Annotated in this window: 405 protein-coding genes, 1 tRNA gene, 11 pseudogenes and 1 riboswitch; of the genes and pseudogenes, 170 read left to right on the top strand and 247 right to left on the bottom strand. The window is 60.4% G+C overall.

The genetic code is table 11. The features are described 5' to 3' along the window. Nucleotides 1–91 precede the first annotated feature (91 nt). Nucleotides 92–1,202: pseudogene (locus tag JL39_RS03040) on the top strand (tyrosine-type recombinase/integrase). A 26-nt stretch (nucleotides 1,203–1,228) separates the two neighbouring features. Here the strand turns inward: JL39_RS03040 and JL39_RS03035 are convergent. From JL39_RS03035 to JL39_RS32370, 5 genes and pseudogenes are all read right to left on the bottom strand, one after another. Further along, nucleotides 1,229–1,555: a helix-turn-helix transcriptional regulator gene (locus tag JL39_RS03035; RefSeq protein ID WP_037145896.1), complete on the bottom strand. Its 327-nt coding sequence runs from the start codon at nucleotides 1,553–1,555 to the stop codon at nucleotides 1,229–1,231. Then, nucleotides 1,548–1,913, bottom strand: a complete 366-nt coding sequence (locus JL39_RS03030; RefSeq protein ID WP_037145895.1) for a type II toxin-antitoxin system RelE/ParE family toxin — start codon at nucleotides 1,911–1,913, stop codon at nucleotides 1,548–1,550. The genes JL39_RS03035 and JL39_RS03030 overlap by 8 nt, the downstream gene beginning before the upstream one ends. A gap of 1,142 nt (nucleotides 1,914–3,055) precedes the next feature. Next, nucleotides 3,056–4,256: pseudogene (repC, locus tag JL39_RS03025) on the bottom strand (plasmid replication protein RepC). A gap of 155 nt (nucleotides 4,257–4,411) precedes the next feature. Next, complete coding sequence (gene repB, locus JL39_RS03020) at nucleotides 4,412–5,239, bottom strand: plasmid partitioning protein RepB (RefSeq protein WP_244446827.1); 828 nt, start codon at nucleotides 5,237–5,239, stop codon at nucleotides 4,412–4,414. Further along, a complete protein-coding gene (locus tag JL39_RS32370; RefSeq protein WP_244446828.1) occupies nucleotides 5,206–5,505 on the bottom strand; it encodes a hypothetical protein in 300 nt (99 codons plus the stop codon). The genes repB (JL39_RS03020) and JL39_RS32370 overlap by 34 nt, the downstream gene beginning before the upstream one ends. A gap of 210 nt (nucleotides 5,506–5,715) precedes the next feature. Between JL39_RS32370 and JL39_RS03015 the strand changes: the two are divergent. From JL39_RS03015 to JL39_RS03000, 4 genes and pseudogenes are all read left to right on the top strand, one after another. Then, nucleotides 5,716–6,156 (top strand): annotated as a pseudogene (locus JL39_RS03015) (SDR family oxidoreductase); the annotation flags it as partial. A gap of 30 nt (nucleotides 6,157–6,186) precedes the next feature. Next, nucleotides 6,187–7,032: a fumarylacetoacetate hydrolase family protein gene (locus JL39_RS03010; RefSeq protein ID WP_037145890.1), complete on the top strand. Its 846-nt coding sequence runs from the start codon at nucleotides 6,187–6,189 to the stop codon at nucleotides 7,030–7,032. Nucleotides 7,033–7,090: 58 nt separating this feature from the next. Then, nucleotides 7,091–7,603, top strand: a complete 513-nt coding sequence (locus JL39_RS31425; protein WP_152601013.1) for a hypothetical protein — start codon at nucleotides 7,091–7,093, stop codon at nucleotides 7,601–7,603. A 46-nt stretch (nucleotides 7,604–7,649) separates the two neighbouring features. Continuing rightward, nucleotides 7,650–8,951 (top strand): sorbosone dehydrogenase family protein, encoded by a 1,302-nt coding sequence (locus JL39_RS03000; RefSeq protein ID WP_037145886.1) that lies wholly within the window; start codon nucleotides 7,650–7,652, stop codon nucleotides 8,949–8,951. A 234-nt stretch (nucleotides 8,952–9,185) separates the two neighbouring features. Here the strand turns inward: JL39_RS03000 and JL39_RS02990 are convergent, their stop codons facing one another. After that, complete coding sequence (locus JL39_RS02990; RefSeq protein ID WP_037145882.1) at nucleotides 9,186–10,016, bottom strand: helix-turn-helix transcriptional regulator; 831 nt, start codon at nucleotides 10,014–10,016, stop codon at nucleotides 9,186–9,188. 94 nt (nucleotides 10,017–10,110) lie between these two features. On the opposite strand from JL39_RS02990, the gene JL39_RS02985 reads away from it, so the two are divergent. Then, nucleotides 10,111–11,004 (top strand): SDR family oxidoreductase, encoded by an 894-nt coding sequence (locus JL39_RS02985; RefSeq protein ID WP_037145880.1) that lies wholly within the window; start codon nucleotides 10,111–10,113, stop codon nucleotides 11,002–11,004. Between the two features lie 62 nt (nucleotides 11,005–11,066). Here JL39_RS02985 and JL39_RS32365 read toward each other — a convergent pair. The 5 genes and pseudogenes from JL39_RS32365 to JL39_RS02960 all read right to left on the bottom strand — a co-directional run. After that, a pseudogene (locus tag JL39_RS32365) lies at nucleotides 11,067–11,690 on the bottom strand (ISL3 family transposase); the annotation flags it as partial. Between the two features lie 219 nt (nucleotides 11,691–11,909). Then, nucleotides 11,910–13,325 carry a hypothetical protein gene (locus tag JL39_RS02975; protein ID WP_037145878.1) on the bottom strand — a complete coding sequence of 472 codons (1,416 nt, stop codon included), beginning with the start codon at nucleotides 13,323–13,325 and terminating at the stop codon, nucleotides 11,910–11,912. 8 nt (nucleotides 13,326–13,333) lie between these two features. Beyond that, nucleotides 13,334–15,100 carry a hypothetical protein gene (locus tag JL39_RS02970; RefSeq protein ID WP_037145876.1) on the bottom strand — a complete coding sequence of 589 codons (1,767 nt, stop codon included), beginning with the start codon at nucleotides 15,098–15,100 and terminating at the stop codon, nucleotides 13,334–13,336. Nucleotides 15,101–15,324: 224 nt separating this feature from the next. Continuing rightward, the gene (locus tag JL39_RS02965) at nucleotides 15,325–15,774 is read right to left on the bottom strand and encodes a hypothetical protein (protein WP_037145874.1); all 450 of its coding nucleotides are present in this window, start codon (nucleotides 15,772–15,774) and stop codon (nucleotides 15,325–15,327) included. Between the two features lie 75 nt (nucleotides 15,775–15,849). Then, nucleotides 15,850–19,020 carry a hypothetical protein gene (locus tag JL39_RS02960; RefSeq protein WP_152601012.1) on the bottom strand — a complete coding sequence of 1,057 codons (3,171 nt, stop codon included), beginning with the start codon at nucleotides 19,018–19,020 and terminating at the stop codon, nucleotides 15,850–15,852. A 263-nt stretch (nucleotides 19,021–19,283) separates the two neighbouring features. Between JL39_RS02960 and JL39_RS02955 the strand changes: the two are divergent. The 3 genes and pseudogenes from JL39_RS02955 to recX form a co-directional block, all read left to right on the top strand. Beyond that, nucleotides 19,284–19,757, top strand: a pseudogene (locus JL39_RS02955) (IS6 family transposase); the annotation flags it as partial. Nucleotides 19,758–20,011: 254 nt separating this feature from the next. Continuing rightward, a pseudogene (locus JL39_RS02950) lies at nucleotides 20,012–20,742 on the top strand (L,D-transpeptidase). 91 nt (nucleotides 20,743–20,833) lie between these two features. Further along, complete coding sequence (recX, locus tag JL39_RS02945) at nucleotides 20,834–21,388, top strand: recombination regulator RecX (RefSeq protein WP_037146154.1); 555 nt, start codon at nucleotides 20,834–20,836, stop codon at nucleotides 21,386–21,388. A 17-nt stretch (nucleotides 21,389–21,405) separates the two neighbouring features. Here the strand turns inward: recX and JL39_RS02940 are convergent, their stop codons facing one another. The 4 genes from JL39_RS02940 to JL39_RS02925 form a co-directional block, all read right to left on the bottom strand. Further along, a complete protein-coding gene (locus JL39_RS02940) occupies nucleotides 21,406–21,870 on the bottom strand; it encodes a truncated hemoglobin (RefSeq protein WP_037145869.1) in 465 nt (154 codons plus the stop codon). A 283-nt stretch (nucleotides 21,871–22,153) separates the two neighbouring features. Beyond that, nucleotides 22,154–23,359 (bottom strand): 3-oxoadipyl-CoA thiolase, encoded by a 1,206-nt coding sequence (gene pcaF / locus JL39_RS02935; RefSeq protein WP_037145867.1) that lies wholly within the window; start codon nucleotides 23,357–23,359, stop codon nucleotides 22,154–22,156. A gap of 10 nt (nucleotides 23,360–23,369) precedes the next feature. Beyond that, the gene (locus tag JL39_RS02930; RefSeq protein ID WP_037145866.1) at nucleotides 23,370–24,059 is read right to left on the bottom strand and encodes a 3-oxoacid CoA-transferase subunit B; all 690 of its coding nucleotides are present in this window, start codon (nucleotides 24,057–24,059) and stop codon (nucleotides 23,370–23,372) included. Beyond that, a complete protein-coding gene (locus JL39_RS02925) occupies nucleotides 24,056–24,790 on the bottom strand; it encodes a 3-oxoacid CoA-transferase subunit A (RefSeq protein ID WP_037145864.1) in 735 nt (244 codons plus the stop codon). Before JL39_RS02925 ends, JL39_RS02930 begins: the two co-directional genes overlap by 4 nt. 213 nt (nucleotides 24,791–25,003) lie before the next feature. Here JL39_RS02925 and JL39_RS02920 point away from each other — a divergent pair, with 213 nt between their 5' ends. Together JL39_RS02920 and aztD are read left to right on the top strand one after the other, a co-directional pair. Continuing rightward, the gene (locus tag JL39_RS02920) at nucleotides 25,004–25,759 is read left to right on the top strand and encodes an IclR family transcriptional regulator (protein ID WP_037145863.1); all 756 of its coding nucleotides are present in this window, start codon (nucleotides 25,004–25,006) and stop codon (nucleotides 25,757–25,759) included. A gap of 108 nt (nucleotides 25,760–25,867) precedes the next feature. Beyond that, nucleotides 25,868–27,094, top strand: coding sequence for a zinc metallochaperone AztD (aztD, locus tag JL39_RS02915; RefSeq protein WP_037145861.1), 1,227 nt, complete (start codon nucleotides 25,868–25,870; stop codon nucleotides 27,092–27,094). Here aztD and JL39_RS31880 read toward each other — a convergent pair. Next, nucleotides 27,088–27,249, bottom strand: a complete 162-nt coding sequence (locus tag JL39_RS31880) for a hypothetical protein (RefSeq protein WP_161784728.1) — start codon at nucleotides 27,247–27,249, stop codon at nucleotides 27,088–27,090. The two genes, aztD and JL39_RS31880, sit on opposite strands and share 7 nt — an antisense overlap. Here JL39_RS31880 and JL39_RS02910 point away from each other — a divergent pair. Then, nucleotides 27,248–27,496 (top strand): WGR domain-containing protein, encoded by a 249-nt coding sequence (locus JL39_RS02910; protein ID WP_052182625.1) that lies wholly within the window; start codon nucleotides 27,248–27,250, stop codon nucleotides 27,494–27,496. The genes JL39_RS31880 and JL39_RS02910 overlap by 2 nt on opposite strands. An 820-nt stretch (nucleotides 27,497–28,316) precedes the next feature. Then, nucleotides 28,317–29,417, top strand: coding sequence for an RHE_PE00001 family protein (locus JL39_RS02905; RefSeq protein ID WP_037145856.1), 1,101 nt, complete (start codon nucleotides 28,317–28,319; stop codon nucleotides 29,415–29,417). 109 nt (nucleotides 29,418–29,526) lie between these two features. Here JL39_RS02905 and JL39_RS02900 read toward each other — a convergent pair whose 3' ends face one another. From JL39_RS02900 to JL39_RS02865, 8 genes are all read right to left on the bottom strand, one after another. After that, nucleotides 29,527–31,641, bottom strand: a complete 2,115-nt coding sequence (locus tag JL39_RS02900; protein ID WP_037146152.1) for a beta-galactosidase — start codon at nucleotides 31,639–31,641, stop codon at nucleotides 29,527–29,529. Between the two features lie 100 nt (nucleotides 31,642–31,741). Further along, entirely contained in the window at nucleotides 31,742–32,617 is an 876-nt protein-coding gene (locus tag JL39_RS02895; RefSeq protein ID WP_037145854.1) for a 2-hydroxy-3-oxopropionate reductase, read from the bottom strand. A 7-nt stretch (nucleotides 32,618–32,624) separates the two neighbouring features. After that, nucleotides 32,625–33,404, bottom strand: a complete 780-nt coding sequence (otnI, locus tag JL39_RS02890) for a 2-oxo-tetronate isomerase (RefSeq protein WP_037145852.1) — start codon at nucleotides 33,402–33,404, stop codon at nucleotides 32,625–32,627. Between the two features lie 10 nt (nucleotides 33,405–33,414). Continuing rightward, nucleotides 33,415–35,121, bottom strand: a complete 1,707-nt coding sequence (locus tag JL39_RS02885) for an ABC transporter ATP-binding protein (RefSeq protein ID WP_037145848.1) — start codon at nucleotides 35,119–35,121, stop codon at nucleotides 33,415–33,417. Between the two features lie 10 nt (nucleotides 35,122–35,131). Beyond that, complete coding sequence (locus tag JL39_RS02880) at nucleotides 35,132–36,322, bottom strand: ABC transporter permease (protein WP_037145846.1); 1,191 nt, start codon at nucleotides 36,320–36,322, stop codon at nucleotides 35,132–35,134. Nucleotides 36,323–36,332: 10 nt separating this feature from the next. Further along, nucleotides 36,333–37,319 carry an ABC transporter permease gene (locus tag JL39_RS02875; protein ID WP_037145844.1) on the bottom strand — a complete coding sequence of 329 codons (987 nt, stop codon included), beginning with the start codon at nucleotides 37,317–37,319 and terminating at the stop codon, nucleotides 36,333–36,335. A 110-nt stretch (nucleotides 37,320–37,429) separates the two neighbouring features. After that, nucleotides 37,430–39,538, bottom strand: a complete 2,109-nt coding sequence (locus JL39_RS02870; RefSeq protein WP_037146150.1) for an alpha-amylase family protein — start codon at nucleotides 39,536–39,538, stop codon at nucleotides 37,430–37,432. 86 nt (nucleotides 39,539–39,624) lie between these two features. After that, nucleotides 39,625–41,550, bottom strand: coding sequence for an ABC transporter substrate-binding protein (locus JL39_RS02865; RefSeq protein ID WP_037145842.1), 1,926 nt, complete (start codon nucleotides 41,548–41,550; stop codon nucleotides 39,625–39,627). Between the two features lie 170 nt (nucleotides 41,551–41,720). On the opposite strand from JL39_RS02865, the gene JL39_RS02860 reads away from it, so the two are divergent. From JL39_RS02860 to JL39_RS02850, 3 genes are all read left to right on the top strand, one after another. Then, complete coding sequence (locus tag JL39_RS02860) at nucleotides 41,721–42,755, top strand: LacI family DNA-binding transcriptional regulator (RefSeq protein WP_037145840.1); 1,035 nt, start codon at nucleotides 41,721–41,723, stop codon at nucleotides 42,753–42,755. Nucleotides 42,756–43,048: 293 nt separating this feature from the next. Further along, entirely contained in the window at nucleotides 43,049–44,407 is a 1,359-nt protein-coding gene (locus JL39_RS02855; RefSeq protein ID WP_037145838.1) for a nodulation protein NfeD, read from the top strand. 26 nt (nucleotides 44,408–44,433) lie between these two features. Continuing rightward, nucleotides 44,434–45,207, top strand: coding sequence for a slipin family protein (locus tag JL39_RS02850; RefSeq protein WP_037145836.1), 774 nt, complete (start codon nucleotides 44,434–44,436; stop codon nucleotides 45,205–45,207). Between the two features lie 28 nt (nucleotides 45,208–45,235). Here JL39_RS02850 and JL39_RS02845 read toward each other — a convergent pair whose 3' ends face one another. The 4 genes from JL39_RS02845 to JL39_RS02830 all read right to left on the bottom strand — a co-directional run bounded on the left by JL39_RS02845 (nucleotide 45,236) and on the right by JL39_RS02830 (nucleotide 48,130). After that, nucleotides 45,236–46,261, bottom strand: a complete 1,026-nt coding sequence (locus tag JL39_RS02845; RefSeq protein WP_052182605.1) for a LacI family DNA-binding transcriptional regulator — start codon at nucleotides 46,259–46,261, stop codon at nucleotides 45,236–45,238. 80 nt (nucleotides 46,262–46,341) lie between these two features. Then, nucleotides 46,342–46,761, bottom strand: coding sequence for a VOC family protein (locus tag JL39_RS02840; protein ID WP_037145834.1), 420 nt, complete (start codon nucleotides 46,759–46,761; stop codon nucleotides 46,342–46,344). Nucleotides 46,762–46,814: 53 nt separating this feature from the next. Then, nucleotides 46,815–47,279 (bottom strand): VOC family protein, encoded by a 465-nt coding sequence (locus JL39_RS02835; protein ID WP_037145833.1) that lies wholly within the window; start codon nucleotides 47,277–47,279, stop codon nucleotides 46,815–46,817. Nucleotides 47,280–47,326: 47 nt separating this feature from the next. Beyond that, on the bottom strand, nucleotides 47,327–48,130 hold the full coding sequence (locus JL39_RS02830) for an aldo/keto reductase (protein ID WP_037145831.1): 804 nt from the start codon (nucleotides 48,128–48,130) through the stop codon (nucleotides 47,327–47,329). A 161-nt stretch (nucleotides 48,131–48,291) separates the two neighbouring features. Here JL39_RS02830 and JL39_RS02825 point away from each other — a divergent pair, with 161 nt between their 5' ends. From JL39_RS02825 to JL39_RS02810, 4 genes are read left to right on the top strand one after another with little or no spacing between them, the layout of a single operon-like run. Beyond that, on the top strand, nucleotides 48,292–49,185 hold the full coding sequence (locus tag JL39_RS02825; protein WP_037145829.1) for a sugar ABC transporter permease: 894 nt from the start codon (nucleotides 48,292–48,294) through the stop codon (nucleotides 49,183–49,185). Then, entirely contained in the window at nucleotides 49,185–50,099 is a 915-nt protein-coding gene (locus JL39_RS02820) for a carbohydrate ABC transporter permease (protein WP_037145827.1), read from the top strand. Before JL39_RS02825 ends, JL39_RS02820 begins: the two co-directional genes overlap by 1 nt. Before the next feature lie 3 nt (nucleotides 50,100–50,102). Further along, complete coding sequence (locus JL39_RS02815; protein WP_037145825.1) at nucleotides 50,103–51,206, top strand: ABC transporter ATP-binding protein; 1,104 nt, start codon at nucleotides 50,103–50,105, stop codon at nucleotides 51,204–51,206. 32 nt (nucleotides 51,207–51,238) lie between these two features. Beyond that, nucleotides 51,239–52,507, top strand: coding sequence for an ABC transporter substrate-binding protein (locus tag JL39_RS02810; RefSeq protein ID WP_037145823.1), 1,269 nt, complete (start codon nucleotides 51,239–51,241; stop codon nucleotides 52,505–52,507). 161 nt (nucleotides 52,508–52,668) lie between these two features. Here the strand turns inward: JL39_RS02810 and JL39_RS02805 are convergent, their stop codons facing one another. The 6 genes from JL39_RS02805 to JL39_RS02780 form a co-directional block, all read right to left on the bottom strand. Then, complete coding sequence (locus JL39_RS02805; protein WP_037145821.1) at nucleotides 52,669–53,037, bottom strand: cytochrome C oxidase subunit IV family protein; 369 nt, start codon at nucleotides 53,035–53,037, stop codon at nucleotides 52,669–52,671. Between the two features lie 11 nt (nucleotides 53,038–53,048). Continuing rightward, entirely contained in the window at nucleotides 53,049–53,768 is a 720-nt protein-coding gene (locus tag JL39_RS02800) for a heme-copper oxidase subunit III family protein (protein ID WP_037145819.1), read from the bottom strand. Beyond that, entirely contained in the window at nucleotides 53,765–54,487 is a 723-nt protein-coding gene (locus JL39_RS02795; RefSeq protein ID WP_037145817.1) for a cytochrome c oxidase subunit 3, read from the bottom strand. Before JL39_RS02795 ends, JL39_RS02800 begins: the two co-directional genes overlap by 4 nt. Next, on the bottom strand, nucleotides 54,484–56,259 hold the full coding sequence (gene ctaD / locus JL39_RS02790) for a cytochrome c oxidase subunit I (protein WP_037145815.1): 1,776 nt from the start codon (nucleotides 56,257–56,259) through the stop codon (nucleotides 54,484–54,486). The genes JL39_RS02795 and ctaD overlap by 4 nt, the downstream gene beginning before the upstream one ends. A 43-nt stretch (nucleotides 56,260–56,302) precedes the next feature. Next, complete coding sequence (gene coxB, locus JL39_RS02785) at nucleotides 56,303–57,118, bottom strand: cytochrome c oxidase subunit II (protein ID WP_037145813.1); 816 nt, start codon at nucleotides 57,116–57,118, stop codon at nucleotides 56,303–56,305. Nucleotides 57,119–57,210: 92 nt separating this feature from the next. After that, on the bottom strand, nucleotides 57,211–57,414 hold the full coding sequence (locus JL39_RS02780; RefSeq protein WP_037145811.1) for a hypothetical protein: 204 nt from the start codon (nucleotides 57,412–57,414) through the stop codon (nucleotides 57,211–57,213). Nucleotides 57,415–58,095: 681 nt separating this feature from the next. Here JL39_RS02780 and JL39_RS02770 point away from each other — a divergent pair. From JL39_RS02770 to JL39_RS02730, 9 genes are all read left to right on the top strand, one after another. After that, entirely contained in the window at nucleotides 58,096–58,917 is an 822-nt protein-coding gene (locus tag JL39_RS02770) for a hypothetical protein (protein ID WP_037145807.1), read from the top strand. Between the two features lie 217 nt (nucleotides 58,918–59,134). Continuing rightward, nucleotides 59,135–60,694, top strand: coding sequence for a hypothetical protein (locus tag JL39_RS02765; protein ID WP_152601011.1), 1,560 nt, complete (start codon nucleotides 59,135–59,137; stop codon nucleotides 60,692–60,694). A 199-nt stretch (nucleotides 60,695–60,893) separates the two neighbouring features. After that, the gene (locus tag JL39_RS02760) at nucleotides 60,894–61,517 is read left to right on the top strand and encodes a hypothetical protein (protein WP_037145804.1); all 624 of its coding nucleotides are present in this window, start codon (nucleotides 60,894–60,896) and stop codon (nucleotides 61,515–61,517) included. Then, nucleotides 61,489–62,025, top strand: coding sequence for a hypothetical protein (locus JL39_RS02755; protein WP_152601010.1), 537 nt, complete (start codon nucleotides 61,489–61,491; stop codon nucleotides 62,023–62,025). The genes JL39_RS02760 and JL39_RS02755 overlap by 29 nt, the downstream gene beginning before the upstream one ends. A gap of 403 nt (nucleotides 62,026–62,428) precedes the next feature. Further along, on the top strand, nucleotides 62,429–63,562 hold the full coding sequence (locus tag JL39_RS02750; RefSeq protein ID WP_037145800.1) for a hypothetical protein: 1,134 nt from the start codon (nucleotides 62,429–62,431) through the stop codon (nucleotides 63,560–63,562). A gap of 587 nt (nucleotides 63,563–64,149) precedes the next feature. Next, on the top strand, nucleotides 64,150–64,863 hold the full coding sequence (locus JL39_RS02745) for a GntR family transcriptional regulator (RefSeq protein ID WP_037145798.1): 714 nt from the start codon (nucleotides 64,150–64,152) through the stop codon (nucleotides 64,861–64,863). A gap of 37 nt (nucleotides 64,864–64,900) precedes the next feature. After that, nucleotides 64,901–66,151 (top strand): FAD-binding oxidoreductase, encoded by a 1,251-nt coding sequence (locus tag JL39_RS02740; RefSeq protein WP_037145795.1) that lies wholly within the window; start codon nucleotides 64,901–64,903, stop codon nucleotides 66,149–66,151. A gap of 105 nt (nucleotides 66,152–66,256) precedes the next feature. Next, nucleotides 66,257–67,399: a Xaa-Pro peptidase family protein gene (locus JL39_RS02735; RefSeq protein ID WP_037145792.1), complete on the top strand. Its 1,143-nt coding sequence runs from the start codon at nucleotides 66,257–66,259 to the stop codon at nucleotides 67,397–67,399. Nucleotides 67,400–67,456: 57 nt separating this feature from the next. After that, nucleotides 67,457–68,368 (top strand): dihydrodipicolinate synthase family protein, encoded by a 912-nt coding sequence (locus JL39_RS02730; RefSeq protein WP_037145790.1) that lies wholly within the window; start codon nucleotides 67,457–67,459, stop codon nucleotides 68,366–68,368. A 65-nt stretch (nucleotides 68,369–68,433) separates the two neighbouring features. Here the strand turns inward: JL39_RS02730 and JL39_RS02725 are convergent, their stop codons facing one another. Then, nucleotides 68,434–69,777 carry an MFS transporter gene (locus tag JL39_RS02725; RefSeq protein ID WP_037145788.1) on the bottom strand — a complete coding sequence of 448 codons (1,344 nt, stop codon included), beginning with the start codon at nucleotides 69,775–69,777 and terminating at the stop codon, nucleotides 68,434–68,436. Nucleotides 69,778–70,091: 314 nt separating this feature from the next. Between JL39_RS02725 and cyoA the strand changes: the two genes are divergently transcribed. The 5 genes from cyoA (at nucleotide 70,092) to JL39_RS02700 (ending at nucleotide 75,145) form a co-directional block, all read left to right on the top strand. Continuing rightward, on the top strand, nucleotides 70,092–71,315 hold the full coding sequence (cyoA, locus tag JL39_RS02720; RefSeq protein ID WP_037145786.1) for a ubiquinol oxidase subunit II: 1,224 nt from the start codon (nucleotides 70,092–70,094) through the stop codon (nucleotides 71,313–71,315). Between the two features lie 20 nt (nucleotides 71,316–71,335). Next, nucleotides 71,336–73,339: a cytochrome o ubiquinol oxidase subunit I gene (gene cyoB, locus JL39_RS02715; protein WP_037145784.1), complete on the top strand. Its 2,004-nt coding sequence runs from the start codon at nucleotides 71,336–71,338 to the stop codon at nucleotides 73,337–73,339. Between the two features lie 13 nt (nucleotides 73,340–73,352). Further along, nucleotides 73,353–73,964, top strand: coding sequence for a cytochrome o ubiquinol oxidase subunit III (cyoC, locus tag JL39_RS02710; protein WP_037145782.1), 612 nt, complete (start codon nucleotides 73,353–73,355; stop codon nucleotides 73,962–73,964). Next, nucleotides 73,961–74,368 (top strand): cytochrome o ubiquinol oxidase subunit IV, encoded by a 408-nt coding sequence (cyoD, locus tag JL39_RS02705; protein ID WP_037145780.1) that lies wholly within the window; start codon nucleotides 73,961–73,963, stop codon nucleotides 74,366–74,368. The genes cyoC and cyoD overlap by 4 nt, the downstream gene beginning before the upstream one ends. 105 nt (nucleotides 74,369–74,473) lie before the next feature. Beyond that, nucleotides 74,474–75,145 (top strand): SURF1 family protein, encoded by a 672-nt coding sequence (locus JL39_RS02700; protein WP_037146145.1) that lies wholly within the window; start codon nucleotides 74,474–74,476, stop codon nucleotides 75,143–75,145. Nucleotides 75,146–75,659: 514 nt separating this feature from the next. Here JL39_RS02700 and JL39_RS02695 read toward each other — a convergent pair. The 4 genes from JL39_RS02695 to JL39_RS02680 form a co-directional block, all read right to left on the bottom strand. Then, nucleotides 75,660–76,277 (bottom strand): sulfotransferase family 2 domain-containing protein, encoded by a 618-nt coding sequence (locus JL39_RS02695; RefSeq protein ID WP_037145778.1) that lies wholly within the window; start codon nucleotides 76,275–76,277, stop codon nucleotides 75,660–75,662. A gap of 113 nt (nucleotides 76,278–76,390) precedes the next feature. Beyond that, complete coding sequence (gene cysN, locus JL39_RS02690; protein WP_037145776.1) at nucleotides 76,391–78,307, bottom strand: sulfate adenylyltransferase subunit CysN; 1,917 nt, start codon at nucleotides 78,305–78,307, stop codon at nucleotides 76,391–76,393. Next, entirely contained in the window at nucleotides 78,307–79,206 is a 900-nt protein-coding gene (gene cysD / locus JL39_RS02685) for a sulfate adenylyltransferase subunit CysD (protein ID WP_037145774.1), read from the bottom strand. The genes cysN and cysD overlap by 1 nt, the downstream gene beginning before the upstream one ends. A 516-nt stretch (nucleotides 79,207–79,722) precedes the next feature. Further along, a complete protein-coding gene (locus tag JL39_RS02680) occupies nucleotides 79,723–80,736 on the bottom strand; it encodes an AraC family transcriptional regulator (protein ID WP_348270551.1) in 1,014 nt (337 codons plus the stop codon). Here JL39_RS02680 and JL39_RS02675 point away from each other — a divergent pair. After that, on the top strand, nucleotides 80,729–81,589 hold the full coding sequence (locus JL39_RS02675; RefSeq protein ID WP_052182604.1) for an SDR family oxidoreductase: 861 nt from the start codon (nucleotides 80,729–80,731) through the stop codon (nucleotides 81,587–81,589). The genes JL39_RS02680 and JL39_RS02675 overlap by 8 nt on opposite strands. Here JL39_RS02675 and JL39_RS02670 read toward each other — a convergent pair. From JL39_RS02670 to panC, 5 genes are all read right to left on the bottom strand, one after another. Continuing rightward, nucleotides 81,549–82,133 carry a rhodanese-like domain-containing protein gene (locus JL39_RS02670; RefSeq protein WP_037145770.1) on the bottom strand — a complete coding sequence of 195 codons (585 nt, stop codon included), beginning with the start codon at nucleotides 82,131–82,133 and terminating at the stop codon, nucleotides 81,549–81,551. The two genes, JL39_RS02675 and JL39_RS02670, sit on opposite strands and share 41 nt — an antisense overlap. 9 nt (nucleotides 82,134–82,142) lie before the next feature. Then, entirely contained in the window at nucleotides 82,143–82,958 is an 816-nt protein-coding gene (locus JL39_RS02665) for a quinoprotein dehydrogenase-associated SoxYZ-like carrier (protein WP_152601023.1), read from the bottom strand. 30 nt (nucleotides 82,959–82,988) lie between these two features. Then, entirely contained in the window at nucleotides 82,989–83,969 is a 981-nt protein-coding gene (locus tag JL39_RS02660) for a quinoprotein relay system zinc metallohydrolase 2 (RefSeq protein WP_052182603.1), read from the bottom strand. Between the two features lie 92 nt (nucleotides 83,970–84,061). Further along, entirely contained in the window at nucleotides 84,062–84,883 is an 822-nt protein-coding gene (panB, locus tag JL39_RS02655) for a 3-methyl-2-oxobutanoate hydroxymethyltransferase (protein WP_037145763.1), read from the bottom strand. A gap of 13 nt (nucleotides 84,884–84,896) precedes the next feature. Then, nucleotides 84,897–85,754 (bottom strand): pantoate--beta-alanine ligase, encoded by an 858-nt coding sequence (gene panC, locus JL39_RS02650; RefSeq protein ID WP_037145760.1) that lies wholly within the window; start codon nucleotides 85,752–85,754, stop codon nucleotides 84,897–84,899. Between the two features lie 226 nt (nucleotides 85,755–85,980). Between panC and JL39_RS02645 the strand changes: the two genes are divergently transcribed. The 3 genes from JL39_RS02645 (at nucleotide 85,981) to JL39_RS02635 (ending at nucleotide 89,554) form a co-directional block, all read left to right on the top strand. Further along, on the top strand, nucleotides 85,981–86,568 hold the full coding sequence (locus JL39_RS02645) for a cupin domain-containing protein (protein WP_037145759.1): 588 nt from the start codon (nucleotides 85,981–85,983) through the stop codon (nucleotides 86,566–86,568). 74 nt (nucleotides 86,569–86,642) lie between these two features. Next, complete coding sequence (gene gabT, locus JL39_RS02640) at nucleotides 86,643–87,950, top strand: 4-aminobutyrate--2-oxoglutarate transaminase (protein ID WP_037145757.1); 1,308 nt, start codon at nucleotides 86,643–86,645, stop codon at nucleotides 87,948–87,950. A gap of 50 nt (nucleotides 87,951–88,000) precedes the next feature. Next, the gene (locus JL39_RS02635; RefSeq protein ID WP_037145755.1) at nucleotides 88,001–89,554 is read left to right on the top strand and encodes an acetolactate synthase large subunit; all 1,554 of its coding nucleotides are present in this window, start codon (nucleotides 88,001–88,003) and stop codon (nucleotides 89,552–89,554) included. Here JL39_RS02635 and JL39_RS02630 read toward each other — a convergent pair whose 3' ends face one another. The 16 genes from JL39_RS02630 to JL39_RS02555 all read right to left on the bottom strand — a co-directional run bounded on the left by JL39_RS02630 (nucleotide 89,555) and on the right by JL39_RS02555 (nucleotide 106,562). Next, nucleotides 89,555–89,935, bottom strand: a complete 381-nt coding sequence (locus JL39_RS02630) for a RidA family protein (protein ID WP_037145753.1) — start codon at nucleotides 89,933–89,935, stop codon at nucleotides 89,555–89,557. Between the two features lie 8 nt (nucleotides 89,936–89,943). Then, nucleotides 89,944–91,008: an ABC transporter ATP-binding protein gene (locus JL39_RS02625; protein ID WP_037145750.1), complete on the bottom strand. Its 1,065-nt coding sequence runs from the start codon at nucleotides 91,006–91,008 to the stop codon at nucleotides 89,944–89,946. Nucleotides 91,009–91,023: 15 nt separating this feature from the next. Continuing rightward, complete coding sequence (locus tag JL39_RS02620) at nucleotides 91,024–91,827, bottom strand: ABC transporter permease (protein WP_037145748.1); 804 nt, start codon at nucleotides 91,825–91,827, stop codon at nucleotides 91,024–91,026. Nucleotides 91,828–91,833: 6 nt separating this feature from the next. Then, on the bottom strand, nucleotides 91,834–92,682 hold the full coding sequence (locus JL39_RS02615; protein WP_081952664.1) for an ABC transporter permease: 849 nt from the start codon (nucleotides 92,680–92,682) through the stop codon (nucleotides 91,834–91,836). A 95-nt stretch (nucleotides 92,683–92,777) separates the two neighbouring features. Then, nucleotides 92,778–93,818 (bottom strand): ABC transporter substrate-binding protein, encoded by a 1,041-nt coding sequence (locus tag JL39_RS02610; RefSeq protein WP_052182602.1) that lies wholly within the window; start codon nucleotides 93,816–93,818, stop codon nucleotides 92,778–92,780. 17 nt (nucleotides 93,819–93,835) lie between these two features. Beyond that, on the bottom strand, nucleotides 93,836–94,807 hold the full coding sequence (locus JL39_RS02605; RefSeq protein WP_037145747.1) for a membrane dipeptidase: 972 nt from the start codon (nucleotides 94,805–94,807) through the stop codon (nucleotides 93,836–93,838). Beyond that, nucleotides 94,804–95,526 carry a hypothetical protein gene (locus tag JL39_RS02600; RefSeq protein ID WP_037145745.1) on the bottom strand — a complete coding sequence of 241 codons (723 nt, stop codon included), beginning with the start codon at nucleotides 95,524–95,526 and terminating at the stop codon, nucleotides 94,804–94,806. Before JL39_RS02600 ends, JL39_RS02605 begins: the two co-directional genes overlap by 4 nt. Continuing rightward, nucleotides 95,523–97,232 (bottom strand): hypothetical protein, encoded by a 1,710-nt coding sequence (locus tag JL39_RS02595; RefSeq protein ID WP_037145743.1) that lies wholly within the window; start codon nucleotides 97,230–97,232, stop codon nucleotides 95,523–95,525. Before JL39_RS02595 ends, JL39_RS02600 begins: the two co-directional genes overlap by 4 nt. Nucleotides 97,233–97,237: 5 nt before the next feature. Continuing rightward, on the bottom strand, nucleotides 97,238–97,996 hold the full coding sequence (locus JL39_RS02590; protein WP_052182601.1) for an IclR family transcriptional regulator: 759 nt from the start codon (nucleotides 97,994–97,996) through the stop codon (nucleotides 97,238–97,240). A 422-nt stretch (nucleotides 97,997–98,418) separates the two neighbouring features. Beyond that, nucleotides 98,419–100,224 (bottom strand): ABC transporter ATP-binding protein, encoded by a 1,806-nt coding sequence (locus JL39_RS02585; protein WP_037145741.1) that lies wholly within the window; start codon nucleotides 100,222–100,224, stop codon nucleotides 98,419–98,421. 3 nt (nucleotides 100,225–100,227) lie between these two features. Continuing rightward, nucleotides 100,228–101,160 (bottom strand): ABC transporter permease, encoded by a 933-nt coding sequence (locus JL39_RS02580; RefSeq protein ID WP_037145739.1) that lies wholly within the window; start codon nucleotides 101,158–101,160, stop codon nucleotides 100,228–100,230. Next, nucleotides 101,160–102,134, bottom strand: coding sequence for an ABC transporter permease (locus JL39_RS02575; protein WP_037145738.1), 975 nt, complete (start codon nucleotides 102,132–102,134; stop codon nucleotides 101,160–101,162). The genes JL39_RS02580 and JL39_RS02575 overlap by 1 nt, the downstream gene beginning before the upstream one ends. A gap of 4 nt (nucleotides 102,135–102,138) precedes the next feature. Continuing rightward, complete coding sequence (locus JL39_RS02570) at nucleotides 102,139–103,113, bottom strand: nucleoside hydrolase (protein ID WP_037145736.1); 975 nt, start codon at nucleotides 103,111–103,113, stop codon at nucleotides 102,139–102,141. Then, nucleotides 103,110–104,069 carry a nucleoside hydrolase gene (locus JL39_RS02565; protein WP_037145734.1) on the bottom strand — a complete coding sequence of 320 codons (960 nt, stop codon included), beginning with the start codon at nucleotides 104,067–104,069 and terminating at the stop codon, nucleotides 103,110–103,112. The genes JL39_RS02570 and JL39_RS02565 overlap by 4 nt, the downstream gene beginning before the upstream one ends. Nucleotides 104,070–104,108: 39 nt before the next feature. Continuing rightward, nucleotides 104,109–104,990 carry a dihydrodipicolinate synthase family protein gene (locus JL39_RS02560; protein ID WP_037145732.1) on the bottom strand — a complete coding sequence of 294 codons (882 nt, stop codon included), beginning with the start codon at nucleotides 104,988–104,990 and terminating at the stop codon, nucleotides 104,109–104,111. Nucleotides 104,991–105,011: 21 nt separating this feature from the next. Then, nucleotides 105,012–106,562: an ABC transporter substrate-binding protein gene (locus JL39_RS02555; protein WP_037145730.1), complete on the bottom strand. Its 1,551-nt coding sequence runs from the start codon at nucleotides 106,560–106,562 to the stop codon at nucleotides 105,012–105,014. Between the two features lie 136 nt (nucleotides 106,563–106,698). Between JL39_RS02555 and JL39_RS02550 the strand changes: the two genes are divergently transcribed. From JL39_RS02550 to JL39_RS02505, 10 genes are all read left to right on the top strand, one after another. Then, complete coding sequence (locus JL39_RS02550) at nucleotides 106,699–107,622, top strand: LysR substrate-binding domain-containing protein (protein ID WP_052182600.1); 924 nt, start codon at nucleotides 106,699–106,701, stop codon at nucleotides 107,620–107,622. 312 nt (nucleotides 107,623–107,934) lie between these two features. Next, nucleotides 107,935–109,281 carry a sugar ABC transporter substrate-binding protein gene (locus JL39_RS02545; protein WP_052182622.1) on the top strand — a complete coding sequence of 449 codons (1,347 nt, stop codon included), beginning with the start codon at nucleotides 107,935–107,937 and terminating at the stop codon, nucleotides 109,279–109,281. Between the two features lie 183 nt (nucleotides 109,282–109,464). Then, nucleotides 109,465–110,694, top strand: a complete 1,230-nt coding sequence (locus JL39_RS02540) for a mandelate racemase/muconate lactonizing enzyme family protein (protein WP_152601007.1) — start codon at nucleotides 109,465–109,467, stop codon at nucleotides 110,692–110,694. Nucleotides 110,695–110,734: 40 nt separating this feature from the next. Further along, nucleotides 110,735–112,333, top strand: coding sequence for a GMC family oxidoreductase (locus tag JL39_RS02535; RefSeq protein ID WP_037145726.1), 1,599 nt, complete (start codon nucleotides 110,735–110,737; stop codon nucleotides 112,331–112,333). A gap of 7 nt (nucleotides 112,334–112,340) precedes the next feature. Further along, nucleotides 112,341–112,826, top strand: a complete 486-nt coding sequence (locus JL39_RS02530; RefSeq protein WP_037145724.1) for a hypothetical protein — start codon at nucleotides 112,341–112,343, stop codon at nucleotides 112,824–112,826. Beyond that, the gene (locus JL39_RS02525) at nucleotides 112,823–113,752 is read left to right on the top strand and encodes a sugar ABC transporter permease (protein WP_081952663.1); all 930 of its coding nucleotides are present in this window, start codon (nucleotides 112,823–112,825) and stop codon (nucleotides 113,750–113,752) included. The genes JL39_RS02530 and JL39_RS02525 overlap by 4 nt, the downstream gene beginning before the upstream one ends. Then, nucleotides 113,749–114,609: a carbohydrate ABC transporter permease gene (locus tag JL39_RS02520; protein WP_052182599.1), complete on the top strand. Its 861-nt coding sequence runs from the start codon at nucleotides 113,749–113,751 to the stop codon at nucleotides 114,607–114,609. Before JL39_RS02525 ends, JL39_RS02520 begins: the two co-directional genes overlap by 4 nt. Before the next feature lie 39 nt (nucleotides 114,610–114,648). Next, nucleotides 114,649–115,332 (top strand): GntR family transcriptional regulator, encoded by a 684-nt coding sequence (locus JL39_RS02515; RefSeq protein ID WP_037146128.1) that lies wholly within the window; start codon nucleotides 114,649–114,651, stop codon nucleotides 115,330–115,332. Nucleotides 115,333–115,411: 79 nt separating this feature from the next. Further along, nucleotides 115,412–116,482, top strand: coding sequence for a sn-glycerol-3-phosphate ABC transporter ATP-binding protein UgpC (gene ugpC / locus JL39_RS02510; protein WP_037145723.1), 1,071 nt, complete (start codon nucleotides 115,412–115,414; stop codon nucleotides 116,480–116,482). Between the two features lie 19 nt (nucleotides 116,483–116,501). Continuing rightward, nucleotides 116,502–117,938 (top strand): aldehyde dehydrogenase family protein, encoded by a 1,437-nt coding sequence (locus tag JL39_RS02505; protein ID WP_037145721.1) that lies wholly within the window; start codon nucleotides 116,502–116,504, stop codon nucleotides 117,936–117,938. 115 nt (nucleotides 117,939–118,053) lie between these two features. Here the strand turns inward: JL39_RS02505 and JL39_RS31875 are convergent, their stop codons facing one another. From JL39_RS31875 to JL39_RS02490, 3 genes are all read right to left on the bottom strand, one after another. Then, nucleotides 118,054–118,224: a hypothetical protein gene (locus JL39_RS31875; protein WP_161784727.1), complete on the bottom strand. Its 171-nt coding sequence runs from the start codon at nucleotides 118,222–118,224 to the stop codon at nucleotides 118,054–118,056. 146 nt (nucleotides 118,225–118,370) lie between these two features. Continuing rightward, nucleotides 118,371–118,455, bottom strand: a tRNA-Leu gene (locus JL39_RS02495). A 102-nt stretch (nucleotides 118,456–118,557) separates the two neighbouring features. After that, nucleotides 118,558–118,857, bottom strand: a complete 300-nt coding sequence (locus tag JL39_RS02490; RefSeq protein ID WP_037145717.1) for a SelT/SelW/SelH family protein — start codon at nucleotides 118,855–118,857, stop codon at nucleotides 118,558–118,560. A gap of 152 nt (nucleotides 118,858–119,009) precedes the next feature. On the opposite strand from JL39_RS02490, the gene JL39_RS02485 reads away from it, so the two are divergent. Next, the gene (locus JL39_RS02485; RefSeq protein WP_037145715.1) at nucleotides 119,010–119,459 is read left to right on the top strand and encodes a DoxX family protein; all 450 of its coding nucleotides are present in this window, start codon (nucleotides 119,010–119,012) and stop codon (nucleotides 119,457–119,459) included. A gap of 29 nt (nucleotides 119,460–119,488) precedes the next feature. On the opposite strand, the gene JL39_RS02480 is transcribed toward JL39_RS02485, so the two are convergent. Continuing rightward, nucleotides 119,489–120,358, bottom strand: coding sequence for an NAD(P)-dependent oxidoreductase (locus JL39_RS02480; RefSeq protein WP_244446821.1), 870 nt, complete (start codon nucleotides 120,356–120,358; stop codon nucleotides 119,489–119,491). 135 nt (nucleotides 120,359–120,493) lie between these two features. Here JL39_RS02480 and JL39_RS02475 point away from each other — a divergent pair, with 135 nt between their 5' ends. The 3 genes from JL39_RS02475 to JL39_RS02465 all read left to right on the top strand — a co-directional run bounded on the left by JL39_RS02475 (nucleotide 120,494) and on the right by JL39_RS02465 (nucleotide 122,753). After that, nucleotides 120,494–120,979, top strand: a complete 486-nt coding sequence (locus JL39_RS02475; RefSeq protein WP_037145711.1) for a GFA family protein — start codon at nucleotides 120,494–120,496, stop codon at nucleotides 120,977–120,979. Between the two features lie 24 nt (nucleotides 120,980–121,003). After that, nucleotides 121,004–121,561 (top strand): sugar O-acetyltransferase, encoded by a 558-nt coding sequence (locus JL39_RS02470; RefSeq protein WP_037145709.1) that lies wholly within the window; start codon nucleotides 121,004–121,006, stop codon nucleotides 121,559–121,561. A 127-nt stretch (nucleotides 121,562–121,688) separates the two neighbouring features. Beyond that, nucleotides 121,689–122,753, top strand: a complete 1,065-nt coding sequence (locus tag JL39_RS02465) for a GH25 family lysozyme (protein WP_037145707.1) — start codon at nucleotides 121,689–121,691, stop codon at nucleotides 122,751–122,753. 52 nt (nucleotides 122,754–122,805) lie between these two features. Here JL39_RS02465 and JL39_RS02460 read toward each other — a convergent pair whose 3' ends face one another. After that, nucleotides 122,806–123,882, bottom strand: a complete 1,077-nt coding sequence (locus tag JL39_RS02460; protein ID WP_037146126.1) for a class I SAM-dependent methyltransferase — start codon at nucleotides 123,880–123,882, stop codon at nucleotides 122,806–122,808. Nucleotides 123,883–124,030: 148 nt separating this feature from the next. Here JL39_RS02460 and JL39_RS02455 point away from each other — a divergent pair, with 148 nt between their 5' ends. After that, nucleotides 124,031–125,071 (top strand): helix-turn-helix domain-containing protein, encoded by a 1,041-nt coding sequence (locus JL39_RS02455; protein WP_037145705.1) that lies wholly within the window; start codon nucleotides 124,031–124,033, stop codon nucleotides 125,069–125,071. A 158-nt stretch (nucleotides 125,072–125,229) separates the two neighbouring features. Next, the gene (locus JL39_RS30745) at nucleotides 125,230–125,460 is read left to right on the top strand and encodes a hypothetical protein (RefSeq protein WP_227705357.1); all 231 of its coding nucleotides are present in this window, start codon (nucleotides 125,230–125,232) and stop codon (nucleotides 125,458–125,460) included. A gap of 57 nt (nucleotides 125,461–125,517) precedes the next feature. On the opposite strand, the gene JL39_RS02445 is transcribed toward JL39_RS30745, so the two are convergent. From JL39_RS02445 to gcvA, 3 genes are read right to left on the bottom strand one after another with little or no spacing between them, the layout of a single operon-like run. Next, complete coding sequence (locus JL39_RS02445) at nucleotides 125,518–126,210, bottom strand: DUF2161 family putative PD-(D/E)XK-type phosphodiesterase (protein ID WP_037145701.1); 693 nt, start codon at nucleotides 126,208–126,210, stop codon at nucleotides 125,518–125,520. Between the two features lie 51 nt (nucleotides 126,211–126,261). Continuing rightward, entirely contained in the window at nucleotides 126,262–126,633 is a 372-nt protein-coding gene (locus tag JL39_RS02440) for a hypothetical protein (protein ID WP_037145699.1), read from the bottom strand. A gap of 56 nt (nucleotides 126,634–126,689) precedes the next feature. Beyond that, nucleotides 126,690–127,631, bottom strand: a complete 942-nt coding sequence (gene gcvA, locus JL39_RS02435; RefSeq protein WP_081952661.1) for a transcriptional regulator GcvA — start codon at nucleotides 127,629–127,631, stop codon at nucleotides 126,690–126,692. Nucleotides 127,632–127,789: 158 nt separating this feature from the next. Here gcvA and speB point away from each other — a divergent pair, with 158 nt between their 5' ends. From speB to JL39_RS02365, 14 genes are all read left to right on the top strand, one after another. After that, entirely contained in the window at nucleotides 127,790–128,848 is a 1,059-nt protein-coding gene (speB, locus tag JL39_RS02430) for an agmatinase (RefSeq protein WP_037145697.1), read from the top strand. 73 nt (nucleotides 128,849–128,921) lie between these two features. Continuing rightward, nucleotides 128,922–130,010 (top strand): extracellular solute-binding protein, encoded by a 1,089-nt coding sequence (locus tag JL39_RS02425; protein WP_037145695.1) that lies wholly within the window; start codon nucleotides 128,922–128,924, stop codon nucleotides 130,008–130,010. A gap of 187 nt (nucleotides 130,011–130,197) precedes the next feature. Further along, on the top strand, nucleotides 130,198–131,235 hold the full coding sequence (locus JL39_RS02420) for an ABC transporter ATP-binding protein (RefSeq protein ID WP_037145694.1): 1,038 nt from the start codon (nucleotides 130,198–130,200) through the stop codon (nucleotides 131,233–131,235). Further along, nucleotides 131,232–132,086, top strand: a complete 855-nt coding sequence (locus tag JL39_RS02415) for an ABC transporter permease (RefSeq protein ID WP_037145692.1) — start codon at nucleotides 131,232–131,234, stop codon at nucleotides 132,084–132,086. The genes JL39_RS02420 and JL39_RS02415 overlap by 4 nt, the downstream gene beginning before the upstream one ends. Beyond that, a complete protein-coding gene (locus JL39_RS02410) occupies nucleotides 132,083–132,877 on the top strand; it encodes an ABC transporter permease (protein ID WP_037145690.1) in 795 nt (264 codons plus the stop codon). Before JL39_RS02415 ends, JL39_RS02410 begins: the two co-directional genes overlap by 4 nt. A gap of 10 nt (nucleotides 132,878–132,887) precedes the next feature. Next, nucleotides 132,888–133,658, top strand: coding sequence for a carbon-nitrogen hydrolase family protein (locus tag JL39_RS02405; RefSeq protein WP_037145688.1), 771 nt, complete (start codon nucleotides 132,888–132,890; stop codon nucleotides 133,656–133,658). Between the two features lie 110 nt (nucleotides 133,659–133,768). Then, nucleotides 133,769–134,848, top strand: coding sequence for an iron-containing alcohol dehydrogenase (locus JL39_RS02400; protein WP_081952660.1), 1,080 nt, complete (start codon nucleotides 133,769–133,771; stop codon nucleotides 134,846–134,848). 59 nt (nucleotides 134,849–134,907) lie between these two features. Further along, on the top strand, nucleotides 134,908–135,807 hold the full coding sequence (locus tag JL39_RS02395; protein ID WP_037145686.1) for an IclR family transcriptional regulator: 900 nt from the start codon (nucleotides 134,908–134,910) through the stop codon (nucleotides 135,805–135,807). 218 nt (nucleotides 135,808–136,025) lie between these two features. Beyond that, nucleotides 136,026–137,066 carry a gentisate 1,2-dioxygenase gene (gene gtdA, locus JL39_RS02390; RefSeq protein ID WP_037146123.1) on the top strand — a complete coding sequence of 347 codons (1,041 nt, stop codon included), beginning with the start codon at nucleotides 136,026–136,028 and terminating at the stop codon, nucleotides 137,064–137,066. Between the two features lie 33 nt (nucleotides 137,067–137,099). Further along, entirely contained in the window at nucleotides 137,100–137,969 is an 870-nt protein-coding gene (locus JL39_RS02385; protein WP_037145684.1) for a fumarylacetoacetate hydrolase family protein, read from the top strand. Then, nucleotides 137,966–138,472: a MarR family transcriptional regulator gene (locus JL39_RS02380; protein WP_037145682.1), complete on the top strand. Its 507-nt coding sequence runs from the start codon at nucleotides 137,966–137,968 to the stop codon at nucleotides 138,470–138,472. Before JL39_RS02385 ends, JL39_RS02380 begins: the two co-directional genes overlap by 4 nt. A gap of 104 nt (nucleotides 138,473–138,576) precedes the next feature. Continuing rightward, on the top strand, nucleotides 138,577–139,080 hold the full coding sequence (locus tag JL39_RS02375; protein WP_037145680.1) for a hypothetical protein: 504 nt from the start codon (nucleotides 138,577–138,579) through the stop codon (nucleotides 139,078–139,080). A gap of 111 nt (nucleotides 139,081–139,191) precedes the next feature. After that, on the top strand, nucleotides 139,192–140,250 hold the full coding sequence (locus JL39_RS02370) for an alcohol dehydrogenase (RefSeq protein ID WP_037145678.1): 1,059 nt from the start codon (nucleotides 139,192–139,194) through the stop codon (nucleotides 140,248–140,250). Next, nucleotides 140,247–141,185: an acyl-ACP thioesterase gene (locus tag JL39_RS02365; protein WP_052182597.1), complete on the top strand. Its 939-nt coding sequence runs from the start codon at nucleotides 140,247–140,249 to the stop codon at nucleotides 141,183–141,185. The genes JL39_RS02370 and JL39_RS02365 overlap by 4 nt, the downstream gene beginning before the upstream one ends. A 74-nt stretch (nucleotides 141,186–141,259) precedes the next feature. Here the strand turns inward: JL39_RS02365 and JL39_RS02360 are convergent, their stop codons facing one another. The 5 genes from JL39_RS02360 to JL39_RS02340 form a co-directional block, all read right to left on the bottom strand. Then, complete coding sequence (locus JL39_RS02360) at nucleotides 141,260–141,982, bottom strand: enoyl-CoA hydratase/isomerase family protein (RefSeq protein ID WP_037145677.1); 723 nt, start codon at nucleotides 141,980–141,982, stop codon at nucleotides 141,260–141,262. A gap of 11 nt (nucleotides 141,983–141,993) precedes the next feature. Continuing rightward, entirely contained in the window at nucleotides 141,994–144,339 is a 2,346-nt protein-coding gene (locus JL39_RS02355) for a xanthine dehydrogenase family protein molybdopterin-binding subunit (RefSeq protein ID WP_037145675.1), read from the bottom strand. Between the two features lie 329 nt (nucleotides 144,340–144,668). Next, on the bottom strand, nucleotides 144,669–145,448 hold the full coding sequence (locus JL39_RS02350; protein ID WP_037145673.1) for an alpha/beta hydrolase: 780 nt from the start codon (nucleotides 145,446–145,448) through the stop codon (nucleotides 144,669–144,671). Beyond that, the gene (locus tag JL39_RS02345; protein WP_200883903.1) at nucleotides 145,438–146,589 is read right to left on the bottom strand and encodes an LLM class flavin-dependent oxidoreductase; all 1,152 of its coding nucleotides are present in this window, start codon (nucleotides 146,587–146,589) and stop codon (nucleotides 145,438–145,440) included. The genes JL39_RS02350 and JL39_RS02345 overlap by 11 nt, the downstream gene beginning before the upstream one ends. 71 nt (nucleotides 146,590–146,660) lie before the next feature. Next, nucleotides 146,661–147,272, bottom strand: coding sequence for an NAD(P)H-dependent oxidoreductase (locus tag JL39_RS02340; RefSeq protein WP_037146118.1), 612 nt, complete (start codon nucleotides 147,270–147,272; stop codon nucleotides 146,661–146,663). 214 nt (nucleotides 147,273–147,486) lie between these two features. Between JL39_RS02340 and JL39_RS02335 the strand changes: the two genes are divergently transcribed. Next, nucleotides 147,487–148,185 carry a GntR family transcriptional regulator gene (locus JL39_RS02335; RefSeq protein ID WP_244446820.1) on the top strand — a complete coding sequence of 233 codons (699 nt, stop codon included), beginning with the start codon at nucleotides 147,487–147,489 and terminating at the stop codon, nucleotides 148,183–148,185. A gap of 6 nt (nucleotides 148,186–148,191) precedes the next feature. Here the strand turns inward: JL39_RS02335 and JL39_RS02330 are convergent, their stop codons facing one another. Next, complete coding sequence (locus tag JL39_RS02330) at nucleotides 148,192–149,352, bottom strand: LLM class flavin-dependent oxidoreductase (protein ID WP_037145669.1); 1,161 nt, start codon at nucleotides 149,350–149,352, stop codon at nucleotides 148,192–148,194. Further along, a complete protein-coding gene (locus tag JL39_RS02325) occupies nucleotides 149,349–150,131 on the bottom strand; it encodes an alpha/beta hydrolase (protein WP_037145667.1) in 783 nt (260 codons plus the stop codon). The genes JL39_RS02330 and JL39_RS02325 overlap by 4 nt, the downstream gene beginning before the upstream one ends. A gap of 224 nt (nucleotides 150,132–150,355) precedes the next feature. Between JL39_RS02325 and JL39_RS02320 the strand changes: the two genes are divergently transcribed. The 6 genes from JL39_RS02320 to JL39_RS02295 all read left to right on the top strand — a co-directional run bounded on the left by JL39_RS02320 (nucleotide 150,356) and on the right by JL39_RS02295 (nucleotide 158,799). Continuing rightward, nucleotides 150,356–151,147: an SDR family NAD(P)-dependent oxidoreductase gene (locus JL39_RS02320; RefSeq protein WP_037145665.1), complete on the top strand. Its 792-nt coding sequence runs from the start codon at nucleotides 150,356–150,358 to the stop codon at nucleotides 151,145–151,147. Between the two features lie 155 nt (nucleotides 151,148–151,302). Continuing rightward, entirely contained in the window at nucleotides 151,303–152,766 is a 1,464-nt protein-coding gene (locus JL39_RS02315) for an NAD-dependent succinate-semialdehyde dehydrogenase (RefSeq protein ID WP_052182596.1), read from the top strand. 43 nt (nucleotides 152,767–152,809) lie between these two features. Further along, on the top strand, nucleotides 152,810–154,510 hold the full coding sequence (locus JL39_RS02310) for a thiamine pyrophosphate-requiring protein (protein WP_037145663.1): 1,701 nt from the start codon (nucleotides 152,810–152,812) through the stop codon (nucleotides 154,508–154,510). A gap of 13 nt (nucleotides 154,511–154,523) precedes the next feature. Beyond that, the gene (locus JL39_RS02305; protein WP_037145661.1) at nucleotides 154,524–155,747 is read left to right on the top strand and encodes an alpha-hydroxy acid oxidase; all 1,224 of its coding nucleotides are present in this window, start codon (nucleotides 154,524–154,526) and stop codon (nucleotides 155,745–155,747) included. A 23-nt stretch (nucleotides 155,748–155,770) separates the two neighbouring features. Further along, entirely contained in the window at nucleotides 155,771–157,426 is a 1,656-nt protein-coding gene (locus JL39_RS02300; RefSeq protein ID WP_037145659.1) for a thiamine pyrophosphate-requiring protein, read from the top strand. After that, a complete protein-coding gene (locus JL39_RS02295) occupies nucleotides 157,423–158,799 on the top strand; it encodes an FAD-linked oxidase C-terminal domain-containing protein (RefSeq protein ID WP_037145657.1) in 1,377 nt (458 codons plus the stop codon). Before JL39_RS02300 ends, JL39_RS02295 begins: the two co-directional genes overlap by 4 nt. 12 nt (nucleotides 158,800–158,811) lie before the next feature. Here JL39_RS02295 and JL39_RS02290 read toward each other — a convergent pair whose 3' ends face one another. The 3 genes and pseudogenes from JL39_RS02290 to JL39_RS02280 form a co-directional block, all read right to left on the bottom strand. Beyond that, nucleotides 158,812–159,315, bottom strand: coding sequence for a hypothetical protein (locus JL39_RS02290; RefSeq protein ID WP_037145655.1), 504 nt, complete (start codon nucleotides 159,313–159,315; stop codon nucleotides 158,812–158,814). A 139-nt stretch (nucleotides 159,316–159,454) separates the two neighbouring features. Continuing rightward, nucleotides 159,455–159,866, bottom strand: a pseudogene (locus tag JL39_RS02285) (type II toxin-antitoxin system VapC family toxin). Then, nucleotides 159,863–160,111 (bottom strand): type II toxin-antitoxin system VapB family antitoxin, encoded by a 249-nt coding sequence (locus JL39_RS02280; protein WP_037145653.1) that lies wholly within the window; start codon nucleotides 160,109–160,111, stop codon nucleotides 159,863–159,865. The pseudogene JL39_RS02285 and the gene JL39_RS02280 overlap by 4 nt, the downstream one beginning before the upstream one ends. A gap of 172 nt (nucleotides 160,112–160,283) precedes the next feature. Here JL39_RS02280 and JL39_RS02275 point away from each other — a divergent pair, with 172 nt between their 5' ends. The 4 genes from JL39_RS02275 to JL39_RS02260 all read left to right on the top strand — a co-directional run bounded on the left by JL39_RS02275 (nucleotide 160,284) and on the right by JL39_RS02260 (nucleotide 162,652). After that, nucleotides 160,284–160,673, top strand: a complete 390-nt coding sequence (locus JL39_RS02275; RefSeq protein ID WP_037145651.1) for a GFA family protein — start codon at nucleotides 160,284–160,286, stop codon at nucleotides 160,671–160,673. Between the two features lie 48 nt (nucleotides 160,674–160,721). Next, on the top strand, nucleotides 160,722–161,147 hold the full coding sequence (locus JL39_RS02270; RefSeq protein WP_348270550.1) for a metal-dependent phosphohydrolase: 426 nt from the start codon (nucleotides 160,722–160,724) through the stop codon (nucleotides 161,145–161,147). A gap of 73 nt (nucleotides 161,148–161,220) precedes the next feature. Further along, on the top strand, nucleotides 161,221–162,000 hold the full coding sequence (locus JL39_RS02265; protein WP_037145649.1) for an SDR family NAD(P)-dependent oxidoreductase: 780 nt from the start codon (nucleotides 161,221–161,223) through the stop codon (nucleotides 161,998–162,000). A gap of 91 nt (nucleotides 162,001–162,091) precedes the next feature. Then, entirely contained in the window at nucleotides 162,092–162,652 is a 561-nt protein-coding gene (locus JL39_RS02260) for an isochorismatase family protein (protein WP_037145648.1), read from the top strand. Here the strand turns inward: JL39_RS02260 and JL39_RS02255 are convergent. Both JL39_RS02255 and pepT read right to left on the bottom strand, forming a co-directional pair. After that, the gene (locus tag JL39_RS02255) at nucleotides 162,606–164,231 is read right to left on the bottom strand and encodes an ABC-F family ATP-binding cassette domain-containing protein (RefSeq protein WP_052182595.1); all 1,626 of its coding nucleotides are present in this window, start codon (nucleotides 164,229–164,231) and stop codon (nucleotides 162,606–162,608) included. The two genes, JL39_RS02260 and JL39_RS02255, sit on opposite strands and share 47 nt — an antisense overlap. 209 nt (nucleotides 164,232–164,440) lie before the next feature. Then, complete coding sequence (gene pepT / locus JL39_RS02250) at nucleotides 164,441–165,676, bottom strand: peptidase T (RefSeq protein ID WP_037145647.1); 1,236 nt, start codon at nucleotides 165,674–165,676, stop codon at nucleotides 164,441–164,443. A gap of 214 nt (nucleotides 165,677–165,890) precedes the next feature. Between pepT and JL39_RS02245 the strand changes: the two genes are divergently transcribed. From JL39_RS02245 to JL39_RS02220, 6 genes are all read left to right on the top strand, one after another. After that, the gene (locus JL39_RS02245) at nucleotides 165,891–166,901 is read left to right on the top strand and encodes a substrate-binding domain-containing protein (RefSeq protein ID WP_037145645.1); all 1,011 of its coding nucleotides are present in this window, start codon (nucleotides 165,891–165,893) and stop codon (nucleotides 166,899–166,901) included. Between the two features lie 37 nt (nucleotides 166,902–166,938). Continuing rightward, nucleotides 166,939–168,216 (top strand): extracellular solute-binding protein, encoded by a 1,278-nt coding sequence (locus JL39_RS02240; RefSeq protein WP_037145643.1) that lies wholly within the window; start codon nucleotides 166,939–166,941, stop codon nucleotides 168,214–168,216. A gap of 90 nt (nucleotides 168,217–168,306) precedes the next feature. After that, nucleotides 168,307–169,158: a sugar ABC transporter permease gene (locus JL39_RS02235; RefSeq protein WP_037145641.1), complete on the top strand. Its 852-nt coding sequence runs from the start codon at nucleotides 168,307–168,309 to the stop codon at nucleotides 169,156–169,158. After that, a complete protein-coding gene (locus tag JL39_RS02230) occupies nucleotides 169,155–170,000 on the top strand; it encodes a carbohydrate ABC transporter permease (RefSeq protein WP_052182594.1) in 846 nt (281 codons plus the stop codon). Before JL39_RS02235 ends, JL39_RS02230 begins: the two co-directional genes overlap by 4 nt. Nucleotides 170,001–170,012: 12 nt before the next feature. Beyond that, on the top strand, nucleotides 170,013–171,071 hold the full coding sequence (locus JL39_RS02225) for an ABC transporter ATP-binding protein (RefSeq protein ID WP_037145639.1): 1,059 nt from the start codon (nucleotides 170,013–170,015) through the stop codon (nucleotides 171,069–171,071). A gap of 18 nt (nucleotides 171,072–171,089) precedes the next feature. After that, nucleotides 171,090–172,340: a trehalase family glycosidase gene (locus JL39_RS02220; protein WP_037145637.1), complete on the top strand. Its 1,251-nt coding sequence runs from the start codon at nucleotides 171,090–171,092 to the stop codon at nucleotides 172,338–172,340. 173 nt (nucleotides 172,341–172,513) lie between these two features. Here the strand turns inward: JL39_RS02220 and JL39_RS32360 are convergent, their stop codons facing one another. The 6 genes from JL39_RS32360 to JL39_RS02195 all read right to left on the bottom strand — a co-directional run bounded on the left by JL39_RS32360 (nucleotide 172,514) and on the right by JL39_RS02195 (nucleotide 178,377). Next, entirely contained in the window at nucleotides 172,514–172,906 is a 393-nt protein-coding gene (locus tag JL39_RS32360) for a transposase (protein WP_244446819.1), read from the bottom strand. Next, a complete protein-coding gene (locus JL39_RS32355) occupies nucleotides 172,836–173,441 on the bottom strand; it encodes a hypothetical protein (RefSeq protein ID WP_244446818.1) in 606 nt (201 codons plus the stop codon). The genes JL39_RS32360 and JL39_RS32355 overlap by 71 nt, the downstream gene beginning before the upstream one ends. Nucleotides 173,442–173,687: 246 nt before the next feature. Beyond that, complete coding sequence (locus JL39_RS02210; RefSeq protein ID WP_037145635.1) at nucleotides 173,688–174,899, bottom strand: c-type cytochrome; 1,212 nt, start codon at nucleotides 174,897–174,899, stop codon at nucleotides 173,688–173,690. Next, a complete protein-coding gene (locus JL39_RS02205; RefSeq protein ID WP_037145633.1) occupies nucleotides 174,896–176,662 on the bottom strand; it encodes a GMC family oxidoreductase in 1,767 nt (588 codons plus the stop codon). Before JL39_RS02205 ends, JL39_RS02210 begins: the two co-directional genes overlap by 4 nt. Before the next feature lie 13 nt (nucleotides 176,663–176,675). Beyond that, a complete protein-coding gene (locus JL39_RS02200) occupies nucleotides 176,676–177,428 on the bottom strand; it encodes a gluconate 2-dehydrogenase subunit 3 family protein (RefSeq protein WP_037145631.1) in 753 nt (250 codons plus the stop codon). Between the two features lie 133 nt (nucleotides 177,429–177,561). After that, nucleotides 177,562–178,377, bottom strand: a complete 816-nt coding sequence (locus tag JL39_RS02195; RefSeq protein WP_052182620.1) for an IclR family transcriptional regulator — start codon at nucleotides 178,375–178,377, stop codon at nucleotides 177,562–177,564. 216 nt (nucleotides 178,378–178,593) lie between these two features. Here JL39_RS02195 and JL39_RS02190 point away from each other — a divergent pair, with 216 nt between their 5' ends. The 4 genes from JL39_RS02190 (at nucleotide 178,594) to JL39_RS02175 (ending at nucleotide 183,443) form a co-directional block, all read left to right on the top strand. Continuing rightward, nucleotides 178,594–180,009, top strand: coding sequence for a DHA2 family efflux MFS transporter permease subunit (locus JL39_RS02190; protein WP_037145629.1), 1,416 nt, complete (start codon nucleotides 178,594–178,596; stop codon nucleotides 180,007–180,009). A gap of 146 nt (nucleotides 180,010–180,155) precedes the next feature. Beyond that, on the top strand, nucleotides 180,156–180,611 hold the full coding sequence (locus JL39_RS02185; protein ID WP_037145627.1) for a MarR family transcriptional regulator: 456 nt from the start codon (nucleotides 180,156–180,158) through the stop codon (nucleotides 180,609–180,611). After that, complete coding sequence (locus JL39_RS02180; RefSeq protein WP_037145625.1) at nucleotides 180,598–182,337, top strand: MFS transporter; 1,740 nt, start codon at nucleotides 180,598–180,600, stop codon at nucleotides 182,335–182,337. The genes JL39_RS02185 and JL39_RS02180 overlap by 14 nt, the downstream gene beginning before the upstream one ends. A 32-nt stretch (nucleotides 182,338–182,369) precedes the next feature. Then, the gene (locus JL39_RS02175; RefSeq protein ID WP_037145623.1) at nucleotides 182,370–183,443 is read left to right on the top strand and encodes an HlyD family secretion protein; all 1,074 of its coding nucleotides are present in this window, start codon (nucleotides 182,370–182,372) and stop codon (nucleotides 183,441–183,443) included. Between the two features lie 152 nt (nucleotides 183,444–183,595). Here JL39_RS02175 and JL39_RS02170 read toward each other — a convergent pair whose 3' ends face one another. Both JL39_RS02170 and JL39_RS02165 read right to left on the bottom strand, forming a co-directional pair. Next, nucleotides 183,596–184,960: an ATP-binding protein gene (locus JL39_RS02170; RefSeq protein WP_037146107.1), complete on the bottom strand. Its 1,365-nt coding sequence runs from the start codon at nucleotides 184,958–184,960 to the stop codon at nucleotides 183,596–183,598. Next, entirely contained in the window at nucleotides 184,960–185,676 is a 717-nt protein-coding gene (locus JL39_RS02165) for a response regulator transcription factor (RefSeq protein WP_037145621.1), read from the bottom strand. The genes JL39_RS02170 and JL39_RS02165 overlap by 1 nt, the downstream gene beginning before the upstream one ends. 294 nt (nucleotides 185,677–185,970) lie before the next feature. Here JL39_RS02165 and JL39_RS30735 point away from each other — a divergent pair, with 294 nt between their 5' ends. From JL39_RS30735 to JL39_RS02145, 5 genes are all read left to right on the top strand, one after another. After that, entirely contained in the window at nucleotides 185,971–186,186 is a 216-nt protein-coding gene (locus JL39_RS30735) for a hypothetical protein (protein ID WP_227705299.1), read from the top strand. 78 nt (nucleotides 186,187–186,264) lie between these two features. Next, nucleotides 186,265–187,191 carry a sterol desaturase family protein gene (locus tag JL39_RS02160; protein ID WP_037145619.1) on the top strand — a complete coding sequence of 309 codons (927 nt, stop codon included), beginning with the start codon at nucleotides 186,265–186,267 and terminating at the stop codon, nucleotides 187,189–187,191. Further along, nucleotides 187,188–187,451, top strand: a complete 264-nt coding sequence (locus JL39_RS02155; protein ID WP_037145617.1) for a cysteine rich repeat-containing protein — start codon at nucleotides 187,188–187,190, stop codon at nucleotides 187,449–187,451. Before JL39_RS02160 ends, JL39_RS02155 begins: the two co-directional genes overlap by 4 nt. A gap of 24 nt (nucleotides 187,452–187,475) precedes the next feature. Continuing rightward, on the top strand, nucleotides 187,476–188,138 hold the full coding sequence (locus JL39_RS02150; RefSeq protein WP_037145615.1) for an SH3 domain-containing protein: 663 nt from the start codon (nucleotides 187,476–187,478) through the stop codon (nucleotides 188,136–188,138). An 11-nt stretch (nucleotides 188,139–188,149) separates the two neighbouring features. Further along, nucleotides 188,150–188,491: a hypothetical protein gene (locus tag JL39_RS02145; RefSeq protein ID WP_037145613.1), complete on the top strand. Its 342-nt coding sequence runs from the start codon at nucleotides 188,150–188,152 to the stop codon at nucleotides 188,489–188,491. A gap of 70 nt (nucleotides 188,492–188,561) precedes the next feature. Here the strand turns inward: JL39_RS02145 and JL39_RS02140 are convergent, their stop codons facing one another. The 3 genes from JL39_RS02140 to JL39_RS02130 all read right to left on the bottom strand — a co-directional run bounded on the left by JL39_RS02140 (nucleotide 188,562) and on the right by JL39_RS02130 (nucleotide 191,262). After that, the gene (locus JL39_RS02140) at nucleotides 188,562–188,774 is read right to left on the bottom strand and encodes a hypothetical protein (protein ID WP_037145611.1); all 213 of its coding nucleotides are present in this window, start codon (nucleotides 188,772–188,774) and stop codon (nucleotides 188,562–188,564) included. 10 nt (nucleotides 188,775–188,784) lie between these two features. Beyond that, nucleotides 188,785–188,964, bottom strand: a complete 180-nt coding sequence (locus JL39_RS02135) for a hypothetical protein (RefSeq protein ID WP_037145609.1) — start codon at nucleotides 188,962–188,964, stop codon at nucleotides 188,785–188,787. A gap of 72 nt (nucleotides 188,965–189,036) precedes the next feature. Beyond that, entirely contained in the window at nucleotides 189,037–191,262 is a 2,226-nt protein-coding gene (locus JL39_RS02130) for a heavy metal translocating P-type ATPase (protein ID WP_037145607.1), read from the bottom strand. 111 nt (nucleotides 191,263–191,373) lie between these two features. After that, nucleotides 191,374–191,471: riboswitch (TPP riboswitch) on the top strand. 41 nt (nucleotides 191,472–191,512) lie between these two features. Here JL39_RS02130 and thiM point away from each other — a divergent pair. From thiM to thiD, 3 genes are read left to right on the top strand one after another with little or no spacing between them, the layout of a single operon-like run. After that, on the top strand, nucleotides 191,513–192,316 hold the full coding sequence (thiM, locus tag JL39_RS02125; protein WP_037145605.1) for a hydroxyethylthiazole kinase: 804 nt from the start codon (nucleotides 191,513–191,515) through the stop codon (nucleotides 192,314–192,316). Then, nucleotides 192,313–192,948 (top strand): thiamine phosphate synthase, encoded by a 636-nt coding sequence (thiE, locus tag JL39_RS02120; RefSeq protein WP_037145603.1) that lies wholly within the window; start codon nucleotides 192,313–192,315, stop codon nucleotides 192,946–192,948. The genes thiM and thiE overlap by 4 nt, the downstream gene beginning before the upstream one ends. After that, complete coding sequence (gene thiD / locus JL39_RS02115; protein ID WP_037145601.1) at nucleotides 192,945–193,745, top strand: bifunctional hydroxymethylpyrimidine kinase/phosphomethylpyrimidine kinase; 801 nt, start codon at nucleotides 192,945–192,947, stop codon at nucleotides 193,743–193,745. The genes thiE and thiD overlap by 4 nt, the downstream gene beginning before the upstream one ends. 14 nt (nucleotides 193,746–193,759) lie before the next feature. On the opposite strand, the gene JL39_RS02110 is transcribed toward thiD, so the two are convergent. Together JL39_RS02110 and JL39_RS02105 are read right to left on the bottom strand one after the other, a co-directional pair. Then, nucleotides 193,760–195,253 carry an acetyl-CoA hydrolase/transferase family protein gene (locus JL39_RS02110; protein WP_037146105.1) on the bottom strand — a complete coding sequence of 498 codons (1,494 nt, stop codon included), beginning with the start codon at nucleotides 195,251–195,253 and terminating at the stop codon, nucleotides 193,760–193,762. Nucleotides 195,254–195,437: 184 nt separating this feature from the next. Further along, entirely contained in the window at nucleotides 195,438–196,598 is a 1,161-nt protein-coding gene (locus JL39_RS02105) for an iron-containing alcohol dehydrogenase (protein WP_037145599.1), read from the bottom strand. 154 nt (nucleotides 196,599–196,752) lie between these two features. Here JL39_RS02105 and JL39_RS02100 point away from each other — a divergent pair, with 154 nt between their 5' ends. Genes JL39_RS02100 through JL39_RS02090 form a run of 3 tightly spaced genes read left to right on the top strand, consistent with a single transcriptional unit; the run spans nucleotide 196,753 to nucleotide 199,329 of the window. Further along, entirely contained in the window at nucleotides 196,753–197,424 is a 672-nt protein-coding gene (locus JL39_RS02100) for a TetR/AcrR family transcriptional regulator (protein WP_037145597.1), read from the top strand. After that, the gene (locus tag JL39_RS02095; protein ID WP_037145595.1) at nucleotides 197,424–198,284 is read left to right on the top strand and encodes an amidohydrolase family protein; all 861 of its coding nucleotides are present in this window, start codon (nucleotides 197,424–197,426) and stop codon (nucleotides 198,282–198,284) included. Before JL39_RS02100 ends, JL39_RS02095 begins: the two co-directional genes overlap by 1 nt. 25 nt (nucleotides 198,285–198,309) lie before the next feature. Further along, nucleotides 198,310–199,329, top strand: coding sequence for a tripartite tricarboxylate transporter substrate-binding protein (locus JL39_RS02090; RefSeq protein ID WP_081952657.1), 1,020 nt, complete (start codon nucleotides 198,310–198,312; stop codon nucleotides 199,327–199,329). Nucleotides 199,330–199,460: 131 nt separating this feature from the next. Here the strand turns inward: JL39_RS02090 and JL39_RS02085 are convergent, their stop codons facing one another. From JL39_RS02085 to JL39_RS02015, 15 genes are all read right to left on the bottom strand, one after another. Further along, a complete protein-coding gene (locus JL39_RS02085) occupies nucleotides 199,461–200,180 on the bottom strand; it encodes an ABC transporter ATP-binding protein (RefSeq protein ID WP_037145594.1) in 720 nt (239 codons plus the stop codon). Then, a complete protein-coding gene (locus JL39_RS02080) occupies nucleotides 200,177–200,926 on the bottom strand; it encodes an ABC transporter ATP-binding protein (protein ID WP_037145593.1) in 750 nt (249 codons plus the stop codon). The genes JL39_RS02085 and JL39_RS02080 overlap by 4 nt, the downstream gene beginning before the upstream one ends. Continuing rightward, the gene (locus JL39_RS02075) at nucleotides 200,923–201,963 is read right to left on the bottom strand and encodes a branched-chain amino acid ABC transporter permease (RefSeq protein ID WP_052182591.1); all 1,041 of its coding nucleotides are present in this window, start codon (nucleotides 201,961–201,963) and stop codon (nucleotides 200,923–200,925) included. The genes JL39_RS02080 and JL39_RS02075 overlap by 4 nt, the downstream gene beginning before the upstream one ends. Further along, nucleotides 201,960–202,817, bottom strand: coding sequence for a branched-chain amino acid ABC transporter permease (locus JL39_RS02070; RefSeq protein WP_037145592.1), 858 nt, complete (start codon nucleotides 202,815–202,817; stop codon nucleotides 201,960–201,962). The genes JL39_RS02075 and JL39_RS02070 overlap by 4 nt, the downstream gene beginning before the upstream one ends. Before the next feature lie 214 nt (nucleotides 202,818–203,031). Beyond that, nucleotides 203,032–204,210, bottom strand: coding sequence for an ABC transporter substrate-binding protein (locus JL39_RS02065; protein ID WP_037145591.1), 1,179 nt, complete (start codon nucleotides 204,208–204,210; stop codon nucleotides 203,032–203,034). Between the two features lie 286 nt (nucleotides 204,211–204,496). Further along, nucleotides 204,497–205,708, bottom strand: coding sequence for a LysR family transcriptional regulator (locus JL39_RS02060; protein WP_081952656.1), 1,212 nt, complete (start codon nucleotides 205,706–205,708; stop codon nucleotides 204,497–204,499). Between the two features lie 143 nt (nucleotides 205,709–205,851). After that, a complete protein-coding gene (locus JL39_RS02055; protein WP_037145589.1) occupies nucleotides 205,852–207,021 on the bottom strand; it encodes an ABC transporter substrate-binding protein in 1,170 nt (389 codons plus the stop codon). Between the two features lie 511 nt (nucleotides 207,022–207,532). Next, the gene (gene repC, locus JL39_RS02050) at nucleotides 207,533–208,738 is read right to left on the bottom strand and encodes a plasmid replication protein RepC (RefSeq protein ID WP_037145587.1); all 1,206 of its coding nucleotides are present in this window, start codon (nucleotides 208,736–208,738) and stop codon (nucleotides 207,533–207,535) included. Between the two features lie 296 nt (nucleotides 208,739–209,034). Continuing rightward, nucleotides 209,035–210,105: a plasmid partitioning protein RepB gene (repB, locus tag JL39_RS02045; protein ID WP_037145585.1), complete on the bottom strand. Its 1,071-nt coding sequence runs from the start codon at nucleotides 210,103–210,105 to the stop codon at nucleotides 209,035–209,037. Between the two features lie 28 nt (nucleotides 210,106–210,133). Further along, on the bottom strand, nucleotides 210,134–211,399 hold the full coding sequence (gene repA / locus JL39_RS02040) for a plasmid partitioning protein RepA (RefSeq protein WP_037146098.1): 1,266 nt from the start codon (nucleotides 211,397–211,399) through the stop codon (nucleotides 210,134–210,136). 459 nt (nucleotides 211,400–211,858) lie between these two features. Further along, on the bottom strand, nucleotides 211,859–213,868 hold the full coding sequence (locus JL39_RS02035) for an aldo/keto reductase (RefSeq protein ID WP_037145583.1): 2,010 nt from the start codon (nucleotides 213,866–213,868) through the stop codon (nucleotides 211,859–211,861). A gap of 27 nt (nucleotides 213,869–213,895) precedes the next feature. Next, the gene (gene ugpC / locus JL39_RS02030) at nucleotides 213,896–214,978 is read right to left on the bottom strand and encodes a sn-glycerol-3-phosphate ABC transporter ATP-binding protein UgpC (RefSeq protein ID WP_037145582.1); all 1,083 of its coding nucleotides are present in this window, start codon (nucleotides 214,976–214,978) and stop codon (nucleotides 213,896–213,898) included. A gap of 12 nt (nucleotides 214,979–214,990) precedes the next feature. Next, nucleotides 214,991–215,827: a carbohydrate ABC transporter permease gene (locus JL39_RS02025; RefSeq protein WP_037145581.1), complete on the bottom strand. Its 837-nt coding sequence runs from the start codon at nucleotides 215,825–215,827 to the stop codon at nucleotides 214,991–214,993. Next, nucleotides 215,824–216,684 (bottom strand): sugar ABC transporter permease, encoded by an 861-nt coding sequence (locus JL39_RS02020; protein ID WP_037145580.1) that lies wholly within the window; start codon nucleotides 216,682–216,684, stop codon nucleotides 215,824–215,826. The genes JL39_RS02025 and JL39_RS02020 overlap by 4 nt, the downstream gene beginning before the upstream one ends. A gap of 69 nt (nucleotides 216,685–216,753) precedes the next feature. Next, nucleotides 216,754–218,028, bottom strand: a complete 1,275-nt coding sequence (locus JL39_RS02015; RefSeq protein ID WP_037145579.1) for an ABC transporter substrate-binding protein — start codon at nucleotides 218,026–218,028, stop codon at nucleotides 216,754–216,756. Between the two features lie 86 nt (nucleotides 218,029–218,114). Between JL39_RS02015 and JL39_RS02010 the strand changes: the two genes are divergently transcribed. The 4 genes from JL39_RS02010 (at nucleotide 218,115) to JL39_RS01995 (ending at nucleotide 222,958) form a co-directional block, all read left to right on the top strand. Then, entirely contained in the window at nucleotides 218,115–219,026 is a 912-nt protein-coding gene (locus tag JL39_RS02010) for a helix-turn-helix domain-containing protein (protein WP_037145578.1), read from the top strand. 232 nt (nucleotides 219,027–219,258) lie between these two features. After that, nucleotides 219,259–220,515 (top strand): glycosyltransferase family 4 protein, encoded by a 1,257-nt coding sequence (locus tag JL39_RS02005; protein ID WP_037145577.1) that lies wholly within the window; start codon nucleotides 219,259–219,261, stop codon nucleotides 220,513–220,515. Continuing rightward, nucleotides 220,512–221,804, top strand: coding sequence for a glycosyltransferase family 4 protein (locus JL39_RS02000; RefSeq protein ID WP_081952655.1), 1,293 nt, complete (start codon nucleotides 220,512–220,514; stop codon nucleotides 221,802–221,804). The genes JL39_RS02005 and JL39_RS02000 overlap by 4 nt, the downstream gene beginning before the upstream one ends. Next, the gene (locus JL39_RS01995; RefSeq protein ID WP_037145576.1) at nucleotides 221,801–222,958 is read left to right on the top strand and encodes a glycosyltransferase; all 1,158 of its coding nucleotides are present in this window, start codon (nucleotides 221,801–221,803) and stop codon (nucleotides 222,956–222,958) included. Before JL39_RS02000 ends, JL39_RS01995 begins: the two co-directional genes overlap by 4 nt. On the opposite strand, the gene JL39_RS01990 is transcribed toward JL39_RS01995, so the two are convergent. The 6 genes from JL39_RS01990 to JL39_RS01965 all read right to left on the bottom strand — a co-directional run bounded on the left by JL39_RS01990 (nucleotide 222,940) and on the right by JL39_RS01965 (nucleotide 229,549). Then, the gene (locus JL39_RS01990) at nucleotides 222,940–223,548 is read right to left on the bottom strand and encodes a putative colanic acid biosynthesis acetyltransferase (RefSeq protein ID WP_037145575.1); all 609 of its coding nucleotides are present in this window, start codon (nucleotides 223,546–223,548) and stop codon (nucleotides 222,940–222,942) included. The two genes, JL39_RS01995 and JL39_RS01990, sit on opposite strands and share 19 nt — an antisense overlap. A 3-nt stretch (nucleotides 223,549–223,551) precedes the next feature. Next, on the bottom strand, nucleotides 223,552–224,826 hold the full coding sequence (locus tag JL39_RS01985) for a hypothetical protein (RefSeq protein ID WP_037145573.1): 1,275 nt from the start codon (nucleotides 224,824–224,826) through the stop codon (nucleotides 223,552–223,554). After that, nucleotides 224,823–225,422: a YdcF family protein gene (locus JL39_RS01980; RefSeq protein WP_227705871.1), complete on the bottom strand. Its 600-nt coding sequence runs from the start codon at nucleotides 225,420–225,422 to the stop codon at nucleotides 224,823–224,825. Before JL39_RS01980 ends, JL39_RS01985 begins: the two co-directional genes overlap by 4 nt. A 97-nt stretch (nucleotides 225,423–225,519) precedes the next feature. Further along, nucleotides 225,520–226,671 (bottom strand): MraY family glycosyltransferase, encoded by a 1,152-nt coding sequence (locus JL39_RS01975; RefSeq protein ID WP_081952653.1) that lies wholly within the window; start codon nucleotides 226,669–226,671, stop codon nucleotides 225,520–225,522. A 225-nt stretch (nucleotides 226,672–226,896) separates the two neighbouring features. Beyond that, a complete protein-coding gene (locus JL39_RS01970; protein WP_244446817.1) occupies nucleotides 226,897–228,450 on the bottom strand; it encodes a DUF4038 domain-containing protein in 1,554 nt (517 codons plus the stop codon). Next, nucleotides 228,350–229,549, bottom strand: coding sequence for a glycosyltransferase family 4 protein (locus JL39_RS01965; RefSeq protein ID WP_037145571.1), 1,200 nt, complete (start codon nucleotides 229,547–229,549; stop codon nucleotides 228,350–228,352). Before JL39_RS01965 ends, JL39_RS01970 begins: the two co-directional genes overlap by 101 nt. A 283-nt stretch (nucleotides 229,550–229,832) precedes the next feature. On the opposite strand from JL39_RS01965, the gene JL39_RS01960 reads away from it, so the two are divergent. The 3 genes from JL39_RS01960 (at nucleotide 229,833) to JL39_RS01950 (ending at nucleotide 233,661) form a co-directional block, all read left to right on the top strand. After that, on the top strand, nucleotides 229,833–231,044 hold the full coding sequence (locus JL39_RS01960; RefSeq protein WP_037145570.1) for a polysaccharide pyruvyl transferase family protein: 1,212 nt from the start codon (nucleotides 229,833–229,835) through the stop codon (nucleotides 231,042–231,044). 138 nt (nucleotides 231,045–231,182) lie between these two features. Continuing rightward, a complete protein-coding gene (locus tag JL39_RS01955; RefSeq protein ID WP_152601005.1) occupies nucleotides 231,183–232,667 on the top strand; it encodes an oligosaccharide flippase family protein in 1,485 nt (494 codons plus the stop codon). Between the two features lie 4 nt (nucleotides 232,668–232,671). Then, complete coding sequence (locus JL39_RS01950; RefSeq protein ID WP_052182589.1) at nucleotides 232,672–233,661, top strand: glycosyltransferase; 990 nt, start codon at nucleotides 232,672–232,674, stop codon at nucleotides 233,659–233,661. A gap of 16 nt (nucleotides 233,662–233,677) precedes the next feature. On the opposite strand, the gene JL39_RS01945 is transcribed toward JL39_RS01950, so the two are convergent. Beyond that, complete coding sequence (locus tag JL39_RS01945; protein WP_244446816.1) at nucleotides 233,678–237,238, bottom strand: chemotaxis protein CheB; 3,561 nt, start codon at nucleotides 237,236–237,238, stop codon at nucleotides 233,678–233,680. Between the two features lie 615 nt (nucleotides 237,239–237,853). Between JL39_RS01945 and JL39_RS01940 the strand changes: the two genes are divergently transcribed. The 4 genes from JL39_RS01940 (at nucleotide 237,854) to JL39_RS01925 (ending at nucleotide 242,952) form a co-directional block, all read left to right on the top strand. After that, nucleotides 237,854–238,639 (top strand): response regulator transcription factor, encoded by a 786-nt coding sequence (locus JL39_RS01940; RefSeq protein WP_227705864.1) that lies wholly within the window; start codon nucleotides 237,854–237,856, stop codon nucleotides 238,637–238,639. Nucleotides 238,640–239,010: 371 nt separating this feature from the next. Beyond that, nucleotides 239,011–240,417 (top strand): glutamate-1-semialdehyde 2,1-aminomutase, encoded by a 1,407-nt coding sequence (locus JL39_RS01935; protein WP_052182587.1) that lies wholly within the window; start codon nucleotides 239,011–239,013, stop codon nucleotides 240,415–240,417. Between the two features lie 110 nt (nucleotides 240,418–240,527). Next, a complete protein-coding gene (locus JL39_RS01930) occupies nucleotides 240,528–241,601 on the top strand; it encodes an SDR family oxidoreductase (RefSeq protein WP_037145566.1) in 1,074 nt (357 codons plus the stop codon). A gap of 64 nt (nucleotides 241,602–241,665) precedes the next feature. Then, nucleotides 241,666–242,952, top strand: coding sequence for a DUF4910 domain-containing protein (locus JL39_RS01925; RefSeq protein ID WP_227705861.1), 1,287 nt, complete (start codon nucleotides 241,666–241,668; stop codon nucleotides 242,950–242,952). Here JL39_RS01925 and rfbC read toward each other — a convergent pair. Continuing rightward, nucleotides 242,939–243,490, bottom strand: a complete 552-nt coding sequence (rfbC, locus tag JL39_RS01920) for a dTDP-4-dehydrorhamnose 3,5-epimerase (RefSeq protein WP_037146077.1) — start codon at nucleotides 243,488–243,490, stop codon at nucleotides 242,939–242,941. The genes JL39_RS01925 and rfbC overlap by 14 nt on opposite strands. A gap of 322 nt (nucleotides 243,491–243,812) precedes the next feature. Between rfbC and JL39_RS01915 the strand changes: the two genes are divergently transcribed. From JL39_RS01915 to JL39_RS01885, 7 genes are all read left to right on the top strand, one after another. Continuing rightward, on the top strand, nucleotides 243,813–245,075 hold the full coding sequence (locus JL39_RS01915) for a class I SAM-dependent methyltransferase (RefSeq protein WP_244446815.1): 1,263 nt from the start codon (nucleotides 243,813–243,815) through the stop codon (nucleotides 245,073–245,075). Further along, complete coding sequence (locus JL39_RS01910; RefSeq protein WP_037145562.1) at nucleotides 245,072–245,884, top strand: glucose-1-phosphate cytidylyltransferase; 813 nt, start codon at nucleotides 245,072–245,074, stop codon at nucleotides 245,882–245,884. The genes JL39_RS01915 and JL39_RS01910 overlap by 4 nt, the downstream gene beginning before the upstream one ends. Continuing rightward, a complete protein-coding gene (locus JL39_RS01905; RefSeq protein WP_037145561.1) occupies nucleotides 245,881–246,534 on the top strand; it encodes a PIG-L deacetylase family protein in 654 nt (217 codons plus the stop codon). Before JL39_RS01910 ends, JL39_RS01905 begins: the two co-directional genes overlap by 4 nt. A 108-nt stretch (nucleotides 246,535–246,642) precedes the next feature. Continuing rightward, complete coding sequence (locus JL39_RS01900) at nucleotides 246,643–247,413, top strand: response regulator transcription factor (RefSeq protein ID WP_081952650.1); 771 nt, start codon at nucleotides 246,643–246,645, stop codon at nucleotides 247,411–247,413. A 48-nt stretch (nucleotides 247,414–247,461) separates the two neighbouring features. Continuing rightward, nucleotides 247,462–249,618: a polysaccharide biosynthesis tyrosine autokinase gene (locus JL39_RS01895; protein ID WP_037145560.1), complete on the top strand. Its 2,157-nt coding sequence runs from the start codon at nucleotides 247,462–247,464 to the stop codon at nucleotides 249,616–249,618. Between the two features lie 5 nt (nucleotides 249,619–249,623). Beyond that, nucleotides 249,624–250,895, top strand: a complete 1,272-nt coding sequence (locus JL39_RS01890; protein ID WP_244446814.1) for a polysaccharide biosynthesis/export family protein — start codon at nucleotides 249,624–249,626, stop codon at nucleotides 250,893–250,895. Between the two features lie 194 nt (nucleotides 250,896–251,089). Beyond that, complete coding sequence (locus JL39_RS01885) at nucleotides 251,090–251,371, top strand: hypothetical protein (protein WP_037145559.1); 282 nt, start codon at nucleotides 251,090–251,092, stop codon at nucleotides 251,369–251,371. Nucleotides 251,372–252,081: 710 nt separating this feature from the next. Here JL39_RS01885 and JL39_RS01880 read toward each other — a convergent pair. The 4 genes from JL39_RS01880 to JL39_RS01865 all read right to left on the bottom strand — a co-directional run bounded on the left by JL39_RS01880 (nucleotide 252,082) and on the right by JL39_RS01865 (nucleotide 256,160). After that, nucleotides 252,082–253,059 carry an aliphatic sulfonate ABC transporter substrate-binding protein gene (locus JL39_RS01880; protein WP_081952675.1) on the bottom strand — a complete coding sequence of 326 codons (978 nt, stop codon included), beginning with the start codon at nucleotides 253,057–253,059 and terminating at the stop codon, nucleotides 252,082–252,084. Between the two features lie 41 nt (nucleotides 253,060–253,100). Beyond that, on the bottom strand, nucleotides 253,101–253,871 hold the full coding sequence (locus JL39_RS01875; RefSeq protein WP_037145557.1) for an ABC transporter ATP-binding protein: 771 nt from the start codon (nucleotides 253,869–253,871) through the stop codon (nucleotides 253,101–253,103). Then, nucleotides 253,868–254,608 carry an ABC transporter permease gene (locus tag JL39_RS01870; RefSeq protein WP_200883907.1) on the bottom strand — a complete coding sequence of 247 codons (741 nt, stop codon included), beginning with the start codon at nucleotides 254,606–254,608 and terminating at the stop codon, nucleotides 253,868–253,870. Before JL39_RS01870 ends, JL39_RS01875 begins: the two co-directional genes overlap by 4 nt. 115 nt (nucleotides 254,609–254,723) lie before the next feature. Next, the gene (locus JL39_RS01865; protein WP_037145556.1) at nucleotides 254,724–256,160 is read right to left on the bottom strand and encodes a sulfatase-like hydrolase/transferase; all 1,437 of its coding nucleotides are present in this window, start codon (nucleotides 256,158–256,160) and stop codon (nucleotides 254,724–254,726) included. Nucleotides 256,161–256,324: 164 nt separating this feature from the next. On the opposite strand from JL39_RS01865, the gene JL39_RS01860 reads away from it, so the two are divergent. After that, on the top strand, nucleotides 256,325–257,365 hold the full coding sequence (locus JL39_RS01860; protein WP_244446813.1) for a LacI family DNA-binding transcriptional regulator: 1,041 nt from the start codon (nucleotides 256,325–256,327) through the stop codon (nucleotides 257,363–257,365). Between the two features lie 97 nt (nucleotides 257,366–257,462). Here JL39_RS01860 and JL39_RS01855 read toward each other — a convergent pair whose 3' ends face one another. Together JL39_RS01855 and JL39_RS01850 are read right to left on the bottom strand one after the other, a co-directional pair. Next, nucleotides 257,463–258,959 (bottom strand): sulfatase-like hydrolase/transferase, encoded by a 1,497-nt coding sequence (locus tag JL39_RS01855; RefSeq protein ID WP_037145552.1) that lies wholly within the window; start codon nucleotides 258,957–258,959, stop codon nucleotides 257,463–257,465. Between the two features lie 43 nt (nucleotides 258,960–259,002). Beyond that, on the bottom strand, nucleotides 259,003–260,010 hold the full coding sequence (locus tag JL39_RS01850) for a LacI family DNA-binding transcriptional regulator (protein ID WP_244446812.1): 1,008 nt from the start codon (nucleotides 260,008–260,010) through the stop codon (nucleotides 259,003–259,005). Between the two features lie 147 nt (nucleotides 260,011–260,157). On the opposite strand from JL39_RS01850, the gene JL39_RS01845 reads away from it, so the two are divergent. Further along, complete coding sequence (locus JL39_RS01845; protein WP_037145550.1) at nucleotides 260,158–260,829, top strand: SDR family oxidoreductase; 672 nt, start codon at nucleotides 260,158–260,160, stop codon at nucleotides 260,827–260,829. A gap of 21 nt (nucleotides 260,830–260,850) precedes the next feature. Here JL39_RS01845 and JL39_RS01840 read toward each other — a convergent pair whose 3' ends face one another. The 8 genes from JL39_RS01840 to JL39_RS01805 form a co-directional block, all read right to left on the bottom strand. Beyond that, complete coding sequence (locus JL39_RS01840; RefSeq protein ID WP_037145549.1) at nucleotides 260,851–262,284, bottom strand: sulfatase-like hydrolase/transferase; 1,434 nt, start codon at nucleotides 262,282–262,284, stop codon at nucleotides 260,851–260,853. Nucleotides 262,285–262,315: 31 nt separating this feature from the next. Further along, complete coding sequence (locus tag JL39_RS01835) at nucleotides 262,316–263,236, bottom strand: formylglycine-generating enzyme family protein (protein ID WP_244446811.1); 921 nt, start codon at nucleotides 263,234–263,236, stop codon at nucleotides 262,316–262,318. Nucleotides 263,237–263,312: 76 nt separating this feature from the next. Further along, nucleotides 263,313–264,263, bottom strand: a complete 951-nt coding sequence (locus JL39_RS01830; RefSeq protein ID WP_037145545.1) for a DUF4432 family protein — start codon at nucleotides 264,261–264,263, stop codon at nucleotides 263,313–263,315. Nucleotides 264,264–264,294: 31 nt separating this feature from the next. After that, on the bottom strand, nucleotides 264,295–265,404 hold the full coding sequence (gene ugpC / locus JL39_RS01825) for a sn-glycerol-3-phosphate ABC transporter ATP-binding protein UgpC (RefSeq protein WP_037145543.1): 1,110 nt from the start codon (nucleotides 265,402–265,404) through the stop codon (nucleotides 264,295–264,297). Between the two features lie 8 nt (nucleotides 265,405–265,412). Further along, nucleotides 265,413–266,243, bottom strand: a complete 831-nt coding sequence (locus JL39_RS01820) for a carbohydrate ABC transporter permease (protein ID WP_052182586.1) — start codon at nucleotides 266,241–266,243, stop codon at nucleotides 265,413–265,415. Continuing rightward, complete coding sequence (locus tag JL39_RS01815; protein WP_037145541.1) at nucleotides 266,240–267,166, bottom strand: sugar ABC transporter permease; 927 nt, start codon at nucleotides 267,164–267,166, stop codon at nucleotides 266,240–266,242. Before JL39_RS01815 ends, JL39_RS01820 begins: the two co-directional genes overlap by 4 nt. Nucleotides 267,167–267,224: 58 nt before the next feature. After that, on the bottom strand, nucleotides 267,225–268,568 hold the full coding sequence (locus JL39_RS01810) for a sugar ABC transporter substrate-binding protein (protein ID WP_052182585.1): 1,344 nt from the start codon (nucleotides 268,566–268,568) through the stop codon (nucleotides 267,225–267,227). Nucleotides 268,569–268,600: 32 nt separating this feature from the next. Continuing rightward, complete coding sequence (locus JL39_RS01805; RefSeq protein WP_037145540.1) at nucleotides 268,601–270,115, bottom strand: sulfatase; 1,515 nt, start codon at nucleotides 270,113–270,115, stop codon at nucleotides 268,601–268,603. Nucleotides 270,116–270,211: 96 nt separating this feature from the next. Here JL39_RS01805 and JL39_RS30380 point away from each other — a divergent pair, with 96 nt between their 5' ends. Then, on the top strand, nucleotides 270,212–271,162 hold the full coding sequence (locus JL39_RS30380) for a LysR family transcriptional regulator (RefSeq protein WP_052182584.1): 951 nt from the start codon (nucleotides 270,212–270,214) through the stop codon (nucleotides 271,160–271,162). A 3-nt stretch (nucleotides 271,163–271,165) separates the two neighbouring features. Here JL39_RS30380 and JL39_RS01795 read toward each other — a convergent pair whose 3' ends face one another. Then, on the bottom strand, nucleotides 271,166–272,680 hold the full coding sequence (locus JL39_RS01795; protein WP_037145538.1) for a sulfatase: 1,515 nt from the start codon (nucleotides 272,678–272,680) through the stop codon (nucleotides 271,166–271,168). Between the two features lie 350 nt (nucleotides 272,681–273,030). Then, the gene (locus tag JL39_RS01790) at nucleotides 273,031–274,008 is read right to left on the bottom strand and encodes an aldehyde reductase (RefSeq protein WP_037145537.1); all 978 of its coding nucleotides are present in this window, start codon (nucleotides 274,006–274,008) and stop codon (nucleotides 273,031–273,033) included. A gap of 82 nt (nucleotides 274,009–274,090) precedes the next feature. Between JL39_RS01790 and JL39_RS01785 the strand changes: the two genes are divergently transcribed. Beyond that, entirely contained in the window at nucleotides 274,091–274,477 is a 387-nt protein-coding gene (locus JL39_RS01785; RefSeq protein WP_037145535.1) for a helix-turn-helix domain-containing protein, read from the top strand. Nucleotides 274,478–274,523: 46 nt separating this feature from the next. On the opposite strand, the gene JL39_RS01780 is transcribed toward JL39_RS01785, so the two are convergent. The 5 genes from JL39_RS01780 to JL39_RS31420 form a co-directional block, all read right to left on the bottom strand. Beyond that, nucleotides 274,524–275,171 carry a hypothetical protein gene (locus JL39_RS01780; protein WP_037145533.1) on the bottom strand — a complete coding sequence of 216 codons (648 nt, stop codon included), beginning with the start codon at nucleotides 275,169–275,171 and terminating at the stop codon, nucleotides 274,524–274,526. A 60-nt stretch (nucleotides 275,172–275,231) separates the two neighbouring features. Beyond that, nucleotides 275,232–275,651, bottom strand: coding sequence for a cupin domain-containing protein (locus JL39_RS01775; RefSeq protein WP_037145531.1), 420 nt, complete (start codon nucleotides 275,649–275,651; stop codon nucleotides 275,232–275,234). A 26-nt stretch (nucleotides 275,652–275,677) separates the two neighbouring features. Continuing rightward, nucleotides 275,678–276,430: an SDR family oxidoreductase gene (locus JL39_RS01770; protein ID WP_037145530.1), complete on the bottom strand. Its 753-nt coding sequence runs from the start codon at nucleotides 276,428–276,430 to the stop codon at nucleotides 275,678–275,680. 58 nt (nucleotides 276,431–276,488) lie between these two features. Next, nucleotides 276,489–277,325 carry an alpha/beta hydrolase gene (locus JL39_RS01765; RefSeq protein ID WP_037146059.1) on the bottom strand — a complete coding sequence of 279 codons (837 nt, stop codon included), beginning with the start codon at nucleotides 277,323–277,325 and terminating at the stop codon, nucleotides 276,489–276,491. A 695-nt stretch (nucleotides 277,326–278,020) separates the two neighbouring features. Continuing rightward, nucleotides 278,021–278,320, bottom strand: coding sequence for an SDR family NAD(P)-dependent oxidoreductase (locus JL39_RS31420; protein WP_161784726.1), 300 nt, complete (start codon nucleotides 278,318–278,320; stop codon nucleotides 278,021–278,023). 87 nt (nucleotides 278,321–278,407) lie between these two features. Here JL39_RS31420 and JL39_RS01755 point away from each other — a divergent pair, with 87 nt between their 5' ends. The 3 genes from JL39_RS01755 to JL39_RS01750 all read left to right on the top strand — a co-directional run bounded on the left by JL39_RS01755 (nucleotide 278,408) and on the right by JL39_RS01750 (nucleotide 282,052). Continuing rightward, nucleotides 278,408–279,535: an AraC family transcriptional regulator gene (locus JL39_RS01755; RefSeq protein ID WP_244446810.1), complete on the top strand. Its 1,128-nt coding sequence runs from the start codon at nucleotides 278,408–278,410 to the stop codon at nucleotides 279,533–279,535. 90 nt (nucleotides 279,536–279,625) lie between these two features. Next, the gene (locus tag JL39_RS32740) at nucleotides 279,626–279,805 is read left to right on the top strand and encodes a DUF4269 domain-containing protein (RefSeq protein ID WP_081952646.1); all 180 of its coding nucleotides are present in this window, start codon (nucleotides 279,626–279,628) and stop codon (nucleotides 279,803–279,805) included. Nucleotides 279,806–280,093: 288 nt separating this feature from the next. Then, nucleotides 280,094–282,052, top strand: a complete 1,959-nt coding sequence (locus tag JL39_RS01750) for a mechanosensitive ion channel family protein (protein ID WP_037145528.1) — start codon at nucleotides 280,094–280,096, stop codon at nucleotides 282,050–282,052. A 162-nt stretch (nucleotides 282,053–282,214) separates the two neighbouring features. Here JL39_RS01750 and JL39_RS01745 read toward each other — a convergent pair whose 3' ends face one another. From JL39_RS01745 to JL39_RS01675, 15 genes are all read right to left on the bottom strand, one after another. Next, nucleotides 282,215–283,168 carry a transporter gene (locus tag JL39_RS01745; protein WP_037145526.1) on the bottom strand — a complete coding sequence of 318 codons (954 nt, stop codon included), beginning with the start codon at nucleotides 283,166–283,168 and terminating at the stop codon, nucleotides 282,215–282,217. Between the two features lie 352 nt (nucleotides 283,169–283,520). Continuing rightward, entirely contained in the window at nucleotides 283,521–283,901 is a 381-nt protein-coding gene (locus tag JL39_RS01740; RefSeq protein WP_037145524.1) for a DUF1622 domain-containing protein, read from the bottom strand. 54 nt (nucleotides 283,902–283,955) lie between these two features. Beyond that, nucleotides 283,956–285,506, bottom strand: a complete 1,551-nt coding sequence (locus tag JL39_RS01735; RefSeq protein WP_037145522.1) for an arylsulfatase — start codon at nucleotides 285,504–285,506, stop codon at nucleotides 283,956–283,958. 56 nt (nucleotides 285,507–285,562) lie between these two features. Further along, a complete protein-coding gene (locus JL39_RS01730) occupies nucleotides 285,563–287,122 on the bottom strand; it encodes an arylsulfatase (protein WP_037145521.1) in 1,560 nt (519 codons plus the stop codon). Nucleotides 287,123–287,247: 125 nt separating this feature from the next. Further along, nucleotides 287,248–287,895, bottom strand: coding sequence for a DUF202 domain-containing protein (locus JL39_RS32350; protein ID WP_037145520.1), 648 nt, complete (start codon nucleotides 287,893–287,895; stop codon nucleotides 287,248–287,250). Nucleotides 287,896–287,909: 14 nt separating this feature from the next. Further along, nucleotides 287,910–288,413 (bottom strand): hypothetical protein, encoded by a 504-nt coding sequence (locus JL39_RS01720; RefSeq protein WP_037145519.1) that lies wholly within the window; start codon nucleotides 288,411–288,413, stop codon nucleotides 287,910–287,912. A gap of 342 nt (nucleotides 288,414–288,755) precedes the next feature. Next, nucleotides 288,756–290,471: a hypothetical protein gene (locus JL39_RS01715; RefSeq protein ID WP_037145518.1), complete on the bottom strand. Its 1,716-nt coding sequence runs from the start codon at nucleotides 290,469–290,471 to the stop codon at nucleotides 288,756–288,758. Between the two features lie 128 nt (nucleotides 290,472–290,599). Beyond that, nucleotides 290,600–290,902, bottom strand: coding sequence for a hypothetical protein (locus JL39_RS01710; protein WP_037145516.1), 303 nt, complete (start codon nucleotides 290,900–290,902; stop codon nucleotides 290,600–290,602). A 157-nt stretch (nucleotides 290,903–291,059) separates the two neighbouring features. Beyond that, the gene (locus JL39_RS01705; RefSeq protein ID WP_052182582.1) at nucleotides 291,060–292,259 is read right to left on the bottom strand and encodes a hypothetical protein; all 1,200 of its coding nucleotides are present in this window, start codon (nucleotides 292,257–292,259) and stop codon (nucleotides 291,060–291,062) included. 4 nt (nucleotides 292,260–292,263) lie between these two features. After that, the gene (locus tag JL39_RS01700; RefSeq protein ID WP_037146053.1) at nucleotides 292,264–293,202 is read right to left on the bottom strand and encodes a DUF2950 domain-containing protein; all 939 of its coding nucleotides are present in this window, start codon (nucleotides 293,200–293,202) and stop codon (nucleotides 292,264–292,266) included. Nucleotides 293,203–293,224: 22 nt separating this feature from the next. Beyond that, nucleotides 293,225–294,607, bottom strand: coding sequence for a DUF3300 domain-containing protein (locus JL39_RS01695; protein ID WP_052182581.1), 1,383 nt, complete (start codon nucleotides 294,605–294,607; stop codon nucleotides 293,225–293,227). A 36-nt stretch (nucleotides 294,608–294,643) separates the two neighbouring features. Continuing rightward, nucleotides 294,644–294,958 carry a hypothetical protein gene (locus tag JL39_RS01690; protein WP_037145514.1) on the bottom strand — a complete coding sequence of 105 codons (315 nt, stop codon included), beginning with the start codon at nucleotides 294,956–294,958 and terminating at the stop codon, nucleotides 294,644–294,646. Nucleotides 294,959–294,973: 15 nt separating this feature from the next. Continuing rightward, nucleotides 294,974–295,645: a L,D-transpeptidase gene (locus tag JL39_RS01685; RefSeq protein WP_081952645.1), complete on the bottom strand. Its 672-nt coding sequence runs from the start codon at nucleotides 295,643–295,645 to the stop codon at nucleotides 294,974–294,976. Then, nucleotides 295,630–296,637, bottom strand: a complete 1,008-nt coding sequence (locus JL39_RS01680) for a glycine betaine ABC transporter substrate-binding protein (protein WP_052182580.1) — start codon at nucleotides 296,635–296,637, stop codon at nucleotides 295,630–295,632. The genes JL39_RS01685 and JL39_RS01680 overlap by 16 nt, the downstream gene beginning before the upstream one ends. A 59-nt stretch (nucleotides 296,638–296,696) precedes the next feature. Continuing rightward, nucleotides 296,697–297,509, bottom strand: a complete 813-nt coding sequence (locus JL39_RS01675; protein WP_037145512.1) for a hypothetical protein — start codon at nucleotides 297,507–297,509, stop codon at nucleotides 296,697–296,699. 286 nt (nucleotides 297,510–297,795) lie between these two features. Here JL39_RS01675 and JL39_RS01670 point away from each other — a divergent pair, with 286 nt between their 5' ends. The 3 genes from JL39_RS01670 (at nucleotide 297,796) to JL39_RS01655 (ending at nucleotide 302,051) form a co-directional block, all read left to right on the top strand. Beyond that, a complete protein-coding gene (locus tag JL39_RS01670) occupies nucleotides 297,796–298,761 on the top strand; it encodes a formylglycine-generating enzyme family protein (RefSeq protein ID WP_037145510.1) in 966 nt (321 codons plus the stop codon). Nucleotides 298,762–298,770: 9 nt separating this feature from the next. Then, nucleotides 298,771–299,787 (top strand): HAD family hydrolase, encoded by a 1,017-nt coding sequence (locus tag JL39_RS01665; RefSeq protein ID WP_052182579.1) that lies wholly within the window; start codon nucleotides 298,771–298,773, stop codon nucleotides 299,785–299,787. 461 nt (nucleotides 299,788–300,248) lie between these two features. Continuing rightward, nucleotides 300,249–302,051 carry a hypothetical protein gene (locus tag JL39_RS01655; protein ID WP_052182578.1) on the top strand — a complete coding sequence of 601 codons (1,803 nt, stop codon included), beginning with the start codon at nucleotides 300,249–300,251 and terminating at the stop codon, nucleotides 302,049–302,051. A 161-nt stretch (nucleotides 302,052–302,212) separates the two neighbouring features. On the opposite strand, the gene JL39_RS01650 is transcribed toward JL39_RS01655, so the two are convergent. The 8 genes and pseudogenes from JL39_RS01650 to JL39_RS01615 all read right to left on the bottom strand — a co-directional run bounded on the left by JL39_RS01650 (nucleotide 302,213) and on the right by JL39_RS01615 (nucleotide 309,450). Then, nucleotides 302,213–303,361, bottom strand: a complete 1,149-nt coding sequence (locus tag JL39_RS01650) for an alpha/beta hydrolase (RefSeq protein WP_052182577.1) — start codon at nucleotides 303,359–303,361, stop codon at nucleotides 302,213–302,215. Nucleotides 303,362–303,533: 172 nt separating this feature from the next. Further along, nucleotides 303,534–303,737, bottom strand: a pseudogene (locus JL39_RS31415) (transporter); the annotation flags it as partial. A 138-nt stretch (nucleotides 303,738–303,875) separates the two neighbouring features. Then, nucleotides 303,876–304,865: a HupE/UreJ family protein gene (locus JL39_RS01640; protein WP_037145506.1), complete on the bottom strand. Its 990-nt coding sequence runs from the start codon at nucleotides 304,863–304,865 to the stop codon at nucleotides 303,876–303,878. Continuing rightward, nucleotides 304,862–305,716, bottom strand: coding sequence for a peptidylprolyl isomerase (locus JL39_RS01635; RefSeq protein ID WP_037145505.1), 855 nt, complete (start codon nucleotides 305,714–305,716; stop codon nucleotides 304,862–304,864). Before JL39_RS01635 ends, JL39_RS01640 begins: the two co-directional genes overlap by 4 nt. Further along, a complete protein-coding gene (locus JL39_RS01630) occupies nucleotides 305,710–306,021 on the bottom strand; it encodes a hypothetical protein (RefSeq protein ID WP_152601003.1) in 312 nt (103 codons plus the stop codon). The genes JL39_RS01635 and JL39_RS01630 overlap by 7 nt, the downstream gene beginning before the upstream one ends. A 144-nt stretch (nucleotides 306,022–306,165) precedes the next feature. After that, a complete protein-coding gene (locus JL39_RS01625) occupies nucleotides 306,166–308,112 on the bottom strand; it encodes a DUF3604 domain-containing protein (protein ID WP_037145503.1) in 1,947 nt (648 codons plus the stop codon). A 280-nt stretch (nucleotides 308,113–308,392) separates the two neighbouring features. After that, on the bottom strand, nucleotides 308,393–308,719 hold the full coding sequence (locus tag JL39_RS01620; protein WP_037145501.1) for a hypothetical protein: 327 nt from the start codon (nucleotides 308,717–308,719) through the stop codon (nucleotides 308,393–308,395). Beyond that, nucleotides 308,716–309,450 (bottom strand): DUF2092 domain-containing protein, encoded by a 735-nt coding sequence (locus JL39_RS01615; RefSeq protein ID WP_280114079.1) that lies wholly within the window; start codon nucleotides 309,448–309,450, stop codon nucleotides 308,716–308,718. Before JL39_RS01615 ends, JL39_RS01620 begins: the two co-directional genes overlap by 4 nt. Before the next feature lie 393 nt (nucleotides 309,451–309,843). On the opposite strand from JL39_RS01615, the gene JL39_RS01610 reads away from it, so the two are divergent. Beyond that, nucleotides 309,844–310,590, top strand: coding sequence for a hypothetical protein (locus JL39_RS01610; RefSeq protein WP_052182576.1), 747 nt, complete (start codon nucleotides 309,844–309,846; stop codon nucleotides 310,588–310,590). A 322-nt stretch (nucleotides 310,591–310,912) separates the two neighbouring features. On the opposite strand, the gene JL39_RS01605 is transcribed toward JL39_RS01610, so the two are convergent. The 6 genes from JL39_RS01605 to JL39_RS01580 all read right to left on the bottom strand — a co-directional run bounded on the left by JL39_RS01605 (nucleotide 310,913) and on the right by JL39_RS01580 (nucleotide 317,241). After that, nucleotides 310,913–312,511 carry an MFS transporter gene (locus JL39_RS01605; RefSeq protein ID WP_037145495.1) on the bottom strand — a complete coding sequence of 533 codons (1,599 nt, stop codon included), beginning with the start codon at nucleotides 312,509–312,511 and terminating at the stop codon, nucleotides 310,913–310,915. Then, on the bottom strand, nucleotides 312,508–312,951 hold the full coding sequence (locus JL39_RS01600; RefSeq protein WP_037145493.1) for a DoxX family protein: 444 nt from the start codon (nucleotides 312,949–312,951) through the stop codon (nucleotides 312,508–312,510). The genes JL39_RS01605 and JL39_RS01600 overlap by 4 nt, the downstream gene beginning before the upstream one ends. Nucleotides 312,952–313,147: 196 nt before the next feature. Continuing rightward, the gene (locus JL39_RS01595; RefSeq protein ID WP_037145491.1) at nucleotides 313,148–315,130 is read right to left on the bottom strand and encodes an amidohydrolase; all 1,983 of its coding nucleotides are present in this window, start codon (nucleotides 315,128–315,130) and stop codon (nucleotides 313,148–313,150) included. After that, nucleotides 315,130–315,417 carry a XapX domain-containing protein gene (locus JL39_RS01590; protein ID WP_037145489.1) on the bottom strand — a complete coding sequence of 96 codons (288 nt, stop codon included), beginning with the start codon at nucleotides 315,415–315,417 and terminating at the stop codon, nucleotides 315,130–315,132. Before JL39_RS01590 ends, JL39_RS01595 begins: the two co-directional genes overlap by 1 nt. Nucleotides 315,418–315,483: 66 nt before the next feature. After that, nucleotides 315,484–316,173 carry a hydrolase gene (locus JL39_RS01585; RefSeq protein ID WP_037145487.1) on the bottom strand — a complete coding sequence of 230 codons (690 nt, stop codon included), beginning with the start codon at nucleotides 316,171–316,173 and terminating at the stop codon, nucleotides 315,484–315,486. Nucleotides 316,174–316,308: 135 nt separating this feature from the next. After that, on the bottom strand, nucleotides 316,309–317,241 hold the full coding sequence (locus JL39_RS01580; RefSeq protein ID WP_037145485.1) for a VOC family protein: 933 nt from the start codon (nucleotides 317,239–317,241) through the stop codon (nucleotides 316,309–316,311). A 120-nt stretch (nucleotides 317,242–317,361) separates the two neighbouring features. Here JL39_RS01580 and JL39_RS01575 point away from each other — a divergent pair, with 120 nt between their 5' ends. Continuing rightward, on the top strand, nucleotides 317,362–318,261 hold the full coding sequence (locus tag JL39_RS01575) for a LysR family transcriptional regulator (RefSeq protein ID WP_037145483.1): 900 nt from the start codon (nucleotides 317,362–317,364) through the stop codon (nucleotides 318,259–318,261). A gap of 124 nt (nucleotides 318,262–318,385) precedes the next feature. Here JL39_RS01575 and JL39_RS01570 read toward each other — a convergent pair whose 3' ends face one another. Continuing rightward, nucleotides 318,386–319,357: an alpha/beta hydrolase gene (locus tag JL39_RS01570; RefSeq protein WP_037146040.1), complete on the bottom strand. Its 972-nt coding sequence runs from the start codon at nucleotides 319,355–319,357 to the stop codon at nucleotides 318,386–318,388. A 23-nt stretch (nucleotides 319,358–319,380) separates the two neighbouring features. After that, the gene (locus JL39_RS01565) at nucleotides 319,381–319,899 is read right to left on the bottom strand and encodes a DNA starvation/stationary phase protection protein (protein WP_037145481.1); all 519 of its coding nucleotides are present in this window, start codon (nucleotides 319,897–319,899) and stop codon (nucleotides 319,381–319,383) included. 342 nt (nucleotides 319,900–320,241) lie between these two features. Between JL39_RS01565 and JL39_RS01560 the strand changes: the two genes are divergently transcribed. From JL39_RS01560 to JL39_RS01550, 3 genes are all read left to right on the top strand, one after another. Next, entirely contained in the window at nucleotides 320,242–321,852 is a 1,611-nt protein-coding gene (locus tag JL39_RS01560; RefSeq protein WP_227705816.1) for an ATP-binding protein, read from the top strand. Beyond that, the gene (locus JL39_RS01555; protein WP_037145478.1) at nucleotides 321,845–322,486 is read left to right on the top strand and encodes a response regulator transcription factor; all 642 of its coding nucleotides are present in this window, start codon (nucleotides 321,845–321,847) and stop codon (nucleotides 322,484–322,486) included. Before JL39_RS01560 ends, JL39_RS01555 begins: the two co-directional genes overlap by 8 nt. A 91-nt stretch (nucleotides 322,487–322,577) precedes the next feature. Next, nucleotides 322,578–322,949, top strand: coding sequence for a response regulator (locus tag JL39_RS01550; protein WP_037145476.1), 372 nt, complete (start codon nucleotides 322,578–322,580; stop codon nucleotides 322,947–322,949). An 87-nt stretch (nucleotides 322,950–323,036) separates the two neighbouring features. On the opposite strand, the gene JL39_RS01545 is transcribed toward JL39_RS01550, so the two are convergent. From JL39_RS01545 to napE, 5 genes are all read right to left on the bottom strand, one after another. After that, a complete protein-coding gene (locus JL39_RS01545; protein ID WP_037145475.1) occupies nucleotides 323,037–323,741 on the bottom strand; it encodes a NapC/NirT family cytochrome c in 705 nt (234 codons plus the stop codon). A 4-nt stretch (nucleotides 323,742–323,745) separates the two neighbouring features. Further along, nucleotides 323,746–324,159: a nitrate reductase cytochrome c-type subunit gene (locus tag JL39_RS01540; RefSeq protein ID WP_244446826.1), complete on the bottom strand. Its 414-nt coding sequence runs from the start codon at nucleotides 324,157–324,159 to the stop codon at nucleotides 323,746–323,748. 47 nt (nucleotides 324,160–324,206) lie between these two features. Continuing rightward, on the bottom strand, nucleotides 324,207–326,711 hold the full coding sequence (napA, locus tag JL39_RS01535) for a periplasmic nitrate reductase subunit alpha (protein WP_037145470.1): 2,505 nt from the start codon (nucleotides 326,709–326,711) through the stop codon (nucleotides 324,207–324,209). Continuing rightward, nucleotides 326,686–326,973 carry a chaperone NapD gene (locus tag JL39_RS01530; protein ID WP_037145468.1) on the bottom strand — a complete coding sequence of 96 codons (288 nt, stop codon included), beginning with the start codon at nucleotides 326,971–326,973 and terminating at the stop codon, nucleotides 326,686–326,688. Before JL39_RS01530 ends, napA begins: the two co-directional genes overlap by 26 nt. Before the next feature lie 282 nt (nucleotides 326,974–327,255). Then, nucleotides 327,256–327,447, bottom strand: coding sequence for a periplasmic nitrate reductase, NapE protein (gene napE, locus JL39_RS01525; RefSeq protein ID WP_052182575.1), 192 nt, complete (start codon nucleotides 327,445–327,447; stop codon nucleotides 327,256–327,258). 209 nt (nucleotides 327,448–327,656) lie between these two features. Here napE and JL39_RS01520 point away from each other — a divergent pair, with 209 nt between their 5' ends. The 4 genes from JL39_RS01520 (at nucleotide 327,657) to JL39_RS01505 (ending at nucleotide 330,788) form a co-directional block, all read left to right on the top strand. Next, nucleotides 327,657–329,168, top strand: a complete 1,512-nt coding sequence (locus JL39_RS01520; protein ID WP_037146036.1) for a UbiD family decarboxylase — start codon at nucleotides 327,657–327,659, stop codon at nucleotides 329,166–329,168. A gap of 103 nt (nucleotides 329,169–329,271) precedes the next feature. After that, nucleotides 329,272–329,934, top strand: a complete 663-nt coding sequence (gene ric, locus JL39_RS01515; RefSeq protein WP_037145467.1) for an iron-sulfur cluster repair di-iron protein — start codon at nucleotides 329,272–329,274, stop codon at nucleotides 329,932–329,934. Nucleotides 329,935–329,994: 60 nt separating this feature from the next. Beyond that, complete coding sequence (locus JL39_RS32345; protein WP_037145465.1) at nucleotides 329,995–330,270, top strand: DUF6522 family protein; 276 nt, start codon at nucleotides 329,995–329,997, stop codon at nucleotides 330,268–330,270. Nucleotides 330,271–330,314: 44 nt separating this feature from the next. After that, nucleotides 330,315–330,788 (top strand): hemerythrin domain-containing protein, encoded by a 474-nt coding sequence (locus JL39_RS01505; protein WP_037146033.1) that lies wholly within the window; start codon nucleotides 330,315–330,317, stop codon nucleotides 330,786–330,788. Between the two features lie 30 nt (nucleotides 330,789–330,818). Here the strand turns inward: JL39_RS01505 and JL39_RS30375 are convergent, their stop codons facing one another. Continuing rightward, nucleotides 330,819–332,972 (bottom strand): methyl-accepting chemotaxis protein, encoded by a 2,154-nt coding sequence (locus JL39_RS30375; protein ID WP_052182574.1) that lies wholly within the window; start codon nucleotides 332,970–332,972, stop codon nucleotides 330,819–330,821. A 291-nt stretch (nucleotides 332,973–333,263) separates the two neighbouring features. Here JL39_RS30375 and JL39_RS01495 point away from each other — a divergent pair, with 291 nt between their 5' ends. From JL39_RS01495 to JL39_RS01485, 3 genes are read left to right on the top strand one after another with little or no spacing between them, the layout of a single operon-like run. Beyond that, entirely contained in the window at nucleotides 333,264–333,773 is a 510-nt protein-coding gene (locus JL39_RS01495) for an SCP2 sterol-binding domain-containing protein (protein WP_037145462.1), read from the top strand. Continuing rightward, a complete protein-coding gene (locus JL39_RS01490; protein WP_037145461.1) occupies nucleotides 333,764–334,741 on the top strand; it encodes a peptidase U32 family protein in 978 nt (325 codons plus the stop codon). The genes JL39_RS01495 and JL39_RS01490 overlap by 10 nt, the downstream gene beginning before the upstream one ends. A gap of 2 nt (nucleotides 334,742–334,743) precedes the next feature. Next, nucleotides 334,744–335,685 carry a U32 family peptidase gene (locus JL39_RS01485; RefSeq protein WP_037145460.1) on the top strand — a complete coding sequence of 314 codons (942 nt, stop codon included), beginning with the start codon at nucleotides 334,744–334,746 and terminating at the stop codon, nucleotides 335,683–335,685. 58 nt (nucleotides 335,686–335,743) lie between these two features. Here JL39_RS01485 and JL39_RS01480 read toward each other — a convergent pair whose 3' ends face one another. Further along, a complete protein-coding gene (locus JL39_RS01480) occupies nucleotides 335,744–336,427 on the bottom strand; it encodes an NnrU family protein (protein ID WP_037145458.1) in 684 nt (227 codons plus the stop codon). Nucleotides 336,428–336,437: 10 nt separating this feature from the next. After that, entirely contained in the window at nucleotides 336,438–336,593 is a 156-nt protein-coding gene (locus JL39_RS32055) for a hypothetical protein (protein WP_200883902.1), read from the bottom strand. Nucleotides 336,594–336,714: 121 nt separating this feature from the next. Here JL39_RS32055 and JL39_RS01475 point away from each other — a divergent pair, with 121 nt between their 5' ends. The 6 genes from JL39_RS01475 to JL39_RS01450 all read left to right on the top strand — a co-directional run bounded on the left by JL39_RS01475 (nucleotide 336,715) and on the right by JL39_RS01450 (nucleotide 342,406). Continuing rightward, the gene (locus JL39_RS01475) at nucleotides 336,715–337,260 is read left to right on the top strand and encodes a cytochrome c oxidase subunit 3 (protein ID WP_348270549.1); all 546 of its coding nucleotides are present in this window, start codon (nucleotides 336,715–336,717) and stop codon (nucleotides 337,258–337,260) included. 15 nt (nucleotides 337,261–337,275) lie between these two features. Beyond that, nucleotides 337,276–337,548 (top strand): cytochrome C oxidase subunit IV family protein, encoded by a 273-nt coding sequence (locus tag JL39_RS01470; RefSeq protein ID WP_037145456.1) that lies wholly within the window; start codon nucleotides 337,276–337,278, stop codon nucleotides 337,546–337,548. Between the two features lie 255 nt (nucleotides 337,549–337,803). Beyond that, entirely contained in the window at nucleotides 337,804–338,256 is a 453-nt protein-coding gene (locus JL39_RS01465) for a cytochrome c (protein ID WP_037145455.1), read from the top strand. Nucleotides 338,257–338,277: 21 nt separating this feature from the next. Further along, on the top strand, nucleotides 338,278–339,624 hold the full coding sequence (locus JL39_RS01460) for a nitric-oxide reductase large subunit (RefSeq protein ID WP_037145454.1): 1,347 nt from the start codon (nucleotides 338,278–338,280) through the stop codon (nucleotides 339,622–339,624). 60 nt (nucleotides 339,625–339,684) lie between these two features. Continuing rightward, nucleotides 339,685–340,497 (top strand): CbbQ/NirQ/NorQ/GpvN family protein, encoded by an 813-nt coding sequence (locus tag JL39_RS01455; RefSeq protein WP_037145453.1) that lies wholly within the window; start codon nucleotides 339,685–339,687, stop codon nucleotides 340,495–340,497. A gap of 10 nt (nucleotides 340,498–340,507) precedes the next feature. Next, nucleotides 340,508–342,406 carry a VWA domain-containing protein gene (locus JL39_RS01450; protein WP_037145452.1) on the top strand — a complete coding sequence of 633 codons (1,899 nt, stop codon included), beginning with the start codon at nucleotides 340,508–340,510 and terminating at the stop codon, nucleotides 342,404–342,406. A gap of 123 nt (nucleotides 342,407–342,529) precedes the next feature. Here the strand turns inward: JL39_RS01450 and JL39_RS01445 are convergent, their stop codons facing one another. From JL39_RS01445 to JL39_RS01410, 8 genes are read right to left on the bottom strand one after another with little or no spacing between them, the layout of a single operon-like run. Then, on the bottom strand, nucleotides 342,530–343,714 hold the full coding sequence (locus JL39_RS01445) for an alanine racemase (protein ID WP_052182573.1): 1,185 nt from the start codon (nucleotides 343,712–343,714) through the stop codon (nucleotides 342,530–342,532). Nucleotides 343,715–343,724: 10 nt separating this feature from the next. Next, nucleotides 343,725–345,566, bottom strand: a complete 1,842-nt coding sequence (locus JL39_RS01440; protein ID WP_037145451.1) for an adenine deaminase C-terminal domain-containing protein — start codon at nucleotides 345,564–345,566, stop codon at nucleotides 343,725–343,727. After that, nucleotides 345,563–346,201: an XRE family transcriptional regulator gene (locus JL39_RS01435; RefSeq protein ID WP_052182572.1), complete on the bottom strand. Its 639-nt coding sequence runs from the start codon at nucleotides 346,199–346,201 to the stop codon at nucleotides 345,563–345,565. Before JL39_RS01435 ends, JL39_RS01440 begins: the two co-directional genes overlap by 4 nt. A 22-nt stretch (nucleotides 346,202–346,223) precedes the next feature. Beyond that, nucleotides 346,224–347,171 carry an N-carbamoyl-D-amino-acid hydrolase gene (locus tag JL39_RS01430; protein ID WP_037145450.1) on the bottom strand — a complete coding sequence of 316 codons (948 nt, stop codon included), beginning with the start codon at nucleotides 347,169–347,171 and terminating at the stop codon, nucleotides 346,224–346,226. Nucleotides 347,172–347,173: 2 nt separating this feature from the next. Then, the gene (locus JL39_RS01425; protein ID WP_037145449.1) at nucleotides 347,174–348,241 is read right to left on the bottom strand and encodes an ABC transporter ATP-binding protein; all 1,068 of its coding nucleotides are present in this window, start codon (nucleotides 348,239–348,241) and stop codon (nucleotides 347,174–347,176) included. 8 nt (nucleotides 348,242–348,249) lie between these two features. Beyond that, nucleotides 348,250–349,041 carry an ABC transporter permease gene (locus JL39_RS01420; protein WP_037145447.1) on the bottom strand — a complete coding sequence of 264 codons (792 nt, stop codon included), beginning with the start codon at nucleotides 349,039–349,041 and terminating at the stop codon, nucleotides 348,250–348,252. After that, entirely contained in the window at nucleotides 349,038–349,898 is an 861-nt protein-coding gene (locus JL39_RS01415) for an ABC transporter permease (protein WP_152601002.1), read from the bottom strand. Before JL39_RS01415 ends, JL39_RS01420 begins: the two co-directional genes overlap by 4 nt. 1 nt (nucleotide 349,899) lies before the next feature. Continuing rightward, nucleotides 349,900–350,934 carry an ABC transporter substrate-binding protein gene (locus tag JL39_RS01410; protein ID WP_037145445.1) on the bottom strand — a complete coding sequence of 345 codons (1,035 nt, stop codon included), beginning with the start codon at nucleotides 350,932–350,934 and terminating at the stop codon, nucleotides 349,900–349,902. 235 nt (nucleotides 350,935–351,169) lie between these two features. Here JL39_RS01410 and kynA point away from each other — a divergent pair, with 235 nt between their 5' ends. Then, nucleotides 351,170–352,009 (top strand): tryptophan 2,3-dioxygenase, encoded by an 840-nt coding sequence (gene kynA / locus JL39_RS01405; protein ID WP_037145443.1) that lies wholly within the window; start codon nucleotides 351,170–351,172, stop codon nucleotides 352,007–352,009. A gap of 70 nt (nucleotides 352,010–352,079) precedes the next feature. Here kynA and JL39_RS01400 read toward each other — a convergent pair whose 3' ends face one another. From JL39_RS01400 to JL39_RS01370, 7 genes are all read right to left on the bottom strand, one after another. Further along, nucleotides 352,080–352,403: a hypothetical protein gene (locus tag JL39_RS01400; protein WP_037145441.1), complete on the bottom strand. Its 324-nt coding sequence runs from the start codon at nucleotides 352,401–352,403 to the stop codon at nucleotides 352,080–352,082. A 14-nt stretch (nucleotides 352,404–352,417) separates the two neighbouring features. After that, nucleotides 352,418–353,323: a 2-hydroxyacid dehydrogenase gene (locus JL39_RS01395; RefSeq protein ID WP_052182571.1), complete on the bottom strand. Its 906-nt coding sequence runs from the start codon at nucleotides 353,321–353,323 to the stop codon at nucleotides 352,418–352,420. A 62-nt stretch (nucleotides 353,324–353,385) separates the two neighbouring features. Beyond that, nucleotides 353,386–354,165 carry an amino acid ABC transporter ATP-binding protein gene (locus JL39_RS01390; RefSeq protein ID WP_052182570.1) on the bottom strand — a complete coding sequence of 260 codons (780 nt, stop codon included), beginning with the start codon at nucleotides 354,163–354,165 and terminating at the stop codon, nucleotides 353,386–353,388. Nucleotides 354,166–354,193: 28 nt separating this feature from the next. Further along, on the bottom strand, nucleotides 354,194–354,997 hold the full coding sequence (locus JL39_RS01385) for a transporter substrate-binding domain-containing protein (RefSeq protein ID WP_037145437.1): 804 nt from the start codon (nucleotides 354,995–354,997) through the stop codon (nucleotides 354,194–354,196). A 51-nt stretch (nucleotides 354,998–355,048) separates the two neighbouring features. Next, on the bottom strand, nucleotides 355,049–355,705 hold the full coding sequence (locus JL39_RS01380) for an amino acid ABC transporter permease (RefSeq protein ID WP_081952674.1): 657 nt from the start codon (nucleotides 355,703–355,705) through the stop codon (nucleotides 355,049–355,051). A gap of 12 nt (nucleotides 355,706–355,717) precedes the next feature. After that, nucleotides 355,718–356,386 carry an amino acid ABC transporter permease gene (locus JL39_RS01375; protein ID WP_037145436.1) on the bottom strand — a complete coding sequence of 223 codons (669 nt, stop codon included), beginning with the start codon at nucleotides 356,384–356,386 and terminating at the stop codon, nucleotides 355,718–355,720. Nucleotides 356,387–356,497: 111 nt separating this feature from the next. Then, nucleotides 356,498–357,532: a LacI family DNA-binding transcriptional regulator gene (locus JL39_RS01370; RefSeq protein WP_037145434.1), complete on the bottom strand. Its 1,035-nt coding sequence runs from the start codon at nucleotides 357,530–357,532 to the stop codon at nucleotides 356,498–356,500. A 170-nt stretch (nucleotides 357,533–357,702) separates the two neighbouring features. Here JL39_RS01370 and JL39_RS01365 point away from each other — a divergent pair, with 170 nt between their 5' ends. Then, nucleotides 357,703–357,999 carry a DUF2218 domain-containing protein gene (locus JL39_RS01365; RefSeq protein WP_037145432.1) on the top strand — a complete coding sequence of 99 codons (297 nt, stop codon included), beginning with the start codon at nucleotides 357,703–357,705 and terminating at the stop codon, nucleotides 357,997–357,999. On the opposite strand, the gene JL39_RS01360 is transcribed toward JL39_RS01365, so the two are convergent. From JL39_RS01360 to JL39_RS01315, 10 genes and pseudogenes are all read right to left on the bottom strand, one after another. Further along, entirely contained in the window at nucleotides 358,000–358,836 is an 837-nt protein-coding gene (locus JL39_RS01360; protein ID WP_037145430.1) for an inositol monophosphatase family protein, read from the bottom strand. It lies immediately after the preceding gene. Between the two features lie 2 nt (nucleotides 358,837–358,838). Next, nucleotides 358,839–359,852: a LacI family DNA-binding transcriptional regulator gene (locus tag JL39_RS31410; protein ID WP_037146018.1), complete on the bottom strand. Its 1,014-nt coding sequence runs from the start codon at nucleotides 359,850–359,852 to the stop codon at nucleotides 358,839–358,841. Then, nucleotides 359,844–360,581 (bottom strand): annotated as a pseudogene (locus JL39_RS32050) (glycerophosphodiester phosphodiesterase); the annotation flags it as partial. The pseudogene JL39_RS32050 and the gene JL39_RS31410, both read right to left, overlap by 9 nt. Beyond that, on the bottom strand, nucleotides 360,581–361,636 hold the full coding sequence (locus JL39_RS01345) for an ABC transporter ATP-binding protein (RefSeq protein ID WP_037145428.1): 1,056 nt from the start codon (nucleotides 361,634–361,636) through the stop codon (nucleotides 360,581–360,583). The pseudogene JL39_RS32050 and the gene JL39_RS01345, both read right to left, overlap by 1 nt. Further along, nucleotides 361,636–362,460, bottom strand: coding sequence for a carbohydrate ABC transporter permease (locus JL39_RS01340; protein ID WP_037145426.1), 825 nt, complete (start codon nucleotides 362,458–362,460; stop codon nucleotides 361,636–361,638). The genes JL39_RS01345 and JL39_RS01340 overlap by 1 nt, the downstream gene beginning before the upstream one ends. Nucleotides 362,461–362,471: 11 nt before the next feature. Then, the gene (locus JL39_RS01335) at nucleotides 362,472–363,794 is read right to left on the bottom strand and encodes a sugar ABC transporter permease (RefSeq protein WP_037146014.1); all 1,323 of its coding nucleotides are present in this window, start codon (nucleotides 363,792–363,794) and stop codon (nucleotides 362,472–362,474) included. A gap of 60 nt (nucleotides 363,795–363,854) precedes the next feature. Next, nucleotides 363,855–365,210 carry an extracellular solute-binding protein gene (locus JL39_RS01330; RefSeq protein ID WP_037145425.1) on the bottom strand — a complete coding sequence of 452 codons (1,356 nt, stop codon included), beginning with the start codon at nucleotides 365,208–365,210 and terminating at the stop codon, nucleotides 363,855–363,857. 668 nt (nucleotides 365,211–365,878) lie between these two features. After that, the gene (locus tag JL39_RS01325) at nucleotides 365,879–366,982 is read right to left on the bottom strand and encodes an amidohydrolase family protein (protein WP_037145423.1); all 1,104 of its coding nucleotides are present in this window, start codon (nucleotides 366,980–366,982) and stop codon (nucleotides 365,879–365,881) included. Nucleotides 366,983–366,984: 2 nt separating this feature from the next. After that, on the bottom strand, nucleotides 366,985–368,037 hold the full coding sequence (locus tag JL39_RS01320; RefSeq protein WP_037146012.1) for an amidohydrolase family protein: 1,053 nt from the start codon (nucleotides 368,035–368,037) through the stop codon (nucleotides 366,985–366,987). A 2-nt stretch (nucleotides 368,038–368,039) separates the two neighbouring features. Continuing rightward, entirely contained in the window at nucleotides 368,040–369,668 is a 1,629-nt protein-coding gene (locus tag JL39_RS01315; RefSeq protein WP_037145421.1) for a GMC family oxidoreductase N-terminal domain-containing protein, read from the bottom strand. A gap of 264 nt (nucleotides 369,669–369,932) precedes the next feature. Between JL39_RS01315 and JL39_RS01310 the strand changes: the two genes are divergently transcribed. Beyond that, a complete protein-coding gene (locus JL39_RS01310) occupies nucleotides 369,933–371,522 on the top strand; it encodes an ABC transporter substrate-binding protein (RefSeq protein ID WP_052182569.1) in 1,590 nt (529 codons plus the stop codon). An 81-nt stretch (nucleotides 371,523–371,603) separates the two neighbouring features. Here the strand turns inward: JL39_RS01310 and JL39_RS01305 are convergent, their stop codons facing one another. The 10 genes from JL39_RS01305 to JL39_RS01260 form a co-directional block, all read right to left on the bottom strand. Next, nucleotides 371,604–372,515 carry an ABC transporter permease gene (locus tag JL39_RS01305; protein ID WP_037145419.1) on the bottom strand — a complete coding sequence of 304 codons (912 nt, stop codon included), beginning with the start codon at nucleotides 372,513–372,515 and terminating at the stop codon, nucleotides 371,604–371,606. Next, a complete protein-coding gene (locus JL39_RS01300; RefSeq protein WP_037145418.1) occupies nucleotides 372,512–373,471 on the bottom strand; it encodes an ABC transporter permease in 960 nt (319 codons plus the stop codon). Before JL39_RS01300 ends, JL39_RS01305 begins: the two co-directional genes overlap by 4 nt. A 118-nt stretch (nucleotides 373,472–373,589) precedes the next feature. Beyond that, a complete protein-coding gene (locus JL39_RS01295; RefSeq protein ID WP_081952639.1) occupies nucleotides 373,590–375,155 on the bottom strand; it encodes an ABC transporter substrate-binding protein in 1,566 nt (521 codons plus the stop codon). A 56-nt stretch (nucleotides 375,156–375,211) separates the two neighbouring features. Further along, on the bottom strand, nucleotides 375,212–376,252 hold the full coding sequence (locus JL39_RS01290) for an oligopeptide/dipeptide ABC transporter ATP-binding protein (protein ID WP_244446825.1): 1,041 nt from the start codon (nucleotides 376,250–376,252) through the stop codon (nucleotides 375,212–375,214). Between the two features lie 23 nt (nucleotides 376,253–376,275). Continuing rightward, nucleotides 376,276–377,292: an ABC transporter ATP-binding protein gene (locus JL39_RS01285; protein WP_037145412.1), complete on the bottom strand. Its 1,017-nt coding sequence runs from the start codon at nucleotides 377,290–377,292 to the stop codon at nucleotides 376,276–376,278. A gap of 280 nt (nucleotides 377,293–377,572) precedes the next feature. Beyond that, nucleotides 377,573–378,355 carry an ABC transporter permease gene (locus JL39_RS01280; protein WP_037145411.1) on the bottom strand — a complete coding sequence of 261 codons (783 nt, stop codon included), beginning with the start codon at nucleotides 378,353–378,355 and terminating at the stop codon, nucleotides 377,573–377,575. A gap of 4 nt (nucleotides 378,356–378,359) precedes the next feature. Then, a complete protein-coding gene (locus JL39_RS01275) occupies nucleotides 378,360–379,217 on the bottom strand; it encodes an ABC transporter permease (RefSeq protein WP_037145409.1) in 858 nt (285 codons plus the stop codon). Then, nucleotides 379,214–380,269: an ABC transporter ATP-binding protein gene (locus JL39_RS01270; protein WP_037145407.1), complete on the bottom strand. Its 1,056-nt coding sequence runs from the start codon at nucleotides 380,267–380,269 to the stop codon at nucleotides 379,214–379,216. Before JL39_RS01270 ends, JL39_RS01275 begins: the two co-directional genes overlap by 4 nt. 87 nt (nucleotides 380,270–380,356) lie before the next feature. Next, nucleotides 380,357–381,394, bottom strand: a complete 1,038-nt coding sequence (locus tag JL39_RS01265; RefSeq protein WP_037145406.1) for an ABC transporter substrate-binding protein — start codon at nucleotides 381,392–381,394, stop codon at nucleotides 380,357–380,359. 79 nt (nucleotides 381,395–381,473) lie between these two features. Beyond that, entirely contained in the window at nucleotides 381,474–382,448 is a 975-nt protein-coding gene (locus JL39_RS01260) for a 2-oxoglutarate and iron-dependent oxygenase domain-containing protein (RefSeq protein ID WP_052182568.1), read from the bottom strand. A gap of 115 nt (nucleotides 382,449–382,563) precedes the next feature. Here JL39_RS01260 and JL39_RS01255 point away from each other — a divergent pair, with 115 nt between their 5' ends. The 4 genes from JL39_RS01255 to JL39_RS01240 are packed head-to-tail and all read left to right on the top strand — an operon-like array spanning nucleotide 382,564 to nucleotide 387,588. Continuing rightward, nucleotides 382,564–383,673 carry a carbohydrate kinase gene (locus JL39_RS01255; protein WP_037145405.1) on the top strand — a complete coding sequence of 370 codons (1,110 nt, stop codon included), beginning with the start codon at nucleotides 382,564–382,566 and terminating at the stop codon, nucleotides 383,671–383,673. Between the two features lie 37 nt (nucleotides 383,674–383,710). Beyond that, nucleotides 383,711–384,640, top strand: a complete 930-nt coding sequence (locus tag JL39_RS01250) for a pseudouridine-5'-phosphate glycosidase (protein ID WP_037145404.1) — start codon at nucleotides 383,711–383,713, stop codon at nucleotides 384,638–384,640. A 22-nt stretch (nucleotides 384,641–384,662) separates the two neighbouring features. Then, nucleotides 384,663–385,472, top strand: coding sequence for an enoyl-CoA hydratase/isomerase family protein (locus tag JL39_RS01245; RefSeq protein ID WP_037145402.1), 810 nt, complete (start codon nucleotides 384,663–384,665; stop codon nucleotides 385,470–385,472). A gap of 10 nt (nucleotides 385,473–385,482) precedes the next feature. Then, the gene (locus JL39_RS01240; RefSeq protein ID WP_037145400.1) at nucleotides 385,483–387,588 is read left to right on the top strand and encodes an acetate--CoA ligase family protein; all 2,106 of its coding nucleotides are present in this window, start codon (nucleotides 385,483–385,485) and stop codon (nucleotides 387,586–387,588) included. Here the strand turns inward: JL39_RS01240 and JL39_RS01235 are convergent, their stop codons facing one another. Both JL39_RS01235 and JL39_RS01230 read right to left on the bottom strand, forming a co-directional pair. After that, complete coding sequence (locus JL39_RS01235; RefSeq protein WP_037145398.1) at nucleotides 387,589–388,566, bottom strand: nucleoside hydrolase; 978 nt, start codon at nucleotides 388,564–388,566, stop codon at nucleotides 387,589–387,591. It abuts the gene before it with no gap. A 30-nt stretch (nucleotides 388,567–388,596) separates the two neighbouring features. Next, on the bottom strand, nucleotides 388,597–392,076 hold the full coding sequence (locus JL39_RS01230; RefSeq protein ID WP_037145397.1) for an indolepyruvate ferredoxin oxidoreductase family protein: 3,480 nt from the start codon (nucleotides 392,074–392,076) through the stop codon (nucleotides 388,597–388,599). A gap of 327 nt (nucleotides 392,077–392,403) precedes the next feature. On the opposite strand from JL39_RS01230, the gene JL39_RS01225 reads away from it, so the two are divergent. Both JL39_RS01225 and JL39_RS01220 read left to right on the top strand, forming a co-directional pair. After that, on the top strand, nucleotides 392,404–393,159 hold the full coding sequence (locus JL39_RS01225; protein ID WP_037145395.1) for a GntR family transcriptional regulator: 756 nt from the start codon (nucleotides 392,404–392,406) through the stop codon (nucleotides 393,157–393,159). A gap of 29 nt (nucleotides 393,160–393,188) precedes the next feature. Further along, nucleotides 393,189–394,187 carry an MDR family oxidoreductase gene (locus tag JL39_RS01220; RefSeq protein ID WP_037145393.1) on the top strand — a complete coding sequence of 333 codons (999 nt, stop codon included), beginning with the start codon at nucleotides 393,189–393,191 and terminating at the stop codon, nucleotides 394,185–394,187. Between the two features lie 81 nt (nucleotides 394,188–394,268). Here JL39_RS01220 and JL39_RS01215 read toward each other — a convergent pair whose 3' ends face one another. The 5 genes from JL39_RS01215 to JL39_RS01195 are packed head-to-tail and all read right to left on the bottom strand — an operon-like array spanning nucleotide 394,269 to nucleotide 401,141. Beyond that, nucleotides 394,269–395,813 carry a sulfatase gene (locus JL39_RS01215; RefSeq protein WP_037145392.1) on the bottom strand — a complete coding sequence of 515 codons (1,545 nt, stop codon included), beginning with the start codon at nucleotides 395,811–395,813 and terminating at the stop codon, nucleotides 394,269–394,271. 26 nt (nucleotides 395,814–395,839) lie between these two features. Then, the gene (locus tag JL39_RS01210; protein ID WP_037145390.1) at nucleotides 395,840–397,621 is read right to left on the bottom strand and encodes a sulfatase; all 1,782 of its coding nucleotides are present in this window, start codon (nucleotides 397,619–397,621) and stop codon (nucleotides 395,840–395,842) included. Nucleotides 397,622–397,624: 3 nt separating this feature from the next. Next, nucleotides 397,625–398,440: an ATP-binding cassette domain-containing protein gene (locus JL39_RS01205; protein ID WP_037145388.1), complete on the bottom strand. Its 816-nt coding sequence runs from the start codon at nucleotides 398,438–398,440 to the stop codon at nucleotides 397,625–397,627. Further along, entirely contained in the window at nucleotides 398,437–400,203 is a 1,767-nt protein-coding gene (locus JL39_RS01200; protein ID WP_037145386.1) for a dipeptide/oligopeptide/nickel ABC transporter permease/ATP-binding protein, read from the bottom strand. The genes JL39_RS01205 and JL39_RS01200 overlap by 4 nt, the downstream gene beginning before the upstream one ends. After that, nucleotides 400,203–401,141, bottom strand: coding sequence for an ABC transporter permease (locus tag JL39_RS01195; RefSeq protein WP_037146006.1), 939 nt, complete (start codon nucleotides 401,139–401,141; stop codon nucleotides 400,203–400,205). Before JL39_RS01195 ends, JL39_RS01200 begins: the two co-directional genes overlap by 1 nt. A gap of 204 nt (nucleotides 401,142–401,345) precedes the next feature. Between JL39_RS01195 and JL39_RS01190 the strand changes: the two genes are divergently transcribed. Beyond that, complete coding sequence (locus tag JL39_RS01190; protein ID WP_037145384.1) at nucleotides 401,346–402,272, top strand: LysR family transcriptional regulator; 927 nt, start codon at nucleotides 401,346–401,348, stop codon at nucleotides 402,270–402,272. Nucleotides 402,273–402,361: 89 nt separating this feature from the next. Here the strand turns inward: JL39_RS01190 and JL39_RS01185 are convergent, their stop codons facing one another. Further along, nucleotides 402,362–403,933, bottom strand: a complete 1,572-nt coding sequence (locus tag JL39_RS01185) for an ABC transporter substrate-binding protein (protein ID WP_244446808.1) — start codon at nucleotides 403,931–403,933, stop codon at nucleotides 402,362–402,364. Between the two features lie 183 nt (nucleotides 403,934–404,116). Here JL39_RS01185 and JL39_RS01180 point away from each other — a divergent pair, with 183 nt between their 5' ends. Both JL39_RS01180 and JL39_RS01175 read left to right on the top strand, forming a co-directional pair. Next, nucleotides 404,117–405,946, top strand: a complete 1,830-nt coding sequence (locus JL39_RS01180) for a sulfatase-like hydrolase/transferase (RefSeq protein WP_052182567.1) — start codon at nucleotides 404,117–404,119, stop codon at nucleotides 405,944–405,946. 52 nt (nucleotides 405,947–405,998) lie between these two features. Beyond that, nucleotides 405,999–407,660: a glycoside hydrolase family 3 N-terminal domain-containing protein gene (locus tag JL39_RS01175; protein ID WP_037145382.1), complete on the top strand. Its 1,662-nt coding sequence runs from the start codon at nucleotides 405,999–406,001 to the stop codon at nucleotides 407,658–407,660. Nucleotides 407,661–407,694: 34 nt separating this feature from the next. Here the strand turns inward: JL39_RS01175 and JL39_RS01170 are convergent, their stop codons facing one another. Then, nucleotides 407,695–408,648 carry a formylglycine-generating enzyme family protein gene (locus JL39_RS01170; RefSeq protein ID WP_037145381.1) on the bottom strand — a complete coding sequence of 318 codons (954 nt, stop codon included), beginning with the start codon at nucleotides 408,646–408,648 and terminating at the stop codon, nucleotides 407,695–407,697. A gap of 460 nt (nucleotides 408,649–409,108) precedes the next feature. Between JL39_RS01170 and JL39_RS01165 the strand changes: the two genes are divergently transcribed. Next, nucleotides 409,109–410,320 (top strand): anaerobic sulfatase maturase, encoded by a 1,212-nt coding sequence (locus tag JL39_RS01165; RefSeq protein WP_200883901.1) that lies wholly within the window; start codon nucleotides 409,109–409,111, stop codon nucleotides 410,318–410,320. A 45-nt stretch (nucleotides 410,321–410,365) separates the two neighbouring features. Here the strand turns inward: JL39_RS01165 and JL39_RS01160 are convergent, their stop codons facing one another. The 7 genes from JL39_RS01160 to JL39_RS01130 form a co-directional block, all read right to left on the bottom strand. Next, a complete protein-coding gene (locus JL39_RS01160; RefSeq protein WP_037145377.1) occupies nucleotides 410,366–411,691 on the bottom strand; it encodes an FAD-binding oxidoreductase in 1,326 nt (441 codons plus the stop codon). 10 nt (nucleotides 411,692–411,701) lie between these two features. After that, on the bottom strand, nucleotides 411,702–412,586 hold the full coding sequence (locus JL39_RS01155; RefSeq protein WP_037145375.1) for an ABC transporter permease: 885 nt from the start codon (nucleotides 412,584–412,586) through the stop codon (nucleotides 411,702–411,704). A 13-nt stretch (nucleotides 412,587–412,599) separates the two neighbouring features. Beyond that, on the bottom strand, nucleotides 412,600–413,550 hold the full coding sequence (locus JL39_RS01150) for an ABC transporter permease (protein WP_037145373.1): 951 nt from the start codon (nucleotides 413,548–413,550) through the stop codon (nucleotides 412,600–412,602). A 116-nt stretch (nucleotides 413,551–413,666) separates the two neighbouring features. After that, nucleotides 413,667–415,340: a peptide ABC transporter substrate-binding protein gene (locus tag JL39_RS01145; RefSeq protein ID WP_037145371.1), complete on the bottom strand. Its 1,674-nt coding sequence runs from the start codon at nucleotides 415,338–415,340 to the stop codon at nucleotides 413,667–413,669. Nucleotides 415,341–415,478: 138 nt separating this feature from the next. Beyond that, nucleotides 415,479–416,810, bottom strand: coding sequence for an FAD-binding oxidoreductase (locus tag JL39_RS01140; RefSeq protein ID WP_037145369.1), 1,332 nt, complete (start codon nucleotides 416,808–416,810; stop codon nucleotides 415,479–415,481). 1 nt (nucleotide 416,811) lies between these two features. Then, entirely contained in the window at nucleotides 416,812–417,510 is a 699-nt protein-coding gene (locus JL39_RS01135; RefSeq protein ID WP_037145367.1) for an SDR family NAD(P)-dependent oxidoreductase, read from the bottom strand. An 11-nt stretch (nucleotides 417,511–417,521) separates the two neighbouring features. Beyond that, the gene (locus JL39_RS01130) at nucleotides 417,522–417,989 is read right to left on the bottom strand and encodes a MarR family transcriptional regulator (RefSeq protein ID WP_081952673.1); all 468 of its coding nucleotides are present in this window, start codon (nucleotides 417,987–417,989) and stop codon (nucleotides 417,522–417,524) included. A 492-nt stretch (nucleotides 417,990–418,481) separates the two neighbouring features. Between JL39_RS01130 and JL39_RS01125 the strand changes: the two genes are divergently transcribed. The 3 genes from JL39_RS01125 to JL39_RS01115 all read left to right on the top strand — a co-directional run bounded on the left by JL39_RS01125 (nucleotide 418,482) and on the right by JL39_RS01115 (nucleotide 421,577). Next, a complete protein-coding gene (locus JL39_RS01125; RefSeq protein WP_037145365.1) occupies nucleotides 418,482–419,435 on the top strand; it encodes a helix-turn-helix domain-containing protein in 954 nt (317 codons plus the stop codon). 146 nt (nucleotides 419,436–419,581) lie between these two features. Beyond that, nucleotides 419,582–421,090, top strand: a complete 1,509-nt coding sequence (gene adh / locus JL39_RS01120) for an aldehyde dehydrogenase (protein ID WP_037145363.1) — start codon at nucleotides 419,582–419,584, stop codon at nucleotides 421,088–421,090. Nucleotides 421,091–421,355: 265 nt separating this feature from the next. Beyond that, nucleotides 421,356–421,577 (top strand): DUF982 domain-containing protein, encoded by a 222-nt coding sequence (locus tag JL39_RS01115; RefSeq protein WP_037145362.1) that lies wholly within the window; start codon nucleotides 421,356–421,358, stop codon nucleotides 421,575–421,577. A 30-nt stretch (nucleotides 421,578–421,607) separates the two neighbouring features. On the opposite strand, the pseudogene JL39_RS32340 reads toward JL39_RS01115, so the two are convergent. From JL39_RS32340 to JL39_RS01105, 3 genes and pseudogenes are all read right to left on the bottom strand, one after another. Next, nucleotides 421,608–421,718, bottom strand: a pseudogene (locus JL39_RS32340) (3-ketoacyl-ACP reductase); the annotation flags it as partial. A gap of 218 nt (nucleotides 421,719–421,936) precedes the next feature. Next, the gene (locus tag JL39_RS01110) at nucleotides 421,937–422,743 is read right to left on the bottom strand and encodes a DUF2243 domain-containing protein (protein ID WP_081952637.1); all 807 of its coding nucleotides are present in this window, start codon (nucleotides 422,741–422,743) and stop codon (nucleotides 421,937–421,939) included. Then, nucleotides 422,740–423,195, bottom strand: a complete 456-nt coding sequence (locus JL39_RS01105) for a hypothetical protein (protein ID WP_037145359.1) — start codon at nucleotides 423,193–423,195, stop codon at nucleotides 422,740–422,742. The genes JL39_RS01110 and JL39_RS01105 overlap by 4 nt, the downstream gene beginning before the upstream one ends. Nucleotides 423,196–423,312: 117 nt before the next feature. On the opposite strand from JL39_RS01105, the gene blh reads away from it, so the two are divergent. The 4 genes and pseudogenes from blh to JL39_RS01090 all read left to right on the top strand — a co-directional run bounded on the left by blh (nucleotide 423,313) and on the right by JL39_RS01090 (nucleotide 425,913). After that, nucleotides 423,313–424,611: a bifunctional sulfur transferase/dioxygenase Blh gene (gene blh / locus JL39_RS01100; protein ID WP_037145357.1), complete on the top strand. Its 1,299-nt coding sequence runs from the start codon at nucleotides 423,313–423,315 to the stop codon at nucleotides 424,609–424,611. Then, the gene (bigR, locus tag JL39_RS01095) at nucleotides 424,608–424,949 is read left to right on the top strand and encodes a sulfite-sensing transcriptional repressor BigR (protein ID WP_037145355.1); all 342 of its coding nucleotides are present in this window, start codon (nucleotides 424,608–424,610) and stop codon (nucleotides 424,947–424,949) included. Before blh ends, bigR begins: the two co-directional genes overlap by 4 nt. Then, nucleotides 424,946–425,074 (top strand): annotated as a pseudogene (locus JL39_RS32335) (YeeE/YedE family protein); the annotation flags it as partial. The gene bigR and the pseudogene JL39_RS32335, both read left to right, overlap by 4 nt. A 41-nt stretch (nucleotides 425,075–425,115) precedes the next feature. After that, complete coding sequence (locus JL39_RS01090; protein WP_037145353.1) at nucleotides 425,116–425,913, top strand: sulfite exporter TauE/SafE family protein; 798 nt, start codon at nucleotides 425,116–425,118, stop codon at nucleotides 425,911–425,913. A gap of 70 nt (nucleotides 425,914–425,983) precedes the next feature. Here the strand turns inward: JL39_RS01090 and JL39_RS01085 are convergent, their stop codons facing one another. After that, the gene (locus JL39_RS01085) at nucleotides 425,984–426,913 is read right to left on the bottom strand and encodes an AraC family transcriptional regulator (RefSeq protein ID WP_037145351.1); all 930 of its coding nucleotides are present in this window, start codon (nucleotides 426,911–426,913) and stop codon (nucleotides 425,984–425,986) included. Between the two features lie 97 nt (nucleotides 426,914–427,010). On the opposite strand from JL39_RS01085, the gene JL39_RS01080 reads away from it, so the two are divergent. Beyond that, on the top strand, nucleotides 427,011–427,838 hold the full coding sequence (locus tag JL39_RS01080) for an oxidoreductase (protein ID WP_037145996.1): 828 nt from the start codon (nucleotides 427,011–427,013) through the stop codon (nucleotides 427,836–427,838). A gap of 680 nt (nucleotides 427,839–428,518) precedes the next feature. On the opposite strand, the gene JL39_RS01075 is transcribed toward JL39_RS01080, so the two are convergent. From JL39_RS01075 to JL39_RS01065, 3 genes are read right to left on the bottom strand one after another with little or no spacing between them, the layout of a single operon-like run. Beyond that, a complete protein-coding gene (locus tag JL39_RS01075; RefSeq protein ID WP_037145349.1) occupies nucleotides 428,519–429,763 on the bottom strand; it encodes a Zn-dependent hydrolase in 1,245 nt (414 codons plus the stop codon). Between the two features lie 14 nt (nucleotides 429,764–429,777). Further along, complete coding sequence (locus JL39_RS01070) at nucleotides 429,778–430,422, bottom strand: TenA family protein (RefSeq protein ID WP_037145347.1); 645 nt, start codon at nucleotides 430,420–430,422, stop codon at nucleotides 429,778–429,780. Nucleotide 430,423: 1 nt separating this feature from the next. Then, the gene (locus tag JL39_RS01065; protein ID WP_037145993.1) at nucleotides 430,424–431,266 is read right to left on the bottom strand and encodes a BtpA/SgcQ family protein; all 843 of its coding nucleotides are present in this window, start codon (nucleotides 431,264–431,266) and stop codon (nucleotides 430,424–430,426) included. A gap of 49 nt (nucleotides 431,267–431,315) precedes the next feature. Here JL39_RS01065 and JL39_RS01060 point away from each other — a divergent pair, with 49 nt between their 5' ends. Further along, on the top strand, nucleotides 431,316–432,212 hold the full coding sequence (locus JL39_RS01060; RefSeq protein ID WP_200883904.1) for a PfkB family carbohydrate kinase: 897 nt from the start codon (nucleotides 431,316–431,318) through the stop codon (nucleotides 432,210–432,212). A gap of 24 nt (nucleotides 432,213–432,236) precedes the next feature. Here JL39_RS01060 and JL39_RS01055 read toward each other — a convergent pair whose 3' ends face one another. The 13 genes from JL39_RS01055 to JL39_RS00995 all read right to left on the bottom strand — a co-directional run bounded on the left by JL39_RS01055 (nucleotide 432,237) and on the right by JL39_RS00995 (nucleotide 445,384). Then, the gene (locus JL39_RS01055; RefSeq protein ID WP_037145344.1) at nucleotides 432,237–433,007 is read right to left on the bottom strand and encodes a glutamine amidotransferase; all 771 of its coding nucleotides are present in this window, start codon (nucleotides 433,005–433,007) and stop codon (nucleotides 432,237–432,239) included. Nucleotides 433,008–433,023: 16 nt separating this feature from the next. Beyond that, complete coding sequence (locus JL39_RS01050) at nucleotides 433,024–434,103, bottom strand: phosphotriesterase (RefSeq protein WP_037145342.1); 1,080 nt, start codon at nucleotides 434,101–434,103, stop codon at nucleotides 433,024–433,026. A 10-nt stretch (nucleotides 434,104–434,113) separates the two neighbouring features. Beyond that, nucleotides 434,114–435,115 (bottom strand): ABC transporter permease, encoded by a 1,002-nt coding sequence (locus tag JL39_RS01045; protein WP_037145340.1) that lies wholly within the window; start codon nucleotides 435,113–435,115, stop codon nucleotides 434,114–434,116. Next, nucleotides 435,112–435,930 (bottom strand): ATP-binding cassette domain-containing protein, encoded by an 819-nt coding sequence (locus JL39_RS01040; protein WP_037145339.1) that lies wholly within the window; start codon nucleotides 435,928–435,930, stop codon nucleotides 435,112–435,114. The genes JL39_RS01045 and JL39_RS01040 overlap by 4 nt, the downstream gene beginning before the upstream one ends. Continuing rightward, nucleotides 435,927–436,877 (bottom strand): substrate-binding domain-containing protein, encoded by a 951-nt coding sequence (locus tag JL39_RS01035; RefSeq protein ID WP_037145337.1) that lies wholly within the window; start codon nucleotides 436,875–436,877, stop codon nucleotides 435,927–435,929. The genes JL39_RS01040 and JL39_RS01035 overlap by 4 nt, the downstream gene beginning before the upstream one ends. 35 nt (nucleotides 436,878–436,912) lie before the next feature. Then, nucleotides 436,913–437,935: a LacI family DNA-binding transcriptional regulator gene (locus tag JL39_RS01030; protein WP_037145335.1), complete on the bottom strand. Its 1,023-nt coding sequence runs from the start codon at nucleotides 437,933–437,935 to the stop codon at nucleotides 436,913–436,915. A gap of 286 nt (nucleotides 437,936–438,221) precedes the next feature. After that, nucleotides 438,222–439,190, bottom strand: a complete 969-nt coding sequence (locus JL39_RS01025) for an ABC transporter ATP-binding protein (RefSeq protein ID WP_037145333.1) — start codon at nucleotides 439,188–439,190, stop codon at nucleotides 438,222–438,224. A 3-nt stretch (nucleotides 439,191–439,193) separates the two neighbouring features. Then, entirely contained in the window at nucleotides 439,194–440,204 is a 1,011-nt protein-coding gene (locus tag JL39_RS01020; RefSeq protein ID WP_037145331.1) for an ABC transporter ATP-binding protein, read from the bottom strand. A 2-nt stretch (nucleotides 440,205–440,206) separates the two neighbouring features. Then, complete coding sequence (locus JL39_RS01015; RefSeq protein WP_037145329.1) at nucleotides 440,207–441,124, bottom strand: dihydrodipicolinate synthase family protein; 918 nt, start codon at nucleotides 441,122–441,124, stop codon at nucleotides 440,207–440,209. 10 nt (nucleotides 441,125–441,134) lie between these two features. Then, complete coding sequence (locus JL39_RS01010) at nucleotides 441,135–442,046, bottom strand: ABC transporter permease (protein WP_200883900.1); 912 nt, start codon at nucleotides 442,044–442,046, stop codon at nucleotides 441,135–441,137. Beyond that, nucleotides 442,012–442,971 (bottom strand): ABC transporter permease, encoded by a 960-nt coding sequence (locus JL39_RS01005; RefSeq protein ID WP_037145326.1) that lies wholly within the window; start codon nucleotides 442,969–442,971, stop codon nucleotides 442,012–442,014. Before JL39_RS01005 ends, JL39_RS01010 begins: the two co-directional genes overlap by 35 nt. Before the next feature lie 72 nt (nucleotides 442,972–443,043). Then, nucleotides 443,044–444,630, bottom strand: a complete 1,587-nt coding sequence (locus JL39_RS01000; protein WP_037145325.1) for an ABC transporter substrate-binding protein — start codon at nucleotides 444,628–444,630, stop codon at nucleotides 443,044–443,046. Between the two features lie 25 nt (nucleotides 444,631–444,655). Then, nucleotides 444,656–445,384: a FadR/GntR family transcriptional regulator gene (locus tag JL39_RS00995; protein WP_037145323.1), complete on the bottom strand. Its 729-nt coding sequence runs from the start codon at nucleotides 445,382–445,384 to the stop codon at nucleotides 444,656–444,658. Nucleotides 445,385–445,550: 166 nt separating this feature from the next. Between JL39_RS00995 and JL39_RS00990 the strand changes: the two genes are divergently transcribed. After that, entirely contained in the window at nucleotides 445,551–446,504 is a 954-nt protein-coding gene (locus JL39_RS00990; protein ID WP_244446807.1) for a dihydrodipicolinate synthase family protein, read from the top strand. A 16-nt stretch (nucleotides 446,505–446,520) separates the two neighbouring features. Next, nucleotides 446,521–447,711, top strand: a 1,191-nt coding sequence (locus tag JL39_RS00985) for a sulfatase-like hydrolase/transferase (RefSeq protein ID WP_200883899.1), incomplete at its 3' end; no start/stop codon positions are given.

Below are 447,711 nucleotides of genomic sequence, written 5' to 3'. Positions count from 1 at the left end.
TTGCTCTGATCCGAGTAGGCGTGGTTCAAGGGACATACAGCTAAACGATTGATAGGTTTGCATTATCGGTCATATTGTTCATTATAGAGAAATGGCCCAAATCACCGACGAAAACAGTGAGAATCACGCTCAGGAAGCACCTGCGGCGGCGCATAACACGCCGGCCGCCGATGACAATTCCGCGGCCGTCATCGCGGCGCCGGCGCCCCCTCCCCTACCGGCCCACCTGCAGGACCTCACCGAGCGCGCGCGGGGCTACGTCGAGGCGGCCAGCTCCGCCAACACCCGCAAGGCCTACGCAGCCGACTGGAAGCACTTTTCTGCCTGGTGTCGGCGCTCAAACCTGTCTGCCCTCCCCCCGGACCCGCAAGTTGTCGGTCTTTACATCACCGCGTGTGCGTCAGGTACGGCTGAACGCGGCATGAAGCCGAACTCCGTCTCCACCATCGAGCGGCTGTCGGCGATCGGCTGGAACTGTGCGCAGCGCGGCATGCCGCTCGATCGCAAGGATCGCGCCATCGCCACCGTGATGGCCGGCATTCGCAACACCCACGCCGCCCCGCCCCGGCAGAAGGAGGCGATCCTGCCGGAAGACCTGATCGCCATGCTCGAAACGCTCGAGCGAGGCACACTACGGGGCATGCGCGACCGCGCCATGCTCCTGCTGGGCTTTGCCGGTGGCCTCAGGCGGTCGGAAATCACCGGCCTGGATCTCGGGCGCGACCAGACGGAGGACGGTCGCGGCTGGATCGAGATACTCGACAAAGGCTTGGTGGTGACCCTGCGCGGCAAGACCGGCTGGCGTGAAGTGGAGGTCGGCCGCGGCTCGTCCGACGCCACCTGCCCCGTCATCGCCATCGAGACCTGGATCAGGTTCGCCCGGATCACAAAGGGTCCCGTTTTTCGCCGCGTCCGCGGCCAGGGAAAAAACGTCGGGCCGGACCGCTTGAAGGACCAGGAGGTGGCGCGCCTCGTCAAGAAGACGGCGCTGGCGGCGCGGTGTGCGCGGCGATCTTTCGGAAGTCGAACGTGGGCAAAAGTTTGCCGGCCATTCGCTGCGTGCCGGCCTTGCCTCCTCGGCCGAGGTCGATGAGCGCTATGTGCAGAAACAGCTCGGCCACGCCAGCGCCGAAATGACCCGCCGGTATCAGCGCCGGCGCGACCGTTTCAGGGTGAATCTCACTAAAGCGGCCGGGCTCTAAACACCCCTCCCCTACCGGTGGTCCGCTCAGATCTTTGAACCGTGTCGGGAGCGCTCGGCAATGCTGGAAAGATCGACTTTCTTGCCCGCCACATCCGCGACGATCTTCAACGTGCCGCCGAGGGATTCGACATAATCGCGAAGCGTCGACAGCTTCATGTCGGCGCGCTTCTCCAGCCTTGAGACGTTGGTCTGCTTGAAACCGGTCCCGGCAGACACGTCTTCCTGCGTCCGTCCAGCGAGTGCCCGCAGTTCACGCAGATTGTGCGCCGTGACAAGCTCGTCGGCGCGCTTTGCTACGGCACGCTGTTCATCCTCAGGCAGCGTCTGTATCAGCTTATCGAGATCATCCATGTCTCTTCTCCAACTGGCTCAAATGCTCGTCGTACCGTTTATCCGCCAGATCGATCAGCCGTTTATAGAAGAGCTTCTGGCTCACACCGCTCTTCGCACCACCACAGAGGACGACGGCCTTTCGCTCCGGATCGAAGGCAAAGGCGAACCGCCATTGCACCTTCAACACCTTGACGCGCAGCTCTTTCATGTTCGCGTGCTTGGAGCCCTCGAGGGTATCGACCTCAGGTCGTCCCAGTCGAAAGCCTTTTTCGCGCAGCAGCACCAGATGCGCGAGCAATTCGACCCGAACATCGGCTGGAAGGTCTGTGATCTCGCCTTTCAAACGGTCATGAAACACGACCTTCCATTCCGTCATTTCATATCCTGAATGATATAGATACTTTGGGATATATAGTCCATATCCCCCCTCAAGGCAATACTGACCGTTTCCTTCGGAAATGCGGACAAACGATCGTGGAAGACTCCCACCTCGATGGAGATTTAGCCCGGAAGTCATCACACTCTCGGCTTGCCTAGGCTCCTTACCAGTGCTTCCGACTTGCAAATTGGCAGTCCTCACCCCGAAGCATCGGATCGAGTCTGACCAATGCGGCCTTCCACGCCAGATCCGCCAGGCTGCGCAAATAACCGCCAGCCGAGCTGATCTCGCCCGTGGTGCACCGCAAAATGCCTGCCGGTCCGATCGTGGCGCAGAGGCAAGGTACTCAGTGGTCCTGCTCGCAGTTGTCGATTAGTATGAGGACTTTAGCGCGGATATAACGCGCGAGCGGATCATAGTCGCTGCGGTGGCCCTCTTCCTGGAAATCTCCGGCCGGCGGCAGCCTTGCGAAGATTCTTCGCTACATTATGTTCCAGCGGTGCGACGGCCTGAGCCAAGTCCGGTTCGCTCGGCGTATCGCCACTTCCTACGAGCCGGGTCGGCTCGGTCACGCGCGAGGGCATGGTACATCGCTAGTAAGCCGTGCTTGAGCACGACCGGCCTACATGGCGCGTCGGTTCGGACAATCTGTTTCGCGAGCACGAGGCAGAAGAAGCAAAATGTTAAGGGTTGCCTTTCCTTCCAGTACGATGAAGAACTAACGGGCATTCCTCCAACTTGGGCGAAATCGCCAAGGACGGATGATAGAGAGAAGAGCCTCGCCTGTCTGTTGACGAATCCGTCCCAAACGGACGCTTATAAAGTCCGTTATCGAAAAGGTCCCGCGGGACGCATTGCTGAATGTCCTGGAGCGGTTCCTGAAGGATATCCATTCACGCTCCGTGACAAGGCAGAACGTTTCTGCTGTCCCTTCACGACGGTGAACACGACTGGCCCACCTCTCCGCCGCCCGGTCCGCCTCGAGTGACGTTCTTCCAGTCGGCGATTTCGGCCTAAAATGTCCAATTTGGAAGAAACAACTATAACAATGGTTTAGCAGAGTTGTTCGCGACCAACTTTTACGGATTTATCTGAATGGCAAACGTACCCGCGGTTTCCCTCGAGATTGCGCAACCGCCCTACCCCGCTTTCATTTTCGCCACACCACTCGCGTTCAGCAGAGCCATTATCATCGGTCCCAACGAAAACTCGCCGCGCCCAGACCGTCGTGTGAGATCCCGCAAGTAGCCGCCCGGAGAATTGATCATGTTTGCTCGTTCCAAGATCCCGGCAACCGCAACCGCCGCATTTTCCGGCCCCATGATCTCACAGGCCTCCTGGTAGGCCGATGGGCTATTCCAAGCATCGACCCGACGACAACTGCCGCGGCCATCAACTCGCGCCAAGTCCCGATCGCGCCGCCCGCCCCATAGTCGATAATTTGCGGGCAGGGCCGAGTGGAAGTGCCTTCAACGGTTCTCGCTGAACTCCATTTGCTTCGCTCGATTTTGCGCCCTGCTCTTTTCGTGAGCCAGGTTCAAGTTCATTCATGGATTCGGGTTTTGAATTCTGTATGTGGTGCTCGACATGGGCATCATTGGTGCCAGAATTTTTCGCTTTTTCTTGATTTTCCAGCCTGTTGAGTACTTCCTCTTTCAGCATCTGCATTTCTTCAAGGATTGTCCTCACATCCGCGGGCGATGGGGTGCGGGGTAGTCGGGCAATCAGCCCGACATAGATGTCTTCGATCGCTTGCCAATCGCCTTGTGCCCCTTCCTCCATGGCAGCCATGATCAGCTTGCGCACGTCGCGCCGGCAGATCGTCAGATTCTCTTTCATCCTCTTGAAGGCGGTTCGCTGCGCCATGACGTGTTGCGCCAGCATGGCGAACTCTTCGGCGCGAGACAGCAATGGTGAGAGATCGAAGCCGAAGGCGTTCTCGATGTCACACGAGCGGTCTCTGCGAACGTAGCGCTTGCCGTTGGCGCTATCTTTTCGAACGATCAGGCCGACGTCAACAAGAGCCGCAAGATGTCGTCGGAGCGTGGAACCCGCCATGCCATGGGCGCGCAACGACAGCTGCGCGTTCGACGGAAAAACGATGAGCGGCGCGTCCTGGCGCAGATCATTTTCCGGATAGAAGCTCAATAGAGCGTCAAGCACTGCCAAGCTGTTCGATTGAATACCAAGCGGCACCATCGCCGCGGAAACGTCGCGAAAAACTTTCCGCTTCTCTGCCGATTTCCCCGCCTTGATCTGGGCAACAGCTCGCTGTCTCCTGACCAGGGTAAGCGAAATCGACCGCCGCCCGAAGGGCGTCGTCACATTTCCCGTTTGCATCGTCTCTTACCTTTCAGCAGGCAAAAGAAATTTGCTCACCAGATCGGTGCCAAAAACTCTTGACGAGGATTCGAGGAAATGCGATTCTGATCGTGCTAAAGAGACAGAAGGGCTTCCGCGACGGCAACGTTGAGGGGGCTCTTTTCTTTTGCGCGTTACACTTCCTTCTTCTGTTTCTTTTTCGCACGGTGCGCTTCATAAAGCGCCGGCAATTGCTCGAGCACGAAAGCCGCGAAGTCCGGCGTCGCCTTCCGATCGATCATGATTTCCACCTTCGCCTTGCTCTGCTTCACCTGCGCCAGCCGCTCCCCAGCGGCGCTCGCCATGACCTCAGGAAGGCCGCGTTCCAACCGGCGCGGCTTCAGATGTGCAATCAGCGCCTTGAATCGCTCGGCGGACTGAAGTGACTGCAATTCGCTGGAACGCACACGCTCGAGGGCACTGTCGGCCGAGGAAGTCTTTTCGATCAGCTCTGCCAGTTCCTGCCAGCTTCTGAGGCCAATACCGGGGGCAGGGCCGATGGCATCGATCAGGTCTGCAGGAAGCGCCTCGATGATGGAAAGCATCTTAGAGAGATCGCCCTTGTCGACTGACATCGATGAAATGATCACGTCGCGGGTAAAACGTTCCTTCAGACGGGCGGCAAAACGTGCCTTTTCAATGAAAGAAAGATCCTGGCGCTCGTTATTTTCCTGACCTTGGGCGACCACCAGCTGCTCGTCCGTCAGGTCCCGGACGACCGCCTTGACCGCCAGACCGAGTTCCGTCACCGCACGCAAGCGACGATGGCCGAATGCAACTTCATAGCGGCCGGACTTTTGCGGGTGAGGGCGCACGAGGATCGGCACCTGCTGGCCCTGTTCCTTGATAGACGCAAGCAGCCCATCAACGTCGCCCGGCATCCGGTCCTGCATGAACGAAGGGTCAATGACCTTCGGATCGAGATCGATCACGGCCTGGCCTTCTGCAAGACGCCGTTCGATTTCCTCGGCGCGCTCGACGCGCTCGTTCTGCTCCCGGCAAACAGCTTCACCGGGAAGCGCCTTGCCATTTCCTCGGCCATGCGCCGGTGCATCGTCACGATCCGTTCCGTGCCCATGACGAGAAGCGGCGCGATGCTGAACTGGTCGATGGTGCATTCAACCCGGCGCTGACGGCCATATCGCGGCAGAAACCATTCCTCGAAAGCAAGGCTTGCCTCATTGCCAAACCTGATCGAGATGTGGCCGCGATCCAGATATTGATCCATCGTCAGCTCGTTCATCGAGCCTGTGAATCAACGTCGAAGGCTGACTTCTATTATAGACCCCGTAAAGCCTTGATTTACTGCATGAAGTGGAGATCGTGTGGGGTCGCGATCGGCGCCCGACGATGACCTCACTCCTGTAGCTATTTTGCAGGCAAAATCAGGCGCTTATTACATTTTCGTACGGGGTCAGCCTTCAGTGCTGTTTCACACTCCGTCAATTTGAATATCCGTGCCATGTACCGGATGATCAGGTCTTTTCTGCCCGGCATGATCGAACGCGGCGGCGGGTCTATCGTCAACATGGCGTCGGTTGCCTCAACCCTCATCGCCGCTCCGAACCGGTTTATCTACGGAACGACAAAGGCGGCGGTCATCGGCCTGACGAAATCGGTGGCGCTTGACTATGTCGGCAAGGGCATCCGCGCCAACGCAATATGCCCCGGCACGATCGAAAGTCCGTCGTTGCAAGATCGCATGCGTGCGCTTGGCGATTACGATCAGGCACGCGCGGGCTTCGTCGCCCGCCAACCCATGGGACGACTCGGCACGCCCGAAGAAGTCGCTGAACTCGTGGTTTATCTTGCCAGTGATGAATCTGCCTTCATGACCGGCGACGCCATCGTCATCGACGGCGGCTGGGCGAACGCCTGAAGACAATCCCAAGACAAGTGGACAATCGACATGAAGCTTTTGAGATACGGCCAGCGCGGCTCCGAAAAGCCGGGCATCCTCGACAGGAACGGCAAGGCGCGGGATCTGAGCCGTCAAATCGACGACATCGCCGGCAACAACCTGACGGCGGCGGGTCTGGCGAAGATCGCGGCGATCGACGTCGAGAGCCTGCCGCTCGTCGCCGAGCCCGGCCGTCTCGGCCCCTGTGTTTCGCGCACAGGCAAGTTCATCTGCGTCGGCCTGAACTATGCCGACCATGCTGCCGAAACGGGCGCTGCAATCCCTGAAGAGCCGATCCTGTTCATGAAGGCAACCAGTGCCATCACAGGTCCGAATGGCGGTATCATCATTCCGCGAAAGTCGAGGAAGACGGACTGGGAAGTCGAACTCGGCATTGTGATTGGCGACGAAGCCCGCTACGTTTCGGAAGCCAACGCCATGCAACATGTTGCGGGTTATTGTCTGATCAACGATGTGTCGGAGCGCGAATTCCAGGCCGAACGCGGGGGCCAGTGGACCAAGGGCAAATCTGCCGACAGCTTTGGGCCGATCGGACCCTGGATGGTCACGCGCGACGAGATCATCGATCCCCAGAGCCTGAAGATGTGGCTTTCGGTCGATGGCGTGATGCGCCAGAACGGTTCCACCGCAACGATGATCTTCGGCGTCGCCTTTCTCGTCCACTACATCTCGCAATTCATGAGCCTGCAACCGGGCGACATCATCTCCACGGGCACACCTCCCGGCGTCGGCCTCGGAATGAAACCGCCACTGTTCTTAAGTGCCGGCCAGACAATTAGACTCGGCATCGAAGGTCTGGGCGAACAGAAGCAGTTCACCGTTGACGCAGCCTGAAAGCCTGTCGGGCTTCGGCGGCCAGATAGCTAAAAGGTGTCAAGAATTTGAGGCGGGTATGAGCGACGCAATCAACATTTTATATGGGCGGGGGCATCTGCCTCCCGAAAATCATTTGGTAAACCACCATGACTTCGATCGAACGTGCCGCCAACGCTATCGCACCATCCTCATCCGGGAAGGCATCGACTATCTGCAGAGCAAGACGATCATCAAACGCACCCGTGCGCAGGCTGGATTGTTCGCGCCGCCAGAAAAGCGAACCTCGATCGTCAGCCGGTTGATCGAGGAGGAACTGCCCTTCATCGACCATGCCTTCGATGCCGGCGGGACGACGGGCCTGTTGCGGAGTTCATTCGCGCTCTCGGTCCCAGAAAGAAGCTTCATGAACAGCGGACGGAACGCACTGAGGGAACCGGTCCCGGCACACCGAAGACAAAGGTACGACAGACCCCACTCGGGATCGACGACGCGAGGATCGACCATCGGTCGTCCAGATTTGCCCGAACACTTTCCCTCCCTTTTAAAATTTTCGCGCCGCCCTCTAGTGTTGGCCGCGCAAACGCTTTAGCGTCTGGGCCTCTCCTGACTTTTCCTCACTATTTTGGAAGCGACCGATGGCCGATCCTTCTCTCTTCGCCCGCTTTGTGGCCTTTGTCGGCCGAGGCGCTATTGCCATTCGTCATTCGGCGGATGGCCCGAGGCAGCCTGTTTATGGCACGACGCCAGTCATTCCGGTGGCCAAACCGCAGGGTAAGATACCGACGTTGAAGATGCCGACGGCCAAGGGCTGGGAGGGCGAGCACAAACCGACAACGGCCGCCGGGCTTAAGGTCAATGCTTTTGCGCGGGGGCTGGTGCATCCACGCAATGTGCATGTGCTGCCCAACGGCGATGTGCTGGTGGCGGAATCCATGGGCGAACGTGGAAATCCGCGCACTTTGTTCGACCATGCCATGTCAGCCACGATGCGGCGGGCCGGCGCTTCTGGCGACAGTCCCAACCGCGTAACGCTACTGCGCGATACCGACGGCGACGGAGTGGCCGAAGAACGTCACGCCTACATCGAAAATGTGCGGCAGCCTTTCGGCATCGCCCTGGTCGGGGAGACGCTTTTTGTCGGCACCAGCGACGCGCTTTTGGCCTATCCCTATGAGGCAGGCGCGACGAGAATCAGCAAGCCGGCCAAAAAACTGATGGATCTGGTGCCTGGCGGACATTGGACGCGTAATCTGATTGCCAGCAAGGATGGCACCAAGCTTTACGTGGCTGTCGGGTCACTGAGCAATATTGGCGACGCAGGCATGGCCGCGGAAGAAAACCGCGCCTGCATTCACGAATACGACCTGAAATCGGGGCAATCCCGGATTTTTGCCAGTGGCTTGCGCAATCCTGTGGGCATGGCTTGGGAACCCGAGAATGGAATGCTTTGGACGGTTGTCAATGAGCGTGACGGGCTGGGCGATGAGACGCCGCCTGACTATCTGACATCGGTACGCGATGGCGGGTTTTATGGCTGGCCCTATTGCTACTGGAACCGGGTGGTGGATGATCGTGTGCCGCAGGACGACGCCAAGGTGGCCTCTGCGCTGCAGCCGGATTATGCCTTGGGCGGGCACACGGCATCACTCGGCCTTTGCTGGCTGCCCGAAGGGACGCTGCCGGGCTTTCCTGCGGGCATGGCCATCGGTCAGCACGGGTCGTGGAACCGCTCCAAGCTCTCGGGCTATAAGCTGGCGTTCGTCGCTTTCGAGAAAGGCAAACCTGTGGGACTGCCGCGCGAAATTCTCACTGATTTCCTGTCGGCGGACGAGAACTATTCCTATGGCCGACCGGTCGGGGTGGCGCTGGCGGCCGACGGCGCCATATTGATGGCAGACGATGTGGGCGACGTCATCTGGCGTGTCACCGGCGCCTGAAAACGGGGCGCCCCGACATTTCCGTGGAATGGCGGCTGTTGAGCTGGCGGACCGATAAAGCTGCCGGGTGCCACGGATTCTTCGACACCGTCGAATTCCTCTCACGAATTGCTGCTAAGTACACCGCGGCTGTGCATCAGCCGAAAGAGGCGGCTGTTAGCCTCAAGGCCCACCGCATCTCACATTATGAATTCCGCACCTTCTTTTCGTGCGACTAATCCCGTCATCGTAGGCTCAGCGAGCCTTGGCAATCAGCGAGCGAAATTGCTCCATCACCTCTGGGTTTGCCGGACTATAGACCATCATGTTGAGGTCAGACCGGCCTTCGACCGCGAAGGTCGAGAACTCCAGCTCGATCACTCCAAGAACAGGGTGGTGAAGGCGCTTGATGCCTTCGCGCGTGCCTGTGATCTCGTTGTCGGCCCACATCGCCCTGAATTCCGGGCTGCTGGCGGAGAGTTCATCAACCAACTGGCGGATTTCCACCCCGGCGCCGGCGCGCGCGGCATCGGCCCGGAATGCGCCAACGACATAACGGGCAACGTTGCGCCAATCGTCCTGCGCAGCACGCACGCGTTCGTCGGAGAACATCATGCGAAGGATGTTGCGCCGCTCCTTCGGCAGCTTGGCGTAGTCCGTCAGAATTACGGTCGCGGCCTTGTTCCACGCCACCACATCCCATGTCGCCGTCCTGATGATGGCGGGACTGAAGGGCATGGCGTCCAGCACGTGTTGCAGCCGCGGCGTGATGCTTTCTCGTTGGTGGTAACGCGGCTCGGGAGGATGGCCGAAGGCGAGAATATGCAGATGATCGCGCTCGGGCTCGGTCAGCATCAGTCCCTTTGCAATGCGATCGAGCACATGGGCGGACGGTGCCCCGCCCCGCCCCTGCTCCAGCCAAGTATACCAGGTCGGGCTTATATTGGCGCGCTGGGCGACTTCCTCGCGGCGCAGGCCTGGCGTACGCCGGCGTCCGGCGGGGAAGCCGAATGTAGCCGGATCGAGGCGCATGCGCCGGTCGCGCAGGAATATGCCAAGAGCATTTTCGGATGTGTTCTCGCTCATGCGATCCTATTGATTATTATACTAGGATAAAGTCACTACTTTAACAGGACAATTTTTCATGAGATCGCCTGATACGTCAATGCAGGAGATTCCCATGCGTGTTTTTCTAACAGGTGCCACCGGGTTCATAGGATCCCGTATCCTTCGCGAACTCACGGCCTCAGGCCATGAGGTGATCGGCCTCACCCGTTCCGACCTTGGAGCGAAAGAGCTGATGAGTGCCGGCGCATCCGCTTATCTCGGGACATTGGAAGATCCTCCGGCCCTGGCGAAAGGAGCCGAGAATGCCGACGCCGTCATTCATACGGCGTTCGATCATGACTTTACGAATTTCGTGGCCAATTGCGAAAAGGATCGCCGCGTCATTGCCGCGCTCGGGGTCGTCCTGAAGGGATCGGACCGGCCGCTGCTCATCACTTCGGGCGTCGGCATTGGCGACCTGGGCAATGGCGAACCCGCACGCGAGGATGTGTTCGACGCTCATCATGTCAATCCACGCATAGCCTCGGAACTGGCTGGCCAGGAACAGCTCGAAGCCGGCGTCAACCTGGGCGTCGTTCGGCTTCCGCAGGTGCACGACACTGTCAAACAAGGTCTGATCTCGCCCTATATCGAAATGGCGCGCGAGAAGTGCGTCGTCGCCTATGTCGACCATGGCGCTAACCGCTGGGCCGCAGGTCACGTGAGCGATGTGGCAAAGCTTTACGTTCTGGCGCTCCTTCGCGGCGAACCTGGCGCTCGCTACAATGCGGTAGCGGAAGAAGGGGTTGCCGTGCGCGATATCGCCAATGTCGTCGCCACCGGGCTCGGGCTGTCCACTGTCTCGCTTGCGAAAGAAGAGGCGGAAGCCCATTTCGGCTGGTTCGCCATGTTCGCTTCGGCGGACATCACGGCTTCGAGCACACTGACGCGGAAGAAGCTGGGTTGGGCGCCGGAGGGGCCCGGCTTGCTCGATGACCTGAGAGACATGAACTATTCGGCGATGTAGGTCTGAGCCTCACATCTCGCCCTGCAAAAAGGCAGCTCCGCCGGGATGCTATCGGCACCTCGAATGGCATCCTCGATCCATTCTTCGAGTTTCGCCGAAGTTCGGCCATGAAATATTCCGCGAAATCGCATGGAGAAGCTGCGCAAAACAGCAAACGTCTGTGATTCCTTTTTGAGGGCATCTACTTCCGTGCTTGATTGATGGTCAGCGCGCCGCGCGGCTTGATGCAGAGAGTAGTGGCGACAACCGGTGAGATCCAATGACCGGTTTACGGATCACGCACAGGCGCATTGTCATATGTTCTGTCGGCGAGCCCGATCCGAGCCGGCGCCGTATCATCCTTATCCTTAGCTTTTTCCGGCCTCTCGGCGCGGCGCCAGGTTGCCAGGAGGCGTTCAAGATTGGAAAAGCTGCCGGTGTATCCGCGGTGCTTGATGTCATGAAACAGATGCCGCCCACGACGGTTGCCGTCCTTCCAACACTGGGTGAGAAAGGCTTCGAAGTATAGAGGAGATGTCGGCTGTAGCGCACCCCTGCGTCGGTCGGGAGGTTCGAACGCCAACCATTTTGCGATGCTGCGGCGGCCATATCCCGTGCGACGCGCAATTTCCGAGTAGGTCAGGCCTTCTTTGCTCAAGGCGTGTACCATCGAGCACCTCCTTCCGGGACTGTCGATGTGCCCGGCGCCAAGGCGTTTCAGGGGGCTCGCAACCGACGATTCCTGCGATTGTTTGAATGCGAAATGCCGAAGCCGCCTGACTGCCGAAACTCAGCAGCCAGACGGCCGCACGCCCCCCGCCATTCACCGAGGATGTTGTCATTTACAAAACAAATACCGCCGGAAACGATCCCATAGAAGGAAGAGGACGCCGCTGGGAGTCCCGACTGGACGCCTTCCCCCCTTCCTAGCCGGCGGGAGCGACCGCCAGAGCCGGGTCGTCCGCCGGCGGTAACGGCGGCAGCGGGAAACAAAGTTCGCCAATCACCTGCGTACCGATCCCGAGCACGCTCACCTGCTCGACATCGGACGTGCTGACGGCCTCGGTTCGGGGCGCCTGCAACAGAAAAGGTCCTAGGAACGACACCGGATTCTCCATCGTTGCGCGAGCTTCCGCTGTCCATGAACCACTAAACCGAACATTGCGGACCAGAAGCAGGCCCTGCGGCAAGCAGTGCGCATAAGCTTCGTCGGTTGATGGCTTGACCATATCGCCACGTCTCATGCCCGGTACGTACCAGTCGTCTTCCAAAATCAGATCGGAACGCCACCATGGGGTACCGGCTAGACGACGGGTGATGGTGACAAGGCAATATTCGAAATGGACGTGAAGCTCGCTGTCCGATGTCGTCACCTCCGTGACCGCCGGTGTCTGCACCAGATCGTGAAGCTGTACCGCCGAAAGCCTGTCGAGCATCCTCCTGTCGAAGATTCTGACGGGCGCGGCCTCGCCGGTATGACCCTCTACGACGAACGGCGGCTCCTCCATGTTCATCAGGTGCCTACGGTTGAAAACCAGGCTGCGGGTGACCGGCCGCACGGTTGCCGCGCGAAGGTTGGCAGCACCGATCGCCCGCAACGCGACGGGCTCCGGTGCAGATGGCGATGATGATGCCACCCGCATCAACTCGATTGGCTGGGCGGCGAGTTCGTCCGGATTGGGCATCGTGCGCAACCTTCTGACGACTTCGGTGCGCGGCTCGACGGCCAGCTCCGCGGCAAACGCCCTGCGCCTTTCCGCAATCTCTACAGTCGACGGCAGCGTTGACAGGAAATCATCCGTAACCCGACGCATCTTCCACAATTGGGGATTGGCCCTTACAGGAGAAGATGTGGTCGTCGTCGAGCTGCTAGCCGTGATCCTCTGGTCGAAGACATGCCAGGCCGTGCTGTCGGCCTGAGCGAAATCGGTCGGTTCGCAACTGAAAGGCAGAGCGTTGGGATTGTCGCCGAGATCCCGGCGCGCACCGGCGATCAGGGCGGCGAGGCGGGCATAGGCCGGGGAATCCGCGGGCACGCTCGGCTGTGCCCACGGGACCATTGCGAGATAGGTGGACTTCGCCGACACGGCGCCCACTGACGCCGTCGAGATGGACGAGGCGTCGGAGCGTTTCAGCCACAACGGATAGTCGTATTGGTCCTCAAGCCACTCCGACAGCCGCAGGGGATTTGTAACGCCGTTCTGGACGATGTCGTCGGCCAGCGCTTGCCCCGGATGGAGGGCAAGCGCTATCGACGGATCATTGGCCGGGTTATAGGTCGCGATCAGCGCGTCGATGACCTTCTGCCCGAGGATCGCGAGTTGGTCGGAATTGTGGCTCATGGAACACCTCAGTTTTGCGGTGCGGCGTTGGCGTCTTCGGGCACGGCCGGCGATCCGCCGGCATCGGCGGGCGTGTCGTTCGAACCGCCATTGGCCAAGGCAGGATCGTCCTTGCGTGGCGCGGCCGGTTGTATCTGGCCGATCCAGCCGACGATCTGGGAACCGAAGAGTTCGAGCGTCCCGCCGGTCCCACTGCTGGTGAACGAAAAGCCTTGGTAAGCGTCGTGCTGGTTGCTGAACGCGCCGCTGCTTTCCGAACTGGAGTGTTGCACGGAGCCGCCGAGGCCGAACCAGCCCACCTTGCCGCCGTAGCTCGTGGAACTGCTGTCCGTATGGCCGCTGGCGCTGTCGGTGGCGCTCTGGAAGACCGAGCCCATGCTGCCCCAGGAGTCGGCGGTGATCGTGACGTTCCGCACGATCAGGAAGGCTTTCGGAATCATCGGCAGCAGTTTCGGCACGTCGCCGATTTGGCCCTCTATCGTACCGTCGCTGATCGAATTCTTCTTCTGCCCGGCAAGGTACCAGCCGTCCATATGGAAGAGATCGCCCAGCAGCCACGGGCGTTCGATGCTCGCGACGAACCATTCGAAGCTCACGGTGGCGGACGAACTCTGGTCCTGGTGCCAGTTCCAGGACGATTGATCCGTGTTCCATCCGTCGTCGTGGCTAGTCGAACTGTGCGACGCATTGGCCGAAGCGCCAAAGCCGAAGACATGGTAACCTGCGCTGCCCGACGTCGAAGACGATTCATTGGTGTAGAAGCTGTGGCCGAAGCTGTGCTGTCCGCCGCCGCCGCTCGTCTGGTATTGGGTCGACGACGCCTTGACCTTCATGACGCCGAAATCACGATTGGTGTGGTCCCACCATGATACCGGATCGACATACGACCACGGAACCTTGACGGCGATTGCACCCCCAAGACCGATACTGTAGTCGTCGTACATCTTGCGCGCCTTGGCGATCAGGGCTGCGGCGGCGCTGCCGCCGATCGATTGAAGCGTTGCGATCGCGTCCTCGATCTCCTGCCCGCCCATGTCCCTGAAGTCGTTGTAAGCCTGGTCGACGGCGTTCTGGTATCTGGCGCTGGTCACCGGCCAGGCCTGTCCCTGGACCGGATCGGACATTGCTTGGGAATAGGCCAGCGCATACTCGCTGCGGGCGTCGGCCAGGGCTTTCTGATTGCGCCGATAGGCGGTATTGCGCGGCGTATAGCCGGTGAAATTGCCGTCTGCATCCATGAGGTAGAGGGTCTTCTGAGCGTCGGCAATACGCTTCTTGATGTCGGCGGAGGGCTCCGGTATCGGCTCGGCCTGCATGCCCGACAACGCCGTGAAATATTCGATGCTGACCGTCCGCTGCGGCCACGAGACGGCAACCCCCTTGTCGGTGACCATCAGCATGTCGTCGACGCGTCGCGCGGTGTTGAATGCGCTGTTGATCGCCAGTTGCAGCTGCGGATTGGGCTGCGGCATTGCCGTAAGCTGACCTGCAGGCGTTGCCGGCGTCCCCTCCGGGAGCGGTGGTGGCGTAGGCGCCGTAAAGGCGCCTGTATTGGATACGGCACCGTAGGCGCTGCCGCCCGCCGGCGTCCAGGGGTTTGCGTACATTTTCGGATCGATCGGCTGGCCGACCGGAAGATGCATGTAGACGGCCGATCTCGATGGCGAGCCGTCCGGATTGACGAGTTGGGCCGCGACGGCGGTATGGATCTGGTTCAGCGCATCAAGCAGCGCCTGGGTAATACCGCCTGTGATCTGAAGTTCGTTTCCAGGCATTTTTAGGCTCCTTCGGAAAGGGTTGCGTTCATTGCCGGCCAGATCCCCTGGCCGCGCAGCGGGACAAAATCAGGCATGGCCGCCCGCGCTGCACGAATGCCGTATGGGCGGCCTGCAAGGCCGGAGAATTGCTTGCTGCTTGCGCGAATTGCGCAGATCGCCGTGCGCGCCTGTCGCTTTGCATCACAGCATTGCCGCCGCTGGGGCGATCCGGCGCGGTGTCGTCAGGCGTCGACGAGATAGTCGCTATAGCATGAGTAGATGCTGCGGCTGTCGCCGCGGCTTTCCAGGATCAGGTTCCAAAGCGCGACATGGACCTCTCCGGGAGCGCCTTGATGAACAACACCGTTCAGGAAACGGATATGGCGGCGAATGTTGTCGTCAAACGTCAGCGCCGCCTGCTTAAAGTCTTCATCGCTGAAGTCGTCGTCAAAGCTGCTGCCTTCCAGCTCACTACGCACATGCCCCTGGATCATTCCCAGGAATTGGTCGAAGCTGACACCATCGGGAAGTCCCCCGGCGGTCTGCTGGACGTTGTAAAAGTCCCGGCTGATATAAGTGTCTGAATTGCTTTCATCCAGGACATGGTTGAAAATCTGCCATGTCCTGTTTCCCGGGTCGTCACTGCTTCCTTCGAAGAGATACAAGCCCCGATTTGCGCGATCCTTCCACATAGACGTTCCTCCTGGCGTAGATACCAACTACACGCATGAACGCTAGGCGAACCGCCCTTACGGATGGCTTACGGCTCAGCCACCGCTTGGCGAAAGTTTGAATCTTCTGACAATGGCCTGGACCGTCGGGGAAGGATCCAGCTCTCCGGCAGCTTTGCGCAGACGCAAATAACGTTCGTAGTCCTCAACCGCACCGGCCAGATCGCCGCTTCCCAGCCGCGATTCAATCAGCGCTCCATGAAGCCGGTCGGATTCGGGATAGTAGTCGAGCGCTCGTAAATAGATTGCCCTGGCCTGAACGCCGTCGTCCCCCGCCTCACGCAGCTGGCCAAGGCGCATGGCAAGATCGATATAGGTGTCACGAACGCTTTCCGCCGTTGCGACTGCCCAGGCCGGTTCGGCCTGCCGAAAGAAGAGCGGGCCGGGAAAGCTGTAGAACACACGCATTCTCTCTGCGGATATCTGTCCGACTTCACCCAAGACCGCCTTCAGCCGGGACTGCCAATCGTCGAGATCAATCCAGCTTTTGTCCGGCGCGAGCCGCAATATTCCTTCGCGCAGCGTAATCAGATCTGCCTGACCAAGCAGTTTTCGCAGACGGTGTAACGCCTGCTCAAAAGCGGCGTTTGATTGTCCCCCGTCGAGGTCCGGCCAAAGCCAATCCTGCAGCGTTTCGATCGAACAGGCATGATCCTTCGACAGGGCCAGGGTGCGTAGGATGTCGAGCGCGCGCGTCGGCGGCTTGCGACCAAGCTCGATGGTGGCGCCATTGCGCTCGAGTCGGAAACCGCCGAGCACATGTATCTTGAGAGGCCACGGCCAGCTGGCTGGACGGCGAGCCGGCGGCGCAAGACAGCGCTCGCGGATCAGGCTCGAGCAAAACTCGGTCTCGATGTCCCTTTCGATCGCGTCGGCGAGAATATCCGAAAGCAGATCAGGCAGGTTCAGTAGAACAGCGCGCCAATCGGCAACAGTCAGTTCGGTCAAAAGGGTTCGCAAGCGGTCTTCATAGGCCGGGTTGCCCTGCCATTTCGCGCGAAGCGCCTCAGCGGCCATGACGCATAGCCGCGCGCGAAGTAACGATCCGCCTTGCAGTCGTGGCAACAGGTCCACGAGCAGGTCGGCAGCTTCTTGCGATCGGCGATCCGCGAGGAGCACCTGAAACTTGGTGATGTAATGAGGCAGCCGCTCGACGAGCGGTTCATCGCCCTCTTCGATAGCCGCCATGAAGCGTTCACAATCGCGATAAGCCTCGGTGAAGTTCCTCTGCCAGGTATGCAATGCCGCACGGCAATCGGCGACGACGGCAACTTGTGTCGTGTAGCGGCTGTCAGCAATTTCGGCGAGCCGCATTACCAGCCGGCTGAATGCCGAAAAGTCATTGCGTAGTTTCATCTGCAGTTGCAGATGATAAAGCGCTCCGAATTCCACCCCTTTGAGCGCTTCCCGCTCACCGATGGCTATGGCGGCATGCAGGGCTTCCTCTGCTGTCGTGTATGGAAAATCGCGCCTCGAATATCGAAAGTAGCGACCGTTGGCCGCGCCGAAAGCAACTAGCCAGAGGCCAAGGTGCCAGGCAAGCACATCGGGCTTCGCGATATCGCCGCGGACATGATCCACCGCCCGTTCGAAAATGCCGGCCTTGCCCGTCATGACCGCATGTTCGATCAGGGTCTCGCTTGCATGGAGGCGAAGCCCGCTCGGAAAGCTCCGGCTCGCGTCTCCTAGCCGGTCAAGCAGCCGTTCGGCTAGTTCATGCCCAATATCGCCGTCAGTCTCATCCGCGAAGTCGTGAGCGCGCAGCAGTCCGATATGGACCAGCAGGTCCTCTTCATCCGGAAGCTGAGGAACCTCTTGTGCGGCAAGGATGATCGCACGCCTCGTCCATGTCGAAAGACCATGATGAGTGCGCCAACTGTCTGTCTTGACCAGCACGACACGTGCGACCGTCAGGTATTTGCCACGTTCATCACCTTCTTCCTCGAATGTCTGCCAGGCTTGTGTGAACCAGCGTTCGGCCTCTGCATCGTCGGCCAGATGGGCAACGCCGGCCCAATAGAGCAGCCAGCCGGTCAATTCCCCCTGCGGCAGCCTGCCCAGCCATTCGATAAGCGATGCGCGGCGGCCCGTGGCTATCAGCGCATCAGCGCGCTGAAGCAGGAGGTCGCGGGCCGATGACCACGCGGCGGCATCCAACGCGAGCCCGATTGCGTCATCCACTCGCCCGGCCTCGGAAAGAACCAGCGACGCCTTTGCCCGTAACGCGGATTTTTCGGTATCCGAAAGCCTCTCGTCAAAGCGACGGTCCAGGAAATCGCGGAGCAGGTCATGCAGATGGAAGGTTTCCTTCTGGCCTTCGGCCCTCGTGACGAGAAATTGGCGCTCATAGAGTCGGGCAAGCAGCTTTCCCGCCTCGGTCGATCCGGTGATTGCGTTCGCCAAGGTGGCCGTGATTTCCGGCAACAGGTTAAGCGTGAGCAGCATCTCCTGCTCGGACGCCGGAAGCGTGTCAAAGAAATGTCCGCCAAGAGCAGCGAAGACCGACGGCTCAGCTTTGAGAACGTCGTCAACACCGCCTCTATCGGCCAGGAGCACAAGCCCGACGGCCCATCCTCGAGCACTGCTGATATCGATTTGCGCGGCTCGTTGTTTCAACCTGAGTTCGACTAAACTGCGAGCTTCGATATCGGAAAATTCCAACACGGATTGATCGATGATGGTCACCGCGCCGGAGCGCACTAGCCCATCAAGCTCTTCGCCGGGCAGGGTCCGAGAGAGGCACGCGAAACGAAGCCAACTCGGCCGCTCTCCAAGCATAACCGCAAGAACATCCCTGAAGGCAGGGGTGTCGACCGTGTGAAGGTCATCGAATACCAGGACCGTGCCCGCTCTCAGCCGAGCGAAGTAATCACAAAAAAATATGCGGGCGAAATCACGAGGGTTTTCGGCATATTCCACGCCGAAAACTGGCATGCTCAGGCCGGTGGACGATGGCAGGGACTGCGCCAAGTAGTCAAAAAAGCGCGCAATGTCCCGGTCCCCTTCGTCGGCTCGAAACCAGACATGCGACGCCCTGGCGCCCGACAAATAGTCGGCCATCACCGTGGTCTTGCCATATCCGGCTGGTGCGGCGATCCAGCATGCGCCAATGCCAAGCACGCGGTCGATCAATCCGGTGATCCTGGTGCGCCGGACAATTTCTGCGATGTGCGGCGCAGCCAGCTTTGCAATCAAATGGGCACTCAAGTAACCCCCTTCGTAGGCGATGCGGCTTTGAGCCCGACGCCGAGCTCACACGCCGACTAGGCGGCAAGGATATCCTCCCCATGAACACGTCCAAGGCCGCATGCCTGCGAACGGATCATATGTGTCTGAACGCAATTATTTCGAGACGGAAGGGCAGCGTTTTGCGGCGATAATCATGTTTGTCTGCGAGCATGAAGAGGTAGTTGGTCAAACGGCATCGTCAACTTAACGAAAAACTGGAATCCGATGTGCGATGACGGGCGATGACAGACCGTGACCCCCTATATCGCCGCCATCGCTTTCCCGCTGAAATCATTGCTCACGCCGTTTGGCTCTATTTCCGGTTTCCTCTCAGCCTTCGGATGGTTGAGGACTTGCTGGCGGCTCGTGGAATCATTGTCTCCCATCAGACAGTCCGGCTGTGGGCGGAGAAATTTGGGCGAACTTTCGCCAATGAGATCCACCGCCGCTCATCCGGTCGGCTCGGCGACAAATGGCACATCGACGAGGTCGTCGTTTCGATCCGTGGCAAGAAGCATTGGCTGTGGCGCGCTGTGGATCAGGACGGCCTTGTTCTGGAGAATTTGGCGCAAACCCGTCGCAACGCCAAGGCTCAAGTATCTGATGCGCAAATTATTGAGGAGTAAAGGCTGCTCGCCGCGGATGATGATCACCGACAAGCCTCAATCCTATGGCCATAAAAACGGGAGATGATCCCTGGTGTCGAGCATCGCGCCGCCGCGATGGACCTGTTAATGTTGCTCGGGTATGAACCTGCGGAGGCGCAGGCGACCTGCTACTGCCTCGCGACCGTTAAGTTTACGATGCCCGATGATCGGATGCCGCTTTGCAAGGGCAACTGTGGCGCTTCCGTCACTTCCTGATGAATGACGGCGAGGTGACGGCGATGTGATCGGGCCATGCCTTGCCGGTCCGCGCCGGACCTGGCTACTAGCTTTCAAGTTCCGATTTCAGAGAGTTCTTTCGATCCATGTCCAGCGAATATCGGCTATCGCGGCGAGCCTTCGTTTTCGCCTCGGTTTCAATGACCGCGACGCTCGCAGGCTGCGCCGCCACGACCTCATCTGCCCGACGGGCTCCTCTTCCCGAAAAGGTCAGCCGTCCGATCGGTCCTCCGACGGATGCCGAGTTGCAGGTGAGATATGCGGCCCTTGAGGACGGGGTCATCTCATCCCCGCCATTCCCTATCAGAAGATGGATCCGAAATATTTCCGCCAGCGGGTGGCCGATCCGACCGGCGAGACGCCCGGCACCGTCGTCGTCGATACGCCCGGCCGTTTCCTCTATGTGGTCGAGCCCGGAGGGACGGCGATGCGCTATGGCGTCGGCATCGGTCGCGACGGCTTTGCCTGGCAGGGCGAAGGCATCATTCATTGGCGGCAGCACTGGCCGCGCTGGAAGCCGCCGGCCGAGATGATCGCGCGCCAGCCGCATCTCGAAAGATACTCGATCGAGAACGGCGGCATGGAGCCCGGGATCAAGAATCCGCTTGGCGCGCGGGCCCTCTACATCTTCCAGAACGGACAGGATACGCTCTACAGGCTGCACGGCACCCCGGAATGGGATTCGATCGGCAAGGCTACCTCCTCCGGCTGCGTCCGATTGGTCAACCAGGATGTCCTCGATCTCTATACGCGGGTGCCGTACCACGCGCCGATCGTCGTTCACCAGGAGCCCCTGGTGCCGGTTTCCGCCGTTTGATAGGACCGCTGCTGTTTTATCGCAGGCGGGTCATGTAGAGTCCGCTCAAAGGCGCAGAGAGCGAGCGAACGGGCTGGAGGGCACGCTGGAACTGGACGAGGAAACGCCGCAACCCGACACACCGACGCCGCGGATGTTGTCATGGGCCCGCAATTCGACGATCTATCGCCTCGAGCGACGGATGCATACGGAGAAGCAGCTCTTTGCCGCCATATGGCGAAAGGCTCGGCAGAAATTCGAAAACATCAGCGAAGCACAGGCCAGGGCGTTGGCCGACTCCGCCGTGAAGTTTGCCTATGACAACAAGGCGCTGGATGATGCTGCCTATGCCGAGATCAGCACCCGTTCGGGCATGCGCGGCGGCAGGTCCAAACGAGCGATCGCCCAGAAATTGTCACAGAAGGGTGTCGCCCGAAGCACCGTCGCGGCTGCCGTCGCCGAGGCGGACGACTTCCATGCAGCTCTCGTCCTTGCGCACAAACGCGCCTTCGGGCCGTTCCGCAAGGGCGCGCTCGATGAAAAGCGCAAGGCAAAGGAGCTTTCCGCCTTTGCCCGGGCGGGCTTCAGCTTCGATATCGGCAAAAGGGTATTCGAGATGTCGCTGGACGAGGCTCAAGAAGCGCTGGATGTCGGCCGCAGTCTTTAAACGACGGGCATCGGCAATCAGGCACGCCTGAGTGCGGGGTCGTCGAGTGCCGGATTGTAGAAGAGCGAGAGCGTCAGGCTTTTGGCGATGCGCTCCGCCGAGGCCATGAACCAGGCCTTTGCTTCCTCGTTCGGGGCGATGTCGTCAAGCGTCGCGGCAAAGAGCTCCAGCCATTTCGGGAAAAGCTCCGGCGTCAGATTGGCGACGCCGAGATGTGCCTGGACCGGTTTTCCGCCATAAGCGCCCGTGCGCAAGGCGACGGAAGACCAGAAGCTCTTCATTTTCTGCATATGCTCCGGCCAGCGCCCCGAAAGCCTCGCGTCGAAGACAGGTCCCAATTCCGGATGAGCCAGCACCCGGCCATAAAACGTGTCGACCAGATTGCCGATGAAGACCTCATCAATACCGATCGCGTGCATTTCCGCGGCGCGTTCGCGGATCTCTGCGGCATGCGCAGCACGGCCCTGTAGTTCGTTGTTCATGTAAAACCCCGCGGCTCCGACACCATCTACGGCTCACCTGATATAGGATCTGCCGATGCCTGGCCAAAGGCCGAACTCTCGGTTGCGACGATCTGTCAGACAGCGGCAATCGTCCGGCCAGCCATTCATGGAGGCTTTGGTCGTTGATCGCTGCGGCGATTACCGCAGCGAATAGATGAGCTCAAGCGCAATACGATGGCGCTTCTTCATGCTGGATAGTACCACAAAACAGTGGCCCGGCATTGCTGCCGGGCCACCAGGAAATCAGAAGAATGCGATCGGATCAGACCCGTTCGAGCGCGACGGCGATGCCCTGCCCTACCCCGATGCACATGGTGGAGAGCGCATAGCGGCCCTTGCGGAGCGAGAGTTCGAGTGCCGCCGTGCCGGAGATGCGTGCGCCGGACATGCCGAGCGGATGGCCGAGCGCGATCGCGCCGCCGTTCGGGTTTATGTGCTCCGCATCCTCGGCAAGCCCGAGTTCGCGGAGCACGGCGATGCCTTGGGAGGCAAAGGCTTCGTTAAGCTCGATCACATCGAAATCCTTCGGCGTCAGCTTGAGCAGCGCGCAGAGCTTCTGGGTCGCCGGAGCCGGGCCGATGCCCATGACGCGCGGCGGAACGCCGGCGGTGGCGCCGCCCATGACGCGGGCGATCGGCGTGAGCCCGTATTTCTTCGCCGCCGCTTCCGACGCGATGATCAAGGCCGCCGCACCGTCGTTGACGCCCGATGCGTTGCCCGCCGTGACAGTGCCGCCTTCGATCTTGTTGACCGGTTTCAGCTTGCCGAGCGCTTCCAGGCTCGTCGCGCGGGGATGCTCATCCCTGGAAACGACGATCGGATCACCCTTGCGCTGCGGCACGGTGACGGGCGTGATCTCCTTCTCAAGCCGGCCGTTTTCCTGCGCGGCGGCGGCCTTCGCCTGAGAGCGCACGGAGAAGGCGTCCTGGTCCTCGCGGGAGACCTTGTAATCGATCGCCACGTTGTCGCCGGTCTCCGGCATGGAATCGACGCCATACTGCTTCTTCATCAGCGGATTGATGAAACGCCAGCCGATTGTCGTATCATAGATCTCGGCATTGCGTGAAAACGCAGTCTCCGCCTTGGGCATCACGAATGGCGCCCGGCTCATGCTTTCGACGCCGCCGGCGATCATCAGTTCCGCCTCGCCCGCCTTGATGGCGCGCGCGGCGGTGATGACGGCATCCATGCCGGAACCGCACAGCCGGTTCATGGTCGTGCCGGTGATGGAAACCGGCAGGCCGGCAAGCAGCACGGCCATGCGGGCGACATTCCGGTTGTCCTCGCCGGCCTGATTGGCACAGCCGTAGATCACATCGTTGACGGCTTCCCAATCGACCGATGTGTTGCGTTCCATCAGCGCCTTGATCGGGATCGCGGCAAGGTCGTCGGCGCGGACGGAGGAAAGCGAACCGCCGAAACGGCCGATCGGGGTGCGGATATAGTCGCAGATATAGGCTTCGGTCATGGCTGTCTCCTCATAGTACCGGCACGACGAGGTCGGCGACCGGCCCGTCGATGTGAAGTTTCGCCCCCGTCATGGCCTGCAGTTCTTCGATCGTCATGTCGCCGAGCTTTTCGCGCAAAACGAAATGGCCGTCCTTGATATCGATCACCGCATGGCTCGTATAGACACGGGTGATGCAGGCGACGCCGGTCAGCGGAAAGGTGCACTTTTCGACCAGTTTCGGATCGCCGTTCTTGGTGACGTGTTCGGTGATGACGGACACCTGCTTGGCGCCGTGCACGAGGTCCATGGCCCCACCAACGGCAGGCACGCCCTTGGAACCGACGCGCCAATTGGCAAGGTCTCCATTCTGCGCCACTTGCAGTGCACCGAGGATCGCGACGTCCAGATGGCCGCCGCGCACCATGGCGAAGCTGTCTGCATGGTGGAAGAAGGCAGCGCCAGGCTTCAGTGTTACGGCTTTCTTGCCGGCGTTGATGAGGTCCCAGTCCTCCTCACCGGCCGGCGGCGCTTCGCCGAAGTTCAGGATGCCGTTTTCGGTGTGGAAGATTGCTTGCCGGCCCGGCGGCTGGTAGCGGGCGACCATTTCAGGAAAACCGATGCCGAGATTCACATAGGCTCCATCCAGAATGTCCTGGGCGGCGCGCCAGGCGATCTGGGCGTTGGAGAGCTTGATGTCTTCACGGGTGTTGACGGTCATGCTTGGGCTCCCTGGGATTCTGGGGCGGCGTAGGCCACTCCGGCTCGGATGAGCTCTTCTTCCTGGCTCGGGTTCGCGACTTCGACGACGCGGTCGACGAAGATGCCGGGCGTGACCACGTGCTCGGGATCGATCTCTCCGGCCTTCACGATCTTCGAGACCTGCACGATCGTCCTGGCGGCGGCCATGCACATCAGAGGATTGAAGTTGCGGCCGGCCTTGTTGTAGGTCAGATTGCCATAGGTGTCGCCGAGATGCGCCTTGACGATCGCGAAATCTGCCTTCAGCCAGCGTTCCTGCACATAATGCCGGCCGTCGAATTCAGCAATCGCCTTGCCCTCCGCAAGCTCGGTGCCATAGGCCGTCGGGGTGTAGAAGGCCGGAATGCCGGCGCCGCCGGCGCGGATGCGCTCGGCGAGCGTGCCCTGGGGTACGAGTTCGAGCTCGATCTCACCCGCAAGATACTTATCCGTGAACGCCCGCGGATCGGAGGATTTCGGGAACGAGCAGATCATCTTCCTGACCATGCCCGCGTCGATCATCGCTGCAATGCCGATGCGGCCATTACCGGCATTGTTATTGATGACCGTGAGGTTCTTCGAACCCTTGTCGATCAGAGCATGAATAAGCTCGATCGGCGCACCGGAACCGCCGAAACCGCCGATCATGACGGTCGCGCCATCGCCGATTTCGGAGACGGCTTCCGCCAGACTCCCGATTGTCTTGTCCATAGGGGATTTCTCCTTGCCTCGCTTCAGGCCCGGAAAATCGGTCCTCCGCGCCTCCTCGATCAGACATAGATCGCAGCGGGATCAGCAGCAAGGGATTTGTGCGATATTTGACATTTGTTCATATATCGCACAAATTGAACCAGCGCTGTTGAGGCTGACGAGGGGCGGAGGCGGGCGTCGACCTATCAAATGGAGAGGGATCGAGGAATCACGATGCGGGAAACGGATTTTGTCAGCGGTTTTGCGCGGGGACTGAAGGTGATCGAGGCTTTCGGCGAGACGACGCCGAAACTGTCGATCAGCGATGTCGCCAAGGCGACCGGTCTTGACCGGGCCACGGCACGACGCTGCCTGCTTACGCTCGCCGAGCTTGGCTATGCCGATTACGATGGAAAATTCTTCGCGCTGACGCCGAGGATTCTGCGGCTCGGCCATGCCTATCTTTCCGCGACTCCCCTGCCCCATATCGTCCAGCCCTTTCTGGACAAGCTTTCGGAGGAAGTGCAGCAGAGCGCATCGGCGAGCGTGCTGGATGGCACGGAGGTGGTCTATATCGCCCGTGCTTCGCAGAAGCGGGTGATGTCGATCAACCTGATGCCTGGCAGCCGCCTCCCCGCCTATTGCGCCTCCATGGGGCGTGTGCTGCTCGCGGCCCTGCCGGAAGAGGAGGCGCGGGCGCTTCTCAGGCAGACCGCGCTGAAGGCCTTCACTCCGCGCACAAAGACGGACCCAGCCCGGTTGATGGAGGAGCTTGCCCACGTTCGCGCTCAGGGTTTCGCCGTCATCGACCAGGAGCTCGAACTCGGCCTCTGCTCCATCGCCGTGCCGCTGGAAAACGACCGTGGCCGGGTGGTCGCCGCGCTCAACATCGGCGCCCCGGCAGCCAGCGTTCCGGCTGAACAGATGGCCGAGCGTTATCTGGAGCCACTCAAGGCCGTGGCCAGAGCGCTCAAACCCATGCTTCGCTAAGCCCCCTTCCCTTCTCTCGATTTCGCGTCTCCCCGAGTGGACAACTCTCGTTCCTCTCGCTATTAACGTAATGTTATTACATATCATAAGGAGTTTTCGATGAGACGTATGAGAGAGGGATGGAAGAAAAGCGCCTTGGCCTCGGCAGCAGTGTTCTGGCTTGCCGCCTCCCCTGCGGGCGCGGATGACGCAGAACGCGAGGTCTGGCGGCTGTTCATTGCCGATCACACGGCACCGGTTGTCCGTGCCATCGATCTTGAGACCGGCGCCGGGCTCGGGAATTTCGACCTCAAGGGTTTCGCAGCCCTGACCGCAAGTGCATCGGGCCGAACGGTGTTTGCGATTCAAACGGAAGCCGACATGGTGCAGGCGATCAGCACCGGCATTGCAGTTTCCGACCATGGCGAGCACCGGGACGTGGATATCAAAGCGCCGAAAATGCTGACGGTGAGCTTCGAAGGTCGGCGGCCCGTGCATGCGGTGCCCCATGACGACAGGATGATCCTGTTCTTCGATCGCGAGGGACGCGCGGATGTCGTCGATGAGGGTGCTTTGCTGGAGGGAAAGACGGATATCCGCGCCGTCGATGCGACTGCGCCGCATCATGGCGTCGCAGTGACCATGGGCAGGCACACGCTGGTTTCCGTCCCGGATACCAAAGCAGAGGTGAAGCCGGACGAATTGCCTCCGCGGCTGGGCCTGCGCGTTGTCGATGAGGTTGGCAAACAGGTCGGTGATGCTATCCCCTGCACTGCCCTGCATGGCGAGGCTCTATCGGCGAGGCTGGTGGCTTTCGGTTGCGAGGAGGGCGTCCTGTTGGCTCGCCCTGGCGGCAACGCCGGACCGAAGCCTGAGATGCTCCCCTATGGAAGCAGTCTCCCGAAGGGCAAAGTGACGACTCTGCTCGGCGGCAAATCAATGCAGTTCTTTCTGGGGAATTTTGGTGAAGACAAGCTGGTCGTCATCGATCCGGACGCGGAGGAGCCCTATCGGTTGGTCGAGCTGCCGACCCGGCGGGTGGATTTCGCGCTCGACCCTGCCCGCGCAAAGAACGCCTATATCCTGACGGAGGACGGCGATCTGCATCTGCTCAACGTGCTGAATGGTTCGATCGTCAAGACGGTCAGGGTGACCGAACCTTATAGCAAGGATGGTCACTGGCGCGACCCGCGGCCGCGGCTTGCAGTCGCCGGCGACGTAATTGCGATCACCGATCCGCGTCATAGCCTGGTGCGGATCATCGATATCGAAACACTTTCCGAGAGCCGCACCATTCCCGTGGAAGGAATGCCGTTCGCGATCGTCGCCGTGGGCGGATCTGGCCTCGATCACTGAACGGTGGCTTCGCTGAACACTCCAGCGCCGCGCTCCGGGAGCGCGGCGCCTTTCGGTTGTCGGGGGCGATCCATCATCAGGATGAATCGGTCGGGCCGGATCGATTCAATCATCTCGTTGGACGATGGAACCTGGCTTTGCGATTCTGCTGCCATGGATACCGAACCTCTTCTTCTGACCCGCCGCGACCCGGTTCGCAACATGGCTCGCTTCTATGTGCTCACCGTCGAGCCTGATCTGTTCGAAGGCACGGCACTGACCCGCAACTGGGGCCGTATTGGCACCAAGGGCCGGACCTGCATTGAGCTCTTCCGTACCAGACAGGAGGCCGAGCACCGGCTGGCGGCAATCGCGCGCAGCAAGGTGAGGCGAGGGTATAGAGCGACCGAGAAGGCGAGTTGACAGCTGTCAACTCAGCAACCCATGACTTTGATCTGAACGATAGATACCCATCCGGTCGAACCTCTCCTGCCGCATCAGCGAAGGAAGGCGAGGAAGGACGAGTTGACAGCTGTCAACTCGTCCTGGAGACGAAGCCATTGTCGACGCAGGAAAGGCTGCGCTGCTGTAACTTTCCTGCCAGAAGACCAACTCCGCCCTTCCGATCAGTTTCTGTTCCGGCCCATTCCGGCGGCGTACAGCCTGCCGACCATATCCTGCCGCTATCGCAAAGTTGCCGCGATAGGCCATCTGACCAACAGGGGGCCGGAATGAAATGTCACCACCTCGGGAACGCCCCCAAGGCACGCGGACGGAGCAGGAGAGACGCCCACAGGGCTCGGATGCGGCTGCGCCGCCGCCAACGGCAGATCACAAGCTTCTCACGATTGCCTAGCCGCCAAACGCATCATCTCGATCGCTTCGTCATGCTTCGCCCCACGATTTCTAACTCGGGCAAGGGGAGGGGTTCCAGCCACGCCGGACTTCACAGCGCAAACATGTTCCCGCCTTGGCCCGCGAAAAAGGGGCGGGGTCGCGGCGTCGCCATCCGCCATAGATCGGCGTTTGCCTTCGGCAATCAGCGGAGTAGAATCGCAACGGGCAACCTGTTGATCGATTCGGTGTTTCCCTCACCAATCTCAACCCCTGGGCATTGCATCTCCGAGAAACAGGCCTCAGTCCGACATCTCCCGACCGCTAGCGTGAATTATGGTTAACGCAGCGGTAACGAAACCCAACCTCTCTATCGCTTTCGTAACGAAGATCCTCTATAACAACAACAATGCGTTACGAACTTTCGAAATTGCCGCTGCAGACCCTTGTCACGCCCGTAGCGACGGCGACCGCCGCTCTGGTGCGCCTCGACGAGCGTCTTAACCGGTCCGACTTGCGCCAGGGCTGCATCAGCCGCGCCGATTTTGCAGACGCCTGCGCCTCGTTGTGGATCGACGGCGAACTTGTTCACCTCGAGGATCTGGTCCTGCACGACGCCGGCATGGGCATTCGCGCACCCACGCATGAGCTCGCGATTGCGCAGGACGTGCTGCGCACCCGTCGTCGCATTTCCGGCCATCCGGCCGGCTGGGCGCTGAGCCCCGAAGGCCTCAGAAATCTCCGGGGCAGGGGAGGGGGGAACGACGCTGCGACCCTGCCTGCTCCATTGCCGGAAGAGGAGGCACTCAGCGAACCGATCGCCGAGGATGAGGACCCCTTGGCAAGGGAACTGGCGGAGATCGATGCCGTTCTTGCTCGCTCCGAAGCTGTTCTCTCCGGGACCATCCAGCCATCACGATCGTCGCGGCAGGAGCGTGCCCCGCTCGTCTATGAGCCAGGCTGGGATGAGGACGAGCGCCTCGAGGAGTGGCGCGCTATCCTGATCGAAACGGACGGGTTGCCAGCGGCACTGCGAGCCGCGCTGTTGCTCGATGCCTGGAACCAGTTGCAGGTCCTCCAGCACGCGCCCTGGCTCGGCCGGCTGCTGGCAGCCTCCTTGCTCCGCAAGGCTGACATCACCATCGCGCATCTTGTCGCCGTCAATCGGGGCCTTAGAAACGTTTCACGCGAGCGCCGCACCAGTCGCGACCGCAACACGCGACTGCTCGCCATCCTCGATGGGATCGGCATTGCGTCCGAACTAGGCCTGAAGGAGCATGACCGATTGCTGCTTGCAAAACAGCAGATGCAGCGAAAACTCGATGGCCGTCGCAGATCGTCTAAATTGCCGAAGCTGATCGAGCTCGTCCTCTCCCGCCCGATGGTCTCCGCCGGCATGATTGCCGAGGTGCTTGACGTGACCCCCCAGGGGGCACTCAAGATTGCCGGTGAACTGAACTTGCGCGAGCTGACGGGCAGGGGAAGGTTTCGGGCGTGGGGGATAGTCTAGAGTACCCGCGCCTTATACGAGAGTAACGTCGACATTGCGGAGTTCACGCTTCGCAGCCCTTCAAGGCAATCAGCTCCAGGCAATTCGATCGCAAGCCATGGCGCGCGCATCATGCCTCCACAAGCGGCAGGATGACCACATCGCGCGGGGGAACTTCGACCTGGCCGCCGTTATGTTCGTGGCCGATCGGCCAAACGGCCTTGCCGGAGCTGATGCTGCCATGGCGATCCGCCAGCGCCACGTCGGTGGCCTGTATCGTACGGGTCGGATTGACCAGCCATAAAAAGCTGCCTTTCTCGCCTTTGTGAATGCGGGCGAAGAGCGTCTTGTTGGAGAGTATCACATGACGCTCGCGGCCGCTCCATCCCAGGAGCTCGGCGAAGAAGGCCGCATTCGCCTTGCCGTTGCTGCGGTAATAGGCGACGGACGGGTTGGTGCCGATCAGGAGCGTACGCCCCTTGCCGAAATTGTTCTCGACAACGGCAAGGCGGCCGTCGGTGAAGTTGCCCCGGGCCGTACCGCCGTTGAGACGATAGGACTGCAGGAGGCCGCCGCCATCGACGGCAAGCTCGCCGAACTCGAAATGGATGCGATCGCCGATATCGGGCATGAATTCGACGGTTTCCTCCTGCGCGCCGAAGACGGCATCGAGGCCCATGTTCGGCTGCACCTGACCGACATGGCCGCGGTCACCGAAATAACCGGGGCAGGCTTCGGTGATCAACGTGCCGCCATTCTCAACCCAGGTTTTCAGCCGGTCGGCCTGTTCCGCGGTAAACATGATCGGGTAGGGGAAATAGAGAAAGTCGTAGGCACCGATATCGTCGATATGCACCCAATCCGGCTGCACACCATTGTCCAGAAATGCACGATACGCGCCCCACATGGCTTCCGGATAGGGTTTTTCTTTGCGGTCGTAATTGAGCAGATAGTCCCATTCCTGGGTCTCGCGCACGACCAGGATGCCGATTTCGCCGCGCACCGGCTTTGCGTCCCAGAGAACAGCCTGTGCCTGATCGTTCGCCCATTTCGCCATCGCGCTCTGCATGTCGGAACGCGGTGTGCGCGAGCCGTCCATACCGTAGGCGCCGAAGGCGCCGAAGAGCGGCCCATCGAGCAGCGGCCGCCACCGCAGGTTGAGCACACCGCGAGCGCCACCGGCAAGCGAGGTCATGCTCCAGATGCGGATATCCTCCGGTTCCGCCACCCGGCCGTCCTCCTTGTTGCGACCGATCACCTGCGGCTGTAGCCACAGCGGCCCGCCCTGGCGCTCCGCATGCCAGAAGGTTTTTCCGCGGGCAGCGGCACGGTTGATATCGACGCCATACCAGGTCTTCCAGGGCTCGGTGCCCTTGCGGGCTTGAACCCACGTGAAGCCGTAGATCTCCACCTTGGAGGCGGCAAGCCAGTCGTCACAGCCATTCGCCGCCATGTTCGGGATCGCACCCGAAATGCCGTGGGCGGCGATAACATTCTTGCTGTCGACCGCGCGGATCGTATCGATGCGCCACTGCATCTGGTCATAGAAGTTATCGCGCTTGAACTGCAGCCAGTCGATGCATTCCGGATAGGGTGCCATGTGTACCGGAGGCTCAATGTCGTCCCATTCGGCATAGCTGTAGCGGTGCCAGACCTTTGCGAGCGCCTTCAACGAGCCATATTTCTTCTCCAGCCATTTGCGGAAAGTGGCCTTGGCATAGCTGCTGTAATCCACGTCCGCGGAATAATTGCATTCGTTCCAGACGTCGTAGCCGTAGATTGCCGGATGGTCCTTGTATCGGGTGGCGAGTGCCGTCAGGAAATTGCCAGCGGCCTCCTTCACCTCGGGGCAGTTCAGCGTCAGCGCACCGGCCCCCCCGCCATTGTTGGAGAAGCCCCCGGTCGCGGCCGAGACACCCATCCAGGAGCCGAGCTTCGTCCCGTCGGCGTTGACCTGCAGGGCATGAGAGAATTTGCGAACCGCCCAATCTGGCACCGCGTGGATGAGTTCGGCGATCACCGTCTTGATGCCGTTCTTCGCCGCGAGATCGAGCTGCCGATCGTATTCCTCCCAGTCATAGACACCTGGCGCCACCTCGATCGCCCCCCACATGAACCAGTGGCGAAAGATGTTGAGCCCATCCTCGGCGGCGACACGGTAGTCGCGTTCCCAATCCTCCCGCGGCGGATTCGACTTGCGGAAATAGACGGCGCCATAGGGAAATTGAATATCGTTTCTGAGCATTGTCCTGTCCTTCAGTTCGGACACGGCTTCGCTGCCCGGAGAGGATGCTCCGGCTGAAGCAGGCGAAGATATCGTCCGGCAGTCCTAAAAAACGTTGGTCTTAGCGCGGCCCTCCGGCGAGGAGTTCGAGCGTTCGGATGAGGGCGGAATGATCACGGTCGCCATCGCCGTTGGCGATCGCGGCATTCATGAGCTGCTGGGTCGCGGCGGTATTGGGCAGGGCAAGGTCGAGCGACCGGGCGGCATCGACGGCGAGCGTCATGTCCTTGCGGTGCAGACGGATGCGGAAGCCGGGCTCGAAGGTCTCCTTGACCATCCGCTCACCATGCACCTCGAGGATGCGGGAGGCCGCAAAGCCGCCCATCAGTGCGGCGCGGACCCTGGCCGGATCGGCGCCGGCGCGTTTGGCAAAGAGCAGCGCTTCGGAAACCGCCTCGATGGTCAGGCCGACGATGATCTGGTTGGCGACCTTGGCGGTCTGCCCGTCGCCAACGCCTCCGACCAGGGTGATGTTCTTGCCCATCTTCTCGAACAGCGACCGGGCCCGCTCGAAGGCCGCATCCTTGCCGCCGACCATGATGGTCAGCGACGCCGCCTTTGCTCCCACCTCGCCACCGGAAACCGGCGCGTCGAGATAATCGCAGTCGAGCGCTTCAATGCGTCTCGCAAAGCCCTTGGTCGCGACCGGCGAGATCGAGCTCATGTCGATGACGAGTTTGCCTGCGGAGAGGCCCGACGCCACGCCGTTTTCGCCGAAGAGCACCGCCTCGACATCCGGCGTATCGGGCAGCATCAGGATGATGATATCCGAGGCTTGAGCTACGGCCTTTGCACTGGCTGCCGCCTTGCCGCCCTTGGTGATGAGATGCTGGGAAGCTTCCTTCACGCGGCTGAGATGCAGCGTGTGACCCGCGTCGATCAGGTGTTCCGCCATTGGGCGGCCCATGACGCCCAGTCCGATGAATCCGATATTCATGACAACCTCACTTCAGATAGGGCCTCATCCAGCCGAGGCCCTCGCTGGTGCCAGCCTTCGGTTTATATTCGCAGCCGACCCAGCCGTCGTAACCGAGGCGGTCGAGTTCGGAGAGGATGAAGCCGTAGTTGATCTCGCCCGTGCCGGGTTCGTTGCGACCGGGATTGTCGGCAATCTGCACATGGGCGATCTTCTCCTTCAGCCGTGTAAAGGTGGGGATCAGGTCGCCCTGCATGATCTGCATGTGGTAGAAGTCGTATTGGATAAAGAGATTGTCGGAGCCGACCTTATCGAGGATGCGCTCGGCATGCTTCGTCGTCGACAGGAAGAAACCGGGAATGTCGCGCAGGTTGATCGGCTCGATCAAGAGCTTGACGCCGGCATCGGCGCAGCGCGGTACGGCATATTTCAGGTTCTCGACCAGCGTGTTTTCCAGCACGTCGGGGTCGGCATCTTTCGACACCAGACCTGAAATGACGTTAAGCTGCCGGCAACTGAGTGCCTTGGCATAATCGAGCGCCAGCGACACTCCATCGCGAAATTCCTGCACGCGGTCAGGCAGGCAGGCGATGCCGCGTTCGCCGCCGGCCCAATCGCCGGAGGGCACGTTGAAAAGCGCCTGTTCGAGACCGCTTGCCTTCAAGGCATTCGCGACTTTTTCCTTCGGCTCGACATAGGGGCCGAGATATTCGAGCGCTCCGAAACCGTCTTTCGCTGCGGCTGCAAAACGGTCGAGAAAGGGCAGGTCCTGATAGAGGAAGGAGAGATTGGCTGAGAATTTCGGCACTGGAACATCCTTATGAATTGACGGGTGCGACGAAACGCTGCCGGTGCATCATGCGCTTGTCGCGGGGATCGGGGTTAGGAACGGCAGAGATGAGGCTTTTTGTGTAAGCCTCCCGCGGCGCGGTGCAGACCTGCTCGGCCTCGCCAAGCTCGACAATCCTGCCGCGGTGCATGACGGCCACGCGGTCGCAGAAATAGCGCACCACGGAAATGTCGTGCGAGATGAAGATGAAGCTGAGGTTCAGCCGCCTGCGGATATCGAGCAGAAGGTCAAGGATCTGGCTGCGGATGGAGACGTCGAGCGCCGAGGTCGCCTCATCGGCGATGATGATGCGCGGTTCGAGCGCGAGCGCCCGAGCGATGCCGATGCGCTGCCGCTGGCCGCCGGAAAAAGCGTGCGGATAACGCTCCATGCCCATCGGGTCGAGTCCAACGAGGCGCATCAGCTCGGCAACGCGATCCTCCAGTTCCTTGCCCTTGGCAGGGCCGTTGACGATCAGCGGGTCGCCGATCACCTCCTTGACCGTCATGCGCGGATTGAGGGAGGCGAAGGGGTCCTGGAAGACAAGGCGGACCTCGCGATGAAAGTCCCGAAGTCCCTTCTTGCCAAGTCTGGTGACCTCGATTTCGCTGCCGTTCTTGTTGCGGTAGAAAACGGCGCCAGCTGTTGGCTCGACAATGCGCAGGATCAGCCTGCCGAGTGTGGTCTTGCCGGAACCGCTCTCCCCGACGATGCCGAGGGCCTCACCCGGATAGAGGTCGAAATTGGCGTCGTCGACGGCCCTGAGCGTATTGTTGCCCGCAAAGCCAAAAGTCTTGCCGAGATTGCGGACAGACAGAACCGGCAGCGGCGCTTCGGCCGACAGCATCACCGCCGGTTTCCCGACATTCGCCTGGCGAGTGAGCTTGACGGTCGAAGCGAGCAGTTGGCGGGTATAGGGATGGCCGGCCGCATGATAGATCGCATCGACGGTTCCATGTTCGACGATGCGGCCGAAACGCATGACGGCGACTTCATCCGCCACCTCGGCCACCACGCCCATATCGTGAGTGATGAGCAGCATGGCCATGCCGCGCCCGACCTGCAGGCGCTTGATGAGATCGAGAATTTCGGCCTGCGTGGTGACGTCGAGCGCGGTGGTCGGCTCATCGGCAATCAGGATGTCCGGATCGCCGGCAAGCGCCATGGCGATCATCGCGCGCTGGCGCATGCCGCCGGAAAACTCGAACGTATAACGGTCGGCCATCTTGTCCGGATTGGGGATTTCGACCTGGCGCAACAGATCGATCATCCGCTCGCGCGCAGCCTTCTTGCCGAGGTTGGTATGCAGGCGGATCGCTTCGACGATCTGCGAGCCGATCGTGTGGACCGGCGAAAGCGAGCTCATCGGCTCTTGAAAGACAAGGCCGATGCGCCGCCCGCGGATCGCGCGCATGGCGTTGCTGTCGGGAGAAAGCGTGGCAATGTCGGTGATTGCGTCGCCGCTCTTGAGCAGGATACGTCCGCCGACGATCCGGCCAGGACGGTCGATGATCTGCAGCAGCGAACGCGCCGTGACGCTTTTGCCGGAACCGCTTTCTCCGACAAGGCAGAGCGTCTGGCCGCGTTTCAGCTGGAAGCTCACCTTTTCCACCGCATGCAGAATATGGGTGCGCAAGCAGAAATCGACCGAGAGGTCCTCGACGGAAAGCACGACATCGTCAGGAAGAGTATTCATCGCTCCCTCCTCAATTGTCATAGGGATCGGCCGCATCGCGCAGGCCGTCGCCGAAGAAGTTGAAGGAAAGGACGGCCACAATAACCGCGAGCGACGGCCAGATCAGCAGCCAGGGTGCGGTCGCGACCGTACGGATGTTTTGGGCATCCTGCAGCAGCACGCCCCAGCTCACGACCGGCGGCTTCAGCCCGATGCCGAGGAAGGAGAGCGATGTCTCCGCGACGATCATGGTGGGCACGGCGAGCGTCACCACGGCGAGGATATGGCTCGTCAGCGACGGCAGGATATGGCGGAAGATCAGCCGCGCCTCGCTCGATCCGTCGAGCCTCGCGGCAGTGACGAAATCCTCGCTCCTGAGCGCCAGAAACCGTCCGCGCACCTCGCGCGCGAGACTGGTCCATCCGAGCAGCGAGACGATGATGGTGATGACGAAATAGACGCTGACCGGCGACCAGGTAAGCGGGATGGCCGCCGCCAGCCCCAGCCAGAGCGGGATGGTCGGCATGGCGCTGATCACTTCGATGATCCGCTGGATGACCGTATCGACCCAGCCGCCATAGAAACCGGAGATGGAGCCGAAGACCACGCCCAGAACCAGGGACACCGCGACGCCCACGAGGCCGATCGACATGGAGACACGCGTTCCGTAGATCAGTCGCGAGAAGACGTCGCGCCCGAGACGATCCGTACCGAGCAGGTACATGGGATCATTGGGGTTAAGCGGGCCGATCAGATGACGATCCATGGGGATTAGCCCCCATAGTTCATAGGCCGGGCCTTTGACGAAAAACCCGATCGGCACGACCTTGCTGTCATCGACGACGAATGTGCGCCTCAGGGCTACCTTTTCGATTTCGACCTTGTAACCCTTTACATGCGGATTGAACTCCGTACTGCCGTCCGGCCGCGTCACGAAGAGACTGATCCCCTGCGGCGGCGCGTAGGTATATTGCGGCTTCGACGTCGCAGGCAGGGCAGGGGCCAGGAACTCGGCGAACAGGCCGACCAGATAGAGGAAAAGGATGACGGCGCCAGCCGTCATTGCCACTTTCTGGCGGATCAGCTTGCCGGCGATCAGCTTCCAGGGTCCAACTGTGGCTGTCGAGACCGACTTGCCCTGCTTGAGCGGGCTGATCGAAGGCCCATCGACGACCATCAGCGCGGGTTCAACATGTTTCCCGAGAGTATCGTGTACGCCCATGCCGGCCTCCTCAGCTGAACCGGATGCGCGGATCGAGCAGCGCAAGCAGCAGATCCGAAAGCAGCATGCCGACAAGGGTGAGGGCGCTCAAAAGCAGGATGAAACTGCCCGCGAGATACATATCCTGTGAAACCAGCGCGCGGAAAAGAAGCGGCCCGGCCGTTGGAAGATTGAGCACGATCGCCGTGATCGTCACACCGGAAACGAGATGCGGCAGGACCCAGCCGATCGCCGAAACGAAAGGATTGAGCGCGATACGCACCGGATATTTGAGGATGACTTTGTATTCCGGCAACCCTTTGGCGCGGGCGGTGATGACATAGGGCTTGTGCAGCTCGTCAGTCAAGTTGGCGCGCAGGATGCGGATCAGCGCAGCCGTTCCCGAAGCGCCAATGATGATGATCGGAATCCATAGGTGCGCCAGGAAGTCGCCGGCCTTTGCGAAGCTCCAGGGCGCTTCGGCAAATTCTGGGGAGTTGAGGCCGCCGACGCTCTGGCCGAGATATTTATAGGCGACATACATCAGGATCAGCGCCAGGATGAAATTCGGAACCGCAAGGCCGATGAAGCCGAAGAAGGTAAAGATGTGATCGCCAACGGTATGACGCCGCACGGCCGAATAGATGCCGATCGGAAGTGCGACGACCCACACGAAAAGAAGGCTCAGCAGCGAGATCACCAGGGTCGATCCCATGCGAGCCCAGATGAGGTCGGCAACCGGCTGATTCCATTCGAAGGAGCGGCCGAAATCGCCGCGGCTGAGAATGCCCCATATCCATTTCAGATACTGGATATAGAACGGATCATCGAAACCGTAGATTTCCTTCAGCCGTTCGATCTCAGCCGGATCGACCGCCTGGCCGCTGTCACTCATCGTGGCAATCATCGAGGTCAGATAGTCGCCCGGCGGCAACTGGATGATCAGGAACGAAATCAGCGACATGCCGAACAGGGTCGGGATCATGTAGAGCACGCGCTTGAAGATATAGCCAAGCATCGGAATGTTTCTCCTCCCGTTGAGAGCGTCGGACCGGCGCTTCCTCCGGATCTCTACCCCGCTACCGGCCCCTCCAGGCCGGCAGCGCTCTTCCGTTTCAGTCGATCATCTCACGTCCAGGTGAGATGCAGCACCTCCAGCCGCTCGATACCGGGTACTTCCACCTCGGCGCGTCCATTCCGGAGGCTGAAATCTGCGGCGCGGTCGGCGACAACGAGCCAAGCCTTGTCTACCGATTTGCCTTTCGGAATTTCCACGGAAACCGTCTGGCCCGCCAGAGGGTAATTTTCGCGGATCGGTCCCTTCATCATCATTGGATTGGTCAGGTTGAAGAGGCTGAGCGCGATGCCTTCGTCGTTTTCGCGCAGCGCCATGTCGATGACCCCAGGCCCTTCGATCACGACACGCGGCATCTTGCCGAGCGCCCACCGAACGGCGTTCGCGATCAGTCGCGCATGGTCCACGGCAAAGACCTCCCAGAAAATCTCGCCGATATTCCACGGAATATAGACCGCCCGCCCACCTCTGCCGGTTTCGCGGGCGATGACGGCGGCTCCTTCCGGTGCCTTGCGTGGATAGACTTCCTCCATAGGCAGATCCGGGAAATCGGGGATGTAGAGAAAGGGCGTCGCGGTGCTGGTGACCGGCTCGACATGGATGAGCCGCGTGCCGCCCATGATGCGGCTCGCTCCTTCATACCCTTCGCCGATCGGATGGTCTCCCGAAAGCGCCAGATAGGTATTCTTGACAATGCCGCGGGGGCCGGAGACGAATTTGACGCCGAAGACATCCGCAAGGCCGAATTCCGGCCGCATCTTGCCGTTCTCGTCGCGCAGCGAGGTTTCATAGGCGGCGATGATGCTGCCGCCACGCTCCACATAGGCGCGGATCGCCGCGTTCTGCGCGTCCGACAGGCAGGAGGCATTGGCGAGGATGATCACTCTGAAGCGATCGAGGTTGTCCTTAGTCAGAACCTGATCGGAGAGAAGCTCGAAGGGCAGACGGGCCTCTACCAGGGCGTGATAGAAGCCGAGATCGTGTTTTTCGGCACTATGCCGATCCTCCGGTGCCCAATGACGCAGCGTGGTCGAAGGATCGATCACGGCGATTTCGGCCGTAGGCTTCATGCTTTCCAGTACCGGCTCGACCACGGCCTGCAAGTTGAATGAATCGGCGACCGGCTCCACCCAGCGTTTATCCGGCACTACGCCATTGAATTTCGTGAACCAGGCATAAAGGCCGTGAGTCGTGCCGTTGTTGATCCAGAGCTGGATTTCCTCCGGCGAAGTCACGGCATCCTTCCAGCGATATTCCTCCTCGGGACCGATCGAGGTAATGAGCATGACGGGACGGTCGGGAAAGGTCGCCCGGATGCGCTTGCCATTGCGGCCTGCCGACCAGCCGACTTCCAGCCCCTTGCGACCCTGGTGGTCGACGACGAGGAAGGGGCAATGCCTCGTGATGACGGAAAGGTCGAACTCCATCAGCGACGCCCCGCTCATGTTGGGAATGAAGCTCGCATGCGGCCGGATCGCCTTGATCGCGTCATCCCATTGCGCGATCACGCCCGTCAGGACGTGGCGGCGCCATTGCAGCCAGGCCTGCCAGGCCGGATCGTCCGCATCCGCCTTCCGAGGCAGGCCGTAGCCGAACATATCCTTGAAACGACGTGCGCTGTCTTCGCTGTAATCGACGCCATGCCCCTGCCAGCGATTGGCGAAGATCGCGTCGATATCGTATTCGCGAATGATCTCCTTGACCACGTCCGGCATGAACACCGTGTTATAGTCGCCGTAGGCGTTGGTGACCCAGACATCCGGATAGGCCCAGTGTCGGCGGGGCGTGCCGTCGGCATTGACCATGACCCATTCCGGATGGGCTTTGGCGGCATCGTCGTGGATGGCGTGCGGATCGACACGGGCCATCACATGCATGTCGAGCTTGCGTGCCGCATCGACGAGAGCGCCGAAGATATCCTTGTCGCCCAGATATTTGCTGACGTAGTGATAAGGAACCCTGCTTGGGTAGTAGGCGACGTAGCCACCGGCGCCGAGGCAGACGGCATTGGATTTCGTTCGCTTGAAGACATCGATCCAGAAGGCGGGGTCGTATTTTTCCGGATCGTCCTCGACGAAAGTGAGCTGGGTCCAGCGTGTCGCAGTCTTGTACCACTCCGGCGTCCTCAGCGTGTCTATGTTCTGTTTCCTGGCGTCGAGCATCGTCTTCATCCAATCATCGGCAAAGAGGTATCGCGGTGCCGACCGGCACGGCCGGCGCCCGAAACGCGTCATTCCGTCGAAGGCCGTCAGACCTTGTAGAATTGCTCCGGCATAGTGGGAGCGGGCGTCGGCCAACCGAAGGAACTCGGCATGGTCCGGGTAATGTTTTTCATGTTGTTCTTGACGATGCCGTAGCCGTCCGGCGGCTGAGAAATGCCGAAGACGTAGAAGTTGTCCGCAGCACCCTGCAGGATCTGCTTCATGATCGCCTGCTGACCTGCAGGATCGGACGTCGCCTTCAGCTTGTCGTAAAGCTCAAGCTGCCTCTTCGTCTCCGGCGGCGGTTCCTCCGCACTGGCATTGTTGCGGTCGAGATACCAGAGCTGCCAGGCGGGGGCATACATGGCGTTGGAGTCCGTCGGCGCATAATAGCGTGGATCGAGCATGGCCGCGATGCCGCCATTGGCGCCGAACTGATGTGCGGTCGCGTCGAAATCGCGACCCTGACGGACGCGCGTCTCCCAAAGTGAACGATCCATGGTCCGCATCTGCGCATCGATGCCGACCGCCTGGAACATCGGGATCACCAGTTGGAAGAGATCGAGGAAGATCGCGCGCGCCTGGTCAATCTCGAAGATGATCGTCAGGCGCCGGCCTTTCTCGTCGAGGCGGAAGTTCTGGTCGTCACGCTTCGGAATGATCTCGTCCAGCATGGCGTTCGCCTTCTCGACATCATACTCCGTGAACTGCTTGGCAAGCTGTTCACTATACAGCGGGTCGTTCTCCTTGATGGAGGGTTGAGCCGGAGCTCCCTGGCCAACCAGCACGGCGTCGATCAGCGCCTGACGATCGAGAGCCATCGAGAGAGCTGCCCGGAAATTCCTGTTCCGGAAAAGCGTCCGCTTTGTCTCGTCGTTATGATTGAGGTTGAAGATGAAGTTCATGACGTTGGCCTCCGTCGAGGTCAGCGTGCAGAAATCATAATCGCCCTGCTGGCGCGCATCGTAGAGCACCGACTTGTTGTTCGGTGTTGCGATATACTGATCCATGTAGTCAATTTCGCCCTGCATGGCCTTCAGGAGCAGCACCTGCGGATCGGCGACCATCTGGTAGACGATGCGATCCATATAGGGCAGCTGGTTACCCTCGGTATCCACTTTCCAGTAATAGGGATTGCGCTCGGCAACTGCCCTTTCGGTGTTCTCGCCGGGTGCGATCGTGAACATCCAGGCGTTGAGGCACGGCTTCTTCGAGGAATTCAGGAAAAAGGCATTGTCGTTCTGGAACCCGGAAACCGATTGAAAGGCGGCAATCCAGCTTTCGAAGCCGTGCTGTTTGGCAAGTTCGTCGGCCTTCGGATTGTAGTCGATATGGAACTGTTCGAGATAATGCTTGGGGCAGCGTGTCGTGTGATCGTTGTTGGCCCAGGCGACCTGCAGCGGGAACATACCGTTAGGTGCCTCGAAGATCACCTTGAAGGTCTGTTCATCGACCACTTCCAGCTTCGCCGGCTTGCCGGCGGTCTTCCAGTGGCCCTGGCTGGTGACCGCGACCCGCTTGTCGGTGAGCACGGTATCGTACCAGAACTTGACGTCCGCCGTCGTGTAAGGGTGTCCATCGGACCATTTCATGCCCTTGCGCAGCCGGATCGTGTAGACCGTGGCGTCCGCATTTGCCTCGAAGGCTTCCGCGACGTTCAAGGTCACCCCCGACCAGTCGGGTGTATAGCGCAGCAGAGGCTCATAAGCCTGATAGCGGAACAGCATGGAGAGCGAACCGCCTCCCACCAGGGCCATTCTCCAGTCACCGCCATATTTCCCGATGCTTTCGAACGGTTTGACGACAAGGGGGGTCTCAGGAAGCCTATCCGCAACAGACGGCAGGGCGCCGTTTGAAACCTTGTCCTTCAGAATGTCCGCTTCCTTGTAGGTAGCGGCGGCGACCGGCAAAGCCGGCAAAATCAGAGCGGCCGAACTTCCGGCCAGAAACGTACGACGTTTCAGCTTGATCATCGGTATCTCCTCCACAAAATCCTTGCCCCTGTTTTTCCTTCTCCCGGGCTTGGATAACGTGAGGTTTACATTACAATATCGTTAGGTAAAGTGTTATGTTCCGTGTTTGGAAAATTTGTGTTTTACAGCGCAGCCGTGTAGCGAGGCTGCGGCTGCAGAAGGATGCGGGAATGGAAAAGCGCGGACGCGTCACCTTACAGACGATTGCACGGGAAGTCGGCCTGTCGAAATACGCGGTATCGCGATCATTGTCCGGCAAGAGCGGTGTCAGCGATGAGACCCGCGAGCGCATCCGCGAAACGGCGCAGCGGCTGGGATATATCAAGCCGCTGAACAAGGTTGCGGCGAGCGAGGTCGCCATCGTTTTTCATGATCACGATCCCGTCAACAGCGAACTCTACATGCAGATCCAGAACGGGGTTCAATCCGAGGCCCATCGGTTGGGCATGGGTTTGCGAATGCGCTGGACGCACCACGCGAGCCAGCTTGAGGATCTGGCACACACCTGTGCCGGCCTGCTGCTCGTTGGACCGCATGCCCCTGAAGCGATTGCAGCCGCGACGGCGACCGGTATTCCGATCGTCCGTTTCGGCTGGATCGATCCCCTGGAAGACGCCGACCACGTTTCCGGCACCGACCATGAGGCGGGCCAGGCTGTAATGCAATACCTGTTTGGCCTCGGGCACCGATCGATCGCCTATGTCTACGGTACGCCCGGCTATCGCGGTCGCCGCGAGCGTTTCTATGGAGCGCGCGAGATTGCCGAACGTTACCCCGATGTCGCATTGCATGCCATGGAGTTCGACGAGCAAGGCGGCTTTGCCGGCGCCTATCGCGCGCTCAAGGAGAAGGGTATTCAGCCAACGGCGTTCTTCTGCGCCCATGACGGTCTCGCGCTGACTGTCGTGTCCGAACTTTTGGGGCAGGGCTACCGTATTCCCGATGATGTTTCCGTCGTCGGCTTCGGCGATTTTTCGGCTGCAACACAGATATCACCGCAATTGACGACAGTGCGAATGGAAGGCCAGGAATGCGGTGCCGTCGGCCTGAGGCTTCTGGTCGAGCGCATCGAACACCCGCGCCAGCCGGACATGCCCGCACGCCGCGTCAATATCGCATCGAGGATTGTCGAGCGTCGGTCCACCGGCCCGTGCAAGCAATTGACGAAGCATCACGACGACTTTGCGGCGGAGGAACGCGCGTAATTGCACTCGGCTCATCGGCGCGCATGGTCTCTCATATGGCCTTGGCCAGACTTCCGTCTCTGACGAGACGCGCACGCTTCGCTCCGCCCCAAAAGTACGTCGAGTGATCTTTCCAGAAACGGCGTGTTCTAAGGTACGAATTCGCATGATCAGTCATATTCTGACGATACACGCTGCATAGCCGACAGCTGTGATCGAAAGGTCCTTATCTTACCGTTTTGCACTTCCGCCATATATTCCAGATCATGAACATTCGACGGAAGACCATGCGGTGTTTGAGGTTCTGGCGGTTGATGGCCCGAACCATCCTCCTGCTGCTTGCCCTGCCGGTTTTTGGTCTGAGCGCGGCGCCGTCAACGGAACCCGCACATATAGCGATAGTGCTGAAGCTGAACGGCGCCATCGGTCCGGCGACGGCAGACTATGTCAGGCGCGGACTTCAGCGTGCCGATGAAGGTGGAGCGGGTTTGGTCGTCCTGCAGATGGACACGCCCAGCGGTCTTGACGCATCGATGCGCGACATCATTCGTGCGATCCTTGCCTCGCCCGTGCCGGTAGCAGGTTTCGTGGCCCCAAGCGGCGCGCGGGCTGCCAGCGCCGGCACGTATATTCTTTATGCAAGCCACATCGCGGCGATGGCGCCGGGTACCAACCTGGGGGCAGCAACACCGATTTCCCTCGGCGGAGGGTTCGGTCGTGGTCCGGAACCAGGCAACGATCGTCCGGACGACCCCAACGGCAAGCAGCGACAATCCCCGGATAACGCAAGCGAAGCAAAGGCCGTCAATGATGCGGTTGCCTATATTCGCGGTCTTGCGGAACTGCGCGGCCGCAATGCCGATTGGGCAGAACGTGCCGTACGCGAAGCTGCCAGCCTTTCATCGGTCGTCGCCCAGCGCGAACATGTCATCGATTTCACGGCGGCGACCGTGGAGGATCTCCTGGCGCAGGCTCAGGGTCGCGTCGTGCGTGTTGGCCAGACAGATATTCGACTTGAGACCGCAGGCCTCGCCATCCGTGATTTCGAGCCGGATTGGCGAACCAGGCTGCTTTCAGTGATAACCGATCCAAACATTGCACTCATCCTGATGATGGTTGGCATCTATGGTCTTATCTTCGAATTTCTCACTCCAGGAACATTTGTTCCCGGCACGATCGGAGGTATCAGCCTGCTTCTCGGCCTTTATGCGCTTGCATTGCTGCCGGTGAGTTATGCCGGTGTCGCGCTGATTGTCCTTGGTGCCGGGTTGACGGTAGCCGAGGCACATTCGCCATCCTTCGGTGCCCTCGGCATCGGCGGCGCTCTAGCGCTGGTACTGGGCGCGACCATCCTGTTCGATACGGATGTGCCCGGCCTGGAGATTTCCTGGTCGGTGCTGGGGGGCATAGCCATTGCCAGCATCGTCTTCAGCGTTATCGTTGCTCGCCTTGCATTCACCTCGCGCCGGCGTGACGTCGTCACCGGCACGGAGCAGATGGTCGGTATCGCCGGCAAGGTTGATAGCTGGAGTGATACCTCGGGTTATGTGATCGCGCATGGCGAGCGCTGGAAGGCAGTATCCACCGAACCGCTCGTCGCCGGCGATGGCGTCAAGATAACCGGTCGAACCGGGCTGACGCTCGAAGTCACCAGAATTGCGCAGGAACGCTAGGGGCTTCTGTAAAACAGGAGGAAATCATGGGTATGTTTACGGATATCGCCTTCTATCTCGTCATCGTCGTTCTTCTGCTGCTCCTCATCGGTTCCGCGATCAAGATCCTTCGGGAATATCAGCGCGGCGTCGTCTTCACGCTCGGCCGTTTCACCGGCGTCAAGGGACCGGGGTTGATCCTTCTCATTCCCTACGTGCAGCAGATGGTGCGGGTCGACCTGCGTACGCTGGTGCTCGATGTTCCCAGTCAGGACGTCATCTCTCGCGACAACGTTTCCGTCCGGGTCAATGCCGTGATCTATTTCAGGGTCATCGACCCCGAGAAGGCGACCATCCAGGTCGAGGACTTCATGATGGCGACGAGCCAACTGGCCCAGACGACCTTACGCTCGGTGCTTGGCAAGCACGATCTCGATGAAATGCTGGCCGAACGCGACAAGCTCAACAACGACATTCAGGAGATCCTCGACATTCAAACCGATGCCTGGGGCATCAAGGTCGCGAATGTCGAGATCAAACATGTCGACATCAATGAATCCATGATCCGTGCAATCGCCCGCCAGGCGGAAGCCGAACGTGAACGGCGAGCCAAGGTGATCAATGCCGAGGGCGAACAACAGGCCGCGGCGAAGCTGCTTGAAGCGGCCGAAATCCTGGCAAGACAGCCCGAGGCGATGCAACTTCGCTATCTCAACACGTTGAACGTCATTGCAGGCGAACAGAATTCGACGATCGTCTTTCCGTTCCCGATCGATCTCGGCAATCTCCTCCCGCTCAAGACGGGGAAATCGCCGGAATAATTCAAGAATAACGTGACAGCCTCTCCGATCAGGTCGTCGCGCGGACAATCAATTCAGGCTCGATCAACTGAGTTTCCGCGGGAAGCCGCGCCTCCTTGTTTTCCAGACGATGAAGGATGCGTGCAACGCCGATTCGACTGATTTCATCGGCTGCATAGTTCACGGTCGTCAGCGGCAAAACGCTGAATTCGGAGACTTCCGTATTGTCGTATCCGGCGATCGCCATTTGGCCAGGAACCGAAATCCCGTTTTCGCCGCACCAACGCAACGCTCCGGTGGCCAATGCGTCGGTTGAGGCGACAAGCGCAGTGGGCTTGTTGGGATCGGCCATCACGGCAGGCATCATCCGGTAGCCTTGGGTAGCTGAAGTTCCCTTGGCATTGTGAACAATAAGCGTATTGGCCGGAAGGCCGGCCTGACGGATTGCCTGGCGGATACCGCGGCGTTTGTCGTCATTCCCGGACATGAAGCCGCCGTCCAGCATGGCGATCCGGCGGTGACCGAGCCCGAGAAGATGGCAAGCGACCTTGTAGGCACCTGCCATATCGTCGATTGCCACCGTATCGAGGCCCGATCCGCGCAGTTCGGCCAGCAGCAAAACAGGTGTCCCGGCCTCAGCGACGGCGACGATATGATCGAATTTTCGATGATGAGCGGGATATACCAGAATTCCGTCCACCTGATAGGACTGGAAACGCAGGAGCGCCCGTTTCTCACTTTCGACGCTGGTGTCGCTTGCCGCGAACATCATCCCGTAGCCGGCTTTGGTCAGTTCCCGCTCGATCGTGCGGGCAGCCAAGGTCAGCGTAGGGTTCATGATGTCCGTCAATACCAGCCCGATGGTCCGCGTCGCATTGTTGGCCAGCGAGCGGGCGATATGGTTGGGAAAATAGTTGAGTTCCTCCGCCGCCCTAAGAATCAGGTCACGGGTCGACTCCGGCAGGCGGGGACTGCCCCGCAGGGCCAGCGATACCGTATTTTCTGAAAAACCCGTAGCTTTGGCCACATCCTTCAGCTTGGTTTTGGGTTTTGGTTTCACGAGGCCCTTTTCCATGGAAGTGACTTTTCTAGCCTGCCTGTGCCGGCATTCCGTCTTCCAGATGCAACAGACAGATTGCCGAATTCAAGCGCCAATCACCAGTCGGCAACGCGGTCACGGCCGGTAAACTGAGCGCTCTTATCTGTATATTCAAACAGTTCGATCCTTACTCCGTTGGGATCCCTTATCCACGCCTGATAGGTGTCGTCGCACGCGTACTTCTTGTTGGTGATATCGATACCCTTGGATTTGATATGCGCGATTGCCTCGTCGAGATTTTCGACCTCGAGACAGAAATGGGTGATCTGGTTCGTGTCGCTATATGAGGTTCCATCCTTCTGGAAAACCTCGACATGGCTTCTGCCGCCGCAATTGAGATAGAAGCCGAAAATCCTGCCGTCACGCAGGAAGTTGAACTGCGTGTCGAGCCCCAGAACATCCTCGTAGAACGCGCGGGTCTTATCCAGGTCGTGTGCAAAGATGCAGACATGAGCGATCTGTTTTACCTTGATCATGAAAATCCTCCCGGCCGATATTGTCGGCCTCGTTTTGCGGTTTTCGACGGTTGCTAATAGACAGTCAGGACGTGGGGCTCACCGCCGGCGACAAGTGCTCTTTCAGCTTCGTACTGGATGCAGTTCGGCGCCATTTCCTGGATTTCGATGCGATTCCCGTCCGGGTCTTCGATCCACATGCCCCAATTGCCGTCGACACCGCGTGTTTCCTTGCGGGGACGACGAAGCTTGATGCCGGCTTCCGCAAGGTCCCTTTCGGCCTGATCGGCATTGGCGACCGTGAGGCAGAAGTGGTTCAAGCCGGTTTTCTCATTGGCCGGTGCAGGGGTGCCATCTCCTCCAGGGAATAGTTCAAGATAAAGATTGTCGTTGATGCGGTGATAAACGATCCACGGTTTGCCCTCCGCATCGAGCAGGCGGAGCATTTCGGGAAATCCAATCTTGTTGTAGAATGCCACCGACCTATCGAGATCGTTGACCTTGAAGGCAATGTGGCCAAGCGTCGTGAAGATACCCATCTTCTCCTCCAGATATGGCCGGTGTCTTGCCCGGCCTCCTCTTTAAATCAGTCCCACGCCGGACCCCATTCCGGGTTGATGTAACGCCTGCCGCAATCGAGACCTGCGATCGCTTCAAGGTCCTGTGCGTCGAGCTTCACGGATTTGGCAGCGAGGTTCGATTGCTGGCGGGCGCGTGAGCTCGCTTTCGGTATGATGATCGAGCCCCTGTTGAGCAGAAAGGCGAGCGCGACCTGGCTTGCGGCAACGCCATGTTTTTGCGCAACGGCATTCAGAACGGCGTCGTCTGAAACGTTGCCGCCTGCCAACGGCATGTAAGCGGTGACCCGTATGTTCGCCGACATGCAGTGATCTTCCAGAACGCGGTTCTGCAGATAGACGTGCTGTTCGAACTGGTTGGTCGCCAGGCGATTCTCACCTATTTCGGCGATTGCCTCATCGAGATGTCTGCGCGTGAAATTCGAAACGCCAATCAACTTGCACAGACCTTCGTCCTGCGCTCTCGCCAGGTCTCCGATATAAGAGCGCACGCTCACCTCGTCGTAAGGTGCGGGCCAGTGGATGAGCACAAGATCGGCGTGATCAAGCCCCATAAGGGTGAGGCTTTCCCGAATGCTCTGCCGAATGCGTCCGAGGTTCTTGGCGGTGATTTTCGTCGTAATGAAAAATGACCCCCTCGGCAGTTCCGATCCGCGGACAGCCTGTCCGGCATTTTCCTCCGTGCCGTAGGTTTGCGCGGTATCAAGATGCCGGTATCCGAGCAAAATTGCCGATTTCATTGAGGAAAGGCCGTCGTTTCCGGTCAGCCCGTATGTACCAAGCCCCACCGCCGGTATCTGGTCCCCAAGCATCGCCTTCCTCCCCGGCCTCTTTTCCGTGATGGCTTCCCGGCATCAACAAGGCCATTGACGTTTGGCAATGCTTACCTTTATATTAGCGCTAATACAAGATCTGTTTGCGATCATTTGCGAATACCCTTCGCAAGCGACCACGGCGGGTCGGGGAGGAACAGATGGCAATTCGGTGGAGCTGGGCATCGCCCAGGATTGCGCTTATTCCCGCACTGACGACGACCGCCGTTGCGTTTCTCGGCGCGATTCTCTGGACGATCTGGATTTCGTTCACGCGCTCGCGGCGGTTCCCCGAATATACGATCGATCTCAGTTCCTGGAGCAGACAGTATGAACGGCTGTTCAATGACAGTTCCTGGACCACGGCGCTCGGAAATATCCTTGTTCTCGCAATCGGAAATGCGCTGGCAATTCTCTTCGGCTTCATACTTGCCGCGATGATCGAGCGGGAAAAGCGAGGGGAGGGGTTTTTCCGGACGATATTTCTCTATCCGCTGGCGCTTTCTCTCATCGTGACAGGCATTGCCTGGCGATGGATTTTCAATCCGGATCTCGGCGTCCAGAATTTCCTGCGGGGGCTTGGCTGGGAAAGCGCAAATTTCAACTGGCTCGCGGACACGCGGACAGCCATGTACGGAATCATTCTTGCCTCCATCTGGCACGGTCTCGGCTTCTACATGGCACTGATGCTGGCGGGATTGAAATCGATCAATTCCGAGATATGGAGCGCAGCAAGGCTCGATGGCGTGAGTCTCTGGAAATTCTACACAGAGATCATCATTCCCATGATGAAGTTCACCTTTCTGACCTGCGCGATCCTGTTGTCTCTTGGTGTCGTCAAGACTTATGACATCGTCCTTGCGATGACCAATGGCGGGCCCGGCACATCAACCTGGACACCGGCCTATTTCGTGGTCAATTCGTTCGGCGCACGCGGCAATATCGGCTACGCCTCCGCTGCGGCCGTCATCATGCTTCTCATGACGGCGGCACTTTTCCTGCCTCTCATGCTCGTGACAGCCTGGCAGGCCCGCCGGCGGGAGGAGCGTGCATAATGACAGCTACCATCGAAGCCACGGCATTTGCCGCTGACCGGGTCAAGGTCAAACGGCGCCGGAGACGGATCCGGGGATCGAGCATCGCCATCCTCGTCTTCCTGACCATGTGCGCGGCCTTTGTGTCGGTTCCGCTCTATGTCGTGATCATGACCTCGTTCAAGACGATGGACCAGATCGCGCAGGGGCAGATCTTCTCGCTTCCGACGGAATGGACGCTGGAACCCTGGCGTTACGCGTGGTCGCAGACCTGTGCGGGCATGACCTGCAATGGGGTGAGCGCCGGCTTCTGGACGTCGCTCAAGATATTGTTTCCGAGCCTGTTGCTGTCGATCGGCGTTTCGTCGGTGACGGGTTATGCGCTGGCGCTCTGGAAGATCAACTGGGCGGGAACCTTCCTTTTCATTCTGTTCCTCTGCGCCTTCGTCCCCTTTCAGATCATCATGATCCCGCTTGTGGTGCTCGTCTCCTCGCTCGGGATCTTCGGCACGATCTGGGCGGTTGCGGTTGTCCACGCCATCCTGTCGATGCCGTTGCTGACGCTGATTTTCCGGAATTTCTACAAGGACATTCCAGACGAGATCATCAAGGCGGCGATCATGGATTGCGGCTCCTTCTGGAAGATATTCCTGGAAATCATCCTGCCGATGTCGGCAAACATCATGATCGTCGTGCTCATCCTGATGATTACCAGCGTGTGGAACGATTATCTGATCGGCCTCACCTTCGGTGGCGTCGGCACGCAACCGATGACCGTCATCCTCGCCAATACCGTGATCACCTCGTTCGGCGAGGTCCGGTACAACGTGAACATGGCCGCAGCGCTTCTGACGGCCATCCCTCCGCTCGTCGTCTATTTCGGGCTTGGCAAGTTCTTCGTTGAGGGCATCACCGCCGGAGCAATCAAGGGATAGTCCATGCCTGACGTCGAGTTTCGCAATATTGTCAAGCGTTTCGGCGGTCTGACCGTGCTTGAGAACCTGAATCTCAAGATTGCCGATGGCGAGTTTCTGGTGCTTCTCGGACCCTCGGGATGCGGCAAGACCACGCTGTTGAACATGCTCGCCGGCCTGCAGGAAACTTCGGACGGCACGATTGCGATCGGTGACCGGGATGTGACCGATCTCGATCCGAAGGATCGCGGTCTGGCAATGGTGTTCCAGTCCTACGCCCTCTATCCGACCAAGACGGTGAAGGGAAACCTGCTGTTCGGTCTTTCTGCTCAAAAGCTCGACAAGGCCGAAATGCAGCGACGTGTCGAATGGGCGTCAAAGCTTCTGCAGATAGATGCTCTGCTGGACCGCAAGCCGGCGCAGCTCTCCGGGGGGCAGCGCCAACGCGTCGCCATCGGCCGGGCGCTGGTGAAGAATGTCGATGTCTTCCTGTTCGACGAGCCGCTCTCGAACCTCGACGCGAAGCTCAGGACTGAAATGCGTCTCGAGATAAAACGCCTGCACAATGAACTGAAGAAGACGATCGTGTTCGTCACGCATGACCAGATCGAGGCAATGACAATGGCGACGCGGATCGCCGTCATGAATGGCGGTGTCATCCAGCAGATCGGAACGCCCGACGAAATCTATGAACGGCCGAAAAACCTCTTCGTCGCCTCGTTCATAGGTTCACCGGCGATGAACATGGTCCCCGCGACGGTCGTCGCCAATGGAGGCGCGTGTGTTGCCCGGCACGAGCCGTCAGGCGTCCCCCTTCATCTCTCGCGCTATCAATTCGAGCACCAGCCCAAAACGGGGCAGAACGTCATCGCCGGCATGCGGCCGGAGCATTTTTCCGTTGGGGAGATGCCTGAAGAGGCATGTGGCGCATATTTCGAATTGCCCGTCCGCTACACGGAAAAAACCGGAAGCGACGTAACTGCCTTTCTTGAAAGCGGCGGCGGACTGATCGCCGTCCGTTTCGATTCCAAGCATTACCACGTACCGGCAGCGGGCGAACGTCTTCGGGTCAGCTATCCGGCTGACAAGTTCGATCTGTTCGACCCGAAGACGGAAGTGCGAATCTAGGCCGGACGGCCTGATGACAGGGAGGAAATGGCATGAGATCCAAACTCGCAGGCATCGGGCTGGCGCTCGCGCTCGCTATCGCCCCCATCGCCAAGACCAGCGCAGCCGATCTGACGATCTTCCATTCTTGGTCGAATGAAAGCGAGATCAAAGCTCTCAACGTATTCGTCAACGCGCTGAAAGCCAAAGGCAACACCATCAAGGAACTGGCGGTTCCGCATGAGCAGTCGGGAGCAGGGGGGCCGATCGTGAGCCTGGTGATTGCCGGAACGCCACCGAACATCTTTCTGACCGGCAATGCTGACGTCTATCGGGATATTCGTGATCGCGGGCTTGGCCAGACCGTGGGCGAATATTTCGACAAGATCGGCGCAACGCCGAATTTCCCGGCGGCCGTACAGGAAGCGATCAAGGTCGACGGCGAGGTGCGCAAGATCCCGCTTGGAATTCATATCGACGGCATGGTCTACTACAATATGAAAGTCGCGAAGGCTGCGGGCGTCGATCCGACGCAATGGAAGTCGGCGGACGATATGTTTGCCGACATGGATAAGGTGAAGGCGGCCGGCTACAATTTCATCGGCGTCGGCGGCAATACGTTTCAGGCAGGCTACCTGTTCCACGCTCTCATGGCGGCGGTAGCCGGCCCTGAAGTCTACAAGAAGTTCTACAACGTATCTGACGGCGGCAAGCCGGATCCGTCGGTGTTCGAGGAAAAGGGTCTTCGCGACGCGATCGAGATGTTCCGGAAGATCACTGCCCAGGCTGACGAAGGCTGGACGAACCGCCAGTGGAACGAAACCACGAATACGGTGATTTCGGGCAAGACGCTGATGCAGTTCCACGGGGACTGGATGAAGGGGCAGTGGAAAGCCAACAACAAGGTGCTGGGCGAGGATTTCAACTGCATCAACTGGCCGGGCACCAAGGCTGTGGCTGTCACGGTCGACGCCATGGGCATCCTCGGTGGTGCTCCTGTCAGCAAGGATCAACTCGCCGCGGAATTCGACATGGCATCAATTGCCGTCGATCCGGCCAATAATGGACAATTCGCAGCCTATAAAGGATCGACCCCGGTTCGGGTCGATGCGCCGGAGGACAAGCTCGACGCCTGCAACAAGCTGGTTCTGAGCAATCTCGCCAAGGACAATTCCAGCGTGCTCAATCCGTTCTATATTTCGGATTCGGACTGGATCAACTCGATCTGGAACACGATGTTCACCTTTCAGGGGGATCGGAACATGACGACAGACGATGTGATCGCCATGCTGAAAGGCGAATACGAGTCGATTTTCAACTGAAGCCCTCCCAGTGGACTGACTGCAAGCCGGGCGCGCGAATGCGTCCGGCATTTTTGTTCCCCGAGTTGTCCTCACGGGCCGAAGCCGGAGTGATTGCAAACCTCGGGCAAAGATGCGCAGGCGATCGGCGAGCTTGAAAGGAGGCTTCGGCGTCGCGCCCGTCAGGGAGCCGTTCCAAAGAAGGCGAGCCGGGTGAGGATGGTATAGTTTGCCTCCGAGACCATGAGGGCCGTGAAGACCAGCACCAGCGCCGGTGGCAGCAGGATGGCATAGACGAGCGCCAGCCGTTCCCAGGCCATGTGCATGAAGATGGCGACGATCAGTCCCGCCTTGAGCATCATGAACACGAGAATCAGCGACCAGCGCGCGAAGCCCTGGATTCCGAGATAATCGACCATGTAGGAAAAGGCGCTGAGCACGAAGAGCAGGCCCCAGACGAGAAGGTAAAGCCGGATCGGATGTTGCTGCCCGGTATGCGTCTGTGTGCGTGCCTGCGTGTGCGTTTGAGCATGCGCGGTTGTCTCGCTCATGACGATCCTCCTCACCACAGATAGAAAAATGCGAAGATGAACACCCAGACCAGATCGACGAAATGCCAGTAGAGGCCCATGATCTCGACGGCTTCGTAGTGACCTTTCCTGCTGGTGAAGAAGCCGCGCCGCGCCTCGTCGAAATCACCCCGCCAGACCTTGCGGGCGACGATGAAGAGAAAGATGACGCCAATCGTGACGTGAGTGCCGTGAAAGCCGGTGATCATAAAAAAGGATGAGCCGAACTGCGCCGCCCCCCAGGGATTTTCCCAGGGGCGCACCCCTTCCGATATCAGCTTCGTCCATTCGAAGGCCTGCATGCCGACAAAGGTCGCACCGAGAAGCGCCGTCGCCAGCATCAGGGCAGCCGTCCGGCCGCGTTCCCGGCGATAGCCGAAGTTGACAGCCATCGCCATGGTGCCGCTGCTTGAGATCAGCACGAAGGTCATGATCGCGATCAGGATCAGCGGAACATCCTGCCCGCCGATATGGAGCGCGAAGACCTCGCTCGGATTGGGCCAGGCGACGGGCGTCGACATGCGCGCGGTCATATAGGCCAGCAGAAAACATCCGAAGACGAAGGTGTCGCTCAAGAGAAAGATCCACATCATCGCCTTGCCCCATGAGGCGGTTTTGAAGGCGCGCTGATCCGAGGCGAAATCGGAAGCGACGCCGCGCAGTCCGGCGGGGTGGAGATCAGGATTGCTGTGTGTCTGGAGAGACTGTGTCATCCGGGAATCCCCTGGTTCAGCAATTGGCGGCAGAGATCGACAAAGTCGTTTGCCCAGCCGGCAAAGAGCGCAAAGAGCATGAGCCATACGGCGAGCATGAAATGGGAGTAGATAGCGGAAAGATCGACGCTGAGGCGCAGCCTGTCCCGCCGAGCATCTGCCACGAATGATCTGGCGGTCGTTCGGCCGAGCACGGCAAGGCCACCGAGAACGTGCAGGCCGTGCAAGCCCGTCAGCATGTAGAAGAAACTGTTGGCGGGATTGTCGGCAAGCACGTAGCCGGTCGACATCAGTTCGCGCCACGCCTGGATCTGTCCGACGAGAAAGAGGGCAGCGAGAAGGAAAGCGGCGGCAAGCATTGGCTGCAGGGTCTCCATATGGCCAAGCCGCGCTTCTCTTCTTGCCCATTGCAGCACAGCGCTGCTCAGGACAAGCACGGCGGTATTCACCCAGAGCAACCGGGGGACCGGCATTCCTCCCCAGTCCGAGGCCTCCATCCGCATGAAATAGGCGCTGACAGAGAGGCTGAAGAGGGCGCCGACGACGCCGAGGAAGACATAGAGGCCGATTTTTACCGCCACAACAGGCGGCTCTTGCCCGCCTGCCACCGCCTGCACCGGACTTGCTTCAAGCCAGGGCTTCGAGGTCAACCGCTGCCCGGCCAGCCACCAGATAATGATGGCACCGATCGCGGCAAGAAAGACCAGTGCGACGTTCATGCGACGACCTCCCTTGTGACGCCGCTTGCCGGTTCCGTCTGTGGGATGAAATCCTCGGCCGCTCCCGGCACGCTGTAGTCATAGGCCCAGCGGTAAACCACCGGCAGACCCTTGCCCCAATTGCCATGTGCAGGCGGGGTCTGCGGCGTCTGCCATTCGAGCGTCGTCGCCCGCCACGGATTGCCGCCTGCCTCCCGGCCCCTGAAGAGGCTCCAGACCAGATTGAACAGGAAGACGATCTGAGCCGCGCCCACGACGAGCGCCGTGACAGTGATGAAGACATTCAGCGTATGGGCCGAAGGCGGAACAAAGGTTGTCTCTCCAAGCTCGTAGTAACGGCGCGGCACACCGAGCAGGCCGAGATAATGCATGGGAAAGAAGATCGCGTAGGTGCCGAGGAAGGTGATCCAGAAATGGATCTGGCCGAGTGCTTCGTTCAGCATGCGCCCGGTCACCTTCGGATACCAGTGATAGATCGCCCCGAAGATGACAAGGATCGGCGCGACGCCCATGACCATGTGGAAATGCGCGACGACGAACATGGTATCGGACAGCGGGACGTCGACGACGACATTGCCGAGGAAGAGGCCGGTCAGGCCGCCATTGACGAAAGTGACGATGAAAGCCAGCGCGAAAAGCATGGGCAGCGTCAGATGAATGTCGCCGCGCCACAAGGTCAGCACCCAGTTGTAGACCTTGATTGCCGTGGGGATGGCGATGATGAGCGTGGTCGTGGCGAAGAAGAAGCCGAAAGCCGGGTTCATGCCGCTGACATACATATGATGCGCCCAGACGATGAAGCTCAAGCCGCCGATGATGATGATCGCCCATACCATCATGCGGTAGCCGAAGATGTTCTTGCGCGCATGGGTGCTGATCAAGTCCGAGACGATGCCGAAGGCGGGGAGGGCGACGATATAGACCTCAGGATGCCCGAAAAACCAGAACAGGTGCTGGAACAGGATCGGGCTGCCCCCGCCATGCTGCAACTGCTCGCCCATTTCGACGATGGCGGGCATGAAGAAGCTCGTGCCGAGCAGACGGTCGAACAGCATCATGACGCAGGCGACGAAGAGGGCAGGGAAGGCCAGCAGCGCCATCACTGTCGCGGTAAAGATGCCCCAGACGGTCAGGGGCATGCGCATCAGCGTCATGCCGCGCGTGCGTCCCTGCAGCACCGTCACCACATAATTCAGGCCGCCCATGGTAAAGCCGATGATGAAGACGATCAGCGAGGAGAGCATCAGGAGGATGCCCCAGTCCCTGCCGCCGGGCGTGCCGGACAGAACGGCCTGTGGCGGATAGAGGGTCCAGCCGGCCCCCGTTGGCCCGCCCGGTGCAAAAAAGCTCGCGACCAGGATCAATACGGCGAGCAGGTAGATCCAGTAGCTCAGCATGTTCGCATAGGGGAACACCATATCGCGTGCGCCGACCATCAGCGGAATGAGGTAATTGCCGAAACCGCCGAGGAACAGTGCCGTCAGGAGATAGATCACCATGATCATGCCGTGCATGGTGATGAACTGATAATAGCGGTCGGCATCGATGAAGGCGAAATAGCCGGGAAAGGCAAGCTGCAGGCGCATCAGCCAGGAGAGCACGAGCGCCAGAAGACCGATCGAAATGGCCGTGACCGAGTATTGTACGGCAATGATCTTGGCATCCTGGCTGAAGACATATTTCGTCCACCAGCTTTTCGGATGATAGAGTTCAACATCCTCGACTTCGGCGGACGGGACGGTGCCTGCGTCGCCGGATGGAATCTCGACCATGATATCTCCTCCCTTTCCTTCCGATGCTGCCTTCCTGCCCGATTCAATTTGCCGGTTGCGGCTCTCCCAATGCCAGGAGCTGGGTGAACGTCTGTTGCTGCTCCAGCCATGTCTGGTAGTTCGCTTCGTCATCAACGACGACGGTTCCGCGCATCTGCGAGTGGCCGACGCCGCAGAGTTCGGCGCAGAGGATCTCGAAGGTTCCCGTTCGCGTCGGCGTAAGCCAGAAATAGGTCACCATGCCAGGGATCATGTCCATCTTGGCGCGAAATTCCGGCACGTAGAAATCATGAAGGACATCGACGGAGCGCAGCAATACCCGGACCGGCTTACCGACCGGCAAGTGCAACTCTCCACCCTCGATGATCACGTCGTCCAACCCTGCGGAATCGTTCCTGTTGAGACCGAGCGGGTTTTCAGGGGTAACGTCGCGCGTATCCGACCGGCCGAGTTTACCGTCGGCTCCCGGCAGCCGAAAGCTCCACAACCATTGCTGTGCCACGACCTCCACAGGGACGGCTTCGTCCGGCACCGTGACGAACTGGTTCCACCCCACAAGGCCGGGCGCGAGCATGGCTGCGACACCGACCGCCGTTACCAATGCCAGCATCCATTCCAGCTTGCGGTTCTCAGGCTCATAGGCCGCTCGGTTGCCTGGTCTGTGTCGGAAGCGGAAGACGCAATAGGCCATGAAGGATACCACAGCCACGAAGACGATGCCGGTGATCCAGAAGGTAATGACCAGCGTGCTGTCGATATAGGACCAGTTGGACGCGATCGGCGTCCACCACCAGGGGCTCAGCATGTGGAACAACACGGAGCCCACCACCAGCAAAACGAGAACCAGCACGACAGCCATTATCGCCCCTCCCTGAGCCGATCCGACCGTGGATATGAACCGCATTCCGCAAATATTGGCCTTAGTATCTCATAAACAGAAAATGCGTGTAATTACAGAAAATTAGGCATTTTCAACCGATCTGTTCCGCAGTCGGTCAACTTGCAGCGCCCGTTTCGGACAGCTGATTTCTGCTCGTCCTTCAGGTCGCCGAATGCCGTCTTCGCAGCCTTCACATTCAATTTTGGGTTGCGAAGATGGCCACGTAACGCCGTTGCGTCTCCCACGCCGATTAGCAGAAGAAAACGATATTCCATGGCAAACCTCATCCTCCTCAAGGTTGCCCAATCGCTTCAGCATCCACTGCTATCCTTGTGCGGATGAATTTGCGATCTCTAAAAAGTAGTCCTTCGCAGTAGCAAGTCAATCGGTTCCACCATTCGAAGGTCTCAAGCAACATATTTGGCTCCACGGGCAGTCACCTGATTTGAGGTTCGCAAGGCATGAGATCGCATGCTGCTCGATAGAACTCCTCGCTGAGAGCCTCACTGATAACGGAGGGCAGGGGCCTAGATTCTGTGCCATCAAAACGCGGGAACCGTGCCATTCTTACTTTGCAGGAACACGGCACTCTAACTTTGTGGCTACACACAATAATTTCATAATACATATTATGCACGCAAATTCCTTCCACAATTATAGCTGGAAGGGGTTAAAATGTCACTAATGAAAATGATAGACCGCAAGCTAGTTATGCTTGTGGTCGGCCCTATACTGCGAAGAGTAGGGACTGCACTTGCGGCGTACTTGATAGCCAAGGGCGCGCCAGCCGATGTACTTGACCAATTGTTAACCGCAATTGGTGTTGTACTCGGTCTGGCCTTCGACGTTTCGCTTGCCACGATTGACAAGCGGAAGACGGAAAACGCGGGAGCACGGCGTATGCTCGATGCTCTCGGCGTATCGAACGCGGACGATGTGTTTAAAGGTCCGCGCTGATGTGGGGAGAAATTCTCACAGCGGGGGCGAGCATTATCGGCTCGCTCTTCGGGAAAAAATCGCAAAAGACAAAAACGTCAATTGATTTGACGGAATTGGTTAATCAAGCGAACGGCAACGGCTTCAATCCGTTGACCGTGCTTCGAAATGGTGGCGCGGCGGGTTTCACGACGACCACCAGTCCAACGGTGTCGCAGTTGCCGGAAGCCCTCGGTAGTCTCGGGGGCGTTCTCGGCGGTGCGTTGGACAAAAAGCTTGATCCGATACAGGCGAAAAAGCGCGAGCTTGATACCGCCCTTGTCGATTTGCAACTCAGGGACACGAAAGAGGCCCTGAGGCTACCTGCGGGTTTCTATTCGCCTCGGACCTATACGGGGACGAAAGTAAGCCAGCAGCTTGTTCCACGTCTCGGCGCTGCTTCGCATAAGCAGACGGCGAGCGTTCCAGCCGCCTACGTTCCTCAAAATCCCAATCTGAAAGCCGGTGACGATCCGGAAGCGTCTGATGTTGGGATGAATACAGGCCGTTACGGCTGGTTTGATCCCGGCTGGTTGCCGGACGCTGGCGGCGCGATCTCGAACGCCTATGGGGAGCCGGGAGAGTGGATTGGCGGCGCTGCTAAGGGCGTTACGGCGGCCGGGTATTCGCTTTGGCGTAATGCTCGGTCCGCTTGGGAAGATTATAGCGCGGCGTACAAGCGCGAAAAATCCCGCTCTGCAAAGCCTCCGAAGCTCCCGCCGTATCGTCCCGGTGGATGGGTCGGCGGGACGATCAACCGGAGGGCGCGTCAGACGATCCGCCCTCAGGGGGGTGGATGGTGAAACCTCAACCAAAACCCACTGTGAAATGCGCCGCGTGCGCGCGGCGTCGTGAAAACATCAAGCAAGCCGCCATCAAGGTATGGCGCAAGGTGAAGGGCAAGAAGTAATGGCAAGGCAACTTACAGCGAATGAAATTCGCGATATCTCCAGGACGAATACGACGCCTATTCCGATTCCGCGTTCTCTGCGGCAAATCAATCAGGTCGTCGCTACTTCCATGCCTGCTGGCAAGATGGTGCCGATTACGGCGTTTCCGCTGCTGCGCGAAGACACCCTTCGCAATTCCATGCTCCACTGCAAAGTGGACCTGATGGAAACGGCGGAGGTCATCAAGAACGGTATCCAGTGCCGGTTTCAGGCATGGTTCGTTCCGTTCCTCGCGTTCGAACGCTTCGACGGCGGGCGGGATGAATTCGACCGCTCGTATATGAAGCAGGGGAACGCGAACGGCGTTGCCGTTACGCCCTTCTTCAACACGATGGTGGCCGGGGCGGTGGGGTCCATCCCCATCCACAAATATCTCGGCTTCCATGCCGCGCCGACCGACACCATCAACACGGCCTATATCGAGGCCTATAACCTGATTTGGAATTTCCGTGCCCGGAACCGGTCGGAAAGCCTGTATCAGCTGAAAAAGCGCAATACGCTGACGACGACTTCGCTCGCGCCTGCCTTCTGGCAGCATCAGCAGTACAAGTATGTCGTTCCTGATTGGGACGATCTCGCGATGGAAGGCTCCGTTGATTTGACCTTCACGAATGCGAAGGCGGCGGTGACCGGCCTCGGCGTCGTGGGCAATCCTGCTGGTGCGCTGCTCAACACGAACTGGAAGGAAGCGGACGGGACCGCCTACACAGCGGCATCGAATAAGACGGGTACCGTCTCCAACGCCGCGCCGTTCGTGATGCAGTCGGACGCTTCGGGCGTTCCGAAGGTGTTCGCGGACCTCGCAACGGCAGGCGTCAAGATTTCGCTGGCGAATATCGAGCTTGCGAAAAAGACCCGCTGGTATGCGGACCTGAAAGCGCAGTTCGAAGGCCTGCCGGAAAGCTGGATTATTGACCTGCTGATGCAGGGCATGTCTGTGCCTGACAAGATGTGGCAACAGCCCATCAAGATCGCAGACAAGACGGAAGTCTTCGGCATCGAAAAGCGTTGGGCGACGGACGGCGCCAACCTGACGGACGCGGTCGTGAACGGGTCTGCCTTGTGCGACCTCGATATTGTTCTCCCGCGTTGCCCCACGGGCGGCATCGTCATGGTGACGGCGGAAATTCTGCCGGAACAGCTTTTCGAGCGTGCCCGCGATCCGCTGTTGTTTACAACGGATCCGGAAAAGCTGCCGAACGCCATGCGTGACGACCTCGACCCTCAGAAGGTCGAGCGGATGAGCAATGGGGAAATCGACACGTCGCACGCAACTCCGAACGGTCTGTTCGGCTATCGCCCGCTCAATTGGAGCTGGCAGGCGTCGAATACCCGCATTGGCGGGAAGTGGTTCAAGCCGGCACCCGACAACACGTTTAACGAAGAGCGTCAGCACTTCTGGGTTGTCGAGGTCGCCAATCCGTCGCTTGGCCCGGATTTCATGATCGCGGAAACGTTCAATACGTTGCCGTTCGTCGTGACGAACCAAGACGTTGGGGAAGTCGAAATTCAGGGCACTGCGATCATCGAAGGCAACACCGTGTTCGGTGAGCGCCTGCTGGAAAACGATAACGCCTATTCCGAGGTTCTGGCGAAGGTCGAAAAGACCCGCATCACCAAGGGCGTTTGACGGAAATCGGGGTTCCCGGTAAAGGTTGCGTGCAACCTAACCGGGGGTCCCAATGGTCAATTTAGCTAAGAACGTCGCCGCCTTTCTGTTTCTTTTGATGGTCGGGTTGGCAGGACTTTTGTTCATCGTCGGCTTTGTCGGCGGAATAATTAACGGGTAGCGACCGAATGCGTCGCACCCTTCAAAAGGAAAAAGTGCGATGCAGAAAATTGGAATGCTCGACGCGTTTGTGCGTCTTTCTGAAACTGAGGATGCGACATTCTCGCATCCTGCCGGGAATGACGATCAATCCCGGCTGATCAAGATGCGGGTTCTTGCTGAAAATCCCGTCAATCTCTTCCTTGAACGGCTGGACGCTGACCCGGAAACGGGTGAGGTCGGGGAACTGCGGTTTCTGACGCATGTTGAAGCCGGTCTTGATCAGATCGAATTTTACTATCGCGGGGCGTTCGCGCTTCGCGTGAAGGGCGGCACTATCTGGCTTGATACTGCCGACAACACGGCGTTCAACGTCGAAAGCGTCTCTCCGGAGAGCTTCGCTCGTCTGTGGGAACGTGAGGAACGCGATCCGCGTATCCTCGAAATCGAGCGCCAAGCCCGTCACAATCAGATGATTTTGCAGCAGCAAATGGAGGCCGATAGGGCCGAATTTTTCGCCATGATGGAGGCAATGAAGAAGAATGTCACTCCGTCTGCGCCTGCTGCAACTGTCGGAACGCCAAGCGTATCAGGCGATGCTGCAGGGCAGGTGCCTGCCTCGTCACCTTCAGGCGATACGGGAGCGCCTGTCGGAGATGAAAGCGGAACTGGCGGGCAATCCTAAGACCGCCATGGACTACCGCAACGCTGATCCGGCGCAAGCCTTTCCAATGGCAATCGAGGCCATGCGCAATTCCGGCTTCCTCAAGACAGCCAGGTATCAGGAACAGCAGGTGAGGGCCTACACTGTAGGAGCGGACCCCCTCATTTGCGAGTTCGCTGGTAAGGTCGTCCAGTCTGCTGCCAAGCTCGGGATACCTCTGTTCGCACATTGCATTGTGCGAACCTTCGATGAACAGGCCTCCGCGTTCGCGCGGGGCGTCTCGAAGGTCAATCCGGCTGTGCAGCCGTGGCCGCATAAGGCGTGGGCCGTGGACATCGTCCACGGCACCTTGGGGTGGATGGACAAGCCGTCCATTCCCCACGCATGGGAAGTCATCGGCCACCTCGGCTATAACGTCGCGCAATCGATGCAGATTGACGTGACGTGGGGCGGCACCTTCAAGCGCCTGTACGATCCGGCTCATTTTGAGCTTTCGGACTGGCGCAAGAGGGCAGGGGAGGGGGCTTGATGAACCCTATGTTTGCTCAAGCCCTTCCCGCGTTGTGCGGCGGCTTCCTCGGTGCATGGGTCTTCATGACCTTTCTGCATTACTTCGGGAAAGCCTCTGCCAGATCGGGGCGGAAACGGCCGCTCCGGGACCGTGGAGCGAATAGCGAACCAAAGGGGGGCGTAGCGCCGCCCCCCGCACCCTGCGGCGTTTCCTCGCCCTCTGTGGGCGATTAACCGGCGACGGTTCGGCTTCCGAAACGTCAACTCCCGCCTCAAAAGCAAAAGGAACAGCCAATCAGAATAGATTGGCCGCTCCTAAAAGCACGCGCGTACTATACCTCACGTATATGTACGCGCGGGCGTGTGTGTTCTCCCTTGTACAAATGTGCATTTACTGACTGCGATCAAGAAACGAGGCGAATATGTGCGAAAGCCCAAATAAACTGCGCGATGGTAGCTTGGTCGCATGTCGAAAATGCTGGCAATGCAGCCAGAACCGAATTGATAAATGGGTCGGGCGGTGCATTGCCGAAAGTAAGACCAGTGTCGCCACGTCCTTCATAACGCTGACCTATGGTCGCGATGAGGACGGTAACGAGAGCCATGCAAGGGCGGCGATCCTGACTTACTCAGACGTGCAGAAATATTTCAAGCAATTGCGAAATCGCGGCTATCCCTGCCGGTATCTTATGACCGGCGAACATGGTTCTGCGAAGGGTAGGGCGCATTGGCACGGCATAGTGTTCTGGCAAGAACGCGTCCCCACGTCGATGACGGATTACGGCGGCAACTCATGGCACAGGACCCAAAGGGAGGTTCCTGTTGAGGTGCCCATCGTGTGGGATGAGCGATTTAATGAACCCTGTTGGGTCCACGGCTTTAGCCAGTGGTCGGCGGTTAGGCCGCGAAACGAAAAGGGTTCAATCGCGTATGCATGCAAGTACATCAACAAAGATGTTGATGACCCGCATGCTCAATCAAAGCTCGCGATGTCGAAAAGGCCGCCCTTGGGGACGGCATTTTTTGTGAAGCGAGCGCAGAAGTTCGTGGATGAGCGGATTAGTCCTCAGGACCCGTTCTATACCTTTCCGTTTGATGCTGTCCGCCAGGACGGCAAGCCGGTCAACTTCATGTTGTCGGGGAAAGTGTACGAAATCTTCTGCCAAGCCTTCATCGATAAATGGAAAGAGCAGGTAGGCGGGCATTACCCGCATAGCGATTTTCTCGATGAATACGAGGACCGCAAACTCCGGAAGGATAGCGGGGATTATGAATATCTCGGCGCTGGCCGCTATGTGCGCGTGCCATCTGCCGACATCGTTAAACAAGAAGGAGCGAAGCCATGTCGAAGCGTAATTCCAGAAAAATTTCGTCGCATCGAGAGGGGAGGGGGGTCTCCACCTCCAAGATTGACCCCATTGCAGTGGGTCGAAACTCTGTCCGATCGGTGCGTCTTCTGGATGTCAACCTCAGTGACGTTGCTAGGTCGATACAGCCTAGCGAAACAGCAGCCCGCGTCCGGCAGGCGCGTATGGATGCGGTCAATGAAGGTTTGAAAGAAGCGCGGCGCGACAGCATCAGGCGGCTCAATGACGCCCATAGCGCCGCAAGAGAGGCCATCAGTAAAACGCCATCGCGGCCGAATCAGGTCCGCGTCAGCGATTACGGCTCTATGAGCCGGGACAAGGCCAAACAACACGTTAAGGAGCCCGAAAACTTGAGGTCACCAGATAAGGTGCGCGACGGACCAACGTGTAAAGAAAGGCCGAAACACAATCGCGGTAATGGCGGGTCACGGGCGTTTGTCCCGTGGTGTGGCCGTAGGACGTAAGGCCAAAAAAACGGGGTAGACGTTCCATAACCACTTGCAAAACGAAAACAAATCAGAGCATGAATTTGTTGGCGCGTTATTCGAACAATAGGCGGTTTGCCTTAAAACGCTTTGTTGTTGGAATATCGTTCTAAGGAGTTTGCAAAATTCTTGCTTTGTTCCCGCAAGATCGCGTAATACATATTATGGAACCAAAGACCGTACCTAAGGTCCAGAAATCGAGTCTTCTTGGCATATAGGGATTTTCTGTCGACACAATGTGTGCAATTGTCGCCGCAGCATCGCTGACGTTACATAGGACGGTGATTGATAGTGACGAAAGAAACGGCAAAAAACGGTGTTACCCGCGTCCGCGGCTCCGGCACCCAGAGCGTCTATACCGTACTCCGCCGTGAGATTCTCGCCATGACGCTGACGCCGGGCAGCCCGCTTGACGAGGTCCGGCTGTCGGACCGTTTTGGCATGTCGCGCACACCGATCCGTGAGGCGCTGCTGAGACTTTCCGGCGAGGGCCTCGTCACGACGCTGCCCAATCGCAATACGATTGTCGCGCCTATCGATTTCGCGGCGCTACCCACCTATTTCGACGCGCTGACGCTGATGTACCGCGTAACCACTCGCGGCGCAGCATTGCACGCGACATCGGAGGCGATGGGCGATATCCGCAGGCGTCAGGAGGAATTTGCCGCGGCCGTGGTCGCCCGCGATGCCTTCGCGATGATCGAAGCTAACCGCGAATTCCATGTGGCAATCGCCGAACTTGCCGGCAATCCCTATTACACCGCTTTGTTTACGCGGCTTCTCGATGAAGGACGACGCATCCTGAGGCTCTACTACCGCACCTTCGATGACCGCCTACCCCGCCAATATGTCGATGAGCACGAAGAGATGATCGCTGCGATCGAGGCCCGCGATCCAGAGCGTGCCGACCAGCTCGCCATGAGGCATGCCGCCCAGATCGTCAAACAGATCCAGGACTATGTCGCCCGCGATCTCGGCCATCCGATCGATCTCTCGGCCAGCTGACCCATACCTTCCGAATTCGTCACACAGGATAGATACCATGAACAACCCTTCGGTCGATGCCGTCGTGATCGGCTCGGGTATCATTGGCGCGATGGCGGCGCATTACCTGCAGCAGGATGGCCGTTCGGTGATGATGATCGAACGCGGAGAGGTATCGAGAGGCGCAAGCAGCGGCAATGCCGGCATTCTTGCCTTTCCGGAAATCATCCCGATCGCCGCGCCCGGCACGATATGGAAGGCGCCGAAATGGTTGCTCGATCCGCTCGGTCCCCTCAGCCTTCCGCCCTCCTATGCGCTCGCCATGGTGCCGTGGCTGTGGCGCTTCTGGCGCGCCGGCGCTCGCGCTGCTTTCAATCGAACGGTCGAGGTGAACGCGAAAATGATGCCGCTGGCACGCAGTGAGATGCTTCGGGTCATCGGGCGCACCGGCCTCGAGAAGATGGTGAGCCGGACCGGGACACTCGACCTCTACGACAGCGAAGAAAGCCTCTTTGCAGCCTCGACCGATTGGGAGGCGAAACGCAATGCCGGCTTCGAGTTCAACCGGGTGGGCCGCAGCGAAATTGAAACCCTGCAGCCAGGACTGGCGCCGCAGTTCCGGCATGGCATCTTCACCCCGGATGGCCTGCAGGTTTGCGATCCTTACGATTTCACGAAAGCACTTGTCGACCACGCCATCTCTTGCGGCGCCTCGCTCAGGATCGGCGAGGTCACGCGCATCGAACCGACGGCATCGGGTGCCCGCGTAGCGCTTTCGGATGGCGCGGCCTTCGAAGCAAAGACCGTCGTGCTTGCCGGTGGTGCGTGGTCGAAGTCCGTCGCCGCAAGTCTCGGCGATTATGCGCCGCTCGAAACCGAGCGCGGCTACAACACGACATTACCCCCCGGTGCCTTCCCGCTGCAGCGCCAGCTCTATTTCAACGACCACGGGTTCGTGGTGACGCCGCTTTCTTCCGGCATCCGCGTCGGCGGCGCGGTCGAGCTCGGAGGGCTCAATCTGCCGCCCAACTACAAGAGGTCGGAAGCCATGCTGAAGAAAGCGAAAGCTTTCCTGCCCGCATTAAAGACCGAGGGTGGCCGCCAATGGATGGGTTTTCGTCCCTCCATGCCGGACTGCCTGCCTGTCATTAGCCCTTCGAGTGCCACATCAGCGGTCATCTACGCCTTCGGCCACGGGCATCTCGGCCTGACCCAATCGGCAGCAACCGGACGTCTGGTCGCCGATCTTGCCGCTCGCCGCCAGCCCGCCCTTCCCATCGAGCCGTTCCGGATCGGCCGTTTTCGTTAATCCTTAAGAGCATTCGCAGGCGCCGGAAAAATGTGCCTAAATGCCTTGTCGACAAACTAAATACAAACCTGTATAGAACCTTCCAATATTGAAAAGGAACCGGCTATGTCCTGGTCTCATCCCGTCCCGAAGATCACCGATGACGAGCGACGACAGCGCCTTCAGCGGCTGCAGACCACGCTTGCGGAAAAAGGTCTCGAAGGACTGCTGCTTGGTTCGACGGAAAGCCTGCGCTATTTCACAGGCCTCGAATGGCATCCAAGCGAGCGCCTGCTCGGCGCGCTGGTGACGCCGAAAGACGTTTATTACATCGCGCCCGGCTTCGAGCGGAGCCGCGTCGAAACCCTACCCCGGCTTCCGGGCGAAATCGTCACTTGGCAGGAGGATGAGTCGAGCGCGGCGCTGGTTGCCTCGCTGATGCCGGCGGGAGGAAAGCTCGCGCTCGATGATGCCCTGCCGCTCTTCGTCTACCATCAGCTCGCCGCGATCTTCGGCCCTGACCGTCTTGTCGATGGCGGCCGGCTCATCCGCGATTTGAGGCTTCGCAAGTCGAAGGCCGAGATTGCTCTGATCGAACATGCGATGGGCCTGACACTGGAGGTCCACCGCCGCGCACATGCCCTCATCAAGCCGGGCGTCAAGGCTTCCGAAGTTGTTCGCTATATCGACGAGCAGCACCGCGCGCTTGGCGCCGAAGGCGGCTCGTCCTTCTGCATCGTCTCGTTCGGGCTGGCGACCTCGTTGCCGCACGGCGCCGATGGCGACCAAGTCTATGCACCGGGTGATGTCGTGCTGGTCGATACCGGCTGCCGGCTGGACGGCTACCACTCCGACCTCACCCGCACCTATATGCTGGAAGAGCCTACCAAGGAATTCGCGGACGCCTGGGCGGTCGAACGCGAGGCGGAACAGGCCGTATTCGACGCCGCCCGCCTCGGCGCAACCTGCGGCAGCCTCGACGACGCAGCCCGGCGGGTGCTCGCGAGACACGGGCTAGGTCCGGATTATATGCTGCCGGGCCTCCCGCATCGCGCAGGGCACGGATTGGGCCTCGAAATCCACGAGGAACCCTATCTCGTCCGGGGCAATGCAACTGCTCTGGAACCCGGCATGTGCTTCTCGAACGAGCCGATGATCGTTTTCCCCGGCCGGTTCGGCATCCGTCTCGAAGACCATATCCATATGACCGAAACCGGGCCTGAATGGTTCACCCAACCCGCAAAAAGCCCGACGGAGCCGTTCGCGTGACAAGCCCCGACAGGGACACGCGCATGGTACGATCCATCAACCACAGGAGTTCTTCCAATGACCACAGGCTGGACCGGCGTCTTTCCCGCAGTGACGACACAATTCAATGAAGATTTCTCCGTTGACCTCAAGGCTACGCAGGGCGTGCAGGATGCGCTCGTCAATGATGGCGTCAACGGCCTCATCGTCATGGGGACCTGCGGCGAGAACAATTCGCTCGACCCGGAAGAAAAGCGCACGATCCTGAAAGCCGCTGTCGAAGTGGTGAACGGTCGGGTGCCGGTCGTCACCGGCGTTTCCGAGTTCGACACCCGCCGCGCGGTGGCTTATGCGAAAGATGCCGAAAAGCTTGGTGCCGACGGCCTGATGGTGCTTCCGGCGATGGTCTACGTGCCGAAGCCCGAAGAGCTCGTCGCCCATTTCAAGGCGGTTGCCGAAGCGACCTCGCTGCCGATCATGCTCTACAACAATCCGCCGGCCTATCGCGTCAATATCGGCGTCGACGTGCTGCGCCAGCTCGAAGACGTGCCGAACATCAAGGCGGTCAAGGAAAGCGCACCGGATCCGCGCCGCTTCACAGACCTGATCAACGTCTTCGGCGACCGGTTCGATATTTTCGCCGGCCTTGACGACGTGGCGCTCGAAGGGCTGCTGCTCGGTGCCAAGGGCTGGGTCTCCGGCCTCACCAGCGCCTTCCCGCGGGAATCCGTCGCGTTGGTTGCCGCTGCTGAGCGGGGCGACTGGGAAGAGGCCCGTAGCATCTATCGCTGGTTTATGCCGCTTCTGCATCTCGACGCGGAACACGACCTCGTCCAGTCGATCAAGCTCGCCGAGCAGATCATGGGCCGCGGCTCCGAGCGCGTGCGCATGCCACGCATGCCGCTTTCCGGCGCGCGCCGGGCAGAAGTCACCGCCATGGTCGAGAAGGCGGCTGCGACACGTCCGACGTTGAGCAGAAAGGCTGCGTAGGGCAGCCCTCCTTTTCACGGTCAACTTTCAATGCCGGGCCTTGTGTCCGGCATTTTCATGTCAGGTTACCGCTGCCCGCCCGGCTCATTACTCTGGTCCAGCACCCGGCTAAGGCTGAGCGCGATGATCGTGCAGATCGCCCCGGACATCAGATATCCGCCGATGAAGATGATACCGAAACTGCTGGCGAGCCCCAGCGCCACCAATGGCGCGAAGCCTGCGCCGACAAGCCAGGCGAGATCGGATGTCAAAGCAGCGCCGGTATAGCGGTAATATTGCCCGAAACGGGAGGAGACGGCCCCCGAGGCCTGGCCGAACGAGAGGCCCAGAATACCAAAACCGATGATGATGAACGCATCCTGCCCCGTCCCGCCGGCATCCAGCAGGAACGGCGCGGAAAAGCTGAAGATGGCGATGATAACTGCGCCGATCATCAACTGGTTGCGACGGCCGATACGGTCGGCGATGACGCCGGACAATACGATCCCGATAACGCCGACAGCCGCGCCCGCAACCTGCACCCAAAGGAATTCCGCGGCCGACTGCCCGCCTGTGAGCGTTACCCAGCTCAACGGGAAGATCGTTACCAGATGGAACATGGCAAAGCTCGCAAGCGGCGCGAAGGCGCCGAGCACAACGTCATGGGCGTGCTTGCTCAGCATTTCGAAGACTGGCCGGGGCTCCAGTTCACGCGCCTCCATAGCCGCTCCGAACTCCTTGCTGGCGACGATACGCAGGCGGGCGAAGAGCGCCACGACATTGATCGCGAACGCGACGAAGAACGGATAGCGCCAGCCCCAGGAGAGAAAATCCTCTTCGGAAAGATTGGCGACGAAATAGCCGAACAGGATGCTCGCCAGCGCAAAACCGAAAGGCGCACCGAGCTGCGGGATCATCGCATACCAGCCCCGGCGGTTGGGCGGCGCGTTGAGATTGAGCAGCGAAGCCAGCCCGTCCCAGGCTCCGCCGAGCGCAAACCCTTGCCCCAGGCGGAAAAGCGCCAGCAGCGCCACCGACCACAGGCCGATCGTGTCGTAACCTGGCAGGAAAGCGATCGAGGCCGTCGATCCGCCCAGGATAACCAGGGCGACCGTCAATTTGGTGCCACGCCCGTAATTGCGGTCGATCCACATGAAGACGAACGAGCCCACCGGCCTCGCCATGAAGGCGAGCGGGAAGATCGCGAAGGACATGAGGGTGGCCGCCACCGGATTAGGGGCGAACGGGAAGATCAGCTTGGGGAAAACCAGCACGGAGCCGAGGCCGTAGACGAAGAAATCGAAGAACTCGGACATGCGACCGATGATCACACCGATGGCGATGCTGCCGGGCGAAATCGGCTTGTCGTCATGAATGCGGCGAGCATCCCGCTCCATACCTGACGATGTGGGATTGACGACCGTGCTCATAAAGCCTTCCTCCTGGCGATAATCCGCCTCAGCTTTGAAATGTTGATCAAATGCCGGCCGAGTTCAAGGAACCTCTTCAAAAAACGCCGATTGTAGTGGCACGAGACTCTGGCGGGCCAGGGGTTCTGTCCTAGATTTCCGCGAACAGCGATTGGCATATGCTACTCCAACGGCGACAAGCTTTGACCAAAACGATCGACAAAAAATCTTGCTGCACCGCGACAGATTGCTGCACTGCGACGAACGACCTCATTCCAGCAGGGGCATCGCCGCGATTAGTCCACACTAGACAAAACGCAAATTTCGAGCCCGAGATGCCCACTCTGTTGAAGTTCACCGGACGGTTGTTCGCTCTCCTGCCTGCCTTGGCGCTGACCGGATGCAACCTGGTCGTCATGTCTCCATCGGGCGATATCGCCGCGCAGCAAGCGGATCTGATCGTCGTCTCGACGGTGCTGATGCTTCTGATCATCGTGCCCGTCCTCTGCTTGACGCTGTTTTTCGCGTGGCGTTATCGCAGTTCAAACACTGCCGCGAAATACGACCCCGATTGGCATCATTCGACACGGCTGGAGGTCATCATCTGGTCGGCACCGCTTGCCATCATCATCGCACTCGGCGCCGTGACCTGGATCAGCACCCACAAGCTCGATCCCTATCGGCCGCTGGATCGCATCGATGCCGAAAGGGCCATCCCCGCTGAAGTCAGGCCGCTGAGGGTGGAAGTCGTGGCGCTCGACTGGAAGTGGCTGTTCTTCTATCCCGACTACGGCATCGCGACCGTCAACGAGATGGCCGCTCCCGTTGACGTGCCGATCAACTTCAAGATCACCGCATCGTCGGTCATGAACTCCTTCTACGTGCCCGCGCTGGCCGGCATGATCTACGCCATGCCGGGCATGGAGACCAAGCTGCACGCCGTCATCAACAAGGAGGGCGAATATGATGGTCTTTCGGCGAACTATAGCGGCGACGGCTTCTCCCACATGCGCTTCAAGTTCCATGGCCTGCAGCAGGCCGGCTTCGACGCATGGGTCGCGCGGGTGAAGGGCCAGGGCACAGCACTCAATCGCGACACCTATCTGAAGCTTGAAAAGCCGAGCGCAAAAGAGCCGGTCCGTTATTATGCCAGCGTCGAGGACGGACTTTACAACGCCGTACTCAACATGTGCGCCACGCCGGGCAAGATGTGCATGAGCGAGATGATGCATATCGACATGATGGGCGGCGGCGGCGCGGAAAGCCATGAGAACCGCAACCGGCTGGAATACGACAGCCGCCATGCAGGTGAAGCCGCCCACGGCACGCCGGCTCCCGCAGCTACCTTCCCTGCCACCGGCAACCCGGCCCGCAGCCCCGAACCGGCGGAAGGCGTGAACAATCCTCAGCGACCCCAGTCGCACAACGGGTCTCAGGGGCAGCCGATGAACCACGACATGCACAACATGCAGGGCGATACGCCCGGAAGCACCCCCGGAACCTCGCAGGGCAGTGCCGCGCCGGCGCAGATCAACAACGTCGCTCCGGCAAAGCCCTGAAAGAGATCTGGTAGAAACCCATGTTCGGCAACACCACGCTAACGCAATTCCTCTTCGGGCGGCTTACATTGGAAGCCATCCCCTATCACGAACCCATTCTCGTCGTGACCTTCCTCGTCGTCGCGATCGTCGGCATCGCCATCCTGGCGCTGATCACCAGATACAAGCTTTGGGGCTATCTCTGGAAAGAGTGGTTCACCAGCGTAGACCACAAGAAGATCGGCATCATGTACGTGGTGCTGGCGCTGATCATGCTGCTACGCGGCTTCGCCGACGCGATCATGATGCGCCTGCAGCAGGCGATCGCCTTCGGCGGCAATGAAGGCTACCTCAACCCGCACCATTATGACCAGATCTTCACCGCGCATGGCGTGATCATGATCTTCTTCATGGCCATGCCCTTCGTGACGGGGCTCATGAACTTCGTCGTGCCGCTGCAGATCGGCGCGCGCGACGTCTCCTTCCCGTTCCTCAACAACTTCTCGTTCTGGATGACCACGGCCGGCGCGATCATCATCATGATGTCGCTTTTCGTCGGCGAATTTGCCAGAACCGGCTGGCTCGCCTACCCGCCGCTTTCCGGCGCCGACTACAGTCCGGGCGTCGGGGTCGACTATTATATCTGGGGTCTGCAGGTGGCGGGCGTCGGCACGACGCTGTCGGGCATCAACCTGATCGCCACGATCGTCAAGATGCGGGCACCCGGCATGACCTTCATGAAGATGCCCGTCTTCACCTGGACCTCGCTCTGCACCAACGTGCTGATCGTCGCGACCTTCCCGATCCTGACCGCCACCCTCGCCCTTTTGACGCTCGATCGCTATGCGGGTACAAACTTCTTCACCAACGACCTCGGCGGCAATCCGATGATGTATGTGAACCTCATCTGGATCTGGGGCCACCCGGAGGTCTACATCCTCGTGCTGCCGGCCTTCGGCATCTTCTCCGAAGTGGTGGCCACTTTCTGCGGCAAGCGCCTCTTCGGTTATGCTTCGATGGTCTACGCAACCTGCGTGATCATGATCCTCTCCTACATCGTCTGGCTGCACCACTTCTTCACCATGGGTTCGGGCGCGTCTGTGAACGCGTTCTTCGGCATCACCACGATGATCATCTCGATCCCGACCGGTGCGAAGATGTTCAACTGGCTCTTCACCATGTATCGCGGCCGCATCCGCTATGAGGTTCCGATGCTGTGGACGGTCGGCTTCATGGTGACCTTCGTCATCGGCGGCATGACGGGCGTCATGCTTGCCATCCCGCCCGCGGATTTCGTGCTGCACAACTCGCTTTTCCTGATCGCTCACTTCCACAATGTCATCATCGGCGGTGTGGTGTTCGGCGTGCTGGCGGGCGTGACTTACTGGTTCCCCAAGGCCTTCGGGTACAAGCTTGATCCGTTCTGGGGCAGGATGAGCTTCTGGTTCTGGCAGATCGGTTTCTTCTTCGCCTTCATGCCACTCTATGTACTCGGCCTGATGGGCGTCACCCGCCGTGTGTCCCAGTTCGAGGACCCGTCGCTGCAGATCTGGTTCGTCATCGCTGCCTTCGGCGCCTTCCTGATCGCGCTCGGCATCGCATCCTTCCTCATCCAGCTCGTCGTTTCATTTATCAAGCGCGACCAGCTGCGCGATACGACCGGCGATCCCTGGGATGGTCGCACGCTGGAATGGTCGACCTCCTCGCCGCCGCCGGACTACAATTTCGCCTTCACCCCCGTCGTGCACGACCACGACAGCTGGTACGACATGAAGAGCCGCGGCTACGAGCGTCCGCTTGCCGGCTTCAAGCCGATCCATATGCCGAAGAACACCGGCACCGGCGTCATCCTGGCCGCGATCAGCGTCGCACTCGCCTTCGGCATGATCTGGTACATGTGGTGGCTGGCGATCGCGTCTTTCGTCGCCCTGCTCGCCGTCGCGATCGGCCATACCTTCAACTACAACCGGGATTTCTACATCCCGTCGGAAACAGTGGCCGCAACGGAGAACGCGCGCTCGAAACTGCTCGCGGAACGGACCTGACATGCCAAGTCAAATGCAACTTCAAGAAACAGAGAAGCCGGAATTCTACCTGAAGGAAGAGCACCATCCGGAAGGCAGCACCATGCTGGGCTTCTGGCTCTATCTGATGAGCGATTGCCTGATCTTCGCAGTGCTCTTCGCTACCCACGGTGTGCTCGGCCGCTCTTACGCGGCCGGCCCCTCGCCCGCCGATCTCTTTGATCTGCCGATCGTCGCGATCAACACGTCGATGCTGCTCCTCTCATCGATCACATACGGCTTCGCGATGCTGCAGATGGAGCGGAATGCCAGGGCCGAAACGCTCTTCTGGCTTGCTGTGACCGGTGTCTTCGGAGCGATTTTCCTTGCTCTCGAGCTCTACGAGTTCAATCACCTGATCCACGAGGGCGCCGGTCCGACCCGCAGTGCCTTTCTATCCTCCTTCTTCACGCTTGTCGGCACCCACGGCCTGCACGTGACCTTCGGCATCATCTGGCTGATCACGCTGATGGTACAGGTCGCCAAACACGGCCTGACCCCGGAAAACAAGCGCCGGCTGATGTGCCTGTCGATGTTCTGGCACTTCCTCGACGTCGTCTGGATCGGCGTCTTCTCCTTCGTTTACCTGATGGGAGTCCTCGGATGAGCTCGCACCCGCACGCACCCGCCCATGAAGATGCCCACAATGCGCATCACGGGCACAGCAACGGCCACGAGGCTGGTCACGGCACCCTCAGGAGCTACCTTATCGGCTTCTCCCTTTCCGTCATCCTGACGGCCATTCCCTTCTGGCTCGTCATGGGCGGCGTCTTCGACAGCAAGCTGTTCACGGCCTTCCTCGTCATGGGATTTGGCGTCATCCAGATCGTCGTGCACATGATCTACTTCCTGCACATGAACCCACGTTCGGAAGGCGGCTGGACGATGATGGCGTTGATCTTCACCTTGGTGCTGGTCGGCATCACGCTCGCCGGCTCCCTTTGGGTCATGCATCACCTCAACGTCAATATGATGCCGATGTCACCGGAAATGATGAAGAACATGCCCTGACGGGCAAAACCGATGAGCGCGGCCCCGGATCGCCCAAAGATTGGAAACATGACGCCGGACAAACCAGCCCGTTCGGCTCGGCCCCGCCGGTTTTTCGCGGCGGCCATGCTGTTGCTAGCCACAGCTTTCCTCGGGCTCGGCACCTGGCAGGTGCAGCGGCTTTTCTGGAAACTCGATCTGATCGCCCGCGTAGACGCCCGCATTCACGCTGCGCCAGTCGCGGCACCGTCACCATCCGCATGGCCGGGAGTTGATGCTGAAAAGGACGAATACCGGCGTGTGACTGCGTCGGGCACGTTCGATCATGGTAAGGAAACCCTCGTCCAGGCAGTCACCGAACTCGGCGCCGGCTTCTGGGTGATAACGCCGCTCAGGCAGGCGAAGGGAACAACAATCCTGATCAACCGCGGCTTCGTCCCGGCCGACAGACGCGAGCCTGCATCGCGTGCCGAGGACGAGATCGAAGGCTCCGTCAAAATCACCGGCCTTCTCCGAATGACGGAACCCGGCGGCGCCTTCTTGCGGAACAACGACCCGGCAAGCGACCGCTGGTACTCGCGTGACGTCGCAGCGATCGCCGCGGCAAAAGGCCTGACGAACGTTGCACCCTATTTCATCGATGCGGATGCGACACCCAATCCCGGTGGCCTGCCCGTCGGCGGACTGACGGTCGTCAAGTTCCGCAACACCCACCTCGTTTACGCAATCACCTGGTATCTGCTGGCCGCCATGAGCGCCGGCGCGGCTTTCGCGATTTTCCGCAGGCGGATTGCCTAAAACACGCCGCATCCCGCGGATTCGCCCGAGGTGATCTAACTCCCCGGTTTTTCGTCATCCCGAAACCGGTTCCCGCTTTCGGCCGATATGCTCCAAGCTCGTTCTCCGCCCTTCAATCCCAGTATTCAGGGCATTCGAATCACTGCCGCCATCGAGAACAGGAGTGAGGATGACGGAAAGTGCCTGTCAAAGCCGCCACGGCCCTGATTTTGAGAGGTTCTGCCTCGCTTCGGCACGGGATGTGTGGATATTTACAAAATGTTAGCCACGTCTACTAACGGAACTGGAACCATTCAGGGTGGCAAAAGATAGTGCCGTTGCCGCGGGAAAGCCCCCCAAATACCCCTCCCTGCGGCCGGGAAGTCCGGCTCGGATCACATGAGGCGCGTCGGACCTCCTGTCCCATTTCGATTGGTCGTTCGCTGCAGCCGCTGTGAGATTGTGCCCAGGCTCGGTGATCTTCAGCACACTGCCGTATGATACCTGCTCGCGATCAACATCAATCCCAACGAGCCTATTCGAAGCGATAGCCAAATAAGGCAATGTCACGCTGATGCCGCCGCGCAATTATTTCCGCATCTTCGTCAGAATAGGACCATCTGTAGCCGCGCTCGCTCCGTGAGGAATTTATTCGTTGGCCATAGGGTACGGTTATCCGAAGCCCGTACTTTTCCTTAAGTGACCGAAGATCTTCCTCGAGCCTCTCCTGCCTCAATACTTCATGGACAGCAATTTTTCCATTCTCATCAATAATCCAGTCACTCACTTGCCTTCGTGCATAATCGTGAAGCGACCTCGGTTGGTCCATATCTTCAAGCCATTTGATATAACCGGAGAAACTCAGGTCTTTTATCTGCTCATGTTCCAACAGCATGCCGGAATTTCTTCCACCAGCATCCTTCGATACGTAGTTAAACCAGGAAAGGTGCCAATCCCATGGATTTCGGATGACTGTGAATAGGACGTACTTGGTAAGGCTATCACCACGCTTCTCAAAAATGTCCCGGTATTCAAGAAAGGTCTTGTGTCCCTTTGCTTCACTCCATCGTAGCGTAGGGCATTGCTTGAAGCGTTCACCAAACGCGCTGTTCACGAAGCTTCCGCCGCACTTCGGTGTGTGGATGTGAATCATGGAAAGACCTCGATTCGACAGAAGGCTCTCGATGAAATTCCGTGGCACTCTCATAAATTCGGTCCTCTGCCGTTAAATAGAACGCATTCTGCGGCTACTCTGATTCACGATGTTCAGGTCTCATCCAGGTCACGACCTTGACGCTCAAGAAACTCCTCAATCGCGATGGCAAGCTCCTGCGGACTGCTTCCCACCGTCTGCAAGTGCATATCTGGCTTTTCAGGGGCTTCGTAGCTGGAATCTATGCCCGTGAAGTTCAGGAGCATCCCAGCTCTTGCCTTGGCATAAAGACCCTTAGGATCACGCCGAGCACACTCCTCAATCGGTGTGTCGATGAAGACCTCAATGAAATCGTGACTGCCCATTAAGTCGCGCGCCATCTGCCTCTCGGAACGAAACGGGGATATGAACGCTACCAACACGATCAGGCCAGCATCCGCCATAAGTTTCGCGACTTCCGCAACACGCCGAATGTTCTCAACACGATCCTCGTCCGTGAAACCCAGATCACGGCAGAGGCCATGCCTCACATTGTCCCCGTCTAGCAGACATGTGTGCCTGCCCTTGGCATGGAGCAATTTCTCCAGATTATTGGCGATAGTTGATTTGCCTGAGCCTGAAAATCCCGTGAACCAAACGATGGCGGGGCGCTGGCGCAACAAATTCGCGCGGGCTTGCGCGGTAACTTCCAGAGTCTGCCAATGAAGATTATCCGCGCGGCGGAGAGGAAAATTGATCATTCCCGCACCAACAGTTCGGTTGGTCAGACGATCAATCAAAATAAAATTTCCAACAAGACGATTATCGCCGTAACTGTCAAAAACAATCGGCGCCTGCGTTGCGACATTGCAGGTGCCGATCTCATTCATGCGCAAAGTTTTGCTCGCAACATGACCCAAGTCTGCAACATCGATCTGATATCTTAGGCTGGTGATCGTCGCGTCGACGCTGTCTGTTTCTGTTTTCAAGATGTAGCTTCGACCCGGAAACATCGGCTCTTTGTCGAACCAAATTATATTGGCTTGAAACTGATCCGACACATGGGGGCGTCCCTTCGGCGCGACCAGCATGTCTCCTCTGGATAAATCCAGTTCATCTTCGAGAAGCAAAGTAATCGCCTGCCCTTCCACGGCTTGGGGCAGGAAGCCATCGTAAGTGCTGATCTTCATAACTTTTGACATCCGCCCCGACTTGGCAACTACGACTGGGTCACCTACTCCGATACGTCCTGCCGCGACCTGCCCAGAAAATCCTCGGAAATCTGAGTTTGGGCGGGAGACCAATTGGATTGGGAAACGGAATGGTTTGGATGCATCAACCGATGTCGCCGGGACGGTCTCCAGATGCTGAAGTAAAGTCGGGCCCTCGTACCAAGGAGTATTGGTCGACTTTTCGATCACGTTGTCGCCAAAACGGGCCGAAACTGGAATAGGGCAGATTGAGGTAAAGCCAAGGTCCGACGCAAATCGCCTGTATTCAGCGACGATGTCCTCGAATTTTTCTTGATCGAAAGAAACAAGGTCGATCTTATTGACAGCTAAAACGATATGCGGAACCCGCAGAAGTGACGCGATACAGGAATGCCGCCTTGTCTGGGGTAGAATACCCTTGCGGATGTCGACAAGCATGACCGCTAAATCTGCAGTCGAGGCTCCCGTCGCCATATTGCGCGTGTATTCTTCATGACCCGGCGTATCAGCGACGATGAATTTCCGCCTTTCGGTAGCAAAGAAACGATATGCCACATCAATGGTAATGCCCTGCTCCCGTTCGGCTTCCAATCCGTCCAATAGAAGCGCAAAGTCGATGTCATCGCTGGATGTCGTCCCATGTCTGGCAGAGTCGCGTCGCAGCGCTGCCAAGTGATCGTCGAAAATCAGTTTCGTATCGTAAAGCAATCTTCCAATAAGGGTTGACTTTCCATCGTCTACAGAGCCGCAAGTGAGGAAACGCAGCAGCGACTTGTTCTCCTGCTCATGAAGAATTCGGGAGAGGTTCGGTAATTGCTCACTCGGCATATTATCGACCATCAGAAATATCCTTGACGTTTTTTTCGCTCCATGGATCCGGTTTCATCCTTATCAATAAGGCGGCCCTCCCGCTCCGACGTTCGGGTTGTCAACATTTCAAGGATAATTTCCTCCACAGTCGAAGCCTCTGCTTCAATTGCAGCGGTCAGTGGATAGCAACCAAGAGTGCGGAAACGGACCACCCTTTCCTCGATCCGCTCACCAGCCAGTATCGGCATCCTGTCGTCATCGACCATGATCAACGTGCCATCACGATTCACCACTGGCCTTTTTGCAGCGAAGTACAGTGGGACAACTGGAATGCGCTCCTTGAGAATGTACTGCCAAATATCCAGCTCGGTCCAATTCGACAATGGAAAGACCCGGAATGATTCATTCTGGGCAATCCGAGTATTGTAGGTTTTCCACATTTCCGGGCGCTGGTTTTTCGGATCCCAAGCGTGCTGGGAATTACGGACCGAAAAGATCCTTTCCTTGGCGCGAGACTTCTCTTCGTCACGCCGCCCTCCGCCGAAAGCGGCATCGAATCCGTATTTGTCCAACGCCTGCCGCAAAGGAAGAGTTTTCATACTATACGTATAAGCGCTTGATCCATGGGTAAACGGAGTTATGTTTTGCTGCAGCCCCTCCTGACTGGTGTGGATAAGAAGTTCAATCCCGTATTCTCGAGCAACCCGATCACGAAATTCGATCATCGCTCTGAATTTCCACATAGTATCGATGTGCAACAGAGGAAAAGGAGGTCTGGCTGGATGGAATGCCTTCCGCGCAAGGTGAAGCATAACCGAAGAATCCTTGCCGATCGAATACAACATGACCGGCTTGGCGGACGTCGCAACCACCTCCCGCAAGATGTGGATGGCTTCCGCCTCTAGCCTTTGAAGATTGTTAACGATCATCACGTTTTCCTAAACCATACGTCCGTGCTGAAGGCAATTTACCTTTGTCAACAAGTCGGACATTTAATTGTGGCTCCATCCCAGGGAAACCGTTTGCTGTCGTATAGCCGGCTAATCCGCCCGTTAGGCCAGATTGAGGCGTCCGCCCATCTCGTCAACTAAACCACATCGGCTCAATACGATCGAGAGGACGCCGGGAGATGAGTCGAGGATCGGTGCGCTTGCGCGAAACACGGACCTGACTGCTGACCAGCCCTGCAATAAACGGCAGCCGGGCAGCGGCTGTGCTGAAGGCCGGGGGCATCGGCGAACTCGAAATCCCGGTGCCGCGGCTGCGATCGCGAACGCGATATACAACGCTACCGGCGTGAGGGTGCGCGGCTATCCGATCACGCTCGACAAGTATTTGGCAAAAGTGCTCGGCACAGGCTGAGCTTCGCCTCGTGACCCTCCGCAGATGCACTGGATGGCAACGGCGGCTCCAAGCGGCAATGGCTTCGACCCTCTGCCGCGTCGTTAGTGCCCGTTCCCGGCCCGCCGCGAGCGGGCGAACATGCCGGGCGAGCACCCCAGACGCCGACGAAACGCTGTGCTGAACGCGCTGGCGGACTCGTAGCCGATCTCTTCCGCAAGGCGCTCGAGAGGCTTGCCGCCGCGGCTTAGGGCATCCTGAGCCAGCGTCATGCGCCAACGGGAAAGGTATTCCATAGGGGCACAGCCGAGGGTTTCGGAGAAACGGGCCGAGAATGCCGATCGCGACATGCCCGCGAGTTTTGCAAGCTCCGCCACCGTCCATCCGGCGCGCACATTGGTATGCATTGCACGCAGGACCGACGCAAGGGCCGGATCCTGCATCCCCGCCAGCAAGCCGGCAGGCAGTGCTCCCGGAGCGATGCTGGGCCAGCGCAGGCATTCGACCAGCATGACCTCCAGGAGGCGTTGAAGCATCATTTCGCGCCCCGGCCTGTCGTTGGCGCACTCGTCCATAATGAGATCAATGATGCGAGCCAGACGGGAGGTATCTCCGTCTTCCGCCCCTATGTGAATCATACCCGGCAACAGGGCCAGCAGCAGAGGGGCATTGACGGGCTCGAGCTGGAATGAGCCGCCGAGCATCTCGAAGTCCGGCTCTCCCTCCGGATCTCCATGCCGGATGCTGCTGAACGATGGAATGCCCGGCACGCATGCCGCACCCGGCTCGCTGAGAAGCGAAAATGCCGGCGAGGCAGGCAAGAGTACGAAGTCGCCCCGCTCCTGCGGCACCGGGTCTGCGCCTTCGATGGACAGCCAGCATCGCCCCTTGAGGACGATGGCGAACCCCGGCGCCGCATAGGCCGAATAGCTCACGCCCCACTTTCCGCGGCCGGTTATCGGCTTCGAGAACACTGCATGAGGGCGCAGCAAGGCGATGATGTCGCTGAAAGGGTCCATTCTGGACGATCCATAATAAAATAAAGACAGATAATTATAGATCGTCCTAATCAAATGTCTATTCTCCGCTCTGACAGAAGCGGAGAAACCAATGACCAAAACAATCCTCATCACCGGAACATCATCTGGCTACGGCAAAGCCATCGCCGAGCTTTTCCTCGATCGCGGTTGGAACGTCCTCGCGACCATGCGGCGCCCGGATCCGAGCGTCTTTAAGGTGCAGTCGGATCGGCTGAAAGTGCTTCCGCTCGACGTGACCGACCCAGACAGCATCGCCGGTGCAATCGCCGACGGCGTGGCTGCCTTCGGCGGCATCGACGTCTGGGTGAACAACGCCGGGATCGGCTTGGCCTCCGCGGTAGAGGCGACGCCCGAGGCAGCGATCCGAGAGCTGTTCGAGACCAACACGTTCGGCGTGATGGCCTGTTGCCGCGCGATCATTCCGCAGATGCGCAAGCAAGGCCGCGGTATCATCGTCAACGTCACCTCCAGCGTTACCATCGGCGTCATGCCGCTGTCGGCGGTCTATGCCGCCAGCAAATGCGCCATCGAAGGCTTTACCGAGTCGCTCTCCTACGAGTTGAGCCTGTTCGACATCAAGGCCCGGCTCGTCGAGCCCGGCCTGGCGCCGACCACCAGCTTTGGCGCGAATACTGGAACGAGGATGCAAGGGGTGTTTCCTAAGGACTATGAAGGGTTCGTCCAGGCCTTCTTCGAGAAGATGGCGAACTATCCGACACCGTACTGCACCGAGGCTGAAGTCGCGGAGGCCACCTGGTCGGCTGCAACGGAGGAAGGGGAACGCATTCGTTATCCCGCCGGCGCCGATACCAATCTTCTCGCTAAGCTGCGGTGGTCGACCTGCGAAGACCACTACCTTGCGAAGATCAGAGAGCTGTTCATCCCCACGACTATTTTGCCGGCTCCGACTCCCAAGCCCTATCTGGCTTGACTTCAACCGCCTCGTGGGCCTCCTGCCAACTGTTGATGCCGCCTGGGAACCAATGAACGCCGGTATAGCCCTTCATCACCAGCCGCTTGCCGGCGTTCCAGCTCCCCCAGCAGCCGGGAAGGCAAAAGGTGACGATGGGCTTTGAACTGTCGCCTTGAGTCAGTTCTTCCACGCGACGAAAGAAAGTCTCTTCCTGCGCCGCCTCAAAAGATGCTGCTCCAGCGCCCGGAAACCACACCGCGCCCGGGATGGAGCGATGGGTCGGCAGCCAAAGCCGGTCCCGGGGAAAATCCTCCGGCTTCTTTTCGGCGGGGCCGACATCGAGAAGCACCGGGTTCTTCGGCATGAGCGCCTCAAGGCCTGCCAGATCGATGACGACGGCACCTGTAAGCGTCTTTGGTGTCTCCCCTCGCATCGGTCCGGTCCACAAGCCTTCCGGCTCCGGCACTTCGGCCCGGGACAGTTGCGTGCCCGCCGCGGTCATCAACAAAGCAATCGCAAGTGAAGCGGCAACCCTCACCAAGGCTCCAATCAGCTCGGACATGCCCACACCTCAATTCGTGACCGGAGGCACTTTGAAACTCTGCTCCCAGCGCTCTCCTTTGGTGTCGGACGCGACCACCTTCATCGGCTCGTTGCCACCCGGCACGAAACTGAAGCCGATTGCGGGATTTGAGGACAGGGAGATGTCGCCAGATACTTCCAGGACAGTCTGGTCGCCATAGGAGACGGTCACCTTGTCGATGTAACGCGACGGCGTGTAAAGCCGGGTGAGTTGGTTCATCTGCATTCCGGTGAAATTCGGATGGCGGATCATCAGCGTTGCCTCGGCAGGTTGTCCGTCCTGCATGCTCTCCGCGAACTTCATTCTCATTTCACCCATTCCCTTCATCGCTTCCGCGTCACTCGGTCCGGAGGGCGCCGAACAGCCGCCGGAGGCCTTCACGAAGGCGACAGCTGAAAACAGCTTTCCCTCTTTCGTCTCGGCAACGGCGTGAACGTTGGTGTAGGTGTCGACCCGCACACGCAGCTGCAGCGAGCCAGGATCCGCAGCCGGCCCGAAGGTGACGTGAGCGGCAAGCGGCGCAGGATTGTCATCGATCACAAGATAGACCGATTTGATCCTGTCCTTTTCGGGCATCGTCAGAGTGATCGGGACGAGCGCAGCATCCTGCGCACGCTTTGGCGCATCGATCTTGATCAAGGAATCGGTCGGAAGAACTTCCCGATCATCGAAGAGATAGTCGGCAATCAGTTGCCAGCGCTCCTCCCGCTTGGCATCAGCCTGAGAGGAATCTGCGGCGGGAGCCGGCCCGGCGCAGATCGCCGTAATCAAAGCGGCCGCAAAGGCCGGTCGCAATATGTGCATCATATTCTCCTCCCTGCTTCGATCCGAAGCCTACTCCCATTCAAGCTCCTTGTAAGCTTGAATGACGTTGCGACCATTATAGTCGTCGAACAACACCCAGCCTTCGCCCTCTCCCGCAGCCACCGTTCGGCTGGCCTCGTCTATCGCAATGCCCTGCGCTATCGCCTTGCGTGTTTCATCGCGGAGAGCCGTGAGATAGCGCACCTGTTTTGCCACGGCCGGTCCGAAGTCCACCATCGCCGGCCCATGCCCCGGCACTGCGCGGGCAGCACCAACGCCCTTGAGCCGCTCGGCTTCGATCAGCCATCCGGGCAGGCTTCCATCCAGCGAGGGAACGCGATCGACAAAAAGCAGATCCGCGGGAAACAGCGTCCCCGTCGAGGTGTCGAACATCGACAGGTCGCAATCGGTGTGCGCGGTGCCGTGCGCGGTAAACCGGATAATGCGGTCACCGAGATCGACCTCGGCGACATCTTCTATCTCCCGGGTGGGATATACGATGCCGCCTACGTTCTCCGATCCGACGATCTCGACAAGACGCTGGCGATAATAGCTTCCCCGCGCATCGAGCGCGGACCTCAAAGCGTGATGACCGACGAAATCCGGCCGCTCTTCAGCAAAGGCCGCAGCACCAAGGCAATGATCGGGATGGACGTGGGTCATTACGACATGCCGGATCGGTTTGCTGGTCCGGTTCCTGATTTCTGAAAGGAGCCATTGCCCATCTGCCAGACTGCCTCCGGGATCGATCACGAGCACGCTATCGCGTCCGATGATGAAACCTATATTGGCAATGCCTCCGCTATTGGCCCGTGTCGCTTCCTCGTGCGGCGCCTCACGAATGAAGAGGCCGTTCCCGACATCTTTCAGCGAAAGAGACGCGGCCGCAAAGCCACGCATCGGCACGCAGCACAGACAGAGACCCATTGCCAACGCTGCACGCCGCGTGAAGCGGGCGCTAACGGCGGGCTGTCCGGCATCATCGACCCAGTTGAGCCTATCTATCGACATTCCCTAAAATAGCACGTTTCACCTCGACCTGGTAGCCGAAGCAGAGTGTCATCGTGCAATGGGTGTTTGCCATCCCGGACAAAATCCCGAACTCACGATCGGCGCTTGAACGTATGTTCGGGCCCCGGGAACTGGCGTGCGCGAACTTCGCGCGCATAATCCTCGGCTGCCTTGCGAACCCGCTGACCCAGTTCGTCATACCGCTTCACGAAGCGGGGCGTGAAGTCGTTGAAGAGGCCCAGCATGTCATCGGAGACCAGAATCTGCCCATCGCATGCCGAGGATGCGCCGATGCCGATGGTGGGAACCTCGACCTGTGCCGTCAGCTCCCTGGCAAGAGTTTCGACCGTTCCTTCGATGACAACTGCGAATGCCCCGGAGCTGCCGATGGCGCTTGCGTCACGCCGAAGCTTTGCGGACTCCTCATCCGAATGGCCGACCGAACGATAACCACCGGCCGTGTGAACCTGCTGGGGCATCAGGCCGATATGACCGAGCACGGGAACGCCCCGCGTCGTCAGAAAGGCAATCGTCTCAGCCATCTCCTCCCCGCCTTCGAGCTTCACCGCATCGCATCCTGTTTCCTGAAGAAGGCGGACGGCATTCCGGAAAGCGACCTCCCTGGACTCCTGATAGGAGCCGAAAGGCATGTCGACGGCGACGCACGCATTTTTAACGCCCCGCATGACTGCCTGTCCGTGGGCAATCATCATATCGAGCGTCACCGAAACGGTCGTCTCCATGCCGTAGAGGACCATGCCGAGCGAATCCCCGACAAGCAGCAGATCGCAATGCGCATCCAGCAGACGTGCCATCGGTGTCGTATACGCGGCCAGGCAGACGATCGGCTGCCCGCCTTTCATTGAACGGATACGCTTCGGCGTAATGCGCCCTTGTTTTGCCGGGACACTCATCGAAATCTCTCTTTCATTGCACGCCTCGGCGGCCAATGACCCTGTTGTCAAGAAGCCGTGTGGAGCCGATGCGGACGAACAGCGCGACGACGACCAGCTCGTCAATCAATGCGACAGGCTGCAAGGTCGAAGCATCTCTCACTGCAACGACCTCCGCATTTGCCAAGGGTTCCCGGCCGATGAATTCGCGCAGCATTTCCTCAAGCCTGACCGGATCGGTCTGGCCCGACCGCACAAGTCGTTCCGCTTCATCGAGCGTACGCGGCACAATCGCCGCGGCGCGCCGCTCCACCTCCGAAAGATAGACATTGCGCGACGACAGAGCCAGCCCGTCTGTATCCCGTACAGTTGGAACGGCAATGACCCGAACCGGAAGCGCCAGGTCTTCGACCATTCGCTTGATGATGACGACCTGCTGATAGTCCTTTTCGCCGAAATAGGCCGTCTGCGGCTGGACGATATTGAAGAGTTTGCAGACCACCGTGGCGACACCGGCAAAATGACCCGGCCGCACCGCGCCTTCCAGTTCGCGCCCGAGATCAGGCACGTCGACGACGGTGAGCATGGGACGGGGGTACATGTCCTCACCGCCCGGGGCGAACAGGATATCGACACCGGCAGCCTCCAGCATGCTGCTGTCGCGCGGCAGATCGCGTGGATACCGGCTCAGATCCTCATTGGCGCCGAACTGCAATGGATTTACGAAGATCGAGGTTACGACGATGTCGTTTTCCGCGCGGGCTCGCGAGACGAGTTCCATATGGCCGGCGTGCAGATAGCCCATGGTGGGAACAAATCCGACCCGCTTTCCCGGCTTTGCCTGCAGACGCAAACTATCGCGCAGCTCATCGATCGCCTGGATAACCCGCATCATCTCTCCCTCGGTGCGCCAAGCTTGTGGCGATCTGAATAGAGACCGGCCCTGCGGGGAGTCAACGTGCCCCAACCATTAATAACGATTAGATGTTAAGGCCGCTCACGAGGCGGTCCGAAGCCGGACGCGATCTTTTGCGGCGCGTGATCGCTCAAAATATGATCCAGTTGATCCTTCGGGCCATCCTTGGCATAACCGCCGCTATAAAATCTGGATCATGCCGATGGACCAAACATTTGATATCGGGGCGCGGCTCAACGCCATGCGGCTGGCAGCCGGCCTATCCCAGCGTCAGCTCGCAGAGCGAGCCGGTGTGCCTCATGCTCAGATATCGAACGTGGAGACCAACAAGGTCAGCCCCTCTGTTGCGACATTGCGCAAGATCCTGAACGGCCTCGGCGTCGGCATGGGTGATTTTTTCGAACCGGAGCGCAGCCCTCCGAAAGGCCCGTTCTTCTCGGCGCATGAACTCGTTGATCTGACCTCGAAAATCGCCGCCTCGCCGATTTCCGGCAGCGATGACGGAACACTCGTTTTTCGCCAGATCGGCGATGCACGGACACATAACCTCCAGATTCTCCACGAAGTCTATGAACCGAACGCGGATACCGGCGACACGCTGCTGCAGCATGCCTCGTCCGAAGGAGGGTATGTGGTCGAGGGCGAATTGGAGGTCACCGTCGGGGACGACGTGCGCGTGCTCAAGGCTGGCGAGGCCTATCTCTTCGACAGCCGCGTGCCGCATCGCTTCCGGAACCTTTCCGATCGCCGCACGATCGTCATCTCCGCCTGCTCTCCACCTTATCTGTAATTCCTAGGGCTGCCCTATTGCTCAAAATATTGAGCAAAGATATACCTTGATCATCGACATCAGGGGACACTGCGATGACCGTTTCATCAGATCTGCATTCGCGCCAGAAAGCTGCCGTGGCAGGTGGCGTTGGCACCCGCGCCATCTTCGCGGAGAAGGCACTGAACGCCGAACTTTGGGATGTGGACGGCAGGCGCTTCATCGATTTCGCGGCCGGCATCGCCGTCAACAATACGGGTCACCGTCACCCGACCATTATGCGCGCCGTCGCCGAACAGGCCGAACGCTTCACCCATACCTGCTTCCACGTCGCGCCCTATGAAGGTTATGTCCGGCTCGCAGAGCGGCTGAACGCGATCGCGCCGACGGGTGCCGAAAACCGCACCATGCTGGTCACGACCGGCGCCGAAGCGGTGGAGAATGCCGTGAAGGTCGCCCGCGCCTATACCGGCCGTGCCGGCATCATCGCGTTCTCGGGCGCCTTCCATGGCCGCACCATGCTCGGCATGGCGCTGACCGGCAAGGTCATGCCCTACAAGAAGAATTTCGGTCCCTTCCCGGCCGATATCTATCACGCCCCCTTCCCCAACCCCTATCTCGGCTTCTCGACCGAAGATGCGATCGCCGGTCTGGAACGCCTGTTCGCCGCAGACGTCGATCCGGAACGAATCTCGGCGTTCATCGTCGAGCCGGTGCAGGGCGAAGGCGGCTTCAACATCGCGCCGAAGGAATTCCTCATCCGGCTCCGCGAGATCGCCGATAGATACGGGATCGTGCTGATCGCCGACGAGGTGCAGGCGGGAATGGCGCGCACGGGAAAAATGTTCGGCTTCGAGCATGCCGGCGTCAAGCCGGACCTCGTCACCATGGCGAAGGGCTTAGCCGGCGGTTTCCCGCTTTCCGCCGTCACCGGAAAGGCCGAGATCATGAATGCGGCGCATCCCGGCGGTCTTGGCGGCACCTATGCCGGCAATCCGCTGAGCGTCGCAGCCGCCAATGCCGTGCTTGACGTCATCGAGAGCGAGAAACTGTGCGAGCGTGCGGCGGAAGTCGGGCGCAGGATCACGGAGCGGTTGACGTCGATCGCATCGCGCCAGGGCATGGAACGCATCGGCGAAGTCCGCGGACTCGGCGCCATGGTGGCATTCGAACTGGTTGAGGACCGCGAGTCCAAGGCGGCCAGCCCGGCGATCACCAACCGTATTGTTGCGGAAGCGGAAGCCCGCGGCCTCATTCTGCTGTCTTGCGGAACGCGTCTTAACGTGATCCGTTTGCTGCCGCCGCTGACGATCGAATGGGATGTTCTTGAAGAAGGGCTCAACATTCTCGAAGCTTCGATCGAAGCCGCATTTTCGGATGCGACCGCTCCAGTGGCAGCCTGAGCTGCGTCCGTGCGAATGGATGCCGGTATAGACGAAAAAGAGGGAACTGCATGAACGGCGCCGATATGCTTTGTGATGTCCTGCTGGTAAACGGCATCGACGTCTGTTTCGCCAATCCCGGTACATCGGAGATGCATTTCGTCGCGGCGCTCGACCGCAAGCCCGCCATGCGCTGCGTCCTCGGTCTTTCGGAAGGCGTTGTGACGGGAGCTGCCGATGGCTACGCTCGCATGGCGGACAAGCCTGCTGCGACACTCCTGCATCTGGGACCCGGCCTCGCCAACGGTCTTGCCAACCTTCACAACGCTCGTCGCGCACGCACGCCCATTCTCAACGTCGTCGGCGATCATGCATCCTATCACCTGCAATATGATGCACCGCTGACGAGCGACATCGAAAGCCTGGCACGGCCGATGTCCCATTGGGTCGGACGTGCTGGCGGAGCTCACGATATACGCCGTTGCACCGAAGAGGGCTTTGCCGCGTCGATCACCCGCCGCGGCGTCTCGACGATGATCCTGCCGGCCGATGCCGCCTGGGGCGAGGTTTCGCCGGAAACGCTTTCTCCCGTTGCCATCCCCGAGCCTCCGGCAATCGAACCGGAAGCGTTGAAGGCTTCCGTCACGGCGCTTCGCAGCGGCAAACGCGCCGTGATCATCCTCTCCGGCCACGCCCTGCGCGAAAAGCCGGTCGAGACCGCCGGTCGTATTGCGGCGGCAACCGGTGCGGCTCTTTTCTCGACATCGTCGGCCAGAAGCGCACGCGGTGCGGGGCGCGTTTTGGTACAGCCCGTTCCTTACAATATCGAGCTGGCGATCGAGGCGTTGAAGGAATTCGAGGTGGCGATCTGCATCGGCGGGCCTCGCCCCGTTACCTTCTTCGCCTATCCCGGCAAGCCGAGCACGACGTTGCCACCGGACTGCCGGGTGATCCAGCTCGCCGAGCATGAGCACGATCTCGCCGATGCGCTGGAGCAACTGGCGGATGGGCTCGGCATCAGGCCGAATGCGAACTTCGCCCGCAACGCTTTCCGTCAGAACGAGATACGGGTGCCAAACGGTGCTCTAACACCGGATGCCGTCAGCCTGGCGATTGCTCGCTACCTGCCGGAAAATGCCATCGTCATTGACGAGGCACTGACCTCGATCGGCCAGCATACCGCACTCGCGCCCGGCCTTCATCCGCATGACCACCTGCCCATCACCGGCGGTTCGATCGGCATCGGCATCCCGCTTGCGGCAGGTGCTGCGATCGGCGCGCCGGATCGCAAGGTTGTGGCGATGCAGGCCGATGGCAGCGGCATGTACACGGTTCAGGGCCTGTGGACCCAGGCGCGCGAGCAACTCGACATCGTGACGATCGTCTTTGCGAACAACGCCTATCGCATCCTGCAGGGTGAGATGACCAATGTCGGCGTGAATTCCTATGGCGTGAATGCCCGCAAGATGCTCGACCTCGACCAGCCGAAACTCGACTGGTGCTCGCTTGCCAAGGGCCTCGGCGTTGAAGCCGGCCGTGCCACAACTGTCGAGGAATTCGTAAAGCTCTATACCGCCGCGCTCGGCCGTAGAGGACCGTTTCTCATCGAAGCCGCAATCGTCTGATCAGGCCGCGTTCGCTGCGGAAACCATGATCATCTCGACCTTCAGGTCCGGGCTCGCCAATCGCGCTTCGAAACAGGCGCGCGCCGGCGGCGCGATGCCGGAGACCCAATCGTCCCAGACCTCGTTCATGGGGGCATAATCATCCATGTCCGCCAGCATGATCGCGCAGAAGATGAGGCCTTCCTTGGCGCTGCCGATTTCCGCCAGCCGGCCTTCTGCCTTGGCGAGAAGCTGCCGCGTCTGCTCTGCAATGCTCAGCGAACCGTCATAGGGTGCCTGAGGCGTGCAGGCAAAATAACCCGTACCTTGATGGACGACGGCGAGGCTGCCGCGCTGGCCGACGCCGAAACGCCGGATGATCGACGAAAAGTCCGAGTTCATGGGGCTACCTATTTGGTGATGACGAAGACAGCTTCGGGCGTCCAGCTGATGCAGCATTCCTCGCCTTCCTTGATGATCACCACGTCCGCGCCAAGCACACGCACCCGCATGGAGAGTTCTCCTGCCCGGCCGATAACGAGCGCGTTGTCACCGTAGTTGACGATGGTTTCGACCTTCATGCGCACGTTCTTGCGCCCCTCGATCGGATTGCGTGAAAGCTTGATATGCTCCGGCCGGATGAGCAGCGTCACGTTCTGGCCGTCGGAGAGAGCTTCGCTGCCCGCATAATCAAAGGGCCCGAGCGTCGGATTGTCCGCCGTCTTCGTCATCGCATTGGTGATGGTTGCCGGAATGAGGTTGCTCTCGCCGATGAAGGTGGCGACGAATGCGGTGCGCGGGCGATGATAGATATCGAGGGGTGCGGCCGCCTGCTCGATCCGCCCCTTCTCGAAAACCACGATGCGGTCGGACATGGACATGGCTTCCGACTGATCATGAGTGACGAAAATGGTGGTCACGCCCAAGCTGCGTTGGATGCGCTTGATCTCGATCTGCATCTGCTCGCGCAGGTTCTTGTCAAGCGCGCCGAGCGGTTCGTCGAGCAGGAGCAGCGATGGCTCGAAGACCAGCGCGCGGGCAAGCGCTACGCGTTGCTGCTGGCCGCCGGAAAGTTCCTTCGGGTGGCGATGACCGAAACCCTTGAGACCGACAAGCGAGAGCATGTCTTCCGCCCGCTTCAAGCCCTGAGAACGGCCGACACCACGCATCTGAAGGGGAAAATACACGTTCTCAACGGCCGTCTTGTGTGGGAAAAGCGCGTAGTTCTGGAAGACTATGCCGATATTGCGTTGATGCGGCGCGAGTTGCGAGATCGACTGCCCGCCGATCTCGACCGCGCCGCCGCTCGCCTTCTCGAAGCCGGCGATGATCATCAAGGTCGTCGTCTTGCCGGAGCCGCTCGGGCCTAGGAAGGTCACGAATTCTCCCTTGTCGACCGAGAGGCTTACATTGTCGAGCGCCGTGAAATGCCCGTAGCTCTTGGTGATGTTGGAGAGTTGCAGGTAGCTCGTCATGAGAAATCCTTGGGATCAGTGTGCGCCGGCGGATCGGCTCGGCTTGGGCACGCGGCTGCGGAGCGCGCCGACGAAATAGGGAGCGGCGATACCGATCAGCACGACGAAGAAGAGCAACGTCGAGATGACTGCAATCACCGGGTCCGCCTCCTGGCGGATGCTGTCGAACATCTTGCGCGGCAGCGTCTCCGCGTCGCGGCCGGAAATGAAGATCGCCACCACGGTCTCGTCGAACGACTGGATGAAGGCGAAGAGCGAGCTGATGATCAGGCCCGGCCGCAGGATCGGCAGCGTGATGTGGAGAAAGGTTCTTGTGGGGCTTGCGCCCAGGCTCTGGGCCGCCCGCTCCAGATTGCGGTCGAAACCCTTGAGATTGGCGGAGAGCACCAGGAAGGCGATCGGCACAGACAAGCAGGTATGCGCGAGGATGACGCCGAGATGGGTATGGACCAGCTTCAACTGCCCGAAATAGGAATAGTACCCGATCGCCATGACGATATGGGGAACCGCCATCGGCATCAACATCATCAGGTCGGCGAAACCTTTGCCGCGAAAGCGATGACGCACGAGCGCGAAGGTTGCCGGCACGACCAGCGCCATGGTCAGGATCGTCGTCGCGGTAGCGATGAGAATGCTGTTCCAGGTGGGCACGAGCCAATTGGGGTCGGTGAAATAGGCGCGGTAGTAGCCGAGCCAGTAGCCGGGCGGCGGGAACTGCAGCGAACTCGCATTGGATAAGGACATCGGCACCACAATGACCAACGGTGCTGCAATGAAGAGTACGACGATGAAGCCTGCCCAACGCATGAACGTATTCATGACCGATCACCCCCAGAGTTTGTCGAGGCCGAAACGACGGTGATAGATAGTCAGGATGATGAGCGTCACGACGAGCAGCACCATCGCCATGGCGGAACCGAGGCCAAAAGCCAGGAATTCCTCGATCTGATGGCCGATCAGGCCGGCGATCATCTGTTCGCGCGGGCTGCCGAGCAGCACCGGCGTGACGTAGAAGCCGAGGCAGATAACGAAGACCAGCACCGATCCATTGGCAATCCCAGGTGCCGTCAGCGGCAGGTAGACATGCCGGAAGAGCGACCAGCCTTTGGCACCGAGGCTTTCTGCCGAGCGGATCAGCGCCGGATCGATCTTCTTCATGACCGAATAGATGTTCATGATCATGTAGGGTGCCAGGATGTGCACCATGGCGAGCGTCGAGGAAAAACGGGTGAAGAGAAGCTGTGGGGGTTGCTCGATGCCGATTATCTGCAGGAAGGCGATTAGCGGGCCGTTGTTGCCAAGCAGCACCATCCACGAATAGGTGCGCACCAGGAAGCTCGTCCAGAAGCTCATGGTCACAAGAAGCAGGATGAGCATCGCCGTGCGCGGCTTGGATTGCGCCATCAGATAGGCCAACGGATAACCGACCGCAAGGCAGCAAAGCGTCACGAAAGCGGCAGTCGCGAAGGTGTTGACGAAGACGCGCTGATAAAGCGTGCCCGTCAGAACCTTCTGGTAATTGGCGAACGAAACACGCGGTTCGGTAAAGCTCATGATCGCCACGTCGGCGAGCGGCACGACGAAGAAGACGAGCATGTAGATACCGAGCGGTGCAAGCAGCAACCAGGGCCAGATATTCGTCTTTTCCGTCAGTCTTGAAAGGCTCATGCCCATTGCCGTTCCTTCTCATGGCAAGCGGGGTCGATACGGCAGCGCACAGTCATCGTGCGATGCCGCTCAAGCAGGTCAGATTGATCCGGGAGAGCGGATCAGCTCGCAACCCACTCTTCAAAACGTTCGGCGAGTTCTGCCGGGTCGGCACCGAAATTCGCCATATCCTGCTCGAAGATGAGCTTGTAGTTCTCTGGCGAGGTCGGCATACGCTTTGCGTCTTCGGCGCTGACGAACTCGTTGGACGCCGGGTTCAGCGCGCCGTAGTCGGCGGCCTTCGCAAAACCGGCGAGCGGCTTGGCGCTCGTTGCGAATTCCACGAACTTCTTGGCGTTATCGAGGTTTGGCGTATCCTTGGCGACAACCCAATAGGCGCGTTCGATCTCGCCCTGGTTCCACGTCATGGCGACCGGAGCGCCGGCCTTTTCCGCTTCGAAATAACGGCCATGCCAGATGCCGATCATATCGATCTCGCCGTCACGGAGAATCTGAGTCGACTGGGCGCCGGCCGTCCACCAGACGCGGACATGATCCTTGATCTTGTCGAGCGACTTAAAGGCCCGATCGATATCGAGCGGATAAAGATCCTCCACTGCGACACCATCGGCCAGCAGCGCGATCGGAATGACGCGAGCTGCATAGCGTTGCAGCGAACGGCCGCCAGGGAATTTCTCGACATTCCAGAAATCGGCCCAGGTCTTCGGCGCTTCCTTATACTTGTCGGTACGCCAGGCGATGACGGTCGCGAAGGCATGCGAAGCGACGCCGTTTTCGAAGAGACCGCCTTTATAAGGCGCCTCAAGCTCCTCGATAATGCCGGCCTGATTGGCGCGAACGAGTTCGCCGCCACCGAGCGTGGTGACGTCGAATTCATAGGTGCCCGTCTTCACCTGCTGGGCGAGCTTGGCGAAGGAAACCGGAGAAACGGTCTTTACCTGAATACCGGTCTCGGCGGTGAACGGATCGATGAGATTTGCCTTGGCCGCCGCTTCCCAGGGGCCGCCCCAGGTATTCACGTAGAGGATCTTCTCCTGGGCGCGAACGATATAGGGCGCGGCAAGCGAGGCGGCGGCGGCGGCGGCGGCAGTTTTCAGGAAACTGCGACGATCTGGCATGAGAAAAGTCTTCATTCCGGGCATGATCAGTTCTCCTCTTTTTATGGTTTTCTGAAGGTGGCTTCGTAGAGCCGAAGCCAATTCTTGTGAGTGATCTTGGCGACCTCCTCTTCCGAGAAGCCGACGGCACGCAGACCATCCGGGATCACCTTGATGTCCTCGACCTTCTGGAACCATTCCGGCGGCGCAGCCTTGAGCGGCTTGCCCGCCGCGCTGGCGCCATAGTCCTCGCCGCGGGTCCAGCGGCCCTTGCGCATCCAGGCATAATCGGGGGCGGCAAAATTGTGGCTCTTGTCGGTACCGATCGCGACGGAATCGATGCCGGCAATGTCGACCGTGCGGGCCACCATCGTGCACCAGGCCTCGATCGAGGCGCAGTATTCATCCCCGGTGATGTTGCGATAGGCGGCACAGCCGATCACTCCGCCGGTGTCCCTGAGCGCCCTGATGACGTCATCAGATTTGTTGCGCTTGTGAAAGAACAACGACTGCGCATTGGCATGGGTGACGGCGATCGGCTTTTCGGAAACCTTGATCGCATCCAGCGTCGTGCGGTCGCCGACATGGCTGCAGTCGACGAGAATGCCGGCCGCATTCATTTCGCGGATGACCTCCCTGCCGAAGCGGGCGAGGCCGGAATCTTCCACCTCGTAGCAGGAGCCACCGAGCTCGTTCTGGTTGTTGTAGGTGAGCTGAACGACGCGCACGCCGAGTTCTGCAAACATCTCCACGAAACGGATGCGGCCCTGGAAGAGGTTGGCGTTCTGGAAGCCCATGATGATGGCGAGCTTGCCTTCCCCGGAAATCCGGCTGATGTCGTCCGCCGTCAGCGCGATTTCGGCAATATCCGAGTTTTCGCGGACCAGATCGCGCCAGCGGCCGATCGAATCCATGGATTCGATCGCGCCTTCCCAGAAGCCGCAGGTGTTGACGACGCCCCCGACAGTTCCCGCGAGCAGGGTTTCAAAGGCGGCGCGATCGAAATGCCCGCATTGCAAACCGTCGATGATCATGATCCAGCGCCTTCCTTTTCACGTTCGGAGAGTCTGGATGCCAGGAAGCTGACATCCGTTTCGTCGTCATTGTCCTTGCGTCCGATGATCGTCCCGTCCTCATTGATGATCATCGGTCCGGCGTGACGTCGGGAAACGACGCTGTCGGTTGCCAGCGCCTGTTTGGCCAGGTGGTAGATGCGCCACCAGAGATCCGCCTCGACCAGCACCCCATCCTCAAGCAGGGCCCAGAGCAGGGGATCATCCTTCCGGACATCACCGGTGACAGTCGCGGGAGCCGCGTTGAGCACGTTGCCGGAAACGGTGATCGTAAGACCGGTACGCCCCCCGAAACTTGCTGCGGTTGCCAGTTCCTCGGCGTCTGCCACGTTGACAGCCGTCAACTCCGCCGAACCGAAGCGAGCCGTCAACTCGCCGAGAAGGTCGATTGCCGCCGGAAGGACGAACCACGCGTGTTCACCAGCCGCATCGAGCTTGAGGCGATTGCCGTCCTCGGAGGTGATCGAGATGCGGGCAGGATCGGCGGACTTGAAGCTCTCGAAACGTTCTTCAAGCAGTGCGAAGCCACCGAGCCCCAGCTTTTGGGAATACATCGGGAAGTCGCCGACCGTGAGGAAGAAGCCCTTGGGCAGGCTGCTGAGCGAGAATATGCGCTCGGACATCAGCCGCATTTCACGGGGCATCACGCGCATCGAAATATTGGAATGCGAGGAGGTCATAGAACAGGTTCCGCCGGATAATACCAGGTGCCGGTGTAGCCGGAGCGCAGATCGTCGGGAGTGGGCGCCCCGTGATAAAGCACGCCGCGCAGATTGCGACTCAGGAAGTCTCGGGTCTTGTCGATGCCGTGGAAGCCGACATTCATCAGCCGAACGAGATCGATCGGCACGAATTCCTCAGCATTGATGTTTGCATGCGGCGTGTGATAGCCGAGGCCGCTGAGGCTCTGTATGCGGGCAACCATGTGACGGTGTTCAGGATGCTGCATCAGGAAACGGGCGATGCTGAGCTGACCGTCGACCTTGCCGAGATCAGCACAAAGCGACTGGATTTCCCCGCAGACATCGAGGCCGAGATCGAGCGCATCGGGGACTTCCTCGCGTGCCCCGCGACGCGGCTCCTCGGCGGTCTCCGACTTGTACCAGACATATCCGTAGGCTTCCGGACCGGACATATCGATGTCCAGAGCCCACTGATATTCCTTACGGATGAGACCAGCGAGGCTTTCTGCGGTTTCTGCCGGAGAGACATTCAGTTCATCAGGCGCATGGATCGCTTTCAACAGACGATCCGCCTCCTCCGGCACAAGCTCGATCAGCAAGGACAGGAAGGTCTCGTAAGCTTCCGGAACAGACTCGGCTTCAAATTCGCAAGCCAGAATATCGAGCGGAACATCGGCCTTTCGGCCAAGTACCGTACCGCTGCTGCGGAACTCTTCGAGTGCTTCCACCATGTTGTCTAGATCGGCGGCGATCTCGTCGCTCGAGGCGAAGGTCTCGTAGACCATCTGGTCCTGCTTACGGAAGACAATCGCCTGGCCGAGCAGTTCGATGAGCTTCGCCACGCGCGGATCGGGCGGCTCGAGCTTCAGTCCGCGCGCCATGGCGATCGCCTCCTCGCGTGCGCGGATGAAGGCATCGATCAACCGCGGATGCTTGTGCACAAAAAAGATCAATCCCAGCGCCGAGCCATTGCCCACACCGATATAACGGCGGAGCCGCGGATCAAGCAGAACCGCCTTTTCCGATTTCTTCCCCGCCAGATGCTCGACGAGATCGCAGGAGAACTCCCGCATCAGGTAGGCCGTGAGAAGCTGGGCCTCCAGAACGCCCCCGAGCGCATGCCGGGATCCGAGAGAGGGGAAGGAGCGCGTACCGAACGTGCCATTGCCGTCGAGGCCCGTATTGCGCATCAGATAGCAGACCCTGGAAAGGTCGGCGACGGAAGGCTGGCGACCTTCGGCAAGTGCTTCGAGCGTCTGATCGAAGACGCGCATCGAACGGTTCGACCGGCACCAGATCAGGGTTTTCGCGGTGGCGCGGCCAGTATAGAGCTTCGGTATCTCGCGCCGTGCTGTCTCAATTTCTGCTTCGCTGGCCGGCCCTTCGATCAGTGTTCCCATCATGTCCCAGGCCTGGCCGATGATCCGGCCGGTGCGGGCAACGCGGCTCGGCGGACGGGAAAAGCCGATAAAGGAAAATTCCTGGGACGGCGCCTTGATGGAATAGACGACGGTGCCTTCGGCATTGCCGTCGATATCGAAACGGATTTTGGAAATATCCCAGCGTTCGCGGATCATCTTGTTCATGAAGGCCCGCGTACCGCTCAGCCTGCTTGGCTGCATTGCTGCCAGCCGCGAGGTTTTCATCACCTCGTGACTGGCTCTTGGCAGCCGCACTGCCACCTGTCCAGAAGTTACGGTCATCGCCGTCAACGCTCTCCCTGCTGCATTTTCGTGATGGTGCGCGCCGCTTCGAGGAGCGGCTCCCGGAAGGTTTCGAGATCGAAACGGGTTTCGGGCATGACCAGCGAGATGGTCGACGTACACCTGCCCTGGAAATCGAAGATCGGCGCCGCAATCGCCGTCACGCCGCTCTGGGTGTAGCCGCTCGACAGGGCATAACCGTTCTCGCGCGCCTCGCTGAGAATCTCCCCCGATGCAAGCGGCTCGCCGCTTTCGCGCAACCGGCCGAGGGTCGGCTCATCCGCAAAGGCTGTGAGGATGCGCCCGGATGCCGAGCCTTCGAGCGACATCGTGGTGCCGATCTTCTGTTCCGCCCGCAACACACTTTCGGACTCAACGCGCGAGACGATGCAGGGCAGGCCCCGGTCGAGTACCGCCAGCGAGGCGGTTTCCTTCACCCGGTGAACCAGCATCTCCAATACCGGCTGGACACGCGTGCCGAGATTGGCCTGTTCCAGTGCCGAAGCGGCGATCCGGCAGGCGTGCATGGAGAGCCGGTAGCGCATCTCCTGATCCTGTTCGACCCAGCCGGCCTCGATCAGCGTCAGGAGCCGCTGGTAAGCCGTCGGCCGCGACAGTTCCATGGCCGCGGCAACCTCCGGCAGCTTCATTCCTCGCGGGCTTGCGGCAAGCACGTCCAGCACGGCCATCGTCTTGAGAACCGTGGACAGAGGTCTGACGCCGCCCTCTTCCTCTTGTATTCTATTTGAATATACTGTATCCATAACAAATATATTGAACGTCGGATTTGATCGCTGTCAACTGCACCTGACAGCGACGAGGGGGCATTTTGACCTCTCCAGCCCTTAAGCCATTCAAATATCTGGAAAGTTTTTCTTGATTTTCGTCAGCTTCACCCGCAGGCAAACTGTGCTGAGGCGCAACGCGACGCAGTGAACAACCAATAAGAGCATTATGGGCGGGTAAGCATCCCTGGTGATGAAGGCCCGACTCCGTCTTGCCACCCTCGACAACCAGCCTGGCGAGGCTGAGGCAACACGCGAAACCCTGCGCAAAACCCCACCAGCACAGAACGGCCGGTAGAAATTTCCGGGAAAAGGCGGCAAAGGTGAAGCCGCCGCTCCAACCGATGTCGAGGTCGAGATTCCCGCCTGATCTTTCAGGCGCGTCACCGAATGCGCTTCTATTATGCAACCAGGAAGAGATGGCCGTCGCCCGCTTCCAGGTAGCGGCGCTGCGGCGGCACGTAGTCGGCCGCGCGGAACGGGCTCCTGATTTCGTCGTTCGAGATCCGTCGCGTCTGCCGGCGAGCGGGGTCGGCGATCGGTACGGCTGCCATCAGGCGCTTCGTGTAATCGTGCTGCGGATTTTCGAAGACGGCTTGCCGTGGGCCGATTTCGACGATCTCGCCGAGATACATAACCGCGACGCGATGGCTGATCCTTTCCACCACTGCCATGTCGTGGCTGATGAAGAGATAGCCGAGGCCGTATTTCTCCTGCAGGTCGAGCATCAGGTTGATGACCTGCGCCTTGACCGACACATCGAGAGCCGAAACGGATTCGTCGGCGATGATCAACTTCGGTTCGAGGGCGAGTGCGCGGGCGATGCAGACGCGCTGGCGCTGGCCGCCGGAGAACTCATGCGGGAAACGGTCCGCCATCGAGGCTGAAAGCCCGACGCGTTCGAGTAGCTCGCCCACCCGCTCCTTCGCCTCGGTGGCATTGGCAAGCCCATGCGTGACGATCGGCTCTGCAATCGCATCACCAACACGGATACGCGGATTGAGGCTTTCGAATGGATCCTGAAAGATCATCTGTGCCTCCCGGCGGATGTCCGCCAGTTGCGACTTGCCTGCGCCCAGCACGTTCTTGCCGTCGATCTCGATCGTGCCGGACTTTGCATCCGTCAGCCGGATGATCGAACGGCCCGTCGTGGACTTGCCGCAGCCGGACTCACCCACCAGCGACAACGTCTCACCCTGCCGCACTTGCAGGGAAACGCCCTCGACGGCATGAATTCGGCCGACTGTCTTGCGCAGGAAACCCTTCTTGATGTCGAAGCGCGTCACCAGGTTGTCGACCTTCAGGATCGGAGCCGCATCGCGCTTCACCGTATCTGCCGTCGGCTTGACAGGCTGGATCTCGCCGCTCGCCATGTCGACCTGCGGGAAGCGCAGTGGCCGATCGAGACCTGTCATCGAACCAAGCTGCGGCACGGCAGAAAGGAGCGCCCGCGTATAAGGATGCTTGGCGCCCGCAAAAATCTCCCGCGTCGTTCCCGTCTCCACCGCATCGCCGCGATACATGACCACGGTGCGGTCGGAGATTTCCGCAACCACGCCCATGTCGTGGGTGATGAAGAGGACCGACATGCCCTCCTCTTCCTGCAACGTCTTGATGAGCTCGAGAATCTGCGCCTGGATGGTGACGTCGAGCGCCGTCGTCGGCTCGTCGGCGATCAGCAGCTTCGGATCGCAGGCGAGCGCGATCGCGATGACCACGCGCTGCCGCATGCCGCCGGAAAAGTTCATCGGATATTCGTTGAGGCGAGATTTCGCCGATGGAATACGGACCTTCTCGAGAAGCCGAACCGCTTCGGCTTCAGCTTGGCCGCGGGACATGCCGCGATGCTGAACGAGAACCTCGGTGATCTGCTGACCGATCTTCAACACCGGATTGAGGCTCGTCATCGGTTCTTGGAAGATCATGCCGATGCGGTTGCCGCGAATCGACTGCATCTCATCGAGCGGCAGGTCGAGCAAGTTTCTCCCCTCGAAGTCGATCCTGCCGGTCACGCGCGAATTGCCAGGCGGCAGAAGCCGCATGATCGACATGGCCGTGACGCTCTTACCCGAGCCCGACTCGCCGACAACGGCAACGGTCTCCCTCGGACCGATATCGAAGCTGACGTCACGCACGACGTTGCGCCATTCGCCGCCGACGCGGAACGAGGTATTGAGGTTGGAAATCGAAAGTATGGGATTGGACATGGCTCAGCCCTCCCGCCGAGGATTGAGGATGTCGCGCAGGCTGTCGCCGATCAGGTTGATCGCGACGATGAGCAACAGAAGGACGAGGCCGGGAAAGAAGCTGATCCAGTAGTCGCCGGACAGCAGATATTCGAACCCGTTCGAGATCAGAAGGCCGAGAGACGGCTCGGTAACCGGCAGGCCGATGCCGAGGAAGGAAAGCGTAGCCTCGAGCATGATCGCATAGGCGACACGCATGGTCGCAACGACGATCAGCGGCGGCAGGCAGTTCGGCAGGATATGCCGGAAGAGAATGCGCCGGTCGGGAAGCGCCATCGAGCGGGCGGCATCGACATAGGCGCGCTTGCGTTCCACCAGTGCCGAGCCGCGGATCGTGCGGGCATAATAGGCCCACTGGGTGACGATCAGCGCCAGGATGATCTTATCGACGCCCTGTCCCAGGATGGCAAGGAAGATCAGGGCGATCAGGATCGCGGGGAAGCTGAGCTGGATATCGACGACGCGCATCAGGAAGGAATCGAGCCTGCCGCCGGCGTAGGCGCTGACAAGGCCGATCGAGGCGCCAATCACCAGTGCGATCGCTGCGCTGGAGATGCCCACAAGGATACTGGTGCGCAAGCCATAGAGGATGGCGCTCAGGAGGTCACGGCCCTGGTCGTCGGTGCCGATCAGATAGACCATGCCGCTCATGCTCGCAGAGCCCGGCGGCAGCCGGCCGTCGAGAATATCGAGCTGTGACAGATCGTAGGGATTCTGCGGTGCGATTACCGGCGCGAAGACTGCGGCGAGAATGAAGACCAGCACCAGAAGGATGCCGGCGAGCGCCAGCCTGTCGTTCAGAAGGGCGGAAATCGTCTGGCGGAACGGCGACCGCGAGCGGTGCGCCTGACCGCTGCCGACATGTACCGAGCTTGCGGCGTTTGTGTCCTGGCTCATCACGAATTCCCTTCAAGACGAACGCGCGGGTCGACGACCGAATAGAGGATGTCGACGAAAAGGTTGATGACGCTGAACATCACGACCGTGATCATCAGGTAGGCGAGGATGACGGGCCGATCGAGGACGGCGATGGCGTCGATGATCAGCTTGCCCATGCCCGGCCAGGCGAAGATGGTTTCGGTAACGACGGCGAAGGCGATCAGCGAACCGAGTTCCAGGCCGATCACGGTGATCAGCGGAATGAGCGTGTTCTTCAGCACGTGGACGAGAACGATGTGACGTTCCGGCAGGCCCTTGGCGCGGGCGAAACGCACGAAGTCGAGCTGCATCGTCTCCAGCACACCGGCGCGGGTCAGGCGGATGATCAGCGATATCTTGAACAGTGCAAGGTTCAGCGCCGGCAGAAGAAGATGGGACAGGCCATCCAGCGTGAAGAGGCTGATGGGGACGCCGAAAACCGACACCGTATCACCTCGCCCGGATGACGGCAGCCAGCCGAGCTTGACGCTGAACAGCATGACCATCACGAGGCCGATCCAGAAGGTCGGCAGGCTGAAACCGAGGATCGAGAAGGTCATGACCGACCTGGAAACGAGACTTTTTGGCTTCAGGCCGGCATAGACGCCGAGTGGAATGCCGAAAACAAGCCCGATCACCAGAGCGACAAAGGCAAGCTCCAACGTCGCCGGCATACGGTTAAGGATCAGCGTCAGCGCCGGCTGGTTGAAGACGAACGAATTGCCGAGATCGCCGGAGAGCGCGCGGGTCAGGAATAGCCAGTATTGTTCCCAGACCGGCTTGTCGAGGCCGAACGACTGGATGACCTGCAGGCGCTCGGTCGGCGTGGCGGTCGGACTGAGCAGGACGTCGACCGGATTGCCGACGAGATAGAGGCCTACGAAGACCAGGACCGACATCACGAATAGCGTCAGAACCGTTTGGATCGATCGGCTTAAAAGATAACCGCTCATAGATTCAACCTCCCGGTAATTTGGGACCGGGCGCGACACTTCCGTAAAGCGAGATGCGCTCGATCAGCAGATTGATGAACCCGGCCTCGTCGACGTCAGTCACCACGGTGGCGTTCGGGGCATAGCCCATCTTTTGGTTAAAATCGGCATAGGTATAACCCAACGTGAGGCCGGTTACCTGGGTGCCGACGGTAGCCCTGAGGCTCGTGAAAAGTTCAGGCTTGATCAGCCACGCGATCGTCGTCGCGTCATGAATAGGCCCGCCCAAGCGGCCGAAGCGCTCGATATCGCTGCGATCGAAGGCCGAGAAGAGATTGTAGAGCGCGCCGCCCGCGCGGCCGCCCCTGTCTCGAAAGCTCTCGAAATGCTGTGCCGTGAACAGGGCCTGGAAGGTCATGTCGAGCGGCATCACCACGATCGGGACGCCGGAACGATAGACGATTTCGGCCGCGTGGGGATCTGCGTAGATGTTGAATTCGGCCCATGGCGTGCGGTGACCGAGCGCCGTGAATGCGCCTCCCATGGAGACGATCTGGCGGATTCCGCGCGCCACGTCCGGATGCTGGATCAGGGCGAGCGCGATATTCGTCATCGGTCCCATCGCGCAGATTGTGATCGGATCACCGGCCTCCGCCGCTTCGCGTGCCGACCTCGCGATGAACTGCACCGCATGTGCGTCCGAAGGGACGATACTGCTGCGGGCGACGAGTTCATCGCTAAACGCACCGATCCTGGCATATTTGCCGAAGACCTGATCGCGAACCAGCGGACCTGCAGCGCCCGCATAAACCGGCACATCGATGCGTCCCGATACGCCGACAATCTTGCAGGCATTGGTCACCGTATCCTTCAACGGGACGTTTCCGGCAACGATCGACAGGCCGAGCACGTCGATCTCCGGCGATGCCAGTGCCATGAGGATGGCCGCCGCATCGTCAACGCCGGGGTCCGCATCGATGATGATCCGGGTGCGGCTCATGCGACGGCCTTTTCGGCATAACGTGATAGACGCTCCAGGAAGAAGGCGATCACGCCTTCCGCATCGACCCTGGTGACGATGTCCGCATTGGGCTCCTGGCCACTCTTGCCGTACCAGTCGGCAACGGTCTGGCCCATGCACAGCTCGCTTTCGTGCTCGACGAACACACGGGCGCGCTCGGTCTTAAAGAGGTGCGGCGCCAGCAGATAGGCGATCACCAGCGGGTCATGGAGCGGACCGCCGCGCGAGCCGTAACGGCGCACGTCGTTGCGGTCCCAGAACGCCATCAGCTCCGCAAGCGTTTCGGAGATACGGCCGCTGACACTCGAGAACTGCGCGACGTGCTCCGGCTTGAGCATCACCTGATGGGTCGCATCGAGCGCCAGCGCGACGATCGGGATGCCGCTCGAAAAGACGACATGCGCGGCATGCGGATCGGCCAGCACGTTGAATTCCGCCGTCATCGTCCGGTTGCCGGGCTCGCGATAGGCGCCACCCATCATGACGATGCGCTCGATGCCCTCGGCGATCTGCGGGCTCATCCGCAACGCCACCGCGACATTGGTCATCGGTCCGAGGCAACAGATGGTGATGCGCTTCCGCAGGGCTGCTGCGGCAACCAGCGTGTCGATCAGAAAATCGACGGCGGACTTCTTTTCGACCGCCTTCACCGGATCCGGCAGCACCGTATTCCCAAGCCCGGTCTGGCCATGGAACTGGCCGTAGATCGGCTCGCGAAACATGGGGCGGAAACAGCCGGCATAGACCGGGATCTCCGTTCTTCGTCCGAGTTCGCAGACCTGAAGGGCATTCCGCACGGTGCGTTCCAGCGGCTGGTTGCCGCAAACGGGCGTGATGCCCAGGATATCGAGTTCCGGTGAAACGAAAGCGGTCAGGAGCGCGATCGTATCGTCGATCCCCGGATCGCAGTCAACGATGATCGGAATGGGAGTCATTTCGAAATTGCCTTTGAATTGTCAGTCGCATGCCGGCGCTCAGAGCGCGCCGACATCACGCAGAACCGCACCGATCTCGGCACGGGCCGCCTCGCCGAGCGGCATCTGTGGCGCCATCGGCGCGCCAACCGGAAAACCCTGGAGTTCGAGCGCCGTCTTGATGCAGGCGGCGATCGAATATTTCGCGAATAGCTCGTTGACGCGCCAAAGCGGGCGCTGCAGTTCCATGGCTTTGGCCCAGTTTCCCGCCTTCGCAGTTTCATAAAGTGCAATGCTCTGCTGCGGCACGACACAGGCGGGACCGGCCATCCAGCCGACTCCACCGATCATCATCACGCAGGCCGGAATATGTGCGGAGGCGGCAAACACCTCCATCCGGCCGCGGGTCCGCTCGATGATGGAGAGAAGACGCCCCGTATTCGTCGAGGCATCCTTGATATAGCGGATGTTCTCGACATGGCTCAGCCGCTCGATGACCGGTAGGGTTAGGTCCGAGCGCTGGAATTGCGGATTGGTATAGAGCACGACCGGCCGCCCCTTGGCCGCCTTGGCGATCGCCGTAAAATAGGCTTCGACGCCCTCGTCGCTGATCGGGAAATAGGCTTCGAGAATAGCCAGTATGCCGTCAGCGCCCGCCTCGACCATGTATTCCGTCTGCGCGACGGCATCGCTGGTCGACGTAGACGCCACGCCGGCGACGACGGGAACCCGACCGCGATTGGCCGAGATCACCGTGCCGACGACGTGGCGCCGCTGCTCTTGGGAGAGATAGGCAAATTCACCGGTGCTGCCGAGTGGCGTCAGGCCATGGACGCCCTGTCCGATCAGGTGATCCACCAGGTCGGTCAGCACGCCCTCCATGACCGCACCCGACTGGTCGATGGGCGAAACAAGGTAGGGAAAAACGCCGCCGAAAGACATGATGGATCGCCTCTGCCGCGGTCAGTTCTGCTTCACGTAATAAGGAAGCGTGTAGCCATCCGAACGGCCCTCATAGGAAAGGTCCTTATTAACCGCCCACGTATTGGCGAGATAAAAGACCGGGATGACGCCAAGGTCGGTCATGGCGATCTCGGTCGCCTTCTTCAGAAGCTCTTCCCGCTTGGCATCGTCCAGCGTGCCGCGAGCCTCGTTCAGCGCCTTGTCGAACTCAGGATTGGAGTAACGGCCACGATTTCCCTGGCCGGCCTTCTCGCCGTAGGTTTCGAGAATGGGGCCGAGCACGCCGGAGGCTTCGCCGGTTTCGACCGCGGCGCCGCCCATGATGAAGCTGAACTCCAGATTGGAAGCGCGGGTGAAGTAGACGCTGCCCGGCAGCGTCACGACTTCCGTCTTGATGCCGATGCGGCTGAAGAACTGGCCAATCGCTTGCGCGACCTTGGAATCGTTCGGATAGCGGTCGTTGGAGGCGTGGAAGGTCAGCGAAAAGCCGTCCGGATAACCGGCATCGGCCAAAAGCTGCTTGGCCTTGTTTGGGTCGTAGGGGTCGACCTTGATGGCGGGGTCATAGCCGAAATAGCCTTCCGGAACGACCTGACCGGCCGGCACCCCCTGCCCGTCCATGATGCGGTCGACCAGCGCTTCGCGGTTGATCGACAACGAGAGCGCGCGGCGCACTTCCGGCTTCAAAAGCGGGTTCTTACCGTCAGGCCCTTTTGTGAAAGGCGATTCCTCGCGGCCCTGGTCCATGTGCAGGTACATGATCCGGTTGCCGGCGACATTGACGACTTTCAGCTTGTCGGATGCCTGGAGCTTGCGCGTGTCGGCGGTCGGAATGCTTTCGATCATATCGACATCGCCGGAAAGCATGGCGGCAACACGGGCGCTGGCATTCTTGAACACCCGGAACGTCACCTTGTCCCAGGCCGCCTTCTCGCCCCAGTAATCGTCGTTGCGCGCGACGACGATATTGTCGTCCGGCGTCCAGGAGACGAATTTGAACGGGCCGGTGCCGATGACGCCCTTGCCGGAATTCATCTCCTCCGTTGTCGTCTTTTCCATCTCGGCCGGCAGGATGGCGATGCGGCTCAGGTTGTTGAGTAGAAGCGGCGTCGGGCCATCGGTCTTGATGCGGACCGTCAGCGGATCGACGGCGGTGATCTCGGTGATCGCCTTCACATAGGCGGCAAACGAACTCGGGCTGTTCTTGGAAGCCAGAGGGACGCGCTTGATGCTGGCAACGACGTCCTCGGCAGTGAAGTCGCTGCCGTCGTGAAACTTGACGTCCGGGCGCAGCTTGAACTCCCAGGTCGTGTCGTCGATCGTTTTCCATGACGTGGCAAGCGCCGGCTGGATCTGCTGTTTCGCATCCTGATTGACGAGGCCGTCGAAGATATTGCGCGCCATCGCGCTGTTCGGGCCGACGACGTAGAACTGCGGATCCATGGACGTGGTCGATGCTGCCAATCCGACCGTCAGGTCTGCGGCACGGCCTGCAAACGGGACGGCAAAAACAGACGCTGCCAATGCGGCTGCGATCGTAAGGAATTTCATGTTGGAGCTCCTCCGGGTGTTTCCGAAATCCGCACTCTCCCTGCGGATTGGAAACGCAGTTAAAGCGTCCGCAAGCAAAAGAAAAATTGCATTTCGTGTTCAGTTCATGCCCTAATGTTATGGGAAAGGTATGCACATGCGATTGAAACCACGACAGGTCGAAGCTTTCAGGAGCGTAATGATGACCGGCGGCATCACCGTGGCCGCCGACGCCATGAACGTGACGCAGCCTGCCGTCAGCCGCCTCATCCGCGATCTGGAGGAAATCGTCCAGATCACGTTATTCGAACGGGTCGGGGCACGGCTCGTACCAACTGCCGAGGCAACCCAGCTCTTCCGCGAGGTCGAGCGGCTTTATCTCGGCCTAGACCAGATCGCCCAGGCGGCTGACGATATCCGCCGACACAAGAACATCGTGCTCAGGATCGCAAGCGTCACCTCGCTGGTCCGGCCCTACCTGCATCAGGCAATCATCAACGTCGTGGGAAACCGCCTGGACATCCCGCTGGTGATCGATGTCGAGAACAGCCGGCATATTTGGGACATGGTCGACAAGAACCGCTATGATCTCGGCTTCGTCTTCAGCTCCCCTCGCATGGCGGACAAGAATGCGGTCCTGCTGCACGGCTCCTCTGCTGTCGCCGCAATGGCGCCAGACCACCGGCTGGCCTCGCGGAAAATCATCACGCCCGCCGACCTTATGGACGAACGCGTCCTGATCCCGGGCCGCAATTCTCCATTGAGGCTCGCGCTGGACCGCGCGTTTTCCAGGGAAGACCACCAGCCGGCAAGCACGATGGAAACCTCCATGCTGAACTGCTGCCATTTCGCAGCATCCGGAATAGGGATAGGCATCGTCGACCGTACGAGCCTTCACTCCGCGGGGGCCAAAGTCGTCGCCATCCCGTTCGAGCCGAGAATCGACGTCTCCTATTTCGCGATCCGTCCTTCAGGTGGTCAGCGCATTCCCGTGCTGGATGATATAGTGAAACGGGTGCGCGAACTGATGGAGCGGCCCTTCAACAACCCGGTTGACCCTATGTTTAACCCTCCCACATGAAAGTAACTGGGGCCTGAGGCACGGTTATCTGCCTCTCTGGTCGCAGCGATCATGCCACCACCTCATCGGATGCACATCCTCTCCTGCCTACGGGCCGGGCATTGTGTTCGAAACTCCACGCCTCATCGGCCTTCCAACCAGCCCCGCGATCAACAGGACCAACCGATCCAATTCCGCTGAGCCGGAGATCACAGCGCGAGACTGATCGGTATTGTTCATGGCCAAGGCAATCCTCCCACTTGACGATGTCTTTTTCAATATTCTATAGAATATGGAATGCAGAGCACGACAAGGGAGGAAATCGTGGAAGGCATGGAAAAGAAGACAAGCGCGGGGAGGAGATTTGTCCTTAAGGGCGTGGCCGGATCGCTGATCCTGGCGGCTATGCCCCTTGCTGCCGCAAATGCGGAAGGCGGGCTGGGCGCAACAGGTAATCCGGTCGAAGTGAAGATCATGGCCAACGAGGCCTTCGCCAACAGCTGGCAGACGATCCTCGTTCCGGAATTCAACAAGGCGTTTCCGAACGTGAAGGTACGCATCGACGGCGTGCCCTATACCGAGCTGCTGGCCAAGATGATGCTCGACGCCACCAGCCCGCAGCCGGAATACGACATTCTTCTGGCGGATGATCCTTGGGTGCCGCAACTCGCGCAGATCGGGGCGCTGAAAGATCTCAAGAGCGACGAGATCTCGGCCATGACCGACAAGGGCTACGACTGGGACGACTTCAATGCCGCACCGCTGGCGGCCGGCGAGTGGAACGGAAAGCAATATGCAGTGCCGGTCCGTTCCAACATGCTGCTGATGTTCTATAACCGCGCGCTCTACGAAAAGGCCGGCGTGCCGGAACCGACGCCACAGATCACCTGGGACCAGTTCTTCGCCAACGCGCCGAAGCTGGTTCAGGATACCAATGGCGACGGTAAGCCGGACTCCTGGGCGATTGACACCTATTTCGTACGCGAACCGCTGACCCCGACAATCTGGCAGTCGATCCTCAACTCGAACGGCGGCGCGCTGCTGGATGCATCCGGTGCCCCGGCTTTCGCCAACCAGGTTGGATCCAAGTCGCTGGAAATGCACAAGCGCCTGCTGGAGTTCGCACCACCCGGCGCGCTGGGCCACGGCTTCTCGGAGTCACTTCAGGCCTTCCGCCAGGGTATCGTCGCCAACATGATCACCTGGGGTAGCGTCTACAAGGCGACCGCCGTCGACAAGCAGTCGACCACGCTTACGGTGGAGGATGTCGGCGTGCAGGTCCTGCCGGTCGGCAGTACCAGTGCCGGCACGCACCGTGGCATCTGGATCGCCGGCGTCAGCAGCAAGACGGAGAAGCTCGATGCATCCTGGGCCTTCGTCCAGTGGCTGACCTCAAAGCAGGGCGAAAGCATCAATGCCTCGATGGTCGGCTCCTTCCCCGCGCGCAAGTCCACACTGGCGAGCGAGCCGTCCGAGGCGTGGCTGAAGCCGATCTACAAGACCCTCCAGAACGCCTATGACGTCGCCGCCACAGGCAAGATGTGGCGCATCCGCAACCCGAAATCGGATGCGGCGCAGCAGATCCTGGCGGACGAGATCGCCCGCGGCCTTGCCGGACAGGCCTCTCCCGAGGAAGCCTTGAAAACGGCTGCCGGCAAGATTGCCAAGGTCCTCAAATAGGAACCGGGCCCTACCGCATGGGTGCTGCCCCAGCACCCATGCATTCGCCGCCGGTGAAACGCCTGACGGCCGTATTTCCAGGCAGACCGGCCCGCCTTGCGGACCGGACAGCCAATCCTGTGTCGATGCTTCCGGCATCGCCTATCCGGGCGGCACCTGCCGCACCCGAACTGACCGAGGAACATGATGCCAACGAAAGCGATTGTAAGCGAAGTCAGGACCCTGTCCTGCAGCAACTCCTGGCGCAACTACCATTTCCTGAAGATCACGACTGAAGACGGGATCGTCGGCTGGAGCGAATTCGATGAATATTTCGGCTCGCCCGCGGTATCGGCGGTGATCAACGAAATCTCCGGTCGCATGATCGGCAAGAGCGCGATGCATCACGAGCATATCCGCGAGGATCTGCGCAATGTCACTCGGCCGGGTTCCGGCGGCGTAGTCGGTCAGGCGCTCGGTGCGATCGAGAACGCGCTTCTCGATATCAAGGCCAAGGCGCTAGAGGTGCCCTGCCATGTCCTGCTCGGCGGCAAGGTGCGCGACAAGATCCGGGTCTATTGGTCCCATTGCGTATCCTACCGCACCCGCACACAGCATTATTCGCCCGGCATCACGGACATATCCGGCGTGAAGCAGATTGCCCGCGAGGTCGGCGAAAAAGGTTTCACCGCCCTTAAGACCAACATCTTCCATTATGATGCGCGGGATCGCATCGAAGGCTGGTCGCCAGGCTTCGGCCGTCCCTATGAGACGAGCCGCAACGTCGAGCGTAAGACGCTCAAGGATTTGCGTCGGCATCTCGAGGTCATGCGCGCGGAAGCCGGTCCCGACGTCGACATGTTGCTCGACCTCAATTTTAACGCCAAGACCGATGGATACGTGAAGATCCTGCGTGAAATCGCCGATCTCGACCTGTTCTGGGTAGAGATCGACACGCTGGACCCGAAGGCGCTCGCCTATATCCGTTCCCAGAGCCGGCACCCTATCGCTTCCTGCGAGACGTTGATCGGTCTCCAACAGTTCCTGCCGTTCTTCCGCGAAGGCGCAATCGACGTCGCCATCATCGATACCCCGTGGAACGGCGTCTGGCAGTCGATGAAGATCGCGGCCGCGGCGGAAGCCTACGAGACCAATGTTGCTTGCCACAATTTCTATGGCCACCTCTGCACGATGATGAATGCGCATTTCTGCGCGGCAGTACCCAATCTCACGATCATGGAGACCGATATCGACCGCGTCGCCTGGGACCATGAACTCTTCACCCATGTTCCGGAATACAAGGACGGCCATCTCATCCTCCCCGACCGTCCAGGCTGGGGCACGGAGCCCATCGAAGAGATGCTTGCGAAATATCCCCCTATCCCGGCTGCCGGCATGTGGAAGCGTACCGAGCCGTCGAAGCTTTCGATATGATGGTTTAGCGGGCGAGCGGCGGGAGGCGCATGCTTCAATCATGAATGAAACTGTGGATGTCCTCATTATCGGCGCCGGCGCGTCCGGTGCGGCGGTGGCCTGGAGCCTCGCCGAGACGAAGATGCGCATCCTCTGCCTGGAACAGGGGGACTGGCAGAAACCGTCCGGCTATCCAAGCGCCGGACGAGATTGGGAGGCGCGGCTTTCGGAAGATTTCGCGATCAGCCCGAACCGCCGGAGACTTGCCGCGGATTATCCCATCAACGACGATGATTCGCCGATCAAGATCGCCAATTTCAACGGCGTCGGCGGGGGCACCATTCTCTACGCCGGGCATTATCCGCGGCTCCACCCCTCCGATTTCAAGGTTCGCAGCCTCGACGGCATCGCCGAGGACTGGCCGATCGACTATGCCACGCTGGAACCCTTCTATGCCTTGAACGACCGCATGATGGGCATATCCAGCCTTTTGGGCGACCCGGCCTATCCGCCCAAAGAGGCGGTGATGCCGCCGATCCCGATGGGCCGTACTGGCCAGACGCTCGGCAAGGCGATGAACAGACTCGGATGGCACTGGTGGCCGTCCGATGCCGCGATCGTCACACGGGAATACGAGGGACGCGCGCCCTGCATCAATCTCGGCCAATGCGGGTCGGGTTGCGCACAGGGCGCCAAGGGCAGCACCGACGTCACCTATTGGCCGGAGGCGATCCGCGCACGCATCGAACTCAGAAGCCGCTGTCGAGTCAGCCGCATCGAGACAAACGAGGCGGGCATGGCAACCGGCGCGTATTATTTCGATGCGGACGGCAGGGAGATTTTCCAACCGGCCGAGATCGTCATCATGGCCTGCAACGGCATAGGCACGCCGCGCATACTCTTGAACTCGGCATCGGACCGCTTTCCAAACGGTCTCGCCAATTCCAGCGGGCTCGTCGGCAAGAACCTGATGCTGCATCCCTATGCACAGATCCGCGGCCATTTCGACCAGCCGATGGACGGGCATCGCGGTTCGCCGATCTGCACCTGGAGCCACGAATTCTACGAGACCGACCGCTCGCGCGGCTTCGTGCGCGGCTATTGTTACCAGTTCTCGCGCGGCACCGGCCCGGTGCGTGCGGCGATCAACGGCATGGCAGATGGCCTCATTCCCTGGGGCGAGGGCCATCACGCCGCCTTCCGCCGGCTGTTCGGCCACAGCGCCGGCATGGTCTCGGTCTGCGAGGACCTGCCGGAGGAAACGAACCGCGTGACGCTCGATCCGGATCTCAAGGATGCCGATGGCATTCCTGCGCCGAAGATTACCTATCGGCTGAGCGACAACTCGCGAAAGATGCTGGATCATTCGGTCGCCCGCGGCATCGAGATCCTGAAGGCTGCCGGCGCGCATGACATCACTACAAAGGCGCCCCTGCCCTATGCCGGCTGGCACCTGATGGGCACGGCCCGCATGGGCGCGGATCCCGAGCGCTCGGTGGTCAACGAATGGGGCCGCAGCCACGACGTGAAGAACCTTTTCATCGTTGACGGCAGCGTGTTCGTCACCTCTGGCGGCGTCAACCCGACATCGACAATCCAGGCGGTGGCGCTCTACATCGCCGACCAGATCAAGTCCCGTCTCTACGAGCTTTTCGATTGAACCGACCATGACAGCACTCGAAAAAAACCAGCCCGCGGAAGAGCCATTCGAAGATGCAAGGCAAACGCTGCTTGCAATCGTCGGGCATATGATTCCGGCGAGTACGGAATTCGGTCTGCCCGGCGCCGACGATCCGGCGATCTATGCGGACATTCTCCGTTCGGTCGGCCGAGACAAGCCCCTGCTCTCCAAGGCGCTCGATGCTGTCGACGCCTGGGCCGGCGGTCGCCTCGCGACACTGCCGCGCGACCAGCAGGCCGCCCTGCTCGCCGAATTTCGTTCCGCCGAGCCCGAGCTTGCAGGCGTTCTGGAGGCCGTGACGGCGCGCTGCTACTATCGCGACGACCGGGTAATGGCGGCGATCGGCGTAGAGGGGCGTCCGCCCTTTCCGCTCGGCTATGAAGTGGAGGAAGGCGACTGGTCGCTGCTCGATCCTGTACGGGCGCGCGGACCAATCTATCGCGCAGTCGGCGAAGGAGGGCCGCGATCATGATGAAATCCGTACCTCCGGCGAAAACTGACGTCAGTCGATCCCGCTGGCGGGACCAGTTCGGCGACCTGTTCGAACGCTGGTCCTTTCTGATGCCGAGCATCCTGGTGCTGACCGTGATGCTCGCCTATCCGATCTTCTATACGATCGAGATCAGCTTCGCCTCCTTCGACATAGCAACGTTCGGTGCCGGCGAATGGATCGGCTGGGCAAACTACGAGGAGGTGATCGGCGATTACCGCTTCTGGGATTCACTGCAGGTCACGCTGATCTATCTGGTCATCGCATTGCCGCTGCAGGTCACGCTCGGCTTCGGAATCGCCTTCCTTATCAATGCGGAATGGTGGGGCCGCAGTGCGCTGCGCGCCCTGTTCATCATTCCGATGGTCGTGGCGCCGGTGGTTGCCGGTGGCATGTGGCGCATGATCCTTGATCCGCTCTGGGGCATCATGAACTATTGGATGGGACTTGCCGGTATCGGCTCGCTCGATTGGTTCGGCGATCCGAAGCTCGCCATGGCTGCGATCATCATCATCGACACGTGGCGCTGGACCCCGTTCAACGTGCTGATCGCCACTGCCGCCCTGCTGGCACTGCCCAAGGACGTGTTCGAGGCAGCGAAGATCGACGGCGCCAACTGGTGGTCGACATTGTGGTCGGTTGCGGTGCCCCTGCTGGTGCCGATCATCGCGGCGACCTTCGTCATCCGCTGGCTGGGCGCGGTGAAGATGTTCGACATCGTGCTCGCCGCCACCTATGGCGGCCCCGGCAAGGCTACCAACATCATCAATCTCTTCATCTACGAGGAAGCGTTCCGGTCTCTGCGCTTTGCCGAATCCGCCGCCATGGCCGTGATCGTGCTGGTCCTGACCATGGTGCTGACCGGCATCTTCCTGCGCGGCAGCCGCAAATTGGAGGAATTGTTTTGAGCGCCAGGGCCCCGACCGTCTCCTACGATGCCCGCAACACGTTGGGCCACAGGCTCCGCATCCTCGCCGGTATCTTCGTCAGTATCGTCTTCCTGTTTCCGATATACTGGATGGTGCTGACCTCGTTCAAGCAGCAGGTCGACATCTTCACCAATCCGCCGACCTTCTTCTTCGAGCCGACGCTCGCCACTTACATAGAATACATGCGGCGCGCCGACATCGTCAGGCGCATCGTCAACACGATCATCGTCGCCGCCGGCTCGGGCCTGTTGTCCATCGTCGTCGGCACCATGGCCGGCTATGCGCTGGCACGTATCCGGCTCAGGGGCGCCGGGACGATAGGGCTCATCATCCTCCTGTCGCGCGGCGTGCCGCCCATTGCGCTCGCGGTACCGATGTTTCTGGTCGCGCGTAAACTTGGGCTTACCGACAAGCACATCACGTTGATCCTCGCCTACAGCACCTTCCTCATCCCCTATGTCATGTGGCTGATGCGCAGCTTCTTCCTCGCCCTGCCAAAAGAACTCGAGGAATCGGCCATGATCGACGGATGCTCGCGCTATGGCGCCTTCTTCAAGATCATCCTGCCGATCTCGCTGCCAGGCCTCCTGTCGACGCTCATCTTCAGCATGATCCTCGCCTGGGAAGAACTGCTGTTCGCGCTGGTGCTGACCAACCGCTATGCCTCGACCATTCCAGTCGCCATCGCCGGCATCGCGGGCGACACCGTGAACGGCGCGAACTGGGGGGCGCTCACTGCCGTCGGCACGATCACTGTCGTTCCGGTCGTGATCTTTGCGCTGCTTGTTCAGAAATGGCTTATCAAAGGCTTGGCGGATGGCGCGACGAAGGGATAGATCGCGGTAAGCCTGTGCAACCGCAACTGGATGGATTTCATGCAACAACCGAAGACCTTCACCACCAAGACCGAGCTGGCCCGGCAGCATATCCAGTCCATGGTCCTCTCCGGCAAGGTAGGCCCAGGCGACCGCATCACCACGCGCGAAGTCTCCGACGCGCTCGGCATCAGCGAGACCCCCATCCGGGAGGCCATCCGCAGCCTTGCCTCCGAAGGCTGGCTTGCGGTGCAGAATCATATCGGCGCCGTGGTCCAGGGGCTCAAGGTCGAGCAGATCCGCGAGATCAGCGCGCTGCGCGGCCTGGTTTGCGGTCTGGCCGTGGAACTCGGCGCGGCGAGTTTCGACGAGGAACGGTTGCGCAGGATCGATGAGAATCTCGAGGCGTCGGCCGGGGCGCTCGATGCGGACGATTTCGCACTGTTCGCCGAGAAGAACTACGAATTCCACCAATTGCTCTGCGACAACCCGGAATCGCCATGGTGCAAGCGGCTGCTCGAAAACATGCATGGGCTGATGTCGGCCCAGCGCCATGGCATTCCCCCGCAGCCGGCACGCCTGAGGGAAGCACTGAAGGAGCATACGAAAATCCGCGATCACTTGCGCGGCGGCGACTATGCAGCCGCGGCGGCAATGGTCAATCAACACGAGAAGAACACCGGTGACTTCCTGATCCGGATGATCGAGGAAATGCCGAACGGGGGCCGCAGCCGCCAGACCTGACGGGGGCAGGCACCGCCCCTTTGCGGTGAACAAAGCAAACTATGCCCGGGGAAAGGGCAGGAAATGGGAGGAGTTCCGAATGGGTACGGTGCAAATACGCGAGGTCCGCAAGTCCTATGGCGCGGTCCAGGTTCTGCACGGGATCTCGATCGACATCGAGGACGGCGAATTCGTTGCGCTCGTGGGCCCGTCTGGTTGCGGCAAATCTACCCTGCTCCGGATGATCGCCGGTCTCGAAAGCATCAGCGGTGGCGACATCGCTATCGGTAACCGTGTGGTCAACAACGTAGCGCCGAAAGACCGGGATATCGCCATGGTATTCCAGAACTATGCCCTTTATCCGCACAAGAACGTACGGGACAACATGGGCTTCGCTCTACAGCAGCGCCGCGTACCAAAGCCGGAGATCGCAAAGCGCGTCAACGAGGCAGCTCGGATCCTCGGACTCGAGCATCTGCTGGACCGCAAGCCGCGCCAGCTTTCGGGCGGGCAACGCCAGCGCGTCGCCATGGGCCGCGCGATCGTGCGCGATCCCAACGTTTTCCTGTTCGACGAGCCGCTGTCGAACCTGGATGCCAAGCTGCGCGTGCAGATGCGCTCGGAGATCAAGGAACTGCACCAGCGGCTGAAGACGACGACGATCTACGTCACCCACGACCAGATCGAAGCGATGACGCTCGCCGACCGGGTCGTCGTGATGAACGGCGGCGTCGTGGAACAGGAAGGTCCACCGCTCGAACTCTACGACAGGCCGGCGAGCCTGTTCGTTGCTGCCTTCATCGGCTCGCCGCCGATGAATTTCCTGCAAGGCCAGATCATCGAAGGAAACGGATTGCGGCTTGAAGACAACACCGTGCTCGGTCTTCCGGCGGCCGATCCGAAGCAACGCAGGCAGGTCACAATCGGCGTCAGGCCGGAGCATTTCGTCATCGCCGAAACCGGCTGGCCCGCCACGGTTTCCATCGTCGAGCCGACCGGGTCGGAAACTCAGATCACCGCCCGCCTTGCCGGCCAGCTCATTCGCATACTCGTTCGCGGGCGAACGTCGGCCATGCCCGGCGATGAGATCCGTCTCGCCGTGACACCGGGCGACATCCATTTCTTCGACGCTGCTCCGATACCAGAGCTGGCATCGGCCGAAGACGCCTGACGGCCGAAAGGAGAAGGACATGCGGAAATTGCGGGAATTCTACATCGGCGGCCGCTGGGTGCCGGCTCTGTCGAAGGCCGGACATACGCTGATCGACGCCACCACCGAGCAGCCCTTTGACACTGTGGCGCTGGGCGGGCGCAACGACGTTGACGCCGCGGCCATGGCCGCGAAGCTCGCCTTTCCGGCCTGGGCGGCAAGCGAGCCGGGGGAGCGCATGGCGCTGATCCGACGGATCCGGGAGATATATTCGGAGCGCGTCGAGGATATGGCGCGCGCGATTTCGCAGGAGATGGCCGCGCCGATCGAGCTCGCACGCACGCGACAGGCACCGGCTGCACTTCGCCATATGACCAATTTCCTGGCAGTCATGGAGCATTTCGAATTCGTTCGGCAACTCGGACCCCATGCGCCCGACGACCGTATCCTGATGGAACCGATCGGCGTCGTCGGCATGATCACACCCTGGAACTGGCCGATGAGTCAGGTGGCGTTGAAGGTCGTGCCGGCACTGCTCGCCGGTTGCACCATGGTGCTGAAGCCATCGGAACTTGCCCCGCTTTCCTCCGTCCTGCTCGCCGAGATCATTCATGAGGCGGGCGCCCCGGCCGGCGTCTTCAATCTGATCCAGGGTGATGGCCTGACGGCGGGAGCGCGGTTGGTCGAACATCCCGATGTCGCCATGATCAGCTTCACCGGCTCGACGCGTGCCGGTGCCAGCATCATGAAAGGCGCGGCCGACACTTTCAAGCGCGTGGCGCTGGAGCTCGGTGGCAAGGGTGCAAACCTCATTTTCGCCGATGCGGAGGAGGATGCGGTCGAGCGCGGTGTTCGGCAATGCTTCATCAACAGCGGGCAAAACTGTAATGCTCCGACGCGCATGCTGGTCGAGCGTTCGATCTACGACGAAGCCGTGGAAAAAGCCCGAACAGCGGCACAGTCGATCGCGGTCGGACCCTCGTCGGCGGAAGGGACCCATATGGGTCCCGTAATCTCGGAACGCCAGTTCGACCGGGTGCAGTCGCTGATCGAGACCGGCATCCGCGAAGGCGCGCGCCTCGTCGCCGGCGGTGTCGGACGGCCCGCCGGCTTCAATCGGGGCTTCTTTGTACAGCCGACCGTGTTCGCCGACGTTTCCAACGATATGATGATCGCGCGTGAAGAGATTTTCGGCCCGGTGCTCTCGATCCTTCCCTTCTCGGACGAGGAAGAGGCCGTGGCCATCGCCAACGACACGCCCTACGGTCTCACGAATTACGTGCAGAGCAGCGACGGCGCCCGGCGCAACCGGCTGGCGCGGCGCCTCCAATCCGGCATGGTGGAGATGAACGGCCAGCCGCGCGGCGCCGGTTCACCTTTCGGTGGCGTCCGCCACTCGGGCGGCGCGCGCGAAGGCGGCGTCTGGGGGCTCGAGGAATACATGGTCGTCAAATCGGTGTCCGGCTGGGCATCCTGACCGCGTCGGATCGCAAGCTCTTCCGCTCGGATAGAATGGATCAGTGCTGTCAGCGATGGTACCCATGTTCCAGATCACCGCTATTTCGGGAATAGAGATCGACGACCAGCGCGCATCACGCGTTGGTCTGGAAACCGGCCGCCGCAATGACGGCGAAGTGGAAATTCTCCCGGGCCTCGATCATGCGGCCGACATTGTGACGACCGGCGGCGCTCTTTTTCGGAGAAGACGCTTGTCCGGGTAGCGGGAAAAGCACGATGAACTTTTCCGCCTGGTCAATCGGCAACCCGGTTCCCGCCATCCTGCCGACCGTCGGCGGCCGCTCAAAAAATACCAAGAGACGGCTTTGGTCGCCCTTCGACGACCAGACAAAGAAAAAGCCCGGAGATCCTAGCTTTTTGGGCTGCCTATGGACAGCAACATACGGAATCTTGGTGCCCAGAAGAGGACTCGAACCTCCACGCCTCGCGGCACAGGTACCTGAAACCTGCGCGTCTACCAATTCCGCCATCTGGGCGACGGAGAGCCATGTAAGGGGGTGGCACCTGCCTGTCAACTGGCTTTTTGAAGTTTCCATGTCAGCCGTGGAAAAACCTTTGACGGTTGATCGCTGACGGTCTCAAACCTCGCCGCTCTCTTTCGCTGCGCGGTCCACATGGCCGAGATCCCGCTCGGGGTCGATCACATCGCGCACCCGCTGCTTCAATTCCTTCGGTCCAGGAAAACCGCCGTCGCGCTTGCGTTCCCATATGAGTTCACCATTCAGGCGAATCTCGAAATTGCCGCCGGTGCCGGGGATGAGCGCGACTTCGCAAAGCTGGTCGGCAAAGGTCTGCAGAAGTTCCTGGGCCATCCAGCCAGCCCGAAGCAGCCAATTGCACTGCGTACAGTAGAGAATGGTAATGCGCGCTTTTTCCATCGGTTTGCCCTTCCGCCGTTTCAAATCGGCCTCACGATAATGTCACCTTAAATAGTCATGTTTTTGAACGTGCGTACCTCGACAGGGGCAGCTTCCCCGGCAAATTGTGACAGCGACGCATTGTTCCTTCTGCCAACCAGAGAGGTCTTCATATGGCTCTTCAAGCCACCACTCGCTCCCGCCTCATCATTCCGGCACTTGCCCCTATCTATACCTCCGCCCACGAGACCGTCGAGACGATCCTGCGCGTGGTTGCAGGCCTGCTGCTCGTCACGCATGGTTTCGGCAAGATCGCCAATCCCTTCGGTACTATCGGCATGGTCGAAGGCCTGGGCTTCTATCCGGGCATCTTCTGGTCACCGCTGCTGGCAGCCACCGAATTCTTCGGCGGCATTCTCGTCACCATCGGCCTTTTCACCCGTCCTGCATCATTCGCGGCCATGATCGTGCTGCTGGTCACCGTTTATTTCCATGGCATCGTGCAGAATCAGGGTTTGATGGGGGCGGAAAAATCCATTCTCTGGGCGGCCATCTTCCTGTTCTTCGCATTTCGCGGCGGCAACAGCCACTCGGTCGACGCCCGTCTTAGCCGCACATTCTGATCTTTCGGGAAAGCTGGGCAGTCCGCTGCTCAGGTCTTCCCTTCGAGCGCCAGCCGGACGACGGTGCCGAGGTCGGCTTCGCCATGGCCGAGTGCGGCGGCCTCCTTGAAGCTCGCATGCGCGGCCTCGATAGCCGGCGTGGCGACACCGAGCCGGCCCGCGAGCCCAAAGACAACGCCCATGTCCTTGAGGACGCCGGAGACGGGAAAGCCCACATTATCGGTCTCGCCGAGGATGACGGGAAGCCGCGAGCGCATCGCCGGGCTCGCAGCCGGGCTGCCGGAGAGGATTTCGATCATCTTGTCGCGCGAAAGCCCCGCCTTGCCGCCAAGCTGGACAGCTTCCTTCATGATCTGCCAGAGCCCCATCAGCATCATGTTGTTGACGAGCTTCGCCGATGCGCCGTCTCCCAGCTTTCCGACGTGATGGATACGATTTGAGAGAACTCCGGCGACCGGCAGGAAGCGCTGGAAATCCTGCTCGGCACCGCCGACGTAAAAACCGACCGTGCCCGCGAGCAGCATTTCCGGTCCGCCGGAAATCGGCGCATCGAGAAGCGATGCCCCTTTCTCCTTTATCCTGACTTCATGGACGCGCAGCGTCTCGGGACTGACCGTGCTCGTGTCGACGATCAGTTTTCCTGCAAGCTCGATGGCAGCGAGTTCGTCGAGCACGGCATGCACGGCGGGATCGTCGAGCAGGGCAAGAACAATGATGTCGGAAGCAGCCGAGAGCGACGACAGGTCGCTTGCCGCGGCGATCCCGAGTGCCGAGGCCTTTTCCGGCGAAAGACCGCTGCGGGTCCAGCCCGTCACGGAAAAACCCTGCTTTGCAAGGCGTTCCGCCATGGCACCACCCATGCGGCCGAGTCCAACCACGCCGATACGCTCTGTTGTCATATGCACATTCCCACTCTTCCACATCATTTAAGTTAAACAGAACGGGCCGCTCCCGTCTCCCCAATTTTGCATTGCGAAGCGGCGGCTCGACATTTCATGATAGGCTTACCGCACTGCAGGGAGCCAGGAAGCGACATGAGCGAGATATTCGAAGGGGGCTGTTTCTGCGGCAGGATCCGATACCGCATGCACGGGCGTCCGATGTTCATCCATTGCTACCACTGTACGGATTGCCAGCGCCAGACCGGTGGAGCTTTCGCCATGAACGCGCTGATCGAGGCAGAGCACATCGAAATCGTCGATGGCGAGCCTGTGCCGGTCGCCATGAAGACCGACAGCGGCCATCCGCACGACATTTACCGCTGTCCCGATTGCCAGATAGCGCTCTGGAGTGACTATGGCCGGCGCAGGTGGATGCTTTTCATCCGCGTATCGACCCTCGACAGACGGACGGAATTCACACCCGATGTCCATATCTTCACCCGCTCGAAAGTGCCCTGGGTCGGACTACCGGACGATGCCAAGGTCTTCGACGAATATTACAGCACCAGGGCGCTGTGGCCGCCGGAAAGCCTGGCTCGACGCGAGGCGGCCCGGATCAAGGCCGGTGCGGAACGGTGAAGCAAAAAGCGGGGACGGCAAGGTATGGCGAACGAGCGGGAAAAAATGGCGGCGGGAGACTGGTATTCCTGTCTGGATCCGGAACTCGACGCCCTGCGCAACAACGCGCGGATCGCCTGCCACGCCCACAATACAATGCCGCCTGACCAGCGCGGCACGATAGCGCCGGCCCTGCGGGCTCTTTTCGGCGCAGTTCACGAAACCGTCTTTCTGGAAGCGCCGTTCCATTGCGCCTACGGGTTCAATGTCTTTCTCGATAAGGGCGTTTATCTGAATGCTGGTTGTACGATCCTCGATACCGCACCGGTCAGGATCGGCGCTCGCACGATGCTCGGCCCTTCCGTGCAGCTCTATTGTGCTGACCACCATCGTGATCCAACCCTTCGCGCCCAAGGGCTCGAGATCGCCCGTCCAATCACCTTGGGCTCCGATGTGTGGATCGGCGGCGGCGCGATAATCCTCGGTGGCGTGACGATCGGTGATGGCGCCATTGTCGGCGCGGGCGCGGTCGTCACGCGCGACGTTGCGGCTGGCATCACCGTTGCCGGCAATCCGGCTCGCGCCATCAAGCCGCGCGGCTGATTCCCTTTCTGGTGCACATAAAGATTGGATTCAGCATTTCTTGGTAATTTTCCATTAGCAATTCCTCTCAGGGATTATCGACGGCATTGGGGACGCCGTCTTGGTTGTTTTGCGTACGGGTTTCCAAATGCGTCGTCTGTCGGCTGTACCAGTTCTCTTCTTTGCCTGTTTCGCTCTGGCAGGTTGCGCCTCCAATTCCGGTCGGGAGGACATCGTGGCCGGTGTTGCACCAAGGGAAACGACTGGCTCGATCACCCAGCCGGTAGCGCCCGTTCCATCCGTCAGCGTCGGCAAGACTTCGCGGATCAGTGCCCCACAGGTTCAGCACGAGCCGCAGACGGAAACGCTCGCCTGGTCCGGCTCGATGCCGGCGCCGCAGGCCTTCGTGCAGGAGACGACGGTCGGCATGCCTGTCCCTTCCGAAAGGCCGGTCGCCATGCTGGTGCCCGACAGGTCGGTGGTCGAAGCTCCGCTACAGCGGCGCATGCAGATCTATAGCCGTCGCTTTCGCGACGCCAAGCCGATCAATTTTGGCCGCGTCTCGCCCAAGGACTATGCAGTCCACGGCGTCGATGTCTCTCGCTGGCAGGGTGAGATCGACTGGGGAAAACTCAGGACTCAGGGCGCCAACTTCGCCTATATCAAAGCGACCGACGGAGGCGACCATCTCGATCTGATGTTCAAGACCAATTGGCGGCGAGCCAAAGAGGCAGGTCTGAAGCGCGGCGCCTACCACTTCTTCTACTGGTGCCGTACCGCCGGCGAACAGGCTGACTGGTTCATCCGCAACGTCCCTCGGGATCCCGATGCGCTGCCTCCGGTCATCGACGTGGAATGGAACCACGAATCCAGCTGCAGGCAGCGCCTGTCGCCCAAGCGGGTGCTGGAAAAGATGCAGGTCTTCATGGACAAGCTCGAACGGCATTACGGCCAGCGCCCGATCATCTACACCGCGCCGGACTTCTACAAGGACAACCTGAGGGGCGAATTCCTCGATTATCCTTTCTGGCTGCGCGCTGTCGCGCAGCACCCCTCGAAGGTCTATCCGGGCCGCAAATGGCTCTTCTGGCAATATTCCGGCTCCGGCCTGTCGCATGGCGTCGACGGCAAGATCGACCTCAACGTCTTCCACGGCAGCGTGGAACAATGGCACAACTGGATCTCGCCGCGGACGACCCTGGCGCGAAACTAGCCAGGCAAGCGGGACCTGCCGAAACCGGCCCCGCTTGATCCCTCGGGCTATATCAAAGCCGCGCTTCGAGGATGAGGTTGAATGGTGTCGCCATGGCCCGCCGGAAGTGCGTAAAGCCGGCCTTGTAGAATACATCCCTCAGCCGCGCCTCACCGGCCTGCGCGCCCAGCACAATGTGGCCGCCATCCGAGATAGCATGCGCGCAGCAGATCGTCGTCGACGCCGCGTAATACAGGCGGGCGACCGGCGAGATATTGTCCTCCACGCGGTCATTGGCGAAAGGTTCCACCAACATGACGGTACCGCCCGGAGCAAGCGTGCGCGCGGCGTGCTTTGCCGCGGCGAGCGGATCGCCCATGTCGTGCAGGCAATCGAAAAAGCAGATCAGGTCGTACCCCTTGCCGGAATAGTTCTCCGCACGCGCCTTTTCGAATGTGACCCGGTCTGCGACGCCGGCCTCCAAAGCGATCTTTCGGGCCTCGGCGACTGACTCCGGATGCGTATCGAAGCCGTGGAAGTGCGATGCCGGGAAGGCTTCCGCCATCAGCACCGTGGAATGGCCGTAGCCACAGCCTATATCCGCCACCAGGGCCCCGCTCTTCAACTTGTCGATTACACCATCGAGCGACGGCAGCCATTCGGGGACAAGGCTCGCCTTGTAGGCGTTGCGGTAAAATGACGCCACGCCGCAATAGAGACGACCGTCGTGGTCGCCCCAGGGGATGCCCGAGCCTGTGCGGAATGCTTCGAGCGCCTTGTCCTCGTCCGCCCACATCGAGGCCGGCACCGCCCAGGCGCCGGCGATGAAGACCGGGCTCTCGTCGTTTGCGAGCACCAGCGCCTGTTCCGGCGTCAGTTCGAAGCTGTCGCTGATCGCGTGATAGGCAATATAGCCGCCGGCGACCTGGGAATTCAGCCACTCGCGCACGTAACGCTCGGCGCAACCGGTACGGGCCGCCAGTTCGCGCGAATTCAGCGGTCCGGCGCCTGCCATGGCCTTGTAGAGGCCCAGGCGGTGGCCGATGCTGACCATGACGCCGCCATAGCCGGCTGACAGATCGCCGATGGCGCGCGAGACGATCGCGTCCAGCTTGGCCGGATCGACCGAATTGGTTGTAAGATAATCCATGTTGCTATCTCCTGTTCGTTCATCGGTTGTGATGATGATCGGAAGATCGCAGATGAAATCCGTGGTCGGCAGAGCGGGAAAGTCCAAGATCGGGTCGTTTGCGCCACATCGCGGCTCGGTATAGGCAATAAATGTCGGAGGGAGGGGTATGCCGAATGAGGCAGATCGGACACGCTTGAAGCCGCGACATGTAAGCCTCGTGGCCATTCCCGATGCCGTAGTCTCGACACTGAGCGGCGTCTTTGATGTCATGAACGCATTCTCGGTCCTGCCGCCAGGGCTTACAGAAGCACAACCGTTTGAAGTGCAGATCGTCGGGTTGGAAGCGGGCCCATTGATATTGGCAAGTCAGGTGCCGATCACCGTGCAGCGGAGCATCGACGGTCTCGATGCCACCGATATCATCATCGTTCCGTCGATCCTGCTTGGTCCCGATGGTTGGCGGAAAGGTCGATATCCGCAGCTGGTCGAATGGGTTCGCAGAATGCATGACCGCGGCGCTCTTCTCTGTTCGGCCTGTTCCGGCATATTTCTGCTTGCCGAGACCGGGCTCTTCGATGGCGCAGAAGCGACCGTTCATTTCGGTTATGCCAGCGCCTTTTCAGCCGCCTTTCCGCATGTGTCGATCCATCCGGAGCGTGTGCTCGTCGTTTCCGGACGGAGAGAGGAACTGATCAGCTCGGGCGCCTCCATGACCTGGCACGACCTCGTGCTCTACCTCATCAGCCGCCATATGGGAGCTGCGGCAGCGCAGACCATAGCGCGTTTTTTTGCGCTTCAATGGCATCAGGACGGGCTCGCGCCCTACATCGTCTTCGAAGGGCGCAATGACCACGGGGACACCGCAATCCAGGTGGCACAGGATTGGGTCGCGACCCACTTCTCCGTAGCCAATCCGCTCGAAGAGATGACCCGGCGGGCCGGTCTCGCCGAACGCACCTTCAAACGGCGCTTCACCCGCGCCACCGGTGTCAGCCCGATGGCCTATGTGCAGCGCCTCAGGATCGAGGATGCCAAGCGCCGCCTGGAGACCACCGACATATCGGTCGATGAGATAAGCTGGCAAGTCGGCTATGAGGAGCCCGCTTTCTTTCGCCGATTGTTCAAGCGCATCACGGGCCTGGCACCCGGTGTCTATCGCCGTCGATTCCGTATTCCGGACTACGCACGGTCTGCGTCGAAGGACTGATCGTTCACTCGCCGCTCCCGGAAAAGTGAATTTCTTGGAACAAATCCTACTCGTCGGCATTGTCTCCCGCGTAGGAGGAAGCAATCATGACTTTTGATCCTAATGACAGACAGCCCGATTACCGTTCCGAGCCGGCCCGAGGCCGGAGCTCCTCGTGGATGGCTTGGGTCGCCGTGATCGCCGTCATCCTTGTCGGCGCCTTTGTATGGTCCCAGATGGGCGGCTCGCCCACCGATACGCAGACTACGTCTTCGACAACACCGCCGGCAGCAACGGAGCCCTCGCCGGCACCGGCACCTGTTACGCCGGGTGCTCCGCCGGCAGACAATGCAACTCCGGCGACCCCGCCAGCAGGTGGTGGTGCGGGTGGCACCGGCTCTCAGCCGTAAGCCGTTTATGCATCAACCAACGGCCGTCCGCCTCTCACGGCGGGCGGCCTCTTGAGGTCAGACGTTCGGAATAGCGTCATCGGACGTCGTGGGCATGAGGCTTGCCTGGGGCCAGCGCTCCAGAGCCTGTAGGCCGAGTTCGGTCAGCGCATAGACGCCTTTCTCCACCCGTTGGAACCAGCCGTAGTAATTGGCAAGCAGGATCGCACCCGCGTTCGGCGCCGCCACCTTCATGTCCCGGGGACGAAGCGGCCCCTGGACAAGTGCCGCCGCGCAGACGAGCGCCTGCTGGCGATAGGCGGTCATGACCGGTACCTTCGTGCTGCCGCCGATCGCCGGATCACCCCGCCGCCTGCGATGTTCCTTGACGAGACGCGTCCGCCGCTTCGGATTGGTGCGTGGCATGGGTGAGACCGAACTGACGATGACGCTCACCTCGCCTGCATCCGATACGCCGAGCATACCAATGCCGAGGCGGCGGCAGAGATCGCGATACCGCTTGTCGGCCTCGCGACCACGCCCGCTTGCCGAAACCCGCGCAGCAATCCACACCTCATCGGATGTTGCCGCTCGGTCGACCGCCTGAAGAATGAGCTCCAGATTGAAGCTGAGCTTCAGCTCACAAACCACCACGACCGGCGGATCGGTTTCGTTCAAGCCCACCAGATCGCAGCCGCCCACCTCGCCCTTCACTTCGTAGCCGAAGCTTTCCAGAAAGGTTTTGACGGGCGAGTAGAGCGAGGTTTCCATGCTGCGCGGCCAAAGGGAATCAGTCGCAGGAAGCTAGCACGAATGCGCGATCTATTTGACCGGTTCATCATCGATCGTCAGCCTGGCGCTATGGTTGAGCAGAAAAGCGAGATTTTTCGCCGCTTCCGGCGTCATCCCGCCACTCAGCCGGATCGCCGGACCGTTCATCGGGCCTCCGATAAAAGGAGACATCAGCAGCGTTCCGTCGGCACGAATGTGGATCTGCCTACCCACCCTGCTTTCCGTGAAAGCCGCAGCAGCTTCGACGCTTTCATCCGTCAGGAGAACATCGACCGCACCGCCTGGCGGCACATCGTCCCGGCTCACTTCCGCCCTCGCGACCTTGAGTTCGAGCATCTCGGCCGAGGCGGTCGTGTGGCCCATGAGAGAAATTGCAAGGCCGGTCACGAGCTTTGCCAACATGGAACTTCTCCTACACGCTGCGACATCTCGAGGATTTAGGGCAACCGAGGCGAACGTCATCCTCTCCGGCCGCGAAGTAGCGTGCGGGCCGAGGTCTGCGGTTCCGCCAGATGGTCGGCCTCCAGCGACGAGAACATCCACTCGATGAAAACGCGCACGATCGGTGTGGAGCGCATCGCAGGACGGCAGGCGACATAGAAGGAATCGTTTGCCGCCACGCTCAGGTCGAAGGGAACGACAAGCTCTCCCCGCGCGATCAGGTTGCTGGCTGTGATCGTATCCCCGAGTGCAATCCCCTGCCCGTGCAGGGCGGCTTCCGTCGAAAAACGCGCATCGCCCATGTAATATTGCTGACGGCGAGGCAGGTCTACGGCATCCGCTGCCGCCAACCAGGTATTCCATTCCCGTCCGTCCGCGTCGCCATGCAGCAGGATGTGATCCTCCAGGTCACGCATTGAGCGTAGCGGGCGATTGTTCAACAAAGTCGGGCTTGCAACGGGGAAAAGCCGCAGATTGCTCCACAGCCGCGTCCAGACATCAGGCCAGTTGCCATCGCCGTAGAGAATGCAGACGTCGACATCGGGCGAATGCAGTCTGACGGGATCGTTGGATGCGGTGAGCTTCAGCCTGACGCCCGGAAACTGCTCGGTGAAGGAATTGAGGCGCGGCACGATCCAGAAGGAAAGAAGCGCCGGCACGCAGGTGATTGAGAGTTCGCCGGTGGTGGCCGGCCGCTTCATCTGAGCGGTCGCAGCAGCAATCTCACCGAAGGCCTGGGTAACGGCCGGCAGCAGCAGCGCCCCCTCCGAGGTGAGTTTAAGGCGCTTTGCGCCGCGTTCGAAGAGCGGCACATTGAGCGATACCTCCAGCGCCTTGATCTGGTGGCTGACCGCACCATGGGTGACGTTGAGCTCACGCGCGGCAGCCGAAACCGAGCCTCGACGGGCCGTCGCCTCGAAGGCGCGGAGCGGATTGAGGGGCGGCAGGCGGCTCGTCATGCTGAACCTTATTGTTAGTTTTTCTCACATCAACCGCTAGAACAATCTCAATTGCTTTTCCACCCCGTCTCGGCGGATAATGATGAAAACAAGGGCGGCCGCCCAAAAGGAACAAAATTTAGGCTGCGCTCAAACAGTACAGGATAGACGAGGCAATCATGGCATTCGACGGCAAGAAGCTCGAGGAGTTGCGGGCGAAATATCTCGACAGCCAGGGCGGCGAGATATTCGATCCGAAATTTCGCAAGGTGGGCGAAAAGATCTTCAACAAGGCGGGCACCCGCGTAGCCCCCTATGCCGGCATTCCGACCCTTCTTGACGCGCCTTACCTACCCGTTGATGCGGAAAACCCGGATTTCGGCGATCTTCAGGTGGCAATGATCGGCATGCCGATGGACTTGGGCGTTACCAACCGGCCGGGTTCGCGCTTCGGGCCGCGGGCGCTGCGTGCCATCGAGCGCGTCGGCCCCTACAACCACGTCCTGGAATGCGCACCGACCCATGAGCTTCGGGTTGCGGATATCGGCGACGTACCTTTCCGCAGCCGCTATCGGCTGGAGATGAGCCATGACGACATCGAGAAGCGGATCAATCAGATCGTCGATGCCGGACTGCTCCCCCTGTCCGTCGGCGGAGACCATTCGATCACCCATCCGATCCTGAAAGCGGTTGGCAAAAAGGCCCCCGTCGGCCTGATCCATATCGATGCCCATTGCGACACGAGCGGCTTCTTCGACGAGACGAAGTTCCACCATGGCGGCCCGTTCCGCAACGCGGTGCTGGACGGCGTGCTCGACCCGACCCGCACGATCCAGATCGGTATCCGCGGTGCCGCCGAATATCTCTGGGAGTTCTCCTACGAGTCCGGCATGACCGTGATCCATGCCGAGGAAGTGACCAACCTCGGCATTCCGGCGATCATCGAGAAGGCGAGAAAGATCGTCGGCGACGGCCCGACCTATCTCTCTTTCGACATTGACAGCCTCGACCCGAGCTTTGCGCCCGGCACCGGCACGCCGGAGATCGGCGGGCTTACGACCCGTGAAGTGCTGGAACTGATCCGTGGATTGAAGGGCGTTAATATCGTCGGCGGCGACGTGGTCGAGGTGGCGCCGCAATATGACGCGACCAATAACACCGCGCATGCAGGTGCCCAGATGCTATTCGAAATCCTGAGCCTGATGGTCTTCAGCCCTTCCGTGAAGGGCCGGGCTTGACGTAAATTAGATAACAAGAGTGGGAACCCGCCCATGCGGCACCGGACCGGTGGGCACACAAAGGAGAGACATCATGTCTGATATCTTCAATGCCAGGATCGGCCGTCGCACCGTGCTCGGCGCCGGTGTCGCCGGCGCTTCGATGCTTGCCATGCCGGCCGTACTGCGCGCCCAGGACAAGAGCCTGAAGGTCGGCGTCTACGGCGGCTACTTCAAGGATTCATTCGACAAGAATATTTTCCCGGATTTCACAAAGGCGACCGGCATTGCGGTCGAATCGATCGCCGAACCGACAGGTGAGGCGTGGCTCGTACAGCTCGAGCAGGCCGCCAAGGCGGGTGCAGCGCCAGCCGACGTTTCGATGATGTCGCAGGTCGCGATGCTGAAGGGTCAGTCGACGGAACTCTGGGCGCCGCTCGATCTTTCCAAGCTTCCGAACGCTGCAAACCTGATCGAACGCTTCGTCAACAAATATCCGGACGGCCGCGTTGCCGGCATCGGCGCAGTCTCCTGGTACATCACGCTCGTCTCCAACACGGACGTGTTCAAGGACGCACCTACCTCCTGGAGCGCGCTTTGGGAGAAGGACAAGGAAGACAAGCTTGGCCTGCTCGCGCTCGTCTCCAACTCCTTCCTGCTTGAAGTGACGGCGAAAACCTTCATGGGCGGCACGAGCGCGCTCGACACGGACGAAGGCATCATCAAGGCGCTCGAAAAGCTTGCCGAGCTAAAGCCGAACGTCCGGCTGTGGTATCGCGACGAGGCGCAGTTCGAACAGGCGCTGAAATCCGGCGAAATCCCGATGGGCCAGTATTATCACGACGTCACCGGCCTTGCGGTCGCCGACGGTTTCCATGTCCGCTCCACCTTCCCGAAGGAAGGCGGCATCCAGGATAGTGGGTGCTGGGCGCTGTCGCGCGCTTCGCAGAAGACGGAAGAGGCGCATGTCTTCATCGATTACATGTGCCAGCCGGCAATCCAGGCGACGCTTTCCCGCAAAGTCGGCACCTCACCGACTGTCCAGCGCGGCCTCACCGATCTCACCGACCAGGAATTCGCCGCCGTGTCTTCCGATATCGAACCGATCGTCCCGCGCTATGATCTCTACCAGACCAAGTCCGATTTCCTGAACCAGAAGTGGACAGAGATGATTGCGGGGTAAGGCTGTTTGCCCCTCATCCTAACCCTCTTCCCGCTTGCGGGGAGAGGGGACGTGCCTTATCCGACGCCGGAGAGTCCCGAAACGGAGCGGCAAATCCCTCTTCCTCGCAAGCGGGGAGAAGGTGGCGGCAGCCGGATGAGGGGCATAAATAGCCCTGAGTGCGCGCGGTAGAAGCAGCGGAGACCAAATGCCCGGATTGAACCTTCAGCATGTGACGAAGCGGTTCGGCACGTTTACCGCCGTCAGCGACGTCAGCCTCTCCGTGCCGGACGGCACCTTCGTTTGCCTGCTCGGCCCCTCTGGCTGCGGCAAGACCACGCTGATGCGCATGATTGCCGGCCTCGATCTGCCGACCGAAGGCACGATCCAGCTCGGCGGTGCCGATATCACCACCATGCCGACCCACAAGCGCGAACTCGGCATGGTATTTCAGTCGCTGGCGCTTTTTCCGCACCTCACCGTCGGCGAGAACATCGCCTATTCGCTCCGCATCCGCGGCATCGCGAAGGACATGCAAAAGAAGCGGGTCGAGGAACTCCTGGCGATGATCCATCTGCCGGGTTTCGCCGACCGTTCCGTCAACAAGCTCTCCGGCGGCCAACGACAGCGCGTTGCGATCGCACGGGCCTTGGCCATCTCGCCGAAACTTTTCCTTCTCGATGAGCCGCTTTCGGCGCTCGACGCGAAGCTCCGCGAGGCGATGCAGGTGGAGTTGCGCCAGTTGCAGCAGCGGCTCGGCATCACCACCATTGTCGTCACCCATGACCAGCGCGAAGCGATGACCATGGCCGATACGGTCGTGGTGATGAACAAGGGCGAGATTCGCCAGGCCGCCGCTCCCGTCGATATCTACCGCCGTCCGGCCGACAGTTTTGTCGCCGACTTCATCGGCCAGACCAACCTTATCCCCGTCGAGGCCGACAATGCCAGTCGCGCCAGGGTGCTGGGGCAGGCCGTCGAAGGGTTGACGCTACCCGCCGGAACTGCAAAGGGCGTGCTCTCGGTGCGGCCGGAAGACGTGCAGCTCACCGCCCCCGGCAATGGTGCGATTTCCGGCACCGTGACCTTTGTCCGCGATCTCGGCGGCGCCATCGAGACCTTCGTGGAAGCAGGCGGCCAGCAGATCATCGCCGTTTCCTCGCCGCGCAGCCGGCCGGAGGTTTCGGTCGGACAGCAGGTCGGCATCCGGCTCGATCCGACGACCAGCGTGGTGCTTGCGAAATGAGACGCGAACCACCGCAGCGCCCTGCCGATTACGGACCGCTTCTCTTCCCGGCGGGCATGCTGACCGTGTTCTTCGTGGTACCCTTCGCCACGATGATTGCCGTCTCCTTCTTCCAGCGGCAACAGGGCGGCTTTTATACGCCGGCCTTCGTCTTCGACAATTACGCCCGGTTCCTGAGCCTGTTCTTCGGCAAGGTGCTCGGCTTCTCGCTGTTTTTAGCGATCGCAGTGGCGGTTGCCTGCGTGGTGGTCGGCATTCCCTTCACCTATCTCCTTTCCCGCTCCAAGCGGAACGTCCAGATCGTCTGGCTGGTAGTGCTCCTCTCCATCCTGTCGCTCTCGGAAGTGATGATCGGCTTCGCCTGGTCGACACTGTTTTCCCGCACCGCCGGCATCACCAATTTGCTTGTCTGGCTGGGACTGATGGAACAGGCGCAGGCGCTGACGCCAAGCTTTACCGCCGTCATGACCGCCATGGCATACCAGGCCTTTCCCTATACGATCCTTGTGCTTTATCCGGCACTGGTGCGGCTCGACCCGACGCTGACGGAAGCAGCGCGCACGCTCGGCGCCTCGCCCGTCAAGGCATTTTTCACAGTCGTCGTGCCGGCGCTGCGGAATACCATCCTCGCGACGCTGATCATGGTCTTCATCTTCGCGCTCGGCTCCTATCTGCTGCCGCAGCTTCTCGGAAGGCCCCAGCACTGGACACTCTCGGTGCTGATCACCGACCAGGCGATCTACCAGTCGAACATGCCCTTCGCCGCCGCCATGGCCGTATTTCTCGTGCTGGTGTCGCTGGCGCTGGTAGGCCTCGCTTTTTATGCGGGCCGGCAGAAGGAGGCCAAATGACCGCGCTTCGCCGCCTGTTCTTCTTCATCGTCGGCCTGTTCCTCGCCCTGCCGCTGATCGTCGTCGCCGGCGTCTCGGTCAACCAGCGCCAGTCGCTGACCTTTCCGCCGCAGGGCTTTTCGCTCGCCTGGTACGGTCAGATCTTCACCAATCCGGAATGGCGGAACGCGCTGATCGCCTCGCTGACGCTTGCAGCTCTTTCGGCTCTGCTGGCGCTTTTGATCGCGCTGCCGCTCGCCTGGTTCCTGTGGCGGCGCATTGCTCCCTGGGCGAATATTTTCCAGCTTCTCGGCATCGCGCCCTTTACCCTGCCGCCGGTGATCACCGCACTCGGAATGCTCACCTTCTGGGCGACGACCGGCTTCTACGGCCAGCCCTGGACGGCGGTCATCAGCCACGGCATCTTCTTCGTCACCCTGCCGCTGGTGACATTGTCGCTCGGTTTTTCGGCGATCGACCGCTCGCTGGTGGAAGCGGCCGCCACGATGGGTGCCGATGACAAAATGGTGTTCCGCACCGTCGTGCTGCCGCTGATCCTGCCTTATCTCGTCTCGGGTTATGCCTTCGCCTTCGTCCTGTCGCTCAACGAATACATCGTTGCCTACATGACGGTAGGCTTCACGATGGAAACCTTGCCGATCAAGATCTTCAACGCGCTGCGCTACGGCTATACCCCGACCATGGCCTCGGTGACGGTGCTGTTCCTGGTTGTCGCTGCGGTCGTCTTCGGCCTGGTGGCGCGGTTCGGCGACCTGCCGAAGCTGCTTGGCGCGATGTCGGAAGACAAATAGGGGCGGACCGATGAAAATTGCCGGTTATCAGATGCAGCCGGTCGTCGGCGATGTCGACGCCAATCTGGCGAAGATCAGGGCCGCGGCGGAAAGGGCTGCGGCTCAGGGCGCCGCATTGCTGATCGCGCCAGAACTGGCGCTGACCGGTTACGGCGCCGCGGACCGGTTTCCCGATCTCGCCACGCCCGCCCATGGCCTCGTCACGGACCAGCTATCGGAAATCGCTGCAAGGCACCGCATCGCCATCGTTGCCGGCTTTGCCGAAGAGACCCATGAAGCCACCTTCAACAGCGCCTTCTTCACGGACGGCATTGGCCAGACTGCGGTCTACCGCAAGTGCAATCTCTATGGTCCCTATGAGCGGCAATGGTTCGCTCAAGAGGATCGGCGTCAGGTATTCGTCACCCTCGGCGGCGTCAGACTCGGCTTCCTGATCTGCTATGACGTCGAGTTCCCGGAGAATGTCCGCCAGTTGGCAAAGGGCGGGGCCGATCTCGTCGTGGTGCCGACGGCGCTGCCGAAGGGCTGGTCCGGTGATTTCATTGCCAACCACATGATCCCGGTCCGTGCTTTCGAGAACCAGGTTTTTGTCGCCTATATCAACCACTCAGGCTCTGACGAATTGTTCGCCTATGCGGGCCTCTCGCGCATTGTCGCGCCGGACGGCAAGCTGCTGGCCGAAGCACCCGCCGAAGGCGAGGCACTGATCATCGCAAACATCAATCCAGCGGCTTACACCCAGTCAAGGGCGGAAAACACCTACCTCACCGATCTCACTTGATCCTCGACCGATCGGTACAGACACGTCGCAAGTCAATTCGGCCTTCGCCAAACTCCCATTTCTTTGATAATGTTGTATAGCGTTCTACGTGACAGCATTTGGGGGAGTCCATGACACGTATTTTCCGAGCGCCGGCTTTCTACATCCAGGGCCCAGGCAGTCTCGGTTTGCTCGGCGAAAAGGCGGCGACGCTCGGCCGTTCGGTCGTCGCCATCTGCGATGCCGCCGTGTTTCCCCACATTGAAGCCGAGCTCGCCAAGACGCTCACCCGGCAGGATATCGCAACGACGATCATTCTCTTCGATGCGGACGTCACCCATGGAGAGATGGACCGGTTGGCCGAAGAGGTACGCCGCAAGGGCGGCGAAGTGGTGGTCGGCATTGGCGGAGGCCGCACACTCGACGTCTCCAAGGGCGTCGCCCGCCGCACCGGTCTGCCTTTCGTCAGCGTGCCGACGGTCGCCTCCACCGATGCGCCCGCAACGCGCGGCATCGTCATCTATGACGAGAACCATGAGATGATCGCCGTCGAGCAGATGGACGACAATCCGGCTTTCGTGATCGTCGATACGGCAATCATTGCCAAGGCCCCTGCCCGGCTCTTGCGCGGCGGCATCGGCGATGCGCTCACCGCCAAATTCGAGGCGGAAGGCGCCTGGAAGGGGACCGGGCTTTCCAAGCACGGCACAAGACCCCTCAAAACCGGCGTGATGCTCGGCGACCTCTGTTATCGCATGCTGCTCGAACACGGGCCGGGGGCCATGCACGTCGCCGGCACCGGCGAAGTGACGCCGGACCTGGAAGCGGTGATCGAAGCCATCCTCTGGCTGAGTGCCGTCGCCTTCGAGAATACGGGGCTCTCTGTCGCCCATGCGGTCGCGACCGAACTCGGCGCCATCGAGCCGGTGCGCAAGCAGTCGCTGCATGGCGAACATGCGGCCTATGGCACGCTGGTTCAGGCGATCGCCGAGGATCGTTCGGAATGTGAGCTCGAAACGCTGTTTTCCTTCTACGACGAGATCGGCATGCCGCGCAGGGTCGCCGATCTCGGGTTGCCGGCAGTGGATGACGCTGCGATCGAAAGCCTCGCTCTCGCCTGCGCGAAAAGCCCGTTCCTGATCAACCAGGAACATGGACTCGATGCGGATGATCTCGCAGCCGCGTTCCGGGCTGTGGAAAACCACAGTTGAAGCAGGCTCGACCTCATTCGAATATAAGGATAATCATCTGGGAACATGAGGGATTTAGAATGGCATCAGATAAAGGAAAGCCAGCCGAGGAGTGGACCCAGCGCCGCATTCAGTCGATCGAGGTCGGCTTCCAGGTGATCCGCGCCATGGAGGCGGCCAACGGTCCGCTGCCGTTGCGGGACATCGCTGCTGCTGCCGGCATGCCGCCCTCCAAGGCGCATCTCTACCTCGTCAGCTTCGTCAAGGAAGGCGTTGCCTTCCAGGATCCCGTCACCGGCCATTACGGGCTCGGGCGTTTTGCGATCCAGCTCGGTCTGTCGGCCATCCGGCAGCTCGATGTCGTGGAACTCGCCCGCGAAGAACTTGCCACGCTTCAGCGGGCGACCGGCTTTGCGACGTACCTCTCGCTCTGGGGCGATCGCGGCCCGGGCATCGTCTCCAAGGTCGACGGCCAACGGCAGGGGTCGCTCGCCGTGCGTCTTGGCTATGTCCTGCCGCTCCTGACCTCCGCGACCGGCCAGGTCTTCCTCACTTATCTCGATGAGAGCGAGACGGCCGCGGTACGGCAGGACGAGATCGCCGCCGCCAAGCGGGATCATTCCGAAGAGACTGCTTCGCTCGCCCCCCGCATCACGACAGTGAAGGATATCCAGAAGATCGTCGAGACCGTACGCCGCCAAGGCTATGCGATGACGGTCAACAGCATCAATTCGAGTTTCGCCGCGATCGCTGCGCCGGTCTTCGACTATAGCAGCCGCATCGTCGCGACCATGACCGTTCTTGGGTCCGACAAGCAACTCTCCGGCCCTCGGAAAAAGCAGACGCTTGATGCGCTGCTGACGGCAACACACCGGCTTTCCGAACGGCTCGGTGCCTCCAGCCGCGGCGTGAAAGGCAAGGAAAACGAAACGCCGGTGGCGGCGAAGCCGGCAAAGGCGAGGAGCACGGCGGGACGATAGTTCGTTGTCCTAATAGCCATACCCTTGTTTCCGGAACTGCTGAGAGGAAGCCCGCCTTCTGTCATTTTCAGTGACATCTCCCTCAGGGGAGAAACCGCATTGGGTCTGCCGTACCGCTTCTTCCTCCAATCATCGTCATCAATTGACGCCTTCAAAATAATTAGTATACCTTACGATCTATGGCTTGAGGAAACCATAGGGAGGATTCTATGCACGAGATCGATGCAGTCACCGTCGCAAAACGCGAGGAATTCTACGGACGCCTGAAGCCGCACAACATGGCACCGCTCTGGGAAGTGATGAAGGGCATGCTGCCGCCGGAGCCGAAATCCAAGGCTGAGGCGCATCGCTGGCGCTATGATGATATCCGTCCGCTGATCCTGGAATCCGGCAACCTGCTGACGGCGGAAGAGGCTGAACGCCGCGTGCTGATCCTCGAAAACCCCGCCTTCCCCGGCCAGTCGCGCGCCACCTCGACGCTTTATGCCGGCATCCAGATCATCATGCCGGGCGAAGTGGCCCCTGCCCACCGTCACACGCCGTCGGCGCTGCGTTTCATGCTGGAAGGCTCCGGCGCCTATACGTCGGTTGGCGGCGAGCGCACCCGCATGGCCTTCGGCGATTTCGTCATCACGCCCGTCTGGGCCTGGCACGACCACGGCAATGACGGCTCCGACCCGGCCGCCTGGCTGGACGGTCTCGACGTCCCGATGATCGCCTTCTTCGAAGCGGTCTTCCGCGAGGACTACAACGACGCCGAACAGGAGATCCTCCGACCGGAGGGCGACTCGTTCTTCCGTTTCGGTTCCGGCATGCTGCCGATCGGCGGCACGAGCCCCTACGGCCAGACGACACCTATCTTCAACTACCCTTATGAGCGCAGCCGCGAGGCTCTTTACAGGTCTTCGCGCGGCGAGGAGATCGACGCCCATATCGGCACGACGCTGCGCTATGCCAACCCGCTCGACGGCGGCTGGACCATGCCGACCATGTCGGCCTGGCTGAGCCACTTCCCGAAGGGCATGGAGACGGCAAAGATACGCTCCACCGACCATATCGTCATGTGCATCGCCGAAGGCACCGGCTCGATCACGATCGGGGCAAAGACCTTCGATTTCGGCCCGAAGGACGTCATCGTCGTGCCCGGATGGTCGTGGCGCTCGTTCAGGGCGAACGAAGACGTCGTCGTCTTCTGCTTCTCCGATCGCGTCGCGCAGGAGAAGCTCGGCTATTTCCGCGAAGACCGCGCCAAGGTCTGAGCACCGCTTTCTAAAGAACCTGAGGAGAGAAAAATGCGTTTCTGTCGCTTCGACGATAATCGTCTGGGCGTGGTCGTCGGCGATGAGGTGAAGGACGTCACCGCCGTGCTCGACCGCCTGCCGGCCTACCGCTACCCCTTCCCGCATGGCGACCAGTTCATGGCGCATTTCGCCGAGTTGCGTCCCGTCATGGAGGACATGGCGAAGACCGCGCCGTCAAAGAAGCTCGCCGATGTGGCGCTCTTGAGCCCGATTGCCAATCCCGGCAAGATCGTCGGTGCGCCAGTCAACTACCGGCTCCATTTGGACGAGGTGCTGGACAGCGACCAGCTGCATCACGGCATGAAGATCAAGCCGATCGCCGAGGCCGGCGTCTTCCTTAAAGCGGTAAGCTCGCTGATCGGTCCTTCGGAAGGCATCGTCGTCGATTGGAACGACCGCCGCACCGATCACGAGATCGAGCTCGCTGTCATCATCGGCAAGAAGGCCTTTCGCGTGTCGGAGGCGGATGCGCTGGATTACGTCGCCGGCTACGCGATCGGCTACGACATCACCATCCGCGGCCCGGAGGAACGCAGCTACCGGAAGTCGCTCGACACGTTCAGCGTACTCGGCCCCTATGTCGTTACCGCGGACGAAATCCCGAACCCGAACAATCTTGATTTCGAGCTGACGATCGGCGGCGAAACACGCCAGAAGTCCAACACGAAGATGCTGATCTTCAACGTCCAGAAGCTGATCGAATTCACCACCAAGGCCTATACGCTCTATCCCGGCGACATCATCATGACCGGCACCCCGGAAGGCGTTGCACCGATCGCCGCCGGCGATATGCTGCATGGCACTTTCGAGGGCATCGGCACGATGGATGTGAAGGTCTACGACAACTGGGACAGGAAATGAGTTTCGATCCGAAGGCCCCTGACCAGGAGGCCGGCAAAGCTGTCCTGTTGCCCGGTGTCGCCGGCATCCGCATCAGGCGGCTGCAGTCGCTTTTCGGCAGCCATTGGCAGGGCTGGTTCCGCGCTCGCGGGCTTGCCGTCACGCCGGTGCAAGGCGGCGTGCTGCTCTCGATCCGCCGCCATCCCGGCATCAGTCAGATCGCGCTCGCAAGGCGGCTGAGGATCGAGCCGCCGACGCTCATCCAGTCGCTTGGCCCCCTCATCAAACAGAAGCTCGTCGAACGCACCCGTTCGCTGGACGACGGCCGGGTCTACGAACTGCGGCTGACCAGGGCCGGGCTCGAGGCGGCCGCACTGGTGGAAGCTTCGATGCCGGAACACGAGGCGGACCTTTTGCGAAGCCTCTCACCGGAAGAACGCCAGACTTTCCTTTCCTTGCTGGATAAGGCGATTGCCGGAGCGGAGATGGCGTTGGAGGAGCGGGAGAAAGAAGCAGAATGCTGACGAAAGCCAGCATAACAGGTTTTTGGCGGAAAAGCTGAAGCGGTCGCGGAACAAAGCTCAATATTTCGAGGTTCACTAGCATGGGTCAACAAGGCGCTCCCCCGATGCGTGCTCTTTCAGCCATTGCTCTAATCGTTGCCTTATGCCTTTCGTCAGGCGCATTTGCCTCCGAAGAAGACTTCCTGCAGTCGATAGAAGGACAGTGGACGGGCGGCGGAAAGGTTCTTACAAAACTTGGCGGCGGCAAAGTCGATGTCTCATGCAGCATGAAATCGGATGCCGACCGCTCCAGCTTTTCCATGAATGGCACATGCAGTGCCCTTGTCGTCGTCAAACGGACCTTCACCGCGACTGTCAAGGCATCCGGCGCATCCTATTCAGGCAATTACGTCGGTGTCTCAGGCAAACCGTCGAAGCTCAACGGAAGCCGGGAGGGAAACACCCTTAACCTCGACGTAACCTGGGCCAACGAAATCTATGGCGATCGGCAAGCCAGGATGACGATCGAAAAAATCGGAGGCGGCGGACTTCGTATTCGTACACTGGACCAAGATCCGGAATCGGGAGAGACGATCGTCACTACTCAGTTGGATTTACAACGACGTTGAATATCCCAGCGGTGCTGGTATCCCCCAGATTCAATCCTCCTGCCATTTCCCGATTGCTGTATAGCAGGCGACCTGATACTCGTGTGTCACGCATCTGGGAGGAGTTGCATCATGCGGTCATGGAAAGTCTTCGAGGCATCGGAAGTGCTGAAAGAGGTCGAGGAAGCGACGCCCGAACCCACCGGCAGCGAGGTGGTCATCTTGGTATCCCATTGCGGGCTCTGCCATTCCGACCTGACCCTCTGGAAGGGCATCTTTGACATGGGCGACCGCAAGGTGTCGATCGACAGCATCGGGCTTACGCGGCCCCTCACTCTCGGCCATGAGATCCTCGGCACCGTCACCGCCGTGGGATTGGAGGCGACCGGCGTGAAAATCGGCGATCGTCGCCTTGTTTATCCCTGGCTCGGATGCGGCACCTGCGATACCTGCCGTACCGGCCGGGAAAACCTCTGCATGCAGGCCCGCCAGCTCGGCATGAAACGGCCCGGCGGTTTCGGCAGCCATGTGGTCGTGCCGCACAGCCGCTACCTGATCGACACGGACGACCTCGATCCGGCGCTTGCCGCGACCTATGCCTGCTCGGGGCTCACCGCCTATTCCGCCATCCGCAAGGCCATGCCGATGCGTCCCGACGAGGCAGTGGTCGTGGTCGGCGCCGGCGGATTAGGCCTGAGCGGCATCGTCATTCTGAAGGCGCTCGGCCACGAGAACATTGTTGTGGTCGATATGTCGGAAGAAAAGCTGAAGACTGCGCTGGAAGCCGGCGCGCATAAAACGGTGCTTTCGAGCAGTGGCGACGTGACACAGAAGATCGTCGAAACGGTCGGCGGGCCGGTGCGCACCATCATCGATTTCGTCAACAACAGTGAAACGACCGCCTTCTCCTTCCCGGCGCTGGCGCGCGGCGGCCGTATCATCATGGTCGGCATGTATGGCGGCCAGCTTACCGTTCCGACCATGCGCATGGCGCAGGGGGGCTTGAGCCTCATCGGCAGCATCACCGGCACGCTGCAGGAATTGCGTGAGCTGGTGGACCTGGCAAAAAGCGGCAAGCTCGACGCCATTCCCTATGAAGCCGTGCCGAAGTCCGACATCAACGGCGCTATGAACCGCCTTCTCAAAGGCGCCGTCAAGGGTCGCATCGTGCTTCAGGGGGAAACGGCTTGAGCGACGAGATGACCGAAGTATGGCGCGGCAGCGTGCGCCAATGGGAAGTGGACGAGATGGGCCACTGGAACACGCAATACTACGTGGCGCGTGCCAATGAAGGGCTCGCCATGCTCTTCGGGTTCAACGGCCTGCCGGGTCTCTTCTCCCCTTCGTCGCCCACGACGGTCGCCTTCAACGAGCACCATATCCGCTTCCATCGCGAAGCGCATGCCGGCGCGCCGCTGCACATGACCGGCGGTTTCCTGGAGATTGGTGAGACGACAGCTTTCGCCGTGCTCGTGCTTCATCATAGCGAAAGCGGGCAGGTGGCCGCAACCTTCCGGGTGCGGCTCACGCATGTCGATGCGGCGGACGGCACCACTCCGCAGCCCTGGCCGGCGGCTTTCCGGAAAAGGGCCTCGACCTCGCTGGTCGAGACGCCGAAGGAGGCCGCGCCGCGTGGCACGGACGACGAACCGGTGGCGCTGACCGCCTCGCGCGAGCGGGCCTTGGAACTGGGCCTGAAGCGCACGGCAATGAGCCTGATCGAGATGGACGCTTGCGATGCCTTCGGACGGATGGGATCGCAAAAGTTCATCGGCGCGGTTGGCGGCGGCGTAAAACAACTCACCGGACCGATCCGGGCGCTGGTTGCCGAGCACGCGGAGGCACGGCCCGGCAAGATCGGCGGAGCCGTGCTGGAATTCCGCATCATCTACGGTGAGACGCCCCGCCTCGGCAATTGTTTCGAGATCTGGGCGGGACTGCAGAAGACCGACAAGCGCACCATGTCGCTGATCTTCTGGATGGTCGATCCCTTCACCGGCCGAGTATTCGGCTCGATGCAGTCCATCGCCATCGTCTTCGATCTGGATGCACGGGCGATCGTGCAGATTTCGCCAGCAGCGACCGAAGCGTTGACGCCGTTCGTCACACAAGGGCTGGCGCTGTAACTTCAGCTTCCGGCTGCCGCCATCTTCCCCTCCCCGCTCGCCGAGAGAAGGTTAGGATGGGGGCAAATAAGCACTTATCTGAACTTCTCCGCCGTCGCGACGCAGTTGATCAGCGCGGCGAGTTCCTTACGCGAAGCAAACGAGGTTTCCGGACTCATCGAGATGAAGGCCTTGATGCCGCGCACGGTCGGCACCGAATTCTTTTCGAGCTGACCCACCACGCGTGCGACTTCCGCTTCCAGTCCGTCGGCTGGAGCCGTGATGCCGATCAGGCCAAGAACCTTGGCTTCCGCCGCCGGAATGACGTCACGGGTAAAGACCAGGCGGGCAAGCGCTGCGCGCGAGATGCGGTCGGCGAGCGCGTTAAGCACGAGCGTCGGCGCGATGTCGTGGTTCATCTCCGGCACTTGGAAGGTGGCGCCGTCGGCAGCAATTGCCACGTCAGCAAGCGCCGCGATGGCGCAGCCGACGCCGGCAGCCTTCCCTTGAACAGCGGTAATGAAGGGCACGGGAATCTCGCGCAACACTTCATAGAAATCGAGCACCGGGTCGGAGATCGCGTTGCGGAGATCGAGCGCCGTGGCGCGCGTGCCCGGCGCCGGCATGGCCGCACTCCGGCCGATGCAGAAGTCCGGCCCGTTCGCCTTCATCAGCACGACCCGGGTTTCCGGAGACAGCGACTTCAGCGCGGCGGTGATGGCTTCCGCCATCTCCGGCGTCAGCGCATTGCCCTTGTCGGGACGGTCGAGAATGATTTCGAGGACGTTCCCCTTCGTGGAAATCAGGACTTCGGACAATTTTTCCTCCTCTATTGATTGGCTTTGGCCTGCTGGATCGCCTGCCAGATGCGGGATGGCGTCACCGGCATTTCGATATGAGCGACGCCGAGATCGGCGAGTGCATCGGTGATCGCATTGACGACCACGCCCAGCGAGGGGGTCGTACCACCCTCCCCGCCCGGCCGGAAGCCGAGCGGATGGCTCTTCGCCGGCACTTCGCTGATCACCGTATCGAAGCTCGGAAAATCCGAAGCGCGCCCGATCTGATAATCCATGAAGGTGGCGGAAAGGTTCTGGCCGGTTTCGCGATCGTAATGCGACCATTCATACATGGCCTGCCCGGCGCCCTGCACGATACCGCCATGGGTCTGGCCGTCGACGATCATCGGGTTCAGCGCCTTGCCGACATCGTCCACCGTCGAATAGCGCGGAATCTCGTAATAGCCGGTTTCCGGGTCGACCTCCACCTCACAAACGGCCGCGCCATAGGGGTAGGCAAGCCCGTGGGTGGTCTCGTCGGCGATCGCCGCGAGCGAGCCCTTCAGCTCGCCCGGCAGGCCGAGATCCTTTTCGGCGGCTTCCGCCGCTTCGAACAGGCTGACTACGCCGTTGGAACCGCGGGCGCGAAAATGGCCTTCGGCGTAGTCGATCGCGTCCGGCGCGACGTTCAGCATGAAAGCGGCGACCTTCCTGCCGCGCTCGATGATCTCAGCGGTCGCCTTGTGCATGACGATCGAGGAGAAGCGCAGCGAGCGGCCGGAATGCGAGCCGCCGCCGGCCGAGACGAAATCCGTGTCGCTGGCGCGGATCTGCACCACCTCGTGGGAAATGCCGAGGAAGGAGCCGACGAGCTGGGCGAAGGCCGTCTCGTGTCCCTGACCCGTGTTCTGGGTGCCGATCACCACATCGACGATGCCAGATGTCGGGTCGACGGTGATCTCGGCGCGCTCGCGCGGCACGCCGCTGGTGCCCTCGATATAGTTGGAAAGGCCGATGCCGCGATATTTTCCACGCTTTCGCGCTTCCGCCCGGCGCGCCTCGAAACCGTTCCAGTCGGCCATGGCGAGCACCTTGTCCATGCAGCCGATATAGTCGCCGTTGTCGTAGCTCACGCCGAACGGATTGGCATAGGGACATTCCTCTTCCGGGATCATGTTGATGCGGCGCAGTTCGACCCGATCGAAACCGAACTTGCGGGCGGCGAGGTCGATCATCCGCTCTATGATATACATGGCTTCCGGCCGGCCGGCGCTGCGGTAGGGAATGGTCGGCACGGTATTGGTCATCGCCGCGAAGAATTCCACATGCGCGACCGGCACGCGATAAAGGCTGGTCATCAGCTGCAGGCCCTTGTTGAGGGCGGTGTAGGAGACCGTGTGCGCGCCGATATTGCTGACGTTGGTCGAGTGAAAGGCGAGGAACCTGCCGTCCTTGTCCAGCGCCAGCCTGGCCCGAACATGCAGGTCGCGGCCCTGGAAATCCGAAAGGAAAGCCTCGATGCGCTCCGCCTGATGTTTGACCGGCCGGCCAATCAGCTTTGCGGCGTAGGGCAGCAGCACGAATTCCGGATAGGTGGCGTTGCGGGTGCCGAAATTGCCGCCGACATCGCGCGGCGCCACGACCCGCACGAAGGCCATATCGACACCGAGCGAAGCGGCGATCTGCTCGCGCATCATCACGACGCCATGGCCGCCGGAAGCGTGGATGGTGAACTTGCCGGTCTCGGGATCGTATTCGGCGGACGACGAGCGCGGTTCCATATGCACGCCGGTGACGCGCTGCGCCCAGCTTTCGAATTCCAGCACATGCGCGGCTTTGGCGAAGGCGGCATCCGCGCCCGCCTTGTCGCCGACTTCACCATCCATCGCCTTGTTGCCCGGCACGTGGTCCCAGAGCTGCGGTGCGCCCTCCTCGATCGCATCGATGCCGCGCACGACGGAAGGCAACTCCTCCCAGTCGACCACCACGGCTTCCGCCGCATCCTTGGCAAGGTTGGTGGATTCGGCGACGACCATGACAATCGCCTCGCCGACGAAACGGGCCCTGTCGGCCGGCAGCGCCTGATGATGGGTGCGGGCGCGCTCCGAACCGTCACGGTTCCTGATGCGGATGTCGGAGCCGAATTGCGAGCTGCCGATCGCATGGGGAATCGGCTTGATGCCAGCCGCGACGATATCCTCCCCGGTCAGGACGGCCAGAACGCCCGGCATTTCGCAGGCGGCAGAAGTGTCGATGCTTTTGATGATCGCATGGGCATGCGGCGAACGGACGAAGGCGGCATAGGCCGCGTTCTCGTATTTCAAGTCATCGGCATATTGACCCTTGCCGGTGATCAACCGGAGATCTTCCTTGCGCCTGACTTCTTCACCGATCATGCTATTCCTCCCTTGCACACCGTGCCACGTATTCGGGACGATGGCGGTCTGCCCGTGGCTTTGGGCCATCCTGATGCAAAACGCAACTTAATTCATAATAGACATACTCAATCCGTCAATGTTGAAACTGCGGGATCGACTGGAATTGACCATCGCGACTCGCTTTTGAGCGATTGTGATCGTGACCTCCCGGCTGCGTCATTGTACTTGTCACAGGGATGACGGAGGAGAAGTTGCCGCCATCCGTTCCCCCAAAAGAAAAAAGGCCCCGACCGAAGTCCGGGCCAAGCTTCCCTGGGAGGGGGGAATTTAAATCCCAGGGATATCTCTCAAGCCGCTTCCGGCCCCTGATTCAGCACATAACCCGGGCCGCGCTTCAGGAATGCGGTCCAGAGGCGGAGCGTCCGTTCCGGCTGGTCGACCTCGATCGAATGAGCCGCATCGAAGATGAAAGCGCGCTGCGAGGTCGGGATCATGCGTTTCAGGTGCGCGCCTGCCTCTGCCGGCACAACCTTGTCTTCCGTGCCAAGCAGGATCAGCGTCACCGCCTCGATCGAAGGCAGGCGCGCGCTGAGCGCTTCATCAACCTGAACATTGTTGGCGAGGCGCTCGTAGGTATTGCCGTTATTCGTCATGACTTCCGGCGACTTCGGTGCAGACGTGATCTTCTGCGGATGAGCATAGAGCGCCTTGAAGCGCGCTTCGGGATCGGCCGGAAGGCCGCCCTTGCCGCCGAAGCGGAAACCGGCCGGCACCTGCAGGATCAGGTGATCGACTATCTTCGGGTTATTGGCGGCGAGCCACAGCGCCGTCCAGCTTCCGAAAGAGGAGCCGATCACGTCGAAACGCGGTCCGATAACCTTCTCGGCGAATTCGGCGACCATAGCCGCCCAGTCCTGCACGGTTTTCAGGCGCTCGTTGCCCTCGGAGCCATCGAAGCCGGGGCAGATTGGCGCGTAGACCATGTGGCTCTTCGTCAGCGCCTTCAGCGGTTCGGTCAGCATGACGCCGCCGGCAGCGTGCAGATAAAGGACCGGCGTGCCCGAGCCGCCGACATGATAATTGAGCTTGCCGCAGGAAAGCTCGATCGCCTTGATTTCAAAAGTCATGGATCAAACCTCCTCTCAAAGACCAGCAACGTGCGGCGCGACGCGATCGCGGAACAGTTCCATGCCACGGCGGACGACGCTGCCCGGCATGTTGCCGACCTTGATGGTCAGGTTGAGCAGACCGGAGCCCAGTTCCTGATTGAGGCGGGGGGTTTGCTTGACGAACCGATTCCGGGCTGCCGCAGATGATCGAGCCGGCCTCGATCTGCTCGTCGACGGTGCGGTTGCGTAGCGTCGCAAGCCGCTTCTGGAAATTCTCGCCGACATCGGTGCCGGTATAGTAGCGGCTCTGCTGCAACACGAGTTGCTGGGCGGAGCGCTGCGGGCGCATCAGCGTCTGGTGGAAATAGGTCTGGGCGGAGGCCATGTGCTCCTTGGCCTCCTCATCTGTATCGGCGATGCAGATCTGCTGGCCGACGAGGATATCGTCCGGCGTCGGTTCCCAGCCATAGCCGCGTGAGACATTCCTGAAGTGCTCGATCGCCTTCCTGGCTGCCCCCAGATCCTGGATGAGGGTAATGCCCATGATCGCCCGCGTCTTGGCGACAAATTCCGCCGATTCCTCATTGCTCGCCGACATCAGGATGCGCGGATAGGGCTTCTGGATCGGTTTCGGCCAGATGGAGACGGCCGGGAACTGATAGTGCTCGCCCTCCCAGCCGAAGGGTTCGTCCTCGGTCCAGCACTTGATGATGAGTTCGGTCGCTTCGCGGAGCCGGCTGCGGGATTCGCTCGGCGGGATGTTGTAGGCGATATATTCATGCGGGATGCCGCGCAGGAAGCCGGCGATCAGGCGGCCACCGGACATGACGTCGATCATAGCATATTCTTCCGCAACGCGGATTGGATTGAGCAGCGGCAGCAGGTTGCCGACGATCGCAATCTTCGCCTTCTCCGTCTGGCGAGCGAGCGCGCCAGCGATCAGGTTGGGGTTCGCCATAAGGCCATAGGGGCTGTAATGGTGCTCGTTGCAGCCGACCCAATCGAAGCCGTAATTCTCGGCATCGACCATCTCGTCGACATATTCCTTGTAGAGCGCCTGGATGCGCCGGCTGTCGATATCGTGGGTGCTGACAGGCCACTCGTGCGGCAGCTTGTCATAATCCGGATAGGGCATCAGGTGGAAGAAGTTGAACTTCATGGAAAACTCCGCAAAGACCGCCATCCCCTAAGATGCCAGGCGGTTCCGGTGATGATGAAAGAGAAGAGGAATCAGTGGGCCGCGACGAGGCGCGGTGCGACCTCTTCGACGCGGGCCGCCATTGCCATTTCGGCGAAGCTGACGACCTGCGAGGCGACGATTTCAAGTGCCTGGGCGACTTCGCGCTTCGCCGGCTGGCTATCGACGAAGGGCTTGTCGTTGGACTTGATCGTCGCGGCGTAGGGCGTCGGCCAGCCGCGCAATGCATGGACGATGGAACGCAGCCCGGCCAGCGCCGTACCAAGCGCCTGGTCGCCGCTGGCACAGACGATGCAGCCGACAGCGCGACCGTCGAAATAGGAGCGCTCGTCCTCGCGCATGTCTTCCGTATAGTCGATGGCGTTCTTGATCATGCCCGACATGCCGCCGTGATAACTCGGCGTCGCGATCACGATGCCGTCGGCGCGGCGGAGCGCCTGGACGAGGCGGCGCGCGGCCGGCGTGCGATGAGAAACGCCGGGATCGAAGAGCGGCAGTTCCAGTGCTGCGCCGCAGATGATGTCGATCTCGGCGCCGGCGCTTTCGGCGACGGAGAGGCAATAGCGAAGGGCAAGCTCAGAGCTCGAACCGGGGCGCTGCGTGCCGCCGATGCCAACGATGAACGGCTTCCTGGTCTGGACCATGGTCATTTCCTCCTCCCTCGGCCGAAGCCGATTGCCTTATCAGGCATCCTGATCAAATTTTTGTATACCGTTTACGGATAAGTCAAGCTTTATATGCCAATATCAAATAATTTTCTCTAAGCTGGTATACACTTTTTGGCGATTGGCCTTTATCGACTGCTGCCTTATCTTCCCGTGATGAATGCGAACCATAGGTGGCAGCTTGAAGAACGAGATGACCAGAGAGAGCAGCAAGGACGGGGCGACGCAGAGTGCGGTCGAAACAGCCTACCGCCGCATCCGGCATATGATCCTCACCGGCGAGATGCGCTCCGGCGACAAACTGCTCGAAAACCAGCTCGCCACCACAATCGGCGTCTCCCGCACACCGATCCGCGAAGCGCTGAACCGGCTGAATGCCGAAGGCCTCGTGGTGCTGGAACGCTACCGCCGCGGAATCGTGGCGGATTTCTCGCTCGACGATGCCATCGAAATTTTTCGCCTGCGCGCAATCCTGGAGGGCCATGCGGCCGGCCGCGCCGCAACGCGGATTTCCGATACCCACCTCGACCGCCTTCAGGACCTGGAGCGGGTGATGGAGAAGCAGTTCGAGGAACTCGGCTGGAACGAACATCTCGAAGGTTTCGACAAGCTGAATGCCGAATTTCATGCGGTGATCGCGTCCGCCGCCGAAAGCCCACGGCTGGAAAAGATCCTCGCCTCGTCGCTGGAGCTGCCGGCCTCGATCTTCAACCGCTATTCCGAGCCCGTAGAAATGCGCACCCGCCGCACCCACGCCCAGCACCGGGAAATCCTTTCGGCGCTGAAGGCCCGCAACCCCGAATGGGCGCAAGCGGCCATGAACGCCCACCTCTTCTCGCTGCTGCCGACAGCCTCGGGATCGCTAGAGCATGAAGCAGATAACGTGGGTTGATCCGGGCTAAGCCGCCTTCTTCGCCGTCACGTCCCTCAGATACGGCATGACTTCCTTGGAATAGATCTCCATGTTCTTGCGTGTCAGCTCCGCCGGCAGCGTGCCGAACTGCAGGAGCGTCAGGAGGTGGCCGAAGCCGATCTCAGCCTGGTATTCCTCCAGCCTCTCGCGCACCGTCGCCGGGCTGCCGCAGATGAACTTGCCCTCTTCGATGACGCTGTCGATCGTCTGCTTCATCGAATGGCCGGCCTTGGCGGAGAGCGCTCCGACCATGGATTTGACCGAGGTATAACCCGGCGGAAGCAGCATCTCCATCGGCATGCGCAGGAACTTCTGGAGGAAGGCCTCGATATGCTCCTTGGCTTCCCTGCGGGCAATTTCGTCGGTTTCGGCGACGTAAAGCGGCAGCGACCAGCCGAGTTGGTCCTCGGTTGCCTCATAGCCGTAACCGGCGGCGACGTCCTTATACATCTTCATATAACGGGCGACGGTCGAAACCGAGGCGAAGGTCTGGAGATAGGTGTATTTGCGGTCCGGATGGGCGGCCCACTCGATCGTTTCACTCGACCCCTGGCTTGGGATCCAGATCGGCGGATGCGGATTGTCCTGATAGACCCGCGGCCAGACGTTCACGTATTCGAAATTGTAGTGCTTGCCTTCGAAGACGCTGGGACCGGGCTGCGTCCAGGCCTGCAGGATGAGGTCGTGTGCTTCCTGGAAGCGCTCATGGCTGAACGCCGGGTTGACGCCCCAGGAATGGTATTCCGCGCCGATGCCGCGCACCATGCCGGCGATCAGGCGCCCGCCGGTGATGTTGTCGACCATGGCGAATTCTTCCGCCACGGTGAGCGGGTTGTTGAGGAGCGGCAGCGCGCGGCCGAGAATGGCGATCTTGACGTTCCTAGTGCGGCGGGCAAGTGCACCGGCCATGACGCCGGGGATCGGCATCAGGCCGTAGGCGTTCGAATGGTGCTCGTTGACACAGATGCCGTCGAAGCCGAGCTGGTCGGCATATTCAAGTTCGTCCAGATAACGGTTGTAGAGCTGGTGGCCCTTCTTCGGGTCGAAATAGGTGTTCGGCAGCGTCACCCAGGCGGAATTGTGCTTCTCGTCATAGGACAGATCGAGATCGGCATAGGGCATCAGGTGCATGAAGTAGAATTTCATCGCGTTGCCTCCCGGATGAAGCCGTCGACCAGTTGGACGAAACGGTCGCTTTTTTCGACCTGCGGCAGGTGCCCGCAACTCTCGATGATCTCGAGACGAGAATTGGGAATGAGGTCGCGCCAGGCGGGACCGTAGCCAGCCGGCACGACCTTGTCGCTATCACCCCAGATAATCAGCGTCGGCACCTTGATGCGATGCAGCCACTTGTGCAGGTCGGGATTATAAAAGCGCGGTTCCCAGGCGACCTTGGCCGTGGTCAGCTTGTTCTTGAGGATGATTTCCAGCCCCTCCCTGGAGGGCGGGGTGGCGAGCATCTGTTCGGCATAGGCCTGGTCGCGGAAGAGGTTGCGGGCGGTCTCCTCCGCATTCCACATGAAGACATCGCCTTTGCGCAATCCTTTCACGCGAATACCGGCCGGCGCCACGACGGTCAGCGAATTGAGCTTCGTCTGGTTGCGGATGGCGATCTCAGCCGATAGCCAGCCGCCGATCGAACCGCCGACGAGGTTCACCCTGTCGAGACCGAGATGGTCGATGACGTCGAGATAGAAGAAGGCGAGATCGGACATGCCGTCCAGCCATTCCGGTGAACCGGAAGCACCGAAGCCCGGATGCTCGGGCACAATCACCTCGTGGCTTTCGGCAAGCTTTTCCATAAACGGCGCCCAGCGCGCGGCACCGCTCGACCCATGCAGGAAGAGAAGCGGCGCACCCTTGCCGCCGCGCATGAACCGGACATTGCAGCCGGTTATGGTTTCCGTGCTTTCGGTAAAGCTCATCGGCGTCCTACCTCCCCGGCTTGCTCGATACCGCAAATGGCAGATGCTCCTCCGCACCCGCAACTGGCGGCAATCTGTATAACCTTTTCGGGTGGGTCAATATGACTCTGTCAAATTTTGATTGATAATAGCAAATTTCTAACTTGCTTCTTTGGCAATTGCATACAAAGGTGGCACCTCCCGGAAAGGGCTAGCCGGTTCACCAAAGCCGCTGGGAGGAGAAAATGCAGGCGGAAAAACTGTTCGATCTGAAAGGCCAGGTGGCGGTGGTGACAGGAGCTGCCAGCGGGCTGGGGCTCGCGATCACAAAGACGCTCGCGGCCAACGGCGCGCATGTGGCGCTGCTCGACCTGAACGTGGACACGCTGGTCGCCGCCACCGAGTGGGTGAAGGACCACGGCTATTCCGCCGAAAGCCATGAGATCGACGTGTCGGACAGCGCCGCCTTGCGGACGACGATCGACGGCGTCGCCGAGCGGCACGGTCGTCTCGATATTCTCGTCGCCAATGCCGGCATCAGCGGCGGCCCGAATTCCCGCACCGACGCGGGCGCCATCGAGAATGTCAGTGACGAGTTGTGGAACAGGGTGGTGAATGTGAACCTCACCGCCACCTTCGTCGCCATCCAGTCCGCTGCCAAACATATGAAGAAGCAGAAGAGCGGGCGCATCGTCGCGATCGCTTCCATAGCCGGATTGCGGGGCGACCCAATGACCGGTTATGCCTATGCCTCCAGCAAAGGCGCCGTCGTCAACCTCGTCAAGCAGGCTTCCTGGGAGCTGGCACCCTATAACGTGCTGGTGAACGGCATCGCGCCAGGCCCGTTCCGCACCAATATCGCCGGCGGCCGCATCCGCGAGCCGGAGATCGAAAAGGCCTTCGCCGACACCGTGCCGCTCGGCCGCATCGCAGAGACCGACGAGATCATGGGGCTCGCCTTGCTGCTCTGCTCGAAAGCGTCCAGCTTCATGACCGGCGCGGTCATCCCGATCGACGGCGGCACCGTTGCGATCTGAAACATGCAGCGATCCAGGGCGTGGCGAAATGCCGGAATTGACAATATCAGGCTCCCTGCTTTATCCCCTGAAAGCAGGAGGCGGCGAACTGCGGCGTCACGCCCGCAATTGACGAATGGCAAGCGCACCCTTCTATTGAAGCCGGAGGAACGACCATGAACATCGCGACCAGTTCTCCCCCCTCTTTCGAGGCGTATAAATCCCCGCGCCTGCTGATCGACGGCGTCTGGCTGGAGAACGGCGATCGCAAGACTCAGCCCGTCGTCAATCCGGCCACCGAGAAGGCGATCGGCACCGTGCCGCATGCCACGGCCGAAGACCTCGACCGGGCGCTGGAAGCGGCGAACCGGGCCTTTCCGCTGTGGCGCGCCACGAGCCCGCGCGAGCGCGGCCGCATCCTGAAGCGCGCCGCCCACCTGATGCACGACCGGCAGGAAGACATCGCCCGCCTCGCGACCCTTGAAATGGGCAAACCGATCGCCGAGGCGCGGCTGGAAACCCATTTCGCATGCGAGGAGATGGAGTGGTTCGCCGAGGAGGGCCGTCGCACCTACGGCCGCGTCATTCCGGGCCGTCTCGGCGAGACCCGCTTCCAGGTGGTCAAGGAGCCGGTCGGCCCGACCGCCGGCTTTTCCGCCTGGAATTTCCCGGTCGGCAACGCCGCCCGCAAGATGGGCTCGGCGCTGGCCGCCGGCTGCACGATGATCTACAAGCCGGGCGAAGAAGCTCCGGCAGCGGCAGCGGCCGTCGCCCAGTGCCTGATCGATGCGGGCGTGCCGGCGGGCGTCATCGCCGTTGTCTACGGCGTGCCGGATTTCATCTCGCGTCACCTGCTTGCCTCGCCGGTCATCCGCAAGATCTCCTTCACCGGTTCGGTGCCGGTCGGCCAGCACCTCATCCGACTTGCTTCGGAAGGCCTGAAGCGCACCACGATGGAACTCGGCGGCCATGCGCCGGTGCTCGTCTTCGACGATGCCGATCAGGCGGCCGCTCTCGAAATGTCCGTACAGCGGAAATACCGCAATAGCGGCCAGGTCTGCGTCTCGCCGACTCGCTTCTACATCCAGGACAAGTCCTATGAGGCCTTCTGTGCCGGTTTCGCGGACAAGGCCTCGAAGCTGAAGATCGGCGATGGCCTCGACCCTTCGAGCAATATGGGGCCTCTCGTGCATGCCCGCCGCCGCGATTCGATCGAGGCGCTGGTGCAGGATGCGACCTCGAAGGGCGCAAAACTCCTGGCCGGCGGCCACCGTGTCAACAACGAAGGTTTCTTCTACGCCCCGACCGTGCTCGCCGACGTGCCGGATGACGCCCGCATCATGAGCGAGGAGCCGTTCGGCCCGGTCGCGGTTCTCAACCGTTTCTCCGATTTCGACGACGCCATCGCCAAGGCCAACAAGCTTCCCTACGGCCTTGCGGCCTACGGGTTCACCAATTCGCACAAGACCATCGCCCGGCTCTCCGACAGTCTGGAAGCCGGCATGGTGGGCATCAACTCCTTCAACATCTCCATGCCGGAGACGCCCTTCGGCGGTGTCAAATATAGCGGCCACGGATCCGAAGTCGGGATCGAGGGCGTCGAGGCCTACATGGTCACAAAGACGATCAGCATCACTTGAGCCGGCGGATTTTCAGATCAAGAGTTTTCAGGAGGAGACTGCCATGAAACATGTAAAACCGACCGGCCCTTTCGCCGCCGAAGCCGTGCTGACCCATATGAAGGCTGCCGGCATCGACGTGCTTTTTGCCAATGGCGGGACCGATTTCCCATCGATCATCGAGGCCTTTGCCCGCCAATCGGAGACGGGGCTGCAGATGCCCGAGCCACTGGTCATCCCGCATGAGGGTGTCGCAGTCGGCATGGCGCACGGCTACTACCTGATGACCGGCAAGCCGGCAGGCGTCATCGTCCACGTCAATGTCGGGCTCGCCAACTCCGTCATGGGCCTGATCAACGCCCGGTCGGAGAACGTGCCGATCATGATGTTCTCCGGCCGCACGCCGATCACCGAACATGGCCGCTTCGGCTCGCGCTCCTCGCCGATCCACTGGGGTCAGGAGATGTTCGACCAGGCCGGCATGGTGCGCGAAGCAGTCAAGTGGGATTACGAGCTGCGTTATCCGGAACAGGCGGGAATCGTCATCGATCGCGCCATGAGCATCGCCATGAGCGAGCCGCGCGGGCCCGTTTATCTCAGCCTTCCGCGCGAGGCACTGGCTGAAGGCACCGAGATCGAGACCAGTCACCGTTCAACGGTCACCGCGACGACCTTCGGTCCGGCCGACCCCGATCTGATCGCCCAGGCGGCGGACCTGCTCGCCAAGGCGAAGAACCCGCTCGTCATTACCCAGAGCCCGGAGCTTGCTTCCGATTTCGAGCCGCTCGCAAGCTTCATCGACAAATACGCCCTGCCGACCGTCGAAATGTGGGCGACCCGCCTGGCGCTGCCCTCCGATCATCCGATGATGGTGGGCCGCGACTCGACGCAGGTGCTGAAGGAAGCCGACGTGGTCGTGGTCATCAACGCCGCGGTTCCGTGGATTTCCGACCATACCGCTCCGGCTGAAGGCGCCAAGATCATCGCCATCGGCCCGGATCCGCAGCATGGCCGCGTGCCGATCCGCAGCTTTCCGATCGACATCGCGCTCGCCGGCGGCATCAACAAGACGATCGCGGCCCTTGCCGCCGCTCTTGAACAGCGCGTGCCGACATCTGAAACCTTCTCCGAACGCCGAGAAAAATGGGCCAAGGTCAAGGCCGCCCAGGCAGAGGCCACTACCAAGCGCGCCGCGATCGGCAACGGTTCGCCGATGACGCCAGCCTATGTGAGCGCTTGCGTCTCCGCCATTATGGACGAGAAGACGACCATCGTGAACGAGCTTGGCATCGACCCGTCGGTCGTGGAGTTCAAGCATCCGAAGTCGTTCTTCTCGACGCCGCTTTCCGGCGGTCTCGGCTTTGGTCTGACCGCAGCGCTCGGCGCCCAGCTCGGCGACCGCAGCCGCCAGGTGATCGCCACGATCGGCGACGGCTCCTACATGTTCGCCAACCCCGTCGCCTGCCACCAGACGGCCACCGCGCTGAAGCTGCCGCTGCTGACGATCGTCTTCAACAACGGTATCTGGAACGCCGTGCGCCGCTCGACGCTCTACATGTATCCGGACGGCAGCGCTGCGACCGCCAACACCATGCCGATCACCGCGCTCGACCCGGCACCGGACTATGCCGCCGTCGCCCGCGCCCATGGCGCCCATGCGGAACGCGTCGAGACCGGCACGAACCTGCCGGCAGCGCTTCAACGTGCACTTGCCGCGACCAAGAGCGGCCGGCAGGCCATGCTCGAAGTCATGGTCTCCTACTGAGAAGGCGTCGGCGATGGGGGGAGGAACCGGAGAAGACGCAAAGACGCTGGCGGAGCTCCGCCGGCGTTATCCGATGGTCAGCGATCTCGAGAAGCGAGCGAAATGGCGTATTCCGCGTTTCGCCTACGAGTTCCTGCAGGGCGGCGCCGGAGACGAGACGGGGCTGAACCGCAACCGTTCGGCGCTGAAGGCGGTCGAGGTCGTGCCGCGCTACGGCATCGACGTCACCAAGGTCGATACGTCAGTCGAACTCTTCGGATATCACTACGCCGCACCGATCGGCATTTCGCCGATCGGCCTCGATGGCATGATGTGGCCGGGAGCAACGGAGCGTTTCGCAAAGGCCGCCCAGGCCCATAACATCCCCTATATGGTCGGCACGCTCGCCTGCTCGACGATTGAGCAGGTGGTGGAATGGGCGCCCGACGTCACCTGGTTCCAGCTCTACCCGATGGCTCCGGACAATCATCGATACAGTCTCGAAATGGCCGAACGCGCTCGCGTCGCCGGCGCGAAGGTTCTTGTCGCCACTCTGGATGTGCCGGTGCGCGCCAAGCGCCCGCGCGATCTGAGGAACGGCCTCGTCATGCCCTTCCGGCTGACGCCGAAGACGATGATACGGGCGGCGATGGCGCCGCTCTGGCTCGATGCGGTCCGCCGCAACGGCATGCCCACCTTCGCCAACATGAGTAAGTTCGCCGGCGGCACGGATCACGGCTCGACGGCAGGCTTCGTGCAGAAACATATCGGCGGCGGCTTTCCGTGGGAGCAGATCGCCAGGCTGCGCGACAAATGGCCGGGGCCGATGATGGTCAAGGGCGTCATGCATCCGGCCGATGCGGAAAAGGCGCTGGAACTGGGCCTGAACGGCGTCGTTGTCTCCAACCATGGCGGCCGGCAGTTCGACGCCGCGCCCGCGACAATCGACGTGCTGCCGGAGATCGCCCGTACCGTCGGCACCCGCGGCACAGTGTTGTTCGACAGCGGCGTCGTTTCCGGCGTCGACATGCTGCGGGCGTTGGCCTGCGGGGCGCAATCCTGCTTTGCAGGCCGCGCCTTCATGCTGGGGCTCTCCGCCCTCGGCGACCGCGGCGCCACCCATATGGCGCAGGCCTTCATCGAGGAATACCGCATCGCGCTCGGCCAGAACGGGCTCTTGAGTTCCGACGAGGCCCGCCGCGCTCCGGTGCGCCATCCCGGCGCCTGGACCGCAGACAATTTCAAACTTCGTAGCTAATCCGTTCCCGGGAGGGGAAACCCATGAAAGTCGCAGACGCCATTGCCGAAATCTTGAAGCGCGAGGGGATCGAGATCGTCTGCGGTTATCCGGTGAACCACGTTCTCGAACACGTCGCGATGGCGGATATCCGCCCGATCATCGTGCGCCAGGAGCGTCACGGCCTGCACATGGCCGACGCCATGTCGCGCCTGAGTTCCGGCAAGACGATCGGCGTCTTCGCCATGCAACTCGGCCCGGGCACGGAAAACGCCTATGGCGGCATCGCCCAGGCCTATTCGGAATCCGTGCCGATCCTCGTTCTGCCGATGGGTTACGAGCGTCGCGTCGCGCATATCGATCCGAATTACAACGCAACCCGCTCGATGCGCGATATCACCAAGTCGGCCGAGCCGATCACACTCGCGGAAGAAATTCCCAACATTTTTCGTCGCGCTTTCTCAAAACTTCGCAACGGCCGCGGCGGACCCGTTTTGATCGAGATCCCCAACGATATGTGGCAGCACGAAGTGCCGGAACCGCTGAATTATCGGCCGGTCCTCGCCACCCGCTACGGGCCTGATCCGGCGGCGGTGAAGGAAGCCGTCGACCTGCTGCTCACCGCCAGGCGACCGGTTCTTTATGCCGGCCAGGGCGTCCATTATGCCGAGGCTTGGCCGCAGCTGAAGGAGCTTGCCGAACTGCTGGCGATCCCGGTCTCGACCAGCCTCGAAGGCAAGAGCGCGTTCCCAGAAACCCATCCCCTTTCGGTCGGTGCGGGCGGTGCTGCGATCTCCAAGACGCTCCGGCATTTCCTCGACACGTCCGACCTCATCTTCGGCATCGGCTGCTCGTTCACTGAAACCGCCTTCGGCGTGCAGATGCCGCTCGACAAGACGGTCATCCACGCGACCCTAGACCCGGATCACATCAACAAGGACATCGAAGCCAAGGTGGGGCTGATCGGCGACGCGGCGCTGACGCTGGATGCGGTGCTGGCCGAACTCAAGGCCCGCGACACGGCTCAGCGCGACAGCAAGGATGTCGCCGCCGAAATCGCCAAGGTGCAGGAAGAGTGGCTTTCGGAGTGGATGCCGAAGCTCACTTCGCAGAGCAAGCCCCTCTCCCCCTACCGCGTCCTCTGGGACCTGCAGCACACGGTCGATATCGAGAACACGATCATCACGCATGACGCCGGCAGCCCGCGCGACCAGCTTTCACCCTTCTGGAAGTCGGTGAAGCCGCTCACCTATATCGGCTGGGGCAAGTCCACCCAGCTCGGTTACGGGCTGGGGCTGGCCATGGGCGCCAAGCTCATGCATCCCGACAAGCTCTGCATCAACGTCTGGGGCGACGCGGCGATCGGCTTCACGGGCATGGATTTCGAAACTGCAGTGCGCGAACGCATCCCGATCATGTCCATCCTGCTCAACAACTTCTCCATGGCCATGGAACTGCCGATCATGAAGGTCTCGACGGAAAAATACCGCTCGACCGACATTTCCGGCGACTACGCCGCCTTCGCGCGAGCCCTCGGCGGCTACGGCGAGCGCGTTACCGATCCGGCCGAGATCATTCCGGCGATCAGGCGCGGCATCGAACAGACGCAGAAGGGCGTGCCGGTGCTGCTCGAATTCATTACCACGCAGGAGATCGCCCGCTCGCGTTACCACCGCATGCTGACGGGTGAGAAGGAATGAGCGACCTGCAATCCACCCTCGACGCGCTGAAGCTGCATTTCGGCGAGCGGCTTTCTACCGCCGACGCGGTGCGCGAGCACCACGGCCATGACATGTCCCGCCAGCCGACACGGCTGCCGGATGCCGTGGTCTATGCCGAGAACGAGGACGAGGTGGCGCGCGTCGTCTCGGCCTGTTTCGAAGCGGGCATTCCAGTCACGCCGTTTGCGGCCGGTTCCTCGATGGAAGGCCATACGATCCCGCTCAAGGGCGGGATTTCGCTGGACCTCACCCGCATGAACCAGATCGTAGCGGTCAACCATGAGGATTTCGACGCGCAGGTGCAGGCGGGTGTCACCCGCAAGCAGTTGAACGCTCATCTCCGCGATACCGGCCTGTTCTTCCCGATCGATCCCGGCGCCGACGCCTCGCTCGGCGGCATGGCCTCAACGCGTGCTTCCGGCACCACCGCAGTGCGTTACGGCACAATGCGGGAGAACGTGCTGGCGCTCCGCGTCGTCACCCCGCAGGGCAAGATCATCACCACCGGCCGGCGGACGAAAAAGTCCTCGACGGGCTATGACCTGACGAAACTCTTCGTCGGCGCGGAGGGCACGCTCGGCGTCATCACCGAGGTGACGGTGAAACTACACCCCATCCCGGAGACCATCGCGTCCGCCGTCTGCACTTTCGAGACGATGCGCGGCGCTGTGGAAACCGTCGTCGCAACGATCCAGAGCGGCATTCCGGTCGCCCGCATCGAATTCCTTGACGAAGTCGCCGTCGAGGCGGCGAACCGCCATGCCGGGCTGACGCTCAAGGTGGCGCCGACCCTCTTCCTCGAATTCCACGGCAGCCCGCGCTGGGTGGAGGAGCAGTCCAATACCGTGGCCGAGATCGCTGGCGATCTCGGCGGGTCCGATTTCCAGTGGTCGACTCGCACCGAGGACCGCGAGCGGCTGTGGAAGGCGCGCCACGAGACGATCTATTCCAACCAGACGCTGAGACCCGGCTGCAAGGCCTACACGACCGACGTCTGCGTACCGATCTCCAGGCTGGCGGACGCCGTGCTCGCCGCGCGCGAAGACATCGACAATTCCTTCGTGATGGGCAAGATCATCGGCCATGTGGGCGACGGCAATTTCCATGTCGGTTACCTCATCAAGCCGGAAATCCCGGAGGAGCTCGCCGAAGCCGAAAGGCTCGCGGAACGGCTGTACCAACGCGCCATCGACATGGGGGGCACGTTCAGCGGCGAGCACGGCATCGGTATCTCCAAGCTGAAATATCTCCGCCGCGAGCACGGCGATGCGGTCGACATGATGAACGCCATCAAGGCGGCAATCGACCCGAAGGGCATCATGAACCCCGGCAAGCTCGGCCAGGTTGGATAATCCTCTCCTACCTCACCGGCTGAGATCGATGCGGCTCGTCACCACAGACTTGCCGCTCGCCGGATCGTTGTCGACCGTCTGAAGACGAAGACGGTCATTGCCTATCCTCTCGATGGTCATGTTGGCGGCGCGGTCGCCGTTCGTCACCCGTGCCCAGCGGACACCAAGATTGATCGCATTGCCCCGCCGGTTGCCTGCAAGCGTCGAAGGTTGGCCTGAAGGCCCGACATAGGTGCCGCGATAGCCACGATCGGATGCCTGGAGATTGGCCGAGATGTTACGCCGGACGACCAACAGGCCGCGGCAGTTTCCCTGCATGGACAGAGCGGTGGTCACGGCCTCAATCGCCAGATTGCACGTAATGTTGATCGGACGGGCTCCGATGCGCGTCAGCACCGTGCCTCGGCCGCTCCAGCTTCCCGCGAGCATCCTCAGAAAATCACCTTCGGCTGCCGGCGCGAGTGACGGCCAGAAAATTGTGGCGGCGATTAAGGCGGAAGCGAGAAAAGTACGCATGGCGATAATCTGTCTTGACGTCTCGCTTCCAACGCCAATTGCTGCATCAGGTTCCGTCGCGCACGCGAAGGTGATGAAGCCATCGGCTGGTACTCAGACTGATGGCAAGATTGAGAACGTCAGATGAATTGAGGCTCGCTCAAAAATCCCACGGAGAGATCAGTCGGAGACCTGTCGTCTCAAAATCCCGAAGGTTGCGGGTCGCCAATTGTCCACCGTTCGTCAGAGCAATTGCTGCTATCATCCCGTCAGGAACGGACATCGGACGTCCTTTTCGAACCGCCGAGCCATGATCTCGCCATAGCTCAGCGCTGCCTGCTCGGTGAACCCGAAAATACGGTCCGCAAAGCGCTGACGCCAATCCGAAAGCCCGTGCTCCAACCGCTCGGCCCGCTCGTCGGACGTATCTTCCGAATTCCAAAGGCGATCTCGGCGATCGTGACGGTGGGCAGCGCGATCTCCGCATCATGATGCACCAGCCATGCTATCACGTTGCGATCCGGCTCTTTCTTCAGGGTTTCGGAAATGACATTGGTACCGAGGAAGATCACAGATCCAGGCCCTTGTGAGGCTGTCGATTTTCCCGAATTGCCTCTTCAAGATCAATGTCCGTGCCGTAAATGGAAGTAACTCTGGAATAGAACGCGGATACGGGTTCACGGCCAGCCTCTCGCATTTCGTAGGCCTCCAATGCTCTTTCGACGATATCCGCGATAGAGCGTCTCTCCCGACGGGCAAGCCGGTGAGCAAGCTCACGCGCTTTGGCGCTGCGGACGGAAAGCTGGGGTTCGGCCATGTCAAACTCCTTCTTTTGACAATTTAGGCTAGGCAGATCTAGCCATCAAGATGGCAGCTGGTGGCTGGATGGCACCTATTGCACCATCCATTATCTCGGTTACCTGCGGTGACTTGGCAGCCGCCTCCTCTCGCCCTACCTGTCCTTTTTCGGAAAATATGGAGGAAAGCTCATGATCATCCGGTCCGGGGGTTGCCTGTGCGGCAGAGTCAAATACAGCGTGAAGGGTGCGCCGCTCAGGATCGGGCTCTGCCACTGTATGGATTGTCGCAAGGAGAGCGGCTCTAGCTTCGCTACATTCGGAATCTGGCCGCCGCATGCGTTCGAGAGCACAGGCGAAGTCAGATATTTCCAGGGGCGCGGGTTCTGCCCCGAATGCGGCTCGCGCGTCTTCAACGAAAGCAGTGATGGAGAGGAAATGGAGATTCGTGTCGGCTCGCTGGACATGGCGCCGACCGATCTCGAACCCACCTACGAGCTCTGGGTCAAGCGGCGCGAGAACTGGCTTCCGCCGCTCCCCGTCAAGCAGTTCGAGGAAGACCGAATTGACGCATTGCCCTGACATGCGGCGGGTATAAAGTGCCGCCGAAACGCCAAGGAGAATCTTGTCATGGCGAAGATGGATTTGCTCGAAAAGGCGATCGCGATCGCTACGGAGGCACATCGAGGTCAATCGTCGAAGACCGGCGGACCGTTCATCGAGCATGTGCGGCGCGTGGCCGAAAGCGTGGCGGGCGAAGATGAGAAACTGGTCGCCTGGCTGCACGATGTGGTTGAAAAAGGCCCTGGCTGGACCTTCGCCCGACTGCGTGAAGAGGGTTTTCCGGAATTGGTCATCGAGGCCGTCGATGCGATGAGCAAGCGTGATGGCGAGGACTATTTCGACTTCGTTCGCCGTTCCATCAGGAATCCGCTCGCACGGTCGGTGAAGCGCGCCGATCTTACGGACAATCTTGCCCAGATGCGCCAGATGGATGGCGATGGTTCGAAATTTACCGAGGGCCTGCGTATCCTGAACGCGGAATATCCTGCCTGAGCCCCGGAACCTTGAGCGTTTCCCATCGTTCGTCTTCGCAGTGCGGAATGCCGTTCGAATGCAGGATGGACCTATGGAACTCAAATCTCGGGTAGCTCTGGTAACGGGCGCTGGTTCGGGCATCGGCAGGGCGGCTGCCCTGAAGCTTGCGGGCGAGGGCGCAAAGGTCGGCGTGCTCGGCCGCACGAAAGACGAGATCGAGAAAACGGCCGACAAGATCAGGAAAGCCGGCGGTGAGGCATTGCCACTGGAGGCGGACGTCTCGGACGAGAAACGGATGCGTGAAGCGCTTGACCGGCTTGCGGAAACGTTCGGCCGTCTGGACATCGTGGTGGCAAACGCCGGCATCAACGGCGTCTGGGCGCCGATCGACGACCTCAAGCCGGAAGAATGGGATAAAACCATCGCTGTCAACCTACGCGGCACCTATCTCACCTTCCACGCCGCAGTTCCGCACCTGCAGAAACGGGGCGGCTCGATCGTGGTTGTCTCCTCGATCAATGGCAACCGCACTTTCAATACCCCGGGCGCGACGGCCTATGTGGCGACCAAGGCGGCGCAAGTCGCAATCGTCCAGCAGCTCGCATTGGAACTCGGCAAGCACGGAATCCGCGTCAATGCCGTTTGTCCCGGCGCAATCGAGACGAACATCAACGACAACACGACGGTGCGAAAGGAGAAGGACACGGCCGTGCCGGTGAAGTTCCCCAAAGGCGATATCCCGATTACCGGCGGAAAGGCGGGTCAGAGCGAGGATGTTGCTGATGTCATTCTCTTTTTGGCCTCGGACCGGTCCCGACACGTGACAGGCACGCCGATCTTTGTCGACGGTGGCCAGAGCTTGCTCAGATAGAACGTCCGCCGAGCAGCCGGGACGTATTGAACAGGCTGGCGTCCGCGCGCATTAATGGGCATCGTCAATCGTCTATGTGCAGGAGTCCGTCATGGTTCACGAAAAGCCCGCTAACGGTGCCCCCGTCCTCGTTATCGATCTGCAGGCCGGCATGTTCGACGGCCTCGTAGAGCCACCGGTACACGATGCCGATCGCCTGACCAAGCATGCGCGAAAAGTGATCGACTGGGCGCGGCGGGAAGGCCGCAAGATAGCCTTCATCCGCCACGACGGGCCGGAAGGCGATCCGCTTGCGCCAGGAGAGCCGGGTTGGCCGGTCTCTCCGGCGCTCGGCCAGGCCGAGGACGAACCGACCTTCTCCAAGAAGGTCGGCGATGCTTTCAGCAACCCGGAACTCGGCAAGTGGATCGAAGCGCAAGGTGCACCGGAGGTCGTGCTTCTCGGTGCGCAAACGGATTTCTGTGTTGCAGCGACGGTCAAGGGCGCGATGTCCAACGGGCTGAAAGTCACCGTCGTGTCGGATGCCCACAGCACGCTGGACCAGCCGGACGAGGCCGCACCGGCAATCATCAACCGCTACAATGCGCAGTTCGCCGAGGCCGGCGTCAACCTGGTGACGACCGAGGCGCTGACGGGCTCTCAGGGCTCCTGAGCCCAAGTTCCAGCCGGCGGGTGATGCCGATTTCGCTGAGAAACACCTCGTCGTGGCTGACGACCAGAAGCGCGCCGTCATAGGCGCGCAATCCGGCTTCAACCGCAGCAATCGAATCGATGTCGAGATGGTTGGTCGGTTCGTCGAGGATCAGAAGCGATGGTGGCTCCGGCCCGCCGAGCACGCAGGCAAGGCCCGCGCGCAACATCTGCCCGCCCGACAGCGTACCGACGATCTGCAAGGCAGCATCGGCGCGGAACATGAAGCGCGCCAGCGCTGCGCGGCAGGCATTCTCGTCTGCCCGTGGATTAAGGCGTTTGAAATTGTCGCGAATCGACTGAGCCGAGTCGAGCAGGCTCACGCGCTGGTCCAGTATGGCGGTCTTCACCATCACCCGCACCGATCCTTCGAAGGGCTGCAACGCGCCAGTCACGAGCGAGAGCAGCGTCGTCTTGCCCGACCCATTCGGCCCGGTGACCGCGATCCGCTCCGGTCCGGTGATTTCGAAAGAAAGATCGCGCAATACCGGGTTTCCCGGCGCATAACCGACCGTGACGTTGTCGATTCTCAGCACGACCCTGCTCGCCGGCAGGCCTGTCGGCGGCAGCCTCACGGAAAGCGGCTGCAGGATCTCGATCTTTTCACGCGCGGCGGCGGCTTCTTCCATCGCGTGTGTTCTGCGCCGTTCGGCAAGCCGAGCATTCTCGCCACTGGTGTTCTCCGCCTGCCGTTTCAGCCCGCCGGCTAAGATGCGCGGCATGTCGCCTCGCGCTGCCTTCTTCTTTCCAACGCTGTCGCGGCGAGCCTTGCGCTCGACTGTCTCCTGTGCCGTCCGGTTGACCTCCGCCACCCGCTTCTCGGCATCGGCGAGATCGTGCTCCACAGCAGCCAATTCCAACGCCTTGCGCTCCCGATAATGGCTCCAGTTGCCGCCATAACGCGTCACCCCAAGTGTCGTCATCTCGACGATCGCATCGACGGTATCGAGCAATTCCCGGTCATGACTGACAATGATCGCGCCACCGCGCCAACCGGCGAGAAGGTCGATCACCGCCCGCCGTCCGTCGCGGTCGAGATTGTTGGTCGGTTCATCGAGGATCAGGAAATCCGGCTCAGCGAAGATTAGCGCCGCCAGCCCGGCACGCGTGCGCTGACCGCCCGATAGCGTTGTGAGCGGCGTTTCCGCATCGGCATCGAGGTTGGCGCGCGCCAGAGCTTCCGCCATGCGAGCTTCGAGCATCCAGTCGGCGGAGGAGAGTTCGTCGGCCGTCGCCTCCCCTCTTTCGGCGCGGGCAAGCAGGTCAAGCGCATCACGTGCGCCGAAGAGATCTGCGATCGTTTCATCCGGCCCAACCTGCACGCTCTGGCGCAGTACGTCCAGCGTGCCGGACACGGAAACCGTGCCGGATAAGGGTGAGAATTCCGCGCTGATCAACTTCAGAAGCGTCGTCTTGCCGACGCCGTTGCGGCCGACAAGGCCTACGCGTTCAGGCCCGAAGCTGAGGTTCAGATGTGAGAAAAGCGGTCTGCCGTCAGGCGTGGACCAGGAAAGATCGGAAAGAGTGATGGAAGCAGGCATGGACGGATTCCCGAATGGCAAGGCGAAGCGGCGTTGCGATCGGGTTGGAATCCATGGACGACCATCCTGTCGGTGTTGCGGATGGCGGGAATTTAGGCGGAAAATATGCGCGTTTCAAGACGTCTGATGTAGCGAAACGCCCACCATCCTCCTCAAGGGGAGGATGGGTGCATGCCGACAGGCCTTGCTCCTGTCACAGCCTGGCGCTTTTACGCCCGCTCCTCCCATAGCCTGGCGAGTTCGACGATCGTCTTCACCGCCTTTTCCATGTCCTGGCTGCTGACGAATTCGAGCGGCGAGTGGAAAGCGTGGCCGCCGGCAAAGATATTGGGGCAAGGCAGGCCCATGAAGGAAAGCCGCGAGCCGTCCGTGCCACCGCGGATCGAGCCGCGCACGGGCTCCATGCCGGCCCGGCGGATCGCTTCGACCGCGTATTCGACGATCTCCGGATGTCTGTCGAGCACCACCTTCATGTTGCGGTACTGTTCCTTCACGGTGAAAGTGTAGGTGGAGCCCGGATAGCCGGCCATCACGTCATTCGTGATCTTTTCAAGCAGCGCCTCCTTGGTTTTGAGGCCTTCCTCGTTGAAATCGCGGACGATGAAGGAAAGGTTCGCCTTTTCCATCACGCCGGAAATGCCGGTCGGATGGATGAAACCGTCGCGGCCCCTGGTCGTCTCCGGCGCCTGATCCTTCGGCAGGCGGTCGATGATCGCACCGGCGATCCTGATGGCATTCTCCATCTTGCCGTAAGCGAAGCCCGGATGCATGGCGACGCCCTTGATGGCGATCTCCACGGCATCGGCAGAAAAGGTCTCGTCCTCGATCGTGCCGGCCGTTTCGCCGTCCATCGTGTAGCCAAAATCGGCGCCGAGCTTTTTCAGGTCGACCTTGTCGACGCCGCGGCCGATCTCCTCGTCGGTGGTGAAGAGGATGCGGATCGCGCCGTGCTTGATGTCCGGATTGTTGATGAAAAATTCGGCGGCCGACATGATCTCGGCGATGCCGGCCTTGTCGTCGGCGCCGAGCAGCGTCGTGCCGTCGGAGGTAACGATATCGTGGCCGACGAGGTCCTTCAGCACCGGATGCTCGGAAACCCTGATCACCTGGGTCCTGTCGCCGACAAGCTGTATGTCGCCGCCCTGGTAGTTCTTCACCACCTGCGGCTTGACACCCGTGCCGGAAAAGTCCGGCGCCGTATCCATATGGGCGGTGAAACAGATGACGGGGACGTTGTTCTTCGAGGTCGTGGCCGGGATCGTCCCGTAGACATAGCCATGCTCATCGAGATGCGCGTCGGTCACGCCGATCGCCAGCAGTTCCTCGGCCAGCAGCCGTCCGAGGTTCTTCTGTTTCTCCGTAGAGGGCTGGCTCGGCGACCGGGCGTCCGACTGGGTATCGATGACGACATAACGGAGAAAACGATCGGTAACGCTATCGGCCATGACTGGAGATCCAACGATTGAAAACAGGAACAGTCGATTTGTAGCGAGGCAGGACGCCGGCGTGAATGGGGTCACCGGAATAATCCTCACCGCCGACCCGCCCGCTTTCCCCCGCAAATCTTACTGACCAAGGCGGCCTATAGCGACCCAAAACGTTTTGGCTTGACTCCCAAAACGTTTTGGATGATCCTTTCCTCAATTCGGGAGGAAGATCTTGGCCAATTTGAAGCAGCTTGCGCAATCGCTTGGACTGTCGATAACGACGGTATCGCGTGCGCTCGACGGCTATTCGGATGTCTCGGCGGCAACCCGCGAGCGGGTCCGCGAGGCTGCCGACAAGGCGGGCTATCGGCCGAACGCGTCGGCCCGGCGCCTTCGCAGGCAGCGCGCCGAACTGGTTGCCGTCACGCTTCCGAGCGATCCCGGCCATATCGGGCCGCCGCACTTCCTAGACATGCTCTCCGGTTGCGCCGAACATCTGGCCAGTGCCGGGCTTAATCTCGTTATAGCACCCGTGCCGCGCGGCGAGAGCGAGCTCGAAATCTGCCGCCGTTTTGTCGATGGCCGCCGCGTCGATGCCATGCTTCTGGTCCGCACCAAGCGACATGACGAGCGCGTCGAATTTCTGCAGTCGCGCGGCATTCCCTTCGTCACCAACGGTCGCACCGAAAGCCCGGTCCCCCACCCCTATATCGACGGCGACGGCCTTGCCGGTTTCCACGCCGCGACCCAGCGCTTCCGGGCCGCCGGCCATCGCCGCATCGGCCATATCGCCGGGCCGCAGGAATATTATTTCGCCCATGTGCGCCGCATGGGCTGGCAATCCGCCATGGACGAAGCCGGCCTTGAAGCCGACCTCTGCGCCGAGGGGGCACCGACGGAACAGGGCGGTTATCTCGCGGCGCTCGAACTGCTGCGCCGGCCATCACGCCCGACCGCGCTCGTCTGCGCGACGGACGAGATGGCGATGGGCGCGCTTCGGGCTCTGAGGGAAATCGACGGCGGAAGCCAGATCAGCATCGTTGGCCATGACGATCTGCCGATGGGCGCCTATACGAGCCCTTCGCTTTCGACCATGCGGATGACCGGCGAGAACCTCGGCACGAATTTCGCCTCGCTGCTCTTGCGCGCCATCGCCGGAGAACCGGCCGAAGAGCTCCAGGAGCTTCACGCGATCGAATTCGTCGATCGCGACAGCCATCGCCGCCCGCCCGTGGCGGCATGACAGCAGTACCCAGACAAGAACAATGAAGGAGGAGAATATGAAACGCCTTTTATCGCTTGCCGTTTTCGCTTCGACCGCCCTGGCACTCGCCACTCCGGCGCTTGCCCAGATGGTCTTCCTGTCCACCCAGCTTCGCCCGATCGAGGAAGCCACCGCCGTGCGACAGGAAATCCTGAACGGCGTGGACGCGAAAGTCGATTACGTCGTCGAGGAGCCACCGCAGTTCGCGGTACGCATGGAGGCCGAGCGCCAGGCCGGCAAGCATACGATCAGTCTCGTCGGCGCCCTGCATGGCGAGCTCTCGCCGCTTGCAGACAAGAATTCGCTTGAGCCGCTCGATGACCTTGCCAAGACGCTCGCCGCCAACGGCATGCCGCAATCGCTGCTCGACCTCGGCAAACTCGGCAAGTCGACGCAGCAGTACATTCCGTGGATGCAGGCAACCTATGTCATGGCCGCCCATAAGGACGCATTGCAATATCTGCCGGAAGGCGCCGATATCAACGCGCTCACCTACGATCAGTTGATCGCCTGGGGCAAGAAGATGGAGGAAGCGACCGGCCAGCCGCAGATCGGCTTCCCGGCCGGCCCGAAGGGGCTGATGGCACGCTTCTTCGAAGGATATTTCTATCCCTCCTTCACCGGCGGCGTGGTGCGCACCTTCAGGAACGCCGATGCCGCCGCGGGCTGGGAGAAATTCAAGGAACTCTGGACGGTCGTCACGCCCACCTCGACCAATTACGACTTCATGCAGGAACCGCTTGCTGCCGGTGAAGTCATGGTCGCCTGGGATCACGTCGCGCGACTGAAGAATGCGATCTCCGCGAGCCCCGACGACTATGTCGTCTTCCCCGCACCGGCCGGCCCGAAGGGCCGCGGCTACATGCCGGTCGTCGCCGGTCTCGCCATTCCGAAGGGCGCGCCGGACGCGGCAGGCGCCACAAAGGTCATCGAACACCTGGCCGCCCAGGACACGCAGTTGCTGACCGCCCAGCTCGTCGGTTTCTTCCCGACGCTCAACGTCCAGCTGCCGGAAGACCTCGACAAGGGGGTTGCCCTGCTCGCCGGCGCCGTGACCGCCACACAGTCGGCCAAGGACGCGGTGATCTCGCTTCTGCCGGTCGGCCTCGGCGACAAGGGCGGGGAGTTCAACAAGGTCTATATGGACAGCTTCCAGCGGATCGTTCTGCGCAACGAGCCGGTCGCCGACGTCCTGAAATCGCAAGGCGAGACCATGGCCAAGCTGATGGCCGACACCAAGGCTCCCTGCTGGGCTCCCGACGCCAAGAGCGACGGCCCCTGCCCGGTCGAATAAGCCTCCCAAGGCAACCTGAGCGGTCCGGGCGTTGATGCCCGGGCCGCACGCGATCCTAAATTACACACGACGCCTGCAAGGCGGGAGCCGATGACCAATAACCGAACCTGGATCCCCTATCTTCTGATCCTGCCGTCCGTCGCCTTCCTGGCCCTGCTCTTCGTCGTGCCGCTCGTACAGACGATCTGGCTGGCGTTCTCGGACAACGGCCTGCCATCGCTTGCCAATATGCGCACGATGGCGGGTGACCTCAATTTTCTCCCCTCGGTCCGCAACACGTTCCTCCTGACCATCGCCGTTGTGCCGGTTCAGGTGGTGATCGCGCTTGTCATGGGCACGCTGGTGGCGAAGGTCGGCGCCGGCCGCGAGACTATCCTCTGGATCTGGACGATCCCGCTCGGCATCTCCGATCTTGCTGCCGGCATGGTGTGGCTGTCGATCCTCCAGAATACCGGCTATCTCAATTCGCTGCTCTTCAGCCTCGGCCTGATCGAGCGCCAGACAAGCTGGCTCACCTACCAGACACCCATCGCGCTTTTCATCGGCATCGCTGTCGCGGAAATCTGGCGCGGCACGGCGATCGTCATGGTCATCATCGTCGCAGGTCTCAATCAGGTTCCGAAAGAATTCAAGGAAGCCGCCGAGATCTTTGGTGCCGGGCCCTGGACGCGTTTCTTTCGCATCACGTTGCCGCTCATCCGCCCGGCGCTGCAATCGGCACTCATTCTGCGCACCGTACTCGCCTTCGAGGTCTTCGCGGTTGTCTACGCACTCGGCGGCCGCAATTTTCCGGTCCTGGTCGGCGAGGCGTATACTTGGCAGAACCAGAACCAGAATTACGGCGTGGCCGGCGCCTATGCCGTGCTGATCATGGTGATCTCGCTTGCCGCGACCGTCGTTTATCTGAAAGCCATAAAGGTCGATCCGGAGCGCCTGCCATGAGTTCCAAAACCATGAGCACTACAAGTCCCGCAGGTTTCGTCTCGTCTCGCCGCTGGCTCGTCTGGAGCGGCATCATCGCACTTTGCGCCTGGGTGCTCGTGCCGATCTATCTCGTCGCGCTCGGGGCGCTCGGCGGCCGCCAGGGCGTCTATCAATGGCCGAAAACCGGCCTGCCGACCGGCATCTCGATCGAGCCGTTCCTCCTGTTCCTCAGGACGGAAGGCGTCGTGCAGTCCTTCCTGAATTCGTTGGGTGCTGCGGGCATCACGGTGGCGCTTTCGATCATCCTCGGCGCACCGGCCGGTTATGCGCTTGCCCGCTACAATTTCCACGGCAAGGACAGCTACCGGCTGCTGGTCCTGCTGACGCGCGCCTTCCCGCTGGCGATCCTGGCGCTGCCGCTCACGGTCTCCTTCATCCGGCTTGGCCTCTATGACACGATCATCGGCGTCGGGCTCATCCACACGGTGCTGGCGCTGCCGTTTGCGGCGCTGGTGACGCAGGGCATTTTCCTCGGCGTTCCAAAAGAACTGGAAGAGGCGGCCTGGGTGTTCGGCTGCACGCGAATCCAGGCATTTTTCAAGATCGTCGCACCACTGGCGCTTCCCGGGATTGTCGCAACCGCCGTCTTCGCCTTCGTCATCTCGTGGAACGAGGTTTTTGCCGCTTCCGTGCTGACCGTGAGGAACCGCACGCTGACGGCCTATCTCTTGACGGTGCTTTCCGAAAGCCCAATGCACTATCGCTTCGCCGGCGGGCTGTTGCTCATTCTTCCCTCGGTTGTCTTCATCTTCGCGGTCAGGCGCTACCTCTTCGCGATCTGGGGCATTTCCTCCAAATAACAGGACCTAGTCATGGCCAACATTGTCATCGACCGCATCCGCAAGAGCTTCGGCTCCTTCGAGGCGCTGAAGGAGGTTTCGCTGACGATCAACGACGGCGAATTCGTCTCGCTGCTCGGCCCCTCCGGCTGCGGCAAGACCACGCTCCTGCGCATCATCGCCGGCCTCGAAACCGCAACCTCGGGAGACGTCCGCATCGGCGACAGGTCGGTGATCGGCCTGCTGCCGAAGGATCGCGGACTGGCCATGGTCTTCCAGAACTACGCGGTCTTCCCACATATGACCGTCTACGAGAACGTCGCCTTCGGGCTTCGCATGCAGAAGGCCGACGACGCGCGGGTGAAAGCGCAGGTCGAGAAGGCCGCCGGCCTGCTCCATATCGAGCAATATCTCGATCGCTACCCGAACAAGCTTTCCGGCGGCCAGCGCCAGCGCGTTGCGGTCGCTCGCGCGCTTGCCGTCGAGCCAAAGGTCCTGCTGATGGACGAGCCGCTCTCCAATCTCGACGCGCTGTTGCGGCTTGAAATGCGCACGGAACTGAAGACCGTCCTGCAATCGGCTGGCACGACGACGATCTATGTCACGCATGACCAGACGGAGGCCATGGGCCTGTCCGACCGCATTGCCGTCATGCACAACGGCGTGGTCGAACAGGTCGGCACGCCGGTGGACGTCTACAATCATCCGGCGACGCGCTTCGTCGGCGGCTTCATTGGCAATCCGCCGATGAATTTCATCAAGGTGCCGGTCTCGAACGGTCAGGTGGCGGCGGGTGCCGAACAATTTGTGGCACCGAAGGAAGCAGTCGGCGAGGTCGTCCTCGGTCTGCGCGGCGAAGCCGTCGAACTGGTCCCCCTCCCCCAGGGGCTCGAAATGAAGGTTCGCGTCGCCGAGCCGATGGGCTCGCATCTGCTTCTGACCGGCTCGATTCACGATCAGCCTGCGCGTGTCATCCTGCCCGCGTCCGAGACTGTCAGGAGCGGCGACACGATCGGCCTCAAGCTCGACCGCAATCGCATCACATGGCTTTCGCCCGAAAGCGGCAAGTCCTATCCGGCCGTCGCGGCCTGAGAATCCTGGAGTACCGGCATGAATACGCATATCGATGAGGCCAAACGGATTCTCGTCACCAACGACCGCGGTGGCTATACGGTGCCGACCGACCGGCTCTATCCCTTCCAGTGGAACTGGGATTCCGCCTTCGTCGCCATGGGCTTCGCGCTCTACGACACCGATCGCGCCTACCGGGAGCTCGAGCGCCTCGTCGAGGGCCAGTGGGCGGACGGCATGATCCCGCATATCGTCTTCCACCAGCCGAGCGATACTTATTTTCCCGGACCGAGCGTCTGGCGCACCAAGCACACGATCCCGACCTCCGGCATCACCCAGCCACCGGTCTTTGCGATCGCACTGCGCAAGCTGCACGAAGCCGCAGGCAACAAGGACCGCACCCTGCCGCTCTATGAAGCGGCGTTGAAATGGCATCGCTGGTGGTATTCGGCGCGCGATCCGGAAGGCACCGGCCTCGTAGCGCTCCTTCACCCCTGGGAAAGCGGCAGCGACAACTCGCCGGCCTGGGATGTCGCGCTCGCCCGTGTGCCGACCACGACCGACACGCCCGTCGTGCGCAAGGATACCGGCCATGTGAATGCCGAGATGCGCCCGCGCGACGAGGACTACAGGCGGTTCATCCATCTAGTCGACACCTATGCCGCCTGCGGCTGGGACCCGGCGAGACAATGGGAAAAGGCGCCCTTCAAGATCGCCGAGATCCAGACCACCGCAATCCTGCTCAAGGCCGGTGAAGACCTGGAATATCTTGCCCGCCTGTTCGGCAGAACGGAAGACGCAGCCGAGATCGCCACCTTGAACGAGCGGACCCGCCAGGCAATACTTGCCCAATGGCGTCCTGCCCTCTCCCGCTTCGTCTCCCGCGACCTGATCTCCGGCGAGGATGTCGAGGCCGCAACCCAGGCCGGTTTCATCCCGCTCCTTGCACTCAACCTCGACAGGCAAATTGCGGATGCGCTGGTCCATGAGATGAAGGCTTGGTCGAAGGGACTAAGAGTTGCTTTTCCGACCACCAAGCCGGGCATCGCAGGCTGGGAGCCGAAGCGCTATTGGCGCGGCCCGGCCTGGGCGATCATCAACTGGCTGCTGATCGACGGGCTGAAGCGCAACGGCCATACCGAAGCGGCAGAAGAGCTTCGCAAGTCGACGACCGCGGCGATCGAGACGGAAGGTTTCGCCGAATATTTCGATCCGATCACCGGCGAAGGCTGCGGCGGCCTCGGCTTCTCCTGGACGGCCGCCGCCTATATGTGGCTGATGAAGGCTTGATCATATCTTTAAATGAGACGGTCGCCGACCAGGCGCCTCAGTTTGTCGATAACGGCCCGCCGCCTTTCCTTCGTCATGCTCGTCCTCGGGTTTAACCCGAGGATGTCCCGAGCATCTAAGCCATTGATGTTGCAGATCCTCGGGACAAGCCCGCGCAACTGTGTTGTTGGTTGTCAAGGCTGGAATGCTTTGTTGTCCCGGATGGCGGCCTTGAGGGTGGCGAGCAGGCGTCTTGCGACGGCGATGACGACAAGCTTGGCAGGCTTTCCCTTTTCGCGCATGGCCGTTGAAACGGCCTTGAACGGACCGCAGCGGCAGGCGGCGAGAGCGGCCATGTAGAGTGCATCGCGCACTCGTTTGCGCCCGCCCCAGATGCAGCGTCTGCCGTGCATGGCGCCGGTGCCGCAGGCCAATGGCGCCAATCCGGCAAGCGCGCTGATGGCACGCCGATCCCGATGCCCGAGCTCGGCATGTGGGCCAGGAGAACCTTTGCCGTTACCGGTCCGACGCCGGACAGAGGATGGCCTTTTGTCTGCGCAAGGCAGGCGACGAGGCCATGAGCGCATCCATTCGTGCCTCGATCATCTCGATCTGCCGGTCGAGGGCTTCGATGACCTGGTGCAGGCTCTCCTCGAGCCAGCCGGCATGCGGCTGGGCCAGGCGGATACGCGCGCGCTTGCGCATCTCCACCAATTGGTCACGGTGTTCCATCAGGTCGCGCAGTTCCAGCCGCTCCGGCTCCGGTCGCACCTGTGCCGGCAAGTCCATCGTCACGCCATAGCGCGCAGAATGTGGGCATCGACCCGGTCGATCCTGGCTCCTGGCCAGGAAACCGGAGGCCTGGGCAAACTGACGCGCCTTGCGTGGGTTGGCCTGGTGGAAGGGCTGTCCGGCTTCATGCAGCCGAAGGCACAGAGCCCGATCGTAACGACCGGTCGCTTCAAGGCCACAGAAGCCCTGCCGTCCGCCCAGCTGTGCCAGGAAGGCATCGTGCCCTTTCGCGTCGTTGGAAAACCGGCTTCGTCGGCCAGTCGGATGAAGAAAGCAATCCAGCCATTGTTTGGAAACGTCGATCCCGACGATGCAAGATGCTATCGTCATGAGGCCCGTCCTTATCCTGCGGGATCGCCGCGCCAATGGCCTCCCGATCAACTGTTCGGGTGACAGAAGTCGAAACGGCAGCCTACCGGGCTCGGCCACCGTTTCTCACTACCAAAGATGACCAAGGTACGCTCCCGACCCCCTCAATCTAACAAATCGACACGGCCAGCATAGATAAGGATGACGTGGAAAACTGGTGGCGGGTTGTTAGCGGTCTCTGACGCCTCGCCGGCGCCTGGTTGCGTTTCAGCGACGGCTGGCGATGTCGGAGGCCTGTACCGCGGGTGCGGCATTGCCCCAACTGTTGCGGATGTAAGTCAGCACGTCGGCCACCTGCTGGTCCGACAGCCGCCAACCGAGCGACGGCATCGATGGTTGCGTCTTTGCTTCCGGCGTATGCACCCCCTGGCTGCCGTTCAGTACGAGGCGGACGAGCGTTTCCGCACTCGGCTGCTGCACGATCGCACTTCCCGCCAGCGCCGGGAAAAGCTGGCGCGCGCCTTTCCCGCCGCCGCCGTGACAGGCCGAACAGGTGTCGTGGTAGATCGCAGCACCCGCCGTCATATGCGGATCGCTGGCAGCGACCGGTTGCGGCTTGTCGGCCGAGCCGCCCTCGGTGCTCTTGAGGTAGGTCGCGATCGCTTTCACATCAGCGTCGGTCATCAGCGAGGTCGAGGCCTGGATCGCCTCGGCCATCGGACCGGATGCGATCGTATGGCCGTTCGCCCCGCTCTTCAGGTATTGGACGATCTCATCCTCGCTCCAGCTGCCGATCCCGATATAGGGATTGCCGGTGATGTTCGGCGCATACCATCCCTGCAGCGAAGCGCCCTGCAAAGCTTCCGTGGTCTTGTCCGCGCCGAGAAATGTCTTCGGCGAATGGCAGGTGACGCAATGGCCGGGTCCCTGGACGATATAGGCGCCGCGGTTCCATTCCGGCGATTTCGACGGGTCGGGCTTGAACGCGCCGCCTTCGAAATTGATCATGTTCCAGCCCAGCATCGAAAGCCTGATGTTGAACGGGAACGGCAACTGGTTGGCATCGACCGGGTTGAAGACCGGCTCCACGGTGCGCAGATAGGACCAGAGGCTGGAAATATCCTCATCCTTCATCTTCGTATAAGCGGGATAAGGCATGGCGGGATAGAGCCTCTTGCCGTCGTGCCCGATGCCCGCCTTCAGCGCCCGATGGAAATCCTCCTCCGTCCAGTTGCCGATACCGGTCGCCTTGTCCGGCGTAATGTTCGGCGGGATCAATTGCCCGAAAGGCGTTTCGAGCGGAAGACCGCCGGAAAGCGGTTTGGCTCCCGGCGCGGTGTGACAGGCAGCACAGTCCGCCAGGATCGCCTGATAACGGCCGCGGATGATCTTGGAAGCATCGTCCGGTGCCTGCGACAGTGCCAGTCCTGCAGAAAGCACGGCCGTGGCAAGTGTGAGGGAAAAAGCGATCTTCTTCATGCCGTCACCAGAGGCTGACCGGGGGTACGGAGATATTGCTGGCGGATGGCATCTGCCGCGTGGAAGGCGAGCGCGCCCACCGTTCCGGTCGGGTTCTTACCGGCATTATGCGCGAAGGCGGATGCACCGACGACGAACACATTGGGCACGTCCCAGCTCTGCAGGTATTTGTTGACGGCGCTGGTTGCAGGACTATCCCCCATGATCGCCCCGCCGGTATTGTGGGTGCTCTGGTAGGGAACCGAATCCCAGCCCTTCTTGCGCCTGTTGACGACGTATTGTCGCCCGCCGAAGGTCTTGGCGATCTCCTCCAGCCGATCCGAAACCCAGTTCGACATGCGGATGTCGTTATCCGGGAAATCGAAGGTGATCCTGAGCAGCGGTCGTCCGAACCGGTCCGTATAGGTCGGGTCGAGGTCGAGATAGTTGCCGCGGGTCGGATAGCTCGACCCCTGGGACGAAAAGCCGAGCGTTGCCTTGTAGGCCTTTACCGTTGCCTGTTTCCAGGCCGACCCCCAGCGCGGCGTGCCGGGCGGCGTCGGGCGGGTCGAGATCGGACGCCCGTTGGTCGGGATGCAGTTGACGCCCGCACCGCCGACGAAATCGAGCGGACCGTGATCGACGACGTCACCGTTGTAGTCGTCCAGCGTCTGGCCGAGTGCGCCGGCGGCGATGAACGGATTGAAGTTCTTGTCGTCGAAGAAGACCTGCGCACCGGAATTGGTCTGGTAGCAGTAGTTCCGTCCGACCGTGCCCTCGCCCGTGTTCGGATCATAGATCCGGCCGATGCCCGAGAGCATCATTAGCCGGACATTGTGCAGACCGTAGGCACAGAGCAGCACGAGGTCGGCCGGCTGGAAGAATTCCTCACCGGACGTGTCGACATAGGTGACGCCACGGGCTTGCGCCTTCGAAGCGTCGAGATCGACATGCAGCACTTCCGAGTCGGTGCGGACCTCGAAATTCTTCTTTTTCATCAGGACCGGCAGGACGGTCGTCTGGGCGGAAGATTTCGAATAGTTGGCGCAGCCAAAACGTTCGCAGAAGCCGCACACGGTGCACTGGCCCATGGCGATGCCGAGCGGGTTGATATAATCCTGCGACAGGTTCGCCGAAGGCGTCGGAAACGGATGCAGGCCCATCGATCTGGTGACCTCGGCAAACAGCGTGGGCGCATAGGTCATCTGCATCGGCGGCAGCGGATAGTCGCGGGCGCGCGGGTCCTCGAATGGGTTGCCGCCCTCCTGGATCCGGCCCTTGATATTGCCTGCCTTGCCGGAAATGCCGGCGAGGTGTTCGAAGCGGTCGAAGGCGCTCTCCATCTCCTGCGCCGTGACGCCCCAGTTCTGCAATTGCAGTTCGGCGATCTTGCCGGCTCCATATCGCTCGCTGAGGTGATCGGCGATGCGGAAATCGGTATCCCAGAACCGCCAGGTATGGCCGTTCCAGTGCACGCCGGCACCGCCGACGCCGTTGCCGGGCAGGAAGGAGCCGTAGTCGCGCATCGGCAGCGCCGTCTGCGACGTGTTGTTACGCATGGTCATCGCTTCGACGACCGGCTGCAGGAAGAGGTCCTTGCGAATGGCGTATCGCAGCTCGTCCTGGGCATAGCCGATGTTGAAATCCGTGGCCGTATCGCGCCAGGGGCCGCGTTCGATGGCGACTACGTCAAGTCCTTCTTCGGTCAGTTCATGGGCAAGGATGGCGCCCGTCCAGCCAAGGCCGACGATGACGACGTCCTTGCGGGGTAGAATTGTGGTCATGATCTTTGCGTCCCTACCTGGTGATCCATTCCGTCGAGCCTGCGATTGAAACCGGAGGCAAGGGATAGGGTTGGTTATGTTTCGTCACGTGGTCGCGATAGTCGTATCGCGCACCGGGGAACCCCAGCATCTTCCACGAAGCCATGTCCTTGTTGCCGCCATAGATCGGATCGGCGAAGAAGCCTTCCATCGTATTGCTCAGCATCAGGTTGAAGAAGGATTTCGCGTCCAGATGCTCGGAAATGCTGATCTTGCCGGCCTCGAGATCCCTGAGCACGGCGTCCTGCTCGTCCGGCGACAGTTCGGAGAAGCGCTTGCCACCCTTGTTGTCCCGCGTCCAAGCGTTGAGGCCTGCAAGACCGGCCCGGTAACGTTCCGCCGGCGTTTCCGGCTTCTGGTATCCCTGCGTCGGCAATCCGGGAAGAAAGGGGCCGCCGGTGTAGAGACGGCTCGACGCGCCGTAGGAGCCTGCGAGCTGCCGGTCCAGATAGACGACGCATCCGGCCTCCTTGCCGCCGATCGACAGATCGTCCACCGGGACCAGCCGATCGACGACCGCCTCCATGGTTGCGACCTCCTCCGAGGTGAAGAACAGCCAGCCTCCCGGCCTCACCTGTACCGGCGGATCGGCGGAACGCGCCTCCCACGGCAGGCTGCCGGAAATGCTGCGGGCAAGCACCGGCGCTGCGGAGCCGGCAAGAACGGTAAATGCGACAGAAGACAGGAATTGGCGCCGCGTCGGGCGCTTGGGACAGCGGGTTTCCATGAGACCTCCCCAGGAAGAAAAGGTCGGTGACGCGTCAGGACAGACGTGCGCCGAGATGATCGAACCGAACGGTTCAACGTTTCACCTAGGGCATTCGACGCCGCCGACAACCCCCTTTTTCGACAGTAAATCGTCAGAGTTCTCCGGAGCCCAACGAACCGCGGTATCCGAGGCGGACGGAAATTGCCCGCGCCGTGGAAAGCAGCGGCTCGACAAGACCGTTGAGGTTCCTTAGCGACAGACGCTGGACCGGTCCTGCGATGGCGACCGAGCCGACCACTTCCGATTGGGCGTCGTAGATCGGCGCTGCGATGGCGCGCATGCCGAGTTCACTTTCCTCGTCTTCGATCGCGTATCCCTGGCGGCGGACGTTGGCAAGCAGCTTCCGGAACCTGTCCGGATCGGTGACCGTCTTCGGCGTGCGGGCCGGCATCGGCGCCGTCGTGACGGTGGCGGCGTGGTTCTCCGGCTGGAATGCGAGGATCGCCCTGCCGGCCGCCGTGCAATGATAGGGCACCCGCATGCCCATCTCGGTACTGATGCGCACGGCCTGGCGGGACGCCAGGGTGCGGATATACATGATCTCCCGCCCGGCCGGCACCGCAAGCAGCACCGTTTCGCCCGTCTCCTGGCGCAGATCCGCCAGCAGGGTGCGCGCTTCCGTCGACAGATCCATGCGGTGGCGGACCAGCGAGCCGAGGCCGAAAAGCCCGAGGCCAAGCCGGTAGCGACCGGTTTCCGGATTCTTGTCGAGAAAATCCTCCGCCATCAGGGTCACGACAAGGCGGTGGACGGTGCTCTTGGCAATCCCGAGACGCTTGGCAAGCTCGCTGATGCCAATCTCGGCATCGTCGCCCGAAAAGGCTTTTAGAATCCGGATCGCCATCGATACCGAGGAGAGCCGGGCCTTCTGTCCTTCTTCGTCCACGTCCGGTATTTCCGTTCCCATCGCCACTCCCATCACTACTCCACCGCAGGCGTCCGGAACATGCCGTTGACAGCCCGATCCATGAAGGAATACCATATAATGGACCGTCGTTCCATATAGAAGAACACGCAAGAACGCTCAGGCAGGCGGGCATTCTCCGCGGGGGAGCAGCCTGAGGGTCCGGCAAAGCGGCATTTCGGCGCGTATGATGACGTTAAAGCAGAAGAGAACAATCAATTGGAAACGCGCAAGACCGTGCCGCTGATCGTCGCGTCGGCCCTCATCATGCAGCAGATCGATTCGACCGCGATCACAACCGCCCTGCCTTCGATCGCAGATGCGCTCGGCGAACCGCCGGTCGCACTCCACTCGACGATCACCGTCTACATGCTTTCGCTGGGTGTCTTCCTGCCGGTCAGCGGCTGGTTTGCGGACCGCTTCGGCGCCCGCATCGTCTTCTGCTGGGCGATCGGCCTTTTCACCCTTGCCTCGCTCCTCTGCGCCGCCTCGACAAGCCTGGCAATGCTGATTGCTGCCCGCATGCTGCAGGGCTTCGGGGGCGCGCTGATGCTGCCAACGGCGCGCCTCATCCTCGTGCGCTCCGTGCCGCGCGAAGAACTCGTCTCGGCCATGGTACTGATGAGCATGCCCGCCGTGATCGGTCCCGCGATCGGCCCGCTTTTGGGCGGCTTCATCATCAGCATCAGTTCCTGGCACTGGATCTTCTGGATCAACCTGCCGGTCGGAATCATCGCGATCGCGCTGACATTGATGCTGATCGATGAAATCCCTCCGGTCGAACGTACCGCTTTCGATTTTACCGGCTTTGTCCTCACGGGCATCGGCATCGGCGCGGTCATCTTCGGTCTCGATTCCTTCGCTCGCGGGATGAATGCCGGGCCGCTGATCCTGACTGCGACGGGCCTGGCCGCGCTCGCGCTCTACATCCTGCATGCGCGCCGGACCAAAGATCCGATCCTCGATCTGAAGCTCTTCCGCCATCCCACATTCCGCGCCAGCCTTGCCGGCGGGTCGCTCTTCCGGATCAGCATGGGCGCGCTACCCTTCATGCTGCCGCTCCTGATGCAGGAAGTGTTCGGCTACACGCCGTTGCAATCCGGCGCCATCACCTTCGTTTCGACCATCGGCGCCTTCGGCATGCGAACGATCACCAAGCGCATCCTGCACCGTTTCGGCTTCCGCAGCGTGCTCTTCTGGAACGCGCTGATCGCCAGCTTCTCCATGGCTCTCTGTGCGCTTTTCACGCCCGGCACTGCGCCGGTAATCATGATCGTCGTCATTCTGATTGCGGGTTTCTTCCGCGCACTGCAATTCACCGCGCTCAACACGATTGCGTTTGCCGAAACGGACGAAGCGGAGATGAGCCACGCGACCTCGCTCTCGCAGATGGCGCAGCGCATCGCCCAGAGCGTCGGCGTCGCGATCTCGGCGATCCTGCTGCAATTCTATTCCGGCGGCTCGGAAACACTGACGAACCACGCTTTCGCGATGGCCTTCATCATCGTTGCGGCGATCTCGGCCTCGTCCTGCTTTTCCTTCTTCCGGCTCCCGCAGAACGCCGGCGACGTCCTCGCCGGGCGAAAAATGCAGGCCACGGAAGAACGGATCAAGGAAGCCGAAGCGGCAGAGTAACATGACGAGGACCTGGCTCCCTCACGGCGCGGTTTCACCGTCTCTTCCCATCTTCGATGGGGTCCCTTTTCCAATTCCCCTTGAAACGAAATAGTTGGCATGCTAAGTATCAATAAGAAACTTAGCGCACTAACATTAAGCACCCAATGAAACCTGATCCGATCAGCTCCGAATTCCTGGAATCGCTCACCAAGGTGAGCCGCAAGATTCGCACGGCCTTCAATCAGCAGGTCACGGCGCATGGGCTCACCTATCCCCGCGCCCGCACACTGCTGCGGCTTTCCAAGAAGCAGAACATGACCCAGAGCGAGCTTGCCTGCGAGCTGGAACTGGAACAGGCGACCATGGTGCGGCTTCTCGACCGAATGGAGGAAAACGGTCTCATCGAACGCCGGGCGGACGCCAGCGACCGCCGCGTCAAGCTGATCGTGCTGACCCCCTACGGCGAGGAACAGGCCGCGCTCGTGCAGTCGATCGGCGAGGGCCTGCGCATGCAGGTCTTTGCCGATATCGACCCGGAAGAGCTGCGTGCCAGCATTGCCCTTTTCGAACGCATCTCGGCCAATGTCGCGGAAATGGACGATATCCATGTCCCCGCGTGAAGTTGCAGCGAGACAAGAGGATGCAGTGATCATACGGCCGGACTTCAGCGGGCACGCGAAGCCGGCCGAACCCGCTCGTCTCTCCGAAACGCAGTCGGAGCCGGTTGCTGCTCCCGCGTCCCCCGTGGCTCCGGCGCCGGCTGCCTTCGTACCGAAATCGCCCGCGATGACGGTCGCCTACATCGTCGCCGGCACATTGATCGCGCTGACCCAGGGACTTGGGTTGAGCTTCATCTCCACCAACCTGCAGCAGATCGCCGGCCCGATGAGCCTCACCCAGGTCGAAACCACCTGGCTGATGGCAGCCTATCTCTTTCCCAACGCCAGCCTGACGCTGCTGCTCTTCAAGGTGCGCGCCCAATACGGCCTGAGGAATTTCGCCGAGGTGGCAGTCGTCGCCTATGTGCTCGTCTGCCTCGCCCACTTCTGGGTGGACAGCTATCATAGCGCCTTGGTCCTACGCTTCTTCGCGGGTGTCGCCGCGGCTCCCATGACCTCGCTCGGCTTCCTCTACATTCTCGAGGCCATTCCGCCAGCGAGGAAGATGAACATCGGACTGTGTATTGCACTGACGGCGCTTGCCATCCCGGCTCCCATCACCGGACTCATCTCGCCGACGCTGCTGGATCTTGGCGATTATCACGCGCTCTATGTGGTCGAGATGGGGCTTGCCATGGTCTCGCTCGGCCTCGTCTACCTCCTGCCGCTCAATTCCCCGCCCCGCGCGAAGGTGATCAGCAGCCTCGACGTGGTGAGCTACATCTTCCTGGCGATTGCGCTTGGCTGCTTCGCGGTCGTCCTCACGGTCGGCCGGCTCTACTGGTGGACGGCCACAGACTGGCTCGCCCTCCCGATCATCGCCGGAATCATCGCGTCGGCCATCTTCGCAATGATCGAACTCAACCGGAGAAACCATCTGGTCGACATCCGCTGGCTTACCTCCCGCGAAATCCTGCATTTCACCGGCGCGTTGCTGGTCTTCCGTATCGCGCTTTCGGAGCAGTCGAGCGGCGCCATCAACTTCCTGCGCAATGCCGGCATGCTGAACGAGCAGATGGCCGGCCTCTATTGGGTCATCCTCGCCGGTTCGATCGTCTCCGGGATCGTCTGTGCCGCCATCATGAAGCCGGGCCGGGCATCGGCGATCCATGCAGTCTCGCTGCTCTTCGTCGCCATCGGCAGCTATATGGACAGCCGGTCGACGACCCTCACCCGGCCGGAGCAAATGTATGTGAGCCAGTTCCTGGTGAGCTTCGCAAGCGGCCTTTTCCTGCCGCCGGCGCTTGCCGTAGGCATGGGCGCGGCGCTGAAGCGCGGCCCGAGCTATATCCTCTCTTTCATCGTCGTCTTCCTCGCCACGCAGAAGATCGGCGGTTACCTTGGCAGCGCGCTCTACGGCACGTTCGTGCAATGGCGCGAGCAGTTCCATTCCTTCCGGCTCGTCTCGCAGCTCACGTCCACGGATCCGCTGGTCGCAGCCCGGTTGAAACAGCTCGGCGGCGCCTACGGCAAGGTGCTGACCGACCCGAACCAGCAGACGGTTCAGGGCACTGCGCTCCTTGCAAGACAGGTGCAGCAACAGGCTTATGCGCTCGCCTATAACGACTCCTTTCTGCTCACCGCATACCTGTCGCTCGCGGCATTCGGCTGCCTCTGCGTTCACGTCGCCTGGCGCAACCGCGAACATTTCCTCCCGAATTCAAACCCGATGCCCGCAGCCGCCTGAAGGACATTCAAGAAGAACAGAACGCTATTGCCATGACCAAACTTTTTCGTTCCATCGCCACCTACGTGGCCATGATCGCCGGTATCGCCGGCGTATTCCTCGTGCTTTACGCCTGGAACCTGCCGCCCTTTCACGGCTCGGTCGAGATGACCAACGACGCCTATGTGCGCGGCCAGGTGACATTGCTCAGCCCGCAGCTTGCCGGCTATCTCGTGGACGTACCCGTGCAGGACTATCAGAGGGTCAAGAAAGGGGACCTCATCGCCCGGATCGACGACCGCATCTATACCCAGAAGCTGGAGCAGGCGAAGGCAACGCTTGCAGCCGCCGAAGCCGCGCTCGCCAATTCCGAACAGAGCCACAAGTCGGCGGAAGCCAAGATCGCCTCTGCCAAGGCGGCAGTGGAAAGCGCCAATGCCGCTCTCGAGGTTGCCCGGACGACCTACGAGCGCACCGAAGGCCTTCTGGAAAAGAACATCGCCAGCCGGAGCGAAGCCGAGAAGAACCGCGCGGCCTTCAACCAGGCGCAGGCCGCGGTGCATCAGGCGGAAGCCGCCGAGCTCGTCGCAGAACAGGATCTGAACACGATCGTCGTCAGCCGCCGTTCCCTGGAAGCCAGCGTCGAAAGCGCCAAGGCCGCTGTGGAGCTCGCGGAGATCGATCTGGCCAATACACGCATCACAGCGCCGCAGGACGGCACGCTCGGCGAGATGACGGGCCGGATCGGCCAGTACGTCTCGGTCGGCACGCAGATCGGCTCGGTTGTGCCCGATCATGTCTGGGTGGTCGCCAATTTCAAGGAGACCCAGCTTGCCGGCATGCGGCCGGGGCAGGAAGTCGTCTTCACCGTCGATGCTCTCGGGCATCAGAAATTCGCAGGCCGGATCGAACGTTTCGCGCCGGCCACCGGGTCAGAATTCTCGGTCATCAAGGCCGACAACGCCACCGGCAATTTCACCAAGGTGGCCCAGCGCATTCCGGTCCGGATCGCCATCGAGCCGCAACAGCCGCTGACCGACAGGCTCGTCCCCGGCATGTCGGTGATCGCAAGCGTGAACCTCGCGCAAACCAGCACGGCTCTTGCCCAGGCTGCAGAATTCGACTGATCGCTGCCCGCAATCGAACTCTGCCATGTCGGCGATCCGACGGAGAACGCCCCGCGCCGCAGTTCAGCTTATGGCAGCGCAGGGCGTTTATGCTCGTCTCAAAACCCCTCTGCCCACTCTGAGTTGCACAGTCTTGATAATCAAGGCAGGCTTCAGCTCCGAAACAGCGGCAACCGCACGATGATCCTCGCTCCGCGGACCGGAGCATCGTCGATCGCCAGTGTTCCGCCATGCGCCTCCACCAAATTGCGGGCCACCGCAAGGCCGAGGCCGGCCCCACCGGTCTTGCGAGCGCGTGATGTTTCGAGCCTAACGAAAGGCTCCATCAGGATTTCCCGCTGGTCGCTCGGAATACCTGGCCCCTCATCATCGATCGTCAGCCGCAGCCATTCTCCTTCAACCATCAGCCTCAGATGTGCCGCGCCGCCATATTTCAGTGCGTTGTCAATCAGGTTCGCGAAAATGCGCCTGAGTGCCAGCCGGTCGCCTATCAGAAGTGCGGTTTCAGCTGCAGTCTCCGGTGCAGCCTCGGCTGGCAAGACAGCCAAGGTGACGCGCCCTCCGGTCGCCCGGCGGTCGGCGACCTCTGCCTCCAGTAACGGCACGATGTCGAAAAGCTCCTCGTCCAATGCACCGACTCCGGCACGACCGGCAAGCATTGCATTGTCGAGCAGTTCGATCATGTCGTTTATGTCGGCCACGGCTTTCTCCCGCACCACTTCGTCCGGGATATGTTCCAACCGCAGCCTGAGCCGCGTCGCAAAGGTCCGCACGTCGTGCTGTATGCCGCCAATCAGAGCGAGCCTTGCCCTGACGATCGCATGAAGCCGCGTCTGCAGCCGCTCAAAGGCATTGACCAGTGCTCGCGTTTCGGGTGCGGCGCCTTTCAGCTTCGGCAAGGGAACCGGAGTACCGGTCGGATCGATCCTGTCGACGGCTGCGGCCAACCGCGTCAGCGGGCGGATCTCACGGTGGAGGGCGATCATGGCCACGAGTCCGAAAAGCGTACCGATCAGGCCGGCGCCGAGCCCCACCGGCAGGCCGAACCACGTGACGATGAAGGGCGTGCGAGTCTCCATGACCAAGACCCGCTCCGGCGAAAGCCGGACACGGAACTGGATGGGATTCACCACGCCCTTGAAGAGAAGCGGCCGCCTGATCCGGCGCCCCTGCGTGAGGAGGCGGATCGAAAGAAGATCTTGGCCCAGCACTTCGCGATAAATCCGATATTCGGTATTGTCCCATAGATCTGTAGTCTCTCCGGGCGGCAAGTCGGTCCCGGTGATCCGCACATCGAGGACCGGTGAACTCGCGGCATCGATCAGCAAGGGCCACCGATCCTCCGGCTCACTCTTCAGAAGCGTGGCAATCGCTGCGATTTGCCCGGGAGGAGGATTGGAAGTCGTTCGACTGAGGCCATTCGCCAGATAATAAAAGGAGATCAGCGCGATCCACAGGGCCAGCAAGCCTGCGCCGCCAATCGCGATCAACCTCCGGGAAAGGCTTAAGCCCAACATCACGTCACCTGACGCACCGGCACCGTCAGCAGGTAACCTCCGTTGCGAACCGTATTGATGAGATTGCTGCCGGGACTTGCCGCATCCAGTTTCCTGCGCAGACGCGAGACGAGCAGGTCGACCGTCCGATCAAAAGGATCGGCCGTACGGCCATGGGTCCAGTCGAGGATCTGGTCGCGCGAGAGCACCCGGCGCGGCCTCAGCACGAAACAGGAGAGAAGCTCGAATTCGCCGCTCGTCAGCGGCACCAGACCGTCTGGCTCCGCTTCAAGCTGCCGGGCATCGAGATCGGCGACGAAACGGTCGAAGGCGAAGCGACGGCTCGGCGGCTGGAAGGGTTGCGGCGAAGCCCGTCGCAGAAGCGCCCGGACGCGCGCCAGGAGCTCGCGCGGGCCGAAGGGCTTGACGAGATAGTCGTCGGCACCGAGTTCCAGACCCACGACACGATCGGTCTCGTCACTTTTCGCCGTCAACATCAAAATCGGCAGCGGCCGCGTGGCGCGAACGCGGCGGCAAACTGAAAGGCCGTCTTCGCCGGGCATCATAAGGTCGAGGATCATCAGGTCGGGCTCGCGGCGGCGGAGGATTTCGTCCATGGCGCGGGCATCCTCCGCCGTCTCCACGGCGTAACCCTCTCGCGACAGGAAATCACCGACGAGCTGCCTTATCTCGGCATCGTCATCGACAATCAGGATGGTGGGCACGAGTCGGTCCATATCGAGACCATGGCGAAGCGGTTTCACGAAATCAAGCGGCGGCGGACCGCCGATACAAAATGCTACAAGCGAAGAACAAAAGCTTACGTTTTGAGAACTGCACGACAAAACCGGCATACATCAGCAAACCATCCTATCCTCGCATCACCGGCCGATTCCCTGCGACCATTGATGTGACGATCCAAACCATACGAGGATGGAACGATGACCAAGACACTCGCCGCCGGCCTGCTTGCCGGCACTTTCGCGCTTCTTTCGGACGGTTAGGCGAATGCCTGGACCCGCGACGGTTCGGTGAGCGGCCCGCGCGGAACCGGCTCTGTGCATGCGAGCGGAAGTTGCACGTCCGGCTCCTGCTCGCGCAGCACCACCCGCACCGGTCCCTATGGCTACAGCATGTCGCGCAGCGGCTCGGCCTCCTGCAACGGCGGCACTTGCACCGGTTCGCGCACCACAACCGGCCCGCGCGGCAATACCGTTACCCGCTCAGGCAGTTTCCATCGTTACTGACTTGAGCAGGCGCCCGGCGGCTTCCTACCCCCTGGCTCAGGCCGCCGGGCGTTCCTGTTGACCAAGCGAGGTTCTTCCATGTTCCAGAGCATCGTCGATCCGTCCGTGCGCGGCGGTATCCTTGTCGTCGCGGCATCCTTCATGCTGCTCGAATACCTCATCGGCAGGCTGGCGCAGCATGATATCCATGACCTGAAGGAATCCGCCGCCTCCTTCGGCGTCGCGTTCATTCACGGCATTCTCCGCCCCGTGGAAGCAGCGATTGTCGCCACGCCCTTCATGCTCGCTTACCGGCATCGCCTGTTCGATATCGACGTCACCAGCGCCGCCGGCGCCCTGGCGCTCTTCCTTGCGGTCGATCTCGTCTATTATTGGCACCATCGGGCCTCGCACCATATCCGCTGGCTCTGGGCGACCCATGCCGTCCATCATTCACCGACGAAGCTCAACCTGACGGCCGCGATCCGGCTCGGCTGGACGGGCAGCATTTCCGGCAATTTCCTCTTCTTCCTGCCGCTTGCCTTTGTCGGCTTTCATCCGCTCGGTATCGTCGCCATGATGGGGCTCAATCTCGCCTATCAGTTCTTCATTCATACCGAGCTTTCGCCCCGCCTCGGGCCGCTCGAATGGGTGCTGAACACACCGGCGCATCACCGCGTTCATCACGCTTCCAATCCCGGCTGCCTCGATAAGAATTTCGGCGGCATCCTGATCGTCTTCGATCGCCTGTTCGGCACATTCGCGGAAGCGCCGGCGACCGAGCCGCTGCGTTATGGCCTGCGTGGCCGCCCGCCATCACTCCATCCCGGCCGGATCGCTCTCGGCGAATGGGCGATGCTCTGGCGGGATTTCTGCCAGGCCCCGAATATAGGCAAGAAGCTCCGCGTGCTGTTCGGACCGGTCGGCCCTCTACCAAGCACCTCGCCCAAGCCGCCGCCGGCCGTCAATGACAGTCTGCCACCCGAAACCAACTCCATCACCAGAACCGAAGGACTATCCCGATGATCCGAAAAATCCTGTTCACCCCGACGCTTCTCGCCCTGTTCTTCGCGACACTTGCCGGTACGGCATCCGCCCAGACGCAGGTCTCGCCCGAGATGCGCCAGATGGCGATTGCGGTCGCACGCGCCTGCCGCACTGATCTCAAGACCTATTGCAACGGTGTCGAGAGGGGTGAAGGTCGTATCGCAGCCTGCCTTAGACAGAATACCGAGAAGCTTTCCTCGCCCTGCCGCACGGCGCTCGCAGACGTGGCGCAGCGCTGACCAAACGCTCTGAAAGGAAGAACCATGTTCAGGAAACTGCTTCTCGCGCTGGCAATGCTGGCGGGCATGTCGTCCGTCGCCGCAGCTGCCACCGCCGCGGTCGCGACCGGCAACGTCAACCTGAGAGCCGGGCCGTCGACCGCCTATCCCGTCGTGACCGTCGTGCCGGTCGGCGCCCGTATCACGACCTATGGATGCGTCGCAGGTTATAGCTGGTGCGATATCTCGCTTGGTGTTTATCGGGGTTGGGTATCGGCGAATTACATCCAGGTCGTTTATCGCGGCGCGCCCGTCGTGCTGACTCCGGTCGTTGCACCCCGTATCGGCATCGTCGTGGTCGGCTACAACCGCGCCTATTGGGACCGCTATTACGTTCGCTATCCCTGGTATCATACCTGGCGCTATCACCCGCCGGTCGCGGCACCACGGGTGAATTCTTTCGACCGGTCGGTGAACTGCGCAAATGGAGCCTGCACCGCGACCCGATCGACTACCGGCATCTATGGCGGCTTAGCCGCCCATACCCGTACCTGCAGCGGTGGTGAATGCGCGGCGACACGCGAGGTCGTCGGTCCGCGTGGCAATACGACATCGCGGGTCCGCAATTGCAGCCGGCCTGATCAGTCCTGCTCCGTTACACGCACAGGCCCGCGTGGCAACACGCGCACCCGCTTGTTCGAACGTTGAGGGAGAGAGCGATGCAATCCCGTTCTGACATGAGGCACAGGCGTATTCCGGGTCTCATCGCCCTCCTCCTCGTGCTGGCCACGGCCGAGCCTTTCACAACTCCCGCTGCAGCGCAGGAACCGGACGATGAACCCTTCGAAGAATTCTGCCTCGCTCCGGACGGCAGCGCGCGGCAGGCCTGCGTCGCCTTCTTTCTGGACGAGGACGGTTACGAGCTTTGCCTGATGGACGAAAGGGAAGGCATCGCCCGCTGCACACGCTCCTGGCATATCGAACCTGACGAAAAGCGCGACAGAGGTTCGCTTCCTCTCGGTTTCGAAGGTCCCGGCCCGGGCGAAGCCATCGAGGCATGAGGAGCGTCCGACACCAGAGCATCACCCTCTCCGCGCAGCCGCGAAGAGGGTGTCCATCCAATGTTGCATATCAATGGGCCGGACGGGTGCCGCCGCCCTTCTTTTCCGCGTCGTGGGCATGGTGGCTGTCGCGTTCCCCGCCACCGCCGGAAACCCGGCTCCGGGATTGCCGGTCGTCATCCGCCGATGGTTTCTCAGCCCTCACCGGCGCTTTGGCATTTTTATGCGAAGCACCGGGCCCGCCTTGGCGGATGCTTGCCGGGGTCTTCTGCGATGTGGACATGGAACAACTCCTATCGGTCTTGCTGATAGCCCTGATGGGTCGTGTTGATCTTCGTATTGCCCTGCTGACCCTGCTTGCCGGGATCATTGGCGGCTTTGATCGTGCCGCGCCTGGTCTCTGCATGGGCCTGTTCGCCAGGCCCCTTGTGGCTCAGGTTATCGGAGGGTGTAGGGGGAAGTCTGCTGCTCATCTCGGGCCTCCTCATGGTCTTCGGTTTCCCAGACCATAACCCTTGGCATGTACCGATGTTCCTCAGTCAACGTCAGACAGCTTTGATCCGCAGCAGACGAAGCGCATTAAGGGTGACCAGCACGGTCGCGCCGGTATCGGCAAGGATTGCGGGCCAGAGCCCGGTGACGCCGAGGATCGTGGTCACCAGGAACACCGCCTTCAGGCCGAGCGCAATGGTGATGTTCTGGTAGATGTTGCGCATCGTCCGCTTCGAGAGCTCGATCATGTCGGCGATGTCCAGGACCCGCCCATGCAGCGCGGCCGCGTCGGCAGTCTCAAGCGCGACATCCGTGCCGCCGCCGATCGCAATCCCCACATCCGCAGCAGCAAGCGCCGGTGCATCGTTGATGCCGTCACCGACCTTGCCGACCACGAAACCCTCACGCTTCAGTTCGCCGACGATGCGGCTCTTGTCTTCCGGCATCAGCTCGGCTCGCACCTCGACGTTGAGTTCCTTGCCGATTGCAGACGCCGTGCGGGCATTGTCGCCCGTCAGCATTACGGTTTTCACGCCGGCGTCAGAGAGTGCTTTCAGTCCCGCCATGGCGTCGGGGCGTGGCTGGTCGCGCATGGCGATCGCGCCGGCCAGGACGCCACCGACGATCAGCACGGACACGGTCTTGCCTTCGTCGTTGAGGCCGGCGATCCGCCGGGAATGGGCCATCGGCAGCGATACCCGTTCGGCCGCCGCCTTTGGCGAACACAGAAAGACTTCCTGGCCTTCGACCGTGGCGGCGACACCCTTGCCATTCAGGGATCTGGCATCCGACACAGCGGGAATATCCACCTCATCCTCGGCCGCCTTGGCGAGGATTGCGACGGCCAGCGGATGGCTCGAGCCGGTTTCAAGCGCCGCGGCGTAACGCAGCACGTCTTCGGCGTTGCGGCCGAAGGCGATCACGTCCGTCACCTGCGGCTTGCCCGCGGTCAGTGTTCCGGTCTTGTCGAGCGCCACGGCCGTCAGCTTGCCGAGCGTTTCCAGAACGGCACCGCCCTTCATCAGCAAGCCGCGACGGGCACCGGAGGAAAGCGAAGCAGCGATCGCAGCCGGCGTCGAGATGACCAGCGCACAGGGGCAGCCGATCAGCAGGATCGCCAGGCCCTTGTAGATCCACACCCCCCAGGCGGCACCGGCCACAAGCGGCGGCAGGATGGCAACCAGAGCGGCAACCACCACGACGCCGGGTGTGTAATAGCGTGAAAAACGGTCGATGAAACGCTCGGTCGGCGCCTTCTTCTCCTGCGCCTCCTCGACCATCCGGACAATGCGGGCGATCGTGTTGTCCTCCGCGGCAGCCGTCACCCGTACGCGCAGCGCCGCATCGCCGTTAATCGTGCCGGCGAAAACCTTATCGCCCACGCCTTTGACGACCGGCGTGCTTTCCCCCGTCACCGGCGCCTGGTCGACCGCGCTCGTGCCGGCGACGATGACGCCATCCGCCGAAATCCGATCGCCTGGCCGCACGAGGATGACAGAGCCGACCGCCAGGTTCTCGGCCGGCACCTCACGGGTCTGCCCGTTCACCTCCAGCAACGCGTTCTTCGGGACCAGCGCCGTGAGGCTGCGGATGCTCTGGCGCGCCTTGCCGGCTGCGACCCCTTCCAGAAGTTCGCCGACGAGGAAGAGGAAGACCACGGCGGCAGCCTCTTCCGAGGCATTGATGACGACCGCTCCGACGGCGGCAATGGTCATCAGCATCTCGATCGAAAACGGCGTGCCGGCAAGGGCTGCCATGACGGCGCGACGGGCGATCGGCACAAGACCGATCAGCATGGCGGCCGAGAATATGTAGGTGTCATAGGCCGGCACCAGATGGCCGAGCCCATAGGCAACTGCGAGCGCCGCACCGGCAAGGATAGTCAGCCGGCCTTTGGCGCTCTTCCACCACGGTCCTTCCGTCAGCCCATGGTCGTGACCATGAAGGCCTTCAATCTCCCTGGCGCCATGTGTGGAGTGGCTGCCGTCGTTGTGGTCATGGCTGTGATCGTGTCCGCCATCGTGATCATGCTCATGCCCCGTCGTAGTTGGCGCCTTCCTGCCGAGCGCCCGCAGCGAATAACCAAGCCCGGTCACCTTTTTCTCGATCGCGCCCAGGTCGCTCGTTTCGTCATGGCTCACTGTCATCGTACCGGCGGCGACGGATACTGAGACATCCTCGACGCCCGGCATGCGGCGCACTGCCGTGTCGATCTTGGTCGCACAACTTGCGCAATCCATGCCGCCAACCTTGTACCGAGCCTGATTTGTCGCTGCCATTTCTCTTCCTTTCGGGATCGAGCACTTCCTTACAACCTCCAGCCACTAGAGCTTCAAGGGTATTTTTCAGAAAAATTCGCTGGCGGTCGCAGGCCGATCTGCGGTAAGCCTTGTCCCAGACAGGGGCGTCCGGCGTAAAGCTGGGCTGAGAAGTACCCTTTGAACCTGAACCAGATCATGCTGGCGGAGGGAGTCGTTCGGTTCTTCGATCAGAAGAACCCATGCGTCTGCCCCGCCGAACGAGGCGAGAATGCAGACCACACAGACTCCAGGCCAATTGCTGACTGCGATGCGTGCGAAAAATCCGCTTGTCCAGAACATCACCAATTTCGTGGCGATGAATATCGCGGCGAATGTGATGCTCGCTGCCGGCGCCTCGCCCGCCATGGTGCATACGAAAGAGGAGGCCGGCGAATTTGCCAGTATCGCATCTGCGCTGACGATCAATATCGGAACGCTTTCGCCGGATTTCCTGGCTGGCATGAAGGAAGCTGCGAAAGCCGCTGGCGAAACCGGCAAGCCCTGGGTGCTCGATCCGGTCGCCCATTTCGCCACCGCCTACCGCCGCGCTGCTGTCGCCGAACTCATGAAGCTGAAACCCACGATCGTGCGTGGCAATGCCTCCGAGATCATTGCGCAGGCAGGCAGCCAGTCGAGCGGCCACGGCGTTGACAGCGGCGATCCGACCGAGGCGGCGGAAGGTTCGGCGATCGCGCTTGCCCGGCAGAGCGGCTCCATCGTCGCGGTTACCGGTGAAGTGGATTTCGTCACCGACGGCCAGCACTCGGTTCGCATCATGGGCGGTTCAGCGCTGATGCCACGCGTCACTGCCCTCGGCTGCTCGCTCACCTGCCTCGTTGGCGCCTTTGCGGCGGCAAACCCGGAAGGACCGTTCGAGGCGACGGCGGCGGCACTCGCCATGTTCGCGGTCGCTGGCGAGGAAGCGGCTATCAGTGCCGCCGGACCAGGCTCCTTCTTGCCCCTCTTTCTCGATCGCCTTGCAACACTTTCGCCCGAGACGCTCGATACCAAAGCCAGGATCGTCAGCGCATGAAGAATTTCGACCTTTCCGTCTATCTCGTCCTCGATCCCGATCTCTGCCGCGAAATCGGCATGGTGGAGACTGCCCGGCTTGCCGTCGAGGGCGGCGCTACGATCGTGCAGCTCCGCGACAAGCACGCGGATACGGCGCAGATCATCGAGACCGGCCGTGCCCTGAAGGCAGCGCTTGCCGGCGCCAGAGTGCCACTGATCGTCAATGACGATGTCGAGGCGGCGATCGCAATCGGTGCCGCAGGCCTGCATGTCGGTCAGAGCGACATGGTCGCGGCTATCGCCCGCGAGCGCATTGGCCGGGACATGATCCTCGGTCTCTCGGTCGAAACCGAGGAACTGGCGCAACGCATCGATACCTCCGTCGTGGACTATGTCGGCATCGGCCCGGTCTTTGCGACCGTCACCAAGCCGGACCACAAGCAACCGATCGGCTTCGACGGACTTGCCCGCATCGTCGCAGCAGCACCCGTGCCGGCTGTCGCGATAGGCGGCGTCAAGGCGGAACATGCTGGCCCAGCACTTGCCGCCGGCGCGAGAGGCATCGCCGTCGTCTCCGCGATCTGCGGCCAGCCGGACCCCAAAGCCGCCGCCCGCAGGATTGCCGAGGAAATCGAAAGGGCACGCGCATGATCCGCAATATTCTTTCCATCGCCGGTTCCGATCCCTCCGGCGGCGCCGGCATTCAGGCCGACCTCAAGACGTTTTCGGCACGCGGCACCTATGGCATGGCCGTGCTGACGGCGCTGACCGCGCAGAACACGCAAGGGGTCACGGGTGTGCATCCGGTGCCTGCCGAGTTCGTCGCGGAGCAGATCCGCACCATTTTCGCGGATGTGCGGGTGGATGCGGTAAAGATCGGCATGATTGCCAATACCGAGATTGCCGAAACGGTTGCGGATGTGCTCAAGCCCTATCGCGATAGCCTGCCGATCGTGCTCGACCCGGTAATGATCGCCAAGGGAGGCTCCCCGCTGCTTGCTTCGGAGGCGATGGATGCCGTCACCTATCGGCTGATGCCGGTTGCCACCGTCGTCACACCCAATCTGCCGGAAACAGCCGCCCTGCTCGGCGAACCCGTCGCCACCACCCGCCAGATAATGGCCGATCAGGCCGAACGCCTGCGTAAAATCGGTCCGAAGGCGGTACTGGTGAAGGGCGGTCACCTGGAGAGCAGTGACAGCCCGGATGTCCTGGCCGATGCCTCCGGCATCCATTGGTTCGAGGGAAATCGCGTGGCGACGAAGAACACACACGGCACCGGGTGTACGCTTTCCAGCGCGATCGCCGCGGAACTCGCCAAGGGCGCCTCACCGGCCGAGGCCGTCGCGATCGCCAAAGCCTATCTCTCCGGCGCCATCGCGGCTGCCGGCACGCTCACCGTGGGAACCGGCCACGGTCCCGTGCAGCATTTTCACGAATGGTGGTAGGAACAGTCGTTCGCTCAGCCAAGCCGCATGGTGCCGGTCTGCCGGCTCCGCTCATGCCAGGAAAATGCCTCTTCGAGCAGATGAGGCGTCTGCCCGCCGCGGACTGAGGCACGTTGGAAATAGTCGGCCAGACGATCGCGGAAGTCGGGATGGGCGCAGTTGGCAATGATCTGCCCGGCGCGCTCGCGGGGTGCAAGCTCCCTCAGGTCCGCAAGCCCGTTTTCGGTGACGATGATGTCCACATCATGTTCGGTGTGATCCACATGCGGAACCATGGGAACCACCGAGGAAAGTTTGCCGCCCTTGGCGACCGACTTGGTGACGAAGATAGACAGATAGGCGTTGCGGGCGAAATCGCCCGAGCCGCCGATACCGTTCATCATATGCGTGCCGTTCACATGGGTGGAATTGACGTTGCCGTAAATGTCGACTTCCAGAGCAGTGTTGATGCCGATCACGCCCAGCCTGCGGATGACCTCCGGATGATTGCTGATCTCCTGCGGACGGAGGACCAGCTTTTCCTTGTACTTGTCGAACTGGCCAAAAACCCGCTCAGCGCAGGCGGCCGAAAGCGTGATCGAGGAACCGGAGGCAAAGGTCAGCTTCCCGGCATCGAAGAGATCAAACGTGCTGTCCTGCAGCACCTCGCTGTACATGCGCAGATGATGGAAAGGCCCATCCGAGAGCCCGGTCAGCACGGAATTGGCGATCGTGCCGATCCCCGCTTGCAGGGGCTGCAGCGTCAGATCGAGCCGGCCTTTTTCGACCTCCTGCTCCAGGAAGCGGATGAGATGGCTGGCAATGGCCTTCGTGTCGACATCCGCCGGCTCGACGGTTGAGAAACTGTCCTTCACATCGGTCACGACGATGGCAGCGATCTTTTCGGGGTCGATCGGCACATAGGGAAAGCCGACGCGGCTGTCGCAGGCGACAACCGGAATCGGCACACGCGACGGGCGCTTCGTGGGTATGTAGATGTCGTGCAGGCCCTCGAGCTCGGCCGGCTGGCTGAGATTGATCTCGACGATGATCTTCTTCGCAAGAATGGCGAAGCTCGCGGAATTGCCGATCGAGGTGGAGGGTACGATGCCGCCATCCTCGGTGATCGCCGCCGCCTCGATGACGGCGTAGTCGATCGGGCCGAGCTGGTTGGAGCGCAGATGCTCCACGGTCTCCGAAAGATGCTGGTCGACGAACATCACCTCGCCGCGGTTGATCGCGGCGCGCAGCGTCGCATCCGACTGGAAGGGAATGCGCCGGGAGAGCACATGGGCTTCGGTTAGCATGCGGTCGATGTCGTGGCCGAGCGAGGCGCCGGTGATCAGCGTGATCTTGAACGGATCGGTCTTCGCTCGCTCCGCCATGGCGATCGGCACCGCCTTGGCATCACCGGCACGGGTGAAGCCGCTCATGCCGATGATCATGCCATCCTTGATTAGAGCGGCAGCCTGCTGGGGGGTGGTGATGCGATCAAGGAGCGACGGGCGGCGAATACGGGTTTCGAGCATGGGGAACATTCTAACCATTGAAGAGGTGATGCTGCAGCGTTTTCAGACGAACCCGCTTAAGCGGAGGGTCTATGCCCCTCATTGACCGACGTCAAATCCGGAAATCTCCCGCAGACATTTGGTCGCTGTCCATCGGATAATGAAAACAATTCATCCCTCTCTGCAATGAAGTAATCTCAAGGCGTCACCAGGCGGAGCTGTAGATCATCAGCGCATCCTCTTCGGCCATGCTCCTCGGGTTGTTGACCAGCAATCGCTGCTGCTTCATCGCGTCGGCGGCAAGCTTCGGCAGGTCGGCTTCGCCGATCCCGACATCACGCAGCCGTAAAGGCAGGCCGAGCCGTTCCGAAAGTGCGGCCAGTTCTTCGATAAAGGCCGCGCATCGCACCGGTACCTGCTCCTCCCGGACAAGATGTGGGAAGGCGTCAGCGGCTATTTCGGCATAGAGATCCGCCGCGTCGGACATGTTGAAACGCAGAACATGCGAGAGCACCAGAGCATTGGATAGTCCGTGCGGAACATGGAATGTGCCGCCGATCGGATAGGCGAGCGCATGTACTGCCGCGACGGGCGAGTTCGCAAAAGCCTGCCCGGCCAGCATAGACCCGAGCAGCATCGCGCCCCGCGCCTCCATGTTGCGCCCGTCGGACACTGCCGCCTCGATGTTTGCGCCCAGCAATTGCAGCGCCTGTCTCGCCAGCATTTTCGAGAGCGGGTTGTTGTTGGCATTCTTCGAGGCATAGGCCTCGATCGCATGTACCATGGCATCGATCCCCGTCGCAGCGGTGATCGCCGGCGGGAGGCCAAGCGTGAGCTCCGGGTCAAGCACCGCGACATCAGGAAGATTGATGGACGAGGAGACGCCACGCTTTTCCTCTTCACCCACGGTGATAATGGAAACAGGCGTCACTTCCGAGCCCGTGCCGGCGGTAGTCGGCACCAGCGCCAGGGGCAGACGTGGCCCTTTTGCATTTCCGACACCCCAGACGCTATCGATATCCTCGCCAGAACCGAGCAGAAGTGCCGCGAGTTTCGCCACATCCAGCGAAGAGCCGCCGCCGAAGCCGATTACCCCGGTCACGCCGGCGGTCCTTCCAGCCTCCACTGCCCTCATGACAGTGGAGAGCGACGGATCGGCCTCCACCTCCCCGAACACTTCGACTTTCACACTGGAGTCGGAAAGCGACACAAGTGCCGGATCGCAGAGCCCGAGCTTTCTCAGTCCCGGATCCGTGACGAACAGAACGGCGTTGCCGAGCCGCGACCTCACGTGATCTGCCAACTCGCGCGCAGCACCTGCCTTGAAAATCAGCGACGGCGTGGTGTTAAAAATGAAACTATTCATCTCATTTCCGGCCTCCCTCCGGCAGAAACCGGCTTACCACTTTACTCTCCAGCCAGCTACGAGCCAGCTTGCCCCTCCCTGCTTTTTCAGTTGACTTCGGATTCCAATTTGTACACTTGTACAAATTATAAGGACAATCGACTTTCGGACCGGTATGCGCCCAAGCCTGCGGGAAACGCTTCTCCTCAATGCCGTGACGCTGTTTTCCCGCAGCGGCTACAACGCCGTGTCGCTCCGGGATATTGCCAAGGCTTCCGGCGCGAATGTCGGCAGCCTCACTTATCACTTCGGCTCAAAAGCCAATCTCCTCAGAGAAATCTATGAGCGCCACACGAAGCCGATGAATGCGCGACGCCTCGAACTGCTCGGCGAAGCGCGGCGGATCAGCAATCCGGACGAGCGGCTGATGGCGGTTCTGAGAGCCTATGTCGTTCCAGCCTTCACGTCCTCCACCGAAAGTGACGGCGGAGGGGCCGAGTTCACGCGCATGCGCGCCGTGCTTTCGGCAGAGGGCAATCCTGATGCTCGCAAGATCATCGCCGACGCCTTCGACGAAACGAGCCGCGTCTTCATCGAAGCCCTGGCGGACTGCGTGCCCGGCGCGCCACTGGAAGGCGTTGTCTGGCGCAGCCAATTCCTGCTCGGGGCACTCTATTATGCCTTGATCAACCCGGAGCGCGTGACGCGTCTTTCGGGAGGAGCGGTCGACGGAGAAGACCGGGAGGCTGCCGTCAACCAGATCGTCGAGGCGAGCTATGCCAGCTTCCGCAGTCTCCCCGCGGAAGCTGCCGCACCTGAATCATCGATCATGAAAGGTAAGAACTGATGACCCCTGCCCTCCATGCAGGCGAAAAGCGGCGCAAGCCCGATTTCATTCTGCCTGCCGGCAGTTGCGATGCCCATTGCCATGTCTTCGGTCCGGGTGCCGTTTTCCCTTACGCACCGGACCGCCGCTATACACCTGACGATGCGCCCAGGGAGGCGCTGGCCGCCCTTCATGACCGGCTCGGCATCGATCGCGCCGTGATCGTGCAGGCGAGCTGCCATGGGACCGACAACCGCGCCATGCTGGACGCGATCGCCTGGCGTCCGGACCGCTATCGCGGCGTCGCCATCGTCGACGACACATTCGACGATGGGGCCTACCAGGCGCTCGATGACGGCGGCGTGCGTGGCGTGCGCTTCAACTTCGTTCGCCATCTCGGCGGGGCGCCGGACATGGACGCCTTCAACCGCGTGATCGACCGGATCAAGGGCCGCGGCTGGCATGTCGTTCTGCATCTCGACGGCGCTGATATCGTCCCGCTTTCCGACATGATCCGTAGCCTGCCGCTTCCCTTCGTTATCGACCACATGGGCCGTGTCGATACCGCACTCGGCACTGAGCAGCCGGCCTTCCAGGCACTTCTCGAACTCGTCCGGCGGGAAAATTGCTGGATCAAGGTCTGTGGCTCGGAGCGCATCTCGCGGTTCCCGTTCGATGCAGCGGTGCCGTTCGCTCGGGCGCTTGTGGAAGCGAGCCCCGAACGGACCTTGTGGGGCACGGATTTCCCGCATCCCAATCTCAAGGAGCCGGTGGACGAGGCCGATCTCGTGGATCTGGTCCCGCGCCTTGCGATCCGTGCGGAGGATCGGCAGCGACTGCTCGTCGACAATCCCGCGCGTCTTTACGGTTTCGTGGCCTGAACGGTCTCAAAAAGAGGAGGAGAGAATGTCATTCGATGTTGCACAGAAACCGCCGGGGCTGTTTCGGCGGGCCGGCAAATTCATGAAATGGTTGGCGCCCGCGCTCGCCCTGGCGATCGTCGCGCCCGCTGCCGCCGCTGCGCAGGAGGATTACCCCTCGCGGGATATCACCCTTGTGCTGCCGTTCGGTCCTGGCGGAATTGCCGACATCACGTCGCGCGTGGTGGCAGATGCGCTCGGCAAGAAGCTTGGCAGGCAGATCGTCATCATGAACCAGCCGGGCGCCGGCGGCGCCACCGCTGCGCGGGCCGCACTTAACGCCGAAGCCGACGGATACACGCTTGCCCTGCTTTCGAACGGGACGGCTATCAGCGTGCCGCTCTTCAAGAACCTGCAGTTCGATCCGGTCAAGGATTTCGTGCCGATATCAAGCCTTGCCTATTTCGACTTCGTGTTCGTCACCAAGGCTGGCGGCAAATATAAGACACTCAAGGATGTGCTGGATGCGGCGAAGGCCGATCCGGGGGCACTGAATGTCGGCACGATCAATGTCGGCAGCAGCCAGAATCTCGCCGCCGAACTCTTCAGGTCGACCTCGGGGATCGATTTCACCATCGTGCCCTACAAGGCGACGCCCGATCTTCTCGTTGCCCTGCTTGGCGACGAACTCGACGTGATCGTAGACAGCCAGACTGCGCTGAAGGCGGCCCTCACCCAGGGACAGGCGACTGCAGTCGCCTCCTCCGGCCCGACGCGCTCAATGTTGCTGCCCGACGTACCCACCGCACAGGAGCAGGGCGTCACCGGTTTCGACGTGACGTCATGGAACGGCATCTTCGCACCAACCGGCACGCCGCCGGAGGTGGTGAAGAAACTCAATGCCGCACTCGTCGAAGTGCTCGTCGATCCGGCGATCCAGAAGCGATTTGCGGACCTCGGTGTCGAAGCTCGTTCAAGCACGCCGGAGGAGATCGGCAAGCGGCTCTCGGACGACATCAGGAAATGGTCGGACGTGATCGAGAAGGCTGGAATTCCGAAGCAATGAACGAAAGAGGGAGGGATGGTGCCCCATCCCTCCCTTCGTATCATCCGTGCGGGAAGGACATTGCGTCCCGACGCCCCTCACCCCACCCTATCGGTGCGAAGGCGGTGGGGCCAAATCTGTAGCAAGTCGCGTCAGTGCCGCGCGCCTTTCTCCACTCCAAGATGCTGGCCAAGGATCGCCTCGTCGGCAAGAAGCTCCGCGCTGCTCCCCTGATAAACCACCGCGCCGCGGTCAAGGATCACGGCATCATCGGTCAACGGCAGGACTTTCCGCGCCTTCTGCTCGATGATGATCGCCGACATGCCCTCACCCTCGACGATCCGGCGGATTGCCGCAAGCAGTTCGTCGACGATGATCGGCGCGAGACCTTCGGTCGGCTCATCAAGCAACAGCAACTTGGGGTTCACCATCAGCGCGCGTCCGACCGCCAGCATCTGTTGTTCGCCGCCCGAGAGTTGATTGCCGAGGTTCTTCCGGCGCTCCTGAAGGCGCGGAAACATGCCATAGACGCGTTCCAGGTTCCAGACGCCCGGCCGCGCGATAGCGGTGAGGTTCTCCTCGACGGTCAGCGATTTGAAGATGTTGCGCTCCTGCGGCACCCAGCCGATACCCGCCGCCGCACGGCGGTCGGCCCTCAGCCTGGTGATATCGCGGCCCATCAGATGGATCGAACCGGCGTGGTAGGTTGTCACGCCGGCCAGGGTATTCACGAAGGTCGTCTTGCCCGTGCCGTTGCGGCCAAGCAGAGCCAGCGTCCGGCCTTCCTGAATAGTCAGGCTGATACCGGACAATACACTCGCCTCGCCGTAGCCCGCCACCAGCTTTTCGGTGACCAGAACCGGGGTATTCATGCATTTTCTCCGAGATAGACGGCCTTTACGCGCGGATCGGCGGAAATCTCGGCAACCGTGCCTTCGGTAAAGAGCGCGCCGGCCACAAGAACCGAGATCCGATTTGCAAACGAAAAGACCAGATCCATGTCGTGCTCAATCAACAGCACAGTTACATCCGCAGGCAGGTCCGAGACGATCGACAGCACTTCGTGCCGCTCGTCTTCCGGGACGCCGGCGGCCGGCTCATCGAGCAAAAGCACGCGAGGCCTGGACGCGAAGGCGAGTGCGATCTCCAACAAACGCTGTTTGCCATAAGGCAGGATGACGGTGCGCTCGGCCATCACCGAAGCAAGCCCAAAGCGGGCAAGAAGGGCTGCCGCTTCGTCGACGACCCTCCCGTAGCCGGCAATCGACCGCCACAGATTGTGGCCAACGCCTTCTCGTTCGGCAATCGCCAGCGCCACGGTTTCAAGCGGCGTGAATTCGCTGAAGAGCTGATTGATCTGAAAGGTGCGGGTAAGCCCGCGCTTGACGCGCCGGAAGGACGCCATCGAGGTGATGTCCTCCCCTTCCAGGAAGACCTGACCTTCCGAAGGAGGCAAAACGCCGGTGAGAAGGTTGATCAGCGTCGTTTTGCCAGCGCCATTCGGGCCGATCAGCGCTTGGCGGGCGCCGCGCTCCACTTTCAGGCTTACGTCATTGGTGGCAAGGAAGGCGCCGAAATGGCGCTTCAGGTTCCTGGTTTCAAGAACGATGTCACTCATCGGCCCTCCTCCTTCGACTTCGAGAAGCGTTCCGGCAGATATTCGATCCAGCGCGCCAGCCGGTCACGGCCGATCAACACGAGCACGACCAGGATCAGGCCTATATAGAACATCCAGTATTGCGGCGTGACGACCGAGAGCCAGTCCTTCACCAGCGTGAAGAGCACGGCCCCGAAAATGCCGCCGTAGAGATAGCCCGTACCGCCGATGACGAGCACGAGAAGCACGTCGGCCGAGCGATGAAAGGCGAGCACGTCCGGCGAGACGAAACTCGTCGTCTGGGCGAGCAGGGCGCCCGCCATACCGGCGAAGACAGCGGCAACCGTATAGGCTGTGACGATGCGTTTGCGCGCTGGTACTGCGATCATGGCGGCTCGCATCGGGTTACCCTTGATCGCCTTCAGCGACAGGCCGAAAGGCGAGAAGGCGATGCGGCGCATGATCATCGTTCCGATGAAGAGCACGGCAAGGCAATAAAGATAGCCGGTCTTGCCGAAAAGATCGAACTCGAAGAGGCCGAGGACCGGATTGAGCGAGAAGCCGCTTAGCCCGTCGGCACCCCCAGTGAGCCAGGCCATCTGGTTTGCCAGTTCCGCCATCATCAGGCCGATGCCGAGCGTGGTCATCAGGCGGGTCAAGTCCGAACCGCGCAGGATGAGGAAGCTGGTCAGCAGGCCCAGCACACCGGACAGAATGCCTGCCACGATCAGCCCGATCACCGGCTCGGCGATATAATGCAGGGCCAGCAGGCCGGCGACATAGGCGCCGAATCCGAAGAAGGCGGTGTGACCGAGCGAGACGATCCCTGCAAACCCGAGTACCAGGTCGAGCGAGACGGCAAACAATGCCAGGATGGCGATCTCGGTGAGGATCAGCATCTTCGATGGCAACACGAAATAGGCTGCGATCGCGGCAAGCCAGATGACGATCTCGTAGAAACGAACGCGGCTTCTGCGCTTCATCAGTCTGGTCGCGCGGCTTTCGGCGTCGGCCGTCGGGTTTGCCGTCACTGTGGTTTCCTGTTGAACAGCGCTCATCGGCCACCCCTTGCGAACAGTCCGTTCGGGCGCACGATCAGCATGACGATCATCAGCGCATAGATGACGAAGGGGCCGATGGCGGGAACATAATACTTACCCGCGACATCGGCGATACCGAGCAGCAGGGCGGCGAGGAAGGGGCCCGAAACAGTCGAAGTGCCGCCAACTGATACCACGATCAGGAAGTAGATCATGAACTTCAGCGGGAAGTTCGGATCGAGCCCGAGGATTTCCGCGCCCATCGCCCCGCCGAGGCCGGCAAGACCCGAACCGAAGGCGAAGGTCAGTGCGAAGACGACAGGCACATTGATGCCGAGCCCCATTGCCACACGCCGGTCATCGACTGCGGCGCGCAGCCGGCTGCCGAAGCGGGTTTTCGACAGGATGAGTTGCAGCGCGACCGCAAGCAGGGCGCAGACGACGATGGTGAAGAGCCGGTAACGGCCGACACCCACACCGAAGACATCCATCCGACCCGAAAGTTCCGGGGGCAGATTAATGAGTTGCTGCTGACCGCCCATGAAATAGTCCGTCGCGGCGATTGCCATAAAGACGATACCGATCGAGAAGAGAACCTGGTCGAGGTGCGGCGCCTGGTATAGCCACCGATAGAGCGTGCGCTCCAAGACGAGGCCGATCAGCGCCGACGCGAGGAAGGCCGCTGGCAGACACCAATAAAAGGAAATGCCGTAGCGGTTCATCATGATGACGGTCACATAGCCGCCGGCCATGGCGAAAGCGCCATGCGCCAGGTTGATGAAGTTCATGAGGCCAAGCGTCACCGTCAGCCCGCAGGCGAGGATGAACAGCAACATGCCGTAAGCTACGCCGTCAAACAGAATGGTCAGCATGCGAAATCTTCTCTAGAGGGCCCTGAATTCCTGGTTACTGCACCCATGATGCCTCCCGGCATTGTTGCCTCGAAACCGAGGCGGCTCAAGCCCCGAGTTTCTTGTGACTAAGAGGGGCGCTGCCAGATAACTCCTCACCCGGCTGCCGGCACCAACTCTCCGCTGGCGGGGAGCTGGTGCCGGCTTGCGAGGCGGGGTAAGGGGTATCCAGTCTTTACTTGGCTTCTGCCTTTTCCGGATCCTTGAGTGCCTCGAACGTCTGGAATTCGACGTTCTGCAACTCACCGTCCACTTCCTTGACCTCGCGCATATAGATGTTCTGGATGATGTCGCGGGTCTCGGGATCGATGGAGACTGGACCGCGCGGGCTCGTCCAGGAGAGCCCTTTGACGGCTTCCATGAAGGCGGGACCGCTCGCATCGCCCTTGGTCTTTTCAAGCGCGGCATAGATCAGCGCCATGCCGTCATAGCCGCCAACCGACATGAAGTTCGGGCGCATGTTATCGTTGGCCTTCTTGAAAGCCTCGACATAGGCCTTGTTTTCCGGGCTGTCGTGCGCGGTTGCGTAGAAATGACCGGTGATGGTGCCGATCGACGGCTTGCCCATGCTGTTGAGGATGTCGTCGTCGGTGACGTCACCGGTGGCGATCAGCTTGATACCGGCATCGGCAAGCCCGCGTTCGGAGAACTGCTTCATGAACAGCGAACCGACGCCCGACGGAAGGAAAACGAAGACCGCATCCGGCTTGGCGTCGCGCACGCGCTGCAGGAAAGGTGCAAAGTCGGGGTTCTGCAATGGAACGCGCACGGCCTCGGTGACCTCGCCGCCTTTGGCCTTGAACTCCTTGGTGAACCATTTTTCGGCATCGATGCCTGGTCCGTAGTCGGATACGAGCGTTACGACGTTCTTGATACCATTCTGGGCAGCCCAGGTACCAACCGGAAGCGAATATTGCGGCAGCGTACCAGAGGTACGGGTAATGAACGGCGAGGCTTTGGTGATCGATGCCGTGCCGGCAGCCATCACGATCGCCGGAACCTTCGCCTGGGTCGCGACCGGCGCGACCGACATGGCAAGAGGAGTGAGACCGAAGCCCGCGAGAACCTTGGCGCCGTCGTTGACCACCAGTTCCTGCGCAATGCGGCGGGTCTGATCGGCAACACCTGCGTCATCACGGATGATGAGCTCGATCTTCTTGCCGGCGACGGTATCGCCATGGGTTTCGATGAAGGTCTTTGCACCGGCCGAGACCTGGCGTCCGGTGGAAGCAAACGGTCCCGTCATCGGCAGGATAAGGCCGACTTTCACAACTTCCTGCGCGGCCACCGGAAATGCGGCAAGGCAGCCAAGCGCCGCGCCTGCGGCAGCCACCAATGTTCTTCTCTTCAGCATGAGTCTCCTCCTCAGGGTGCGGATTATGTCTATCGGCCTCTTGCCAGCCAGCCGATTTTTCAACCGAAGCGGCAAATCCTCACGATCTGTCGCCTATATCGATGAATGTATACATAGTCGTCAACCGGCTACGGTACTTTGATGCCCCATTATTTTCGCTTTCGTTTCCGCCTGTGGCGTAAGCTTCAAGCTGCAATCTCTCCCGGGGGCATGCTCCAGCTCCCACTATTAGACCGGACGCGGACCAGATGTTTATCAGATCGTCTGCCGTGCTCATAAGTTCTCGTTATAGCGGCCGATCGGGCCGTGTCGGCAGAAGTTCCAGAAACGTCTGCTGGGCGGCGGTCGGCAGCCAGTCCTTGCGAAGCGTCACCCCGATCGGTCTCGACGTGTAGCTCAGATCGAAAGGCAAGGCGCGCATCAACCCCCGCGCTATTTCCGCTTCCGCCTGAAGCCTTGACGTGCACCCAAGATGCTCGCTCGTGTCCAAAAGTTCGCGCATCAGGATGAGCGACCCGGATTCGACGATGCTTTTGGGCGACCCGCTGGCTGCATTGGCGAAAATGCCATCGAAGTAGCGGCGGATTGGCGTGCCGCTCTGGCCGACGACCCAAGGGTAGGCTGCAAGTTCCTCGACCATGATTTCTGACTTTCCGGCCAAGGGGTGATCGTTGCCCGCAACCAGAACGACGGTGTCGTAGAACAGGACCCTCTGCTCGACGTCCCCGATCGGCGCAGGCTCCCGCAATGCGCCGAGCAGGAAATCGATCTCGCCCCGGCGCAAAGCTCCGAGCAGGTCAGGATAAGGACCTTCCTGGATGTGGATGGGAAGGTTTGGACGGAATTTTCGGAAGCTCGCGATCGCCTTCGGCAGCACATAGGATTTTGCAAGAGGCGTGGCACCGATGACGATCTGGCCGGCTTCAGCCGCCGTGAGCTCGGCCATGTCGGCATCCGCCTGTTCGAGTTCAAGGAAGGCGAGCTTTGCTGCCTGGGCAAGCACCTGCGCCGGGCGGGTCGCGACAATCCCATAGGACGTGCGTTCGAAGAGCGGCCGCGCTGCTTCTTGTTCGAGCTGACTGACCGCGCGGTATACGGCGGGCTGGCTCAAGCCAAGCCGCCGCGCGGCGAGCGTGAAGTTCTCGGTTTCCCGGACGGCGATCAGAGATTTCAGCTGTGCCGTCGTAGCCGTCACCTTGAGCCTTGGCGAGAGCTCGGAAAGGGACGGGTCGAGATAACCGAAGGCGCGCCTGATGCGCCGCGCCAGCATTTCTCCGGCGGTATTGGCAAAGACGCGTTGCGGCGTGCGGGAAAAGAGCGGCATGCCAGCCGTTTTCTCGATTTTCGACAGCGCCTGCGTCACGGCGGGCTGCGATACGAAGCACAATTCCGCTGCCTTGGTGACCGAGCCGGTATCAACGACCGCAAGAAACGCCCTCAGGTGCCGCAGGCTGTGCTGCAGTATCCTGGGCGTGGGTGCGGTCGGCAAGAGGCTCATTGCGCTGCCTTGTACGGAAACTGAAATGCAGGCTCAAGCGAAAGCTGCCGGATGTTCCCACCGGAAGAAATCGGAGAAGCCTCCCAACAAACAAGAATGGCGGGCACGCGCCCGCCACCCACTCCCGAAGGTTTCGCTACACCTTATTTGACATTCGGATCCTTGATCTTTGGATAGGTTGCGAACTCGACATTGTAGAGTTCGCCATCCACTTCCTTGACCTCGCGCATGTAGATGTCCTGCACGATGTCCCGGGTCGCCGGGTCAATGGTGATCGGGCCGCGCGGGCTTACCCACGATGCCCCCTTCATGGCTTCAATGAGTTTGCTGCCATCCGTGTCGCCGTCAGTCTTCTTGAGGGCTGCATAGGCCAGCGTCATGGCATCATAACCACCGACCGACATAAAGTTCGGACGCATGCCCTTGTTGTCTTTCTTCACCTGCTCAACGAAGGCCTTGTTTTCCGGGCTGTCGTGCAGGGCCGAATAGAAATGGCCGGTTATGACCCCCTTGGCTGCCGGACCAATGCCGTTCAGAAGATCATCGTCGGTGATATCGCCGGTACCGATCAGCTTGATGCCCGCATCCGCCAGTCCGCGTTCGATGAACTGCTTCATGAACAGCGAGCCGACACCCGACGGCACGAAGGCGAAGACCGCATCGGGTTTGGCATCGCGCACGCGCTGCAGGAAGGGTGCAAAATCCGGGTTGGCGAGCGGAACACGGACAGCTTCGACGATCGTGCCGCCTTCCTTCTTGAACTGGTTGGTGAACCCCTGCTCGATGTCGATACCTGGACCGTAGTCGGAAACGAGGGTGACGACGCGTTTCAGGTTGTTCTGCACCGCCCAGGTGGCGACCGGAACAGCCGACTGCGGGCCGGCCATCGAAGTACGAGCAAAATATTGCGATTGCGGCATGATCGCAGATGTCGTGGCCGACGTGATGATCGCCGGGATCTTCGCCTGGTTAAGGACCGGAGCGACCGACATGGCAAGCGGCGTCAGGCCGAAGCCCATCAGCATCTTGACCCCATCGTTGACGACGAGTTCCTGGGCTATACGGCGAGTCTGGTCAGCAACACCGGCGTCGTCGCGAAGGACAACTTCGATCTTCTTGCCGGCGACGGTATCGCCGTTCAGCGCCATGTAAGCCTTCACGCCGGCCTCGACCTGGCGACCGGTGGACGCAAACGGACCGGTCATCGGCAGAACGAGGCCGATCTTGACTGTCTCCTGTGCAACCGCCGGCAGAGCCACAAGACCGCTCAAAGCGATCCCGGTCGCAGCCATCAGTGTCCTTCTGGTAATCATTTCTTTTCCTCCTCAAAAAGATGATCATTTCCAAAGCTTGCGTGACAGGCCGCATCCTCCTTGCGGCCATGGCCCGTCACGGCTTGCAGAGCATATCAGGTTCAGCAGAACAAGCAGTCAACCAGTTGAAATGATCTGCCGGCCCACAATTTCCCTTTTTCATTGACGCGATATCCTGGGTCGCTGCTTTCTGATCATCTGGGGACTCTTTCTGAGACGGTCTCACGAAACCGTGTATACACCACCGCCCCTGCCTCCCTATTTCCCGAACATTTCATCCGGCGCCTGGCCAATCTATGGCGCGATATCACAAGCGCAGAAAAGGTATTCGTAAAAAAGGAATTACAGACCCCACTCCGGAAACCGTCAGTTTTCCCATCCTCCATCGCGACGTTACGGAAGCAATAAGTCTGTATACATTCACTGTCAATATTAGCCTTTCGGATCAAAGTCATCAAAGCAAGGCATGCGAATCCTGACGCTCCTCAATTCCATCCCAAGCGACCCGCCGCTATCCCTTCAGCGCGTTCAGCATTGGATGAACAGAGAAGCGGCCCTTTTCCGCCTTCCGTGTCAAATCGCGCAGGTAACCGCCCGGCGAGCGGATATCTTCCGCCCTTTCCAGGATTGCTGCGACGACGATTGCGGCGGAAATGTCTCCCATTGCAGCCCGTGCCGCCGCCCACGCACTCGGGCTGATGCCCAGCATCGAGCGGACAAGATCGGCCGCCGCCACCACATCCCGCCAGTTCTTCACCCCGCTGCGAGCATAATCGGCAATCTGCGGGCAAGTTTTCAGGAATTCCTTCAGCCCAATCCCGACAGATTTGCGTTCCGGGGCGATCTCCGGCATTCGCGGCGCCGGGGTATTGTGTTCATTGCCGTTTAATTCAAGATTTGGGTCTGTGTTTGAATTCTGAATATGATGCTCAAAAACAGACTCATTGGCGCTCATTTCCAGTTCTGTGAGGCTATTAAGGTAAGCGGTCTCCACCTCAGCCCTCAACCGGATCAGCGCGTCGCAGCGGATTTCCAGTTCCACGACCTCAGCCTGCCTCGGCACACGGCCGGAAAGTGCCTGCAGTCGCTCTAGGTAGGCTATCCAGTCCCCTGCCCTGCTTTCGTTGAGCGCCGCTTCCACGGTCTTGGCAATATCGCGCAGATGCAACGTGATCTCCGAACGGACCCGGGCGATCCGCTTCGCCTCCGCCCGTGCGGCTTCTGCGCGTGAAAAGATCTCGTCGGCCCGCAGCGCCAAGGGCGCCAGGTCAAACCCGAAGGCGCTCTCAACCTGACCGCTCCCATCACGGCGGCAGAAACGCTTGCCGTTGGCGCTGTCGCGGCGGAAGATCAGCCCTGCCTCGACCAGAGCTGCCAGATGCCGCCTCAGCGTCGCAGGCGACATGCCGCGGGAGCGGATTGACAGTTCCACGTTCGATGGAAAGACGATGAGTGGCGCACTGCCATCGAGTTCGCGTTCCTGATGAAAGCTCGTCAGCGCTTCAAGCACCGTGATCGAGCGGTCCGAGAGGCCATAGGCCTCCCTCGCCTCGGTGAGCGCCCTGATAAGCTGCCATTTCTCGGCCTTACCGGTGTGATTGCCACCCTCGCCCGCGCGCAGACGTTCCTGCCGGCGCTCCATTTCGGCTCGGAGGGCAAAATTGCGCGCAGAAAATTGCGCGCCGCCAAAAGGCGTCGTTGCCAGTCTTTCCACCATATCCGTCTCCGTTCGGAGGCAAGCGCCCGCGGAAACGTCGTAATCAGCCAAAATCTTCCACGCTCGGACACGGCATTTCAGCCGCCGACTCTTGACTTTGGACTATGGAAGTGATTCTCTTGAACTGCTTAGATTGAAGAGGGCTTCCAGGACGGTGACGTTTTGGGGGCCTTTTTCTTGCTCTCGTAGCTTCCTTTCCGTGTGTTCCTGTACGCCCGTTAAGGCATTTCTACTTCCGTTTATGCATGCCATTGCCCAGAATCGATTTCCGCTTTCGGCAACATGCAAGACAACTTTCAGCTCTTTCCGGCCGATCGACCTGTCAGAAACTCCTCGTAACGGGCGACGAGCAATGCCGCCGCCTCGTCGACAAAGGCCGCGTCGACATCCGCCGCAAATTCGATACGCTTCGTCTTCCCTTCGCGCCTCACGCGGGCGAAGACCTGACCGTTCCTATCCTTCAACTCCTGCGGCTTGGCAGGCTCAGGCTTCATGCTCGCATCGAGCCGTCCGAACAATATCTGGAAACGGCTGTCGCTGTCGGCCACCTTGAACCGTTCGGTATGGATCACGTCGGTCGCGATATGCTGCTTGGCCTCCCGCGAGAGGATTTCGCCGAGCTTCATCCAGCGCTCGCGCCCGACCTTCGGTGCCGGCCCGACAGCCCGGATGAATCGTTCGGGCACACTTTCCACCACCTGCAGGAGGCGTGACAACTCGCTTTTCTGCACGGCCAGTGCATCGCCGACCACCTTGCGGTCGAAACCGAGGCTCACGAGATTCCTGGCAAACAACCCGCGCTCGATGAAGGAGAGGTTACGGCGTTCGGCATTCTCCTTACCCTGCGCCAACACCAACTCGTCGTCGGAGAGCGGCCTGACGATCGCCTTTACCTCGATGCCGAGACGAGCAGCGGCCTTGACGCGGCGATGGCCGTAGGCGGTCTGGTAGCGGCCCTGCTTTTCCGGATGCGGACGCAGCAGCACCGGCACCTGCTGGCCGCTCTCGCGGATGCTGTCCACCAGCGCCGCGAAATCCCCATCCTCATGCCCATCGAGCATCAGCCGATCCTCGATGAAGGAGGAATCGATCCTGTCTGGATAGATGGTGACGACGCGCTCTCCTTCGCTCAATGCCTGTCGAAGCGCGCGCGCCTCTTCGACCTCGCGAGTCATGGCTCCCAGGGAAAGCCCCATCGCCTTGACGGCGCCCGATGCGCTGCGGGGCGGCAGGGCACCCTCTCCCGCCGGCGCAGGTTTGGCCTCAGCCTCGGGCATGGATTTCGTCTCAGGCGCACGGGCAGGTTCGGTCGGTGCCAGCCCTCCCCCGAACAATGCCCTCAACTCATTCTTGCGGCTTCCCGCCATTCCCAAAACCTTCCTTCAGTTCCGTCCTCTATCGACCCCAGGCAGTGTGTATCAGCGCTTTGACCTCATCGTTGACGGCATTCATCGCCTCGAGAGCGCGGTCATAGGTGGTGCGGGTGAAATTCTCGCGGCCCACCTCATAAAGTGTCTGCTTGGTGAGCCCAGCGTCCGAGACCGCCGTTGATTTCAGCATCGGAGCCGTCAACACGCGATCCCCGAAGAGCGAGCGCATAAAACCGACGATCTGTGCCTGCGGCCCGTCATTCGGTTCATATCGGGTGACGAGATAACGCAGGAAATCAAAATTCAACGTACCACCCGCTTCGCGTACGACTGCAAGCAGATCGGACGTCATGAAGAGAAACTGGTTCATCGAGGCGACGTCGAGCATCTGCGGGTGCACGGTAACGATGACCGAGGTGGAGGCACACAGCGCCGAGAGTGTCAGGTAGCCGAGCTGCGGCGGGCAGTCGATCACGACAACGTCGTAGTCGGCTTCCACCGTCTGCAGTGCTGCCTGGATACGTGCGAAGAAAAGCGGCCCAGCGTCTTCGCCGTTCTGGCGGCGAGACAACGCTTGTGGCGTCACGTGCTCGAATTCCTGCAGCTCGATATTGCCCGGCACGAGATCGAGGCCGGGAAAATAGGTGCTCCGGATGATGTCCGCCAAGGGACGCTGCTCGTCGTCATAGCGGATCGCGCCGTAGAGCGTGTCGTTGCCGGTGAGATCGAGCTCCGGTTGATAGCCGAAGAGCGCCGAAAGCGAGGCCTGCGGATCGAGGTCGATGGCCAGAACCCGGTGACCGGTCAACGCCAGATACTGGGCGAGATGCACGGCAGACGTCGTCTTGCCCGAGCCGCCCTTGAAGTTGGTGACCGAAATCACCTGCAGGTGTTCCCCGCGCACCGCGTCGCGACGCGGCAGGTAGGACCGCGCCTTGGCGATGTTCCCCTTGGCAAGCGCCTGTTCGGCAAGATGGCGGCGGAGCGCATTGATGTCGGCAAGCGAATAGAAGCGCCGGCCGCCGGCGCCCGTCTCCGGCTGTGGCCCTTCTCCTGCCAGCGAAAGCTGGCGGAGATAGCCATCGGATACGCCGATTAGCTTTGCCGCCTCTCCAGACGAAAAGGCACGCAGCGATTTCATCGAGGCCGGGGGAAAGAGCCGCTCGCGCATCGCCTTCAGCTGTTCGGAAAGCGCCCGCGCATCCCTGGCGATCGCCTCGTCGGCGAGCACGCGCGGCTCGACCACAGCTCCTGTGCTCTCCGCTCCCGATTTCTTCGCCGATACAGCCATGCGTTTGTTCCCCTTCGTGTCCGCCATGCCTTGCTCCCTTCGATGACCAGAGGCAGGATAAACCTCCGATATGAAGCCGGCTTGACCGGGCACGTGATTCCCGTCTGATTTTATACGCTGAGCAACCGAATTAACAGAGGCCGCCACCGGTTACGCTGAAACGAAAAATATCCGCTCAATTCCGTTACGGAAGCTGAACGCCTCTCCGAGTCGCGTCAAGGATTTTTTGGTTAACGAGAAGTTATCGATATCGGTGAGATCGATATAGCCTATCCAGGAGACGAGACTGCTCCAGAATTTGGCCGTCCGGCGAACTGCAGCACGGCAGGTAAGTTTGCTCAGGATGAACAGAATATGCGAACGGAAAGACAGCCACCAAAGCGGCGCTGACTTTCATTCATGACCATGACCCGAGTTTGCAACGGCCGAGCCGAAAGCCCGGCCGTTCGGCACTCGATATTATGATCCGTTTTCCAACCATGCCACCTGCCCCGGCGACAGCTGGATATCGAGGGCCGAAAGACTGTCCTCGAGCTCGCCCACGGTCCGCGGCCCGATCAAGGGTATGACAGGGAAAGGTTGTGCGATGACATAAGCCAATGCGACGTGGATCGGGTGACGCCCAAGCTTTTCAGCAAGCTCTATTGCCCGGTCGCGACGTTGGAAATTGCGTTCGGAATACCAGACGCGAACGAGTTCCTCGTCATCGCGTTTGTCACGACCCGCCCGGCTTGTGAAGAAGCCGCGCCCCTGGCTCGACCAGGCAAAGTTCGGGATCTGCCTCTCCATCAACCATCTCTTCCAATCATCGTCAGATGCGGCAACACATCCTGCCCAGATCGGGTCGAGCATTTCGGCAAGCGAGAAATTGTTTGAGAGGGCGCCGGGAACTGCCTTGCCGTTCTTGCGGGCATAGGCGATTGCTTCGTCCATGCGTTCGCGGCTCCAGTTCGACCCGCCGAAGATGCCGCGGATCCTGCCACGTTTCACTTCCGCATCCATGGCATCGACGAACTCACCGACCGGAACATCCGGATTGTCGCGATGCATGAAATAGACATCCACATAGTCGGTCTTGAGGCGGTCGAGCGATTGATCCAGTTGCCTGGCAATCACATCGGGATAGCAGAGCGGCGAGTGAGCGCCCTTGCCGATCAGGATGAAATCCTCGCGAGGCAGCCTTCGGCTCGTATGCCAGTCGCCGAAAATCTTCTCCGTCTTGCCGGCGCCGTAAACATAGGCGGTATCGAAAACATTTCCTCCCGCTTCATAGAAGGCATCCATGGTCAAAGATGCCGCAGCGAAGTTCGGGAAGAACTCAAACCCCAGGCTGACGACGGAAACCGGTTTCGCTAAGCCGGGAATCTGCCGCTTGGGCACATTGCGGCCGGCACGAACGGTCCCTCCGGCGAGGTTCGTGAGACGCTTTGCAGCCTTCTCCACGCCATATTCCAGGCCGACCGAAGCCCGCCATTGATCGAGCACGCGCAAATTTCCAAGTGAATCCGCAGCGCTCATGCCGGGCCAGGCGAATTCGGTCCGGCCTTCCCGGATAGCTGCGCCGGCCGCATCCACCTCGAAGGAATAGAGATACCGCCTCTCCTCAAGCTCAATCGTCTCGCGCTCGTTCCCTCTGAAGATCTCGATCCGCCCGACACCCCCTTGTCGGCCCGAAGCGAACCAGAAATCCTTGACTTCGATCCGTCCTTCGGAGCCGATGATACGCAGCGTGTTGTCCTGCTGAGCCATGATCGAGCAGGAGACCTCTGCGACGATGCCGTTGTCAAATTTGAGAACGGCGGAAGCCCATTCATCAACACCTGATTGACCGAGATGGGCTACGCCGGCGACTGTCTTTGGCTCCAGAAAATCCTTGCCCTCGACGGCTCCTGCAATCAGACGGACCATGGAGACCGGATAGCCTCCGACATCCAGAATTCCGCCACCCGCCGTGTCGTTGTTAAAAAGGCGATGTTCAGGCTTGAAGCCTCCCATGTTGAAGCCGAAGCTCGAGCGGATGATCCTGACGTCTCCGATTACGCCGCTCTTCACCAGTTCTACGAGCTTCGCCGTCTGCGGATGAAGACGGTACATATAGGCTTCGCCGGCGAAAACTTTCGCTTTTCCGGCTTCATAGAAGACGACGTCGGCATCATAGGCGGAAAGCGCAATCGGCTTTTCGACCAGCACATGTTTGCCGGCGCGGATGGACTTGATCGCCCATTCCGCGTGTCCCGTATGGGGAACCGCGATATAGACTGCGTCTATCTCCGGATCACCAAGCAGCGCCTCATAACCGGCGACGATCCTCGCACCCGGAAAGGCCTCTGAAAGCCCGGGTTTGTCCGGATTGCGCGTGGCGATGGCAACGAGCTTGCCGGTTTGTGAATGTGTAATCCCTTCGGCGAAGGCGCGCGCAATCGTGCCAGGCCCGATAATGCCCCAGCGGATTTTGTTTTCCATGGTCATGACTCTTTCCTTGGATGATGAAATTGCTCAGCGGAGACGATTGCCTGTCTCGTCGAAAAGAAAGACGCGTCGGGCGGAAACGCCCACGGTCAGGTGCTCGCTATCGCCGTTGTGGCGGGATCCCGGTTGCTCGATGACGATCGTCTCGCCGGAAAGACTTGCATGGACATAGCTGGTATTGCCGAGATGCTCGGCTACCTCGACAGCAACCCTCAAACCGGCGTCACCTTCTCCCGCCTTGACGAAGTGCTCCGGTCGGATGCCGAGGATTACAGGACTGCCCGGCGCGACGTCGGACGAAATTGGTACGGTAAGATTTATCTTATCTTCTGAGACCAAGGCCACGGTGATCCCGTTCGGGCTGAGGTCCACCACCTCGGCTCTCAAGAAGTTCATCTTGGGCGACCCCACGAAACCTGCGACGAACTGATTGGCGGGGTCGTCATAAAGGTCGAGCGGCGCTCCCACCTGCTCGATGCGCCCCGCCCGCAATACGACGATTTTATCGGCAAGCGTCATGGCTTCGGTCTGATCATGGGTCACGTAGATCATGGTCGTGCCAAGTTGCTTGTGCAGCTTGGAAATCTCGACACGCATCTGGACGCGGAGTTCGGCGTCGAGGTTCGATAGAGGTTCGTCGAAAAGGAACACCTGCGGCTCGCGGACGATCGCCCGTCCGATGGCGACACGCTGACGTTGGCCGCCGGAAAGCTGGCCGGGGCGTCGCTCCAGGAGTTCGTTGATCTGCAATATATCGGCAGCCCGCGCGACACGCCGGGCCGTGTCCTCTTTCGGATTGCCGTTCATTTCCAACCCGAAGGAAAGGTTCCGGCGGACGGTCATGTGAGGATAGAGTGCATAGGACTGAAAAACCATCGCAATACCGCGATCCGACGGTTCCGTGTCGTTGACGACTTTTCCGCCGATGCTGATCGTGCCTGCGGAGATTTCCTCCAGCCCGGCGATCATACGCAGGAGGGTTGACTTTCCGCATCCGGACGGCCCGACGAAGACGACGAATTCGCCATCCACGATCTCCAGGCTGGCGCCATGAACCACCTCATATGCACCGAAGCGTTTGACGACATTTTCGAGAACGATTTCTGCCATGGACCTCCCCGACTATTTGACGGCACCGGCCGAGATACCGGCGATGAAATGGCGCTGCAGGAAAATGAAAACGACGAGGACCGGTGCCGTGAGCAGCACCGCACCGGCCATGATTCCTCCCCAGGAGACCTTCGTGAGACCGATCAGGGTACCCAGTGCCACCGGCGCCGTCATCATGTTCGGCCGCGAATTGATCAGCAGCGGCCACAGGTAGTTGTTCCAGGACGCGAGGAACAGAATGATCGCAAGTGCTGCCATTGTCGGGCGCGCCAACGGCAAGGCGATGTGGAGGAATATCCGCCACTCCTTCACGCCTTCCACCCTGGCCGCGTCGAAAAGCTCCGTCGGCATCATCGAGAACGCCTGACGCATGAACAACACACCGAGCGAATTGAACAGAGGCGGAACAATCAGTGCCACCCAGGTGTTGGCAAGCTTGAACTCGCGCGCGACCATGATGAATTGCGGAATGACCACCACGGCGAAAGGCAAGGTGATCGTGCCCAGGATAATCGCAATCACGAGAGATCTGCCCGCGAAGCGATAACGTGCCAGTGCCCAGCCTGCCATTGAAGTCAACATGACCGACAAGACGGTGTAGATGACCGCGACGATGATAGAGATGAACATTGCCCGGACGAAATTCGTGTCCGCCTGCAGGTTGTAAAAATTGGCGGCAAAGTCCGTGGATGGCCAGAGCACGATCTCGGGGCTGAATATCCCATGATCCGGCATCGTCGAGAAGACAAACATCATCCAGAGCGGGAAGAGCCAGAGGATCGCAAGCGGCGTCAACGCTGCGTGCAGCGCGATCTTCCGCATCAGGAACGAGCGGGATTTCGATTTCATTTCCTTTCTCTCCCGAAGAACAGGTTGAGGAGCGAAATCGCCACAGCCAGACCCGCGATCGTGTAGGCTATTGCCGAGGCATAGCCGAAGTTGAGCGAGGTGAAGCCCTGCCGGTAGAGAAGCAGACCGAGTGTTTCCGTCCCGCCGCCCGGCCCCCCACGATTGGTGATCAGGAAGGGTTCGGTGAAGAGTTGCATGGTGCCGATGACCGAAAGCACGACGCAGAAACTGATGATCGGCTTGAGCAGCGGCAGCGTGATGTGAATGAACTGCTGGAACTTGCCGACCCGATCGAGTGTCGCGGCTTCATAGACATCGTCCGGGATCGATTGCAGTCCGGCAAGAAGGATGATGGCGTTATAGCCTGCCCATCGCCAGGTGATCGCGATGATCACCAGCGCCATCGCCGCATTGGCATTGTCGAACCAGGAGACTGGGGCCAGTCCGATCGATGTAATCAACTTGTTGATGATGCCGAAGTCGGCGCTGAACATGAGCCGGAAGACTGCTGCATAGGCTACTTCGCCCACAACCACCGGTGCGAAGAAGGCGAACCTGTAGAGGGGGCGCGCCTTCAAAAGCGGTGAATTGAGAAGAACTGCCATGACGGTGGCAAGCGCGATCATCACCGGAACCTGGATCACCAGTATGATCAGCGTATTGTAGAGCGCGTTATAGAATGCCGGATCGCCGAACAGGCGTCCCCAGTTGGTGGAAACGCTGAAACGCCACGGATTGACGCGGGTATTCTGGAACGAGATCAGCAGCGAGTTGATGATCGGCCAGAGCCAAAACGTCGCGAAGATCAGCAGATAGGGAGCAAGGAAGGCATAGGCCACCCTATTCCTCGAAGGCATTTCGTACTCCTGTCAGGGACTGCCGATCGGGGAAGGCCGGGCAGCGCCAGACCTTCCCCGGATATCTTCTCATTCAGCAACCGGCAGGTCCGTTGCAGTCGCTATCTGCTTTGCGGCATCATCGAGCGCGGCTTTGGCATCCGGATAGCCGCCGGCGAAATACTTCGTCTGCGTCGCCTGGTAGATCGCATCCGCATCACTCTGGAAGGCCGTGCCTCGGCTCGGTACGATCTGAGGCAAAGTGGTGAGAATATCCGCCCAGACCGCCTGGCCGCCCCAATAGGGCTGCGGCTCCTTTACGAACGGTTCCTGCACCGCCGACAGCAGCGACGGAACCAGCCCGAAGGATTTCAGCATGGTGACCTGGCCCTCGTTGGTGGTGAGCGCATATTCAACGAACTTCCAGGCTGCCTCCTTGTTTTCCGAAGCCGCACTGATCGCCAACGAAGAACCACCGAGATTTGCGGCACGCGGCCCGTCGAACGTCAGGCTCGGCATGCGATAAACGCCCCATTTTCCTGCGAGATCGGGCGAGTTGGAGCGGATCGAACCTTCGAACCAGGCGCCGTACATCTGGCTGGCGGCCTTGCCTGCAGTGTTGGTCTGAATCTTTTCGTCCCAGATCGCGGCCGTGATCAGCCCCGCATCCTTCATCTCCTTGATCTTCTCGAGCGTTGCAACGCAGGCCGGCTGATTGATAGTGATGGTCTGGCCGTCGGTCGAGAAATACCCGCATCCCTGTTCATTGGAGATCATGCGGAACCATTCGCTGTCGCCGTTGAAATCGGCCTGGGCCATCACCGTTCCCGGATTGGCTTCCATGATCTTCTTGCCGGCAGCGATAAAATCGTCCCACGTCTTGATAGCTGCAGGGTCGACGCCCGCCTTCTCATAGAAGTCGCGTCGATAAAAGACGGCAACGGGGCCGGAATCCCATGGTACGGCATAGGATACGCCATCCACCTCGAGTTCCGTCCGCTTGAATTCCGGGAACAGGGCTTGAATTTCCGGCGTATACCCAACTTCGCTCAGATCGGCGAAGCAATCCGGAAAACGGTTCCAGAAGACCTCTGCCTCGAAGTTCTCGATCGAAACGATGTCGGGCAGGCCCTCTCCTCCTGCCGCACAGGCCGCCAGCGTCTTGTCGTAAACCTGATCGTTGCCAAGGTCCTCCACCTTGACCTTGATGTCCGGGTATTTCTTGTTGAAGCCTTCAAGCGTGGCCTTGAGCGCCGACGCGGCTACGTTCCAGCTCCAGATGGTCACTTCGCCGGACTGCGCAGAAGCAGTACCGGACATGAGCGACGCGACAACAGCCGTCGCCCCTGCAAGTTTGAAGCGCATTGAAAATCCTCCCTTTTCAATTGCTGTCCCTTCGGAAACGTGCCTAAATTATCGTCTGCGAAACGTCTGTCTCCGACAAAGGGAACATGAATTTGGCGGAAAGTAAGGTGGCCACGAGAGCGATCTATCAACCCGGGGCAAGCAGCATCGAGGGCTTGCCGACTGCCTTGCAGATGTTCTTCACCCATCCGCCGATCATGCTGATGCCGCACTGGCACGCACAGGTGGAGGTAAATTACGTGATCCGGGGTACGGTTCGCTACCGCATGGGGGAACACGACATTCGTCTCGACGCCGGGCAGATGTGCCTCTTCTGGGGAGGCCAGCCGCATCGCATGGACGAGTCCTCCGACGATTCGCTTTATGCGGGCGCCCATCTGCCGCTGGTGCATTTCTTCCGTCTGAGGTTGCCCGGCGACGTTTCCAGGCAACTGATGCACGGCGCGACGTTGCTGACATCCGCCACCGACACGACGGACAGGGAGAATTTTGCGCGCTGGTTCGAATATGTGACTTCAGGCAATCCTCTCAAACGGCAACATGCCGTCGATGAACTGCTCTTGCGGATAGAGCGTATTGTCCTCGATTCCTATTGCATGGTCCCTGATGCGCTATCGGGAGCCGATCCGATCAGCTCCGACCAGCCCTATGCGCAATCAGCGAGAAGCGTCGCACGCATGTGCGATTTCATCGCGGCAAACTTCATGCAGGATATCGACACGATCGACATCGCCCGTGCCGCCGAACTTCACCCCAAATATGCGATGAACATCTTTCGGAAATCCACCGGGATGACGCTCGGCAAATACGTCAATCTGCTGCGGCTATCGCGTGCCCAGGCCCTTCTCATGCAGGAGGGAGCCAACGTGCTGCAGGTTGCGATGGACAGCGGCTTCGGTTCGATCAGCGCCTTCAATAAATCCTTCCGGCATATTGCTGGAATGTCACCTTCCGATTTTCGACGAGACATCCGCGTTGCGACCTGCGCAATGCCTTAAGTGACCATGTCGCCTGAGCGCCACTCGTCGACGGTCAGTCGCCGCCCACTTCACCCCTCGAACAATATTTGGGGCAAGCCGGCGGGCCGCTTTTTACATTCTGCGACATACGCCTGAACTGATCGCAGTAGGTATGATTCCGACGGCCCTATCACCTTCGATCAGCTTGCGGTCTTGCTCCGGCTTGCCAAGATTGCTCCGGTAAGCCCTGGGTGGCTTGCGGGGGCACGGCATGAAGATCATTTTCATCAACCGCTATTTCTTCCCGGATCAGTCGGCCACCAGCCGCATGACCACCTCGATTGCGCTCGCACTGGTGCAACGTGGATTCGATGTGATGGCTGTCGCCAGCCGCGAAATCCACAACCAGCGCACCACCGACCTGCCTGCAGACGAGGTCATTGCGGGTGTGCAGGTCAAGCGCCTTGCCACATTCCGCTTTGGCCGGCACACGGTGGTCGGCAGGGCGATCGATTATCTTTGCTTTCACGTCCTCGCGTTCTTCTGGCTTCTGCGCAATGTTTCGGCGGGCGATATGGCGGTGGTATGCACCGACCCTCCATTCCTGTCTGTGACGAGTGCCGTTGCGCTGCGCCTGAAGGGCGGGATCATGGTAAACTGGATCATGGATCTATTTCCGGAAACCGCAGTCGAACTCGGCTTTTTCCGGCGTTGGCGGCTACCCATGCAGTTGGCTCGCAAGGCGCGCAACTGGTCACTGAGCTCGCCCGGAATTGCAGTCTGTTCTACGAGCAGGATGGCGGCCTATATCGAACAACAGGGACTTCCGCGAGATCAGCTGGTCGTCATGCACCACTGGTCGGATGGCGAGGAAATCTATCCGATCCCACCGTCCCGAAACAGGCTCCGCAGCCAATGGGGATTAAGCGGCACATTCGTGGTCGGCTATTCCGGTAATTTTGGAAGAGCGCATGAATTCCAGACGATCATCGATGCCGCACGGCGACTGAAAGACCGGGACGACATCCGCTTTCTTCTGATCGGAGGCGGGTATCAGCATGCTGCAGTCATGGAGGCCGCACGGCAGCTCCAGTTGGATAACATGATCTTCAAACCGCTGCAGCCTATCGCCAATCTGTCCGAAAGCCTGAACGCTGCAGATGTGCACCTCGTGTCGCTGCTGCCCGAACTCGAGCATTGCATCGTACCGAGCAAGTTCTACGGCATCCTCGCGGCCGGTCGCCCGACAATCTTCATCGGGGATCCGGATGGCGAAGTACCGCGCGTGCTCGCTTCCACCGGGTGCGGAAGAAGTGTCGAGATCGGCGCAGTCGATGACCTCACGGCAGCCATATGCGACATGCGAAATAGTCCTGAGCTCCGCACGGAGATGGGGCAAAAGGCTCGTCAGCTCCTGTTGAAAGAATATTCGCGCGAGAAAGCGATCGATGCCTGGTGCGCGCTGATCACGCGGGTCCGGAATGCCAGCCCGTCCGTCTCTCCCATCGCTCAGGGTATTTCGCCATGAACGCAAAGGTCGTCGTCAGCCAGCTCGGCGCCCGTATGCACTACGCCGTGCCCAGGATATTCGCATCGCAGGATCGGCTGGCCCATTTCTACACCGACATCTGCGCGACGAAGGGCTGGCCAAGAATAGTCAACTATTTGCCCTCCGGTCTTTTTCCTGCGCCCCTCAAACGCCTTGCCGGTCGCCGCCCCAGGGGCGTTCCAGCAGAGCTCACCACGGTCTTTTCGGGCTTCGGAATCGGCTCGGCACTGCGCCGGATGCGTGTCAAGGATGCCATCGAGGAGACCGGCCACGCGGTATGGGCAGGATCGACATTCTCGCGGATGGTTGCGAGAAATGGATTCCACGACGCCGCAGGACTTTATGCCTTCAGTGGCGATGCCCTCGAACAGATGCACGCCGCAAAGCGGCGCGGCCTATGGACTGCAGTCGAACAGATGATTGCGCCGCGCGACGTGGTGGAAACACTCGTGGATCGCGAGATGCATCGCTTTCCGGAGTGGGCCGGGCTGCCTCGCCACAACCCTTATGCCCGCATATTCGCCAACCGGGAAAGGGCAGAGTGGGCTCTCGCCGACTACATCGTCTGTCCTTCGGATTTCGTCCGACAACATGTCATCGCCTGCGGAGGTCCCGGTGAACGCTGCATCGTCGTGCCCTACGGCGTCAATTCGGCTTTCACTATCGACCGGAGAAGACGATCGCCCGGACCTCTACGGGTTCTGACGGTCGGAGAGGTTGGGCTACGCAAGGGCTCCCCCTATGTTGCCGAGGCCGCGCGACTGGTAGGAGGGGCCGCGACATTCCGGATGGCCGGCCGCCTCAGTATCTCCGAAACCGTCCGGCAGGACATTTCGCGATGGGTGGAACTTCGCGGCATCATTCCCCGGTCCCAGGTCGCCGATGAATTTCGCTGGGCCGATGTCTTCCTCCTTCCGTCGCTCTGCGAAGGATCGGCCACCGCAGCCTATGAGGCGCTCGCCGCCGGCCTGCCCGTCATCACGACAGAGAATAGCGGTACTGTCGTGCGCGATGGCATAGAAGGGTTCATCGTGCCTGTTTGCGATGCCGAGGCAATCGCATTGGCGGTGGAGCGTCTCGCCGCAAATGACGGGCTGCGGGCATTGATGTCCGCCAACGCACTGCATCGCGCGGCTGATTTCACTGTGGAAGCTTACGGAAAGCGACTGCTTGCGGCCTTGTCGATTTCGGATGGAAACCAGCCAGACGTTCCAACCGGAACAAGAACTGTTCCTGAAACGCAAGTTCAACGGCAATTTTTCCGATGAAGATCGTGCACGTAATCGCGTCGATCGACCCCAAAAACGGCGGCTTGCAGGCAGTCGCGATGCGCATCGCCGCTGCGCAAGGGGCCATGGGCCTCGATGTCCACATCGTCACCTATGGGAACACAGCGGTGAACACGCAGGTGATGGAGATCGGGCAGAGCATACCAGGCTTTTCCAAGATCCACTGGCATATTCTCCCGGACGCAAACAGGATTGAGAGGCTCTTCTGCTTCAAGGGCCGAAGAATGCTTCGCAGGGTCCTTGAACAAGCATCCTTCATGCACATTCATGGTATCTGGGAACCGTTCCTCCTGTATGCCGCGAAGTTGGCGAAAGCGGCCGGCATCCCCTATTGCGTCTGCCCGGCCGGAATGCTCGATCATTGGAGCCTCCAGCAAAAATCATGGAAAAAGAAGATCGCCTTGGGCCTTTGCTACAGAAGGATGCTGAATGATGCGGCCTTCCTCCATCTCCTGAACGTGGACGAGGCATCGGCAATCAAGCCGCTTGAATTCAAGGCCCCGAACTTCATCATCCCGAACGGGGTATTTGCCGAGGAATTTGATCCCCTTCCACCCAAAGGGCTTTTCCGGCCCCAAATTGCCCTTCCGGCGAACCGGCGCTACATCCTGTTTCTCTCCCGCCTGCACTTCAAGAAAGGCCTGGATATTCTCGCCAAAGCTTTCGCCGAAATCTGTGAAACGTATCCCGATGTCGATCTGGTCGTCGCAGGCCCGGCGGGAGGGGCGGAAGGGGATTTCATATCCCTGGTCCGGCAGTTCGGCATCGAGGATCGGGTACATCTTACAGGCCCGCTCTATGGCAAGACCAAGGTCGAGGCGATGGTGGATGCCGACTGCTTCTGTCTGCCGAGCAGGCAGGAAGGTTTCAGCATGGCGATCACGGAAGCGCTCGCCTGCGGCACCCCTGTCGTGATCACCGATCAATGCCATTTTCCGGAGGTTGCCGCGGCCGACGCCGGGATCATCGTCTCGCTCGACCAGGGAGAGGTTGCAAAAGCTCTGGCGGCGATCCTTGATGATCGCGCGCGAGCGCAATCGATGGGGCAGAATGGACGGCGGCTGGTTCTGGAGAAATTCACCTGGCCGGCAATTGCCGACACGACATTGCGCAGCTACCGCTTGAGCGCATAGGAAGCCGCAGCTTCCAATCGCCGCCGTCCGACCGGTTTTGCCGGGTTGCCGACATAGATCGTCCATGGCGCCAGCGATTTAGCGGCAACGCCCCGCGCCCCCAAAACAGCCCCTTCTCCAATCACGACACCTGGGCCTACGAAGGCTTCCGCCGCGATCCAGGCGTTAGCCTCTATCGTAATGGGTTGGGTAATCAGCGGAAAGGCGCTGTCCTGGATGTCGTGCGAACCAGTGCATAGATGCGACCGCTGCGAGACGGAGGCAAACTCACCAATTGTAATTTTGTCGACGTTGTAGCAGATGACGCCCGGTCCCATCGAGGCGTAACGTTCCATGACGAGATGTCCCGGCCACCAGATCACTGCCTTTGCGTGGACGATCGCGGTCGAGTGAATGTCTGCCCCGAACATACGCAGAAGAAGATTGCGCCAGCGTCGCAATGGCGGCGGTGTCCAAGAGGCGAGAAAACGCCAGGCCGTCATCCAGACCAGTCGCTTCAGCCGGAAACGCAGGGCGAATGTCGGCCCTCCAAACCGCGGCAAAGGGATGGCGGCGTGCTTGAAGGTCGGATCGTCGTATCTTGACAGCATGACCTATCCATTGGCCGCAAGCGAGGGAGGATGCATCTCATACCGGTTGCGGCGACGGTAAGGGATGATCGCAAAAGCCAAAGCCGGCGCAGCAAACATCAGCATGTGCACCCAGACCATCAGCACCCAGTCGGTTTGATGGGAAATCGCATGCATCGAAGGAATGATCGAAAGCGCATAGGTAAATTGCGCGGCGAATTCTCCACTATTGGCCGTGACCCAGATGCGGCGGAGAAGGTAAGCGAGAATGAAGAACTTGAACGCGCCAAGGTACCAGAAGGATTCGAACGCATCTGCCATGCCGGTTTCGGTCGTGCCGACGACCGGATTAAAGTCCCGAGCCTGTGGCGGCACGGGCAACATAAAAGACTGTTTGACCTCAACGCCAACAACCTGGGCCGGCACGAAACTGAAAACGAGCCTGTTCCAATGGAATTTGCCGTAATCGAATTGCATGGTCGTGGCGGCATGATGGATCCGAACGATGGCGTTGCGCATTTCTTCTCCGCCGTCTCTCAAGACTTTCGACAGATTATCCACCACGTCGATTCTCTTGATTTCATCCCACACAGGCGCAGAATTCGCTTTGGTTATCGTGCGATAGTCCCCCATGCTGTTCATCAGCAGCGTGCCAAGTAAAACCCCGACGATGATGAGGGTGCGCGGAATGGCCAGGCCCTTGTACCACCACCATGCAAGCATGAAGATCATGATCAGTTCGACCGTCTCTGCCCGTTTGCCGGTGATCACGATCCGATCGAGATAGAAGACAAGATCGAAAGCAATGATGGTGGCGGCCCACCAGGAAAAACGTCGCGCGAAGCAGAGTGTGGCGATGACCAGTCCATAACTCAACAGACGCGAGAAGAAGATATACATGACCGGAGTACCGGTCATCTGCACGGCAATGGTGAGTTCACCGGGAAGACGGCTGAGCTTGAAATAAAAATAGGCCCCGACAACAGAAAGCAGAGCCGCTATGATCAGGAGGCGGCCTTCATCAAAGTCGAGACGGAAAAATGCCAACGGCCGTGCCTTCTGGCTCCACCCCCACCAGCACATGAAAAGACAGACTATCGTGAACGCGATTGTCCTGGCGAATGCCGTCTCCGGCAGAAAGCTGTCCGTCGCCAGACCCGGAACCTGCGGAAGGATGAAGCTGAATGTGATGACTCCGGTGAGGAATGGGAACTCGTAGATCCTTTCTGGACGCAGCATTCCCCATCCGAGAAGCAGGAGTACGATGCCGATCAGACAGAAGACCAGGAAGATGTTCATCGCCCGGCATCCGTGTTGGCCAGCAGCAGCGCTTTGGGAGCAGCAGCAGCGGAGATTTGGCCCCTTACGTCGTAGGCGATGGTCTTGATATATTCCTTGACGATCTGGACGCCGTCGATATCAAAAACGAGCCTCCAATAAGATTTCTCCCTTTCAGCCGGTACAGAGATCCAGCGAATGTCCGGCATTAGAGAGCGGAAACGCTTTACCGCGCGGCCCGAGTGAAACCAGCTCGTCACCAGGATCGCGCTGCGGACCTGCATGCCGGTGAGTATAGGCTGCGAGAACGTGGCGTTCTCCCATGTGCTGGCGGACTGGCACTCCGTCGTGATCACCTCGGGCTTCACGCCGGCCTCAATCAGCAGCTGGCGAATGAAATTGCAGTCGCCGCGGCCTGTGACCAGCACAAGTGGTGCCCTTCTCTGATGCCAGAGTGCCGCCGCTCGCGCTGCTCGTGGCGGCCCGTCGCCTCCCAGCACCACGATGATATCGGCGTTCGCGAGAACGTCCCGCGCCATCAGCAACGAACCTGCGGAAATGAGCGCCAGGCCATAAAGCACAAGGATACCGGCGACCACGGCACCCAGATGGGCCAAGATGCGAGCCAACCGCCCAAAGGGCTGAGCCCTGATGAGGGGCGGCACATATGTCCCGGCAGGTTTCGGCCGAAGGTGCAGCGTCACCGAGGAACAATCACTCATCTTTCAAGACCGGCTTTGCCGCCCCCTTGAAAACCATACTGCTCGTGGCGCCGCCGAGCACGTCCGTTCTGCTTGATCGCAATCCCGCCCCGCTTCCGTCGGGCTGCACTTTGACTCGGTAGCCACTTGCGGCAAGAACGAACATCGTGTGAATGGCAATCGGCACGATGAGCCCGATTGCCATGATCTCGCCAGGCACATCTGCCCGAATTCCTGCATAGCCGATTCCGCCGCAGATCGCCGACGCCAATATCACGGTGTTGGTTGTCGCAGCATGACCCAGGCCATGGTCGAGCAGCAGATGATGGAGATGCCAGCGATCGGCCGACATCGGACTGCGGTGGGCAAGCAGCCGGCGAGCGATCAGGCTCAGCGTATCGACGATCGGAACGATCACGACCCACAACAATGCGGGAAAGGAAACCGCACTGCTTCTGGTCGCCAGTAGAAGGATGACATAGGCGATTGTTGCGCCGAGAGCCGTGCTGCCCGCATCGCCGAGGAACACGCTGGCACGCATGCGCCAGGGGCTTCTCATGTTAAACACCAGAAACGCGCAGAGGCAGATCAAAAGCGTCTCGATCGACGCAATGAACTCCGTCATTTCTGCCGATCCGGCGATGACGATCAACCAGATCAGGGAAACAGCCGCCACGCCACCCGCAAGCCCATCGACCCCGTCGAGCATGTTCCACGAATTCACAAGCCCTGCGACGAACAGAACGCCAATAAAGAAAAAGAATGGCAGGAACAGTGCGGTATCTTCGGAAAGCAGAGCCCCCACCGATAATGAACCGATATCGGTACCGCCAACGAGGGCAACCGCTATCGACAGCTGCAGAACGAGACGGCCGATGGCGGGAAGCGGCAGGCGGTCGTCAACGACACCAATGAACGTGATGATCAGCAGTCCCAGCCAGAAATTCAATCCGAGTAGATCGGGCCTTCCTCCGAAGAAGGTGGCAATGGCGAAGGCGGAGAATACGGCGATCCCCCCGCAAAGCGGAATGGCACCGCTATGGCGCTTCCTGACGGTATCCGGGCAATCGACAAGCTGAAAGGCCACGGCCAGACGGCGCAGACCAACGATCAATGAGACGCTCAGGATGAATGTTGCGATCGTATTGACAAATAGCCCGGACATCTCGAATTCCCTTGCCACGGAGGAGCGTAAGCTTTGGTCGAGCGATTACGCCGACCTTCGACATGATTCTAAAAAACCTCGGCAGAGGGCGGTACGCGAGCAAAGGGAGCAAAGCTCTCCGACATAGGAAGGAGGTATTGCCGCGGATACCTACCCCTTTTACCCCTATGGCGGTTCCAGTCTCGAAAGGCGTAGGCGGGCGAGCTTCTGGTGCCCCCCTGGCACCTAGTCCGCGAGAGATTTTGGAGGTGTTTGCATCAAATGCTGAGCAGGACGAGCGACGTCCTCGTCGTCGTGAGACAAGACAGCCACCCAGTCGTGGAAGCCGGAATCATTTGATGCACCGGGGACAGCGATTTCTTTCACGCCGTCAGCGCCAAGCCGCTCATTACCCTCTATGAAAACACCGCTGGATGGATCGTACCATCGAAGTAGCTTGTCACCTCTCGCCAGGCTGCCGAGATCGATCGTCAACCTGGTGGCGTCGCTGACGTAGATCACGGCAAAGGAGCCATCCACGCTGCGCGCCGCCGATATCTTGCGGTGGCCCATGCCTTCCGCGCCTTTTAGCAAGGAACCCTGATCCGGCGTCAGCTTCCACCATTCCAGTCCGCCGAAGAATGTATTGAGATGCTTCAGGCTTTCAGCACCACGGCTCGAAATCGCCTGCTGCCAGGTTTCCGAGGAGCCGTAGAGACCGGGACCGGAAAAATGCCAAACGGGATTGTTCCCGAACATCTGGCCGCCAGCGCCTGAAAGGAGCGCACTGTAAGCAATCAAACGGACTTCACGCTCGTCAACGCCATGCTCACCCTCGTACTTCCCCTCCATAAAGAAGAAAGGCCTCCGAGGCCCGGATCGATGGCGTGCGGAAACTGCCTCGGCGACATCGTCGTATGTGTAGACAGTATCGATATCGAGCCAATCCGCCCCTTGCCAATAGACGCTGCTGACCGTGTCGCGATTGGCGTGAATGGTCTGAAGCGCATCGGGAGCGACATCGGTTATCCCTTCGGCTATCGCCGTCACCAGAGCCTTGTCGGCGGGATCGTAATCACCGCCCTGTACCCAAACGATATTTGAAAACTTGGCGAGGCGGCGGGCGATGTACCGCCCGTAGGCTTTCAACTTCTCCGGCCCTGCGGCAACCATTTCCAGATACCAGCCGTCCGGCCCGCCGCCGGCCCCGAGATAGGCCGGGCACAGGAGGACGAGGAGATTTCTGTCGGCGGCGGCTTGGATGACCATCTCGGCCCTTCGGAAATAGGCCTCGTTCGGCACCTCGAAGGCGGGTCCGAGAAATGGCGCTTCACCGTAAAAATTTGCCGGCGCATTATGCGCGAACCTATGCTCGATCAGTGATGCCAGGACAGTGTTGAAGCCCTGCCGCTTTCGCGTATCGAGATAGAATTCCGCGTCGTTCAGGGAGAGATCCGCAATCAGCGACCAGGCGCTGTCACCCGAGATAAGAAATGGACGGCCCTGGCTGTCTTCCAGATAATGACGACCCTGTGCTGTTCGCAGCGGAAATTCGATACCTTCGGCAAAGGAGGAAGACGTGAGCATGAACAGCAGACAGGAGCTGATGGACATCCTTATCAAGGAGCGCATTCGGCCGTCGTTCGCCGGTCTTTTCTGAAGGCGGCGCCCAGGGGATAGGAGATGGCGTTTCATCGTATCACAGCCGCTCACGTACGACACGCAGCCAATTCTTGATCGGCAGCGGGATATAAGTGCGCAACCCTGGCCGCAGTCCGGGAGGGATCGACCAGCTGTCAATATCCAGCACAGGCGACAGCTTCGGCCAGCCGATCATCGCCGAGCTTATGACGTCGTAATAGCGATCCGCCATTCTTTCGATGCTATAACGCTCCGGGACTATTGCGCGCGCCGAAAACGACATGCGCTCAAGCAGATCGCGATCTTGATGGAGGCGCGTTACGGCATTCGCAGCCGCGGTATAGTCTCCGACGGGAAAAAGCATACCGTTCTTGCCATTCTCGACGATCGTATCCGTGACACCTCGGATATGGGACACGACCGGGACGCATCCTCCCGCCATTGCTTCGATCAAAGTCAGTCCGAAGCCTTCGAAACGGGAGGGCATGATGAGAACGTCATGTTCCGCCATCGCCAACGGAATCAGAGCAAGCGGCATCGTTCCGGTATAGCGCACGCGATCCGCATGCCCGGCAAGACGTCGCTTGAGCTTCGGCATATCCGGTCCGTCACCGACCACCGTCAGGGATACGGTCTCCGGCAACCCATCGAGAATCTCACGGAGCCACAGGACGCCTTTGGATGTATCTTCGATCCGTCCGACAAAGAGAGTACGCAATTCCGGTCCAGCACGCACACGACGGCCCTCCTGCTCGCGAAAGGCGGCCGTATCGACCGCATTCGGAATTGCGTAGGTTCGGTCGGCCGGAAAGCCGTGACGTTCAACCAAGTCGGTGCGGCATCGCTCCGATACGCCGATCGTTGCATGCGCGAAATCGCGGATCGACCTTGCTGCAGCATAGGTACCCGGGGTGATGCTGTGGACGACCAGAATGCGCAGGATGTGTTCCGGCAGGTATCGGGCGATATTCGTCTGCAGCCTGTCGCCGAGGACATTGATGACGACCCCGTCAAAACCCTCGCTTTCGATGACTTCCGCCATTCGCTTGGCACAGGCGCCTTCCGTGAGGGAAGCTGGCATTTCCAGCAACAATCCAAGTAGGCCTTCCTCTCGCATCGCGGCCGGCAGCTCATATCCGTGCCGGCACGTACCGAACCACCGAACATCGATCCCGTATACCGCCAGACCAGCCCGCAGATGTTTAAAAACGGAATAGGTTCCGCCGACATGCGGAAGCACGAAATAAGCAAGCTTCATCTACGGCCTCTCTCATCGCAGGCGAAGCGACGGTCGATCCATCCGGATGATCGAAAGCACCGTTTCCGCTCAGTTCGAGGATACTAGGGCCCCGACTGTCTGGAGGTAGTCGAATGCTGGGTTAAGTCGCATCGTCCTTAGAAGGATGGCTGCAAGAGCACGTATTCGTTTGGGGGATGATTCCAGCCGAATTACGATGTGTGTAGGCACTCGTCGAGCCGATATCAGTGTCTTTAGAAGCGACGGTATCACCGGCTGCAGTCTCGCGCTCATGGAAGACCAGATGAAGATCAGCCTGCTCGGGCAATTCGGATCCGGCAACTCCGGCAATGACGGGTCATTGGAGGCGATGCTCATCTATTTGCGCAAGTTGCGGCCTGACGCTGAATTTTTATGTATCTGCTCCAACCCGGCCGTCATTGAAGCACGTTATAATATACGGTGTATGAGCGTTGGCGGCCCCGCCCTTTCCGCTCCATGGGCCAGGAGGCTGGACAGGCTCCTCCTGAAACTGCCCCGTCGGCTGGCGTTGCTCGGCATCGCGATTGCACAACTGAACGGGTTTGATTTGATGATCATCCCAGGAACCGGGATCCTCGATGATTTCCAGGAGAATGCGTTTGGCTGGCCGTTCGTGATCTTCTGCTGGTGCCTCGTCGCCCGGCTATGCCGAACTGAGATCGCTTTCGTAAGCATCGGTGCGGGACCGATAAAAGGCCGCCTCAGCCGATGGTTTCTTGTGTCTGCGGCAAAGATGGCCTCATACCGGTCATATCGCGACGATTACTCTTTGGAATATATGCGGTCACTCGGTGTCGACGTTTCCCGCGATCACCGCTACCCGGACATTGCCTTCAGCCTTCCACTTCCCGCATGCGGCCCTGAAAAGCCGGCCGGTGAAGGTTTGTGCGTTGGAGTCGGCATCATGCGTTATCGCGGATGGCAGCCCAGCGAGTCTCATGCCGACGCGATCTATGAAAACTACATCCGCAAGATCTCCGCTTTCACGAATTGGCTCGTCGCAGAAGGATACCGTGTCAACCTGTTTATGGGGGACGTCACCGACCAGCGCGCGTGCGACGATATTGTCGACATCCTCGCAAACACGGTCGCAAAAGCGGACTGGGCTCGGGTCGAGATCGCTTCGGGAGGAGGATCACTCCACGACCTGATGAAGCGGATCTCAACCGTCGATCTGGCGGTCGTCTCGCGGTATCACAATCTCGTCTGCGCATTGAAGCTTGGCCGGCCGACGATATCGCTCGGATATGCGAGGAAGAATGATGATCTGATGCGGGATTTCGGCCAGCAGCAATTTTGTCGGCATATAGAAGCATTCGACGTGGACGGACTTCAGAGCCTGTTTCTGGAGATGCTCCATAATCGAGAAGCCATCAAACACCAGATCAGCCTCGTAAATGAGCGTTTCCAAAGTCAGCTTCTCGAGCAGCAGCAGATTTTGGGCAAGCAGTTGCTTTCAGCGCCTCCGGTCTGACGTGAGTACAAAACAACATCTGGAATGACGCATGCCCAATCCTTGAGTAGCCCCGGGGGTCTTTAAAATGTATCGGCACAGGAAAAGAACCGACTATCTCCATTGGATCGCAAGGTTCACCGGATTTCGGAGCGGCACATGAGTACCCCTCGCCGCGCGTTCATTATGTCGTCGATAGAGCAGTATCTGAGCCTGGCTATCAACATCACAGTCGTGGCCGCGATGGCACGATTATTGACGCCTGATGCCATCGGGCACGCGGTGACGGGTATTGGTATTGGCGCGATCGCCCTGTCGCTGCGAGAATTCGTGACGCCGGAATTTCTCATTCAAAGGCCGCAGATCGAGGAAAAGGATCTCCGAACCTCCTTTACGATGCTCTTTGTGCTCACCGTGTTGATCACTGTTGGAATCCTGATCATCTCAAACGAGATCGCGCAGTTTTATGATTCACCCGAACTGCCGCTATTTCTGTTTCTTATCATGATGTCGGCCTTCGCCGACGTGGTTTCGCAGCCGATTGTCGCAACCCTGCGGCGTAATATGGCGTTTGGCGTGCTCGCCAAAATCCGCAGTGCCGCCCTGCTCGTTTCCGCTTCGTCGACGATCCTGCTGGGATTTCTCGGTTTCGGTTATATCAGTTATGCATGGGCTACGCTCGCCGGCGCAATCACGCTCGCCGGCTTGTCTGCTTTTGTCTCTCCCCATTCTCTCGTCCTTATATGCCGGCCGAGTTTGGAATCCTGGCGGACGGTGGCTGCGTTCGGGCGTTTCAAGGGAGCTTCTCAGGCAGTCGATCGCATCTATGAAACTGTTCCGCAGCTGATCCTCGGCAAGATCATATCGATGTCCTCTGTCGGTCTTTACAATCGAGCCAACACCTTGTGCGGAATTCCCGACAGGATCGTCATGTCGGCCTTCTATGCGATGGCCTTTCCGGCTCTGGCTGCCAGCGTACGAGGGGGCGGAAACATCAAGAAAGCCTACCTCAATACGCTCAGCTATCTGTCAGGACTCTATTGGCCGGGCGTACTTCTCATCGCACTGACAGCCACCCCCATCGTCGATCTCATTCTCGGGCCTCAATGGGGTGATGCAATTCTGCTCGTTCGACTTCTTTCGCTTGCGGCAGTCTTCTGGTTCGCAGTCGTTGTCACCAATCCGCTGCTGCTTGCACTCGGGCACAACCGTGACGCGTTTCTCTCCGGTTTCCTGTGCCGTTGCCTGGCATTGGTCCTGCTCTGCGGGGCCAGCACCTATGGCATCACGGCCATGGCAGCAAGCCAATTCATCTCGCTACCCGCACAGATGCTGATCTCTCTATATTTTGCCAGGAAACACCTGGGATTTACATTCGCGGAACTGATGGCGGCAATTCTTCCAAGCGTCGTCGTCACCTTTTTTTCCCTGATGGGACCGCTGGCGTTTCTTGCCTTCAACGGGTGGAACCTTCAGATGAACTTCCTGCATTTCGGGCTGATGCTTTTGACCGCCGCTGCAGGGTGGCTCCCGGGCGTGATTGTCGCAAATCATCCATTTCTGACGGAAATTCGGTTGATCCTGCGTACGCTGTCAAACGCAGCGCCGTGGCTGCGCCGACACTTTCCGGCCTTGAGAGCATAGACAGATGAGGACCGTTGACGTCGTCGTACCCAACTATAATTACGGAAGATACCTGCGCACCTGCGTGGAAAGCATCCTGAATCAGGAAGAGGTCCAGGTCCGCGTCCTGATTATCGACAATGCATCGACGGACGACAGCGCGGAGATCGCACGATCGCTCGCCCACGACAACCGTGTCGAGCTTATTCTCCGCCAGGAAAACCTGGGAACGCATGCCTCCTTCAATCAGGGCGTGGATTGGGCCCAGGGCGACTATTTCCTGCTGCTGTTCTCCGATGACTTTCTCGTCCCCGGAGCTCTAAAGCGCGCGGTCGACCTCATGGAGCGCAACACGTCGATCGCATTCTGCTATGGACTGGACGTCGCTGTTGAAGACGACGCGCCAATTCCCCGGATTCCACCTCAACCCTATCCAACGCCGTTCGAACTTCACGAAGGTCGAGCCTTCATCGAACGCTTCTGCAGGATGGGAGTGTTCCAGATACCCGGATCATCTGTCGTCGTAAGGACGAGCATCCAGAAGCGCGTCGGCCATTATCGCACTGACTTACCCCACAGCGACGACTATGAAATCTGGCTGCGGCTGGCGTTGCATGGCTCAGTAGCCGAGATTGGATGTGTCCAGGCCGGTATTCGGTCACATGCGAACAACCGCTCCAAGGCATTTGCGTCGCGCCAGATACAGCACATCCTTCATACGGCCGCGGCTGCCGAGAGCTTCTTCAGCCATGAAGGAAAGAACATGGTGGGCAGTGACGCAATGCGGCAGCTGGCCCGGCGGGGTATTGCAAACCGAGCCTACTGGTCCGGCATCTCTCACCTTCTCCGGGGAGATATCGAGGCTTTCAAATTGTTGAGGCTGGCTTTTCGCATCTCACCGCTTAAGGCTTTTCTGCCACCTGTCGGCTATCTTCTGCATCGGCCCGACGCCGGTCGCCGCATAAGATTTCTTCTTTCAGGATGGCCGGAAATTTTCAGACGCCGCTTTCATTGATGCATGCGGCCCGACACTATTCCTCTGCCATAACCACAAGCCGCAGCAAGGCGGGAAAAGAGGACGAGCCGGTTCTGCGCATGATGGAAGCCCGATGGTTTTCAACAGTCCGCTGACTCAATCCCAGCTCTGCAGCGATGATCTTGTTCGGCTGTCCGAGGATAATTCTGTCCAGGATCTGCCGCTGCCTCCGCGTCAAGGCAGCGAGCTTGGTACGGGCCGCGTCACGGCGGCCGGAACGGTCATTTGTATCGCGCACCTGTTCGAGCGCCGTTGTGACGCTCCGTTGAATATCCTCAAGGGAAAAAGGTTTCTCAATGAAGTCCGCCGCCCCGTGCTTCATCGCATCGACGGCCATGCGCACATCGCTGTGACCGGTGATGACAATGACGGGAAAACGATGCTGTCTTTCCTTTAATATGCGCAACAGTTCAAGCCCGCTCATGCCGAGCAGATAGGCATCCAGCACAAGGCAGCCCGGTCTGTCCGGATCGTAGCCGGCCAGGAACTCTTCTGCACTGGCGTAAGTCAGGACTGCCCAGCCCATCCCCTCGAAGAGAGTACGTATACTCTCCCGAACGCCTAGCTCATCGTCGATCACTTCGATCAGTGGACTGAGAGCGGCGTCCGACCTCGCGGCATGACTGTCGTCTGTTGCATTCCCCTTGTCGGAATGCGCAAGAAGGTCATCGACCGCCTGAATGACCTCCCTCAGCTTCACGGGTTTGTTCAGGTGCGGGATATCGTGCTGGGCATATTTTTTGAGTGCGTTGCTCGATATGTTGCCTGTCAGTATCAATCCGGGAATCCGACGCCCGAGGATATTGCGTATGTTCTCAATCGTCGCGAGGCCGTCCATTGCCGACGAGATATTGTAGTCGGCAAGGACAAAGGTCGGTATGAAGCGTCCCTGTTTGACAAGGGTTACCGCCTCGAAAGCGTTAGTTGCGGTCGCGACGGTATGCCCGGCCTGCTCCAACCCCATTCTCAACAAGTCTCGCATTGCATCCTCATCCTCTATGATAAGGATTGATGCCACTGGAGAGTTTTGAGGCCTTTCCGCCCGAAGTTCCAACGAAGGCAACGCCACCAGAGGTTGGTCGATAGCAGCGCGATCGATCTCGATCGAGAAAACCGATCCCTTCTGAAGCCGTGATCGTATTGAAATCTTCGATCCGAGCAGATCGCTCAGACGCTTAACGATTGAAAGGCCTAACCCTAGACCACGGTCTCTGCCCCGAATGGGCATGTCGAGCTGATGGTATTCGTTGAAGATCTTTTCGATCTGATTTTCGGGAATCCCTATGCCGGTGTCCCAGACTTCAAGCCGAAGTTTGCTGCCATGCCGACGACATCCGAGAAGGATCTTTCCGCTCAGCGTGTATTTGAGCGCATTCGACATGAGATTGCGGAGGATTTGCTCCAACAGACGTGGATCCGTGCGTACCGCCAGCCCGCAAGGGACAACCCGCAGTTCGAGTCCTTTTGCACGCGCGGGGTAGAAGAACTCCTTCTGCATCCGAACCAGGAGATTGGTGATTGCAAAGCTCTCAAACTTCGGCTGCACCATGCCGGCTTCGATCTGATTCATGTCGAGAACCGTATTGAGAATGCCCGACATCGAGGCGAGCGTCTCTTCCATCCTCAGTACAAGTGTTCGCGGCTGCTCGTCTTTGACCATTTTCTCCAACAGCCCCTGGAGGAGTTTCAGTGTCTGCAGAGGCTGACGAAGGTCATGACTGGCGGCAGCCAGAAAATGAGATTTTGCTTGAGTGGCGAGCTCCGCGGATCTCTTCGCCGCCTCTCTATCCTGCAGTATCTGCTTCTGAATGCTCACATCGATGAAGATAGCCACAACCCCCTCGATCCGGCCTTCCTGGGTTCGGTAGGGCTTTATCCGGCGGATGTACCAGCGGTCGTCGCGCGCACTGATCTCTCTTTCGACCGCCCCCTCACTTTTCAGGACGTCGAGCGCATCGGTCTGCAACGTCCCATCATCCGTCATTGTCGTGAAATCGGAAAGCGGCCGCCCAACATCGGAAGATATTATGTTGAACAGAGACCGGGTTGCAGGCGTAAAAAAGCGGATATTCAATTCGTTATCGAGATACAGCGTAGCAATGTCTGTACTGTTGAGAATATTCTCGAGATCCTTCGAGATTGCCCGCTGGCTCTCCAAAGCCTCCCGGAGCTGATTGTTGACAGACGCCAGCCCCTGGTTCGAAGACTGCAATTCCTTTTGGGAGGTTACGAGCTCTTCGTTTGCCGCCTGGTATTCCTCATTGAGAGAGAGAGCTTCTGCATTGATGATCTGCTGCTCCTCGCCTGCGGTCTGCAGGTTCCGGATGGCGGCCTGCAATTCGGCCCGCGTCTCCTCCAGCTCGGCCACAAGCTCCGCAACGCGAGCATCATCTGCACGTGCGCCCTGCGGCCGCTCCATCCCATGGTCCGGAGAAATATCCTCGACGAAGCAAACCAGAAAATAGTGTTCCCCGTGGTCGATCAGTGGCTCGATGTGAATGCTGAAATGAATCTTGTCGCCGTTGTTTTCGATCATTGCTCCTGTTGCGACGAAAGGCTTTCGGTCTTCCGTCGCGTGTTGGATCGCAGATCTGAGTTTTCTATGAAGTCTCTTGGGGGTTATGGCGAAAAGATTGTGAGATGCAGGCCCTGGCGCGACATTGAGGAATTTAGCCATTAAGCCGGTCGAGTACAGGCATTCATGTCGCCGATCGATAAGAAGCGCCGCTGGAGCATAACGATCAAGCAAGACCCGAGAGACGGCTTCAGCCAAGGAACCTTTTCCGGAGGGTGAGAATGGGCGCTCGTGACGGGTCGCCAATCGAGCGCGGAGGTTTGCTGGAGCCATAGGTGTCCGGTTGAGGATTGCTTCCGGCATCCTTGCAACAGGCAGGATGACCGGATCTGTAGCCGACCTGATCGCATTGCGCGGCATACCGTCGAACTCGGCCTCTTGCGGATCCTGTACGACGACGAGGCCGCCGGCATCCGTTATTGAGGCGATCCCGGCAGAGCCATCAGCCCCGGTACCGGACAAGATGGCTGCAACCGCGCGGGCACCATATTCGCGCGCCAGGGAATACAACAGGAAATCAAATGGTAATCGCGCATCGCCCTGGGTATGAGGCGGGGCGAGATGAAGCCTGCCCGCTTCCGCCTCCATGTAGAGTTCCGGCGAAATGATATAGAGATGCTCGGGTTTGATGACGATGCCATCCGTTGCCTGGAGCACCTTCAATGAAGTCTCAGCCGACAGCAATTCGGCCAACATGCCTTGGTGAGCCGCATCGAGATGCTGCACAAGCATGAATGCGCATTCGGTCCGGTGGGGCAAGGCTTTCAGAAGCGAGCTGACCGCATTCAGCCCTCCCGAGGATGCGCCTATGCCAACCACCTTGAAGCCGGTTATCGGGTTCGACGCGAGGCCACGTAACGGTTCGTCCGAATCTCTGCCGGATCGCCGCGCCTTTCTTCTTCGACTGAAGCGGCGTTTCACCATACTTACTTCCCGCTTGCTGTTTTGATGAAGGACCGCCGGCGCCAGTTGATTGTCCATAAGGCAGCCTCGACGAAGTGAGAGGACTTCATCGGTTCGGCGAGCGTTCCTTAGGTTTCCAGATCATGTTGTCACTGGCGGGTTCGGTGATGACCAACTCCGATGGTAAAAGACGCCATCCTGGATTGTTTCAGGCTCCTCCGTTCAGCCGCGGTTTCCGATGAAATCGAGCGGCTCGGCCAGGTTTCTATATAGTTTCGGTTTCGATATATTACCTAGATACGTCCCCAAAAGGGATATACCCTTAAGTTGTAGGGCATTGCCCAAATAATTAAGCAGGGGATCAAGCCAGTAATTTTTCACGTTTTCTTACCTATTTTGATGCAATTCCGCGCCCCCGATTTTTGTCGTATTAATGAAGGTATACGAAGAATTAGGTATTTTCCGATGCTTTTCCACTTGCGTCGCTCCATTGTAGCTTACTGCCATGAGAGAGTGCCTGGGCACGTTGTGCACCAAGTCGGAAGCATCGCGTAGCGCCTCAGCTCTAAGCAAACATCGGAAAAATCACCTCAACGAAAGTATTGTGTTTACATTTGCAAGTTTTTATTTAATAGAGTTAAAATATAATAAAAAATTCAACGGGATCACAATTATGTGAAGCCGAAGATTTACTTGAATCCAGCACTTTCGCTGGAAATAAGGGTTGGAAGGGGGAAAAAAGTGGCAACAGCAATCCCTACTTATGGCTATATGCCGAACGCGGCGCGATTTAGGGTGGTCGCCAATTCGATGCGCGGCTCCGAAATGCCCGACACAGAGACACCTAAACTGGCGATTATCGATGATCGAGCGCTAGACCGTGAATGCCTGGCTCAAAGTCTGATTGCTCATGGGCTCGGGATGGATGTGGAACTGTTCTCGTCGCTCGATATGTGGAGGAACACCGCAGAATCCCGGCACGCCGGCATTTTGATCAATATCGGCCGGAACGACGTCTGCGACGATCTCTTTATAAATGATCTCAAACGCCTTATTTCGGAATTTCCGGAACTACCTATTGTCATTCTGGCGGAAAATCGTGACCTCCGGCAAATTCTCCGGGCTTTTGAAGCCGGTGTCCGAGGATACATTTCCTCGGCGATCGGGTTGAATGTTTGCGTCGGCGCCATTTCACTGGCTCTGGCGGGAGGTAAGTTTATCTCGGTGGAAAACCCGGATGACCTTCGTCAGTTGCTCGTTGTAGCCGAGGACAAGGAGCGGCGCCGGACAGCCATGTTCACACAACGTGAAGCCGATGTGATCGACGCACTGACACGCGGAAAGCCCAATAAGATCATTGCCTATGAGCTCAATCTCCGCGAAAGCACGGTCAAGGTCCACATCCGGAATATCATGAAAAAGCTGCATGCCAGAAACAGGACGGAGATCATTTTCAAGATATCCGATTTGTTTAAGTAGAAATCCCTATTCTGGCTTCTCTATCAAGGAGGCGCGGTCGATCCTCGTCTGAGGCGTGCTCGCCTCGATAGATCTTGGTGGTTCACCCCGCATAATTGACGGGTATGCGCCGGTCGCACGCCATCTGCCCCTCGGAAGAGAACGATCTGCTGTGACCGGCTCGTTGTCGCAACGGGCTCAAAAACAGAGGCGTTGTCAGCTCATTTGCTCTTCGTGGCCAATGAAATCCGCTCATATCGTTTTCGATCCGGTTCATGAATGCATAACCTAAACCTTTCGATCGAGCCGGCCCGTCAAATGGTGGAATGAAAACGTGCAGCCCGGATACGGTATTAATCGTCATTCGAAGATCGCAACCGGGGGCCTAATAGATGGAAAACCTGATCCAAAATTTTGAAAACTCTGATCGTCTTCGCAAGCGGGCACACCAGCTCATACCTGGCGGTGCCCACACTTACGCGAAGGGAGATGATCAATATCCCATCCTTTCCCCCGGCTTCATCGAAAAAGGGTATGGCTGCCACGTCTGGGATGTCGATGGCAACGAATATATCGAGTACGGAATGGGCAACAGGGCTGTCGGCCTCGGCCACGCCTATTTCCACGTTGTCGATGCGGCCAGAGCGGAACTGGAGCGAGGCTGCAATTTCACGCGTCCGTCCCGGATCGAGATCGATTGCGCCTCCGCATTTCTGGAAACGATTACAACCGCCGAGATGGTCAAGTTCTGCAAGAATGGTTCGGATGCGACGTCAGCGGCCATGCGCCTTGCAAGGGCGGTCACGGGACGGGATCTCATCGCCCGTTGCAGCGATCACCCATTCTTTTCGGTCGATGACTGGTTCATCGGGACAACCGAGATGAATGCGGGAATTCCAAAAGCGATTCAGTCTCTTACAGTCGGCTTCGAGTACAACGATCTGGAGAGCGCGCGCAGTCTCTTCAGCCAATATCCGGGCCAGATCGCAGCATTCATCCTGGAAGCGTCGCGCGGAGAAGATCCAAAGGACCATTACCTTCACGAGCTGAAAAGACTATGTCATGAAAACGGTACCTTGTTCATTCTTGATGAGATGATCACCGGTTTTCGGTGGCACACCGGCGGCGCACAGAAAGCCTATGGTATCGTTCCGGATCTGTCGTGTTTCGGCAAAGCGCTGGGCAACGGTTTTTCCATTTCCGCGCTTGCCGGAAAGCGGGAATTCATGGAACGCGGCGGTATCGAGCAGACTTCCAAGCCGCGCGTATTTCTGCTTTCGACGACCCATGGTGCGGAAACCCACGCAATGGCGGCGGCTATCGCCACCATGCACGTCTATCGACATGAACCCGTCGTTGAGCATCTCGTCCGCCAGGGAAATCTGTTACGGGCAGCGGTCAATCAGGTCGCCGCAGGCCATGGGCTTGCAAACCACTTTAGCGTCCACGGTCATCCGGCCTGCCTCACCTATTCGACCCTTGATGAAGAAGGAAAAGCCTCCCAGGCCTTTCGCTCCCTCTTCCTGCAGGAAACCATACGCCGCGGTCTTCTCGCCCCGTCGCTGGTCGTCAGCTATACACACATGGACGACGACATAGAAAGAACGGTTGGCGCTATCGATGGAGCGCTCGGCATCTACAAGAAAGCACTGGAACATGGCGTCGAGAAATATCTCACGGGGAGACCTTCCGATGTCGTCTTCCGGCGCTTCAACCAACAATCGCCGGTCGCACACGACCCGGAGCCAGCGCCAGCTGCGCCAACCGCTCTGAGATCATCAGAAAGACGTAGCGGCTAGGATTGCATCATCAAATCGCATGCCTGCAGCGACCGGTTTCCTCAGTCCAACGCTGCCTGTCGAGGCGATACGCTTCTCCGCGTCAAGAGCTGCTGAGAAGGAAAACGGCAATGAGAGTTCTGGTTACCGGCCACAGAGGATATATCGGCTCGGTCATGGTGCCCATGCTGCTCAAGGCGGGCCATGAGGTTCACGGGTATGACAGCGAATTCTACCATCGCTGCACCTACTTTCCCGGAGGGCAGTTGCCCAGGGTCCCGGGCGTGTGCAAGGACGTTCGCGACATAACACAAGCCGACCTCGAGGGATTTGAGGCGGTCATCCATCTGGCCGCACTTTCCAATGACCCGCTGAGTAATCTCAATCCGGACATAACCTACGAAATCAACTACCGCGGCAGCGTCCGCACGGCGGTCGCTGCCAAGAAAGCCGGTGTGAAGCGCTTTCTGTTTGCTTCGTCCTGCAGCAACTATGGCGCAGCCGGCGAAGGCTTCGTCAATGAGACCGCGGAACTGAAACCCGTCTCGGCCTATGGCATCTCCAAGGTTCTCGCCGAACAGGAAATCGCAGGCCTTGCCGACGCCAACTTCTGCCCCGTGTACATGCGGCCGGCGACCGCCTACGGGCTTTCTCCCATGCTCCGTTTCGATATCGTGCTCAACAATCTGACGGCTTGGGCCGTGACCGAAAAGCTTATCCTGCTGAAGTCCGATGGCACGCCATGGCGTCCGATCGTTCATATCGAGGATATATCGCGCGCATTTCTGGCGGCGCTGGAGGCACCGGCTGACGACGTCCGCAATCAGGCGTTCAATGTGGGCCAGGACGCACACAATTATCAGATCAAGGAGATCGCCGAGATCGTCGCCATGACGGTTCCCGGATGCCGCCTGCAATATGCAAGTGACGCAAGTCCGGATACCCGTTCCTATCGCGTGGATTTCGGTAAGATTAAGCGAACGCTCCCGGCTTTCAAACCGACCTGGACCGCGGCCGCCGGCGCCGCGCAGCTTTACAAGGCCTATACGAGCGCCGGCCTCACGCTCGCCGAGTTTGAAGGCCCGCATTATCAGCGCATCGGCCAGATTCAAAAGCTTATCCGTGATCACGAGATCGATGAAAATCTGCGACGCCCGCGGCGGATGCCGGAACCCGCCACCCATATTGCGGCAGCCGGAATCTGAGGCCGACATGGATAGCGTTGGGAAAACGCTCGGCTCATCCGCGGCTTCCCGGAATGACAGAGAAATGGGACAGGCGATCTACATGCTCGCCTGTCGGCTCTTTCCGATATGCCGCAGCATCACGGGCAAGGGCGTCAGGGATACGATCCGCATCATGCGAGATTATATCGATGTCGAGTGCCGGGAGGTTCCGAGCGGCATACGCGTTTTCGATTGGACGATTCCCGACGAATGGACTGTCAGAGACGCGTATGTGAAGGATTCCAGCGGACGGAAAGTCATCGATTTCTCGGCGTCCAACCTCCATCTCATGAGCTACAGCATTCCGGTACGGCGCGTTATGCCGTTGGCGGAGCTAAAAACTCATATCTATACCTTGCCGGCACAGCCGGACCTCATTCCTTACAAGACCGCCTACTACACCGATGCCTGGGGCTTCTGCATGGCGCACCGGGAGTTCTTGAAACTCCGGGATGACGTCTACGACGTCGTCATCGATACCGAAAAGCGGCCGGGCCATCTCGTCTATGGCGAATATCTTCACGCGGGGGCGAGTAAAAAGGAAGTCCTCCTTTATGCACACATCTGCCATCCGTCGCTCGCAAACGACAATTGCTCCGGGTTGGCATTGCTTACATGCCTCGCCGCGTACATGAAGGCGGCCAGCACGCATTATAGCTATCGTTTCATATTCGCGCCGGGAACCATCGGTTCGCTCGCCTGGCTGGCCAATAACGAACATCGTCTTTCGGATATAGCTCACGGCCTCGTTCTGTCCTGCATTGGAGACGGCGCGGTTCCGAACTACAAGCGAAGCCGGCGAGGCAATACGATGATCGATCGCATTGCCGCCTGCACGCGTTGCGGAGATGAGAGTATCCCTCTCACCATCAAGGACTTCAGTCCCTACGGATATGACGAGCGACAGTTTTGTTCGCCGGGTTTCGATCTTCCCGTGGGCCTTCTGCAGAGAAGTGCATTCGGCACCTTTCCCGAATATCATACATCAGCTGACAATCTTGATTTCATTCGTCCGGAACATCTCGGAACCTCCTTCCGAATGGTAAAGGACATGATCGATGCATTGGAAGGGAACTGGACACCTCTGAACCTCTCTCCCAAGGGAGAGCCGCAATTGAGCAAGTACGGGCTTTTCTCCGTCATCGGAGGACACAAGACCAACAGCGACCGAACCCTGGCATATCTATGGGTGCTCAATCTCTCTGATGGACACAACTCGTTGCTGGACATTTCGGAAAGATCGAAGATGCCGTTTTCGGAGATCGCCGCTGCGGCCGCCGCGCTTCTGGAAGTCGGACTGATTGCGAACCTGGGCTTCACAGAACAGTAGAAATGTCGGACATGGCCCATCTGGGCCAGCTCAGATCCCGCTCCGAAATCACCGATGGCTTTGCCGGCCAGCTGATACCGATCGCAGGCTCGTCATAGCGTATGCCACAGGCACTATCTGCGGCATATGGTGCTGAGATCATGTAAGAAACGGCGACGTCACCGCTAAGCGACTGGAAACCGTGCGCAAATCCCTCGGGAATGTAGAACTGCAATCCGTTCTCGGCCGAGAGTACCGCGGCAACCCAATGCAGGTAGGTTAAAGAGCTGCGGCGCAAATCCACCGCCACATCCCAGATCGTTCCCCTTACACAGGAGACCAGTTTGGTCTCCTGATGCGGTGTTTTCTGGAAATGAAGTCCACGCAGCGTGTGTTTGAGTGTCGATATGGAAATGCTGTGCTGAACGAAGTCGGTCGCCAGGTTGTGGTCAGAGAATTCTTGCTTGCAGAACGTCCTTGCGAAAGAGCCGCGCTGGTCAACGAACCGCTCGGGCTCAATGAGCCAAAGACCTTCAATTTTCGTTCTGACAAACCGCATTGCTACCTCCGCAGCGGACGTGATCCCCATCCCTCAGACCAATGACTTTCCTTCACCCCGCTCATCCCGCAAAGTGATCTATAAGTTGTATTAGCCACCGCCCCCCAAATGTGATCACAAAACTGAAAAACTACAACCATTTGATAAGATCGCTAAAAGACAGATGTCTAATACATCTTTTGGATGATACCCTACATCGGAATACAATATCGCTTCCTCCGTCCTTCCGTAATAAAGTCTTTCCAATAATAAAAACGACATTCAATTAATATACGTAAACGGGGGTGACGATATGAATGGCGGGACTGAAGTTTCCTTCAGCATGGATACTGCGCAAAATGTGGGGCTGTGCCGGCTATGCGGCTCACCACTCCAACATACATTCGCCGATCTCGGCATGTCGCCGCCCTGCGAAAGTTTTGTGCCTGCAGGGGCTATCAATAACATGGAACCATATTATCCGCTGCACGCTTTCGTTTGCAGTGAATGTTTCCTCGTCCAGCTCCAGGAATATGTCGAACCGCGGGATATATTTGAAGAGTACGCTTATTTTTCTTCGTACTCGGATAGCTGGGTTGCGCACGCGAAGCAGTATTGCGAAGCGTCGATCGAGCGGTTTGCATTGGATCACAATAGCTTTGTTGTTGAGATTGCCAGTAACGACGGCTACCTGCTGCAGCACTTCCTGAAGAAAGATATTCCCATTCTCGGCATCGAACCAGCGATCAATGTTGCGAAGGTCGCGGTACAAAAGGGTGTTCCGACCATCACCGATTTCTTCTGCAAGACATTGGCAAAGCAGATGGTAGCAGAAGGACGGCAAGCCGATCTCATCATCGGCAACAATGTCCTTGCCCAGGTGCCCAACCTCAACGATTTCGTTGCCGGCATGAAGGTTCTGCTCAAGCCATCGGGCGTGATCACGCTCGAATTCCCGCATATCGCGAGGCTGATCGAGGAAAACCAGTTCGACACGATCTATCACGAGCACTTCTCCTACTTCTCGCTTCTGACCATCGAAAAAATGGCTGAGCGGCATGATTTGAAGGTGTTTGACGTGGAGGAACTGCCCACCCATGGGGGGTCCCTGCGAGTCTATCTCACCCATGCCTCCAGCCTAAGGCAGCGTGAGCCCCGGGTGGACGCATTGCGGCGCCGTGAGAGCGAAGCTAGGCTCGACCAGATTGAAACTTACACCGCATTCGACGACGCGATACAGCAGACAAAGCGAAACCTCCTGTCGTTCCTCATACGTCTCAAGGAGATGCGCAAATCCATCTGCGCCTATGGCGCGCCCGGAAAAGGCAACACCCTGCTCAACTACTGCGGCATCGGCACGGATTTCATCGATTTCGCGGTGGATCGGAACCCCTACAAACACGGCCGTTTCACCCCCGGCATGCATATCCCGATCAAGCCCGTCAGCGAGATCGAGCGTGCCAAACCGGATTACATTCTCATCCTGCCTTGGAATCTCAAGGGTGAAATCGTCAGTCAGATGAAGGACATCGGCAATTGGGGCGGCAAGTTCGTGATCCCGATACCGGACGTCTCCGTCATCGATCCGAAGGAGCTCGGACAATGAAGGTCGTCTTGTTCTGCGGCGGCAGAGGCACACGCATCCGCGAATATTCGGAAAGCGTCCCGAAGCCCCTCATCCCGCTCGGCTCCCAACCCATCATGCGCCATGTCATGGAATATTACTCCAGCTTTGGGCATGACGACTTCATCCTCTGCCTTGGCTACAAGGCGAGCACCATCAAGGACTTCTTTCTCAACAGCAGGCCGGAAAGCTATAGTGATTGCATCATATCGAGCTCCGGACGGGTCGAGATGCTCGAGGGTCCGCCCAGAGATTGGCGTGTGTCGCTGATCGACACGGGCATCTGGCGCAATATTGGCGAGCGTCTGTGGGCGGTGCGCCATCACCTCGACAACGAAAAGATATTCCTGGCGAACTATAGCGATGGCCTGACGGATGTCGATCTCGATGACATGATCGAGCGGTTTGAAAAAAGCGACAAGATTGCGTGTTTCCTCGCGGTGCGTCCTCCTCTCACCTACCACCTTGCCGATATCGAGGAGAACGGACGGGTCAAGGAGTTCAGATCGTCCGAGACGTCCGACATGTGGATCAACGGCGGCTATTTTCTGATGCGGAGAGAGATCTTCGACTACATGCGTGACGGTGAGGAACTCGTCCTGGAACCGTTCGCCCGTCTCATCGCCGAAGACAAACTGATGGCCTACAAGCATGAGGGCTTCTGGCGATCCATGGATACGCTTCGCGACTGGCAAACTTTGGAAGCCATGGTGGAGCGTGGTGATATGCCTTGGATAAGGCGCAATGCCACGACAAGAATGGCTCCCCAGGCGGCGGTACAGATCCCATGAAAAGGATATGTCTGGCCGCACCCGGCGATCGGTTGTCCGTGCTTTGTGTCGGAGCACACTCCGACGATATTGAGATCGGCGCCGGCGGCACGATCCTAAGTCTGCTTTCGGAGGGCGTGCAACTCGACGTGCACTGGTGCGTGTTGAGCGGTGGGAAGGAACGCGCGGCCGAAGCGCGGAACTCTGCCGAAGCGTTTCTGAGGAAAGCGGCGTCCTATTCCATCGAACTCGGATCGTTTCGGGACAGCTTCTTCCCGAGCCAAAGCAACGAGATCAAGTCCTGGCTCCTGGCTCTGCGTGAGAAGATCGATCCGGATGTGATCTTCACGCACAGCCGTGAGGATGCCCATCAGGATCATCGGGAGATCAATGAGTTAACGACCAACGTGTTTCGAGATCATCTCGTAATGGAATACGAGATTCCGAAGTGGGATGGGGATTTCTGCAGTCGCAACACCTACGTGCCGCTGACTGAGGATGCCTTGAACATGAAGGTCGCGCTTCTCCTGGAGCACTTCGGCACACAAAGGTCCAAAGACTGGTTCGATGCGGATACGTTCAAAGGCCTGGCCCGCCTGAGAGGCATGGAATGTCGTGCGCCGGCCCGTTTTGCAGAGGCATTTACCGTCAGGAAGTTTGTCCTGGTCTGAGTTCAATGAAAAGGCTGATCGGAGGGGGGGCCTTCGATCGGTCAAGAAAGAAGAGAGCACATGTTCGTCTGAAATATCTGATGTCACAACAAGGGGGAGTACGTAGCGATGATAGAGAACGATGGGATTTATAATTCTGCTCGGCTCGACAAATACGATGAGCTGCGAGGAAAACTACGACAAGACGACATCGAGAGCCCGCAGGTCGACCTTCGGTGCCGGACGGAAAGTGGATACATAACACTCATAGACCGGCGAACGCTGGAGCGCGAATGCCTAGCACATGGCCTCAACTGCCATCATATCAACCGACGGGTCTTCACATTTTCCGATCTTCAGGAATGGCAGGAAGCGAGAGCGGATCTCGGCATACCCTCGGCGGTACTTTTCAACGCCGGCAATTGCGCGGCCAGCAACCAGCAGCTGGTCGCAGAGATCGCCGAACTCGTGGAGGCGGTGGCCCCGGCCGCGGTCGTGGTCCTGTCGGACAATCAGGATATCAACACGGTTCTGGACATAATCGGGCTCGGTGTTCGCGGCTATATACCGACCTCCGTCAGCATAGATGTGTGCATTCAGGCGATAAGCCTCGCGATCGCCGGCGGCAAGTTCATCCCGGCAAGCAGTATCGTCAATATAAGGGATCTTCTCGGCGTTTCGTCGCCCAGAACTATGCCGGCCATGAAATTCACAAATCGGCAATCCGCCATTGCACAGGCGCTGCGCTGCGGCAAGGCGAACAAGGATATCGCCTCGGAGCTCAACCTTTGTGAAAGCACGATCAAAGTGCATATCCGCAATATCATGAAGAAGCTTGGCGCAACCAATCGAACTGAGGTGGCCTGCAAGATCGGCGATATGGTGGTGTGTGAACACTAGCCGCATGTTTTGAGGCATATCGGAATACGGTTTACAGCAGGTATCGCAATGATCCAGTCGTCGTCGCCTCCTAATGAGCAGGATGGCATCCCTCGTTTCCTCTCGATCATCTGGGAACGCCGGAAGGTCATTTTCCTCTGCATGCTCGCCAGCTTCGCCATCGCCGCATTCGGCTATTTTCACAGCCCTACGCGATACAAGTCCGAGGCAATTCTTGCACTCGACGTCCGCAAGCTCCAGGCTTTGCCAACTGAATCCGTCGTTTCGCCTCTGCCGCAGGAAAGCCCGGTCCTGCGCACGGAGCTTGACATCATAGGATCCAGATTGATGGCCGAACGGGTTCTCATGAGCCTCCAGAAGGCCACTCCGGTCAACGGCCCGCAAGGCAAATACGCCAGCTTATATAACGAACCGGACTCTCTTCCCAACGATGCCGAAACTCGGAAGATGATCGACGATCTGATGAAGAACGTGCGCGTCATCAACGACGGACGATCTTACACCATCTACATTTCCTACTATGCAAGCGACCCGGCTTATGCGGCAATGGTCGCCAATGCCTTTGGCGAAGCTTACATCGACTACCAGATCGACCTTCAGACTACCGCGACACGTCGGGTCAGCGAATGGCTGGGAGAACGCCTTGGCAGCCTGCGCACCAAGCTTGAAGAATCGGAGAGGGTGGCAACGGAGTTCCGCGAGAAATCGGGGCTGATTGACGCCGGCGGCGTCACACTGCAGGCACAGCGACTTTCAGGGCTGAATGTCGAACTGACATCCTTGCAGGCAAGGCTTGCCGGGGCGAAAGCCCGTCTTGCAACTGCTTTGGAAGTGCAAAAGAGCGGTGACGGAATCGGTTTGACCGAGGTTCTTTCATCACCCACGATTCAGGTCCTGCGTACCGAGCAGGCCCGCGTGGTCAGGGCCATTGCGGAAATTGACCAAAGCGGTGCACGCATGAACGCCCAGCTGCCGCAGCTTTCCTCCCAGCTCGCCTCGTTGAAGAAGCAGGTCGAGCAGGAGATTGCCCAGATCATCGGCAGCCTGCGCAACGAGATCGAGGTGAATGAAAAACAACAGGATGAAGTTGAGGCCAAGATCAACGAAGTGCAAGAGGCCATATCCGCAGCCAACATGGCTTTCGTCCAATCCGCTCAACTCGACCGGGAAGCCACTGCAAACCGCACGATCTACGAAACCTATCTTACGCGCTACAAGCAAACCATCGAACAGGATGGCATTGCTACTGCCGAAGCGAGAATCATCTCGCGTGCCATGCCGAGCCGCAGGCCAACCAGCCCGGACGCGACGGTTTGGGGCCTGGCGGGGCTTCTACTGGGAGCGAGCACCGGCCTGGCTGCCGCCTTCGTCCTGAACTTCACGGATCGGTCGATAGGATCCATTTCCTCCCTTCAGCAGAGGACAGGCCTCGCCGTAATCGGCCGCATACCGCGCGTTCCTTCCAACATGCTCAGGAATAGCTTCGACAAGTTCAGTAGCGGCGCTGCCGATTTCTACAGCGCCGTAGCGGAGCTTCAGGCGTATATACAGCTGTCCGACGACAGAACCCGTGTCATTGCGTTTACATCGTCCACTGATCACGAAGGCAAGTCGTTCGTCATCGCGAACCTGGCCCGATCACTGGCCCTGAGCGGTGTCAGGCTGGTCGTAATCGATGCGGATTTGCGCAATCCGGGGCTTAGCCGCGAGTTCGGAATTCAGCCCTTGCCCAACTTCGGACGCGCAATTGCCCGTGAGATTCCCTTCGATGATGTCGTCCAACACGATAGCTCCTCTTCCGTGGACGTCATTGTCGCGCACGCGGACGCCGCGCCACCGGATTTCATGCTTGGCAACAAGGGATTTGCCGCTCTCGTCTCGGACATGAGGCAACGCTATGAATTCGTGCTGATCGATGCGCCGTCGGCGTCGCACGATCTTGATCTGCTGCGCATTGCAACCCTCGCGGACACTGTCGCCTTCGTGGCCAGAAAAGACGCTGCCGACAGCGCAATCATCCAGAATGCAGTCATCAAGCTTCGCGTGGCGGGCAGGCATATCATCGGAATCATTCTCAACGGTGTCCATCGAGAAAAACAGCGGCGCCGGTCACGTTGGATCATGAGCTTCAAGGCCAAAAACCAGGCCGTGCAAAAGCCGGCATACAATCCCCGTCCCCCAATCGCTGTCTCGAATACGAGGTGAAGAACATGCGATTCACGCGTCCCGCCCGACACTCATATCCGCAACGGCGATCCTGGCTCAAGAATACCCTCCTGCTCCTGATCCTGCTCTTGTCGCCAATGCAAGTATCGGCCTCGGAGATCTCGGCCTACAAGGTCGCCATCGGCGATGTGTTGATGATATCCGTCTATGGGGATAACGGCCTGACTGGCCTTTTCCCGGTCAGCGTGGAAGGCACCATCGGCTATCCGATCCTTGGCAACATCGAGGTCGTCGACAAGACCGTTGACCAGATCGGCACCCAGATCGGCCAGGATCTCGCAAAGCATTTGGCCAATCTGTCGGTTGCCGTCGCCGTGAAGGAATATGCGCCTATCTTCATTGTCGGCGATGTTCAGAAACCCGGAAAGTACGAATACCGCCCCGGCATGACCGTGCTGGAACTGTTTGCACTCGGCGGTGGATTGCGCGAGCCGACGGCGCGAACGGACATGTCCGGCGTCCAACTCATTTCTGCGCAACAGGAATACGAGGATATGTCGCTGCAGTTGCTGTCCCAGGACGTCAAGCGCGTTCGACTGGAGGCAGAGCTGAACAATGCTGAATTCGAGTACAAGACCAACGAAATCGGATTGACCAGGGATCCTGCCGTCGTTCAGAAGATCGTCGATGCGGAGCGAAGCCTTTACAAGCTCCGGCTGTCGGTCATGCAGGACGAAAAGACCAACCTGGAAGGGCAGCGGCAGAACTTTATCCAGGAAATCGATACTCTCGAAAAGAGCGCCTCCCTGCGCAATGAGCAATTCGATCTCTTGGGGCTCGATGTCAATGCCTCGGAAGAGCTCGTAACACGGGGAGCCGCCTCCCAATCCGCTCTCAGGGAACGCAAACGGGAGTTGCTGGCAATGAACCAGCAGTTGCTTGAATCAAGTTCCTTCCTCGCTCGCGCGCAACAGAACAAGAACGAAGTCGAACGACGAATCCTGGAACTTGAAAGCAAACGCCATAATGATGCGGCCACTGAATTGAGGGACATCGAGCTCGACATGATCCGGCTGCAGAAAAAAATCGCTTTCAGTTTGCAGACAATCGCCGAGATCGGCGCGACGGCAAGGCGCGTGAGCAGTCTCGAAGACATGATTGAGACGAAATTCTCAGTCGTACGTCCAGTCAGCGGCGAATATAGGGAAATGGCGGCGGGAGAGCATACGCGCATACAGGCCGGCGATGTCGTTCGCGTAAGCCTTGCCCCATCCGGCTCTCTCTCCGCCTCAAAGAGTATCGCAAAGATGAACTGAAAGAGCTCCGCGTCCTTTGCGCATCCTCCGGATGCGTGCGCTGTGTCTGCGTCGCGGGCGCTCACGGCCAGGCTCTCAGGCCTGATCGAGAGCGCTCTTCGCATTTTCCTGCCCTCTCAGACACCAGCCCGATCCGGCTTATGAGGGATGCCTAGCTCACGTCCTTCGGTCAAAAACGCCTGACGGAGTTTAGGATGGAACCGACAATTAACGCCCTTGGATATCGCATGGTTGGACGGGATGCGCTCATCATCATGAGCGACGGCAAAAGTTGCCAACCCGTCCAGATCTCACGCGATGCCTTGACAGGCATCCAGTCCCCTCCCCGGTGTGATGCTACCCAGCTTGCGCAATATCTCGATGTCTTCGCCGAAATCGCAACCCGAAAGATCGAAACCGAAAAGGCTGCATTCGACGGACGCATCTGGATCACTGGTGACGACGTGCGGGCCTGGCGTTCCCTTAACAGGAAATGAACGAAGGGCCGACGGCGCCCAAGCTCCCCGCCATACGGCCGTTGGCGTCCACTGCCGCCTTGCACTTATGGGCGCGACCTCACCGAACGGCTTCGAGACAATCCGTCAGGGATAACGAAATGTTCAACGCCTATACTTCTAATAGACGAATTGAATGAGAATGCTATTCGGCGCCTTCTTTGATTGCCCGCGCCCCCATTCCTTGCGGGTACCCGGTACTACGGCCGTACCACGGGTGGGCTCGCTCTAACCCCCGGAGCGAGCCCGTCATCCGCCGTAACATTCGGCAATGCGGTGTAACGATGGGTGTAGATGAATTCTCACGCCTCCGCGGTCCGAAATTGAGCGCGATATCTCCGCCAAACAAAATTCTTCATGAGATACGATTACGGATCTGGAACCGCGGACCATTCATGACGGCTCATGAAGTCATAAACGGTCCGCGGCGTCCCCTCGTATGAGCCGAATGTCGTAGAACTGCCGGAGAAGCAAGGCTCAACCGCCTGGGGCCATCGATCGGAGGATTTTCAACTGACGCGGCTACAGCGTCAATTTACGGAAAATACTCCCTGCGAGAGAAAGCTGTGGATTTTTCGCTGTAAGGCACCAGTTGCTGGGCTTAAGCGCAAAACGTAGCATACCGACAGATTTCACGACGCTGGACGGTATCCGCTCCCCGTCGAAGAGACTCGGCGAGGAGCGATAAAGGCTCAAGCGCCGGTAAACAGGTCAGCCGTGTAGAATTGCTCTGGCGGCAGCGGATCTTTCACCGTGCCGAATTCCTGGAACATCTTGTTGAAGTCCGACAGCCACTTGTTGACGGTGCCGTCCTTGGTGAAGTCGTCCAGTTCCTTGGCTGTCAGCATCTTGCGGCTGCGAGCAACCTTCTCGGTGGCATCAGCCGGGGCGTTGAGGAAGGCCGTGGTGATCTGGATGGACCTCTCGAGGTTGGCGGCGCGATAGTCCATCGCCTTCTTCATGACGCGCAGGAATGTCTTCACGAGGTCCGGGTTCTCTTGGACGATCTCGTTGCGGGCAACGAATGTGTTGATGAACGAGGTCTGCGGGTAGAAATCCTGGTTCGATGCCAGCTCCTTCATGTCCGGCACGCGTGGCTTGATCGTGTCGATCAGCGGATACCAGATGCCGGCGCCGTCGATCTGCTTCGATGTGAAGGCGGAGACAACCGTCGCCGGGTCCATCGGCACCACCTGGATGTCGCCGATCGTCATGCCGGCCTTGGTCAGCGCCATGCGCAGGATCATGTCGCCGGACGTCCCCTGGGGCACGCCCACCTTCTTGCCTTTGAGATCGGTGATCGAGTTGATGCCGGACTGCACAATGACACGGTCGGAGAAGCCAATGTCGTTGACGCCGATCACCTTGGCGCGGCCGCTCGCCGGCAGCCACAGGGCTCCCGGACCGATCGTGCCGAAGTTCAGGCTGCCAGCGCCCATCGCCTGGATCTGGATCGGACCGTTGGTGAAAACCTTCACCGATGGCGTGATGCCTTCGGCTTCCCACAGCTGCTGGTCCTCGGCGATTGCCAGCACGCTGGCATTCGGGAAGTCGGCAATATAGCCGATGGTCATGTCGGCGGATTGGGCACGCGCCCCTCCGCCGATCGAAAACGCACTCGCGGCAGTGATCGCCGCTGTCGTCTTGATCAGATTTCGTCTCGTCAGCATGTTCATCTCCTCCTTGTGACAGCCGATGATATGGCAGTGTTTCAGGCCGCGGCCGGGTGATAGACCGACCGCCAGACCTCGTTGCGCAATGTCGAAAATTCCGGCGAAAGGCGCATCTCCTCGGTGCGCGGATAGGGCAGATCGACCGGGATGATCCTGTGCAGCCTGCCCGGACGGGCGGCCATGACGACGACGCGGCTCGCCAGATAGACCGCCTCATCGACATCGTGGGTGATGAACATCACCGTGCGCCGCTCCTTGCTCCAGGTTGCCAGCAGCTGATCCTGAAGCTGAACGCGGGTCAAAGCATCCAGTGCTCCGAAAGGCTCATCCATGAGCAAAATCTTCGGGTTGACGGCATAGGCACGCGCGATCGCGCAGCGCTGTTTCATGCCACCCGACAGCGTCTTCGGTAGCGAGCCCGCAAAGTCGCTCAAGCCGACGAGCTCGATGAAGTGATCGGCGATCCTGCGGCGATCCGCCTTTGGGTGCCCGGCAATCTGCAGACCGAACTCGACATTCTCGCGAACCGTCAGCCAGGGGAAGAGCGCATATTGCTGGAAGATTACGCCACGTTCAGGCCCCGGCCCTTTTACCGGCACATTGTCGACGAGCACCTGGCCCGAGGACGGCGCCGTCAAGCCGGCGGCGATGTTCATGGCGGTCGACTTGCCGCAACCGGACGGGCCTACCACCGTGATGAATTCGCCGTCTTCGATATCGAGATTGAGGCTCTGCAACGCGTTGAAGGACGTCTGACCGGCAATGTTGAACGTCTTCGTGACGTTCTGGAACGAGATCTTGATGCTCATAGCTTTTCCTGCCAGGCGGTCATCACGTTATCGAGCGCCATGACGATCCGGTCCATGATGAGGCCGAGGACGCCGATCGCGATGAGGCTGACGAAGATTGTCGGAAGGTCGTAATAGAGCTGCGCCTGCTGCATGCGGAAACCGAGGCCGGACTGCGCGGCGATGAGTTCGGCCGCCACCACGGTCGCCCAGGACGAACCGAGGCCGATGCGCACTCCGACCATGATATAGGGCAGCGATGCCGGCACGATGACCCGACGGAAAATCGTGAAGTCGTTGGCGCCGAGAACACGGGCGGCGTTGATCAGCGTCTTGTCCAAGTTGACGACCCCCTGATAGGTCGCGACGACGCTCGAGAGAAACGACGCCAGGAAGATGACGAAGATCTTCGGCGTCTCGTCGATGCCCATGGTGACGATCGCCAGCGGGATGATGGCGAGTGGCGGGATCGTGCGGAAGAACTGCACATAGGGCTCGATAATGCCGCGGGCGGTGCGGTACCAGCCCATCAGGAAACCGGTGGGGATCGCCACGGCGATGCCGAGCGCAAAGCCGGTGAAGACGCGGCCGAGGCTCGCCAATGCATCGGACCATAGAAGCCCGTTCTGCGCTTGAATGACTGCCTGCCTGGCAACCGCGAGCGGTGTCGGCAGGCCGACGACGCCCTGCGCGGTCACGATCGCCCAAAGAAGGATGCCGACGATAACAGCGGCGATATTGATCGCCAGCATGCCCATCGGACGCGACAGCAGGGACGGCTGCTGTGCGGGTTCCGGCTTTTCCTCGGTCGTTGGAATTGACAAGGTCATGACTCCCTCACGAAAGCTTGTCCGGTTTGCGAATATCGATGGCTCATCGGGCACCGACCATCACATCGCGCGTCTTGAAATTCGACTCGATCAGCCAATCGCGCATCACGTCCAGAAGCTCCCCCTTCTTTTCGACATAGGCCGGATCGCTCCAAAGGTTCTTCACCTCCTTCGGGTCGCTTTCGAGATCGAAAAGCTGCCCGTCGGACGAGCCTTTGAAATGGACGAGCTTCCATCGGTCGCTTCTGACGCCGGTCATGAATTCCACGCCGCCGGCCATCGCCACATCACCGATCTGCTCGCAGAAGACATGGGCGCGCGGCGTCCAGTCCTTGCCTTCCAGCGCCGGCTTGAGGCTCTGCGCTTCGAAGGATTTCGGCGGCGTGATGCCTGCATATTCAAGGATCGTCGGACCGAGGTCGAAGAGCTGGCAGAGCCCGTCGATCGAGCGGCCGCCCTCGAACCGGTCTGCCGTCGACCAGATGACCGTGGGCACGCGCGTGACGATGTCGTACATCGACCATTTCTGGATCAGGCCGTGTTCGCCGAGGCATTCGCCATGGTCGGACGTGAAGATGACGATCGCATCCTCCAGGTAACCGCGGGCCTTGAGCGCCTCGAGCAGTTCGCCGACCTTCTCGTCGATCAGCGTGACATTGCCGAGGTAGTGCGCCCAAAGCCGCTGCATCTGGTCAGGCGTCGGATCGAGGTTCCAGACGACGGAATCATGATCGACCTCGACGTCATGCCTACGCTTGTCCTTCAGCTCCTGATGAAGCGAATCCAGCTCTTCCTTCGCCGGTTTCGGCAGCGGCAGGTCGTTGCGCTTCAGATAGGGCTCCGAATAACGGGCCGGCGGATCGAACGGCGGATGCGGTCCCGGGAAGCCGACCTGCAGGAACAGCGGTTCGGTCGGCGGATAGGTATCCACCCACCACTTCGCCATGTTTCCGACGAATGCGTCGGCATGCAGCTCTTCGGGCAATTCCCAGTCGAAGCAGCCGAGCCGGTCGCGGTAGTCGTCGAGCTTGCGGTAGAGTTCGCGTTGCTGCTTGACGAGGCCATTGGCGGCAAGCGCCTTGTCCCACTCATCGAAATACCAGCGGCCTTCCATGTAGCGGTCCTTGTTTTCCACCACATAACGTTCATGGAAACCGGAATCCGAATTGTAAGGGATGGTGTGCATCTTGCCGACGTTGACGCAGCGATAACCCGCATCCCGAAGCTGCTCGACCCAGGTCCGCTGCCATTTCTGACCGTTCGCCAGTACGCCCGTCGTATGCGGATAGTAGCCGGTGAAGAGGCTCGCACGAGACGGAACGCAGCTCGGCGCCGTGATATGGCAATTGGTCAGCGCCACGCCTTTCTCGACGAGAGCATCGATATTGGGCGTCACCGCATAGGGGAATCCGAGCGCCGCGATCGAATCGTAGCGCTGCTGATCCGTCATGATCAGAATGATGTTTGGCCTTTCAGCCATATGTCCTGCTCCTCCACGCCGCCGGTTTTCGGCTGGCGCCAATCATTTCGGGCTAAAGAAACTGGTTTTGTCCCTCTTCCGCTTGCCTCACCATCAAAACGATGGCACAAAGTTAACGGTAACGCAACGATCACTCATACGTTTTTTTGGGCTCCGGAATGAATATGGGCATTGCTGACAAAGAGACGCGCAACGTCCCGACCCTGGCCTCGATTGCGGAGCGGGTGGGCGTTTCGGTGAACACGGTCTCGCGGGCGCTGCGTGCTCCGAATACGGTGCGGGTCGAGCTTCGCCGCCGCATCAACGCGGCGATGGAAGAGCTGAACTACGTGCCGAACCGGCTTGCCGGGGGGCTCTCGGGGACACGCTCGGATATCGTCGGCGTTGTCGTCACCTCGCTCTATTATTCGGAATTCGCCAGTATCGTCGACACGCTGCAGTCGGCCCTGCTGGAGCAGGATCTCCAGGTGATGCTGGCAAATACCAGATACAATCCCGACCAGGAGGTACGCCTGGTCCGCTCGATACTCAGTTGGAGGCCGGCGGCGGTCGCCATCATCGGCGTCGACCATCCCCCGAAGGTGGTGGAACTCCTGAACGCCTCGGGCATCCCGATCATCGAAATGTGGGACGTCGGAGGCGAGGTAATCGATACGGCGGTCGGCATGGATCACGCGAGCATCGGCGCGGCACAGGCCACCCATCTGATCGCTGAAGGCTATGCGCGCCTGGCGTTTGTCGGCAGCCTTCGCGAAAACGACAGACGCGCCCAGAAGCGGTTACACGGCGCTGAAACCGCGGTTGTCGCGGCGGGGCTTCCGGAAATCGTGAGGTTTACCGCCCAGCAAAACGGCAGCCCGGATCTCGGAGAGCGTCTGACACACGAACTGCTGGAGCAGCGTCCCGAGGTCGACGCCATTGTCTGCAACAGCGATGTCGTCGCATTTGGCGCCCTGCGGGCGCTCAAGAGGCGCGGCAGGCGGATACCGGGTGAAATCGGCGTCATCGGGTTCGGAGACAACGAGGCATCAAGCTGCGTCAGCCCGTCTCTCACGACGATCCGTCCCGATCGTGAGCGCATCGGCAAGCTGACCGCGGAAGCGATCCTTGCACGGATCAACGATGGAGCACCGAAGACGACAGTTGTCGATTGGGAGCTTATCATCCGTGAAAGCACCCGGCGGCGGGGCTCTCAAAATCAGTGAGAGTTCGCCTGTCATAGTGGCCGCAAAAACCCTGCCTGTGCGCCGCCTGCCCTCGTGAAGGTGTGGCGTGGGTGTCGCACCTTCCCGCCTCTGAAAGTTACCCCCCGCCCTGACGGGCATTGCTTTCCGGTGTGCGCCCGGAATTGGCGCCAAGCTTGACGCTTGCCAACGTCCACCCTTGCGTCTTGAGCGAGCTTCTGATCCGCCATTTCAGGATTTCGGTGATGAGTTCCTGCCTGGTCGCCTGATACGCCGGATCATCCCAGAGATTGTCGATTTCCTTCGGATCGTTGTCCATGTCGAACAGCTGTCCCTCGTCGCTGTCGACGAAGTGGACGAGCTTGTAACGCTGGCTGCGGATCATCGTCATGAATTCCGTGCCGTTGAAGATCCGGTCTCCCGCATGTTCGGAGAATACGAATTTCCGCGGCTCGCATTCCTCGCCATCAAGGTAAGGCAGGAGCGACTGTGCCTCCATCCAGTCCGGAACCGGCAGGCCGGCGAGCTCCAAAATGGTCGGCGCGAAATCGAAGAGTGACACCAGATCATCGACCACCCTGCCCTCCGCCACGCGGCCGGGCGCCCAGACGATCGCCGGCACGCGGACGCTCTGCTCATACATCGACCATTTCTGGCTGTGGCCGTGGTCGTTGAGACTGTCGCCGTGGTCGGAGGTGAAGATGATGATCGTGTCATCGAGTACGCCGCGCCGCTCGACCGCCTCGATGAGTTTGGCCATCTGCGCGTCGATCATCGAGACATTCGCGAAATAGTGCTGCCGCTGGCGCCGCAACTGCTCCTTGGTCGGGTTCGCGAGATGCACGACCGCGTCATGGTCTACGGCGAGATGCTGCTCCCGCAATTTTTTCAAGGCTGTCGGCTGAGAGGCTAGATCCTCGTCGCTGAGGATTGCTTCCGGCAGGTCGGCATCGGCGTAGAGATCGAGATATTCCTGGGTCGGATCGTAAGGCGGATGCGGCCCCGGAATGCCGACCTGCAGGAAGAACGGTTCGTTGCCCGTATAGGAATCCAGCCACATCTGGGCGAATTCCGGCACGAAATTATCCGAATGCAGCTCGTCGGGCAGTTCCCAGACGAAGGCGCCGAGGGAGGAGCGATAATCCTCCCGCCGGCGATAGGTTACGCGGCTCGGCTTTTCGAAACCTCGGGTCCAGATCGCCTTGTCCCAATGATCGAGAAGGAACGGCAGGCGCGCCGTGGCGCGATCCTTGTTCTCCACCACGTGTCGTTCGTGGAAACCGAAGGAGTCCTCGAAGGGCGAAGTGTGCATCTTGCCGATATTGACGCAACGATAGCCGGATTCGGCCAGTTGCTGGACCCAGCTGAAGGCCCAGGGCTCGTCATTGCGAAAAACCCCGTTGGTGTGCGGATAGACACCGGTGAAAAGGCTCGCCCGCGACGGCGCGCAGGACGGCGACGTTACATAGGTCTGCCGGAAATAGGTGCCTTCCCCGACCATCCGGTCGAGGGTCGGCGTCTTCATGTAGGGGAACCCGCCGGCGGCAATCGTATCGAAACGCTGCTGATCCGTGATCACGAAGATGATGTTCGGACGCTCCTGGGACTTTGGCACCTGTTCCTCCGGGAATTGAGCTTGCAAGATCGCGGATCTCCGGTCAGCCGGATGCCCGCACGATATGTTCGAAGCCGAGATCGATGGATACCGGCGCGCCCTCGCCCCGGAATCTTTCGAGCAACAGCTCTCCCGCCCGCCGGCCGATCTCGCGATCCGGGGGGCGGACGGAACTCAGCGACGGCGAGGTCGTCGTCGCGAAATCGAAGTCGCCATAACCGCAGAGTCTGACATCGTCCGGAACGCGGATGCCGAGACGGACGGCCTCGAACAGCGCGCCGAGACAGAGCATGTCGTTTGAAAAGAAGATCGCCTGCGGCGCGTCTGCCCGGCTCATCAGCTCGCCAAACGCCGTGGCACCGACCTTCGACGAGGCCCGCTCGGGCACGGTGAATTCTTCCAGATGAAGCCCGTCCTCCCGCGCGATATCGCGAAAACCTGCGCCACGATCAGCTGCCCGACGGTCGCCGGGCAGCGCCACGAGCACAAGCCCGAGGCGACGGACACCGAGGTTTGCAAAATGCCGGGCGACCCGCCGCCCGGCGTCCCGGTGCGAGAAGCCGATATTGCTGTCTATCGCGCCGTCCAGATATTCGCCTACTTCCACGACCGGCAGACCGTCCTCGAGCAGCACTTTCAACGTGCCGCGCGAATGATGCCGCCCGACCAGGACGATACCGGCCGGAGACCAGGAAAGCAGCGACTTGACGAGCTCTTCCTCGCGTTCGATGGAATAGTCATTGGATGCCAGCATAACTTGATAACCACGGCGGTTCAGGACGCTGCTCATCTCTTCCAGCATGAGCGCGAAGACGGAATTATTGAGCGTCGGCACGACAACGGCCACCATCTTGCTGCGCGTTGCAGCCAGGCTGCCCGCCATGACGTTCGGCACATAGGAAAGCGCCCGCGCCGCCTCTGCGATCCGCGCACGAATCTTTTCCGACACGGCATCAGGCTCATTGTAGAAGCGGGAAACCGTCGTGACGGATACGCCCGCCATGCGGGCGACATCAGCCATTTTCGGACGACCGGACTGCAGCTGTTTCACCTGGCCTTTCACCGGCTCGCCCTTTTTGGAAGCGTTTTCATTTCTTGTCTTCGTAATGCCAGTTTTGCAACTGGTCAACGCAATTTTGCCTTGACGCATGTAATGAAAACGCTACCAATTTTTCAGATTCAATATTGCGAGCGACTCATGGCGACCATACTGATTACCGGCTGCGACCGCGGCCTTGGCGAAGAATTTGCGCTACAATATGCGGCAAAAGGCGACCATGTCATCGCGACCTGCCTCTCCCCCGCTGATTTCTCGGCAAGGCATCGCCTGGGCCCGAATGTCGATGTCGTCGGGCTTGATGTAACCGATGAAGGCGCCGTGCTGCAGCTTGCCGCCGATCTTCAGGACCGGGAGATCGATATCCTCATCAACAACGCCGGAATTCCCGGCCCGCACCTTTCGCTGGCGGACACCGACCTCCACCTTTGGCGCCGGATGCTGGAAGTCAATCTCATCGCCCCTTTCGTCGTCTCGAAGGCGTTCATCGAAAACGTGGCGCGAAGCGAGCAAAAGGTGATCGCCTTCATCTCCAGCCGCATGGGCTCGATCAGCCTCAACAATACCGGCATTTCCTACGCTTACCGGTCCAGCAAGGCCGGCCTCAACATGGTGATGAAAAGCTTCGCGATCGATCTGGCGCCGCGGCAGATCTGCGTGCTTGGCATCCATCCCGGCAACGTACCGTTCGCCGCCGATGCGGGGCTTGCCGCATCGGCAAGCGTCAACCGCATGCGGGAAATCATTGCCGAGGCCGGGCCGCATCAGACCGGTACATTCTACAATTACAATGGTCAGATTCTGCCTTGGTGAGGGCTTCTGCCGCACATATGTCTAGCGGTCGACCTCGATCTGTAACTGTGCAAGCAATCGATCGCGGACTTCCACGGCACTTTCCCAAAGATTCTCGGTTTCGAGCGGATCTTTTTCGAGGTCGAACAGCAAGCCGGTCTCGAACGTCTCCGGCGTCAAACCGCCGAATTGCAGGTTCTCTTGGAATATTTCGGTCGTGAAGCCGACAAGCAGCTTGTAGCGCCCATCGGTGATTGCCCGCCAGCCGCCGAGGCCGGAGGTCAACAGCCGACCTTCGGGCGGTCCCTCGCCTTTCAGAATGCGGGTCAGGTCACAACCCTCATAGTCGCCCGGGACGGCAAGTTCCGCATGGGAAAGGAATGTGACGGGGAGATCGAGAAGGTTTGCAAGCAGACCCGGCACATGTCCCTGCGGCTTTACGCCGGGTCCCGCGAGCACCAGAGGCACCCGCACCGAGGCCTCGTACGGCACCTGTTTCTTCCAAAGATTTCGGTCGCCAAGCATCTCGCCGTGGTCGCTGGCGAAGACGATCAGCGTTTCATCGAGCCGCCCGAGCTCCCGTAACGTCTCGATATAGATGCCGAGCCAGCGGTCGACATTTTCGAGCATCGCGGCATAACGCCGACGGATGTCCTGCTGCAGCGCGGCATCGGCATTGTCTCTCAAATGCGGGAGCGGAAACTCGACGTCCCTCCAGCGGGTGGCCATGTCCGCAGTCACGTCCATCGGCTCGTGCGGGCCGGGGAAATTGACGATCAGGAACCAGGGTTTTGCCGGATCGAAGTCACGGATGATGCGGTCCGCCGCCGCCCCGACGAAATTGTCGTTATAGGCATCGTCCGGCAGGTCGACCGGCGCCACGTTGGCATAAGCATCGGGCGGCCTCTGGATGCGGCCTTCGATCCAGTCCGCCATCGGCGGTTTTTCCTTCCCGACCGAACGATGCGCATAATCGGCCATGAAGCGGTCTATCAGGCCGCGGTGTTTCAGCATTTCGGTATAGGGTTCGGGACAAGCTTCGGCATAGGCTTTTTCGGCCGCCTTCTTGCCGGCGCTGTCGAAGCCGTGACTGAAGCCAAGTTGGGCAAGCTGATCGACGCCATTCACCACGTGCCGGCCGTCGATGCCCCAGCTATGAGCGCCCTTGAGCAAATCGGATTTGCCTGCATTGGCGACCTGATATCCGCCGTGACGCAGGCGGGCATAAAACGTGGGGGTGTCGGGCGGGTTGTCCATCAGATTGTTGGCGACGGGTGCCCGGCCGTAGCCCTTGCCGGTTGCAAAGCAGGAGCGTGCCGGCGCACAGAGGGGACTGGGCGTCCAAGCTCGGCCGAAGGAAACGCCTCTTGCGATCAGCGCATTGATGTTCGGCGTGCGCAACGGCAAGTTACTGATCGCGCCCAGCCAGTCGCCGCGCCACTGGTCGGGAAAAAGCATCAGGATATTCGGACGCATGGCAGCTTTTTCCTCCCGGCCAACTAGCATGTCAGATCGCGTCGCCCTCGCACGGCTGCGCATCGTAGGCGATGCGGAAGCCGGTATTGCTCGACGCGCTGTCCGGCGAAAGCCCCATACGGGCGGCGATCCGGTAGCGGTAGCAATAACTCTTGTGGCAGAGGAAAGAGCCGCCCTTCAGCACCTTGTCGGCGCTCTTCTTCGACTGTTCGTTGCGCAGCTTCGCCTGACGCGATAGCGAGCGAACCCGGAACGGATCGCTCGTCCACTCCCAGACATTGCCGGACAGATTGTAGAAACCGTCCCCTGTCGGCGTGAAACTGCGCGAGGGTGCCGTGCCGAAATAACCGTCCGCCAGAGTATTCACCTGCGGAAACCGTCCCTGCCAGATGTTGCAGAACACTTCGTCGTCCGTCGGCTCCTCGTTACCCCAGGGATATTTCCGCCGGCGATTGCCGCCACGCGCCGCATGCTCCCATTCCGCCTCCGTCGGCAAGCGACCGCCGACCCAGGCGGCAAAGGCGAGCGCATCGTTCCAAGACACCTGCGTCACCGGATGATCCATGCGGTCTTCGATCGAACTGCCCGGTCCTTCCGGCATGTTCCAGACCGCGCCATCCACACGTACCCACCAGGGCGTGCGGGCGACATTTTCGGCGATGAGCTTCTGATCCTCGAGCAGGCCGACAAACACCGCGGCGCAGCCGAACTTTTCCGCCTCGGTGACATAACCGGTGGCTGCCACAAATTCGGCGAAGCGAGAGACGGTGACGGTTTCGGCTTCGAGGAAAAAATCGGTGACTGTGACCCTGCGTTCCGGGCCTTCGCCATCGACGGTCAGGATCGGCTCACAGGTTCCAACAAAGCTTTCGCCGCCCTTCACCGCGACAACCACGCCGGCCCTGCCGCGCGTCGTGATCCTCGCAGCAGCGCCCAATACTTCATTTCCCATATTCCGGCTCACCGCCGAACAGCATCCGCTCATTGTTTCTTCCAAGCTCCCCATATCGGTGAGCCCCTGCCGGACATTATCTGCCGCTGTCGAAAAGCATCTCGAGATGGAACATATGCGTGCCGCCGCGCTCCGTCGGCCCCAGAGCGCCTGCCTCGCGCAATTCCTTTCGCGGTAGGCGATCATGCGTCGCCGGCTCGATGCAGAACACATTTACACCATCGTGCGAGTTGCGAAGCGTCTGCAGGAAAGGCAGTTTCCGCCCGTCATATTTCAGGCGGAAGCGCGAACCGCCGCCGGCACCAGCCGCTAGCTCGACCTCCGATACCGACGCGCCGGAGGGGCGGGTCTTGATCTTATTCTCGCCCAGGCAATCCACTGAGATATCTTCGCCGTTGAGATGCAGCACGCTTGCCGGGGTCATCGCCGGAAAACCAAGGTTGATGTGATACATCGCCATGATCGGCAGATTGCCGGACAGCACGGTGACGCGGTCGGAAACCACCAGCGAGCGGCCTCCGAGCGGCACATAGACATGCCGCTGCAGCCGGATCGTGCCGTGGTTCAGGTTGAACTGGGTCACCTCGGCCTTGACCCGGAAGAGGCATTCGTCACCATCCCAGACCGTATCCGTGGTGGTGATCTTCGACGGCAGGTTCATCATGTTGCCGTGTAAAGGGAAACTGCGCCCCTGATCGGTGTCCGGCTGGCGGATATGGTCAAAGCCGCAGGTCATCATCAGACCGGAAAGAGCGTTGTTCTCGCCGATCAGGGACGGGAGGGGCGTCCCCATCGGGCTGATCCAGCCGAACGGGATATTGTCGCACCAGACCTGGCCGATATCGCAGCACCGGTCCGGCAGGAGATCGATCCGCAATCCGCCACCGCTGTCGATCTGGAGGAGCCGCATGCCGCGGCCCGCCCCGTCCTCGACCGTCATCCTCTTGAAGCCCGCCACTTGCATGAGATCGGGAAAAACTCGTCCGAGTTCGCGCTTCGTGAACGTCTGGCCGAACAATATCACCATTTCAGCACCTCGCACCTGACCAATTGATTTGTCATTCGGCCAGAAGGCTGTCGCCGCTTGCGGTATCGAAAACGTGCCAGCGATCTGCGACCGGGCGGATGTTCAGGACATCGTTCGCCGCCGGCGCCGCCGCCATTCCTTCCGGCACGCGCACGCCGATCGGCCCGAGCGCCGACTGGCCGAAGATGAATATCTCGTGGCCCAACCATTCCGTGACATTGACCTTGACCTCGAGCGCGCCCTTCGTGCCGGTCGCAACGATCTCGAAATGCTCCGGTCGGATACCGACCTTGACCTGCCTGCGGGAGGCCATCCCGTCAGCAAGCTTCGCCTGCCGCTCCGGCGACACCGGCAGCGACATTCCACTGGCGCCACCGAGCCAGAGTCCACCGTCGATCATCTCGACCTGGCTCGCCACGAGATTCATCTCCGGCGTGCCGATAAAGGTCGCCACGAAGGTATTTTTCGGCCTCAGATAGAGATCCTGCGGCGAGCCGATCTGCTGCAGCTTGCCGTCCTTCAGGAGCGCGATGCGGTCCGCCATCGTCATCGCTTCCACCTGGTCGTGGGTGACGAAGATCGAGGTTGCGTTGAGCCTTTCGTGCAGGCGGCGGATCTCGATGCGGGTCTGGGCGCGCAGCTTTGCATCGAGGTTGGAAAGCGGTTCGTCGAACAGGAAGAGTTTCGGATTGCGCACGACGCAGCGCCCCATTGCGACGCGCTGACGCTGGCCGCCGGAGAGCTGTCCCGGCTTGCGGTTTTCAAGGCCGCCGAGATCGAGCATGACGACAGCTTCCTTGACCCGCCGGTCGATTTCGGCCGGATCCTCGCCACGCATCCGGAGCGCAAAGGACATGTTGTCCCTGACCGTCATATGTGGATAGAGCGCATAGGACTGGAAAACCATCGCAAGGTCGCGGGCCGACGGGTCGAGATGGGTAATGTCCTCGCCATCAACCATGATCTTGCCGGACGTCGTTTCCTCCAGCCCCGCAATCATCTTGAGCAGTGTCGATTTTCCGCTGCCGGAAGGCCCGACCAGAACCAGAAACTCGCCGGAATTGATCTCAAAATCAATGCCGGGAATGACCTCGACCGCGCCGTAGGATTTACCGACTTTCTGAAGCTGCAAGTGTGCCATTGGTTTTCCTATTTAACGGCGCCGGCGAGAAGACCGCGCACGACGAAACGCTGCCCGAACATGATGAAGGCGAGCGCCGGGATCATGGAGAGCATGGAGGCGGCGGCCATCTGCCCATAGAGGATCTGGTGTTCCTGAGCGAAGGTAGCGATCGCCACGGGTGCGGTCATCGTATCCTTGTTGGAGAGATTGAGGGCAATCGCGAAATCGCTCCAGGCCGAAATGAAGGCGAGCGCACCGGCCGCTGCCATGCCGCCGAGCGACAGGGGGAAGATCAGGTGACGGAAGACCTGCGCATAGGTGCAGCCGTCAAGCCGCGCCGCCTGAACGAGTTCCTTCGGGATGTTCATGACGAAGCCGATCATCAAAAATAGCGCCATCGGTAGCCCCTGCACCACCTGCGCCAGAATAAGCGCCGTATAGGTACCGTGCAGGCCGACCTGCGTGAACATCACGTACCAGGACCCGACGAATGTCAGCGTCGGTAGCATGTGGAAGACCAGCGCCCAGCCGAGCAGGATGAATGTCACCCAGCGCGGCGGCTGGAGGCGCGCCACGGTGAAGGCCGCAACTGTTGCGATGGCCAGTACCAGCAGTGTCGAGATCACTGCCACAACGGCACTATTCCAGAGATTCCAGAGGAAGTGCGATTGCCGTGAATTGATGATGAGCTGGTAATTGACGAGCGTGAATGGCGCAACCGTTGTGCCCATCAGGATGTCGATCTGCCGTTTGAACGAATTGGACAGGATCCACAGCATCGGGCCCAGAATGATCAGGGCATAACCCCAAGCCATCACGTTTCCGCCGATGCCGCTGAGGCTTCTCTTGGCATTCATGCTGCGGCATCCTTCTGTTTGCGGCGGCGGCGGACCACGGTATTTGCAACGATGATCAGTGCGGCGACGCCGAAGATCGTCAGGAGAGACATTGCCGATCCCATTCCGACCCGATCCTGCGCGAAGAAAACGCGGTTGATCGAGAAATTGATGACTTCGGTCGCCGTACCGGGACCACCGCCCGTCAGCAGGAAGACCTCGTCGAAGACCTTGAAGGACAGGATCATGCGGAATGCCAGCGTGATCAGGATGGTCGGCATCATCAGCGGGATGGTCACGTAGCGCAATTCCTGCCAGCGGTTCTTGACGTCCAGCTTGGCAGCCTCGAACACTTCCTGGTCGAGTGATTCCAGGCCGGCGAGCGTCAGGAGGAACACGAACGGCGTCCAGTGCCAGACGTCAACAACGACAACGGACATCAGCGCGAACCGCGGATCGCCGAGCCAATCCACCTGCGGCAGGCTCATGAAGCTCAGCAAGGAATTGACGATACCGAAATCACGGCCAAGCAGAAGGCGCCACATGGCCCCGATGACGATCGGAGGAATGACGATGGGCAAGAGGAAGACCGCGGTCAGCACGCTCCTGCCGATCTTTGAGGCGCGACGCACCGCAAGCGCCATGGTGAACCCAAAAATCATCTGCAACGTGACGGCGCAAATCGCAAAGATGATCGTGTTCCTGACACCGGCCCAGTAGACCTCCTCGCCGGTGAAAAGCTCGTGAAAATTTCGCAACCCGACGAAATCGACGACGGCCGAGCCGGACACCCACTTGACGTCGGAAAGGCTCAGATAAGCCAAATTGAAGACCGGCCAGATCGACAGAAGAGCGAGGACGATGATGGCGGGTGCAAGGGAGCCGGCCCTCCACCAGAAATTAGCGCGTTCGATTTTCGTCGCGTCTATGGGACGTATCGCCATTGTGAAAGATAACTCCAGAAAGGGGTGTCCGGGCATGGTGTCCCGGACACCGTGCGGCTCACAGCATCTTGGGAGGAGTGAGCTTGTAGCCGGCCGCAGTCAAAATCTGATTCATCTCGGTCGCGGCGCCGTTCAGAGCATCCTTGGCGGAAATCTCACCGATCAGCGCCCGGTTGAGATAAAGCGAAATGACCTCCTTCATACGCACGCCTTCCTTAAGCGGCGTATTCATCTTGGCGACATCGGCATTTTCCGAAAACGCCTTGATGAAACGGTAGGCTGGATCGCCGGCAAGTGCGGTATCGCTGAGGTCCTTGCGGATCGGGATGCCGCCAGCCTGTGTGTAGGCAACCTGCGTATCCTTTTGCAGGAACCACTTGAGGAATTTCAGCGCCGCCTTCTGGTTGGCTTCCGGCACGTTCTTCGGAATGCCCGCCATCCAGTGGCCGGCGACCGACGCGTGCTTGCCGCCCGGGCCGGCCGGTAGAAGCGCGGTTTCGATCGTGTCGGTGACGATCGACTTGTTGGGGTCCTGAAGGTCGGCGACGGCGGCGATGACCGCAGTGCCCTGGGCTGCCTTGCCGGTGGAAAGGAGCTGGATCAGTTCTGCCTGTTCAAGCGCGCCGGCATTGCCCGCGCCAACTTCCTCGTTGAGCTTGATGAACGTCTCCAGCGCCTGCAGGCCCTGTGGGCTGTTGAGCGTCACCGAAAAATCTCCGGTTTCCGGATCTGCAAAGAAGCTGCCACCATGGCTGAAGAGGACGGGCGAGAAATCGAACAGGATCGATTCACGCGTACCACGCGACACAAAGCCGTAAGTCTTTGGCGGATTGTGCAGCTTCTTGGCATTGGCCAGCAGATCATCCCAGGTCTGCGGCACCTTCAACCCGGCCTGCTTGTAGAGGTCGCTCCGGTAATAAAGCACCAGGACGTTGCCATTGGTCGGAACACCGAGGAGCTGCCCCTGGGGATCGAAGCTGTTCTTCGAGGCGTTCCAGTGGGCCGAACCGCCGAAATCCAGCACACCCTCCGGCAGGGAGAAGCTGGAATCGATCTCCTTGAGCGGCCTCAGGAAACCGCCGGCATACATTTCCGCGAGCCCTTGGGCATTGATATTGACAATATCGTACGAACCCTGCTGGGCGCGAACCGAGTTGCGCATCTTGTCGACCATGCCGCCGAAGGGCGTCACGTCGAGCTGGAATTTGGTGCCGGTATCCTTCTGGTATTGATCGACAAGCGATACGAACGAGTTCAGCCAGGGCGACTGGCTGATCAGGATTCTGATCGTGCCCGCATCCTGCGCAAATGCCGGCGACGTGAGGCATGCTGCGAGGGAAAGGCCGGCAAGAAGCCTGCCCAGCGTCCTTCTCGTGTATCTGCCAATTTTTCTTTTGGACATTTCGGTTCTCCTCCCTGAATTGAAATCTCGCTCTACGATTGTTCCAGACCCATCCAGTCGAAGAATTCCGGTGTTGCGGAATGCTGTCGGAGGATGGCCGATATGGCGTCCTTGAAGCGCTCCTCCAGGTCCGGTGCATCGAGCGGGTTCTGCTGGTACGGGTCTGCAACATTGTCGTAGAGCGCCGTCTTGAAGCTCTTGAAATGGGTGCGGTCGCCGCCGGGCGGGCGTCGGGCATCGTTCAGTGCCCGAATGCTCAGCACCGGCAGGCCCTTGGTGAAATCCATCGGCTCGTGAAGCTCTGCCGTCTTCAGCTCGTCCAGCGCGAAGAAGCTGTGCAGATGCGTCGGCATCAGGGTGTATTCCCTGAGATTTTCGTCATCGAGATCAGGCGGATAAAGAAAGCAGGTATGCCTGCCGTCGGTCACGCCGATCGCGCCGCCGAACATGCCGAAGATCACCGACCTTTCCTGCTTCTCGCTTTCCACCAGTTCGAGAACCGAAGCGCCCTGCACCTCGGCTGGAATCTCCTGGTCGAAGAGCTTGAGGATCGTCGGCATCAGGTCAGGTGTCTGCGTCACGACATTGGTGCGCGTCCCTTTGCGGGCGCCGAGCTTCGGGTGGTGAACGATAAGCGGTATATGCGAAATCTCCTCATAATAGGGCATGACGTTCTTCGCCCACCAATTATGCTCTGACAGGAGATAACCATGGTCGGTCGTCAGGATGAGGCATGTGTCTTCCCAGAGATTGTGGGTATCGAAATAGTCGAGCAGCTTGCCGAAATATTCGTCGCACATAGCGACCAGGGCAGCATAATTTGCGCGTATTTCGGCGACCTCGTCCTCGCTTTCTGAAACCGGCGCGTATTTCGGCCAATCTATAATCGGGCCGTCATAATTCGTCCTGAGCTTCTCGCGAAACCGCTTCGGCGTGTAGAAGGGCTCGTGCGGATCGAAGCATTCCAGATGCAGCATCCAGTTGTCGGCGCCGCGGTTGTTGTCCAGGAATTCGAACGCCCGGTCAAAGCACTGGACGGCCGGGAAATCCGTCTCTTCCTTTATGAACTCCCGATTGATCTGATGCTGCAGGCGGTTCGCCTGGTTCGGACCGTTATAATGCTGGTTGGAATACTCTTTGCGGAAGCGATCGAGCGGCGGCTGAACCAACGCCTTCCAGGTGTCATACTCCTGGCCGCGCACGAAATCCCAGGTCGAATAACGGGAATGATACGTCGCTCCGCCGTCTTCGAAATAATGGAAGTGGTCAGTCAGGAGATGTGTGTAAACGCCGTTCTTCTTCAGAAGCTCCGGCATGGAATTGTCGAAGGGTTCGAGAGGCCCCCAGGATCGGTGCATGAAGTTGAGACGCCCTGTATGAAGGTCGCGCCGCGCCGGCATGCAGGGCAGGCTGCCGACATAATGATTATCGAAGGTCAGAGACCGCGCTGCAAACCGATCGAAATTCGGCGTCGGAACAGCTGTTCCCCCATAACAACCCAGAGCAAGCCTGTTCAACGAGTCGAACAGCACAAAAACTGCACGCATCAACGATCCTCCATGAGCGGAAACTAGCGGCAGTCTTCGGCTTGCGCTAATACCTCTCACATCGATGTCGATAACCTGGGGATATCGCTTGTGGCGATGCATCATATCTGGCGGCTGCATCATTTTCTGAGTGTTGCGGAACAGGGAAGCTTTCACGCGGCAGCAAGGGCGATCAATGTCAGCCAGCCGGCGTTGACCAAATCGATCCGCCTGCTCGAGCAGGATCTCGGCTGCTCGCTGTTCGTGAGGCTACCGGGTGGCGTGCGGCTAACCGAGGCGGGCGAGCTCTTCCGACACCGGGCACGGGAGATCGAGGCGTCATGGAATGCATCGCTGGTCGAACTCAAGGTGCAAACGCGCGGCCTCGGCGGCGAGATGCGCATCGGCGGCGGACCGGTTTATTCGGCAGTCTATTTTCCCAACATGCTGGCCGACCTGCGTACCAATTTCCCGAACCTGCGGGTCGCAGTGTCGACCGGTGTCGGCGCGGATCTTCTGCCGCTGCTGCAGCGCGGTGATCTGAGATGCTATGCTGGCGGCATTCCCACCGAGATCGACGGACTAGGTCGCGATTTCATCACCGATATTCTCTACGATCAGGAGAATTCCCTGTTCGCATCCAGCCAGCATCCGCTGTTCGACGGGGGCGAGATCACGCCCGAGAAGCTTCTCGACTATCCCTGGCTGAGCCTGTTCAGCGGTGGACTGGCGAACGGCAAGATCGATCGATTTTTTGCAAGCCATGGACTGCCAGCACCGCCGCTTGCGCTCGAATCTCATTCCCTGCAGATTGCGCTCAAGATGCTGGTCGAGCACAATTTCATCGCCTGCATGCCGGTGCCGCTCGCCCAGAGCTATTCGACCCTGCAATTGCGCGAAATCCATATGGAAGGTTTCCATTGGAGCATTCCGACCGGGATCACCTATCATCGCTCCTCTAAGGATTTTCCGCCGATCAAGGTGATGCGGAAATTCCTCGAGAAGGCGACTCCCTTTGCAATGGCCAATCGATCCGACAAGAAAAAGGCCTCGCAAGCGGGGCCTTGAAGGCTATTGCGTAAGCCCATACCATCGATAGACTTCCGGCGGCGTATCGTGTGTCGCGAGTTCACCGAGCAGTAGACGCGTGAGCCGTGCCTGATGCCCGGCATCCTCGACAGTTATTTCCTGCTTCGGATCGTTGATGACGTTGTAGAGGCGCGTGCCGAGATCCTCGAAACCCTTGCCGTCATTCCCGGGCGGACGAGGCACGCCCTTCAAGGCATCAATGGCGAGCAGCGGTATGCCCTTGGTAAAATCAAACGGCGGCGCCAACCTGGCCGTGCGCAGTTCTTCCGCATCGAACGGCACGGTCATATGCGCGGGCGCCAGCGTGTATTCCACCAGTCCGTCCGCCAGAACATTCGGCGGATAGTGATAGAGCACCCATTCGCCATCCGTCACGCCGATCGGCCCGGAAAACACGCCGAATGCCGCAACATCGCGCTGGCGGACATCCTTTTCGAGCAGCGGCAGCAGGCTGCGGGCTCGCACCTCACCTGGGATCTCCAGGCCGTAAAAATCCAGGAAGGTCGGCATCAGGTCACCGGTCTGGGTCAGGCTCAGCCGGCGCTCTCCTGCCCGGCTCATGAAATCCGGGTGATGTATCATCAGCGGAATATGGGAGATTTCTTCGTAATAGGGCATGCGGATCTTGCCCCACCAACCATGTTCCGACAGTAGGAAACCATGGTCGGTGCTCAGCACGACGCAGGTGTCGTCCCACATATGATGTTCATCCATGTAGTCGAGCAGCTTGCCGAAATAGTCGTCGCACATCGCCACAAGCGCCGCATAATTCGCGCGGATCTCGGTCATCTCTTCCGGATTTTCGGCCACCCTGTCGTAATGCGGCCAATCCAGGATGCTGCCCTGGTAACCTGTCGCATACAGTTCCTTGAAGCGATCCGCCGCATGGAAAGGCTCATGTGGATCGAAGCATTCGAGCATGAGGAACCAATTGTCGGCCATCCGGTTGCGGTCAAGGAAATCAAAGGCCGAGGCAAAGCAGCGCGGACCGGGCATGTCCTGCTCCTGCTGCATCTCGGTCCGGTTGATCGCATGCTGCAGCCGCTTGCTCGGTTTTTTGACATTGTAATGCCGCTGGTCGAATTTCTCGGCGATCATGTCCAGCGGCGGCGCGACCATCGGAACCCAAGGATCGTATTCCTGCCCGCGGATATAGTCGTAGCTCGAAAATTTCGTGTGAAAACCATGCCCGCCGTCTTCGAAGTAGTGCAGGTGATCGGTGATCAGGTGGGTATAGACGCCCTTCCCCTTCATGATCTGCGCAAACGAATTGTCGTATGGCTCCAGAGGTCCCCAGGAGCGGTGCATGAAGTTAAGCCGGCCGGAATGCAGATCGCGCCGTGCCGGCATGCAGGGCAGCGAGCCGGCATAGTGTCTGTCGAAGGTAACGCAGCGCTCGGCGAACCGGTCGAAATTGGGCGTGGCGATGCCGGTTCCGCCATAACAGCCGAGAGCGTCGCGGTTGAGCGAGTCAAAAAGGACGAAGATCGTTTTCATGAGGGTCCTCCCTGTTACCCGTTTAAGGCAAAGATCATCGCCCGCATAATCGCTCCCGGTACTGACGAGATAACCAGCGGTGATCAGTCATGTACATTTTCGACATTTGCGCTCTGCTGTTTTAGGCAACGAGCCAAGCGCATTAGGACAACGGCAGAAGATTACCGCCGTTGCCAGTCGTTCATGGTCTTGAACGGGCTGGAACCCACGACCGGTCACTTTTTGCTTTGAGCCGCCCCGTTCGCGGTCGTGATCGTCGTCGAAGACCGGAGACCGCTTTCGGTGGAGGCTGGCCCGCGCTCGAGCATCCCGGCCAAATAACCCGAGACGATTACCGCCTCATCCGGCCGCTAATCCAAGCTTACGACACCGTAGTGAAATAGACTTCGGGCTGTGTCGGTGATGGTTTCCTCCTGAGCCCGAGGACGCCATCCCAGCATTCGCCTGGCCTTCTCGCTGGTGCTCCTGCGAATGGGTGCTCTCGTCGCTTCTTCTATCAGCGGTGCTTGCACCTTCGCAGCAAACTCGCCGAGATTCTCCCTGAGGACCTTGGCGATATCGAACAGCGTGACGACATCGCCGCTCACCGCGATGAAGCGCTGTCCCCTTGCCGCCTCCGCCGCCATTGCGAGGATGTGGAGATCGGCAAGATCGCGGACATCGACCATGCCGAAATTCAAGCCAGGCAGGGGCGGAGCGCCTTCGAGAAGCTGCTTGACGAAGGCGATCGAAGCAGAAATATCCGGCCCCAGAACCGGCCCGAAAATACCGACGGGATTGATAACGGTTAATTCAAGAGCGTCGCCTTCACGCGCCATGAATTCCCAGGCCGCTCGCTCGGCAAGAACCTTGGATTTGATATAGGGCTGCATGTCCGGACCGTTCGGATCCGTCCAATCCTCCTCGTTGAAGACCTTGTCATAGTTGGTGTGGCCATAGCCGATAGCCGCGAACGAGGAGGTCAGCACGACACGCCTCACACAGGCATCTCTCGCGGCGCGCAAGACGCGCAAGGTGCCATCACGCGCCGGGACGATCAGTTCGTCCTCATTCTCCGGGGCAATCTGTGGAAACGGCGAAGCGACGTGCAGCACATAGTCACATCCGGCGACAGCAACGGGCCACCCATGGTCATCGGTCAGATCGGCCTGGCTGAAGGAAAGCTTCTGGTCGGCTTCAACACCATCATTGCGCACCATCGCCCGGACTTCGGCTTCACGCTGGGGGCTCCGTATTGTCGTTCGAACCTGATGACCTTCCTTCAGAAGCTTTGCAACTATGTGGCTCCCGACGAAACCCGAACCACCCGTAACCAATATCTTGCTCATAATATCACTCTGATTGTTTGCTTTACCGCAACATCGAGCTGTTATATGAGATTATCAAGTAGGATGGATTTTCAGACCCAGCATGAAAAATCAGACCACTGAACCACGTCTCTACGACGAAGACGAATGCGCCGGATGCACAGGCCCGGAGCCAATCGACATTCTGCGCTTCCAGCGAGCCATTCGCGCCATTACGGGCAAATGGAAGATCGAAATTGTCTGCATCCTGGTCGAAGGGCCGCTCCGGTTCGGCGAATTGCGCCGCCGACTCCCGGGAGTGACCCAGCATATGCTGACTGAGCAGCTCCGCGATCTCGCCAACAACGGCGTCGTGATCCGTAGTGCTTTCGCGGAGATTCCGCCGCGCGTCGAGTATGAGCTGTCGCAAGCCGGAATCGACTTGATGCCGACGCTCCGCGAGATGCGGGACTGGATGCTCAAATATGAGCATCAATTGACGGTCTCCTGATGGGTTGCCTACAGCGAGCAGGCCGGTCGCAGAGTCGCCGCGGACCTCATTCGTCGAAGGGGGCGTTCAAGACCAGATCCACCACCGAGGGCGCCTTGTAGCCTAGAACGAACCGTTCGCCGAAATCACGCGCGAAGTTGTCATACGTCGTCTCCGGATTCTTCTCGACGATGCAACAAAAGCACTTCGTCATTTTTTGCTTCATTCCCAGCCTGGGAAATTCCGAGACAATCCTCACCAGCTCGGCGGCGGGGATGGCGTCGTAGCGCCAACCGATGACATCAAGGCCGATCCCCGCGGTGCAGAGCGCGACCTCCGGTTCCTTGTACAGGCCGATCGAAGGGGTCGAGTTGAGGGCGACGCTATCGCAGATCAATTGCGCGCGGCGACCATCGACGCCGCTCTCAGTCGCGAATGTTCGTGCAAGATCCGCCCCTTCCACCTCGAAACGGCGTGGTCCGGCGAACCTTTCGTTCAGCGTGATATCGTGCAGTAGCGTCCCGACTGCAACGACCTCCGCATCGTGCACAACGCATTCGATCTGCCCGAGCCGCGCTGCGAAAAGCCAGGAACGGACCACGTGATTGAACAGATAAGGCTCACATTTCTGCCGCGCGTATTCAATCGCTTTGTCCACGAGCGGCGTGTCAGGGACGGACACCCCTGCAAGCATTCTACTGGCAGTTTCGGTCATGGTTACCTCCGGATCTTGCTGGGTGGCCGCCCGCAGGGTGCAGCGAGCGGCGGCTGCGGGTCACTTCTCATCCGGGATGGTCAGCACCTTCTCGTCGGTATTGACGACGAACACTGCCAACAGCTTCGACGGCTCCGCATCACTGGCATTTGCGCTGAGGCCGTGATGGTCGCCCGGTAATTCCGTGAAGCTTTCGCCAGCCTTGAAGGTCCGAACCGGCCCTCCATTGATCTGGCTTTTTACGGCGCCTTCCAGGACCGTCGCATAGATGATCGCCGACTTCGCGTGCGTGTGTGCCGGTGAGTAGCCGCCGGGGCCATATTCTACGAGAACGCCGCGAATGCTCTTACCGGGCACATCCGGGAGCGCATGCTCGTAGACGAGCGTGATTTTCGCGCTCTTGGCTCCCGGCACATCATCGGCAGATGCAGGCACGGCGTACGCCGCAGCCAGGAGCAATGGGAAAAGATAGTATCTCATGGGCGTATCCCCGAAGGTTAGAAGCATCAAGTGGGCCGGTGGGCGCCAAGCCAGTCGTCGAGCGAGCTGCGACCGAGTCTCGCCTCGCCAAGCGGTACCAGCGACGTCTCCACGACCGTCCCACCGAAGTATCGCGCTTTCCGGTCACTCACGACGCTTCGGCTATCACCGATCGCCTCGAGATAGCGCGCGACGATCCGATCGAAAGGCGCCCGATCAGGACCCGCAATATCGAAATGCACGCCCCGTGGAGCGTTGGTAGCTGTTTCTGCCACGATGGCGGCCACGTCGTCCGCGGCAATCGGCTGAAACAAACCGTCCGGTAGGCGGACGATCCCATCGACAACACTGGTTTCGACGATGGCGCCGAGGAACTCCATGAACTGGGTGGCACGCACGACGCTGTAGGGGACGCCCGAGCCTTCAATCAGCTTCTCCTGGGCCACCTTGGCCTGAAAGTAGCCGTTGTCGGGCATGCGGTCGGTGCCGACGATGGAGAGGGCAACATGATGGCGGATACCGGCCGCGCGTTCGGCGGCAAGCAGATTGCGACCCGAGGTCTCGAAGAAGGCGAGTACCGCTTGCGGCTCGAACGAGGGCGAGTTGGCGACATCGACCACCACTTCTGCGCCGGCGAGGGCTTCCGGGAGGCCTTCGTCGGTGAGGGTGTTGACGCCCGTGCTGGGTGAGGCGGCGAGCACCTCGTGACCGGCTTCGCGCAGGAGTGCTGCGGTGCGCGACCCGATCAATCCGCTGCCGCCGATAACGACGATCTTCATGAAACTGTCTCCGTTAGAACGTGATTAGAAGGCCGGCGCCAGAGCGTCGGCCTGGATCTCAGCCCTTCACGAAAGCGAGGAGGTCCGGGTTGACCACGTCGGCATGGGTGGTGCACATGCCATGCGGAAATTTCTCGTAGACCTTCAACGTGCTGTTCTTCAGGAGCTTGGCCGAAAGCAGGGCGGAGTCCGCAATCGGCACGATCTGATCGTCGTCACCGTGCATGACGAGGGTCGGCACGGTGATGATCTTCAGATCTTCGGTGAAATCGGTCTCGGAGAAGGCTTTGATTCCGTCATAGTGGGCCTTGGCGCCCCCCATCATGCCTTGACGCCACCAGTTGTCGATGACGGCTTGGATCGGCTGTGCACCGGGCCGGTTGAAGCTGTAGAAGGGACCCGACGGCAGATCGACGTAAAATTTGGAACGGTTGTCGGCGAGCGCCTTTCGCAGTCCGTCGAAAACCTCGATCGGCAAGCCGCCAGGATTGGCTGCCGTCTTCACCATAATCGGGGGAACCGCGCCGATGATGATCAGCTTGGCTACCCGGCCCTGCGGCTGCCCATGCCTGGCCACATAATGCGTCGCCTCGCCGCCGCCGGTAGAGTGGCCGATATGAACGACGTTCCTAAGATCGAGATGCTCGACGACCGCTGCGGCGTCAGCGGCATAATGGTCCATATCGTGACCCTCGCTGACCTGTGCCGAGCGCCCGTGGCCCCGCCGGTCGTGAGCCACGACCCGATAGCCGTTCTGCAGGAAGAACAGCATCTGCGTGTCCCAGTCGTCGGATGACAGCGGCCAGCCATGGTGGAACATGATGGGCTGGGCGGTCTTCGGGCCCCAGTCCTTGTAGAAGATCTCGACGCCATCGCGTGTGGTGATGGTGGCCATGCTTTGGTTCCTTTCAACGGTTGGGTTTTGGACTGTGGTTGATTGTGCTGTGGCCGGCCAGCTCGGGAGCAACGCAAGCATCGTCGCGCCCAGCCCGAAGGCAAGCAGATCCCGACGGTCGGGATCGATCGGCTCATTTGGCTTCATGTCTGTCATAACTTATCCCCTCGTCATCCATGGCAGAACGACTATTCTCCATTCGGCTTGCTTCGTCGGGTGGGATGATCGTTTTGCTTCACACTAAGCGTGCTCAGGACGTGGTAACGATCGACAATCAATGCCGGCACCGTTCATAAAAACCTCGCCAGTGATACAAGATTATATTTTTGAATAAATTCAAGCATACGCTATGAGACCTCCAAATAAACAATCGGATTTAGACAAATATATTTATAAAATTCGTCCCTCCCGGTTCGTTGACACGCATCTTTAAGTATCTTCGGCAAAGCAGCAAGTAGGATGTATTTTATGACATGGTCTGAAGAAGCAGACCATCATCGACGCATGCCGGCGGCCTCCCCATGCGATCATTCCGAACCATACCCTCGTGCCGATCGTATTCTCGGCGCTCGCCTTTGCGCTCGTGGCAGTTCCGTCCCGATCCTCCCGCCGCCTTGAGCGCCGGCCCACAGCGCAAGGGTGAACTGGAAATGACCAAGATGGTTGGTGGCGAATTGCCCTTCATGGCCATCGGCCTAGCGCGTGAGCCGGGTGGCCATGATACCTGCGCTATTGATGAGGATGGAAACGGTGCGACCGGAAGAGACGACGCGTTCCGCGAAGCTGGCTATGGAAGCGGTATCGGTCAGCGCCAGCGTTTCCAGTTCGACCCGCTCCATCTTGTGCAAGGCGCCGGCCGCCTTTTCCACGTCCCGGGCAGGAACAATCACGTTTGCGCCAGCGCCGGCCAGCGCGCGGATCGCCTCCAGTCCGATGCCGGAGTAGCCACCGGTCACGATCGCAGTATGCCCGTTCAGGCCGACGTCTCCGATCACATCGGCCGCCGTCGTGGCCGCATCAAACCCTGATCCGATTGGTATTTGAACCGGCAATATCATCCTTACCCCGCCAGACATGGTGCTGTGGCTCAGTTTCGGCTAAGAAAACGAGATGATCCATTCATCTGCGTCCGGTTTGCTGTCGTGATCGTCCAAAATGCGCCCAATGATGGTCTTTCCGATGTCCTCCGACTCGTTGACGCACACGCTGTCGCGTCGGTGACGCTGACCGCCGGAGGAGATTGGGCGATCCGCTTTCCGGCGCCCGACTACATCAAATTCTGCGCACTACGGCGGGGCACATGCTGGCTGACCACGAGCGAGGGCCTGCCGCCCCGGCAACTCAGCGAGGGCGACTGCTTCGTTGTGGTCCGTGACGCGTTCACGCTCGCCAGTTCACCGGGCGTACCGCCGATACCTGCGGTGGCGGTGTTTGGAGACTTCGGACAAAGCGGGCATTGCGGCAACGGCGATGACACGCACCTGATCGGCGGCAGTGTGCGCTTCGATACGATGAACGGCGCGATCCTCACGGATGTCTTGCCGGTTGCGATCCTCATTTCTGGCGAGGCCGCTTCTGCCGTGCACTGGCTGCTGGAGCAACTCGATCGGGAGTGGCGAAACGCTGGACCTGGCTCGCTTCTCGCCTGCAATGATCTGCTTCGGCTCATGTTCATCCATGCGCTCCGAGCCTATGTCGCCGATCTGCCGCCAGCGCCGGGGAATTGGCTCGCCGGGCTCACGGACCCGCGCATTGGCAAACCTTGGGAGGCGATTCATGCGGATCCCGTCCGCAGTTGGACGCTAGCCGAACTTGCATGTCTTGCGGGCCAGTCGCGATCGGCCTTCGCCAGTCATTTCAAAGTAAGCGTTGGCGTGTCGCCGATGTACTATCTTGCGCGCTGGCGGATGCGGCTTGCCGCAGCGAGGCTGCGCCGTAGCCGCGAACCTGTAACCTCCATCGCCGCCTCACTGGGCTACACATCCGATAGCGCGTTCAGCGCAACGTTCCGACGGATCATGGGAGTTTCGCCCACGCGCTATCGAGCGAACTTTAGCGGTCGCGTTCCTGCCACGCCTGGCATGCCCCGGGAAGACGCAACTCCAACCGAGCACGCGTCCGGGGTCACTGCACGAAAGCCAAACGTTCAGCCTGCTCAAACCGCAAGCCACCATCAAATTGGTCCTCTTCGCGCTTCGAACCCGATTTAGGTCCAACGATGCCAGATGGACCGAATCGCGTCGAGCGGATGAAAGGGCGAGATCCTTTGCGATAATCTGTATCTCGGTTAATTTGAATTCATGGATAGACCTCACTATACGGAAGCGTTGAGCCGCATGGATCTTCTGGAAACCTTGGCTCCATTCGATCCCCGTGTCGCGGGTACGCCGCCTCTGGGCCTTGATGCGCCCACCAGCGATATCGATGTCGACGGGCGCACAAAACTGACCCCTTATCGGGCGCGACGCAAAAATGCATAATCAGGCTAATCCCGCACAGGCGCATGGAAATCCGCGCTTCCGAGGAAATGGTCTACATCGCTCGAGAAGTCGATGCGTCCTCCGCTGGGTGGAAATTCATCCCCGTAGAGCCCTTCTTTGCCGACGTTTACGCGCGTCTGCACCTGCATTTACTGTTACCTACTTCCACAAGAGCCTCCCTTGTGGCTTCATGTGCATAGCCAGTCCATGGGAGCCGTATGAACGGCAAGCCGCGCTGGCAGATCTTCGCGGGCATAGACTCCCAGTTTCCACTCAAGAGGCCGACTAATGAAGTGGCTGATCGCCCTCTTCCTGGCGCTCCTGTTGGCATGGCCTTCATTGGCGCAGACCCCGCCGCAACAGAAGATCGACGATCTTGTGCGGTTGCTGCAGGATCCTGAGATCCGTACCTGGCTGGAAAACGGGGCACCCCGGCCTGCGGGGGCGACGGCGGCTGCCGCGACCGTTAACGGTCCTTCATCCGACCTTGCCGCATGGGAAAGCTCTACTCGGGCTCGGCTAGACCAGACGTTGGCGGCCTTTCCGCGAATTCCCAGTGAAATATCGGCCGCCGCCGTGAGAATTCGAGAGGACGCTGTCTCAAGTGGTTACGCTCCCGTCTTTATCATCCTCGCAGGGCTGCTAGCTCTCGGCCTCGCTGCGGAGTGGATCTACCGTCGCACCCAACGCTTCTCGAACCTCGTTATCCGCGAACTAGCCCCGGTCGCGGTGTTCGCGATCACTATGGCCATCGTTTTCTTTGCCTTCAACTGGCCGCCGCTCGTACGCGTTGTCCTGTTCGCCTATATCTCGGCCTTCGTCCTTTACCGCGTCGGTTCCGTGCTGATCGCGCTCGCCTTGGTCGAGCAGCCGGCATCGCGGGTGCGGGCGCACATCATCCTGGGCATCGCGGCATTCGCGATGGCAACCGTATTGGCCGGCGGCTATACCGGCGTGGATCCGGCTGTTTCGGATGCCGTTTCTCTAGGTTTTTCCGTACTCGTGCTTGTTCTCGCATCCGAGGCCGTATGGTCGAGCCGGCACATTCCGGTTTCCCGCAAAATACTGCTCACGGCGTTCCTCGTAGTCGTATGGATGTTCTGGTGCCTCGATCTCAAGGGCTTGTTCTGGTTGAGCTTATACGCGCTCCTGCTGCCGGAGGCGCTGAGGGCGGTTGGACGCGCAGCCGCATCCCTATCCCCAGCCGACCCCCATAGTCTGCAGGGGGTTCTGATTGTCCGAGGCGCGCGAGCGCTCGCAGTGGCGGCCGCCCTCGGTTGGCTGGCGCTGGTCTGGCAGTTCAATCCGGACTCGCTCGGCCACATGAATCCTACGGTTGCGGCGATCTTCTACGGCTTGTTGAAAAGCGTCGTGGTGCTTCTCATTGCCGATCTCGCCTGGCAGATCGCGAAGACCTGGATCGATAGGAGCATGGCAGCCGCGGAGCAGAGCGGTGGCATGTCGCCGGCAGAGGCCGCGCGACGCGCCAGGTTTCGTACACTTCTGCCGATCTTTCGGCACGCTCTTGCGGCCATGGTCATCGTCATGACTGGACTGATAGTGTTGTCGGAACTCGGAGTCGAGATCGGCCCGCTGTTGGCGGGTGCAGGCGTTTTCGGCGTGGCGCTGGGATTCGGTTCCCAGACGCTCGTCAAGGATGTCATCAGTGGCATTTTCTATATGCTCGATGATGCTTTCCGGGTCGGCGAATACATCCAGGCCAGTAGCTACAAGGGGACCGTGGAAGGGTTCAGCCTGCGCTCCGTGCGGCTGCGCCATCACCGGGGTCCGGTCTATACCGTACCCTTCGGCGAACTCGGCGCCGTCCAGAACATGAGCCGAGATTGGGCGGTTGTGAAATTCATAATCTCGGTTGCCTACGACACCGACGTCGCGCAGGTGAAGAAACTTACCAAGGCGGTCGGTAAGGAACTTCAGAAGGACCCGGAATTCGAGCCTCTCATCATCGAAACCCTCAAGATGAAGGGGGTCGAGAAGTTCGGCGACTACGGGATAGACTTGAGCTTCGGCATGATGCTGAAGCCGAGCCAGTTCCAGTCCATGATCCGACGGCGGGCTTACGCAATGATCAGGGAGGCATTCCAGCAGAACGGCATCAGCTTCGCGCACCCCATGGTACAGGTCGGCGGCGAAGAAAAAGACGGCGCGGCGGCGGCGATGGCGCTTCGCTCGCAGCAAATCCAGACGGCGGCGGCGGAGGGCGTGAACGCTTCGCCCCAAAGCTGATCGAACGAGCATCCGGAGCGATCTTTCGCGAGATACCGGAACATCTCGAGGGCGGAACATCAGACGTGGCACGGGCACAAGGGTCTGCTTCATAGCCCGGCACCCAAGGAGACATGAACGGCCTCGACCGATGAACCCGAGCTACCGTTATGCGCCAGCCGGTCAGAATTTCCCGCTGATGTCCAGGAAGATCGCATCACCTTTCATGCGGTTTTCCACTTCCACCTCGTGCAGCCATTTGAGGGACAAACTCACTTCCGTCTCTTCGCTCAGCTTCGCCTTATAGGAAAGATACGGTCCGATAGCGATCGAGCGTCCGCGAAACCCGTCCCGGGCGTCCGCAAACGTACTGTCATCGTCTTCAAACTGGTAGAGAAAACCGGCCAGAGCGCCGACGGAAAAATTCTCCGTCACACTTTTCGTCACAGCCAGATCGAGATGCGCAGTTGCACCGCTGTAATAATCGGTGTCCTGATTTTCGGTGTTGATGTCGATGCCGAGCTTCGCAGAAAAGTCCAGGCCATGCTCGGGAACGAGGCGCGTGAATCCGATTGCTGGAGTAAAAGTCCAATAATTGAGGCCGACAAAGGCCAGTTCTCCCTCCTCCCACGTGCCGGTCGGGGCGGTTATCGTCAAGGAGGTGGAGAAGAACGTGTTGAGCGCATCGTTGTGCCAGCCAAGCATGATAGGTGCAAACGCAATGTCGCCCAATCCCGCCACCTCGTCGTCGGCGTCGAAGGGTCCGACGGTTGCTGTAGCTCCGGTCCAGCCCACGGGGATCGCCGCCTGAAATCCATAGGTCCAGTTTCCGGGAAGATCCCAGTCGGGGACGTACAATCCGCCGAAAATTGTCGCCCAGATATCGGCCTCAAGACCGACCGCGATCGAACTCCCCCCAAAGGGCACGTCACTACCCGCTTCGCCATGGTAGTAAATGTTTGACACTGCCCAATAGAAACCGGGCGTCGGCGGTACAATGCCCGCCCCTGGGCCGGCGAACGCTCCCGGGATGTAGCGGCCGGCAACGGCCTCAGTGGCTCTCGCCTTGTCCAAACAAAGAAAGGAGGCGGCAACCACTGCGGATGCTGCCAGCATGTACGCTTTCGGTGCAGGCATATTCCTCTTCCCCTCTCAGAAGTTCACATGCGGAATTCCCGATTCGATCTTGAGGTCGTATGGCCGGTCGCTGACCATCCCCAATACCCCGTCTGATGTTGCCGTTGACGCTGCTCCCTTCTTCGAATGCCGTTAAGTTGCGTCCGAATGCCACCTTCCGGGACCGGATGCCCGATCCGGCTCGAAGCGGCAACTCGCGGTCACATCTGTCCCCCACCGTCTGATCGTGACGACGATACACCAGACGGAAGAAGGAAATCACTGCAGTTCACGTCGCCGAGCGCGGACGCCGGCCACTCGGCAAAGGCAGCGAAAGGCGTCATTGAGAGAACGGAGCCATGGCGAAACATTGCTATTCCTCCCTCGGGACGCTCGACAATGGCGCACTCAGAACTTTGCTCTGGCGTTCCCTGACCTCCGCCAGATCCCGTTCGAGGAAATAATTGAGGAAAGTGCGGATCACTGCGACGGCTGCGATGCGTCCCACCGCCTCCCAATCCGTTGTGATCGATGTTTCGATGATATCCGCTGCGAGCTGGAAGGTGAGCGCCGCCACCAGCCAGCGCGCGTAACGCAGCCAGATGTCGCGCCGCTCATGACCGGAGGGCGAGCTGAGCATCGCGCGCAGCCCGACGAAGAATGCCTCTGCCGTCCCGATCAGCACGATGACAAGCGCCATCCAGTCGATGATGACGATCCCGTTCTCCGTCACGGCGATCAGCCATTCCTTCATGCCACCTGGCTCCCTCGAAAAGGGGCGGCGACTGCTCGCCGCCCGCACACGGCATCAGTCGCCGCCTGCCGCCTCGCTCATCTTTGACATCGCGTCGTCGATAGTGAAGCTGTTCGGCTTTTGCACGGCCGGAAATTCCCTGAACGTCTCCGCGAACTTCCCCGCCACCGCCTGCACCGCGTAGATGAGGTAGGCGTGCTGCATCATCCAGTCGTCGTAGGTGTTGGATGTGACGGTCGCGAACTCGTATGGATCGGTGCGCAGGTTGTAGATGACCGGTGCCCTCAGTCGCGTGAATGGGTCCCGCCAGACAGCAAGCTTGCCCGCCGTGCGCTGCTCCATGAACGTAATCTTCCAGTTGTCCATGCGGATCGACAGCACATCGCCGTCATCGCTGAAGTAGAAGTAGAAATTTCGCGGGCTTTTCTCTTGCTCGCCGGTGAGGTAGGGCAGCAGGTTATAGCCGTCGATATGGTTTTTGTAGGTTCGCCCGATTGCCTGATAGCCCTTCTTCAGCTTCTCCACCACGTCAGGGGCGCCGGCTATCGCCAGAAACGTCGGCAGCCAGTCGTGGTGCTGCACGATTTCGTTGCTGATCGAGCCGGCCTCGATCTTCCCGGGCCAGCGCACCAGCATCGGCACACGGAAGGCGCCTTCCCAGTTGGTATTCTTCTCGCTGCGGAAGGGCGTCGTGCCGCCATCAGGCCAGGAATTGCGGTGGGGACCGTTGTCAGTTGAGTATTGCAGGAAGGTATTTTCGGCGATGCCCATCTCGTCGAGGAAATCGAGCATCTGGCCGACATTCTTGTCGTGGTCGATCATCGTGTCGTGGTAGCCGGACTGCCAGCGCCCGGCCTGGCCCCGGCTCTCCGGCTTGGTATGGGTGTAGAGATGCATGTGCGTGGTATTGAGCCATACGAACCAAGGCTTGCCGGCCTCCTCCTGCCGACGGATGAAGTCCTGAGCGGCCGCTACGAAGTCGTCGTCGCAGGTCTCCATGCGCTTTCGGTTGAGCGGTCCCGTATCCTCGATCTTCTGCTTGCCGACCCGGCCCCAGCGCTCGTGCTTGGTCGGATCGTCCTCATCGGTCGCGAAGGTGTGGAGGACGCCGCGGGGCCCGAACTTGTCGCGAAAGTTCGGAAAATCCTTCGGCGATGGATAGTCCTCCATCTCCGGCTCCTCCTCGGCATTAAGGTGATAGAGGTTGCCGAAGAACTCGTCGAAGCCGTGATTGGTAGGCAGCATGTGGTTGAGGTCGCCCAGGTGGTTCTTGCCGAACTGTCCCGTCGCATAGCCTTGCTCCTTGAGAAGCGCCGCGATCGTGACGAGCTTGTCGGACATGCCGATGGGTGCGCCGGGAAGCCCGACCTTGGAAAGGCCGGTACGGTAGACGCTCTGGCCCGTGATGAAGGCTGACCGGCCGGCGGTGCAGGACTGCTCGCCATAGCTGTCGGTAAACATCATGCCTTCCTTGGCGATGCGGTCGATATTGGGCGTACGATAACCCATCAGCCCGTGCGAATAGCAACTCAGATTGGAGATGCCGATATCGTCGCCCCATATGACGAGAATATTCGGCTTTCCGTTCTTCGGTGACTTGGCCATGAATCTTCCTCCTGTTGCGGTCCTCCGGTCGCGACCGGAAGACCGCGGTAAGGTCTCTAATTGTTTGACGTTCTGGCAGCTTCCATCTTAGCCATCGCCGCTTCGAGGGCCTTGTGAAGGCTGAGCGTGTCGGCGCCCTGCCGGGGCGGATAGTCCTTCAGGCTCTTCAAATGCTCACCGATGAACGACTGGCCGGCGGTCGGCGCCCACATCTTCTGGGCGAAGAACTTGCGGCCCGCATAACCCCATTCGTGGGACTCCGGATCGATCTTCTCCATGGGATCCATCAGCAGGTTGAAGAGATATGGAACGCTTGGATAATACTTGTCATTCCACCAACTGCCCTCCGATTTGAGGCCGATATGCATCTTCCAGGCGTCTACGCGGACGGCCATCAGGTCCGTCTCGTCGTAGTAGAAGAATTCGCGCCGGGCGGACTTCTTAGAGGCGCCGGTCCAGTGGTCGAGGTTGTTGTAACCGTCCAGATGGACCTTGTAGGTCGCACCGTTCATCTCGTGCCCCTTGAGCAGCTTGTCCTTGAGGTCAGGCAAGCCGGCTGCCGCTGCGAGGGTCACAAACAGGTCCTCGTGGCTCTGAATGCCGTTGGATATGGAATGGGCGGGTATTTTTTCCGGCCAGCGCACCATGCATGGCACCCGCAGCCCTCCTTCCCAGGTCGTTCCCTTCTCTCCGCGGAACGGCGCATAACCACCGTCGGGCCACAACATGAGCTCGTTGCCATTGTCCGTGGTGTAGACGACGATGGTGTTGTCGGCGACGCCGAGTTCCTCGAGCTTCTGCAGGAGCGCGCCGATGTGTTCGTCGTGTTCCAGCATTTTCGCACGCACGACGTCCTCTTCGGCGCGTCCTTCGTCCACCGCCATCTGCACGTACTTCTTTTGCGGGTGCGACCAGATGTGGATTGCGGTCGTATTGAACCAGCAGAAGAAAGGCTTATCGCCCTTGCCGTTCCTATCCAGCCAGTTCAACGTTTGCTCCAGCACCTCGCTGTCGAAGGTTTCCATGCGCTCGCGTGTCAGCATGCCGGTGTTCTCGATCTTCTGTTTGCCGACGCGGCCGAAGACGGGGTCCGTGGATGAATCGTCCTCGTCTGTCGCCCAGGCATGCAACACGCCACGCGGCCCGTATTTCTTGGTGTATTCGGGTTTCTTCTGTCCCGGGTAATCGAGCTGCTCAGGCTCTTCTTCCGCATTCAAATGGTAAAGGTTGCCAAACCATTCGTCGAAGCCGTGCACCGTCGGCAGGAACTCGTTGCGGTCGCCCAGGTGGTTTTTACCGAATTGGCTGGTCGCATAACCTTGCGATTTCAGCACCTCGGCAAGTGTCGGATCCTCCTTCTGGATGCCGCGCGGCGAGCCTGGAATACCGATGGTCGTCATGCCGGTGCGAACCGGCACCTGCCCCATGATGAAGGCTGCGCGGCCCGCCGTGCAGCTCGCCTGGCCGTAGTGATCGGTGAAGATAATGCCTTCGCGCCCGATGCGGTCGATGTTGGGCGTATCGCCCATCATGCCGTTGGCATAAACGCCGACGTTCCACATCCCTATGTCATCGCCGAAGATAACGAGAATGTTTGGCTTGTCTGTCTTGGCCATAGTGCTAACTCCCTATTTGATAGCTGCTTGTTGATAGCTGCTTGCGCGGATGACCGGCTTCAGGTCGTAGGAACCGGCTGCTTCTTCCTCTTTCGAACCGGGCAGCCGGCTGTTTCCTCGGGCGGTTATCCGAACGGCCCGGCCTGAAACACCATGCTGAGGATGACGACGACTCCCATGATCAGCAGCAGGATCGCGGTGATCAGCGTTATCGAAGGGGGAAATTTGCTTTCGGCATGAACGAGCCCATCCCGCCGCATTGCCTCCCGCTCGTGGCGCAATCCCAACATGAACTGAAGATGGTAGATGATGCCGCAGACGAGCAGCACTATGCCCAGAAGGACCAGCGTGACGCCGAAATTGCGGGGTGCTGCGGCATGCGTGATGGTGCCAGCATCGCGCATCCTCTCGAAGAATTGGAAGATGGTGAAGCCGAAGGAGATCAACGACAGCGACGTGCGGATCACAGACATCAGCGTGCGGTCGGCGCTCATCCGCGTACGCTGGAAAGACATGCCGGTCCGGCGCATCGACATTTTGGTGCGATCTGTCGAAAGGTCGGTGCGGTACGTGGAAAGGTCACTCCTGTATTCCGAGAGGGAGGTACGGTGTTCCGACAGGCCGGTCCGGTGGTTGGATAGGTTGGTCCGGTAGGCGGAATATTGTACCGAGGCGACGTCCGATTTCGACTCGTCGACTTTCGGGATGGGCGGCACCGGGCTTTCCGGCAGTTTCGCAGGCCTTTGGGGAATTGCTTTGGGCGGATTGGCCATGTCGCTCACATGTTTCAAGAAGTGGGTTTGCGGGCGAACCACCGGCCGGCGATGAGTTCGACAAGCCAGCGGAAGACGAAATAGGGAATGAGGGCGAGCAGCAGCGCCATCACCACGGCCTCGGCCGGATAGAACCGGTCGAACTCTCTCAGCTGATAAATGACGTCCATACCGATGCCGAGGAACAGGACGCGCGCCGTCGAGATAAGCCCTTCGCGCAGGCGACCGTGCCGGACTGTCGGATCCCTCCAGTTCGTCCAGAAGAAGGAGGAATGACCGTGCCTCGCATCGGAGATACCGTCCGGCAGCGCGGCGAGCAGCGCCATTGCCGGCTGCAGGATGAACCGGAAGGTCATAGGGCCGCCAAGCCGACCGAAGATATCGCTCCAAAATCGCTGGTGAACCTCCGCCGAAAAGCCATGCAGCAGAATGCCGAAGAGCAGCAGGACGATCGCGAGCGCGACGACGGTCCAGGTCAGCGCCAGCTGAAGCCGAGAAGAGTCGTCGTCCTTGCTCATTCCTGGCCTCCTTTCCGGATATCGCGACGCAGCCACCATCGCTCATCAAGCTGTCCACGTGCCGGGCATGTCGTGCCGTCGGACGGAAGACCTCAGCCGGCGGCAAGATCGCATCAACCGATCCCTTGAAGCCGAGCAGATAGGAACCTGCTCCCGCTTCCTGGCTGAACGGCAGCAGAAGAAGGGCGACTAGCCCAAGAAAAATGCCTTTCGGATATGCTTGTCGTGCCGTATCTGATTGCCGGATGCTTTCAGGGGCAGCATCCGGCGCTTCGGTGAAAACACAAGTACGTTACGGTAAATGTAACTGTAAATGGCCGGCCCGTTTACGTCGCTGAGCGATCAGTCTTCCCGCGCGTAGGCGGTGGCCAGCGTCTTCAGCCGGAAGCGTGCTCCCGCCTTGCGCAGACCGTCCTCGATAGACGCGACGAGGTCGGGCCTATACCGATGAGCCACCATTCTGGCGCGGAACGTGCTCTCGAAGTCGGGAAACTCCGCACGGACTTCCGATAGCCGCTGTGCGGCCTCGGGAGATCCGAGTTGCCCGAGCGCCGCAGCCTTCAGCATGCCCGCGACGCCTCCTCCCGTGACCTGCTCCGCCAACAGGGAGGCGTCCGACCAGTCGCCCCTCCGGTAAGCGTCCAGTGCCTTCACCAGAATCGCTTCGCGCGGAACGAGGTCTGGCGAACGCCCGGCGTCTGCCGCCATATCGTTCGCGGCGTCCCAGTAACCAGCGCTGAACAGGACGCTCGCCAGGGTGGCGGCTACGTCGGGATTGTGTGGGTTCAAGGCAAGTGCGCGGTTGGCGGAGATCAGCGCACCGTCCGTCTTGCCCGCCGCGACCTGAGCGCGTGCCATGGCCATCTGCACACGGTCGGAAAGCGGATCGACGGCAACTGCATCCTCGGCGAGTTGAACCGCACGAGCGGTCGAATGCTCATCCGCATTCAATGCCGTGATCTCCGAAAGCGCCGCGGCGGCGTCCGCATGCTTTGGATCCAGTTTGAGCGTTCTTTCAAGGCATTTCGCTGCGCGTCCGATCTTGCGGGCATCGCCATCCTCCAGCGCGCCTTCGGCGTGTAGCACGCAGACGTTCCCAAGGGCGCTATCGGAAGTTTTCCGCAACTCGAGCAAAGTGATGACACCTTTCGTTGCAGCCAGCTTGCCGGACAGCGTGGCCGCGACATCCTCCCGCATTGCTGCCGGGCTCTTGCCATTGGCCTTAACGTTTTCGACTCCTGCTTTCAGGAGATGCCCGGACTTGCCTTCAACGATCTGCCACCAGACGTTCCGGTCTTCGCCATCCGCATAGTATCTTATCTCGACATGGTAATCGGTCTTGGATGCGTGAGGTCCAATCGGTTCAGCACTGACGGTCAGGGTCTGGAATTGGGTGAGCGCGGTCAGCAGCATGTCGCGGGTCAGGCTCGCCTCGCCGTCGAGCTCCGGATCCAAGGCTCCGACAGCGACGCCGACGGTGGGAGGTTGCGTGAGGACAGGACGGCTGTAGAGCCAGGTGCCCGCGGAGACGCCTGCCGTCACGCAGACTATCGCCGCCGCCGATACGACCACAGGCCAGAACCTCGAACGACGAGGTATCCCCCGGGGGGCGGTCTTCGGGCATGCTCCGATGGGTTCAACCGGCGGTTCGCCGATGTCGTGGTTGCCGCCGCCCGAGGAGTCGACGATGGAGAGCCTCGATCTCGTAAACAGGGTGACATAGCGCCCTCGAGGTATTTCGATCCAGACGGCCGCCTCATGACCGAAGGCTTCATAGTAGTTCTCTAGTGCGGATCTAAGCCTGCTCATCTCGATGCGAACGATGGGGTCGACGGATGATTCGAAACTCGATGTTCTTCCGAGGACATCGACGGCGATCGCGAACGCCTTCGTTCCTTCTTCACAACCGGCGAACTTCCGTTCGGAGAGGTAGATCAGAATGGCTTTCTGTCGTCCGGTCGCATGAAACCGTTCATCGGAACTCAGCCGCGTCAGCTCCGTCCGTGCCTCCGGTTCCGATACTTCCGAGGTCCCGGTGTCGTGCTCTTCAGCGCCCATGAACGCCCCTCGCAACGAATGGTCCGACTTAAGTACAACCCAGAGCCACTATCGCGTAATTGACAAGAAGTTTCAACATAGATTGCTAATTAAACTTTAAGTTTTAGAGAATTGCGATTTTGTACGTGCTATTCTGACACACTGGAGTCGTGGGTGAGACAATATTGGATGACGTCTGATTCGATTTCCTCACAGATCATGCGGTACTCGGCGAGGAGCGTCTGGTCGGCGTTGTGTCGTTCCTTGCGGAGCCGTGCGAGCGTGACGCTGGCGTCCTCGTAGGCTGCGCAGAGCGCATCCAGGCGGTGGGACTTGGCAGCCAGGATCTGGAGATCGCCTCGCATCGTGGGCAGCCTCAGCATGAGACGCCAAAGGCCTCGACGCGACCTGACCTTCTCGCCGGCTTCGTCGGTATAGTCGTCAATGGGCATCGGAGACCCCTCGTCAGTTTTTGCTCCCGAGCCTCCTCCGAGGCCGGGCGCATTGGAAGTACGTTACAGTAAATGCAGATGCGGACTGTGCGAGGAGGATGTCGCAGGCGCGTTGATTGCAACTGAAGAGCGTGCCCAGGCTAAGAAGGATTGGCTATCAGAGAAGCAGCAGCTTCTTGAGAACGGAAAATACCTCCTTGAACGGCAGCTTCATCGCTCCCGCGATTGCGAACGGCAGCAAAGCCGCGGCAGCCACGGGCAAAACCGCGAAACGGTTTACGAGCACCCCCGACAGCTTGCGGAAAGCATCAAACTGTTTGGACACGTCGGATGTTTCCTCCTTTTCGTCCCGCTCCTCCGGCGAGTCCGCCACGACATTTGCGCCGAGCGCCTTCCGCTCGGTCGCGCGCTGGAACCGCGTCGCTTGCGCACCGCAGACGAGGACGCCGCTCTCCTTGAGCCGCACCAACGGACTTGAGAACGCCGCGAGCGGAAGGACGAAGAGCGCCAGCACGATCGCCAGCCATCCCCCCGTGATGCTGGTGAAGGTGGTCATGCTGATCGTCTCGTGCGCAAGGTGCTTGGCGACCGCAGCTGCCACGGCTGAACTCGCACCGAGCACGGACAGCATGTAGGCATTCGGGTAATCGGCAAGAAAGGCGAGCCCTCCATTTCCGTCGGGATGGGTAGCAACGAGCCGAAGGTCGAGGGTGGCGATCTTGCGTAACAGCAGTGCCCAGACCAGATGCCTCCATAGCCCGCGCAGAAACAGGAAACCGAAAAGCGGCAAACTGACGAACAGTGCCCACCATCCCGCCGGGGTTATGCGCGGCCCGTCAGGCGCCGGATCGACGGCCCAGGAGGCCGCAGGCGAAATGCCGGTGAAGGCGACGACCGAAAGCATGATACCGAATCCCAGACAGACCGCCTCCGCCAGAGCCGAATCCCTGCGCCGTAGCGCCATAGCGACCGCATCCCCAGCGGCAGGCAATGAGTGCGGAGCGATCAGGGGCGCACGGACGAACTGCCCGAGCTTCATGCGCAAGCCGCACTCGACCTGTTGCTCGGCCAGAAGAAAAGCGCCTACCGCGATCAAAAACTTGGCCCAGACGCCCGGATCGGCAAGATACGAACGAGGATCGGTGATGGAGAGAACCAGCGGCACCAGCCATGCGAGAGCGGTGAAGATCAGCGCCCGCGGTCCGGCCCTAAGCGCGTGGTCCTCGAGCAGGGCGAAGCGCTTTTGAAGATCATAGAACGGGCCGCCCCGAAAAGCGAGGAATTCGAATGATGTCTCACCGGAAGCTGCCGTTGGGGTTGGGGCAGCGTTTTCAGCGGCCTCTCCCTTCGCCCCCATGACGTCAGTCTCCCGTCACGACCCAATTGTCGTTCGGGTTGAACTGCCGGATATCGGCTGCAAGCCTTTCGGTGTCCTGCCCGAGATCCGCCTGATAGACGATGCCGTTGCGATTGACGACGAAGGTGTGAATCCCCGTCTCGCCATAAACGACGGGCCAGGCGACCACGGCGAAGCCTGCGATCATGTTGCCGTTGATCACGTAGTCGTATGCGCCGCCGGCGATGTTGCTTCCCTGACGGGTAAGGATCTTGAAGCGGTATCCGAAGTAACCCTTGCCCTCCGCAGCCCTGTCGATTTCCGACTGGCGAAGGTCACCTGCAGGACTTGGGCCGTCGCCTTGATCGTCCGGCCAGTAAAGGCCGTCCGTGCCGCCCGGCGCGCTGATGAACTTCTGCGCGTACTCGAGGACGCCATCGCCGTCGTGGTCGTCGAGAGCATAATCCTCCTGCGCATCCACATACGCCCGCAGCGTTGCGATCGTCTCAAGTTCGTTTTCTCCGACGCGGCGGTTGGCGATCTCCTCGATACCGGCCTCGGTGTCGAATGCCCACTTGTTGCCGGGTGTTTTCACAAGCGGAAACGGCAGCGGCCAGAGCATGTCGCCGACCTCGACGATCCGGCGCTCGCCGTCGCTTTCGAGAGCCAGCCGTCTTGCGGCGCCCTCTCGGATCATCGAGAAGGCGTCCATCACGCCCTCGCCCGCCTTGAGCTTGGCCGCGTCGAGCCCGAGCAGGGTTGCGACCCGGTCGACATCATTTGCCGCAAGCGCCTCCCTCAACGCGGTCAGGGCCTCGTCCGGATCGTCGAACTCCTCGGGTTCTGTGGTCGACACGTATTGCCCGAGCCCAGCGGGATTCTCCTGGGCGCCGACGTCACTGGCAGGAAAATAAAGCAGTGCGGGTGCGAGCGCCGCAAAAGCGATTTTTATCAATCTGGTCATGACATGTTCCTTTCGCGGATCATCAACGGCGCCGGTGGCCGCCACCGCCGCGGTGCATTGCCGGCCTGGAGCCTCCACCCGCATGGAACTCCCTGTGCGGGCGTCCGCCGCCGTGCAGACCTCCGCCGAGTGCCTGCCCGCCGCGCTGCGAGTGAACCTTCGCCACCTTGCCATGCCTGACTTCGCCCAGACCGGATGGGTGTCTCGGCCGATTGTCGCGTTTGGCTGCCGGACGGGGTTTGCCGACCTTGCGTTCGATCTTTCCTGCGGATCGACCGGCATCGGCCCGCCTGGTATCTGGCCGCGCCACAGGGCGGGGCGGATTGCGGTTCGCCACAGCGCCGCCGCCAGGCCGCCTCGAGCTATCGATCTTGTTTGCTCGGATATCCTTGAGCGCCGTCTTCCGCTCGCGCAGGTTCGTTGCGGAACCCTGCCGAACGTCCTTTGCCCTGTCACGAAGGTTCTTGCCGCCATTTGCCTCGATTCCGTTCTTGATGCTGGTGCGGTCGAGATTGGCGAACTGGTTCTTGTCGAAATTGATCTTGCTCCGGTCGACGTTCTTCCAGTCGATATCGTTGAAGTTGAGCCTGCGGTTAACGTCGATGTCGTTCATGCATCTGTTGCAGTCGATGTCGATGTCGCCACCGTCGAAGCGGCCACCCCATACGCCCCAATTGTCCCAGTCGACTACGGAAGCGAAGATCGCCCCGGTTACGGCGCCCGCAAAAAAGGTCGCCGTCGGATACCAGTAGTTCGGATAGGGGTCCGGATAGTAGGACAGCGGCACCGGCTGATAGTCGGGCTCATAGAGCATCGCAGGTTCGTAGTGCGGAACGTAGATCTTTTCCGGATCAGCAGCCTGGATGACGACATTGTCGTTCTCCTGAACGACCTTGATCTTGTCGTCGGTCTTGATGATATCGGCGGCGACGGCCTTGTCGCGTAGCGCCTGAATGGCGACGAGCACGTCCTTCTGCTGGTAAGCGACGGCGTCGCCGAAGCTCTGCGTCCAGTCGAGGTCGTCCGCCATCATCCTGACGATTTCGGGATAGTTCAACAGCGAGACGATGCTGCCGTCCCAGCTCTCCTTCGGCTTTAGGTTCGAATCCTTGGCGTGATTTTCGAGAAACCGCGACGCCTCCACGATCTGCAGCGGGTAGAGCGAGACCGAACTGATCAGTGCAAGAAGTTCATCTGGGTAAAGGGCGATACGCGCAACCAGAACTTCGAGTTCGTCTTCGCTCAATGGATCGGGCTGGTCTGCCGGCGAGGATTGAGCCGCGATCGTGGTGGACTGGGCGGACACAGTGCTCGGCCACTGGGGCACGGCTATGGACGCAGCCGCCAGGACGACCGTCGCCGCGAACGTCGACCGTTTGACGATGGAGGATGGGTTGATGTTCATGTCGGCCTCCCATTTCTCTGGACAACGTTCCCAGGCTCATGCGGGCTGTACGCTCTTCACAATGCCCGTGCTGTCTATCACGCAGTTGAACTTGCGGCCTACGGCATCAATGTCGACGCCGTAGGCCCCGGTCTCGAGCGGGCGCGATCCGGTCGGCAGGATCTTCGCCCGATCGAGACCGCTCTGTTTCGCCACCGCATCGGCGCAAAGGAGCTGGAGGTCGGCGGGTGCTGTCTGCACCGCCGTCCGCGACATCTGCTCGGGCGGCGGCGCCGACTGGCAGGCAGCAATGGTCGCTATCGCCGCGATAAAGATTGCCGGTGATGATCGGCGCTGTAAGAAACTGAGCAATTCCCGTCCCCCTTTTCAGACGCCCTTATACAGGGCTGCGCCCTGCATCAGGACAATGACCTTCGCCCCGATCTTCACCCGCGAGTGAAGGTCGATGATGTCGTCGTTATTCATGCGGATGCATCCGGAAGAGACGTCGAGACCTATCGTCCAGGTTTCCGGCGTCCCGTGAATGCGGTAGATGGTGTCGGCGCCGCCTTCGTAGAGATAGAGAGCGCGTGCGCCGAGGGGGTTCTCCGGACCGCCCGGCATCCCGGAGGCCCATTTGACGGCATTGGGGTCGCGGGCAACCATCTCTGCGGGAGGTGTCCAGGTCGGCCATTCCGCGGTCCGTCCGACGCGCACGATTCCGGCCCAGCCGAACCCTTCCCGCCCCACTCCGATACCGTAGCGAATGGCCTGGCCGCCGGGCTGCACGAGGTAAAGGAAATGCTGGTTGCCGTCGATGATGATCGTGCCGGGCTGCTCCGCCGTGCGGAAGGTGACGCGCTGCATGCGGAATGCGTCTGGGAGCTGTTGGTTGCGGGCGAAATACTGGCGCGCGGTTTTCTTGTCGTAGTCGACCCATTTTCGGGTCTTTGGATCAAAAATCTGCGTCTGCGCGGCCAGCGCGACGAACGCGGCCAGCCAGAGGACGGCAGATGACAATGCGATGGTTCTAAATGCCTTCTTCATGGCTTCGCCCACCCATCGATGCGAGTGGCGTTTTGCCTGACCCAATTTTCGGCGTAGTCGGGAGCTGGCTGGCGCTCCACCTGCAGTGCATAGGTCATGCTGGTCACTTCCTGCGGTGTGAAGTCGATTTTCTCGAGAAAGGCAGCCACGTCCGGGTGCTTCGAAGCGAAGGACTTCGAATAGGCGATATGGAATTCGGAGGGCGGCCAGGCGACGGGGGCGCTTGAATGCGTGATCCAGAGCGGATCGTCCCCCAGGGCGATTTTCCATTTCGCGGGATCGTGGCCGGGCTCCTCCAGACGCGTTACCCGATGGAGCTCGAAGACATTGTGCGGCGCATAACAGGCGAAGACCATGGGGCGGCCCGTCGCGACGGCAGCATCCACCGCCGCCATGCCGACGTCCTCCTCCGCTTCCACAAGCGCGAGGTTTTTGGAATATCCGTAGCTATTGGCGCGCACCCGTTCGATGCCGGTCGACGTCCAGGTCTGAGCGCCGATCCATAACTCTCCGCGGCCGTCGCCATCCGTATCGAGCAGAGCGCTCTTGTCGGCATCCGTCAGATCGGTGACGCTTCGTATTCCGGCCTTGATGGCGTCTTCGGTGGCGCAAAGGCCTTCCCATGCGGCGACGGAACGCTTCGCGAGGACGACCACCTTCTTCTCGTCCACGTATTTGGCGATCGCCGCGTCCAGGTTTGGCCGCCAGACCTCGGGGTGGATGTCGACGTCGCCGGTTTCCAGCCCGGCAAAGGCAATGAGCGCACCCATTTCGCGCACCTCCGACTGCAGGCCGAACTTCTTGTCGATGGCGACCTTCAGGATGTTGGCGGTGGCCTGTCCCGAGGGCCAGTTTGGCATTGCGATCGAAAGGTCGGCGGCATTCGCCGAAGCTGAAACGCCTGCGAGCAGGATGGAAAGAATAGCTGCACGCAGCCGGCGACGCCCGTCGGCACCCGATACCGGCTGTGTTTTGCTACCATCGTCACGGCCTGAGACTTTCATTAGCATGACGTGCCTCTTTGAGTGTCGTTCATCTCTTGTCGCCGAAGCGTGCGGCCACACTACTTCGGAAACAGGAAGGTCATCGCGAGCCTGAACCCCCAGCCTTCCGGCCCATTGTCGGGCGCCGTCGCCCAGTAGCGCGCGCCTGCGGTCAAGCTGACAGACTGTTCGCCGAACTTGACCAGTTTGGAAACCTGAAAATTGAGCGGCACCGACCAGTCGTCGCTTTCCCAGTCGTAGGTGCTTTCGATGTTCAGCGTGAAGGTCCAGGCGTCGGGCGTCGTAAGGGACACGAAGGGCTGGAGGAAAGTGGAACTGACATCGCGCCGGTCACCATCGCCTGCGACCGACCAGATGTGGTTTGCAAGCGCGCCCACGGTCCACGATCCCTCCTGTTTCAGGACGACGGCCGTCGGACCGAGGCCGAACTTGCCGCTGCCCAGCAGATCGTCGGTCGCGGTCGGCAGAAGGAAGACTGGCCCGGCACCCCAGATGATCCCGCCCGCCGTCGGCTCCTTGGGAGAGAAGAAGAAGCTCTGAGTGATATCGCCGAGGCCGAACTGGCTGCCGGACGGGCCGGCAACATCATCCTGCCAGATCACCGGCAGGATTGTACGGGAGATGACGTTCCAGTTTTCGTTGAGGGAGATGGGAATGACCGGCTGGATGTTGAGGATCTGGCGATGGCCGTCGTCCGGGCCGAAGCCGCGGTCGTAATTGAACTGGAAAGGCACGCTGATGAGCGACGCCACCGGATTGCTGAGTTTCTGGGCAAGATCGGTGTCGGCATCCTGTGCGAAGGCAGGGTCCGACAGAGATCCGAAAACAATCGACCACGCTGCCAAGGAGCCCGATGCTGATGGCCTTGTCATCACGACTCCTTTCCCTCCTCCTGATCCAGCCCCTGTCTCCGGTTCACGGTTTCGGGATATCTGCCGGCGAAAAGGTGCCCATGTCGGACGGGCGGATGGAAGTACGTTACAGTAAATACCCCGGCATTTACGTCCGTGGGAGGAAACCGCTGCCACTCGTGTTAGACTTCCGCCAACTGCTCTTCGGGCGTGCAGAGGGCACGTAAATCGACGGGCATTTACCGTTACGTACTTCCTGTTTACATCGCGCGCAGCGATGCTGCGCTCTGGTGAATCGGAGGCAGGCATGACACTTGCGGTCGAGAGGATACCAAAGCTGTCGACGCCTACGGATGGAATGGCCTGGATATCGGGCCAGACATTCACGATGGGCTCGAACCACCACTATCCGGAGGAGGCGCCGGCTCACTCCGTCGATGTCGACGGATTCTTTATCGAGGAGACGCCTGTCACCAATCGCAAGTTCATGGAATTTGTGAAGGCGACGGGCCATGTGACGGTCGCAGAAAAGATCCCCGACGCCGAAGACTATCCCGGCGCGCTGCCCGAGATGTTGAAGGCCGGTTCGCTGGTCTTCGTCCAGCCCAAACAGGTCAGAGGCGCCGACATTTCGCAATGGTGGACATTCAAGTTCGGGGCGAACTGGCGGCGGCCGCTGGGTGGGCTGAGTGACCTGCGCGGCAAACTCGATCACCCGGTCGTGCATGTCGCCTATGCCGACGCGAAAGCCTATGCCGATTGGGCCGGCCTCGATCTGCCGACGGAAGCTGAATGGGAATTGGCGGCACGCGGCGGCCTCGACGATGCAGAATACGCCTGGGGCGAAGAGTTCATGCCGGGGGGAGTTCCACGCGCGAACACCTGGCAGGGCATCTTTCCGGTCAGCACCGTAAAGCCCAAGGGACAGGAACGCACCACACCCGTCAAAGCGTTCCCGCCGAACGGATACGGTCTTTATGACATGATCGGCAATGTCTGGGAGTGGACCTGCGACTACTGGTCCGCCCGCCACCCCGAGCCCGCGGCGAAGTCCTGCTGCATCCCGAAGAACCCGCGGGGCGGCCCGGAAGATGCAAGCTACGATCCCAGCCAGCCGTCGATAAGGATCGCCCGGCGTGTCCTGAAAGGCGGTTCGCATCTCTGCGCCCCGAACTACTGCCGCCGCTACCGACCCGCCGCCCGCCATGCCGAACCGGAGGACACCTCCACAAGCCATGTGGGCTTCCGCTGTGTGAAACGCGTACCTGCATAGGAGAAGTCCATGATCAGGCAGTCTCGAAACATAGATGCGGTCCTTGCCTCGCTTCTCGTCGCTTTCGTTCTGTTGCTCCTGGGACTATTGCGGCCCGCTCTCGCCCAGGAGCCTCTTCCCTCCTGGAACGATACGTCTGCCAAAACGCGGATCATGGAGTTCGTTCAACGCAGCGTCACCGAGGGCGGCGAGGGATACGTGGCCCCCGTAGACAGGATCGCCGTATTCGACAACGATGGCACGTTGTGGTCGGAGCAACCCTACTATTTCCAGCTCGGCTTCGTCCTTGACCGGGTGCAGAGGCTTGCCCCGCAGCATCCGGAGTGGAAGGAAAAAGAGCCTTATAAATCCGTTCTCGCCAACGACCTCGCCGGCGTGGCGAGGAACGGCGAAAAGGAACTCGTCGATCTTGGCATGGCGACCCATGCCGGCATGACCACCGACGAGTTCAACAAGATCGTCACCGACTGGTTTGCAACCGCGCGGCACCCGAAAACGGGCAAACCTTTTGACGAGATGACGTTTCTGCCGATGCGGGAACTGCTCGAATATCTCCGCGCCAATGGCTTCCGGACCTTCATCGTCTCCGGCGGTGGCATCGAATTCATGCGTCCGATTACGGAAAAAGCCTATGGCATTCCGCCCGAGCAGGTGATCGGCAGCACGATCAGGACGGAGTTCGCCCTCGTCGGAAACGTCCCGGTCCTGCGGCGGCTGCCGGCGATCGATTTCATTGACGACGGCCCCGGCAAGCCTGTGGGCATCAACCAGTTCATCGGTCGTCGCCCGGTCTTCGTCGCCGGCAATTCCGACGGCGATTACGACATGCTGCGATGGGTGACCGGCGGAAAACAGCATGGCTTTGCGATGATCATCCATCACACGGATGGCGAACGCGAATACGCATACGACCGGAACTCTGCTTTCGGGCGTCTAGACAAGGCATTGAACGAAGCCGAGCGTCGCAACTGGCTGGTGGTCGACATGAAAGCTGACTGGAAGAAGGTCTACGCCTTCGAAAATTAACGGCACGAGCTCATCCGGGAGCCTAAGGCTTGGAGGTGCTGTCGGAATTGCGGGGCCCGGCTTATGCTTCTTTGGCTGCCTTTGATGAGGGGGTTGAACTGGAGGATTCGCCGCCGGCACCATACTGGTTGGTGATGGATGCCGCGAATGGAGGCAGTCAGCCGTACGAGCCTAAATTGCGCCAAACTTATCATAGCGGGAACCCCTACCTTCAGCCGGCTCTGCATGTCGCTGATATCCAAGTCGAGCTACCGCAGTTTCGTAGCCATGGCGTGCCGAAGCAGGTGCGGAAAGACTCGCCCCGTAATGCGCAGACATCGGGCAGTAGGGATATTTCCTAATTGCATAGATTGCTAAAGTAAGGCATCAGAAACGACAGGAGGATAAAGGCTGCACTTTCGTGAGATGGTGCTGCCTATCATAGCCGACGTGAATTGGCTATTCGAGGGAGGGCAGCGAACATGGTGGAGCACGGTCCCTCAGTCCGTTTACTCGGCGCTGCGCCGTTGGCTGGTTTCGTTCCGGAGGATACGCTGGAGCCGGAGCGCTTCGTCCTTGATGTAAAGGATCAACTGGATCGCATCCTGGCAAGCGAAGAACTTACCGTTCCCGACCGCGCAAAGAAGTTTCTCAAATATCTGGTGGATGAGACGCTTGCAGGCAGGTCAGACCGAATAAAGGCCTATTCCATTGCAATCGAGGTATTTGGCCGCAGTCAATCATTCGATGCTCAGAACGATCCGGTTGTCCGCATTGAGGCGGGTCGAATCCGCCGCGCACTTGAGCGTTATTATCTGATCGCTGGCCAGGCGGATCCCATTCTCATCAGCGTTCCAAAAGGCTGCTATATACCGCGCTTCGCTCGGCGCTTGACACAGAACACGGGCGGCTCACGGGCAACCAATGAGTCCGGACAACGACCTGACGCGCACGCTGAAGTTCACCACCTGAACCGGAAGATGATGATACTTGGAGCGCTGGCCGTTTCCCTGGCCGTGGGTGCAACAGGTTATTACAACTGGAATGCATCGGACCAGCCGGCCAGCTATGTCGAATATGCGCCGCGGGTGTTTATCAGAGATTTCGAAGATCTCGGCACCAATGATCATTCGACGGTATATGCCCGCAGAGTGTCTGCTGAAATTGCAAGCCGGCTCGCCAGATTCAAGGATATAATCGTAATCACCGCGCCTACAAAGGAGACTTATGAACAAGTTCCGGCCAGCGGCGGGATTTTTGACCTGGGTGGGTCCATACATACCTCGGGAACCCATCTCCACCTGATAGTGAACCTTTTGGATGGATCAAGTGGAGAAGTTCTGTGGACTCGAACCTATGATGGCGAGGTCGACGTCGGGAACCCGGTCAACTTCCAGAAATATGTCGCCGACAGGGTCGCAACGGAAATCGGCCAAGCGTATGGGGTCATCGCTCGTGAAAATTTCGTGAGCCTGAAGTCGACTTCCCGCAGCGACACCGAGGCCTATACCTGCCTGATGTCCTACTACGGCTACAGGCAACAGCTCGATTGGAGCCCACGCGCTGATATTCTAAGCTGTCTTGAGAAATCGGTGGAGAGGTTTCCCGAGTATGCCACGGCCTGGGCTTTGCTGGCCGCAGTTCTCCTGGATGAGGAGCGCTTTGGCCCCAGCGATGTCCCCAAAGACCCGACCTCTCTGGAACGCGCGTTTGCGGCGTCACGTACCGCAATCTCCCTTGATCCGAACAATATTCGGGCTCAACAAGCCTTGATGACAATCTATTTCCTGATGAACAATGTCGAGATGGGTTTAAAGACGGGGCGCGAGGCATTGGCCCTTAATCCGAACGACATGGAACTCACCGGCGAGTTCGGCATTCGTCTGGCCGCATCAGGCTCCCTGGCAGAGGGAGCGGCCCTGATCGAGAAGGCGCTCGCAGACAATCCCAGCAACGCCAACTACTACCTGACGTCCCTGGCGATGATTAATTATCTGCTCGGACACTATGCCATTGCGGCGGATCTCATTCGTCGTGTCGAAAACGTCGACAATCCATTGCCGCACCTGATCGCCGCGGCAACCTATGCTCAGAGTGGAATGATGAAAGAAGCGCAAACAAGCGCGGGCCGCTTCTACGCCACGAAATCAAACTTTCTGGACAAGATCGACGCCGAATTGAAAAAGCGAAACTTCTCCGACAGCGACAAAGCGCACTTCCTGGATGGTATTCGCAAGGCCGGCCTGTCGTTTCGAAGCGCATCGCTTGCCTCGGCAGGCCAATGAGCGCATTCCATGTTAAATGCCTTCTTCGCCCGAACAAGGCCTGCTTGCCGCTCGACGCGGAAGTCAACCGGCAGACAATATATCCTGTATTCAACATATATAACATTCACATTATACTATAAATCTTGATTCAGGCCGCAACTAATCAGGTCGAAGATTCTTTAGCGTCTCCCGCGATCTACAAGAGTGATCGGAGCGGCCACTGTGGTCGCCGCAACCCTGCCCACCGTATCGACCGCGCTGTAGACAGTCTCGCCGATACCGACATCCGAGTCCGTGAGGGTCTGTCCCGTTACCAGCCGTGAGCCGATCAACTGCACAATCTCAGGGCTTTCCGCGAATTTGCCGTGGTTGAGCCAATCGTCGGTCTTGAGCCTGGTGAGGTCCACCACCGTAACTCCGGCAGTTTCCAGCTTGGTGCGGTATGGTTCGGCTGCAGGATTGATCAGTCCTACCCGGTCGACTCCGCCCGAGATCCGCCGCGACACTTTGAGCGCCCGGTCGTCTTGCGACACAAAAATGGTGATCTTCGGCTTGTTTTCCCCAAGTTCCCACCATTGGCGCCCAAAGACGTCGACGTCGAGATCCGGCGAGGCGAGGATGACATTCTTTATCTTGGCGGCGACCCTTCCGTCACGCAAAGCCATCTGCCTCAGCGATTCCATCGCCAGCCATGTGCCCATCGAATGGGCCATGACGGTTACCTCCTTGACCGTAGGGTCTTCCGCGATGATCCCGAGCCCCTCCTCCAATGCCGTGCGTGAGAAATTCGTGCTTTCCTTGTCATAGTTGTAGTCGAGCAAATTTGCACGGGACGGCCAGGCGAAGAGCAGAGGAACGACCTCCGCATCGGCATCGTGCACGATCTGGGCAAAGCGAAAAACCGAATCCTCGTAGCGGTTATTGAACCCGTGGACGAAGACAAGAACGTGTCCCGTCTTGTTATACTTCTGAAACCATTTGCGCGCCTCGGTGCCTCGCTCCACATTCTGCGCCCTGACGACCGCAAACTCCTTGCCCGGATCAGGCGGCAACTTCTTTGGCCATTGCACCGTACCGGAGGACCGATGCGGTGGAATCGAAATGGTGATGTCGGTCAACGATAGCGTCAGGCTGCGTTCCCCTGAAAACAGGGTCGCGGAATCGCCTGATGGCTTTCGACTGGTGGCAACTAGCATCGTCACGGTCGATGCCGATGCCGACTGCTGGCCGGCGGCGATCGGGGTAAGAACACCCTCGGGACGCCCGGCACACCCGGCAACAGCCAGGCCGACCAGAAGAGCGACGGCCCGGTTCGCACGCTTCCGCATGGAGCCGACGGCTTCGCGGCACCTCCGATCGCTTGCAGGCAGTGCGATATATCCAGGACCGGCGCGCCGTGGGGTACAATTACGACGACCGACAGAACTCTCGACCAAACGATTTCTCCTCTCGAATACTCGATGCCAAAAGGGAATGAGCCGTCCTGCGATCCCGTTTTTTCCACTCGTCATTGATGGAGAACGGTATGACAGGCTGCACATTGACGAAGCCCCTGTCACCATCATCAGGTCCGTAACCGTGATCATAATTGAACTGAAAGGGCACGCTTATCAACGACGCGATCGGATTGGAAAGTTGCTTGGCCAGTTCCTGAGTTCCCTCCTGAGCCGCCGCGTGGCCGGCGAAGGCCAAAGCCGCAATCATGACGGATGCGCAGGCTGCGATTGAAAATTCTGATACAAGTCGCATGGCTCCCCTCCAGGGCCTGGTTCGTTTTTTGCTGCTGTTGCGTGTGCGTTCCTCAGTTTTTAAAAACGAGCGGCTGGCAGTCGCATTTCACGGTCAGAAGCTGGCCAGCCTCCCCACCAGCCAGAATGTTGAAATCGCGCCGAGCAGATAGCCGGAAGCTGTGCGCAGCAAAGCGAACGAGATGCTGAACAAGCCGATGAACGCCCGCAACAGGACGAAAGCCAGGGTCAGGAACAATAGCTGGCCCACCTCTACCCCCACGTTGAATGTCAAAAGGGCGAGCGGTACATCGGATTGCGGCAGGCCGATCTCCTTAAGTGCACCGGCAAATCCAAATCCGTGAAGCAGTCCGAAAGCGAAAGCGACCAGCCATGGATAGCTCTCGGAAAGGCGCTTGCTGTCCGGCTTCATCTTGACCAGTTCGCTGGCGACGAAAGCGATGCTGAGTGCGATCGTCGCTTCCACCGGCTTCTGCGGCAGACTGAAATATCCCAGTGACGCTCCGGCCAGCGTAATGCTGTGGGCGATGGTGAAAGCCGTTACCGTCTTGATCAGGATCACGGGATCGCGGATCAGCAGAAAGAGGGCGAAAACGAACAGCAGATGGTCGAAGCCGGAGAGGATGTGATCGACGCCCAAACGGAAATAGGTCGACGCCACCTCGAGGCTGGTCTGCGCGTCCGCGACGATGAAGGTGGGCGCCTCCGGCTTGAGGCGCGAGATCTCCGTCGTACCGTCCCGGTGGGCGATGCGCGCCAGGGCATCGGTCATCGTCGAGCGCAGGCCATCGATGGCGATTTCCTTGCCTTTCAGCCCACCCTCGCAAGTAGCGCTCCAGCGCTCGATGTAGGCGCCGCCCTCGATCGATCTGCGGGGCTTGGCGTTCGCCCTGCAAGTGTCCGGCAAACGCACATAAAGCCCCAGGCGCATCTCGCCCTGCGCCGGCACTTTCCAGACCAGGGCGAATTCGTCGGGTGCGGTTTCCCGCATGTCGAGATAGGCCGGCCGCATCTCGTGAGCAGCCGCCGGTGACGCTACAAATGCCAGCGAGAGGATTGCCAGCAGGGTGCAGAATCGCATCATGGGACCGTCCTCGCTACGGCAAGGTTCTCGATGGTCACGTCATAGCGCTTGAGAAGCTCAGCGAAGCGACGGTCTTCGAGCGCGACGCGTCTGTCATTCGCCCATTCGCGCATCACCGCGGCGCGAACGTCGCCGAGTGCCGGCAAACGACCCGGCTTGTGTTCCGTCACCCGAACCAGGTGAAGGCCGAAGCCGGAGGCGACAGGACCGATCCATTGGCCCACGGGCGCCTTGTCGAGCGCTTCGGCGAATTCGCCGCCAAACATCTGGGCGATTGCTGTCTTGCCGGTCAATTCCACCACCGGCGGAAGCTGCGTGACATCGCCGAGCGAAGCCGGATCCGTTGAAGGAATCGTCGCCAACGCCTCCAGGGTGGAAGCGGCGTTCCTGGCAATCGCGTCGCCTTGCCGCTCGGGGTTGAGGAAGACCTGCTGGAAAGCCAGCATCGGATCGGTCTCGAATGCGCCGAGATGCGCCTTCAGATAGACATTCAGTTCCGCATCCGTCGGCACCGGCGCATCGGCTTCGTCTATGACGAGAAATTCCATTTTCTGACGCAGCCGGCGTCGGATGACCGTGTCATCCTTGTCGAGCCCGAGTGCCAGCGCTTCACGGACAAGAATCTCTTCCCTGACATGATCGTCGATCAAGCCCTTCAGTTCACGCCCCGTCGGCGGCCGCTGCCAGGTCTTGGTGAAGACCGAGCCCATCTGCTCGATCTTCGAGGCCGTGACAACGATCACGTCCGGCGCCGGCACACTCTTGTCGCCGACAACGCCATGCATCGCGAAGATGGCAAGGGCAATCAGAAAAAAATGAACGAGCGGTTCCTTCAGAAGTCGCTTTACCATGACGCAGCACTTCCGCGCACCGAGGCAATCGCGCATGCTTCATGCGGTGCATGTGCGACGAGAGACAGTGTAGGCACCAGGGCTGAAACGGCGGAAATCCATGAACCCGCGATACGTACGCCGATGCGTCGCCATTCTTTCGTCTGACCAATCGTCAGGCCTATGACAATCGTCGCGACACAGAAGACACCGCAAGCCAGACCTGCAAAGGCGACCAGTCCGTCCCGGTCGCTCGCATCCATCGGGGCGGAATCGAGACCGATCGCCAGACCGGCAATAGCTGCCGCCGGAACAATTGCACCCATGGGGGCCTGCCGGCCGAGTATGACCGCGTCGCCCGCGGGCAAGGCTCCGGCAAGGAACCGCGGCTCGCTTGCCCCGCCGAAACGAGTTGTCAGGATCCGCAATACCGACACTCCCCGCTTAAGCCACACAGAAGCACCTCACCCTCAGGGCGTGTACCAGATGGGCGACGTGTAGGCGCGCTCCGTCATCGTCATCGTAGTTCCTTCCAGCGGTTTCGTGCCGAAACGCTTGGCGTCATAGGCAGTCCAGCGCGGTGTCGGAATCTCTATCACGCGGCCATAATAGAAGGCCTTTTGCGTCGGATCGAAATCCGGGTCAGTCCAGACCGCAATCAGTTCCGGTGCACCGATCGTGTTGGTCCAGGTCGCGTTCCCGACGTCGACAGTGCTGCCAACCGATGGCAGCTTGCCGTCGGCATCGGGCTTGCGGTCGCCACCCCATGCCACATTATAGACCTGCTCATGGGTTTCACCCTTGTCATCAAGCCATCCCTTGACGATCTGATACCGGTCGAGATTGGCCCCTATGGGGTCTTTCAAGGCTGCGACGAGAAAGCTGGGCGCCTTATTCTCCGGGGCCGGCCCGAGATCGCCTCCCATCGGCACACCCTTGCCATAACCGATGGCGCCCGGATTGCGGTTTGAAGCGTCTGCCGGCTCGAAATCGAAACCGCCGAAGAAACGAACCATCATGCGCGACCCGGTGGTGGCGTAGGTCTCCTTACGCTGCATCGCGTCCCAGATCGCTTCACGAGTGTTGTCGGCTGCCCATACGGCGGCATAGCCGGAGGCACTCACCTGCCAATCCATGACCTTGATATTGGTCTGCGGATTACTGACGAAAGTGGCCGTAAGCCGCTCGGGGCTCGGTTCCTGCGGCGTTGTCTTGCCGAAGAAATTGTCTTCTTCCATCGCGGCAAGCCCGGTATGGGCGTCGGAACTGCCGATCATGCCGAACTTGTAGGGGTTGGTGCCAAGTTCGGCTTCGAGCTTGAGACCGTTCCGCAGCGCCGACCGTGCATATTCGAACTCGATCATCTCCGGCTTCTTGGCTACGCTCGCGTCCAGATTGCCAAAATCCCAGGTCTCGAAATCGGCAAACTCGTCATTGGGGGAAAGCCTGGGATGGGTTTCCCCATCGCCCTTTGTCTGGGTCGCTTCGTAGAGGCGCTCCCACCTTGCGCGCTCTTCCACATATTCCTTGTCCACCGGCTTGCCGGTGAAGGATTCGATCATCGGAAACATGATGCCGTTGGAGAGGTTGCCGTTATGGGCAATGGCGAGCACGCTCCCTCCCGTTTTGTCCTCATAGGCCTGCATCCATTTCCAGAGGTCGCGCGGGTTGTCGCTGCCGAGCGGTTTCATCGTCGTGTAAGGCACGATCTGCTCGGCCTTATCGCCATTGTCGCGCAAGATCACATTGCGGTGCAGGTTGTTGCCGCCCGTATTCGAAGTCCACTCATAACCAATGAGGGCCGTGAACCGGCCTGGATCGTTATATTCCTCCGCCGCCTTGACCGTATCCTGCCATGCCGACTTGTAGGGCCGCGTTTCGGGACCATAGATCATGCTCTTCGGCAGCGTCCCGGCGCTGAAACTCATGATGATCTGCAGTGCAGCCTCTCCTCCCCGCCCGGATTTGATCATGTCGTACCAGGTCTTGGCCTGCGGATCGGAAAGCACCTCGGCCTTGCCGGCAAACAGGTCCGGAAACATGCCCATATTGTCGGAATGGTCAGCCACAACCAGGAAGTCGAGCGGCCGCGACAGCCTGGCCGGCTCCCCGCCAGATGCAATGATCTGCTCACCTCGCGCAAAGCGATAGGCATCGCGCGGCGTCAATCGCGCGCCGAATGCGCCAGCGTCGAAGGATGCAGCCGTGTGCAGATGGGTATCTCCGAACAGGGGGCGGGTCGGGAAACTGCGATCGGCATAGGGTGAGTAAGGCCTTTTGTCGGGGAAGACCTTCTCCGCCTTCGCCTGATCGAGGGTGCCGACGTCGCTGCGGGCATCCACCGCAAGAGCGGGCAGGCCAAGACAGGAGCACGCGACAGCGGTCAAGAGAACCCTGATCGTTGATATTTCCACCATGTCTTCCTCCATTGCCACACAGGACTTAGTAATTTTATCATAAAATAATCGTGATTAAATCACCTAGTCGAATATTGTTTCCTCACAATACTATTATTTAGATAAAACGATCTATTTTTATAAAGTAAATTCATAGAAAACCGTCCGGAAAGTAAAAATGCTGCACAGCAGACTTCCGAAACTGCTTTTCCTGCCGTCAACGCGAAAGCCGGGAACGCTTCCTTTCGAAACAGCGTCAAGGAGACGCTCGATCTCTTGGTTTCGCGCAAACCATCCCGCATCAGTCGACATAGACGACGACATAACGCCCACCATAGGATTGATAGTACGCTCCACCGCAAGACCACATGGAAACGCCGTTGATAACGACGTTTGAGCAACCCCTTGGCAGCGTCGCAACATAGATGGTGGAGCGACGCACGACGCGACGTGTTGTTCGGCGCGCCACGCCCGCAACGCTGCCGGGCGTGGCCGGCCTGCCCACTCTCGCCTGTGCATCGGAGACCACGAAATCCGCTGGGATTATGGCGCCGTTCGTCCAGTAATCCGCCGTCACCAGGCCGCAGATGAGTGTTGCCACCGACAGGCACCGACCTACCGATTTCATTGCGCATCCTCCAGAGTGATATCGCCGATGACATCGGAACCGATCTGCTCGATTTTCTTCGCACCAGCGGGCGGAGAGAACGTGAATATCGACTCGTCGAGTTTGGGCTCGACATTCCAGTTGGTCAGCCGCACCGAGTATTGCGGCGCTCCGGTCACCCATTTGGAGGTGATCACATATTTGACCGGCACCGGCTGCTCGCCCTTGCGTATCCAGATCTGCCAATCGACTATTTCCGTGCGGAAAGCGAGATGGTCGCATTCCACGCCACCAACAAAAGCCGTGCCGACGAAGTTTCCTTCATCGACTGTTTCGGTGAGGACTGCGTAGGGATCAGCCGACAGCAGATCGGCACCCGCGGCGTCCAGGCCTGTCGACATGCGGAATTCCTCAAGTCCCGTATCGATGGTCGTTCCTGGATTTTCCATCTGGGCGAATATGTTGAGCCCGCGGCCGTAGAGAAAAATGAGCTTTCCATTCAGCGTTGCTTCAACGTCGGCATAAGGACCTTTCCGCGTTACATGCAGCTTGTCGGGCCGCGATGCCATCACCGCACCCGAGGCGCTGTACTGCAGCTTCTGCCCCCATCGATCAATGATCTCCTGGTCGGTATCGTAGTCGAAGCTCAGCGTCTTCAACCCGCTGAGATAAGACGACATCGCGCGCAACAGTCTGTCGGCATCCTCATCGATCGCGCTTTGGCTCGACGCCTGGGAACAGGACAGCCCCAAGGCAAGCAACGTTGCAAGAACAAGAAGATGAGGCCTTGCATGGTTTCGCCCATTCGAACGACCGCAACATATCCGGGTGTCCCTCATGACTTCCTCGCCTGAAACAGTCTTTTCTATGCGGCTATTCTTTCCCAGAAAAATCGCGGCACCAATTCCCTATAAATTTATCGGCGATATCGCAATGTATCATACAGGTTCATCTTGATGTATTATACGCAAATTAGCTGTTTTTTCGTGTAAATATCAATTGAAATCAGGAGAAATTATCATTAGCATTTAAACATTCGCGCTTCGCAATTAAGATAAATAGTTTACCCGGGGAGATCACCGCGAACAAAGGAGATAAGCTTGCCAAACTACTTTGTATTTGGAATATCTCTCGCTTGCTATCTGATGGCTGGCACGGCGGGCCGAGCGGCCGACGTCACGCCGCTCCTGGCGCAGGATCCCAACATGGTCGAGGCGCAGGATGGCTGGACGTTCACTTTCGCACCTTATTTCTGGGGCACGAGTATTTCCGGCGACACTGCACAGTTCAGCCTGCCAAGCGTTCATATCGACGCCGATTTTGGCGACATCCTCGATCATCTTGATTTCGCCGCCATGGCGGCGGGTGAAGCGCGATACGATCGCTTCAGCATTATTGGAGATATCGAATACGCGAAGCTCTCTGTGGGGGCGTCAACTCCGTTGGGCATATTGGCTTCGGACGTCGAGGTTGCGACGGAGATGTTTACCGGATTGGTGGGCGCGGGTTATTCCGTTCTGGCGGATTCATCCGGTTATCTCGACATTGTGGCCGGTATCAAGGTATGGTCCGTCGATACCACGATTTCGTTTAGTGGCGGCCTCCTTGACGGCGTGGAGCGCAGTGATAGCGCAACCTGGGTGGATGGACTGGCCGGCATTCGCGGACGCTATTCGATAACGCCAGAAGTCTACATAACCGGCTGGGGCCTTGTTGGAGGGGGCGGAGCCGATCTCGATTGGGACGTCGCATTGGCCCTCGGCTACAATTTCAACGAGAGACTCTCGGTGATCGCCGGATATCGGGCGGCAGGTGTGGACTATAGCGATGACGGGTTCGTTTTCGACGTCGTCCAGCAGGGCCCCATCTTGAGCCTCGCCTTGCGGTTCTAGGGCAATTCCAGCAGGAGGCCGGCAAGTTGCGCCCCAGCGCCTCGATGAGCCCCACCACCTCCGCCTCGTTCGTCAGGCTGCAGAGGACATATTTGCCGCGCCGTCTCAACGAGGCGCGCACCGAAGGATCTGACGCTCGCCCTGGTCTGGCTGGGATGGAGAAGCCATAGGATAACGAGAGCCGCCATCGCGGGGGAATGAAACAACAGTAGAGCGATCAAGCGAACTGTTGGCCTTCGGTCGACCGACAAGGGCCTGGCTTGCTTTGCCTGGCCCGAGGGGCATTTGCGCCCCTCTCCGTGCTGCGGATTGCGGTCTTCGATCAAGCTTTGCCGGGCCTGTTGATCGTCAGGAAGTGCCTAACCACCGGCTTCTCCGGGCCTGTATGATAGGCCAGTACCTTGCCTTGCAGGTCTGCATCTGCATTGGAGACCCGTTTGTGCTGACGAAGATGCTCCGCCCAAGATTCCACCATGAACCATTCGACCATTCTTTCCGGATCAGCAGAGTCCTCGGTCACGCCCCAGCCATACGCTCCGTCGCGCCGACGTTCCTGGGAGAGTTCGTCTAATGCATGCAGGAAAGCGGTGCGGTGATGCTTTTCGACACGGTACTCGATGAGTATCAGGACCGGGCCGCGGTCATGGGCCACCGGTTCTGCCACGAGCGGCTCGGGCCAATGATTTGACGGTACCATATCCGCGTCGCCTGCAGGCAGTTTCAGGCGATGCATGATGAAACCTGCGACGAGCAACCCGGCGGCGCCGATCAGCAAGGTACCCGGTACGCCTGCCGCTTCGCCGACGGCGCCCCAGCCGATGCTGCCGGCCGTCATCGCGCCATTGAAAACGGTCAGGTAGACGGCAAGACCACGGCCACGCACCCAGTTTGGCAACACAGCCTGAGCTGTACCGTTGAGTGTGGTCAGCGCGGTAATCCAGGCGCCGCCGAGGAACAGCAAGACGACAATGGCAAACCATTTTGGCGGGGCAAACGACAAGGTTCCCATTACAAGGGCGGTGACGACAGCCGCACCCAGAAGCAAACCATCTGCATCGAAACGTTCACGCAGCTTCGGCATGACCAATGCACCGCCGATAGCCCCTGCCCCGACCGAACCAAGCAGGATGCCATAGAAGCTCGCATCTCCGCCGAGCAATTGACGCGCGACGAGTGGCAGGAGTGCCCAGACAGCACTCGCAAACGCGAAGAAGATGGCAGCACGCAGCAGGACGACATGCAGCGGACGGCTGGCCCGGGTGTAGCGAAGGCCGGCCCGGAAGGCCCCGAAGAAGCCTTCTGCGAGTGCATCGTTGGCGTTCTTGGCACGCGGCCACCAGATCAGCGCCGCAATAACGACGATATAGCTGGCAACGTCCGCGCCGTAGGTGAGGGCCGCGCCGAAGGCAGCAAGTAGTAAACCACCAGCCGCCGGGCCGATCGATCGGGCGATGTTGATGCCGAGCGAGTTGAGTGCGACGGCGCTTTTGACATCCTCGCGTTTGACCAGTTCAGGCACGATTGCCTGCCAGGTCGGCCCCATCAGTGCAGCGCCGATGCCCCCGAGGAAAGTCAGTCCAATCAGGGCGCTGACGGAAAGCATTCCCGTATGCGCCAGAACCATCAGACTGATGCTGACGGACGCAAGCAGAAGCTGGACCGCGATCAGGAATTTGCGGCGATCGAGGATATCGGTCAGCACCCCGGCCGGGATGGCGAGCAGGAAGATCGGCAGCGTCCCTGCAGCCTGAACCATGGCGACGGCTGCCGGCGAAGCGGACAGGTCCGTCATCAGCCACGCGCTCGCGACATCGCGCATGAAACTGCCGGTATTGCCGAGAACCGTGGCGGCCCAGAGGACTGCGAAGACCGGCTGCGCAAGGGGAGCGAAGCTGCTCGCTGGCGTTTTTGCGGTGCTCATTTGCCTTCTCCCTTCGTTAGATCGATTGCGGCAACAATGACGAATGCACCGGCGAGGCCCAGATGTTCAAAGAAAGCGTTGGTCGCCATCATGCGGTCCATGCCGGGCGGAAGCTCCCAGAAACGAAGGGCAATAAGCGTCGCCAGGAGAGTGAAACCGGCGAGCGCCAGAGCGCCAGCCCAGCGCAGGAAGCCGGAGACCACCATCGCGGAGGCCGTGAGCTCAAATACGATGACAACAACAGCAAATGCGGCTGCCGGATGAAGGCCGAAATGCTCCATCTCGGCCAATGCTCCGTTGAAATCGAAGATCTTGGTGAGCGGCCCTTGGATGTAGGCGGCGCAGAGTGCAAGAAGTGCTGCAGTCCGAATGGCGGGCGCCGCGACGATTTCTGCAAGAAATGTCTTGCGGCGCGTTGTGGAAGGATACTGGTCAGTCATTATTGGCTCCGACAATCTTGGCCGCCAATGAGGGCGGCGCTACGTTTTCTGATGGAGCGATATTGGCGGGAACCATTCACGCCAACAATTGCATCAATTGTTTTGATTTAATTGCGCTTTACGCAATAGATGTAGCGTGAAGCCGGATGGGCACTGATAGACGCTGCCCATCCGGTGTCGTCGTTAATGACCGAACTCAAACTGCCCAGCATGAGCAGCCGAGTGCGCCGAAGAAGCCCTTGAGGTCCGCGATCGGCAGCTTGGACATCCAGGCGCCGGCATGATCGTGACCATGAACGCCGCAATTGCTGGCGCAACTGCACGACGCGATGGCAGTCCGGCGCAGCGAATTGCGGCCAGCGCCTTCCGGCTCGCCCCAGGCCGCATATCCGCCGAACTTGCGCACCGGCGACCAGTCCGGCATGGCAGGCGGCAGGTCGTTCTCGTCGAGCGCCTTGAAGTCGCCGGCACCATAAACGATCCGGCCGCCGACCATGGTGAGTTCCGAAGTCAGGAAGGAGATCTCGTCCTCGGCGCAGGAGAAGAAGTCCTTATCCGGCACGATCAGGTCAGCGAACTGGCCCTTTTCGATACGGCCCTTCTTGCCTTCCTCGTTGGAGAACCAGGTGACCTTTTCCGTCCACATCCTGAGCGCCGTCTCGCGGTCGAGGCAATTGGCGCGCGGGTAGAGCTGCATGCCGCCGACGGTCTTGCCGGTGATCATCCACGACAGCGACACCCACGGATTGTAGGAGGCGACGCGGGTCGCATCGGTGCCGGCGGAGACCTTCACGCCCTTCTCCAGCATACGCGCGATCGGGGGTGTCGCTTCCGCCACGCCATGGCCATAACGCTCGACGAAATATTCGCCCTGATAGGCCATGCGATGCTGGGTGGCGATACCGCCGCCAAGCGCCGCAATACGATCGATCGAACGCTCGGAGATGGTTTCAGCATGGTCGAAGAACCAGTTCAGTCCTTCGAGCGGAATGTCCTTGTTGACCTTCTCGAAGACGTGGAGGGCGCGGGAGATGGTCTCGTCATAGGTGGCATGCAGGCGCCAGGGCCAGCGGTTTTCGGCAAGCACGCGGACGACCTCTTCCAACTCGCCTTCCATCTCCGGCGGCATGTCGGGACGCGGCTGACGGAAGTCCTCGAAATCGGCCGCGGAGAAGACCAACATTTCACCAGCGCCGTTGTGACGGAAATAGTCGTTGCCCTGCTTGTATTTGACCGAGCTCGTCCAGTTGAGGAAGTCTTCTTTCTCCTGCTTGGGCTTCTGGGTAAAGAGGTTGTAGGCAAGCCGAACCGTCATCTGACCGTCGTCAGAGAGCTTCCGGATCACCTCGTAATCGTCCGGATAGTTCTGGAAACCGCCGCCGGCATCGATGACGCCGGTCACACCCAACCGGTTGAGTTCACGCATGAAGTGTCGCGTGGAATTGACCTGATAGTCAAAGGGTAGCTTGGGTCCCTTGGCAAGCGTCGAATAGAGGATGCCAGCATTCGGCTTTGCCAGCAGCATGCCCGTCGGATTCCCGTTGGCATCACGGATGATCTCTCCGCCTGGCGGATTCGGCGTGTCGCGGGTATATCCGACTGCTCTCAGAGCAGCGCCGTTTAAAAGTGCGCGGTCGTAGAGATGCAGGAGAAAGACCGGCGTATCTGGCGCGATCGCATTGATCTCCTCGACGGTCGGCAGGCGCTTTTCGACGAACTGGTGTTCGGTAAAACCGCCGACGACGCGCACCCATTGCGGCGCGGGCGTATTCGCCACCTGGCGTTTGAGCATATCCATGGCATCGGCAAGCGAGCGTACGCCATCCCAGCGAAGTTCCATGTTGTAGTTCAGGCCGCCACGGACGACGTGGGTGTGGTTGTCGATCAGGCCGGGCAGGACACGCTTGCCTTTGAGATCGACAATCTTCGTGTCGGATCCGGCTAGAGCCATGATCTCGCTGTCGGAGCCGACCTCCAGAAACAGTCCGTCCTTGATGGCGACCGCGGTCGCGTTCGGGTTCGTGCGGTCAAGGGTCGTGAAGCGGCCGTTGTGCAGGATCAGGTCGGGATGCATGGTGTCTACTCCAGTCTGGTTGGGATCGGCGGCTTTCGCCGTTGAGAAGAGGTTCGAAAACGCCAAACTCGACGCCCCTCCGAGAAAAGTTCGACGTGTCGCCATCAGCTCCGCTCCTCTACCCGGGCATCCGCGCGGTGAGCAACATCAATACGGTCGCGACCCTTGGGAAGGTGACCAAACATGTGCGGCTTGATCTGGTGGAGCCACGAGACGGCGGCGGGCTCCTTGCTCCAGAGCGTCTTTGCAAGCGGGAGGATCTGCTCGCCAACGAGAATGCCGAGGAGACCCACGAGAGCGATGACCGGTGGTGCAGGCGAGCGGACGTTTAAGAGGCTATAGACGATGCCGACAAGCAGGCCTGCACCGAGAGAGAAGAAATAGACTTTCATGGGATATCCTCCACGATTACGGAAAGACCGCTCCGACGGGATTATCGGAGCGGTCTGCTCGGGTCCTTATTTGGCGGGGTTCGGGCCGATGCGCTTGCCGTGCTTGACGCGTTCTTCCGCGCCGTGAACCATGGTGTAGGCGTAATCGATGCCCATGCCGTAGGCGCCCGAATGCTCCTTCACCAAGGTGGTAACGGCATCGTAGGTTTCCTTGCGGGCCCAGTCGCGCTGCCATTCGAGCAGGACCTGCTGCCAGGTGACAGGGATGACGCCGGCCTGCACCATGCGATCCATCGCGTATTTGTGGGCGTCGAGCGAGGTGCCGCCTGAAGCGTCGGCGACCATGTAGATTTCGTAATCCGGGACATCGTGGAGAGCGGAAAGCGCGAAGGTCGTATTGCAGACTTCCGTCCACAGGCCAGAAACGACGATCTTCTTACGGCCGTCAGCGGCATTCTTCGCCAGCGCATCGCGGACGTTCTGGTCGTCCCAGGAGTTCATCGAGGTACGTTCGAGAATGTCGTTCTCCGGGTAGACCGCCAGCAGTTCCGGAAAGGTGTTACCGGAGAAGCTTTCGGTCTCGACCGTGGTGATCGTCGTCGGAACGTTGAAGATCCTGGCGGCCTTGGCGAGGCCGACGACGTTGTTCTTCAACGTCTGGCGGTCGATCGACTGAACACCAAAAGCCATCTGCGGCTGCTGGTCGATGAAGATGAGCTGGCTGTTGGCCGGGGTGAGGACTTCGAGCTTCGACATTGTGGTTCTCCTTTTTGATGTGTGGTGCCGATCAGCGGCGGTTGGATTTGAGATGCCTTCGGCGGTCGGCTGCCTGCGCCAGGCAGCCGTGTCGAAAGGTAAAGTTCTGTCTTGATGAGGTTCGAAACCTCGATCTTACGCGGCAATCGGAACGAGGCTAGCTTCGATCTGAGCGCGGAAACTTTCGTAGCGGCTCGGCAGCTTGAGTGCCTCGCCAAGATGCGCGGTATCCTCGTCCCGGTCGAAACCGGGTTCGTTGGTGGCGATCTCGAACAGGATGCCGCCCGGCGTGCGGAAGTAGATTGCCCAGAAATAATCGCGATCGATGACCGGGGTCACCTGGTAACCGGTATCCATCAGCGCCTTCCTCACCTCGAGTTGCTTCTCGCGGGTTTCGACGGCGAAAGCGATATGGTGGACAGAGCCGGCACCCTGGCGGGCAAACGGCGTGTTCGGAAGCGCGGCAAGGTCGATCCTGTCTGCCCCGTTGCCTCCGGGAATAATGAAGCGGGTGACGTTGCCGTCGGCCTCAGTTCGTGCATAGCCCATGAAGCGAAGAAGTTCTTCGGTCGCAGCCGTATCGTGCAGGTTGAAGCGGGCACCCGTGAAGCCGCGAATGGCAACCTCTTCCGAAATACCCTCCCCGACCCAGGCCGGTCGGGTGTCATCAGCGGTCTCAACGAGAGCGAAACCATCACCATCAGGACCGATGAAGCGCAGGCGATTGGCGCCGAACACGGTATCTGCCTCGACCCCGCCGACGCCTTGGGCGGCAAAGCGCTCGCTCCAGAAAGAAAGCGACCCTTTGGGAACGGAAAACTGGGTTTCGCCGACTTCGCCGACGCCCGGGCGACCCGGCATCATGTTGGGAAAGGGGAAATAGGTCATGACGGTGCCGGGCGTGCCCTTTTCGTCACCATAATAGAGATGGTAGACGCTCGGCTCGTCGAAGTTGACGGTTTTCTTCACCCGCCGAAGGCCGAGAGTATCGGTGAAGAACCTGTTGTTCTGCTGTGCATCTGACGCCATCGAAGTGATGTGATGCAGTCCCTTGATGTCCTTGATCATGGCCCGTGCCTTTCTGCGCTGCCGATGTCCGTTTCGTTGGACAAAGGTGTAATCGGATTGATTGCGCCGCGGAATTGCAATATTCCTGTCGAATGAATTTCCATTTTTGCAATAATCGATATGAACGACTATAAAGTCCTGAAAACCTTTTTGCTGGCCGCCGAGAAGCGCAATTTTGCGCAGGTCGCCCGCGAACTCGACATGACCCCGGCCGCCGTGACGAGAGCAATCGCAGCCCTGGAGGACGATCTTGGTGTCCAGCTGTTCGTTCGCACGACGCGCCAGGTATCGCTGACGACCGATGGGGCTGTTTTTGCCGCGCAGATCCAGCCGGCGGTCGAGGCACTTGAAACCGCCCGCAAGGACGTCCGAAATGCCCATAAGGCGGACCAGGGCCGTCTGAGGATCAGCGCTCCGACCTGGTTCGGCAAGGCAGTGCTGCCGCCAATCCTTTCCGGCTTTCGGCAGCTTTATCCGAAGATGAGCTTCGAGATCTCCCTGTCAGACGGGTTCGTAAACATCGTTGATGACGATTACGATCTGGCAATCCGCATCTCGTCCCAACCATCGGACAAATTCACGATCTGGCGAAAGATCCGCGTCGTGCCGCGCATTCTCGTCGCGGCACCTGGAAGCCGGTTCGTCGATATGCAGCATCCGAGCGAGCTGACACCCGACGATTGCCTTGCCTATAGCGGCGAGAGCCGCCGGGAAAACTGGGTGCTGTCGGATGGTGGATCGAGTATGACAATCTCGGCCGGTCGGGCGTTCAGCGCCAACAATGGCGAAATTCTTGCTGACATGGCCGCCGATGGCGCCGGTGTTGCCATGCTGCCGGGATTTCACATCGCGGAACACTTGAGAACGGGACGGCTGGTCCACGTCATGCGCGGCTGGGCGCCGCCGGATCTGTGGCTGACGCTTTATTATCCCCCCTATCAGGCACTACCGCCCCGCATCGCCTCGTTTTCGAAATTCTTCGAGGAGCAGGTCGCGGCTCATATGGTGATGCTCGGCTAAGCAATCGCATGCGCTAAGCCGGCGGACGGGACGCTCGCCAACACCACGTCCGATGCGGTAGCGTGCGGGCGGCTGGCGGTTCGAGATGGCCGGGGCGGTATTCCGCCGCGGCCAAACCTCTGCGTCATGCCTTGACGAAGGCCAACAGGTCCGGATTGATCACGTCGGCGTGCGTGGTCAGCATCCCGTGCGGAAAGCCCTTGTAGATTTTCAGTGTGCTGTTCTTGATGAGCTTGGCTTGAAGCTCCACGGCTGCCTTGTAAGGCACGACCTGGTCGTCATCACCCTGGGTCACCAGCGTGGGGACGGTAATCGCCTTCAGGTCTTCGGTCTGATCGGTCTCAGAGAAGGCCTTGATCCCCTCATAATGGGCCTTGGCGCTGCCCATCATGCCCTGGCGCCACCAGTTGTTGATCACCCCTTGCGAGATCTTTGCGCCCTCCCGGTTGAAGCCATAGAACGGGCCGGCGGCAACATCGATGTAGAACTGGGCGCGATTGGCGGCGAGCGCTGCGCGAAAACCATTGAACACTTCGATCGGTGTGCCGTCAGGATTGGCAGCCGTCTTCAGCATCAGGGGCGGAACGGCGCTGACAAGAACCGCCTTGGCAACGCGCCCCTGCGGCTGGCCATGCCGGGCGACATAGCGCGCAACCTCGCCGCCGCCGGTCGAATGGCCGATATGCACGGCATTGCGAAGGTCGAGATGCTCGAAAACGGCAGCCGCATCGGCGGCGTAATGGTCCATGTCATGACCGTCGCTGACCTGGGCCGAGCGGCCATGGCCGCGGCGGTCATGGGCCACGACACGGTAGCCCTGATTGACGAAGAATAGCATCTGGGCATCCCAGTCGTCGGACGACAGGGGCCAGCCATGGTGAAAAACGATCGGCTGCGCGTCCTTCGGACCCCAGTCCTTGTAAAAGATTTCAACGCCGTCCTTGGTGGTCACGAAATTATGGGTCATGGGTTCAATTCCTTCTGGGTTGGGGGAGGTCTTCTTTTCCGAAGCCAGGGCCGGCATGGCCAAAGCCAGAGAAAGGGTGGTGCCGGTCAGCAGGACCTGCCGGCGCGAGAGAGAAAATTCATATGTCATCGGCTTGTCCGAAATCCGGGCGCTCATTCGGCGCCACGAGTGCTTTCGAACAGGAACCAGGCACGACGCTCGGCCTCGTCCACCCAGTTTTCGATCAGGCTCGCCGTGGCGATGTCGCCATGTTCATCGCAAAGATCGTGTGCCGCCTTCATCAGCGAGACCAGTGTGAGGTTGTCGTCGCGGAGCTCGGCCAGCATATCCGCCGGGGTCACGAAATCGGCGTCATTGTCCAGGAGCCGCTGCACCTTGGAAATATGGCCGATCGAGCGAAGTGTGGTGCCGCCGATCTTGCGAGCCCGCTCGGCGACGTCGTCGGTCATCGCAAAGATCTGCTCACCCTGCTCATCGAGCATCAGGTGATAGTCGCGGAAATGCGGCCCACTCATATGCCAATGAAAATTCTTGGTTTTGAGATAGAGCGCAAAGACATCCGCCAGCAGCGCGGTCAATGCACCGGCGATATCCGTTGTTGCATTAGAGCTCAGAGTTGTCGGCGTTGCGAGCGGTGACTTGCGGTGTTTCTCAGTAAGCGTGCGGTCCATGACTGTCTCCATTGGGGGTGTGCAGGCTGTTGGAGACTTTTTAGACGACGACGCCAGACCACAGTATCCAATGCTTGGCTAGGCGAACCCACACCTTGGTATAGTTTCGCCAGGCGACCGCTGAAGCTACACATGATGCGTCTTCGATCCCCTCCCAAGAAGACAGGCTGGGCACCATGGCCCTGACGGTTCAGGCATCCCCTCCCCTGAACCTCGGATGTCGCGATCCGGTTAAGGCCATCCCAGCCACCTGGGATGGCCTTTCTTTTAAGGACGTATGAGATTGAGTTTGCATGGCAATATTCGACATTGCGTTTGCTTTTTATCGACCGGAATGGCTTGATGGTGCCATTGAAATCCAAGTGGGGGAAAGCATTGCGATCGCTCGCTCTTGTGAACCCGAAACGGCGTCTGCCGGCACGCCATGAGATCGGCATTCTTTCGTTCGCTGTTGTCCTTACAGCGACGGTTTTCTATCTCGACACTTTCACCGACATCCATAGCGCGCTGGCGACCCTCTATGTCATCACGTTGCTTCTGTCGGCAGAAACCCTGACGGAAAAGGGAACGCTGCTGCTGACGGCGATGTGCATCGGCCTGGCAGCATTCTCCTATGCAGTTGCCCATGGGCTGCAAGCCGACCTCGCCGCAACACTGCGTCTGACAGTGGCGGTCGCCGCGATGCTGATCACCTGCGCATTGATCATCCGCAATCAGCGCGCCCGCCTGGACCTGATAAAATTTAACATGGCCCTGCAGAGCAGCGAAGAACGCTACCGAACGATTTTCGAGCAGAGCCGCGTCGCTCTCTGGGAGCGCGACTATTCGCAGGTCCGGGCCATGCTGATGGCGCTCAAGGCCGATGGCGTCGAAGACCTCGGCGCTCATGCCCGGGAGAATCCCGATTTTCTCGAGCAATGTATCGCCCGCATCCCGACAGTCGCCGCCAACGCGGCGGCACTCGAACTGCTCGGCAATGTGAGAGGCGAAAATGCCAGTTCGATGCGCCGCTTCATCGCCCAGAATGATGCGACCTTTCTTGACCTCATCGTGGCAATTTTTAACAATGAAACACATTTTGAGGGCAAGGGCAGCATCATCACCAGCGATGGCGCCCACAAGCATGTGCTGCTGACGGTCGGCTTCCCGGAAGACCCCGCCAATTTCAACCGCGTTATCGTCGGCATGCTCGACGTTACCGAGCGCGAACTGGCCCAGAAGGCACTGTTCGAGGCTCAGGCGGAACTGGCTTTGGCATCGCGCGCGGCAACCGTCGGCGCGCTGTCGGCGTCACTCGCCCACGAACTCAACCAGCCGCTCGCTGCGCTGGTGGTCAACGCCCAGACCCTGTTGCGCTGGCTCGATCGTGACCCGCCGGATCTCGATGCCGTTGCCCGCTCGGCCGAACGCATCGCGCGCGACAGCCAGCGCGCCAGCGACATCATCCAGAGCACGCGGTCCATGCTCGGCAAGCGGACGCCGGTTCGTGAGCCGGTGTCGCTGGTCGATCTGGTCACCGAGACGCGTGCGCTGATGGAGGGCGAGCTTGCCAGGAACCGGATCATGTTCGAGACCCGCGCGGCATCCAACATATCTCCCGTCAGTGCCGTCCGGATCGAACTGCAACAAGTGTTGATCAACCTTATCACGAATGCCATCCAGGCCATGGGCGAGACGCCGGACGAGCTGCGGCGGATTTCGGTCTCCATCGAACCGGCTGCTGCGGAAAGTGTGGCAGTGCGCATTCATGACAGCGGCCCTGGCCTCAGCGCGGACATCGTCGCGAAATTGTTCAGGCCGTTTCACACCACCAAGGACACCGGCCTCGGCATGGGCCTTGCCATCTGCCGCAGTATGCTGGAAGCCCGTGGCGGCACCCTGACCGCCAGCAATCACGCCGAAGGCGGCGCGCTGTTCGAAATGATCGTACCGATCGAGGCCCTCGATGAATGACGCAAAGAAGTCTGCAAAAGCCCCGGCAAACAACACACCCGTCGTTTACATCGTTGATGACGACCCCTCGATACGCGAAGCGCTGGTCGATCTTTTCCTCTCGACGCGCACGGATGCGACATCCTTTGAAAGCGCGCAGGACCTGCTCGATAATGCCGATCTCAAACGACCAGGCTGTATCCTGCTCGACGTGAGATTGCCTGGCGCCAATGGCCTGGATTTCCAGCTTCATCTGGAAAAGCTCGGGAACCAGATGCCGATCATTTTCATGACCGGCCATGGCGACATACCGATGAGCGTGCGCGCAATGAAAGCCGGCGCGGTCGATTTCCTCGCCAAACCGTTCCGGGACCAGGACATTCTCGATGCCGTTGCGGCGGCGTTCCAGAAGGATCGGGAAGTCCGCCTGCAATCTGCGGCCAATGATGCTGTCGCCAAGCTGGCCAGTACATTGACGCCCCGCGAACATGAAGTCATGGCGGCCGTGGTCAAGGGCCTGATGAACAAACAGATCGCCTTCAACCTTGGCATCAGCGAGATCACGGTCAAGCTGCATCGCGGCAATGTGATGCGCAAGATGGAGGCGCGCTCGGTGGCGGATCTGGTGCGCAAGGCCGAGTTGCTGGGGCTTTGAATTCAGAAACCTAGACACTTGTATGGTACAAGGCCCTTTCTGTAAGTCGTATACGATGGGCAGTTGAATTGATGTCGCAAGGCCCAAAAAATTGTCCAGAAAACCAGTCATAGCAATCGTTGACGACGATCAGTCGATCCGCGAAGCCCTTGACGATCTCGTTTTGTCATGCGGCTACAGGAGCCGACTGTTTAGCTCGGCGGAAGCTTTCCTCGCCGATGATGATCGCGCGGCGATCGATTGCATGCTCGTGGATGTCAAAATGCCAGGCCTGAGCGGCATCGAATTGCAGGCGGTGCTGAACTCGCAGAATGCGCCCAAGCCGCCGATGATTTTCATGACGTCCTACCGCGACGAACGAACGCGGGCGGCTGCGATTGACGGCGGCGCTTTTGCCTTTCTCGGCAAGCCAGTCGACTTCGATCAATTGGTGCGGTGTCTGGAACAGGCGCTGAAGCACTGAAGATACGCCGTCGCTTCTTAACAGGTATCCAATTTGAAAGGGGGTCCGCTCGGCGCTCAGAGCGCAGACGAACCAGGCCCTTTTCACTCATTCAATGCTTACCAGGCCGGAGTGGGCTTGATCCATCGCCCGCCGCAGGTCATCCACCGCTGAAGCGCTGGGAAGGACTTCGCCTTCCAGTTCCTTTGGCATCTGCCATCCCGGGTTGACGCCTTGCATGTTCGGCAATTCGTGAGCGATGCCTTTGTGGCAGTCTATGCAGGTCGCCCTCCCGCTCAGGAGATATCGCGTGTGGATATCCGCGGCGCGTTCGGTCTGCTTCGAAAGGTCCATGGCTATCGAAGAATGGCAGTTGCGGCACTCGAGGCTGTCGTTGGCCTTCAGCCGCGCCCATTCGTGCTGCGCAAGCCGCAGACGTTCGTCGAGGAATTTCTGGCGCGTGTTGATGGTGCCGAAGATCTTGCCCCAGACCTCCTTGGAAGCCTGCATCTTGCGGGCAATCTTGTCGGTCCACTCGTGCGGCACATGGCAATCGGGACAGGAGGCGCGCACGCCGGATCGGTTGGAGAAATGGATCGTCCGGGTCAGTTCCTCGTAGACGTTCGCCTGCATCTCGTGACATCCGGTGCAGAATTTCTCCGTATTGGTCAGCTCCAGCGCGGTATTGAACGCGCCCCAGAAGATCACCCCGCCGACGAAACCGCCAAGCGTCAGGAAGGCAAGGCTCAGAGTGCCCGCCGGAGTGCTGAGGATCTTCCATATCCACGCCGCAAGATTTTTTATCCGTCCCATCACCCTATTTGCCCCCCAGATGCTCGACACCCATCTGGCTCATGTCCCGGAACGTGTTGCCGACGAGCGGATTCACTTCCGCCTGGGGAACATGGCAGGCCGTGCAGAAATAGCGGCGCGGCGAAACGTCCGCGAGCATCTGTCCCTCCCGCGTCATGTAGTGGGTGACGCTGATCATCGGTGCGCCCGCCCCTTCCGTGAACTCCCGCTTGTGACAGGAAAGACAGCGGTTCGTGTTGACCGACAACTGATAGCCTTCGATCGAGTGCGGAATGACCGGAGGCTGATCGGGGTATGCCCGCATCTTGCGTATGTCGTCCACGTTCCACTTGGGCATCGAGCGGGCGGGCACCGTCTCCATGGCCTGCGGCGGGCCTGACAATTGCGGGACCATCTGGGCTGCGGCAAGCGTCGCCATGAACGCGACCGCAAAGGCCGTGACTACGATTCGAAAGGAACCAAAGCTCAGACGGCTGGAACGATCTTGACTGCGCATTTCTTGAAATCCGTCTGTTTGGAGATGGGATCGGTGGCGTCAAGCGTGACCTTGTTGATCAACTGGCTGGCATCGAACCAGGGCACGAAGATCACGCCCGGCGGCATGCGGTTGCGCCCGCGGGTTTCCACCCGGGACCGGATTTCACCGCGCCGGGAGACGATCCTGATTTCGGCGCCCTGATTGATGCCCCGCTTTCGGGCATCGTCGGCATTCATGAAGCAGCGGGCGCCGGGGAAGGCCCTGTACAATTCCGGCACGCGCATGGTCATGGATCCGGAATGCCAATGTTCGAGCACGCGGCCGGTCACCAGCCAGAAGTCGTATTCACCATCGGGGGACTCGGCGGGCGGTTCATAGGGAACGGCAAGGATCACGGCTTTGCCGTCCGGTCGCCCGTAGAAGCGTACGCCCTCGCCCGGCTTCACATAGGGATCGTAGCCCTCCCGATAGCGCCACTTGGTCTCCTGCCCGTTGACGACGGGCCAGCGCAGGCCCCGTTCCTGATGGTAGCGGTCATAGGGCGCGAGATCATGGCCGTGACCGCGCCCGAACGAGGCATATTCCTCGAACAGCCCTTTCTGTATGTAGAAGCCGAAATCCTTGGCCTCGTTGTTCGCATAGTCCGGGTCGATCTCGCTCAGCGGGAACTGGTCGACCTGTCCGTTCTGGAACAGCACCTCGAACAGTGTCTTGCCACGATAATCAGGGTGCTTGTCCAATATATCCGCGGGCCAAACCTCGTCGGTGGTGAAGCGCTTTGAAAACTCCGCTATCTGCCAAAGATCGGACCGCGCATCGCCCGGAGCCTGCACCAGTTGGTGCCAGACATGGGTGCGGCGCTCGGCATTGCCATAGGCTCCCTCTTTCTCCACCCACATGGCGGCGGGCAAAATGAGGTCGGCCGACATCGCCGTGATCGTCGGATAGGCATCGGAGACGACGATGAAATTGTCCGGGTTGCGGTAACCCTGATAGGTCTCGTTCTTGGTATTCGGGGCTGCCTGGACATTGTTGTTGACCTGCACCCAATAGAAGCTGAGCTTGCTGTCCTTCAACATTCGGTCCTGCTGGACGGCATGATAACCCGGCTTGTCGGGAAGCAGCCCTTCAGGAAGCTTCCACAACTCTTCCGCATGATGCCGGTGCTCGGGATTGGTGACGACCATATCGGCAGGCAGCCTATGCGCGAAGGTGCCGACTTCTCGAGCCGTTCCACAGGCGGACGGCTGGCCGGTGAGCGAGAAGGGGCTGTTTCCAGGCTCGGAAATCTTGCCGGTCAGCAGATGGAGATTGTAGACCATCTGGTTGGCCCACACCCCGCGGACATGCTGGTTGAAGCCCATGGTCCAGAGCGACATGACCTTCCGGTTCGGATCGGCATAAAGTTCGGCAAGCTGCTGCAGAAAGCCGGGATCGGCCCCGGTCAGTTCGGCGGTTTTTTCGAGCGTGTAGTCGGAAACGAATTTCTTGAAGGCGTCGAAATCGATCGGCTCCGTCTTGGTCGGATCACCGGCATTGGTGGCCTTGAGTTCCAGCGGGTCCTCGGGGCGCAGGCCATAGCCGATATTGTCCACGCCCTTCATGAAGGTCGTATGGTTGCGGACGAACTCCTCGTTGACCTTGCCGCTGGTGATGATGTGGTTTGCGATGTAGTTCAGGATGGCGAGATCCGTCCCGGGCGTGAAGATGATCGGTATGTCGGCGAGATCCATGCTGCGATGGGTGAAGGTGGAAAGCACGGCAACCTTGACATGGCCGTGGCCGAGCCGCCGGTCCGCCACACGCGTCCAGAGAATCGGATGCATCTCCGCCATGTTCGAACCCCAGAGCACAAAGGCATCTGCGTTTTCGAAATCGTCATAACAGCCCATCGGCTCGTCCATGCCGAAGGTGCGCATGAACGCATAGGCCGCGGACGCCATACAGTGCCGGGCGTTGGGGTCGAGATTGTTGGAGCGGAACCCCGCCCGCATCAGCTTGGTCGCGGCATAACCTTCGAAGATGGTCCATTGGCCGGAGCCGAACATTCCGACAGCGGTCGGCCCCTTTTCCTTCAGCACCCTCTTGCACTGCTCAGCCATCACGTCGAAGGCCTCGTCCCAGCTGACAGGCTCGAATTCGCCGTCCTTGGCGTATTGGCCGTTCCGCTTGCGCAGCAAGGGCTGGGTAAGCCGGTCCTCGCCATACATGATCTTGGAGAGGAAGTAACCCTTGATACAGTTCAGGCCGCGATTGACCTCCGCCTGCATGTCGCCATGGGTGGCGACAACCTGGCCCTCCTTGACGCCGACCATGACGCCACAGCCCGTTCCGCAGAAACGACAGGGCGCCTTGGACCATTTGATCTCCAGCGCCTCCACGCCGCCCGGAACAGGTTGAGCGGCTGCCGGCAGGACGATCCCCGCGGTCGCAGCGGCAATGCCTGCCGCATGCGCCTTGATGAGATCACGCCGCGTCAGTTCTCCCTTCATCTGCGATACCCTCTTGCTCTTCGGAATGTTCAAAAACCATGTTCGCGGCGACCACGCCGTCAATCGCCGAGATTGCCGACAAAGCCGCACCCAGCTGGCCGCTGCTGTAACCTTCGATGACGACAACCATCTTGCCGTCCTGAACGCCGTGGACCTCGACACCGCTCATCTCGGATATTGCCCGGCGAACGCGTTCCTGGTCCTGCGGCTTCATCACGATCACCGCGCTGGACACGTAGTAGCGCTGCTTCCCTTCAGACATCGGATATCCCGCTGTTCCACGCGCATCGCGCCGACAGGGCAGACGCCTTGCATGCATTGCCACCGGTGACGGCTTCGTTGTCGTTATCCGGAAGGAGGAGGTCACCGCGTGCCGGTCGGGCGCCGATAACCTCGGCAGGACATCGTTCGGCCAGGACGCCGAATCCCGTGTCTGCATGGAACGGGTGGGGGCCAAAACCTCGAGGTCGGGCGCCCGTGTCTGACGTTATCCTGTCTGGCAGGATACGGTATCGGGTGAGGCGACGATCCTGCATGACGAGCCTCAATGACCGGGGGGACCGGGAGGGCCGCTGATGATCTGGTACATCCAGACCAGGAAGCCGTATCCGCCGACCACGCCAACGGCGACGATAGGCCAGATGCCAAAGGCCAGGATGACAAACGTTAAAAGTTCAGCGCGCCTGCGGGATTTTGGCGCTCCATCCTTCAGTTGCTCGGTGGAAAAATTGACCAATCAATCCTCCATGCTGCGCACTTGCTATGCAATCTAACATTGAATCGCTCAAAAAAAAGCCAAAAATGAAATGCGCATCGCCTTTTGGTTGCCGAATGCATGCATTGAAAAGCAGAGGGCTTCCTGTCACTCCCGGTCTGCATCTCTTTGCCTTGGCCTATTTGCGCAAGCGCAAAGACATCTGTTCTTTTCTTCTGAATCTGGCGGGGATGAAAGCCGATGTCCCAGTTCCCCGCCGCTACGCCAATCTTCAGGATTTTGTTGCCTTTCTGGAAAGCAGAGGGCGGCTGAAGCGGATATCTCGACCCGTATCGCTGGTTCATGAGATCACCGAAATTCATCGCCGGGTTCTTGTGGATCAGGGGCCTGCGCTGCTCTTCGAAAAGCCGGTCGATGCTTCCGGCAACGTCAAGCCGATCCCCCTCCTCGCCAATCTGTTCGGGACACGTGAGAGAATAGAATGGGGCCTCGGGCTTGAGGCAGGCGGCATCTCGGGACTTGCCGCTTTCCTGAGTGAATTGCGTGAACCGCAGCCGCCGAAATCGGTCCGTGATGCATGGCAGAAACTTCCGCTTCTGAAAGCCGCCCTCGCCCTGAACTCCCGTTCGACATCTCGCGTGCCTTGCCAGGAGATCGTCTGGCAAGGCACGGAAATCGATCTCGACCGGTTGCCGATCCAGTCGTGCTGGCCCGGCGAGCCCGCCCCCCTCATTACGTGGCCATTGGTGATCACGCGCGCGCCGGACGACCCGACGGATATCAATATCGGCATCTACCGGATGCAGAAGCTCGGCAAGGACCGCCTGATCATGCGCTGGCTGGCCCATCGGGGTGGCGCGAGACACCACCGTATGTGGCAGGCGCTCGGCCGCGACATGCCGGTGGCGGTCGTCATCGGTGCGGATCCGGCAACAATCCTCGCTGCCGTCATGCCGCTGCCGGAGAATCTGAGCGAGTTGAATTTCGCCGGTCTGTTGAAAGGCAGGCGGCAGGAGATCGCGCCGGCATTCTCTGTGCCGCTTCCGGTTCCCGCAGAGGCGGAAATTGTCCTGGAGGGCTTGGTTTCCGCTGCCGAAGTGGCCGAAGAGGGCCCCTACGGAGACCACACCGGATACTACAACGCCGCCGAGGCCTTTCCTGTTCTTTCCCTTTCGGCGATCACGATGCGCCGCAATCCGATTTATCTCTCCACCTATACCGGTCGCCCCCCGGATGAACCGTCCACGCTTGGTGAAGCCATGAGCGAGCTCTTCATCCCGCTGGTCAAGCGCCAGTTCCCCGAAATCCACGATCTCTGGCTCCCGCCGGAGGCCTGTTCATATCGGGCGATGGTCGTTTCGATCGACAAGCGCTATCCGGGGCATGCACGGCGGATCATGATGGGCCTTTGGTCGATCTTGCCGCAGTTCAGCTATACCAAGCTGATCGTCGTGGTGGATCGCGACATCGACGTCAGAAGCTGGCCGGATGTCATCTGGGCGCTTTCCACCCGCTTCGATGCCGGCCGCGACCTCATGATGGTGGATAAAACCCCGATCGATTACCTCGATTTTGCCTCTCCGCAGCCTGGGCTCGGTGGCAAGCTGGGGCTGGATGCCACGACCAAGATCGGTTCGGAAACAGCGAGGGAATGGGGACAGGTTCTCCAGATGTCCCCGGAAGTCGTGGGAAAGATCGACCGCATGTGGGCGTCCCTCGGCCTCGGCGGGGTCTCGCCATGACAACCCGATCATTTGCAGAGCTTCGAGCTGCGAGCGGCACCTGCGAGAGAACAAAAACCGGCCTCACCGCAATCCTGAAATCATCATCGACGAGGAGCACATCATGAGTGGAATTAACCCGGACAAGACGGTCGCCGCGTTCGCCACGGAACTGCCGGGTGCCGCCGAAATCTTTCGCCGTCACGGTATCAGCTTCTGCTGCGGCGGCGACATACCTCTGTCCATGGCGGCTGAACAGGCAGGTCTTGCGCCGGCCGCCCTGATCGCCGATCTGGAGGCCCTCGAGCAGGCATCGGGACGGGATGCGCCGCAGGAAACATTGGCCCTGATTGCGCACATCCTCAGCAGGTATCACGCCGCGCATCGCGAAGAGCTCGATTGGCTTATCCCTCTGGCCCAGAAAGTCGAGCGAGTGCATGCCGCTCACCCTTCCGCGCCGATCGGACTTTCAGAAACCTTGACGAGGCTGCGGGATGATCTGGAAGGCCATATGAAAAGGGAGGAGCAGGTGCTCTTTCCGATGATGCAGCGCGGCGGCAGCCCGATGATCACCCATCCGATCTCCGAAATGCGGCACGAGCATGAAGATGAAGCACAGCATCTGCAGGCCATCGAGCATGTGACGCACAGCCTTGCCCCGCCGGAAGGTGCCTGCAGATCCTGGACGGCGCTCTATACGGGATTGCGCAAATTCACCGACGACCTTGTCGTCCATATGCATCTCGAAAACGAAGTGCTGTTCCCAAGGTTTGAAACCGTGTCGTAGAATGTCAAAGCGCGTTGAAGCGGTAGATCCCGCCTCAATATCATCGACGAAGGAAAAGCGATGCATATCGAACGGGGCCCAAACGGGGACTTCATCTTGGAATCCGGTGAGCTCGCCGGTCGGTTCGGGCTATCAGGCGAAGACTTCCGGCAGAGAATCCGGCAAGGTCTCGTGAAAAGCATGGTGGAGCGTGGCGAAGCTGAGGACATCGGGACCTGCCGCCTCAGCGTTCGCCTTGGAAACCGCCTGTGGCGCGCCATCCTGAGCAACGAAGGCGAGGTCCGGGACGAAGCCATGACATTCGTTCGCGGAGGCGGCCGGGTTCGCGGGCCCTGACGCTGATGCAACCTCCAGTTCCTGGTGACAATGAGGGAATGAATATGCCTGCAGACGCAAACCTGAACACGCATGCTCTCGCCCAGCTCGAAAGGAACCACGAAGCTCTCATGGCGCTTTGCCTCGTCCTGGAAGAGATAGCTTTTGCGCTCCCGTCGGACGTGGACCGCGACGCCTGCCTGCGCGCGTCGCAGATCATGATTCCGCTTCTGCAGCAGACGCATCAGGTGGAGGAACGAATCCTGTTCCCGGATTTCGACAGGAATGCCGGCTCGCATTTCGCCGCCACGTTGATCGAGCGACTGAAAGCCGAGCACCGCTGCGACGTGCTGACCTGCGAGGAGGTATCGCTCACGCTGAAAGCGATGGCAGAAAGGCCCGACATCCCGCCTGAACAGGCCGTTCGTTACATGCTCCAGGGCTTCCTGGAAAGCGTCCGCAGACACGTTCTTTCCGAAAAACTGATCATCGAAGCACTTTTGGTCGCGGAGGCCGAAGGTCGCGAAGTTCTCGCCTAGCCAGGCTCGCCTCCGCGATACGAGTTCCCCTCACGCCGCGGCACGTCTTCCAATATCGGAGCCTATCTCCTCTCCGGTCTGAAACGCGCCGAGCTGTGCCCTCAGTTTCTCGGTCTCGCTTGCGAGAGACTGGGTGGCTGCGTTTGTCTGCTCGACCATCGATGCGTTCTGCTGCGTGATCTGGTCAAGCTGGCTGATTGTCGACGTGATTTCTGCAAGGGCCACCGATTGTTCGGCCGAGGATTGAACGATCGCCAAGACCTGCTGGTTGATCATCCGGACGTGGCGTTCGATACCGTCGAGCGCGGCCCCCGCCTGCCCGACCAGGGCGACTCCGCCGGAAACATCTCTCGAAGCGCTCGCAACAAGAGCCTTGATCTCGCGTGCCGCCGTTGCAGAGCGTTGAGCGAGTTCTCGCACTTCCTGAGCAACCACGGCAAATCCCTTTCCAGCCTCCCCGGCCCGGGCAGCTTCCACGCCGGCATTGAGGGCCAGGAGATTTGTCTGGAACGCGATCTCATCGATGACCCCGATAATCTGGCCGATCTGATGGGAAGACTTGGCAATCTCCTGCATGGCAGCAACCGTGTCGGCGACGACCTTTGCGGCCTGGGATGTATCGGAATTGGCGATCCCCACCGACTTCTTTGCCTCCTCGGCGCCGCTAGCCGACATTTTCACCGCCGTTGCCACTTCTTCCAGCGCCGCGGCGGCCTCTTCCAGAGCCGCGGCCTGGCCGACAGTCCTGCGGGCGAGGTCGTCGGCCGCTTCGTGCAGATCGGTGCAGGCATCGTTGATCGAGTTGGCGTTGCTGCCGGCAAGGAAGACAAGGCGTTCCAGAGTTTGAACCGATTGATTATATGTCAGCCGGAGCGGTTCGAGATTGGATGCCAGTTCCTCGGTGATACGATGGCCAAGATTGCCGCTGGCGAGCGCCTTGAGCCCGCCATCCAGTTGCCGCAAGGCATGTTCGAGTTCGCGGGACCGGGCGGCTCGCTCCTGCTCGATGAGCTCGGCCTCTTTCTGCCTCTCCGCAGCACGGCGCATCTGCTCCCGGTGATCAAGCTCCGCCCGTTCCCTGGCAGCCTCGATTGCGTGACGCACGGCAAGAGCCAGTGCTCCGATCTCATCCTTCGTATCGGCCGCAACTGACGCTTCACTGACTTCGCCTTCGGCCAGGCGCTGCACGGCTTCAGTGAGTTTTCTGAGCGGACGGACGACGCCCAGGCCTATCGATGTCGACAAGGCAAGCGCTGCCGCAATCGCCAGCGCCAGGACCGTTCCCATCGTTACGAGAGTCTCCAATTCCCGCTGCGCCAGAACCGCTGCCTTTTCGCGCAGGGATATCAGGATCTTTTTCTCGATTACTCGTAGAGCATTGATGCGTTCGGTCGCCGCCTTATGCCATTGTGCCGCGTTCCAGCTCGACAGATCCGCATCCGTGCCGGAGCTGAGCAACCGCTGGCGCATCGACGCAAGCATCGTATCGCTGTCCGGACGAACTGCCTCGATATCTTGGGCGAGGTCCGGGTGGTTCACCTTGAACCCTTCGAGCAATATCGACTGGCTGCCATAGAGAAGGGAAAGCCTCAGAAGCGCTGCAGCATCGATATGCCCCGACGAGATCGCGGCATTGCCGAGTGCCCGCTCCTGCCCCGCGAACTCCTTCGCCTGGGAGAGCTGGTTATAGGCGGCGATCTCCGTTGAAAGCCCGCTGTCGGTATTCTGTGCCGCCAGAGTACGCGGTATCGCGAGAAATTGTCCGATCAGACGGGTGTAGAACGTGCTGCTTTCATCCGAGGTCATACCGATCCGATCGATTCTCCGTCGGACATCGGTCAAGGCCTGAAAATCCTCGCGCCGTATCGTCGGGCCGCCGAGATCCGCTTGCGCGACAACCGAAATCCATTGATCGGATTCCAGCCGTACCTTTTTCAGGTGCTCCCCGGCGCCTGCGGCTTTTCCGCCAAGGATCGCTGCACTCTCCCCGCGCTCGATCTGCAGTTGATGAACGGCTTCTCCGACATTGGAGATATACTCGGTGACGTCGACCAGATGCGCGGTGTCACGGTAGGTGCTGAGGCCGCTGTCGATCCTGTCATAGGAAAGCCCGGTGGCGAGAAGAAGCGGAATACAGACGGAGAGCAGGATTCTCCTGGTGATTGCGACATCAGACAAACGCATGAACAACGGTTCCGGAGCGATGCCGGCCTCATGCCGAAATGCCGCAATTCATTCCCGGCCTTTTTATGCTACCATACGCGCCGCTCGCCTCTTTGCCGCAGCGCAAACAATCCGGCATTGAGCCGCCGGGCAAAACTATCCGCACCCCATTGGCAAATCTTGCTTGCGGATCAGCACGGCCATGAGCCCGAACCCGTTCGACCGGAACTGTCGTTTGTCTTTGCGCTAGCTCAAACACCGCCTCTCCTGCAGTCGATAGCCTAGGCCCGCATTTCAGCAGGATGTGTCAATATGGAATTTCCCCGCTTGCTCGCCATTCCCCTGAACTACATGCCGCTTGCGGCGATTGAACGAGCGACGGGAATGCTGTTCCAGCGGGTGTTGAAGGAGCATCCGGATCTCTTCGAACGGCTGGGGGAGCACAAGGCGAAACGCTTCGCCTTTCTGCCGGGCGACCTGCCGCTCGCCTTTATCGTGGAGCCGGCCCGGCCGGCGATCTGCGTCATCAGAAAGTCGGCAATGCAGAGCGCGGTTGATGCCTCGGTGGAAGGGCCGTTCTTCATGTTGCTTGCACTGCTCGAAGGCCGTTGCGATGCCGATGCATTGTTCTTCTCGCGCGACCTTTCCATCACAGGAGACATGGAGGCCATGCTTGCGATGCGGAATGCGCTCGACGACGCCGACATCGACCTGCCGCGTGACCTGTCCGCCCTCGCCGGTCCTCTCGCTCCGGTTTTCGGAAAGTTGGCTGAAGGCATTCGCCGTCGTGCACTTGCCGATGAGGTCTCCGCATGGAACTGATCTGCCCCGCCGGAACGCCCGCGGCCTTCCGCGAGGCCGTCGATGCAGGAGCCGACGCCGTTTACTGCGGCTTCCGTGACGAGACCAACGCCCGCAATTTCCCCGGCCTCAATTTCAGTCGCGACGAACTGCGCACGGCGATCGATTATGCCCGTCGCCACGGCACGCAGACCTTTGTTGCCCTCAATACCTTCATGCGCGCCGGGAACGAAGAGATATGGTATCGCGCTGCCGCCGACGCGGTCGCGCTTGGCGCCGATGCCTTGATCCTCGCGGATTTCGGCCTGATGGCGCATGTGACGGAGCGTTATCCCGAACAGCGGCTGCATGTCTCGGTCCAGGCTTCCGCCTCGAACGCGGATGCGATCAATTTTCTGGTCGATGCGTTCAATGCCAAACGGGTCGTCCTGCCGAGGACGCTAACCATCGCCGACATCGCCCGCATTGCACCGCAGATTCGTTGCGAGATCGAGGTCTTCGTGTTCGGCGGGCTTTGCGTCATGGCCGAGGGGCGCTGTTCTCTGTCCTCCTATGCCACCGGAAAATCGCCAAACATGAACGGCGTCTGCTCGCCGGCAAGTCATGTGCGTTACCGTCAGGAAGGCAACGAGCTGGTTTCGGAGCTTGGTGATTATACCATCAATCGCTTCCCCGCCGGCGAAGCGGCCGGTTACCCCACTCTGTGCAAGGGCCGCTTCGATATCGCCGACAGTCGCGCCTATGCTTTCGAGGACCCGGTTTCTCTCGACGTGATGGGCGAGATCGATGCGCTTGCCGCCGCGGGTGTCAGCGCCTTGAAGATCGAAGGCCGCCAGCGCGGCAAGGCCTATGTCGCCGAGGTCGTGTCGACCCTGAAGAGGGTGTTGTCGGCCGATCCTGCCAAGCGAGCCGCATTGCTTGCCGGCCTGCGTAACCTGAGCGAAGGCCAGAAGACCACGTCTGGCGCCTATGAGAAGCGCTGGAGATGAGCATGAGCCGCACCGTCCCGCCCTCCTTGACGATGGGACCTGTCTATTATCTTTGGGATGGCCCCAAATGGCGCGATTTTAATTTCCGCATCGCCGACGAAGCGCCGGTGGATCGCGTGGTGATTGGCGAGACCGTTTGCTCCAAACGCCAACATTTCATCGAACCCCATATCGCCGAGGTAATAGAGCGGCTTGAAGCGGCCGGAAAGAATGTGGTTCTGTCGACGCTTTCGCTCGTCACGCTGGAGCGGGAAAGCCGTCAGATCCGGGAACTCGTTTCCGACAGCGAGCATCTGATCGAAGCCAACGACCTTTCCGCCCTGGGGCTCCTGAACGGCAGGCCTCACAGCATCGGCCCATTGGTCAATGTCTACAATGCAGCGACGGCCAAACTGCTCGCTGACCGCGGTGCGACCGCGATCTGTCTGCCGCCGGAACTGCCTTTCGCATCCGTCGAGAAAATCATTGCCGACAGCCCCCGGATCGCATTCGAGGTGTTCGCCTTCGGCCGAATGCCGCTCGCGATTTCGGCGCGATGCGCGCATGCCAGATCCAAGGGCAGGATCAAGGACAATTGCCAGTTCGTGTGCGGAGAAGACCCGGACGGCCTGCCGGTGAAAACCCTTGACCGTCAGTCTTTCCTCGCCCTGAATGGGGTGCAGACCGTTTCCCATACCTGTCAGGCGCTCCTGGGTGAACTCGCAAGCCTCTCCGCATGCGGCGTTTCGGCAATCCGCCTGTCGCCCCAGGACTGCGACATGGTGGCGGTCGCAAAGCTCTATCGCGCCGTGCTCGATGACACGCTGGATGCAGACGAAGCGATCGCGCTGCTGCGCGAGATCTATCCGATGGCCCCGCTTTCGAACGGTTTTCATCATGCGCGCGAAGGAGCTGCATGGGTCGCACGTGCCCGCAATACGGCCCATGGCGTGGGCCTGGACTAATCTGGCTAAGCAATGGGCGACCGAAGCGATGGTTGAAGCACGTCCCGTCAGGGCGTGATCAAGCACGAAGGAAAACAAGCGGACCCGCGCCCATCAGAGCGGCATGCCCTTCCGCAAGAAGCCAGAAGACGAGCACGATGGTGCAAAGCATGGCCGCGGCCATCGGCCTGTCGATCCTCAGCCTGGCTCGACCTTTGATGGCTGCTGCGAACGGAATGACGGAGGTTTGCGAAGAGGCCACCGGCCATCTGGTTTCGAATGCGCGACGCGCCCTTCTTTCGAGCATGAGGAACCCGCCGGCGGAGAAGACGGAAAAGCCGCCGAACAGGAGGAGCGAACGCAGATCTCCGTTGGGCGGGATATGCCCGATCGACCAGCACAGGAAACCCCATAGAACCGGATGGCGCGTCACGGCCACGATGGCGTCCGGTTCGCCTTTCTTCCTGAACGAAATCGAAAAGGGATTCCGGCTGAAAAGGCCGGCCAGAACCAGGAACAGCCCGATCGGCGAGAGCAGGAGCGTGCACCAGGCCTGCCATGGCTCCGGCTGCCAGACTTCTACGTAATCGAGGCTCAGGGCGGAAAGGAAAAGCCAGGCAAGAGCCGCGGTGGAAACGACGGAATAGGCGGCGATATAACTTCCGTGCCCCATCCATCCGATCAGCGTGCCACGGATCCGCGGCACCGCCGGTATGGAGTGCAGGGCGACGAACGCCGTAAACGCCAAAAGGAACTCCGGCATGGCAGGACTGCTACTGTTGCCAGAAGAGAACGCCGGCAATGGCAACTGAAAAGACAACAGCCGCCAGCGAGCTGTACCCCTGCAGCACCCCCATGCGCTTCAGTGCGATGGCGAATATGACAATGATCGGAGCGGCCATCACGAGGCCGATTTGAGCGTCAGACATGACAGATCCTTGGGTTTTGCCCTGATCCTAAGCCCTCCATCTCTCGTTTCTTTGCGATATGACAAAGAGCGGCGCCTGATTTGCCTTCATCTTCGGCCCCGAAAATAACGGAGACATGAGAATGGCGGTAATCCCGGCGACCGACGAGGCGGACGAAGGCAGCGACCTTCTTCTCTGGGTACTGGTATGGGGGGAGCTTGCAGCATTCGGTATCCTGCTGATCGGCTATCTCGTCATGTCGATGCTTCACCCGGAAAGCTTTGCGCTTGCAAAGCTCCACCTCACACCTCGGCTGGCAGGATTCAACACCGTCGTGCTCCTGGCGAGCAGCTGGCAGGCCGCGCTTGCGGCGAACTCTCAGGACAAACCCCGCCGACAGCGCCTCTCCCTGTTGCTCGCCGCGGCATTGGGTTTCCTCTTCGTGGCGTTGAAATTCGTCGAGTACAGTTCCGAATGGACCGCTGCCGGCGATGAGAATCTTCAAACCTTTTTCGAACTCTATTTTCTCATCACCGGCTTCCACCTGGCGCATGTGGCTTTCGTAGCGGCTCTTTTCGTGCTGGCGGCGATTAGACTGGAGCGCTCGACAATCGTCATCCTGACGACCGTCTGGCATGTCATAGACATCGTCTGGCTGGTGATGTTCCCCTTGATCTACCTGAGCTAGGGTCGGGAGGCCGGAATGAACGATTCGAAACTCTTCGGCAGCGCGAATTGGGTCTTGATGCTCGGCATCGTTGGCGCGCTGATCGCGGCCCAGTGGAAGCAGGAGGCGATCCCGATGATCGCGTTCACGGCCATCCTGGTCATGACGGTCGCGAAAGTGCGGCTCATCGTGCTCGACTTCATGAGCCTGCGCGGAACCCGGCCTCTCCTGGCCCGTGCGCTGATGATCTGGCCGACCTTCTTCGCGGCTCTCTCCCTGGGCAAGGCCGTGCTGGCGGCTGTTCTCTAGGCAAACCTGAGCTCCCCTCTCAAGCCGGCGCGTGCCCTGACCGCAGGCGCGGCCGTCATTGCTCCCTACCGGGTGCCAAGGAAAGCCGGCCCTCGCCTTTCGAGATTGCGGTCTCTCGAAGCTCCGACTTTTTGTTTGGGAAAGCGCAAAGAACCCATCCCGGAATCCTCGCATAGAAGCTCCACGGGTCATCGTCCGCATCCGCGGCTCGATTCCCGAATTTGCCAAAGGCATCCGCACATAGGGGACATCAGGATGGCAGAACGCCTCACGAAGACCGGGGCACGCAACGTCTTTTACGGCGGCTCCGCGTTCTTCTTCGCAATCTTTCTGGGGCTCACCGCCCACAGCCACTACTACATGCGAACCACCTCCACGGACGAGGCCACGCTGACGGATTCCGTCGCGCGCGGCAAACACGTCTGGGAAAAAAACTCCTGTATCAACTGCCACACCCTTCTCGGCGAAGGCGCCTATTTCGCGCCGGAAGTGGGCAATGTGTGGAAGCGCTGGGGCGGCGATACAGACCCGGACACCGCCCGCGCCACCCTGAAAGCATGGATGGCCTCACAGCCGAGCGGAATCGAAGGCAGGCGGCAGATGCCGCAGTTCAATCTGACGGAACAGGAACTCGACGATCTGGCCGACTTCCTCGAATGGACCAGCAAGATCAAGACCCAGAACTGGCCGCCGAACGATGCCGGCTGATCTGACGGGAAGGAAAAACACATGAAATATCAGACGCAAAAGGTCGCAATGCTGTATTTCTACGGCGCGCTCGGCCTCTTCATCGCTCAGGTCCTGTTCGGCGTGCTTGCAGGCACCATCTACGTCCTGCCGAATACGCTCGCCGAACTTCTGCCGTTCAACATCGTGCGCATGGTGCACACCAATGCGCTGATCGTCTGGCTGCTCATCGGTTTCATGGGCGCCACCTTCTATCTCCTGCCGGAGGAGGCCGAGACGGAACTATATAGTCCGAAACTCGCCATCGCCCAGTTCTGGATCTTCCTGGGCGCCGCGGCGGTGGCCGTCGTCGGATATCTCTTCAAGATCCATGAAGGCCGCGAATTTCTGGAACAACCCTTCATCATCAAGGTCGGCATCGTCGTCGTCTGCCTGATGTTCCTGTTCAATATCACCATGACGGTATTGAAGGGGCGCAAGACCGTCGTCACGAACATCCTGATCTTCGGCCTCTGGGGTGTCGCGATCTTCTTCCTGTTCGCCTTCTACAACCCCGCCAATCTGGCTCTCGACAAGATGTACTGGTGGTATGTCGTCCACCTGTGGGTCGAAGGGGTCTGGGAACTGATCATGGCTTCGGTCCTCGCCTTCCTGATGATAAAGCTCAACGGCATCGACCGCGAAGTCGTCGAGAAGTGGCTTTATGTCATCGTCGGGCTTGCCCTGTTCTCAGGCATTCTCGGCACCGGCCACCATTTCTACTGGATCGGCGCGCCGGGCTACTGGCAGTGGATCGGCTCGCTCTTCTCGACGCTTGAAGTGGCGCCCTTCTTTACCATGGTCATCTTCACGTTCGTGATGACCTGGAAGGCCGGCCGCAAGCATCCGAACCGCGCCGCGCTCCTCTGGTCGATCGGCTGCTCGGTCATGGCCTTCTTCGGAGCGGGCGTCTGGGGCTTCCTGCATACGCTGTCGTCGGTCAATTACTACACCCACGGCACGCAGGTCACCGCGGCCCATGGCCACCTCGCCTTCTTCGGCGCTTACGTCATGCTGAACCTCGCCGTCATGGCCTACGCGGTTCCGGAAATCCGGGGTCGCAGCCCGTACAACCAGTGGCTTTCGATCGTCAGCTTCTGGATCATGTGCACGGCCATGTCGGTGATGACCTTCGCGCTGACCTTTGCGGGTGTCCTTCAGGTGCATCTCCAGCGCGTCCTGGGCGAAGGCTATATGGATGTCCAGGACCAGTTGGCGATCTTCTACTGGATCCGCCTCGGCTCGGGCGTCTTCGTGCTGATCTCCGCGCTGATGTTCCTCTGGGCCTTGTTCGTCCCTGGCCGCGAGAAAAACCTTGCTGGCAGCGCAAGCATCCAGCCAGCCGAATGATGCGATGCGGCTCCATCTCCCGATGGAGCTGCTCCCCCTCTAAAGATCAAGGACACCCCAATGAACGCGAACCCTCAGGTCAAAACCGCAGATGCCGGGCAGGTTCCCCATTACGTTCCTGCAGGAAACGAATGCGAATTGTTCGAGACGGCATGGAAGCGGCAGCTTCCGCTTCTTCTGAAAGGCCCGACCGGCTGCGGCAAGACCCGCTTCGTCAGCCATATGGCGGAACGGCTCGAATTGCCGCTCTCCACCGTCTCCTGCCATGACGATCTGACGGCGGCCGATCTGACCGGCCGCTTTCTTCTGAAAGGCGGCGAGACCGTATGGGTCGACGGGCCGCTGACGAGATCGGTCCGTGGCGGCGGCATCTGCTATCTCGATGAGATCGTCGAGGCGAGAAAGGATGTCGCCGTCGTCATCCACCCGCTGACGGACGACCGGCGCATCCTGCCTCTCGAAAGAACGGGAGAAGTGCTGGAGGCCCCCTCGGAGTTCATGCTGGTCGTCTCCTATAATCCCGGCTACCAGAATATTCTCAAGACGTTGAAGCCTTCGACCAAGCAGCGCTTCATCGCTATCGAATTCGATTTCCTGCCTCGGGAACAGGAGGTTGCAATCGTTGCGGCAGAAAGCGGCCTTGCGGAGCGGCATGTCGTGCCGCTGGTTACCCTCGCCCACCGCCTGCGGGCGCTCAAGGGACACGATCTCGAAGAAGGCGTTTCGACGCGCCTGCTCGTCTATTGCGCCTCGCTCATCGAAAGCGGCCTGAAGCCGCGTGACGCGATCCGTGCCGCCCTGATCGAGCCACTGACAGATGATCCGGATGTGCGGGCGGCGCTGTTCGAAGTCGCAAATGCGGTCGTAGCTTGAGGACAGATCAATGCTGGACTTCCTCGAACTGGAAGAAACCGTCGGCAAGGCCTGGCATCGGCTGGTCGGCCAGACGCGCAGCACGCCGCGATATCCGGAGCACGCGGTCGCATTGGACGAGATCAAGCCGATGCTCGCCTCCTGCTTCCGCGGCTTCGGCGGCGATCACGCCGTCCAGCTCGTTGCGGCCCATCAGCGCACATCCAAACATCGCCTCAAGCTTCGCCAGCTCGTCGGGCTGGGCGAGGAGCGGCTTGCCCGGTCCGGCCGGGATTTTGCACGGGCAATGCTGCCGGAGGTCATCGACTTCTTTCCCGATCGCAGCTTCAACCGCGAGCTGTTCATCTGGTTGACCGCCGCCGTGGCCATGCTGCCGGAGGCACAGCCCACGTCGACCGATCCCCTTATCCGCGATCTTGAGCGGCTGCACCTTTCCACGATCAACGTGGAAGCCGCCCTGGCCGCTTTCCCTGGGCTGCGTCCGGCCTATCGACGCCTTTGCGCGGCAACACTTGCGCAACGCCATCGCGGCAAGCTTCCGGCGGTCGAACAGCTTCTGGAAAACAGGATCGTCAGCCTTCTTCGCACCGGCGCGGGCCTGCCCGACGATCTGCCCAAAGCGATATTCCCGCACCATGCCCCGCCCGGCTATCAGCCGATGATGGATGTGCCGCTCTGGCCGGAATTCTTCCAGCAGGAGGAAAGCCGCTCCTCGGCCACGGATTCGGAAGCCCCGCTCGGCGATCCGCAAGGGTCGAATGGAGGACGCCGCTTTGCCGCCCAACGGGAGCGTGAAGACGAGAAGCGTTCCGACCGGAGCCCCTTCATCCTGAACCGTTTCGAAAAGATCCTGGCGATGGCCGAAATGGTCAATATCGACCGGCCGACCGACGACACGCCCGATGAGGATGGAAAGGCTGCCGAGGATCTCGACGAGATGGTCCTCGGGCATCGGCGGGAACGTCCCTCATCCCGTTTCCGCTTCGATCTCGACCTTCCGCCCGAAATGGTCGACCTCCAGGAAATCGCCGCCGATCTGACCTATCCCGAATGGGATTACCGGAAGGCCGCCTATCTGAAGAACCATTGCCGGGTTCTTGCCGTTCCGGTGGCGGTCTCCGGCGATCGCCTTTCCATGTCGAACGACACGAAGGCGTTGGTCAGAAAGGTGCGCAAGCAGTTCGAGATCCTGCGCCCTCGCCAGGAACTCCTCAAATCACAGCTTGACGGAGCGGAGCTCGATCTCGATGCGGTTGTCCGGCGCCGGACCGACCTCGTGGCCGGTGGACAGGGCACGGACCGCATTCACATCACGAGCCAGCCGCGCAACCCCGATCTTACGGTCACCATACTCGTCGACGTCTCCCTTTCCACCGACGCATGGATCGACAACCGGCGGGTCCTGGACGTCGAGAAGGAAGCGCTTCTCGTCCTCTCGCAAGGTTTGACCGGCTGCGACACGGATCACTCCATCCTGACCTTCACGTCGCGGCGCCGCTCCTGGGTGCGGGTCGAGACCGTGAAAGGGTTCGATGAGCGGCTTTCTCCGGGTGTCGAGGATCGTATCGCCGGGCTGAAGCCCGGATATTACACACGTCTTGGAGCCGCCATGAGACATGCGACCGCCGAACTGGCAAAACGCCCCAACCGGACGCGCCTGCTTCTCGTCCTGACCGACGGCAAGCCGAACGACATCGATCACTACGAGGGCCGTTTCGCGCTGGAGGATAGTCGCCGCGCCGTGCAGGAAGCGCGTCGCCAGGGTGTAAACGTATTCGCCGTGACGGTGGACCAGGACGCAAAATCCTATCTGCCGACGATGTTCGGCCGCAACGGCTATGCGGTTGTCGGAAACATTTCGAAACTGCCGGCGGCCTTGCCCGCCATCTATCGCGGCCTGACGGGCTAGAGAACCCGGCCGCGCGGAGGTTCGGCCGCGGCGGATTGCCGAACCTCCACCTCTCCACTCTGAACCAGCGCCTGTCCCGCTTATCGAAATGGTCTGCCGTTCTGTTCCGATAGACCTCGAACGCTAATCCCGATCTTCGCCTTCGCCTTGTGCGCGTATGCGGTTATCGGCGGCATCAATGGCCAGCCGACGCTGTTCTCCTCCGCCGACAAGGTGCAGGCCGGCAGCCAGGTTGACGACGACGCAGGAGTGGTTCGGATAGATGAGCAGCCGGTCACCGATCGCAAGATCGGTCGCGCCGCGCGCGACCATGCCGTGCTCCTCGGAGAGCCGCGTGACGATCAACGGTGTTTCAAGCTCATCCGACCAGGCTTCCCCAAAGGCAGTGCCGGTACCGACGCTGTGGGGACCGAGATCGGAACTCAGCGTCTTCGAGCCGGCATCGATGATATAGACGTCGCGATTGGCCGAAATGATCGTTGTCGCGACCGCCAGCGCAATCTCCGAGCGCGTGGCGATTCCGAGCCTGACGGCGGTGAGATCGAGGAAGACGTAATTGCCGGGCCGGGCTTCGTCGATGCCCTCGAAGCCGTCATTGCAGAGCATCGTCGGGGTACTGCCGATCGAGATGCGCGGCACGTCGATCCCCCTGCCACGCAAGGCCTCGCGGAAGCGCAGCAGTGTCTCGCGTTCGTCAGCCGCTACCTTGCGGACGCCGTCCGGATTGCCGGCGCCATAGGCGTGTCCGGCATGGGAGAGTAGCCCCATGAAGCGGTGCTTCGAGCGTGCCAATCTGTCCGCCAGCACGAGGCTTTCGGAGTTCTCCGGATCGACACCGCAGCGGTGCAGACCGACATCGACCTTGAGGAATACGCCGCCTGCCCTGCCCGTCTCGACCGCGGCCTGTTCCAGGACATCAAGCCCGAAGCTGCTATCCACGATGAAGCGCAATTCCGCATCGCGATCGGCCGCGAGCTTCAGGAGGCCCGCGACTTGCCCCGGCGTGATCATCGGATAGGCGACGGTGACCGGCGAAATGCCCGCCCGGATGAAAACGGCGGCTTCGGCGGCATGAGAGGCAGTGATGCCGCGGGCTCCGGCCGCAAGCTGTCGTCGGGCGATCGCCACCGATTTGTGCGTCTTGATATGCGGATGCAGTTCCACCCGGCTACCAACGATCGACTGCATGCGGGCGATATTGGCGTCGAGCCGCGGTTCATCGACCACGACGCAGGGTGTTTGCAGGTCTTCAGCGCCGGCAAAGGCTTTCCGCGTCCCATCGGCTGAAACATTCAATGGGTCGTGCATGGCGCCCTCCTCACCAGACAATCGGATGGGTTTCGCCGGTGGCGACATTGACAAGGCCTTGCGGCACGTCGTCGGAAGGCGCCACCAGTACCCAGCGCCAGGGCGCGCAGGTAAGCGTGGCGAAGGCCAGCCGCTCGGGAAAGCCTGCCCACCAACGCGGCGACGACGAGGGCTCGAACATCCAGTCGATCTTGTCGCCCTCGGCATAAAGACGCTGCATGTCGGCGTCCAGGTCTTCCGCCGAACGGGACGACATCAGCCCGGCCACTTCGTAGCGCACCGTAGCGACGACCTTGTTGTCCCGCACGAGAGCCCAGCCGCCGCCGATTTCCGCAAGCGCATTGACGGCCATCGCCATGGCCTCGTCGGAGGAGCCGACGCACCAGACATTGTGCTTGTCATGGGCGAGGGAACTTGCTAGCGCGCAATCGGGCGTGCGCGGCCCGGTTCCTGCCCAGAACATTTTCGACAGCGACTTCTTGCCGGAAAAGCGGTCGACGATGGCGAACTTGGTGATGTTTCGGCCCGTATCGCGCTGAACCCTCCCCTCTTCCACCGGCAGTTCGTAGGTGAGGAAACTGTCTTCCCAATGGAAGGGCCGCAATACGGCCGCCATCATCGTGGTACGGCCGGCGGGAGCCTCGATCGCGAAATCCGCGGCCGTGAGCTCGCCACCGATCTGCACCGTATTGCGTGCCCATTCCGGCCAGTCGATCTGTGGCACATCGAGGATGTAACGCTTGCCCTCGGAGACCTGCCTGCCGTCGGCCCAGACTTCGGCGATCTCGAAGTTCTCGAGGTCCGAGAGCAGCACGATATCAGCGAAGCGACCGGGAGCGATCGAACCGACCCAGGGGGTCAGGCGCATGTGCCGTGCCGGGTTGATGGTGACACACTGGATGGCGATTTCCGGTGCAAGGCCGGACTGGATGGCGAGGCGGACATTGTAGTCGGTCGCGCCCTTCTGCAGGGTTTCGGAAGCGCTGCGGTCGTCGGTTGCAAAGGCGATCTGCGACCAGTCGGAAAGGCCGCGTTGAAGCAGGCCCTTGATGACGTCGGGCATCGAATGCGGACGAAGTTCCATGAAGAGTCCATGGGAGAGCTTGTCCCAGAACTCCTCGGCGGTCCATGCTTCATGGTCGGAGGCGAGACCGGCGGCCGCGAAAGCGTTGATGGTCGGCAAGTCCCTCAGTCCGGCGGCATGGCCCTCGACCACGCCGCGCGCCTCGAACGTTGCCTCGATCATGCCCCACAGCCGCGCATGCGATGCGTTCTCGGGATTCCACACGGCCGGCCAGTCCATGACCTCATCCAACCCGGCGACCATCAGGCTGTCTTTCAGGAAAGACTTTTGTTCATCATAGCCGAACCAGCCGCCGCCATGTTCATAGGCTGTCGGCGGCACTGCCGAGCCGGGCAGAGGAAAGATCTTGAGCGGCGAGCCGTGCTGGCGCGCAGCCATCCAGAATTCGAGTGTGCGGGAGCCGCGCACATTGGAAAATTCGTGGCTTGCCTCGCATGTCCACGTATTGCCGCGCGGCATGACCAGGGCCGCCTCCCATTCGGGCGTCAGGTGCGAGCTTTCGATATGCTTGTGCACTTCGCCGAGCCCTGGGATGGCCATCAGCGACGGCCGGTCCACGATGGCATCGGCGGTTCCCGGCCAGGAACCGGCCGGGCCGACATAGGCAATGCGATCGCCCTTGATGACGATTTCCTGGTTCTCGGCCCAGGTGCGGGTTGCCGTATCGAGCAGCCTGCCGACGCGCAGGATGCGATCGGCGGGGGCCTTGCCGAGGGCGACGAGCGTCAGCTTCTGGCGGATAAGGACTTCGGATTTCGCGTTTATCATTTTGCTTCCAGGGTTTCCGTCGGCTGCGGTGCCGAACCGGCAAAACAGATGGAGAGGATGCGGCCGGGTTTTGGCCCGACCGCATAGAAACCGTGATCCATCGCCGCGTCGAAATAGGCGGAATCGCCGGCTGCGAGCACAACGGGCGCATAAGGATTCATCTCGAAAACGACATCGCCTTCAAGCACATAGACGAATTCTTCGCCGGAGTGGGCGCTCCTGACGCTCGGACTGTCGTCGTCACGCGGCTGGATATCGATGACCATCGGCTGCAGTGACTTGGCAGCGAGATCGGTCGCCAGCATTTCGTAAAGCCCCATCTCGCTGCCGAAATGCTTGCCCCTGCCCGCGCGCGTGATGGCGCGGGCGGCGCCGGAAAAGCGCGCCTGCGGCGGCTCTCCGCCGAGCAGGTCGGCAAAATCGATGTCGAGGCCGGAAGCGAGCCGAGTGAGCACGCTGTAGGCGGGACGGCTCTGGCCGTTTTCGATCTTGGACAGCGTCGAGATGGAGACGCCGGTTCGCCTGGAAACCTCGGACAGCGTCCAGCTGTTCGCCTTCCTGAGGTCCGACAGAATACGCGCGACGGCGGCTGCATCGTCGGTTGTCGGCGCCGTGTGTTGTCCTGGATCATTCATTCCGGGTTCCTCCCTCCCGTTTTCAAGTCTCGTTCTCTGCGCCCGCAATCGGCCCCCTGGTTTCGACGATCAGGCGATAATGGTCCGGCTCGCGATGGCGTGCGAAATCGAAGATCGTCTTGCGGTAGAGCGTTGCCATATCGAGATGGCACTTTGCCACGACAACTTCATCCTCCGTGGAAGTCGCCATCGCCGCGATCTGGCCGGACGGTGCGACAATCATCGACTGGCCGATCAGGTTCGAGCCCTCCTCCAGTCCCGCCTTGGCGGTCGCGACGACCCAGGTTGAGTTCTGGTAGGCGCCCGCCTGCAGGGACAACTGATTGTGGAACAGCGTCAGGCTGTCGAAATCGAAACTGCCGGTATGGTCGTCAGGCGTATTGTAGCCGACCAGGATCATCTCGGCACCTTTCAGCGCCATCACCCGGTAGGTTTCTGGCCAGCGCCGGTCGTTGCAGATGCACATGCCGATCGTCGCGCCCATGGTCTTCCAGACACGGAAGCCGTAATTGCCGGGCTCGAAATAGTATTTTTCAAGATGCTGGGCTTGAAGGTCCGGCTGCGGCCTGTCCCAGCCCGGCAGATGGACCTTGCGATACTTGCCGACGATCGCGCCGGCCCGGTCGACGAGGATGGCGGTATTGTAGCGACGGGTCCTGCCCTCTTCGACGGCAAGCTCCGCGTAGCCGAGATAGAAGCCCACTTGCAAGCGTTTCGCCTCCTCGAAGAGCGGCAGCGTTTCCGGTCCGGGCATTTCGCGCTCGAAAAAGGCATCGATCTCGGCGGAATCGGTAAGATGCCAGCGGGGAAAGAAGGTCGTCAGCGTCAGTTCGGGAAAGACCACCAGCTCGGCGCCGCGGGCCGCCGCTTCCTGCAAAAGCGCGATCAATCGCGCGACGACCTGTTTGCGGCTGTCCTGTCTTGCAATCGGCCCCGTTTGCGCGGCCGCGACCACCATAGAGCGTGCCATGGTCAGTTCTCCTCGTACGGCAGGATGCAGCAATGTTCGAGATTCAGCCTCAGGCCGACGGCACTGTCCTGCCCGTGGTCGTGGGCAAGCGGCGCGTTGGCGGTGAGTACGCCCATCGCGGTATCAACCTTGTACTGGTAGGCGCGGCCGAGATAGGAACGCGTATGCGTCTTGCCCGGGATCGTTTCCGGTTCTGCGGAGACGATTTCCAGCCCTTCCGGCCGGGCGCCGACCAGGAAGCGATCGGGGAGCGGACCGGTCATACCCTGCGACAGCGCCAGGCGCGTGCCACCGGCCGTCTCCACGGTGACGGCGTCACCGTTGCGGGCGATCACGGTCATGGGCAGCAGATTGTCGAAGCCGACGAAACGCGCCACGAAGGCATTGACCGGGCGGGTGTAGAGGACTTCCGGCGTGTCGAGCTGGACGATCCGGCCGGCATGCATGATTGCCACGCGGTCGGAGATCGAAAAGGCCTCTTCCTGGTCATGGGTGACGTAGATCGCGGTGCGGCGGTTGGCGCGCTGCAATTCGCGGATCTCGACGCGCATGTCGATCCGAAGCTTGGCATCGAGGTTGGAAAGCGGCTCGTCGAACATCAAAAGCGGCGGGTCGATCGCCAATGCCCGAGCGAGCGCCACGCGCTGACGCTGGCCGCCTGACAACGCCGCCGGCAAGCGGTCGGCATAGTCGGCCAGGCCGACGCGAGCGAGCATGGCCTTGACGCGGGCCTCGCGCTCGGCGGCCGGCACCCTGCGCTGCTTGAGCCCGAAACCGACATTGTCCGCGACCGTCAGATGCGGAAACAGGGCATAGTTCTGGAAGACGATGCCGGCATCCCGTTTGTGGGGAGGAAGGCCGGTGACGTCGCGCCCGGCGACGGTGATGGCGCCGCTGGTCGGCTGGATGAAGCCGGCGAGCAGCCTCAGCGTCGTCGTCTTGCCGCAGCCGCTGGCACCGAGCAGCGAGACCAGTTCGCCTTCGCCGACGGAAAGGTTCAATCCGTGCAGGACCTGGGTGCGACCATAATGGGCAACGACATTATCCAATGTAACGGCGTGATCGGCCATTTCGGCTCCTATTTGATGGTCTTGGACAGCCCGAGGCTGCGCTCGATCAGGATCATGACGATGGTGGTGACCGCCATCAGAAGCACTGAAACCGCGCTGACCGTCGGGTCGAAGAACTGCTCGACATAGGTGAAGACCTCGATCGGCAGCGTCGAAATTCCAGGCCCCGTCAGGAACAACGCCACCGCCATGTCGTTGAGCGAGGTGATGAAGGCGAGCACCACGCCGGCGATCATCCCTGAGCGGATATTGGGCAGCACGATCGTCCAGAAGGCGCGCACCGGATGCATGCCGAGGCTGACGGCGGCCTCCTTGATCGAGAAGTCGAAGCTCGCAAGGCTCGCACCGATGACCCGCACCATATAGGGCAGGCACAGGATTGCATGGCCGAGGATGAGTGACGGCATGACCGGAAGTTCGAAAAGCACGATCAGGGTTTTCAAAAGCGAAAAGCCGAAGACGATTTCCGGGATGAAGAAGGGCAGGAAGAAGACCGAGCCGTACCAGGCCGGGATCGTCGTGCGGTAGCGGGCAAGCGCATAGGCCGCCGCAAGACCGAGCATCAGCGCGAGCAGTGTGCCGCCCGCCGCGACCTGCATGGAGATGGCGAAGGTCGACAGGAAACTGTCCTGGGCGAAGACGTTTTCGAACCAGCGCAGCGTCAGTCCTTTCGGCGGAAAGGCGAGATAGGTGGTGTCGCTGACCGAAGTGCCGAGCACGATCACCACGGGGCCGATCAGGAACAGCATCACCAGCCAGCCGGCGAATTGCATCAGCGGGTGGAGCTTGCGGCGGTTCATTGCGCAGCCCTCGCGGATGTGGCGCGCCGGACGAGCCAGCCCATCAGGAAAACGCAGAGAATGGTGACGGCCATCATGATCGCGGCGATGGTATTGGCCGCCTCCCAGTCGAAGGAAATCATGGCCTTCTGATAAAGGAGCGTCGCCAGCGTCATCTGCTGCTCGCCGCCGAGAAGCCGCGGCGTGACGAAGGTCGCGAGGCTGCCGGTGAAGACGAGCACGGAGCCGACGATCATGCCCGGCACCGCCAGCGGCAGCGTGACCTGGCGGAAGACGCCGAAAGGGCTGGCGCCAAGGGATTCGGCGGCGAGATAAAGGTCGTCCTCGATTGTTTCGAGCACGCCGACAAGCGACAGGATCATCAGCGGCGTGAAGAGATAGGCGAGGCCCACGATCACCGCACCCTGCGTGAAAAGCAGGCTGAGAGGCTGGTCGATCAGGCCAAGCTGTATGAGCGCGGTATTGACGATGCCGTTGCGGCCGAGGATCGCCATCCAGGAAAAGGAGCGCACGACGACACCGGTCAGAAGCGGGAAGACCGAGACGATCAGCAGTACCCGCTTCAGACCCGGGCGGGAATTGGCGATCATGTAGGCGCCGAAGAAGCCGGCGACGAGCGACACGGCAGTTGCCTGGAGCGCGATCCAGAAACTGCGGATCAGAACGGCGCGGTTATAGCTGCTGGAAAAGAAGAGCCGGTAATTCTCCCAGATCCCCTTCGGATTGCCGAAGCTCTCCATCAGCGTGCCGGCGACGGGAAGAACGAGCAGCAACAGCAGGGCCAGGGACGCCGGCAGAACCAGCGCCCATGGCCCGATGGCGCCAAGACGCCGGGTGATTGACGGACTGTGTGACAAATTACTGCCCAAACACCGTGTTCCAGCGGCTTTCCCAATCGGCATTGACCGTGAGCAGCTTCTCATACGGATTGGTCTGCATGCTCGTGACCGCCTTTTCGCCATAAACCAGTCGCGAGGCCTGTTCGGGCGTCAGTTCGACATTCTTGTTGACGGGGCCTTGGCCGCCACCGAGGGCAATCGAGGAGATCTGCTGGATATCCTTGCTGAGCTGCCAGTCGATGAACTTCAGCGCCAGTTCCTTGTTCTTCGAATTGGCCGGGATGTTGATCGTGTTCATCATGGCGAAGTCACCTTCCTTCAGCTCTGCCCAGCCGATATTCGCATTGGCGGCCTTGATCGCCGGGAAGGCATAGTCCTGAGCGAGTCCGATAAAGGCCTCGCCAGTGGAGAGCAGGTTGGTGAGCTCCGAACCGGAGCTGAAGGTCTTGACGATATTCGGCTTCAGCTCTGCCATCTTTTTGAAGGCTGTATCAGGATCGCCGAAGGCATCGGTGCCGGCGCATTTCGCGGCCATCATGACGACGGACGGGCCGCCGGTCGTGTTGAAACCGGGCATGGCGATGGCGCCCTTGAAATCCGGCCGCCACAGGTCGCACCAGGATGTGATCGGTGTAGCGGTGCGCGTCTTGTCGTAGACGATGCCATAGCGGCCAAAGGTGACAGCCGGGCCGTAATCGCCCTGCGGGTGCTTGGCGGCGTCGTAGAGTTCATCGAAGTTCGCGAGTTTGGAGGCGTCGATCTTGTCGAAGGCCCCCTGGTCGATGCCGATCTGGGAGAATTTGTCGGTCAGGTAGATGATATCGACACCGCCGCGGATGCGGGCCTTGTTCAGGCGCTCCGGTGCCCCGCCCGTCTCGATGACGATCTTGACGTTGTTGGCCTTTTCGAAAGGCTCGTAGACCTTCGGAACGAGGAAATCATTGGCATAGCCCCAGTCCGAGATGACGAGCTTCTCCTGCGCGCTGGCGAAAACCGGCAGCGCGATGCCCGTCACAAATGCGGCCATACGCATCAAGGAAACCATCGATGACATCTATCTCAACCCCTCTTCGTTATCGGTTTGGAAAATAATTTTCGATTTGGAAAATCATACATGGAGTGATTTTTTATACAAGCCCCATGTCAGCCCAAAATATAGGCAGTTTTGCCGGCATGGTCAGATGACTAGTCAATGCAGTGACCCAGCCGTCGATCAAAGCGGTGGATATTTGCCGAAACCTCCGGCACAAGGGGACCTGGAACCGCCAGACACAAGAGATGCCGCGCATATGAGCACCAAACCTTACGATCCTGTCGAGGACGGCGCGGAAATGTCCTTCCGCGAACAGATGTCCTATTCCGACTATCTGCACCTCGGGGAAGTGCTCAATGCGCAGAAGCCGATTTCCGGGGCGCATGACGAACTGCTCTTCATCATCCAGCACCAGACTTCGGAGCTGTGGATGAAGCTTGCAATCCACGAGATCACGTCGGCAATCGCCGCGATCCGCGGCGACGATCCTCAGCCGGCCTTCAAGATGCTCACGCGTGTCGCCCGCATCTTCGAACAGCTCAATAATGCCTGGGACGTGCTGCGCACCATGACGCCCAGCGAATACACCGAATTCCGCGCTTCGCTCGGTAAATCCTCTGGTTTCCAGTCCTATCAGTATCGCGCGATCGAATTCCTGGCCGGCAACCGCAACCTTGCAATGCTCGGTCCGCATTCGCACCGGCCGGAAATCATCGCCATGCTGGAAGGCATCCTCGCACAGCCAAGCCTTTATGACGAAGCGCTGATGCTGCTTGCCCGGCGCGGTTTCGATATCGGCGAGGATGGGGCTCGCACGGACTGGCGCATGACGCGCGGCGAGAACCAGAAGGTGCTGGAGGCCTGGAGGGTGGTCTACAGCGCTCCCGGCCGATATTGGGAACTCTACGAGCTTGCGGAAAAGCTCGTCGACTTCGAGGATTATTTCCGCCGATGGCGCTTCAACCACGTCACCACGGTCGAGCGTGTGATCGGCTTCAAGCGCGGGACGGGCGGCACATCCGGCACCCACTACCTGAAGAAGATGCTGGAGGTGGAGCTTTTCCCCGAACTCTGGCGGGTGCGTACCGTTTTGTAACCGAGGGTCGCCTCAGGCGGCTTCCCTCCCCTTGCCTCATAACCGGGCGCGGAAGGCGGCGCGCCGGTGTTCAGTTCAGGGCGAGGTCGAAAACGTGGTGATGAATGCGGCCGTCGAACATTTCGAGGAGGCCCTTGGTCACCTCCCGGCTTTCATAGCGGACCGGGGATTCGAGCGCGGTAGCGAGCGCCTCGCGGCTGTCATACATGGTGGACAGCACCATGGGATAGGGCGGAGCGCCTTCGTCCCGCTCGATATTGTAGAGCACGCGGACCTCCCTGACGCCTGGAAAGGAAAGCCACAGCGGCATCAGCCTATCGGCGACGTAGGCCTTGAACTCTTCTTCCTTGCCGGCATGGATCGTGCCTTCAAAAAAGGCCTGTCGGATGATCATCGTATGTCTCCGGCTCAGTTCACCGTGGTCGGCGGCTTTTCACCGGCGAAGTGGGCAGCGATATTGGCAAGCACGAGATTGCCCATGGCGACCCGCGTTTCATAGGTTGCGCTGCCCTGATGCGGCATCAGCACGGTGTTCGGAGCCGTGGAGAAGTCTTCGCGAATACGCGGTTCATTGAGGTAGACGTCGAGACCGGCGGCGGCAATCGTGCCATCGTTCAGCGCTGCGAGCAGCGCGTCCTCGTCGACAACGCTGCCGCGCGCGATATTGATCAGAATACCCTTCGGTCCCAAAGCCTTCAGGACCTCGGCATTGACAATGTTCTGGGTCTCGGCATTCGCCGCGACGATGACGCAGAGCACGTCGCTGTCTTCCGCCAGCGCCACCGGCGAGGCGCAGGATTTCCAGGTCGTGTCAGTGACGGCTGAGCGGTTCCAGTAGCGCACGTCCATGCCGAAGGCTTCGGCGCGGCGGCCGAAGGCCTTGCCGATCTGGCCGAGGCCGAGAATGCCGACCCGCTTGCCTTTCGGGCTTGTGCCAAGCGGGAAAGCCTCCTTGCCCCACTTTCCCTCGCGCACGAAGGCGTCACCCCTGGCAATATGGCGCAGCACGCCGAGCATCAGCGCGATGCCCAGATCGGCGACATCGTCGGTCAGCACGCCGGGCGTCGTGGTCACATCGATATTGCGGCTGCGGGCAAATTTCAGATCGACCTTGTCGGTTCCGACGCCGTTGATGGCGATGACGCCGAGCGAAGGCAGCTTCTCGATCCAATCGTTGGAAAGTCCGGTGCCGCCGCCGGTCGCGACCGCGCGGATCTTCGGCAGTGCCGCTTCCAGCGCCGCCTTCTGTGCCGGATCGTACATCCGGTGCACCGTGTAGGCCGCGTCGAGCTGATCCTCGATGAATTGCATCATCGGTTCTACGAACAGGATATCTGGTTTCACGTCCGGAACTCCGTATCTTGAATGGCTGCGGCTCAGGAAATCTGGCCGAGGAAGGTCTTGAGACGCTCGTTCTTCGGGTTGCCGAAGAACTCGTCCGGCGTGCCCATTTCGAGGATTTCGCCGCGGTCCATGAAGATCACCCGGTCGGCGACCTGGCGGGCGAAGCCCATCTCGTGCGTCACGCAGAGCATGGTCATGCCTTCCTTGGCCAGGTCGATCATCGTGTCGAGCACTTCCTTGACCATTTCGGGGTCGAGCGCCGAGGTGGGCTCATCGAAGAGCATGATCTTTGGGTTCATGCAGAGCGCGCGGGCGATCGCCACACGCTGCTGCTGGCCGCCGGAAAGCTGGGCCGGATATTTCTCCGCCTGCTCCGGAATATGCACCCGTTCCAGGTATTTGCGGGCGGTCTTTTCCGCATCCGCGCGGGAAATGCCGCGCACCTTCATCGGCGCCAGCGTGCAGTTTTCCAGAACCGTCATATGCGGGAAGAGATTGAAGCTTTGGAAGACCATGCCGGTCTCCTGGCGGACGATATCGACATTCTTGCCGCCGGCGGTGAGATCGTGACCGTCCACGACGATCCGGCCCTTCTGGATCGTCTCGAGCTGATTGATGCAGCGGATGAGGGTCGACTTGCCGGAGCCGGACGGGCCGCAGATGACGATCCGTTCACCCCGGTTGACCGAAAGCTCGATATCCTTCAGCGCGTGGAAGCCGCCATACCACTTGTTGACGCCTTCCATGCTCACGGCCAGATCGGAAGCTCCCCGCCTGGCCGCGGCCGATGCGTTTGCTGTAACCTCATTCATGCGAGGAACTCCCTTCAATCCCTACTTTTTACTTCTTGGCGTTGGCGACGAAATCCGGCAGCGGCGTGCCGAGCCATTTCTCGTGAATCTTGCTGAGTTCGCCATCGGCCTTGACCTTGTCGATGAAGCTGTTGACAGCCGTCAACAGCTCAGCCGAGCCCTTGCGCACCGCAATGCCCTGCACCTGCTGGCTGAGCTGAAGCTTCTGTTCGAAACGGCCCGGAGCGGCAGCCTCGATCTGAGCGGCGACGACGTTCGACACACCGATCAACTCCACCTGACCGGACAGCAGGGCCTGCACGGCGCTGGCGTCGTCATCGAAACGCTGGATCTTGGCATCCTTTGGCGCGATCTTAGTCACCCCTGTATCCTGCGTCGAGGCGCGGGCAACACCGATCGTCTTGCCGGAAAGGTCCTCCGGTTTGGAAACGGCAGTGTCCTTGGCTCCGAAGACGCCGATCGAGATACCGGCATAGGGTTCGGAGAAATCGACGCTCTTGGCGCGCTCCTCGGTGATGCCGAGCGAGGCGACGAGCAGGTCGACCTGGTTGCTCTGCAGGTAGGGGATGCGGTTCGGGCCGGTGACCGGAACGATCTGCAGCTTCACGCCCCATTCCTTGGCGAGCAGTTTGGCGACGTCGGCGTCATAACCGTCCGGCTCGTTGCTGGTGTTCATGATGCCGAAGGGCGGGAAGTCGACCAGCATGCCGATCTTGATCGTTCCTGCAACCTTGATGCTTTCGACGGTTTGCGCCGCGGCCGTCGAAGCCATCGCGCCCACCATCAGGCCTGCACCGATCGCGGCCACTACCATGCGTCTGGAAATGTTCATTTTTCCTACCCTTTCTGTTATGCCGGCTTCCTCCCTCCGGCTCGGGTCCCGTCAGCGTGTCGTCGCCCGGGAAAATCTGGTTTCCATGCGCCGCGCGAGCACCGAAAGCGGCCAGCACAGCACGAAATAGACCGCGGCGACCGTCCCGAACACGAGGAACGGACTGAAGGTCGCGTTGTTGATGATCTGACCCTGGCGGGTGAGCTCGGTAAAGCCGATGATCGCTGCAAGCGATGTGCCCTTGATGAGCTGCACCAGGAAGCCGACCGTGGGCGCCACTGCGATGCGGGAAGCCTGCGGCAGGATGATGTAGCGCATGCGGTTGTAGTAGCGTAGGCCCAACGCCGTCGCCGCTTCCCGTTGTCCGGGCGGCACTGCCTCGATGCAGCCGCGCCAGATTTCGCCCAGAAATGCACTCGCATGCAGCGTGAAGGCGATTGCAGCGGCAACCCAAGGGTTGATGCCGAGGCCAAAGATATTGAGCCCGAAGAAGACCAGGAAAAGCTGCATCAGCAGCGGCGTGCCCTGGAAGACGCGGATGAAGCCCGTTGCGACGAGACGCGGCCATTTGGAATCGGAGACACGCACCAGTGCGATAACGAGGCCGCCGATTCCGCCGCCGGCAAAGGCGATCGCCGAGAGCGCGATCGTCCATTGCGCCGCGATGACGATGATCCAGAATTCGTTCCAGCCGAAAGGTCTGATCAGCATATCCTACCCCTACCGGCTCAACGGATATTTGAAGGCGGCCTTCTCGATCGCCGAAAAGATCGCAGAGAAACCGACGGACATGGCGAGATAGATCAGCGTGACGACGATATAGACCTCGAAGCTCGCGAAGGTCGCCGATTGCAGGTCGTTGCCGGCGGCTGCGAGGTCGTCCGCCGAGATTGCCGAGACGACGCTGGAGGTCAGCATCAGGTAGATGAACTGGCTGGTCAGCGCCGGATAGACGGTGCGCAGCGCCGGCTTCATGATGATGTAGCAGAAGATCTGCAGCTTGGAGAGGCCGAGTGCCGTGCCCGCCTCAACCTGCCCTTTCTGGATCGATTCAATGCCGGCGCGGATGATCTCGGTGCCGTAGGCGCCGAAATTGACGACAAGCGCCAGGAGTGCCGCGCTGTTCGGCGTCAGGCGCAGGCCGAGCGATGGCAGGCCGAAGAAGATGAAGAAGATCTGTACGAGGAAGGGCGTGTTGCGGATGACCTCGATATAGGCATCGATCAGCCAGCGCAGCGGCGCAATCCCGGACGTCTTGCCGGCCGCACACAGAACCGAGACGATCAGGCCGAGAATCATCGCCGCGCAGGAGAGCTGGATCGTCAGCCAGGCGCCGAGCAAGAGCTGATCGAAGCCCACGAACACGGGCTCGAAGTTGAAATTGTACAACTTGGGACCTCCCCAATCATTGTCGAACGGGCTCCACTCCTCTGTGGCGCACGCTGATTTAGATCGATCTAAAAGCTTTTCCAACGGGCGTCAACCACCCGTGGGTGTTTATTATAGGGTGGTAACGGCAAGCGGTGCACAGGACTGGCGGATATGAAGCTGCGTTTCCTTCACAACCCTGCGGGGTGGGAGCATCGGATCGATGAGACGGTCGAGCAGAAGCCGGGCGGCGTTCTCCCCGATCGTCACCGGGCCGGTGGAGACGGACGTGAGGCGCGGACGCATCACCTCGGCTTCCGCCACGTCATCGAAACCGACCAGCGAAAAATTCTCACCCACTTCCCGCCCGAGGTCGTGAAGCCCGGCTGACAGGCCGAGGGCCACGACGTCGTTGAAACAGATGACCGCCGTCGGCTCTTCTCCCTTGTCGAAAAGTAAGTGAGCCGAAGCGGGAATTCTTGCCGTCTGGTATGGAACCCGGATGATCATGCCCGGATCGAAACCGCGTGAGACCATGGCCTCGCGGAAGCCTTCGATACGCTCCAGATAGGCTGAATGGACCGGCCCGTGGACAGCAAAGGCAATCTTGCGATGGCCGAGGGACGCAAGGTAATCCACCGCCTGCCGCATGCCTGCGGCATAATCCACCCCCGCATAATCGACATCTTCCGAAACATGACGAAGCACCTGCACAAGCGGCAGGTTCCATTCACCGACACGTTCGACGAATTCCGGCGCAGTATCCGCCGCCGGGCAGAGAATGACGCCGTCGACGCCGTGTTCGCGCATGCGGCGCATGACCATGTCCTGCCGTTCGACAAGATCGCCGCTGTTTGCCAGGATCACGACCATGCCGGCTGAATCGATCACGGCCTCGATGCCGGACAGGAGTTCCGCAAAGAACGGATTGGTGAGGTTCGGGACGACCACGCCGACCGTGTGGCTGCGTTCCGCACGAAGCCGCGCCGCCCCCATATTGTAGACATAGCCGAGCTCTCGCATCGCGGCTTCGACGCGTACCCGCGTTTCAGCCCCGACCAGCGGGCTCTTGCGGATCACGAGCGAAGCGGTGGCGCGCGAGACATTGGCATGCCGCGCCACATCAAGAAGCGTGACACGGCTTTTCTTTCGGTCGTCAGATGGCATGAACTTCACTTAGCAGAGGTGACGGGAACCCGGATAGGGCTCTTTTCTTATAATCCGACCTCGGGATAGCGCCGGTCAAGCCATCCGGATTTCGTGATCGGCTCAGGAGATGACAGGCGCTACGCCGCCGCCTATAAGTGGAGAAAGAAAATCATGTAAAGGAGATCCACATGCTTCAGACGACTGCCGCCGTGAAAACCGAACATGGTTCGAAATATCTCCAGCAGCTCTGCAAACATTTCGCCCACAAGATCGAGGTGAGCTTTACCCCGACACACGGCGAATGCACGTTTGCGATGGGCAAGGGCATTCTCGATGCGGATGACGCGGGCCTGACGGTGACGGCCACCGCGCCCGACGAGGAGCAGCTCTCGCGGACAAAAGAGGTAATCGAATCCCATCTGGTCCGCTTCGCGTTCCGCGAAGAACTGGCCCCACTTGCCTGGAACCAGGCCATAGCCGCCTGATCAGACTCGCCCGTCCTGCTGTGCCGCCGAAAGCCCTTCCATCTCGATCAGGAAGGAGAATTCGTTCCCGAGACCGGGTGCAAAGGCGACCACCGGCCCGCCGCGGTGAAGCAGCCGGTCGAGCGGCGGCACGGCGACTGTCGCGCCGGCTTCCTTTGCGATCAGTACGCCGGCCAGCATGTCCCAGGCCGAGAGGTGCCGCTCGTAATAGAGATCGGAAATGCCTTCCGCGACACGGATGAGGCCGATCGCCGCCGCCCCCATTCGGCGGTAATCGATGCCGCGCTCGTAGAGCCGGCGCGAGACGGAGATGTAATCCTCAAAATCGGTACGGCGCGAGTGGCCGAGGACAGCGATTGCCTGGGCCGGGTCCACAGTCTTCGCGGCTGCGATCGGCTGGCCTTCCTTGAAGGCGCCCTCCCCGCGGATCGCGTGGAACACCTTGTCCTGCGCTGCATCGTAGATGGCGCCGATCAGGATCTCGCTGCCGGCAACGAAGGCGATCGACACGCCCCAATGGCGGAAGCCGCGAATGAAATTCGTCGTGCCGTCGATCGGATCGACCACCCAGGTCCCCCTCTCGCCGGATTGACCGCCCCCCTCCTCTCCCATGAAGGCATCCTCGGGAAAGACCGCCAGCAGGGCGTTGCGGATCGCCTCTTCCGAGCGGCGGTCGGCGATCGTCACGAAATCCTGCGGTCCCTTGTTCTCGATCCCCAACGCATCCGGCAGCGCCTCCTGCCGAAATCGAGCTGTATCTTGGCCGACCTGCCGCGCGATCGCGGCGGCCGCCTCGCATCGAGCCCGAAGAGATGAACTCTCGAATTGCAATGACATTTTTATGCACTTCTTCTCTTGATCAGCGTCACGGGGGTGAATTCCACCCGCGCGACGGCATCCGGTTCGGACATGCGGCTGGTGAGCAGGTCGATCACCTGTTCCGCCTGCACGTCGCAAGGCTGCTGGAACGTGGTGAGCTCATAGGCACTCCAGCTTGCCTGGGGAATGTCGTCGTGGCCGATGACCTTGACTGATCCGTCGCCCCGGCCCGCCTTGGCGAGCCCGTCGAGCACGCCGCAGGCCATGTAGTCGTTGACGGAGAAGACGCCGTCTATGCCCATGTCCAGCAGCTTTTCCGCCGCCTCGTGGCCGTGCCGGTAATCGTTGATCGCAACCGGGATCAGTGGCGCCTCGATTCCAAGGCCTGTGCAGCGGCTCTGGAAAGCCTCGGCGCGACGGCGCGATGAGTAGGAGACCGCCTTGCCGGCAATCACGGCGAGCCTCTTCGCGCCGGTTTCGATAAGATGATCGACGGCCGTGTAACCCGACATACGATCGTCGGAAACCACTCGATCGACGAAGGGGAAGTCCTCACCCTTGTTGATCAGGACGATCGGCACGCCTTCGACTGCACATTCCTCGAAGATATGGGATGGCGGCGCGTCGGAGGTGACGATGACGCCGGAGACGGAGTAATGCAGCAACTGCCCGATAACGGTCGCACTATCGGCCTCCTTCGAGGTCGGCAGCAGGATCGGTCGATAGTTGCGGGCGATCAGCGCGCGAGCCAGATGTTCGAGCTGCTGGGTACGGTACGGGTTGTCGAGCCCCGCGGCGACAAGGCCCACGAAATCGGACCGCTTGTTGGTCAGACTGCGGGCGAGATAATTCACCCGGTAGCCGAGCTCCTTGGCCGCCTGATAGACCTTCTGCCGGGTCTTTTCCGAGACGCTGGCATCGGGTGTGAAGGCGCGCGACACGGCGGCACGGGAAACGCCCGCCGCGCGCGCCACGTCAAAGGACGTGACGCGGCGGGGCTCGCGGGAAAGGCCGTTTCCTTCCTTCGGGCGCATCAGGTCCGGCAGGTCGGTGCAGATGCCGAGGACTGGCAGCGCCATGATGTCCTTCAGTACATCCGGCCGTTCCTCGTGCCAGAGCACCAGTTCCTTACCATCGGCGAAGGCTCTTTCGATCAGTTCCCGGGTGACGAATTCCTGCGGTGAGTCGCTCGCGCGCTCCCAGCAGAGATGCAGGATATCGGCGCCGGACTGCTCGCCGAGCGCATGCGGATCAACTCCGACGCGGACGAGTACCGAGAGCGGATAGTTGCAGCCCATGTCGCGCAGCTCGCGCACCTGGGCGACATCGAAGGAACCGAGGCAGGCGAAACGCTGCCCCATCTCCTTCAGGTGCCGCCAGCAGAGCGGGCCGGTGCCCGGTCGCTTGAGTTCGATATAAAGCCCGCAGCCGGTCTCGCGGCCGAGGGCTGCCACTTCCTCGAAGCTCGGCACGTCGGGAATCGCTTCGCGCAGATCCCCGAAGGTCATCTTCGAAATGTGAAGGTCCTTCTGGAAGACGCGTTCCAGATGATCGTCATGGGAGACGACCACGACGCCGTCGGCGGTCATCTGTGTGTCGAGTTCCCACATCTCGGCGCCGAGTTCGGCAGCCCGGCGGAAGGCGGCGAGTGTGTTTTCCCGCTCGTGACCGCTCGCACCGCGATGGCCGATGCAGAAAGGCAATTTCCCCCTGTTTTCCGGCCAGTCGAACTTGTGGAAAAGGGCGCTGAAATCCCGCATGATCAGAGCCTCCGGCCGTCTTCGGCGAAGACGAGAGCCGCCTTGCTGTCGAGGCTCCAGCGCACGCTGTCTCCGGGCCTCACGTCGTTGCGCGCCGGCTGGATCGAGCGCAGCACGGAACCATCCGGCAGCACGACGTCATAGAGGTTTTCGCGGCCTTGCGTTTCCGCAAAGGTCACCTTGCCTTCGATCGGCACGTCACCGGCAATGCCGAAATGCTCGGGGCGGATGCCGAGCGTCAGTGCCGTACCATCCGGGATGCCGGAAAGGGCCGCGAGCGGCAGCTTCAGGCCACCGTCATCCAGCGCAAAAGCCCCCTGCTGCACCCTGCCCTTGAGGAAGGAGATCGGCGGATTGCCGAGAAACCCCGCGACGAAGGCCGTGCGCGGGTCGTTGTACATTTCCGATGGCGTGGCGATCTGGACGATCTCACCCGCCTTCATGATGGCGATCCGATCGCACATGGACATGGCCTCCACCTGGTCGTGGGTGACGAGAACGGCGGTAATGCCCGTCTCCAGCTGGATGCGGCGGATTTCCGAACGCATTTCGAGACGCAGCTTCGCGTCGAGATTGGCGAGCGGTTCATCGAGGAGAAGCACGTCGGGGCGACGGATCAGGGCGCGGGCGAGCGCCACACGTTGCTGCTGGCCGCCCGACAATTGGCCCGGACGCCGCTCCAGCAGTTCGGAGATGTGGGTCAGCTTGGCGATAGCCCGCACTTCCTTGTCGATGTCCGCCTTCCGATCGTTGCGGACTGTGAGCGGAAACGCGATGTTTTCATAAACCGTCATATGCGGATAGAGCGCGTAGTTCTGGAACACGACGCCGACATTCCGCTTCTGGCTCGGCAGGGTGCTGACGTCGCGATCGCCGAACAGGATCTGTCCCCCGTCGATGCGATGAATGCCGCAGATCGCAAACAGCGTGGTGGACTTGCCGCAGCCGGACGGGCCGAGCAGTGCCAGCATCTCCCCGCCGTTGACGGTGAGGTTCATATTTTCGATGACGGGCGTGTCATCGAATTTCTTGGTGAAATTGCGGATCGAGATCTGCATTAGCCTTTGGTGCCTCCGCCGAAGATATTCATGAGCCGGTTCTGGAAGACGATGAAGAGCGCAAGGATTGGCAGCGTGTAGAACAGCCCGACCGACTTGAAGATGTTGAAGTTGTAGGTACTGGAATTCGGATCCGACACCGTGTTGAGATACACGGACAAAACCTCGAAATCGCTGGAAGGTGCGAGAATGCGGGGCAGCATGTATTCGCTCCAGCCATCGATGAAGGCGAAGATCGCCAGAGACAGAAGCCCGGGCCTGACCTGTGGCAGGATCAGCCGCCGCCAGACGGTAAAGCGGCTGGCGCCGTCCTGCACGCCGGCCATTTCGATTTCCCAGGGAACCGCATCGTAGAAGCCTTTCATGATCCAGATGCCGAAAGGCAGCATGAGGCTGGACTTCACCAGGACGACGCCGATCAACGAATTGTAGAGACCGGCGAACTGCAGGACCAGGAAGACGCCGATGATCAGTGTGACCGACGGGAAGGCATGCATGACCAGGATGCCGGAGAGCAGGAAGCGCCGGAACGGCAAAGCGAGCCGTGACAATGCATAACCAGCGGTCGCCGAAACACTGACAACAATCAGCACCATGCTGATGGCGAAGAGAAAGGTCGTCAGCGTCGGTTTCCATACATCGCCGGTGATCGTCGGGTCGATCAGGAAGCGCCAGTGCTGCAGCGTAAATTCATTGGGCAGGATGGAGCCGACCGGCGCATTGGTGAAGGTATCGATGACCAGGAAGAGATACATCACCACGAGCGGCAGGCTGAGCACCAGGAGAATGAGGATGATCGGCCAGGCGGCGAAATTGCGTGTCATGCCCCGGCCCCCTAGAACTCGATCTTCGGCTTCGACATCATGTCGTCAAAGCGGAACAGACGCAGGTAGACGATGGAAAGAACCAGCCCGACGGTCACCAGAGCCAGCGCCATGGCAGCGCCGAGGCCGTACTGCAGGTTGCCGGTATAGTTGTTGAGCGCGGTATTGAAGGCCTCCAGCGCCCAGACCGTCGTGGTGCTGCCCGGGCCACCGTTCGTCGTCAGCCAGATTTCCTGATAGGAAGACAGCAGAGACAGCGTCTGATAGCTGGTGACGAACAGGATCGGCCAGCGCATCTGAGGCAAGATGATATGGCGGATCTGCTGCCAGCGACTGGCGCCGTCCACCTCGCTTGCCCATAGTTGCTGCACCGGAATGGCCTTCAGCGACCCGGAAAACAGGATCATCCCGAAGGAGGCGCCGATGAACCCGTTGGCGAGGATCACGACCGTCCAGGCGCTGGGCACCGATCCTTTCATGTAGTTGAAGGCGGGCAGGCCAAGCTCGCGGGCGATATTAAAGACGAAGCCGCCATCCCAGGTGAACCATTTCCACAGGACGGCGTAGAGGACGACCGGCGTGATGCGCGGCAAAAGCCACAGCACGCTGAAAAAGCCAGCCCCCACCGGCGGAAGATAAAATGTCGTGATAGCCAGGAACAGGCCGACCAGCACATTGAAGGCCAGCGTCAGCGTCACGTAGAAGGCCGTGTTGACGACGATGCGCCAGGTATCCGGGGTGGTAACGAGCTTGATGAAGTTACCCGTCGTCCAGGTCCAGCCGGTATAGCTCGCCTCAGCAATCCGGCCGATCGCGTCGCCGGACGGATGATCCAGCACCTCAGACAGCGCGGCCTCGATGTCGCTGCGGCTCTCGTAGCGGATGTTGAGCACGGACTGTTCGAACGCGCCGGCAGCGACCTTCAGGTCGCGCACGCGCGTCGGGCGGGACGGCAACCCCTTCAGCTCGCGTTCGAACTCGACCGCACTGGCAAAGATGCGGCCCTTCAGCCTGGCCTCGATCTCGGAAAGCAGCTTCGGATCGACCTTGGCGGCTCGCGCCTTGTCGAGGCCCTGCTGATCGACCGCATAACTGGATCGCCCCAGCGCATCGACAGTCAGCGGATCCAGACCCTGTTCTGCGAGCGAGCGGATGAGATTGCCGGTGACGATGTAGGAGCCGCCGGTGATCCCCGTTGCGGTGCTCATATTGGTAAAGGCGAACACGCTGGTCAGCACCACCGGCAGGAAGAAGAAGCCGAACAGCAGGATCAGCGCCGGAGCCAGAAAGGCCACGCCGAGAAGATTTATCTTGAAAACCCGAGGAGAACGCATGAACCACCGGAAGCGAAAGACCAGCCGGACTGGCACGAGGCCTGTCCGGCTGGTGACGGGTTAGCGGATGACGATCTTGTCGCCGAGGGCGTTGCGGACTTCCGTCTCGACGGCCTTGACCGCGTCGGCGACGGAGGAGGTCTTCGTCCAAGAGGCCTCGAGCCCCTTGTACATCGCCTTCCAGTAGAGGCCGAAATCGGGATCGTTCGGGATGGAATTCGTGTGCGGCAGCAAGTCCTTGGTGGCAAGCGTCGCCCAACGATCGTTAGCGTAGAGCGGCACGGAGGCTTCCGCTTCGCCGATGGCGAGGTGACCGGATTTCACTGCATGCAGAGCGTTCAAGCGCGGCTCCGAGGCGATGGAGATCAGCTCGGCCGAAATCGCGGCATCGTCGTCCGTTCCGGCAGTCGACAGCAGATAGACGAGCGGATGAGTGACGGAATTGGCATGGCCGCGCTCGTTGCCGGCGGGGATCAGGCTATACTGGATCTGGCCGAAAAAGTCCTTCAGGCCCCACTTGCTTTCCCATTCCGCCTTGTGCCAGGTGCCGCCGTGCCAGGCGCCCGCCTTGTCGTGGGCAACGGCGTCGTGCCAGGTGTCCCAGGCCATGCCGAGATAGGTCGAGGGCACGACGCCCTTTTCGACGGCATCGACGAAGAACTGGTACATGTCCGTCAGCGCCTGCCGGTCGAGCAACAGCTTGCCGCTGTCCTTGTCGGTCATTTCGCCGCCGAAGCTCTGGTAGAACTGCCAGTAGTCGGTACCGTTGCTCGGGCGCGGCATGAAGCCCTTGCCCTTTTCCACGACGCCCTGGTCCTGCATTTTCTTCACGTCGTCGAGCATGGTGTAGAGCGTGTACTCGCCGCTCTCGACCTTGGCCGGCAGGGCCTCGATCTGTCCGTCCGTGTAGCCGATCGCCTTCAGATGCGGCTTTGAGAAGAAGAAGGGGCGAGCCTCGGCGTCCTGCGGGATGCCCCACAGGCGGCCGTCGAAAGTCGCAACCTCCAGCAGGTTCGGATAGATCTGGCTGAGTGGCCAGGCTTCGAGATCGACATAGTCTTCGACCGGACGCAGCAGACCGGATTTCGACCAGGTGCCGATGTCCTCGTGGCCGGAAACGATGATGTTCGGCGCGGTCTTGGATTCGGCGGCCAGTGTCACCGCCTGCTTGAAGTCGTCCCAGCCGGCCCATGTCTGGCCCTCGACGGTGATCTTCAGCTCTTCGCCGCGTACGGCAGCCTCACGCTGCATCAGATCGGCAGCCATTTTTATATTGTCGATGCGGTAGTCGGCGGTCGGCCCGGTGCCACCGGCCCATACCTTGATGGTGACATCCCTGGCGGATGCGAAAACAGCGGTCGAAGCAAGCAGCACGGCTGCGAGCGTGGCGGATTTCAGGATCGGAAGAACAGTCATCGGTTAACTCCCCGAAGAGTGAATTGGCTGCCTCCCCAGGCCCCAAGCGACCGGTCGTCCCTGGGTCTGAAGAAGCGCTGAAGATCGTCACAACGAGGCCGGTTTAGAGGCGCCTCATAACACCCGGATGACAAAATGTACGCGTGTGCAAAATTTCCTTCGGGGAGTTGTGCTGTCTCCATCTGCACGCAGCACGAATGCCCGCTGCGGAGGAAAACTCCGCAGCGGCCTGATCCATGTGGGATGGGCAGGCAGTCGGTATCAGGTGGTATTGATGTCAGGCTTGTCCGCCTGCCCGATCGCTTTGGCTTTTCCGGAGACGCGGTTTCCGGGATTGAAACCTCGTCTTCCGGCGGTTGGCGCCCTGACGGCGCGTCCCCTGCCCTGAAACGACCATCACCGGACGCCGGATTCTCCCCGTGGATGAACCGGTTCGCGACCCGGCCCCCTGCCCGATGACACCGTCAGGATAAATGCCGGAAACCGGACGTGGACGAAGCAGAGCTGTTCAAGGAACCTTCCTCTTGAAATCAGAGGAGGATTTCTTTTTTCCCTGCCGGATGCGTCCCCGCAAAAGCCTGAAGAAGGACATGTTGCGGTTCGGCGGCTCCGGCATCGTCAGCGCGCGGCATGGGGTGCTTTGCCCCGGATCGTATTCTGCATGGTGCTCATTGAAGACCAAACAGCTTCACGGCGTTGTCGCGGAAAATGGCGGAACGTTCTGCCGGCGTCAGCGGCACTTTGAAGGCATAGCGCGGATCATCGAAATCCCAGTGCGGATAGTCTGTCGAGAACATCAGCCGATCCACACCGATCCAGCGCAGGATGTCGAGAAGATGCCGGTTGTTTTCTGGCTCCTCGATCGGCTGCGTCGTGTACCAGAAATTCTCGCGCACATATTCCGACGGCTTGCGCTTCACATGCGGCACCTCGCTCTTCATGCGCTTCCATTCGCGGTCGAGACGCCAGACGAGCGACGGCAGCCAGGAGAAGCCGCCTTCGACGAGCACGATCTTCAGCTTCGGGAACTGTTCGAACACCCCTTCGAGGATCATGCTGGTCAGCACGGTCTGAAGGCTGTTGGAAGCCGCATAGTGCTCCTCCAGATAGAAGGAGGTCCAGCCGGACGGTGTGTTCGGGCGGTAACCGAAGGCGCTGGTATGGAGCCCGATCGGCAGGCCGTAATGCTCGGCCGCCTCATAGATAGGCCAGTAGCGGCGGCGCCCGCATGGCTCCATCGTGCGCGGCGGCATGGCGATCTGCGCGAAGCGGCGGTCGGTGACGCGCCGGTCGATCTCGGCGACGGCTTCCTTCGCATCTTCCTGGGCGATGCAGATGGAGGCTTTCAGGCGCGGCTCCGGCCCCGCCCACTTGTCGATCTGCCAGTCGTTCAAGGCTGCACATAGCGCCGCGCCGAGTTCCTGGTTGAAGGCCATGCTGCCGGCGGCGAGCGGCTGCAGGATGCCGTAGTCGATATTGCACTGGTCGAGCAGCTGCTCCTGCAGGAAGGCGAGGTCGGAAGCCGGCGGACCGCCGTTCGGTGGCCAGGAATCCCGGCGCATGCCGTTTCCCGGCGTCATGCGCGGATAGGGCAGCGTGCCGTAGAGCGGGTTTGCCGAGCGAACGGCATAATCGCGTATATGGGTCTTCCAACGTTCGGGTAGATAGTCGGTGAGTTGATCCGGCCGGGAAAAGGCCGGATGCACGTCGCAGTCCACCACGCCAAGCGCCTGTGCCTTGTCTTCGGCTCGTTGGAGTACGGGAGTTTCCATGATCAATCTCCAAGCCTCGGATATGTAGCAAGAACGTTGTCGCGGAGAATTTTGTTCAGCTTCGCTTCCGGCAGGCCCTCCGGCAACACGTCCATTCCTTCGTAATGCCAGTGCGGGTAGTCCGAGGAAAACAGCAGCATATCATCGCTCAACAGATGGTCGAGCGATTTGGCCACGTCCCCGATATCGTCCGGCCCGTCAAAAGGCTGCGATGTCATACGGACATGCCGGCGGATAATATCGCCGGGAGCATCCTTGACCCACGGCACCTCGATGCGCGTGCCGCGCCAATCCTTGCCCATACGCCACATCAGGGCCGGCATCCAGGTGACACCGGATTCGATCAGCACCGTCTTCAGGTTCGGATATTTGGTGAAGACCCCTTCGGCAATCAGGCTCGCGACCTGGGTCGAAAAGCCCTGCGGCTGCACGACGTGGTCCTCGATCAGGAAGGAATGGAAGCCGCTGTGGCTCGGCGCATGGCGGAAATTCGAGCCCGCGTGAATGCCGATCGGAAGCCCGTGCCTTTCAGCCGCCTCGTAGATCGGCCAGTAGGTGCGGCGGCCGAGCGGAAGCTCGGTCATGGCAAGCGTCAGGATCTGCACGAAGCGCCTGTCGCCGGCCCTGCGCTCGATCTCCTCGACAGCGGCTTCGACATTCTGGAACGGCACCAGCATGGATGCCCTCAGCCGGTGATCACGGTCGAGCCACTTGTCGGCGAGCCAGTCGTTGGTGGCACGGCAGATCGCGGCCGCAAGATAGGGATCGAAGAGCGCATGCGCACCCGATACGACGTTGAGGATGGCGCATTCGAGGCCGAGCGGATCGAGCAGGTTCTTCTGCATCTGCGTGAGGGGATCGTCGGTCCACTCCCAGCCGGGCCGCATATAGGGGCGGGTGCGCTCCGGATAGCCCATCAGCTCCAGCACGTCGACTTCGCGCGATGTGACAATCTCTGTCCAATAGTCGTCGAGATAGGGAAGCAGGTCCGCGCGGCGCGGCGTCGGAGGATGTACGTCGCAGTCGATCGCGCCGGCAGTTTCTATTCTGGACATGTTCATGCTGCCTGCACTCCCGTTCTTTCTTCCCGGATGAAATCCGCCGCCTTCTCGGCAATCATGACGGTCGGGGCCTGGGTATTGCCTGATACAATGGTGGGCATGATCGAGGCATCGACGACGCGCAGGCCGGAGGGACCGTGGACCCGCAACCGGTCATCCACCACCGCCATACGGTCGCGGCCCATCTTGCAGGTGCCAACGGGGTGGAAGGTGGTGTTGACGGTCCGGCGCGCATAGTCGAGCAGTTCGTCGCGCGACTGCACAGCAGCAGTCGGCAGGATTTCTTCCGGCTCGAAACGATCCATGGCCGAGCTGGCGACGATGCGCCGGACCGCCTCGACCGAGCGTATGGCAATCTCCCGATCCGCCTCCTCCTTGAGGAAATTATGCAGGATGCGCGGCTGGACCGAAGGATACCTATCCGCGACATGGCAATGGCCACGACTCTCGGGCCTGAGGATGCATACCGAAGAGGTGATACCCGGAAACGGATGCATCGCGCCGCCGAAACTCGGCGACGTGGAACCGGAAACGTGGATCTGGATGTCGGGAGCAGGCGCATCCGGCGAAGTCTTGATGAAGGCGCCGAGCAGCGTCGGCGAACCGCCGAGCGGTCCCCTCTTTGTCGCAAGATACTGCATGCCGAGCAGCATCCGGCCGAGGCGCGTCCCGCCACGGGTATTGAGCGTATGAGTGTTGTGGAGGCGATGCTGCACCCGGATATGCCAGTGGTCCTGCAGATTTTCGCCGACGCCCGGCAGGCCGTGCAGCACCTCGATGCCGGCGTCTGACAGCACGTCCGGCGCACCGACACCCGATCGCTCGAGTATGGCCGGAGAACCATAGGCTCCCGCCGACAAAATGACTTCCCGCCCGGCCTTCGCCTCCTGGCTCTGTCCATCGATGCTGAAGATGATGCCGCTCGCCCGCTTGCCGTCGAAGGTCACGCGGTCGACAAGCGCGTTGGTGACGACGGTCAGGTTGCGGCGGTGGCGGATCGGTTGGAGAAAGGCCCGCGCGGTGGGGTGACGCACGCCATTCTTGATGGTGGCGACGAAGAAGGCGACACCTTCGTTGTCGCCGGAATTGTAGTCGTCCGAGGCCGGAATACCCTGCTCGATCGCCGCCTGGCGATAGGCGACCAAGGCTTCCCACCGCACGTTGGGATCGGAAACCGACCATTCTCCTTCGGTGCCGTGCGCCTCCGAACCCGGGTGATGGAACGCTTCGGAACGCTTGAAATATGGCAATACGCTCTCCCACGACCAGCCGCGATTGCCGAGTTGTGCCCACTGATTGTAGTCGTAGGCATGGCCGCGCACATAGATCAGGCCGTTGATGGCGGAACTGCCGCCGAGCATCTTGCCGCGCGGCAAGGGCATCCGGCGCCCATCGAGATAGGGCTCGGGCTCGCCCTTGTAGAGCCAGTCGTATTGCGGCCTGCCGATCAGGAAGGCGAGACCGAGCGGCATGTCGACATAGAAGCCACGCCCCTCACCGCCGCCCTCGATCATCAGCACCTCGACTGACGGATCGGCCGACAAGCGGTTGGCGAGCACGCAGCCTGCAGTGCCGCCGCCCACGATGATATAGTCGTAGGTCCGGGAACGCTCGAACGCGCCCATGCTTCACTCCTCCATTTCCTGCGACCGGCAATGCCATCGCAGCCTCCCGTATAATCATGGCACACGGCCCCGTCGGAAGGAAGCTGTTTGCGGCAAAACCTCACGCAAAAAGTATACACAGGAAAGGTCCTGCTGTAGATTTCCCTCGGCAGGGTGCTGCACAGCCGGAGGAGGAAGCCGGCCAGGCGACAATAATGTATGCACGCATGCCTGCCTGACATCTATCTGTTTCATCAATCTGTTTCATGGGGAGGAGCCCAGGAGATGAGCAAGCAGCAGGACGCAAGGTCGTCCATCATCAACGGCAGCGGGATCAATCGAAGGACGCTTCTTGCGTCCAGTGCGGTGCTGGGCGGCGCGATGCTGTTGCCCGGACGGACGTTCGCTCAAGCGTCGCAGCCCAGCCCGGGCGGCACGCTGCGCATTGCGATGCCGTTCAATCCGGCCGCACTCGACCCGATAACCGGGCGCAACGTGCCCGACTTCAATGCGCTATATGCGATATTCGACGCGCTGATCGCGTTCGATCCGGCCACGCTCGAACTCAAGCCGATGCTGGCGAAGGACTGGACCTTCACCGATCCTACAACGCTGGTGCTCAACCTTGTCGACGGTGTGAAGTTTCACGACGGAACGCCGTTCACCGCCGAAGCCGTGAAGTTCAATCTCGACCGTTCGATGAACGATCCGCGCTCCAACGTGAAGTCGGACCTGGTTTCGGTCGCATCAGTGGCAGCCACCGGCTCGGGCCAGGTGACGATAAAGCTCAAGCAGCCGAACTACTCGCTGCCGACCATCCTGACGGGGCGCGTCGGCTGCATCGTGTCACCCGCCTCCATCCAGGCTGCAGCCAACGGCAATGTCGACCGCAATCCTGTCGGCACCGGACCGTTCAGGTTCGTTGAATGGCAGGACAATACGCTCATCAAGGTCGCCCGTAACCCTGACTACTGGCAGAAGGGCCTGCCCTATCTCGACGGCATCGACTTCCGCATCATCAACGAGCTGAACACCGCCGCCCGCACGGTGACTGCCGGCGAGACCGACCTTGCGCTCAACATGGCCGCGCAGCAGATCGCCACCGCACGCCGCATGCCGGACCTGATCGCCGAGGCCAATCCTTCGATGATCTTCTTCACGCTGATGATGAACTTCGCCAAGCCGCCGCTCAACGACATCAGGGTCCGGCAGGCGATGAACTACGCCATCAATCGGGAGGAACTGAACAAGGTTCTGATGCTTGGCCTGGGTGAGCCGACCTCGACCATGTTCCCGAAGGATTTCTGGGCAGTCGATGCCGGCACGGCGAATTTCTACCAGCACGATCCGGAGAAGGCCCGCAAACTGCTGGCGGAGGCCGGATATCCGAACGGCCTCGAAGTCGAAACCTGGAGCTGGCCGGACCAGACGTCAATCCAACGTCTCGAACTGGTCGGCAACCAGCTTTCGCAGGTCGGCATCCGCCTCAAGGTCACGCCCTCGCCCCCGCAGGTGGTGAACCAGTTCTTCTATATTGAGGGCAAGGGTTCGATGATCCTCAATCCGCAGGGCGGTTGGCTCGATCCGAGCCAGACCTATGAGCGGCTGTTCGGTGCGAGCGGTCAGTTCAACGCCGGCAAAGTGGAAGATCCGCAGTTCCGCAAACTCTTGGACGCGACAGGCGCCTCGGCCGATGCCGGAGAGCGCAAGGCGGCCTTCGCCGCTCTGCAGCGCTTCGTCGTGGAGCAGGCGCTGCACCTGCCGCTGGTGACGTCGGCCGCCATGTCGATCCGCAACAAGAAGGTCAAGGACTGGCACTACGACCGACTGCATTCTCCGCGGTTCCACCGCGTATGGCTTGACCAGAACGCCTGATCCCGACGCGGCATCAGCCAGCAACAGTAATGGCCCGGTCGCAAGGCCGGGCCGTTTCGTGTCTGGCCTCAGCGAGAACGTTCACCGCCGCTTGATCGTCGGGTCGAGAAGCACGCGGATCGACTCGCCGAGCGTGTTGAACGCGAGCGCCGTGAACAGGATGGCGAAACCCGGCGCATACATCTGCGCCGGCGCCACTTCCACATAGTGATAGGCACGCGCCAACATACCGCCCCAGCTCGACTCCGGCGGCTGGACGCCGAGCGAGAGGAAGCTCAAGCCCGCTTCCGCCAGGAGCGCCACCGCCAGCATCAGGGTGATCTCGACGATCACAGGCTGGATCGCATTGGGCAGGATATGGCGGAGGATCAGGTGCAGGCGCGACGCGCCGAAGCCGGTTGCCGCCTCCACGTAGAGCGCGTTCTTCACCACCAGGGTCTGCGCCCGCATCGTCCGGGCCAGCACTGGCGCGAAGGCGAAGCCGACCGCGATCATCGCATTGGTAAGACCGATGCCGAGCGCGCCGGTGACCGCAACGGCGAGCACGATCGGCGGAAAAGCCAGGACGCCGTCGATGATGCGGCTGCCGAGCTCGTCGATCCAGCCGCCGACGAAGCCGATGAAAACCCCGAGCGGAACACCGATCGCAACCCCGATGCCGACGGCAAGGCTTGCGGCGTAGAGCGCGTTGTAGGAGCCGTACATCAGTCGGCTCAGCGTGTCCCGGCCGAGGTCGTCCGTGCCCAGCCAATGTTCGGCGCTCGGCGGCATCAGGAGGTCCATCAGGTTCTGCTCGTTGGGCGGATAGGGCGCTACCAGCGGCGCGAAGATCGCTGCCAACACGAGAAGCGAGAGATAGAGAAGGCTTATCAGGGCGCGCTTGTCGGACCATAGCCACGCCCAGAAGCGGAAGCGGTTGGGGGGCGGAAGGGTCGACCGGGTTGCCGGTTCGGCACGGTTTTCAGTGATCGCAGTCATGTTCGTATCGGTCATGTCGAAGCCGCCACTCTGGGATCGAAGGTCGCGTTCAGCACATCGACCAGAAGATTGGTGAAGATCACCACCAGCACGAGCACGAGCGCCACGCCCTGCACGACGGGGAAATCCTTGTTAAGTGCCGAATAGCTGATGAGATTGCCGACACCGGGCACGGCGAAGACCGCCTCGATGATGACGGCGCTGGAAAACAGCCGGTTCACCTGCAGGCCGGCAATGGTCAGCATCGTTGCCGACACGTTTCGAAGCCCGTGCTTCCACAGGATCGAGCGCGAACTAAGCCCCTTGGCGCGCAGGGTGCGGATATATTGCGAGCCGAGCACTTCGAGCAGCGCACTGCGGACCTGTCTCGCCAGGACCGCAACGACGCCGGTCGAGAGCGCCACCGCCGGAAGGGTCGCATAGTAGAGAGCTTCCAACGGCTTTTCGAAGAAGGAAACCGCACCCGTGGCGGGAAACCAGCGATAACCAAGCGAAAACAGCGTGACCAGAATGATGCCGAGCCAGAAATTGGGAACGGCGACACCGAGCGAGGCGACGCTGGTAATGATCTTGTCGAGGGTGGTGCCCTGGCGCGTGGCGGCGAGAATGCCGAGGGGGATGCCGATCAATGCGCCCAGGACCAGCGCATAGACAACCAGCAGGATCGTATGCGGCAAGCGCGCGAAGATCAGCCGCAGAACCTCTTCGTTAGAGAAGAGCGAGTGGCCGAGATCGCCCTGCAAGACACTCCCCAGCCAGGCGAAATACTGCACGAGCATCGGTCGGTCGAAGCCGTAGATGTGGCGGATTTCCGCTATACGTTCGGCCGTCGCGTAATCGCCCGCAATCATGACGGCCGGATCGCCCGGCATCAGATAGACGAGGGAAAACACCACGAAGGTCGCCACGATCATCACGGGCAAAAGCTGCATCAGCCTTCGCGCAACCATCCCGAGGACACCGTCCATCATTTACACTCCGTCGATCCGCAATTGACGCCGATGCGGAGCGGGCCTGCAACCCGCTCCGTCCAGGTTTCGCGCAACACCCCGAAGCGGCCACCGCGTGGGGATGTCGTATTGCCGAGGTTCACGCCTCCATCCATACTTTGTGGAAGCGCGGGCGCTGCAACAGGCTGAAATTGAAGCCGTGTACCTTCGGCGTGCGTACGATGATGCCGGCGGACGAGAACTGCGGCAGGTGAAGTGCATTCTCCAGTACGAAACGCTGCATCTTGTAGAGAACCTGCTGGCGTTTCGCGTTGTCGAACGTGCTCATGGCCTCATCCATCAGTTCACGATAGCCCGGCAATTCGGTCTTGGCCGCGTTGCGGTAGGCCGTTGCGGAAAACTGACGATCGTAGGCGGTTGCCGGGTCGGGAAGGCCGCCCGTCGGGGTCAGCAGCATGTGACCCTTTTTCTCCGTCAGAAAATACTGCATCGTCTGCGCCGGCTGCGCCGGGGTGACCTTGAGCCGGATGCCTGCCTCGGCAAGCTGGGCACTCAGAACCTCCTGACGCTGGACTGCGGCCTGGTCCGCCCAGGTGAACGTGTCGATCTGGATGCCGTTTGCGAAACCCGCTTCCTTCAGGAGAGACTTCGCGCGGTCGAGATCCTTCGTATAGAAGTTTTCAGTCGCGGGATCATTGGCCCAGAAGCCCGACGGGAACATGCTGCAATGCCCGCCGCCCAGGCCGCCCCAGAGGACCTTGTTCAACACCGGCCGGTCGAGCGCCCAGTTCATTGCCTGACGAACGCGTACGTCCGCCAGCGGTCCTTGGCCATAGTTCAGGAAGGCCGTGTAGTAGATCATCGACGGCGTGGCTTCAGCGACCAGGTTAGGGTCGCGCTTGGCCACGGCCATCTGCTGTGAGCTCATGTTGAGGACGATGTCGGACTCGCCTGCCGTCACCGTGCGGACAGCCGTGTTGAACTCGTTGACGATGCGGACATCGATCCCGTCCAGATAAGGCGCGTCTCCCCAATAGTTCGAGTTCTTCGTAACCTTGATGATCGTGTTGTCCTGCCATTCCACGAACTTGAACGGTCCGGTGCCGACCGGCGCGCGGTCGACGTTGCCGTCAGCCGCGGCCTTGACCGAAGCAGGCGACACGACAAGACCGGCGCGGTCGGTCAGGACCGAGGGGAGGGTAGCATCCGGATACTTCAGCGCGATCGAAACCTGGTACGGGCCGGTGGCCTCGACCTGCTTGACGACCGCAAGATCCGATTTCACGTTCGAACGATCGTATTCCATACCGCGCTTGAGGTGGAAGACGACCGCTTCGGCGTTGAACGGTGTGCCGTCGTGGAACTCGACGCCTTGGCGAAGTTCCAGAACCAGCGTGGTGGGATCCGTGAACTTCCACGACGTCGCCAGCATCGGCTGAAGTTCGAGCGTTTGCGGATCGAAACCGATCAGCGCGTCGAACATCATCAGAAGAGTATTGAAATCGGGGTTGTTGCGGCCCGTCAGCGGATCGAGCGCGGCGGGGTTGAACGGGATTACGGCCCGGAGCGTCCCGCCCGACCTTGGCTGCGCTTCCTGAGCACGCGCGATTGCCGGCAAAAGGGCCAGGCCGCCTGCGGCGGCTGTTCCGGCCAGCAGCGAGCGGCGGGTAAGATCCGGCATCTTTCCAAATAGACTAGTGGTCACGTCTTCTCCTCCATCATCCATGACCGGCCGTGCTTGGCCACTACATCAGCATTCCATCATGTCGGCATCTGCGTGGCGGCAGCACCTTGGTCCGCGCCGTTCCGTCCCGCAGGACCAAGACCTCTCCCCTCCTTTTCCCCGAGCATCTCCTCGGCGAAATGGCATGCGACATAGCGTCCGGGCAGCAACTCGCGCTGCTGGGGCTCCTGCGTGCGACAGATGTCCCGCACACGCGGACAGCGTGTATGAAAGCGGCAGCCGCTCGGCGGCGAGATCGCGCTCGGTATCTCGCCCTGAAGGATGATTCTCTGCCGAGCTTCGGCTGCAGCGGGATTGACCTCGGGTTCTGCCGATCGCAGTGCTTCCGTATAGGGATGCAGCGGAGTGTCGATCACGGCATGGGCAGGACCGAATTCCACGATCTTGCCGAAATACATGACCGCCACGCGGTCGCTGATGTGGCTGACCACTCTCAGATCATGGCTGATGAACACATAGGTGAGGCCGAGCTGCTCCTGCAGCCGGGAGAAGAGATTGAGCATGTCGGCCTGGATCGACACGTCGAGCGCCGCGACCACCTCGTCGCACACGATCACGGTCGGATCGAGCATCAGCGCCCGCGCGATGTTGGCACGCTGCTTCTGGCCGCCGGAAATCTCATGCGGATAACGATTGGCCATTTCCGGTGACAGCGACACCCGGTCCAGCATCGCGAACGCCTTTTCGCGCCGCTGAGCCTTCGTCCCCTCGCCCGCGATGTTCATGGGCTCGCAGATGCTCTGAAGGATGGTCATGCGCGGATCGAAGGCCGCATTCGGATCCTGCGAAACGATCTGGTACTTTCGCCGGTGGCGGTTGAGCTCGCGGCGGGAAAACTTGAACGGATCGACATCGCCATGCCGCACCCCGCCGCCGCTTGGGCTGAGCAGGCCGACGAGACAGCGCCCGAGCGTCGATTTGCCGGACCCCGACTCGCCGATCACGCCAAAAATCTCGCCCTTGCGCACGCTGAAGCTGACGCCATCGACGGCGCGGATAAGAGAGCCGCGCCGTGCGTTGCCGAAGCTGACATGCAGGTTGTCGGCCTTGAGAGCCATCTGGCCGGACGAAACGACTTCGTTCATGCTTCGACCCTCTCCAATTCGAGTTCTTCCCAACGATTACAGCGCACTTCCCTTCGGCCGGTGTTTTCGATGCTCTGGGAGAGGCCGCAAGGCTGGGCGGAAAAGGTGCAGCGCGGTCCGAAACGGCAACCTTTCGGCATGTGACGCAGCGAAGGAACACGGCCGGCGATCGAAGGCAGGGTGCCTCGTGGGCGGTTGCTGTCAGGTATCGATTGCAGAAGCCCGGCCGTATAGGGGTGGCGGGGACAGGCGATGACGTCCTTCACCGGACCGCTCTCGACAACCTGTCCTGCATACATTGTCACCATCCGATGGCAACTCTGTGCGACCAGCCCGAGATTGTGGGTGATGAACATGATTGCGGTGCCGGTGCGGTCGGCAAGGCCTAGAAGCAGGTCCATGATCTGCGCCTGGATCGTCACGTCGAGGGCTGTGGTCGGCTCGTCGGCGATGAGCAGGCGCGGCTCGCAGACCAGTGCCATGGCGATCATCACACGCTGGCGCATGCCGCCCGAAAGGTTCATCGGATAGAGTGTCGCGACGTGGCGTGGCGACGCGATGCCGACCGAATCAAGCGCCGCGACGGCGCGCTCCGCCGCCTCCCTACGGTCGAGCTTGAAGTGCCGCCGAAGGGTTTCTTCTATCTGGTAGCCGACGGTGAATACCGGATCGAGAGCGCTCATCGGCTCCTGGAAAATCATGCTGATGTGCCGCCCGCGAATGCGATTCATCTGCGATTCCGGACAGGAAACGAGGTCCTGGCCTCCGAACATGATCTTGCCGCCCAGGCGGGAATCGCGCGGCGGCAAGAGCCGGAGGATAGAGAGCGCAGTCATCGACTTGCCGCAGCCGCTCTCACCGACCACGCCGAGAATCTCCTTCGGCTTCACCGAAAGCGAGATATTGTTGAGAACTTCGACCCAACCCTGCTGGTCACGCAGTGACAGGGTCAGGTTCTGGATATCCAGAAGCGCGTCCTGGCCAGCCGTCATCGACTCGGCAAGCTGCTGCATACGGCCTGATCCTCCCTATCGGCCCGCCGCCCGCGATCAACTTGTGAAATGCAGGTGGCTGCTATGCTCTTTCCCATCGCGCCCAGGATCCCGTCAGGGTTCCTGATACGCAGGCCGGCTCTTCCCAAAGCCTCGTCATGTATACACTACAGTACGTTTTACGGCGGCGAAAGCCCCAGAGCGACCGGAATCAAAATTGTCGTGAAGCATGTCGCACAAAACTGTGCGGCCACTTTGCGACAGAGGAAATGAGAGAGCGCATCCTCGAGTATCGGCTACCTTAGAAGCGGTGAAGTCTCAGCCCCAACACCTTTTCCGAAATCACCACGACAATCAGCGTCAGCACGATCGAGCAGGTTGAGACGGCGGCCGCCTCCGGTGTGAAGTTGGTCCTGAGATAATCGAAGAGCTGGATCGGCAGCGTCGACGTTCCCACATTCTTCAGCATGAAGGAAATGGTGAAGATATCGAAGGAGATGATGAAGGCGAACAGGCAACCCCCGATGACGCCCGGCTTGATGAGCGGCAGCATGATGCGCCGGAACCGCGTGAACCGTCCTGCGCCGAGGCTCTGCGCCGCCATGCTCCAGGAAGGATCGTAACTTTCCATCGAGGCCGAGACGTTGATGAAGACGAAGGGCAGCGTGATCATGACATGGCCGATGATCATGCCGAACACGGTCTGCGTGCCGATGCCGATCGAATAGACGAAGAAGAGCAGCGCGATCGCGGTCAGCACTTCCGGCAGGAGCAGCGGCGCCAGCATGGCGATGCGCACCGCCTCCTTCAGCCGGCCGGAATACTGGACGTAGAATATCGCCGCCATCGTGCCGATGACGCCTGAGATCACCATCGTGACGGCCGCGATCCACAGCGATGTGCGGATCGCCCGCATGAACACCTCGTTGTTGAAGAAGACCACGTACCAGCGGAAGGAGAGGCCCTGCGGCGGGAAGGTGAGGAAAGCGCCGGCATTGAAAGAGGCGATGACGACGACCGCGATCGGCGCCAGCAGGAAGGCGTAGATGATCAGGCAATAGACGGTGAAGAAGGGTTTCGACATCGGTTCAGGCCTTCCATTTCATGACTGTCAGTCGCCCGAAGATCACCACGACGATCGCGCCGGTCACCGACAACATCAGCGCCAGCGCAGAGCCGAACGGCCACTGGAAGGTGTCGATCAAAGCGTCGACCACCGTCACGGCCATGGTCTTGACCCGCAAGCCGCCGATCAGCGACGGCGTCACATAGGCGCTGAGCGACAGCACAAAGACGAGGATCGAGCCTGCCTGGATGCCCGGCAGCGACAGCGGCAGGGTGATGCGCCGGAAGGCCGTAGCCTTCGAGGCTCCCAGCGAACGGGCAGCGGCTTCGAGCGACGGATCGATGCCCTGGATGGCACTCATGATCGGCAGGATCATGAAAGGCAGGAAGACATGCACCAGCGCGATGACGATGCCAAGCGCGTTGTACATCAGCGGCAGCGGCCCGTCGATGATGCCCCAGCCCATCAGCGTGCGGTTGATGAGGCCGTTGTTTCCGAGCAGGATCGTCCAGCCGTAGCTGCGGATGACGATGCCGACAAGCAGCGGCGAAAGCACGAGGCCATAACCCATGGCCCGAAACGCCGAATTGCCGCGGGCAAGCTGCCAGGCCACCGGATAGCCGAGGATCAGGCATGCCAGCGTCGTCACGAAGCCGATCCAGAGCGTGTTGGCCACCTGCTGGATATAAAAGATGTCCGAGAAGAACTTGCCGTAGTTGACGAGTGTGAAGCCCGGCCCGTAAGGCGTCCCCTGCCCCGGCATGCGGAAGCTCATCAGCACGATATTGAGATAGGGCAGGACGAGGAAAACCGTCAGCAGGATCGCGGCAGGCGCAATCAAAAGCAGCGGCCCGAAGCGTTTCTTCGCAGCGACGTTCATGCTTCAGTCCCGCGTATTGGCCCAAGCGGCCAGAACCGGTCGACCGGTGCATGGATGAGCACCTCGTCGCCATCGGCAAACCGGGTGCGCGGAAGGGTCTGGACGTTGACGGTCGCGCCATCCGCAAGGTCCAGCCGGTAGTCGACAAGGCTGCCGGAATAATAGCTCGACCGGACCTTTGCCGGCACGCCGGCTGCGCCGGAACTGACGGGCAGAAGCTCGACCGCTTCCGGCCTGAGCGCCAGCATGATCTCCGTGCCGTCGGCATAGGCGCCTGCAGCAGGCACGTTGCCGAAGGGGGTCGAAATGGTTCCGCTGCCCACCTTGCCGCGGATGATGTTCACCTGGCCGACGAACTCAGCCACTTCCAGATTGGCGGGCCGCTCATAGATGTCCGACGGCGTGCCGATCTGCGCGATGCGCCCTCCGAACATCACGACGACGCGGTCCGACATGGTCATCGCCTCAGCCTGGTCATGGGTGACGTAGACGGTGGTGATGCCGACACGGCGTTGCAGGTCGCGGATGAAGACACGCATCTCTTCGCGCAGCTTGGCATCCAGATTGGCGAGCGGTTCGTCGAGCAGAAGGATCTTCGGTTCGATGACCAGCGCACGCGCAAGTGCCACGCGTTGCTGCTGGCCGCCGGAAAGCTGGCGCGGATAGCGTTCCGCGTAGCCCGCAAGCTGCACCATGTCGAGCACCTTGGCGATGCGCTCGCGGATTTCCGCCCTGGAAATCTTCCGCATCTCCAGCCCGAAGGCGAGGTTCTTCTCCACTGTCATATGCGGGAAAAGCGCGTAGTTCTGGAAGACCATGCCGATGTCGCGCTTTTCGACCGGCACATGCACCACGTCGCGGCCGTCAAACCGGATCGCGCCCTGCGTGGCATCCTCGAATCCGGCGATCATCTTCAGCGTCGTCGTCTTGCCGCAGCCGGAGGGGCCGAGCAGCGAGATGAATTCGCCTTCCGTAATCCTGATGGAAATGCCGTTGACCGCAGGCCCCTGCCCATAGTCCTTGGTCAGCTTTTCGATGCTAACCTCTGTCATGAAACTTCACTTTCAATTCGCCAAGAAACCCGAAAAAGCCGATCATGGCCCGCCACGGAGGCAAGCCATGATCGCAGCGGGGGAAAATCACTTAAGCGTCTTGGCCCAGCGCTCGGAAAGCTCGCCCTGCTTTTCGTTGACGAAGTTCCAGTCCCAGGTGAGGATCTTGTCCATGTCCGCACCGGAGATCGGCACATCGGCCTTGAGTTCGGCCGGGATCACCACCTTGGAATTGGTCGGCGAGATGAAGAATTCCTTGGCCATCATGCCCTGCACTTCCGGCGACAACAGGAAGTTGGCATACTGATAGGCCAGCTCCTTTTCGGGCGCGTTGGCGAGGATGTTGATCGTCTGGTCGAACATGATCATGCCTTCTTCCGGAATGATGCAGTCGACCGGCAGCCCCTGCTTCTTCAGGCGGGCGATTTCGCCGAAGTCGAAAGGAGCGACCACGATCTCGCCGGAGGCAAGGCCGGTGGAGAGGTTGAAATCGACCTGGATGACGGAGCCCAGCTTTTCGAGCGCGGCGAAGCCTGCGTCGACGTCGTACTGGTCTTTGCCGAAGATCTTGGAGAACAGCAGGAGTTCCATCTTGCCGGCACTGTTGGCGAAATTGTAGAGGCCGATCCGACCCTTGAATTCCGGATTGTTCCAGAGGTCCTTCCAGCTTTTCGGCGGCGTTTTCACAAGGTCGGTACGGTAGCCGATGCCGATTGGCGATACGGCGCCGATCGCACCCCAGCCATCAGTCTTCTTGGCAAGCGGATAGAGGTCGGCATAGTTCGGCAGCTTGGAGAGGTCGAGTTTTTCGAAAAAGCCCTCCTTGCGCAGGCCCGATGCGAAAACCTCGTTGGTCATCACGATCGAATAGGGCGGCTTGGCGACGCCTGCGGCACGCAGGTTCGCGCCCCAGACACGGCCATTGCCGACATCGAGCGTCACGGCTGCGCCGCTCTGCTTGGTGAAGGCCGGCGCCACGGTCGAGCGCCAGTATTGCTCCCAGACGCCGCCGAGCGTCGGCACGACCAGCGTCTTCGCTTGAGCCCGCGCGGGCAGGCCCATGAGGCCTGCCGCCGCGAGTGCACCCATTCCGGCAAGGGTTTGCCGTCTTGTCATATCCATCATCTTGCAGTTCCCCTTGTTGCGATCATTGATCGGTATGTGCCGGCGGTATTCCGCTTCTGTGCACGCTTTTGGTCAGCGCTCAGCCTTTCGAAAAAGCCTGTTTCGTCTTGAGGTCGATATATTCGCCATAGGTGATCGGCTCGTATTTCGCTCCGCCCTTGATGAAGGGCTTCAGGCATTCGATCACCGTATCTTTCGACGGATTGAGGAAGAACGGGATAGACTGCCGGCGCGCCGTGCCCATGAAACCGCTGGGCGGATTGGCGACCCGGTGCGGCGTCGAGACCCATTCATCATTTGTCCAGCGCATGAAGGCGTCGGCGATGTTGATGACATAGGCGCCTTCGATCGACGGGGCGTCCAGCCACTCGCCATTGCGGTTCCGCACCTGCAGGCCGCCCGGAGAGGCTTCGGAACGCAGGATGGTCATGAACCCGTAATCGGTATGCACGCCGGCGCGCAGCTGGCCCGGCAACGGCGCTTCGCTCTGTTCCGGATAGTTGATGACGCGCAACGCCGAGAGATGGTTTTCGAAGGACGGCTCGAAATAATCCTGATCGAGCCCGATTGCCTGGCAGAAGATGCGGCGCAGGTGCTTCGATAGCACTTCCATTTCCTTGAAATAGTCACGGAAAGCCTGCTCCAGCCCGTCGGGCTTGTTCGGCCATATATCGCCCGGCAGGTTCTCACCGAAATTCAGGCTTTCCTTGTAATCGCCCGGCGTCTTCAAGCCCAGCGTTGCCGCCAGCGCTTCCTCGGCGATCGGGGAAAAGGAGACGCCGCCGATCACGCCATTGCCGCGGCCTATCGTCTTCTTCCACTCCTGCGGTTCGTCGAAGAAGGCCCTCGCGAGACTGTAGAGTCGCGAGGTCGCTTCCGGCGAAACACCATGGCCGGCGACAAGGAAGAAACCGGTATCACGGCAGGCGGCTTCGATGGCTTTCACCACGCCCGCAGCGCCCACCTCGTTTCGGATGAAGGGGCCGACATCGATGACCGGAATGCCGGGGGCGGCATCGCCGGACGATACGGGATTGGCACCTGAAACGGACATGGCCTGCCTCCATCTGCGCATCTGACAAACAGATGTTGACAAAAACATCTGTTGTTGTCCATATCAAAAATAACGAAGGTTCAAGACGGCATTCGCCGCAAGGATGATGTACGAGATGGATGACCTCGCTCCGCAGGAAGCGGCCGTTCTGTCGATCATCAAGGACAACCCGTTTGCCGGGCAGCAGGAGATCGCCACCCAGCTCGGGCTGGCGCGCTCGACCGTCGCCGCGCATATCGTCCAGCTCATGCAGAAGGGCTATATTCTCGGCCGCGGTTATGTGATGCCGGCGGAAACCCGGGCCGTCTGCATCGGCGGCGCCGTGCTGGACCGCAAATACCGCGCCAAGGCGGATCTCGTTTTCGAGACCTCCAATCCGGTCGATGGCATCCGCTCCATGGGCGGTGTCGCCCGCAACGTGGCGGAAAACCTCGCCCTTCTTGGCACCACGACGAGCTTCGTCTCGATCGTCGGCGACGACGAGGGCGGAAGGGCGCTTTTGAAACACATGCGCGACCGCGGCATCGACGTGAGCCAGGTCGTTGTGACGGCCGAACGCCCGACGGCGGAATATGCCGCGATCCTTGATTTGAAGGGCGACCTGGTGCTCGGCATTGCCGACATGGGTATTTTCGACCTGCTGCTGCCGGCGCATTTCGAACGCATCTGGCCGCATCTCGCTGCCGCAAGCTGGGTCTTCTGCGACTGCAACCTGCCAGCAGAGACGATTGCCGCATTGATCGCCAAGCGCCAGGGCGCCCGCTTCAGGCTGGCGATCGACGCGGTTTCGACGCCGAAAGCTGCCCGCCTGCCGAAGGACCTTTCCGGCATCGATCTCCTGTTCATGAACATCGACGAGGCGAACGCTGTCCTGCATCGCAAGGCACATGAGACGATCGAGGACGCCAGAGAAGCAGCCCTTGCCCTTCAGGCTGCAGGTGCCCGTGAGGCGGTCGTCACCATGGGAGCGCGCGGCATCGCGGTGGCCGGCATGGAAGGCGCCCGCACATTCCCGGCGGTCCGGGCAAGGCCCGTTGACATTACCGGTGCAGGCGACGCGATGATCGCCGGCACGCTGCACCGCATCCTGCATGGCGAAGACATCTATACGGCGGCACGCACCGGCGCGCTGCTCGGCACGCTGACCACCGAAACCCCGGCCAGCGTCCACACAGAATTGTCCGAACGCTTCCTGGAAGCCAATATGCACCGTCTCGCCGGATAGGCGGCCGGTCGAAAACACCATCCGAGGAATACCCGCAATGACCCTTCTGAAACCGAAGCTGAGCCGTGAAGTTGCCGAGACGATCGCCGCCGGCGGTCCTGTCGTCGCGCTGGAATCGACCATCATCACCCATGGCATGCCCTACCCCGCCAATCTCGAAACGGCGCTTGGCGTCGAGGCGGTGATCCGCGAGAACGGCGCGGTGCCTGCGACGATCGCGGTGATAAATGGCGAACTGCGGGTCGGTCTCGAACGCCACGAGCTCGATGCACTTGCCCAGGCCAAGGGCGTAGTAAAGGCTTCCGGCCGTGATCTTGCCGTCGCCATGGTCAAGAAGCAGTCGGCCGGCACCACCGTATCAGCCACCATGCTGCTCGCCGATCTCGCCGGCATCGACATCTTCGCGACCGGCGGCGTCGGCGGCGTGCATCGCGGCGCCGAGCAGACCTTCGATATTTCCGCCGACCTGACCGAACTCGGCCGCACCAGGACCGCCGTCGTCTGCGCCGGCGTAAAGTCCATCCTCGACATCGCCAAGACGCTTGAATATCTGGAAACCCAGCGTGTGCCAGTGATCGCCTACGGCACCGAGGATTTCCCCGCCTTCTTCACCCGCAAGAGCGGCTACAAGGCCGATCATCGGCTCGATACGCCGGAGGAGATCGCCGAAGCGATGTGGCTGCACCACAAGCTCGGCACCGGCACCGGCCTGATGATCGCCAATCCGATCCCGGAAGCCGCCGCGCTGACGCCGGAATTCATCGACGGCACGATTGCCGACGCGGTGCGCGAGGCAGACGAAAAGGGCGTCGGTCGCAAGGAGCTGACGCCCTTTCTGCTCGCCCGCATCAATGAGCTTTCCAAGGGCGAGAGCCTCAAGGCCAATATCGAGCTGGTGAAGAACAATGCACGCCTCGCTGCGAAGATGGCCGTTGCCTACGCGGCTTTAAAGAAATCCGGCAAATAGTTCAAAAATAAGGGGAACTTCCATGAGCTACCAGACGATCCTGTATGAGAAGGATTTGACCGACAAGTTCGCGACGATCACCATCAATCGCCCTGACAAGATGAACGCGATGAACAAGACAGTGATCCGCGAGATCGACGCGGCACTGAAGAGTGCCGTCGATGACCCGGACGTCAACGCTCTGGTCATTACCGGCGCCGGCCGCGCCTTCTCATCCGGCTATGACCTGCAGGGCGGCGATTTCGATGTGGACATCGACTTCTGGCGCGAGGACATGACCGAAAACGCCGAGGCACTGCTCAACATCTGGCGCGCCCCGATCCCGGTCATCGCCTCGGTCAATGGCTACGCGCTGGCCGGCGCGCTCGAACTGATGATGTCCTGCGACCTCGCCATCGCCGCCGACACGGCAAAATTCGGCGAGCCGGAAGTACGCCATAATTCCGGCCCGCCAGCACTGATGATGCCCTGGCTGCTTGCCACCCGTGACGTGCGCTGGCTGATGTTCACCGGCGACATGGTGGATGCCGAAGAGGCGTTGCGCATGCACCTCATCAACAAGGTCGTGCCGGCCGATCAGCTGAAGGAAAAGACCGAGAACCTGGCCCGCAAGCTCGCCCGCATGCCGGTGCCGGCGCTGAAATACACCAAGGCCTCCATCAACAACCAGCAGATGGTCGCGGGTCTCATGCCGTCCTTCCAGTACAATATCGAAGCGATCGCCGCGCTGCATGTGACCAAGCAGGGCCGCGAATGGATGGCGAATCTCGCCAAGATGTCGCTGAAGGAATACCTCGCCTTCCGCGACAATCCCTTCAAGGGCCTCGACTGAGGCCGCGCCGATGGCGGCCAATACGCCGGAAGCGATGCGGGCCTTGATGGCGCCGCGATCCGTCGCGGTCGTCGGCGCCACCGAGCGCGCCGACGCTTCTTCCAGCTTCCTAATGAGGAACCTGATGCGCTTCGGCTATCAGGGACAGATCATCCCGATCCATCCCAAGGCTGAAACGGTCTTCGGTTACAAGGCCATCTCCTCCCTTTCCGCACTCGATGATGCACCTGATGTCGCCGTGATCGGCATCAATGCCGACAAGGTCATCGGCACGTTGGAGGAGGCCGGACGGACGGGCGTCAAGGCTGCTGTCGTGCTGGCCTCCGGCTTCGCCGAACTGGACGAGGCCGGCCGCGAGCGGCAGCGACAACTGATCGACATCGCCGAACGTTACGGCATGGCGATCTGCGGGCCGAACTGCCTCGGCCTCTTCAACCTCGGCACGGGTGCGGCGCTCTATTCCTCCAGCCTCTCGACCAATCTAGAAAAAGGCCGCCTCGCGATCCTCTCCCATTCCGGCGCCAGCGCGATTGCGCTCGGGAATACAGGGAGGTTCGGCCTCAGCCACATCGTCTCATCCGGCAACAGCGCCGCGACCGATATTCCTGACTACCTCGACTTCCTGGCCACCGATGAGGCAACCAGTGCCATCGGCATCGTCATCGAGGCGATCCGCGAGCCGGAAAAGCTTGCCCGAGCGATGGAAAGGATGCACGCGGCGGGGAAGCCGGTGATCGCGCTGCGCGCCGGCCGGTCGGCACGCGGAGCACAGGCGACCGCTGCCCATACGGGATCGCTCGCCGGCAGCAACGAGGCCTATCGTTCGTTCTTCAAGCGCGTCGGCATCATCGAAGTGCCGGACATGGACGGCTTCATGGAGACGGCCACACTCTGCCTAAGCCTCGGGCGGCGTCCTACAAAACCAGGCGTCGCCATCGTCGGCGTCTCCGGCGGCGGTGTGGCGCATGTCTCCGATATTGCAGACGAGACGGGTCTCACGCTGCCCGACCTGCAGACGGAAACCACCGCGAAGATCAAAACCCTGCTGCCGCCCTTCGCGACCCCTCAGAACCCGCTCGATACGACGGGTGTTGTCTTCGCCAACGGCGATATCTACCGCGATGTGCTGCATACGCTGGCCGACGACCCGTCGATCGGGATGATCGTCGCCGCGCAGGACGCACCGGCCGGCTTGGACGATTTCTGCGCCGCCGAATATCTCGGTATCGCCGAGGCGGTCTCCGCCTATGCCGCAACCGGCAAAGCGCCGGTCATCTTCATGAGCAACCTCTCCTCCGGCCACCATCGGGCCGTCGAGCAGAAACTGCCAAACGTGCCGGTCCTGCGCGGGACGAAAAGCACTTTGGCGGCGATTGCGGGCCTGGTTGCGCAAAGCAACACCGTTTCGTGGCCCGGCAAAACGGCAATGGAAAGAAAGACCCTCTCCGCCGGCGCCTTGACCGAGCGCGAAGCCAAGACGCTGCTCGCCTCCGAGGGCCTGCCTGTCCCGAAAGAACGGCTTGTTACCAGTGCCGATACCGCGGCGAAAGCGGCGAAGACGCTCGGTTTTCCAGTCGCGATGAAGATCGAGTCGCCGGATATCCTCCACAAGACCGAGGCAGGCGGCGTGAAGCTCGGCATTGCCTCGGAGGCGGAAGCGCACGCTGCCTTCGACACGATCATGGCGAGCGCCCGCGCCTATGCGCCCGATGCGGATCTGCGCGGCGTCTCGGTGCAGGAGATGGTGATGGGCGGCGTCGAGGCCCTGGTCGGGATCGTACGCCACGAGCCCTTCGGCTTGGGCCTCGTCGTCGGCATCGGCGGAGTGCTGGTGGAACTGATGAAGGACGGCGCTTTCGACCTGCTGCCGATCGATCTTGCCCGCGCAGAGGCGATGATCAGTGAAACCAGGCTCGCCTCATTGCTGGAAGGCTATCGCGGCGCGCCGAAGGCAGACCGCAGGGCACTCGCCGAACTGCTGGTGAAACTCTCCGAGTTCGCAGACCGGTACGGCGACGATATCGAAGCGATCGACCTCAACCCGGTCGCGGTACTGCCCGAAGGCAAGGGCGTGCGCGTCCTCGATGCACTGATCATTCCGAGGAAGCGGGATTGATCAGTGCAGCCGAAGCTTCGGCTGCCGTTCGGTCTCGGCATGGGCGAGCCGGGAAAGCCGCTCCGTCAGCAGGGCATAAAACCCGTCTGCATCGACGTCGCGCATGAATATCGCATTCTTCGGCCGGCCGGAAACGCCCCACCAGTCGGCAACCGTCATGCCCTTGGTCAGTTCCGATTCCGTCTCGATCTCCACGTTGCAGAGCCGGCCGGAATAGAGTTCTGGCTTCAACAGATAGGCGATGACGTTCGGGTCGTGCAGCGGCCCGCCCTCGCTGCCGTATTTCGCCACGTCGAAGCGTTCGAAATAATCGAGCCAGCCAACCAGCACCTCGGCGAGATGCCCGCCGATCGCCCGGATCGCCTCGACGCGGGCGCGCGTCGTCAATGTCTTGTGGGTAACGTCGAGCGGCATCATGATGATCGGTACGCCCGAGCCGAATACCACGGCCGCCGCCTGCGGATCGACATAAATGTTGAACTCGGCGGCCGGCGTGATGTTGCCGCCCTCGAAGCAGCCACCGCCCATCAGCACGACCTGCTTGATGCGGCCGACGATTTCCGGCGCCTTGGTCATCGCCTTGCCGAGATTGGTGAGCGGTCCGAGTGTGCAGACTGTCACCGTGCCGGCCGGCTCGCGCATCAGCGTCTCGATGATGAAATCGACGCCATGCTGCTCCTGCAGCGGCATCACCGGATCGGGCAGGTCCGCGCCGTCCATGCCAGTCGCACCATGCACATATTCTGCGGTGACCAGCGTGCCCGACATCGGCTGGCTGCAGCCCGCGAACACCTTTACATCCGTGCGGCCGGCTAGCTCGCAGACCTTGCGAATGTTCACATTGGTGAGCGGCAGCGGCACATTGCCCGCGGCGGCGACGATGCCGAGAACTTCAAGTTCCGGGCTCGCCAGCGCCAGCAGAATGGCCAGCGCATCGTCCTGGCCGGGATCCGTGTCGATGATGATCTTTTCTACCATGCTGGTCACTCTCGGAAACTTGGGGAACGGTCAGGCGACATCGGGAAGCGGCTCCTTCGCGCGCCATTTCGCCAGAAGATCGGCCTTGCGCTTTTCGAACCGCTCGACGGAAGCAAACTTGATGGGGCCGAAGCCGCGGACCATGTCCGGCAGGCCGGCAAGCTCGACGGCAAGTGCATGATTGCCGGCGTCGAGCCCGGAGGCGAGCCTCGTCACGAGCGCGAAATAGTCCTCGACCAGTTGCCGCTCCATACGCCGCTCGGTGGTGCGGCCGAAGGGATCGAATGCGGTGCCGCGCAGGAATTTCAGCCTTTCCAGCACTGCAAAAACAGGCCTGATCCACCCGCCGAAGGCGATCTTGGCCGGGTGGCCGGTGCGCGAATCGATTCTGCGGGAGAGCAGTGGCGGTGCAAGGTGATGCTTGATCCTGAATTCACCCTCGAACTGTTCGGCGAGCTTCCTTTCGAAACCACGATCTCGATGCAGCCGGGCGACCTCGTATTCGTCCTTGTAGGCCATCAGCTTGAAGGTGTTCTTCGCGACGGCTTCAGCAAAACCGGTCATGCCGCGCGCCCGCGCTTCAGCATTTTTGGCGATTTCGACAAGGCCCGCATAACGTTCGGCATAGGCGGCATTCTGGTAGGCGGTCAGGAAGGCGACACGCTTTGCGACGATCTCCTCCAGCGTCTCGGTCTTCGGCTCAGCCTTCACGAACCCAGCCTCGCGAGCAACAGCTTCGGCATCGACAGCGGCACGGCGGCCCCAGCCGAACGCGGCGCGGTTCATCGCGACACCCGTCCCGTTGAGTTCGATCGCGTTGTCGATCGCCGCCAGGCTGATCGGCACGAGGCCGCGCTGCCAGGCGTAACCGAGCAGGAACATGTTGGACGCGATCGCGTCGCCCATCAAGGCCGTGGCGAGATCGGTGGCCGGTACCGTCTCGACCGCCTCGTCGCCAGCCGCACGGCGCAGCGATTTCAGCGTCGCCTCCTGCCGGAAGTCGATCGTCGTGTCCTTTACGAAGGAAGCTGTTGGGGCAAAATGATCGTCGATCACCGCCCACGTCTTGTTCTTCGCGAAGGAGGCGAGCGAATTCTTCTGCGCCGCCACGACGATATCGAAGCCGAGCACGAGATCACTCTCGCCGGGACCGATGCGCGCCGCATGGATCTGCGCAGGGTCCTTCGCCAGACGGATGTGCGAGATGACCGAGCCGTTCTTCTGGGCAAGTCCGGTCTGGTCGAGCGTGACCAGAGCCAGCCCGTCGAGCAACGCCGCCTGGGCGAGGACGGCACTGACCGTGATGACGCCCGTGCCGCCGATACCGGCGAGCAGCATGCTGTAGGGTTTTGCAAAGTCGGTGGCGAAGGCGGGCCGTGGCAGGTCGTCGGTCTTGACGGATTTCGACTTTGCGGCAGGCTTTCGGATGCTGCCGCCCTCCACCGTCACGAAGCTCGGACAGAAACCCTTGATGCAGGAGAGATCGGTATTACAGCTCGACTGGTTGATACGCCGCTTGCGGCCGAATTCCGTTTCCTGCGGCTCGATCGAGATGCAGTTGGAGACGGCGGAACAGTCGCCGCAGCCTTCGCAGACCAGTTCGTTGATGAAAGCGCGCTTGTCCGAGACCGGATAGGCGCCGCGCTTGCGGCGGCGGCGCTTTTCGGCGGCGCAGACCTGGTCGTAGATCAGCACCGTCACGCCGGCGATTTCGCGAAGCTCCCGCTGCACGGCATCGAGCTCGTCGCGGTGGTGGACGGATACCTCGCGGGGCAGGTTGCCCTGCCAGACCTCCGGCCGTTCGGCGACCACGACGACACGGCTTGCGCCCTCGGCCAGCATCTGCCCGACAATGCCGGGCACCGTGACGTCGCCGTCATGCTTCTGGCCACCGGTCATGGCGACCGCGTCGTTGTAGAGGATCTTGTAAGTGGCATTGACCTTCGCGGCAATAGCAGCGCGGATCGCCAGCACGCCGGAATGGAAATAGGTGCCGTCACCCATGTTGACGAAGATGTGCTTCTCGTCCGTAAAAGGGGAAAGCCCGATCCAGGAGCCGCCCTCACCGCCCATCTGGGTGAAGGTCGAGGTGTTGCGGTCCTCGTTGCCGATGATCATCATGTGGCAGCCGATGCCTGTCGAAGCCCGGCTTCCCGCCGGCAGACGGGTCGAGACGCTGTGCGGACAGCCTGAACAGAAATAGGCCTCGCGCTTGAGCGCGGTCGCCTCGACACCAAGCGCAGCCGTCATCTCGTCCACAAACCGCGCCTTGGCCTGCAAGGCTTCGTCCAGCACGCCGAGACGGGAGAGAATAGCCTTCGCCACCGACAAGGTGCCGATCTCGCCGATTGCCTGAAGAAGCGTGCCGCCGCTCTCCCCCACTTTGCCAAACACCCGCGGCCGCTGGCCGTCAGGCAGGTTGAAGAGCAGCGCCTTGATCTGGTCCTCGAGGATGGAGCGCTTTTCCTCCACCACCAACAATTCATCGACCCTGGACGCAAAGTCCGCAATGCCCTGCGGCTCCAGCGGCCAGACCAGGCCGACCTTGTAGAGCACGATCCCGAGTTCGGCGGCGCGCGCCTCATCGGTCCCGAGCAGTGCCAGCGCACCCATGAGATCAAGCCAGGATTTGCCGGTCGAAACGATACCGAGCCTTGCCTTTCCACCGCCGCCCCAGACGGTGCGGTCGATCCGGTTGGCACGCGCGAAAGCCTGCACGGCGAGCATCTTGCTCTCCAGCCGCTGTTCCATCGCATGCGGCCCGTCCGGCCAGCGCAACGAAAGGCCATCCGGCGCGAAGATCTCGTCGGGAATGACGATCTCCGGTTTGTCCGGATCGAGATCGACCGTCGCGGAACATTCGACGATCTCGGTCTGGCACTTGAGGCCGATCCAGGCACCGGAATAGCGGCTCATGGCAAAACCGAGGAGGCCGTATTCGATATACTCACCGACACCGGCGGGCGACAGCATCGGCACCATCGCGGAGATGAGGTTATGCTCGCTCTGGTGCGGCAGGGTGGAGGAGACGGCACCGTGGTCGTCTCCGACCAAAAGCAGCACGCCGCCGTTCCGTTTCGTGCCCACCGCATTGGCGTGGCGAATGACGTCCATGCTGCGATCGACGCCCGGCCCCTTGCCATACCACATGGCGAACACGCCATCATAGCGCGAGCCCTCGAACATGCCGGTCTGCTGAGTGCCCCAGACGGCGGTCGCCGCCATGTCCTCGTTGAGACCGGGCTGGAACTTGACATGCGCTGCATCGAGATATTTCTTCGCCTTGCCCATCTCGCGGTCGAAACTCGCCAGTGGCGAGCCGCGATAGCCCGAGACATAGCCGGCGGTGTTCAGCCCTCGCTCCAGGTCCCGCTGGCGCTGGATCATCGGCAGGCGGATGAGCGCCTGCGTGCCCGAGACCAGGATACGGCCCTTTTCCAGCGTATAGCGATCGTCGAGGCTGATCTTGCGATCCGAAGAGGACGTATCCGGCGCGGTATGGATCGACATCTAGGCCCGCTCCACTTGTCCGACCCAAGCTGGTGCCTGGAAGAGCCGGGTGGCGGCATCTAGTGCTCCATCAGGCCGGGCGAGAAGACGATTCACACGGTCAGACAATCAGGTCCTCCCGGAACTCTCTGCCACGACCACGGCACGACGTCCGGCCGAACACGATCTCGCCCATATCCAATTCCCCTTGCCTTTTCGGCTTTGCAGGCAAAGTTATTCCCATTCCGCTATTTGTCAAACCTATATTTAAAAAGCAGTAGCCTTTTCGACTGGGTCGTGGCATCACTAGAAACTGGAGAGGCAACCAGAACGCGGGGGAAGGCCAACGTGATCCTCAAATATGACGAGGTTGTGCGCACGGGCATTGCCAAACAAGTGGCCGACAATATCCGCTCCGCGATCCTGGACGGGCGCCTGAAAGTGGACGAACGCCTGCCGACCGAAGAAGAGCTTGCGAAGAGCTTCGGCATCTCCCGCCCAACCGTCCGCGAGGCCCTGAAACGTCTCGCCGCCCAAAACCTCATTCATTCCAAGCGCGGTCCGGCCGGTGGCAATTTCGTCAAGCGCCCCGACCCGGAGGGCTTATCCAAGGCGATCACCGGTGCGGCGACCCTGCTCGTCGGCATCGGCGCCTTCGACATTGAAGAGATCATCACCGCACGCCTGGAGACGGAGACCGTGTGCTGCCGGCTCGCCACCGAAAACCGCAGCGAGGCCGATCTTGCCGCCATGGAGGCCGAGATCGCGATCCAGCAGGACGAGACAATCAGCGACGAGGATTTCTGCGCCTCAGATGTACGCTTTCACAGGGCACTGGTGGAATCGACCGGCAACGGCCCTCTGAAGCTGATGATGTACACCGTCATCGAAGCCTTCATCCCGATCACCAACATGATCGTCTTCCGCGTGCGTGAACGCCGTCATGTCGCCTCACTGCATCAGGAAATCCTCGATGCAGTGCGCAAGCGTGAAGACGTCAAGGCTGCGGACGCGCTCGCCCGCCTGCTCGCCTATGTGCGCGAAAGTTATGCCGCCGTCCTTGAAGCGCGTGCCAAACGCGAGGGCGCGCAGGCCTCAGCCTGATCCGAACTATCCAACACCGGAGAGATGCCATGACCGAGACGTTCAGAGCGATGGTGATCGATGCCGTCGACGGCAAGCCGAAAGGCGCTTTCAGGGATATCTCCGTCGCCGATCTTCCGGATCATGACGTGCTCGTCGAGATCGCCTATTCGACGCTGAACTACAAGGACGGGCTTGCCATTACGGGCAAGGGCCGCATCGCGCGCCGCATGCCGATGATGGGCGGCGTAGACCTCTCCGGCACCGTCCTCGAATCCCGCTCGCCCGAGTGGAAGCCGGGCGACAAGGTGGTATTGAATGGCTGGGGCCTTTCCGAGACGGAATGGGGCGCCTATGGCCGTTACCAGCGAGTCAAGCCGGAATGGCTGATCCCTCTGCCTGATGCTTTCTCGATGGAACAGGCGATGGCGATCGGCACTGCGGGATACACGTCGGCGCTGTGTGTCGACGCGCTCGAAAAATGGGGCACGATCAAGCCCGGCGAAGGTGAGGTCCTGGTGACGGGCGCTGCCGGCGGGGTCGGCTCGGTAGCGATCGCGCTACTCGCCGCGCGCGGCTACAACGTCACGGCCTCGACGGGCAGGCCGGAAACTCATGATTATCTCGCCTCGCTCGGCGCCACGAACTTCGTCGATCGCGCAACGCTCGCCGAAAAGGGCGGCCCGTTGCAGAAGGAGCGTTGGACCGGCGGCGTCGATAGCGTTGGCTCCACCACGCTCGTCAACGCGCTGGCACAGACCGTCCGCGGCGGCGCGATCGCCGCCTGCGGTCTTGCCGGCGGTGCTGACCTGCCCGGCACCGTATTGCCGCATATCCTGCGCGCCGTCGCCCTGATCGGTGTCGATTCCGTCTTCGCCACCCGCGAGCAGCGGATGTCCGCCTGGGCGCGGCTCGCCCGCGACCTGGACAAGGCGAAGCTCGACAGCATGACGACCGTCGAGCCCATGTCCAACCTGCCGCGGCTCGCCGAGGACATCGTCGCGGGCAGGATCCGCGGCCGGGTGGTGATCGACGTTATGACTGTATGAGAAAAAGCAGCGATACCTGCTCTTCGAGGGTCACAGCGTCGATGAGATCTTCGAGAATCCTGGTCATTTCGTCCATGTCCGTCACGCCGCCAATTCTCTCAGCACCAAGGCGCTATCGTGCTCCGGCACGTCACCAATCTCGGCCATCTTGGCATCGAGCTTGGCAAGCATGTGCCTGAAAATTGCCGCATAGGCTGGGTCGTCGGCAACATTGATCAGTTCGTGCGGGTCCTTCTCGCAGTCGAAAAGCTCCCATTCCGGCGGTGCACCATTGGGGCGCGCTCCAAGCTGACCGAGGTCGTCGTTGTACCAGCAGATCAGCTTATAGCGCTCGTCGCGCACGCCATAATGCGCCCAGGCCTCGTGGATATCGTCATTGTGCATCCAGTAGCGATGGTAGGTCAGTTGCTCCCAATCGCCGGGCGTGCTGCTTTCCAGCACCGGTCGCATCGAGCGACCCTGCATATAGCTGGGAATGGGAAGGCCTGCATAGTCGAGGAAGGTCGGGGCGAAATCCACATTGCAGGCGATGTCCTTGCTGGTCGAGCCGGGCTTGATGGCTGCCGGATACCGGGTCAGAAACGGCATCTGCAGCGATTCCTCATACATGAACCGCTTGTCGAACCAGCCATGCTCGCCGAGGAAAAAGCCCTGGTCGGACGTGTAGATGACGATGGTGTTCTCCGCCAGGCCCTTCGCATCGAGATAGTCGAGCAGGCGTCCCACATTTTCGTCGATGGACTGCACCGTGCGCAGATACCGTTTCATGTAACGCTGGTACTTGAATTCCGCGAATTTCTGCGGGTCGTTGAAGGTAAAGTTCTCGCCGGTTTCGGCACAGATGACGGTGATGGTTTCGCCGGGCTGCAAATCCGGCACCTTGCGCATCCAGGGAATGAAGTCGAGCATCAAGGGACCGACTTTGGAAGCCGGTCCGGGCGGTGTTACCAGTCCGAGGTCCTCATAGTTCATGTCCGAGCGAATGCGCATCTTGGCCGCGGCCGCCGCAGCCGCGCGGTTGGAATAATCGTCATTGAAGGTTTCGGGCAGCGGTATGTCTTCGCCGGCCCAGAGATGGTTGTATTTCGGATGCGGCTCGAAATTGCGGTGCGGCGCCTTGTGATGGCACATGAGGAAGAAGGGCTGTCCTTCTGATTCCTCGATGAATTTGAGGCTGAGATCGGTGATGATGTCGGTGGCGTAGCCGGGAATGCGGCGCTTGCCGTCCGGGAAGATGAACTTGGGGTCCCAGTAGTCCCCCTGCCCCGGTACGACGGCCCAATCGTCGAAACCGGTCGGATTATGTGCAGGCCCCTCCCCCATATGCCACTTGCCGAACATGCCGGTGCGATAGCCGCCCCGCCGCAGGTGTTTGGCAACATTTGGCAAACGGTTGTCGATCTCCGTATGGAGCGTGGTGACGCAGTTCACATGGTTGTAGGTGCCTGTGAGGATGGCAGCACGGCTGGGCGTGCAGATGGAATTGGTGACATAGACCGCGTCGTGGCGCATGCCTTCCCTGGCCAGACGGTCAAGGTTGGGCGTATGGTTCAGGCCGGCGCCGTAGGCCGAGATCGCGCGGGCGGCGTGATCGTCGCTCATGATGAAAATGATGTTGGGACGCATGTTGAACTCTTGGGATCTAGAGATAATCAAGCCGGGACCGCCGTCCGGAGCAAAGCCTCCAGCGCATCAAGGCGATCCTTGTCGAGATGAGGCACCATGCCGGCGATCTCGAGCAGCGTCTTGTCGTCGAAGATGGGCGGGACCTTACCGCCACGCAGGCCAGGAAGCGCGTCGGCAACGATCTCGCGCGTGCTGTCCTCCGCCAGCAGAACGTTGACGGGAACCGTCGCAATCAAGGCATCCGGAGCAAAATCCGCCACCGTCGGCGCCCGCCTCTGGCCCAGTTCGATCTGCGCCCATTGCCGTTCCACGAGAAGGTGGTCTTCCGTCACCGGGCCATCGGACGGCAGCCCCAGACGTTCGAACTGGCTGGACGGCGCCTCGTTGTCGCGCATGAGCCGGACGAGAAGGCGGGCCATGCGCAATTCCAGCGCCGGATCCCGTAGCGGCGTGGTCTGACCGGGGTCGGTTTCGAGCTCGTAGAGCAGCGTTCCGTAATCAGCCGGGCCGCGCATGGTCCAGCCGGGCAGGCGCATCACGGGTGCACCCTTGGTGAAGGAGAAACCCGGTATCATCTCGGCCTCAACAAACTCGGACGGCTCGAAGCGCGACCGCATATGGGTGGGCATCAGCGTGTGTTCCATGAGCGGCGTGTTGGCCGGATCGACACAGGCGCGCATATAGACATGGCGCCCGTCGGTGACGCTGACATGGCCGCCGAAATTGCCGAACAGTCCCGCCTCGCGCACCGGACGATCGCTCGCGACCGTTTCGCGGAGAGGCCGACCGAGCATGTCCCTAGTCGGCTGGAGGCCGAAGAAATCGAGCAACGTCGGCGCGATGTCGATGGTCTGGACCAGCGCCTGCCGCCGCTCGCCGGCGACACCCACGTGCGGATCCCAGACGAAGAAAGGGGTATGGATGGTTTCGTCATACCAGGGCATGACGGATTTACCCCACCAGCCGCGTTCCCCCAGCATGTAGCCGTGGTCGGTGCAGACGATGAGCATCGTATCCTTCCACATGTCGTGCTCGTCCATAAGGTCGAGGACCCGGCCGAGATTGCGGTCGCACATGGAAAGAAGGGCGAGGTAACGACGGCGCGCATGATCCGCCGTGGCTTGGGACTCAGTCACCCGTGCATAGGGCGGCCAATCGAAATCAGTCGGGCTTTCGCCGGATTCGCCCTCCGGATAGAGGCGGTGATATTGCTCGTAACTGAAGAAAGGCTCATGCGGATCGAAGGTCTCGATCTGGAGCATCCAGTTGTCCGCCCCGGCATTGGTGTTGATGAATTCCAGCCCCGCATCAAACGTCCGGGTCTGTGAATGGTCGGCCTCATCGGCCAGATAGGACCGGTTGATCCGGTCCTGGTTCCTCATGCGGTGGAAGATGTCGGTCAGCCGCCTGCGGTCATTTTCGGCGACCACGCCCTTCCACAGATCGCCTTCCTGGCCGCGGAAGAATTCGTGGCTGGAATAACGGGTATGATAGGTCGCGCCGCCGTCCTCCCAATAATGCTGATGGTCGGTGACGAGGTGGGTATAGACGCCGTTTCTGGCGAGGATTTCCGGCATGGAATCGTCGAAGGGCTCGATCGGCCCCCAGGAACGGTGCAGGAAGTTATGCCGCCCGGTATGCAGTTCCCGCCGTGCCGGCATGCAGGGCATGGAGCCAGCGTAGCAGCGATCGAAGGTGGCCGTGTGCGCCGCCAGCCGGACGAAATTGGGGGCATGGGTTTGCGTGTCGCCATAAGGCGGCAGCATGCGCCGGTTAAGGCTGTCGAACATGACGATGATGGCGCGCATGAATCAGGCTCCCATGGCCAGAGCGCGGAACGCGGCACGTCGTTCAGCCTGACGGACGGGATCCGCAACGGGAGCGGCCAGCAGGAGCCGCCTGGTATAATTGTGCTGCGGATTGGCGGTGACCTGATCGCAGTCACCGAATTCGACGATTTCACCGCCCCGCATCACTGCGACGCGGTGAGAGATGTGACGGACGACCGCGAGGTCATGGCTGACGAAGAGATAGGCGACGCCGGTCCGCTCCTGGATCTCGATGAAGAGATCGAGGACGCGCGCCTGCGTGGAAAGGTCGAGCGCAGACACCGGCTCGTCGCAGACGATGAGATGCGGCGAGAGCGCCAGGGCCCGGGCGATCGCGATACGCTGTCGCTGCCCGCCGGAAAATTCGCGCGGATAGCGGAAGGCGGCATCGCTTGGCAGCGCCACCTGCTCGAGGAGCGTGCGGACCTTTGCGGTGGCCTCAACCTTACCGGCCTGTCCCCGCGCGATGATCGGCTCGGTCAGGATGTCCTCGATAGTCATCGAGGGATTGAGCGAGGTGTAGGGATCCTGAAACACCGCCTGGATGGCGGCGGCGTTGCCCTTGCGGTCACGCGGGGGGACGCCGGCAATGTCCTGCCCCTCGAACAGGATGCGCCCCGAGCTGACAGGACCGATGCCGAGAATGGCGCGGCCCAAGGTGGTCTTGCCGGATCCGCTCTCGCCGACCAGACCCACCGTTTCACCGGCGCGCACAGTCAGGCTGACGTTCTTGAGGACGTGAAGCGCGCCGAAATGGGTATTCACATCGATGCATTCGACAATAACGTCGTCAGTCATGCGGCAACTCCCCTGCCGGTACGAGGCTGGTAGACACGCGGCGTCACGTCGTCGAGGACGGCGCCGAGCAGCATCTTCGTGTAGTCGTGCTGAGGCGCTGAAAAGAGCTGCCGGACATCGTTGGTTTCCACCACTTTGCCGTCCTTCATGACGGAGACCCGGTGGCAGATGTCGGCCACGACCCCGAAATTGTGGGTGACCAGGATCACCGACATGTTCATCTCCGCCTGGAGATCGCGCAGCAGGTCCAGCACTTCCGCCTGCACCGTGACGTCCAGGGCCGTGGTCGGTTCGTCGGCGATGAGCAGGTCCGGATTGCAGGAGATGGCGCGGGCGATGAGCACACGTTGCGCCATGCCGCCTGAGATCTGGTGCGGATAGGCGTTAAAGGTGCGCAAAGGGTTGGGCATGCCGACGCGCGCCAGCAGCTTGAGCGCTCTTTCCCTGGCTTCGGCTCTGGAAATACCGAGCACCGTGACCATGGGTTCGGTCAGCTGATAGCCGATCCGGAAGGCCGGATCGAGATTGCTCATCGGTTCCTGAGGCACGTAGGCGATGCGCTTGCCGCGCAGCTTGCGCATCTCCTCTTCGGGCAGGTTCGCGATGTCGCGGCCATCGAACCAGATCGAGCCGGAGAGGATGCGGCCACCGGTGGAAAGCAATCCCAGCACAGCAAAAGCCGTCTGTGTCTTGCCCGAGCCGCTTTCCCCAACCAGGCCAAGCACTTCGCCGCGCCGCAGCGTCAGCGACACGCCCTTGACGACTTCCGTCCAGCCGGACTTGTCGGGATAGCCGACGACCAGATCGCGCACGTCGAGCAGCGCATCCTTATCGGTCGGTGCGGCTCCGGCTGCCGGTTTGGCAATTGCTTCCGGCAGACCGGCAATGGCCGCAGGCCGGTTGCCCTGCTGCAGCCGGTCGCGGATGGCATTGGCAAGGAGCACAAGCGAGGCCACGGTCACCGAAATGGCGAGACCCGGCCATAAGATCGCGGTCGGCACCACGAACATGTTGGCGAATGCGTCCTGCAGCATGCCGCCCCAGGTCGGAATGGACGTATCGCCCAAACCGAGGAATTGCAGACCCGACTGGATGACGATCGAGATGCCTGCGACGACCGAAACCTGAATGATGACCGGCGCGCGAATGACCAGAAGGATGTGCCGGACGATGATGCGCAGGTCCGAGAGGCCCGAAACGCGCGCCGCATCGACATAGAGCTCGTGCTTGACGCCATTCACCAGATTTCGTGTCAATCGATAGAAGCCCGGCGCCAGCATGACGCCGAAGACCAGCATGGAAATCTCGATGGACGAGCCGAGCGATTGATAGAAGGCGAGCAGGACGATGAGCGCCGGAAGGGACATGAGGCCGTCAGAAATCCAGCTCATGACGACCTCGCGCCGGCCTCCGAAATAGCCGGCGAACAGGCCGGCCGTCACCCCCACAAAGGCCGCCACGGTGACCGCGATGAGCGCGCCTATCAGGGTGTTGCGTGCCCCATAGACGAGACGGCTGAAGATATCGCGCCCCGATCCGTCGCCGCCCAGAAGATAGCCGTCTCCCGGCGCCGCGTTGACCTTGAAGATCTGCAGGTCGTCGGGCGCGAAAGGCGCGATCAACGGTGCGAAGATGGCGGTGATAACGACGATGGACAGAAGGATCGTCGCGACGAGCCCGAGCGGATTGATCAGCACTGAGCGCAACAGGCCGGCCCGGGCGGCGAGCGGCGCCGGGGATCGTTGTTGAGTTGCAGACGTCATCAGAGCCTCACCTTCGGATTGACCCAGGCATTGGCGAGGTCGATGGCGATGTTTACGAACACAACGAGAATGATCATGGTGACCACCACGCCCATCAGCACCGGAACATCCCCGGAAAGCGCTGCCTGGACTGTGACGGACCCGAGGCCCGGAATGGCGAAGACCCGTTCGATGATGGCCGCGCCGCCCAGAAGGGCGATGAACTGAACGGAGAGCACGGTGAGTGCCGCCGGCATGGCGTTACGCAGCGCATGGCGGAACAGCACCGATGACGGCCTGATGCCGCCGGCCCTCAGGGTGCGGACATAATCCTGGCGCAGCGCATCGATCATGGCGCCTCGCACCTGCTGGGAAGCAGAGGCGATGCCGGAAAGCACCAGCGCCGCAACAGGCAGAGTGAGTGCTGCGGCCCAGCCGATGGGAGACGTCGAAAAATCCACATAGCCCGTCGCTGGAAACCAGCGGAGATTGAGCGCGAAAACCACGACCAGGATGAGACCGAGCCAGAAATTCGGCAGCGAGAAGCCGATGACACTGAGAACCTGGATCACCCGATCTGCCCAGCCGCCTTTCACGGCAGCGGTAATGCCGAGAAGTGAGGAGATGATGCCAATCGTGATGACGGCCACGGTCACCATGGACAAGGTCACCGTCAGCCGCCCCGAGACGATCCGGGAGACGCTCTCTCCCATTGTCCAGGACTGGCCCAGATCGCCCTGGACGGCATTGGCTACCCAGTCGCCGTACTGCTCGTAAAGCGGCCGGTCGATCCCGAGCTTAGCCTCAAGTGCGGCGATCTGTGCGTCGGTGGCGTTCTCCCCCAGGATGTTCTGGGCCACATTGTCGGCTCCACCGAACACCATCACGAACGTCAGCGTCGTCACCAGCACAAGAAGAACAAGACTCGAGAGGATGCGCTTTGAGACATACTTCAGCATTGCGATCAGCTCCCTTTCCGGGAGCGGTGCACCGCCCGTCCGGGCGGATGCTGCATTCGAGCGAATCTCATTGTCTGTCTCCTCCTCACATTCCTGCCCTGCGAATTTCTTATCGGGCGTCTTTTGCAGGAATTGATAACAGTTGAACCGATGCATCGATAATGCAAAAAGCATCAGCAGTGATAACGCAGGCGCATATCCTTCATGCTCGACCAGATCACCCATCTCTTCCGTCTTCGCACGATCCTTCAGGAAGGCAGCCTTCGGCGCGCCTCGGAAAAGCTGAACATCACCCAGCCGGCGCTTTCCCGCTCGCTCGCGCAGCTGGAGAGCTATTTTGGGCAGCGGCTCGTGGAGCGGCATGCACGTGGGGTGAAGGCGACAGCTTTCGGCGAGCGGGTTTTGTCCGTTTCCAGCCGTATCGAGCGCTACTGGGAAATCGCCGAGCACGAATTGCGCGCGGAAGCGATGGACGAAAAGGGCGTGATGCGGATAGGTGGCGGACCGGTGTGGCGCTCAGGCGTTCTGTCGGGCGTGCTCAGCCAGTTGCAGAAGCGCTTCCCCCGTCTTCTGATCGAATTCACGACCCTGACCTTCGGCAAGACGCTACAGGATCTGCATGAGGGGCGGCTGGATGTCGCCTTCGGCGGCGTCTTCAATGACGGGGGAACCAGCCAGCGCTTCGCCCGCATCAAGCTCACGGAAGTATCCAATCATGTCATGGCGCGGGAGGATCATCCCCTATTCGCCACGCGTCGGGAAGATGACGGCATTGCGGCTTCTGATCTTCTTGAGTACCCGTGGATTGTCTATTCCGAGCTGCCAGCCTACCGCGAGATCACGCAGCATACGATAGCGGAACATCTCGGCGGTTCGCCGGATATCCGCTTTGTGTGCCAGAACCTGCTTTCGGTGCTTACGATCCTGCAGCAAAGCGATTGCCTTTGCGTGCTTCCGGAATTGTCGGTGCATGCCGTTGCCGCGCCGCGCATCGTTCCCGTTCCCTTGCTCTTGAAACGGAACACGGCCGAGATCGGCATGATCTTCCGCACAGAGCTGCAGGATTGGGAGCCGATGAAAGCACTGGTCGAGCTGTGCAGAACCAGATTTGGCCTCGATAACGAGGTATGACACGGAATGTTCGCTGCCGCCGCTAGACGAAAATGGGCAGCCGCTGCCGACTGCCCACTATCGAAGGCGTATTTGCCTGGGAAGGTCGTCTATTCCGCCTTCGAGAAATCGCGTATGTGGGGCACAGCGTTGGTGGGATGCAACTTCACGGCAGTCTGCTTGTTCGTCAGATAAATGGTGTCGCGCCGATACCACGGGGCAAAGAAGGCGTTTTCCACCATATAGCGGTTGAGATCCCGGTAGCCCTTGATCTGCTCGTCGCCGATCGCGTGCTGCGTCGCATCGAGCATCTTGAGGAACTGCGGATCGGCAACTTTGGACGTATTCCAGGCGGAATGCGGATAGCCGAATTTCTGGTACTCCGCCCAGGTCCCCTGATAGCCGAACTGGAAAACGTAAGCTGGAAAACGGCCGGACCGCAGCTCGGGGATGGTTGCGTTCGGAGCAATCTTCTCCCATTGCACCGTTATGCCGATATCCTTGAGCTGTTTTTCGACGATGGGATTGAAACTCGCGAAACTGGCAAGCTCCGGCAAAACCAGGGTGAAGCCCTTGCCGTATCCGGCTTCTTCGAGGAGGGCGCGGGCGGCCTTCGGATCGAATGGATAGACCTTGTCGAGTTCCGGGACATAGGCGCTGCTGCCGGTAGGAAAAATCTGATCGCTCAGGCGACCGAAGCCCAGTTCGACGAATTTGAGGATCGAGGCCTTGTCGAAGGCCATGTTGAGCGCCTTGCGGACGCGCACGTCGGCAAGCGCCGGCGTAATCTTGCCTTCGCGGTCGGCAATGATGAAGCCCAGCCAGTTGACGTCGTTGCGCTGCACGACGAGACCGTTGGCCTCGGCATCCGCGACCGTGCGCGCTTCTCCCAAGCCCGCGTCGACCTGACCCGACTTGAGGGCATTGAGACGCGCAACCTGATCGTTGATCGGCGTGATGGTGACGCGCTCGAAGGGGAACGCGCCCTTGTTCCAATAATTCGAATTGCGGTTATAGACATATTGGCGGCCGGGGACGGAAGCCGAGACATCGTAGATGTAAGGACCTGAACCGATCGGGTTGTTCGCAAAGTCCTTGGAGCCGAGAGTGGCTGGTGAGGCAATCGCGCCGCCGACCACAGTCAGATTGTCGATCAGGCTGGGATCGGGCTCGCTGAGATGCAGGCGCACTTCGGTCGGCGAAACCACTTCCACCTCGGAGATCAATGCGGCCATGAAGCCGTTCTGGCCGGCACCCTTCTTGAGATAGTCGAGATTGGCCTTGACCGCGTTGCCGTCGAAAGGCGTTCCATCCGTAAAGCTCACCCCTTCGCGCAGCGTGAGCGTCAACACGCTGTGGTCGTCATTATAGGACCAGGCAGTAGCGAGGTTAGGCACGACCTTGCCATCGGGCTGCATGACCAGAAGCGTGTCGAGCACGGGCTGCCAGAACTGCATCTGATTGGCGATCATCAGCTGCGCGCGATCGAAGCTGTTATTGTCCAGTATGGCTGCGATGGCCAGCGTCTGGTCGTCGTTTGCGACCTGCGCCATGACCGACGGTGCCGATGCAACCGAACCCATTGCCGCGACAGCCGCCGCGAACACGATGTTACGCATTTTTCCTCCCTTGGCGTCCTGCTCGGTTGCGACCTCCATCAGCCTCGCGACCGGCTTTCCCATCTTCGCTTACCATCCGGCAGGATTAACGAGAAATGCAAAGAACAGCTTGAGTGATAGATCAAACTCATATGTCGCTTTGCCGCGGCTTATGCATTGCGCTTATCGCTCGCGGGTGTTTTGTCAGTCCTCTCCACGCTTTGGCGATGATATCGAGATAGCCATAGACAAGCGGGAGGAAGAGGCATGGGCGATCGGCCGAACATATTGTGTATCGTGAGCGAAGACTGCCCGCCCCGGCTTGGTGCCTATGGCGACACGCTGGCACACACGCCCAATCTTGACCGGCTGGCAAGCGACGGGGTCGTCTATGAAACGGCCAACTGCACCTCGCCGGTCTGCGCACCTTCGCGCTTTGCCATTCTGACCGGTCGCTACGCTGAAAGCTGCCCCAGAGCACAGCATATGCAGGCGCTGGCCCACCTCCCGAACGAGTTCCTGACCTACCCTGCCGAGATGCGGAAGGCAGGCTATTATTGCACCAACAACGCCAAGACCCACTATAACTGCGATGTCGATCCGGCGGAAATCTGGGACGAATCCAGCAGGTCAGCTCATTGGCGCAACCGTCCCGACGACAAGCCCTTCCTCGCCGTCTTCAACTGCATGACGACGCACGAGTCCTGCACCTTCAAGGAGCAGCCCGGCACCGTACGCCCCGAGGATGTCACCCTGCCATCCTATCTGCCCGACACGCCCGGCATGCGGCAGAGCCTGGCGCGGCAGTATAATGCCATTGCGCGCATGGATGCCGAACTGGGCCAGCATCTGGCCGACCTGGAGGCCGACAGCCTCGCCGACGACACCATCGTCTTCTATTTCTCGGACCACGGCTCGGCGCTGCCGCGCTCCAAGCGCTATCTTTATGACGAGGGATTGCGCATACCCCTGATCATCCGGGTCCCGCCCAGATGGCGCCACCTCATGCCGCATGTCGCCGGAACGCATGTCAGTGCCCCGGTATCGCTCGTGGACCTCTTCCCGAGCTTCCTTGTCATTGCCGGCCTCGATAGTCCGCAAGGACTGCACGGCACGCCGCTGCTGGGGCCGAAGACCTCGCCGCGCCAATATGTCTTCGGTGGCCGCGACCGGATGGGCGAACGTTACGATCTCAGCCGCACGGTCCGTTCGGAGCAGTACCGCTATATCCGCAATTACATGCCGCACCGCATGCTCGGGCAATATGTCGCCTTCGAGTGGCTCGGCGTGCATTATCAGGACTATGAGGCGGTGCATCTGGGCGGCATGCTCAACCCTGCGCAAGAACAGTTCTGGCGCCAGAAGCCGGCGGAAGAGTTCTACGACCTTCAATGCGATCCCGGCGCCACGGTCAACCTGATCGACGATGCGGCATACGAGAACCTGATCGATGAACATCGCGCGGCGCTGGACGAGCATATGCTCGCAATACGCGATACCGGCTTCATTCCCGAGCACAGCCCGGTGGAAACCTGGGAAGCGAGCCGGAACGAAACGCTCTACCCGCTCCCGGAGATCATGGACCTTGCGCTTGCCGCCGCTGCCCGAAATGGGAAGAATGCGCCGACCCTTTTGAGCAGGCTGTCTCACCCCTCACCGGTCATGCGCCATTGGGCCGCCAAGGGGCTGCTCATGCTTTCTTCCTCGGGGCAGCCTCTACCCGAAGGCCTTGCCGCCGCCTATGCGAAGGAACCGGACCCACAGGTCCGCATTCCGCTGGCCGAAGCGCTCGGTCATGCAGGGGACGCCCGTCATTGGGTGAGCGAAATAACGCGGATTCTCCGCACGGAACCAGACCCGCGCATCAAGCTGCAGGCCCTCGACGCGTTGACCTGGTTGCCGCCATTCCCCGACATCTCGCTCGCCGACGTGCGGGCGCTGCATGATGACGAGGATACCTATTTGCGCCAATCCTCCGATTATCTGGCCCAGCGGCTGGACGGCACCTATAGGCCGACCAACACGATCTTCGACTGGAGCAGGCTCGATGCCGAGGGGCAGATGGGCAAGCAGAAGGCCGGCACGACCCGGCAATAGCCGCAATGAAGTCCTGTAAGATGCGCTACTTTTCGTATGATTGGATATAGCCATGACGCTCACCTTGGATCACCTGACGAAAGCCCCCTTCAATCTCGACCGCGAAGCGGTTGCCTGGGTGGAACGCACGTTCCAGGCCCTCGATGAAACGTCCCGTGCCGCTCAGCTTTTCAATCTCAACTCCAAGGGCGATGACCGTGAGACGGAAATCGCCCGCCTTCGGCACCTGAAGCCGGGCGGCATCACCCGCTTCTTCGGCTCCGACGGCAAGGCGGAACGCGAGCATATGGCCGCCATTCAGGCGGAGGCCGATATCCCGCTTCTGGTGTCGGCTGATCTCGAAGGCTCCCGCATGAGCCTCTCCTTCGGAACGCCTGTTCCCAATCCGCTCGCGCTCGCCGCGGTGGACGATGTTTCGCTCACCGAAGCGATCTCCGACCTCATGGCGAGCGAAGCCCGCTCCGTGGGTATCAACTGGTCCTTCACCCCGGTCCTCGACATCAATGCGGCCTTCCGCAGCCCGATCGTCGCGACCCGCGGATACGGCTCCGACCCGGCACTCATCGAGCGCCACGCGCTAGCGCAGATGCGTGTTTTCCAACGGCTTGGCCTTGCCGCAACAGTCAAGCACTGGCCGGGCGAAGGATATGACGAGCGCGACCAGCATCTCGTCACGACGATCAATCCGCTGTCGATGGAAGACTGGCGTGCAACCTTCGGAAAACTCTACAAGGCTGCCATCGAACATGGCGTCAAGTCGGTCATGTCGGCCCATATCGCGCTGCCGGCTTATATCCTCGAACGCGATTCCGACGCCCGAGAAGAAGCCTATCTGCCGGCTTCGATTTCGGCGGCACTCAATCTCGACCTGCTTCGCGGCGAACTTGGCTTCAACGGCCTCATCGTCTCGGATGCGAGCGAGATGGCGGGCTTGTCAGGCGTCATGCCGCCATGTGAGGCCAAGATCGAGATCATCGCGGGGGGCTGCGACATGGTGCTCTTTTCCTCCGATCCGGAAACGGAAATCGCCGCCGTGCGCGACGCCGTCCATTCCGGACGCATCACCGCCGAGCGCTTTGCCGACGCGGTGACCCGGGTCCTGGCGCTCAAAGCCTCGCTCGGGCTGCACCGAAGCGTCGAGATGCAGTCCCATGTCGGCGATGTAGCCACGCAAAAACTGGCGGAAGACGCTTTCGCCCGCGCCCCGACGCTGGTGAAGGACCGCACCGGCACCCTGCCGCTGGACCTCGCGAAACACAGGCGCATCCTCCTCGTATCCGGCGGGATCGTCGAACCCATGCAGAACGCCCGGCTGGACTTCAAGCTGCCGGAGATGCTGGCAAGCGAGGGGTTCGAGGTCACCCTCCATCGCTACGGCACACCCCTAGATGCGGAAGGGCAGGATCTTGTGCTCTATCTCTTCGGCGAGGAGACACTTCTGACGCGCGGGCGCATCTTCCTCGACTGGCTTTCGCTCCACGGCGATTTCCGGGCGGCCATGAAGCGGCCCTGGACACGGCTGCCGACGGTGATGATCTCCTTCGGCTTCCCCTACTACCTCTACGACGCCCCAAGGGTGCCGACCTATATCAACGCCTACTCGACCCACGAGGCGATGCAGAAGGCCGTGCTTGAGGCGCTCATGGGCAGGCGCCCGTGGAACCGGAAGAATCCCATCGATCCCTTTTCTGGCGCTCCGGATGCCAGGTTCTAGGCGGGTGCGACCGCCCGGCGGGATTGCCGCGATATCAGCCTGCTCGACGCTCGCCGGGCCGAACATCATAGGCGATGCGGAAGCCGGTATTGCTGGACGCGCTGTCGGGTGACAGGCCCATGCGGGCGGCAATCCTGTATCGATAGCAGTAGCTCTTGTGGCACAGAAACGAACCGCCCTTGAGCAGCTTGTCGGCACTCTTTTTTGCCTGTTCATTGCGAATTTTCGCCTGGCGCGTGAGCGATCGCACGCGGAACGGATCGCTCGTCCATTCCCATATATTGCCGGCGAGATTGTAGAAGCCGTCCTCGGTCGGTGTGAAGCTGCGCGCCGGCGCGGTGCCGAAAAATCCATCCGCCAGCGTGTTCTGGTGCGGAAACCGGCCCTGCCAGATATTGCAGAAGACCTTCGCGTCCGTCGGCTCTTCGTCGCCCCAGGGATAACGGCGGCGACGATTGCCGCCCCGTGCCGCATGTTCCCATTCCGCTTCCGTGGGAAGGCGCCCGCCGACCCAGTGCGCAAACGCCATGGCGTCATTCCACGACACTTGCGTCACCGGATGATCCATCCTGTCCTCGATCGAACTGCCCGGCCCTTCCGGAGCCTTCCAGATCGCCCCGTCCACCCGCCCCCACCACGGCGTGCCCGCGACATTATTGGCTGCAAGTTCCCGATCGTTCAGCAATCCCATGAACACCGCGGCACAGCCGAATTTCTCCGCTTCGGTGACGTAGCCAGTTGCCTCAACGAATTCGGCAAAACGCGCGACGGTGACGGTTTCGGCCTCGAGAAAGAAATCGTTGACGGTGACCCTGCGTTCCGGCCCCTCGCCGTCGACGGCGATGACCGGGTCGTTGGTACCGACGAAGGTCTCGCCGCCCTTGACTGCGATCACCTCGCCCGCCGTGCCCCGCGACGAAATCTTCGCAGCTTCGCCCGATCCTTCGTTTCCATTGTTTCGGCTGACGGCCGAACAGCATCCGTTCATTGTATCTTCCCGAACTTTTCCATCCCGGCGAACTGCACTTTCAGTAAACTACCTGCCGCGGTGGTAAAGCATTTCGAGATGGAACATGTGCGAGCCGCCGCGTGGCGTTGACGCCAGGATTTCGTCTCACGCAACTCCTTCCGCGGCAGGCGGTCATGGGTCGCAGGTTCGATGCAGAACACGTTTATCCCATCGTGGGCATTGCACAAGGTCTGCAGGAAAGGCAGGCCGCCCCAGCCTATCCCGGTCCATTGAAATGAACGCCCGCAACGTGAAAAGCCAGGGGAATATCTCCAATGGAGGGAATCGCGCATTCCAAATTTCGCTCGGACTTGCGCAATGACAAGGACGAAAAACGGCTCGCTCGATATAGGCGGGTAGTCCGGCCAGCCTCGCGAGGAACCCTAGCTGGAACTCTCCTAATCCGCGAGGCCCCGCGATGTCTCATGCGTTTCACGTCATGGCCAAACCCATCGGCCCCAAATGCAACCTCGATTGCACCTATTGCTATTACCTGGAGAAGGAAGCCCTGTACCCCGGCGAACGCCGGTTTCGGATGCCGCCGGATATTCTGGAAACCTTCATCCGTGACTACATTGCCAGCCAAAGCAGCATCGGACAAAAGGAGATATGGTTCGCCTGGCAAGGCGGAGAGCCGACCCTTCTCGGGCTGGACTACTTCAGGACCATCGTCGCGCTGCAAAGGAAGCACTGCCCTCCCGGCCGAACCATCGCGAACGCCCTGCAGACGAATGGAACTCTGCTGGATGAGGATTGGGGGCAATTCCTGGGTCAGGAAAGGTTCCTGGTTGGCTTGAGTCTTGATGGCCCCCCTCACCTTCACGACCACTACAGGCGCGACAGGCGGGATTTGCCGAGCTCGGCGCGCGTCCTGAACGCGTGGGAACTGCTCAATCGCCACAAGGTGGAAACCAATATTCTATGCGTCGTCAACAAGCACAACGCGGCCTGCCCTTTGGATGTCTACCGCTATCTCCGTGAACTTGGCGTCGATTTCATACAATTCATTCCTCTGGTCGAGCGCGTTGATCCGAAAGGCCACCTCGCACCTCCACCGCACCCCGGGGATGAAGGAAACATGGTGACCCCCTGGAGCGTCACGCCGGAAGACTACGGTCGGTTTCTCTGTAGCATTTTCGATGAGTGGGTCCGCCACGACGTCGGCAAGATCTTTGTCCAGCTATTCGATCTGCAGCTCGGTGTATGGATGGGACAGCCGGCCTCGCTATGCGTGTTCGCGGAAACCTGCGGTACCGGTCTTGCGCTCGAACACAATGGCGACCTCTATGCCTGCGACCACTACGTCTATCCTCAATATCGACTGGGCAACATCAAGAATACGCCGATAGCCGACCTGGCCGCCCTACCGCAACAGTTGCAGTTCGGCCTGGACAAGCGGAGCGGGCTGCCCGGGATGTGCAAGGAGTGCCGATGGCGGTTTGCCTGTCATGGCGGTTGCCCAAAGCACCGCTTCCTGCCGGCAATTGGAGACGAGACTGAACGCGTCAATTATTTCTGCCGGTCCAATCGCATGTTCTTCGAACATGCCGCTCCCTATTTTGGAATGATGGCTGAGCTTCTGCGTCGGGGTCAGCCGCCTGCCCGTATCATGGACCTGCTTGGCGGCCTGACCGTCCGCCCGGACAGCTAGGCGCAGCTTACGGGACACCTTGGGCATATTGCCTCGCCTGCAGCCTTAGGCATGCGGCGGCAATGGAGCGCCGGCAAGTTTTGCCGTGAGATTGTCTCGGAAACGGTAGTAACGCAATGTCATCGCCGGAGCGAAACTCATGTAGAAAGGCGCCGCCGAGAGCGGTTCCAACTTCAGCGCTAGTTCGTCGTCCGGCTTGCCAAGAGCCCATTCCGACAGGACTGAGCCAAGCATGGAGCCGGTCGGCACGCCGCGCCCGGAAAGGCCGGTGAGCGCCACGACACCCGGTGCGAGATTGTAGAAACGAGGAACTGTCCGGTATTGCATGTCCAATTCTCCGAACCAGAAATACTCCCAGCGAATGTCGGTGCGGATCTGCGGATGCAGCCATTTCAACCGGTCGGTCATCACCTGCCGTGTATAAGCCATGTCGCTGCCGCGCCTGCCCATGGGGAACATGGAGGCGACGATGCGGCCCTCGCGATTGTACTTGTAGACATAGATGTCGCCGCGCCCGTCATGGATCGTGGTGTTCTGCGGCAGTACCGTCCGGCGTTCGCCCTCGGACAGCGGCTGCGTGGCGGCTACGAAGACGCGCTGAATCTTGAAAGTCCGGTCGAGCTTCGGCCAGCCGCCAACCGTGTAGGCGCCGGTCGTGAAAAGCACTTTGTCTGCAATGACCTCTCCTTTCTCCGTTTTCACCGACCAGCCGCCGCCGGCATGACGCTCGCAGCCGGTCACCGGAGAGCGAGTGAAGATCCGGGCTCCTTCGGACATGGCCGCTCGCGTCAGGCCGCGTGCATAGGAAAGCGGGTTGAGATGCCCCCCTTCCGGGTGAAACCATCCGCCGTGAAAGCGCGGGCTGCCGGTAATCGCCTCAACCTCGCCTCTGTCAATCAGACGGGTGTTTGCACCGACTGCATTATATGTATCGACCTTGGCCCGAAGCTTCGAAAGCGCCCCGGGATTGGCGGCGGCCATCACGTAGCCGTTCTGCGCCCATTCGCAGTCGATCTGGTAGTCGCGGATCATCGCCGAGACACGGTCGTTTGCCCGTGTCTGGCGCTCGATGAGGCGATCCGCCCAGGGCTTTCCGAGCATTGCCCGGAGTTCCGGCAGGCTATAATGCGTAAAGGTCGGGGTGCAATGGCCGGCATTGCGGCCGGATCCGCCGAAGCCCGTCTCCCGCGCCTCGATGAGCGCGACCTTCACCCCGGCGCGAGCAAGCTCCAGCGTCGTCGTAAGCCCCGTATAGCCGCCGCCGACGACGGCTATGTCAGTCCTTACCGTGCCCACGAGCTCCGGCGTCTCGGGAGCAGGAACGGCGGTCGCATACCAGAGCGACGCCTCGAAGGGTGAAAAGCACGCCATCTGCCTCTCCTCAATCGATATCGCTACGGGCGTCGAGTGCGTCGCGCAGCCCGTCACCGATGAAGTTGAAGCTGGTGACCGCAAGCGTGATCGCCACACCCGGCACGATGGCGAGCCAGGGTGCCCGGTCGAGATACTGCTGGGCACCGTTTAGCATGTTACCCCAGCTCGGCAGCGGCGGCTGAATGCCATAACCCAGGAAGCTCACATAGGCTTCGAGCAGAATGGCGCGAGCGACGGTGAGAGTGGCGGCGACGATGATCGGACCGATCGCGTTCGGCAAAAGCTCCCGGAACATGATCTTGGTATCCCTGAGGCCGAGCATGCGTGCGGCCATCACGAAATCGCGTTCCCGCAGCGACCGGATCTCGGCCTCGACGATACGGGCAATCTCCATCCAGCTTGTCACCGCAATGATGACGGTGATCATGAACGGGCTCGGCTTGATGAAGGCTGCGAGCACCAGGAGAAGGAAGATCGAGGGAAAGGACAGGAACGCATCGACGAAACGCATCAACGCCGCCCCCAGCCGCCCTCCATAATAGCCGGCAGTGATGCCGATCACCGTACCGATCGCGGTGGAAAGCAGCATGGCGAAGAAACCGACGAGCAGAGAGATTCGCCCGGCCATGAACAGGCGGGCCGCAATATCTCGACCGAGCGGGTCCGTACCGAAGATATGCGCTCCAGTCATCGGCGAGGCGAAGCGGGCCCGGATGTCGATATAAAGCTCATCATAGGGCAGCAGCCAGGGACCGCAAACACAGGCGAAAGTAAGGATGACAATCATAGCCACGCCGATGAGAGCGAGACGATGGCGCATGAAACGGCGCAGCGTGCGGCTTTGCCACCAGTGAATTTGCTCCACAGCGATAGGGGAAGCGACAGCGGACATGAGCGATCTCCTTTCAACCGAGCCGAATGCGGGGATCGACGAATGCAACAAGCAGATCGGCAATCAGATTGCCGGCCAGCACGAGCATGGCGGAGAACATCAGAAGTCCCATGACCACCGGATAATCGTTGTAGCCGAGGCTATCGAGGAAAAGCCGCCCCATGCCTGGCCAGGTGAAGACCGTTTCGGTGACCAGGGCGCCACCAAGGATGCTCGGCAGTTGAAGACCGGCAAGTGTAATCATCGGCAGGAGCGCATTGCCGACCACGTGCTTCATCAGGACCGTTCGCTCCGGCAACCCTTTGGCGCGCGCCGTGCGGACGAAATCCTGGTTGATGACCTCCAGCGTCGCGGTACGCATGTATCGCCCCCAGACGGCCACGTTGACGAAGGCGAGGACCAGGCTCGGCATGATGAGGTGGATCGCATAGTCGCCGAAGGATCCGTCGCCAATCGTGTACATGTTGCCGGCAGGCAGCCACTTCAGCCACAGCGAGAAGACATAAATCGCAACAAGGCCGAACCAGAAGGTCGGGATCGACAGCGCCACCATGGCACCGACCGTCGCCGCATAATCGAAGACCGAATATCGTTTTACCGCACCCTTGATGCCGATCCAGGTGCCGACGAGGATCGAGATCAGGGTCGAGGTTCCCATCAGCAGCAGCGTGGCAAAAAGATGCCGTCCGATGACATCCAGTACCGGCTGGTTGTCGCGATAGGAGCGCCCCCAATCTCCCTGCACGAGGTGCCACAGCCAATCGGCATATTGGATGGGCAGAGGCCGGTTGAGGCCCATCTGTTCGGCCAGCCGGTTAAGCGCTTCCTGCGTCATGCCGGGTGTCAGCGCATATTGAGACAGCGGTCCGCCCGGAGCGAGATTGAGGACGGCAAAGCCGATCATCGAGACGATGACGAGCAGGACAAGGCTTTGCCAGAGCCTGCCGAGGAGATAGTGAAACATGGCGGTCTCCGATTGTACCGGGCCGGCATCCGGGGCACATGCGTGCCGCTCATTCCGGACCTGGTTGGACGGAATACGAGAGGACCCGACCGATCGCGGGTCCTCCAGACGACGAGTTAGGACGCCCAATACCAGCTTGCGACGTTCCAACTGTCGATGCGCACATTGATGTTTGGCTCCACGCCGTCGACGCCTGCCTTGTGACCGCGAACAGTGGCGTATTGGAAGAGCGGCAGAAGCGGCAGGTCGTTCCGGACCGTTTCCTGGATCTTGAAATAGATCTTCTTCCGTTCCTCGGGCACGAAAATCGTACCGCCTTCCTCAAGCAGCTTGTCCACAGTGGGATTGGCATATTGCCACGTGTTCTGTCCTGCTCCTCCCTTTGCTGCGGAAGACGTGGATTTCATGTAATCCGACGTATCCGGATCCGCGCCGGTCAGGAAGTTGATGCCGACGACGACGGAGTCGAACTGGGACATCATCCAATAATCACCCCACATGACGGCCGGCGGCAGGTTGGAGATCTTCATCTCGATGCCCAATTCCTTGAAGGACTGCTGGAGATATTGCTGCACCTGTTCCCGGATATGATTGCCGGCCGTCGTGGAATTGGTGAACGAGAGCTTTATCCCGTCCTTCGTCCGTATGCCGTCGGAGCCGAGTTCCCAACCCGCGTCGTCCAGCAGCTTCTCCGCGGTCTCCATATTGTATTCATGCTTCGGCAGGTCCGGATTGTAATAGAAGGACTGCTGCGGCATGTAGCTTTCGGTCGGAGTGGGCAGGCCGTAATAAAGCGCATCGATGATCGTCTGCTTGTCGATGGCCGCATAGAGCGCTTTGCGCACCGCCGGGTCCTTGAATTGCGGCTTTTCCATGTTGAATGAAAAGGATTCGACGGTCGCCATCGGCACGACGTTGACTTTCTTGCCATCGAGGCTCTTGGCTTCGTCATAATGATCCGGAGTAATATACTGGAGGCCGATGACATCGATGTCGCCGGTCTTGAACTGGGTGTAGAGCACCGTCAGATCCGGGATGTATTTGTAGATGACCCGCTCCAAATAGGGACCGTCGCCGAAATAATCCGCGTTCGCTTCAAGCTCGATATGGTCGCCGGCAACGCGGTTCACCCACTTGAAGGCGCCCGTTCCGATCGGCGCATTGTTGAACGGAGCCGTGTTCTTGTCGGCCACACCGTCGAAGGCGTGCTTTGGCACGATGAAGGTGGCGGCGAGAATCGAGGCATAGGGTGCGAAGGCCGCCGCCATCTTCCAAGTGATTTCTGTCGGGGAAACGACGGTCAGTTCGCGCACATGCTCATGACCGGTCTTGCGCCAACTGCGGAAATTCGGATCGACAAGCAGCTCCAGCGTAAACTTTACGTCTTCGGCTGTGAAGGGTTTGCCGTCATGCCACTTCACATCGTCCCGCAGCTTGATCTTCCAGGTGAGTCCATCAGCCGAAATGCCGCCGTTCTCGACGCTCGGCACTTCCCTGGCAAGCGCCGGATAGAAGCTGCCGTCCGGCCCGATGCCGAAAAGAGGATCGAAGATCGAGAACGAGACGCCTTCATCCACCTCGATATGCGGCATATGGGGATTGAATACGGTCGGCTCCTGCGAAAAGCCGATGATGACTTTGCCGGTCGGCTTGGCGGGCGGAGCGGCTTGAGCCTCGCCCTTGCCGAGGATGTTCGGCATGAAAAGACCTGCAGAACCTGCCGCCATCATCAGCGTCAGTGCCTGCCGCCGGGTGGGATGCGTAAAAACTGTAACTTCCTTGTCTGACATAGCTGTACCCCTTTGTTGATTTTCTGGAACTGCTTATCTGACCGCCCTCTTGCGGGACGTTGACGGTGATACGCCGCCGGGGCGGCGCCTCTGCGAAAGGCTCCGGGAAAACCGGGCCGTTAAAGGCAGAAGCGGCTCTTAGAAGCCGCTGATCAGTTCGATCTTCGAGCCATCGGAAAAACGGCCGAAACGGAAGGCCTTCCGATCGACGACGGGCTCGCGGTCGGTGACGATATCGGCCATCAGCCGGCCCGCAGCCGGACCGATGCCAAAACCGTGGCCGGAAAAGCCCGTGGCGACATGAAAGCCCGGTATGGCATCCAGCGCGTCAATCACCGGAACCGCATCCGGCGTCACGTCGATAAGCCCTGCCCAGCGCTGGGTGATTTCCGCCCTTTCAAAAACCGGAAACGCCTTCTTCAGCTTGACGAGCGCGCTGTCGGCCATCGCCTTGGACGGGATCGGGTCAAGGACGCGATGGTATTCGAAGGGACTTGGCTCATCGAGCTCCCAGCGCCGTGGAATGCGGTATTCGTCATAAAACCGGCCGCCGAACCGGAAGCTCAATGAACGCCATTCATGCATCAGCGCCGGCAGGAACTTCGTCGCATAGCGGAACGAGGCCGGCACGATATCCACGATGTTCTGGAAGCCGTTGGCGATCGTGTAGCCGCCATCCTGGCGTTTGCGGATGGCGAAGCCGCTCGACCAGATGGCTTCCTCCGGCCCGCCTTCCAGAGGCTTGGTGCGCATGACCGAGTTCATGACCTTGAGTTGCGGCAGGTCGAGGCCGTTGTTGCCGAGAAAGAGGCTGGACCAGGCACCGCCCGCAAGGACGACGGACTTGCAGGCGATCTCTCCACGCTCGGTGACGACGCCGGACACCCGCCCGCCGGAAAGCTGCAAGCCGCGCACGGCGCATTCGGTCAAAATATGGGCGCCCTTGTCGCGCGCCGCCTCGGCGATCGCCGGAGCGGCTTTTTGCGGCTCGGCGCGGCCGTCGGCGGCGGTGTACAGCGCGCCGGCAAGCTTCATGTCGGAACCGGGATATTTTTCCCTGAAATCCTTGGCGCTCAGCATGCGGGACTCGAGCTGATAACCTTCCAGATTCTCGTTCCAGCGTTCGTGTTCTGCATAAGCCCTGTCATCGGCACAGGTGAACACGATGCCGGCGCGTTTGTAGCCGGTATCGCGACCCGTGCGGCGATCGAGATCCGCCCATATACGCAACGCCTCGGCCATCAACGGAACTTCACGTGGATCTCGCCTGGAGATACGCACCCAACCCCAGTTACGGCTCGACTGCTCATGGCCTATGCCGCCCTTTTCGCAGAGCGCCACGCGCATGCCCCGTTCTGCAAGTTCCAGCGAGGTGGAAGTGCCTATGATGCCGCCGCCGATAACAACGACATCGACCTCTTTCGGCAGCTCCGCATCACCCTGAACGGGAACGACATAGGGTCCGGGCATGTCAGAAGGACTCCTCCAGCTGGCAATTTATGGCGAACTCTGCGACCGACGCCTCGTTCGGCAAAGAAACGAGCATCACGATAATGCGGGCAAGATCGTCTGGACTCGTCATCAGCCGATCATCCCGGTCGGTCAGGCCGCGCGCCATGTCAGTCGCGACGAAGCCCGGACAAACGGCGGTTGCGCGGATACCCTGATCAAAGCCGGCATGGCGAAGGGCGTGAGCCAGCCCGACCGCCGCAAACTTGCTGACCGAATAGGTTCCGGAGCGAGCTGATTTCACCCGCTTGCCGGAGAGTGAAGCGATGATGATGATCCTGCCTTGGCCGCCTGCCGCAAGCGGCTCCCACGCGGCCCGGGCGAGCTGACGCGGCGCCCTCACATTGACGGTCAGCATGGCGTCGAGGTCTTCGTCTTCAGCCTCGATCACGGTTTTGGCGACCATGACCCCCGCATTGGCGATGATGGCGTCGATGCGGCCGAACCGTGCCAGAGCGGCCGCTACCCAGCGCTCCCCGGCTTTCGGATCGGTCGCGTCGTAACCGAACGCCTGATGTCGGTTCTCGTCTGCCCAGGCCGGCAATACCGGCGACCGCATGCCAAGGGAAACTCTCCAGCCTCCCGCCGCGAAGGCTTCTGCCGCGGCGGCGCCGATACCGCGATTGGCGCCTGAGATCAAAACCACCTTTTCATCTGCCATGGTCCTGATCCTCAGGCTTCGTCGCTGGGCTCAAGCCCGACGACGCGGCGATAGGTACGCCCGAGAACCTGGATCAGCATTGCGTGCTCTTTGTCCGTTATGTCGGAAAAGAAATTCCGCGACTGCCTGGTGATGATCGGACGGATACGATCAGCGAGTTCCCTTCCCTTCCCGGTGATGTAAAGAGCCTGCGCGCGATTGTCGTCCGATGAAACTTTGCGCGTCAGCAGTCCGTGCTCTTCCATCTGCTCGAGCAGCCTTCCCATTGCCGAGCGATCTTTCAGGATCATCTGCGCGATTACCGAAGGTCGGATTCCCGGATGCCGATCCACCAGAAGCAGCGTCGTAATCTTACCGGTGCCGCGGGCTACATCGAGCCCTTCCAGGCTTTGGTCGAGATCGCGCGAGACTGCCATATTCAGCGACCTGATATAGAAGCTCAGCGTGTCCTCAAGCACGTCGAGCCCGATTTCGGTCATCGGATTCCGGGTCGCTTTCGGATCGCTGGCCATCATCCCTCGCAAAAGCAAAACCATTCCCACCGGCCACGACGAAGTTCGCCGGCCAAGAGATACTTACGGCAAAGGCATGATTAACCGTTTCCCGGTTAATCGCCGAAAGCGCATCATTTCCAGAAGCTTGGTACCTCAACAAGAGCGCCATCCTGCTTGAGACGGTCCACGCTCTTTTCGTATTGCAGTTTTCATTCAACGCCCATTAGTGGACTTATGCAACTATTATTTTGCCCGAACGCCCTAAAATTTTTCACACCCCCTTAATGCACAAACATTGGGCAGGCGTTGCGATTTGTAACCACAAAGCCGCGGAGATGTTCGGCGAGCGCTTCGTGTGCTCGGCTGCGAATGCTCGCTTTCCATTCTTGAGAAACGGCAAATCGCATTAGACCTTCGGCGCAGTTGCGGCATGATCTTTTTCACGGGACAATCGGTCATGTTCTGCGGGAGGAGCCAATGAACCAGCATGTCACGCATGCAAATCAGGTCTACGCATCCGCGCAGTCCGCAGCCGCGAGTTCCCGGGTCGTGGCATCGTGGCGACGCTGCATGACCATGCACCGTCTTTCGCCGGAGGAGAAACGGCTGCCCATCCGGCTGACGGAGGAGGAACTCCGGTTGGCGCGTGAGCGATCCGGCAAATTGGTCGCCCATGCCACCGGGGAACTCGATCTCCTCTTTCAAACGGTCGGCAGGGCTGGCTGCTGCCTGCTGCTGACCGATCGTGGCGGCATCGCACTCGAGCGGCGCGGGGTGGCGGGAGACGACAAGGATTTCCACGACATCGGTCTATGGACCGGCTCCATTTGGTCCGAAGCCAGCATCGGCACAAACGGGATCGGCACGGCAATTGCCGACGAACGTTCCGTTTCCATCATCCGTGATCAGCATTTCTTCGCGTCCACCACCAATCTGAGCTGCACGACCGCGCCGATCCGCGATCATCGCGCGCAGCTTGTTGGAGCGCTGGATGTTTCGACCTGCCGCGACGACATCAATGAGATCACCCTTTCGATCATCTCGCAGACTGTCCGCGAAGCCGCCATGCGGATCGAACTGCAGTTGTTTTGCAGTGCGTTCGCAGCCGCGCGTTTCATCGTGGTGCCGACGGAGAGTAGCGCAGTCTCTGCATTGCTCGCGGTGGATGGGAATGACATGGTGATCGGTGCGACAAGGGCGGCACGTCTGGCACTCGATATCGACGACCAGCGGATTGCCGGCGGTATGCCCGCATCGGACCTCCTCGATGAAGAGGCCAATTCGGAACAGGAAGGCTTGCGGGGAGCGGAACGCGCGGCTCTTCTGAGAGCGCTGTCGCGCACCAACGGCAATGTCTCGCAGGCAGCAATATCTCTCGGCATGAGCCGGGCGACATTGCACCGCAAGATCAAGAAGCTCGGATTGCACTGATGCAAAGGAATCTGGCAGGCCGGATGTGTCGCAGATTTGCGACACTGTGCAATGCGGTATGACGCAGCGGCTCTGTCATCCGGGTCAGAAGATGGGCAGTTTCCCCCTCAGGTTCGTCGTGAACCTGGCTATTCCGGGAGGATCAGATGCTGCATCAGAAAATTATCGAATCTCCGTTCAAGCTCAAATACGGCAACTATATCGGCGGCGAATGGCGTGAGCCGGTCGGCGGCCGGTATTTCGATAACATCACGCCGGTTACCGGCGGCAAGATCTGCGAAATACCGCGATCCGACGAGAGGGATATCGAGGCCGCGCTCGACGCCGCGCATGCCGCAAAGGACAAATGGGGCCGAACCTCGACCACCGAGCGCGCCAATATCTTGATGAAGGTCGCGCAGCGGATGGAAGATAAACTGGAGGTGCTTGCCCAGGCCGAGAGCTGGGATAACGGCAAGCCGATCCGCGAGACGATGGCTGCCGACATCCCGCTGGCAATCGATCACTTCCGCTACTTCGCCTCCTGCATCCGCGCCCAGGAAGGATCGATCGGCGAGATCGACCACGATACCGTCGCTTATCATTTCCATGAGCCTTTGGGTGTCGTCGGGCAGATCATCCCGTGGAATTTCCCGATCCTGATGGCGGCCTGGAAGCTTGCTCCGGCACTTGCCGCCGGCAATTGCGTCATCATCAAACCGGCCGAGCAGACGCCGGCTTCCATCCTTGTCTGGGCAGAAATCGTCGGCGACCTCCTGCCGGCCGGTGTGCTTAACATCGTCAACGGCTTCGGCCTCGAAGCCGGCAAACCGCTTGCCACGAGCAACCGGATCGCCAAGATCGCCTTCACGGGCGAAACCTCCACCGGACGGCTCATCATGCAATATGCAAGCCAGAACCTGATCCCGGTAACGCTCGAACTCGGCGGCAAATCGCCCAATATCTTCTTCGCCGACGTGATGGCCGAAGACGACGATTTCCTCGACAAGGCGCTGGAAGGTTTTGCGATGTTCGCGCTGAACCAGGGTGAGGTCTGCACTTGCCCGAGCCGTGCGCTCATTCAGGAATCGATCTACGATCGCTTCATGGAAAAGGCGATCAAGCGCGTTGACGCGATCAAGCAGGGCAATCCCCTCGATCCCTCGACAATGCTCGGAGCGCAAGCTTCTCACGAACAACTCGAAAAGATCCTCTCCTATCTCGACATCGGCAGGCAGGAAGGTGCCGAGGTTTTGACCGGTGGCGCGCGTAACGATCTCGGCGGAGAGCTTTCGAACGGCTATTACGTGAAGCCCACCATTTTCCGGGGTCACAACAAGATGCGCATCTTTCAGGAGGAGATCTTCGGTCCGGTGGTCTCCGTCACGACCTTCAGGGACGAGAAGGAGGCGCTCGAAATCGCCAATGACACGCAGTATGGCCTTGGCGCCGGTGTGTGGACGCGCGACGGGATGAGAGCCTATCACTTCGGGCGCGAGATCCAGGCAGGGCGCGTCTGGACGAACTGCTACCATGCCTATCCGGCGCATGCCGCCTTCGGCGGCTATAAGCAATCCGGCATCGGTCGCGAAACGCACAAGATGATGCTCGACCACTACCAGCAAACCAAGAACATGCTGGTGAGCTACGATCCCAAGCCACTCGGTTTCTTCTGATTTTTCAAGAAACCGCTCGGCTTCCGGGGATGTCGGGAGCTCCCGGTTGTGCCCAGTCTTCCCATAAGAAGGCTGGGCAAGGCAACAGGCGGCCATCGTCATTCGCACCAGGCAATCCGCCTACGGGCCGGGAAATTCGGCAGGCATTTTGCCAGCGTCATTGGCGACTTGAAAATCCCTTATGATTAAGCGTTTCGTTTTCTCGGACAGTCGCCTCATTGCCTTTCCGAGCGCAAGCGCTATTTCCAGGGAAGGAGGAACGACAATGCTGACGCTGAGATGGGACAAACCTGTCCGCGCCGGTGGCCATTTGATATTCGGGCCGCTCGAAGCGCACAACTTCATGATATCCGACTGGCCTCACCTGAAGGACCGCGACTTCGCAATTGCGGAAAACGCAATCCTTGCGGCGTTGGATGGACGACAATCACCTGACGAGGCGCGCGAAAAGTTTGAAGCGGCGTTGAAGTCCGCGCAGCTCAATTAGACCAGTAGCCGAAGGATAATCCTCCTACCATCGGTAGAGACCGACGACGCTGCTCGATAAATTGACGACGCGGCCTCCGTCACGCAACCGTCTGGCAGCCTCCCGGAGGCCATCGAACGTGCCTTTGAGATTGACCGCGAGAATACCTCACCGTGCGGATAGGCTTCGGTCCGGGCTGGCATTCTGACCGGCAGGCGGCAATGAAGTCGAACACGGAGGCCCGCTTCGCCGATATGGACGCGGACAAGTAGAACTCGGTCACCCGAAGCAATTGCGCTCGAACGTCTCGGGGGCAGCCTGACGTTCGAGAGAGGCGGCCGATGCTTTATAGCAAGAGCCTGCTTTCCGCTTTGACGGTCTCAGACCCGCGTCCAGTTGAAGCATCCCGCTGGCAGGATCGAATTGCTGATCAGGAGCGCGCCATGATCGTAAAACTGCTTCGCATCCCCTCCGCTGGATATGTCGACGGCCCATACGGTCTCGGACGCATCGGACCACAGCAGGCGGCCGCGACTTGCCTCAAGGCCTTGCATGGCCCGTGCGGCGGTGGTGCCGGGACCAAACACGATCATGACGGTTCCGTCGTTCGGAGCGGGTAGCGCCGCAAGAGGGCCTGCAATGGATACCGCTATAACAAGTGCCGCCGGTCCTTTCGGGATACGGCGCCCACCGTCTCCTTTGCTGTTCCTGCGCATCAGCATCCCAAGCGCCAGAGGCACGAGCCCGAACACGGCGAACCACAGGAGATCCCAGAACAACTGGTTCTCGACGTCCATCCGGATCCTGTGGATTCCGAGTATCCAGTGAGACAAGACACTGTCGAGGACGTGCCAGGCGCCGAAACCGATCAATGCGTTCGCGAACAGCAGTTTGCCTGCTCCGCCGGAAGCGAAGGCGTGCCGCGACCGCCACAGCAGCCACAGCCCGGCCGCGGCGATGACATACATCAGGGCGTGGAAAAGTCCGTCCGCCAGGATCAGCACCCGGATGTCCTGGCGCGCCTCCTCGATGCCGCTCAGGAGATGATGCCATTGCAGGATCTGGTGCAGCAGTATTCCATCGAAGAACCCACCCAGTCCAAAGCCCAGTGCATATCCTGACCAGATCAATGCCGCGGGGAAGCCGCGATCATCAGTTTCTTCCAGACCGATGGACGCCGGCGTCATGCGCTGCCTCGTCTGATGCCGATGGCTCGAAGCACCGCATCTAGCTTATTGCCGCCATGGGCTTCGAAATCACCTCTGAGCGCCTTTAGTGCATACCGTTCCTGATTGATCTCCTCAGCTGTCCGGAAACCCAGCCGGCGCAGGATCGGCAGCGGCGGACACCAGCCCTGAACCGCGTGCTGGAACAGGAATCCCGTCACGACAACGGGGAGCGTCAGCCAGCGGCGGTCTACCGTGGCTGCCAATACAGTTCCGGTGAAGGCCAATGAGGAGGCATTCGCCTCGAGTGTTCGTTCGATGTCCCACTCTCGATCCAGTTCCGCCAGCCGGGATTCGATCTGGTCAGGATGAACTTCGTAATAGGCAAGCCTGTCTTGCATCTCGCGGCGCAGGCGACGGTTGATCTCGTCGGAAGTCTGGGTGCTGACCCGATTGGCGGTGGTCGTAGCCATGGCCTTTCTCCTTCGCCCAACAACCAGGGAAAGTGCCCAAAGTTCCAAGTCACTCTTGAAAGAATAACATTATACAATATGTTATAATGTATAGTCATCTTAGCCAAGGAGCCACTCATGTCTGCCATCGAGATCTCGAAAAAGCTGTCGGTCGCCGCCCAGCCCAGCCTCGCGGAGATTCAATCATTTCGGGATCAGGGCTTCCTGACGCTCATCAACAACCGCCCGGAACGCGAAGAGCCTGGCCAGCCAGGCAATCAAGCCGAACAGCAGGAGGCGAAACACTGCGGCCTCTCCTACGCCTTCATCCCGGTCACGGCCGATACGATCACCGAAGCCGACGTGCGTGCCGTCCAAAGGGTGATCGACGAATCGGACGGACCTGTGCTAGCTCACTGCAAGAGCGGCACGCGCTCGCTCAACCTTTACCTGGTCGGTGAGGTGCTTGACGGTCGCATGTCGGCCGGCGAGGTCGTCGAGTTCGGACGCAGCCGCGGTTTCAATACCAGCGCCGCTGCCGCCTGGCTCGAGAAGCATGCCGCCCGACGCCCGCAGGTGAAAGGCTTCTTCGACAGGCGCACGTGGAGTGTCCAGTACGTCGTGTCCGATCCGGCCACCGGCAAGTGCGCGATCATCGATCCGGTTCTGGATTTCGACGAGAAGGCGGGAGCGACGGCGACCACCAATGCCGATGCGATCCTGGACTACGTCCGCGACAACAATCTTACGGTCGAATGGATCCTCGACACGCATCCACATGCCGACCACTTCTCGGCGGCTCAATACCTGAAGGATAAGACCGGCGCCCGAACGGCGATCGGCGAGCGCGTCGTGGATGTGCAGAAGCTCTGGAAGGGCATCTACAACTGGCCGGAACTGGTGACGGATGGTTCGCAATGGGACCGGCTGTTTTCCCATGGTGAAGCCTTCAAGGTCGGCTCGATCGACGCGAAGGTGCTGTTTTCGCCTGGACATACGCTTGCATCGATCACCTACGTGATCGGCGACGCAGCCTTCGTGCACGACACGCTCTTCATGCCCGACAGCGGCACGGCGCGAGCCGATTTTCCCGGTGGCGATGCGCGAATACTGTGGAAGTCGATCCAGGACATCCTGGCGCTTCCGGACGAAACCCGGATATTCACGGGCCACGACTACCAGCCCGATGGCCGCGCACCGCGATGGGAGAGCACGGTAGCAGAGCAGAAGAAATCCAATCCGCACGTCGCCGGTGTGACGGAGGAGGCGTTCGTGGCATTGCGCACCAAGCGCGACAAGACCCTGCCGATGCCGAAGCTCATCCTGCACGCCTTGCAGGTAAATATCCGCGGCGGTCGCCTGCCGGAACCGGAGAGCAATGGCAAGCGCTACCTCAAGTTTCCGCTGGATGCTTTGCAGGGAGCGGCTTGGGAATGAGCGCCCCGATAAACGACATGCTGAAGGCGGGGCCATCCCCCGCCGACCTTGCCAGGCGCGCCGGGGAGGTCGCGAACCTCTTGAAGACACTGTCCCATCCGGCACGTCTGGTGATCGTCTGCACTCTGGTGGAAGGCGAGTATTCGGTCGGCGAGCTGGAAGAGAAGGTCGACGTCCATCAGCCGCATCTGTCGCAGCACCTGACCGTGCTGCGCGGTTCCGGCATCGTCGAGACGCGGCGGGAGGGCAAACAGATCTTCTATCGCCTGACGGAAGAAAAGGCCGCGCAACTGGTCGCAGCCCTCTATGACATCTACTGCGTGAATGAATACAAGTGAGCACATATCTCTCATCATTGAGTGACGGCATGCTGATTGGCACCTCTGCGGTCAGGCTTCAGCTTCTGAACAGCCGCGTGGCCGGCATCAGGGGCATCGTCGGGCATCTTGCCCAGCGGATCGGATGGATCGGCGGCGTCTGTCCCTGCCCGGCGGCTGACAGAGTATGGATCAGATGGTCATAAGCAGCACCATCCTCGCGGCGGTCGGTTCGGGCGGGGTCGTCGGCTTCATGCTCGGCCTGCTCGGCGGCGGCGGGTCCATTCTGGCAACGCCGCTGCTCCTCTACGTCGTCGGCGTGACGCAACCGCATGTCGCCATCGGCACGGGTGCGCTTGCGGTCTCGGTGAGTGCCTTCGCGAACTTTGCAAGCCACGCGATCAAGGGCCACGTCTGGTGGCGCTGCGCCGCCGTCTTCTCCGCGCTCGGCGTTGTCGGCGCCCTTGCCGGCTCCAGCCTCGGCAAGGCGATCGACGGAGACCGCCTGATCTTCATGTTCGGCATCCTGATGGTTGTCGTCGGAGTCCTGATGCTGAAGCCCAGGAAGGCCGTGGCAGTCGACTGTCGCCCGGTGGACCTCAGGATGTGCCTCACAACAGCGGCCGTGGCACTCACAGCCGGCGCTGCCTCCGGGTTCTTCGGCATCGGCGGGGGCTTCCTGATCGTTCCCGGCCTCATGCTGGCAACGGGCATGCCGATGATCAACGCGATCGGCACCTCGCTCCTTTCCGTCGGTGCATTCGGACTGGCGACCGCACTCAACTATGCCAGCTCGGGCCTGATTGACTGGTGGCTCGCGACCGAATTCATCGGCGGCGGCATCATCGGCGGCGTGCTCGGCATGCTGCTCGCCACGCGGCTCAGCGCCTACAAGAACATCCTCAACCGCCTGTTCGCAGCCCTTATCTTTGTGGTCGCGGCTTACATCCTGTATCGGAACTGGGGGACGTTGATGACTGGCTGAGTGCGCAGGGCAATGCAGGACGCGTTTCTGTTTCCGCGGCGCCGGCTTTATGACGGTCAGATAGCCGCCTTCATGCCGGAGGGCCCGTGGCAAGTTCACCGATATGCTCACGGACCCATTTCACCTCTTCCGAGGCCGTGCGCCCGAAATATCGCCTGAAGTCGCGGCTGAACTGCGCAGGGCTGACATAGCCGACAGAGAGCGCCACCTGCGCAATCGTCTTCTCACCACGCGCCAGCATCAACCGCGCTTCATGCAGACGGATAGCCTTGACGTATTGCATCGGGCTGCTACCGGTGAGCGCCCTGAAATGTGCATGGTAGGAAGGTACGCTCATTGCGGCTTCTGCGGCGAGTGCCGGCACCGAGATTTCTGCATTATAGGTGTCGCGCAAGCGGACGAGGCTCTGCACAATCCTCCCCGAGGCACTGTCTTTTTCCAGAGCATTGAGCATCGCATCTCCCTGCGGGCCGGTCAGCACCCGGTAATGCAGTTCGCGCAGTATGCCTGCACCGACAATCGCGGTTTCCATGGGGTCGCAAAGTGCCGACAGCAGACGCAGGAGCACATCCTCCATGCAAGCGTCCATCCTGCTGGATACAAGTGCCCTCGCTCTTTTCAGTCCCGCGCTGAAGCCCCAGCCGGCAGCTGCCGAGGCCAGTTCAGCCGCGAGTTGCATGTCGAATTCGACATAGATCGCGAGCAGCGGCCGCTCAGTGGTCGCTACAGACTCCATGCGAAATGGCACCGGCACCGAAACTGCCAGATAGTGCTCCTCGTCATAGACCAGGACCTCGTCGTCGAGGATTCCCTGCTTGCGCCCCTGCAGCACGAAGACCGCCCCTGGCTTGTAGAGGACAGGGATGTCGCGCAGGACTGCCTCCGTCCTCAGCAGCCTCACCTCCCGGAGGCCAGTAGGGTTGTATCCCTGCTGCGGCGCAAGTCGGGAGGCGAGATCCAGCAGGGCTGCATGTGATGATTGTTTGCCGAGCGGGATCATAGGATTTGGCAAGATGTTCAGAGGATTTGCAGTCGAACTGCACAGTCGTGGATATTAATTGTCAAGAACTTCATTAATCAAGAAGAGAGTTCGCATGATGTCAAAAAAGACCTTCTTCATTACCGGCGCCAATTCCGGTTTCGGCCTCGCGATCGCTACGGCTGCCAGCACGGCTGGCCACGCCGTCATCGGCGCCGCTCGTTCAAATGCCGCGCGCACGAGCCTCGCCGAAAGCTTGCCTTCGCTAATTCCCGTCGAGTTGGATGTGACGGAGTTCGACAAGATATCCGGCGTGGTCGATCAGGTGGAGAAAGACCATGGACCGGTGGATGTTCTGATCAACAACGCCGGCTATGGTCACGAAGGTGTTCTCGAAGAATCGCCGCTCGAAGAGATGCGACGGCAGTTTGATGTCAATGCCTTCGGCGCTGTTGCGGTCGCCAAAGCCTTTCTGCCGAGATTCCGGGAAAGACGCCGCGGCTTCATAGTCAATGTAACCTCCATGGGCGGCATGATCACCATGCCCGGTATCGCCTACTACTGTGGCAGTAAATTCGCCCTACAGGGTATCTCTGAGGTCATGCGCTCGGAAATGGCGCAGTTTGGCGTCCATGTCACGGCGCTTTGCCCGGGCTCATTCCGCACGGACTGGGCCGGGCGCTCGATGGTCCGGACAGAACGTTCGATTGCGGAGTATGATAAGCTCTTCAATCCGATCCGCGAGGCACGTCAAGCCAAAAGCGGCAAACAACTCGGCGATCCCGGCAAGCTCGCAGAGGCCGTTCTGAGGCTGATCGAATCTGATGCACCGCCGCCGCAACTCCTGCTCGGCAGCGACGCCCTCGAGCTCGTATCTGAGAGAATACAGCGGCTTCAGAACGAAATCGATACCTGGAAGTCGATCACGATATCGACCGACGGCTGAAACGCTTCCTGTCGCCTAAGAACAAGTGCAGTTCAAGTGCCTGCGAGGCACATTCCAGCCTAAACGGCTCGCCTGATAGCGGCGGTTGCGCCGGCGCAAAACCAGTTAGCTCCGAGATGAACGCCCGATTCAGCCGCCATTCAGCGGTCCTGGCGCGAAATGTCTCCATCCAATAGGAGGCAGACATATGCGTATCATCATCATCACTGCTGTCATGATTGCAGGCTCCCTCATCGGGACGGCCACGAACGCGATGCCCATAGGACATGTGAGGGCGCCAGCGGCATCGCCTGTGGTCAGTGTCGATTGGGCATGTGGCCGTGGATATCACTTGAACCGCTGGGGCGAATGCAGGCCGAACCGTTGGCGCTCACAGCCACGTCGTCACTACGGATGGGATCGCCCGCGAGGCTGGCATCATGGTCACCATCCGCGTCGCCAGTGGCGGGAGCACAGCTGGCGGGAGCGGCATTGGCGCGACTGGAGGTAAGGCGGCGATGGGACAGGACGGGTGCCTGGCACAGATAGTCGATGCAGATATGGTCGACCACCAGAAGCCGAGGGCTCCCCTCGGCTTCCTGATTTCCTCCGTGGTTGCTGCTTTGAGAATCGTCCCATCGAGAAAGTCGAAAACAACAGACGCCAACCGAGAGTATTTCAACTCTGTTGCAAAAGCAGCATCAGGAGCCTGGGTCGGAGACCAGGAGCAGCGTCGCCTGAGCCAGCACCTGGCAGCCGGCAATGATATGCTCAGGTTCGACGTGTTCCGCCTCGTTGTGGCTCAAACCGTCGCGACACGGAACAAATATCATCGCCGACGGCGCGACGCGGTTGACGAACAAAGCGTCGTGAAAGGCGCCCGACAACATGTTCATGCTTTCGAGGCCTCTTTCGGCAGCGGCCCGTTCGACTACCTGCTGCAGGTCGGCGGCAAAGGTGCAGGGCGGCATATCGAAAGATCGCGAGATCGTAACCGTGCAGCGCTGGCGCTCTGCTTCCGTCGTGACGCTCGATGCTATCGAGCGTTCGAACTCGTCCAGCCGGGCCGGATCAGGATGCCGGATATCCACGGTGCAGCAAGCCTTGTCCGGAATCGCGTTCACCGAGCCGGGCTCGACCGAAATGCGGCCGATGGTGAAGCGAGCATCCGGGTCCGAAGGCATGATCGTCTCGTAGAGACCGGAAAGCGCGGTGGTCAGAGCGCGCAACGGATCGCACCGATAAGCCAATCCGGTGGTTCCGGCATGCGCCGTCTGACCGGTAATTTCGACGTTCAGCCAACGTGTGCCCTGGATCCCGGTCACCACCCCAATGGAAATGCCGCCCGCTTCCAGCGACGGTCCCTGTTCGATATGGACTTCGAGATAGGCATGGACGGGAAAGCCCAAAGGAAGCATCTGCGCCCGCGGCAGGCTTTCGATCGTCGCCTTCAATTCTCTAGCGAAGGCGGCGCCATCGGTCGCGAGCTTCTGCTGCCATTCCGCCGGTATCTCGCCGGCAGCGAAGGCCATGGACCCCATGCAGCCCGGCGCAAAACGGCAGCCCTCCTCATTGGTCCAGGCCACAACGACCACCGGGCGTTCCGTCTCGATGCCCGCATCCTCCAGACTTTCCAGCACCTCGAAAGCGGACAGCGTGCCGAGTGCGCCGTCAAAACGGCCGCCCGCCGGCTGGCTGTCGAGATGGCTGCCGATCAGCATCGGCGGGAGCGTTTCGTCTTGCCCGGCGCGGCGGATGAACAGGTTGGCCATGGGATCCTGGAAGACCGAAAAGCCCCGTGCCCACGCCAACTCGGCCAGCAGCCGGCGCGCCCGACGATCCTCTTCCGTCAGCGCCTGCCGGTTGACGCCGCCTTTCCGGGTGCCGCCGATCTCAGCGAAGGCCTGGAGCCTGGCGTTGAGGCGCCTGCCGTCGATTTCGATCATGGGTTCCTCCTGGATCAGAAATAGGGAGCGTCGTGGAAGGCAATCTCGAGCGCCTGCGCCCGGCCGAAGATACCGCTGAGGCGCGAGCGCTCATCCGGGCTCATCCTCTCGCCTGCATGATCGAGCTCCGCCTTCAGCCACCGCGCCTGCGCGGCAAAATCCTCATGGGCATGAAGATCCACCCATTCCTTCAGAAGCGGATCGCTGATCTGCTGAGAAGCCGCCTCCTTCGACCAGGTCCAGTACATCCATTCGGCGGCGAACATTGCCGCGACCGTGTCGAGATAGCCGCCGTCACGGGAGATCTCCAGCATGCCGTCGCGGAAGGTCGCGACCTCGGGAATGGACGTATCGAAGCCTTCAGGTTCGATGCCGCGCTCGGCAAAGGTCTTTTCGAAGTAAGCGATCTGCTGGTTGGCGAGCGCATCCAGCACGCCGACCAGCCAGCGCTTCTGGGTGATGGTCCTCGCCTTCGCGGCGGCGAAGGCAAAGATCGAGATCGCCGTGTCGACGAAGGCACCTTCAAAAACAAGGTAGCGGTCAAAGACGTCCTTCGGCAGGCGGTCGGCCTTGATGTCTTCGACGAAGCGATGGCCGATCATTGCGTCGAAGACGGCCTTGTTTTCTCTCAGGATCTGCTCGGACAGGGTTTCGGCCATTTCAGCTCTCCAGCGCCGGGCGGGCGGCTTCGACGAAGGCCTTGACGCGGGCCAGTTCCACGGGATTCCACCAGACGCCGCCTTCCTTCAGCGAGGACGCGACAATGACACCGTTCGTGCGCTTGAGAATCTCGACGATATTGTCCTTGGTGACGCCGGAGCCGACAAGCAGCGGCAGATGGGTTGCGGCCCCGATCGTCTCGATCTCCTCGATGGTCGCCGAATTGCCGGTACGCTGGCCGGTGGCGATCACCGCATCGGCGTCGAAGAAGGCGAGATCGCGGGTCAGTTCCTCGATCGTGCGATCGGCGGTGATCGCATGGGCGCCATGCTTCACATGGCTGTCCGCGAAAACCTTGATGTGTTCGGCGCGAAGGAGGGAGCGATAGCGCATTGCTTCCGCCGCCCGGCCTTCCATGAAGCCTTCGTTGGCGACATAGGCGTTGGCCCACTGGTTGACCCGGATAAATTTCGCACCACCCGCCATGGCGATGGCAAAGGCCGGGATCGGCGCGTTTGCCAGCACGTTGATGCCGATCGGGATGCCGGTCGCGCGGGCGATCCGGTCGGTGATGACCGACATGAAAGCAGACGTTTCCGGGCCGATATTTTCCGGCTTCGAGAAAGGAATGTCGCCATGGTTTTCGATGATCAGCCCATGCATTCCACCATCGATCAGTGCCTCGGCATCGCCCATCGCGGCGTCGTAGATCGTGTCCATTGCTGCCCCGCGGTAACGCGGCGCGCCGGGGAACGGCAGGCAATGGATCATTCCGATCAGCGCCTTGTCAGTACCGAATATTTCCCTTATGGCGCTCGAATTGTTATCCGATATCTGCTGCATTTTCATTCCTTTCCGAAGGCCAGTCATGCCTGCCAATATTCATGCCCCGATACGGGCCCATGTCATCGGTAACGTCGCCGTCGACGAAACCATATCCGTGTCGACCATGCCGGAAGCCGGCGCTTCCATCCTCGGTCGCGAGGAAACCCGCGACCTCGGCGGCAAGGGTGCGAACCAGGCCGTGGTCATGGCACGTGCTGGTCTTCCCACCACTCTCGTCGCAGCCGTGGGCGAGGATTTCCGCGCCCAGACCATCCGCGATCAGCTTGCGCCGGAACCGGTCGAGGCAAAGCTCGTTGCGCTTGCCGGCCGTTCCAGCGACTTCTCCATCATCTTCACCACCCCGGACGGCGAGAACGCCATCGTCACCACGACCGAATCCGCCGGCTCGCTGGCGCTCGAAGAGGCGATTGCCGCACTCGACACAGCCGCCGGTGGCCTTTTGGTCCTGCAGGGCAATCTCAGCGAGGCGACGACCCGTGGCCTGCTTCAGGAAGCCCGACGCCGCGCCCTCGTCACCGCCTTCAACCCCTCGCCGCTCCGGCCCTACTTCGCCGACCTCTGGCCTCTTGTCGACATCGCCTTCCTGAATCGTGGCGAGACCCACAGCCTCACCGGTCTCTCAGACCACGCCGCAACCGAGCGGCTGCTGCAATCCGGCGTGCGTCACGTCGTGCTGACACTCGGCGGCGACGGCGCCATGCTGGCCAGCCAAGGCCGGGAAATCGCCACCATCCCGGCCGTCGCCACCAACGTCATCGACACGACCGGAGCCGGCGATACCTTCATGGCGGTCGCGCTTGCCTCCGCGGCACTTCGCGGCGTCGAACTCGATACACGCGCCATCGGCCATGCCGCTGCTGCCTCCGCCCTCACCGTCAGCCGCCGCGGCACCCGATCGGCCTTCCCAACCAGCGACGAGTTGCGGGCGATCCTAGCCCGCTGACCCGTGTCGGAAGCCGCGGTCGCCTCAGCGATCCGCGCTCAGCCAGCCGAGAATGTTCTTCCAGAGGCGACCATAGCCTTCCCATTCGCAGAATGCCGGCGACAGCCAGTGCGGCCCGATATCGGAGGTCCAGGCGACGCTGCGTCCCTTGCCGAAACGTCCGGTGACGAGCAGCGGATGGCCGCCCTGGTCTTCCGGCAGGCGGGCGACGACGTCCACGTCGGCGCGATCGCGTACCTCAACCTCGTTGACGCCGAGCAACAGCGGCCAATCGCCCCTCATGCCGGCCACCGTCGGATGATCCGCATTGGTGATGACGGCGGTGGCCCCTTCCGGAATTTCGACGCGGTCGTCATAGGGAAGGCAGGTCACCGGCAGCACGTCTTCCACCGCCGTGCGTCGCCAGCGCGCCTTGCCGTCGATGCCCTGGAAGGAGAAATAGCCGCCGACCATCAGCAGGCCGCCGCCCTTCTCGACCCACGCCTTGATCAGCTTCAGGCGGTTCGGCACGGTCTTCGAATGCAGCCAGACCGCCGGTGGCAGCAGCAGCGAGTTGGCGCCGATGTCCGATAGGATGATCGCGTCGTAGGCGTCGAGACCGTCCATATCGAAAGGAAACTTCTCCACCGCCTCATGCGCCGGCATGTAGGTGAGTTCGTATTCGCTGCCTTCCAGCGCCTTCACCAGCGGCTCGGCACCAAGATGGAAGGTGACGCTGCCGAACTGGTCGAAGCCTTTGTAATGGGTGGCGGAGCTGACCCAGCTCTCGCCGACGAGGAGGACTTTCTTGGTCATGGTCTTTCCATTTCTGTCATCGTTTTGGCGGTGAGGCCTTGGCCTCGAACACCGATCTCGGATTGTCCCGCATGAGAATGTCGAGCTGCGCGTCAGCGACCCCGTGCCGCTTCAATCGTGGCAGGAAGTGCTTGAGGATGTAAGCGTATCCATTGCCGCCGTAGCGCGTCAGCATCATCTTCAGGAAGACGTCGTGGGAGAGCAGGATGCGGTCGATATGCCCGCGCTCGATCAGCTTGACGATGGCGCGCGCAGCCTCCTCGTCGCTCGGGCACTGCACCTGCTGATCGGCATAGAAGAAATCCATGCCGATCATGTCGTATTCGAGAAATGCGCCGCGCGCGGCGAGCTCGCCCTGATAGCCGAGGTCGTCATGGGACGGGTTCATGTGGCAGAGTACCGTGTGGCGAAGCTCCACCCCCTCTTCTTCCGCAATATCCAGCACCTTGTGACCGAGGCGGAACCAGCCGGGCAGGTGTACCATCAGCGGCAGCCCCGTACGGGTCTGAGCGCGCGCCGCCGCCCGCAGCGACTTCTCTTCCTCGTCGGTGAAATCCGACGACACGCCGATTTCGCCGATCAGCCCGACCTTGATGTCGGTGCCGTCGACGCCGACGGTTGCCTCCTGCACGATCTCGTCGGCGATCTGGTCGATCGTCATCTGCGCCACCCTGGCGGGATGCGAGGAGCCGAGATAGTAGCCGGCGCCCATCACGATATTGAGCCCCGAGGCCTCGGATATGCGCTTCAGGGCCTGCGGGTTCCGGCCGATCCCCTGGCAGGTGGGCTCAACCACCGTCCGTCCGCCGTGCCTGAGGAAATCCTTCAGCTCCGTGATGGCGAGCGGCTCGTCGTCCAGCGTGATATTGTGCTTGTTGACGAAGGGATCCTGGCGCAGTTCGCCAAGGATCTCGATGCAGACGAAGCTTTCGGCCAGGTACTGCCGCTCCGGCGTCTTGGGCGCATGCCACCAGCAGCGACAGTCGTTGAGGATGTGCTCATGCATAAGAGTGATGCCGAGATCGGAGACGGAGACCGGCCCCCTCACCGTCATCACCTTGCCCGAACGGATATGCGCTTCGGAACGTTCTTCCATCGTGGCACCCTCACGCCTTCCTTCCGCCGAGGCGGAAGTTGGTGGTGAAGATCTTCGTGTTGAGCCAGATCGCCACGAGGATGATCGCACCCGTCACGATCTGCGTGAAGAAGGGCGAGATGTGCATCAGGATCAGCCCGTTGCCGATGACGGCGATCGTAAGCGTACCAAGCACCGTTCCGAGAATGCTGCCGCGACCACCCATCAGCGACGTGCCGCCTAAAACCACGGCCGCGATGACCTGCAGTTCAAAACCGACCGCCGCATTGGACGAGCCGGAGCCCAGGCGCGCGGCGATCAGCAAGCCCGCCAGTGCACAAGCGATGCCCGACACCATGTAGACCGAAGCCACGATCCATTTCGCCGGCATGCCGACACGACGGGCCGCTTCGAGGTTCGAGCCGACGGCAACGACCTGCCGGCCGTATTTCGTATAGGCAATGATCACGTATCCGACAACGGCGACCAGGATGGCGATCAGCGCCGGCACGGGCATGCCCAGAAATTCACCCCGGCCGATCGCAAAGAAGCCGGGCACGTCCTTGATCGGGATCGAATAGCCCTGGGTCAGATAGAGCGCAAAGCCGCGCAGGATGGAAAGACCGGCAAGCGTCACGATGAAGGCCGGAATGCCCTGGTATGCGACGAACCATCCTTGCGCCATTCCGAGCAGGGCACCGAAGGCAAGCATGCCCACCGCCACGACAGGCCACGGATAGCCCATGGCGAGGATGATCGCGGCAACCGCATTGACCAGAGCCACCTGCGAACCGACCGACAGGTCGATGCCGCCGGTGATGATCACGAGGGTCATCGCCACCGCCACGACGAGGATCGGAGCGGCCTGGCGCAGCACGTTCAGGATGTTGCCAAGCGTCAGGAACGTGTCCGTGGTGACGGAGAAGAAGACGAGGCAGACGAGGAAGAACACGGCAATCGACAGGACCTGTGCGTGTTCGGAAAGGAAGTCTGCGACCGGAGAGCCGGCCGCGCGTTCGGTATAGGCGGTCAATGTTTCTGCCCTCCGACGATCAGTTGCACGAGATCCTGGAGGTCGGTCTTGCCGATGTCGCGTTCTGCCACCTTGGTGCCTTCGTACATGACGGCTATACGATCGCAGACGCGGAAAAGATCCTGCAGGCGATGGGTGATCAGGATGACCGAGACGCCCTTGGCCTTCACCCGGTTGATCAGGTTGAGCACGGCCTCCACCTCGGCGACGGCCAGGGCCGAAGTCGGCTCGTCCATGATGAGGACCTTGGGATTGAAGGAGGCCGCGCGGGCAATCGCAATCGCCTGGCGCTGGCCACCCGAGAGCTTCTCGACCTTGGCGCCGAGGCGCGGAATGCGGATTTCGAGTGCGTCGAGCATGGCACGCGCTTCGGTCATCATGCGGGAGCGGTCAAGGAAGGGACCTTTCGTCAGCTCTCGACCGAGGAAGAGATTGCCGACGACATCGACATGGTCGCAAAGACTCAAATCCTGGAACACCATTTCGATGTTGCGGTCGCGGGCGTCGGCCGGTCCGCTGAAGCGAACCTCCTGCCCCTCGATCGAGATGGATCCGTCATCCGGGATATAGGTGCCGGAGATGACCTTGGTGAGCGTCGACTTGCCGGCGGCATTGTCGCCCACGAGGCCAAGGCACTCGCCCGGGTAGATATCGAGGTCAACGCCGCGCAGCGCCTGGTGCGAACCGAATGTCTTGCGGATGCCCCTGAGCGAAACCCTGGGTTGGCGAACGGCACCCTCGCCGGACTGCCGGGAGAGGATATCTCCTCCCCCGGCTCCTGCGACAGCGGTTGGGAGCTGTCCTTCGGAGATCATTTGAAAACGGCCCGGTAAGGTTCGACGTTCTCCTTGGTGACGATGGTGATCGGCACGGAGATCGTCTTTTCGACACTGCCGCCGTCCGCGATCTTCTTCAGAGCGTCGACCGCTGCCGCGCCCATGGCGGCCGGATCCTGCTGGATCACGGCGGTCACATAGCCGGCATCGATGCCGGCGATCGCCTGCGCCGTGAGGTCCCAGCCGAAGATCTTGATGTCGGACTGCTTGCCCTGGCTTTCGACGGCGGCAATGGCACCCATCAGCGCCGGTTCGCCCGTGGCGTAGACGGCCGTCATGTCCGGGTTGCCGGTGATCAGGTTCTCGGCAGCGGCGAGAGCGTTGTCCTGGATGTTCTGGCCGTCGACGACACCGGCCGTCTCCACGCCTTCGACGCCCTTGACGGTCTTTTCAAAACCTTCCTGGCGCACATTCTGGATGAAGGAATTCAGCGCGCCGACGACGCCGTACTTCACCTTGCCGCCCATGTCGCTCTTCACGTAATCGAGGAAGAATTTGCCCATATCGGCACCGGCCTTGGCGTTGTCTACGCCGATCTGCGCCTTCTGTGGGCCTTCCGGCAGGATGGCGTCGATGGCGACGACCGGAATGCCGGCGGCAGCGGCCTGCTGCACCGCAGGCATGATGCCGTTGACGTCGATCGCAACGACCGCAAGGCCGTCGACCTTTTGCTGGATGTAGGTTTCGATCGCGCTGTTTTGAGCAGCCGGATCATTGTTGGCGTTGAAGATCACAAGCTTGGCGCCGGCGGCATCCGCTGCCTTCTGTGCGCCTTCGTTCATCTGGTTGAAGAATAGCGCCTGCTGGTTGATCTGGACAAGAGCGAAGGTCTTTTCGGCGGCCTGGGCCATGGAGCCGAGCGAAATGCCGGCCAAGGCGGTCGCTGCCAGGGCGGTGGTCAACATTCTGCGTGTCAGAATAGTCATGTGTTCATCCTCTGTTTGGTTCAGGGTCGTTGCTGTTATGATTTCGACGGCGGCGCAACGGAGTTCCGCACGACGATTTCGACCGGCAGAAGCTCTTCGGAGGCCAGGCTTTCCGGCTCCTGCCAGTTTGTTTCCAGAAGCAGCGCCAGAGCGCGTTCGCCAAGCGCCCGGACGGGCTGGCGTATCGCGGTCAGCGGTGGAGCAAAAAGGTGCAGCGGCCCGACGTCGTCGAAACCGACGACCGAGACTTCATGGGGGATCGAGACGCCCTGGGCACGCAGGACCTCAATGAGGCCGATCGCAATCTCGTCGGAGCTGGCGAAGATTGCCGTCGCCGGCATGCTTTCATCGAGGAAGCGGCGTGCGGCTTCGCGGCCGAATTCCACGGTGTAGCTGCCCTCGTAGCGTATCACCTCAAACGGCTCTCCCCGCTCCTTGAGCGCACGCTCGAGACCCTGTGAGCGACGACGGGTGCTGATCATCTCCCGAGGGCCGCCGGCATAGATGACGCGCCGATGCCCGTGATCGGCGAGATGCCGTCCCGCGAGATAACCGCCATGGTCATTGTCGGAGAACAGCTTCGGCACCACGGCATCCGGCACGTCTTCGTCGACGATAACGACCTTGCCTGTCTGGTTGATCAGCGAAGCCAGTTCGCCATTGTCGGGGTGGTTCGTTATGAAGAGAAGACCATCGACATGGTTCCGGCCGAGCGCAGTCACGTAGGAGATTTCGCGGCCGGGGCGGTTGAGGGTCGCATACAGCGACAGCGCGAGGCCGCGCTTGTCGGCCTCCTCCTCGACCGCCGAAACGAGGGTCGCGAAGAAGGGGTTTGCGATGTCCGGAACGACGAGACCGATCGTATCCGAGCGGCCGCGACTCAGCCTGCGAGCGTGCGGATTAGGTTCGTACTTGAGGTCCCGAATGGCCTTCTCAATGCGCAATTTTGTTTCCGAGGGAAGCTCGAGCGAGCCGTTCAGAAGCCGGGAGACAGTCGTCACCGATACTCCCGCCGCTTCGGCGACATCTTTCAGGCTTGTTGCTCGCTTGGGAGACATCGGAAACCGTTATCCTGCCAATTTTGTAAAGCGCTTTACTAAACCGCTTTACAATGCATCCTGTTTCAAAGCTGTCAAGCGTTGTTCAAGTCCTTTGTGGAACGATGCTCGATGCTGAGGATGATTTCTCTCTTCTGGCGGCGGCGTAGGCTCCGGGCTTGCCGGCGATCATGAACCGGGCGGACGACCAGAATGCCCTCAACCATCCGCAGGCTGAGCGCGAAGCTGATCGACGCCGATAAGGAGCAAGTTCTTCATCATGGAGAAACCTTTCCTGTTTGCCGGATCAGTCCAGATCGTCGCGGATGCACGCCTTGAAATGCCCTTTCGCCCCTTCCCGGAGCGGCGGCACGACGCTCGCACAGGCCTCGATCGCGACCGGACAACGCGTGCGAAAAACGCAGCCGCTGGGAGGGTTCGCAGGGCTTGGAATATCGCCCTTGAGGATTTGCCGGGTGGTGTGCCTTGAAGGATCGGGCGACGGAACGGCCGAAAGCAGGGCGCGCGTGTAAGGATGTTGCGGACTGGCGTAAAGCGCCCGGCTCGGCGCCATTTCCATGATCCGCCCGAGATAGAGCACGATCACGGTATCGGCGACGTATTCAACCACGGCAAGGTCATGCGCGATGAACAGCATGGTAAGGCCGAGCCGCATCTGCAGGTCACGCAGCAGGTTGACGATCTGCGCCTGGATGGAAACATCGAGCGCCGATACGGGCTCGTCGGCGACGATCAGGTCGGGCGCGAGCGTCAGCGCCCGCGCAATACCGATGCGCTGCCGCTGGCCGCCGGAAAATTCGTGCGGATAGCGGGAAATCGCATCAGGCGGCAGGTCTACCGACGCGAGCGCCTCAGTGGCCTTCGCGGCCCGCTCCGACTTGCTGCCGATCCGCTGAATATCGAGCCCTTCCATGAGAATTTCACCAATCGTCATTCGTGGCGAAAGGCTGGCGAAGGGATCCTGAAAAATGTACTGCACGCGCGCATGCAGGCGGCGGAGCTCGCGACGCGTCAGGCTTGCCGTCTCGACCCCATCAAAACGGATGCTTCCGGAAGTGGGCTCGATCAGTTGCGCGACCATGCGGCCGATCGTCGTCTTGCCGCTGCCGGATTCACCGACAAGGCCGACGACCTCACCGCGTCTGATCCTGAAGGAGACGTCCTGAACAGCGCGGACGATCGGCCCGCGCGCAAATGCCACCGGAGCAAAATCCCTGCCGAGCCCGCTGACCTCAAGGAAAAATTCGTGTGACATCGGTCAGATCTCCTGCCAACGGATGCAGCGGCTGAGCTGGCTCTCACCGGCATCGGCGAGCTTCGGATAGGCTTCGGAGCAGGCCTCTATCCGATAAGGGCAGCGTGGAGCGAACGGACAGCCCTGCGGCAGGTTCATCAGGCTCGGAACCGATCCCGCGATTGTCGGCAGCGGCGTTCCCGCTTCCTTGAGAAGCGTCGCCGTTCCAAGCCGCGGCACCGAGCGCATCAGCCCCTTGGTGTAAGGGTGGCGTGGATGGGAGAAGACGCGCGCCACGCTGCCGGTCTCGACCAGCGAACCGGCGTACATGACCGCCACGCGATCGGCGATCTCGGCGACGACCCCGAGATTATGGGTCACGAACAGCATGCCCATGCCGCGTTCCTTTTGGAGCTGGCCGAGCAGGTCGAGGATCTGCGCCTGGATGGTGACGTCAAGAGCCGTTGTCGGCTCGTCGGCGATCAAAAGCGTCGGATTGCAGGCGAGCGCCATGGCAATGGTCGCGCGCTGCCGCATGCCGCCCGACAGCTCATGCGGATACTGCCGGGCACGCCGCCGCGGATCGGGAATGCCGACATCCTCCAGTCGCTGGATGGCATCCGCCAAGGCTTCCCGGTGGGACTTGCCGAGATGGATGCGGATCGGTTCGGCAATCTGTTCGCCGATCGTATAGACCGGATTGAGGCTGGTCAGCGGCTCCTGAAACACCATGCCGATATCGTTGCCGCGCACACGGCGCAGCGCCTCGCCGCCGAGGCTTTGCAGTTCGACGAATTCTCCCGACTTCCGCCTGAGCTGAACCTTTCCCGCCGCGATGCGGCCGACACCACGCGGCAGCAGCCCCATGATCGAGAGGCTCGTTACCGACTTTCCCGAGCCGGACTCACCGACCAGCGCGACGGTTTCTCCCGTCGCGACAGTGAGACTGAGATCGCGGACGGCGGCAATCTCGCGGTCGCCGATGCGGAATACTGTCGTTAGTCCGGAGATTTCGAGGATCGGCTCTGCACTCATCATCAATCCAGAAGGCCTGTTTGACGCAGGATGCCATCGATGATGGCCGCCTCTTCGTCGTTGAGGGATCGCTGCGGACGGGCCATGATGTTGGTGTCGATGATCCCGAGCCTGCGCATGGCGGTCTTGAAGGCGCCTACTCCGGCTGAACCCGCACTCGTCCGCGGCAGGCTGACCCACACCATCTCGAAAAGCCGGCAAAGCCGCTCCTGTTCCCGGCGTGCCGCAACGAAATCACCCGCCTGGCAGAGGTTCCACAGGCGCACATAGCCGTGCGGATCGACGTTGCCGAGGCCGGGCACGATGCCATGCGCTCCCATGTTCACGACGCTGTCGGCGACGATCTCCGATCCGGTCATGACGAAGAAATCCGCCAGATCGGCGGTGTCCGCCATCACAAAGCGAAGATTGCCGTCATCGCCGCTCGAATCCTTGACGCCGACGATCGTCCCCTCGCGTGCCAGCGTGACGGTGGTGCGACGTTCGAGTTTTGTGTGGACACAGACGGGGATATCGTAAGCGATCACCGGCAGGTCGACCGCCTCCCTTATGTAACGGAAGTGATCGATGGTCTCGGATTGATTGGTACGCGCATAGAACGGAGCCGTAACGACAATTGCGTCGGCGCCTGCGGACTGTGCCGTCTTTGCATGGGCAATGACGCGCTCCGTTGTGGGATCGATCACGCCGACCAGGATCGGCACGCGGCCGCGCACCTGTTCGACCGCATGTTCGATGATGCGCCGCCGCACGGCTTCATCGTGAAAGACAACCTCGCTGGTCGAGCCAAGCACGAACAGGCCATGCACCCCGCCCTCGAGCAAGTGGTCTATGACACGTGTGAATGAAGGACGGTCCACTTCGAAAGCCGCGGTGAGCGGGGTGACGACGGGTGGGATGACGCCGGTAAAGAGAGGCATTTCTAACCTTTCACTTGAGTTCGGAGCGCGGGTCGAAGGCATCCCGAAGCCCGTCGCCCACGAAGTTGATGGCGAGAACGGTCACGACGAGCGCTCCGCCGGGAAACATCCATTGCCACGGATAATTTTCGAGTACGTGCGTGGCGCGGGCGGCGTTCAGCATGTTGCCCCAACTCGCTTCCGGAGGCGTGACGCCGAGGCCAAGGAAGGAAAGGCCCGCCTCCAGCAGGATCCCGCTCGCCACCTGCAAAGTGGCATAAACGACGAGGATATCGATCGTATTGGGCAGGCCATGGCGGATCAGCAGGTGCCAAAGGCCGGCGCCCATGCCGCGCGACGCCACGACGAAGTCGCGCTCGCGCAATTCCAGCAGCCGGGCCCGTACCATGCGCGAAAGGACCGGCCAGGATAGCAGCGAGATCACGAAGATCGTCGGGACAATGCCGCTGCCCACGATCGAGGCGAGTACCAGCAGGAAAATGACCGGCGGCAAGGTCATGGCGAGGTCCACGAACCGCATCGTGGCGCCGTCGACGAAACGCCCTGCAAAGCCGGCCAAGGCCCCTATGAAAAAGCCGATGAAGGTGGAGATCACCATCGAGACGGTCGCGACCAGCAGCGAGGTCCGCCCGCCCTGCAGCAGCCGCGCCATGATATCCCGGCCCACGCCGTCGCTTCCGAGCCAGTGTGCCGATGACGGCCCCCGGTTCATTGCCAAGAGATCGATGTCATTGGGCTTGTAGGGCCACCAGAAATCATAGGTGAGCGTGAGCAGAAGGATCGGAACGAGAATGACCAGGCCTGCGACGGCCGCACCGTTCTCGAAAAACCGGGACAGGGCGCGCCGGATGGGACCTGCCGAGCGGGTATGTGTCAAGCTCGCCATCTCATGCCACCTTGATGCGCGGATCGACAGCGGCATAGGCGATGTCGGTCAGCAGGTTGACGAGAATGACGCAGGCTCCGGTGAGCAGCGTCGCGCACATGATCACGGGATAATCGCGCCGGACCACGGCGTTGATCATCAGGAGGCCCATGCCCGGCCAGTCGAACACGCTTTCGATGAAGATCGCGCCGCCGATGGCGATGCCGATCGTCGATCCGATCAGCGTGATCACCGGCAGAAGTGCGTTGCGGACCGCATGCTTGACGATGACCCAGAATTCGCGGACGCCCTTGGCGCGAGCCGTGCGCACATAATCCTGCGACAGCACTTCGAGCAGGGAAGAGCGCATGTATCGCATGATCAGCGCGCCATGGCCGATCGACAGCAGGGTGGCGGGCAGAATGAGATGGGCCAGCAGATCGCCGACCGAGAAAGGCGCGCCAGGAGTCAGCATGCCGCCGGCCGGCACCCACCGCAGAACGACCGCAAATACGTAGAGCCCGAGCAGGGCGGTCAGGAAAGCCGGACTCGAAATTCCGACGAAGGCCGCCGTCGAGAGCGAGAGGTCAGCCAGTTTGTTGCGCCGGACCGCAGCAAAGATGCCGGTTGCGATTCCGACGATGACCGCGATCGCGAGCCCGCTGAACATCAGAAGGATCGTCGGGCCGATGCGGCTGAGGACGAGCGGCAGCACCGCTTGGCCGTTGTACTGGGTGGAATAGCCGAAATCGCCCGTCAAAGCCGCCCCGAGCCAGGCGAAATACTGCACCGGCAAGGGCTGGTCGAGGCCGAGGCGCGTACGAAGTATCTGGAGATCGGATGTCGACATGGGGACCGACGGATTGACATACGCATCGATCGGGTCACCGGGAGTGAGCCGCAGCAATGTGAAGATGAGAACCGTCAAGGCCAGCAGCATCAACAGGCCGACAGCAGTACGGCGGAGAATGTATTGCAGCATGTTTCACCAACAGGGTCCGCAGGAGATGCGGACGGGTTTTGAACGCCGTCCGCATCTGGGTTCACGGGCTCATCACGGAGCGATATCCCACTTCTCGGGGTGGGAGACGAAGGGGCCGCCGGCCGGAGCGGGCGTCCAGAAGAAGTCCTTGAGCTTGCTCGACACGACCCCATAGCGGCTCGCAACCCACATCGCCCCCCAGGGAAGCCCGGCATTCATTTCCTTGCAGACCTGCTGCCACTTGGCGTCCGCTTTTGCCGGATCGGTTTCCGCCATCGCCGTGTTCAATGCCTCGGTAAGCGCAGGCATTTCGACGCGCATGATATTGTTGCCCGATGGAGGTATCTGGGCGGCGTTCAACCCGATATTGAGCGATGCCGGATTGGGCCCGTTCTGCAGCCCGGCATAAATCATCGGAAAGTCCTGCCACTTTTCGCTGCGCACGATGCCGTTATAGCTCGGGACATCGAGCGCCCGCGGTACGACATTGATACCGACCTGCGCCAGCATGGCCTGGACCGCAGCCATGACATTGGCGACCTGCGGTGTGTTGTAATAGGTCAGCCACGGAATCGGCTTGTCGCCGTTGATCTTGTCCCAGCCCGCTTCCGCCAGCAGGTCCTTTGCCTTCTGGGGATCGTAGGCATAGCCGGTCAGGTCCTTCGGAAGGAGCTGCGGCGCGACATAGCCGCAATTGGCGAGCTTGGCTGCACCGCCGAAAAGGCTGGAGACGATCGCATTCCGGTCGATGGCATACATGACAGCCTGCCGCACGCGAACATCGTCCCAGATTTTGGCCCGGTGGTTGAAACCGATATAGTTGACCACATAGGAATCGCCTTCGATGACCCGAAAACTGTCGTTGCCGCTGAAGGTCTTGGCATCATCCGGTTCGGCGAAGGTGAACTGAATCTCCCCCGCTCTCAGCGCCGCGACAGCCGCGGCAGGATTGGCGAAATAGCGGTTGATCAGGCGATCCGCCTTCGGCTTGCCTCCCCGATAACCCTCGTAGGCGGCCATTTCGACATACTGATCGCTGACGTATTTCACGAATTTGAACGGACCCGTTCCGACCGGCTTGGTCGACCACCATTGGCTCTTGGCGACTTCCTTGAGAGGCACTGACGATAGCGTGTGTTGCGGCAGCATCATGACCTGCGACAGCACGGACAGAAACGCCGAGTTCGGCTTGCTGAGCTTGACAACCGCCGTGCGTTCATCCGGTGTCTCGACCGATGCAATGCCGGCAAGCCGCGCCGCAAAGATGCTGCCGCTCTCGGCGTTCCTGGCGAGTTCCAGGGTGAACTTGACGTCGGCCGAGGTGAAAGGCTTGCCGTCATGCCATTTCGTATCGACGAGCTTGAACGTGTAGGTCAGGTTGTCCTGACCGACGGCGAATTCCGAAGCCAGTGCGCCGGTGAGCTTCGACAAGTCCGACGTATAGATGACCAGCGGCTCGAAATAGGTGTTCAGCCATGTAAAGCCAGCGGTGGCGGTCAGCGGGTTGAAATTGCCCTGGAAGCCGCCCGGCCCCACGTCGAAACCACCGACAATGGTCTTGCCCGCTTGTGCCATGGCCGGCACAGGCATCACTGCGGTAATCGTTGAAAAAAGCAAGGCTCCCGCCGCCAGAAGGCGGCCGAAATTCCGTCGATTCATGTTCTCCTCCTCTTGTGTATTTCGTTTATTGCGGAACCGGCTCGACCTCCTCTGGCCGGTTCTTCGCAATGACTCTCCCGATCCCTGAATAGTGGTCGCTCAGGCGCTTCCGGGCGCCCCCGATATCCCTTGCCGCAATGGCTTCGACGATCTCATGGTGATCGCGCCAGGTCGCCAGAGGCGTAGGGCTTGCCAGGTTCGCAAAGCCCGAGGCCTTGTAGAAAGCGGACCAGAAGATATCGATCAGCGTGCTCAGCATCTTGTTGTTCTGGCAGCGGAACAGGAGCTGATGGAATTGCTGATCCTCTTCGGCGAAACTCTCGCCACGTTCGGCACGCTGGCGCATGCGGTCAGTAAGACGCCGAAGCTCGGCGACGTCGTCCTCACGGATCATCTGTATGGTCTTGTCGATGAGGCCGGTTTCCAGCACGCGGCGGATTTCCAGCAGCTCCTCCACATCGCGCAACGACGCCTGCAGCCCGTAGGCGAGATTATCCAGCAGCGGCGCAAACGAGAATTCCTTGACAAAAACGCCAATGCCGCGCCGCGTCTCAAGGATACCGACCGATTCCAGCGCCTTGATTGCCTCGCGCACGGAGTTGCGCCCGACGCCCAGCTGTTGCGCCAGGAAGGTTTCCGGCGGCAAAGCCGCGCCTGCCGTAAGGTTGTTGTCCTCGATATAGCTGCGCAGGCTTTCCTGCACGCTGACATGCAGAAGTGGCGGGCGCTCCAGCGGCTTTATCGGCTTGGCCAAGAAGGACTCCTTTAGCGATCCGGCTTCCCAGTACGGTTGAGGTATATCGACTTGTAGGATATCTTGCAAGTCTATAAATGAAATTGGCAGAGAAGGCCGGCTTGCCGCCGGCGGTGGCGCAGATTGGGGAGCGGCCTCAGGTGCATGCCGAAACAGGGAGGCGGGGGTGGCCCTCACAAAATTCGAACGGCGAGATGGGGGCTGGGGGCGTATTCGAGGAAACTGGGCGACGCCATTGCTGCCGATCAATGAAAACGACTCGATCGATTTCGCGCGTCTTGCCTCTGAAATCGATCGACTGATTGCCGCCAAAGTGGACGGCATTTACTCCAACGGCACCGCCGGTGAATTCCACAATCAGACGGAGGCGGAGTTCGACGCTATCCAGCGGCTGCTGGCTGATCGCTGCAGCGATGCGGGAATGCCCTTCGTGATCGGCGCCTGCCAGCCCGATTCCCGGATATCCCTGGAACGCGTGCGCCGTGCAGCGGACATGAGACCGGAGGCAATTCAGGTGATCCTTCCGGACTGGTGGCCCGTGACGACAGCGGAAGCTTCCGATTTCCTGACGATGGCCGCCGAGGCCGCCGGCTCGGTGCCGCTGGTTCTCTATCAGCCGCCGCATGCCAAGCGCGTCTTTGCCCCCGCCGAACTGGCCACCCTTCTCAAACCGGTCCCACAGGTAATCGGCGTGAAACTTGGAGACGAGGATTCCTCGTGGTACGAACAGGCACGCCGACATCTCGATACATGGGGAATCTATGTCCCCGGGCATCACCTCGCGACAGGCGTCGAACAGGGTGTTGCGGTCGGAGCTTTCTCGAACGTTGCCTGCCTTAGCCCATCCGGCGCACAGCAATGGACCTCGTCCATGGCCGACGACCTCAATCAGGCGCTCAATATAGAGCGGCGGCTGCGCGCCTTCCTGGAGGACCACATTGCGCCCTTCGCAGGGATGCATGGCTATTCCAATGCAGCACTGGACAAGCTGCTGGCCGCGATCGGGGGATGGGCGGATGTCGGCACCCGGCTGCGCCGGCCGTATCGCTGGATCGACCCTGCGGTCGTTCCCGACCTGCGGGAAAAAGCCAAAGCCGCCCTTCCAGAAATCATGCTGTGATCCTGAGGTAAGTACCGTGACACCGCCCAACATTCTGATGATCATGACCGACCAGCAGCGCCGAGACACGCTCGGCATCTACGGCTGCGACTGGATTCCGACACCTCACCTCGACCGACTGGGCGAAGCTGGAGCGGTATTCGAGCACTGCACGGTCGACAATCCGATCTGCACGCCTTCACGGGCCAGCATCTTCACCGGCAAACCCGTGCCGGGCCACGCGGTGCAGCGGGTGCATGACAACCTGCCGCCGGACGAGGTGCTGTTCACCGAACGGCTTCGACAGGAGGCCGGCTATCGGACTGCGCTTTTCGGCAAGCTGCATGTCAGCAGCCGTGTCCAGGAAGAACATCAACGGCATCCGCATGACGGTTTCGATATTTACGAATGGTGTCTGGAACCGTCTGTCTCGATTCAGAGCCCTTTCAACGGTTATGCGGCCTGGCTTCGCGAGACGGCGCCCGACTTCCTCGCCGCCCTTCGGAGTAACGGCCGGAAGGAACTTCATCACCCCGAAGCCCTGCACATGAGCAAATGGGCGGCTGACCGAACCATATCCTTTGTCCAGTCGATGAAGGAGGAAGAGCAGCCCTTCTTCTGTCTAATGAGCCTGTTCGACCCGCATGATCCCTATGAGGATTACCCCCTCGCATTCAGGAATTGCATAGATGCCGCGAAGATTCCGGACCCCGTCGTTTCGCGTACGACGCAACCCGAATGCGTTCGTCGGGAACAGCAGGGTTCCTATCTCGGACGTTTCGCAGACTTCTCTCCGGAGGAGATACGCAAGATCCGTCTTGGTTATGCCGCCTCCATTGCCTTCCTCGATGTGCAGGTCGGCCGTGTTTTGACGGCATTGGACGACGCAGGCCTTGCCCAAGACACGTTGGTCATCTTCCTATCCGACCACGGCGACCAGCTTGGCGATCACGGGCTTTTCATCAAGGGCGTTGCACTCTACGAGCCTACCACCGGAGTGCCGCTCATGCTGCGTTGGCCCGGCCACCTCACTGCCGGCACCCGATGCACCGCGCTCGCGCAAGGCCGCGACGTGGCGGCCACATGTCTCGCAGCGGCAGGCCTCGATACGCGATCCTGCCTTGAGAGCGAGGATCTGGTGGCCATGGCATTGCGGAATGCAGCCTGGCGCAGCAGTGCGATCTGCGCCTACCGCAATTCCGGCGTGAACGACAGCGGTAGTTTCTGG

The organism is Rhizobium sp. YS-1r (assembly GCF_000757525.1).
GTDB lineage: Bacteria > Pseudomonadota > Alphaproteobacteria > Rhizobiales > Rhizobiaceae > Neorhizobium > Neorhizobium petrolearium.
Note: the sequence above shows the minus strand (reverse complement) of the source record. Positions and strands in the feature narration are given on the sequence as shown.

Bases quoted from the DNA above. Each gene is read 5' to 3' on its own strand.
- JL39_RS01935 (WP_052182587.1), top strand. From the start codon at position 239,011: ATGGAAAACCTGATCCAAAATTTTGAAAACTCTGATCGTCTTCGCAAG.
- JL39_RS31410 (WP_037146018.1), bottom strand. From the start codon at position 359,852: ATGCGCCCGAAGGAAGGAAACGGCCTTTCCCGCGAGCCCCGCCGCGTC.
- JL39_RS02165 (WP_037145621.1), bottom strand. From the start codon at position 185,676: ATGGACCGACTCGTGCCCACCATCCTGATTGTCGATGACGATGCCGAG.
- JL39_RS02470 (WP_037145709.1), top strand. From the start codon at position 121,004: ATGGCGAACGAGCGGGAAAAAATGGCGGCGGGAGACTGGTATTCCTGT.
- JL39_RS02805 (WP_037145821.1), bottom strand. From the start codon at position 53,037: ATGAGCGAGACAACCGCGCATGCTCAAACGCACACGCAGGCACGCACA.
- JL39_RS02370 (WP_037145678.1), top strand. From the start codon at position 139,192: ATGCGGTCATGGAAAGTCTTCGAGGCATCGGAAGTGCTGAAAGAGGTC.
- thiE (WP_037145603.1), top strand. From the start codon at position 192,313: ATGAAGAATTTCGACCTTTCCGTCTATCTCGTCCTCGATCCCGATCTC.
- JL39_RS02005 (WP_037145577.1), top strand. From the start codon at position 219,259: ATGAAGATCATTTTCATCAACCGCTATTTCTTCCCGGATCAGTCGGCC.
- JL39_RS02585 (WP_037145741.1), bottom strand. From the start codon at position 100,224: ATGTCCAATCCCATACTTTCGATTTCCAACCTCAATACCTCGTTCCGC.
- JL39_RS02825 (WP_037145829.1), top strand. From the start codon at position 48,292: ATGGCAATTCGGTGGAGCTGGGCATCGCCCAGGATTGCGCTTATTCCC.
- JL39_RS02770 (WP_037145807.1), top strand. From the start codon at position 58,096: ATGTGGGGAGAAATTCTCACAGCGGGGGCGAGCATTATCGGCTCGCTC.
- JL39_RS01765 (WP_037146059.1), bottom strand. From the start codon at position 277,325: ATGGCCACCATCACCACACGCGATGGCGTCGAGATCTTCTACAAGGAC.
- JL39_RS02075 (WP_052182591.1), bottom strand. From the start codon at position 201,963: ATGAGCGCTGTTCAACAGGAAACCACAGTGACGGCAAACCCGACGGCC.
- JL39_RS01320 (WP_037146012.1), bottom strand. From the start codon at position 368,037: ATGTCCAGAATAGAAACTGCCGGCGCGATCGACTGCGACGTACATCCT.
- JL39_RS01105 (WP_037145359.1), bottom strand. From the start codon at position 423,195: ATGGCTACGACCACCGCCAATCGGGTCAGCACCCAGACTTCCGACGAG.
- ugpC (WP_037145723.1), top strand. From the start codon at position 115,412: ATGGGTACGGTGCAAATACGCGAGGTCCGCAAGTCCTATGGCGCGGTC.
- JL39_RS01675 (WP_037145512.1), bottom strand. From the start codon at position 297,509: ATGACAAGGCCATCAGCATCGGGCTCCTTGGCAGCGTGGTCGATTGTT.
- JL39_RS02320 (WP_037145665.1), top strand. From the start codon at position 150,356: ATGCAGGCGGAAAAACTGTTCGATCTGAAAGGCCAGGTGGCGGTGGTG.
- JL39_RS02880 (WP_037145846.1), bottom strand. From the start codon at position 36,322: ATGGGCGTACACGATACTCTCGGGAAACATGTTGAACCCGCGCTGATG.
- JL39_RS01770 (WP_037145530.1), bottom strand. From the start codon at position 276,430: ATGAAGATCGTCGTTATCGGCGGCAGCGGATTGATCGGGTCGCGCACC.
- JL39_RS01270 (WP_037145407.1), bottom strand. From the start codon at position 380,269: ATGACAGAGGTTAGCATCGAAAAGCTGACCAAGGACTATGGGCAGGGG.
- JL39_RS02400 (WP_081952660.1), top strand. From the start codon at position 133,769: ATGACACGTATTTTCCGAGCGCCGGCTTTCTACATCCAGGGCCCAGGC.
- JL39_RS02205 (WP_037145633.1), bottom strand. From the start codon at position 176,662: ATGACCACAATTCTACCCCGCAAGGACGTCGTCATCGTCGGCCTTGGC.
- JL39_RS02985 (WP_037145880.1), top strand. From the start codon at position 10,111: ATGCGTGTTTTTCTAACAGGTGCCACCGGGTTCATAGGATCCCGTATC.
- JL39_RS01465 (WP_037145455.1), top strand. From the start codon at position 337,804: ATGGCAGAACGCCTCACGAAGACCGGGGCACGCAACGTCTTTTACGGC.
- JL39_RS02405 (WP_037145688.1), top strand. From the start codon at position 132,888: ATGAAAATTGCCGGTTATCAGATGCAGCCGGTCGTCGGCGATGTCGAC.
- JL39_RS02375 (WP_037145680.1), top strand. From the start codon at position 138,577: ATGCGTGCTCTTTCAGCCATTGCTCTAATCGTTGCCTTATGCCTTTCG.
- JL39_RS01410 (WP_037145445.1), bottom strand. From the start codon at position 350,934: ATGTCATCGATGGTTTCCTTGATGCGTATGGCCGCATTTGTGACGGGC.
- JL39_RS01165 (WP_200883901.1), top strand. From the start codon at position 409,109: ATGGCCAAACCCATCGGCCCCAAATGCAACCTCGATTGCACCTATTGC.
- JL39_RS02565 (WP_037145734.1), bottom strand. From the start codon at position 104,069: ATGACTCCCATTCCGATCATCGTTGACTGCGATCCGGGGATCGACGAT.
- JL39_RS02850 (WP_037145836.1), top strand. From the start codon at position 44,434: ATGGGTATGTTTACGGATATCGCCTTCTATCTCGTCATCGTCGTTCTT.
- JL39_RS02175 (WP_037145623.1), top strand. From the start codon at position 182,370: ATGACCAAACTTTTTCGTTCCATCGCCACCTACGTGGCCATGATCGCC.
- JL39_RS01245 (WP_037145402.1), top strand. From the start codon at position 384,663: ATGAGCTACCAGACGATCCTGTATGAGAAGGATTTGACCGACAAGTTC.
- JL39_RS01895 (WP_037145560.1), top strand. From the start codon at position 247,462: ATGATCCAGTCGTCGTCGCCTCCTAATGAGCAGGATGGCATCCCTCGT.
- JL39_RS02305 (WP_037145661.1), top strand. From the start codon at position 154,524: ATGGGGGGAGGAACCGGAGAAGACGCAAAGACGCTGGCGGAGCTCCGC.
- JL39_RS01575 (WP_037145483.1), top strand. From the start codon at position 317,362: ATGAACGACTATAAAGTCCTGAAAACCTTTTTGCTGGCCGCCGAGAAG.
- JL39_RS01390 (WP_052182570.1), bottom strand. From the start codon at position 354,165: ATGAATGAGGTTACAGCAAACGCATCGGCCGCGGCCAGGCGGGGAGCT.
- JL39_RS01995 (WP_037145576.1), top strand. From the start codon at position 221,801: ATGAAGATCGTGCACGTAATCGCGTCGATCGACCCCAAAAACGGCGGC.
- JL39_RS01630 (WP_152601003.1), bottom strand. From the start codon at position 306,021: ATGGGTGCAATTGTTCCGGCGGCAGCTATTGCCGGTCTGGCGATCGGT.
- JL39_RS01200 (WP_037145386.1), bottom strand. From the start codon at position 400,203: ATGACGTCTGCAACTCAACAACGATCCCCGGCGCCGCTCGCCGCCCGG.
- JL39_RS01600 (WP_037145493.1), bottom strand. From the start codon at position 312,951: ATGACTGACCAGTATCCTTCCACAACGCGCCGCAAGACATTTCTTGCA.
- cysN (WP_037145776.1), bottom strand. From the start codon at position 78,307: ATGGTCGATAATATGCCGAGTGAGCAATTACCGAACCTCTCCCGAATT.
- bigR (WP_037145355.1), top strand. From the start codon at position 424,608: ATGAGCGCCCCGATAAACGACATGCTGAAGGCGGGGCCATCCCCCGCC.
- JL39_RS01360 (WP_037145430.1), bottom strand. From the start codon at position 358,836: ATGTCATTGCAATTCGAGAGTTCATCTCTTCGGGCTCGATGCGAGGCG.
- JL39_RS32370 (WP_244446828.1), bottom strand. From the start codon at position 5,505: ATGGATCAATATCTGGATCGCGGCCACATCTCGATCAGGTTTGGCAAT.
- JL39_RS01445 (WP_052182573.1), bottom strand. From the start codon at position 343,714: ATGCACGACCCATTGAATGTTTCAGCCGATGGGACGCGGAAAGCCTTT.
- JL39_RS01195 (WP_037146006.1), bottom strand. From the start codon at position 401,141: ATGCTGAAGTATGTCTCAAAGCGCATCCTCTCGAGTCTTGTTCTTCTT.
- JL39_RS02865 (WP_037145842.1), bottom strand. From the start codon at position 41,550: ATGATCAAGCTGAAACGTCGTACGTTTCTGGCCGGAAGTTCGGCCGCT.
- JL39_RS30380 (WP_052182584.1), top strand. From the start codon at position 270,212: ATGCATCATATCTGGCGGCTGCATCATTTTCTGAGTGTTGCGGAACAG.
- cyoD (WP_037145780.1), top strand. From the start codon at position 73,961: ATGAGCTCGCACCCGCACGCACCCGCCCATGAAGATGCCCACAATGCG.
- JL39_RS02335 (WP_244446820.1), top strand. From the start codon at position 147,487: ATGACCAGAGAGAGCAGCAAGGACGGGGCGACGCAGAGTGCGGTCGAA.
- JL39_RS02440 (WP_037145699.1), bottom strand. From the start codon at position 126,633: ATGTTGGCAAAGCTCGTGACCGGCCTTGCAATTTCTCTCATGGGCCAC.
- napA (WP_037145470.1), bottom strand. From the start codon at position 326,711: ATGAAGGGAGAACTGACGCGGCGTGATCTCATCAAGGCGCATGCGGCA.
- JL39_RS02625 (WP_037145750.1), bottom strand. From the start codon at position 91,008: ATGACGAGCTACCTGCAACTCTCCAACATCACCAAGAGCTACGGGCAT.
- kynA (WP_037145443.1), top strand. From the start codon at position 351,170: ATGAGCACCAAACCTTACGATCCTGTCGAGGACGGCGCGGAAATGTCC.
- gcvA (WP_081952661.1), bottom strand. From the start codon at position 127,631: ATGACGAGCCGCCTGCCGCCCCTCAATCCGCTCCGCGCCTTCGAGGCG.
- JL39_RS02155 (WP_037145617.1), top strand. From the start codon at position 187,188: ATGATCCGAAAAATCCTGTTCACCCCGACGCTTCTCGCCCTGTTCTTC.
- blh (WP_037145357.1), top strand. From the start codon at position 423,313: ATGTCTGCCATCGAGATCTCGAAAAAGCTGTCGGTCGCCGCCCAGCCC.
- JL39_RS01925 (WP_227705861.1), top strand. From the start codon at position 241,666: ATGGGACAGGCGATCTACATGCTCGCCTGTCGGCTCTTTCCGATATGC.
- JL39_RS02480 (WP_244446821.1), bottom strand. From the start codon at position 120,358: ATGACAACAGAGCGTATCGGCGTGGTTGGACTCGGCCGCATGGGTGGT.
- JL39_RS01255 (WP_037145405.1), top strand. From the start codon at position 382,564: ATGGATGACCTCGCTCCGCAGGAAGCGGCCGTTCTGTCGATCATCAAG.
- JL39_RS01325 (WP_037145423.1), bottom strand. From the start codon at position 366,982: ATGGAAACTCCCGTACTCCAACGAGCCGAAGACAAGGCACAGGCGCTT.
- adh (WP_037145363.1), top strand. From the start codon at position 419,582: ATGCTGCATCAGAAAATTATCGAATCTCCGTTCAAGCTCAAATACGGC.
- rfbC (WP_037146077.1), bottom strand. From the start codon at position 243,490: ATGCGGTTTGTCAGAACGAAAATTGAAGGTCTTTGGCTCATTGAGCCC.
- JL39_RS32740 (WP_081952646.1), top strand. From the start codon at position 279,626: ATGGATAGACCTCACTATACGGAAGCGTTGAGCCGCATGGATCTTCTG.
- JL39_RS01160 (WP_037145377.1), bottom strand. From the start codon at position 411,691: ATGGCGTGCTTTTCACCCTTCGAGGCGTCGCTCTGGTATGCGACCGCC.
- JL39_RS01505 (WP_037146033.1), top strand. From the start codon at position 330,315: ATGCCTGCAGACGCAAACCTGAACACGCATGCTCTCGCCCAGCTCGAA.
- JL39_RS02630 (WP_037145753.1), bottom strand. From the start codon at position 89,935: ATGAACTCGGACTTTTCGTCGATCATCCGGCGTTTCGGCGTCGGCCAG.
- JL39_RS01910 (WP_037145562.1), top strand. From the start codon at position 245,072: ATGAAGGTCGTCTTGTTCTGCGGCGGCAGAGGCACACGCATCCGCGAA.
- JL39_RS01625 (WP_037145503.1), bottom strand. From the start codon at position 308,112: ATGGTGGAAATATCAACGATCAGGGTTCTCTTGACCGCTGTCGCGTGC.
- JL39_RS02725 (WP_037145788.1), bottom strand. From the start codon at position 69,777: ATGAGCACGGTCGTCAATCCCACATCGTCAGGTATGGAGCGGGATGCT.
- JL39_RS01880 (WP_081952675.1), bottom strand. From the start codon at position 253,059: ATGCTGACGAGACGAAATCTGATCAAGACGACAGCGGCGATCACTGCC.
- JL39_RS02675 (WP_052182604.1), top strand. From the start codon at position 80,729: ATGACCAAAACAATCCTCATCACCGGAACATCATCTGGCTACGGCAAA.
- JL39_RS01665 (WP_052182579.1), top strand. From the start codon at position 298,771: ATGATCAGGCAGTCTCGAAACATAGATGCGGTCCTTGCCTCGCTTCTC.
- JL39_RS01145 (WP_037145371.1), bottom strand. From the start codon at position 415,340: ATGTCAGACAAGGAAGTTACAGTTTTTACGCATCCCACCCGGCGGCAG.
- JL39_RS01805 (WP_037145540.1), bottom strand. From the start codon at position 270,115: ATGCGTGCAGTTTTTGTGCTGTTCGACTCGTTGAACAGGCTTGCTCTG.
- JL39_RS02200 (WP_037145631.1), bottom strand. From the start codon at position 177,428: ATGGAAACCCGCTGTCCCAAGCGCCCGACGCGGCGCCAATTCCTGTCT.
- JL39_RS01190 (WP_037145384.1), top strand. From the start codon at position 401,346: ATGCTCGACCAGATCACCCATCTCTTCCGTCTTCGCACGATCCTTCAG.
- JL39_RS01610 (WP_052182576.1), top strand. From the start codon at position 309,844: ATGGCTGGCACGGCGGGCCGAGCGGCCGACGTCACGCCGCTCCTGGCG.
- JL39_RS01310 (WP_052182569.1), top strand. From the start codon at position 369,933: ATGAGCAAGCAGCAGGACGCAAGGTCGTCCATCATCAACGGCAGCGGG.
- JL39_RS02910 (WP_052182625.1), top strand. From the start codon at position 27,248: ATGGATACCGAACCTCTTCTTCTGACCCGCCGCGACCCGGTTCGCAAC.
- JL39_RS02700 (WP_037146145.1), top strand. From the start codon at position 74,474: ATGCTGTTGCTAGCCACAGCTTTCCTCGGGCTCGGCACCTGGCAGGTG.
- JL39_RS02300 (WP_037145659.1), top strand. From the start codon at position 155,771: ATGAAAGTCGCAGACGCCATTGCCGAAATCTTGAAGCGCGAGGGGATC.
- JL39_RS02180 (WP_037145625.1), top strand. From the start codon at position 180,598: ATGTCCCCGCGTGAAGTTGCAGCGAGACAAGAGGATGCAGTGATCATA.
- JL39_RS03000 (WP_037145886.1), top strand. From the start codon at position 7,650: ATGGCCGATCCTTCTCTCTTCGCCCGCTTTGTGGCCTTTGTCGGCCGA.
- aztD (WP_037145861.1), top strand. From the start codon at position 25,868: ATGAGAGAGGGATGGAAGAAAAGCGCCTTGGCCTCGGCAGCAGTGTTC.
- JL39_RS02540 (WP_152601007.1), top strand. From the start codon at position 109,465: ATGATGCCAACGAAAGCGATTGTAAGCGAAGTCAGGACCCTGTCCTGC.
- JL39_RS01115 (WP_037145362.1), top strand. From the start codon at position 421,356: ATGCTGACGCTGAGATGGGACAAACCTGTCCGCGCCGGTGGCCATTTG.
- JL39_RS02085 (WP_037145594.1), bottom strand. From the start codon at position 200,180: ATGAATACCCCGGTTCTGGTCACCGAAAAGCTGGTGGCGGGCTACGGC.
- repC (WP_037145587.1), bottom strand. From the start codon at position 208,738: ATGGTGGAAAGACTGGCAACGACGCCTTTTGGCGGCGCGCAATTTTCT.
- JL39_RS30745 (WP_227705357.1), top strand. From the start codon at position 125,230: ATGGCTTGGGTCGCCGTGATCGCCGTCATCCTTGTCGGCGCCTTTGTA.
- JL39_RS02970 (WP_037145876.1), bottom strand. From the start codon at position 15,100: ATGCCTGGAAACGAACTTCAGATCACAGGCGGTATTACCCAGGCGCTG.
- JL39_RS01435 (WP_052182572.1), bottom strand. From the start codon at position 346,201: ATGAATGATCCAGGACAACACACGGCGCCGACAACCGACGATGCAGCC.
- JL39_RS02260 (WP_037145648.1), top strand. From the start codon at position 162,092: ATGGTTCACGAAAAGCCCGCTAACGGTGCCCCCGTCCTCGTTATCGAT.
- JL39_RS02255 (WP_052182595.1), bottom strand. From the start codon at position 164,231: ATGCCTGCTTCCATCACTCTTTCCGATCTTTCCTGGTCCACGCCTGAC.
- JL39_RS02070 (WP_037145592.1), bottom strand. From the start codon at position 202,817: ATGCTGACCATTCTGTTTGACGGCGTAGCTTACGGCATGTTGCTGTTC.
- JL39_RS02000 (WP_081952655.1), top strand. From the start codon at position 220,512: ATGAACGCAAAGGTCGTCGTCAGCCAGCTCGGCGCCCGTATGCACTAC.
- JL39_RS01080 (WP_037145996.1), top strand. From the start codon at position 427,011: ATGTCAAAAAAGACCTTCTTCATTACCGGCGCCAATTCCGGTTTCGGC.
- JL39_RS02665 (WP_152601023.1), bottom strand. From the start codon at position 82,958: ATGCACATATTGCGACCGGCCTTTGCGGCCGCTTTGATTACGGCGATC.
- JL39_RS01000 (WP_037145325.1), bottom strand. From the start codon at position 444,630: ATGAATCGACGGAATTTCGGCCGCCTTCTGGCGGCGGGAGCCTTGCTT.
- JL39_RS02135 (WP_037145609.1), bottom strand. From the start codon at position 188,964: ATGAGCAGCAGACTTCCCCCTACACCCTCCGATAACCTGAGCCACAAG.
- JL39_RS03030 (WP_037145895.1), bottom strand. From the start codon at position 1,913: ATGACGGAATGGAAGGTCGTGTTTCATGACCGTTTGAAAGGCGAGATC.
- JL39_RS02755 (WP_152601010.1), top strand. From the start codon at position 61,489: ATGAAAGCGGAACTGGCGGGCAATCCTAAGACCGCCATGGACTACCGC.
- JL39_RS02145 (WP_037145613.1), top strand. From the start codon at position 188,150: ATGCAATCCCGTTCTGACATGAGGCACAGGCGTATTCCGGGTCTCATC.
- JL39_RS02530 (WP_037145724.1), top strand. From the start codon at position 112,341: ATGACAGCACTCGAAAAAAACCAGCCCGCGGAAGAGCCATTCGAAGAT.
- JL39_RS01565 (WP_037145481.1), bottom strand. From the start codon at position 319,899: ATGGACCGCACGCTTACTGAGAAACACCGCAAGTCACCGCTCGCAACG.
- JL39_RS01840 (WP_037145549.1), bottom strand. From the start codon at position 262,284: ATGCGTCCGAATATCCTGATGCTTTTTCCCGACCAGTGGCGCGGCGAC.
- pcaF (WP_037145867.1), bottom strand. From the start codon at position 23,359: ATGACCGAAGCCTATATCTGCGACTATATCCGCACCCCGATCGGCCGT.
- JL39_RS01585 (WP_037145487.1), bottom strand. From the start codon at position 316,173: ATGTCGAAGCTCGAAGTCCTCACCCCGGCCAACAGCCAGCTCATCTTC.
- JL39_RS01280 (WP_037145411.1), bottom strand. From the start codon at position 378,355: ATGTCGAAACCCTTCTTCACCGTCTATTGCCTGATCATCTACGCCTTC.
- JL39_RS02735 (WP_037145792.1), top strand. From the start codon at position 66,257: ATGTCCTGGTCTCATCCCGTCCCGAAGATCACCGATGACGAGCGACGA.
- JL39_RS01135 (WP_037145367.1), bottom strand. From the start codon at position 417,510: ATGGCAGATGAAAAGGTGGTTTTGATCTCAGGCGCCAATCGCGGTATC.
- JL39_RS02875 (WP_037145844.1), bottom strand. From the start codon at position 37,319: ATGCTTGGCTATATCTTCAAGCGCGTGCTCTACATGATCCCGACCCTG.
- JL39_RS32360 (WP_244446819.1), bottom strand. From the start codon at position 172,906: ATGCGCTCATGGCCTCGTCGCCTGCCTTGCGCAGACAAAAGGCCATCC.
- repA (WP_037146098.1), bottom strand. From the start codon at position 211,399: ATGGCTGTATCGGCGAAGAAATCGGGAGCGGAGAGCACAGGAGCTGTG.
- JL39_RS01845 (WP_037145550.1), top strand. From the start codon at position 260,158: ATGGCGACCATACTGATTACCGGCTGCGACCGCGGCCTTGGCGAAGAA.
- JL39_RS02895 (WP_037145854.1), bottom strand. From the start codon at position 32,617: ATGAATATCGGATTCATCGGACTGGGCGTCATGGGCCGCCCAATGGCG.
- JL39_RS02505 (WP_037145721.1), top strand. From the start codon at position 116,502: ATGCGGAAATTGCGGGAATTCTACATCGGCGGCCGCTGGGTGCCGGCT.
- JL39_RS01400 (WP_037145441.1), bottom strand. From the start codon at position 352,403: ATGATCATCCGACAGGCCTTTTTTGAAGGCACGATCCATGCCGGCAAG.
- JL39_RS01570 (WP_037146040.1), bottom strand. From the start codon at position 319,357: ATGACATATGAATTTTCTCTCTCGCGCCGGCAGGTCCTGCTGACCGGC.
- JL39_RS02240 (WP_037145643.1), top strand. From the start codon at position 166,939: ATGAAACGCCTTTTATCGCTTGCCGTTTTCGCTTCGACCGCCCTGGCA.
- JL39_RS01695 (WP_052182581.1), bottom strand. From the start codon at position 294,607: ATGAACATCAACCCATCCTCCATCGTCAAACGGTCGACGTTCGCGGCG.
- JL39_RS02885 (WP_037145848.1), bottom strand. From the start codon at position 35,121: ATGAATACTCTTCCTGACGATGTCGTGCTTTCCGTCGAGGACCTCTCG.
- JL39_RS02815 (WP_037145825.1), top strand. From the start codon at position 50,103: ATGCCTGACGTCGAGTTTCGCAATATTGTCAAGCGTTTCGGCGGTCTG.
- JL39_RS02600 (WP_037145745.1), bottom strand. From the start codon at position 95,526: ATGACCTCCTCGCATTCCAATATTTCGATGCGCGTGATGCCCCGTGAA.
- JL39_RS02460 (WP_037146126.1), bottom strand. From the start codon at position 123,882: ATGGATTATCTTACAACCAATTCGGTCGATCCGGCCAAGCTGGACGCG.
- JL39_RS01035 (WP_037145337.1), bottom strand. From the start codon at position 436,877: ATGACTATTCTGACACGCAGAATGTTGACCACCGCCCTGGCAGCGACC.
- JL39_RS02845 (WP_052182605.1), bottom strand. From the start codon at position 46,261: ATGGAAAAGGGCCTCGTGAAACCAAAACCCAAAACCAAGCTGAAGGAT.
- JL39_RS01425 (WP_037145449.1), bottom strand. From the start codon at position 348,241: ATGGCCGATCACGCCGTTACATTGGATAATGTCGTTGCCCATTATGGT.
- JL39_RS01735 (WP_037145522.1), bottom strand. From the start codon at position 285,506: ATGGCCAAGTCACCGAAGAACGGAAAGCCGAATATTCTCGTCATATGG.
- JL39_RS02110 (WP_037146105.1), bottom strand. From the start codon at position 195,253: ATGCTCGAAACCCGTATTCGCCGCCCGTCGCTCCTTGATCGCATCACC.
- JL39_RS02275 (WP_037145651.1), top strand. From the start codon at position 160,284: ATGATCATCCGGTCCGGGGGTTGCCTGTGCGGCAGAGTCAAATACAGC.
- JL39_RS01640 (WP_037145506.1), bottom strand. From the start codon at position 304,865: ATGATGCGATTCTGCACCCTGCTGGCAATCCTCTCGCTGGCATTTGTA.
- JL39_RS01955 (WP_152601005.1), top strand. From the start codon at position 231,183: ATGAGTACCCCTCGCCGCGCGTTCATTATGTCGTCGATAGAGCAGTAT.
- JL39_RS01860 (WP_244446813.1), top strand. From the start codon at position 256,325: ATGGGCATTGCTGACAAAGAGACGCGCAACGTCCCGACCCTGGCCTCG.
- JL39_RS01890 (WP_244446814.1), top strand. From the start codon at position 249,624: ATGCGATTCACGCGTCCCGCCCGACACTCATATCCGCAACGGCGATCC.
- JL39_RS01335 (WP_037146014.1), bottom strand. From the start codon at position 363,794: ATGCGTTCTCCTCGGGTTTTCAAGATAAATCTTCTCGGCGTGGCCTTT.
- JL39_RS02860 (WP_037145840.1), top strand. From the start codon at position 41,721: ATGGAAAAGCGCGGACGCGTCACCTTACAGACGATTGCACGGGAAGTC.
- JL39_RS02225 (WP_037145639.1), top strand. From the start codon at position 170,013: ATGGCCAACATTGTCATCGACCGCATCCGCAAGAGCTTCGGCTCCTTC.
- JL39_RS02105 (WP_037145599.1), bottom strand. From the start codon at position 196,598: ATGAATAGTTTCATTTTTAACACCACGCCGTCGCTGATTTTCAAGGCA.
- JL39_RS01965 (WP_037145571.1), bottom strand. From the start codon at position 229,549: ATGAAGCTTGCTTATTTCGTGCTTCCGCATGTCGGCGGAACCTATTCC.
- JL39_RS02295 (WP_037145657.1), top strand. From the start codon at position 157,423: ATGAGCGACCTGCAATCCACCCTCGACGCGCTGAAGCTGCATTTCGGC.
- JL39_RS02035 (WP_037145583.1), bottom strand. From the start codon at position 213,868: ATGACCATGGAAAACAAAATCCGCTGGGGCATTATCGGGCCTGGCACG.
- JL39_RS01785 (WP_037145535.1), top strand. From the start codon at position 274,091: ATGAAAAATCAGACCACTGAACCACGTCTCTACGACGAAGACGAATGC.
- JL39_RS01790 (WP_037145537.1), bottom strand. From the start codon at position 274,008: ATGAGCAAGATATTGGTTACGGGTGGTTCGGGTTTCGTCGGGAGCCAC.
- JL39_RS02490 (WP_037145717.1), bottom strand. From the start codon at position 118,857: ATGGAAAAAGCGCGCATTACCATTCTCTACTGTACGCAGTGCAATTGG.
- JL39_RS01430 (WP_037145450.1), bottom strand. From the start codon at position 347,171: ATGGCACGCTCTATGGTGGTCGCGGCCGCGCAAACGGGGCCGATTGCA.
- JL39_RS02130 (WP_037145607.1), bottom strand. From the start codon at position 191,262: ATGGCAGCGACAAATCAGGCTCGGTACAAGGTTGGCGGCATGGATTGC.
- JL39_RS02925 (WP_037145864.1), bottom strand. From the start codon at position 24,790: ATGGACAAGACAATCGGGAGTCTGGCGGAAGCCGTCTCCGAAATCGGC.
- JL39_RS02280 (WP_037145653.1), bottom strand. From the start codon at position 160,111: ATGGCCGAACCCCAGCTTTCCGTCCGCAGCGCCAAAGCGCGTGAGCTT.
- JL39_RS02590 (WP_052182601.1), bottom strand. From the start codon at position 97,996: ATGGATACAGTATATTCAAATAGAATACAAGAGGAAGAGGGCGGCGTC.
- JL39_RS02595 (WP_037145743.1), bottom strand. From the start codon at position 97,232: ATGACCGTAACTTCTGGACAGGTGGCAGTGCGGCTGCCAAGAGCCAGT.
- JL39_RS01730 (WP_037145521.1), bottom strand. From the start codon at position 287,122: ATGGCCAAGACAGACAAGCCAAACATTCTCGTTATCTTCGGCGATGAC.
- JL39_RS01220 (WP_037145393.1), top strand. From the start codon at position 393,189: ATGACCGAGACGTTCAGAGCGATGGTGATCGATGCCGTCGACGGCAAG.
- JL39_RS02750 (WP_037145800.1), top strand. From the start codon at position 62,429: ATGTGCGAAAGCCCAAATAAACTGCGCGATGGTAGCTTGGTCGCATGT.
- JL39_RS01975 (WP_081952653.1), bottom strand. From the start codon at position 226,671: ATGTCCGGGCTATTTGTCAATACGATCGCAACATTCATCCTGAGCGTC.
- JL39_RS02015 (WP_037145579.1), bottom strand. From the start codon at position 218,028: ATGCGCTTCAAACTTGCAGGGGCGACGGCTGTTGTCGCGTCGCTCATG.
- JL39_RS01085 (WP_037145351.1), bottom strand. From the start codon at position 426,913: ATGATCCCGCTCGGCAAACAATCATCACATGCAGCCCTGCTGGATCTC.
- ugpC (WP_037145543.1), bottom strand. From the start codon at position 265,404: ATGGCACACTTGCAGCTTCAGAAAGTCGGTAAATCCTACGGCGCGGTC.
- JL39_RS01015 (WP_037145329.1), bottom strand. From the start codon at position 441,124: ATGCCTCTCTTTACCGGCGTCATCCCACCCGTCGTCACCCCGCTCACC.
- JL39_RS02780 (WP_037145811.1), bottom strand. From the start codon at position 57,414: ATGGAATATCGTTTTCTTCTGCTAATCGGCGTGGGAGACGCAACGGCG.
- JL39_RS01580 (WP_037145485.1), bottom strand. From the start codon at position 317,241: ATGATCAAGGACATCAAGGGACTGCATCACATCACTTCGATGGCGTCA.
- JL39_RS01900 (WP_081952650.1), top strand. From the start codon at position 246,643: ATGATAGAGAACGATGGGATTTATAATTCTGCTCGGCTCGACAAATAC.
- JL39_RS02545 (WP_052182622.1), top strand. From the start codon at position 107,935: ATGGAAAAGAAGACAAGCGCGGGGAGGAGATTTGTCCTTAAGGGCGTG.
- JL39_RS02265 (WP_037145649.1), top strand. From the start codon at position 161,221: ATGGAACTCAAATCTCGGGTAGCTCTGGTAACGGGCGCTGGTTCGGGC.
- JL39_RS01870 (WP_200883907.1), bottom strand. From the start codon at position 254,608: ATGGGCATGCTGGCGATCAATATCGCCGCTGTTATCGTCGGCATCCTT.
- JL39_RS02170 (WP_037146107.1), bottom strand. From the start codon at position 184,960: ATGTTGGGCTTAAGCCTTTCCCGGAGGTTGATCGCGATTGGCGGCGCA.
- JL39_RS02350 (WP_037145673.1), bottom strand. From the start codon at position 145,448: ATGACTTTTGAAATCAAGGCGATCGAGCTTTCCTGCGGCAAGCTCAAT.
- JL39_RS01670 (WP_037145510.1), top strand. From the start codon at position 297,796: ATGACACTTGCGGTCGAGAGGATACCAAAGCTGTCGACGCCTACGGAT.
- JL39_RS02760 (WP_037145804.1), top strand. From the start codon at position 60,894: ATGCAGAAAATTGGAATGCTCGACGCGTTTGTGCGTCTTTCTGAAACT.
- JL39_RS02560 (WP_037145732.1), bottom strand. From the start codon at position 104,990: ATGTCTTTCGGCGGCGTTTTTCCCTACCTTGTTTCGCCCATCGACCAG.
- JL39_RS02730 (WP_037145790.1), top strand. From the start codon at position 67,457: ATGACCACAGGCTGGACCGGCGTCTTTCCCGCAGTGACGACACAATTC.
- JL39_RS32355 (WP_244446818.1), bottom strand. From the start codon at position 173,441: ATGACGATAGCATCTTGCATCGTCGGGATCGACGTTTCCAAACAATGG.
- JL39_RS01290 (WP_244446825.1), bottom strand. From the start codon at position 376,252: ATGGCTCTCAAGGCCGACAACCTGCATGTCAGCTTCGGCAACGCACGG.
- JL39_RS02395 (WP_037145686.1), top strand. From the start codon at position 134,908: ATGGCATCAGATAAAGGAAAGCCAGCCGAGGAGTGGACCCAGCGCCGC.
- JL39_RS02835 (WP_037145833.1), bottom strand. From the start codon at position 47,279: ATGGGTATCTTCACGACGCTTGGCCACATTGCCTTCAAGGTCAACGAT.
- JL39_RS01620 (WP_037145501.1), bottom strand. From the start codon at position 308,719: ATGAAATCGGTAGGTCGGTGCCTGTCGGTGGCAACACTCATCTGCGGC.
- JL39_RS01455 (WP_037145453.1), top strand. From the start codon at position 339,685: ATGAACGCGAACCCTCAGGTCAAAACCGCAGATGCCGGGCAGGTTCCC.
- JL39_RS01945 (WP_244446816.1), bottom strand. From the start codon at position 237,238: ATGGACAATCAACTGGCGCCGGCGGTCCTTCATCAAAACAGCAAGCGG.
- JL39_RS01230 (WP_037145397.1), bottom strand. From the start codon at position 392,076: ATGTCGATCCATACCGCGCCGGATACGTCCTCTTCGGATCGCAAGATC.
- JL39_RS02870 (WP_037146150.1), bottom strand. From the start codon at position 39,538: ATGCTCGACGCCAGGAAACAGAACATAGACACGCTGAGGACGCCGGAG.
- JL39_RS02425 (WP_037145695.1), top strand. From the start codon at position 128,922: ATGTCTGATATCTTCAATGCCAGGATCGGCCGTCGCACCGTGCTCGGC.
- JL39_RS01475 (WP_348270549.1), top strand. From the start codon at position 336,715: ATGGCGGTAATCCCGGCGACCGACGAGGCGGACGAAGGCAGCGACCTT.
- JL39_RS01020 (WP_037145331.1), bottom strand. From the start codon at position 440,204: ATGAGTGCAGAGCCGATCCTCGAAATCTCCGGACTAACGACAGTATTC.
- JL39_RS02025 (WP_037145581.1), bottom strand. From the start codon at position 215,827: ATGAAATCGAAATCCCGCTCGTTCCTGATGCGGAAGATCGCGCTGCAC.
- repB (WP_037145585.1), bottom strand. From the start codon at position 210,105: ATGGCGGGAAGCCGCAAGAATGAGTTGAGGGCATTGTTCGGGGGAGGG.
- JL39_RS03010 (WP_037145890.1), top strand. From the start codon at position 6,187: ATGAAGCTTTTGAGATACGGCCAGCGCGGCTCCGAAAAGCCGGGCATC.
- JL39_RS01750 (WP_037145528.1), top strand. From the start codon at position 280,094: ATGAAGTGGCTGATCGCCCTCTTCCTGGCGCTCCTGTTGGCATGGCCT.
- JL39_RS02645 (WP_037145759.1), top strand. From the start codon at position 85,981: ATGGACCAAACATTTGATATCGGGGCGCGGCTCAACGCCATGCGGCTG.
- JL39_RS01395 (WP_052182571.1), bottom strand. From the start codon at position 353,323: ATGATGCAATTCATCGAGGATCAGCTCGACGCGGCCTACACGGTGCAC.
- JL39_RS02475 (WP_037145711.1), top strand. From the start codon at position 120,494: ATGAGCGAGATATTCGAAGGGGGCTGTTTCTGCGGCAGGATCCGATAC.
- JL39_RS01340 (WP_037145426.1), bottom strand. From the start codon at position 362,460: ATGACACGCAATTTCGCCGCCTGGCCGATCATCCTCATTCTCCTGGTG.
- JL39_RS01830 (WP_037145545.1), bottom strand. From the start codon at position 264,263: ATGGTGATATTGTTCGGCCAGACGTTCACGAAGCGCGAACTCGGACGA.
- JL39_RS02220 (WP_037145637.1), top strand. From the start codon at position 171,090: ATGAATACGCATATCGATGAGGCCAAACGGATTCTCGTCACCAACGAC.
- JL39_RS01075 (WP_037145349.1), bottom strand. From the start codon at position 429,763: ATGATCGAAATCGACGGCAGGCGCCTCAACGCCAGGCTCCAGGCCTTC.
- JL39_RS01835 (WP_244446811.1), bottom strand. From the start codon at position 263,236: ATGGGAAATGAAGTATTGGGCGCTGCTGCGAGGATCACGACGCGCGGC.
- JL39_RS01495 (WP_037145462.1), top strand. From the start codon at position 333,264: ATGGAATTTCCCCGCTTGCTCGCCATTCCCCTGAACTACATGCCGCTT.
- JL39_RS01745 (WP_037145526.1), bottom strand. From the start codon at position 283,168: ATGCCTGCACCGAAAGCGTACATGCTGGCAGCATCCGCAGTGGTTGCC.
- JL39_RS01180 (WP_052182567.1), top strand. From the start codon at position 404,117: ATGGGCGATCGGCCGAACATATTGTGTATCGTGAGCGAAGACTGCCCG.
- JL39_RS01470 (WP_037145456.1), top strand. From the start codon at position 337,276: ATGAACGATTCGAAACTCTTCGGCAGCGCGAATTGGGTCTTGATGCTC.
- JL39_RS01590 (WP_037145489.1), bottom strand. From the start codon at position 315,417: ATGAAAGTCTATTTCTTCTCTCTCGGTGCAGGCCTGCTTGTCGGCATC.
- JL39_RS01485 (WP_037145460.1), top strand. From the start codon at position 334,744: ATGAGCCGCACCGTCCCGCCCTCCTTGACGATGGGACCTGTCTATTAT.
- JL39_RS01450 (WP_037145452.1), top strand. From the start codon at position 340,508: ATGCTGGACTTCCTCGAACTGGAAGAAACCGTCGGCAAGGCCTGGCAT.
- JL39_RS02555 (WP_037145730.1), bottom strand. From the start codon at position 106,562: ATGAAATTCCTTACGATCGCAGCCGCATTGGCAGCGTCTGTTTTTGCC.
- JL39_RS01260 (WP_052182568.1), bottom strand. From the start codon at position 382,448: ATGTCCGTTTCAGGTGCCAATCCCGTATCGTCCGGCGATGCCGCCCCC.
- JL39_RS02660 (WP_052182603.1), bottom strand. From the start codon at position 83,969: ATGTCGATAGATAGGCTCAACTGGGTCGATGATGCCGGACAGCCCGCC.
- JL39_RS01175 (WP_037145382.1), top strand. From the start codon at position 405,999: ATGACGCTCACCTTGGATCACCTGACGAAAGCCCCCTTCAATCTCGAC.
- JL39_RS01240 (WP_037145400.1), top strand. From the start codon at position 385,483: ATGGCGGCCAATACGCCGGAAGCGATGCGGGCCTTGATGGCGCCGCGA.
- JL39_RS01865 (WP_037145556.1), bottom strand. From the start codon at position 256,160: ATGGCTGAAAGGCCAAACATCATTCTGATCATGACGGATCAGCAGCGC.
- JL39_RS02840 (WP_037145834.1), bottom strand. From the start codon at position 46,761: ATGATCAAGGTAAAACAGATCGCTCATGTCTGCATCTTTGCACACGAC.
- JL39_RS01605 (WP_037145495.1), bottom strand. From the start codon at position 312,511: ATGAGCACCGCAAAAACGCCAGCGAGCAGCTTCGCTCCCCTTGCGCAG.
- JL39_RS01155 (WP_037145375.1), bottom strand. From the start codon at position 412,586: ATGTCCGCTGTCGCTTCCCCTATCGCTGTGGAGCAAATTCACTGGTGG.
- JL39_RS02100 (WP_037145597.1), top strand. From the start codon at position 196,753: ATGCGCCCAAGCCTGCGGGAAACGCTTCTCCTCAATGCCGTGACGCTG.
- JL39_RS01345 (WP_037145428.1), bottom strand. From the start codon at position 361,636: ATGCAGATCTCGATCCGCAATTTCACCAAGAAATTCGATGACACGCCC.
- JL39_RS01150 (WP_037145373.1), bottom strand. From the start codon at position 413,550: ATGTTTCACTATCTCCTCGGCAGGCTCTGGCAAAGCCTTGTCCTGCTC.
- JL39_RS02855 (WP_037145838.1), top strand. From the start codon at position 43,049: ATGGCCCGAACCATCCTCCTGCTGCTTGCCCTGCCGGTTTTTGGTCTG.
- JL39_RS01540 (WP_244446826.1), bottom strand. From the start codon at position 324,159: ATGGCGACGCTTGCCGCAGCCCAGATGGTCCCGCAATTGTCAGGCCCG.
- thiM (WP_037145605.1), top strand. From the start codon at position 191,513: ATGCAGACCACACAGACTCCAGGCCAATTGCTGACTGCGATGCGTGCG.
- JL39_RS01915 (WP_244446815.1), top strand. From the start codon at position 243,813: ATGGATACTGCGCAAAATGTGGGGCTGTGCCGGCTATGCGGCTCACCA.
- JL39_RS31880 (WP_161784728.1), bottom strand. From the start codon at position 27,249: ATGGCAGCAGAATCGCAAAGCCAGGTTCCATCGTCCAACGAGATGATT.
- JL39_RS02670 (WP_037145770.1), bottom strand. From the start codon at position 82,133: ATGTCCGAGCTGATTGGAGCCTTGGTGAGGGTTGCCGCTTCACTTGCG.
- JL39_RS01780 (WP_037145533.1), bottom strand. From the start codon at position 275,171: ATGACCGAAACTGCCAGTAGAATGCTTGCAGGGGTGTCCGTCCCTGAC.
- ugpC (WP_037145582.1), bottom strand. From the start codon at position 214,978: ATGGCAGAAATCGTTCTCGAAAATGTCGTCAAACGCTTCGGTGCATAT.
- JL39_RS02800 (WP_037145819.1), bottom strand. From the start codon at position 53,768: ATGACACAGTCTCTCCAGACACACAGCAATCCTGATCTCCACCCCGCC.
- JL39_RS01275 (WP_037145409.1), bottom strand. From the start codon at position 379,217: ATGAACGTCGCTGCGAAGAAACGCTTCGGGCCGCTGCTTTTGATTGCG.
- JL39_RS01740 (WP_037145524.1), bottom strand. From the start codon at position 283,901: ATGAAGGAATGGCTGATCGCCGTGACGGAGAACGGGATCGTCATCATC.
- JL39_RS01185 (WP_244446808.1), bottom strand. From the start codon at position 403,933: ATGGGAAAGCCGGTCGCGAGGCTGATGGAGGTCGCAACCGAGCAGGAC.
- JL39_RS02575 (WP_037145738.1), bottom strand. From the start codon at position 102,134: ATGAGCGGTTATCTTTTAAGCCGATCGATCCAAACGGTTCTGACGCTA.
- JL39_RS01490 (WP_037145461.1), top strand. From the start codon at position 333,764: ATGGAACTGATCTGCCCCGCCGGAACGCCCGCGGCCTTCCGCGAGGCC.
- JL39_RS01875 (WP_037145557.1), bottom strand. From the start codon at position 253,871: ATGAGCATCAAGATCTCGTTCCAGAACGTCACGAAGACGTTCAACATT.
- JL39_RS01235 (WP_037145398.1), bottom strand. From the start codon at position 388,566: ATGGTAGAAAAGATCATCATCGACACGGATCCCGGCCAGGACGATGCG.
- JL39_RS02325 (WP_037145667.1), bottom strand. From the start codon at position 150,131: ATGAGCTTTACCGAAAGCACGGAAACCATAACCGGCTGCAATGTCCGG.
- JL39_RS01530 (WP_037145468.1), bottom strand. From the start codon at position 326,973: ATGTCTGAAGGGAAGCAGCGCTACTACGTGTCCAGCGCGGTGATCGTG.
- JL39_RS02150 (WP_037145615.1), top strand. From the start codon at position 187,476: ATGTTCAGGAAACTGCTTCTCGCGCTGGCAATGCTGGCGGGCATGTCG.
- cysD (WP_037145774.1), bottom strand. From the start codon at position 79,206: ATGATCGTTAACAATCTTCAAAGGCTAGAGGCGGAAGCCATCCACATC.
- JL39_RS01905 (WP_037145561.1), top strand. From the start codon at position 245,881: ATGAAAAGGATATGTCTGGCCGCACCCGGCGATCGGTTGTCCGTGCTT.
- JL39_RS02900 (WP_037146152.1), bottom strand. From the start codon at position 31,641: ATGCTCAGAAACGATATTCAATTTCCCTATGGCGCCGTCTATTTCCGC.
- JL39_RS02415 (WP_037145692.1), top strand. From the start codon at position 131,232: ATGAGACGCGAACCACCGCAGCGCCCTGCCGATTACGGACCGCTTCTC.
- JL39_RS32055 (WP_200883902.1), bottom strand. From the start codon at position 336,593: ATGTCTGACGCTCAAATCGGCCTCGTGATGGCCGCTCCGATCATTGTC.
- JL39_RS02465 (WP_037145707.1), top strand. From the start codon at position 121,689: ATGCGTCGTCTGTCGGCTGTACCAGTTCTCTTCTTTGCCTGTTTCGCT.
- JL39_RS02580 (WP_037145739.1), bottom strand. From the start codon at position 101,160: ATGAGCCAGGACACAAACGCCGCAAGCTCGGTACATGTCGGCAGCGGT.
- JL39_RS01775 (WP_037145531.1), bottom strand. From the start codon at position 275,651: ATGAGATACTATCTTTTCCCATTGCTCCTGGCTGCGGCGTACGCCGTG.
- speB (WP_037145697.1), top strand. From the start codon at position 127,790: ATGGCATTCGACGGCAAGAAGCTCGAGGAGTTGCGGGCGAAATATCTC.
- JL39_RS02060 (WP_081952656.1), bottom strand. From the start codon at position 205,708: ATGAGCCTCTTGCCGACCGCACCCACGCCCAGGATACTGCAGCACAGC.
- JL39_RS02095 (WP_037145595.1), top strand. From the start codon at position 197,424: ATGACCCCTGCCCTCCATGCAGGCGAAAAGCGGCGCAAGCCCGATTTC.
- JL39_RS01170 (WP_037145381.1), bottom strand. From the start codon at position 408,648: ATGAACGGATGCTGTTCGGCCGTCAGCCGAAACAATGGAAACGAAGGA.
- JL39_RS01385 (WP_037145437.1), bottom strand. From the start codon at position 354,997: ATGAACATTTCCAGACGCATGGTAGTGGCCGCGATCGGTGCAGGCCTG.
- JL39_RS01440 (WP_037145451.1), bottom strand. From the start codon at position 345,566: ATGATAAACGCGAAATCCGAAGTCCTTATCCGCCAGAAGCTGACGCTC.
- JL39_RS01140 (WP_037145369.1), bottom strand. From the start codon at position 416,810: ATGCCCGGACCCTATGTCGTTCCCGTTCAGGGTGATGCGGAGCTGCCG.
- pepT (WP_037145647.1), bottom strand. From the start codon at position 165,676: ATGGCCGATAGCGTTACCGATCGTTTTCTCCGTTATGTCGTCATCGAT.
- JL39_RS01700 (WP_037146053.1), bottom strand. From the start codon at position 293,202: ATGACCAGATTGATAAAAATCGCTTTTGCGGCGCTCGCACCCGCACTG.
- JL39_RS02610 (WP_052182602.1), bottom strand. From the start codon at position 93,818: ATGCCCGGAATGAAGACTTTTCTCATGCCAGATCGTCGCAGTTTCCTG.
- JL39_RS02195 (WP_052182620.1), bottom strand. From the start codon at position 178,377: ATGGGAACGGAAATACCGGACGTGGACGAAGAAGGACAGAAGGCCCGG.
- JL39_RS32345 (WP_037145465.1), top strand. From the start codon at position 329,995: ATGCATATCGAACGGGGCCCAAACGGGGACTTCATCTTGGAATCCGGT.
- JL39_RS02455 (WP_037145705.1), top strand. From the start codon at position 124,031: ATGCCGAATGAGGCAGATCGGACACGCTTGAAGCCGCGACATGTAAGC.
- JL39_RS01365 (WP_037145432.1), top strand. From the start codon at position 357,703: ATGCTTCAGACGACTGCCGCCGTGAAAACCGAACATGGTTCGAAATAT.
- cyoB (WP_037145784.1), top strand. From the start codon at position 71,336: ATGTTCGGCAACACCACGCTAACGCAATTCCTCTTCGGGCGGCTTACA.
- JL39_RS01885 (WP_037145559.1), top strand. From the start codon at position 251,090: ATGGAACCGACAATTAACGCCCTTGGATATCGCATGGTTGGACGGGAT.
- JL39_RS02420 (WP_037145694.1), top strand. From the start codon at position 130,198: ATGCCCGGATTGAACCTTCAGCATGTGACGAAGCGGTTCGGCACGTTT.
- JL39_RS01950 (WP_052182589.1), top strand. From the start codon at position 232,672: ATGAGGACCGTTGACGTCGTCGTACCCAACTATAATTACGGAAGATAC.
- JL39_RS02485 (WP_037145715.1), top strand. From the start codon at position 119,010: ATGGCTCTTCAAGCCACCACTCGCTCCCGCCTCATCATTCCGGCACTT.
- JL39_RS02020 (WP_037145580.1), bottom strand. From the start codon at position 216,684: ATGCCTTCGAGGAATAGGGTGGCCTATGCCTTCCTTGCTCCCTATCTG.
- JL39_RS01985 (WP_037145573.1), bottom strand. From the start codon at position 224,826: ATGAACATCTTCCTGGTCTTCTGTCTGATCGGCATCGTACTCCTGCTT.
- JL39_RS01030 (WP_037145335.1), bottom strand. From the start codon at position 437,935: ATGTCTCCCAAGCGAGCAACAAGCCTGAAAGATGTCGCCGAAGCGGCG.
- JL39_RS01420 (WP_037145447.1), bottom strand. From the start codon at position 349,041: ATGAACCGCCGCAAGCTCCACCCGCTGATGCAATTCGCCGGCTGGCTG.
- JL39_RS01815 (WP_037145541.1), bottom strand. From the start codon at position 267,166: ATGGCGATACGTCCCATAGACGCGACGAAAATCGAACGCGCTAATTTC.
- JL39_RS01005 (WP_037145326.1), bottom strand. From the start codon at position 442,971: ATGCTGCAATACATTCTCCGCCGTACTGCTGTCGGCCTGTTGATGCTG.
- JL39_RS01110 (WP_081952637.1), bottom strand. From the start codon at position 422,743: ATGACGCCGGCGTCCATCGGTCTGGAAGAAACTGATGATCGCGGCTTC.
- JL39_RS02385 (WP_037145684.1), top strand. From the start codon at position 137,100: ATGCGTTTCTGTCGCTTCGACGATAATCGTCTGGGCGTGGTCGTCGGC.
- JL39_RS01065 (WP_037145993.1), bottom strand. From the start codon at position 431,266: ATGCAGCAGATATCGGATAACAATTCGAGCGCCATAAGGGAAATATTC.
- JL39_RS01205 (WP_037145388.1), bottom strand. From the start codon at position 398,440: ATGACTGACGACGTTATTGTCGAATGCATCGATGTGAATACCCATTTC.
- gabT (WP_037145757.1), top strand. From the start codon at position 86,643: ATGACCGTTTCATCAGATCTGCATTCGCGCCAGAAAGCTGCCGTGGCA.
- cyoC (WP_037145782.1), top strand. From the start codon at position 73,353: ATGCAACTTCAAGAAACAGAGAAGCCGGAATTCTACCTGAAGGAAGAG.
- JL39_RS01025 (WP_037145333.1), bottom strand. From the start codon at position 439,190: ATGTCACACGAATTTTTCCTTGAGGTCAGCGGGCTCGGCAGGGATTTT.
- JL39_RS01315 (WP_037145421.1), bottom strand. From the start codon at position 369,668: ATGGGCGCGTTCGAGCGTTCCCGGACCTACGACTATATCATCGTGGGC.
- JL39_RS01300 (WP_037145418.1), bottom strand. From the start codon at position 373,471: ATGATGGACGGTGTCCTCGGGATGGTTGCGCGAAGGCTGATGCAGCTT.
- JL39_RS01595 (WP_037145491.1), bottom strand. From the start codon at position 315,130: ATGGCGACACGTCGAACTTTTCTCGGAGGGGCGTCGAGTTTGGCGTTT.
- JL39_RS02410 (WP_037145690.1), top strand. From the start codon at position 132,083: ATGACCGCGCTTCGCCGCCTGTTCTTCTTCATCGTCGGCCTGTTCCTC.
- JL39_RS01040 (WP_037145339.1), bottom strand. From the start codon at position 435,930: ATGATCTCCGAAGGACAGCTCCCAACCGCTGTCGCAGGAGCCGGGGGA.
- JL39_RS01655 (WP_052182578.1), top strand. From the start codon at position 300,249: ATGGTGGAGCACGGTCCCTCAGTCCGTTTACTCGGCGCTGCGCCGTTG.
- ctaD (WP_037145815.1), bottom strand. From the start codon at position 56,259: ATGGTCGAGATTCCATCCGGCGACGCAGGCACCGTCCCGTCCGCCGAA.
- JL39_RS01650 (WP_052182577.1), bottom strand. From the start codon at position 303,361: ATGCGGAAGCGTGCGAACCGGGCCGTCGCTCTTCTGGTCGGCCTGGCT.
- JL39_RS02235 (WP_037145641.1), top strand. From the start codon at position 168,307: ATGACCAATAACCGAACCTGGATCCCCTATCTTCTGATCCTGCCGTCC.
- panB (WP_037145763.1), bottom strand. From the start codon at position 84,883: ATGAGTGTCCCGGCAAAACAAGGGCGCATTACGCCGAAGCGTATCCGT.
- JL39_RS02185 (WP_037145627.1), top strand. From the start codon at position 180,156: ATGAAACCTGATCCGATCAGCTCCGAATTCCTGGAATCGCTCACCAAG.
- JL39_RS02315 (WP_052182596.1), top strand. From the start codon at position 151,303: ATGAACATCGCGACCAGTTCTCCCCCCTCTTTCGAGGCGTATAAATCC.
- JL39_RS03035 (WP_037145896.1), bottom strand. From the start codon at position 1,555: ATGGATGATCTCGATAAGCTGATACAGACGCTGCCTGAGGATGAACAG.
- JL39_RS02270 (WP_348270550.1), top strand. From the start codon at position 160,722: ATGGCGAAGATGGATTTGCTCGAAAAGGCGATCGCGATCGCTACGGAG.
- JL39_RS01210 (WP_037145390.1), bottom strand. From the start codon at position 397,621: ATGCGCGCCATCATCGTCATGTTCGACAGCCTTAACCGGCGCATGCTG.
- JL39_RS02695 (WP_037145778.1), bottom strand. From the start codon at position 76,277: ATGATTCACATCCACACACCGAAGTGCGGCGGAAGCTTCGTGAACAGC.
- JL39_RS01820 (WP_052182586.1), bottom strand. From the start codon at position 266,243: ATGAATGCCAAGAGAAGCCTCAGCGGCATCGGCGGAAACGTGATGGCT.
- JL39_RS01520 (WP_037146036.1), top strand. From the start codon at position 327,657: ATGAAAGCCGATGTCCCAGTTCCCCGCCGCTACGCCAATCTTCAGGAT.
- JL39_RS02355 (WP_037145675.1), bottom strand. From the start codon at position 144,339: ATGATCGGTGAAGAAGTCAGGCGCAAGGAAGATCTCCGGTTGATCACC.
- JL39_RS01070 (WP_037145347.1), bottom strand. From the start codon at position 430,422: ATGGCCGAAACCCTGTCCGAGCAGATCCTGAGAGAAAACAAGGCCGTC.
- JL39_RS01795 (WP_037145538.1), bottom strand. From the start codon at position 272,680: ATGAAAACGATCTTCGTCCTTTTTGACTCGCTCAACCGCGACGCTCTC.
- JL39_RS01055 (WP_037145344.1), bottom strand. From the start codon at position 433,007: ATGACCAAGAAAGTCCTCCTCGTCGGCGAGAGCTGGGTCAGCTCCGCC.
- JL39_RS02515 (WP_037146128.1), top strand. From the start codon at position 114,649: ATGCAACAACCGAAGACCTTCACCACCAAGACCGAGCTGGCCCGGCAG.
- JL39_RS02290 (WP_037145655.1), bottom strand. From the start codon at position 159,315: ATGCGTACTTTTCTCGCTTCCGCCTTAATCGCCGCCACAATTTTCTGG.
- JL39_RS02965 (WP_037145874.1), bottom strand. From the start codon at position 15,774: ATGTGGAAGGATCGCGCAAATCGGGGCTTGTATCTCTTCGAAGGAAGC.
- JL39_RS02090 (WP_081952657.1), top strand. From the start codon at position 198,310: ATGTCATTCGATGTTGCACAGAAACCGCCGGGGCTGTTTCGGCGGGCC.
- JL39_RS02445 (WP_037145701.1), bottom strand. From the start codon at position 126,210: ATGGAAACCTCGCTCTACTCGCCCGTCAAAACCTTTCTGGAAAGCTTC.
- JL39_RS02930 (WP_037145866.1), bottom strand. From the start codon at position 24,059: ATGACCGTCAACACCCGTGAAGACATCAAGCTCTCCAACGCCCAGATC.
- JL39_RS02340 (WP_037146118.1), bottom strand. From the start codon at position 147,272: ATGGTCCAGACCAGGAAGCCGTTCATCGTTGGCATCGGCGGCACGCAG.
- JL39_RS02345 (WP_200883903.1), bottom strand. From the start codon at position 146,589: ATGAAGTTCAACTTCTTCCACCTGATGCCCTATCCGGATTATGACAAG.
- JL39_RS01960 (WP_037145570.1), top strand. From the start codon at position 229,833: ATGAAGATCAGCCTGCTCGGGCAATTCGGATCCGGCAACTCCGGCAAT.
- JL39_RS02010 (WP_037145578.1), top strand. From the start codon at position 218,115: ATGAATTTGGCGGAAAGTAAGGTGGCCACGAGAGCGATCTATCAACCC.
- JL39_RS02940 (WP_037145869.1), bottom strand. From the start codon at position 21,870: ATGAACAACGAACTACAGGGCCGTGCTGCGCATGCCGCAGAGATCCGC.
- JL39_RS01250 (WP_037145404.1), top strand. From the start codon at position 383,711: ATGACCCTTCTGAAACCGAAGCTGAGCCGTGAAGTTGCCGAGACGATC.
- JL39_RS02330 (WP_037145669.1), bottom strand. From the start codon at position 149,352: ATGAAATTCTACTTCATGCACCTGATGCCCTATGCCGATCTCGATCTG.
- JL39_RS01370 (WP_037145434.1), bottom strand. From the start codon at position 357,532: ATGCCATCTGACGACCGAAAGAAAAGCCGTGTCACGCTTCTTGATGTG.
- JL39_RS01810 (WP_052182585.1), bottom strand. From the start codon at position 268,568: ATGTCCAAAAGAAAAATTGGCAGATACACGAGAAGGACGCTGGGCAGG.
- JL39_RS32350 (WP_037145520.1), bottom strand. From the start codon at position 287,895: ATGGCCAATCCGCCCAAAGCAATTCCCCAAAGGCCTGCGAAACTGCCG.
- JL39_RS01545 (WP_037145475.1), bottom strand. From the start codon at position 323,741: ATGGGACGGATAAAAAATCTTGCGGCGTGGATATGGAAGATCCTCAGC.
- JL39_RS02550 (WP_052182600.1), top strand. From the start codon at position 106,699: ATGCGATTGAAACCACGACAGGTCGAAGCTTTCAGGAGCGTAATGATG.
- JL39_RS02740 (WP_037145795.1), top strand. From the start codon at position 64,901: ATGAACAACCCTTCGGTCGATGCCGTCGTGATCGGCTCGGGTATCATT.
- JL39_RS02055 (WP_037145589.1), bottom strand. From the start codon at position 207,021: ATGATTACCAGAAGGACACTGATGGCTGCGACCGGGATCGCTTTGAGC.
- JL39_RS01130 (WP_081952673.1), bottom strand. From the start codon at position 417,989: ATGACCGAAATCGGGCTCGACGTGCTTGAGGACACGCTGAGCTTCTAT.
- JL39_RS02635 (WP_037145755.1), top strand. From the start codon at position 88,001: ATGAACGGCGCCGATATGCTTTGTGATGTCCTGCTGGTAAACGGCATC.
- JL39_RS01125 (WP_037145365.1), top strand. From the start codon at position 418,482: ATGAACCAGCATGTCACGCATGCAAATCAGGTCTACGCATCCGCGCAG.
- JL39_RS01215 (WP_037145392.1), bottom strand. From the start codon at position 395,813: ATGCGTCCCAACATCATTTTCATCATGAGCGACGATCACGCCGCCCGC.
- JL39_RS01560 (WP_227705816.1), top strand. From the start codon at position 320,242: ATGGTGCCATTGAAATCCAAGTGGGGGAAAGCATTGCGATCGCTCGCT.
- panC (WP_037145760.1), bottom strand. From the start codon at position 85,754: ATGCGGGTTATCCAGGCGATCGATGAGCTGCGCGATAGTTTGCGTCTG.
- JL39_RS02620 (WP_037145748.1), bottom strand. From the start codon at position 91,827: ATGAATACGTTCATGCGTTGGGCAGGCTTCATCGTCGTACTCTTCATT.
- JL39_RS02535 (WP_037145726.1), top strand. From the start codon at position 110,735: ATGAATGAAACTGTGGATGTCCTCATTATCGGCGCCGGCGCGTCCGGT.
- JL39_RS02380 (WP_037145682.1), top strand. From the start codon at position 137,966: ATGAGTTTCGATCCGAAGGCCCCTGACCAGGAGGCCGGCAAAGCTGTC.
- coxB (WP_037145813.1), bottom strand. From the start codon at position 57,118: ATGGCTGTCGTGCTGGTTCTCGTTTTGCTGGTGGTGGGCTCCGTGTTG.
- JL39_RS01090 (WP_037145353.1), top strand. From the start codon at position 425,116: ATGGATCAGATGGTCATAAGCAGCACCATCCTCGCGGCGGTCGGTTCG.
- JL39_RS01705 (WP_052182582.1), bottom strand. From the start codon at position 292,259: ATGGGGGCGAAGGGAGAGGCCGCTGAAAACGCTGCCCCAACCCCAACG.
- JL39_RS01930 (WP_037145566.1), top strand. From the start codon at position 240,528: ATGAGAGTTCTGGTTACCGGCCACAGAGGATATATCGGCTCGGTCATG.
- JL39_RS01305 (WP_037145419.1), bottom strand. From the start codon at position 372,515: ATGACCGATACGAACATGACTGCGATCACTGAAAACCGTGCCGAACCG.
- JL39_RS02140 (WP_037145611.1), bottom strand. From the start codon at position 188,774: ATGTCCACATCGCAGAAGACCCCGGCAAGCATCCGCCAAGGCGGGCCC.
- JL39_RS01010 (WP_200883900.1), bottom strand. From the start codon at position 442,046: ATGCCGCTGTCGATCCGCGCATCAAGGTGGCATGAGATGGCGAGCTTG.
- JL39_RS01285 (WP_037145412.1), bottom strand. From the start codon at position 377,292: ATGCAGCAGCTTGCCGAGTCGATGACGGCTGGCCAGGACGCGCTTCTG.
- JL39_RS02080 (WP_037145593.1), bottom strand. From the start codon at position 200,926: ATGAGTGACATCGTTCTTGAAACCAGGAACCTGAAGCGCCATTTCGGC.
- JL39_RS31425 (WP_152601013.1), top strand. From the start codon at position 7,091: ATGAGCGACGCAATCAACATTTTATATGGGCGGGGGCATCTGCCTCCC.
- JL39_RS01720 (WP_037145519.1), bottom strand. From the start codon at position 288,413: ATGAGCAAGGACGACGACTCTTCTCGGCTTCAGCTGGCGCTGACCTGG.
- JL39_RS02920 (WP_037145863.1), top strand. From the start codon at position 25,004: ATGCGGGAAACGGATTTTGTCAGCGGTTTTGCGCGGGGACTGAAGGTG.
- JL39_RS02795 (WP_037145817.1), bottom strand. From the start codon at position 54,487: ATGAACGTCGCACTGGTCTTTCTTGCCGCGATCGGTGCCATCATTATC.
- JL39_RS01710 (WP_037145516.1), bottom strand. From the start codon at position 290,902: ATGCCCATTGACGACTATACCGACGAAGCCGGCGAGAAGGTCAGGTCG.
- JL39_RS02820 (WP_037145827.1), top strand. From the start codon at position 49,185: ATGACAGCTACCATCGAAGCCACGGCATTTGCCGCTGACCGGGTCAAG.
- JL39_RS02230 (WP_052182594.1), top strand. From the start codon at position 169,155: ATGAGTTCCAAAACCATGAGCACTACAAGTCCCGCAGGTTTCGTCTCG.
- JL39_RS01265 (WP_037145406.1), bottom strand. From the start codon at position 381,394: ATGATGGATATGACAAGACGGCAAACCCTTGCCGGAATGGGTGCACTC.
- thiD (WP_037145601.1), top strand. From the start codon at position 192,945: ATGATCCGCAATATTCTTTCCATCGCCGGTTCCGATCCCTCCGGCGGC.
- JL39_RS01680 (WP_052182580.1), bottom strand. From the start codon at position 296,637: ATGAAAGTCTCAGGCCGTGACGATGGTAGCAAAACACAGCCGGTATCG.
- JL39_RS02990 (WP_037145882.1), bottom strand. From the start codon at position 10,016: ATGAGCGAGAACACATCCGAAAATGCTCTTGGCATATTCCTGCGCGAC.
- JL39_RS01715 (WP_037145518.1), bottom strand. From the start codon at position 290,471: ATGGGCGCTGAAGAGCACGACACCGGGACCTCGGAAGTATCGGAACCG.
- JL39_RS01990 (WP_037145575.1), bottom strand. From the start codon at position 223,548: ATGCTGTCAAGATACGACGATCCGACCTTCAAGCACGCCGCCATCCCT.
- JL39_RS02160 (WP_037145619.1), top strand. From the start codon at position 186,265: ATGTTCCAGAGCATCGTCGATCCGTCCGTGCGCGGCGGTATCCTTGTC.
- JL39_RS01050 (WP_037145342.1), bottom strand. From the start codon at position 434,103: ATGGAAGAACGTTCCGAAGCGCATATCCGTTCGGGCAAGGTGATGACG.
- JL39_RS02615 (WP_081952664.1), bottom strand. From the start codon at position 92,682: ATGGGCATGAGCCTTTCAAGACTGACGGAAAAGACGAATATCTGGCCC.
- JL39_RS02605 (WP_037145747.1), bottom strand. From the start codon at position 94,807: ATGATCATCGACGGTTTGCAATGCGGGCATTTCGATCGCGCCGCCTTT.
- JL39_RS02310 (WP_037145663.1), top strand. From the start codon at position 152,810: ATGAAACATGTAAAACCGACCGGCCCTTTCGCCGCCGAAGCCGTGCTG.
- JL39_RS02570 (WP_037145736.1), bottom strand. From the start codon at position 103,113: ATGAGCCGCACCCGGATCATCATCGATGCGGACCCCGGCGTTGACGAT.
- JL39_RS02975 (WP_037145878.1), bottom strand. From the start codon at position 13,325: ATGAGCCACAATTCCGACCAACTCGCGATCCTCGGGCAGAAGGTCATC.
- JL39_RS01460 (WP_037145454.1), top strand. From the start codon at position 338,278: ATGAAATATCAGACGCAAAAGGTCGCAATGCTGTATTTCTACGGCGCG.
- JL39_RS02810 (WP_037145823.1), top strand. From the start codon at position 51,239: ATGAGATCCAAACTCGCAGGCATCGGGCTGGCGCTCGCGCTCGCTATC.
- JL39_RS02210 (WP_037145635.1), bottom strand. From the start codon at position 174,899: ATGAAGAAGATCGCTTTTTCCCTCACACTTGCCACGGCCGTGCTTTCT.
- cyoA (WP_037145786.1), top strand. From the start codon at position 70,092: ATGCCCACTCTGTTGAAGTTCACCGGACGGTTGTTCGCTCTCCTGCCT.
- JL39_RS01480 (WP_037145458.1), bottom strand. From the start codon at position 336,427: ATGCCGGAGTTCCTTTTGGCGTTTACGGCGTTCGTCGCCCTGCACTCC.
- ric (WP_037145467.1), top strand. From the start codon at position 329,272: ATGAGTGGAATTAACCCGGACAAGACGGTCGCCGCGTTCGCCACGGAA.
- JL39_RS02525 (WP_081952663.1), top strand. From the start codon at position 112,823: ATGATGAAATCCGTACCTCCGGCGAAAACTGACGTCAGTCGATCCCGC.
- JL39_RS30375 (WP_052182574.1), bottom strand. From the start codon at position 332,972: ATGCGTTTGTCTGATGTCGCAATCACCAGGAGAATCCTGCTCTCCGTC.
- JL39_RS01635 (WP_037145505.1), bottom strand. From the start codon at position 305,716: ATGGTAAAGCGACTTCTGAAGGAACCGCTCGTTCATTTTTTTCTGATT.
- JL39_RS01555 (WP_037145478.1), top strand. From the start codon at position 321,845: ATGAATGACGCAAAGAAGTCTGCAAAAGCCCCGGCAAACAACACACCC.
- JL39_RS02065 (WP_037145591.1), bottom strand. From the start codon at position 204,210: ATGCTGAAGAGAAGAACATTGGTGGCTGCCGCAGGCGCGGCGCTTGGC.
- JL39_RS02905 (WP_037145856.1), top strand. From the start codon at position 28,317: ATGCGTTACGAACTTTCGAAATTGCCGCTGCAGACCCTTGTCACGCCC.
- JL39_RS02765 (WP_152601011.1), top strand. From the start codon at position 59,135: ATGCCTGCTGGCAAGATGGTGCCGATTACGGCGTTTCCGCTGCTGCGC.
- JL39_RS01330 (WP_037145425.1), bottom strand. From the start codon at position 365,210: ATGACTGTTCTTCCGATCCTGAAATCCGCCACGCTCGCAGCCGTGCTG.
- JL39_RS02830 (WP_037145831.1), bottom strand. From the start codon at position 48,130: ATGCTTGGGGACCAGATACCGGCGGTGGGGCTTGGTACATACGGGCTG.